Origin of the sequence: Parabacteroides merdae ATCC 43184, from assembly GCF_025151215.1 — a bacterium.
GTDB classification, from domain to species: domain Bacteria; phylum Bacteroidota; class Bacteroidia; order Bacteroidales; family Tannerellaceae; genus Parabacteroides; species Parabacteroides merdae.
In genome coordinates, this window is sequence record NZ_CP102286.1 from 2,537,545 (window position 1) to 2,998,917 (window position 461,373).

The window sequence follows — 461,373 nt, forward strand, 5'->3', positions numbered from 1 at the left end:
AGTGTCGTCTCGCTTCTGTTCACGGCAGCCTGTCTGTACTCGGTTGTCTCTTCCGTGTCCCGTTTGGGGGAACGGAAGGGCGACATGAAAACCGGGCATATCCGGCCCGTCATGTTACGGCCGGAAACAACAACCATTCATTCAAACATCCAGAAACATGAAAATGGACTTTCAGAAAATCAGGGAACGGCTGGGGCTGTCGAGTGACAAGCCGCTGACTCCCGAAGAGAAGCGCCGACGCGCGAGGTATATTGTCTATCCGTTCTTCTGCCTGCTGTGCGCCGGATTCCTCCTGCTGGTATTCAGCCCGTCGGAAAAGGACAAGGCGGAAAAGGAAAAGGGCAAGGGATTCAACGTGGAGATGCCCTCGCCGAAAGATTCGGAAATGGAGGGCGACAAGGTAAGCGCCTACGAGCAGGAAGCACTGGCTAAAAAGGAAAAATGGCGCAGGGGAACCTTCCAGGAGATGTCCGAGCTGCTCAACAAGGACAGTCAGGATACTGCCGGCCTTACCGCAGGAAAAGCCAACACGGAACTTCCGCCGGAACCGGAAACGGGGAAATCCCCCGGCTTTGTCCATTCCTCTGCGGAAGCCTACCGGAATATGAACCGTTCGCTGGGTGCTGTATATACCCGGAATGAAAACCAACAAAATGCCGATCTGCTCCGCCGTATAGAGGAACTGGAAAAAGAAAAGAGACCGGCGGAAGGACAGCCGGAAGGACAGACCCTGGAAGAAAAGATGGCACTGCTGGAAAAGTCTTACGAGCTGGCCGCCCGGTACAACGGGAAGCAGCCGGATGCCCCGGCTGCCGTGAATGGCCGGAGCGACCGGAAAGACAGGACAGCCGTCCGCCCGGTGAAACAGGTACGGAATCAGGTGGTGTCATCGCTTGCACAACCTATGGACAATGAGGATTTCATCGCCGAATTTGCGGGAGAGAGGAATACCGGTTTCCACACCCCTATAGGCAGGACACTCCCTTCCGGCAGGAATACCATCGCCGCCTGTGTACACGGTACGCAGACCGTATCGGACGGGCAGGTGTTGCGCATCCGGTTGCTGGAGCCGATGGCGGTGGACGACCGGCTCATTCCCCAAGGGACGGTATTGACCGGCGGTACACGCATCCAGGGGGAGCGGATGGACATCCTTGTAGAGACGGTGGAATACAAGGGCACGCTGTTTCCGGTGGAACTGGAGGTATATGATGCCGACGGACAGCGGGGAATCCTCGTGCCGAACTCGATGGAGTATGATGCGGCGCGTGAGATAGCCGCGGGTATGGGCACCTCAATGGGGAGCAGCATCAACATCTCGACGGATGCCGGGGCGCAGATTGCCTCGGACGTGGGCAAGGGGGTAATACAGGGCGTGTCGCAATATGTGGAAAAGAAAATGCGTGCGGTGAAAATCACCCTGAAAGCCGGACACCGGCTGTTGCTGCACTCTCCCGAAAAATGAAAAGAGAAAAGAAACCAACCATTTATTCACCAACCAATCAAGAACGCACATGAAGAAGATTCTGATGATTTTTGCCCTGATTATGGGCGCAGTGGCTGCATACGCGCAGCAAGGCAGCGGGGATTATTACGAGGGATTGAGCCGCAAGATCGGCTTCAGCCAAATGATTCCCCCGCATGGTCTGGAAATCACGTATGACAAGACCGTACATATAATTTTCCCCTCTCCCGTAAGATACGTGGATTTGGGTTCCCCCAACCTGATAGCGGGCAAGGCGGACGGTGCGGAAAACGTCATCCGTGTGAAGGCGACCCGGAAACATTTCCGCAGTGAAACCAATATGAGCGTGATAACCGAGGACGGCAACTTTTACACATTCAACGTCAAGTATGCCGACGAGCCGTTGCTGCTGAACGTGGAGATGTGCGACTTCATCCATGACGGGGAGTCGGTTAACCGTCCGAACAATGCGATGGAAATCTACTTGCAGGAACTCGCCGGGGAGTCGCCCCGTCTGGTACGGCTGATCATGAAATCCGTGTATGGGCAGGACAAACGCAAGGTCAAGCACATCGGCAGCAAGCGGTTCGGGGTTCAATACCTGCTCAAGGGGCTTTACGCACACGGCGAGCTGCTCTATTTCCATACCGAGGTGAAGAACGCCACGCACGTGCCTTTCGATGTGGACTTCGTAACTTTCAAGATTGTAGACAAGAAAATCGTGAAGCGTACCGCCATGCAGGAGCAGGTCATCTATCCGCTGCGTGCCTTCAACTATGTGACCCGTGTGGACGGGAAGAAGAACGAGCGGACGGTGTTCGCCCTGCCCAAGTTCACCATCCCCGACGGCAAGAAGCTGGTCGTGGAGATGTACGAGAAACAGGGTGGCCGCCATCAGTCGTTTGAGGTGGAGAACGAAGACCTTGTACGTGCCGGGACTGTCAATGAACTGAAAGTAAGATGAGTGCCATGAAAAGAAACTTCATCTTCATTATCCTCCTGCTTGCCCTCTTTACGGGGCAGGCGGAAGCCCAGCGCCGGCTGCCGGGGATGAAATCCGTCCGCTTTACCGCTGAAATGGCCGACGGCTTTTACAGCCGGGCAGACCGCCATGATGCGGGCTACGCCTTTTCGCTGGCTGTTGCCACTTACACAAAGAAAGGGAACCAGTGGGTGTTTGGCTGTGAGATGCTACAACGTAATAACCCTTACCGGAACACATATGTCCCACTGTCGCAATATACAGGGGAAGGCGGTTATTATCATACAATCCTTTCCACATCCGGCAAGTCTTTCTTTCTGAACCTCGGTGCTTCCGCCTTGCTGGGCTACGAGGCCGTGAACAACGGAAACCGCCTGTTGGATGACGGAGCTTCCTTGCGCAAGTATGAGTCCTTCATCTATGGGGGTGCGGTAACGCTGGAGGCGGAAGGATACCTGTCGGACAGCATAGCCCTGCTGCTATGTCTGCGTGAACGTTTTGTATGGGGCGGCGCTTCCGGCCGCTGCCATTTCCAGTATGGAGCCGGAGTCAAATACATTTTCTAACCTTAAAAAGAACATATACCCATGAAAAGAAGAATCCTTGATTTTATGATGACAGTCTGTTGCATGGTATTTTCCTTTCTTGCCCTTGTCGCCTGTGACAATGAGCTGGATATCAGACAAGAATACCCGTTCACGGTGGAGTCCATGCCGGTGGCGGACGAAATCGTAAACGGTGAGACGGTGGAAATCCGTCTGGAAATCAAGCCGGAAGGAAACTTTTCCGGAACTGTCTATACGCTGAGGTATTTCCAGCCCGACGGAAAGGGCAGTCTGAAGATGGAGGACGGAACGGTACTGAAACCCAATGACCGTTATTTGCTGAACGAATGGAAATTCCGTCTTTACTATACCTCGCATAGCGGCAAGGAATCACAGACCATAGACCTCTATTTTGAAGACAATTGGGGAAACTTGCAACAGCTGACATATGATTTCAATGGAAAGGATGCGGAGGAGGAAGACAATAATACGGAGGCCGCATGAAAAGAATACCGGTTATTATGATTTTTCTGTCACTTGTTCTGTATGGCAAGGCGGAAAATCCCCCGTCTGACAAGGATAAGGCGGTAGCCTGCATCAAGCGGTGGGAAGGCTGGCACCGGGGGAAAATGCCTTACATCGGTTACGGACACCGCCTGCTCCCCCATGAGAAGCTGACCGAGAACCTGAGTGAGGCACAGGCGGACTCACTTTTGAGATGCGACCTTGAACGGTGTTTGAAGGTATTCCGTAAATATGGAAAAGACTCGCTTCTTTTAAGTCTGTTAGGTTTTAATGTGGGCTGTTACCGTCTGATCGGAAACGGCAAGATACCCAAAAGCAGACTGATTCAGAAACTGGACGATGGTAACCGGAATATTTACAAGGAATATATATCGTTCCGCTGTTATCGGGGGAAAGTCATTCCAGGCATAGAGAGAAGAAGAAAAGAGGAGTTTGAACTGTTCTATATACCGTAGATTGAAATTATGCAAAGCCGTGAACGGACGCTTGCCATCGCCGTTCACGGCTTTAGTCTTAGCCACTCTTAATTGTAAGTATTCGATAAACTCCCTCGTATATTGGGTAACGTATGTTCATAATGTCGTTTATTCATTTTATCGTTCTATGATTTATTGTTACATCAATTCAACCCAAAGATGTGCGGGTTCTATAGTAATTGATATTATCCCTACTAATGGAGCGGATAAAAGGAAGTTTTTCCCCTTTGCCCCTTATTTTCCTGTGACAAATGTGATAAAGCGATATTTTTATCCCTACTTTCCCGCCATAATTGGTATAAAAGGGTATTCTTTCCCTTATTTTCCCTATTTATCGGGGATAATGAAGATAAAAACGGCACTTTATTCCCTATTTTCCCGTCTTGATTGGCATAAAACGGTAGTTTTCCCGTGTTTAGGCGAGATTTACGAAGGTATCAGGAGTCTTTCTTGGGAGATTCCGGTGACGTAACGGATAATATCTTGCCCTTGGATAACAGATTGTCAGGTAACAATTCGGCCAGATCCATCGAGTAGTCATCGTCATAATCATGTATATGTTCAAGGAAGTAGATCAGCCACGTGCGGAAGTCAGCCCCGGCAGCCTTGCAGCAGCCGAAGAACGAGTAGAGCACCGCCGCATCTTCAGCGGCATCATTATTGCCACAGAACAGGTAATTACGTCTGCCGCACGCGACAGGCCGCACTTTATTTTCTATCTCGTTATTATCCGGTCTGTAACGACCGTCCAGATGGTACCTGGAGAGTTTGTCGAACCTTCCGTATGTATATTTTATGGCTTTTCCGATCGGACTGTCTTTCATTACTTTGGGATATTCATTGACCAGCCATTTCTCGAAGCGCACAAGTATGGGATATGCAAGACGTGCCCTAAGTTCAGCCCTCTGTTCGTAAGTCAGGCGTTCATCGTCAGCCTTACGCTCCACGTCATAAAGCAACTGTATCTGTGCGAGCGCATAGTCGGCACGCTGCATGTCATTCTTTCTTGCCTCCCAAAAATGTCTGCGTGCATGGGCCCAACAGCCAAGAAGGATAATACCTTTCTTGGCGTCCAGCATCTCGTACCTTTCGTATCCGTCCGTCTGTATGGCTCCCCGGAACTTGCCGAAGAGTTTCAGCACCACCTTTCCACTTCGGGAACCCTTGTCATAGTAAAAGAACTGACGTCCGGTCATGACACTGCGCACAAGCCAGATATAACCTTTGACCGTCTTGTGTCTCTCGTCATTCATCACGGGGATTGTCGTTTCATCCGACTGTATGTAGTCAGTCTGCATCACCAGCTCCCATAATCGGAAGTAAAGGGGCCTTAGCAAATCCGCCACATCCTTGAACCAGTCGTTGACCGTTGACGCGGGGAGATGTACCCCCACACGTTTGAACTGTTCCAGTTGCCTGTGGAACGGTATGTGATCCACATATTTCCCTATCATCATGTCTGCCAGCAATGAGGCAGAGGCATAGCTCTTTGCTATTGGCATGACGGGAAGCGGGCCGGTCTTGAACTCGTTTGTACCCTTCCGTTTGGCTGTATGGCGCACTATCCTGCGGATATAGAACTTCTCGGGCTCGTGCATAAGGATCTCGGTCACTTCCTCTCCGGGAAGGAGCGTCCACTCTTCCGGATTATACCCTTCGGGATATATATGGACCACCTCACGCTCAAGATTCTCCGGAAGGGATTTTCTCGCAGGATGCTGCTTCCCCGCTTTTTTACGGGCGATGATCGCTTCTCTGGTAGCCTTCAACTCCTTTTCTGCTTCTTCTGCGGCTTCAGCCTCCTGGGGAAGCATGTCAAAGCCTTCAAAATCCAGCCAGCGGTCCTGGGCGTCAGGCTTTATGAACTTTTCCGCCTTCTTACCGTACAACTGCCGTTCAAGATAGGATACACGTTGCTCCAGACTGTTGATTTTTGCTTCCTTTTGGGCGATTATGGCATCCTTGTCAGACAATAAAGCCTCATACACCTCTTTGTCCGCAGCTTTAAGGGGCTGCGTGGACACCATCTCCTTCAACCGGCTGTTTTCTCTATACAGACAGTCGCATTTGTGCATGAGATCCTTTATCAGTAATTCCTTATCGGTTGGCATAATCGTTTAAATATGATGCTAAGATACTAAAAAACAGCCGGAATACGGCATTGTATATGTTATAATTTGTTACAACTACAACCCATGGAAACCACTCCTTTTATAACGCCTGACCTTGCTGCCGTCCATTCCTTGAACCATCATCACAAGGTCATTCCAGAAGGTTTCAATCGCTTTAATCCGACCTTCCTCCGTATTTATGACCGGCAGATGGAAGTGCCCATGTTCCAGCCTCATATGGTATATCACCAGACCACCATATTCCATATGGAGGATTTTCATACAGGTACAATTCGCATTGATAAAAATGAAAGCGTCACCGTCCCGTACATTCTTTCCCATCTGGTTGGTCACGATGCCGCTAAGCGTATAAAAACTCTTACGCATGTCTGTCGGATACGGGTAAAGATAATATCTGTTGGATTCATTCAAAGAAAACATAGGCTAACGGTTTGAATTCAAAAATATCAGGGTTTGCAATACCTCCGGTGACAAAGGGCTGTTCAAGCGGACTGTGACGCCATTGGGATAGGAGATCTCACATAGCGGCTGGGGAATTGGCGACGGGCTGACCGGAGGGGCAGACAGCAGGGATTTCTCCTTATGGGGAAGACTGACCTGGCCCTTACTGTTTACCTTTACCGGGATAAAGCCGCCTTTGCGCAACAGCTTGGAACGCCACTCGTAGAAACGTTTGGGACGAATACATTCATTCGAACAAAAATCCATAACTGACAGTCCGCTCGACTTGAAACGGGAATAAATAGATTCAAAATCTTCCATGGTCCATTGATGTGACATAACAATTGAGCTTTTTTACTTTGATTACAAAAGTAATATCACATTTTTAGAATGAAAGGGGGAGTTTATCGAATGCTTACTCTTAATTTACCTTTACCCGGTTCATCAGCTGCCCCGATATTTCATGCAGTTCCCGGCAGCGTTCCGGCTGCTGTTCCCTTGCAAAGGCGGTGATTCCCTGTGTCAGTTTCCAGAGCGTGGCCCCGCCTGTCACTCCGTCGTCAGGATTGTTGTTCATCAGCAGTTTTTCCACCTCGCGTCCTTCGTTTTTCAACAAGGCTCCTTTCTGCACCAGATTCTTCAGTTCCTTGTCGAAATCCACGTCAATTTCCGATGCGCCTTGAATTTCGATGGCCTTCTGCATGATGGTATCTTTGCTGTACAGCCCTTTGGTCAGGTCGGAAACTGCCGATACGGTGGTCTGCGTGTCCAGTTCATAGGTCTTTTGGGAAAGGGATAGGGAATCCGGCAGTCTGCCTCCAAGGTGCACCTGCCGCATGACGGATTCCCGGACCATCCCGTTCAGGCACGCCCCGTTGAGCAGGAACGACCGCATGTCCACCGAGCCGTTGCCATAGTCGGATGTGGAGAAGCGTGCTCCTGCGAAGATGATGACCGTCCCGTTCTTACGGGTGGGTATCTCTATCGGAGTGGGCAGGATCGTTTCGCACCATACTTTCGTGTCGTTCATATAGGCGTCGGACACGACCGCCCCCTGTCCTCCCGCCTCACGGATGAAAGCGGTCAGGATGTCCACTGAGTTGAGCCGGCGGTAGGAGTCCGACAACACGCCCCGGACCTCCATGCCCACCGCACGTATCAGTACCCGTGTGCGCTCGGTCCATCCCGAATGTTCGTTCAGGATGGTGGCACACAACTGTTTCTGCCAGACATCTCCGGCGGAAAGCTCGCGCAGGTATTTGGCGGGAATGCCCATCTTCTCCGAAATCTGGCTTATGGCGTTGCCGTGCAGGTTGAAGTTCCCTTCGGGCATTGCCATCTGTACCCTTCCTTCCGCTTTGAAAGAGATAACGGGGCGTTCCTTGCTACGTTGGCTTACCCCGATGGGAGCGATGAAATCCTGCGCGATCCGTCCCTCACTGAGCAGACGGTTGATGGTGTCCATGACATCCCCCTGCCTGCCTTCTATCATTCGCCGTACCTTGTTGATGACTACCTGGTTGAGTCCCTGCTGTTTCTGTACCGGTGCAGTGGCCGGCATGACTGTTGCTTCCATATTTCTTGTTTTTAAAGTCGTTGATAAATTACAATCTGTTCTTATGGCTTGTCCTGCTTGTTTTAGTAAATTCAGATCTGTACTCTTCTGACAGACGGATATAATCCTTTTCGCTATATCCGGCCGTTCCGAACAGTTCATAATATCCGGGGAAGGGTTTTCTTTCCGTTTCCGGTATATGCGTGCTGGTTTCCTTATGGCAACAGATGATGTGCCGGACAAACCGGTAGCACTTGCAAAGATCCGCCAGGATGGTGTACTCGTTGTCCGTATGAGGTTCATAATATCCGCAGGAGAGATTGACGCAGGATACTTCCAGCCCGTTCCTTTTCAATGCCGCCACATCCGTAGCCAGCCCCTGTGCAGGCTTGTAACCGTACCTCCGGGGATCTACTGCCGAAATGAACTCATTGGAGCAGAGCCTCATTCCGTTGATTTGTGTCACCATGTCCCCGTTCCCTTTCCGGTCGCACTGGATGACGAAACGGCAGTCGGAAAAGAAGGACATGTCGGCATGGCCGCTGCCTATGCATCCTATCTCCTCCTGTACGAAGAAGGCGCATTTCACCGCCTTGAAATCCTCCAGGCATTTCAGGCAGATCCAGATGCCGTTCTTGTCATCCGCGCCGATTCCGGCCATCCGTTTACGCTTGCGGTCATAGCCGACAATCATCGAGTCCGCCACAAGATGGGCTGCATAGGTGCCTGTCTTGCGCCGGTGTACCTCGTCCATGTGCGCCACGACACAGGGGTAGCTTTTCCGGTTGCCTTTGACCGCGTAGATGTTTCCGTGCCGGTCTTGCCGGAAAGGAATACCCATCCGCCTGAGTTCCCCGATGATGAACCCGGCCATCTTCCCCTCCTTGCCGGAGGGGGAGGAGATGTTGTAAAGAGCCATTAATTTTTCCATGATACTGACTTTTCAGGAGATGAACAACTTTTCGATTTGCAGGTACCGTCTGAACTCCGGTACGGGACGTCCCTTCTTGAAGAGGAAGGACGGATATTTCTTTCCCTTGTATTCCGCGGACGTGCCTTTCAGTACTTTTCCGAATACGGTGGATATATAGAACATGTCCTGACAATTCTTGCAGAATGCCGTATCCGGAAAGGAATGTATCTTTCCGCATTTGGGACATACATATTTTCTCCTGTTTGCGCGCCCTTCCGTGCTCCGGCAGGTGGCTATGCTCGTGTCGCCCTCCGTATTTCTCAGTTCCAGGTTACCGTCCGTCAGATGGAGGCTGTAGAACGTGTCGAGGTAAGGCACCCCTTTCTTGTGCCACCTGCAGGCGGGCACTTTCACCGTCAATGAAACCTGTATATTGTCTCCGGCCGCCCATTCCTGCCCCTCAATGGGATTCAGTACGGTGAAATCCGTTGTATGTGTATAATCGTTGTATCTGCGTCGCAACAGGATGCCCGCCTCCTGCGCCTGCTTGCGGATCAGTTCGGCGACGAATGCGTGTGAGGAATAGATGCGGTCCAGCAGGGAGGCGGCAATCGGTGTGTTTATTGATTTCCACAATGTTACCTCGTTCCATACGACAGCCCGTCCGAGTATGTTGTTGCTCTCGTCCCTTGCCACAAGGATTTTAGCGCCGGCGAAGTTGGTATAGAAGTCAGCGGCGTTGCGTGCCTTGTCCTCATACCGCATACAGGAACTGTGCAGGCTGGATGTGTCACTGTCGGAGATGGGGCTGTAGTTGCTTTCCAGATAGGCTTCCATGAAGTCGTTCATGCTTTCATGCAGCCTGACCGTGACTTTGCTGTCCAATGAGAGAGAACTACAGAAATAATTGATTTCGTCGGGTGAGTACTTGGGCAGGTTCTTGAACAGTTCCACAAACGTGGAGGGTTCCAGGTCTGTCCGGTTCTCCGGGAACCAGGGTGCCTGCGGGTTGTTCCGGTCCGGGAAACTGGGATGGGCCAGATCCTTGCTGCAGGCCGTGAACACGATTCGGATTTTCTTGAACGTGCCCGCTTCCGTCCGCTTGCGCTTGGTGGAGAAGCAGTTGTAGGTACCGCGTATGATCTCTTCCACCGGTACGTTCTTTTTTACTTCCGAAAGGATGTCTTTGGCTATCACACTTCCGTTTTCCGCCGCATGCACCAGGCGGGATTTCAATTCATTGCTAACATTCAGTTTCATAATCATTCGTTTTATTGTTTATAAATTCTGCCATGTTTTTATGGCAATTGTTTCTTGTCCGGCTGCATTTGGCGCAATTTCTCTTTCCGCTTTCTGAGCAGGTCAACGGACATGTTCCTGCTTGTCCGATATTCCTCCTCGCTCATCCGGCGAATGGAAGGAATGCCCGTCTGGGTCAGTGTATGGTTTACCATCCAGCCGTCCATGAAGTTTTCGGTGCAGAGGCTGTCATGGTGGATGACTTCCCCCACGCAGCCGTGAATGAGCATATTGCATATGGTCATCAGGCAACAGGTACGGTTGACATCTTCCGCGACAAGATAATTACCCAGGTGGCGTACATGATATGCCAGCAGGAGACGCCCACTTCCGCAGGTAGGGTCGTTTATCCTCTGCCCGGTCTTTTTTCCGTCCGTTTCCGTACACATTACCATCAGGTCGCAGATATGTACGGGAGTGAAGAACTGCCCTTGCGCCTGTTGTCCCTTTCTGGAACTGAGCGCCATGAAAAGGTCTCCTAACGCGTCATACCAGGATGCGGCCTCCAGCTGCTTCTGCATGAGCCGCACCCATTCCGCAAACATTTTCATGAATGCGGCATTCTGCTGCCGCTTGTACCTCCAGTCTTTCAGCGGAGGAGCGCCCGGTGAGAATCCGTGTATGACGTAACGCAGGAAATCTGTGAACACGTTCATCGGATCGTACCCGTTCAAGCCTGCAAACTCACAGATTGTCTTTTCAAGTGGCCGGACTTCTGGGGATGTCTCATAGCGTGTCATATTGTTCTGTTTTTTTATAGAAGGTTACTGTATGTCCGTTATGGTCTGTCCGTATCTTGACGGGGGAGACGCCAAGGAAAAAGAGGTGCGTTTCCGCTTTCAGCATGTTCCATTCCCATGTGGGAAGTTCCTTCCATTCCATACGGTATGCCCAGAGTATGAACAGACCGGGACGGAATCCGTTGAAAAGTTCTCCGTGCAGAATCCCGACCAGCCGCTCCAGTTCTTCCCGCGAGTAAAGGGTGAATGACTCATTCCGATAGATAAAGGCATCAGCCGGTTCAATATCCGGCTGACACTCGATGATGTATCTCGTCCATTCTTTTGTGGTGTACTTTCCGTACAGAGGATCGGGTTCCGTGTATTTCCATGCCCTGACGAATGTGTGGAAGAGGACGGCACCGTTCCTGTGCCTTCCGGTATGCCCCCACATCCGGAACTGTTTGCTGCGTATGCCATCGGGAAGCAGCAATTCCGGACCGGTTATAACCCAAGGGCCTCCTTCCGTATTGTAACCGGTACACTTTTCATTTTCATGGCAGAAAGGTGTCTGTGGGAGAAGGCAAATATGGACTTCCCGGTCATCGCCCCTTTCAATGTGTGCCTGCGGATAATAGTCACCGCCACGGGTAGTATAAGTGACGACATCCCCTGCGGTCGGTAAACTGACTCTTTCCCTGTCCTCCCGCATCCTTGAAATCAGCCGGTTCACCTTCTCCACGTCGCACTCCTTTATGGAACAGGCACACCCTTCATGCCTGTTGAGCAGAGTCAGGCTTTCCAAATCATAAAAATTACCGTACTTCATATTGAGAGCGTTTTTGTTGGTACAATTTGACCTGGCGGGCAACCATATCACAGAACTTCTGTCCGTTCTCCTTCTCGCTTCTGAAATAGGCAATCATGTCCCAGAGATTCTGATTGAAGTAGCCGGTCCATTTTTCGTAGCAGTGACTTCCATAGACCTTTCCGAACGTTTCCTCGAAAAGTGCGGGAGTCAGCCCTTCATCCCCATGGTGGTTGTATTGCCACAGAGAGACAAGCAGCAGCCGGTTATAATCCAGTGTTTCCATATCCGTTCTTTTTTAAGTAAAACATCGGCCTACATGGGTAGGCATTTTTATTTCTTGGTGTCTTTCCGGCCTGTTTGCCGGGGATTGCGACAAGGCTTGGCGAAAGAAAATACCGGAGCGAAGCGAGGATGATTTTCTTTCAGCCAACCCAGCCCCTGAAAGGGGCCGCCTTGCGCAATCAGCCCGGGAAACGGCTATCTTTACAGCAAGAAATGAAAAAGCAGACCTCGGATTCTCTGTTCTGAAGTCTGCTTTTCGGTCATTGTCGAGTCTCATGTTTTTCAGGTATGTATCTGCCATCCGTGGAACGGCTGCAATGTTACGGCAAACGATCTGTCAGGTATTCCATGATAGAGCAGACCTCCCACGATACCTGTCCTTCCGTCGGGATAGCGCTGTGTAAAGCCGAACGAGTACGGGGCATGGTCGTAGTAGAGTGAGATTTCGCAGGGACAGTCAGGGTTTTCTTCCCAGCTTTTCAACCGTTCCAGACATTTTTGGAGCGAGGTGTCACCGATGGATTCGGCATAGCGCCTTACATTCTCGAAATGTTCTTCATTCAGGATTTTCATGACTTTTGTATTTTTATCTGTTAAACACGTCCGGCTCCGGGAGCCGGTATTTTTATTTCTCGCCTGCCTGACAGTCCCGTGGCCGTACCCGCAAGGTTTGGCGAAAGAAAATACCGCAGCGAAGCGAGGATGATTTTCTTTCAGCCAACCCCGCAGGGGCCTGACCTTGTACGGGTACACAGGACACGGGACTACCTTTGCAGGGTGGGAAATAAAATATGCGGTTGTTCCTTGTTGCGGGATCTTGTATGGCTTCCGGAGATAATCTTCCTGATTTGTTCGCCATTGCCGGACAAATGGTGTATTTTTGCAGTTTCTAATTTCAGGATCATGGAAAACTATATAAAGAAAGCGGCGGATGCTTTCCTTGTGGAGCGTCCGTATGGTATGCGTGTGGATTACAGGAAGAAAGGATTCGTGCTGTTTAACCGCAACCTGAACGTATTGGGCAATGCGGAGCATGCCCGTCTGGAAGAGCTGCCTCTGGAGCGGTTCAATGTGGAGGAGATTCCGTTGGATGGTGAAATTGTGGAGGAACACGCGGGATTTACCGATGTATTCTTCTATACCGATCTGACCAGCCCCTATGCCGGATATGCGCTGAATTTGCAAAAGCTCAAGGCCTATAACCGGTTTATGTTTCCGTTGGCGATGGCGCTGAACCGTAAGTTGTGAGTCCGGAAGCCGGCAACGGTAACAGCCGCATGGAGCACGCCGTTACCGCCAGGTTTTATTATTTGCCCTTTCTTGTTGTTATAAATGCAAGATAATCGCCCACGGCCTTATGGCATCCGGTAAAGTCCGGAGTCCGGTGACCTTTGATTTTCCGGTAACTGACGGTTCCGTTCCTGTCAATGCCTCTTACATGCCTGTTGAATGTCCCTTTGGTTCTGATATGGATGTCAAAACCGTCCCTTCCGGTGATTTCAAGGAACATTCCTCCCGTGATCCGTTCCCCGTCCAGGAATTTCTGTTTCTGTTCATCGAGCAGCCGCTGATGTTGCTCTTCCCGCGCTCTGCGCTCTTCCGCCTCTTTCTCCTCCTGTTCCCTGCGTTTCTGTTCCTGCCTCCTTTTGTATGCCTCACGGGCTTGCACCAGGGGGGTGGTGTCAAGTCCGAGAGCCTCGAACACGCGGACTGAGATCAACCTGACAAAGGCTCCTCTTTCCGCGCCCTGAAGCGTATCCGCGATCCAGTTCCTGCAATAGGCGGCAGTTTCGTCCCTGCGGTTTTCTCCGTTGAGGAACCGGCGTGAATACTGCCCGCTGGAGAAATAAACGTTTTCAATCCGGCAGACCACATGGAAACAGTCATCGTCCTCATTCCCATATTCGTTCTTTCTAGACAGGGAGAGATATACATTCTCGGCGTACGGCTCCAGTTCCATATAAGGAGCCACGACGGTATTCCCGTCAGACCTGTACTTGAATACTTTTGCTTTCATACTATCGTTCAGTTTGTCGGTTGTTGCATATTTCATCTATAATCTCTTTCCCGCTTCTTTCACCCTTCAGGAAGGCAAGGAAGCGCCTCAAAAAGAGCCGGGCACAGTCAGTTCCCAGCTGGGAGCTTTCACCGTCTTTGGTAGCGCATACCGCAAAACGCCCCAGTCCGAAACTGTCCTGTTGCGGTACGATGTGGTAAGACAAGTCCTCGCTTGCGTTGATGTGCAACCCACGACGGAAAACATAGAAAGTTTTCGGGATTCTTCTGTCGGTATCGATTTCCATACGCTTGTAACCGTGATGTTCCAATAACCGGACCAGTTCCCTGTTTGTCGGAATTGTATGTCCGATCCAGTCCGGCCAGCTTATATTTTCTATTGTATGTCCGTAATTGTCATATAATATGTCGAACTGTTCCTGGTATTCATCGTAAAATTCCCCGTTCCCGTTGCACATTTTCTCCAAAGCGATGCCGTTTTTACGGACAAGGGCAAGGTCGCCCAGTCCGCACGCGATTTCATTGAGCAGCGTGCGTTCCTCATCCCTGTCCTTTGCCGTTCCGTAAATTCTAAGCCGGGAATACCGGTGTAGCGCCGAACGGGACGGCATATCCAGTTTTTCCCATATCCCATCGTTTCCTATAGCCTGTCTGGTGTTTTCCGGAAGTCCGTACCACCACTTGTCCAAATTGTTTGTATCCATAATTCCTGAATCAGATTGTTTTTAAATTCTGTTTTGAGTACCATGCCTGATACGCGGCGGCATACTCCTGACGTTCCCGTTCCAGGGAATTTCTCATCTCAGGGGTGTATCCGAGCAGGCGGATGTATCCTCCGTTATAGCCGGTGAGTTCGCACCTTATTCCGGCTTCCTCCAGTTTGTCGATGCGTTTTTGGGCCATTTTTGCGCTTGAATATTCCTTCGGCCAAAAATAGACTTCGCCCCGTGAGCCGAAACAGTCTTCCCCCAGAATTATTTCCCCGGCATACTTCCGGCTTTCGATGAAGCCGAAACGCGCTTTGCCCAATGCCCGGCGCATTGCCTTGTGTGCCGGACCTTCCGGATGCTTGAATACCTCCGGCTTGTCTTTGCTGCCGAGTTTGGGCGGTTCCACCTTGTACGGCTGTTTGTAACTTCCGATTCCGAGCGTCAGGTAAAAGTTGGTGTGAAAATAGTCCGTCATGGGGTCGCTGTCATCGAAATTGTACGACATGATGAAATCGCAGATATTCACCATTACATCCTTTGCCCTGTCCGTCAAGGATTTGTCTGAATGGATATGATGGTGGTTGACATCGCCTTGAACTTTTCCGGACTCTTTGGTGAACGCCTCGAAATCCGCTTTCATCAACCGGATATGGATGGAGTGGCAATTCTCCCGTCTGACAGAGAACTTGTATCCCGGATAGGTCTCCTTGAGCCATGCCCGTACCAGTCCCACAATTTCAGGAGCGTGCTGCCCCTTGTAATTGCGGCCTTTCCAGCGGTATTCGTTATACACATACTTGGTGTATTCCTTTGCCGTGGCTCCCGGATAGTCATATTCATATCCGGTTGAGGTCGAGGGAATATCCGGTTTTTCTTTCCAAGCCTCAAAAAGCCTTCCAAACTCGGTGTTCACCTGTTGCATGATTGCGGTGTCACCACCCTTGTCCGGGTGGTGCTCCAATGCCAGCCGGCGGTATTCTTTCTTCAAGTCCGTCAGAGAGTGTATGTTCTGAAAATAAGTCATAGCCATAAGTTTTTTATGCCCCTGCGAGGCGGTTGATAAAATATTCCCGGTAGTCAAGGTCAAGACCGAGGTTGAGACAGGCCGTTTCCATGTCATCTTCTCTCAGGTCGTCCGCCTCCTGCAATTCGCGCAGGTACCGGATTTCGGAGTCCAGGTATTCCTGTGCTTCCGTTTGACCGCAACCGCATGAGTTGCAGATCAGACTGATAATGTTTCCCTGCATGCTGTTTGATTTTTTATGTTTCTGTTCCTGTTTCTGAGGCCTCGTCCGTCGTATATCGAGACGGCCCGTTCCACCAAAAGCCTGCGGTTGTCTTCCGAAAGTTCCAGATAGAACCGTTCCGCCGCGCCGAATGTGCCCTTGTCTGTCGCCACGCACCATTTTTCCCAGAAATGCGGGTACATGCCGCCATACACGGTTTTGCATTCCTCCTCGCTCCAGGCGTTCCACATGTAGTAGAAGAAACTGGAGACGGTATTTTCCGCTTGATATTTCATGGTTCTTCTATTTGTGATTCTACATTGTTTGTTTCTCTCAGTTGATGCCACACAGCCTCATACATCTCATAAAGCCAGTCTATGTTCTTCGCGCCGAGTTCAAACGGGCTGTGACACTGCACCTCGTCACCGCTTTCTTTCTCTTCGGCAAGGACGGTCAGGCTGTCCGCTGTTACCCGGAGTCCTGTCACCCTGCATTCATATGGTTCTCCGTTCTTGCCAAACCATATCACCCAGACCGGATCATAATCCTCTTCCGGAAGACGAATTTCTTTCACGCAGTGAGCATGGAGCAACTGCCGTATCGCGTCGATGATGTCCCCCCGCAGTTCCTTGATCCTGCCGCTGAAATCAACGGCTTCTGACGGTAAACTTCCTTTTCCGCCTCTTTCCTGCAAGGAGAGAATCCGCGTGTCGGGATGGATACAGAAATCCCAGTCCAACACTTCATCGTCATCGCGTGTCGTGTGGATATCGCCGCCCAAAACAAGACCGCAATCGTCATTTACCATTCTTTTTGCTTCATCGCGGTCTTCTGCCGCTACCGTGTAAGTGCCCTCGAAGGAATACCTTACTCTTATGTCATATCTTTTCATGATTCTTTCCATTTGATTGTTGATACCAGATTCATTGCCCGGAAGGATTACCGGATATTCAATATTGCGCTAAAGGCATGTGGGTCAAGCCTGTAAAACGTCGGAAGGTTAAGTGTGACCATCGGGTAGCTTACCCGGCCGCTCTGACGTCTATAACCTGTATCCTCAGCCAATTTGTTAGACAGAAGGAACTCCATGGCATCAGGATTGTTGTTGATGTCCACGAATGCCCTGTCAGGCAGTGAGAATGCCGCCTTATCTTCTAAGTTGACCGTCAGGACCGTGTATATCTCATGGGTCACGGGATCTTTCAGAGACAATGCCGGCCAGCCGTTATGGTACATTTCAATCACGATTGAGAGACGGCTTTCCTGATACAGGAAAGTCTCTTCCATGGACGGATGGTCGCATTTGACAATTTCAAAATCATCCTCCCCTTTGGTAAATGTCACCATCGGATAGGATACATCGACAAAACATTCCTCTTCCCGGTAGCAGAGATGTTCTTTTCCCTCTGAACGGATTATAGCCAATCGGGTGTTCATATTCGTAACTGGTTTTAAAATTATTGACTTGCAAGTTAATTGGCCGGCATTCACCTGCCTGTTTCTTTAAACGTGTGATTGTCACCGCCTGCGGACATTTGGAAGAGTTGCTGTCTCACCGCCTTGATTTTCCCGATCAGTTCGTCCTCCCTTCGGAATGAGGGGGTACATTTGGTACGCCTCATCCCGGCTCCCCAGGGGATGCCGCCGCATACTTTTCTCAGGCGTGCCTTTTCGCTTTCCAGGGCCGACTCCAGACGGGCCAGCCTGCGTCGCAACGATTCTTCGGTCACAGTTCTCATGATTTCATTGTTTTTTTAGTATGGTGACGGGTCGGAAAGACAGTCACCATACCGTCGTTATGTGTCACGTTATATTTTAGCTTTTTCCCTTTTGATGCCTCTCAGGACGTACAACAGGTGCAGGAACAGCTCCCTGTCGTAAATCCGGAAGAAGAACGGCTCGCCTGTTTCCCTGACCGTTCCGGTAAAAGACACGGACTCCCGGTTCACGGGATATTGGAGGAAGTTGCCGTTTGCCAGCAGGGTGTGCTTTTTCTTCATCACTTCGCCTAGGAACTTGTCCATATCGTCGTTTCCCTCATAGCCGGAGAAGTAGAGGAAATGATGACGGCGCAGGCTTCGCAGGATTTTGGCGGTTTCCAGCCTTACATCCCTGCCTGACGATTCGTCCGTTCCTCTCATCAGGTTGCAGATGAACTTCTTCTCGCCATTTATGTCAAGAAACAGATAAGGAACTATAATTATAGAGGCATGCCGTGCGTGGCCGGAGATGACCATCGGCTTTTCTTTCAGGATGTCTCCTTTGAAGGTAATGTTCCGGTAATGGTTGTCCATCTGCCGTTCCAGCTCCTTTCTTGGCGTGGTAACGGAGCGGAGTCCCGTGAAGTAGCGTCCGCCCGCCCGGAAGCAGAACCGGTAGATGTCCGCATGATAAGGCTCTCCCAGGAAAAAGAAATTCCGGGTATGGCGGATGGGGGGCAAGACATCCATGTAGTCGAAATATCTTTCTTCCGTAATCTCACTGAACGGGGCGCAGAGGGATTGCAGGTGGATGCGTATCATCTTGCGGACGGTATTTCCGGACACGGCTGTGAGGTACGGGTTCTTTTCCCTGTCCCTCAGTTCCTCCAGTGTCTCATGATGGTAGTCGCCGTGTATTCCGTCAGACATGGTGGTCACGCAGCTGCCGTCAAAACTGCGTGAATCGACTACGAATTTCAGTTTGTCGTTATTCATGGTTCAGATGTTTTGAAGGTTCAACACTCTCTTGGCGGCACTGAGGGCATTGGAGGTGAGCTGCCGTTGCCATGCCTTGTTTCTGGGTGACCAGCGGAATCCGGAGGATTTCAGTTCCTTTCGTCTGTTGTCTTCGGGAATCCTGTCAAACAGGATCTGAAGGCGGTCTTCCCCATAGTTCCATACAAGTGTCCCGCCCTCGAACGGCACTTCCTTGTTTTCCCGGCTTTGCACCGCTTTCAGCCTTTCGCGCATCCGTTCCGCAAGTTCCGGCAATTGGAAGAATTTGTTTCTCGGGGTGATGACGGGTTTCCTTAGCCTTGCGTTATATTCGGAAATGAAGTCCACGGCCCTGCGGACGATTTCCACTTCCCCGTGATTGGCGAAGGTGGATACCTTGTTCAGGATGCTGCTGACGAACAGGGCACGGTTATAACCCCGGCATTGTCCGGTGTCAATCCCGTGGATGGTGTCGGCGCTGCTCTTGATGTCGCGTTTGAGCGTCTGCCATGCCTTTTCCAGTTTTTCTTCCTCCGGTCGTGCGGCTTCCTTTTTTCGTCTGACGGCTTCAAGAACCTTTTGCCGCCAATTGCGGAACTCCTCGTAGCGGTTCTGATAGCTTCTGTTCGTATTCTCCTGCCTGTGGTAATCAAATCCGCCTCGTCCCGTCACCATCGGGTTGGCGCAGCGTGAGAGGGCCGAGAGCTGGGCGGATAGCTTTTTCCGGTAGGCGGCGATGTATGTATCCCGTTCCTCTTCCTGCATGAGTTGCAGGTCGTTGTGCAGCTCCTCCCCGTAAATCATGATGTCCGTCTCGCCACGAATCTCCGGGTCGAAGGAACTCCAGGCGTATGCGTCGCAAGCCTGTTTCCACATATCCTCCAGATAGCCAGGATGTTTGAACGCTACGGCTTCCCAGTCTTTGAAGTCCCTGGAATGCAATTCATTCCGATCTTCCGGATTTCCGTACAGGTGTACATAGTTGCCCGTTCCATGATGCTCCTTTCTGAAATGGAACGGTACGGGAGGATGGTCCGTACCCTTTTCCCGGATCATCGTGACCCGGTGCGCATTCTCTGCGGTAAGGCCCGTTACTTGTTCTTCCCGGACCTTTGCTGTTGTTGTTTCAGTCATAACCGTTGCCATTCATAAATTATTTCTACCAGTTCTTCGTCCGCCAGTTTTTGGATTTCCTCGTCCGAGCAATAGCAGGCGATTTCCTCGTCCAGCTTGAAAGCTGCCGGGTCAAGGCTTCTGATGCCGTCCAGCAGTTCCGGCACCAGGCTGTCTGCGGCAACCGTATAGCTTCCGTCCCTGCCTTGCACCTTCCGTGCGGGATAGCTCCTTTCCCGATAAACCAACATTCTCATTTTCGGATTGGCACCCTGCTGTCCTTTGTGGACTTTGCTTGTTGTCTCTCTGTTCATACCTTCATTTTTTTAGTTTGTTTGACATGATCGGCTCCGTGGAGCCGGTTTTTCGGTTTCTTACTTGCCGGACTGTCCTTTGCCGGGGATTGCGCAAGGCTTGGCAAAAGAAAATACCGCAGCGAAGCGAGGATGATTTTCTTTTAGCCAACCAGCCCCTGAAAGGGGCCGCCTTGCGCAATCAACCCGGCAAAGGGCTATATTTGCAGGTAAGAAATTGAAAGAATGGCTGGGATTTTCAATTTGTCGGATACAACATGTAATAAGTGTAATGAGCAAATTTAAAAGCATACAACGAAGGTTTTTCAAATATTTTCCAAACTATCGGATATCAATATCATATCGTAAAACAAGCGAAGGCGTGGCATTCCGGAATAAATACATGTCTTCGCGTCAAAGGTGATTGATTGAAATGAATATATTCTCTGCTTTTGATACGGGTGTCATGGTAGCTCTCTTGCTGGGTATTGAGTTTCTTAGGAGTGATATCCAAACAATTCTCTATTGTAAAAGAAACGATCCCGGGATTTTTAAGAGCTGCCTGTATACATTATTTATATTGTTGGCAAGTCTTTATTCCATTGTGGCCGGAGCCATGCTTAACCCCGAGCCCGTACCCGTTTATGAATTGATGCCCGGTTTTCAAATAGGAGTTTATGGTTCTTGTTTTTTGTTTATATTTCTTGTTATCGCCGGTCTTTACCGTAAAATATTACCTCTCGTCCTTTTGGGGTACGCTATGGTATATGTAATCGGTGTACTGATACCGTTACTTGGATATGTAGTGTCCATGATGAATTATTTCGCCAGCGTAGGATGATTATGAAGATCAAAGATGTTTTCCAGAGAAAATGGATAACAGACAGTATAACAAAAAGAAGGTATCCTTTTCAGATACCTTCAATGACGGGCCGGTTGCATATTTACCCTAATTTCCGCAAGCGAATGAAATCAGAGATTGCCATGCATTTTTTAGTGAGTTTATTATCTTTACATTGTGTTTTAGTGAAACGAAGGTGCCAAAGGTCCACTCTTTTGCATAACTTCCCCTTACCCCATGAAGCGACTTGAGGCAATACGCATTACCCACCATTAGAATAAGGATTAGCCAAAATCCTGTTGAAAGGCTATTTTATACGCTGGATTCTCGGTATAGATGTTTAGCACGTACGTCCTTGAAGTCCTAATCCACTTTGCGGCAATCGAGATGTATTTGAAAATATTGGTGTCCGGTAAAAGTTTGACCGAATCAAAAATACAAGGCTGAATCCCCTCTCGGAGGTCCAGCCTTTTTCGTTACCTTTGTTTCTGCTAAAAAATAAATCAATAACGATGAACAAAGGTAGTCATTTCAACGGACAGCCGGCATATGGTCAGCTGATAAATTTGCTGGACAAGTCAAAAATTCTCCAAATCAGTCAAGAAAAGGGCGGCGAACGGTATGTCAAACACTTTGACGCTTGGCAGCATCTGCTGATAATGTTGTATGCCGTGATCAAACGGTTCGATTCGCTGCGGGAAATCACGGACTCGATGTTCCCTGAAGCGAGAAAGCTTGCCCATCTTGGGATAAGCATGATGCCCCGGCGCAGTACTCTGTCTGACGCAAATGCACGCAGGTCAGAGGGAATCTTTGAGGCAATCTATCGCGACCTGTACAAGACATACCGCAACGAACTTTCATCGGACAGCCGAAACAATCCATCTTCCAGTTGGATAAACCGGCTGCAGATTATCGATTCGACGACAATCAGCCTGTTCTCCAACCTTATCTTCACGGGAGTCGGACGCCATCCGAAGACGGGGAAGAAGAAAGGCGGCATAAAGGTCCACACCAATATCCATGCAAACGAGGGAGTTTCTTCAGATATCAGGTTCACATCTGCCGCCACTAATGACAGTTTCATGCTCAAGCCGTCAAATTACACAAGCGGAGACATCGTTGCCCTGGACAGGGCCTACATCGATTACGCCAAGTTCGAGGAGCTGAGCCGGGCAGGTGTCATATATGTCACCAAGATGAAGAAGAATCTTGTCTATGAGGTTTCTGCTGATACGATATACATGACAGAAAGTGGGTTGATGGCACTTCGGGAACGCCATGTGACATTCACGAAGAAGGTCAAAGATGGCGACGATATAAAGCACCATGCACGCATAGTCACCTACGTCGACCAAAAGAAAAGAGGGGCCAAGCTCATATCCCTCCTCACAAACGACATGGAGATGAGCGCCGAGGATATTGTGGCAATCTACCGGAAACGCTGGGAGATAGAGCTGTTGTTCAAGCAGATAAAGCAGAACTTCCCCCTTCGGTACTTTTACGGCGAAAGCGCCAATGCCATCAAAATCCAGATATGGATAACCCTCATCGCCAACCTTCTACTGATGGTGCTGAAGAAACGCATCAAACGCAGCTGGAGCTTCTCGGGATTGGCAACAATGGTCAGAATCATGTTAATGTATTACGTCAACCTCTACACCTTCCTCGAAGAACCCGACAAAGACTGGTCAAAACTGGTAGCCGAGGCAGAATCGCCACCCAAGGAACTCCTGCTCTTTGGATAGAGGGGCTTACCAGACAAAACAAACACCCGCAATGCCTATCAAGTGACACTGCGGGTAGGCGAATCGTACTACACTAAACTTTAGCGGACAGCAATGATTTGAAAACGAAAGTCTTAATACGACTCGATATGGATAGGCCAAAATCCTTAACGTTTAATTTTCGGATGATTGTTTTGTAGAAGTTCCTTATCAATGCAGTCATCAGCAGGTATACTGCATTTTCTGCCATGAATGACTTTGGCAAATGTTTCCATCCAAACCCGTTGTTCATGTCATCGAGGATTCTTTCCTTCCCACCGCACAGGTTATAGAACTCTACGACATCCCTTATGTCGGATTCGAAATCATTGGTAAGGATACACCGGTAGGTATATTCTCCTTCCCATAGCTCCCGTATGTCATCTGTTCTTCTTTGTCTTTGGATGACAAGACGGTATGGTTTCCCCTTCCACTTTTCTACGACAATCGAATTCAGCTCGAACCTGATTCCGTTGATCTCCTCAGCCTTCCATCCCCTGAGGGCGAACATGTCATCGTAAAAAGCGGAGCATCTGTTGGCTCTGATATAGAAGTACTTGCAATGGGCCTTGACGGTATCTACAATCTCTTCGGAGCACGACCCACAATCCATACGAGCTCTATTTATATGAATGCCGTTACATTCCAGCCTGGTGAAGATTCTTTCCAATGTACACTGCTGGCAGAACCGGACATTCGTGTTGCCATCCCGATTTTCAATGCCGACAATATGGTCACCTATAACGGCCACTCCCGGGCTGTATCCTGTGAACTTCTTGTATGTACGTTTGGCATCATACTTCTCCGTTTCAATGAACTGGTGGTCAAAATCCAGATCGTAACCCTGCTCCTGACATAATTCTCCGGTAGCAATGAGAGACTTGACCAACAATTCGTTCATTGTGTCAGCTGTATTGAAGTCATATGATTTACCTGAGTCTGGAGATGAATACGTTATGTTGTCTGTAGTCAGTTCTTTTATGGCGCGAAGAATCGTGTCTGCGCTGCAGGTTTTAAGTTTGGGATGCAGGGAAAGATGGGGCATGAGATGAGTGGATATGTCTTCAATGCACGAGCCGCCACAGAAGAATACGCACATGAGAGAACGGATGATTTCACTGTATTGGTAACCATAGGTTCTGCTACGCAGTCCTAATGTGGAGTCGATTACGTCCGATAAAAGAGCATCAAATTGCTCCATGATTGAAAATATTCCGCCAAAAGGTGTGATTGAATCGAATTTTATTTGTACTTTAGCCATGTCTGCTGAAGATTGGTTTGATTTTTATTGCAACACGAAGTTAAGTGAATCTTCTGACATGACAAAGCACTGGGTAATACATTACTACTCAGTGCTTTAAATTATTCTTGTACAAAAGTGTTGCGGAAATTAGGTATATCAACAATTGAGGAAGCGTTATGCTTGTTTTGTTGTGACTCCACTCAAAATGCGGTGTTCCGGTTTCACGCTTCCATGTATTATCAGGTTCTTCCAAGAAACCTGGAAGGCGTAAAATAATCCACATTTATGAAGCAGTATTGGTCTTTTTTCAAATCGGGCAAGTTTGCTTTTCTTGCCTTGTTCTTCGTATCACTTACGGTAATATCTTGTGACAACGATGACGATAACAATGTTTCTCCCGATCCGCCTATTGAGAAAGGCGAAATTGAGCTTGCAGAAAATGCCCAAGCTCTCAACTATTTTGATTTTATCAATCCGAACGATGTGGAGATCTTAAATGCTGACACAACACAGATTCGTGTGAGCCAGGCATACCTGGATAAGATAAAGACAAAGGTAAACAAGAACGATGTGTTGTCTATATGGCGCAGCATTGACACGCCACCTTTCATTCGGAAGGTATCAAATGTATCGGCAAACGGAAAGGATGCTATTCTGACGACAACCCAAGGTACATTGGCAGACCTGATAGAGCATGGCGACTTCAAGCTGAGCACGGAATTGTATGTTAACTACGGCGAGAAAGGCTTGAAGAACCGTTATTCCAAAGACGGCGTTTATCATCCCAGCGTGGTTATCTTCAGCGGTACAGAAGACAATGGCAAAAAGTATGCAACAGCCGAAGAGCTGCTGGCCCAAGAAGCTACATGGCATATTTTCAACAAGGATGGAATAACCAATTATTCATACGAAGAAAAAGGCTTACGCATTGGACTGAAGGATGTACAGACCCACACAGCATTAGACCTTGAAATCGGCATCAACATTTCCTGGTTCAAATTACGTAACTTTGATTGCTACTTCACAGGTGAGTACAAACTGGATGGTCCTCTGTTCGTTGAATGGGATGTGAAGGATAAATCAAGCGGCGGTGAAGTCCCATTAGTCTATTATCCTCCTATTGTAGTTGTATTCCCGATAGCAGGTCCCATTCACATTTCGGTCATGGTTATACCCACTTTAACTATGGACTGTAATGCACATGCAAAAGGCACGATAGGCATAACTCTGCCCATGACTTTTGATTCTTCCTTTAAGCTGGGTCCTTCCTATGCAAGAGACAGAGGCTGGGTCTTTTATAAAGAATACAACCATTCGTTTAACTGCTATGTAGATCGAACCAACATCACTTACTCTGGTGAAGTGGCTGCAAGCCTGGGTGTATATTTCAAGACGGAAGTCAATATAGCCTATTGCGGAGGTCCTTTCGTTAAAGTAGGTCCTTCTGTTTCAACAGATCTGTCTGCAAGTGTAGTAACGGGTTCCGACTATCAGTTCAAGGTCAACACCAGCGGCAAGTTTAAGCTGGCCGGTAAGACAGGAGCCGAATTGCATATAGTGGGATATTCGTTAGGCAAGTGGGAAACGGAATATGTTTTAGCGGAGAAAGATGCCTGGAATAAAGAATTTATAGTAGATATGTGGCCTAAGTAGGGCTTTTAGCGGATAAACCTCAATCAGTCATTAGAACGAGAAAAGTAAAGCGACTGACTATTTTTATTCGTTCTAACGACCGAATTGGGTTAAAAGAGACAAAATGGGCGAGGAAGACCACTGAGCTTTCAGCCTATTTTGTGACTTTCACTTATAGTCTAAAACGATATAGCATTAATGAATTGTCTTCCTCGTCCATATTGGGTATGATATACGAATAATAATAGGGTGCCATATATCCCATTACTCTAAAATTCGTAGGAACGGATACATCTGCAATGAGCTTACCTTCTTTATAAATTTGCAGCCCATCTTTTTCTATATCCTTCTTTTTATACGATCTGAATAAAGATTGATTGCTGATTACGTGTGTTGAAAATAGTTTAGGATATCTTTTGTCCGCCTGACTACTCTAATGCTATCCACTTTCTATCCACCCTTATTTTTGTGACAGACTGTTGGCTGGATGCTCGTGGAAAATCGTTACTTTTGCAGCCGTTTTCAGGCAGGATAGGTTCATGTAATTGGGATAAAGTGGCATTAGCCGTAGGAATTCCTGCATCAGAAAGTGATTATTATCAACATAAACCTAATTTCCGCAACACTTTTGTATAAGAATAATTTAAAGCAGTGAGTAGTAATATATTACTCAGTGCTTTGTCATGTTCGAAGATTTACTTAACTTCGTGTTGCGTAAAAATCAAACCAATCTTCAGCAGACATGGCTAAAGTACAAATAAAATTCGATTCAATCACACCTTTTGGCGGAATATTTTCAATCATGGAGCAATTTGATGCTCTTTTATCGGACGTAATCGACTCCACATTAGGACTGCGTAGCAGAACCTATGGTTACCAATACAGTGAAATCATCCGTTCTCTCATGTGCGTATTCTTCTGTGGCGGCTCGTGCATTGAAGACATATCCACTCATCTCATGCCCCATCTTTCCCTGCATCCCAAACTTAAAACCTGCAGCGCAGACACGATTCTTCGCGCCATAAAAGAACTGACTACAGACAACATAACGTATTCATCTCCAGACTCAGGTAAATCATATGACTTCAATACAGCTGACACAATGACCGAATTGTTGGTCAAGTCTCTCATTGCTACCGGAGAATTATGTCAGGAGCAGGGTTACGATCTGGATTTTGACCACCAGTTCATTGAAACGGAGAAGTATGATGCCAAACGTACATACAAGAAGTTCACAGGATACAGCCCGGGAGTGGCCGTTATAGGTGACCATATTGTCGGCATTGAAAATCGGGATGGCAACACGAATGTCCGGTTCTGTCAGCAGTGTACATTGGAAAGAATCTTCACCAGGCTGGAATGGAACGGCATTCATATAAATAGAGCCCGTATGGATTGTGGGTCGTGCTCCGAAGAGATTGTAGATACCGTCAAGGCCCATTGCAAGTACTTCTATATCAGAGCCAACAGATGCTCCGCTTTTTATGAAGACATGTTCGCTCTCAGGGGATGGAAAGCTGAGGAAATCAACGGGATCAGGTTTGAGTTGAACTCGATTGTCGTAGAAAAATGGAAGGGGAAACCATACCGTCTTGTCATCCAAAGACAAAGAAGAGCAGATGACATACGGGAGCTATGGGAAGGAGAATATACCTACCGGTGTATCCTTACCAATGATTTCGAATCCGATATAAGGGATGTCGTAGAGTTCTATAACCTGCGCGGTGGGAAGGAAAGAATCCTCGATGACATGAACAACGGGTTTGGATGGAAACATTTGCCAAAGTCATTCATGGCAGAAAATGCAGTATACCTGCTGATGACTGCATTGATAAGGAACTTCTACAAAACGATCATCCGAAAATTAAACGTTAAGGATTTTGGCCTATCCATATCGAGTCGTATTAAGACTTTCGTTTTCAAATACATCTCGGTTGCCGCAAAGTGGATTAGGACTTCAAGGACGTACGTGCTAAACATCTATACCGAGAATCCAGCGTATAAAATAGCCTTTCAACAGGATTTTGGCTAATCCTTATTCTAATGGTGGGTAATGCGTATTGCCTCAAGTCGCTTCATGGGGTAAGGGGAAGTTATGCAAAAGAGTGGACCTTTGGCACCTTCGTTTCACTAAAACACAATGTAAAGATAATAAACTCACTAAAAAATGCATGGCAATCTCTGATTTCATTCGCTTGCGGAAATTAGGTTTACCATTCCAGACGTTCCTTCACATTGTTCATCGCCTCTTTCAGGCTGCTGTTCATGACCCGCGCATAATGCTGCGTCATGCGTGTGGAGGCATGTCCGAGCATGACGGACACGTCCTGCAAGGGTACATTGTTGGCGAGCGTGACGGTGGTCCCGAAAGTGTGCCTGGCCACATGCGTGGTCAGATTTTTCTTTATGCCGCAGAAATCGGCGATTTCCTTGAGGTAGCTGTTCATTTTCTGGTTGCACATGACAGGCAGGCAGCATCCTTTCTTTACGCAGATCGGATGTTCCCTGTATTTCTCCAATATGGCCAGTGGAACGGGCAGCAGCGGGATGTTGCTGATGGAAGACGCTTTTCTGCGGTGTTCCAACTTGACCCTTCCCTTCCTTATCCACCAGTCACCGAGATTGTCCTGTACCAGGTTTTCACCACTCAGAGTGGCGACATCGGAGAACGCCAGACCGGTGAAGCACGCGAAGACAAATATGTCCCTGACCAGCTCGAGCCGTGGGATGGTGAATTTCTTTTTCATGACGGCCTGCAACTCGTCGTAGGTCAGGAATACCGGATCGGTCTCGTCCTGTTCCATCTTGTAACCGTAAAAGGGATTCTTACGCATCCATTCCTTTGCCAATGCCATGTTGGTGAATTTCTTGAAACATTTCATGTAGCGGACTATCGTGTTACGGCACAGTCCCCCCTCCGTTTTCAGGTAAATGTCAAACGCGCGGATGAACTCCGGTGTCAGCTCATGGAAGGTGATATCCTCCTTGCCGTAATAAGAGGGGATAAGCCGCTGCAATTTCTTCACCACGTTCTTGTACCGGTTGATCGTAACGGGAGAGTAGTCTATGCCTGTCAGTGTTTCCATTTCCTTGATGCCATCCTGCATGGTACCGAGCAATGTACGCATTTCGGTGTCTTTCCCGAAAACACGTTTCAGGATCAGTTTCGGGGTAATCAGGGCCTGTTCCAATACCAGTTCCTTGTGTTTCTCGAGGGCACGTGCGTGTAACTCCGCAATATAGGTATTCAATGCGATGGATGCCCTGTCCCTGCCCTTGCTGCATCCTTTGGCCGCATTCCATAAGTTCAGAGGCACGCTTCTTTGGATACGGGCATCGTCGTAGCTCCCGTTGATGGTTATCCGCATCAGTACGGGGGCCTCACCGTTTTTCAACAATTTCGTTTTGAGCACGAAAAAAAGAATGTTCATTGTTCCTTGTTTCATCACTTTTGTTTTTTTAGAGGTGTTACATCCAATTGTTTCGTCAAAACCGGATGGCATGAGGACGTGAAACGAAATGTTAAATTCGGTGGCTTTTTTGAGGGACTTGTGGAATAGCCATAAAAATCCCATTTTTATCAGGTTCGAATTGCCTTTTGTATCCCGGGTTCGATTCCTTTTTTTATCCCGATGGGAAATACCGAATTTTTAAATTTATTTCACATTTTCAACTCCATCCGGTCATGTGTGCAAAATTACTTTTTCACACCGGAGATTGAAATTGTCAAACAGTTGAAAAACAATGAAGTATGATACATATTTATGGCTTTTTCAAAAGCCTTAAAAAAAGCCACTGAACTGGCAAAATCCAACTTCACAAATATGTAATGAAATGCGTAGCGAGGGTAAAAAAAGAACCCTTGAACTATCTCTAATTCAAGGGTTTTCTAAAATTGAAAAGCTTTTTGGTGGTGCCACCAGGAATCGAACCGGGGACACAAGGATTTTCAGTCCTTTGCTCTACCAACTGAGCTATGGCACCCTTGTTTTGTTTAACGGGTGCAAAGATATGAATCTTTTTTGAGTCTTGCAATAGGCAGAGCTACTTTTTACTGATTTTTATTCTTCCAAAGAATTCCAGCCTTGTGCTTTTAGTTCGACTTCGCCTCCATCACGACCTACCAAGTAGTTACCGAGATCGGGTTTTGTAATATGACCGATTACTTTAACACCTTTCATTTCAGATACTTTATCATGATCAGTGAGAGGAACAGTGAAAAGTAATTCATAGTCTTCACCACCATTTAAAGCTGCAGTTACCAAATTCATATTAAATTGTTCAGCCATTGCAGCCGTTTGATAATCGATAGGAATTCTATCTTCATATACGCGACATCCGACATTACTTTCTTTTGAAATATGCAAAAGTTCGGAAGACAGACCGTCTGATATGTCCATCATTGCTGTAGGGATAATCCCCGCATGACGAAGCATCTCTATAATATCTTTACGAGCTTCCGGCTTCAATTGACGTTCCAACAGATATTCTTTGCCTGTAAAATCCGGTGTGAAATCTTTTTCACCTTTAAATATCCTTTTTTCGCGTTCTAATAATTGCAATCCCATATAAGCAGCTCCTAAATCCCCGGAAACACATATCAAATCCGTTTCTTGGGCTCCACTGCGAAGAACAACTTTGTCTCTTTCTCCTTCCCCAATACAAGTGATACTGATGCAAAGCCCTGTTAAAGAAGCAGAAGTGTCTCCTCCGACAATATCGACTCCATATACATCACAGGCCAACTTTAGCCCAGCATAAAAATCTTCTACATCCTCAACAGAAAAACGTTTGGAAATACCAAGTGATACAGTGATCTGCTTAGGCTGGCCGTTCATGGCATAAATATCGGAGAAATTTACAACAGCCGATTTATATCCGAGATGTTTTAAAGGTACATAAGTCAAGTCGAAATGAATACCTTCCAATAATAGATCGGTGGTGACAAGCACTTGTCTATCCTCATAGGAGAGGATTGCCGCATCATCGCCTACGCCCTTTATCGTACTATTATTCTTTATTTCAATCCTGTCAGTTAGGTGGCGAATCAAACCGAATTCGCCTAATGTTGATATTTCTGTCCTGTTACTCATATTTGTTTTGTAATATATTATTTTTGGGAAATGTGATAATATGTTTTTTTATTGTCTCATTAAAACTCTGCTCATTGTAAAACCTGATTACAATCGGTAGATAATATAAATATTTCTTCCAACTTTCCGGAACAAGAGGACTGTTTTTTAAACGTGCTGCATCTTTTTCTGTTACTAAAATCAATTTTCCAGGTGAAGTCATCTTTTCGAATATCACATCCAATTTCTTGAAATCTGACTTGCTAAACGTATGATGATCAGGAAAAACGACCGGCAACACTTTATTTGAATACTTTTCTGCCTCACGAATAAATGGAGTGGGAACTGCAATACCTGATATCAACAATATATCATCTTCTTTTCCAATATTTTTATGGTTTAAGAAACGAGCTTCCGAGGGGAATACAGGTTTGACTTCTCCATAAACGATGCTGGTAAAAAAAAGTAACTGGTGAGCCCGCAACTTCATATTTTCTTCAATAATACGAAAATCGATCGGCTTCATATCTTCGTCGCATTTAGTAACAACCACGATATCTGTTCGGTTTATATTACTTATCGGTTCTCTCAGGTGTCCGGTAGGCATTAGTTTATCATTATAAAATAAACGATGGTAGTCACTCAACACGATCGAAAGGGAAGGGTGCACATATCTATGTTGATATGCATCATCTAACAGAATTACTTCAGGTCTGTCTTTTTCAGGGAGGGATAAAAGATTTTGAATCCCCCGGCGGCGATTAGCGTCGACAGCGACAAGTATATCCGGAAATTTATTTTTCATTTGAAAAGGTTCATCTCCGATCTCCAAACTGGAACTTTCAGAATCAGCAAGAATAAACCCCGATGTTTTTCTTTTGTACCCTCGGCTTAATACTGCAATGCGATATTTATCTTTCAGTAAACGTATGATATATTCTGTATGGGGAGTTTTACCCGTTCCTCCTACAGATAAGTTTCCTATGCAGATCACAGGAATAGAATATTGTTCGGAATGTAAAATACCCCAATCAAAAAGTCGATTTCGCAACCATATCCCAATTCCATATAAAAAGGAAAGGGGAGCCAGGTAGGAATTAAGTTTTATTTTGTCATTTTTTTGCATGTAACTTCTTATCTGCTGACAAATATAGTTAACTTATCGGTGGCTGTCTGTTTTTTATTTGTTTATTTCAAAAAGAAGATACAATTTGAATCTCTTTGAAAGATAAGTTTGCGTTTATTCTGAAATATTTTCAGGGAGTTTGTGACTATACACATTTATTGTAGAATTAAGTCAATATCCGGATAAGATATCCGTCGTATCTTTGTTGTCTTCTTGATAATCTCTTGTAAATTATATACTTTTGCATTGTCCCAATTAACATGCTATGCCATGAATGTCAAAATAGAAGAAAGCTGGCGAAAACGCCTTCAGGAAGAATTTGATAAACCATACTTTGAGCAGTTGGTCACATTTGTCAAGAACGAATACAGAAGCGCCCATGTGCTTCCTCCCGGACACCAGATCTTCCATATTTTTAATGCCTGTCCATTCGAGAAAGTGAAGGTTGTTATACTTGGACAAGACCCTTATCCCAATCCGGGGCAATACTACGGAGTCTGCTTCTCCGTCCCGCAAGGAGTTCCCATTCCTGGATCACTGGCCAACATATTCAAAGAAATACACCAAGACTTAGGCAAACCGATCCCCACATCCGGCAATCTGGACCGTTGGGTAGAGCAAGGCGTGTTTCCTATGAACTCGGTCCTGACTGTACGGGCTCACGAAACCGGCTCACATCGGAATATGGGATGGGAAACTTTTACAGATGCAGTGATAAAGAAATTGAGCGATGGACGTGAGAATCTGGTATTCATGCTGTGGGGAAGTTATGCAAAAGAGAAGATCGCCCTTATCGACACCCATAAACACTTGGTGCTGACAACCGTGCATCCGTCTCCACGCTCTGCTGACCATGGTTTCTTCGGCTGTAAACACTTCAGCAAGGCGAATACTTTCCTCCAAAGCAAAGGTATTCAAAAGATTGACTGGTAAGAAGTACGAGTTCCGGACATCCGGGTGTAGCCATTCCGGACATCCGGGTGTGGAGAGCGGTAACATCCGGGTGTAGAAAGGCGGAAGATGGGCATGTTACCAAACTTTTCTGCTTGCTTTTCGTTCTTTTCCTACTTGTTTTAGTAAAAAAGGACCTTTATGTTGAGGGAACTATCTCCACACAGATGTATATCGGCACGGTTCCCTGCGTTTTTGTAAACAATACCGGCTACCCGTTTCAACGGCAGGTAGTGATACAAGTGTGATACAGGAATCCGGTATGTATCACTCCTTGCACACCATGTTTGTCAATGCTTGCAAAACAAAGTGTGATAGAGTGATAGAGAAACTGGATTATTGTGCAAGAGAGAACCGCAAACTGATACCGTAGTTTGAGTTTGAAGTCGGATAAGATGCACTCGATATCAACGGTTCATTGATCTGAATATCATAGAATGCACGGACCGTCAACGCACGGCTCAAACCGTAATCAGCCGAGAAGGAGATTGTCTTTGCGATGTTACCGCTAGTAGCCTGCGTCAGTTGAGTGTCGATTTTACGAATCAACGACTGCATCTTGTTGAACGAGAAATCGAGGCGAACGGTGAGGTCATTGCTGAAATCACGCGTTTTCTTCATCTTCAAAACCTTGTTGAACTCGGCATATTTGTAACCCAAACCGATCGTCACTTTCTTGGAAAGTGCTTCGACCAATTGGTAGGATGTCGTGTTCAGGCTTAAATTGCGGGTAGTCGAATAGTCCGCCCGAACCGTCACGTTATTCAACAGCGTCGCATCTGCACCCAACAAAGGACTAAACGCTTCGGTAAGGCTGACAGACGAAATCGAATAAGGAGACGATGGTGTCGGGTTATCGTTCAGAATCGACTGGATATATCCCAGTCCGTCCTGCCCGGCATCCACCCAATTCAAGAAGGATGTGAAAGCACCTACCGAATAAGAACAACGGTACTGGTGACTCAACGTCAAGCTCTTGAAATATTTCTTGACAGCCGGAATCTTGATCAAGCCGTCGTAAGTAACGCGCCAGTTAGGCAACATGCTCTTCAACGAAGGGAAAGCCGTCAAGCCTACCTTCTTCGGGTCCTTACCGGTATAAGCGGCCAGAAATGCAGGAATCAGGACATCCGCCGAATTCCGGTTGACACCGTTCACATTACCTGTTCCCGGATTATAAGGCATTCCTCCCAAGCCTTTATCATGGATAAAGCCCACATCCGGATATTTCAAGCCGGAATACTTGCTTTCGATACGTTGGGCAATGATCTCGCGGTTTGCCAACAACTTGTCAAAGGCTTTCGAAGAATAGTTATTCATAGCATTGCCACTGCCTCCGAATGCGCTTCCCAGCGCGATTGTCGTCATGGTAAAGTTTCCCCCCATAATCTCCGGCATACCTTCATACATAAATTGTATTTCCGTATTACGCGTATCGTTGCGAAGAGCCGTCAAGTCGATCTTCAATCCAGTGATCGGTTCGAGGTTCGCCCGTATATTCAGATTTTTCGTACTGGTCATGACTGCGGCATTCACGTCTCTCTCGGTATCCGTAATCAACCAGCCTTTTTCATATGCCTCGTCTATATAGCTACGACGCACGTCACCGAACGCAAAACCGATCCCCGGGGAAAGTCCGAATGAAGAACGTCCCTGGCCAAAGATATCACCGATCTCCGGACGGAAACCGGGCAGCATCATACCGGCAGAGTTCGTAAACTGAATATTGAAACGGCGCACCATCATCAAAAAGCGGGCACTATGTTCAACCGCCTTGTAAAGAAAATCCTCAGTAGGGGCCGGTCCCGGTATGATCGTCAACTTCAAGCGCACCGTGTCTTGGTTCAAAATCTTAACCTGTGCGAAGTTGATCGGCTTGAACTTGACTTTGTAGACACGCCCGTCCGTTCTTCTGGCCGTGATTTGCACCTTTTTCGTAAACATTCCATGCTCGACAACCGTAGCGCTGTCCGGACTCAAGACAATTTCTTTTTCCAATTTCGGCTTTTTCTTCTTCTCCGTTTTTTTAGCCGTAGTCCGGGTATTGTTAAACTTCTGGTTGATCTTCTTCAAATATTTGTTTTTGTTGTAGAGAGATAACAGGTTCAAGTTCGCCTGCAAATCGAACTGACGCTGGTTCTTGATCGTATTACCCATCTCGATATCTTCGCTTACCGTCGCTCCACGATCCCAGTTGTAAGTAGCATTGTAGCTCAAAGAAGCATTGGTCCAATCCAGAACCGGGATCAGCTGCAACGGCAACTGCCAGGTCGCCATAAACTGCTGGTCATACTTCATCGGGGTTCCCAGGTCAGCGATGCTCTTCTTCACGGAATCTTTCCATAACTGGTAACCGTCCGGGTTCAGTTCCTTATTCACCTGCACATACGGTTCTTCGATACGGGCATTCGTACCGGAACTGAACGTTATGTTCAGGTTATTCGTAAAAGCCCAGTTCAAACTGAAAGCACGGTCCCAATAGAAGTTCTGGCTGAATGTCACTGGTATATCGTTGGGGACACCTGTTGCCGCTCCTGTCAGGTCGCGTAATTTTATTTCGTAATAATTCCGCATCATGGCCGTCTGGAAGTTGATAGACGGGGCCACATTAAACGCCAGTTGTTTGGCATAGCGCGTATAGCCGTTGTTTTTCTTCAATAACTTATCGAATGGCTTGATCGGCTTGACATAAGGCACATAGCTATAGGCAAAATTAGCACGATAGTCTTTCGTCGTTTCATATTCCGTTTCCGGATTTTTCTTATCATTAATACTGTACGAATATCCGAGTGTAAAGTTTGCCGGATCATAAGGCATCGGATTCTTACTCTTGATATTCACACGCACATTATTAAACGAAACACTCTTGATAACCGTCCTATCTTGAGAATAATCACGGATCGAATCCTTCTCAGCCTTTGTTTCCGCCTTATCGATAGCATCCTTCAGTTTGACATCCTGATCCAGCGGATTGTATTTCGGATCATATGTTTCTTTCGAATAGGCATAATAGAACGGGATGCTGACTTGCGCCTTTTCCGGGAACAGCTTACCCAATTCGATAGAGGTCGCCACGTTATACTGTTTGAAGTCCTCCATCCGGCGTTCATTCAAAGACTGGTCAAGAGCACCAAAGCCGGCCGTTTCGATACGTCCGCCCACATTCACCGTTCCCAAGTCGGAAAGCGCAACATTCAAATTCGCATTAGCAGCCCACCCACCTTCTTCATTGAAGTCGGTCAGGCGCAATTCGTTCACCCAAACTTCCCCGCTCTTCAACTTATTACGCACGTTACGCACACCGATCATGACTGTCTTCACTTCGGAAAGACTCGGATTGCCTTTGACACGGATCGTATTGCCATCGTTGTCCGGATCCCTACCAGAATAGACAGTCTGGAAAGACACTCCATTCGTACCGGACCGTTTTTCCCGGTTACGCTCCAGTTTTAGGTCCGTCAAAATCTCCAAACGGAAATTCAACATGTTTTCTGCCGGCCAAACGATTTTCTGGTGTTCCGAATTGTTATAGTTATACTCCCCGTGCGGAGTCAATTTCAACGGTACTTCATATTCGTAATAGTTATTCTTATAGTCCGATCCCAGGCGGATAAAAACAGCGAGATCGCCATCTGCAAGATCGTTTACATCCAATTTCGGAGCCTCGGCATGTGTAAACAGTTGCAAGCGCTTATACTGCCGCAAATCATAATTCGTATTCTTATACACGGCACGTGCATCTTGAGCGGCAAGGTCCGTTATCTTTAAAGAAAGCGCCTGTTCGTTCTCCTGACGGATCTGAGGCTGGCTTGGATCCAGTACACGGCTGACGCCCGGGGGCAATGTATAGCTGACCGGATCCCTGTCACTGTTTTCCTCGATATTGACAGTCGAGACTTCCAATTTACCCTTCACTGCGGGCGGCATCTTCGGATCGGACAAATCCTGCTCGTAGGATCGCCATTCTCCGCGTACCAATTGCAGAGTACCGAAGCGCAACACGACCGATTCCTTAAATCCTGTCATATACATACGCATGAAACGAATCGTCTTGAAATCATTGATTGCCCCCACACGACGCTGGTATTGTTTTACCGGAATCTTAAATTGATACCAGGTAACGGATTCTGTCGTACCATCCGCCAATCTTACTGATGAAGTACGTTTATCCGCAATGAAGTTTTCACCGACAACCGTATCCTGCGGAGTTATCCTGACTTTGTATTCGAAATATTTTTCATTTTTATTCAGAGTATTGTCCTGATTGATGTCTTCTACATCAGGCACGGTCTTGGAAGAAGTGCTGTAGCGCTCGCCCGAATCGTTGATATCTTTCGAGTTTCCTTCCGTTCCATTATAGCGTTTGTAACGTGTTAAGATATCCACCTCCTGAGAATCATAGTCCGAACCACGAAAATAGTGGAACTTGTCACCGGCCGGATCAAAGAAAGGGGACAGCTGTAACGGATCGTTCTCCATCTCGGTTAGGGTTACCGCATTCAATTTCTGGCGTAATTTATTCAGATAATCCTGGTAAGCCGGATATTCCTTTTCTTCATCCGAGGATAAACCGTTCAGGCCGACATCCTGCAACAGACGTGCACCTGCCGTATTGTCGAAGGCATAAACTGTACTCTGCTGTTTTGGAACCTTACCCCAAACAGTATAATCGACCTTAGACGTATCGCCATCGATTGGCAATCCGTTTTCGAAGAACTTCTTTTCATCCTTCAATATGTCTTCCGATATCTCACCCAAATTAAAATACAGATCCCCCCCTGTTGTCTGACGATCATAAATGAACGGATCGAGCATCCAAAATTCGATATATTCGACATTCGCCGTCTCAAAGTCACTCTGGTCTATCTTTCGCATCATTCCACCGAAACGCTTTTCCGGGTTTTGCAATGTTCCGTCAGGATTAATATTATCGGCATCCAAGTTATACGGTCCGCGTTCCTGCGGATAGTAAGCCATGTTCAGAACTGTCAACGTATTACTTTCACTCATGCTTTGCTGCCGTTGCGGGAACAACTCTCTCGTCTCGATAGCACGGACATAATGGTTGGACAAATCTTTTGTCGTAATATATTTCGGACGCAAAGAAGAATTTTTACGCGTGAACAATCCGTCGATCGTGTACCAAGCGAGCAAAGCACGACTTTTCCCGTAATCGATATTATTGGTCAGCCCGGCTTCCGGGAACAATTGGGGCGTACCATCGTCATAAGGCACACTGGACAACTGCCAGGGATAAGGGTCGGAGAGGTCGAAATTGCTCTGTGTCGACTCGAAGTCATCCAGATACGAATATCCCCCCGTGTTCTTGTTTTCGTAATGCCCGGCAATCAAATGAGCGAACTCCGCATTGAAAGATATCTGGCTGGGTTTGCTTAGGTTCAGCAACGGCAGCTTGTCGAACATATTGGTAAGCCACTGACTCTCGCCCTTATAAGCCATATTGACACCCCAGAGCGTATTCTTTATCGCTTCGTCGCCCATCGTCGTCTTGGTGGTCAACGGCATTTCGGACATGTGCATGATGGTAGCGCCTACCATCAGATTCGGGTTGAACTGATAGTTCAAGTCCAATCCCATCATGGTCTTACGCTGCATGTTATAGGCTGTCTGGTTTTCCAGCGAGACACTGACCGGCGTGCCTGCAGAAATAATACTTTCGTTCAGGATCGTTACCACGCCGGAAGTATAGTCAACAGTATAATCTACATTCTCGGTTAATATCGCTCCGCCAGCCGTTACTTTCACTGAACCTCGCGCTACGTTGGAAGCTCCCAACTGTATCTCGGCACCCGAAGAGGCTTTGTATTCCCCCTCCAGTTTGAACTTATTCTTTTCAGCAATCTGTCTGGCGACAGTCAATGTCGAGTCGTAGAGTTCCTGGAATACATATTTGTCAGCAATCGCATCATTGTTAATCTTTTTACGCAGATAGGAGCCGAATGGTTCCACACTTGGAAAAATAATTTTCCCATTATCGGCAAGGACGGTCACACCTTCAATAAAGTCGTATATACCATCCGGATGCGGCTGATTGTTGGAATCATAGCTATCCAGGTTCAGCACTCGTAACAAGATTTGGTTGGCAATCGCCCCTTCCGGCAAATAGTTGACATACGTACCGGTTGTATCGCTTTGATACATGATATTCAACTTGAACTTCTCTTTTTGGACAGAGTAAGCTCCTAATGAATAGATATTTTTCATCATCAGGTCCCAAAAAGGCATATCAGGCGACATGGTAATTCCTTTCAACAACTTCACATACAGGCAAGAGGCAGCCGATGAAGGATTGTCAGTCGAGAACTCACCAACCTGATAAGTCTTTCCATCCGAATAAGTATAATTGTAAGCGACAGCCAATACCTCATCTGCCTGCAACTGTGTTTTCAGCGAGATATACCCCAACTTCGTATTGACCGTATATTCGGACGCATCCAGCAAACGAGCACTTTCCACTTCTTCATACTCCGTACCGTTAACAAAAGTTCCTCCCAACGCCTGATTTACCGTGCTGATATCACGAGCACCGGTAAATTGCTGGTTAAGGGTATTATATAATGTATTCGTATTATTATAGGGGATAGACAGCGCCCCCGAAGGAGAAACGACCGTCGTATTCGAAATATTATCATGCTCGGCCAGATCAGCAAAAGCGACCACGTTACGCGCCTGGTCATAAGTAGCCCGTTTGTTTGTCACCCAAACTTCCACCTTGCTAATCGTGACGGGAGAGGAAATCGTATTCAGGTTCTTCACCGCCTCATCATAGCGGTCGCGAAAATAGTGTGACAGGAAAAAGTGACGATTCTCGTCATACTGGTCAATCGTCAATTCGAAAGGTTTTGTCTGCACGCCCCCTTTAGAACTGACCGTTTTCGATTCCGACTCCTGCTGTGCAAACAACGCATTGACTCGCAGCTTCCCGAACTGGAGATCCGCTTTCATACCGAACAGGGCTGCTCCTCCGTTGATTAGGGAGTTACTGGTTGTCATACTTACATTTCCGGCTTCCAGCGACTTGATAATTTCATCTTCCTCCCCGGTATAAGCTAATTTCAGTTTTTTGGAGTCGAAATCAAAAGAGGTTTCGGTATTATAGTTCATATCGAAATTCACTTTGCTACCAACCGATGCCTGTACATTCAATTGAACATTCTCATCGAAATTAAAGAAGGTACGGTTACGAGCACGTTCCGGCAAAGAGGGATTTTTGGTTTTATTCTGCTTCAAGCCTAACTCCACTTCGGCCGAACCTTGCGTTTTCACCCGGACACCGCCCGGCCCAAAGATACGTTCCGCCGCACCGATATTGAACTGCATATCAGCTAAGTTGAACTGCTTATTAGCCGCCTTTTGAAATTCTTCCTCGTTTTTCTGGCGATAGTAGGATTGAACGGATTTTTGGAAACTATAATCCTGGTATTCCTCAGGGGTCAACGAAATAGGAGTAGTCAGATCGGCATCACCTAACTTGGTACGGACTACATACGTCCCGGTTCTGATATCATATTCGACCACTGATTTCACGTTATCCGGCGTCTTCAAGTCAGCAGGTGATTGCTTGGTAAGATCCTGATATTCTTCAGGGACCGTCTTAGCTACCGGAAAGCGGGTGCGCACCTTCGGCACCGTATCATCCGGAACGACCGGCTGTTCAGTATCCGGCAACGACATCTCATAGGCCAGAAAATCCGTATTCATAGAATACAGACCTGCACCAAACAGTAGAATTGTTATCCAGAGTATAAATTTCAGTGTCCTTCTCATGTTAATTGACAATTGACAACAGACAATGACAACCGACAATTCCAAATTCTCCTAAATTGCCAATTGCCAATTATCCATTGCTTAAAGCATTCTTAGGGCTGTTTTAATGACCTGCTCGACAGCCAGTGCAGGCGAACCTTTCAATATCAAGTTAACCGCCTTTTGCGAAGCGGCCTTCTGGAATCCAAGCATAACCAATGCCGCCACTGCTTCTTCTGTGACAGCACCACTGGCAGCGACAGAAGAGGAGCCACCTGTCACTGTCATTCCCTCTATCGGCTTTACCTTGTTTTTGAGATCAACTAGAATACGTTGAGCTGTTTTCAATCCGATTCCTTTGACTGACGTCAGAGCTGTTTCGTTCTTATCTGCAATCACCCGGATCAATTCGGATGGTGACAGGGAAGAAAGGATCATCCGGGCAGTATTGGGACCGACTCCCGACACGGAAGTCAACATCAGAAACAGTTCGCGCTCATCTTTTCCTGCAAAGCCAAAAAGCAAATGGGCATCCTCACGTATCACTTCGTACACGTAAATCTTCCCGGTCGGTTTCCCATTATAAAAAGTATATGTATTCAAGGAGATATTCAGTTCATAACCGATTCCGGCACATTCCAAGATCATCCTGGCCGGTGTCAGTTCTACTATCTCTCCCTTGATATATTCTATCATGTATCTTACGTCTTTATGATTCGCACCTATTATAACGCAAAATTAGACAAAAGCGTATATCCGAACTATCTTTTTTGGTATTATTGTTTCCAAAACCCCGGCAACAAGATTGTCAGCACCGTAAAGATCTCCAAACGTCCGACCATCATCAGAAAAGACAAGAACCATTTCGATACCACCGGAACATCAGCATAGTTTCCGACCGGTCCCAGACTACCAAGTCCCGGTCCAACGTTACTGATCGAAGAGATAGTAGCCCCGATCGTCTCCTCAAATCCTACCCCATCGATCATCAGCACCATACAGCTGACAAATATTAAAGCAATATAGGCAAAAGCGAACGCCAATACCCGGTGGACGATATCACCAGAAACAGCATGCCCGTTCATTCGTACCGGAATAATGGCATGTGGATGCGTCTGCTTCTTAAACTCATTAAAGAGGTTCTTGGTCAAAATCACAAAACGGCCCATTTTCAAACCTCCACAAGTAGAGCCAGCACAACCACATACCACCATCAGAACTAGCGCTAACAGCCAGAAAAACGGTCCCCACGGAATATAATCGACCGTTGCAAACCCACATGTAGACACCAATGTCACGACCTGGAATACCGTTTGCCTAAAAGCTGTACCAAAATCGTCCACAATTCCTTTATACATGATCCAGACTGTCGATATTGCCGTAATAATCAGTACGAACCAGAAAAACCAGCGTGTTTCTTCATCCGCAAATAACTTCTTGGGCCTACCGTTAAAAAAGAAATATATCAAAGTAATATTGGTCGCACCGATAAACATAAAAATCGTAATTGTATATTCGATATAGGCAGAGTCCCAGTAAGCGATACTGGCATTTTTCGTGGAATAGCCACCTGTAGAAATACAAGTGAGCGCATGATTGACAGCGTCATACAAGTCCATTGGACCCGCCCATAAAAGACCAATAAGGATAATGGTCAGGAACAAATAAACTCCCCACAGGCGCTTGGCCACCTGGGTAACACGCGGACGGAAACGTTCGTGCGTGATACCCGGAGTCTCGGCATTGAACATCTGGGTAGCCCCACCTCCGATAATAGGCATCAGCGCTACGGTAAACACGATCATTCCAATACCGCCCTGCCATTGCGTAAGGCTCCGCCAAAACAATATCCCGTGCGGAAGAGCTTCGATATCGGTCAATATGGTAGAGCCTGTCGTCGTAAAACCAGACATCGTTTCGAAATAAGCATCCGTCACATTATCTATATAGCCACCTAAATAGAATGGTAACATCCCCAAAAGGGAGAAAAGAGCCCAAGTTAATGTAACAGTCAGCATCCCTTCCCTGCGCCCGGCCGTATGTTCATTGGCTCGTAGTCCGATCAGCATAAAAAGGACTCCCGTTCCGAACATGATACCACTCGACTGAAGAAGCGGATAGAAGTCATTTCCTTCATATAAGAAAGCGACTGCCGTTGCAGCCAGCATAAACAACGTCTCAAGGATGAACATCATCCCTAACATCTTAATTATAAAACGAATGTTCAGCATAATATGCTATTAACAATTGACACATTGAACAGAGAAAAGAGACAACCCAGAGTTGTCCATTGACAATTAATTAAAGTAGTCCTCCAATTTACGCATAGCCGTATCCAAACAGAACACCACAACGTGGTCATAAGCTTGGATATGTGTATCACCCTTGATCATCATAGGCTCACCGTCACGAATCAATCCGCCCAACGTCAAATCTTTCGGAAGATTCAGATCTTTTACCTGCTTACGGGTAATTTTCGAATCGGGACGGGCAACAAGTTCCGCCACATCTGCATTGGCAAAAGTTAAACACTTCACGTTCGACACGTCTGCATCCAACAGGAATTGGTAGATATGGCTGGCAGCAATCAGTTTCTTATTGATAACCGAGCCGATGTCCATGCTCTCCGCTAAAGGTATGTAGTCGATATTTTCGATCTTAGCGATAGTCTTGAATACTCCGGCGCGTTTAGCAGCCAGACAAGCCAAGATGTTCGTACTCGAATTATCCGTCAGTGCGATAAATGCCTGTGCATCTTTGATCCCTTCCTGCATCAACAGATCGGTATCGCGTCCGTCTCCATTGATGATCAAGACATTTCCAGGGACAACCTCAGCTATACGGTGACTCTTTTCTTTGTTAGTCTCGATTACTTTTACACGGATATTGTTCGGAAGGTACTGGCAGGTACGGATCGCAATACGGCTTCCACCCATAATAATGACTTTCTTTACTTCGGGGTCTCGCTTGCCCGCATGCAACCGGACGTCTTCGATATGGCTTTTAGTCGTTGTAAAAAAAACGATATCTCCCGATTCTATACGATCCGTACCACGGGGAATAATGGTCTCGTTCTGCCGTTTGATGGCAACGATATGATAGAGTTTCTGTTCGTTCAGTAATTCGGACAGATGTTTGTTCACAAGTCGGGAATTATCGCGCACCTTTACACCGATCAGAATCAGAGCGCCTCCGAACAACTCCCAGTATTGCCGAGTCCACGGGCGTCTGACAGCCGTAACAATTTCTTTGGCTGCCAGCATTTCCGGGTAAATCATGGAATCGATCCCCATTTTTTCAAACAGTTCCTTGTTTTTAGGGAGCAAATATTCGTAATTGTTGATACGCGCCAACGTCTTATGTGCTCCTAATTTAGAAGCCAGAATGCTGGCTGCCACATTGGTCGTTTCTTCCGGCGTGACACTGACAAACAGGTCGGCCTTTCTGATACCGGCTTCTTCCAGGTCCCGAATGGATGTCGGATTACCCACCATAGGAAGGATCTCCATGCTTGAATTCGTGAAATTCAAACGTTCCTCATTCGGATCCATCAGGATAATATCCTGCTTCTCCTGTGATAACATTTTTGCCAGGTGGGTTCCTACTTCACCGGCTCCGGCTATAATAATTTTCATTTTATATAATAGATTAATTATAAGGATATATTATCCTCTGATAACCATCTTTTTTATTTCTCCTGCAATACTTTTGGCATCCATACCACACAGTTTATACAGTTCGGGAATCGATCCATGTTCGACAAACTCATCCGGCACACCAATCCGTTTTACCTGAGGAGCATATCCGTTATCAGCCATAAATTCCAAAACAGCACTGCCCAGTCCACCTTTGATTACGCCGTTTTCAACAGTGATGACACGACTGAACCTCTTACCGACTTCATGCAGCAGTTCTTCATCCATCGGTTTTAAAAAAATCATATCATAATGGGCAATCGATATACCATCACTTTCAACCTCCTTTATGGCCTTTATCACTTCGTTGCCAATAGGTCCAAGTGACAAGATCGCAATATCATCCCCATCACGAAGTTTCTTGCCTTTCCCGATCGGAAGGATATGCATCTCATTCCTCCAATCTGCCATCTCTCCCTTACCGCGTGGATAACGGATCACAAAAGGGCCGTTACATTCCTTATACCCGGTATACATCAAATTCCTTAAATCCAGTTCGTTCAAAGGAGATGAAATAACCAAGTTCGGGACTGGACGCAGATAAGCGAGGTCGAACACCCCGTGATGGGTCGCCCCGTCTTCGCCTACTAGACCGGCACGGTCCAGACAAATTACCATATGAAGATTCTGAAGTGCAACATCGTGTATCACCATATCGTATGCCCGCTGCATGAAAGAAGAGTAGACATTGCAGAATGGGATCATTCCCTCTTTGGCAAGTCCGGCAGAGAAAGTTACCGAATGCCCTTCGGCAATCCCGACATCAAACGCCCGTTTCGGAAACGCTTTCATCATATAAGTCATAGAACAACCTGTCGGCATAGCAGGAGTGACCCCCACGATCCGTTCGTCCTGTTCAGCCAGCTCGACAAGGGTATGTCCGAAAACATCCTGATAAAGTTGAGGTTCGTTCAACTTATGGACAATGATCCGTTCTCCTGTTTCTTTATTGAACAGCCCTGGTGCATGCCATTCCGTTGCCGACTTTTCAGCAGGCTTGAATCCTTTGCCTTTTTTAGTTTTGATATGTAATAGTTTCGGACCTTCCATATCCTTTATATCATTCAGAACCTTGATCATATAACCGACATCATGCCCGTCGATCGGACCAAAGTAACGGATGCTGAATCCCTCAAACAGATTATGTTGTTGAGTAAGCAATGCTTTCAGACTATTGTTAAAACGAAGGATATTTCCCCGACGGTCATTATTGATCAGTTTCATCTTCCGCAATCCGCGGTACACATCATAACGCATTTTATTATATGCCTGACTGGTTGTGATATCCACCAAATACTGACTCAACCCACCGACCGCATGATCTATTGCCATATCATTATCATTGAGAATGATAAGTAGGTTGTTTGGATTAGCCGACGCATTATTCAGACCTTCGAACGCCAACCCACCCGTCATGGCTCCATCGCCGATCACGGCTATCACGTGTCTGTCTTTTTCTCCTTTTAGAGCAGAAGCGACCGACATACCCATAGCCGCCGAAATGGAATTTGAAGCATGTCCGGCAACAAATGCGTCATAAGGGCTTTCCAGAGGATTAGGAAATCCACTGATTCCTTTAAATTTTCGGAGCGTATGAAAAGCCTCTCGACGTCCAGTCAGTATTTTATGACCATACGCCTGATGCCCCACATCCCATACAATACGATCATAGGGAGTATTAAAAACATAGTGTAGTGCAACCGTCAGCTCTACCGTACCGAGACTTGCCCCAAGATGTCCCGGATTCTCCGATAGTACATCTATTATATATTGACGCAACTCTGCACATACCTCTCCCAATTTATCGGGGGACAACTTGCGCAAATCCTCCGGGTAATCAATGGAATTTAATATGTGTTCATCCTTGCATTCTGTCATAATCGCTATAATTTTGTGGCAAATGTAAAGAATTAACGGGAGATAAAATAGTTTTAGTATGTCATTCTTTAGCAGTATGACACAATTAAACCGCTTCTTCTCCTTTCCCTATAATCAAATTTAATCCTGTTTTGCATTTTCGTATGTAACACAAACAAACTCATTTGCCATAAAAACAAAAAAGCAGTCACAAATAATTGTAACTGCTTGATTTTCAGTGGTGCCACCAGGAATCGAACCTTTTATTTCGGTTTATTCTAAACCCCTGATTGACTGCACATTTACTACTTTATCTTTTATGAAAGCCATTGAATTAACACTACACTAAATTCATCGCTTTTCGTAATTGTCTTTACAATCATCATCTCTTTGACAATGTAAAGGTAGATAAAAAGTTCGATTTCCGCAAATGTCAATAGGGATTTTTATGAAATATTTTTTGCTCAAACCTGATAATGTTCCTAAAAGATGGCTAAGAGCCTGTCTAAATCTTACTCAATTCTATTTTGAGAGTTTTATCCAATATCTTTCAGCCATAGGCTGTAGCCTGTCTCTTATTACCTTCATCACAGTATCGAAATCAAGCGCCTCTTTCCATTGAATTTTTCTAAGAAAAGCCTTCCAACAGCTTATGCGTGCCCCGTCTGTAGCAAAACTATCCGTAAACAGTTGCAAATCGGGGTTGTATGCAAGTCCTCGATTGTCGAACGTCGCTTCGATGGCGTCATACAAAGCGTCGTCATTCAAATTTCTCTTCGTCAGGAGCTGATAACAGTCAAAGAAATCTTTCATGCGACTGTTGAGAACATCACGATCTATCATCGTATGGAACTTCTCGGCAATAACGGTTTCTAAAGAATATGCCTGTATATTCACAGAAGGGATATCCGATAAAAGCAGAGGAAAGTCTATAGTTGTTGGATGTGGAATGACGACATCACCAAAGCCAATATCTACAGACATATTATAAGCTATGGTATCCATATGGGCAGTAAAATAGAATCTTGTACCAGGATATTTCTTTTCGACTGTGATCGGTTCTATTTTGATACTTCCTGCGTCAAATGACACCCCATCTTCATGGCATACGATACCCAGGATTTCTTGGAAGACACGAGCCAGGAAATCCCTGTCACGACTGATCCTGTCTGCCATAAAATCCACATCAACCGTAGGACGAGCCTCAAGTCCATTCATGGCATAAAGCAAAGAGCCGCCTTTCAACAAGAATTTGTCCTTGTACTGGCTTACAGAAACCCTGTAAAGCAGTCTCTCGTTGAAGTACCTTGCCAGAAGATACATGTATTTATAGCCTGTCTCATTCATGAGGTTGAGCAAGCGTGTCTTTACAGACTTGCCATAGTTTTTCTTTCCCATTATCTTATTCTATTGCGATTTCGAGATAATTTTTCAACGTGTTAAACACTCTTAGGCGCTTGGCGTAATCCTGCAAACGGGCGAGATTACGGTTCGGCTTTTTCAGATAAGTACGTATTACTTCCGCGCAAACGTCCAGACCAATCTTGTTCCGATACTTCACCGCATCACAAACACTTCGTTCCATATCAGTAATATGAACTTTATATCCCGATATATCCGCATCCATAATCCCAAACTCCAAGTTCTCTTTTTTCCAATAATAAAGTTCTATAGGCAGGACGTGTGGAAGCACTACTTTCCTTTTATTGGCAATGGCTATGCAAAAAGCAGGCGGGACTGTCGTAGACACTTGATGATATGTCCAGGCATTGTATAGGCATACAACACCATTCGGTATTATCCTCTCCACGTCTATCATCGTGTTTAGCAATGCCTCGGGAGCTGCATATACCCCATGACGCAATCTTATCAAATCGCCACGTTCTTTAGCTCGCAACACCTGTTTATATTCCGACAGGTGAGATATATCCGTTGTGGATATAGTCCCTCCGAGAGACGCAACTTTATTAATTATATCATTCATATAATCCACCTTAGAAGTTCTTTTCACACTACAAAAATACGATTATTTTCCGAATAATAGGTAATATTCTACGGTTAATTCGTAAAAACACCGTATAATACTACCAGTATCCGTTTTTCATATAAATCATATCTATAGAAGAAGCCCTGTGTCATCTGATGACACTGTTTTTGCTGTCTCGGATATAAAGTGGTTCTAGGAATTACTGCCGGATGATGGAGAAAATAATCGGGACAGTTCCGGGAAAATGCAGGAATAAACAGGAAAAAGCGAGACTGCCACTCAAAAACAACCCTGAGACAAGTTGGTATATGAAAATTGATATGTACTTACAATGGAGTGCATCTTACTGATAAATCGAATGTACAAGATGTAGTTGAGCAGTCGATTACTATAAATCTATCTTATAGATAAGTCTGCCGGTGAATTTATCAAGTTCATGGGTAGGCTTTATTTTCATCAAAAGAGAAGATGGCTTGTTCGAAAGTTGGTTGTGTGTTAACTGATGAAATAGCGCATTGTCAGGATATATACCCAATAGAACGAATTTGACAAGATCAAAGACTATTTTATCGTGAAACTCCGAATAAAGATAAACCAAATATCTCGGGAAAATCAATATTCTTAATATACTTTCTTGAAAAAAACAGTAAAAGAACAGGCATCATTCCGCAAAATATTACTTTATTCATTTTTACCATTTATTAAATAGTCATATCGTATAATAGAAAACACATCATACAACAGTAAACCACATTCCAATATAGAAGCAAAGTTAGTAATATATTTAAATAGGAAAAAGAAAACGAAACAATACGGAAACTTGCTTGAAGCAAAAAACACAAAAAAATGATTTTTCACCAATAATACCGTAATCCATGCCAAAATGCCTTGACTGAAATTAGTATCTTTGTATTATAATGCTATTTATTTAACATAAAATGAGAAAAGCTATTTATCTGTTATTTTTTTTAGTTTGGTTATGTCCTGCTGCTTGTATGGCTCAAGGTCTCCATTTTGGATTGAAAGCCGGTGTGCTTGGAAACAAAGCTGATATTCAAGGTATAAGCAACCGGGTTAAAACAGAGAATATGACTGGTTTTCAAGTAGGTCCCATGCTACAATATCAGACCGGTTTCTATGGACTAACCTTGGATTTTTCCCTATTGTATGTACAGCGTGGAGTGAAATTGACAAACACCTCCAATGACGTCAGTGCCGATATCAAGACACAAAGTATCGACATACCCATAGAATTAAAATGGGAAATGGGGTTGTCCGACAACTTTGACTTGTTTTTAGGAATAGGACCTTCTTTTTCCTTTTTAGTAAATGAGGACAATTGGGGACGCAAACTAGTCCATATAGCCGTAGATGCCATAGACAAGGATCTTTCTTCTATGGGATGGCGTTCCACTGAAGTCGGTCTGAATCTCGGAGGTGGCGTGAAGATAATGAAACATCTGATGCTGAGCTGCTACTATAACATCGGATTAACGGAATCCGCCAGACACCATATCGGAGGAGACAAGCATGACGCCATAGACCAGATTTTCGATGGTGATATTTTCAAATCAAGAAACAGATATTGGCAATTGTCCCTTGCTTATATTTTTTAATTAAGTAAAACAATAAAGTCCTATTTATATGGAGCATACATCCGCTTTTACTTCCATTATTGATTCGCAGCTTTTACCTATGAGAGTCGGAATTGTATTTTTAATGGGATGTTGTATTCTTGCCGCTTACTGTACCAATAAGCGCAAGAATATTGAAAAGAAAGAATATCCAATGCTTCTCAAAGGCTACCCGGAACATTGTAAAGGAAGGCTATAAAGGTAAAATATACAATTCTGGTAACTTTTAGACTCTACAAATGACAATCATAAAATATTTACTCTTTACATCATTAGTACTATTTAATTCTTGTCATTCTTACCCTTCCAAGAATGGACAAGATGATAAAACAGACGGCATTCGTTTGTAAGAGGAATTATGCTCTTTATGTAGACAGCATTATTAAATCCGATACCACCCTGCAACAGCGTTTTCATTGTTTAGAGGCGATGTTGGGCACGAATAAAGTATCTGTTTATTCCAGATATACCGACAGCCCCTTTTGAAATCAGCATTCAAAAAAGACGTTTTTGATTCTCCGTTATGAGAATTAGATATTATATCAGATATCACATTTAGTCCTGAAATCATTCCAATAAATAAAAATTCTTTCGAACGGCCTGTAAATATAGTACTGAGTCCTATACCACGGGATATTCCGCAAGGAGAAGCCTTAAATTCTGATTCTCTATCATTACGAACTGAATATGACTATCATCCTTTATCGGTAACAGGATACTATTGAAGTATTATTAATGAACAATTCACAGCATTTTCAAGAAATGTTCAGACGAAAAGTTGTTAATTATTCGGCAGTCAATCATGGAAGAGTTCAGCCAGCAACACCTTTTACGGCACCTGCATTCTTGGATACTCTGCAAATATCTATGAAAACAGACAAAGCTTTTTATCCGATAGACACAAAAAGCGTGTCGATGAGTCTGAATAATAATAATTCCAAAGTCCTGTTTTTGGGAGAGGATTATATGGTAGCACGTAAAGAAGACAATCAATGGCTACTACTGAATGGCAACAATGCATGGACTGATATAGGTATTGAAGTTAGACAAGGGAAAAAATATCAATTTGCAGCAAATCTTTATCCCCTTTTTAATGACAACAAGCCTGGATATTATAGGGTGTATAAGGAAATAGTTTTTTATAATTCTAAAGAAAAATAGTTTATGGTAGCGGTATTCCGAATAAATTAGGGATAAAGGAATTGGATACAGTTTTCGCTCATTAGATTTTTAAATTCAAATAAGATTTTTTTAAACCTAACAAGGGACATTCAGTAAAAAGATCGCAAAAGGATTCTGTATGTATAGTCAATCCGAATAAATAAACAAAAAAACTTCTGTATAACGAATAAAAGAGGCTGTGTCGTGTAACATGTTACGATACAACCTCTTTCACTATATTTTTTGAAAGGTTCTGTAACACTTTCAAACAGATAATTCTAACTACCGATAATCATTCATCGATCCAAATACGCCCAAAATCAAACTATAGAAACAGACTATCTTCGCTAATATTGGATAAGACGAGATTTCTATTCAACAAAAAGACATGAGGCAGAGACAGTTTCCCCATAGGTTTGTTTAGGACAAATCCACTCCATCAGCAAATACTCGCCACTATACCCGTCAAAGTAACGAAGCTTCAAAGGATGACACCCTTTTTCTAGATAGACAAACCCATTTGCTTCCACATAGCCGACAGCCCGATCATTGTCAACTACACGAACGCCTCCAATAAACAGGTCCGAACCGTCATTACTTTTCAAGGAGAAACCATAAGCTCCTGAAACAGGGACGGACAAAAAGCTTTCATACACATAGCCAAAATGATCCTCGTTTCTGAAATCATCCTCAAATTCTAAATAAGATTTCACTCCCTTTGCCTTCATTTCACCAATCTTCTCCAAATCACTCACAGATTTGAAGTTACCTTCATAATAGCGATAAGATACCCCCTGTCGCCTTCCTTTACATTTGATAGCACGTGAGAAACCGATATAACGTTCATATACACGACTGGGCTTTCCATCCTTATAGGTACAAGCTTTCAATTTACAAGGAGCATCCAGTATGATCGCACCTTCACAACGGGAAGCACTACCAAATTCAGGCTCAGTTCCATCCAGTGTATAATAGGTATCACCTTCACCGCAAGACAAAACTATTGACAAGCCTTCTTTGACAAACGAGACCTTCCGCTCATCAACATATGGCATTTCTGGCATTTCCTTTGAAGCCAACAGATAGGACACTGGTATTTCTAGACGTTCAGTAGACGAGATATACATATTTGTCACACGGAAAGGCTGTGTCAATTGAGAAAGAGGACGAGTCATATCACAAACAGCATGTGCCGGAATACGAATACGATCACTTAAAACGCCGTTATCTAATAGATAAGGAATATCACTTTCATTCAATAGACGGACATGGAACTTTCCATTCCTTTCCTCATAAGAAAGTACTTTCAACGAAGAACGTAAAAACAATTTCAACATGTTCTCTTTTCCTGCCAATTTCTGATCAGCATAGGCGATTGAACGACCCGCATAAAGGGCCTCCTTAATGCTTTCTGGCGTATTTTCTTTTGCAAAAACAAACGTCAATGTACGGAATTTCTTTTTCAAGTCAAACAGGAAATCCATTGGATAATGAGCATCCGTTGCTCCAATATAAGCCAAGTTATACTGGTCTGCATAATCGATAGCACGCGGATAAAACTCTTCGTTATTGAATATCTCAATACCCTGAATCCGCTTTTGCTCGATATGACGAACAATATAAGCAGGCAATTCGCTGTTCTTATCTGGCCACCCAGGATGATTCGTTGTAATGTAAGCGCCCTCCGCAGCAGCTTTTTCAATCAGGCTGTCAGCTTCAGTCTCTGAAAAATTTCTTTTTTTCGGCATATAGTCATTACAGTCTTTGATAAAAAGGACATTCAAGTGTCCAACAGGATCGCTCCCTGTAATCTCCAACCCCTTTATCAGCGTAATTCCTTTACTTTCAGCCATTGGGAAGGCTTTATTGTAAGAGACATTACAATCCTTCGTTTCCGTGTGAGAACGAGGCACTGGCTGATGATCTGTGATTGAAATAGCGTCTAGTCCTTCAGCCCAAGCCTCCAATACACGCATTTCAGGAGTGACATGTCCATCCGAATAATAGGTATGCAAATGGAAATCACATTTCAGAGTTTTATATCCTGGCAAATCTGGCACTGCAATGTGTTTCGGATTAAAAGCACGAGAGGAAGAATATCCCTCCAGCAGTTGATACTGTACATTTTCATTTTGTGCGGACAAAGAGACACCCCACAATGTACATCCTAATATAAATACAGACTTCTTCATTTATTGATAATAAAAATTTATAGATAAAAAATAATTTCCTGATTTTTGAAAAATTGTCACGAACATAAATAATAACGTTTCTATCCAGGAACGTTAGCGCTCACATTCTTAAATGTTCTATTGTGCACATCATCAAGGACAATCGCAGGACGATAGTCTTTTTCTTTTGCGGACAACTTCACATTTTGTTACACCTAATTTCAGATAGATCAAGCCTGTCACAAAATCACCAAGAGTAAACGCAACACGACCTCCGCCCTGTTCATGGGAGAAATCAATAACTTTCTGAATTGTCGCCACATTCAACGTAATTCCATCCGCTTTCGCCCCAAAGTCTCTCACTAAAAAATCTTTTGTCCTGAACAAAAAACTCTGCAAAAGAAAAAAAGAGACAACTCAATTGAATTGTTTTCCAAATTATTTCCATATCATTATATATTATTCAATGGCATTAGTAACATTACAGCCAAAATTATCCACAATATTCCACAGTTCGCCTTATCCTTTTGATACTAATCATTACATTTCTGGCAAAAAGAGACCTCCTTCATGTCTATATCGAATGACATAAGCGAAACAAGCAAGTACCAATTATATGCCGTCACCCAATCCCCAAAATAGGAAACCACTCTACCGATGTCTAAAGAGGCGGATCTTATAACCGCATTTTTCTCTCTATGTCTGCCATTTCAGCATCAATGCTGCAAAGGACAAAGAAATGAGTGTTTGTCAATTACAAAGTTCCATATTTGCCTTCTTCATTGAAACGAAACTCCTGAACAGAGCCATATTATTCACTACAAGAAATTTTCTCCGAAGCAAGCACGGCATTTACAACTATATTCGCCCAAACACTCCACCGATTCACTTATCACCTCAAATTTGATTTCTTTCCGCTTCTCAAACAACCGGCTAGCCGACAGGCGTCCACTGTGACTGCTGACCGCATCAATTCCGGTATATTATACGAAAACATTAACGCGTCATAGTAGGTTAAAGGATCCTTCTGGGGCAGCAAAAACGGTTTATGCCCCACCCCTTCCGAATCAACATAGCCAATAAAAAGACGTGTATAAAGTCCATCAATCCGCCTGCTGCTGAACACCATCCAACGACCATTACCGCTCCAAGAATGATAGCTCTCCGCCTCTTCCGAATTGAAAACATCCAAAGGATATTTTCTGGAAGTAAGCAAATCAAGCATATACAGGTCAGCTTCCTTATGCCAAATAGAAAAATTACCAAAATCATGAAGTGTAAAAGCCAAGAAACGTCCGTCAGGAGACAAACGCGGAAAAGAAACACTTTGTCCTTCCATACGCGCGTTGTAAAGCGTGTCGACAACTTCTCCCAAACGTTCGTTTTGGAAATCGAACGCTATCCGGCAAAGACTGTATTTCACTTGCCTGCAATTCTGGGGCAGCGAATCGACCGCAACCGCTGAACAAAAATATAAAAAATGCCCATCCGGTGAAAAAGTCGGAAATGTTTCAAAAGCACAAGTAGATCGTAACAAAGGAGAAGTCATTATTTTATGATCTTTCACACTATATATCACCACATCCGAGGCTGTATCATAGACCTCCACCCTATCGGGATCATGGCTATAGAAATTTTGGCGAGTCTTGTTCATGGAAAAAGCAATATAATCACCCGAAGGATGCCAATACGGATAAACAAAAGAACCCATTTGCTCTGTTTGCACATCTAGCTTTTCAACCAAACCGTCCTGCAGAATCAACGTACCAGCCAAATCCGCACGCGCATGGAACATCATACGTGACGGATCACGCTCACAATAGGCATGACAGTTCACGCAATTACCTTTTGTCAGACGATTTTCCAAAATAGGACGTTGTTCATAATCAGAAAGGTCACGCTGGTAGATTCCCATTTCCCTCCAACCTTCGTATCCAGGAGGAACTAATCGATAAGAAAGATAAGAATCTATTGAATCTGGGGCTATATAGATTGAAAAAGAGCGGTAACGCTTCCACTGATCCGACTGATACGCTAAAACAGTCAGACGAAGCGAGTCACCAGCGTATCGACCCATCCAATCCTTCCAATCGGAAACCGGAAATGAAAAAAGCCCTCGTCTGCCCTCCATCTGCATCAGCTCATGCCCTGCCACTTCAACGACCAACCGGCAAGGTTCATTCCCTAAATAGGAGAAATTCAATGGGGCGATATTCATCGGAACCGTCACACCCTTATAATCCGGAAATATATCAGGGTCAGCCTCCAACACTCCTTGTATTTGTACGGGTCTGTTTCCACTACAGGCTCCAAACAACAGTCCTGCAAGCAGACATATCATCCAATTAATCTTTGTTTCCATCATCCAATCTCAGCAAAAAGTAAATAATACCAAAATGTATGCTTGAAACCATCCAACAAGGAACGAGGAGCTCCTTGTCGTACTTGTTCATATCCTTTCTTAAACTGCACAAACCGATCCAATGTGGACGATTCGACACCATGTGCCTTGCAGTATTCCCAATCAACCTGTTGGTAAGCGGATAACTGCTCATTCGAGATACCATGTCGGAGAGCATAGTCCTCCTCCAATGTATGATAATAATCTGAAAAGAAAAGCAGGGCCTCCTGTACCGGTTCGGCCAAATACTGAAGAGCCGGAGTTCCATAATAAGTATCGACGAACGATTGCACATGATTAAAGTCTTTCGCCAAAAGCAAATAAGCAAGTGCATATTGCATCGCATTTGAATTCGCAGGATTAACCGCTACGATTTTATAAAGATCGTCCATAGGAGACGCCAAAAGAACAAATGAATCATCCAAGGGGAAAGAGGCACGTCCAGTGCCTAAAGAAGGATCTTGCTCCACAGCTTCATCATCAAACAAAAAACGACGTTGAGCAGTGGCCCAACCGGCATAATGCACTGTTTTTTCCAACAAGGTTATATACTTCAACGCAACCAGATAATTCCCTCGCATCAGTTCAATCCGCACCAACATCTGAAGCATGGTCGGATTATATCCATTCAACGCGAATAAAGAGTTAAAAGCCACATTCTGAGCAGCAGCTATATTTCCCATCGCAAACCACAAATGAGCCAAACGGACATCGGCTGATTTATTATTCGGGATATAAACAAGCGATTGCGGACCATATTGAGGATAAGTAAACAAATGGTCAAGCAGCACTCCCTGCTCTGCCAAAGAGAGATTCAAATAATTCGCATCATGATAGTGCATAATACGCTTAGAAGCTTCCCGTTGCAGATCTTTCCATTGTTTCATAACAGTATAATATTCATATCGATATTGTTCAAAAGAAACTCGAACCTGATTCATCCTCCGATCCTGCAAGAAGGAAAAAAGTCCTATTTCGCTTGTCAAAAGCAACAAGAAAACAATCCTTTGCAACCATTTACCATGCAACAGCGACATTCGCCCCACCACAACCCCAAACGGAAGAAGCAACAGTGCCACCCAACTGATATGATGGAAAACAGGCATTTCTAATGTCCATTCATAATAATTGGCAGAAGTACATCCTCGTTCCATTTGAGCCATCACGCCGCTGCGCACAGCTCCCCAAGCCAATAACAATGTAAATGGAACATAAGACAGCGAACAAAGACTTTTTTTGCTCTTTCCAGCCAAATCACAGCAAAAGGCACAACATGCGAACAAAGAGGCAACCGCTCCTGCCAACCCAAACAGAATAAACGCAATCGCCCCCCCCAGACACAATCGCATTCGCAAAGTTTCTCTGGCTGTAGACAAATAAAGATAAAGGCCAACCATAGCCATAGCATAGGCAATCAGCCCTTCATAAAAAAAGCAAGGATCAAACAAAGACAAAATCAAAGTCCCCGCCGGACAAAACGCAAGAGGGGCCAAAAACCATTTTCCTCCCAACTTACGCAAAATCCCCATACTTGCCAAGATGATAGAAAGAAGCAAAAGCGCAGTCAAAGAGACACTCCAAACAGTTGAATAAAAAAACTGGACAAGAAAACGGGACAAGCAAAGTGCCACCCCACCTGGCTGCAAAAGCAGGCCCGATACATAATCGGAATCAAAAAGAAATAATTGTTGCTGTTCCCGATTAAAAAAAGCATACTGAAAAGTTTCTTTTAGATACAGGCTCAGCAAGAACAAACCTATTGCAATAAATCCTATCCTTCCAACAATTATTTTTTTTCGCTTCATTTTCTAATATTTTTAACAGGGAGAACGAGTCCCAAAGAAAAACATACCGATATTCCAAAAACTCTTTTTTCCTATTCTTTATCCACAACATCCACATATACATCTCCCACTTGTATTCACTTTTCCGATGTTCAACATAAACAAGAAAGGGCAGCATTTTTACCACCCTTTCTTTTCTAATATTATTATTTTCCAATTTATTAATATCCAGTATTCTGCGGATATTCAATACCTGTATTAGACTGAATTACCTGCGTCGGAATCGGATACTGATAATTATACGGATGGAAGTTGGAAATATACCGTTTTTCTACTGGATCCCATTCGCGCGGTTGATTAGAACCAGACAAGTTTTCATACCCGAAAGCATATTTGCGAGCGCGATCATACATCGTATTACCCGTCGTTTCATCCTGAATCGGATGACAATCGCTAATATACGTTGCATTCGGATTGACAGATAAACGATTCAACGTGATCCAACGGTTTTCCTCTCCCAACAACTCACGAGCACGTTCATCCAAAATATAGTCAATATCGATATCGGCAGCTGTACAATAAGATGCATTAGCACGATCACGCAATACATTGATATCAGCAGCAGCTTTCGACTTTTCTCCCAATGCCAAATAAGCTTCTGCACGAATCAGATAAGTTTCAGCTATACGCAACATATACCAATCACAGTCATAGGCTTTGTTGTCACCGTTCGGATGTCTGTCATCAGAAAATTTCCAAAAACGAGGGAAAATTTCAACTGTATCAGAAGCCGTAATAGCATAAGCCGCCTCATCGGCCGTGCCTCTAGCCTTTTCTGCCCGTGCATAAGCAGCAGCTTTTTCATCCAGCCAACGCGTTCCCCCCGGCGTATACCAGTTTCGCTGAATCATGACCTCAGAACCACGAAAATCTACCTTACCATTTTTGCAAGACTCTTCCCATAAACGATCCCGTACATAATAGGTTGGAATAATACCGGTTCCTTGATAAGCCACATTCCCCCCCATCGAGTCACGGGCAATATTCGCTTCATAGCGATCTTTCGCACTCGGTACATTCGATTTCGCACTACCCATAATACCTGGTTGAAAACAAGCCACATTGTCACCCCATAAATATATCTGAGTTCCATTTGACAAAGTGCGTTTTTTCGTATCATTCCGAACAGTCGTAGACATCCAAACCGACTCGATATTATTGGCATTAATACGCCACCATTCATTACCGCCGCCACCGGTAGAGTAAGTTCCATAATTATATTGGCAAACCCAAATAGCTTCTTTGTTATCTGTTGAGTTCTGGTTGCCACCTTCACGGAAAAGATCCCAATAAGCACCAGCGGGAGCAGCCAATGAATTACCATAACGATCGGTGGCCTCTCCAGCACGAGAACCAAAACGAGTCGTCATCAAGTGATAATCTCCGTCCGTACCATCGATAACACGAGTAGAGGCAGCCACAGCATTATCAAAATCCCCTAATGCTAAACTAATTTCCGCCAAATAATGATCAGCGGCAGCTCGTGTAAGCTTGCCCGGTTTAGAGGCTGTCTTTGGCAGATTAACTGCAGCATATTCAAAATCCTTCTTACAGAATTCCCATACAGTTTGACGATTACTTGGTGTATATCCCGTAGTAATTTCTGTCGCATGGTGTTCCAGAATAGGCACATTGCCATACATACCGGCCAATACACGATACGCCCATCCCCTGAAAAATACAGCCTCTGCACGGATAGCCAGTTTCTTCTCTTCAGAAGAATATTGGATATTAACACGTTCGTCTATCATATCAATGACAGTATTGGCCCGGTTGATCAACTTGAACAAATTATCATACCAATGACGTGTATATCCACTTTCAGAAGTCAATGTATTCCAATTTGAAAAATGATCATTTCCTCCTTTTTGACTATATGTGTCCAATCCGATTCCCCCAATCATCCAAGAGTGAGATCCATGCGTCTGCCCCATCATCAAAGACTGGATCTGGCGATAACAACCGTTAAGAGCCAATTCCATATCTGATTCTGATTGATAAAATGTCTGGTCATCGAATTTATAAGAATGCTCTTCCAAAAATTCATCTTGGCTTAAACACCCGGTCAAACCGGTTGCCAATGCTGTACTAACAGCTACTACAAAAAAATATCTCGTGAGTTTCATACGTAATTCTTTTTTATTTACTATTAGAATGTCAAGTTAATGCCGGCTGTGAATGTACGATAGGTTCCTTTACTACCCATACTGCTGGATGTAGGGCCACCCGCAATCGTACCCCCATCTTCAGGATCCAAACCTGTCCAGCCTGTGATTGTAAACAAATCTGTACCGGAGACATACAAACGAAGGCCTTCGATTCCATAAGGTTTAATCAATTTTTGATCAAAATTATAAGAGAATACCAAGTCTTTCAATTTTAAGAAGGAACGCGGACTCCAGTACTGATAGTTCAAAGAGTTATTGTATCCATAACGAGGATAATCGTTGGTATGATTTGTCGGGGTCCAAGGATCAACTGCATCCAGCTGGGCACCACTACCACCTATACTGTAAGCGTGCGGATTATAGCCTAAGAAATGAGTATCATTGCCCTGCATCCAACGAAAGTTGAAATACAAAGAGAAGTTTTTATAACTCAATGTGTTCCCTAAATTAATTGTGAACAACGGGTCCATTGATCCCAAATACTGACGATCATTGGCATCAATCTTGCCATCCTCATTAAAATCTTCGAACTTCAAATCACCAGGAACCGCATTCGGCATGATCTTATTACCATCCTTGTCCACATAATTATCAACTTCTTCCTGACTCTGGAAAACCCCAACTTTCTTCAAATCATATGCTGCACCGATCGGTTTGCCGATAATTAAAGCATAGTAACTATCAAAACCGTAGGCAACCGCATTGGCCACATCATCCGCTTCTTCACCTTTGTAGTTCTTACCATACAAGCTCTTGATTTCGTTACGGTTCAAATCAAATACCACATTAGTTTCCCACCGGAACTTTTCCTTACCATCACCATCAATATTCACAGAATTCAATGTGATTTCAATACCTTTATTCGTCACTTTACCAGCATTTGCTTTAGCAGTCTGGAAACCGGTAGGATACGGAACAGAACGATCCATCAACATATCGGTCGTTTTACCCGCATATACATCAACGGCACCTCCCAAACGACCGGCCAATACATTGTAATCAATACCTACATTAAACTTTTCAACAGTCGCCCATGTTAAAGAACGGTTCGGCAAGGAAGAAGGAACCAGTCCGAAAGCACTACCGGAAGCAGAATCTCCAAACCAAGTATAAGTGGTTCCAACCGAACCAATCGTCGCATACGGAGAAACGGAGCGACTACCGTTCTGTCCCCAAGAGAAACGGAGCTTCAGATAATCCAACCAATCCGCGTTGTCTTTGACAAAATTTTCGTTACTCAACACCCAAGCTGCAGAGGCACCATAGAAGTTACCCCACTTGTTACCAGCAGAGAAGGCTGAATAACCATCACGGCGAAACGTGAAATTCGCATAGTAAGTACTTTTATAATTGTAATTAACACGAGTCAATATACCTATGGCAGAACTACTTGTACGTTCACGGCGAATTGTACGTGTATTAGCCAAGTCCTGTTTATAAACCCCTAACGTAGTTGGAACAGAAAATCCCTTAAAATCGGTACGGAGCAATTCGCTGTTGGATGCTTCACGTGTATAACCAATCATGGCATCCACATGATGGTTTTTAAAATCACGCGTATATGTAAAGATGTTATCTACGTTCCAGGTAGAAGAAAGTTGTGTATAGGAATAACCTTCAACATTCACCCCAAATTTATCCGGATTGTCCATATCAGCAGTATTGTCCGTATTCACCCAAATACGAGGATCATTAAAAACATCACGCATAGCTGAATTACGGCGGGCATTCAATGAAATACGATAAGACAACCCTTGTAGAAATGGAAAATCTACCTGTGCATACGCAACACCATTGATGTTATAATTACGCTTCTGATCATCTGTCCACAAATGAGAGTCACCAGCACCAGATCCCCAAAACGGACTGGCAGAATTGCCGTCAGGTCTGGAATTCGGCCAATTCTCGTACCCCGGCTGACGCGCATGCGTATAAGAATAGGGTGTCATCCAAGTGGCGTTCTGAATACGAGCAGGAACTCCCCATTCTTTAGCACCTAAATAATTCCCCTTCAAACCAATTTTCAACCATTCCTTTGCCTGAATATCCAACTTGGTCATGATGTTATATTTTTCATAATCATCCCCTTTACGAATACCCTTTTGGCGCGTATAATCACCTGAAATATAATAGTTCACAATTTTTGAACGACCGGAAACACTCACGTCATACTTTTGGCCAAAACCGGTACGTGAGATTTCATCCAGCCAGTCTGTATAAACACCCTCATTATAAGCATCATACTCAACCGTATTCATCAACTGAGCTCTATCAAAATCAGATGACCAGACAGCATCAGAAGGAATACTACCGCCTGCCTGTTTTGCATAGAAACGGTTGCGGAAGAATTTTTCTTCATCCGTCACCATTTTCGGCATACGAGACCAACCGGAAAAGTTCCAACTCGAGTTCACATTGATTACCGGCCTTTCGCTCAATCCTCTTTTAGTCGTAATAATGATCACACCATTAGCAGCACGTGAACCGTAAATTGCCGCAGCAGAAGCATCTTTCAGCACGTCTACACTCTGAATGTCATTCGTATTGATTTCATTGATTGAACCAAAACTAATCACGCCATCGACTATCAACAACGGCTGATTGACACTTTGCTGGCCAGCTGAAACATCAGCAGGAATTGCATTCTTACCACGGATATTCAGACTACTGAAGTTATCTCCCCCCGCACTATTGGTAGGAGAGTAACGGAAACCTGCCACTTTACTAGATAAGGACCCCATTACGTTCGGATTTGGCAGAGCAGCAAGTTCATCTGTCATCTGCACATTTGAAATTGCGCCGGAAAGATCTTTTTTCCGAGCCGTTCCATAACCGATAACAACAACTTCTTCCAGTTGCTCGGTATCTTCTTCTAATTTGACATTAATAAACGTCTGATTTCCCACTTTCACCTCTTGGGACCTAAAACCGATAAACGAAAAAACCAATACGGCATCTTTTCCACCTGGAATACTTGATAAAGTAAACGTACCATCAGCACCTGTCATCGTACCGACCATCGTTCCTTTAATTGCAATATTAACACCAGGCATTTCTATTCCACCTGCATCAACTACTTTCCCTGAAACAGAGACTTGGGCAAACATCTGCAATCCTATACAGGATAGAAGACCCAAAAACAATAGAATCCGACTCTTCATAATTACTATCATTAAAGTTAAACATTATTTGCAAATATTCATTTTAAAAAAAAAACAAAACCATAAAGAATGGTATTTTTATACAGTTTTTTGACCATTCGAATAAATCAAACTTCTATGACTTTCCTTAGAAAAAATCTTTTTTGTCATTTGTTATTTTTTTTGACATAAATCCTTTCTTTTTTGACACCACATCCATTTTCTTATCTTAGTGAGATAAGGAAATAATATTTTATAACAAATTATTTTTCAACTATATATATATCATTCACCTCTTAAATGTTATTATTGAGTTTATCTTTTCACGTCTATTTTTAAACAAAAGAGAAGAATCCTTTTTATTATCTTTGTTTCATCGTTAACTAAATTTTATATTTTAATACAATAACACTAAAAACATATCTTATGATGAACAAAATCCTACTCTTTTTAGCAATTGGGTTTGCAACAGGAATGCTTTCTTGCTCACAACAGACATTGGAAAAAACAGATAGTCTTCCTCAAACCTATACGATTAGCCAAGAAAGGCTATTAGACAAAATCAAAGGTGGCTGGGCTGGACAAACGATCGGCGTAGCATACGGAGGTCCGACTGAATTCCGTTATCGAAGCGCCATGATTCAAGACTACGTCCCGATTAGCTATGCAGATGGGTGTATCAAGAACTATTTCAAGCATGCTCCCGGATTGTTTGATGACATCTATATGGATTTGACATTCGTAGAGGTCTTCGACCGTTTGGGAATAGACGCTCCAGTCGACTCTTTCGCACACGCATTTGCTCACGCAGACTATGGACTTTGGCACGCCAATCAGGCAGCACGCTACAACATTTTAAACGGCATTATGCCTCCTGCTTCCGGACATTGGCTGAATAACCCACATGCCGATGATATCGATTACCAAATCGAAGCCGATTTTGCTGGCTTAATGACACCAGGTATGCCAAATACAGCTTCCGAAATATCAGATAAGATCGGTCATATCATGAATTATGGCGATGGATGGTATGGTGGGGTCTATATAGGTGCCATGTATTCGCTTGCTTTCATTTCCGATGACATTAACATAGTAGTCCAAGAAGCCTTGAAAACCATTCCAGAAAACAGCCGCTTCCACCAGTGTATGAACGATGTAATCCAATGGCATCGACAATATCCAAACGACTGGAAACAAACATGGGCTGAATGTGAAAAAAAATGGAATCAGGATATCGGCTGTCCTGAAGGGACTTTACTTCCATACAATATTGATGCCGTCATCAATTGCGCATACGTAGTTATGGGATTGCTGTACGGAGAGGGTGATTTTTATAAAACTATGGATATCTCAACACGCTGCGGACAAGACTCCGACTGCAATCCAGCATCTGCAGCAGGCATTCTGGCCACTATACAAGGATATAGCCAGATTCCCGAATACTGGATGAAAAACTTGCGTGAAGTAGAGAACCTCAATTTTGCCTATACAGATATGTCTTTAAACCAGACCTACCAAACCTCTTTCAAACATGCATTGCAGATGATCAAACGCAACGGTGGCAGCATCAGTGGAGACAATATTACTATTGTCTGCCAGACACCTGTTCCAGTCCGTTTTGAACAAGCATTCGAAGGCATGTTCCCAATTGGCCGTCAGGAAATCCGGAAGGAACTAAGACACCTCGGCTCATTTACTTTCGAAGGGACAGGTATCGTTTTCACGGGCTACATCCGGGGAGCTAAAAACTATGTTGCTCAAGTAGAAATGTATGTTGACGGAAAAATCATTGAAAGGGCTGTTCTACCAACCGGGAAAAATCATCGTGTAGACCTGTTCTGGAAATATCAGTTGCCAGAAGGAAAACATATCGTTACATTCAAATGGCTGAATCCCGATTCCAATGCTCAAATCCACTGTAATGACGCTCTTATCTACTCTAACAGACCGCTCCCGATTCCTCATCAATAAAGGGAACAAACTAAAACTGAGGACAGGTGGATATTAAATAAAAAAGTTATTCTGAGATTTATGCAAATAGATAAAAAATACTAAAAACAAAAAAAATGAATGTAGACTACAATAAACACAACATTGTCAAATACTTAGCAAACAATAAAGATAAAGACATATGGAAAATGTCGGTGAGCAGTATAGGATTCCAATCCACCAAGTTTCTAGACAGCTATCCTCCAAAAGGCCATCCATTCGGATACACCTTCAATCCCGAACGAGGACGAATCTTAGACGAATTCTCCTTAATCTATATTACAAAAGGGAGAGGAACATTTCAGTCCGGCAACTGTTCCGAAAAAAAAATAACTAAAGGAGATGTTTTCCTTTTGTTTCCCAGAGAATGGCATACATACCGACCGGCAAAAGACATCGGATGGAATGAATATTTTGTAACTTTCCAAGGAGAATATTTTAATAAATTACTCAATAAGATTTTCCAACCTAATGATCCCATTATCCACATCGGCATAAACGAACAAATAGTCAAGCATTTTCTTGAAATGCTTGACTATGCCAAGGCACAGTCACCCGGATTTCAAGCTGTCATGGCGGGAATTATGATGCATATGATCGGCGATATCTATTCGATCAACAAAAACTATGATTGTGAACCAGCTTCTCTGCAGAAGATACAGGAGGCATGCGTACTGATTCTAGAAAACATTTACGACAAATTAACACCGGAAGACATTGCCGAATCCATCAACATGAGCTATTCCAATCTCAGGAAATCATTCAAGCGATACACCGGAATCACCATCCATCAATACATTTTACAACAAAAAATTAGTAATATCAAAAAATTACTGGACAATACGGAAATGTCGGTCCAAGACATTGCAATGAAGTTAAATTTCGGGTCGGCCAACTACTTCTCGTGCTTTTTCAAGAGTAAAACAGGTATAAGCCCACTTTCCTACCGGAAAAAATTCGAAAAGTTGCAGGAAAAAGCCCCAAAGGCTCTGTATTAAAAGGGGACATTCAGTAAACAAACCATTTTATTTTAGCTCATTGACTGAATATCCCGAATTATATCATTCCCTTCATCTGTAATAACGTGAATGCGAAATATTCCGCTATACAGGTAAAGGAATGCAGGATTATTTTTCAAAAACTTTTGTTGGAGGATGCGATCTCTCCGGCAATCAATTCATATCCTCTGTTATTCGGATGGAGGCCGTCACCGATAAACAGGCTTTCGTCTATTTTGCCGTCTTGCAGCAATAGGGCAGTTCCCGGATTGGCAAATTCGTAACCTTCCGTTTCCACCATCTCCTTAATATCGAAGTTAATGTTCCTTACCCATTGTTCCTGATTACGGCGGGGAAGGATGCCGATCACTTTGACGGAGGCTTCCGGTTGTCGCTGACGGATGGCGGAAAGGAGGAAGCGGAGACCTTCGACGATATCCCTGTCGCTGTTCAGGCCACAGTTGTTCGTGCCGATCATCAAGACGACTTTTCCTGCTTTGTAGCCGTCCAGTTCTCCGTGGTATACACGCCAAAGCACATTTTCGATGCGATCCCATCCGCAGCCTAGGTTCTGGAAACCGGCAGGTCTCATGACCTTTTCCCAGGCCTCTCGTCCGTTCTTGTTGCGGTGTTCTGGTTCGCCACCCCAATAGTGGGTGATCGAATTGCCTAAGATTACAGCTTTAGGCGGATGGTTGCGTACCTGCTCCAGAAAAGCGCGGTGACGAGCCTGCCATTCATACATGTTCGGTTCCCGGCGTTGGGTGACGGGAATGGTTGTTGTCAGGCTGCCTAAAGGAATATGCAGGATTTCCCGGACCTTTCTTTCTACAGCTGCCGCCTGTTGCTGCATTCCGAAGTCGGACGGGTGCACATAGTCAACCCAACCACCGGATGGTATGTTCAGATCTTCGCGGGACAAATAATATACATCTTTAATTCCTTCGGACTGAATCTGCTCGTATGCTTTACGGGAAGCACGGTTAACCTGGGTGATTTCGTTGTATTTTATTGAATCCATATACATATTGCTATAGCCTCCGTGTTCGATCAGCAAGATGGGCAGTAAAATAGAATCTTGTACCAGGATATTTCTTTTCGACTGTAATCGGTTCTATTTTGATACTTCCTGCGTCAAATGACACCCCATCTTCATGGCATACGATACCCAGGATTTCTTGGAATACACGAGCCAGGAAATCCCAGCCACAACTGATCCTGTCCGCCATAAACCCACATCAACCGTAGGACGAGCCTCAAGTCCATTCATGGCATAAAGCAAAGAACCGCCTTTCAACAAGAATTTGTCCTTGTACTGGCTTACAGAAGCCCTGCAAAGCAGTCTCTCGTTGAAGTATCTTGCCAGAAGATACCATGTATTTATAGCCTGTCTCATTCATGAGGTTGAGCAAGCGTGTCTTTACAGACTTGTCATAGTTTTTCTTTCCCATTATCTTATTCTATTGCGATTTCGAGATAATTTTTCAACGTGTTAAACACTCTTAGGCGCTTGGCGTAATCCTGCAAACGGGCGAGATTACGGTTCGGCTTTTTCAGATAAGTACGTATTACTTCCGCGCAAACGTCCAGACCAATCTTGTTCCGATACTTCACCGCATCACAAACACTTCGTTCCATATCAGTAATATGAACTTTATATCCCGATATATCCGCATCCATAATCCCAAACTCCAAGTTCTCTTTTTTCCAATAATAAAGTTCTATAGGCAGGGCGTGTGGAAGCACTACTTTCCTTTTATTGGCAATGGCTATGCAAAAAGCAGGCGGGACTGTCGTAGACAGTTGATGATATGTCCAGGCATTGTACAGGCATAAACACCATTCGGTATTATCCTCTCCACGTCTATCATCGTGTTTAGCAATGCCTCAGGAGCAGCATATACCCCATGACGCAATCTTATCAAATCGCCACGTTCTTTAGCTCGCAACACCTGTTTATATTCCGACAGGTGAGATATATCCGTTGTGGATATAGTCCCTCCGAGAGACGCAACTTTATTAATTATATCATTCATATAATCCACCTTAGAAGTTCTTTTCACACTACAAAAATACGATTATTTTCCGAATAACAGGCAATATTCTACGGTTAATTCACAAAAACACCGTATAATACTACCGGTATCCGTTTTTCATATAAATCATATCTATAGAAGAAGCCCTGTGTCATCTGATGATTTCTGATGACATCTGATGCCATTGCTTTTCATGTTTTAGAGATAAAGCGGTTCTTTGCCCAAATCCATGAAAATGAGATGTTATGAACATACAGGAAGCAAAGGACATCAGACTTGTTGATTTTTTAGCCGGATTCGGATATGAACCGGTAATACAGCGTGGAAACAGCGTGTGGTACAAATCACCTTTTAGGGCGGAAAAGAAGGCTTCTTTCAAGGTAGACCTTCATAAGGAACTGTGGTATGACTTCGGACTGGCCATGAGGGTTCTGATAATCTCATTCCAATGCATTACATGTATTGCCTATTAATAGTGCTATAATTCTGATATATGATGTCTTGCGCATGGATTTGCCTCAACGAATACGAATCTGTCCTCCGATTACTTGCCAATATTCCACTGCTTGAATAATATTATTCCCAATTATAGATGTCCATAATTACTTCTTTTATATTAGCTGTTGCGCCACCTGTAAATTCTCTTTTAATATTTTACCGAGACTTTTTGCAAAGTGTTTGTATGAATTCTTTTCTTTCTCTTTATCATTATCCGATAAATTACTACTATCAATTTCAGAGTGTACAAAACTGACAATACTATCAATTGCATTATCTACGGTTTTGCTGCTAATTTTTGATTTATATCCCAATGCATTTATAACACATATATTTACCAGCTCCAATATCTCTGGCGATTTAATAGCTGCTTTTATTCGCTCTGCCATTAGTTTTGCACCTTTATCTTGTGATTCTGACAAGATGTCAAGAAAGATATCAGCTAATGTTATTTACCTATTCTCCATAATCTTCAAATTACAAACTTTCCAGCAGTTCTATCATTTTATAGATGGTAGTTGATGGATTATTATATGTATCCAGCATCTTGGCTCTTGCCGTTGCTTCTGATGTTTTTTCAGACAGTTGCTGTTTCTCATTTAATGCCAAAGTTCCCTTTGTGTAGTGTTCAAGATGTCTTTTCAGTTTCTTGATGCAGACGTTTTGCGTTAGTTCGGCATGACACTTCTCAAAGTGCAGCAAATACCACAACTCAATACATGGATTCGACACCATCAATATCGCATCTGGAATACTTAGCAGGTGTTCCAGCATTCCGTCCACATCTAGGTCAAACATTAGGAATGTTTTATCATTTTTGGTTACAACATATTCCCGTTTACAATTCTCTATATACCGAACGGATATGTTCGAATCGCTCTTTCTTGGGATAATTTGAATAGGCGCACGGTATTGTGAACGGAGGTGGCTGATATAAGCAACCTCAGACTCCCCTTCACAGAAAACAAAGAAGTTTGGCTTCATTGTTTTGCCTTTGGATTTTCTTATTTGTCGTCCCATATCAGTTTCTATTTTATAAAATTATCCGTCTGTTCGTCAATATACGGGATGGCATCAAAACGACCTTGCAGATATGCCTTTTCTGCATCCAGCCCGTCACGGAAATCTTTGTAATCAAACAGCGAATACAAATCCGAGGACCCGTCATCCCGTTTGTTAACAAAATATATCTGATCCTTACGTAACTTGTTGGTATTAAGCAGGTATGTATTGTGTGTAGTATATATCAACTGCGCCGATTCGCTTTTATTGAACAAACCGATAATATATTCTACCAGTTTTATATGCAGCTGCGTTTCGATTTCATCTATCAACAAGATTTTATTATTCTTGACGATATCCAGGATTGTCAGCATCATATTGAATAAACGCTGTGTTCCATCAGACTCTTCTGCAAAAAAGTTGAAAGGAACATCCGGGTTATTTCTGTGATAGGTCGTAATGACCAGCTGTGGTTTCTGAATATCTTCTACCGACAATATTTGATTGTCTGCAGGGTCAATCACTGCAGTCGAAAATACTTTATTCTCGTGCCTGCTGTCGATTTTGACAATGTCGCTATCAGCAATTCGCAGCACATTAAGGAACTGTTCTTTGTTCTCATTCAACAAGCGCTCGACAGAGAACGAATTATATCCGAAATAATTCAAAATAAAACGCTCATTGAAATATCGAAAAACATCTTTTGCTGTATCTCGATCCATCTGACTGGCGCGTGACACGAAAAGCGTTTTTTTGGATGTATTGGCAGCAACATCCATAGGGCGGCGAATCACCGAGCGGAATTCATAGATATTCTTTTTGTCGGGTCCCTTTGTTTCATCACGGGAAAATACCAGTGAACGACGGCCATTCGGATAATAGTAAAGTGCCTCTTTCAGTATCTCAACTTTATTGAGTTCAAAAGAATATTCATATTCGATACCTTCAAGGAGGAAGCGAATGAAGAATGTACTTGGCTTGCCAATGCCTCCGAATTTGAACGGAGTAAAGGCAAATATCGTATTCTCATTGTAATTATGAGATGAGAATATCATTCCCACACAAGCGCGAATAGCCTTGATAAGGCTGCTCTTTCCTGACGCATTTGCACCATAAATGGCAACAGTTTTAAGCAACCGCTCATCACCGCATACAAATGTATTTTCTTCAAGCTCCTTTGCCTTTTTTGTCTGTATGCTTGCTGCCTGCATATCCAGTACCACCTCATCTTTAATTGAGAAGAAGTTGCTCAAACGAATTTCAAGTATCATTTCATCCCTTAAATTTGTAATTGTTTTGCAAATATAGCAAATTAAATGACAAAATCATAATTCGGACAATTTTTAATAGATTAGAGGTAGCCTGCATAAAGTATTGTTATATAGGGGGCATTCGACAAGCCAAAGAATGATGTTTCTATATCTGTGTGTTCATTCACTACTTGCAACTCATAAACCTTTTTGGTTAACGCAATATGACACACTTACAGTGGTTTAACTTTATCTGCCAGTTGCATGGTTGATACGTATTTATCCGCTATACAGCCCGATTGCCAATACCCCGACTGGCATTTGTCATAGGGAGCACTGTTCATACAAGCAGCAAGTTGAAACATGAAAGATTGTCCGAAACGATACAAAAATAGTATGTTCAACGTCTTGAGAACTGCCGTCAGACTATCACAGAAATTACTAGTTATTCGACTCTTTTCATTTGGAACTATTTCGTTTGGATAATTCTCTTCAATTTCTCGTTCTATTCTTGATAAGACTGCCTGTTTGTGAATTTGTCACAATTGGCACCATGTTTTTTAATGAATTCGCAAAGATTCTTGTTTTTACAACTGGAAGATCATATCCTCTAAAAAATGTGATATTACCCCAAGTTGTCATCAAAAAAGTGTATTATATACTGGTTTTCATCCTCGAAAAAATGTATCTTTGCAAAAGACAAGTGAATAATTCTTATTTTACACAAACTTCATCCACAAATAAAAATGCGGGATTGCCGGGCCACATATGCCAGGCCGGTAATTTCGGTGTAACTCTAGCAATAATCCGTACATAACGGGTTTCCACCACAGAGAAAGAAAGCGTATGCGGGTAAATACCGTCTTTATCTTCCTTGTCTAAAACCGGATAAGAGGCCGAAGCAAGTTTTCGGTACTCTTTTCCATCTTCAGAACACCATACTTCCAGCCCGGTGGCATCCATTACGGCTGCTCCTTTTGAGACGTTGACAGTCAGCGATACCGAAGAGACAGGTGTCGACTTTTGTAGGTCGATGGTCAGATCCATATCTTTCAGGAAGCCGAGCCAGCGGCCGGTGTTATAGTTCTGATTACCCTGTAATCCGTCAGTCAGCGTGCTTACCCCGTTGAAAGTATAGTTCTCATGTGGTGCATTGGCCAGCCAGGAAGGTTTGAAAGTTGCTTTGTTTACATGGATATGTTCCTCAAATACACTACTGGTATCCTCAGTCGTAACAATAACGGCTTTCAGTTTGGTGTCTTCCCGTATTATCAATGGTTCCGTATAGATCAGGGAAGCTGTATCCGGTTGACTTCCGTCTGTCGTATAGTAGATCGGGCGGTTACCGATAGTGGAAAGGGAAATCTCAAGCGCGTCTTGCAACGTGTCTGTCCGGAAGTTCTCGGTTATTTGAAAAACATGTTCCGAATAAGTATAATGAGATTTGTCATATACAGTTATCAAACGATACAAACGATCCATAAAAGCGTCGAAATCGTGTTGTTCAGGATCAGCCCAGCCTAATTCGCTTAACGCGGCCAGACGTGGAAGGATTAGGTACTCAGCCCGTTCCCGTTGCACATTTCCTCCAACGCGATGCCGTTTTTACGGACAAGGGCAAGGTCGCCCAGTCCACACGCGATTTCATTGAGTAGCGTGCGTTCCTCATCCCTGTCTTTTGCCGTTCCGTAAATTCTAAGCAGGGAATACCGGTGTAGCGCCGAACGGGATGGCATATCCAGTTTTTCCCATATCTCATCGTTTCCTATAGCCTGTCTGGTGTTTTCCGGAAGTCCGTACCACCACTTGTCCAAATTGTTTGTATCCATAATTTCTGAATCAGATTGTTTTCAAATTCTGTTTTGAGTACCATGCCTGATACGCGGCGGCATACTCCTGACGTTCCCGCTCCAGGGAATCTCTCATCTCCGGGGTGTACCCGAGCAGGCGGATGTATCCTCCGTTATAACCGGTGAGTTCGCACCTTATTCCGGCTCCCTCCAGTTTGTCGATGCGTTTTTGGGCCATTTTTGCGCTTGAATATTCCTTCGGCCAAAAATAGAGTTCGCCCCGTGAGCCGAAACAGTCTTCCCCCAGAATTATTTCCCCGGCATACTTCCGGCTTTCGATGAAGCCGAAACGCGCTTTGCCCAATGCCCGGCGCATTGCCTTGTGTGCCGGACCTTCCGGATGCTTGAATACCTCCGGTTTGTCTTTGCTGTCGAGTCTGGGCGGTTCCACCTTGTACGGCTGTTTGTAACTTCCGATTCCAAGTGTCAGGTAAAAGTTGGTGTGAAAATAGTCCGTCATGGGGTCGCTGTCGTCGAAATTGTACGACATGATGAAATCGCAGATATTCATCATTACATCTTTTGCCCTGTCCGTCAAGGATTTGTATGAAGCGATATGATAGTGGTTGACATCGCCTTGAACTTTTCCGGACTCTTTGGTGAACGCCTCGAAATCCGCTTTCATCAACCGGATATGGATGGAGTGGCAATTCTCCCGTCTGACAGAGAACTTGTATCCCGGATAGGTCTCCTTGAGCCATGCCCGTACCAGTGCCACGATTTCCGGCGCATGCTGCCCCTTGTAATTGCGGCCTTTCCAGCGGTATTCGTTATACACATACTCGGTGTATTCCTTTGCCGTGGCTCCCGAATAGTCATATTCATATCCGGTTGAAGTCGCGGGAATATCCGGTTTGTCTTTCCAAGCCTCAAAAAGCCTTCCAAACTCGGTGTTCACCTGTTGCATGATCGCAGTGTCGCCACCCTTGTCCGGGTGGTGCTCCAATGCCAGCCGGCGGTATTCTTTCTTCAAGTCCGCCAGAGAGTGTATGTTCTGAAAATAAGTCATAGCCATGAGTTTTTTATGCCCCTGCGAGGCGGTTGATAAAATATTCCCGGTAGTCAAGGTCAAGACCGAGGTTGAGACAGGCCGTTTCCATGTCATCTTCCCTCAAATCATCTGCCTCCTGCAATTCGCGCAGATACCGGATTTCGGAGTCCAGGTACTCCCGTGCTTCCGTTTGACTGCAACCGCATGAGCTGCCGATCAGACTGATAATGTTTCCTCGCATACTGTTTGATTTTTGGGGTTACTGTTCCTTTTTCTGAAGTGTCGTCCGTCATATATCGAGACGGCCCGTTCCACCAGAATCCTGCGGTTGTCTTCCGAGAGTTCCAGGTAGAACCGTTCCGCCGCGCCGAATGTGCCCTTGTCTGTCGCCACGCACCATTTTTCCCAGAAATGCGGGTACATGCCGCCATACACGGCTTTGCGTTCCTCCTCGCTCCAGGCGTTCCACATGTAGTAGAAGAAACTGGAGACGGTATTTTCCGCTTGATATTTCATGATTCTTTTCATTTGATTGATTGTTGATGCCAGATTCATTGCCCGGAAGGATTACCGGATATTCAATATTGCGCTAAAGACATGTGGGTCAAGCCTGTAAAACGTCGGAAGGTTAAGTGTGACCATCGGGTAGCTTACCCAGCCGCTCTGACGTCTATAACCTGTATCCTCAGCTAATTTGTTGGACAGAAGGAACTCCATGGCATCAGGATTGTTGTTGATGTCCACGAATACCCTGTCAGGCAGTGAGAATGCCGCCTTATCTTCTAAGTTGACCGTCAGGACCGTGTATATCTCATGGGTCACGGGATCTTTCAGAGACAATGCCGGCCAGCCGTTATGGTACATTTCAATCACGATTGAGAGACGGCTTTCCTGATACAGGAAAGTCTCTTCCATGGACGGATGGTCGCATTTGACAATTTCAAAATCATCCTCCCCTTTGGTAAATGTCACCATCGGATAGGATACATCGACAAAACATTCCTCTTCCCGGTAACAGAGATGTTCTTTTCCCTCTGAACGGATTATAGCCAATCGGGTGTTCATATTCGTAACTGGTTTTAAAATTATTGACTTGCAAGTTAATTGGCCGGCATTCACCTGCCTGTTTCTTTAAACGTGTGATTGTCACCGCCTGCGGACATTTGGGAGAGTTGCTGTCTCACCGCCTTGATTTTCCCAATCAGTTCGTCCTCCCTTCGGAATGAGGGGGTACATTTGGTACGCCTCATCCCGGCTCCCCAGGGGATGCCGCCGCACACTTTTCTCAGGCGTGCCTTTTCGCTTTCCAGAGCCGACTCCAGACGGGCCAGCCTGCGTCGCAACGATTCTTCGGTCACAGTTCTCATGATCTCATTGTTTTTTTTGTATGGTGACGGGTCGGAAAGACAGTCACCATACCGTCGTTATGTGTCACGTTATATTTTAGCTTTTTCCCTTTTGATGCCTCTCAGGACGTACAACAGGTGCAGGAACAGCTCCCTGTCGTAAATCCGGAAGAAGAACGGCTCGCCTGTTTCTCTGACCGTTCCGGTAAACGACACGGACTCCCGGTTCACGGGATATTGGAGGAAGTTGCCATTTGCCAGCAGGGTGTGCTTTTTCTTCATCACTTCGCCTAGGAACTTGTCCATATCGTCGTTTCCCTCATAGCCGGAGAAGTAGAGGAAATGATGACGGCGCAGGCTTCGCAGGATTTTGGCGGTTTCCAGCCTTACATCCCTGCCTGACGATTCGTCCGTTCCTCTCATCAGGTTGCAGATGAACTTCTTCTCGCCATTTATGTCAAGAAACAGATAAGGAACTATAATTATAGAGGCATGCCGTGCGTGGTCAGAGATGACCATCGGCTTTTCTTTCAGGATGTCTCCTTTGAAGGTAATGTTCCGGTAATGGTTGTCCATCTGCCGTTCCAGTTCCTTTCTTGGCGTGGTAACGGAGCGGAGTCCCGTGAAGTAGCGTCCGCCCGCCCGGAAGCAGAACCGGTAGATGTCCGCATGATAAGGCTCTCCCATGAAAAAGAAATTCCGGGTATGGCGGATGGGGGGCAAGACATCCATGTAGTCGAAATATCTTTCTTCCGTAATCTCACTGAACGGGGCGCAGAGGGATTGCAAGTAGATGCGTATCATCTTGCGGACGGTATTTCTGGACACGGCTATGAGGTACGGGTTCTTTTCCCTGTCCCTCAGTTCCTCCAATGTCTCATGATGGTAGTCGCCATGTATTCCGTCAGACATGGTGGTCACGCAGCTGCCGTCAAAACTGCGTGAATCAACTACGAATTTCAGTTTGTCGTTATTCATGGTTCAGATGTTTTGAAGGTTCAACACTCTCTTGGCGGCACTGAGGGCATTGGAGGTGAGCTGCCGTTGCCATGCCTTGTTTCTGGGTGACCAGCGGAATCCGGAGGATTTCAGTTTCTTTCGTCTGTTGTCTTCGGGAATCCTGTCAAACAGGATCTGAAGGCGGTCTTCCCCATAGTTCCATACAAGTGTCCCGCCCTCGAACGGCACTTCCTTGTTTTCCCGGCTTTGCACCGCTTTCAGCCTTTCGCGCATCCGTTCCGCAAGTTCCGGCAATTGGAAGAATTTGTTTCTTGGGGTGATGACGGGTTTCCTTACCCTTGCGTTATATTCGGAAATGAAGTCCACGGCCCTGCGGACGATTTCCACTTCCCCGTGATTGGCGAAGGTGGATACCTTGTTCAGGATGCTGCTGACGAACAGGGCACGGTTATAACCCCGGCATTGTCCGGTGTCAATCCCGTGGATGGTGTCGGCGCTGCTCTTGATGTCGCGTTTGAGCGTCTGCCATGCCTTTTCCAGTTTTTCTTCCTCCGGTCGTGCGGCTTCATTTTTCCGTCTGGCGGCTTCAAGAACCTTTTGCCGCCAATTGCGGAACTCCTCGTAGCGGTTCTGATAGCTTCTGTTCGTATTCTCCTGCCTGTGGTAATCGAATCCGCCCCGTCCCGTCACCATCGGGTTGGCGCAGCGTGAGAGGGCCGAGAGCTGGGCGGATAGCTTTTTCCGGTAGGCGGCGATGTATGTATCCCGTTTCTCTTCCTGCATGAGTTGCAGGTCGTTGTGCAGCTCCTCCCCGTAAATCATGATGTCCGTCTCGCCACGAATCTCCGGGTCGAAGGAACTCCAGGCGTATGCGTCGCAAGCCTGTTTCCACATATCCTCCAGATAGCCAGGATGTTTGAACGCTACGGCTTCCCAGTCTTTGAAGTCCCTGGAATGCAATTCATTCCGATCTTCCGGATTTCCGTACAGGTGTACATAGTTGCCCGTTCCATGATGCTCCTTTCTGAAATGGAACGGTACGGGAGGATGGTCCGTACCCTTTTCCCGGATCATCGTGACCCGGTGCGCATTCTCTGCGGTAAGGCCCGTTACTTGTTCTTCCCGGACCTTTGCTGTTGTTGTTTCAGTCATAACCGTTGCCATTCATAAATTATTTCTACCAGTTCTTCGTCCGCCAGTTTTTGGATTTCCTCGTCCGAGCAATAGCAGGCGATTTCCTCGTCCAGCTTGAAAGCTGCCGGGTCAAGGCTTCTGATGCCGTCCAGCAGTTCCGGCACCAGGCTGTCTGCGGCAACCGTATAGCTTCCGTCCCTGCCTTGCACCTTCCGTGCGGGATAGCTCCTTTCCCGATAAACCAACATTCTCATTTTCGGATTGGCACCCTGCTGTCCTTTGTGGACTTTGCTTGTTGTCTCTCTGTTCATACCTTCATTTTTTTAGTTTGTTTGACATGATCGGCTCCGTGGAGCCGGTTTTTCGGTTTCTTACTTGCCGGACTGTCCTTTGCCGGGGATTGCGCAAGGCTTGGCAAAAGAAAATACCGCAGCGAAGCGAGGATGATTTTCTTTTAGCCAACCAGCCCCTGAAAGGGGCCGCCTTGCGCAATCAACCCGGCAAAGGGCTATATTTGCAGGTAAGAAATTGAAAGAATGGCAGGATTTTCAATTTGTCGGATACAATGTTGTAATAAGCAAATTTAAAAGCATACAACGAAGGTTTTTCAAATATTTTCCAAACTATCGGATATCAATATCATATCGTAAAACAAGCGAAGGCGTGGCATTCCAGAATAAATACATATCTTCGCGTCAAAGGTGATTGAAATGAATACATTCTCTGCTTTTGATACGGGTGTCATGGTAGCTCTCTTGCTGGGTATTGAGTTTCTTAGGAGTGATATCCAAACAATTCTCTATTGTAAAAGAGACGATCCCGGGATTTTTAAGAGCTGCCTGTATACATTGTTTATATTGTTGGCAAGTCTTTATTCCATTGTGGCCGGAGCCATGCTTAACCCCGAGCCCGTACCCGTTTATGAATTGATACCCGGTTTTCAAATAGGAGTTTATGGTTCTTTTTTTTTGTTTATATTTCTTGTTATCGCCGGTCTTTACCGTAAAATATTACCTCTCGTCCTTTTGGGGTACGCTATGGTATATGTAATCGGTGTACTGATACCGTTACTTGGATATGTAGTGTCCATGATGAATTATTTCGCCAGTACAGGATGATTATGAAGACTAAAGATGTTTTCCAGAGAAAATGGATAACAGACAGTATAACAAAAAGAAGGTATCCTTTTTCAGATACCTTCAATGACGGGCCGGTTGTATATTTACCATTCCAGACGTTCCTTCACATTGTTCATCGCCTCTTTCAGGCTGCTGTTCATGACCCGAGCATAATGCTGCGTCATACGTGTGGAGGCATGGCCGAGCATGACGGACACGTCCTGCAAGGGTACATTGTTGGCGAGCGTGACGGTGGTTCCGAAAGTGTGCCTGGCAACGTGCGTGGTCAGGTTTTTCTTTATGCCGCAGAAATCGGCGATTTCCTTGAGGTAGCTGTTCATTTTCTGGTTGCACATGACAGGCAGGCAGCATCCTTTCTTTATGCAGACCGGATGTTCCCTGTATTTCTCTAATATGGCCAGTGGAACGGGCAGCAGCGGGATGTTGCTGATGGAAGACGCTTTTCTGCGGTGTTCCAACTTGACCCTTCCCTTCCTTATCCACCAGTCCCCGAGATTGTCCTGTACCAGGTTTTCACCACTCAGAGTGGCGACATCGGAGAACGCCAGACCGGTGAAGCACGCGAAGACAAAGACATCCCTGACCAGTTCAAGCCGTGGAATGGTGAATTTCTTTTTCATTACGGTTTGCAACTCGTCGTAGGTCAGGAATACCGGATCGGTCTCGTCCTGCTCCATCTTGTAACCGTAAAAGGGATTCTTGCGCATCCATTCCTTTGCCAATGCCATATTGGTAAATTTCTTGAAGCATTTCATATAACGGACTATCGTGTTCCGGCACAGTCCCGCCTCCGTTTTCAGGTAGATGTCAAACGCACGGATGAACTCCGGTGTCAGCTCATGGAAAGTGACATCCTCCTTTCCGTAATAAGAGGGGATGAGCAGCTGTAATTTCTTCACCACGTTCTTATACCGGTTGATTGTGACGGGAGAGTAGTCTATACCCGCCAGTGTTTCCATTTCTTTGATGCCTTCCCTCATGGTGCCGAGCAGTGTACGCATTTCGGTGTCTTTCCCGAAAACACGTTTAAGAATCAGTTTTGGGGTAATCAGGGCCTGTTCCAATACCAGTTCCTTGTGTTTTTCCAAGGCGCGTGCGTGCAGTTCGGCAATATAGGCGTTCAGTGCCACTGATGCCCTGTCCCTGCCTTTACTGCATCCTTTGGCGGCGTTCCATAAGTTCAGGGGTACGCTTCTTTGGATACGTACATCGTCATAGTCTCCATTGATGGTTATCCGCATCAATACCGGTGCCTCACCGTTTTTCAACAATTTCGTTTTAAGCACGAAAAACAGAATGTTCATTGTTCCTTGTTTCATCACTTTTGTTTTTTGAGGTGTTACATTCAATTGTTTCGTCAAAACCGGATGGCATGAGGATATGGAGCGAAATGTTAAATTCGGTGGCTTTTTTGAGGGACTTGTGGAAAAGCCATAAAAATCCCATTTTTTTCAGGTTCGAATTGCCTTTTGTATCCCGGGTTCGATTCCTTTTTTTTATCCCGATGGGAAATACCGAATTTTTAAATTTCTTTCACATTTCTGACTCCATCCGGTCATGTGTGCAAAATTACTTTTTCACACCGGAGATTGAAATTGTCAAACAATTGAAAAACAATGAAGTATGGTACATATTTATGGCTTTTTCAAAAGCCTTAAAAAAAGCCACTGAATTGGCGAAATCCAACTTCACAAATATGTAGCGGAATGCGTAGTGAGGGTAAAAAAAGAACCCTTGAACTATCTCTAATTCAAGGGTTTTCTAAAATTGAAAAGTTTTTTGGTGGTGCCACCAGGAATCGAACCGGGGACACAAGGATTTTCAGTCCTTTGCTCTACCAACTGAGCTATGGCACCGTTGTTTTGTTTAACGAGTGCAAAGGTAAACATTATTTATTACACTCCAAATGTTTCAATGGAAAATATTCAAAGAAAATGTATTTCAAGGAAGATACAGAAAAAAGTATATTTTTTTTCGAAAAAAAACAGCAAAACTATTTGCAGTTTAAAAATTAGTTGTACCTTTGCAGCCGTAATCAAAAACGGGATGTAGCACAGTTGGCTAGCGCGCCACGTTCGGGACGTGGAGGTCGGAAGTTCGAGTCTTCTCATCCCGACTACAAAAACGAGGATATATCAAATGATATATCCTCGTTTTTTATTCATACGAACAAAATATGTACTTTTATCCTCTCATTTTTATAAAAACAGACAGCATATGAGAATTACACACCCCCGTTTGGCAAACGCTCTTCATGAAAGTACAAATATACAGACAGTGTTAGAAAAGAACGATGAGGACCTAATCGAGTATTCCTTTAAAAGCTTGCGTATAGAAGGAATAAAGAAAAGTAACCTTTCAGTGCAGTCTTGTGTTTTCTCCAATTGCAGCTTCGGAACATGCTGTATACAGAAATCCCAATTTAGCGATGTCATGTTTAAAAATTGCGATCTGTCGAATGTAAACCTAACAGGTTGTGGATTTCACCGGGTAGAATTTATCGGTTGTAAATTAATGGGAACCAATATGTCGGACGGGATATTCAATCATATCACTTTTGAAGAGTGCCGGGGAGAATACATGAATCTATCAATGAGTAAAATGCGATATATACAAATTACCCGATCCAACCTGCAGGGAGCCGGAATAGAAGACTGCCAATTGACGAATGTCTCATTCGATGCCTGTAACCTGATGGAAGCGGAGTTTTACCATACATCCTTGAAAGGAATCGACCTGTCGAACTCGGAAATATCCGGTATCCGCATCACAAATCTTGCCAACAGCGAGCTGAGAGGATCTTCCGTTTCCTCTTTACAAGCATTGGAGCTGATACGGATGCTGGGAATAGAGATCAAAGACTGAACGCCTTCATCCGGCATAGTCGGGATGGCGATGCAACCAAGTGACCGCATAGCTACAGGTTGCCGACGGCTTCATACCATTCTCGATCGCGTAATCATAAGCGTATTTTACTAAAGCGGCAGCAATCCCTCTCCCTCCGATAGCGGGCGGAACAATCGTGTGGATAATATCCAGTTTATCCCCAGATAAACGATACTGTACAAAAGCTACCACGCCATCCACCTGTGTTTCAAAACGTTTATTATCCGGATAATGAGTTATAATGTAATCCATATTCTTAATTATTTATAGGTTCAAATTCCAATAATAAAACATCCTTTCCTTCCCCTTCTGGAATGTTTTTTCCTGAAACGTTCTTTTTTCCCCGGAAGAAGTTCTTCACTTTTGTAAGAAAAGTCATAATTTCTTTGGCTGTATCCTGCTTCTTTTTGGACATACCGACCGATTCAATCAACGGTGGTCTTAATATCTGCCACAAATAATTGAAAGTGGAATGATAAGGATCCCTTATTATTGAAACACTCGAATGACGCGGTTTGTTAAAACCTTTTCCTGTTTTATCCGGATTATTCTGTTTTAACACACGGTTGACCAGACCGGTCAGAAACTTCTTATCGGTTAGTACACCATCTTTTTCTTTCAGTAAAGCAGCTTTTAAGCCATTATATAGAAAAACCATCTCCACTGTAGCTCCTTTGCTGGATGCCTCCGTACTGAAAGCCATCTCTCGAACCCATCCACTTTGTACCTCCGCCGAAGCCAGGGGAACCAGCAATTCGTTCAACGCCGTAAGGTCAAAACTGTCTAGGCGGGCATTCAGCAAGAAACGATCATTCAGTGAATCGACCGGTAACTTCCAAGTAGCCGTAAAGTTTCCTTTCCCCATCAACTTGCCATCAGCATCCAGCACGATGTATTGGTCAGGACGGGAGACGATATTTGTAAAACCGGTAAACGTTCCGTTCATATCCGTAAAAAACAGTTTTCCGGGAACCGTTCCCTTCTTTGCCAGCTCTTCGTAAACAACGGAAAAGTTCTTTATGCCCACTCTTTGGAAATCCAGCTTAACCGGAGCCTTCTGTAATCCGGTATAGATCATCGGAACAATACGCCGGGGTATCGGTATTTTCTGGTTCTTAAAATTCTGTAATACAGCATCCGATATCTGTACATCAGCTATCCGAAGCACCTTCTCCGATAAATAAGTGGACAGATCGATACCTGCCAGCGCAACCTGCCCGACACTCACATCAAACCAATCTTTATGATGCGGCTGCAAATAAGCAAACTGCATTTTAGGATAAGGAGATATAAGACGAATACGGTCAATGACTACACTTGATCCGGTCAAATCCACAGCACCTACCTTTAACGTGTAAAAACCGTTATCCAGAGGAAGCTCCAGGTTACGGGTAGAGAAACGAATATCATCCAATTTATATGTACGGAGACGAGTATCAACAGCCAGCCCCTCAATAAACAGGTTAGTCGTATCTAACTTCTGATGTTGCAAAGAATCGCTCTTCCCATAATAGGCATAACGGATGTTCGCATCCTTCAAGCTAAAGCGACCTAAAAAGATTCGTCCGGCAACTTTCTCCAAAGCTGTATATAAATCAACCGAACCTAACTTCGTTTGATTTTGTAGAGTATCGAGAAAATGACCGGAATAAATATCCGCCACAGGACTTTCCATGTGAACCGAACCCAACTTCAACAAAGTGCTATCCCAGGAAACCCCTTCCAATGCCAGGCCTTTAAGTGAAGCCGACATGCCACTTCCGTCCGATCTGCACACTTGGACATCAGGCGAATCTACCCGGAACGATGCTACCCGAATATTCCGGTCCAGCCTTTCAGGTATCCGTTTCAGCCCGCCTATACGAAGTCCCGGTGAAGAAAACCGGATATATGTCTTTGCCTTCTTCTCCATCGTATTTTGTGGGAGCAGTTTGATATCCTGTAATTCCAGAATTCCTTTTACGGTCGAAAATTGCCCTTTCCGCACAGACAAACGATATTCTTTTCCCGGCAAATAGTTATCGAACCGACTAAAATTAAATCCCATATTTCCGTAATCGAAAAACAGTCCACTCCCCTTCCCCGTCTGCCGGTTCACCCAAATGCCGGTTGCAAAGAAATTAAAGTCATTCAGTTTATAAGTAACCGGATCGGACATGCTTTTATCATCGATCGTCACAGATGCATGATTCAGACTCAACCGTTTAACAGAGAAATAACGGAGGAAAGGATTCAAGATCGACTCCACATCGACACGGCTGTTTGCCGGCTTTACCGACTTCACATCTTTCTTATTGAAGGAAGAAACCAGCACATAACGCAGATTCGGGCGGTCTATTTTCAGCAATCGCGCACTGATCCCCTTGTCGTATAACAAACCGCGGATTCCAACCGTATCAATGCTTCCTGCCATATAATCATTCTGTCCGCAAACCGACAAGGGATATAACCTGATTCGTTCCAGGTTGAAATCCCCGCTTTCCGTGTCCAACGTCATGCGCTTCACCGTAAACCGGTGGTTTCGTGCCGTCATCAGCCCCTCAATACCAGTCGCTTCAAACGAGAAACCACGCGAATACCAGAACCCGCGTTGAGTCTCCGATACGGAATCTATCCGGAAATCGTTTGCCTGGAAATCGAAGTTCGCCAGTTTATACACCTCGATCTTATCTTTAACCGCAAAAGAATATTGCAACTTTGCCTGCCCGATACCGACCGTACCAATAGAAACCGTATGTAAGACAGGCGAGATCAATTCATAAAGAGACAGGGAACGGACCAAAGAATCCGCCTCCGCCTCATTCAAGCTTTTCTTCTCCGTTTTTTTAGCAGACGGCAGGCTTTCCCCCGCCAGATTAAAGGCTTGTATATCCGAAGAAATGATATCTAACGAGCGCGCCGTGAGGTAATTCAGCGCATTTTCACGACGGAACTGTATTCCTTTCACTTCAATGGCTCTGATCAACGCATTCAGATAGCTGTCCGGCCGCTTTTTCTGTTCCCCCCACAATTCACCTTGGGGTGTAAGCGTAATATTAGAGATAGAAATAATAGAATCTTCCGTACTCAGCAGGATCCGATCCGTTTGCAAACGAAAGTCATTATTGGCCAATAGCGTCTGCGACCGCTTAGTAATGAAATCGAAATTATCACAATAAAGCAACTTTCCACTCTCAGACGAATTCTCATCCAAACGAAAACCATACGCATGGAAACTGACATCATTCAGGGCATAGACAATCGGAGAAACAGGATTCTCCACGGAATAGGACACACTGGCGTTCTCCAGATTCAGTATCCGGACAGTCAATACATTAATATAAGGAGAAACCACCTCATACAAGGTCTTGATCTCCGCCTCCTTCCTTTCCTTCACCTCCGCCCGCGTCGAATAGTAAGGATTAAACACCTGTATATCAGGATTCCTAATTTCAAATGAGTCAAAATGCAACTGCTTGTAACTCCAACGCCACGTAAGATTCAATCCTTTAAAGTCGATCATGCCGACCTCGGCTGTCACATAGACAGACGGCAAGCTGTCCTTTCTTTCCCAATCCCGGAAAACCGCCGAGTCGGGACATAGCTTTATTCCCTCAAGCGTCAGTTCACCTTTGAAGAAACTGATAGAAAGGTTATCGAAAGAAAGCCTATAAAAGCCATCCGTAGCCTCGGCCGTCCGATGGATCAGTTCTTTCCGAAGATACCGTTCGAGGCGTTTGGTCAGATGAAGATTAAGCAAGAATATAGCGGCAATCAGCACCATTGCGATCCCCAACGTGTACCCTATGACTCTTTTTATCTTCCTCATAAGACTTAAATAAGATTATAACTTCACTCCGTCTATATAAAATCAACAATATAAACAGAGTTAAGTTGCAAAGTCGGTAATAATCCCGTCTGCGCCTACGTATTGTCCAATCTTGCCAAAATATTTGTTTATTCCAGGAATTATTGCGAAAATTGCAGAGACACCCCTGTAACCGGCGATAAAAACAGATCGCAGTTACCTGACGGCGGACGTATAAGATCATAAATCACTAAACAAAAAAATAATGGGAAAAGTAGTTATCAACTCGTACGAAGACTTTGAAAAGCTGGTAGGCCAGCAAATAGGGATTTCAGATTATGTAGAACTGACACAAGAACGCATCAACCTTTTTGCCGATGCGACACTGGATCACCAGTGGATTCACGTAGACCCCGAGCGCGCCAAAGTGGAAAGCCCGTTCCACAGCACAATTGCCCACGGCTACCTGACGCTGTCACTCCTTCCTCACCTCTGGAACCAGATCATCGAGGTGAACAACCTGAAGATGATGATTAATTACGGCATGGACAAGATGAAATTCGGACAGCCCGTATTGACCGGACAAAGTATCCGCCTGATCGCCAAACTACAGACTTTGACAAATCTGCGTGGCGTAGCCAAGGCTGAGATCAAGTTTGCCATCGAGATCAAGGACCAACCGAAGAAAGCGCTGGAAGGTGTTGCAATCTTCCTGTACTACTTCAATTAAGAACAGAAACATGAATAAATTGAATCTTGCGGCAATCGCTTTATGTACCGGCATTACTTTTGCCTGTTCACCAAAAGCTTCGATGGTAAAAGGAGTTATCTGCGATGCAACCATAAATACGCTGACAGTTGTTTCCGAGGAAGGTGACACACTTTCTTTCAGTACGTTGGATGCAGAAAGGGTCGTAACGAATGGTATCTTGCTCGATGATACGGCCATCGTATATCATAGCGGGAAATATAAGACAGGGATGAAAGCGCAAAAGATTGTGGTTGTCCCCGGAAGAAGAAACATAGTTGGCGGCGACCGGGACAAACACGGCTGTATCGGTTCGGCCGGCTACCAATGGAGCGAAGTGCAGCAAGATTGCATCCGTGTGTTCGAAAAGGGTATCCGGATGAAAGCTGTCGACGGCAGCCAGTCTGCTTTCATCGTTTTCAGTCCGGATTCCACCCAAGTCGAACTGTTCTTCTCTTCGGGAGATAAAAACGAGATACTGGATAGGCGCTCACTCCCATCCGGTGGATATGCTTGGAACGTAGAGGACGACGATACAAAGAATGTACGCCGCATAAACGGAAAGTGGACTATCAGTCAACGGGGGAAGACTATCTATTCGCAGGAAGAGTTCCAAAACAAGTAAAGACATCTATAGGTGAGCTGCCGGAGTACAGAAGTACACTATTGTTTTGCCAGTCCGTACTGTGCATTTCGAACAATGTCCTAAACGCATAATCTTTTCCACCGAAAAGAAGGAGTAACGCATCCTGACTTACAACTTTTCCGGCATATACTTCCAGAACCGGGCAGGCATATGCTGGCGGTGTAACTTGGGATTGAGACGTTCCTTGATGGCAATAGACTTGAAGTAAGTTTTCCACATCTGCTGGAAAAGTTTCTCATCGGCATCCATCAGTTCCTCACCGAGCAGGCCGGAAAGAAGGTGGGCTTCTTTCTCTTCGAAACGAACTTCGGTAGCTTCTTTCAAGTCGTAATAGTAACCGTACTCACGTTTCAGGTCGTAAAGCAACCAGCACTGGTCGGCAAAACGGTCTTTCAGATGCGGAAGAGTGAGAGGGAGTACATTATATACTGGCTTGACAGCAGCAAAGAAAGTCCCGTCCGCCGCTTTTTGGAAACGAAGGAACTGGATGACACGCAGGCGCTCGTTCGTCACCTTTTTCCATACCTTGGAGACTTCGAGAACATCGGGATCGCCAAAGTTCAGTTCGATCGTACGCGGAGCGTCGATCGCCTTACGGATATAGCGAAAAAGCAGCATGTCCGTTTCTGGCAGTTCAGATAGCCAAGTAACGGTAATCACAGACAAAGCCATAGCGGAAAGCCGCTTCTGCAAACCTTTCCAAACACGATCCACCTTGGCATCGTCCGTACAGATCGTCACTGCCTCATCATAAAACAAGGGAAAAGGTTCTCCTTCTGCTAACAGCAGATCGGGAAAGCTGCGACGTGAATAAGCATCAAAAACAGCGGTCAGCAGCCCTTCAAAGGTTTTATCGTACACGAATACCGTCATGATTCTTCCTTAAATTGGAGGATAAGCTGACGGTCGTCGGTACTCTTACGTCCCGCTTTCCGGATAAGGATTTGACGGACCACCTCAGGTGACACTTCGTTAATCGTGCGGACTGGCAACTCGTGGCATGTAATGAAATACTGGGCTTTCTTCATCACGACACCCATCTTCTTCAATTGCCCTGTCCCCAGACGGGAATATCGGCGGGAGACGACGATCAATTTCGCCGACTTCACCCCGATACCGGGTACGCGAAGAAGCATCTCGTAATCCGCCTTATTGATATCGACTGGGAACTGCTCCGGATGGCGCAACGCCCAACCGAGCTTCGGATCGACTTCCAGATCGAGGTCAGGATAGGCATCGTTCACGATCTCATCCACTTTGAACTGATAGAAGCGCAAGAGCCAGTCCGCCTGATACAGACGGTTCTCCCGAACCAACGGCGGTTGCTTCAAGGCCGGCAACCGATTATCGTATTCATTGACAGGGATAAAACCGGAATAATAGACACGCTTCATCGTCGGACGCTGATAGAGGGCGGATGAGAGACGAAGGATATCCTTATCCGAATCGGGTGTCGCCCCGACAATCATCTGCGTGCTCTGCCCGGCAGGCACAAAACGCGGAGCATGGCGAAAACGTTTCCGCTCTTCAGCGCTCTGCAAAACACCTTGCTGAATATAACGCATCGGCTGAAAGACGCTCTGAAAATCCTTTTCAGGAGCCAATAGCTGAAGACTCTTCTCGTTCGGGATCTCGATATTCACACTCATACGGTCGGCATAGAGTCCGGCTTCATTCACTAGTTCCTGGCTGGCGCCGGGAATACTTTTCAAGTGGATATAGCCGTTAAACCGGTATACTGTCCGGAGGTCTTTTACCACCCTGACGAGGCGCTCCATCGTGTAATCGGCATTGCGCACAACACCGGAACTCAAGAAAAGCCCTTCGATATAGTTACGGCGGTAAAACTCGATCGTGAGGTTCACCAGTTCCGTCACCGTCAATGTGGCACGGGGAATATCGTTACTGCGGCGATTGATGCAGTAGGCGCAATCGAACATGCAGTAATTTGTCAGCATAATCTTCAGTAAAGAAATGCAACGGCCATCCTCGGCAAAGCTATGACAAATGCCCCACCCTGCCGCACTTCCGATCCCGCCGCTCTTGTTCTTTCGCGACGTTCCGCTGGAAGCGCAAGATACATCGTACTTGGCCGATTCAGCCAGTACTTTCAGTTTTTCGAGCACTTTTTCGTCCATAATTGTTACCGGGATTTCTTGACAAAAGTAAGAATAATCTTTTACTATTACTCCGCTCTCAAAAGAAAAACAGAGCAACCGTATCAAAATTTTCCAAGGTCGTGATCTGCATACGAAGTTTTCTGCAAATCCTCTATCACTCTATCACTACGAAGGTTGTAGCTATTCATATTCAAGCGTCAGAGGCAGTGATACAGGACGTTTTCCTGTATCACTCTTCTATCACTTCTGAAACAGGACGTTTTTGCCATACAATTGAAAACCAACACATTGCCTTCTATCACTTTTGAAAAAGCATATAAAATAATCGAATAAACAAATGTAAAAACGAATATAACAGATATTAAATTGGCGGAATACGGTTCTTCATTCCACAAAAGCTATCTCTTTTTTTAGCAAAGACAAGTACATAAATCCGTAAACACCCCCATGTTGCCATCCTTTACATCCGGGTGTAGAGAGCCGGTACATCCGGGTGTTAAGGATGGCAACATGGGGGTGTCCGGCAACTAAAGTACCGTGCCGGACAATAAAAACCGCCCGGTTTCACCTATTTTACTGCCGTTTTTGCATGTTATTTTTCTGTTTTTACTTCGCAAAGGTAATGTTCCTCCTACCTGCTAACTTTTCCAATCTTGTCAGCTTACAAATATTTCAGGCATCTTCATGAACGAGAAACAATCCCTCGAAACGACATCAAGGTGAAGGGCAAGCCGATATCAAGGCGAGATGGAAAGCCATTCCCGTACCGCATCAACGAGTACTTGGTTCTCGGCTGCTGTCTGTGCCGATATACGGATATAGGTTTCATCCAGGCTGCGGAAATTGGAGGCGTCGCGGATCAGCAGACCATGACGATCCCACAGATACTGTTTCAACCCAGCGGCCGTCCCTTTTTTCAGGCGGACCAAGAAGAAAGTTACGGATGTCGGTAATGCTTCCAAGTCGCCCAGTTCATTCAGCCGGTCGATCAGGCTGGCTGTCTCGCGTTGCCATTCACGGATGGGCAGGATATATTGCTCCGGATGCGTCAAGATGTACTTGCCGGCTTCCACAGCAATTGCATTGACAGACCAGGGAATGATGTACCGGTTTATCTGCTCGACCTTATCCGGAGAAGCGACCAAGTAGCCGATACGGAGTCCCGGTATATTATGCGCTTTCGAAATAGATTGTATCAAGATCAGGTTCGGATGGTTGCAGACATCCGAAGGTTCCAACAACCTTTCCGTCGTGAAAGCGACGTATGCCTGGTCGATGATAAAGACGGTCTGCCGGTTCGCCTCGATCAATGCCAGCAGTTCGGCCCGGCGGATCAGTCTGCCGTCCGGATTATTCGGGTTACAGATCCAGCAGAAATCCTGTCCTTCCAGCGAAAGGCCGGACAGGTCGCACGAGGTCGGAAAGAAACTGACTTCATGCCCGTGCAGGCGGCAAGCGTCTTCATACTCCGCAAAAGAGGGAACGGCAATAGCGGATTTCGCCCCTTTCCAGGTTTGCGCCAGCAGATAGAATGCCGTGATGGAACCGTTCGTTACCACTATATTCTCCTCTTCCACCTCATAGCAGCGGGCAAGCAATCTTTTCAGGGAAGAAGCATCCGGTTCCGGATAACGCGTGAGTTCATAAAACTGCTCGTTCAGGTGTTCCCTGAGTGTGCGGAGATCGGCTCCATGCCATACATTTGAACTGAAATTTATCTTTACCTCTTTCTGTGAATTATAGTGGTCGTCACCGTGTCCGAATAACATCTTTAGGGGAATTATGATTTATGAATTATTTGATTGCTTTATAGATTGCGTCTTGGATACGTGTGCGGATATCCAGCGAACCTAGCTTGTTGTTGGCCCGTGTCGGGTTCACACGGTTGGACAGGAAGATATACAGCAGGTTGTTATCCGGGTCCACCCAAAAGCAAGTGCCGGTAAAACCGGTATGCCCATAAACGGAGGCGGGAGCCAGGCTGCCGCAAGGAGATGCTTTACCCCCACCGGCTACCGGCTTGTCGAAACCTAAGCCGCGGCGACAGGTCGGACTTTTACTTTGGGTGAAAAGACGGCAGGTTTCTTTGGATAGGTATTGTTCACCTCCGTAGCTTCCCTGATTCAGATAGAGTTGCAGCACTTTCGCCAAGTCGTTGGCGTTGGAGAAAAGCCCGGCATTGCCCGAAACGCCCCCCTGGAAAGCGGCTGCCTCATCATGCACATAGCCGCGAAGCAGTTGCCGACGGATAAAATGGTCGTTTTCGGTCGGGACGATCTGCATCGTGTCGAGGATATGCAACGGATTGTAGGCCGTATGCCAAGCTCCAAGCTTGCTGAAGAACATGTCATGCAACAGGCGGTCCATCGGCTGCCGCATCTGCTTTTCCACCATCATCTTCAACAGGATGAAATTGATGCAACTGTATTTGTACTTGCCCCGCACGCCGAGGCGCGAGTCCTTGATCTCCTGGATAATGGTGTCTTTAAAAGAGTCGTGCAGATACATGTTACGGGCGATCTCTGTCGTAAAGCCCGGCTTTTTCCGGGCAGATACCAGATTGGGAAGAAAAGAGAAGTCGTTGCGCACATAGGTCCGGGCGTCGAAACGGACCGGATGCGCCTGGTTCTTCGCATTACTGTACAGGCTGCCTTTATAACTATCCTTGTCGATCGCGTTCAGATAGAAGTTGATAGTCGGCGTCAGGCCGGACTGGTGGTAGAGGAGGTCTTTGACAGCTAAATTCTTTTTATCCGAATCCTTTAGTTCGGGTATAAAATCGGATATCTTATTGTTCAGCGTGAACTTCTTGTCATCGTATGCTTTCATTACAGCCAGCAAGGTCCCCGCCGCTTTGGAAGAAGAAGCCAAGTCGTAGACGGAGTTTTCATCAACAGCTTGTTTCTTATCGTAGTCGAAATAGCCGAACGATTTGTCATAGATAATCATGCCATCTTTGGCGACGAGCACCTGGCAACCGGGAAACGCCTTCTGTTCCAAACCGTCTTCCACGATAGAGGCGATCACGTCCAAACGTTCGGGACTTGCCTCCACTTCTTCCGGCTCGTGATAACCGAGACGTGTCTTTTCGGTAAACACACCCGTCCCCGCCGTGTAGAGGGTAGGGATGGAAACCGACAGCTTTCCTTTAACCGCAATACCGCCGAAAATGGCTTGCGCCGCATATTTCTGAGCAAGCGGTGTGCCCTCGTAGGCCATTACGACCGCTTTGGCTTTCAGGATGGAAGGTTTATATGCTTTACAAAAATAGGGCAAGGTGAAAAAGGCATAGACCAGTTCCTTCTTTGCCGCCAGCTCGCGCAGAGCCGGGCTTTCCGGAATGCGGACCGTATGCACGCCGCAAATGACCACATCGTATTTCTCCAATTTCTTATATACACTCTGCACTTGGGCTGCCGTCGCATTCCGGCTGATGCTGAAACAGGCGACCGAGTCGTAGCGCCCCAGCATCTTTTGGAACTCGTTCCCTACCCCGTCACCGATAGACAGGGCGGCGATCTTTTTCTTATCGAGCTGCTTCAACGGGATGATGTCGCCCTCGTTCTTCAGCAGGGTGATCGCTTCTTCATTCAACTTGGCGGCCAACCATGCGGCATGGGGAGAGTTCAGGCGTTCGGACAATCCCTTCGTCTCGACCGGGCGATAGTCGTTCAGCCCTGCGATGTATTTATATTGCAGGATCTTGATGATCTTCGCTTCTATCTCTTCCCTGTCCAAAATACCCTCTTCCAAGGCCTCCTTCACGGCTGCAAAGTCGTTAATCGGCGCAGCCGGAGCCAAAAGGATGTCATTGCCCGCCAATAGCGCCATTACGGAAGGGTTATCGGATTTACGGGTAGTAGCGCCTTTCATCGCCAAAGCGTCGGTAAAGCACAGCCCTCGGAATCCGAGCTCTTTTTGCAGCAGGTCGGTGACGACGGCACGGGACATGGAGACCGGCTTATTGCGTGCCTTGTCCAACGCCGGGACATACAGGTGTCCGGTCATCACGCCGGCATAGCCGTCATAGATGTAACGTTTGAAAGGCAGCAACTCCACACTGTCCAGGCGTGCCCGGTCATGATGAACGGCAGGCAGCGTATAATGGGAATCTTCGGCGGTATCGCCATGTCCTGGGAAATGCTTGGCGACAGACAGGATGCCCTGCCCTTCCAGCCCACGGGCATACGCAAGCCCTTTGTCAGCCACCGCCTCAGGATTCTCGCCGAAGGAGCGGAGGCCGATCACCGGGTTGTCGGTATTGCTGTTGACATCCATATCGGGTGCGAAATTGATATGGATTCCCATCTCCTTGCACTGCCGGGCGACTTCCTTGCCGTATTCGGTTATCAGGCTGTTATCCTCAATCGCCCCCAACATCATGTTCTTCGGGAAACGGGTCGTACCGGAGAGGCGCATGGAAAGTCCCCATTCGCCGTCCAGCGACACGAGCATCGGGACACGGGAGGCTTTTTGCAGGCGGTTCGTCACCTCGGCCTGCGTGACCGGATCACCTTTATGGAAAAGGATGCCGCCGATCTTTATCTCATTGACATAACGCATCAGGCGTTGCATATTGCGGGTGTCGGATTTCGGGTTGGCGATGATCATAAAGAGTTGCCCGATACGTTCGTCATAACTCATCGCATCGAAGACGGAGTCCACCCAGTGATTCATTTTCTCCTTGTCCACTGCCCGGTAAAGGTTCGGCGTCGTCTGTGCGACAGCGGAAAGAACGGTAACACAACTAAATAAAAAGATATATATTTTCTTCATCGAAAGAGTTGAAATTTATGATTTATAATTTATGATTTATAAATAATGATCACAATGTCTTTCTAATAAATCATAATTCATAAATCATAAATCAAAACAAATGTACGGAAATTACCCTGATATTTCCTACCTTTGAAGTGTTTACTAACTATTTTTTAATCTAAATTCTATAGAACCATGCAAAGAAGGCACTTTATGAAGCTGACAGGTATGTTGGCTACGCTTCCGGCCATCAAGGGGATAGCCGCAACCTCCGAAAAACCCGCTCCATCCGGAAAGCAGCTATACGAATGGCGAATCTACACACTGGAAGAAGATGCGGACGGCCTGGACGGCTTTTTCCGCGACACACTGATCCCTGCCTATAACCGGAAGAATATCAAAGCAGGCGCTTTCGTCCCTTATAAGAAAGAGGAAAAAGAACGGCGTCTACTGCTGTTCATTTATCCCAACATCACGACTTACCACCGGGTGAAACGGACCATCTGGGACGACACGGTATTCAGGAAAGCGGCACAGCCTTATTTCGACAAGACGGCTCCCAACCCGGCTTACTTCAATTTCGAAAGTTTCCTGTGCGAAGCTTTCGACAAAGTACCTTCCCTTCTGATGCCGGACAAGAACCGGACGCTGTTCGAACTCAGGACGTACCACAGTCCCAACGAAGAAGCCAACCAGCGGAAAGTCGCGATGTTCAATAAAGATGAAATAGATGTCTTCGACAAGGTCGGCATCAACTCCGTTTGCTACGGAGAGGTACTGGCCGGTCCGATCATGCCGGCGGTGATGTACCTCACCTGGTACAAGGACGAACCGACACGCAATGCCGCCTGGGACAAATTCCGGGCACATCCGGACTGGCAACGGATCAAGAACCTGCCGGAATATGCCTATACAGCCACCCGAAACACCAGTCTGCTCCTCTCACCATTGCCTTACTCGCAGATATAAGGAAATTAAAAATAAAAAAACCGACAGTTATGAGACAAGCCATATTCCTCCTGTGTCTTTGGAGTTGCAGCCTATTGACGGGACATGCCCAGGAAGCCGATGAAGCGAATTACGACGAAAGCAAAATTCCCCCTTATACCCTGCCCGCTCTGTTAAAGACTAGCGACGGCCGGGAAATAACAACCGTGCAACAATGGGAACAGATCAGACGCCCGGAATTGCTGTCTGTCTTTACCGAACAGGTATACGGAAAGATGCCGGCGGACAAGGTGGATGTGTCCTACAAGAAGTTGGACGACAACCACAGTGCGGTCAACGGCAGCGCCACCCGCAAACAGATCGAAATCACATTCAGCCATAACGGTATAGAACGGAAAGCCCTGCTGCTGATGTATCTGCCGAACCATGTCAAAACAAAAGTGCCGGTATTCCTGCATTTCAACTTCCAGGGGAATCAGACAGTTTCTTCGGACCCGGATATCATCCCGTCGCAATATTCCGACCGCCCACGCGGCAACCAGGCATCGCGCTGGCCGGTGGAAAAGATCATCGACGCCGGTTACGGGTTGGCCACCATCCATTACTTCGACTTCTTCCCCGACAGCAAGGACAGATATGCGGAAAGTATTCTCGCCCTCTTCGGTCATCCATCTGAAGGAGACATTCCGGCAGACGGCGGACAAGCAATCGCCGCCTGGGCATGGGGTTACAGTCGGGTGATGGATTACCTCGAAACAGACTGGCAGGTCGATGCCTCCAAAATCATCCTGATGGGACATTCCCGCTTGGGCAAAACCTCCCTTTGGGTTGGCGCTACCGATCCGCGTTTTGCAATCGTCATCTCCAACGAATCCGGATGTGGCGGAGCAGCCCTATCCAGACGGCAGGTAGGTGAAACTGTCAACCGGATCAACCACGCGTTCCCTCACTGGTTCTGCAAGAACTTCCGCCGGTATAACAAGAAAGAAGGTGAACTGCCGATCGACCAGCACGAGCTATTGGCCCTCATCGCTCCCCGCCCCCTTTATGTGGCAAGCGCCGAAGAAGACCGCTGGTCCGATCCGAAAGGTGAATTTCTTTCAACCGCATACGCCGGAGAAGTCTATAAGCTCTACGGAATGAAAGGACTGGAAACGACCACGATGCCGACGGTCAACATGCCGATCATGAACCGTGTCGCCTACCACAATCGTACCGGAGTGCATGATGTGACGGATTTCGACTGGGAGAACTACATTAAGTTTGCCGATAAGTGGCTGAAGTAAAATTTATTTCAGACTGCTACTTGCGTATCAAATAATTATTTCGTTACTTTGCATCCGCTTTGCGTAATCTCTGTCGGGACAAGTAGCCCGTTATATTGCGTTTCATTAAAAATTACAATTAAAAAGCTATAAAACAATGGATTTAATTAAAGTTGTAAACGAAGCGTTTGCTACGAAAAAGGAATTTCCTGCATTCAAGAGTGGTGACACTATTACAGTAGCTTACCGTATCAAAGAAGGTAACAAAGAACGTATCCAGCAGTACAGAGGTGTCGTAATCCGCATCTCAGGTCATGGTGACAAAAAACGCTTCACAGTGCGTAAGATGTCTGAAAACGTAGGTGTAGAACGTATTTTCCCGATCGAATCTCCGTTTATCGAAAGCATCACGGTTAACAAGTATGGTAAAGTACGTCGCGCTAAATTGTATTACCTGCGTGCTCTTACCGGTAAGAAAGCAAGAATCAAAGAAAGAAGAGTGTAATCTCTGTGGTTCTATTGCCATACAAAAAAGCCGTCCGATTCATTTCGGACGGCTTTTTTGTTTATTGATGTTCCTGCCGCAGCAGATCATTTACCGTCTTGACCGGATTGAAGGTCTCGATAGGAACTTCGACGAAGATTGTATTCCAGTCGCTCATCGCACCATTCCACAAACCTGGCAATTCCAATGCTTTCAATTCGCGGCCGTCCTTGCTCTTATAAGAGATAAAGCCGGTATTCTTGTCTACATAATCCGGCAAGTTGAACTTCTCGCCCTTATAGTTCTTCAACGCGCATACCAGATCCACCGGATTGAAGTGCGTGCCCTTTTCGAACATCGCTTTCTTTTCGGGGTCATTCAGGTCGATCTGCGAGCTTTCGAGAATTTGCAGAGAGACAGTTCCATCCGGGTTGACAGCAAGGAACGGGCCACCACCCGGCTCACCGACATTCTTCACCATACCGCAGACACGCAACGGGCGGTTCAGCTTACTCTTAATATAAAGGATCAACTCGGCATCTTCCAACAACTTCGTTTCCGGATTCTTCACGCACAACTCCTCCTGCAAGAAATGAATCATCTCTTCCACCTGGTCGTGCGAATACTTGCCGCTGTCGATCAGCTCCAAATACTTAAAGATGCGTTCTTGCAAAGAGACCAGCACACCGGCGATCACCTTCTTGAAGATAACGGTCGAGCATTTGAAACTGTCCGGAACCACATTGTCGATATTCTTGACAAACACCACATCGGCATCTACATCGTTCAGGTTTTCGATCAAAGCACCGTGGCCACCCGGACGGAACAACAGATTACCGTTCTTGTCGCGGAACGGATTGTTTTCCATATCGGCGGCAATCGTATCGGTACTCGGTTTCTGCACGCTGAAAGAAATATCGTATTTGACAGAGAATTTCTCTTCATAATCTCCCGTCTTTGCAGCAACCAACTGTTCGAACAACGCCTTATGTTCGGGCGACACAGTGAAATGTATATTCACTTCGCCGGCATTGTTCTTCGCATACATCGCACCTTCGGCCAGATGTTCTTCCATCGCCGTACGGGCTGTCTGCGGATAAGAATGAAAAAGCAACAGACCTTTCGGAAGCTGTCCGTAGTTCAGTCCTTTCGACTCCAACAGGTTGGAGACAACAGCCTTATACTGTCCGAGAGCGATTAGTGCAGGAATATCTTTTGCTTCATTCTCGATGCAAGCCCGGTTCAAGGCATCATAGAAGGCAAACTTCCTGATGTCATCAAAAAACTTCTTCTCAAACGCATTCTGAGGCTCGTTATAGTCGGCAGACAGGAATTCATACAGATTCTTGAACATACGGCTTGCCGCACCCGAAGCCGGCACGAACTTCAGGATCTTCTTATTCTTTGCCAGGTAAGCATCCCAGGCATCCATATAAGGAGCCTGCTTCTCCTGCGGGATTACCATAATCCCTCTCTCGACCGACGCCGAAGCTGTAATTTCCAGAAAAGGAAACCCTTTCACGAAACAAGCCAACTGCTCTTCAATCTGCTTTTCGCTGATTCCTTTAGCCGCCAGTAACTCTAAGTCTTTTGCGTTTAACATAGTATATCTTTTTAATTAGTTAATAATCAGACACGCTACAAGGCCCTTCCGGCCTATGTATATCGCAAATGTATAAAAATACCATTAGAATTGCACTGATATTCGGAGAAAAACTTATTTTTACGGTATGTTTTACGGACAGCCCACAAACAAGCTGTAAAAAGACAGACGACTATGGATATACAACCGTTCTTTACCGAAGAGGAGAAAAAACAGTTTTTCTCCAAGTACAAGCAATTATTACGCCATCTGTACTCTTTCCTGAAAAAAGAAGATCTGAGTAAAATGAAAGAGTTGATGAAGCGGGTTGTGGCTTTGGATTGTTACGGACGAGACAAAAACGGCATTAACGGCCTGCTCCGCAATATCGACACGGCATTGATCGCCACCACAGAGATCGGATTGAAGCGCACGTCGGTCATCGCACTCCTGCTTTACCGTCCGGTCATGAAAAAGATCATTACTTTAGATGAAGTGAAGACTACATTCGATGCGGATGTCACCCTGATCATCAGCCGTCTGCTGAAGACTTCGGATCTTTACGCCCGCAATACGGCTGTCGACTCCGAGAACTTCCATAAACTGCTGTTCTCGTTTGCCGAAGACGTACGCGTGATCCTGATCATGATCGCCGACCGCCTTTGCCTAATGCGCCTCGGCAAACAATTGAAGAATGACGAGGACCGGAAACGGCTGGCGACGGAAGTTTCCTATCTATACGCCCCGCTCGCCCACCGCCTCGGCTTGTACACGATCAAAAGCGAACTGGAAGACTTGTCGCTGAAATATACCGACCGCAAGCAATACGATTTTATCAAGCAGAAGCTGAACGAGACGAAACGTTCGCGCGACGCCTACATCGCCGAGTTCATCACCCCTATCAAAAGCAAGCTGGAGGAGGCTGGGTTGCGGTTCGACATCAAGGGACGCACGAAGTCCATCCACTCCATCAACAACAAGCTGAAGAAACAGAACATCCCGTTCGAAGACATATACGACTTGTTTGCCATCCGCATCATCCTCGACACGCCGTATGAGAAGGAGCGTTCGGACTGCTGGCAAGTCTACTCGATCATCACCGATATGTACCAGCCGAACCCGAAACGCATGAAGGACTGGATATCTATCCCGAAAACGAACGGTTACGAAAGTCTGCATATCACTGTGATGGGACCACAGAACAAATGGGTGGAAGTGCAGATCCGTACCCGTCGCATGGATGAGATCGCCGAACGGGGACTGGCCGCTCACTGGAAATATAAAGGAGGAAAGGCGGAAAGCGGGCTGGACGAATTCCTGAACACCGTCCGTGCCGCCCTGGAAACGAAAGAGAACAACCCGCTCGACCTGATGCAGGATTTCAAGATGGACTTGTACAAAGACGAGATCTATGTCTTCACCCCGACAGGCGAACTGATCAAGCTGGCCAAAGGGGCGACCGTGCTCGACTTTGCTTTCGCGATCCATACCAAGTTAGGATGCAAATGCGTCTCGGCAAAGGTGAACGAGAAGAATGTACCTATTAAATATACCTTGAACAACGGCGACACGGTCTCCATCGTCACCGCTCCCACCCAGACACCCAAACGTGACTGGCTGAACATCGTCGTCACCTCGAAAGCGCGGGTCAAGATCAAACAGGCACTCCGCGAAGAGACTGCCAAGGCGGTGGACTTTGCCAAAGAGATGCTGCAACGCCGCTTCAAGAACCGGAAGATCGAGATGGAGGAACCGATCCTGATGCGTTACATCAAGAAGAAAGGTTTCAAGACTGTCACCGACTTTTACGTCGAGATTGCCGAAGAACGCCTCGACCCGAACCAAGTGATCGACGAATACCTGGAACAGCTCCGCCGGGAAACGGAAACGAACGACCACACCGAAGTCCGCAGCGCCGAAGAATACATCACGACAACCGAAGTAGAAGAAATCTCGACCAACAAGGATGTCCTGGTGATTGACAAGAACCTGACGGGCATCGAGTATAAGTTGGCGAAGTGCTGCAACCCGATCTATGGCGACGAGGTGTTCGGTTTCGTCTCCACGCAAGGCATCAAGATCCACCGGATGGACTGCCCGAACGCACAGGAAATGTTCAGCCGTTTCGGTTACCGCATCATCCAGGCCAAATGGAGCGGTAAGGGGGACAACGGATATATCGTCACGCTCCGGGTCATCGGCCGTGACGACATCGCGATTGTCACCAACATCACTTCCGTCATCAGCAAGGAAACGGGCGTCACGCTCCGCTCCCTGAACATCGACTCGGTGGACGGGATCTTCCAGGGGAACTTCACGGTTATGGTGCGCGACACGACGGCGTTAAACATGCTGACCAAGAAGATTAATGCGGTGAAGGGGGTAAAGACGGTCGAAAGGTTAAACTCCTGAAACGAGTTATCCGTTGCAAACAAAATTGCATTCATAGCCCAATAGAAAATATGACGGACGGAATCAACACACTGCGCTATTCGGATTTTTTCCTGGCCATGTACTTCGACGGAGGAAAAAGTTGCTTACATCGGAACCATTCCCATGTGTTAGTTTACATGTACTCCGGTGAAATGGTCATTGATGAAAGAGGAAAAACCACCCGGCTGCATAAAGGTGATTGCGCCTTTATCCGCAAGGACTTCAGTGTACAAATGACCAAGCAGGCATGGAACGGGGAACAGTTCAAAGCCATATTCCTGATGTTTACCCCCAAATTCTTGCGTGGTTTTTACAATCGTCTGGACCGGGATGCAATACCCAAAGATGCCAAGCGAGATGAAATAAGCTTGTACAAGCTGCCGTCCAACCGCCCCGATATCGTAAGTCTGTTCGAATCCATGACACCTTACTTCGATTCGAACATCCAGCCGACAGAGGAGTTATTGCAACTGAAAATGATCGAAGGCATATATGTGTTGCTTAATACGAGCAAGAACCTGTATGCTTCTATCTTCGACTTTACGGACCCGTGGAAAATCGACATACTGGAATTCCTCGAAAGTAATTACATGAACGATATATCGATGGAAGAGATCGCCAATTATACCGGCCGCAGCCTATCCACGTTCAAGCGGGACTTTAAAAAGTGCAGTACGCTTTCCCCGCGGGAATGGTTGATACACCGTCGCCTCGAAGCCGCCCGCGAGTTGATACGGAAAGGGGGACGCAAGGTATCGGATATCTGCTTTGAAGTAGGATTCAAGAACCTTTCCCACTTCTCGAAGATTTATAAAGAAACGTACGGCATTCCTCCGACAGAGGATACACAACCGGGAATCAGTCTCGCATAGGTTGCGGGACTTTTTTATTGTGGACTTTCCAACAAAGCATTTTGAACCACACAACAAAACCATTGCGCCACTACCCGCCTACCTTTGCATCAGAAAACGAAATAAAGAAAGAATAACATGAAGACTATCTTTGAAAAAGATTTATCGGGTGAAATAGTTTCGCCCAATGAGCCAGGTTACGAAGCGTTGATCACCGACATTTTCGCCACCATCCGAACCGCTACGGAAATGAATACAGGTTACCGCACTCCGGAAGAGGTACACGAATACATGGGCCGGATTCTCGGCAAACCCCTCGAAGAGAGCACGACGGTACTGCCGCCGCTCTACATCGACTACGGTAAGCCTGTCACGATTGGGAAGGGATGTTTCATCCAGCAGTGTTGTACCTTCTTCGGACGCGGCGGCATCACGATTGGCGATGAAGTATTCATTGGTCCGAAGGTCAACCTGATCACCATCAACCACGACCCGGACCCGGAAAACCGCAGCGCGACCTACGGCCGTCCGATCGTAATCGAAGACAAGGCATGGATCGGCATCAATTCAACCATCCTTCCGGGAGTACGCATCGGCTACGGAGCTATCGTCGGAGCCGGTAGCGTAGTGACCAAAGACGTGCCTCCCATGACAGTGGTAGCCGGCAATCCGGCAAAATTCATCAAGAAGATAGAAACGGGGAAAGGTATAAACGATAAATTAGATTAAGTTACTGATTGACAACACTCCCAATTCTCACAGTTCTCATAGGCTTGAGAACTTTTTCTCATCATCATGAGAATTTATTCTCATAGGCATGGGAAAAAATGCTCATCGGCATGAGAAAACTTTCCCCTGCACACAAGAAAGTTTTCTCATGCCTATATGACAATTTTCCCGTGCCTACGCCCAAACGCTCTCCTTGGCATAAGAAAAATATAAACTCAGGATTTACCAACTATACTCTTCCTGATATTCATCATAAACCGGTTCGGTATCGATTCCGTTATTGACGAATATCTGCCGGATATGCTCCTGTTCGGAGGGCGTGACATGGCGTTCTTTATGAAGAATCCGGTAAAACATGCTTCGCCCGAAATAATAATATACCTGTCTTCTGACCGCAATCGCCTTTCGATAATTCAAGTCGTCAAACATACGGCTGATCCCCAATCCGTACACAGCCATCCGGTCGGCTTTGAAATACCGACAATTTTCACCATCCGGCGAAACATTATTCGGGTTTATGACAGGCACGGAATACCTGCTCTCCGGAATCCGAAGGGCAACTTGATGACGGAGGCATTTATCAGCCACTTTACACTGCCCGCAAAAGCAATGAGAAAAATCGAAAGGGACGGATTCGTAATTAAATTCAGGCTTCATCTGTTCTTCTATTTATAATTATTCTCAATCATTCCTTTACCGGTTTCAACCCCATCTTCTCCGCCCGTTGAAGCATAAAAGTATGGGCCGCTTCGTATTCGTTCGGGATCACGCCGTCGAGGATCGCGTTCTTGATGGCTTCTTTCAGGACACCGACGGGTTGCGAAGGCGGCAAGCCGAATGTTTCCATAATTTCCTCGCCTGTCACAGGGGGCTGGAAGTTGCGGACACGGTCTTTCTCTTCTATATCGGCGAGCTTGCTGCGTACCTTCTGAAAATTGGCCAGGAAACGACGTACCTTTTCGGGATTCTTGCTCGTGATATCGGCTTCGCAAAGTTTCATCAAGTCGTCTATATCGTCACCTGCATCAAACAGGAGGCGGCGGATAGCGGAATCCGTCACCTCATCGTCGGACAAGGCGATCGGGCGCATGTGCAGGCTGACCATCTTCTGGACATATTTCATCTTCTCGTTCATCGGTAGTTTCATCTTGCGGAAGATACCGGGAATCATCTTCTCACCAATGAAATTATGATTGTGGAACGTCCAGCCCAGGCGCGGGTCGAAACGCTTCGTCGCCGGCTTGGCTATATCATGAAAAAGGGCACTCCAGCGCAACCACAGGTTATCAGAGGTCTTGCTCAGGCGGTCGAGCACCATCAAGGTATGGGCGAAGTTATCCTTATGCCCGATCCCTTCCTTCGTCTCCACTCCTTTCAGGGCACAGAGTTCGGGGAAGATCAACGGCAGCAACCCGCAACGTTCCAGCAGGTCGAAACCGACAGAAGGTTTCGGCGAAAGGACGATCTTATTCAACTCATCCACGATACGCTCTTTCGAGATGATCGAGATGCGCTCCTTGTTCCGTTCAATCGCATCGAAAGTGTCGGGATCGATAAAGAATCCTAACTGGCTGGCAAAGCGGACGGCACGCATCATGCGCAACGGATCGTCGCTAAACGTAATATCCGGATCGAGAGGCGTACGGATCAGTAAATTATCCATATCGGTCAAGCCATCGAAAGGATCGACCAGTTCACCATACCGGTCCTTATTCAGGCAAAGCGCCAGAGCGTTGATCGTAAAGTCACGGCGGTTTTGGTCGTCTTCGAGCGTCCCGTCTTCGACAATCGGCTTGCGGCTGTCATGCGTGTAGGATTCCTTGCGGGCGCCGACAAACTCCAGTTCCAGATCGCCGGCTTTCACCTGTGCCGTACCGAAGTTCTTGAAAACGGACAGATAAGCTCCCCGTCCCAATTTCCGGGCAACAGCTTTCGCCAGCTCGATTCCGCTCCCGATGGCAACGACATCGATATCTTTGGAAGGGCGATGCAGAAAGATATCCCGCACATAACCGCCAATCACATATGCTTCAACTCCCAACTCGTCCGCCGCCTCCGAAATCAAATGAAACGGTTTCGCCGAAATATGTTTTAATATGTCTTCTTGTTCTATATACATATATATATTGTTTATCAACAAATTTATCTGTTACTTTTGGATCAAGCCCAAAGCAACAGACACGCAAAGATAATTAAATTCTTGCGGGGATGCTAATTCTCTCTTTTTCCAATATCTTTGCAGGGAATAAAAGTAGTAGACAATTAAAGAAGTATCATAATGAAAAAGTCAGCAATCTGTATAACACTTGCAACCCTGGCACTGGCCGGTTGTAACAATGACGAGAAGAATGCACAGGCAAGGCTGGACAATGCCAGAAGCATGTATGAACAGAATGAGTTCTTTGCTGCCAAAAATGAAATAGACAGCATCCGCATCCTATACCCGAAAGAGTTCAAGGTGATCCGGGAAGGTCTGACACTAATGCGCCAAGTGGAGCAAAAGGAGGCGGAACGCAACTTGGCCTTTTGCGACAGCCTGATCCCTGTCAAGCAACAGGAATTGGAAGGATTGAAGAAAGGTTTTAACTTCGAAAAGGATTCCGCCTATAACGAAATCGGCAATTATGTCTCCAAGCAACAGACTATCGAACGCAACATCCAGCGTTGTTACATCCGTTCTGGCGTAAACGAGAAAGGAGAGATGTACCTGGCAAGTGTTTATTTCGGAGGCAAGCCAATCAATCATACCGGCATCAAGTTGAGTATCCAGGACGGCCTTTTCGCCGAAACGCCTGCCATTCCTTACGACGGCGGCCTGAACTACCATTTCAAGGACTTAGGGAATACGACCGAAGTCGTGACCTATCAAGGAGAAAAATGCGAAGATGCCGTCAAGTTCATTTTTGCCAATAAAGAGAAGCGCATCAAGGTTGAATATACGGGAGGCAAGCCTTATATCCTCTACATTGCCGATGCGGATAAGAAAGCAATCGCCTCGACCTATGAACTGGCTGTCGTATTAAGCGACATCGAAAAGCTGACGAAAGAGAAGGAAAAGGCCACTAAGAAGTTGGCTTATCTGGAAAAGAAGCTTTCAGGTAAGAAATAAAAACATCTCCAAAAATTACTAAAAAGAAAGGCGGCTCCCTTTGCAGGAGGCCGCCTTTCTTTTTTTATAAGATCATCGTCCTTATTTTACAATCACTTTGTAAGTGGCGTCACCTTCGACTGTTACCAATACAATGCCGGATGTTGCTGGCATTGAGAAGTATTCAGAATTTGCTCTGCGAACACCGATTATCTGTCCTAAGATATTAGATAAAGTAATCATCTTACCGGAAGCATTCGTCACGATAACCTGACCGTCATTGCTGATCACCTTGATCTCTGAAACATTCATTTCTTCATTGGCCGTCGGAGCGGAAGCGGTCTGTACTTCGAATGCTGCACTCGGAGTGGCCTGCATAACGGCAAAACCGTTCACAACACCTACATAAGGCTTACCATTCTCATTCAGCTCTTTCTGATTTTCCAGATAATAACCGCCTTCTTCTGCAGTCTTGAATGCGAAGAGAGCAGGGTTGTTCTTCATTGTCTTAATCGAGTCGTGAGAGATGAACATTGCATAAGTATCGGCATCGATACCTGCTCTTGTTGTATCTTTGGCAGCTAAGTAATAGCGAATATTGGCTTCGGCTTTGCCACCATTAGCGACACCGGAAGAAATAAAATACAATTGTTTACCAGCAATGACTGTATCTTGTTCAACCCACAAACTAAAATTATCTGCTCCATAATTTGTTTTTGTAATCGGATTACCTTCATCTTTCATTTCAGCAAAGAAGTTCAGCGGATTCATCGCCAAAGCATTGTTGTTATAAGCCAAACGCTTGTGAGCACTTGCAAATGAAGCATATTCGGGGGCGTCAACGGCTTCAAGGTTTACGTAAGCTGCTTTCTCTGACAACTGTACACAAGAAGTATTGACATTCATACCTACATACTGATTAGTAGAAGACAACATGGCATACTTTTCAGCAGTAGCATCAGAAATAAATCTAAAAGATTCAGCAGTTCCAACAGATGAGAACTTCAGACTATCATTCTGTTTTGCGAGCATATCTTTATTAAACATTGCTCTTAACTTATATGAAGTGACAAACAAGGTATCTAACAAACTCTTTGCACCACCAGCTTCTTCAACTTTATCCACTACCAACTTAAAGATTGCTGCATCTTTTGCATCACCGACTTTACCTTTCAAGATAGAATCTGTAGTATATGCATAAATATTACTTACTCCTGTTGTTCCAGAAACCAAGTTCAGTACATAACCGTTAGCGTTCAATTCTTCTTCCGTAAAATAGAGAGAACCTAAATACTTATCATTCAGATTAACCTCTTGTTTAAATATTTTCACGGAGTCAGAACCAAACAAATAAGTGTTTTCTTTTCCTTGTACAGCAAAAACTTCCTGATCTACGATCATACTTGAATTTGATTGACGATCAACAACAGAATATTTACCGTTATTTTCTTTAATATACCACTGACCTCTTGCCAAATTCATAGAAGGAACGCTGTCACCTCCCATAAAGGCATCTTTCGTCACATAATATTTACCGTTATCAGCACCTTCGCTTACCTTCTGTAAGAAGTAAACACCTGTACCGGTCGGGATTGTAACAGGAGTTCCTTTTGAAACATTAATCAAAGGAAGTTTACCCTGCAAAGGCTGAGCACCCACTCCAAACTTAGACACAGTTAAAACCTTGGTATTGCCAACCTGAGCATAAACAACGCGAACCGTATCACCCACTTCTGTATTAACGTCTAAATTATCATCAAAATCAGGAGCTCCTGCAACAAACATTGCAATAGAATCATTCTGCAAATTGACAACAAACTTAAAGTGCTTGCAAAGCTCATTAGGACGCAAAACTTCACGAATTGAATCTAATGCAAACCCTGCACCAAATACATCCTCTTGATTATTGATTGTCGTTTTGAGTGTATCAACACCTAAAAACTTCTTTACACCATTTGAATATGCTTCATCACCTTTCACCTGTAAAGTCATAAAACCTTTATCTCCAACAGAATTAGCAATCAAATCTTCACCTGTAAAGATATTCCCTTCATATTTATCACCAAATGTCAACTGAAAAGTACTGAAACCATCGCCGAGATCCTGCGGGGTCATGGTCATTGTGTCAGGCTTAGTTACAGCCAACTCCAGCTCACTTCCTCCAGTAAAAACAATGCCATCATTAGCATCTAAAGCCAATGTCATTTTTTTACCATCACTTAGTGAAGCACTTAAACTGCCTCCATCTGTAAACGTCCATTTGCTTACGCCAGCAGCCAAAGTAGGCTTAGCATCTTGAGATGCAGCAAAAGATAAAACAGCATTTGTCTTTTTGTTCTTAAATTGATAAACTGTTCCAGCAGTTTCTGTTATTCCCGTAATTTCCCAAAGAGCGGAATCACGAGCAGCTTTATTCACATTCTCAAATGAAGTGATTTCTTTCACTACTACCGAATCAGCCTTGTTACCATCCAAAGACAAGTATTTATTACCACTCTTCAAGTAATAATAATTACCGACAGTCCATTCTTTACTCGGAACATCACTTGCCGCACTCGCCGCAGTAAAAGTTCCTACTGTCATTAAGGCCGCAGCCAAAAGTGTAAATTTTTTATTCATATGCAAATTGTTTAATCATTTAATCCTTTAACAGAGGCAAAGATAGAAAAGTTCAGTCGCACAAAATTATAATCTACTATAAAAGATACTTACATCTGGGCATAATGTACAAAAGCGCCTTTATCCGTGCCATAATAAAAAAGGCTCGCCACCAAAGTGACGAGCCGGGAATCATTTTCTCTTATAATCAAATAATAATACTAAAGTAATGAAATAAAGTTCTTAATATCTTATACTTATATCGTCCTTGTTAATTATTATAATGATTGACAAAGATAAATCTTTTTATCCAAAGTCCTATCCTTCAAAAGGACTCCTTACAAAACCGGGCGATTATTGAACGAACCCATTTCTTTTTAGGACAAATCAGTTATCAGCCCGATGCACAGTAAGTTGCGGAAACGGGAAGTTGATGCCTTTTTCATTAAATGTTGCATAAACCGCTTGATTGATGCCAAAATAAACTTCCCAATAATTCGGACTTTCCACCCATACACGGACAACAATATTCACACTGCTGTCTGCCAACGCATGCAAGGCAATGAAAGGAGCCGGATCAGTCAGAATACGAGAGTCACGGGCAATAATCGTTTCGATCACCGCCTTTACTTTATCATAATCCTCACCATAATCGACACCGAATGTCCAATCTACTCGGCGGGTAGTCTGCCGGCTAAAGTTCGTAACCGCACCACTGCTGAGCGAACCGTTCGGGATATACACCATTTTATTATCAGGTGTTGCCAAGATCGTATGAAAAATCTGGATTTCCTTCACCGTACCGCCCGTACCTTGCGCTTCGATATAGTCACCGACTTTGAATGGCTTGAACAAAAGAATAATCAATCCACCCGCAAAATTTGCCAGATTACCGCTCAAAGCCATACCGACAGCAACACCTGCAGAAGCAAGAAGAGCAGCAAACGAAGTCGTTTGTACACCCAAAGCACCGACAACCGAGATGATCAATAAAATAGTCAGGACAACATTTACCAAACTTCCGACAAAAGTTTTGACTGAAGGATCGATATCACGTTTCAATAAAACCCGTTTTATCAGTTTATTCACCAAATTAATCAGGAGACGCCCGACTATAAAAACCAAAAACGCCTTGATAAGTGTCCATCCCAACGCCGCCCCTTGCGTCATCAGGGAATTCAAAATACCTTCCAGACCATGTGAAAGATCAATTGCTGTTACAATCATAATTATTTATATTTATGGAAATTCATACTAATTACATAACAATCATTCATTCCAAAAGTATTAGAAATTGTAGCAAAGGTATAAAGTTTTTTTATTCGAATAAAGAACCGATTTTATTATGTAGTTTTGCAAACGCTCAGAAAACAGATATAAACAATAGAAAATGAGGACTTTCTTGATTATTATAGGTTTGTTCCTGTTTATAGGAAACAGCTTTGCACAATCATACGAAGAATTAATAGAGAAAAGCTACGACTTCGTAGATAAAGGCGATTTGGTGTCCGCAGAAGAGAGCCTGAAAGCGGCCATGCGCAAAGAACCGGCTAACCCGTTGAACTATGCCTTGCTTACGAACCTCGGAACCATACAGCGCCGACAGGGGAAGCTGCAAGAGGCTCTCATCTCCTACACTTCCGCACTAAGCGGGCATACAAAGAACATCACCATTCTCGAAAACCGGGCTTCCCTTTATACAGAATTGGGAGAAACAGAAAAAGCTTTGAACGATTACAACACCTTGTTAATAGAAAATCCGGAACATCAGGAGGCGCTTTATTGCCGAGGGCTGCTCTATATACAGTTACAAAATTATATGTGGGCAGAACAGGATTTCGACAAAATTCTGGAAGTAAACGAGAAATCGGTTCGTGCTCGCCTCGGCCATGCCATCTTGGAAAAGATGCGTGGGAACTACGACGAGAGCGAACGGATATTCAATTACCTGATTAGCGAGATGCCCCGCGACTGGATCCTCTACGAAGGACGGGCGGATTTGTATTTTATGATGGGAAAAAATGCACGGGCAATGGCAGATATAGAAAAAGTCTTTACCGAAAGCGAACCGACAGCCAACCTCTATGTGTTGAGAGGCAAGATCAAGCTGGCACAATACGAAAAGGAGCGGGCAGCCCTCGATTTCAAGAAAGCAGAATCAATGGGATACAATAAAGAAGTTATCAAGGAACTTCTTAAATTGACAATGAACAATTGACAATTAGGCTTCGCGTTACCAAAATCGGCTGAAAACCAAAATAATTGTCAATTGTCAACTGCTAATGTAATTGTCAATTGTTAATGTAATTGACAATCCATGTCCCTACCTCTTTCGTGCCATACTTCGCACCGCCTTCCATCTGGATTTCAGGGGTACGAACATTAGCGTCCAGAGAAGCATCCACAGCCTTGCGGATCAAGGCTCCTTCCGCCTTACAACCGAAATACTCGAACAGCATAGCTACCGAAAGAATCTGTGCCAACGGGTTGGCGATATTCAATCCTTTAGCCTGCGGCCATGAACCGTGGATCGGTTCAAATACAGGAGTGCTTTCGCCCGTCGAAGCAGAAGGGAGCAAGCCCATAGAACCGCTGATACAAGAACCTTCGTCAGTAAGGATATCACCAAACGTATTCTCCGTTACCATAACATCAAAGAATTTGGGTTCCTGGATCATACGCATGGCCGCATTATCGACATACATATAGTCGGTCTGAACCTCCGGATAAGAAGGGGCCATCTCTTGTGCGATCTGGCGCCACAAACGCGAAGAAGCCAAGACATTTGCCTTATCGACCACCGTCAGATGTTTTTTCCGTTTCATGGCATATTCGAAACCGACTTTCAAGATGCGCTCGATCTCAGGGCGTGTGTACATATTGGTATCGTAGGCCTTATCGTTATCCTGATATTTCTCCCCGAAATACATGCCTCCCGTCAATTCACGGATACACAAGAAATCCGCACCATCCACCAAGTCAGCACGAAGCGGTGATTTATGCAACAGGCACTTAAAAGTTTGTACGGGCCGGATATTCGCAAACAAGCCCAATTTCTTACGCATAGCCAGCAATCCCTGTTCAGGACGCACTTTAGCTGTCGGATCGTTGTCGAACTTCGGATCACCTACAGCAGAGAAAAGAACGGCATCCGCTCCTTTACAAATCTCATATGTTTCTTCCGGGAAAGGATCTCCCACCTTGTCGATAGCATCGGCCCCGCAAAGAGCATATTCATAACGGACTTCATGTCCGAATTTCTTACAAACGGCACTCATCACCTCCACACCTTGTGCAGCAATTTCAGGACCGATCCCGTCACCGGGAAGTACAGCTATATTCAATTTCATATCATAAATGATTTATTAGTTGGCAAATTTTCCTATTCTCTCTTAAAATAGACGTATTTGGGTTCTGTCGGGACATAGCTTTCATCATCCCACAATGTACTTGTGATCATCAAGTCGGCACTATACCGGTTACAAGCGATAGGCACGTTATGGACACGGCACTGGCGAAGCAACATCTGGATATCGGCCTCGTGCGGCTGTGGGTTCAAGTCGTCGATCAAGAACACGGCAAGATCTATTTCCTTTCGTACTACCATTGCTGCAATTTCGGCATCTCCACCCAGCGGACCGGAATGCATACAGGCGATATCCGCCGTAACACCTTTTTCTTCCATCGCCTTCCGAACCAGATTTCCGGTTGTCCCAGTACATACGATATGATGATGGGACAGAAATTCAGCATTGTGAATAGCCCATTCTACCATGTCAGCCTTCCGGTTGTCGTGCGCAACAAGCGCGATTGTTAACTTCTTCATAACTTCAATAATTAATAATTTATCAATGTGATAATTTGCCAATGTACTAATATGCCGATAGCCTACATCGCAATTCTCTTTCATTGGCACATCGACACATCATTATTGTTCTATCTTGTTCAGCATCTTCAATGTCGCCTTGATAGCAGCCTCCGTCTGGTCTGCATCAAGACCACGTGTTTTAAAGTCCACTCCTGCATAATTCCAACTAATGATAGTCTGCACAAAGGCATCGGTCCGTCCGCCGGGTGGTATAGAAACGGAATAATTAGTCAGCATCGGGAAAGGACGGCCCAGATCGGTATATATCTTCCGCAGGGCACGAACGAAAGCATCGTACTGTCCATCACCGGAAGCCGACTCCTGGTAGGCTTCGCCGTTAATCTCTATCTTCAGGGTGGCAACCGGTTTCAGTCCCTGTGCCAAAGACAGCGAATAGTTCAGAATACGGATGCGCTGGTCCGCCATCGTATCGTGATGGAGCACATCGCTGATGATATACGGAAGGTCCTCCGTCGTAACCATTTCTTTTTTATCACCCAGTTCGATAATCCGCTCGGTAACCTTGCGCATAGAGTTCTCGTCGATATCGATCCCCAGTGCTTCAAGGTTCTTACGGATATTCGCCTTACCGGAAGTCTTGCCAAGAGCATATTCGCGGACACGGCCGAAACGTTCGGGCAACAGATCATTGCAATACAGATTGTTTTTGCTGTCACCATCAGCATGGACACCGGCACATTGCGTAAAGACATGTTCCCCGATAATCGGTTTGTTAGGCGGAATATGAACACCGGAGAAAGTTTCCACCAATCGGCTGGCATAATTGATCCGTTCTTCCCGAAGTGTCGTATCCACTCCCAACTGATCTTTCAACACGGCAAGCACACTGCTAAGCGGGGCATTCCCGGCACGCTCTCCCAATCCGTTCAATGTAGTATGAAGTCCTTTTATACCGGCACGGACAGCAGAGTAGACATTCGCTACCGCCAGATCATAGTCGTTATGAGCATGAAAATCGAACTTCAAGTCCGGATAGCGTGTAACCATTTCCTTACAATATTCGTAAGTATTTCCAGGGTTCAGGATGCCAAGCGTATCAGGCAACATGAAACGCCGGATCGGCAAGTCACGAAGCGAATCGACTGCTTGAAAGACATATTCAGGAGAGTTTTTAATACCGTTCGACCAATCTTCCAGATAGATGTTCACGGCAATCCCCCGTTCGATTGCCTGGTTGATGACGGAACGTATATCGGCAAAATGCTGTTCGGGAGTCTTACGAAGCTGTTCCGTCACGTGCTTATAAGAGCCCTTGCAAAGCAAGTTTACCACACGGCAACCAGCCGCTTCGATCCAGTTTAACGAAACATCACCATCCACAAAGCCGAGCACTTCGAGCTTCTGGATGTTTCCGGTACGTTCCGCCCAGGAAGCGACGCGCTTCACGGCTTCAAACTCACCGTCCGAGACACGTGCAGATGCGATCTCCAGACGGTTCACACCCAGATCAAGCAATGCCTGTGCAATGCTCAACTTCTCATGCGCCGCAAAAGAAACTCCCGATGTCTGTTCCCCGTCACGCAGGGTGGTATCCATTATTTCTATCATAATTGTTCATATATAACGCTACTTTTAGCTTGATCCAAAAGCAACAAACTAACGTCTCCTTTCAAATGCTTCAATCTTTTCCTTATTGGAAAGCAAATAATCGATGTCATCGAGGCCATTCACAAGGCAGTCTTTTTTGTAGGCGTTGATATCGAAGTGCTCGCTCTTACCCGTAGCCTTATTGGTGATGGTTTGGGCAGGCAGGTTGACTTCGACTTCTGTTTTCGGATCGGCAAAAATCGAGTCGAAAAGCTCGGCCAGAAAAGGTTCGCTAACCACCACAGGGAGAACAAAGTTATTCAGTTCATTGTTTTTGTGGATATCCGCAAAAAAACTGGACACAACTACACGAAACCCATAATCGGCAATCGCCCAAGCTGCATGTTCGCGACTGGAACCCGAACCGAAGTTTTTCCCCGCCACCAGTATCTGTCCGCCGTAGGTCGGATCATTCAAGACAAACGATTCTATTTTGTTTCCCTGCTTGTCGTACCGCCAGTCGCGGAACAAATTTTCACCAAACCCTTTTTTGTCGGTTGCTTTCAGGAAACGAGCAGGAATGATCTGGTCCGTATCCACATTCTCTAAAGGAAGGGGGACGCAGGTTGATGTAATGATATTGAATTTCTGTTTCATGAATGTTAAAATTTATGATTTATGATTTCAGAAAAACGTTCTCGGATCGGTAATTTCCCCAGTCACGGCTGCCGCAGCAGCTACTAGCGGTCCAGCCAGAATCGTACGGGCCCCCGGCCCCTGACGTCCTTCAAAGTTACGGTTGCTTGTCGAAACTGCATATTTTCCTGCCGGGATCTTATCGTCGTTCATTGCCAGACAAGCCGAGCATCCCGGTTGACGTAACCGGAAACCGGCTTCTTCGAATATCTTGTCTAACCCTTCTTCACGGATCTGCGCATCTACCAGCCAGGAGCCAGGAACCAGCCAGGCGACCACATGGTCGGCTTTCTTCCGTCCCTTAGCAATGGAAGCAAAAGCACGAAAGTCCTCGATACGGCCATTGGTACAAGAGCCTAAGAACACATAGTCGATCTTCTTGCCCAACAAGGATTCACCCGGTTCGAACCCCATATACTCCATCGATTTCATAAAAGAAGCTTTCTCCACATCGTTCATACCCTCGACAGTCGGGATATGTTCGGTAACTCCCATTCCCATACCCGGATTGGTACCATACGTCACCATCGGTTCGATATCGGCAGCATCAAACAGAATCTCTTTGTCAAACACAGCATCATCGCCACTTTTCAAAGTCTTCCAATAAGCAACCGCCTTATCCCATTCTTCGCCGGCAGGAGCATTTTCACGTCCCTTAAGATAAGCGAATGTCGTTTCGTCAGGAGCGATCATACCACCACGCGCTCCCATTTCAATAGACAGGTTGCACAAAGTCAAACGCCCCTCCATCGTCAAGCTACGGATCGCCGCACCAGCATACTCGATGAAATATCCGGTTGCACCGCTGGTCGTCACTTTCGACATGATATAAAGGGCGACATCCTTTGCTGTCACCCCTTTCCCTAGATTACCTTCCACACAGATACGCATGGTTTTCGGCTTTGCCTGCAAAATGCACTGGGAAGCCATAACCATTTCCACTTCACTGGTTCCGATACCGAAAGCGACCGCACCGACTGCTCCATGAGTAGAAGTATGCGAATCACCGCAAACGATCGTCATCCCCGGCAAGGTCAGTCCACGTTCCGGGCCTACCACATGAATAATACCATTCCTCTCATCCATCATTCCATAATGAGTCAAACCAAATTCGGCAGCATTCTTTGCCAGCGTATCGACTTGATTCTTCGAAACAGGATCTTCGATCGGTTTATCCTGATCGTGTGTCGGCGTGTTATGATCCGGCATACAATAGATACGTTCCGGACGAAACGGCTTCAAACCACGTCGACGCATACTGGCAAAAGCCTGTGGACTAGTTACTTCATGACAGTACAACCTGTCAATGTAAAGTTGTGTGGGCCCCTCTTCGATCATCGTCACTACGTGGGAATCCCAAATCTTGTCAAATAATGTATTCATAATTATCAATTCACTTCACAAATTTATTAATTGCATCGATAAATGCCTCTACAGAAGCGGCTATAATATCGGTATTGGCAGCAAAACCATAATAACGGTTTCCTTCGTACTCAACCTGCATATGTACCTTCCCCATATCGTCACTGCCTTTATTAATCGCTTGAATCAAAAACTCCTGAATCGTCATCGTACGGTGGATAACAGATTTCACCGCCTTGATAGCAGCATCAACAGGACCGTTGCCAGAAGCGGCGGCCTCAAACCTCTCACCAGCTATATTCAGGCAAATGCTGGCCACAGACTGCAAACCGACACCGGAGGTCACCTGTAAATATTCCAACTTGATACGATGCATGGCCGTGCGGTCTTTGCCAGCAAGCATCAAGATATCGTCGTCGTTGATATCTTTCTTACGGTCAGCCAGTTTCAAGAATTCTTCATAAACCTTATCTAGTTTTTCCTGAGACAATTCGACGCCCAATACCTGTAAACGGTGTTTCAATGCCGCACGTCCGCTACGGGCAGTCAGCACGATTGCATTATCGTCGATTCCTACATCTTTCGGATCGATGATTTCATAACTTTCACGATTCTTCAAAACGCCATCCTGATGGATGCCGGAAGAATGAGCGAACGCGTTACGTCCGACGATCGCCTTATTCGGCTGGATAGGCATGTTCATCAGGCTAGACACCATACGGCTGACTCCGTAAATCTTTGTCGTATTGATATTGGTAATAATGCCACGTTCTTTGTGACTCTTGAAAATCATCGCGATTTCTTCCAAGGATGTATTACCGGCACGTTCACCTATACCGTTCATGGTGACTTCCACCTGACGTGCACCATTCAAGACACCCTGCACAGTATTGGCGGTAGCCATCCCCAAATCATTATGACAGTGGGTAGAAATGATAGCATTCTCGATACCGTCTACATGATCCATCAGATATTTGATTTTCGCCCCATATTCGTCCGGCAGGCAATAACCGGTCGTATCAGGGATATTGACAACTGTCGCGCCAGCTTTGATGACCGCTTCTACCACACGTGCCAGATATTCGTTGTCAGTACGTCCGGCATCTTCGCAATAAAATTCGACGTCTTCCACATATCTCTTGGCATATTTGGCAGCAGCGACAGCCCGTTCCAAAATATCTTCCTGATTCGAATTGAACTTATACCTGATATGATAATCGGACGTTCCAATACCTGTATGAATACGTCCGTGCTTTGCATATTTCAGTGCTTCGGCAGCCACATCAATATCTTTTTCTACCGCACGGGTAAGCGCACAGATTGTAGGCCACGTTACGGCTTTCGATATTTCAACAACGCTATTGAAATCTCCCGGACTCGATACGGGAAAACCGGCTTCTATCACGTCTACTCCCAGTTCTTCCAGAGCTTTGGCTACCTGAATCTTTTCAATACTATTTAACTGGCAACCCGGCACTTGTTCACCGTCACGCAATGTCGTGTCGAAAATAAATAATCTGTCTGACATAGTTCTTATCGTCTTAAATTTGTTAATATCTTTTCTGAATGAAAAAAGCCTCTCTCACAAGGAAGCGAGAAAGGCTTTTTCATATCTTAATGCCCTGTAAAGCATACACAGTCTCACTTCCTATTCCGTTCCCAGAGTAGAATAATGTTTAGAGAAATAATGAGACTATTTAGCATTACCTGTTTCATATTGTCTTTTCAACCGTTTTTGTTTGAACGCTGCAAAGATACGGTCTTTTTCCAAACATCCAAATATAATTTAAAGTTTTTATCACTATTTTCTTATAAAATAAAAGACAAATACATCTAAATTCTTCAATTCATAACCAACAATCTACTTATCATTTTTCAAGGCTTCTTTATGGAGAATTGATCCACCACTTTCCCGTCCACATCTACGACCTGTATTTTTAGTTCTTTCGGATCGGCAGCCGCTTTCAAAATAGCCGTATTGGAATTGACGATAATCGGGAACGGTGTACGATCCGTTGCATCCTGATGGATGAAACGGTGGAGGTGACCACACAACATAACGTCCGGCTTGGCATCGCGTAGCAAAGGCATGAACTTCTGCTCCACTTCCAAGTTTCCATGCCATCCGCCGATCGGTGGGATATGGGCTACAATAATTTTAAACGGCGCGTCCTTATATTCTTTGCTATCCAATACTCGGCGCAACCATTCGGCCTGTTCTGTCCGGTATTCGTCGTAGACTGTTATACCGGCATATTCAATATCGGAATCCGGCTTGTCCTCTCCCGTATCCAAAACGACAAAACAGATCGGACCTTGCCGGAATGTATAGTAGATATTCTCTTCTTTTGGAGAGAAATAACGTTGGAACTCGGTTGCAAAAGCGCCACGTGTTTCGTGGTTGCCTCTTGTATAATACATCGGAATCTCAGAGGCAAACAGCTTGGTCGCCGTATCCATAAAACCGTCGAAGATATGATTTTCCTCATTGAAGACTGACACCATATCACCGTTAAAAAGAAAAAAGTCCGTCTTTTTCAAATCACACTTGGAAACTAGGTTCGTCAACAGGTCATTTTTGCCATGTATATCGTTCACCATCGCAAATGAGACGGAATTATCCGCAGGATCGCTCGTCTTGAACACCAACGGCTTTTTGGAGTAAACATCAGTCGAGGCATAGTTCCCATAGATGATCTTATGTCCGACATGGCTCAGTACTTCCTGTACGAAGACACGATAACGGTAGTTCGTACCCGGTTTAAGCCCTTTGATCTTCACGGTATGGATCGTAGATGTATTTTTTACTCCGTTACGGGCATCATAATATTTGGGACGTTCGGTAGCATAAAAGTTCGTATCGTCATCCGGCGCCAGCTCCACCCAACCGACAGAAGGTTTATCCGACAACCACACGATCGTCACCTCATCAGGCCCTAGATTCTGCAAATAAGGACCATGCACCAACCGAATCTTCGACTCTACTGCTCCTGCTAGACAAACAGACAGCCACAATAACATTACTAAAATTTGGAATTTCTTCATGATATAATATTTAAGCAATTAAATTCGAATTTATAGCTACGAAGATATCGATTACTATTCAAAAATTTCTTATCAAAATGATACATTTTCATTAAAAAAAGTGACAATTCATACCGAATTGCCACTTTCTTTATGCACTCAAATAAAAAATGCGATGTCTATCAATTGTTTTCCGGGCGCAATTTACGAACGACTGCACCTGCACGCCACATTTCGCTTTCGCGCAATGCTGCCAGTTCTTTTTCCAAACCTTCACGATAATCCGGCTTACTGTTCGTATCGATAGAACGCTGCGCTTCGTTACCGCAGGCGACCTCCCGGTATAATTTTTCAAATACAGGCTTAACGGCATCGTGGAACGGCCCCATCCAGTCTAAAGCGCCACGCTGTGCAGTAGTCGAACAGTTTGCATACATCCAGTCCATTCCGTTTTCAGCAAACAGCGGCATCAAAGACTGAGTCAGTTCTTCGACTGTTTCGTTGAATGCTTCGGAAGGTTCGTGGCCGTTTTCACGCAATGTTTCGTATTGAGCCAACAATAAACCTTGGATAGCCCCCATCAAAGTTCCACGTTCACCAGTCAGATCGGAATAAACTTCCTTCTTGAATGTCGTTTCGAACAGATAGCCTGAACCAACGCCGATACCCAAAGCGATCACACGATCCCATGCTCTACCGGTTGCATCCTGGAAAATTGCATAGCTTGAATTCAAGCCACGTCCCTGCAGGAACATACGACGCAAAGAAGTACCAGAACCTTTCGGTGCGACTAGAATCACGTCAACATCAGCAGGAGGGATAATATTGGTACGTTCCTTGTAAGTGATAGCAAAACCATGAGAGAAATACAGCGCTTTTCCCGGAGTCAGATATTTTTTGATACGCGGCCAGCATTCGATCTGAGCGGCGTCGGAAAGCAACACCTGTATGATAGTTGCTCTTTCGCAAGCTTCTTCAATACCGAACAGTGTTTCACCCGGTACCCAGCCGTCGGCAACAGCTTTGTCATAGGTTTTACCAGGACGCTGTCCTACGATAACGTTGAAACCATTATCACGCAAGTTCAAGCTCTGTCCAGGACCTTGAACACCGTAACCGATAACTGCAATCACTTCATCTTTCAATACTTCTCTTGCCTTTTCCAACGGAAATTCTTCGCGGGTTACTACGTTTTCGTCAACACCGCCAAAATTCATTACTGCCATTTTTTCTACTATTAAATGTAATGTGTTAATAAAATAATTCTTTTGTCAGGACAGTTCGCAAACCATCCGCCCGTACCATGTTTGTTCAATGCCACATAACAGCAGCACGGCAAATCGCTTTGCCTTCATTACAGATCGCCATATCATATTTTCCGTTATCAGCCTCCCTCTTGTACAACATGAGTTTCATCCCATATTTGCCTTCAGACTGGTAGGCGATTTCGAAACGTTTGATATCTTTTGTCTTGAACAGGTCAAGATCAAACAGGTCTAGAAGATGTTCCATATACTTGATACTGTTCAGGTGGCCGTTGATATCAAGGTCGCTGTACTTAATGAAATAAGGAACCCCTTCCGTCTCATTCTCCACAGCCGCAATCTTTCCCGGCTTTTCTATCGGGCAGGGGCGATCCGTGACATAAGCGCTCAACCTGGCGATATCCAACAAGGTCGGCCGGCGTGTTTCCACATCGATAGCCGCCCAAATAGAACGGGCGTAACCGAATGTCTTACCGTTGCCATCCACCAGCTCAAAACAACGGCTGGTAAAGAGGCGGCCGACTTCATCCACCCAGGTATAAAGAGTTATAGGTTCGGACATGGCTGGATATTCGATCATTTCGATCGCCAGACGGGAAAGAACCCAAGCCGTATGCCGTTCTGACATATCGTTGAAACCGAATCCGCGTTCAGCAGCATGGCTGGATGCGACATGTATCAGATAGTTTCCGATCATCGGTATCGTTACACGTCCACGAAAATCCAACAGGTACGGTTCCGTGACGAAATGAAATTCCCCTATTTTGCTTTTATCTTTATCCATGATTCTTTTCTGTTGGGGCAGTTCGCAAACCACCCGTACGTTATTTTTTTTCCTGCAACTTACGTTCCATTTCGGCCAACATATCGCTCAAACGCTCGACACGGCTTTTTGTGATCGCAACGCGACCGGAACGGATGAACTGCAAGACACCGATCGTTTCGCTCAACTCCCTGAAAAGGGCTTGCGTCTCATCGTAATGACCACTCTTTTCGAGAACGACACACGTTTCGTTCATTTCCAGAATACGGGCGTTATATTTGCGAATCAGATCCTCGACCGTCCCCATCTTGATAAACAGCTCGGTGCTCAGCTTATAAAGGGCGATCTCCTGGAAAACCAGATCTTCATCCGTATTATAGTAAGCCTTCAAGATATCCACCCGTTTGTCGATCTGCTTCACAACCTTGTCGATCATATCTTCATCGGCAAATGTCGTGATTGTAAATTTATGTATACCCTGTATGGCGGAAGGTGAAACGGAAAGCGTCTCGATGTTCAACTGCCGACGCGTAAAGATAATCGTAATCTGGTTCAGAAGACCTACTGTATTCTCTGAAAAGATAATAACGGTATATAATTTTTTTGTTGTCATAGCTTCACCTCCTTACTTATCTCCTAATATCATGTTCGTTACGCTTCCTCCGGCAGGCACCATCGGATATACCATACCACACGTTTCCACATTGGCGACCAACACAAACGCTCCGTTATGGTTCAACATCTCGGCAATAGCCTCATCCAGTTCCTCCCGTTTTTCAACGGTACGGCCAGCGATACCGTACGCTTTCGCGATCGCCACGAAATCCGGGTTCTCCATGATCGTATTCGAATAACGTTCGTGGAAGAACAACTCCTGCCACTGACGTACCATTCCTAAGAAATTATTATTGAGGATAATGATTTTCACATCCAGTTTTTCCTGCATAATGGTTCCCAACTCCTGAATCGTCATCTGCATCCCACCGTCACCGGTAAAGAAGCAGACCGTACGGTCAGGTGCACCGAACTTGGCTCCCATAGCAGCGGGAAGGCCAAAGCCCATCGTCCCCAGACCACCTGAAGTAACCACGCTACGAGTGCGTTTATATTTGAAATAGCGGACACCCATCATCTGGTTCTGTCCGACATCCGTAACTAAAACAGCATCGTTTCCGGTCGCCTCGGACACTTTTCGAACGACTTCACCCATTTTCAAAGATCCGTTCATCGGATACAACTCCTTCTCGATCACCTTTTCATACTCTTCCTGTGCATCCGGCTCAAACTCAGCATTCCACTCCGGACGTTTCCGTTCTTCCAACAACGCAGTTATCATCGGAATGGTATGTTTGGCATTTCCGAGAACCTTCACATCGACCGGTACATTCTTCCCGATCTCCGAGTTGTCGATATCCAAATGGATCACTTTCGCCTGCTTGGCGTATGTCTTCAAATCACCTGTAACACGATCGTCGAAACGCATACCGATGGCGATCAACACGTCACATTCATTGGTCTTCCTGTTCGGACCGACATTGCCGTGCATACCCAACATACCCTTATTCAAAGGAAAATCGGAAGGCAACGCCGATAGACCGAGAACAGTCGAACCGGCAGGAATGTCATTCTTCAACAGGAATGCTTTCAGCTCCTCTTCAGCACCTCCCAACAGAACACCCTGTCCGACCAGGCAGAACGGTTTCTCCGCTTTATTGATCAACGCGGCAGCCGCTTTAATCCGATCCTGGTTGATATCCGGTTCCGGCTGATAGCTGCGGATATAGTCTACTTTCTTATATTCATACTCTACAAATCCGACCTGAGCATCCTTTGCCAAATCGAGTACAACAGGCCCCGGCCGTCCGGTAGAAGCGATATAAAAAGCACGTGAAACAGCCCACGCTATCTCTTCCGGCTTGCGAATCTGGTACGCCCATTTGGTGATCGGTTGCGTAATGCCGATCACATCGACTTCCTGGAAAGCATCTGTTCCAAGCAATGGAGAAGGGACCTGTCCGGCTATGACCACCATAGGCGTGCTGTCCATCAGTGCATCGGCAATGCCGGTGATGGTATTTGTTGCGCCGGGTCCTGAAGTAACCAACGTCACCCCTACTTTACCGGATACACGGGCATACCCTTGTGCAGCATGCGTCGCCCCTTGTTCATGACGCACCAATACATGCTTCAATTTATCCCTGTAATCGTACAAACTATCGTAAATAGGAATCGCTTGCCCGCCGGGATAACCGAAAATCGTATCTACTCCTTCAGCTATCAGTGACTTCAGCAAAGCTTCCGAACCGGTTATCTTCTGTTTCTCCATATCTCTTTATTTTAGTCTTGTGTTTAATCTTCTACTACTCTCACTCCACCCTTATCGGCCGAACTGACCATCTTACCGTAAGCTCTCAAGGCTTTTGAGACGACACGCTGGCGATGAGGCGGCGTAAAGGCTTTTGTGCCGCGGGCTTCTTCCGCTTTACGGCGTTCTGCCAACTCTTCATCGCTTACCTTCACATTAATCGTACGTTCAGGGATATCAATCTCGATTATATCGCCGTCTTTCACCAGTCCAATCGCTCCTCCTGCCGCAGCTTCGGGAGAAATATGACCGATAGAAAGACCGGAAGTACCGCCACTGAAACGACCGTCTGTGATCAGCGCGCACTCCTTGCCTAAATGGCGGCTTTTTATATAAGAAGTAGGATAAAGCATTTCCTGCATACCCGGACCACCCTTCGGTCCTTCGTGTGTGATCACCACCACATCGCCCGAGACGACTTTTCCACCGAGGATGCCTTCGCAAGCCGCATCCTGCGAATCGAACACTTTCGCCGGACCGGCAAACTTCCAGATGCTTTCATCCACACCGGCCGTCTTGACCACACAACCGTCCAGCGCGATATTTCCTTTCAGGACAGCCAGGCCGCCATCTTTGGAATAAGCATGCTCGATATCACGGATACATCCGGCGGCACGATCGGTATCCAGTTCCTTATAATAGGTTTCCTGCGATCCCATCCGAATGCTGAAACGATGGGCGGGAGCGCTCTTGTATTTCTTGACAGCCTCGTCCGTCACATTCGGCGAGGTGATAGCAAATTTATCCACGGCTTCGGCAAGCGTCATTCCGTCCACACGCTTCACATTCCCGTCTACCAAGCCGTTTTTCAGCAGCTCGTTCATGATTCCCATGATACCACCGGCACGGTTCACATCCTGGACGTGGTAGGTGTGCGTGTTGGGAGCAACCTTGCAGAGGCAAGGAGTCTTGCGGGAGAGCATATCGATATCGTCCATCGTGAAGCCCGCCTCAGCTTCCTGCGCGATGGCGAGCAAGTGGAGAACCGTATTGGTGGAACCACCCATTGCAATATCCAATGACATGGCATTCAGGAAAGCCTGACGGGTAGCGATACTGCGGGGAAGAACCGATTCATCTCCGTCACGATAGTATTTATAGGCATTTTCTACAATCTGCCGGGCAGCATCGCGGAACAGCTGTGTACGGCCCACATGCGTAGCGACAATCGTACCGTTGCCCGGAAGAGCCAGGCCGATCGCTTCGTTCAGGCAGTTCATCGAGTTGGCCGTAAACATACCGGAACAACAACCGCATCCCGGACAGGCATTCCGTTCCACCTGCGCGATCCGTTCATCGCTGACCGAAGTGTCGGCCGATTCGATCATGGCATCGATCAAATCCAGATGGCGGTTATCCAGCTCACCGGCTTCCATCGGACCGCCGGAGACAAAGATAGTCGGAATATTGAGCCGCATGGATGCCATTAGCATCCCCGGAGTGATCTTGTCGCAATTGCTAATGCAAACCATTGCATCGGCTTTGTGGGCATTCACCATATACTCGACGCTGTCCGCAATAATATCACGCGAAGGAAGCGAATAGAGCATTCCGTCGTGTCCCATAGCGATACCATCGTCAATGGCAATCGTATTGAATTCGGCAGCAAAGCAACCCAACTTTTCAATCTCCGCTTTTACCTGCTGCCCGATCTCATACAGATGGACATGGCCGGGTACAAACTGGGTAAATGAATTCACAATGGCTATAATCGGTTTACCGAACTGCTCTTCTTTCAGACCGTTGGCACGCCACAAAGCGCGAGCCCCGGCCATGCGTCTGCCCTCTGTGCTGTATGAACTTCTTAACGGATTCTTCATCATATTATTTGTTGTTTTCGAACGGCTCACGAACCGCCCCTATTTTCTTATCCTAAATATTATTATATTAAAAAAGCCCTTCTCTGTATGGAGAAAGGCTTAAGAAATATCTTTATACGACTTCACAATTTCTTGCACACCTTTCTCCTTACCTGCTAATGACTAGAAGGACCACCACGAGAATAATATGCAATACATTGTTCATCATCTTTTCTTACGTCTTTATTATTGTTTGACGCTGCAAATGTAGAACAATAATTCATACCTCCAAAGAAATTAAAAGAAAAATATCAATTTATCTTACATTTCTCAAGCAAAGAAACAAGATAGGCTTGCAGTTTAACACATCCTTCCAATCTTCCATTATCAAATCCGAAATACCTGTCTGGATTGTTTCCGCCTAACTTTTCATATGAAAGAATATGCGAGTAGGCTTCACCATCGTCTTGCTATATATTAAAATAAAAGCAGATCTTTAAGGTGAAGGCAGACATTCGGACTGGCTTCACCTTAAAGATCTGCTTTCACCCTGTCTCGTACAGATTTAATTATAACTTCTTACGTTTTTGCCCAAGGCCGAAAGCCTTTTTGCCTAATGGCAAAAGCCTTTTCGACCTTGGGCAAAAAGATATTCGACGTAGGTCAAAAGCTCTATGGCTTTATAGCCTGACGATAAAAGTATGGCAGTTGCCACTCTATGATACTTTTCGTACCCGACTCATTTACAAGTGTCAGTTATTTACATTTATAGACAACCTATAACAGGATTTTTTAATACACAGTCAATCTATTCAGGACGAGACAAAATTAAAAGTCCGGTTGTGTAACTACCCAAATGTCGGAATCGAAACAGTTTCTAAATATAATTCGTATCTTTGACCCCGATCAACAGACTGAACTTATAGAGATAATGAAACAATACAACTTTGACGAGATCATCGAACGTCGTGGAACCAATTGTGTCAAGTACGATCTTCTAAAGAAAGACTTCGGTAACGAGAACCTTGTTCCACTTTGGGTAGCCGACATGGATTTCCGGACACCAGACTTTATTGTCAACGCAATCAAGAAGCGTCTGGAGCATGAGATTTTCGGGTACACATTCGATTCGGATTCCTATTATAACAGTATCATCGAGTGGGTACATTATAAACATAACTGGAAAATCCAACGCGAATGGCTTAGTTATATTCCCGGCATCGTAAAGGGAATCGGTTTCGTTTTGCAGTGCTTCACCAAACCTGGTGACAAAGTAATTATCCAGCCACCGGTCTACCATCCTTTCCGCATCGTTCCGGAAAACATGCACCGTGAGGTTGTCTACAACCCGCTCAAAACAGTAGACGACATTTACGAGATGGATTTCGAGAATCTTGAATCGGTCATCGATGAGCATTGCAAAGTCCTGATCCTTTGCAACCCTCATAATCCAGGCGGTGTCGTCTGGAAAAAAGACACACTGGTCAAGTTGGCCGAGGTTTGTGCCAAACACAATATACTCGTTATCTCCGATGAAATACATGCAGAGATGGCTTATCCGCAATATACGCATCATCCGTTTGCAACGGTTTCGGAGACAGCCGCCAATTGCAGCATTACTTTCATGGCTCCGAGCAAGACTTTCAACATTGCCGGAATCGTCACCTCCTATTCGATCATTCCCAATGCGGAAATACGAGAAAAATTCTATTCCTTCATGGAAGCAGGAGAATTCAATGCCGGGACGATCTTTGCCTATACGGCAACAGAAGCGGCTTATACATACGGAGCCGAATGGTTGCAACAGATGCGGATGTATATCACTGAGAATGTCCGCTTCGTAGATGAATATTGCAAATCCAAACTCCCGAAGATCAAAGTCTATCCCCCTCAGGCATCTTTCCTTGTATGGTTGGATTGCCGTGACCTGAAACTAAGCCAGCCTGAACTGGTAAGCTTGTTCCAAGATAAAGCCGGCCTGTTGCTGAACGACGGAAGCATGTTCGGTCCCGGAGGTGAAGGGCATATGCGTTTGAATATCGGCTATCCGCGTTCCGTCCTGTCTTCCGCACTGGATGCTTTGAAAAAAGCGATAGATAAGAAATAGAGTCGTTTGCCTATTTAATTATCCAGAGATTGGGCAGACAAGTCGGAAATTATGCGTAAATTTGTTGCCATTTTATTTATCATAAATACAATTACAAATGAAAATTACAGCAAATAAGTTCGTTGCAGTTACTTACGATCTGAACGTAGGCGAAGGCGAAGAACGCGAATTGATGGAAAGAGCAACAGCTGAAACACCTCTGAAATTCATCTTTGGTACAGGCGCTATGCTCCCCGCTTTTGAAGACGCTCTGAAAGGACTGGAAGTAGGCGACAAATTTAATTTTTCTATAACTCCGGCTGATGCATACGGCGAATATGTGGAGGAACACGTACTGGATCTTCCAAAGAATATTTTCGAGGTAGACGGCAAGTTCGACTCGGAAATGATCAAAGAAGGCAACACGGTACCGATGATGGATTCGAACGGCAATCGTATGAACGGTTCTGTCTTGGAAGTAAAAGAAGATGTTGTCGTTATGGACTTCAACCATCCGCTGGCCGGCGAAACATTGCATTTCAATGGTGAAGTTATCGATGTACACGAACCGACAGCTGAAGAAATCGCAGCCCTCACAGCTCCGGCAGGTGGATGCGGTTGTGGATGTGACGACTGTGGAAGCGGTTGTGGCGACCATAACCACGAAAGTGGATGCGGATGTGGCGGATGCCATTAAAGAATTGACAATTGACAATTTTAGCAAGGGTGAATACATTTGGAAACATATACAGACTGACCTCTTTCGGAGAGTCGCACGGTCCCGGAATCGGAGGCGTAATAGACGGATGCCCTGCCGGTATCGAACTAGATACGGCATTTATCCAAAGTGAACTGAACCGCCGTAAACCGGGACAGTCCAAAATCACAACCCCACGCAAGGAAGACGACGAAGTACAGTTCCTTTCCGGTATTTACGAAGGAAAAACGACAGGGACTCCGATCGGTTTCGTCATCTGGAACAAGAACCAGCACTCGGCGGACTACGATAATATGAAGAATGTTTATCGTCCTTCCCATGCAGATTACACCTACCAGACCAAATACGGAATCCGCGACCCGCGCGGAGGTGGACGTTCGTCTGCACGTGAAACGATCGCCCGTTGCGTAGCCGGAGCAATTGCCAAACTGGTTCTTCGCCAGAAAGGTATCCGGATACAAGCATTTACCTCACAGGTCGGGAACATCAAACTTAACGGCTCATACACGGATTACGACTTGGACAAGGCAGAAGAAACGGCCGTACGTTGTCCGGATCCGGCGACCGCCGAAAAAATGGAGGCTTTGATCGCCGAAGTGAAATCCAAAGGAGATACGATCGGCGGCATCATCACCTGCGTAGCACAGGGAGTTCCCATTGGTCTGGGCGAACCGGTATTCGGAAAGTTGCATGCGGCATTGGGACATGCGATGTTGACAATCAATGCCGTAAAAGGTTTCGAATACGGTGACGGTTTCGAAGCGGCCTTATATCGTGGCTCGGAACGGAACGACCGTTTCTTCAACGACAACGGACACATCAACACCCGTACGAATCATTCCGGTGGCATACAGGGAGGTATCTCGAACGGGCAGGATATTTATTTCCGTGTTGCCTTCAAATCGGTCGCCACCATCCTGATGGAACAGGAAACCGTCAATACGGAAGGTGAAGACACGATCTTGAAAGCCCGTGGGCGCCATGATCCGTGTGTTTTACCTCGAGCTGTCCCTATCGTCGAATCAATGACGGCAATGACACTGTTGGATTTTCTGCTTATGCAGAAAATCCGAAATTGAGAATTGACAATTGACAATTAAATGTATCAGACAATTATCAGATTGTATTTTTAATTGTCAATTGCCAATTATTCATGGTGATAGGGTTCATTATTCAGAATTGTCATCGCCCTATAGAGCTGCTCGATAAAGATCAGGCGAATCATCTGGTGAGAGAAAGTCATTTTGCTTAAGGATATTTTCTCGGCGGCGGCTTTATAAACAGCATCGCTGAAACCATACGGACCACCGACAACAAAAACCAGGCGCTTCGGGACCGTATGCGTCTTTCTTTCTATATAGGTGGAAAACTGCACCGATGTAAATTCTTTTCCTTTTTCATCCAACAAAACCAAATAGTCACCCGGCTGTAATGCTTTCAGAATCAAATCTCCTTCCCTCTCTTTTTGTTGGGATTCGGAAAGATTTTTGACGTTCTTAATATCAGGGATCACTTCCATTTCAAAAGGGATATAATGGACCAGGCGGTTCTTATACTCATTGATCGCTTCCACAAAATAGCCGGCATCCGTCTTGCCGATCACAATCAGCGCAATTTTCATTCGTTTACATTTTAGAGATTGAGGGTGCTAAATTACAGGAAAAAATACATACCTTTGTACGATAATACTCACAAAAAGAGGAGAAAGCTTATGAAACGATTATTTTTGACGTTGGCATTGGTTCTCTCGGTTCTGAGTGTAATGGCTGCCGACATAGTTCCTATATCGAACGCTTTTAAAAGAGGCAACGTCTCGTCGCTCAGTGGATCAATGGACAAGGAAGTCGACATGGCCCTACCGGGTTCATCCAAAAAGTGCAACGCAAACGACGCTGTTTCAATGCTGAATGCCTTCTTCGGAGGGAACAAGCCGACAGGATTCACAGTCGTTCACCATGCTGATAAAAAAGAGACTGGTTTCTTTGTCGGTAAACTACCTACTTCATCCGGTGAATATCGCGTAAACGTGACATACCGTGCAGAAGGAAACAAAGCGATTATACAGTCTATCAGAATTGAATAACAAGATCTTATGATTTATACCTTGTCGCATATAAATCATAAATCATAAATCAACAGTAACATGAACGTACAAGAGACAAAAGAACAACTGATTGCGGAACTGATCCGCCTGGCATTCGCAGAAGATATAGGTGATGGCGACCATACGACTTTATGTTGTATTCCGGCTACGGAAATGGGGAAGAGCCAGCTGATCGTGAAGGAAGACGGCGTATTGGCCGGGGTCGAAATGGCTGAACGTATTTTCCACACATTCGATCCGGATCTGAAAATGACGACATTCATCCACGACGGAGCCGAAGTGAAGAAAGGCGATATCGCTTTCGTAGTCGAAGGTAAGGTACAGTCTTTGCTGCAAACGGAACGCCTGATGCTCAATGTCATGCAACGCATGAGTGGTATTGCAACCACGACACGCAAATATGTCAAAGCATTGGAAGGAACGAAAACACGCGTACTGGATACGCGTAAGACGACTCCGGGCCTGCGCATGGTCGAGAAAGAAGCAGTTAAAATCGGTGGAGGTGTCAACCATCGTATCGGGTTGTTCGATATGATTTTGCTGAAGGACAACCATGTGGACTTTGCCGGCGGTATCGAAGCGGCCATCACACGCTGCCATCAGTATCTGAAAGAGAAAAACAAGGATTTGAAGATTGAAATCGAGGTTCGTAACTTCGACGAGTTACAGGAAGCAATGCGTGTCGGCGGTATCGACCGTATCATGCTGGACAACTTCAATATCGAGAATACGAAGAAAGCCGTCGAAATGGTTGCCGGACGTTACGAGCTGGAATCTTCAGGTGGCATCACATTCGCCACGCTTCGCGATTATGCCGAATGCGGTGTGGATTATATCTCAGTCGGAGCCCTGACACACTCTGTCAAGGGGCTGGATATGAGCTTTAAGGCTTGCTAAAGACATTAAGGCGGGCGGATCTCGTCTCTACGAAATACGCGTCACGATGCCCCCCTCTAACAGGTATTGCTGATTGCTTTCCGAGCATGTGGCGATACCTTTTTCATTGAAGGAGAGGCGATGCCCGTATTCGCTCACCCAACCGATCTGACGGGAAGGATTGCCGACAACCAAAGCGTATGGCGGAATATCTTTAGTGACCACGGCCCCTGCGCCGATCATAGCATATTCGCCGATCGTATGGCCGCAAACGATCGTTGCATTCGCACCAATAGAAGCTCCTTTGCCGACATGTGTTTTCAAATATTGGTCTTTACGGGAAACGGCACTGCGGGGATTGACCACATTTGTAAAAACGCAGCTGGGTCCTAAAAAAACATCATCCCCACAAGTCACGCCGGTATAGACGGAGACATTGTTTTGTACCTTCACATTATTCCCTAAAACCACCAGAGGAGAGATCACGACATTCTGCCCGATATTACAATTCCGACCGATTGTGCACCCCGGCATAATATGGGAAAAATGCCAGATGTGTGTGCCGTCTCCAATTGTGCATCCGGGATCGATAACGGCTGTTTCATGTGCCTTATAAGTTTCCATTTACTTATATATTAAGAAGATTGTCGGTTTCTTGCTCAAATCAGGAACCTTTCCAGCCCATTCTTTAACAGGACGCGTATGGATATATTCATCTTCGCAAGTGATATTCGAAGCAATACACAATTTGGTCGAAGGACGGCACGTGCGGATCAACTCCTCCGCCAATTTATTATTGCGGTAAGGCGTTTCGATGAACAACTGCGTCTGGTTCTCCGAATAAATGCGCCCTTCCAGCTTCTTGATCGCATTCGTACGCTGTGAAGCATCGATCGGCAGATAGCCATGAAAAGCAAAGCTCTGCCCGTTAAAACCGGAACCCATCACCGACATCAGGATCGAAGAAGGGCCGACCAGCGGAACCACCTTGTAACCTTTACGCTGTGCAATAGCCACCACATCTGCCCCCGGATCGGCAACCGCCGGGCAGCCGGCCTCCGAGATCACACCGACCGACTCGCCTTCCGCCAAAGGAGCCAGATAAGCGGCAACGGCTTCGGCCGACGTATGCTTGTTCAATTCATAAAAGACAAGATTGTCAATCACGATCGAAGGCTCTGTCTTTTTCAGGAAACGGCGTGCCGTACGTACATTTTCGACAATGAAATGACGGATGGAAAGGATAACCTCCCGGTTGTATTCGGGAAGGACCCGGCGATGTTCGACGTCGCCAAGCGTGACAGGGATGAGATAGAGAGCGGACATGAATTTATGATTTATGATTTATGATTTATGATTTATGACCATGATAAAAAAGGCGACATGGCCATAAATCATAAATCATAAATCTTAAATCTTACGCAAAAGTAGTATTTTTGCCGAAAACAAGCGAAAAGAGATGGCACTTCCGATAGATTTTATCACACGTACCCGTGCATTGCTGGGAAATGAGTTCGACAGTTTCGAAGCGGCGTTGCAGGCCGATGTCCCCGTCAGTATCCGTATCAACGAGAAGAAAGGCGCTCCTATCCCGGCAGCCGATACTCCGGATAACCGGGTGGCGTGGTGCGATACAGGTTATTACCTGCCTGAAAGGCTTTCGTTTACCTTCGACCCGCTCTTCCATGCCGGCGCCTACTACGTGCAGGAAGCGTCGTCCATGTTTCTCGAACAAGTGATCCGCAGCCACGTGAAAACGCCTGTCCGATGCCTCGACCTCTGCGCCGCTCCGGGAGGCAAATCGACTCACCTGGCGGCTTGTCTGCCGGAAGGGAGCCTGCTGGTCAGCAATGAGGTGATCCGTAGCCGGAGTCATATCCTGGCGGAAAATATCGCCAAGTGGGGAAATCCGAATTGCGTCGTGACGAACAACGATCCGAAAGAGATCGGCCGCCTTACGCATTTCTTTGACGTGATCGTCGCCGACGTGCCCTGTTCCGGCGAAGGTATGTTTCGCAAAGATACCGACAGTACAGGCGAATGGAGCATCGCGAACGTCGCGCTCTGTGCCGGACGCGGGCGCCGCATCATCCACGACATCTGGAACGCGCTGAAACCCGGCGGTCTGCTGATCTATAGCACCTGTACCTACAACACGGAGGAGGATGAAGAGAACGTCCATCATATAACGGAAGAACTGGGAGCCGAAGCACTGCCCATCCCCGCCGTAAAGGACGAATGGCAGATCACCGGCCCGTTGAAATATAACCATCCGGTCTATCGTTTTTTCCCGCACAAGACCAAGGGCGAAGGTTTCTTCCTCGCCGCCCTGCGCAAAGCGGATGGCGAAGCGGAAGAGATTCGATTCAAAAACAAGAATAAAAAAGAAAAGGGGAAAACGGCTCCTGCCATCCCGAAAGCTGTCAAATCCTTTCTGTCGGACACGTCTTCTTTTTCACCCGAATGGAGCGGTAGTATCCTCAGGATGCTCCCCGAATCCGTCCGGGGGGCCTATCCCCTGCTTCGTGAGCACCTGCGCATTCTTTCGGCCGGCATCTGTATCGGCGAGGCGAAAGGAAAAGATTTCATCCCTGCCGAGGAGCTCGCACTCAGCACGGCTCTGCGTCCGGATGCTTTTCCCGTGGCTGATTTAGATTGGGACGATGCGATCCGGTATCTGAAAAAAGAAGCCCTGCTCCTACCCGCCGGTACAGAGAAAGGCTACGTATTGGTCCGTCACAAAAAGTTTCCGCTCGGCTTCGCCAAACATCTCGGCAACCGCGCCAACAACCTCTACCCGCAGGAATGGCGCATCCGCACGGGGTATATACCGGAACAGGTGAAGACGTTCGAATAATGTTGCACAACATAATAAAAAAGATTGTCATTCAAGAGGTTCATCCCAATAATAAACAGTAATTTTATACCGAACAAAATATAAACAGTATGGCAACAAAAAGCCACAAATGCACAGACAAATTCATGACACCAGGTAACACAATGGAGGTCGTTCAGGCGAGACGGTACTTTTTTTAGTTTTCCAAATAAGAGTTCTCTTTTATTCACATAAATTCTAAATCTTATGAAAACAACTATTTTACAATCATTATTCAAAATTGCCTTGCTACTATTCGGCATGGTGGTCGGGGTCGGATGCGACGATTCGGACAATCCGGATAATAGAATACAAGAGGGGATAGAAATTTCCGGCATACTAACAAAAACCGTAGAAAACGGTACAGAGATCAAGTACCCAACGGAGATAACCCCCTTCTTGACCTTAAGAAAAGATCTCACATTCGAAGGAGATGCCGTGTGCAACAGCATCAAAGGAGACTACAAATACAGTGCAGACAATGGGCAATTCAAAATCGAAGGTTTGATAGCGACTGAACTTGGATGTACATCCCCGCATCATGAAGCCGAAACAATGTATCTCGATTATTTCAGGAAAATCTCTTCCTTCAAGCAAGACAGGGAAAATGTCAGGTTCTATTTCGGGGAAAATAGCTATTTGGAGTATAAATCAATATCTGAAAAAAAATGAAAACAACAAGAACTTTTATCATCGTTTTAACCTTTGCCTGCGTTTCACTATTGGTAAATGCACAACTCAGTACAAATGAATTACCATTCTCATTCAGAGTGGAAAATCAACATTTATTCATACAAAAGAACGCACAAATAAACTCCTATAAAGCACTACTTCCCAAAACGGTTGAAGAATTGAATACGGAAGATCAAGAAAACGAAGGAGACAATGAAAATGTACCACCTCGTTTTGGCTATCCTATACCTGTCAATGGGATATGACCAATGCTGGCAACTGGACTGTACTAACAAATGGAGACAAACTCTGGACAATGGAAATATCATCACCGAATGCTCTTTCCATAAACTTATTGTATGACAAATTCTGGTTGCCAGAAGGAACTAGTCTGTTTTTATACAGTAAAGACAAAAAACAATATATGGGTGGCTTTACTTCTATTAATAATAAAGGAGACTCCATTAATCTAAAAGGTTTTGCAACTGGTATTATTCAAGGAAGTAATGTCATTTTAGAATATTATCAACCTGCACATATCTCGCAAACCGCTATAATATCAATATGCAATGTTGTACATGGATATAAACCAATCGTTGCACCTGCAATCCTAACTCGTTCATTCGGAGGATCTGGCAATTGCCAAGTAAACATTAACTGTCCAGAAGGTGAAGATTGGCAAAAAGAAAAAAGAGCTATAGCTTTAATAGTAGTAAATGGATTCCGATATGCAACAGGAGCACTTCTTAACACAACGGCTAACGATAAGCGGCCAATCTTTTTAACAGCAGATCATTGTCTCGGAGGATGGGGCAATTATAATATAAAATATGATGCTGTAACAAATCCAAACTTAAATCATTACATGTTCTATTGGAATTATGAAAGTCCCTCATGTTCTCGTGGAGGAAGCGAACCCCAAATCCTATCGACTTCCGGAGCAACCATATTGGCAAATAATGAATATTCCGATTTTGCACTATTATCCTTAAATGAAGATCCAAAGAATCTTTCCGGTTATGACCCTTATTATTTAGGTTGGGATAGAATAACGTCTTTAAGTTCCACCGGAGTTGTCGGTATCCACCACCCAAGTGGTGATGTTAAGAAAATAGCGACATCGTTTAACCTGCCGGCAAATACTACTCCATATTGGCGTGTTAATTGGAGTCAAACAACAAACGGTTTTTCCGTAACAGAAGGAGGTTCTTCCGGATCACCTCTATTGACAAGAAATACACATCGAGTCATCGGCCAATTATTTGGTGGTTCAGATATCAACTGCAATAATCCTGCAGCAGACTATGCTATCTACGGCCAATTTCATCTTTCTTGGGATTACGGAACCAATCCTCAACGTCGTCTGAAAGACTGGCTTGATCCTAATAACACGGGAGCCCAATTCGTAGATGGCATCCCTGTTCCAGAACCGGAGCCAGACCCAGATCCTTATGTTATCCATATAAATGGCAGTTTTTATCAACTGAATTGCCCGTTATTAGAAAATCAAAAAGTAACTGTCGACCACTGGGGCGGTGCTTACGACGTTTGTAAAAACCAAGAAGTTGTTTTGGAATTTACTTCCAACAAAAAGAATCTGACATGCAGTTTATGGGACGGAACAGGCCCATTCTATCTGCAATACTTTCCACGAGGAGATTACTACACACTTTCTTGTACACCACAAAGCGATATATTCGAACTTTCCTTCACAGACGGGAATATAACTGAATATATAGCTTTTGAAACACAGGACTATTATACGATCTCTTATAGCAACTCATCTCAACTAATACAAATAGACATTAATGAGGATATGGCAAGAATGAAAAACAGCAGTTCATACAAAGTTGCGATTTATAATCAGACAGGCTCATTAATGAAACAGGTCTCTATGGCAAATAAAACAATCTCCATAAATACTACGGAGTTTCCCAATGGAATTTATTTCATACACCTCATGGATAACACAGGTGAAAAGATCGGTTCGAAGAAGATATCAATCAGCCACTAATCTTAATAAAAGGAAGGGGGGAAAACATTATCCATCTTCTCCCCTCCCTTTTCTTTTTCCGTCAATCCATGCAAAACGTATAGAGCGAAGCTTCGCCCCGCCGGAGCAGTTTCGCTTTTTTCGTACCCGGGGCATAAACGAAGGTTTCCGCCACGACAACCCTCTGGTTCTTTTCATCGAGATGGGCATGGCTGACAAACGGGCCGCCCATCATGTCGCCTTCCATCTCCCATAAGCCTCGCACGACTCCACAGTATTCCCCGTTCTTCGAGATTGCCTCGTAAGAGGGGGTAAAACGCTTTTCGGTCGTCATATAAGAACCGGGAAACGCCCCCTGTATATGTTCTCCCAAAACGGAATCGCGCATGGCGACCAGATAATCCAACGTAAACGTGCGTCCGCTGACATAAGGAAAACTATACACGACCATATCGATCCGTCCTCTCGTGCCATGATCAGTCACCCAAAAGAAATCTGCCGTATCTTTGTAAGAACACATCTCTTCCGGAGCATACAGCTGCGCATTGAAACGTGCCCTCACTTTGTCATTCACCCAGACGCTATGCGAACTTTCCAGATAATCGGCCTGCCGTTCCCGTTCTTTCTCTCCCAACCAAGCAACCAATGATGTGCCTTGTTTTTCCAAGTATTCAGCCAAAATCCGGGAAGAAGGAGCGTTGAGCGTAACCACTTCCTGCCCCGTAGCCCACCGGTCTTTTTCCTTATGTACAGACACTTTTGTATAAAGGGATTCATCGATTCGGACATGGATAATGTTGCGGACATAATGCAGCAGACCGTTAAACTGGAAAGGCTCGGCATACGTCACCCGCATGGCCGGCTCATTCTGCGGCAGTCCCGGAATAGGAGCAGTCAGTTGGTCGTACAGTAACCGACCCGCTTCCCCTTTCCACGCATCTTTGTCCATTACCACCAATACTTCATAAGCAAAACCAGTTGCCCTCTTCATAAAGATAGACTGTTTAGCCAGTTTGGATGACCGATTACAAGCGGTCCCCCCTATCAGGACGATCAGAATCAAAGTTAATAGAAATCGCGTTCTCATATCATTCCTCTATTAGATTATCTTAAAAAACTAAATTTACACGAAACAAAGATAGAGAGGAAGAAAAAGAAAGAAAAGAGACGATGCCGGACAAGTGAGACACCGGATAACAAACTAATATACAACCATATAAACCAATCAAAAAGTAACAAATATCCAATTTGGCGGACAATCCGTCCCTTTCCGGTCCTTAATAAAGACGAATAAATTGATCCAAATCGACCTTCTCATCCAGTCGGAGCTTCTTCTTCAACCGGTTTTTCGATTTGGTCAGTGCTTCCGAAGTATTATTGAAAACAGCCAATTGTTCCTTCCGCGAGAAGTTCCATTTGACCAGACAGCAGATTTCCTGTTCATGGCGGGTAATCCCTCGCTTCTCCTTCAAGTCGGACAAGACATGGTGGAAAAGGATATCGGTCAGATGGAACAGCCCATTCCATTCCTCGCGGGTAAGGTTCGTGCGAAGCGGATCCTCTTTCAACTGGACCAGCATCGAAAGGGAATCGGACTGGCATTCGTTTTCAACCGATAAGGAGGAAATTATCCGCTCGCTCTCCCGGAGTTTCTGCTGGTAGAACTCAAGGTCAGACATCCGTTCCTTATAGTGTTCGGATTCGGATGCCGAATGCAACAAGTCTTCTTCCAACTGCTTCACCTGCCTGGCATATTCGTAACGTTCCTTTTGCCAACGGCAGATGGCCGCTTTATTCCGTTTCAGCTTCTCCTTCACCAACCGAAAGCGTTCTTGTCTGCCACCCGTACGAAACCCGACCGCAAATCCGAGCAAGGCTCCTGCGATCAGGGCGACAAAACATAAGGTAAATAATACGAATGTCCAGGGAAAAGGAAGATCCATACCGTCTATATTTTGTTTTTCAGATATTCATAAACAGCCAGTTGTGCCCGGACTTTCACCGGGTTGCCATCCCGTTTGAAATTGTTATGTAGATGTTCGTCGATCAAACAGGCTTTTACATTATCTTGCAACTGGATATTCAGGATATCTATGATATTTCGCTTGATCTCCGCATTCAGAATCGGGAAAGCAGTCTCTATACGCCGATTCAGGTTCCGGCGCATCCAATCGGCAGAAGTCAGGAACAGCTCCTCCTCACCATCATTATAGAAGTACCAGATGCGAGAATGTTCCAGAAACATATCCACTATACGAGTAACCTTGATATTCGCACTGAACGGACGGTTCGGAACCAGGCAACAAATCCCCCGGACAATCAGGTCGATTTCCACCCCGTTCTCGCTTGCGTTATACAATTCATTGATCATATTCTGGTCATGCAGTCCGTTCATCTTCAACACGATGCGTCCTTTACGTCCGGCCTTCACGTGCTCAATCTCCCGATGAATCATCCGGGTCAGTTCCGGCACCATATTGAAGCGGGCGACCAGCAGATGGCGGAATGTCGGTCCGGCCAGCTTCCCTTCCAGCACCGCAAACACTTTGTTTATATCGGTTATCAATTCCGCATTCGAAGTCAGCAACGCCATATCGGAATAGATGCGTGCCGTTTTTTCATTGAAATTGCCGGTACTCAAATAGGCAAAATCCCGCCGTTTGCAGCCGTCTTCCGTATCTTTCCGCAGAATAACCGCCACTTTTGCATGTACTTTCAGACCGGGGATACTATAGATGATGCGAATACCCGCCTGCTCCATCCGTTCGGCCGTACTCATATTGTTCTCTTCGTCGAAACGGGCTTTCAACTCCACAAAGACCGTCACCTTCTTCCCGTTCTGAGCAGCGCTGATCAACGTGTTGATAACAGCCGAATTCTCTGCCACCCGGTATTGCGTGATTTTGATCTCATCTACTTTCGGATCAAAAGCCGCCTCCATCAGGAAGCGGATCAGGTAGTCGAAAGACTGATAGGGGAAATGCAACAGGATATCCCGTTTTTTCACCGCCCGGAAGACAGAGCCCATCTCGTCCAGAAAAGGCACACGCATGGGAGACGGGACCTGCTGCTCCAGTTCTTTTCCTCTTGGATTCGGCAGTTTGATCAGATCCTGCAAATTGTTATACCGTCCTCCCAATACCAGATCGTCTGTGGTAATACCAAAAGCATTGCATATAAACGCCAAGAAATCATCAGGCATATTGCTGTCATACATAAATCGGCTTAAGGCACCGATCTTGCGCTTTTTCACTTTCTTACGAATGTTTTCCACGATATTCCCGCCTTTCTCGTCATCCAGGTAAATATCGGCATCCCGTGAAATCTTGATGCTATAACAACTCTCCACCACATAACCGGGGAAGATACTGGACAAATTGGCCCGGATAATATCGTCGATAAACATGATATAGTGTTTTCCTTCATGCGTAGGCAATTCGATAAAACGAGGTACTTTCGCATACGGGATTTTCATCAGGGCATAATAATAGTCCGGCACATAATCCGGCTCCGCCATCCGCTTGCTCTTTTTCACCATCCGGATCACCAGATAAAGACGACGGTCGCGTATGAACGTACGGATATCCCCCGCCTGTATCATGACCGGCGAGAGGAAAGGGAACACCTCTTCATTGAAAAAGTTATGCACGAATTCTTCATGAAACGGTTCCGGCCGGCTGTCCTGATACAGGTAAATATCCTGCCGGTTCAATTCCTGCAATACTTTGGAGAATATGCGATAGTATTCGCGCTGCTGTCGGTTCACCTCTTCCGTGATTTCGGCAAGCGTCTCTTCGGCTTCCGCCCCGCTTTCTTCGGTGAAGTTCTTTTTCATGATTACTCCCCGGTGCTCGGCAACCCTTATTTCGTAAAACTCTTCGAGATTGGACGAATAGATCGACAGGAACTTGATACGCTCATAGATAGGGAGCGTTTCATCCTCCGCTTCCAGCAAAACGCGATAGTTGAAGGACAACCAGCTAATATCACGTTTAAAGTATTTATGTGAATTCTCCATCGTATTATTATCTTCGGTCGGTAAATATAAATACTTTTGTGGGATAAAAGAAATTGTTATGCTTAAAATAGGACTTCTTTCAGATACCCACGCTTGGTGGGACGACAAGTACATGGAATATTTCTCGGAATGTGACGAGATCTGGCATGCTGGAGATATCGGTTCGGACACACTGGCGGCACGCCTGGCTGCCTTGAAACCGCTTCGTGCCGTATATGGCAACATCGACGGGCAATCGCTTCGGCTGCAATATCCGCAGGTCGCTCATTTCAAAGTTGAAGAAGTAAACGTGATGATGACACATATAGGAGGCTATCCCGGACGTTATAACCCGCTTATCCGGAAAGAACTGTACGACACCCGCCCTAATCTTTTCATTGCCGGACATTCGCATATCCTGAAAGTCGCTTTCGACAGAAGTTTGAATTGTTTGTATATAAATCCGGGGGCAGCTGGTAAGAGCGGGTTTCATCAGATAAGGACTCTGGTACGTTTCGTTATAGACGGGAAACAGATCAAGGATTTGGAAGTTATTGAATTGGGGAACCGATAAGAAGGTGTCAAAACATCTTTATCACGATCTTTCAGTAAACAGTAATTTGTTCTGACATACCTCCTTATCGATTCTAACAACCAGCACAGCAGAAATTTTCTGCCAGCAGGACCGTGTTTTGCAAATAAGCAAACTCCTGTTCAAAATATTCGCTGAAAACACCCGAACCCAGATTTTCTTCAATCTGTTTGGAAGTCCAGAGCTTTCCGTTCGGTTGTTTGATCTGATCCATGACCTTTTCTGAACGCACACACATCACATACAAGTTCACCAGATGTTTCACCTTTTCGTTCTCAAATGTGTACCGAATCAGGAAGCGGGGCATGACATCTTCTTTTTCACCCAAGCCACCCATTGTTTCACGTACCGTACTTTCTATACTATGACGGAACAAAACATAGCTGTAGAACGGATAGTCGATCGTATCCGGAGATACAAAAGACTTCTTCCCTCTGTTTACCAGATAAAGCATTCCCTGATAAATAACAGCCACACGTACGACAGGATGATAATACTTTTTTGGTAACGAACGACTTACGGATCGAGCTATGCAACCTATCACCTTTCCACCGTCGTTCAGAACAGGTAACCACATTTCTTTCCGAAGGCTACCTTGCATCATCGAAATCCTTATCTGTTCATATAGAATCAAAAATACTCCGATAACGATCCCAAGCTCCCTGTATAAAAAACGCTCCATACGCACGCTCTGCATCGTTTCGGGCAGAATACTGTATACCAAAATAATAAACAGATGCAATGTATAAAGGTTCTGGATCAGCTGGGCGACAAAAAAGAATTCATTTAACGTAGTACGCATCAATGTCCGCTTGTAGGTCGGATGCTGAGACGTCCGGATTCGCCGCAATATTGTTCGCTTGGCAAACCCTAAAAACGCCAATACCACTACCAACAAGACTTCTGTTATCAACGGAGAATAAATAAACAACACCGGCTCAAGCCGAAGGCAAAGAAAAATCGAATAAAGAACTAATGTTGTCGCAGCCGGTAATAACAAAAATTGATAAACTTTATCCTTACTCAGTATCTGAAACAAAAAAATACAAACGAAACAAAAGGTAACGCCGATTATGAAGGATAACAAATATGAAAAATAATTATCCAAAAACATAAACAGCAACAATGGCACTAGGCCTATAGCCTGATTATCCAGGTTCCTCTTCACTTTGTTCATACCCTTTCCCCCTTTTTTCCCTTTATAACATAACAAATTGTACAGAGAAATGTTTTCGCCATCATACGTGTTTTTCAGCGTGATAAGAGGAACGGACCAGCGGAGCGCTTTCCACCTTTTTGAACCCTTTTTGTAAAGCAATTGATTTATAAGACTCAAACTGTTCGGGCGTAACGTATTCTTTTACCGGAATATTTTTCCGGCTTGGCTGCAAGTATTGCCCGATTGTCAAGACGGAGACACCGGCAGCCCGCACGTCATCCATCAATTCGCAAACTTCCTCGACTGTTTCACCTAAGCCTACCATTATACCGGTCTTGGCAACAACGCCTTGTGCAGCTATACGCGCAAGCACGGAAAGGCTCACTTCGTACTTCGCGGCACTACGCACTTCGGGACTGATACGGCGAACGGTTTCCATATTATGGGATATTATTTCGGGAGCGGCTGCCACCACTTTATCCACCAGTTCCAACCGTCCCTGAAAGTCGGGGATTAAGACCTCTACTGTCGTTTCAGGATTAACCGCTTTTATCGTACGGATCGTATCCACCCAATGCTGCGCACCCAAATCAGGCAAATCATCCCGGTCAACAGAAGTAATGACCGCATGTTTCAAATTCATCAGCCGGATACTTTCCGCCACATTCGCAGGCTCCTTCGGGTCCAACGGGAGCGGCTTGCCAGTCAACGTATTGCAGAAACGGCAAGAACGCGTACAGATATCTCCCGCAATCATAAAGGTAGCCGTCCCTCTGCTCCAGCACTCTCCCATATTCGGACATTTTCCGCTGGTGCAGATAGTATGCAGACAGTGGGATTCAACGATGCTTTTTGTCCGTGTGAACTGTTCGTTCCCACCCAGCCGGATTTTTAGCCAATCCGGCTTTCTCAAATGTTCTGACATTATAAGTTACAAATTATCAAATAAAAAGTTAGACATTCTGGTATACAGATGATAGCGGGTGTTTCCACCGTAAATACTATGATTACGATCTTTGTAAACCTGCATTTCAAACTGTTTACCGGCTTGTACCAAGCTCTCAGCATAATCCATTGTCTGCTGGAAATGCACATTATCATCGGCTGTGCCATGAATCAACAACAACTTCCCCTGCAAATCCTTCGCCAGACGGATCGGTGAAGTAGCGGCATACCCTTCAAAATTTTCTTTTGGCGTACGCATGAAACGTTCCGTATAGACAGAATCGTAATATTTCCAATCGGTAGGAGGTGCAACAGCAATACCGGCTTTGAAAGTTCCATTGCCAACACTCATGGCCATCAGCGTATTGTAACCGCCGAAGCTCCATCCCCAGATAGCCATGCGGTTCTTGTCGACAAACGGCAATTTGCCTAAAGCCTGTGCCGCTTCCACCTGGTCCTTGGATTCCAGTTCCCCCATCCGCAGATAGGTACATTTACGGAAGGCTTCTCCGCGGGCTCCTGTACCACGTCCGTCCACACAAACCGTAATGATCCCGTTAGCCGCCAGATATTGTTCCCAGTCAAAGCTATATTTATCCAATACCTGCTGGGAGTTCGGGCCACTGTACTGGAACATCAGAACCGGATATTTTTTCGACTCGTCGAAATCGACCGGCTTCACGATCCATGCATTCAATTCATAATCGGAAGCTGTACGCACTTTGATAAACTCTTTCTCGGCATATGAATAGCCAGCCAGCTTATCGACTAAACGGGCATTATCCTGCAGGACACGCAGGACTTTATTCGACTTCGTCTCGTTTACGGTGATTTTAACCGGCGTATTTGCATTTGAATATTGATTTACATAATAAGCGAAGTTATCGCTGAATGTGGCATTATTCGTTCCTTCCTGTGTGGAAAGTTTCGTCTTTACTCCTTTCGCATCGATTTTATATATAGCACGCCGGATCGGACTTTCTTCGGCCGATTCATAATAGACCGTCTTTGTCGCTTCATCATAACCCAGAAACGCAGTCACATCCCAATTGCCCTTCGTCACCTGGCGCTGCATGACACCCGTAGGAGAATACAGATAAATATGCGCATAACCATCCTGTTCGTTTACATATGAGAAACTGTTCGCATAGAAATGGATGGAGTTCAACCATTCCGAATCGACATAAGCCTTATTTTCATCACGCAGGATCAAACGAAAAACACCGCTTTTCGGATTCGCATAATACATATTGAAAACATTCTGATGACGGTTCAAGGTCATCACAGCCAACTGATCGTCATTATTCGTAAAAACAATCCGCGGAATATAGCTGTCCGCTTCTACCGGAACTTTCAATTCTTTTGTATCCTTCGTCGTCACGTCATAAGAATGCAACGTAACTTTCGAATTCTTCTCACCAGCCTTCGGATATTTATAATTATAATAGCCGGGATATAATCCCTCTCCGAACATCTGCATCGAATATTCGGGAACTTCCGATTCGTCGAAACGCACAAAAGCCAGCTGCTCGCTGTTCGGAGACCAAGCCATCAGGTTCGTTACGGCAAACTCTTCTTCATAGACCCAATCGGTAATGCCATTCAGGATTTTATTCATTTCACCGTCTTTCGTCACCTGGACCTCTGTATCATAATCGAATTTACGAATCCATATATTATTGTCACTTACATAAGCGACCATCCTCCCGTCCGGCGAGAATGTCGGAATCATCTGCTTGCCTTTCGAATCTGAAATCGGTTTCACATAATTACGGCGCACATCGTAGTCATACACATTCGCCTTGAATGAACGGCGATAGATCGGTTCCGTATCGCGCCATACAAGAATATGGTGTCCGGTACTGCTAATCGTGTATCCGTCGAACTTGTCAAACGTACACTCACGCGCTTTCTCTGTATTGAATAAAGTATCGACCGGATTTCCAGTACGATAAGAATACTTTATAATCATGTTGCGAGCATCATTCATCGCCGTATAATGCTCGCCATCAGGCATAGAACGCATTTCTCCAATATTAGTAACCTGGCGGAACTGACCGTCTGTAATTTCTTTTAAATCGACACGTTTGCTCCCATTCTGGGCTGCCAGGCTCCCAACCAGCAAGAACGAAAGTAAAGCACCAAAACCTAATCGTTTCATGTATGATTCTATTTTTATCTTAATATTTCAGTTAGAACGGATTGCAAAGTTACTACATTCTTGCGGATTTATTATCTTTGCCCTTATGGAAAACAGCAAACCATATCGTGAATTCGGAGATTTCCTGCGGGAAGTATTTCCTTATAAAGTGCAAAAGATATCAATCAATGCCGGCTTTACCTGTCCGAACCGCGACGGGACGAAAGGTTTCGGCGGTTGTACCTACTGCAACAATCAGACGTTCAGCCCGGAATATTGCCATACAGAAAAAAGTGTAACGGAACAACTGGAAGCAGGCGTTCGCTTTTTCTCCCGCAAATATCCGGAGATGAAATATCTAGCCTATTTCCAAGCCTATACAAACACGTATGACGAACTGGATTCGTTGACTTCTAAATATGAAGAAGCACTCGCCTGTCCGGGTGTCGTCGGACTGATCGTCGGAACACGGCCGGATTGCATGCCGGACGCACTATTGGATTATTTCTCCGCTTTATCCCAAAAGAAGTTCGTGATGATCGAATATGGCCTGGAGAGCACGCTGGACCGTACTTTAACCCGTATCAACCGGGGACATACACATGCCGAATCGGAAGAGGCCATCCGCCGCACAGCGGCCCGGAACATATACACGGGAGCCCACTTGATCTTAGGCCTTCCGGGAGAAAGCAGGGAAGATATATTACACCATGCCGACATTCTGTCCGCCCTTCCGCTCACAACACTGAAGCTTCACCAGTTGCAACTTATCCGAGGCACGCGCATGGCTAGGGAACAGGCGGAACACCCCGAACAGTTTCATCTCTATACCGCCGATGAATACATCGACTTGGTCATTGACTTCATAGAACGATTAAACCCCTCTATTGTCGTAGAGAGGTTCGTATCACAATCCCCTAAAGAGTTGCTGATTGCACCAGATTGGGGGCTTAAGAATTTTGAATTTACAGCCAAGGTAAATAAACGTATTTCAGAACGAAATGCGCGGCAGGGGCGTCTGCTCAATCCTCCTTCTTCGGAGCCAGTTCTCCCTGGTATGTGATATTCTGCCTATTAGTCGGCGTTACGCTTATGATCGCGGAACCATTTGAAAATACTTGCACATCGAAACGGAAAGTATCTTCTTTGGTACGGGCTACGAATTTAATTCGAGCGGTCCCCTTCTTATCGAAGGTTGATTGATAATCGGTAATTGATTCTTCAAAACGCATCCCGTCACCTCCACCATACGGTAAAGAATATGCCCTACCGAAATAAGGCAGATAAGAAATCGCCGAATCACCGCGCATTTCAAGAGAATAAGGAGTCGTCAGATGAACCGTACGTCCTCCCATTGGTAACGCCCGATCTACCTCGATCGTAAACCGGCCGTTTTCTATCATTTCCTTTATTTCTTTTGCTTTCTGTTCTTCCCTTTCCTTCTTACTTTGAGAATAAAGGGATTGTCCCCCGAAAAAAAGAACAATCCCTACAAAAAAGAATAACCTAATGTTTCTCATATAACCTTAAATAACTAAACACTATTATTTACCTATGTATATATAAGACAATTCTAAGCCTTGAAAGGTTTATTCGTTTATCATTAAATTACCTTAAAAACAAAGACTTGATTACGATCCGATTTCAAACATTAACTACTTGCATTTGTATATGTCCCTTAACTTTGCTTTATTTGTCCCTTCAATTTTCTGAAACAGATTAATAATTTTATGGAGAAAAAACATCAGTATCAAGGATTAACCAAACAAGAAGTAGAAGAAAGCAGGCGCCTTCACGGCGAAAATATCCTCACTCCTCCAGAGAAAGCCTCTCTATGGAGCCAATTTCTTGAAAAATTCAATGACCCGATTATCAAGATCCTATTGGTGGCATGGTTCTTATCCATGATTATCGCCGGCGTACATTGTTGGGGACCAGAGGCTAAAGGTTTCACTGCCTTCCTCGAACCGATCGGCATATTCTTTGCAATCATGTTAGCATCTTGTGTCGGCTTCTTTTTCGAAGTCAAAGCAAACAGGGCATTCAATGTTTTAAACACGGTCAATGATGATATTTTCGTGAAGGTGATCCGTGAAGGGAATATCTGCCAAATTCCGCGAAAAGAGGTTGTCGTCGGCGATATAGTCGTACTTGAAACGGGAGAAGAGGTCCCTGCCGACGGACATTTATTGGAAGCGATCTCCCTCCAGATTAACGAATCGACACTGACCGGCGAACCGATCATCAGCAAGACGACAAATGAAGCCGACTTCGACGAAGAAGCGACCTACCCGTCCAATGTTGTCATGCGCGGAACGACCGTCGTTGACGGACACGGTGTAATGGCAGTGGAGAAAGTCGGCGATGAAACCGGATACGGGAAAGTGTATGAAGGCTCGCAGATAGAAAATAATATCGACACACCGTTGCAGATGCAGCTGGCAGGGTTGGCAAAGGTGATCAGTAAAGCCGGCTATGCGATTGCTGCCATCACTTTCATTGCGCTGCTGACAAAAGTCTTGCTGTCCTCATCCGGGATGCCGGTCATGGACTTGATCTCGCACATCCTGAATATCTTTATGGTAGCCGTCACGTTAATCGTCGTTTCCGTACCGGAAGGCTTGCCGATGAGCGTGACACTCAGCCTTGCACTCAGCATGAACCGCATGCTGAAAACAAACAATCTAGTCCGTAAAATGCATGCCTGCGAAACAATGGGGGCTACCACGGTTATCTGTACCGATAAGACCGGGACACTTACGCAAAACCAGATGCAGGTATATCAAACGAACTTTTACAACCTGAAAGACCAGAAATTGGTAGACGATGAACTGAGCGTGCTAATCAAAGAAGGAATATCGGTCAATTCGACTGCCTTCCTCGATTTCTCCGAAGAAAAGATAAAAACATTGGGGAACCCGACGGAAGCAGCCTTGCTGCTATGGTTGAACAGCCAACATCAGAATTATCTGGAAATAAGAGAAAATGATCGGATACTGGACCAACTGACATTCTCCACCGAACGGAAATATATGGCAACAGTCGTACAATCATCCTTATTGGGCAAACGCGTGCTGTATGTCAAAGGTGCCCCGGAAATCGTACTGGCGAACAGCAATCGGGTGGCTATCGACGGGACCTACAAACCGGTAGAAGAATGCAAAGCCGGTATCGAAAAGCAACTGCTGGACTATCAGAACCAAGCTATGCGTACGTTGGGATTCGCCTATCAGATACTGGAAGACGGGCAGGATGCCACATTTTTCGTGAACGGACGACTGCACAAGACGGACCTTACTTATTTAGGTATCGTCGCTATTTCCGACCCTGTCCGTGCTGATGTTCCGGCTGCTGTCCAAAGTTGCCTTGATGCCGGCATCGACATCAAGATCGTGACCGGCGACACTCCGGGAACGGCTAAAGAGATCGGACGGCAGATCGGAACCTGGAAGACCGGAGACACCGAACGCAACATCATCACCGGCCCAGGCTTCGAAGCCTTGACTGACGAAGAAGCGCTGGATCGCGTGCTCGACTTGAAGATCATGTGCCGCGCCCGACCGACTGACAAACAACGCCTGGTACAATTGTTGCAACAAAAAGGAGCCGTAGTGGCCGTCACAGGTGACGGTACCAACGACGCCCCGGCCCTGAAAGCCGCACAGGTCGGACTATCTATGGGAGACGGAACCTCCGTGGCAAAAGAGGCAAGCGACATCACGATCATAGACAACTCGTTCAGTAGCATTACCCGTGCGGTGATGTGGGGACGTTCCCTGTACCGGAACATCCAGAAATTCCTGTTGTTCCAGTTGACAATCAATGTGGCGGCCTGTCTGATCGTCTTATTGGGCTCCCTGTTAGGAACCGAATCTCCGCTCACGATCACCCAGATGCTTTGGGTAAACCTGATTATGGATACATTTGCCGCCGGTGCACTGGCTTCGCTGCCGCCTAACGAACGGGTGATGAAAGACAAACCCCGCCGAAGCGGTAAGGACGGCGACTTTATCATTACCCGCCCGATGGCTTACAATATTTTCGGTGTCGGTCTCGCATTCGTAATCGTTTTGATGGGATTGTTGCTCCACTTCCATGCACAGGATGGACTGACGCCGCACGACCTATCCTGGTTCTTCAGTTTCTTCGTGATGCTTCAATTCTGGAATATGTTCAATGCAAAAGCGTTTATGGAAGACCGCTCGGCATTCGCCAACCTCAAAGAGAGCAAGAGTTTCCTGACGGTGGCCCTGCTTATCATCGCCGGGCAATATCTGATCGTCACGTTCGGCGGCGAAATGTTCAGTGTCGTCCCGTTATCTTGGAAAGACTGGGGAACCATTATCGGCTCGACTTCTCTGGTTCTCTGGATCGGAGAGATAGGCCGGTTAATCGAAAGATGGAGAAAATAAATAAAAAAAGAGGGTTGCGCAAAAAACTGACGCAACCCTCTTCACTTACATCTAAATCATTAACAGAGATTCTTACTTCTTGTAAGTCTTATACCCATAAACAGCCAAGTCACCCAACTCTTCTTCAATACGGAGCAACTGGTTGTATTTCGCCATACGGTCCGAACGGCTCAAAGAACCGGTTTTGATCTGTCCGCTATTGGTAGCAACAGCGATATCGGCGATCGTAGCATCTTCAGTCTCACCCGAACGATGCGAAGTGACGGAAGTATAACCGTTACGGTGTGCCATTTCGATTGCATCCAGTGTTTCGGATAACGTACCGATCTGGTTCACCTTGATCAGAATAGAATTGGCACAGCCTTCCTCAATGCCTTTCTTCAGGAATTCTACGTTTGTCACGAACAGGTCGTCACCGACCAACTGGCATTTGCTTCCCAACGCTTCAGTCAACAGTTTCCAACCGGCCCAGTCGTTTTCGTCCATGCCGTCCTCGATAGAGTCGATCGGGTATTTAGCAACCAATTCGGACAAATAAGCGACCTGCTGCTCGGCAGTACGCTTAGCACCTTTGGCTCCCTCAAATTTCGTATAATCGTATACGCCATCATGATAGAATTCGGAAGAAGCACAGTCCATAGCGATCGTCACATCCTTACCCGGCTCGTATCCGGCAGCTTTAATAGCGGCCATGATGGAGTTCAAAGCGTCTTCCGTTCCATCCAAAGCAGGAGCGAAACCACCTTCGTCACCGACAGCCGTACTCAGGCCGCGATCGTGCAACACCTTCTTCAAAGCATGGAAGACTTCGGCCCCCATACGCAAACCTTCACGGAAACAGCAAGCTCCAACCGGACGGATCATAAATTCCTGGAAAGCGATCGGGGCATCAGAATGCGAACCGCCATTGATAATATTCATCATCGGGACAGGCAATACATATGCATTCGTCCCGCCGATATAACGGTAAAGAGGCAGGTCCAAATAGTTAGCTGCCGCCTTGGCAACAGCCAGAGAAACGCCTAACATGGCGTTGGCGCCTAAATTAGACTTTGTCTTCGTACCGTCGAGTTCAATCAGTTTATGGTCGACCTCACGCTGGTTCAGGGCGCTCATGCCCAGGATAGCGGGAGCAATTACATTATTTACATTATCGACAGCTTTCAGAACGCCTTTGCCACCATAGCGTTTTTTGTCGCCATCACGAAGCTCGATTGCTTCGTTTTCACCGGTAGAGGCACCAGAGGGAACAGCTGCACGGCCAAAAGCGCCGGAAGCCAAATGTACATCTACTTCAACAGTCGGGTTACCACGTGAATCAAGAACTTCTCGTCCTACTACTTTTACAATTTCCATACTTTTACTATTTGAGTTTTATCTTTCGTATAAATATAACAAAAGAGGACGAGGCTTTGTTGGGGAAAGGGGATCAATATTGTCTATCGCCCCATTTACAACGACATCGACAATTCGATCCGACATTCTAAAGCGTTCATAATGCGATAGAATGTTTATACATAACGAATCCCAAAAGGAAATGCCACCTCCCCTACTTTTTCCGAACAAAACTTTCCGGCTTTCAGATAAACGATTATCTTTGTTACACTATCCGGCATTGGATAGCGACCTAAAACCTGTCAAACTATGAAATCAGACATGTTTATTGATCCGAAATCGGATTACGCGTTTAAAAGGTTTTTCGGCACTGTGTCGAACAAGGAGCTTACAATCGGCTTCCTGAACAGCCTGCTTAACAAGGATATCAAAGATATCATATTCCACAACGTGGAAATGCAAGGCAACAATACTGATAGCAGGAAAGCTGTATTCGATTTGTTTTGTGAAGGATCGGATGGAGAGCTTTTCATTGTCGAAATCCAGAAAAAGAGACAAAAGTACTTCTCCGACCGTGTACTTTACTACGCTTCGTTTGTTATACAAATGCAGGCTGATATAGAAAGCGAGAAGTTCCGGTTGGCAAAGGAGGAGGAGAGAAGACGGTGGAACTATCATATCAACAAAGTGTATGTAGTCTGCTTTTTGGACTTCCGGCTCGATACGCGCTACACAGACAAATATCGTTGGGATGTCGTGCGCATGGACCGTGAACTGAAAATTCCGTTCAGCGAAACACTGAATGAGATCTACTTGGAGCTTCCAAAGTTCAACTTGAACTTTGAGGAATGCGATACGTTTTACAAAAAATTTTTATACACGATGAACAACATAGACATTATGGGACAGTTATCAAAAGAAACAATACAAAACGACAAACTCCTGCGAAAACTCAAAAGCGCTATCGAACTACAACGCATGAGCGCTAAAGAACGCTTAGCATACGAACTAAGCATTGCAGCCGAACGCGACCTGGCTGCCTGCATGGCTACAAGTTTTGAGGAGGGGGAGGAAAAAGGAATAGCTAAAGGCATCACCGAAGGAATGCGCAAAATCATCTTGAACATGAAGCAAGCAGGCATGGATCTTGCCACCATCGCCAAAACTGCGGGACTGCCGGAAAAAGAGGTAGAGGCGCTATTGAAATGAATTACAGCCTTGAAGGATCAAGAAGAACTGCAACGTAATCATATAACGAAGCCCTTGCAACCAAACGATTGCAGGGGCTTGTTTTTTGTCTGCCTCCGGTCTTCACAGAAGGAAGGGCAGAAGAACTTCTTATAATTTCATTAACTTTAGTATTAATATTCACCGCTTGTTCCCCCTCGCGGGGTAATTGGTCGCTCCCAAGTAACGGCTGCAAGGCCGGCTGTCCGGGAAATACCGCACGGTGATATTTAGAATTATTTGATTATAAAATGTCATATGTCTGTAAAGGCGGTACGTGAACCGCCCTTACGATAGACAGTATTGTTTTTTAGTATCAACCGTTATTTAACGATAGCCTTTACAGCTTCTTCACCTTCAACAGCTACAACTACGATACCCTGCGGAGCAGCGATTGTAGCGTTGTCAGAAGAAACAACCGTGTTAGCCACTACCTGGCCCAAGATGTTGCTGATGACAACTTTCTTGCCGGCAGCACCGGCAATTGTTACGTTGCCTTCGCCAGATACAACTTTAACTGTTGCAACTTCCACGTCCTCGTTAGCTGTTGCATCGCCTTCGCCCAATGTAACAACCAGAGCTTTTTCCACCTGATTTGTAAAGCCTAACTTACCGTTCAGGTTGTACAAATAATAATTCGGAGCAGAAATCGGTCTGATTACATAGCTGCTTTCAGAAGCTTTCATAATGTAGAACTTGAAGTTATCAACACCACCCAAGCATACATCTTCTTCTTCCTCTTCTGCAACCAAAACAGTCTCGCCGTTTACAGTCGTAGAGATTGTGTCAAGACCAGCCAATGTTGCCGGACGGAAAATAGCTTTCAAATCGCCATCACTTCCATCTACTTCTGTATAAGAACCTTCCAAAGCATAGTTTACATTATATACATAATCAGCCTTGTTAGCATCCCAATGAAGCATAGAATCCGTTGCGAAATACAAGAAGTCTCTTGCTTCTTCTTCACCATTACCTTTAGAGATATAGAAAGAATGGAAATCCTTGTCGATATCAGCTGTATCCAACCAGAATGTCATACCTTCGCCGATAATACCTTCCAAGATACCGTTCTTGTTCTGTTTCACAGCAACAGCACCTTCTTCGCTATTGAATGTAGCGTGACGTGCTACAGCTTCCAATGATTCAGAAAGAGCGTTAAAGTCAACCGTTACAGCTGAATAAGGAGCATTCAGTTCATCCAAAGTTGCAGAAGCAGCGTCAAAAACAGCAGTTGTTGTATTTACAGACCATTTGTTAGCATCATACTTAATCAGACCACTGTAATTTACTTCATCATTTCCAGCTGTAATATCAGTTTTGCCCAACTCAATCATAGCATACGTTCCATCTACATTTTTCTTGAAGAATACACGTTTGGCATCGTCTTTAGCAGTTGCAGCTTTATAATCACTAGTAACACCACCAAAATACTGCTTAGAATTATCGTTCTTCAAATTGTACAGCAAATAAGAAGTCGCAACGTTTACAACAGAGTCTTTCTGTTTTACATCTGTTCCGTCCAGATAAGCATATTTCATCTTATTTTTTACGCTTTCAGCCTTTTCAAACATCCACTGAACGCTATAAGCCGGATTGTTGATAGGAACAAAGTAAGGACTAGTACCTTTGTAAGCCATGTACAGCTTTTCAACCGTTACCGAACCAGTACCGTTGAATACCAATTCAGTCTGCTGGCTCAACTGTGCATCTGTCAATGCCAAGAAACCTTCGCTTTCAGTTGTCGGAGTCAGTTTGACAATCTGATATTTCCAGTTACTAATATCGGTCAAGTCCACAGAACCTGCAACAATACCTGTAACAGCAGTACCTGTGCTCAATGCAGCAGTACTGATTGCATATTCGCCAGCCTTGTCAGTCTTATACATGCTGACAGTGAAAGTCACGTTTGTTTCACGGTTTTTGAATTCGAAGTTACGTCCACTAACAGCAGAAACAACCCACTGAGCCAACGGAGCATTTACATCTACATCTTCCGGAGCTGCTACGGCTGCGCCGAATGCAGCAGCACCATAAGTCGGGATCAAATATTTGCCATACAAAGAAGCAGCAGCAGCAGTAGTGTTAGCCGGCTTAGTTCCCAAGAAAGAGATGTTGTAGATAGCAGCATCGTCTGCTTTCAATACGTCAGCAGCAGCAGCCCAAGTGTTGCTTGTTGTCATAGCCAAAGACAGTTTGTCGGCGTTACCGAAACCAACAGTCGTGATATAAGTCTTGATACCACCTGTAGTCAAAGAGTAAGCACCTACAAACAAGTTTGAAGCAGCCGTGTTGTCATTACCTTCAACTTTAGCAGAAGCCAATGTAATCGTATATTCACCTTCTGCATTCTGAGGATCGTCTTCTGAAACAGCAAAAACACCGTTCACGCTTGCAACTTTACCATCTTTCTTAACGTTGTTATCGGCCAACTTGTTACCTTTTACAGTTGTAAAGTCGTAGCCTTCACCAGTTGCAGCATCCAAGCCTGTGATACCAAAGTTCTTTTCCGGATTCAATACGATAAATGTGGCAGCTTCAACCTGTGCTTTTGTAAAGCCTGTTACCAACAGTTTCTTACCGGCAGCGTCAGCTTTAACAAAATACATACCAGATGTTGCAGGAGTAGAAATTACACTTACAGTCAATGCAGCATCTACAGTAGATGCATCTACAGCAATCATCTGATCTGCAAACGGATTGACATCCGGATCAGAAACTGCATTTGGGAATGCAAACTTGAAGCCTTGACCGGAAAGGTTGGCGTTCAAATCATCGACAGTGAGGTCTGTTTTAGCAACCCATGCTGTAGCTGCTGTTCCCGCAGCACTTACATCATATGTCGTAACGGCAGTTGAATTAACTTCAAATTGACCAGCCAAATTCAAAACTTTCAGTTTTGTAAAATCCAATCCTTTACCTTCTACAGTAAAGATGTTTGTAACAGTTGCAACATCTGTCACATTACCACTTAACGCATTACCATTTGCTTTCGTCACATAAAACGGTTTTCCATCAGCTTTCAATGTAAACGTAGAAAAGTCACCAATTGCATTGTAAGCATAATCAGCAATTTCAAACAAAGTAGCATTTTCGATAGCAAGATCACCTGTAGCATTATAAGTGGAAACAGCCGTTCCATTTACTTTGTAAGTTTGATCTACTTTGATGAAACCATTTGTGTTACCTAAGTAGAACTTTGCACCATTCTGCAGATCACCTTTTGCGGCTTCCGCTGTAGGAGCAGCGTTTGCAGAACCAAGCAACGCACCTACCATCAGTAAGCCCGCTGTCAAAAGAGTAGAAATCTTCTTGTTCATAATCTAAACTTTAATATTAATAATACAATAATTGAAATGTTCGTCCTATATATATGTACACGCGTTAATAATGTACACGTGTTAACTTTCGTATTTTGATAGCAAAAACGATCGTTTTTTTCGTCATTTTTTTCGCCTCTTTTTGGAGTTCGTGTTGAAAAGGTGGTTTTTTGTCCTTAAATTGCTATCTGATTGATAAGAAAGGATATAGAGATAAGATTTTTTTTCAGGAAAAGGGTTGTGGTTTTAAAAAGTATATGTATTTTTGTGGTGTAAAAATGACGAAAAGAAACGATCGTTTTTTTTCGTCATTTTTACATCCACCAAATAGCTCATCTACAGAGATTTATCCACAAAAATAGCATTCTAAAAATTCATTAATACCACTTTCGTTCAAAAATCGGTGCTTTTTAGGGAAAACCCCGATGCCTACTGTGTTTCGAAAGGGTGCTTGTCCGTCATTGACCCGATGCTTACCGGTCTGTTTTTTGAAGTTTTTCGGATTTTCAGTGAAAAACCTGCCAAAGTCCGCCAAGTCTGCCGGGGCCTTTTTAAATTTCGACGACCTGCTTTCCCCGTTCCGTCTTCCGGTAATAACCATTTCCTTCTGAGATGATTAGGTCATTTTTTTGCAGTTTCCGAAGGAATTTATCGACAGTCGATTCTGAAATTTCACGGACATTCGCTTCCTTGACCACGTCAATGCGTTTGAAAGAATCAAGAAGGGAGACAAACAAGTTGCGCAAATGGTGTGGAAACCGGAAGTGCACTTCCGACGAAGCACTCTGTAACGATGTAGCCACGACATAGGCATGTTGCAGACAAACCTTGCCGAGATGGAAGGCGGTGGCGAAATCATCGTCGCTGATCGTCCAGACACGCTCCGAGCAACCACTCTCGCCCTTGCGCAACGCGGTCAGTTGCATTCCTATGCGAAAAATAGCCAGACGATAGCGCAGGACCGTCGATTCCATGTCTTCGTTACCGAAAGAACGGACATTGTAGTACTCGCGCTCGAAAAAACGATCGAGGCGTTTACGTTGGGCATCACTAAATTTGACCCAGGTCGGAGAGTTGTCGAGAAAAACTCCGATATCGAGCACACGCTGCCCCCAACTTTCAAAATATTCGGATGCTGCCGGGCTATCGTCGGCCGAAGTCAACGGACGATAGGTCCCGCTTCCCGGTATGCGGTACATCAGAATACGGCTGAAGAGACCGTTTTCGGTCGAAGGGATCAGGCGGGGAAGCATGGCAGGAGTACCGCTCAGCAGTAGTGCCAAGTTGGGCCGTTTGACCATGAACGATCCGCTGCTTTTCGTCGAGCTGCCTACAGGTTCATGATGATACGACTTGTTCAGCACATCGTTATATTTGCCAAAATCCTGCGAGAACATGCTCAAGACCGTCTCCATCTCTGTATCGACCATGCAGGATGTGTAAGGATAGTTGGCTTCGAGCAGTTCCACGAGCCGGGCCTGCGTGACGTTACCCGTCAGCGCAAGGTTTCTCTGTTTCACCACCTTCGGCTTTGACGGAGCCGGACCGAGCGGCTGTTTGGAGGTCTGTTTCTGACGTTTATGCATCTTGTAGTTATCGTATGCTTCCTGCAACTCTTCATATTCTTCAACCTGGTGACGAGAATTGTCATAAATATACTGTTGCCAGGGTTCGAGCATCCGTTGCAGGGCAGCGATACGCCCTTTCCCACTTCCAGAACCGCCGGTTATGATCGAATAAAAGGCAGGTGTGTAATCGTGTTCGCCCAACGAACCTTTGACACCAGGAGACACGCTGCTCAGAAGCGTCAGCGAAGAAATCAGCAAAATGTCGCGATCCGTACGACTGTACGCACATTTCAATATGTCCGTGAGAAGAGGTGGCAAGTGATCGTAGATATTCTCGTCAAAGCAAGGAAGAAGGGTGTTATCCAGCTCTATATCATCACATTCGCCGTATTCTGCATCCTTTTGTGCCATTTTGGGAAAGGGGGTGGCAGACTTGGCAGATTTGGCAGACTTCGGGACGGAACTGGTCCCGTCCGGATGGAACGCACAGCTCCCATGCGAGGCACTGTAGCGTCGGTAGATGTCGTTTACTGTTGTCTCGACCTCGGCAGCCGGAAAGTCGGCCGAACCGTAGCGGCGGACACACTCACTGACAGCGTCGTAGAGAGAAAAGCCGGCATTGTTCAAGACAGAGGACAGCTTCACAAGATAGGAATGACGGTTACCGGCAACAAAAGTATTGCTTTGTTCATACTTGTCAATGTAGTTCGAAAGCCGCGTGCCGGAGCACACGCTTCCAGAGGAATGTCCGGAAGCGGCCTGAGGCTCCGGGTCAGCAACGGGGATTTCGATCGCTTCAGATTCTTCCTTATAAAAAGCGTTCGGATCATGGCCGGCGAAACAGCCACGGTTCGGATCTTTTCCACTGACGTCCACCTTCACGCCCGGAAGATCCACTTCGACACGGTGTTTGACGACTCCAAAGGCCAAGTTATGATTTTTCAAATCACTGTCAACCATTATGAAGAGCTTGACGCCGGTCCCGGAAGGGCTGACATGACCGGCTTTCACATACGAGAGCTCAGCCGCCCGGCGGAGCAATTCAAGGACGGGTATAGGCGAATCGTCTATATCGATCACCATGCAAGCACTATAGCGCACCATGTGTTCCAACTTACGACCTCCTTCCATCACGCCGCCGGCGACATAGAGGGGCAGTTTTTTCTTGTAAGCATCAGCTTCATCCTTCTTGCCGGCTTTGATAAGCCCACGCAGATAGGCGATCGGTCTCGCATACTCACCACTCTTCACCTTACCGATGTACTGATTCAAGGTCATCAAACTGGCGCTCCCTGTCTGGAACGCAGAGTCGAAGCAAGTACCTTCGACTTCTTTTTGTATTACCATACTATTGTGTATTAAATGAAAGGCTACAGTTCCCGCAGGAACGCTTCGTGCGGCTCTTTCGGTTGTTTATTCTTTCTAAGGTTCCCCCAAGTGCTCAACCAGGCAGGCGACCTGCTTCGGCGTATAAAGTTTCTGGAATTTCACCCATCCCGCAGCCAAAAGTTTTTCTTTCAGACCACGCGAAGTCCGTATCCATACCCACATCCTTTTATAGGCAGTCTCAGGGGGAGATTCCGGAAAATAAAGGAGCGCGAATTCGGTAACACCCATGGCTCCTTTTGCCGATATAAGCTCTATTTTTTTATCATTCATAATAATTTTGATTTAAACATTCTAATACATTATAAATGTACGATATTTTTTGGTATCATGCAAGGAATCCGACAATTATTTTACAAAAAAACAAGAAATACCGCCAAAACCTCAGCTAACCGTATATACCTTTCCCGCCAGACCTCAGGACACCGTATCTTTGTAATGTAGTAAATCACTAACCCTCAATCTATTAATCGTATGTCAGTAAAGTACAAACTTGTTTTAAAAAAAGACTTGACCAAAGGTGCGGCAGCCGATGCCAAGCGGTATTATGCCTCGGCCAATGTCACTGGTATGATGGATTTCGACACGATCTGCGATGTGGTGGCAGACCGTTCAACAGCCAGCGACGGTGACGTGGCTCTCGTCTTGTTGGGACTGATCCGTTGCATGCAGGAAGCGTTGTTGCGTGGCGAAGTGGTCCAATTGGGTGCATTGGGCAACTTCCGGCTCTCACTCGGAAGCTCCGGAGTGGTAAATGCGGATGATTTTCACGCATCATTGATCAGGAAGCCGCGAATAATCTATTCTCCGGGAGTTAAGCTGCGCGAAATGATCGCCAAAGTGAGTATTGAACGTATTGGACAAGAGACAGATAAGTCCAATGCAGGTGGTGAAGATGACAGACCCGGAGAATTATGAAACCAGCGCAAATCAACTTCGTAAAAGAATGCCTACCGGCAGCTGTGTCGGCAGGAGCCGCCTTCAACCTGAATCCGCTGGTCATTCTGGCACAGGCGGCGTTTGAAAGCGGCTGGGGAACGAGCAATCTGGCAAAGGAGTGCCGAAACTATTTCGGACTGACCGCCTATGGATGCAGCAACGCTTATTGGCATGGCGGGAAAACTACCGTAAAGGCATCCTCCTATCCATTGAATTTCCGACGCTACGACACACGAGAGAATTCCTTCCTCGATTTCGCCCGCTTGATACGGAACAATTATCGCTCCGCTTGGCAGGTAAGCAACAACCCGCAGGCCTATGCAAAGGAGATCGCCTACAGTCCTTACATCAGCGAACTGAACGGCGATAATCGGGAAACGTACCGGCACAGTATCATCCAGATCACACAAACGATACAGGCGGTGATGGCGTTAATCGGAGAATAACGGTTCAACCGTATGCCATACCAAACAACCACCCCGTAGGGAGGGGTCAAAACGATCCTGTTCCCGCGCTTGACGCGGGATCGCATTAAAACCGACGCTACAAAAATCTGATTGATAAGGTCTGTCTTTTTGCGACCCCGCATCAAGTGCAATGTATTATAAACTCTAAACGACTATCCATCATGAAGAAGATCAGAAAGGTTCTTGAATTTATCTTGGCTTTGTTGAATTTTTTGTTCCACTTTAAACCTGTACCGGATGAAACACCTCCCATCAGCCCTGAAAGTTTTCCTCTCCCTGATTATCAAGATCTTGAGAAGAGGAATGAACCTCTATTTGAGACTGTCTGTTAGGGTCAGGCTCTGGTAAAACGCAAAAAGCCCGTCTGCGAAAGGCAGACAGGCTTTTTTTATTTGTTTGTTGAATAAGCCGGAATTTATTCAGCAGCTTTTTCTTCTGCAACCGGTGCTTCTGCAACAGGAGCTTCTGTTTCAGCAGCAGCTGTAGACTTTTTACGAGAACGTCTTGTCTTAGTCGCTTTCTTAGCTGTAGCTGTCTTCAACATGTTTTCGTTGTAATCAACCAGTTCAATGAAGCACATGGCTGCGTTATCACCCAGACGGTTACCAGTCTTCAGGATACGAGTGTAACCACCCGGACGGTCACCGATCTTCTGAGATACTTCCTTGAACAATTCTGTTACAGCATATTTGTCTTGCAAATTGCTGAATACCACACGTCTTGAGTGAGTTGTATCCTCTTTAGACTTAGTGATAAGCGGTTCTACGAACTTACGGAGCGCTTTAGCTTTAGCAACAGTCGTAAAGATTCTCTTATGTTTGATAAGAGAACATGCCATGTTTGAAAGCATTGCGTTACGGTGAGTGTTCGTACGACCTAAATGATTTATTTTCTTATTGTGTCTCATCGCTATACTTACTCTTTATCTAATTTATATTTAGTGATATCCATACCGAATGAAAGGTTCAGACTCTCAAGCAGTTCATCAAGTTCTGTAAGTGACTTCTTACCGAAGTTACGGAATTTCAACAGGTCATTCTTGTTGAATTTAACCAGTTCACCTAATGTTTCAACATCTGCGGCCTTCAAGCAATTCAATGCGCGAACGGAAAGATCCATATCCGAGAGCTTGCTCTTCAGCAACTGACGCATGTGAAGCACTTCTTCATCGAATTCCTCATTACCGTCAGTGTCAACTGTCTCGATAGCAATCTTTTCATCTGAGAACAACATGAAATGGTGAATCAGAATCTTAGCTGCTTCTTTTAACGCTTCCTTCGGATGAATAGAACCATCAGTGGCTATTTCAAGAACCAACTTTTCGTAGTCCGTCTTTTGCTCAACACGGAAGTTCTCGATCGAATACTTAACGTTGCGAATAGGTGTGTAAATAGAGTCGATTGCAATCACGTGCATGTCTGCATTCGGATCTCTGTTTTCATCAGCGGGAACATATCCGCGACCTTTGTTAATCGTCAGCTCGATCTGGAAACCTGCGTTCGGATCCAAACGACAAATAACCAACTCAGGATTCAATACCTCGAATCCGGTCAGCTGTTTACCAATATCACCGGCTTTGAACACTTCCGAACCCGAAACAGTAATACTTACTTTTTCATTCTCTATGTCGTCTACAATATGCTTGAACCGTACTTGTTTCAGATTCAAGATAATGTTTGTCACATCCTCGATAACACCGGGGATTGTACCAAATTCATGGTCAACCCCTTCGATTTTAATGGATGTAATAGCAAAACCTTCAAGTGACGACAGGAGAATACGGCGCAGAGCATTACCTATAGTAATACCATAGCCGGGTTCCAACGGACGAAATTCAAACTTTCCGAAGAAATTGTCCGCTTCCAACATTAATACTTTATCGGGTTTTTGAAATGCTAATATCGCCATGGAAATCAATTATTATTTAGAATACAATTCTACGATCAACTGCTCTTTAATGTTTTCAGGAATGTCAGCTCTTTCCGGCAGATGCAGTAATTTTCCGCTTAAAGAAGACTGATCCCATTCGATCCAAGGATACTTGCTGTGGTTGAATCCTGACAGTGCGTCGGCAATCACTTCAAGAGATTTGGATTTTTCTCTAACACCAATAACCTGACCGGCTTTTACAGAGTAAGAAGGAATGTTTACAACCTTACCGTCTACTGTAATGTGACGATGAGAAACCAACTGACGGGCAGCAGCACGCGTCGGGGCGATACCCAAACGGAATACTACGTTATCCAAACGGCTTTCCAGTAACTGCAACAGCACTTCACCGGTAATACCTTTTGAACGTGATGCCTTTTCAAACAGGTTTCTAAACTGTTTTTCCAATACACCGTAAGTGTATTTAGCTTTTTGCTTCTCACGAAGCTGGATTCCGTACTCGGAAGTTTTTCTCTTGCGGGCATTTCCGTGCTGTCCGGGAGGATAGTTCTTTTTTGAAAGAACTTTATCCGGTCCGAATATTGCCTCACCAAACTTACGGGCAATTCTTGTTTTAGGTCCAGTATATCTTGCCATTTTTTTATTGTTTTAATGTTCTGTTCTGAATCTGGAACCGTGCAGCCGCGACTACAGAGAGGATAAGGTCTTTGTGTAATCTATTCACAATTCCGGATTCAATGTTCAAGAAACTATAGTTAATTATACTCTTCTCTTTTTCGGAGGACGACAACCATTGTGAGGAAGCGGAGTAACGTCTACGATTTCCGTTACTTCAATACCTGCACCGTGGATAGTTCTGATAGCAGACTCACGTCCGTTACCCGGTCCCTTTACGAATACTTTTACTTTTCTCAAACCAAGATCGTAAGCTACTTTTGCACAATCCTGAGCTGCCATCTGGGCTGCATACGGAGTGTTCTTTTTAGAACTTCTGAATCCCATCTTACCAGCAGAAGACCAACTGATTACCTGACCTTCGCTATTAGCAAGAGATACAATAATGTTGTTAAAAGAAGAATGAATATGAGCTTGACCGTAAGCGTCAACTTTTACGTTTCTCTTCTTTGCTGCGACTGTTTTCTTTGCCATATCAATTCTTATTATTTAGTAGCTTTTTTCTTATTTGCAACAGTTTTCTTCTTACCCTTACGAGTACGAGCATTGTTCTTTGTGCTCTGGCCTCTCAAAGGTAAACCAATACGGTGACGAACACCCCTGTAACATCCGATATCCATCAGACGCTTGATGTTCAGCTGAACTTCTGAACGAAGGTCACCTTCCACCTTATATTCAGCGCCAATGACTTCACGTACTTTTGCAGCTTGATCGTCTGTCCAGTCTTTTACTTTGATATCACGATCGATCCCTGCTTTGTCTAAAATGGATTTTGAAGCGCTACGACCAATACCATAAATATAGGTCAAGGCAATTTCTCCTCTTTTATTTTGTGGCAAGTCTACACCAACTATTCTTATAGCCATATTACTTACTTAAATTATTTTGCAAAAATAATAAATTATCCTTGACGTTGTTTATACTTAGGATTTTTCTTGTTAATTACGTATAAGCGTCCCTTTCTTCTAACGATTTTGCATTCGGGAGTACGCTTCTTTAAAGATGCTCTTACTTTCATATCTTGTTGTTTTTTTTATTTATATCTAAAAGCAATTCTACCTTTCGATAGATCATACGGAGACATCTCAACTCTTACTTTATCACCGGGAAGGATCTTTATGTAGTGCATGCGCATCTTCCCTGAGATATGAGCAGTGATTTCATGTCCGTTCTCTAATTCTACACGAAACATTGCGTTCGACAATGCTTCTACTATAACTCCATCTTGTTCAATTGCTGACTGTTTAGCCATATAAAATTAAATCAAATTAAATTGCATTATTACCTAAAACTTCTTCTAAAAACTCGAATGAAGACAAGATCTGGGGGCCTTCGGGACGGATTGCGATACAATGCTCGAAATGAGCCGAACACTTTCTATCTTTCGTACGGACCGTCCAACCATCTTTCTCAAAAACGACATTCTTACTTCCCATATTAATCATCGGCTCAATGCAGATGCACATACCGCTGCGCAATAGGGGACCGCAACCAGGACGCCCATAATTGGGGACTTCAGGTTCTTCGTGCATCTTCCGTCCGATACCGTGACCGACTAGTTCCCTGACAACTGAGTAACCTTTCGATTCACAATAAAACTGTATGGCATGGCTGATATCTCCGAGGCGTTTGCCTTCAATGGCATGCTGAATTCCCAAGTAAAGTGATTCCTTTGTTGTCTTCAACAAGGCTTTCACTTTGGGATCGACTTCGCCCACACAAAACGTATAGGCTGAGTCACCGACAAAACCATTCAAAACCGTACCGCAGTCGACAGATATAACATCCCCTTCTTTCAGTATTGTCTTCGAAGAAGGAATACCGTGTACAACCTGTTCATTCACGGAAGCACATATGGAATTTGGGAAACCTCCGTATCCTAAAAATGCCGGAACCGCACCATTATCTCTAATGAATTCCTCGGCAATCTTATCAAGCTGAAGCGTATTGACACCGGGAGCGATATGTTTGGCCAATTCGCCAAGCGTCTTACCCACCAGTTGATTCGCCGCACGCATCAACTCAATTTCTTCATCTGTTTTTAAATAGATCATTCTAATTAATAAGCACCAACTGCGCCTGAGCGACCTTTAATTCTTCCTGACTTCAACAAACCGTCATAATGACGCATCAGCAAATGACTTTCTACTTGCTGCAGTGTGTCCAACACCACACCAACCAGGATCAACAAAGATGTTCCGCCAAAGAACTGCGAGAACTCCATACTTACACCGGCAATCCGGGCAAAAGCAGGCATGATAGCCACTACTGCAAGGAAAAATGCTCCCGGCAAAGTAATACGGTCCATGATGGTATCCAAATAATCTTTGGTACTCTTTCCAGGCTTAACACCCGGAATGAACCCGTTGTTTCTCTTCAAATCATCCGACATCTGAGTCGGATTGATCGTGATAGCTGTATAGAAATATGTAAACAAGATAATCAGTACAGCAAATACGAAGTTGTACCAAAATCCGGTATTGTCCATAAACGCAGCTACGAAACCAGACTGTTCGCCTGTGCTTGAGAAACCGACGATTGAAATAGGAATAAACATGATTGCCTGAGCAAAGATGATAGGCATCACGTTTGCAGCATTCACCTTAAGAGGAATGTACTGACGCGCACCACCATATTGTTTATTTCCGATGATCCGTTTTGCATACTGTACGGGCACTTTACGAGTACCTTGTACTAACAGGATCGCACCTGCGATAACTAGCAAAAGGAACAACATTTCAAACAAGAACATAACCAGACCACCGGTTTTCTCACTCGTCCGGGAAACAAATTCCTGAAACAACGAATGCGGCAGACGGGCTATAATACCAACTAAAATGATAAATGAAATACCATTTCCAACACCTTTATCTGTAATTCTTTCACCAAGCCATAAGATAAACATACTTCCAGCAGCTAAAATAACTGTAGAAGAAATTGTAAACCATATACCTGCAGGCAGAGCTGCTCCGGCGGCTTTCAGTTGTACACTTAAGTTAACAAGATAAGTAGGACCCTGGAACAGAAGGATAGCCACTGTCAGATAACGAGTCCACTGGTTGATCTTACGACGACCACTCTCTCCCTCTCTCTGCAATTTCTGGAAAGAAGGAACTGCAATTGCCATCAACTGCATTACAATGGAAGCGGAGATATACGGCATAATCCCTAATGCAAAAATAGAAGCATTAGAGAAAGCACCACCAGAGAACATGTCTAACAACGCCAGCAATCCGCCTCTTGTCTGTTCCTGCAAAGCGGTCAACGCTTTAGGATCAATACCCGGAAGAACGACGTACGTACCAAAACGGTATATAGCCACCAATAAAAGAGTGGTGAGGATCCGATTTCTCAGATCCTCAATCTTCCAGATATTTTTTATTGTTTCAACTGCTCTCATAACTTAGAGTTTAACAACAGTTCCACCTACTGCCTGGATAGCAGCTTCAGCACTCTTGGAGAAAGCGTGAGCTTCCACTTCAAGTTTAGCTGTCAAGTTGCCTTTAGCAAGAATCTTAACCAACTGGGAAGAGGAAATGAAACCTGCTTCAATCAGTTCGTTGATGCCAATCTTAGAGAGCTGCTGAGCTTCAGCCATGCCCTGTAATGTAGAAAGATTGATAGCTTTGTATTCAACGCGGTTAATATTCTTGAAACCAAATTTAGGTAAACGTCTCTGTATAGGCATCTGACCACCTTCGAAACCAATTTTCTGCTTGTAACCGGATCTTGATTTCGCACCTTTATGACCTCTTGTTGAAGTTCCTCCTAATCCTGAACCCGGACCACGGCCGATTCTTTTTCTGGTCTTGGTAGATCCTTCAGCAGGTTTTAAATTTGATAAATTCATATCGTATAATTTATTTTTCAACCGTTATTACTTTACTACTGAAACCAAATGTTTCACTTTCTCAACCATACCCAGAATAGCCGGAGTAGCTTCATGTTCTACTACCTGGTTCATTTTCATCAGACCCAGCGCGTCAAGAGTTCTCTTTTGGTCTTTCGGGCATTTAATTCTACTTTTTGTCTGCTTAACTTTAATAGTTGCCATAACTTATTATCCTCCCTAATTAACCTTTGAATACTTTTTCAACTGCAACATTTCTGTTCTGGGCAACCATCAACGGGCTTCTTAACTCACTCAGTGCAGCGATAGTTGCCTTCACCAAGTTGTGAGGATTAGAAGAACCCTTTGACTTAGCCAAAACGTCTGTGATACCCACACTTTCCAATACAGCACGCATAGCACCACCAGCTTTAACACCAGTACCATGAGAAGCCGGTTTGATCAGTACCTGAGCGCCACCGAACTTAGCCAACTGTTCATGAGGAATAGTACCTTTGTGAACAGGAACTTTAATCAGATTTTTCTTTGCAGCTTCAACACCTTTTGCGATCGCTGTCGTTACTTCACCGGCTTTACCTAAGCCCCAACCAACGATACCGTCTTCGTTTCCTACTACGACAATAGCAGCAAAACTGAATGTACGTCCACCCTTGGTTACTTTAGTTACGCGGTTGATTGCAACCAAACGGTCCTTCAACTCTATGTCGTTGGTCGACTTAACTCTATTATTAACTCCTGCCATCTTCATTAAAATTTAAGGCCGCCGTTACGTGCAGCATCTGCTAATTCTTTAATTCTCCCGTGATACAAGTAACCGTTACGGTCGAAAACAACAGCCTGTACACCAGCTTCCTGGGCAACTTTGGCAATCTGTTCTCCAACCTTGGCAGCAATCTCTTTTTTCGGAGCTTTAACATCCATCTTCAAAGAAGATGCCGCAGCCAAAGTCTTACCTGTAGTATCATCTATAACCTGTGCATAGATCTGCTTATTGCTTCTAAACACAGTCAGGCGCGGACGTTCAGGAGTCCCTGAAATTTTACCGCGTACACCTGCTTTTATCTTTAATCTTCTTTCTTCCTTCGTTGTCATGATAATTTCAGTTTACGTAGATTACTTACCTGCTGATTTACCAGACTTTCTGCGAATTTCTTCACCCACGAACTTAATACCTTTACCTTTATACGGTTCCGGCATTCTGAATGAACGAATCTTAGCACAAATCTGTCCCAGTAATTGTTTATCAGCCGATTCAAGGATAATAAGAGGATTTTTATTTCTCTCTGCCTTTGTTTCAACTTTCACTTCCTTAGGCAACTGCATGTAGATGTTGTGAGTATAACCTAAAGAAAGATCTAACAGCTGACCTGTATTTGTCACACGGTAACCGACACCGACAAGTTCCAGTTCCTTTTTGTATCCTTCTGAACAACCAACCACCATATTGTTAATCAGCGAACGATACAAACCGTGCAGCGCACGATGGTTCTTTTCGTCTGTCGGACGTGTCAGATGAATGATTCCATCTTCCAAAGTCACATTAATATCAGGATTCACAGCCTGAGTCATCTCACCTTTGGGACCTTTTACAGTCACTACATTATCCTTAATGGTAACCGTAACACCGGCCGGTACATGAATTGGTAATTTTCCTATTCTTGACATTCTTCTTTCCTCCTAATTAATAAACATAACATAATACTTCACCACCGATCTTCAGATCACGGGCTTCTTTGTCTGTCATCACACCTTTAGAAGTAGAAAGAACGGCAATACCTAAACCATTCAATACTCTTGGCATTTCCTTGTAACCAGTGTACTTACGCAAACCAGGGGTAGAAACTCTCTCAAGTTTCTTGATCGCATTTACTTTGTTTACCAGGTCATACTTCAAGGCAATCTTAATTGTACCCTGAGGACCATCTTCTACAAACTTAAAATTAAGAATGTAGCCCTTGTCGAAAAGGATCTTAGTGATCTCTTTCTTTAAATTTGACGCCGGCACTTCAACAACTCTGTGCTTCGCTTTGATCGCATTACGCAATCTTGTCAAATAATCTGCAATAGGATCTGTCATATATAAATGAATTAAATTGATCCGGCCACCCGGACAATATTTAAATTAAAAAAACTCTTACCAACTTGCTTTCTTTACACCCGGGATTAAACCATGAGATGCCATTTCACGCAGTTGAATACGAGAAATACCGAACTGGCGTACATAGCCTTTCGGACGACCTGTAATTTTACAACGATTGTGCAAACGTACAGGAGAAGCATTTTTAGGTAAAGCCTGTAAAGCTTCGTAGTCACCTGCTGCTTTTAATTCTGCTCTTTTAGCAGCATATTTTGCTACGAGCTTTGCTCTTTTCACCTCACGGGCTTTCATTGATTCCTTTGCCATAACTACTTAGTCTTTTTTTGCATTTTTAAAAGGCAATCCAAATTCTCTCAAGAGAGCATACCCTTCTTCGTCTGTTTTCGCAGAGGTCACAAAGGTAATATTCATTCCCAATATTTTGGTAATATTATCGATATTTATTTCAGGGAAAATGATTTGTTCCTGAATTCCGAGGGTATAATTACCTCTTCCGTCCAACTTACTTTCGATCCCCTTAAAGTCACGAATACGAGGAAGAGCTACGCGAACAAGTCTTTCCAGAAATTCATACATCTGTTCACGGCGTAATGTTACCATTACACCAATTGGCATTTTCTTACGCAACTTGAAGTTAGAGATATCCTTCTTTGAAACCGTCGCAACAGCCTTCTGACCTGTAATTGCAGACAATTCGCTGATGGCAATATCGATAATCTTCTTATCTGCAGCAGCCATACCCAAACCTTGATTGATAACAATCTTCTTCAGTACGGGAACCTGCATTACGGTTTTATAACCGAACTCTTTCGTCAAAGCAGGAACAATTCTGTCCTGATATTCTTTCTTAAGACTGGCAGTATTGCTCATTACTTAATTTCCTCCCCTGATTTTTTAGAATAACGCACTAAAGCACCTTTTTCGTCTAATTTACGACCGATACGTGTCGGCTTACCGGATTTCGGATCAACAACGTTCAGGTTAGAAATATGAATAGGAGCTTCCTTCTTTTCAATACCTCCTTGAGGATTCTTTGCATTAGGCTTGGTATGCTTTGATACCATATTAATACCTTCTACAATGGCACGGTTGTCTTTTACAAGAACTTCTAAAACACGACCTGTCTTACCTTTGTCTTCGCCGGCATTAACAAAAACTATATCGCCTTTTTTGATATGTAATTTGCTCATTACTTTAAGTTTTACAAAATTAAAGCACTTCTGGTGCAAGTGAAACAATTTTCATGTTTGTTGCACGAAGTTCTCTGGCAACCGGACCAAAGATACGGCTTCCACGAATATCACCACCGGCATTCAACAATACGCAAGCGTTATCATCAAAACGGATGTATGAACCATCCGGGCGGCGAATCTCTTTTTTAGTGCGAACAATGATAGCCTTAGAAACAGCACCCTTCTTCACATCACTCGACGGGATTACACTCTTGATTGCTACTACAATTACATCCCCGACAGTGGCGTAACGTTTTCTTGTACCGCCCAAAACACGAATACACAACGCTTCTTTTGCACCACTGTTATCTGCTACTACTAGTCTTGATTCTTGTTGTATCATGTTACTTAGCCCTTTCGATTATTTGAACTAATCTCCATCTTTTTGTTTTGCTCAAAGGACGAGTTTCCATAATTTTTACAGTATCGCCGATACCGCATTCATTCTTTTCGTCATGAGCATGATATTTCTTCGTCTTATTAACGAACTTTCCATAAATGGGGTGCTTTTCCTTCCATTTAATAGCAACCGTGATGCTCTTATCCATCTTGTTGCTGGTAACCACGCCCGTTCTTTCTTTTCTTAAATTTCTAGTTTCCATCAGGCTCAATTTTTGTTGTTAAGTTCTCTCTGGCGCAATTCTGTTTTCATGCGCGCAATCATCCTGCGTTGTTGTTTAATCTGAGCAGGGTTTTCACTCGGAGAAATGCTGTGGTTGATCACTTTCTGATCGTAAGCAGCCACTTCAGCATCAATTCTTTCTACTAACTCCTTCGTGCTCAATTCTCTAATTTCTGCAATCTTCATAACAAATTACGCATTTTGATTAGCCATATCATAATCACGTCTCACAACAAACTTTGTTGTTACCGGAAGCTTTTGTGCAGCCAAGCGCAAAGCTTCCTTAGCAATATCAAAAGGAACCCCTTCGATTTCGAAAATCAAACGACCTGGAGTAACAGGCGCAACAAATCCTTCAGGATTACCTTTACCTTTACCCATACGTACTTCAGCAGGCTTCTTTGTGATTGGTTTGTCCGGGAAAATACGAACCCACACCTGACCTTGACGTTGCATATAACGAGTTACCGCGATACGAGCAGCTTCGATCTGACGACCGGTAATCCATTTATTTTCTAACGCTTTTATACCAAACGAACCGAATGCCAGCTGGTTGCCACGCTGAGCTTCGCCCTTCATGCGACCTTTCTGCTGTCTTCTGAACTTGGTTTTCTTTGGTTGTAACATCTCTTCTTAAATTCTAACGTTTAACGATTAGCTTTCTTTCTCTTGAAGTTCTTATCTCTGCTGCCGCCGGCATTTTCATTTCTGCGACCTGAATCTTTTGATGCAGCGAATGAAGGAGCAAGATCTCTCTTACCATAAACTTCACCACGGCAGATCCAAACCTTAACACCGATCAAACCAACCTTCGTCAACGCTTCAGCCAAAGCATAATCAATATCTGCTCTGAATGTGTGTAACGGAGTTCTTCCTTCTTTATACATTTCTGAACGAGCCATTTCAGCACCGTTCAAACGACCAGAGACTTGCACTTTAATACCTTCGGCCCCCATTCTCATGGTAGAAGCGATAGCCATCTTGATAGCACGACGGTAAGCAATTTTTCCTTCAAGCTGACGAGCAATATTGTTTGCAACGATAACAGCGTCCAATTCGGGTCTTTTTACCTCAAAGATGTTGATCTGAACTTCTTTGTCGGTAATCTTCTTCAACTCTTCTTTCAACTTATCAACTTCCTGACCACCTTTACCGATGATGATACCTGGACGTGATGTGCAAACTGTGATTGTAATCAACTTCAGCGTACGTTCAATAACGACGCGAGATACACTAGCCTTAGCAAGACGAGCATTCAGATATTTACGGATTTTGCTATCTTCCAGCAAAGTGTCTCCGTATTTTTTGCCGCCATACCAATTGGAATCCCAACCGCGGATGATTCCCAAACGATTACTAACCGGATTAACTTTTTGTCCCATCTACAAATTAATTTTGACTATCGTTTTTACTAAGTGTATCAACAAACAGAGTTACATGGTTCGAACGTTTACGAATTCTGTATCCTCTTCCCTGAGGAGCCGGACGCATTCTCTTCAATGTAGTAGCGCAATCTACGCTGATTGAAGATACGCACAACTCTCCAGCTTCTGCTTTACGTTCATTTTTCTGTTCCCAATTGGCAATAGCTGAACGAAGCAATTTTTCTACTCTTGCTGCAGCTTCCTTGTTAGAAAACTTCAAAACACCAAGTGCACGGAATACTTCCATTCCACGGATCATGTCTACAACGAGACGCATCTTGCGGGGAGAAGTCGGCACATTCCGCAACTTTGCGAAGTACATGGTCTTCTGAGCTTCTTTTCTTGCTTCAGCTGATATTCTTTTTCTAGCACCCATTTTATTGATTCTTTTTATTTTCAGATTCCTGAATCCCTGTTACTACCGATTATTTTTTCTTGTTACCGGCGTGACCACGGAACGTACGAGTAGGAGAAAACTCTCCCAGTTTATGACCTACCATGTTCTCGGTTACAAAAACAGGAATAAATTTATTTCCATTGTGAACTGCAATAGTATGACCTACAAAGTCAGGCGAAATCATTGAAGCTCTTGCCCATGTCTTAACGACCGCCTTCTTTCCTGACTCATTCATTGCCAAGACTTTCTTTTCAAGCTTTACATTAATATACGGGCCTTTTTTTAGCGAACGACTCATAGTTTACTTAATTAATCAGATTATTTCTTTCTTCTTTCAATAATATATTTTGAAGAATGCTTCTTCGGAGCTCTTGTCTTCAAGCCCTTAGCATATAAGCCATTACGAGATCTAGGATGACCTCCGGAAGCACGACCTTCACCACCACCCATCGGGTGATCAACCGGGTTCATTACAACACCACGGTTGTGAGGACGACGACCTAACCATCTAGAACGACCGGCTTTACCTGATTTTTCAAGACCATGGTCTGAATTACCTACACTACCAACTGTAGCCTTACAAGCAGCAAGAATCTTTCTGGTTTCGCCAGAAGGCATCTTAATAATTGCATAATCGCCTTCTTTCGAAGTCAACTGAGCAAAAGCACCGGCAGAACGTACTAACTTAGCACCCTGTCCCGGACGAAGCTCAATGTTGTGAATAATAGTACCAACGGGAATATTTGCCATCGGCAAAGTATTACCAACCTCAGGAGCGGCTTCGCTACCTGAAACCACTGTTTGGCCAACTTCCAATCCGTTCGGAGCGATGATATAGCTCTTTGCCCCGTCTGCGTAATACAACAGTGCGATACGAGATGTACGGTTAGGATCATACTCGATAGACTTGACTGTTGCAGGAATGCCATCTTTGTTTCTCTTGAAATCGATAAATCTGTACTTCTGTTTGTGACCGCCACCAAGATAACGCATTGTCATCTTACCAGTGTTATTACGACCACCTGTACTCTTCTTACCTACTACAAGAGACTTTTCTGGTGTACTTGCAGTGATTTTATCAAATGCACCAATAACTTTGTGTCTCTGCCCCGGTGTTGTGGGCTTTAATTTACGTATTCCCATTTCTTTTTTTAGATATTACTAAAGAAATCAATTGTTTCTCCTTCTTTCAACGTTACGATAGCCTTCTTAAAAGCTGATTGTTTGCCATTGATAATACCTGATTTGGTATAGCGGCTTTTCTTCTTGCCTGAGTAGTTGATGGTGTTAACATCAACTACTGTAACATTATACATGTCTTCAATGGCTTTTTTAATCTCTAACTTGTTGGCATCAGGAGAAACACGAAAACCATAGCGATTATCCATTTTTTCTGTAATCGCTGTTTGCTTCTCAGTTACTATAGGTTTAATAATAATTCCCATTTTTCTACTCCTTATGCGTTAAACAGTTTTTCAATAACAGCTACAGAACTTTCTGTCAACACCAAATTAACAGCATTTAACACGCTATATGTATTTAACTCTGAAGCTGTTATAACATTTGCCTTCTCTAAATTTCTGGCCGACAAATATACGAAATTATTTTTCTCAGATAAAACCAAAAGTAACTTTCCATCAGCCACTTTCAGATTCTTAGCAATTGTTACGAATTCTTTAGTCTTAGGAGCTTCCAAAGTGAAATCTTCTACTACTACAATTGCGTTATTCTTTGCCTTATAAGTCAAGGCAGACTTACGGGCCAAACCTTTAACTTTCTTGTTCAATTTAAACTCATAATCTCTCGGTTTCGGACCGAATACACGGCCACCACCTACCAATACCGGAGAGTTGATGTCGCCACGACGAGCACCACCACCACCTTTCTGGCGGATCAATTTACGAGTACTACCAGAAACTTCACTTCTTTCCTTTGATTTATGAGTTCCCTGACGCTGATTAGCCAAATACTGTTTTACATCCAAGTAAATAGCATGATCATTGGGTTCAATGCCAAAGATAGCATCGTTCAATGTTACCTTTCTTCCGGTATCTTCACCTTTAATATTTAATACGCTCAGTTCCATTACTTTTCAATTAATAAGATTGAACCTTTTGCTCCTGGAACAGATCCTTTTACTAATAAAAGATTGTGTTCCGGCATCACCTTGATCACTTGCAGGTTCTGAACAGTTACACGTTCATTACCCATTTGGCCGGCCATACGCATACCTTTGAATACCTTTGCAGGATAAGAACAGGCACCGATACCACCGGGAGCGCGCAAACGGTTATGCTGACCATGAGTAGTCTGACCTACACCACCGAAACCATGACGTTTTACTACACCCTGGAAACCTTTACCTTTTGATGTACCTACTACATCAACGAAACCTGCATCTTCCAAATAATCTACGGTGATTACATCACCGAGCTTATATTCGGTTTCAAAATTTTTGAACTCGGCCAAGTATCTCTTGGGAGTTACACCTGCCTTTTTGAAGTGGCCCATTTCTGGCTGTGTTGTGTGTTTCTCTTTTTTCTCTTCGAAACCTAACTGTACAGCTTCATAGCCATCTTTTTCCAAAGTCTTAATCTGTGTAACTACACAAGGACCCACTTCGATAACAGTGCATGGAAGATTTTTTCCCTCGGCACTGAAAACGGATGTCATTCCGATTTTTTTTCCTAATAATCCTGGCATTTCACTAATTTGTTAATAAACTTACACTTTAATTTCTACTTCAACACCACTGGGCAATTCCAGTTTCATCAATGCATCAACCGTTTTTGCAGTTGAGCTGTAGATGTCGATTAGTCTCTTGTAAGAAGAGAGTTCGAACTGCTCACGAGACTTTTTGTTAACGAAAGTCGAGCGGTTCACAGTAAAGATACGCTTGTGCGTAGGCAGAGGTATCGGGCCGCTAACAACTGCACCGGTAGCCTTAACCGTCTTCACGATCTTCTCGGCAGACTTGTCTACCAGAGAATAATCGTAAGACTTTAATTTAATTCTGATCTTTTGGCTCATATCTATATATATGTTTCTAAATTATTTGATCAAATCAGCACGACCCTGTACTTCTGTCAATACCTGCTTAGCGATAGAAGAAGATACTTGAGCATAGTGCGAGAACTGCATTGAAGAAGTTGCACGACCTGAAGTGATAGTACGCAAAGCTGTTACATAGCCGAATGTTTCAGCCAAAGGAACTTTTGCTTTTACAATACGAGCACCTGTACGACTTGTTTCCATACCTTCAACTTGTCCACGACGCTTGTTCAAGTCGCCGATTACATCACCCATACTTTCTTCCGGAGTAACCACTTCCATCTGCATGATCGGTTCCATCAAAGCAGGACCTGCCTTTTCAGAAGCGTTCTTGAATGCCTGGATAGCTGCGATTTCGAAAGACAACTGGTCAGAGTCAACCGGGTGGAAAGAACCATCGATCAAAGTAACTTTCAGTTGATCCAACGGATAACCTGCCAATACACCGTTCTTCATAGCCTTCTCGAAACCTTTCTGAACTGACGGGATAAATTCCTTGGGAACGTTACCACCCTTCACTTCATCGATGAACTGCAAACTTCCTTCAAAGCCTTCATCTGCCGGTTCGATACGGACAATGATATCGGCAAACTTACCACGACCACCAGACTGCTTCTTGTAAACTTCACGAAGTTCGACAGATTTGGTGATAGCTTCTTTGTAAGTTACCTGAGGCTTACCCTGATTACATTCGACTTTGAATTCGCGTCTCAGACGGTCAATAATAATATCCAAGTGAAGCTCACCCATACCGCTGATGACAGTCTGTCCTGTTTCTTCGTTAGTCTGAACCGTGAACGTCGGGTCTTCTTCGGCCAACTTAGCCAAGCCCATGCCCAGTTTATCCAAATCCTTCTGTGTCTTCGGTTCCACAGCGATACCGATAACCGGATCAGGGAAGTCCATAGATTCCAATGTGATCGGAGCGTTTTCGTCACACAGCGTATCCCCAGTACGGATATCCTTGAAACCTACACCTGCACCAATATCACCGCAACCGATCGTTTCCATCGGATTTTGCTTGTTAGAGTGCATCTGGAACAAACGAGAGATACGTTCTTTTTTGCCAGAACGCGTATTCAAGACATAAGAACCGGCGTTGATCGAACCTGAATAAACACGGAAGAAACAAAGGCGGCCTACATATGGGTCGGTAGCGATCTTGAATGCCAAAGCAGCCATCGGTTCCTCAAACAACGGCTTGCGGACAACGACTTTTTCAGGATCACTCGGATCCGTACCTTCAATAGCTTCCGTATCTTCAGGAGACGGCAAATAAGCACAAACTGCATCCAATAACGTCTGAACACCTTTGTTCTTGAATGAAGATCCGCAAGTCATCGGGTTGATCTGCATAGCTAATGTTCCCTTACGGATAGCCGTGTGAATCTCTTCTTCTGTGATAGTCGAAGGATCATCGAAGTATTTTTCCATGATCGCGTCGTCACATTCTGCCAAAGCTTCAAGCATCTTGTCACGCCATTCTTCAGCTTCAGCCTGAAGATCTGCCGGGATTTCTTCTATGCTATAGTCGGCTCCCATCGATTCGTCATGCCAATAGATGGCCTTCATCTTGATCAGGTCGACGATACCTTTGAATGTTTCTTCAGCACCGATAGGAATCTGGATAGGACACGGATGAGCGCCCAATACTTCCTTAACCTGGCGAACTACTTCATAGTAGTTTGCACCTGAACGGTCCATCTTGTTTACATAACCGATACGAGGTACATTATATTTATCAGCCTGACGCCATACAGTTTCAGACTGCGGCTCCACACCACCTACAGCACAGAAAGTAGCAACAGCACCATCCAGTACACGAAGAGAACGCTCAACTTCTACTGTAAAGTCCACGTGTCCCGGAGTATCAATCAAGTTGATCTTATATTTGTTACCCAAATAGTTCCAGAAAGTAGTTGTTGCAGCAGATGTGATTGTAATACCGCGTTCCTGCTCCTGGGCCATCCAGTCCATCGTAGCAGTACCATCATGCGTTTCACCGATCTTATGGGTCAGACCGGTGTAAAACAAGATACGTTCAGAAGTAGTTGTTTTACCAGCATCGATGTGAGCCATGATACCGATGTTTCTTGTAAACATTAATTGTTTATCGTTTGCCATATTCTTTCTTAGCCTTTATAATTAAAATCTGAAGTGAGCGAATGCACGGTTAGCTTCGGCCATACGGTGCATATCTTCTTTTCTCTTGAATGCTCCGCCCTGGTTATTGAAAGCATCTACAATCTCTGCAGACAGCTTATCAGCCATAGTCTTACCACCACGTTTACGTGCGAAGATGATGAGGTTCTTCATTGAAATCGATTCTTTACGATCGGGGCGAATTTCAGTAGGTACTTGGAAAGTAGCACCACCAACACGGCGAGATTTCACTTCGACTTGAGGAGTAATGTTGTCGAGTGCAGCTTTCCAAATTTCGAGAGCGGACTTTTCTTCGTTAGGCATTTTGGCCTTAACTGTTTCCAAAGCGGAATAGAAAATTTCGAAGGCAGTATTCTTCTTGCCATCATACATCAAATGGTTAACGAATCTCGTAACCTTAACATCACCGAAAACAGGATCCGGGAGGATCTGTCTTTTCTTTGGTTTTGCTTTTCTCATTTTGTTTTCAAAAATTTCGTTCTTGTTCTTGGTTGCCTTTAATACGTCTTCAACGGTTCCGCTGAACCATTTACTCAACCTATAGCCTATCCAAATAACTCAAACCAGCTTTAATACTTAAATTTAAATTCTCAGTTTGAAGGGATGTAACTAATTACTTCTTCTTTCCTTTAGCTGCAGCTGCTGCCTGCCCCGGTTTCGGACGTTTAGCGCCGTATTTGGAACGTCTCTGAGTACGTCCGTTTACGCCTGCAGTATCCAAGGTTCCACGTACAATGTGATAACGTACACCAGGAAGGTCCTTAACACGACCACCACGAACCAACACGATTGAGTGTTCCTGCAGATTGTGTCCTTCTCCCGGAATGTAAGAGTTTACTTCTTTTCCATTTGTCAAACGAACTCTCGCTACTTTACGCATTGCAGAGTTAGGCTTCTTCGGAGTTGTAGTATAAACACGAACGCAAACACCACGTCTCTGCGGACATGAATCCAATGCGGGTGATTTACCCTTTTCCACCAAAGTTTCCCTTCCTTTTCTAACTAATTGCTGAATTGTAGGCATTTCTTTTCTTTTTTAAACTTTGAATGTGTTATTATTATAATTATCTATTTCTTCAATTTTGAGCTGCAAAGGTACACATTCTTTTCGGACTATCAATAAGTTGCGCCTTCTTTTTCGCACACTTCGCGCTAAAACGCTGCAAAGGTACGCATTTGTTCCCGTTTCACAAGAGGCCGCTTTTATTCATTTATAAATAATTAACTATTATTTCTCTTACAAACTCCGTTAACCCAGAACAACCGACCTCTTTTACACGAAATCCAGTAGGTATCGGATAAAGAATCGATGCCCACTGGATTCACATTTGATGCTTATCGGATCAAAAACGAACGACTGTTAGAAGAATATCGATCCCCCTTCAGTCGATTATTTGAAACGTTTCTCCAATTCCTCGTCCGTCAACTTCGAAATAATGGTTTTTCCATCAGGAGTAAGATTCGACTCCTGGCAGGAGAAAAGAGAAGCGAGCAAGTTGTCCATCTCTTCACCAGACAGGATCTTTCCCGGACGGATAGCAGCCGCTTTTGCCAGAGAAAGTGCCAACGAGTCACAGATCTCCTCATGTACTTCGCAACCGGTATCGATCACACGATCCACCATATTCCGAATCAAAGATACCGGATCAAGATTCTCCACACCGGCAGGAAGTCCATTGATAGCGTAGCTGTTATTTCCCAGGTTCGTCAGATCAAAACCGATAAAACGCATATCTTCGAGCAAGGTCGGCAAGACCGTAGCTTCGCTAGCGGTAAACTCGACAATCTCAGGGAAAAGGACTTGCTGGGAAGCACCTCGCTGCTGCCTGATGTTTGTAATGTACTGGTCGAACAGGATACGGACATGGGCACGGTGTTGATCGATCAAAGCCAAACCTGACTTCAAAGAAGTTATGATATATTTTCCTTTATACTGATAACAAGGGTTGGACACATCGTTGAACAAACTGCCCGAAGTGTCCTGAACAGCCACTTCGTCAGCCTCAATAGTTGGCTCAGAAATATCCGGAGCCAAAAAAGATCCGGTTAATTCCGCCCCCTGTCGTATAGCGTTCCGGTCACCCTCGAAATCATTATAAAGCTTGGACCAGTCGAATTCCGGTTTCTTATAGGAAGAGGTTTCAAAAGGATTATACCCGGAATTCACCTGCACACGGGGAGCTTTATAAGGTGCCGCTTCCTTCACGGGATTATACACAGGAATATCGATGGCGTCTTCCACATCGAAATCAATAGTCGGGATCGCACTGGACTTGGCCAGCGCTTCACGAGTCGCGGCCATCAGGATTTGCCAGATCGGCTGTTCGTTTTCAAACTTGATCTCCGTCTTGGTCGGATGGATATTGACATCTATCGTTGCCGGATCAAGCGTAAAGTAGATAAAGTAGTTCGGCTGCTCACCTGCCGGGATCAGTTGTTCGTAAGCCTGCATGACCGCTTTGTGAAAATACGGATGCTTCATAAAACGTCCGTTTACAAAGAAATACTGCAAAGCCCCCCTCTTCTTTGCCGAATCAGGCCGTCCCACAAAGCCGGAGATCGTCACTAACGAACTTTGCGCATCCACAGAAAGGAGCTTCTGGTTCAGCGTTTTTCCATATACATTAACAATACGTTGCCTCAAACCGGACTCAGGCAGGTTGAATATCTCCGTATCGTTATGGTAAAGAGACAAAGCAACCTGCGAATTGACCAAGGCAATCCGTTCGAACTCATTGATGATATTCCGGAACTCCGTCTCATTCGATTTCAGAAACTTTCGACGTGCCGGAACATTAAAGAAGAGGTTCTTCACTGAAAAAATACTCCCCTCGGTACAGGCATCCGGTTCGACACTCTCTAATTCTGAACCCGAAAATACAAGATGCGTCCCCAGTTCGGCTCCTTTCAGGCGAGTACGAAGCTCTACTTGTGAAACCGCCACTATCGAAGCAAGCGCCTCGCCACGAAATCCCATCGTATGAAGAGAAAAAAGATCGTCTGCAGTAGAAATTTTCGAAGTTGCATGCCGTTCAAAAGCCATGCGGGCGTCAGTCTCAGACATACCTTTTCCATCATCGATCACTTGGACCAATGTACGACCGGCGTCCTTTATATTCACCTGAATGTGTCCGGCGCCGGCATCCACCGCATTTTCTACCAACTCCTTTACGACAGAGGCAGGACGCTGGATAACCTCGCCCGCCGCTATCTGATTGGCAATACTGTCAGGAAGTAAATGAATTATATCACTCATTACATAAACAAGTACCAAAATATACCACCCAAAATAGCAGCGGCCAATAACAACTTCATGTTCTTATATGTCCGACTCCGGGAATCATGCCCGTTATCACGGCTCTTTTTCAGATGAGAAGTGCCTTCGACAAAGCTACCTTTGATTTCGGCTTTATAATCATCAATCGACAATTCTTCTTCCATGCCAATCTCACGCTTCACTTTGCGGATGCGATCTTCCATCGCCTCCTTATGAGGATCCCAATAGATTGGCTTATGATCGAACTGCCGAGGCTTCCGCACATTATAAAATGAGAATAATGCCATAGTCTTTTATTATTTGAAAAATTCTTTGCTAATGTACAAATTTATTGCTTCTCTTGGGTGATTCCGTCGCTTTTCTTTTCACCACCTCGTAAATGTCATCCCTATTCTTCGGACGCAGATAGTCGAACCAATAAAAATCTTTCAACATCTTTTGATCGGGTTTCAGATCCGGAATAGGAGTCAAGGTCCCGGAAGCATTGACATAAAGTCCCATTCTCTCCAGTTTATTATTCCTTATCCACATTGAAAGATGAGAACCTTTTGCATTATTCATGCCAACCTTAGAACCATCCTTTTCCAAAGGATAATAATTCAACTCCGCATTTCCGTTTACATCAATACGACGCAATTCCTGTCCCTCAAAATAGGCTTTCAGGTCGTTCCCCTTCAACTGGTTATAGTAACTCGAGTCGACATGCTGTGCCGCAAAAGCAAACTGGATCACATGGGCATATTCGATCGTACTATCATTCATATAAATAGCGATCGTATCGCCATACAGTTGATATTGTTCATTCCAGAGAACCGGTTCCGTATACATATATAATACAGAATCGCGCGTATTGAACTGCATGGAGTCACATACGCCTTGCATATCGATCCGATAGAAACGTACGCCGTAATAGGCCTTGATCTCCCGGTAGACGGAGTCGACCGTCACCATCTGCAACGTATCGGCATGCAAAAACAACGTATCGCCTTGTGAATACTCAAGGAAGCGGGCACTGTCGGTTGCAAAAGCATATCCGGTCTGTTCATTATAATAACCATATTCGCCTTGCAGCGTCACATGCTGGGCCGTATCAATCAGGCTCATATTCCCATAGACCTCTCCCATACCCGTATCCCGATTATAAAAGATAGAGTCACCGATCAAGATCTTCTCACCCGATTCAACCTGGGACTGATCAAGCAAAAGGGATGTGTTGTTCACCGTATCATACCATCCTCTTGAAGTATGGATCGTGCCACTGTCCGAAACAATGACAGACGGCCCCAGGATGGTAGCTACCTTGGATTCTGTGTCATAATGCAAAGTATCGGAATACAATGTAAAGTCAGGGTTCTCAACCTGCACGCTGTCATTGAACACCGCCAGCTTCGTCTCCGGAGAATATTGTCCGTAAAAAGAAGATAGTTGATTCAGAGAATCTACAATTAGCCCACCTTCAAAATAGTATCCGATATTCGGAATGCGTTCATAATTGAGGCTATCCGTAAAGAGCGTCACCTGCCCGTTCTCCATCCGGACATTCTCGCGCAGATAAGCCACCTGCGTGTTTCCGTCATAAAAAAGATAATCTCCGTAGACGAACAAGGTGTCTCCCTGCTCCATCCGGACATTACTGAAAGCTTCGAGCGAATTGGTCTGTTCGAAAAAGTAAGCACTGTCGCAATACATATATGAACTGTCATGCCGGAAACATACATCGCCGTTCAATATCTGCGCATCCGGCTTTACAGCCTTATCGAAAGATAGCGTATTGGAATGGATCAGGTATACCTTCGTCTTTTTGGGCGGGACAGTATCCGTCATAACCTGCAAACTATCGGCTGCCTTCAAGCTGTCCGGCGGGGCGACTGTCACATCTTGTGCGGTAATAACAGTAGTATCTGCATGCACAATACTATCTTGGGCCTGTGCAAAGGCACAGACCGCCAACACAAAAAACAGACCTGTGAAAATAAATTTATTTACAGTCCTCATTCTTTAATCCAGCCGGGATACTGGAAATCACAATTACGCCAGCCGTCGCTGATACGCACATATGTGCTTTTCTGCTTCTTAATGATCCAGTCATGCAGCAGCTCTTCGCGTTTCCGAGATTCGACAATCGACTTCAAAGCCTGATAGTCATCCGATATATTTGCCTTATGCTGGTCCACTCTGGCTTTCAGTTTTACAATAGCAACAACTTCTTTCTGCTTATCGTTGATCATAGTGAAAGGTTTGGAGATATCTCCCACCTGCATCGTATAAACCATCTTACCGATTTCCTGTGGCAGTTCGGCCATCTCGAATTTCGGAGTGCTGTGGTTGTCACTTTCAAAGTTCTGGTTCACCATCAAACCTTTGTTATTTCTCGTATCCTTGTCAGCAGAGATAAAAGTTGCCGCTTCTTCAAATGTAAATTTCTTTGCCGTTAAGTCGTTATACAACGAATCCATACGTGTCATACACTCGTTCAACTCCTTGTCCGAAACTTTCGGCTTCAACAAGATATGGCGGCAGTTGATACGGTCGCCACGCTTTTCGATCAATTGGATAATATGATAGCCATATTCAGTCTGCACGATCTGGGAAATCTTTTTCGGATCCTTCAAGTTGAAAGCGACGTTAGCGAATTCGGGCAACAAACTTGTCTTACCCAAAAATCCAAGTTCTCCGCCTCTTTTGGCTGATTCCGGGTCTTCCGAATACAGACGGGCCAATGTCGAAAATTCATATTTCCCGCTGTTGATATCATCGGTAAACTGGCGAAGACGAGCCTTGATGGCATCTGTCTCTTCAAACGGGATCTTCGGTTCCATCGTGATAATCTGCACCTCGACAGTTGTCGGGATATTAGGCAGACTGTCTTTGGACAACTGGCTGTAATACTTACGGACTTCGGAGGGTGTCAACTTGATTTCACCGATCAGCTGGCGCTTCATCTGTTCAACAGTCTGTTGCTCCATGATCATTTCCTTACGTTCGTCCTTCAGTTGGGAAATCTTTTTACCGAAATATTCCTCCAGCTTTTCCTTAGATCCCATCTGGTTGATTGCGAAATTGATCCAACGATCCGTCTCCTGGATCACCTGGTTTTCACTCACTTCCACACTATCGATCTTCGCTTGGTTCAGAAACAGCTTCTGTATTGCCATCTGTTCGGGGAGCACGCAATAAGGGTCACCGTCAAAACGCTGTCCCTCGTTTTGCAGATATAAACGCTGGCTTTCGATGTCCGAACGCAAAATTGCATCATCTCCCACCACCCACACGATTTCATCGATTACATTATCCTGGGCATACACCACACAAGATAAACAGGCAAGAATGAATACTGTCAAAATCTTTTTCATCATGTACTTCTCTATAAGCTACCAATCACGGTTCCGTATAAAACTTGACGTCACCGCTCCTGACTGCATCATTATATAATTCTTCTTCAAATTTCTTCAAAAATTCCACCTTACGCCGATTTGTCAGCATCTCCACGATCTGCGCACTGGCATAGTCGTATGGCGCCACACTTCCCGCAGGCAGATATTCCTTAATATTCAACAGATAGCAATATGTACTATCCGAAACTTCGACAAACTTGTTTGCCCTCAAGAAGTCGTTCGCATTCGACACATGCACCGGAATATTGTCCATCACCTGGTCAAAGTCCACCCATTTGTCGTAAAAGTAGTCATAAATACTGGCATTCTGTACACTATACTTCTCAATTTTTTCTAAAGAAGCCTCAGAAGTCGATCTATACCATCCCTTTACATCAACGAGGCCGGGGGCATCCACCGGGATCTTCAGGAAGAGACCTTTCACCAAAGCCTTGTCCAAGACAAATTTTTTCTGGTTTTCTTCGTAATAACTCAGCATGTCGCTTTCCTGAAACTCGGAAGAAAGCCTTTCTTTTATCAACTGTTCCTGATACCGATAGCGGATCAGCGAATGACGATATTCCTCCACCAGCTTATCCACTTCCGCCTTATCTTCTCCCTCCAAGTTGCGCAAGGCCACATCGTAGACCAATGCATCTTTCACCCACTTCCTTTCCAAACTTTCGGCAAGCAACATACTGTCAGCCGAGGACAATCCGCGCGGGATCTGCTGTTTTATCTCCGAACGTCTCAAAGTCCGGTCCTTCACTTTTACCAACACATCCGCATCATCCACAGGCTGCGTTCCCTTACAAGAACACAGCAAAGATACGAATGCTATAAAAATGAAGCAATATCTCATATAACTTTCTCTTTATTATTTCTTTGTCATTTTACTCACTTTCTTCACCAGCTTCCAGTTTATCGTCACCGGGTATTTCCGGTTCAGCTGTTCGATCCACTCGGCTTCCGCCTTGGCTTGCTGGTCCATCGGCTTGTTCCAAACTTCCTTATTGCTGATGTCGAACAGCAAGATGCCATCCCGATACTCTTTCATAAGAAGATCGAACTCAGGATGTTTCGTAGTCAGATTCTTACGTTCGGCAGTAGTTACGATATCTCGGATAAAAAGATCGTAAACCTCCTGCATGAAATCTCCCGCATACGATTTCGTAGAGAACGGACAGCGCTGGATATAATAAGCGAACTCACTCTGGGGAAAATCCGTGCCATTCAGATGAAACAAAGTCTTGTTCATGTCTTTCGCCTTCTCGTAGAAAGCAGGATCGGACGGAAAATAGTCGTTGCACAAAGCTTGTAGTTCGGCATAAGCCTCGGGATAGAAGCAATATCCATACTCTTTTTTCATTCGTTCATCAAACGCACCGTAATATTCGAAATTCCGTTCTCCCTGCGCCATCTGGCGAGACCAGGCCTTCTTCTTATCATCGAAAGAAGGAATACCTTTCTTCTCGATCAACTTTATAATGTGATAACCAAAACGAGTTTTCACCGGTCGGGACAATTCCCCCGGAGTGTTCAAAGCGAAAGCAGCCACTTCGAACGGCTCCACCATCTCGCCGACACCAAAAGCTGGCAACTCCCCTCCCCGCTTGGCAGAACCGGCATCAGACGAGTATTCTTTTGCCAACATGGCAAAGTCAGCTCCATCCTTCGCTTTCCGATAAACTTCTTCCGCACGAGCCAATGTTTCAGCCTCTCCAAACTTCACCGAATCTTTCTCAAACGGGATCAGGACATGCGCTACACGTACCAGCCCCGGATTTCGCCTGCGACTGTGTATTTTTATGATATGGAAGCCCATAGTCGTCCGAACCGGCAGAGAGACGGAACCGACGGGCAACGAATAAGCGACATTTTCAAAGGCTTTAACCGTCTGCATCGGCAGCAAACAGTGTACATATTCATAGCCGACATTTTCCTTATCGGCATCTTTCAGTTCTTTGCCGACAGCGGCAAAATCCTCTCCCGCTTGAATACGCTCATAGGCCTCGATCGCTTTCTGATATACCGGAACCGTATCTTTCGATAATGTACGTTGCGGCAAGCGGAACAGAATATGACTCAATTCCAGCACTTCTCCATACCGGTCATATACGGCACGTACAGCAGCTTCCTCTCCATCCTTATCCGACAGATAACTTGAAGTCAATTGAGCCCGATAGCTATCCAATTCATCTTTGAACGCTTTCGTCTTGTCCAGTCCCAAATCTTCCGCTTCCGCCACTTTCAGTTTGAAGTTCTTAAACAACTCCACGTATGCATTCACGGATTTACGGTCAGACAAATTAACTTCGCTATTCTTTTGTGCAATAAAAATAAATTCATCCAACGGGATCTGCTTTCCGGCTACCGTCATCACTACCGAATCGACCGAAACTTGTGCATTTCCTGTCATACAAGCGAATACCAAAGATAATACAAGCAACTTCTTCATTAATCCTTCTTTTACCATATCACGATATCGTTTACAAAAATAACACTAATCTAACGGAGATGCAGCTTAAAAAGTACATTACCCCATTAAATTAGTGTTTTTTATAAATATAAAAACCGACATTCACTTTCAAAAGACAGGCGCCTTTTCATGAAACAGCTATTCCCACCTCTGCAAATCACTCGATTATTTTCTGCAAAAAACGGCTACAAAATAGGTAAAACCGGGAGGTTTTCATTGTCCGGCACGGTACTTTAGTTGCCGGACACCCCCATGTTGCTCCCTCTTACACCCGAATGTACCAGCTCTCTACACCCGGATGTTAAGGATGGTAACATGGGGGTGTTTACGGAATTATCTGCTTGCTTCTGCTAAAAAAAGAGAGTTTTTTTGTGGAATGAAGAACCGTATTTCGCCAATTTAATACCTGTTATATTCGTTTTTACATTTGTTTATTCGATTATTTTATATGCTTTTTCAAAAGCAAAAGAAGGCAATACACTGGTTTTCAATTACATGATAAAAACACCCTGTATCAGAAGTGATAGAGGAGTGATAAAGAAAAACACCCTGTATCACTGCCTCTGACGCTTGAATATTAATAACTACAACCTTCGCAGTGATAGAGTGATAGAGGATTTGCTGAAAACTTCGTATGCAAATCACAACCTTGGAAAATTTTGATGCGGTTGCCCTGAAAGTGGCAGGAATCAATAATATGTCATCAAACGTCAATCCGTCCATGACCACTCTGTCTGCAATAAATGACATAGAACTTATGCCTTAAAAATTATTGCACACAAACCTACAAAACAATTGACAATTAACAATGGACATTTTTGTCGCCCATTGTCAATTGCCAATTGCCAATTGTCAATTATTTAATTTGCCATTTCCGACAGGAACTTAATGCGGACGAGGCGAATCTCTTCTTCCGTATAATCACCACCTAATTCTTCGATTGCATCTTCCAGATCGTCTGTTTCCGAATCCTTGAAGTATTCATAAATATCATCGATATGATCTTCGTCCATCACATCGTTCAAGAAGTAGTCGATATTGATACGGGTTCCAGAATAAACGATCGCTTCTATTTCGTCGAGTAGTTCGTTAAATTCCAATCCGTTCGTCATGGCTATTTCGTCTAACGCCACCTTACGGTCGATACGCTGGATGATCGAAACCTTCAATTTGGATTTATTGGCAACCGTACGAACCCGAAGATCTTCGGGACGTTCGATCTCGTTTTCTTCCACATGACGCTTAATCAGCTCAATGAACTCCTTACCATATCTTTTTGCCTTACCGGCTCCGACACCCGGAATATTCTGCAATTCTTCCAACGTTACCGGATAAGTAGTGGCCATCGCTTCCAGAGACGGATCCTGGAAAATAACGAAAGGAGGCACTTCCAGACGCTTGGACAACTTCTTGCGTAAATCCTTCATCATCGAGAAAAGGGCAGGATCGACCGCACAAGCGGCTCCACCGCGTACGGGAACTTCTTCTTCCTCTTCATCGAATTCGTTGTCTTCTGTAATCTTGAAAGAGACAGGTTTCTTTATAAACTCTTTTCCTTTTTCTGTAATCTTCAACAGACCGTAGTTCTCGATGTCCTTGGCCAAATATCCGGCAATCAATGCTTGACGGATAACGGCATTCCATGTCTTCTCTTCCTCATCCGAACCGGAACCGAAAATCTCCAGTTCATTGTGCTTGTAAGATTGTATTTCGGAGGTCTCGTTGCCGACCAACATGTTGACAATATATTCTGCCTTGAATTTTTCCTTTAACGTACCAACCACTTCGAGTACGGCGCTTAATAATTCCTTTGCTTCCACTTTCTTTTTTGGGTTCAAACAATTATCACAATTTCCACAATTTTCTTCCAGGTATTCTTCACCGAAATAGTGCAACAAGACTTTCCGTCGACATACGGAAGTTTCGGCATAAGCAGCAGTCTCCAGAAGCAACTGCTTACCGATCTCCTGTTCCGCCACAGGTTTTCCCTGCATGAATTTTTCCAATTTCTGCAAGTCTTTATAGGCATAAAAAGCGATGCACTGGCCTTCACCGCCATCACGGCCGGCTCGTCCGGTTTCCTGGTAATATCCTTCGAGGCTTTTGGGAATATCATAATGGATGACATACCGTACGTCGGGTTTGTCGATCCCCATACCGAAAGCAATGGTCGCAACGATCACGTCTGCTTTTTCCATTAGGAACGCATCCTGATTGCTCGAACGCTGCTGCGAATCCATACCGGCATGATAAGGGAGCGCCTTGATACCGTTTGCTTTCAGAATATCGGCAAATTCTTCCACCTTCTTACGGCTCAAACAATAGATAATACCGGATTTTCCCTCGTTGGACTTAATATATTTGATGATCTCGCGGTCGATATTCGCCGTTTTCGGACGAATCTCATAATACAAATTAGAACGGTTGAAGGAGGATTTAAAGACAGAAGCGTCAATCATTCCCAAGTTTTTCTGAATATCGTGCTGCACTTTCGGAGTGGCTGTCGCCGTCAAAGCAATCAACGGACGCTTGCCGATTTCGTTTATGATCGGACGGATACGACGATATTCCGGACGGAAATCATGCCCCCATTCAGAAATACAATGTGCTTCGTCCACTGCATAAAACGAAATATTGACTTGGCGCAGAAACTCCACATTTTCATCTTTGGTCAATGACTCAGGAGCCACGTAGAGCAATTTCGTCCGGCCATTACGGATATCGTCTTTTACCTGGTCGATAGCCGATTTATTCAAGGAAGAGTTTATGAAATGGGCAACCCCGTCCTCTTCGCTGAAATTACGCATGGCATCCACTTGGTTCTTCATCAGGGCTATCAAAGGAGAAATCACTATGGCCGTCCCCTGCATCATAAGAGAAGGCAGTTGATAACACAAAGATTTTCCTCCTCCGGTCGGCATCAACACAAATGTATCATTTCCTGCCAGTACATTTTCGATGATTGCTCTCTGATTTCCTTTAAAGGTATCAAAACCAAAATGTTTTTTGAGCTCTTCTGTCAAATTATCCTTCTTCGCCATACTATTCATATTTTAAAAACCGCCGTCAGGTCATCTGCAGACGGTTTACGTCCGATTTTTCAAACTTTTCCTTCGCATACTCCAACGTGACATGGAGTGTCTTTTCATTTGCAGACGGCATACTGTACATGGCATCCATCATCACAGCCTCCACAATGGAACGTAAGCCACGTGCTCCCAACTTAAACTCAAGTGCCTTATCGACTATAAATTCGAACACGTCTTCGTCAAATGTCAGTTCAATATCATCCATCGCAAACAATTTGATATATTGCTTGATGATCGAGTTCTTCGGTTCCGTCAAGATATTACGAAGCGTACTCCTATCCAACGGGTTCAAATAGGTCAAGATAGGCAGACGTCCGATGATTTCCGGAATCAGGCCAAACGATTTCAAGTCGGTTGGTGTAATGTATTTCAGCAGATTGTTGCGATCCACCTGCGCCGTGTTTTCGTTTGCGGCGTATCCTACTACACGTGTATTCAAACGCTGGGCGATTTTCTTCTCTATTCCGTCGAAAGCGCCACCACATACAAACAGGATATTTTTCGTATCCACGGCAATCATTTTCTGCTCCGGATGCTTGCGCCCACCCTGCGGGGGTACGTTCACGATGGAACCTTCCAAGAGCTTCAGCAAGCCCTGCTGCACACCTTCACCGCTTACATCACGGGTAATGGAAGGATTATCGCTCTTACGGGCGATCTTATCTATTTCATCGATAAATACGATACCACGCTGTGCCGCTTCGACATCATAATCGGCAGCCTGCAACAGACGGGTCAAAATGCTTTCTATATCCTCCCCTACATAACCGGCTTCTGTCAAGACCGTCGCATCTACAATGGCAAACGGGACATGGAGCAATTTGGCGATCGTACGGGCAAGTAGCGTTTTACCTGTCCCCGTAGCACCCACCATAATAATATTCGATTTCTCGATCTCAACATCATCCGATGTTACTTTCTGGATCAAACGTTTGTAATGGTTATACACAGCAACCGACAGATAACGTTTAGCGTCGTCCTGACCTATCACATATTGGTCCAGAAAAGTCTTAATATCCTCAGGCTTAGGCAGATCTTTCTGGTTTAATCCAAAAGAACTCCCCTTGCCAGGCATTTGTTCTTTTACTATTTCGTACGCTTGCTGTGCACATTCATCGCAAATAGCACCGGAAATCCCGTTAATCAACATATTAACGTCCCGGCTACCGCGTCCGCAAAACGTACAGCTATCGCCTGTTTTGGCCATTCCGTATTTGTTTTTTAAAGAGAGTACGTTAAAAGCTCCTGTTCCCGCATTCGATACAAGGGACAAGGGACTTTTAACGCAGCCCCTTACATTAATATTATTTATTACGAACCAGAACCTTGTCGATCATACCGTAAGCCAAAGCTTCCTCTGCCGTCATCCAATAGTCACGGTCACTATCGTGTTCAACCTTTTCATAAGGTTGACCTGAATGAGTTGATATGATTGTGTAGAGTTCCTTCTTTACTTTCAGGATTTCACGAGCCGTGATCTCAATATCCGAAGCCTGTCCCTGCGCACCGCCTAACGGCTGGTGAATCATCACGCGGGAATGAGGCAAGGCCATACGCTTGCCTTTCGTTCCGGCGACCAGCAATACCGCAGCAAAAGAAGCTGCCATACCCGTACAGATAGTCGACACGTCACTACTGATAAACTGCATCGTGTCATAAATACCATATCCTGCATAAACAGAGCCACCCGGAGAATTGATATAAATTGAAATATCCTTGCCCGGATCGCTTGAATCCAGATACAACAACTGTGCCTGGATTACATTTGCCGTATAATCGTCAACCTGTGTACCTAAAAAAATGATACGGTCCATCATCAACCGTGAAAAAACGTCCATCTGAGCAACGTTCAATTGACGCTCTTCGATAATCGTCGGAGATATGTAACTGCTGGTTATATTCATATAACTGTCCAGCGCATTACTGTTCATCCCTAAATGCTTCGTTGCATACTTTCTGAAATCTTCCATAATCTATAGTCTTATTGTGTTACCGAAAAGTCATAAAAAAAGGGATTCCTCTCTTACTTATCGGAATAACAAAGTTATAAATAAATTTCTGAAAGAAACAACTTATTTGCTGTCCGGTAAGATATTTTTTCGAGAGAAAGCCCTTTTTAGATAAAAAAGCTGCTGCTGCCGCTTTTTCAGGTAGTCTTATTCTTCAAAAAGTTTGTTGAATTCGTCGGCTGTCACCTCCTTGGTATCCAGTTCGACTTGTTCTTTCAACCAGCCTGCCAGTTTTTCTTCAACTGCACGGTCAATGATATTCTGCAGCGTCTGCTTGTTTTTCAAAATGTCTTTAGCATAGTTAGCCAATACGTCTTCCGGTACGGAAAGCATTCCATACTGGGCAAACTGGGCTTTAGCTACACGTTTAGCGAAGCCTTCGATATCAGCATCTTCAACTTTCAATCCGTTTTCCTTCACCAGATTTTCTTTGATCAGCTGATATTTCAAGTCTTCTATGATCCGAGGATATTCTTCGTCGATCTTTTCTTTCGTATTCTTTTCATTGGCAACCAGCAACCAACGCTTTAACAGGTCTTCGGCAAACGAAAGTTCACCGGCCTTCTGAACCAGCAGGTCACGGGCATCGACCAAGAACTTGAAGTCGCTCTGCGGAGTGAACTGCTCAGCCAAAGCTTCGCGGATCTTGTTCTTGAATTCTTCTTCGCTGGTAACAACGCCTTCACCGAAGACTTTGTCGAACAATTCCTGGTTCAGCTCTGCATTCTTATGACGAGTCACCTCCGTGATTTCAAAGCTAAAATCGCCTGTGATACCACTGACGGCTTCCTTATTCACTTTCAAGAAAGAAGCGATTTCTGCTTCTGCACCTTCGTAGGCCTTATTCGGATTGAATACGATCACAGAGTTCTTCTTTGCACCGATGAATTTAGCTTTTTCAGCTTCATCCTTTATGTACATCGGCATCAAAACAGCCTCTTCAACAACGATACCGCCTTCTTTCGGAGAACCGTTTTCCAGTTCGGCTACCGTACCTTTCACCAAGTCTTTTTCTTCTACATCCTCAACCTGGTCGTACGTTCCGAAATTAGCCTGGTAAGCCTCGACTTGTTTGCCGATCATTTCGTCGTCGATATTCACCTGGTAATAAGGAACCTTGTCATTTTTGGACAATTCGATCTTGATTTCCGGAGCCAGCGCTACATCAAAACAAAATTCGAAGTCTTCCTGAGTATCGAAGTTGATTTCTTTCTGTTCAGTTTCGTTAGGCAGCGGTTCGCCCAAAATGTTCAGTTTGTTTTCACGGATATAGTTGTACAGGTTTTCAGAAACCAATTTGTTGATTTCTTCGACCAACACATGCTTGCCATACATTTTCTTTACCATACCCATTGGGACCATCCCTTTACGGAAACCCGGCATCTCTGCTTTCTGACGGAAGCTGCGAAGGCTCTTTTCAACCTTGTCTGCATAGTCAGCTTTCACTATTTCCAATTTCACAATGCCTTTTGTAGCATCAATGTTTTTAAGCGAAACGTTCATTCTGAATGATTTATTTAATTAATAGTCTTGTTCGAATTTTAGGGTGCAAAATTAGACTTAATCTTTTAATCTCGCAAATTGTTTGCTTAAATTGTTATAACCGAGATGAATTTAGGAGCAATATTATTTTTTTCAGGATAAATTGTTGTTTATCTAAAATAAATGTATTCCTTTGCGATGTGAAAGGGCATTAACCTTGAACGGACCTAACATTGTTTTTTATTTCTTCATTTACTCGTTACTTGTCGAATATCTCTCACTGTTACGAAATTCCGGTTTACTACTTTCATTGAAGTAACAATTTTATTTTTTAATTTCTATTTTTATGAACATCTATGTTGGAAACCTGAACTATCGTGTTCGGGAAGATGATTTGAAACAAGTAATGGAAGAATACGGTACGGTTGAATCCGTAAAGATCATCAAAGACCGTGAAACAGGCAAATCAAAAGGTTTTGGTTTCGTTGAAATGCCGGACGATGAAGCTGCGAAAAAAGCAATCGCCGAGTTGAACGAAGCAGAATATGAAGGCCGCCAGATAGTAATAAAAGAGGCTCGTCCTAAATAATTACTTTTCCGGGAAAAAATAAGAAACTTCTGCTTAACTTTGAGCAGAAGTTTTTTTATGCTCAAAAATATGTTCTTAAAAGGTATATATGCCGGAAAACCGGCCATCTTCCAATTGACCGTCCTGCTTCTCCTGATTCTGGCAGGCGCAGTTTTCTCATCGCTGATTGCAATGGGATTCTTCTATATGATCTATGGTCTGCACGCCGATATTACGCAGTATTCGGACATGATGCGCCTGTTGCAACTTATTTCAGCCCTCGGCACATTCCTCTTTCCTGCATTGGCACTTGCGTGGCTGTGCAGCTACAATCCGAAAGAATATCTGTCGATCGGGAAAATGCCTAAAGGACACATATTGCTTCTCACATTTCTCAGCATATTTTTGATCACTCCTTCCATCAGCCTGACCGGAATACTGAATAAGCAGATGGAACTGCCATCTTTTATGGAACCCATAGAAAACTGGATGCGGTTGCAAGAGGAAACGGCCGAACAACTGACTCTGAAATTGCTGGCCGGAAGAGGGATCATAACTTTGTTTTTTAACCTGATCGTTATCGCGGTAGCTGCCGGCATTACGGAAGAATTCCTTTTCAGGGGCGCTTTGCAACGGATAATCGGGAAATGGACGTACAATCATCATATCATCATCTGGAGTGCAGCCATCATTTTCAGTACCTTCCACATGCAGTTTTTCGGCTTCCTTCCACGTATGCTGTTAGGAGCTTATTTCGGATATTTACTTTATTGGACCCGGAACATCTGGATACCGGTATTTGCCCACTTCGTTAATAATGCAATTGCTGTCATCAGCATGTCGGATGCCAAATTAAAAGACAACGAATTCATTACCGGAGATATTTCCACACAGAATTTGTTGCCCTACACAATCGTGGCGATCGTTGCGTTATTTTTCTTTGTCCGTTGCTGTCGGAAATTGAAAATTATCAGATCGTCTAATCTTAATTCTTAAAAGTCTTTTTTGCGGAGAACAAAATCCTTACCCAGATATTTTTCACGCACAATTTCATTTTCGGCCAACTGCTCGGCAGTTCCCTGAAAAAGCACTTTCCCTTCGAACAGCAGATAGGCACGGTCACAGATACTCAAAGTCTCGTATACGTTATGATCTGTGATCAGAATCCCGATATTCTTATGTTTCAGCTTTGCGACAATACTCTGGATATCTTGTACGGCAATCGGGTCTACCCCGGCAAACGGTTCGTCAAGCATGATAAATTTCGGATCGATAGCCAGACAGCGAGCGATCTCCGCACGCCGGCGTTCACCTCCGGACAACTGGTCGCCCAAATTCTTCCGCACTTTATTCAGACCAAATTCGGCAATCAGACTCTCCAATTTTTCTTTCTGGTATTCGGATGTTGTCTCTGTCATTTCCAATACGGAACGAATGTTATCCTCCACCGTCATTTTACGGAAAATAGACGCCTCCTGAGCTAAGTAGCCAATACCATTACGAGCGCGTTTATACACCGGAAACTTCGTGATCTCCATATCGTTCAAGAATATCTTTCCTTCATTGGGAGTCACCAACCCTACCGTCATATAGAAAGTAGTCGTTTTCCCAGCTCCATTAGGGCCAAGCAATCCCACGATCTCTCCCTGCTTCACATTGATCGAAACATGATTTACAACGGTACGTGTCTTATATTTTTTAACGAGGTCCTCCGTACGGAGCACCATTTGTTGTTCGTCTGCCATATCCAAAATCTTTGCCACAAAGAAACGGAATTAATTCCTTCTATACAAATCGTTCACTACGCTTTTATTGACTTACAGCCCAGTTTAGATTAAATACAAACCAGAAGTATCAAGCCTGAAATGAACAGTTGTTCCCAGAATTGCGTTATATTTGCAGACTGTAATTGAATAGAAACATAAAATAATGAATAAAGCATTACATCAAGTAGGTGAATATGTCATGTTGATGGGGAAATGCATCTCCGTACCCAACCGGTGGAGCATGTTCTTTAAGCAGTTGATAAAGGAAATATATAAATTAGGAGTCGATTCCCTTTGGATCGTTGTCATCATTTCCATTTTTATCGGTACGGTTATTGCCATCCAGATTTCACTGAATATCAGTTCGCCGCTCATTCCTAAATTTACGATAGGATATACAACGCGTGAAATTATCCTGCTGGAATTTTCTTCTTCCATCATGTCGTTGATTCTGGCGGGTAAAGTCGGTAGCAACATTGCTTCCGAAATCGGGACCATGCGTGTGACGGAGCAGATCGACGCAATGGAGATCATGGGAGTTAACTCCGCCAACTTCCTGATCCTGCCAAAGATGGTCGGTATGATGACTTTCATTCCGGTATTAGTTATCTTCAGTATGTTCACCGGTATTTTGGGAGGTATCGCAGCCAGCCATTCCACAGGAACAGGTATGACACCCGCTTCTTTCGAATATGGTTTACAGTTCTATTTCAATGAGTTCTACATCTGGTACTCCATCATTAAATCCGTTGTGTATGCATTTATTATTTCATCCATAGCCGCCTACTTCGGTTACAATGTAAAAGGCGGTGCACTGGAAGTAGGTAAAGCCAGTACGAACGCGGTCGTTATGAGCAGTATCATGATTCTGCTGGCCGACGTGATCTTAACCAACTTAATGCTGACATAAAAAATGGTAGAAGTAAAACATATCACCAAGTCCTTTGAAGGACGAGTTGTCCTGAATGACATCAGTGCTGTATTCGAAACGGGAAAAACAAACCTGATTATCGGGCGAAGCGGCTCCGGGAAAACGGTTCTTATCAAAAATATTATCGGGCTGATGCGTCCGGATTCGGGAGAGATTTTATATGACGGCCGTGACTTGACATCGATGGATAAGCACGAATTGAACATGTTGCGCCGTGAAATGGGTATGCTGTTCCAAGGATCGGCCTTATTCGACAGCATGACGGTGTTGGAAAATGTCATGTTCCCGCTGGATATGTTCTCAAACGACACTTACAAAGATCGTTTGAAGCGTGCCCAGTTCTGTCTGGACCGTGTGAACCTGTCGGAAGCCGGTCACCTCTATCCTTCTGAGATCAGCGGCGGTATGATGAAACGTGCCGCTATTGCCCGCGCCATCGCCCTGAACCCGAAATATCTGTTCTGTGACGAACCGAACTCCGGCCTGGACCCCAAGACTTCGTTGATTATCGACGACCTGATCCACGATATCACCGCCGAATACAAAATGACGACTATCATCAACACACATGACATGAACTCCGTCATGAATATCGGTGAAAACATTATCTTCATCAAAGAAGGCGTAAAAGAATGGCAGGGGAACAGCAAAGAGGTTATTACTTCCAAGAACAAAGCATTGAACGATTTTATCTTCGCTTCTGACCTGTTCCGTAAGGTAAAAGAGGTCGAGGAAGAAGAGTTAAAAGAAGAAGAACTGAAAGCAAAGTAAAAAAATAATCCGATGCCCATCGGATGAAAAAACGATGGGCATCGGATCGGAAAGAGATAGGCATCGGATTAATATCCGAACAATTCTTCCTGTGTCAGTTTCTGGATCGGACCATATTGTGACAAACCTTTCAGATCGAGATCCTTTTCATCGCCTAATACACAATAGATATAGGTACGCCCTTTCACCCATTTTTCCTGGAATGCCTTGATTTCAGGCAATGTCATTGTCTGCGCCTTCTCGAACAGTTCTTTACGGCTATCCGTGTTCAGACCTAAATCCTGGGCATTCAGATAAGACCAAAGAACATCCGATTTGGTAATACGCTCCGTACGCAAACGGGTAATGAGAGCATCTTTAGCCAAGTTGAACGCTTTTTCTGATTCCGGCATATTATTGATAATTTCATCGAAAGCTTTCATCGCATCAATCATCTTATCATTCTGAGTCGCAATGAACGTACGGTAGACATACGGATATTTCAGTTTGGACGGAGTAATAAGGAAAGCTCCTGCAGAATAAGCCAGCCCACGCGATTCACGCATTTCCTGAAATACGATCGCGTTCATGCCGCCACCGAAGTATTCGTTATACATATTCAATGTAGGTTGGATAGCCGGATCGAACTTTTCACCTCGGTTAGAGACAGCAGAGAAATAAATCTGTTTAGCATCATACTGTGCAAGCAGAACTCTATTTTCAGGAGTTTCCTGCTGGCTAAACTCAATTGCTGCCGGAACCGGTTGCAACTGTTCAGGGACATTATGATATTGTTTGATGATGTCCAGAACGGCCTGTGGTTTTTCCGGACCATAATACAAAATCTTATGATCGAATGAGTTGATCTTATGAATGCGATCGACCAGTTCCTGCGGGTCCATCTGCTGCAACTCGGCAGTTGTCAGTACATTTGTAGCAGGAGACTTCGGCCCCCAGATAGCATACTGGATCAGTTTGTTGAAATTCTGTCCCTGGTTCAATTTAGCATCAGTCCGTTTTTTCAAGATATCACCTGCAAGGTTTCCATAAGCCTCCTTATTAACCTGTGCATCGGCCAAGATCTCTTCAAACAGAGCCATTGCCTTCGGCATGTTCTCTTTCAAACCTTCCAGCATCACATATGTGCGGTCTGAACCAGGGAATACATTGAAATAACAAGCCAGTTTGTAAAATTCTTCATTGATTTCCTTCAGACTCATTTTAGATGTGCCCAAATACTTCATATATTCGAAAGCGGTGCCCATTGCCTTATCGTTATTCGTACCCATATCGAATACATACATCAGAGAGAAGAGATCATTGGAAGTATTCTCCTTATACAATACCGGAATATTGGATTGGGCGGTCAGTTTTTGCAAATCCTTACTATAATCCAAGAATACCGGTTCGATCGGAGCCACTTTTGAAGCCTGTATTTCTTTCAAGAACAGACTTGAACTATCGCGATTCATCACGATCGGAGTGATTTTAGGTTTGTCGATCTTCTTTTCGTTCGGGTCTTTACCTTGTCTTTTATAGATGAGCGCATAGTTGTCACCGAAATATTTGTTGGCAAAATCGACGATCTGTTGCTTTGTCACTTTGCTCATGCGATCTAACGAAGCGACTTCATCTTTCCAATCGACACCGTCGATGAAAGAAGAGACAAACATATCGGCACGACCGTCGTTACGATCCATCCGGTACATTTGCATCAGTTTATAGTTATTGATAGCAGCTTCCAGCAAGCCTTCGTCAAACTCACCTTTCTTTAGCTTATCAATTTCAGCCAGGAATAGGTCTTTTACTTCATCCAAAGTCTGTCCCTGTTTCGGACGACCACTAATAACAAATGCATTATAATCGGACATTCCGTATGTTCCGGCATAACAACTTAGTACTTTCTGTTGCTGAACCAAATCGATATCCAACAAACCTGCTTTACCATTATTAATAATTTCGCCTGTCAGATTCAGCAAATCCTGATCAGGAGAAGCTGCTCCCGGGAAACGCCAACCCAAAGTCACATTTTCAGCATCGACACCCAACACTTCTTTTATAACCGGTGCTTTAATCGGAGACTCATGCGTTACTGGCAACTTCGGCAGATTGGGGTTCGGTTTCAAATGGCCAAAATATTTATTGATCGTCTCGATCATCTGGTCCGGATCAAAATCACCGGACAGACAGATTGCCATATTATTAGGGACATACCAAGTTTTATGGTAGTTTTTGATATTCGTGATAGACGGGTTCTTCAGGTTTTCCTGTGTTCCGAGAACAGTCTGCGTTCCGTATGGATGATCGGGGAAAAGAGCGGTCAGAACAGCTTCATACACTTTACGACCATCACTGGTAAGAGACATGTTCTTTTCTTCGTACACAGTCTCAAGTTCCGTATGAAAGCCACGGATTACATTGTTTTCAAAACGGTCCGCCTGTATCTTGGCCCAGTTGTCAATCTGGTTGGAAGGAATATCTTCCACGTAGACTGTCTGGTCAAAGCCGGTATACGCATTTGTTCCAGTTGCACCAATAGCAGACATCAGTTTATCATATTCGTTCGGAATTGCCAATTTCGAAGCCTCATAAGAAACACTGTCGATCTGATGATAAATAGCCTGGCGCTCTGCCTCATCAGTAGTCTTACGATACACCTCAAAAAGCTGTTCGATCTGATCAAGCATCGGTTTTTCCTGTTCGTAATTCTGCGTGCCGAACTGCTGAGTTCCTTTAAACATCAAGTGTTCAAAATAGTGTGCCAGACCGGTCGTTTCGGCAGGATCGTTTTTACCTCCCACGCGAACGGCAATATACGTTTGAATACGTGGGGTCTCTTTATTCACAGTCATATACACTTTCAGGCCGTTATCCAAAGTATAGATACGGGCTTTCAGAGGATCGTTCGGGACCGACTCGTATTTAAACGGGGAAGTCTCTGCACATGCAGTTGCCAAAAGGAGAATAAAGGCTAACTGAAGAAACTGAATCGTTTTACGCATAAATTTTAGATTTAGATAATTACATGCGTCAAATATATGCAATTTAAAATAAAAATAGCTCTTATCCGAAAAAAAACAGAACAAGAGCCGATTTTTTCGGATAGGAGCTAATATATGCTCGTACAAAGATTATATTTACATTAAAGGCCGAACGCTTCTTTTACTTTATCGACATAATCCAGTTTTTCCCAGGTAAATAGTTCCACTTCGCAAATGGTCGGTTCCGGATTATAACGAGAAGTAAATGTTTTTGTCACAACCTGCGGTTTACGTCCCATATGACCGTAAGATGCAGTTTCCAGATAGATCGGGTTACGCAATTTCAAACGTTCCTCGATTGCTTTCGGGCGCATGTCAAACAGATTCCAGATCTTTTCTGCAATCTCTCCGTCTGTCATTTTCACGTTAGCACGGCCGAATGTATTCACGAAGATATTCATTGGCTTAGCCACACCGATCGCATACGAAACCTGTACTAGCATTTCATCAGCCACGCCAGCGGCAACCAAATTCTTTGCAATATGACGAGCAGCATAAGCAGCAGAACGGTCTACTTTCGAGGGGTCTTTTCCAGAAAATGCTCCACCACCATGAGCTCCCTTGCCACCGTATGTATCAACAATAATCTTACGACCTGTCAAACCGGTATCTCCATGAGGACCACCGATCACGAACTTTCCAGTCGGATTCACATGATAGATAATATCATCATTGAACAAAGCCTGAACATGAGCCGGATACTGAGCCTTTACGCGCGGGATCAGTATACTCTTGACATCTTCTGCGATCTTTTTCTGCATAGCCAAGTCCGCTTCTTCCTGTGTGATACCTTTTGCAGTGATAAATTCATCATGTTGTGTAGAAACAACAATCGTATCGATGCGTAGCGGTTTTCCGTTATCATCATATTCAATCGTCACCTGACTCTTTGCATCCGGACGGAGGTAAGGCATCAGGTCGTTTTCATTCTTACGTATCTCGGCAAGCTCCCACAACAGGCTGTGTGAAAGATCCAATGCCAGAGGCATATAGTTTTCTGTTTCGTTAGTGGCATAACCAAACATCATACCCTGGTCGCCCGCTCCTTGATTATAAGGATCTTCGCGCTCGACACCACGGTTAATGTCGCCACTCTGTTCATGGATAGAAGAGAACACGCCACATGATTTCGCTTCAAACTGGTATTCGCTTTTCGTATAACCAATTTTTTCGATCACGTTACGGGCTACATCCTGTACATCCACGTAAGCACTTGATTTTACTTCTCCAGCCAAGACAACCTGTCCAGTTGTAACAAGGGTTTCGCAAGCAACTTTAGAGTTCTTGTCATAAGCCAGGAACTCATCCAGCAAAGCATCCGATATCTGATCGGCTACTTTATCGGGGTGCCCTTCAGACACCGATTCGGAGGTGAATAAATAACTCATTGTTTTTTGAATTGACAATCGACAATTGACAATTGACAAGTAATGGAGCGATCCAATAAAGCCAACAGACAATTTACAATTGACGGTTAATAAATCAAATGAATGGATTGACGAGGGGAAATTTGCTTTGCCGGACGGCAGTTAAAAAGGGCTTGTTTTTAGCATTTTTTCCTGTGGTTGCAAGCAATACAAATCTATCCACATCAATTCGCATGCAAAAGTACGAAACAATTGATAATTGACAATTGATAATTGACAATTATTTTTTCTTTTTAGTGTTACGCAGTGCTTTTTTATACTTGAACTCAGCTCTCATCTTGGCAGCACCCGATTTATGCGTACCACGCAAGAAGTCCGAAAACTTAATCTTTTTCTCTCCGGCATTTTCGTCTTTTCCCTTTTTCTTAAAGACCATGCCACCACCGGTCAATATCTTTTCAAAATCATTCATAATCGTTCTTTCAAATCTATTATACGTTCTTTCAACACAGGATGCACGACAAACGGAGCTATTTCGGCCAAAGGTTCCATCACGAACTTCCGTTCATGCATAAGAGGATGCGGCAAGGTAAGCTCCGGAATCTGCAAAACCTCGTCCTCATACAGAAGGATATCGATATCGATAATACGGTCATGATAGACTCCGCTGCTTTTTTCCGCGCGCCCCAATTCTTTTTCGATCCGCTGGGTTATCCGCAATAATTCCAACGGAGAAAAAGAAGTCTTCAATTTAACAGCCGCATTCAAGAAAAAGTTCTCCGACTCGAACCCCCACGGTTCCGTTTCATAGAAACCGGAAAGGGCGAGAATATCTCCCACCCTTTCAGCCAGCAATGCTGCAGCTGTTATCATGTTCCGTCGCTTATTCCCTATATTGGTTCCCAAGCCCAGGTATGCAATCGCCATAAGTACCCGTTTTTACAGGATCAACATGGCATCGCCATAAGCACCGAAACTATATTTTTCTTTTAACGCCACGTCATAAGCATCCATAATCAGATCATATCCCCCGAAAGAAGCTGTCATCATCAACAAAGTTGACAACGGCATATGGAAGTTTGTGATCATGCTGGACGCCACACTGAAGTCATACGGCGGGAAAATGAACTTATTGGTCCACCCTTCAAACTCTTTCAGATGGCCATCCGTACTGACAGCCGTTTCGATAGCACGCATCACGGACGTACCGACCGCACAAATCTGTCGGCCGTTATCCTTTGCCGTATTCACGATGTTCACGACATCTCCGTTCACGACCATCTGCTCAGAATCCATCTTATGCTTGGTCAGATCTTCCACATCGATTTCGCGGAAGTTGCCCAGACCGGAATGCAATGTCAGGAAAGCGAACTGGCAATCCTTGATCTCCAGACGCTTCATCAGCTCACGGCTGAAATGAAGACCTGCAGCGGGAGCCACAACTGCACCTTCTTCCGTCGCAAAAATATTCTGATAACGATCTTCGTCATCCGGTTCTACAGGACGGTCGATATATTTAGGCAGCGGAGTTTCCCCCAATGCGTACAATGCCTTTTTAAATTCATCATGGTTCCCGTCATAAAGGAAACGCAAGGTACGGCCGCGTGATGTCGTATTGTCGATCACTTCAGCCACCATCGAATCATCTTCACCAAAATACAATTTATTACCGATACGGATTTTACGGGCAGGATCGACCAATACATCCCAAAGACGGAGATCTTCGTTCAGTTCACGCAACAGAAAAACTTCGATACGAGCCCCGGTCTTTTCCTTATTTCCGTATAAACGGGCAGGAAAAACTTTCGTGTTATTGAAGATGAACACATCTTTTTCTCCAAAATAGCTGAGCAAGTCTTTAAACACTTTATGCTCGATCTCTCCGGTCTTGCGATTGACAATCATCAATCTGGACTCATCCCTGTTCTTTGCCGGATGGAGAGCGATCAGCTCCTGCGGTAAGTTAAATTTGAATTTCGACAGCTTCATAATATAAATTCTATTTTTATTTTATTCTTATCATTATCAATCCTCACAATCCTTTCTGATTATGATATTTTCATCTAAAAAGGTATCGATATCATCAGGAGACATACATTTGGCCAGTGTGATGTCTCCGATACGAGTCCGTTCGAGAGCTATCAGATGAGCACCCGACTGAAGGGCAACACCGATATCACGTGCCAAAGCGCGAATATAAGTGCCCTTGCTGCAAACCACCCGTATCTTTATTACCGGCAGATCACACTCCAACAGTTCCATTTCATCGATCACAAGCGTCTTGGACTTCAATTCCACTTCTTCACCCTTGCGAGCCAACTCATACGCCCGCTTACCATCCACCTTGCAAGCCGAAAACACAGGTGGAATCTGCTGAATCGTTCCCACGAACGACTGTAGCACCTTCTCTACTTCCTCACGGGTAATATGTTCTGTCGGATATACTCCGTCTATCTCTTTTTCCAAATCAAAAGAAGGCGTCGTTTCCCCCAACTTCAAGGTAGCGACATACTCCTTTGTCTGATACTGAAATTCATCGATCCTCTTAGTGGCCTTGCCCGTACAGACAATCATTACCCCTGTCGCCAGCGGATCCAAAGTACCGGCGTGTCCCACTTTTATCTTTTTCACCTTCAGCTTCCGCGATAATTTATACCGGAACTTGTTCACCAGGTCAAAGGAAGTCCACTTCAAGGGCTTATTGAAATATAATACTTCTCCTGCTATAAAATCCATTCTTATTTAAGTAACGTACAGGCAATCGTAACCAAACCTGCAATTGCACAATAGATGGCGAAATAAATCAGTTTTCCCTTCTTTACGATATTAATCATCCATTTACAGGCGATACATCCCGATACGAATGCAGCAATAAACCCGACCACCAATGACAATGCCGGAATATCACCTGCTACCGCTTCGCCTTTTACCGCTTTCATGACATCCAACAACGCTTCACCCAAAATCGGAGGAATAACCATCAGAAATGAGAACTGGGCCAGTTTTGCCTTATTGTTTCCCAATAACAAACCAGTCGCAATCGTTGTTCCTGAACGGGAAAGCCCCGGCATCACGGCACACGCCTGAGCCAAACCGATGATAAAGGCATCTTTCATCGAGATACTTTCTTTCTGGCGGGGTTTGGCATAATAAGAAAATGCGAGCAACGCAGCCGTCAGCAACAACATACAACCGACAATCAGCAATCCCGACCCGAAAATATCTTCCACCGTATCCTTGAAGAATACGCCTACAATACCAATAGGAATCATAGAAATCAGGATATTGATCACATAACGAGTTTCTGCATTCATCTTGAACTTAAACAAACCACGGAATATCCATTCGATCTCTTTCCACAAAATCACCAGCGTACTAAACACGGTCGCCACATGGACAACAATCGTAAATGCCAGATTTTCTTCTCCTTGAATACCGAACAGAGCAGAGCCGATAGCCAAATGTCCGCTACTGCTGACCGGCAGGTATTCCGTTAATCCCTGAACAATCCCCAGCACTAAAGCCTCAAACCAACTCATTCCGCTACTTCCTTATTTTTGCTGTTTTTTAAAATTCCGAAAATCATCAATACGAAGCCGATCACTGTCACAGCTGGAGCCACAACAATACGGCGGGAACTGAAAATCTCAGGATTAAAACCTGTCGGATCCTGCGAACCGCCACCACTCATCAACATAAAACCAATCGCGATAACAGCAACAGCAACAGCGATCAAAATAAAATTTTCTTTTCCAAAAGCAAAATCTCTCTTAGCCATACATTTATATATAATATAGTTTATCAACACCCATTCGTAAATACTTGTTCACCGCAAAGACAGTAGCCGTAACCGAAAGCAGGATCCCCATTATCAATACACCGGCATAAACAATTATCAATACTTTAATATCCAACAACTGGACGAAACCAGATAATTCGTTTTGTAAATAATACAACGCTCCCGTCAACATTAATATTGCGAAAATGGACGCAAAAATACCACTGACCACATTGTACCGCACAAACGGCCTTCTGATAAAACCAGGTGTAGCCCCCACCAACTTCATCGTATGGATCAGAAAACGTTTGGAATAAATCAGCAAACGGATCGTGTTACTGATCAGCACAAACGAGATTGCCATCAACATTACGGCAAGTGTAAGCAAGATCAGGCTGACACGTTTCACATTGTCGTTCACCATCTGCATCATGTCTTTCCGGTAAAGCAGATCTGAAACGGAAGTATATTTTTTTATTTTCTTTTCGATCAATTGCAGGCTGTCGGCATTAGCATATTCCGAATGCAATTTCACTTCAATGGAAGCCTGTAGCGGATTAAAGCCCAAGAACGTTTCGGGATTTTCCCCCAACTCCTCCTCAAGTTCCTTGACAGCCTGTTCTTTCGATATATATTCGGTCGATTTGATATAAGGCAAGGCATCCAGCGTCTTCTGCATCTTCTTTATATCCGCTTCTTTCTGATTATCTTTCAGCACGATCGAAAATGAAATGTTCTCCTTCACATATACGGAAAGTTTGTTTCCCAACAACCCTATCAGAAAAACGAGCCCCAGCAGAAACAGTACCAATGAGATACTTATAATGGAAGTCAGACGAGAATTAAAGAAAGAAACAGAACTAACCTTTTTACCTTCAGCCATTAGACGTAACCTTATTGTTATTAAATAAAGCGAGGAGATGCGTTCAGAGAACACACCTCCCAATTTTTCTGCAAAAGAACGAATAATTTATGAGATAGTGATTACTTTACAATTCTTTAACTACAAGTCACCGAGCATAGATGGATAAAAAGTAGCATGCTTATCTTAAACAAACGAAGAGACTGTATCCATACACATAGTGTATTCCGACACAGCCTCTTGTTTTTTTAACTGCCTTCGACCTTCACAGGCTACTGGCAGAAGAACTTTATTTCAATACTTTAGTATTAATAATACGATCGCTTGTTCACCTGTCGCAGGATAATTGCCGTTATTTATAGAGATGCACCGCCGTGCATCTCTACGGCGCACGATCTTATTTAGAATTATTTGATTATAATTGTAATGTTATTATTCTGAGATTACTTTACAATTGCTTTTACAGCGTCTTCACCTTCAATAGCAACTACAACTACACCAGCGGGAGCAGCGATAGTAGCATTATCAGAAGTAACCACTGTATTAGCGACTGTCTGGCCTAAGATGTTAGTGATAACCACCTTCTTGCCGGCAGCACCTGCAACTGTGATCTGACCATTACCGGCGATGACTGTTACAGAAGATACTTCTACGTCTTCGTTTGCAGTAGCATCACTTTGAGCTGTCGTATTCAGCAACAATGCCTGATAGATATCTTCATAAACATTTTGATGCCAGTTGCCATTATGATCTCCAGTTTCACTATAACCACGACCGGTAGAAACAATGTTGTGGTTTTGTTCCTTCACCCAAGTGTTACCATTGGCTGCATAACCATACTGTTTACCCTTCGTTTCGATATAGAAGTTTTCGTCATCACTCTGATCTTTCAAACGGAATGCGATAGAAGCTCCATCGTAAGCCTTTTCTTTCAGAACAACTTTCTTGGCAACGTTTTTGCCGTCATACAAATCGCGGTCATACTTGATTGTTGCATCAGCAGCATCCATGATGTACAATGTATCCTGATAGTGGATTGCATTTACGAATGCATAACGAGTATACACATTTTCGAATGGTTTAACGCTGTTCTTCAAATAAGCCGGAATTACGCTATCGACAGAAGCATCAACCATGTAACGTCCCTGTAAGTAATCAATCACCTGATAATGGTCACCGATAGCCGGATGATCTTCGTGATTGCATTCTGCTGTTTTCTTAGCCTCAACATCAAGAGCCAACAGATAAGTAGGCATGCTCGATACATTTACATGAGCTGTATCGATAAAGAACTCGTTGTTGCGTTCCGGTTCTTCAACAGCACTGAAGATGTTCATATAAGTAACACCATCGATTACAGATTCGCCCAATGTACGGTTTTCATTGTTCGTTGAATAGAACTTTTCAGTCTTCAGACCGACAACTCTGCGATAGTACGGCATTGTATCTGCCTCCAAGATGAACGATTCGGTACGATCCTGACACAAGTTTTCAACTTTTGCATCCAGTTGACCTTGTTCGATAGCCAGTTTATCCAAAGCATCGTCAAAGACGTATTTCCAACCAGCAAATTTATTCACATCGTCAGTATACACATCATCTTTATCTACAGGATAAGCAGAAGGATACTCAGTACGAACCAACGCATAATAATGGCCTTCTTCGTTATCGGCAGTCCAATGGTTATTTTCTTTCAATGTAAAATAAGCCAATGTGTAATTTGCATTACGATCCAAAGTATCAGCCACGCAATATTTACCATTCTTGTTGATACCAACAAATACACGGTCATTGTTGATCATATCTGCATCCTTCACTTTCAGCATATAAACTGATTTATAAAGTTGAGTTGCACCAGCAGCTTCACTTGTATAACCGTAAGGTATGTTCGTTGATTCGTAAGCAGCCGCATCCCAGTTAACTTTAACCGGAACCAGTTCAAAGTTAGAACCTTCAGCCTGAGCTCTCAACAGCGTATCTTTACCCTGCTTAACAGCGTTCAGATAATAAGGATCTGTTCCATAATCGAAGAACTGTTTCAGTTTGAATGTATTTTCGATTACTTTATCACCCGGATTCAGATAACCCAATGTATTGACCGGATCAACTTTCGTAAACTTCAGTGTATCAGAGCAAGCGAACTTACTGTTGTGGTGTCCTAATGTATTATCATAATTATGATTGATAATGAATACATTGTCATCAGCTTTATAAAGCTGGCCTTCGAATGCCACATTTGAATATTCACGGTTTACAACTTTGACACGAGCAACAGGATCTTCTTCACAACCTGTATATTCAACAACCCACTGCGTTGCAGGCATGTGAGCGAAGTTCTGAGAAGCCTCTTTTTCATCATATACAACATGACCGCTCATATCTGCCACAACATTCACACCATTTGCACGATGAGTGGTCAAATCCGGAGCTTTATCTGTTACTAACTGGATGGTGTAAACAGCCTGATCCAAAGTTGTACGAGTCAAGTACGGATAAGAATGATCAAATTCGATGCAAGTATGAAGAGTACCTTCAGCAGCAGAACCTTTAGGTTTATCTGTTCCACCGGCAGTTACAACCCAACCGTCTTTCGTATTCAACTTGCTCAACATTACTGCAACGGGAGCCTCTTCCGGAGCTGTAGCCAAATCAGTATTACTTGCACTTAAACCTTTGTTTCCAGAAGTAATATCGCTAGAAGAAATAAACTGGCTTGCAACGATAGAGTTTCTCCAAGTTTTCTCTGCCTTAAATTCTGCATCATTCATTACAGATGCATTCAACGGCTCAATAACCAAACTATCTTGAGTCGGGAAATAAGTCAGACGATAGTTATAACGAGCATTGAAGAAGAAATCAGCAACTTCCGTAGACGGCTTCTTGTTTGACAACAGCAGTTCAGGAGAGTTGGATGGGTTTTCGGTAGCTTCTTCCCAACGAGCAGTATCAACCATCAAATATTTATCATTCTTAGCCATATCTTCTTCATCGATCACAGCTTTCAAACGAAGAGGATATTTGTTATACAGATCTTTATGCTCAACAACAGCAACAGCGAAATTATAATCTTCAATCACTGTTTTATCTGTATATTTTACATAATACGCCTTATTGGCATCACTCAACGCCCAAAGTTGGTCAGTAGCTGTTTCTTCCAGATAAACGACCCACTTCTCTACAAGATCTTTTGCATTTTCAGCAGTCTTGTCATTATAGAAAACAGATCCTGCTTGTACTAATGCATTTTGAGATTCACCTTTATTAAAATCAGCAAAAATGAAGTTCAATTCTTTTGCTTCGGAACCATCTTCTGCATTATATTCAGATAAAACAGTGTTACCAGCAGCAATAATAGCCTTATCTGCTGCCAATTTTATTTCATCTGCCTCAGCAGTCAGATTTTTCTCTTCCGCAATATACTTATATGTGTCTAATGTGCTGTTGTCTTCCGGAGACATAGCCGTTCTATTGCCAATACCCGTCGGAGTCATAAAGTTGAAACCGGCAGCACCATCTTTCTGAGCATCGATCATGCGATTGATGTCTTTTGCGTTTAACACAACAGATTCTGCAACAACCGGAGTCAATGTCAAAGCCTCACAAGAAGTAGCCTTATTCCCTGCTTCGGCAGCCGTATAAACAGCGGCAACTACTTGAGTTCCTGCAATATTCAGACCATGCTGATTAGCAGCAGTCCTAGAAGACTTCTTCAATACGATGTATTTGTCCGAATCGTGGAAATTAGCATACAGAATTTCATTTGCCAGCTTCTGTGTATTGTCTACGTTAGAAGAGAACCAACTCCACTCAACATTGCAACCTTCCAGAATAGAAGCTTCCAAATCTGCAGATGCAGCAGTCGTAGCGATTTTATCTTTGCCATAAGCTGTTTTATGATCAAAGATAATTCCTAACCCTGTTTCCTTGTTCTTAAAGGTAAATTTGCCACCAGTTGCTCCGTCTTTCTTATCATAAGAAATCTGCCACAAAGAATAGTTTAAAGGAGCTTTATTAGCATCCACAATACGAAGAGTCACTTCACCGGTTTTAAAATCGCGTTCTTGGATCAAAACCTGATTTTTTTCCTCACCAACACGTAACTGATACCACTTATCAGCCTCAATTTTGTTCACTTCAGAACCTAAAGTTGCATTGCTCTTAGTTCCGAAAGAACGATAAGTTAACCCAGTCGCACAAGGAGTAACCTGGCCATAAGCATTGCTTACGGGAAAATTACTTACCTGTGCTACCGCAGAGAATGCCGTTCCGAAAGCCAGGCATCCTACAAGAGTAGAAAACTTTTTGTTCATAATCATTTGAATTAATATTAATAATACATATACTAAAAGTTCGATCAGCATCACGTACATCCCTGTGTTTTCGTCTTTTAACTAAACTTCTGTATTTTGACGAGAGAAAACGTACGTTTTTTTTAGTCATTTTTGAGGGGCTTTCTGGAGGGTTTGTGTTGGAAAGTCGGTTTTTCGTACTTGTTAAGTTATCTGATTGATAAGAAAGAATATAGAAAAGGGAAAATAATTGGAAGAAAGGATTGCAGGTTTAAAAAGTAGTTGTATTTTTGTGCAGTGAAAATGGCGAACAAAAACGTACGTTTTCATTAGTCATTTTGAAAAACACCTCTATATCACTATAATACAACAACTTACAAGCACAAAATCAAGTATTTGTTATATATGTACGCATGTACATTAGTTAAATTGATAACAGATAGGTTATCAGACAGATACTACACCTTAGCACACTCAAGGATTCCACTGAAAAAAAAGAGAAAAACAAGGTATTTTTGCAGAATAGCGACTTATGTGTTATTTTTTCTTTCAGTCAACAACTATTATTAAAGATTATATCTCAATAGTGTTGATTTGTTTCTTGGCAAATTTGAAACATGAAAGAAGATCTATCGGTGAGCAAACGGACAAACCTGTGGAAAGGTTCAAATATTCTTACAATTGTCCTATTATTCCATAAACTTATTATTGATTACGAAAACAACTGTCATACTATCATGCTTTGCTTTTAAGATCATGAATATCAATACTTACACGAAATGATAGTAGACATGACGGATGGTTTTTCAACTATCATACCATCATGGATACAATAGCTTTTTTACACGTAGCATATAGCTTATTTTCAACAATATAGTTACATTTTTTTGTCGAGACCCGGGTGTCCGACACCGGCAGATCCGGGTCTCAAGACTGCTCAAATGGAGGTGTAAATGGCCCTGATATGGGTATTTTGAGGAAAAGATCTAACGTCTTTCATTAAAAAAAGTAACGTGTTCCGGAAAAAAGGCTTATGCTTTCCGCAAAACATTCCGTTTTTAACGCTTTTGGAGTATGTCTATTTCGAGTAAAACGGCCGAAATGATAGTTAAACAGCTGATTTATGATAGTTGCATGATAGTTGAAAAGGGAACTATCATATCTATACAATATGATATTCAATATTCACACAAGAAACATGATGGTATGATGGAGAATTTGTAAATAATGGGAGTCCGTAGGGGCGGGGTTACTCCGCCCATTAGGAATCAACATCACCATAATTAAATGGCAATAGGCAGAACAGAATCCAGCCCCTACAGAAAAATCCCCGCTCTTATTCGACCGGGTCTCCAAACAGAGTTGCGGAAGAGGCGCGGTTTATGCGTACTTTTATAAATTGTCCTACGCGATAATTCTTCTTGTCAAAAATCACAACCTTATTCTGGCTGGTACGGCCGAACAACTGTTCGCGCGAACGTTTGGAGAAACCTTCGATCAGAACCTCGAACACTTTGCCGATATCACGCTTGTTACTTTCTTCCGAAAGCTGGTTCTGCAAGTCGATCATGCCTTGCAAACGGCGGACTTTCTCTTCTTCACTGACCGTATCGGGAAGATGCTGGGCCGCATAGGTTCCCGGACGCTCGGAATATTTGAAAAGAAAAGCACTATCGTAGCCTACTTCACGCATCAGGGAAAGCGTTTCTTGATAATCCTCCTCCGTTTCGGAATGAAAACCGCAAAACAGGTCGGTCGAGATAGCACAGTCCGGCAGGATACGACGGATAGCGGCAATACGATCCAGATACCATTCGCGCGTATATTTACGGTTCATCACTTTCAAGATACGGGAACTTCCCGATTGTGCAGGAAGATGGATCATCTTACATATATTGTCATGCTCAGCGATCACGTGCAGGGTTTCATCGCTCATATCCTTCGGATGCGAAGTGGTAAAGCGGACACGCATTTCAGGCACTTCCTCGGCGACACGCTTCAGCAAGGCGGGAAACGAAATTTTCTCCCCCTCTTTTTCAAAGAGATAAGAGTTGACATTCTGCCCCAGTAAAGTCACTTCCTTAAAGCCTTTATCACGCATATCGCGTATCTCGTTCAGTATGCTTTCGATATCCCGGCTGCGCTCCCTTCCGCGGGTATACGGCACGATGCAATAGGTACAGAAATTATTACATCCGCGCATGATGGAGACAAAGCCCGAAATATGCACGCCTCCCAATTTCAAAGGGATCACATCTTTGTAGGTTTCCTGCGTGGAAAGTTCTACATTGATCGCCTTTTCGCCGTGCTCGACCGCCCCCACCAGGTTCGGCAGGTCCATATAGGAATCCGGGCCGACTACCAAATCGGCATGATGCACTTCGATCAGCTCCTCCTTCACTCGCTCCGCCATACATCCGAGCACGCCGATCACTAAAGATTTTTTCTTTCTTTTTAAAGACTGGAAATACTGAAGCCGTCCGTAGATTTTCTGTTCGGCATTATCGCGAACCGAACACGTGTTGACGAAAATAGCATCAGCGTCTTCAATCTTGTCAGTCACTGCATACCCATCCATTTTCATGATGGAAGCGACTACTTCGCTGTCTGCCACATTCATCTGACACCCGTAGGTTTCGATGAACAACTTCTTTTCTTCCGTTACGGCTGCGGATTTTAAGTCCACGCCATTCTCTTGATTCGTCATCTTATTTACTAATTACTGTTAAATATAAATGTTTTTGAAAAATAATTCACTAAACACTTGCACAGTCAAAATACCACGCTTATATTTGTAATCGAAAAACGTAAATTTTTTCATAGTTAAGGTTTTGGTTAAATCGAATAAGGGTGGCTGTGAAGTTACCCTTATTTACTTTTATACCTATTATATGTATCCTTTCTTTCACTTCTAAATAATATTTCCTACATTTGGAGTGCAAAAATAATCAAAGTTTATGGATAACGCAGGTGATTGGCTATATATTGTGTTCCTGATAATTGCAGGGATCAGCAGTTTGTTCGGTTCCAAGAACAAGAAAAAACGTCCGAAACAGATATTGGGGCAACCGGACAGGGAAATCGTCACAAACGAAGATAATGTTCCCGACAAAGGCTTTTGGGAGATTCTGGAAGAAATGCAAAATCCGAAACCGGCAAAGCAACCTGTACCCACTCCTAAAAGAAAAAAGAAACAACAACAAGTTGCAGACCCCTCACCATTTCTTGCCGCCGAAAAAGTGACAGACAAACAATCTCCTGCCGGCAATCGCCTTGTCGTTCCCTCAACCGAAGAGGAAATCCCACTTACGGATATCGAGTTCGACAATGCCGCCGAACTGAGAAAAGCTGTTATTTACACTGAAATACTTAATCGCAAGTATTAATCTATAGTCTTTTTTAATACCTTTGCGCCGCACTGTTAACTGAATAAAGTATTACTAAATTAATAATATCATGGCTTTAAAATTTATTACAGCTGAAGAAGCAGCTTCATTCGTACATCACGACGACAATGTAGGCTTTAGCGGATTTACTCCTGCAGGATGTCCTAAAGTTGTGCCGGGCGCCATTGCAAAAAAAGCAATTGCCGAACATGAAAAAGGAAACCCGTTTCAGATCGGTATGTTTACCGGCGCTTCGACAGGCGACAAGCTGGACGGCGAACTGGCTCGTGCCAATGCAATCAAATTCCGTACTCCGTATCAGTCCAACAAGGACCTGCGTGCCCTGCTGAATTCCCACGGTGCACAGTATTTCGACATGCACTTGTCTGAACTGGCACAAAGCCTGCGTTATGGCTTCTTAGGCAAGATCGACGTAGCCATCGTCGAAGCAGCCGATGTGACGGAAGACGGCGAAATCGTTCCGACAAGCGGTGTCGGTATCCTGCCGACAATCTGTCGCATGGCCGATCGTATCATCATCGAGTTGAACTGCCGCCACCCGAAAGAAATCCGCGGGATGCATGATATCTATGAACCGGCTGATCCTCCTTACCGCCGCGAAATCCCCATCTACACTCCGTCCGACCGTATCGGTAGCGACTGCGTGAAAGTCGATCCGGCTAAGATCGTCGGTGTTGTCAAGACCGACGAACCGAACGAAGGCGGCAAGTTCTCTCCGCTGGATGACGTGACAATGGCTATCGGCCAGAATGTTGCCAACTTCCTGGTTGGCGAAATCAAAGCCGGCCGTCTGCCGAAAGAATTCGTTCCGCTACAGAGTGGCGTAGGCAATGTTGCCAATGCCGTTTTGGGTTGCATGGGCGAAAACAAGGATATTCCGGCATTCAACGTTTATACGGAAGTTATCCAGGATGCCGTTATTGCTTTGATGAAAGAGGGACGCGTCAAGTTTGCCAGCGGTTGTTCACTGTCTGTCAGCAACGAAGTGATCCGCGACATCTACGCGAACTTGGATTTCTTCAAAGATAAGATTCTGCTTCGCCCGCAGGAAATCTCCAACAATCCGGAAGTAGCCCGCCGTCTCGGCCTGGTGGCCATCAATACGGCTTTGGAAGCCGATATATTCGGTAACATCAACTCCACCCACGTATCCGGTACAAGAATGATGAACGGTATCGGCGGTTCCGGCGACTTCACCCGTTCGGCCATGTTGTCCATCTTCACGACTCCGTCTACGGCGAAGGAAGGCAAGATCAGCGCATTCGTACCGATGGTTTCCCACCTGGATCACAGCGAACACTCCGTCAAAGTCATCATCACGGAATATGGCGTTGCCGACTTGCGCGGCAAATCTCCGATCCAGCGTGCACGTTGCATCATCGACAACTGCGTCCATCCGGACTACAAACCGTTACTGGAAGAATACCTGGCAATGGGTATCAAGGGACACACGCCACAGAACCTGAAATGTTGCTTCGCTTTCCACGAAGAACTGGCAGCCAGCGGCGACATGCACAATGTTGACTGGAGTAAATACAACAAATAATCGTTGTATCATATATACAGAAAAGGGCTGTGTCAAAACTCCGTTTTGACACAGCCCTTTTCTTTAGAAGTTCCGCCTCAACCACAAAGAGAAAAAGCGATCGTAAACCATGTAAAAGTTTCCTTCTTTTGTTATGAAGTCCTTTTCCAACAGCCCTCTTAAAGCCGATTGAACCGAACTGCTTGACGGCAAGCTGTATTTATGGATAAATTTTCCGGAAGTCAGTGCCGTTGCTTTCCCTTCTTTACAAATGGCAATCATCAGCTCTTTCTGCTTTTCCGGCAATTGATAAAGCAACTCAGAATAGGTAAAGGAATAAGAATCCAAAATGAAATCCACTGCCTGTTCAATCATCTCGCCACCGCACACCTCCCCTTTCGGAGTCATTGCAAAAAGAATATTCAATATCTTTTGCAGATACCAAGTGATTCCTTCAAAACGATTATACAAAGAGTCAAAGACTGTAATATCAATATTCTTTTGCGCCATCCTGAAATGATGTTGTACAAACTCCATGTATTTCTGTTTATCGATTGCCGATAAATGCAGGATAGATACACTCTGATAAAAAGGACGGGCAGGACTAATAAACATTTCACCCATCAAATGACGTTGTGAACCGGCAAATATAAAATGAGCCTTGTCGCAATGCTGGACATAAGTACGCAACAAAGCCTCCGTATTCTTTTCCGGATATTGTGCAACCTGTTGAAACTCATCGATAGCAATAATACAAGGCTTATCAGATACAGCCAAATAATGAAAAATTTCATCCAAAGTCGTTTCCGGCGACTTGATATCGCCCAATTCCAAATTCCATTGCGGCATTCCCGACATATCCAATGAAAAACCGGCCTTTAAAGAGACCAAACTATTAACAAACAACTCCCAAGCCTTTTGTCCTTTCGGTTTTAAAGTCGCCAAAATTACTTTTCCTAACTGAAAAACGAACTCTCGGAGTGTCTTGGTCGCATAAATATCAATCAGGAAGGTATAATAATTTTCCTTTATTTCTTTCAAATGGAAACAATGCTGGATTAGCCCGGTTTTTCCCATACGGCGGGTAGAGATGATGGCTACATTGTTTTCATTGACCAGCCAACGAAGCAACTCTTCGGTCTCCCTCTCCCGATCACAGAAATATTCGGGAGCGATGTAACCACTTGTAACGAATGGATTATTTAACAATGTCATGTTGTTTTCTTTTTACGCAAAGATAATTATTATCTTATAATAATCATCATAACGTAATCAGATTCCGATTTAGAGTCCTACCCTAAAAAAAGTCCTTTCGAAAGAAATCTGAATTTCTCCCGAAAGGACTCTTTTTAACGCAGAAAGGCAATAAGAGCCAGTGCGACCTTATCAAGGTTGTTTACCGATATAAGCCAGAATACCGCCATCGACATACAGCACATGGCCGTTTACGAAGTTGGAAGCGTCGGAGGCAAGGAATACGGCAGGTCCCATCAAATCTTCAGGAGTTCCCCAACGGGCAGCCGGAGTCTTGGCAACGATAAAGGCATCGAACGGATGACGGGAACCGTCAGCCTGTCTTTCACGCAAAGGAGCGGTCTGCGGAGTTGCGATATAACCCGGACCGATACCATTACACTGGATGTTATATTCGCCATATTCGGAAGCGATATTGCGAGTCAGCATCTTCAAACCACCTTTGGCGGCAGCATAAGCCGATACGGTCTCACGGCCGAGTTCGCTCATCATAGAGCAGATATTGATGATCTTTCCGTGTCCTTTCTTGATCATGGAAGGAATAACTGCTTTAGAGACGATAAACGGACCGTTCAGGTCGATATCGATCACCTGGCGGAATTCGGCAGCCGTCATTTCCACCATCGGGATACGTTTGATGATACCGGCGTTGTTCACCAGAATATCGATTACGCCTACCTCCTTTTCGACTTGTGCAACGAAAGCATTCACCTGCTCTTCATTCGTCACGTCGCAAACATAACCGTGAGCTTTGATACCTTCAGCTTCATAGGCAGCGAGACCCTTATCCACCAATTCCTGTTTGATATCGTTAAACACGATAGTAGCACCGGCTTTAGCGAACGCAGTCGCAATCGCAAACCCGATACCGTAAGAAGCACCTGTTACAAGTGCAACCTTACCTTCCAATGAAAAATTTACCATAATAATATATATTAATGTCCGAAATTCATTACTTCAAGTCAGAGATCAAAGAGAAATCCTGATCTCCGTAATCCAGGTTTTCACCTCCCATACCCCAAATGAAAGTATAGTTGTGAGTGGCAGCAGCACTATGGATAGACCATTCGGGAGACAAAACAGCCTGGTCGCCTTTCATCCAGATATGACGGGTTTCATCCACTTCGCCCATGAAATGGCAGATAGCCTGGTCTTCAGGAATATCGAAATAGAAATAAGCTTCCATACGACGGCTGTGCACGTGCGCCGGCATCGTGTTCCATACGCTGCCCGGTTTCAATTCCGTCATACCCATCTGCAACTGGCAGGTAGGAAGGACCTGATTGACGATCATCTTGTTGATGTTGCGGTCGTTGGACATTTCCAAAGAGCCCATAGCGGCAACCACAGCGTCAGCCTTCGTTACTTTTTTATCCGGATAGTTGCGATGTGCAGTCGTAGAGTTAAAATAGAATTTAGCCGGATTCTTGGCATCCTTGCTTTCAAATGTCACTTCACGGTCACCGGAACCCAGATAAAGAGCCTCCTTAAAATTGAGTTCGAAGACAGCATCCCCAGCTTTTACAACACCTGGTCCGCCCACATTGAAGATCCCCATTTCACGACGAGTCAGAAAGAAAGGAGCTTTCAACGGATCGATTGCTTCCAGAACCAATACCTCGCCAGCCGGCATAGCGCCACCGACGATCATACGGTCGTACATCGAATAGACCATATTCACTTCATTCGGAGTAAACACCTTTTCAATCAGAAAGTCACGACGGATACGTTTCGTATCATATTGCTTTGCATCTTCCGGATGCGCAGCATAACGCAATTCATAATTTGTTTTCATCTTCTTATAGTTGTATTATTTTTTAATTTTTAATTCTTAATTTTCAATCACTTGATTGCATGGTCAGCCTGCACCTTCTCCCCGTTCCAGGCTTTCACATTCGTCCATTCCGTATAAGGAGCGGACCAGAATTCATCCGTCTCCGGCAGTCCCAGAGGCACTAAGCCAAAAGCACAAAGGTAGACGCTCCCCGTATTGATATAAGACTCGGAGATCTCGATTTGTTCACCTGTAAAGCCTACGCGCAACCAGCCGTTCTTGTCGAAATTTGCCGGAGACTTCAACTGGCGACGAATGACGGAAGTCAAAGCGCAACGCACCTGCGCCGGTTTCACCCGTTCGGGCAAAATATGCATCAAAGCAGCTTGTCCTAACGCATGGAAAGCACCGAAACGGTAGCAGATGGAACGACCGACAACCGGAAAGGAACCTTCGGGAGAAATAAAACGTTCCAGTATCTCGGCATAACGAGCATGACGTTTCAACTGTGTATCCAAGAAATCAGCTCCCTCGATATTATGTTTCTTCATCACGACCAGCACGTCCGTCAGCATCGGATGGATTACGAAACTATTATAATAGTCCATGTGAAAATCAACTCCATCACCATACATAGCATCCCCTTTATACCATTCGTCACGGAATTTTTTCACTCCATACAGCATCCGTTCCATATCACATTCTCCTGTAAACTCCAACAAAGCAGCTTCGACGGTCGAAGCAAAAAGCAGCCAGTTGTTTTCAAAAGGCTTGATGTTACGGCTACGCTTCAATTCGGTAATCATCCATTCTTTTGCCTGCGGATCAAGATTCCCCCAAAGTTGTTTCGGAGCACGCAATAATCCCTGAGCCAAAAAAGCAGCATCTACCAGAGGTTGCGACGGTTCACCGAAAACCAGATAGTCGGGAGCCTCCGGATTAACAGCATTCTTCAAGCCTTTTACCGTCAGGTTGATATATTTCTCACGGAGCTTGCCTTCAGGCGTATTGTCCGGTCCCAGTTCCAGCCAAGGAGCGATACCGCAGACCAGACGGCCCACCGCCTCCAAATGCGAGAAACGACGACGGTTGCCCAACGATTCGTAAGGCATATTCTTCTTCAACGTATTATTGCTCAGATTGACAAGTACGGGATCAGCAATGCGTGTCAGATTTTCCACCCAGAATGCACGATCTTCTTTACCTGTTGTTTGCTGGGCGTTGCCTGTAAAAGGCAGGCAGATCGTACATAGAATTAGTACGGCGATTTTCAATGAATTTCTCATGGTTTATATTCAAATTAATTTTTTCAGTCTCATCAATGCTTCCACATAATAGTAATCGGCATAGCTAAGCGGCACGTCCACCTCGCTGTTTCCAGGCAGATGGCCGGTCGAATGCTTGAGTACAAAGTTACAGTTTGTTCCCTTCTCCGCCAAATATTCAGGTGATGATAAAGAGCGCACCTGCTGTTCGGCAAAGTCCAGATAGCTTTTTGCCTCATCCGATTTATCCAACTGGCTCAATTCGATCAAAGCCGAAGCCATGATAGCGGCAGCAGAGGCATCGCGCGGTGCATCCGGGATATTAGGAGCATCGAAATCCCAATACGGGACTTTATCGGCAGGCATATTCGGATGGTTCATCAGGAAACGGGCAATATGCTTGGCCTGTGCCAGATATTCGGGACTGCCGGTTTCACGAGCCATCATCGTATAGCCATAGATTGCCCATGCCTGTCCGCGTGCCCAAGCCGATTCGTCGGCATAGCCTTGATGCGTCATTTTGATATGGGGTTTTCCGGTGATGGTGTCATATGAAACGACATGATAGCAGCTATAGTCATCGCGGAAATGATTTTCCATCGTCGTATTGGCATGCGTGACCGCGATATCATGGAAACGGTTATCGCCGGTAGTCTTGCTTGCCCACGTCAGCAGTTCGAGGTTCATCATATTATCGATGATAACCGGATACTGCCATTTACCATTATTGGTAAAGTCCCAGGAACGGATCGCCTTGATCATAGGGTTGAACCGGGTACTAAGCGAGCCGGCGCCTGTCACCAGCACATCCTTGTAAGCGGGATTTTGTGTCAGCCGGTAACCGTTGCCATAGCTACAATAAAGCATGAAGCCTACGTCGTGGTTATCCGTCACATGCTGCACTTTTTCCAAGCGTTCGGTAAAAAGTCCGGCATACTTCTTCAATTCGGGAGTAGGATTGTTTTCATACAGATACCAGAGTTCACCGGGGAAGAAACCGCTGCACCACCAATAGCAGTCGCTGGTTTCCAGTTTGCCATCCTTAATGCTCTTAGGCAGCCGGCCATCCTGTTGTTCCAGCTCTTTGGCCATAAGCAGCGCCTGTTCGGTCGAGGCTTTCAAACCGCGGTCAATCACTTTCGCAAGAGGTTCCTCCTGCGGGGCATTACTACAAGACGACAACAGCAGTGTGGTCGCTAACACAGATAAACTTAAAAGTTTGTTCATAATCGAATAATTAGAAAGATTTTGGACAAATATAGGGATAAGTTTACAAATTACTGCGTATTACGATAGAAAAGCGATTGGTATACATGACGAAGCCCCGAAAATGTCATTTCATCTCCGGGGCTTGTGTCGTATCCTGATCTTGGTTGGCCTTTTCCCCCCCCTGGTTTCACATCCACCTATATATATTTTCAAGTGAAAAATAAGAAGGCTACAATAATAACTAATAAACAAATACACAAGTATTTACTGCCATCGCTACCACTCCTTACGTTTTCGCCCTTAGTCAAAAAGGTTTTTGACCTGTGTCGAAAGGGCTTTTGACCAAGGGCGAAAACGTATTCGACTAAAGGCAAAAGGTTTATGACCGGGCTGTTTGACAACAGAAACCATAGCTATTGTCGCTTAAACAGAACCATCCGGGACCGACTTGATCTCTGATGAAGGCAAACATAAGCAGTGAAGCCACTTTCACTGTCAAACCTGCATTTAACCGGTTCCGCTTTTTCTTAAATACAGACTATTTCTTGAAATACAAACGTAACAATATCGTAACATCTCATTCAATCCCATGTAACCGCTTCGTAATATTTGTTTCGTTCCTTTGCAGGTGGAATAAAAAGGTAAACAAAGTGAGAAAATTTTTCGAAAAGATTGTAGAAGGGGGGTTACTCATCAGCGGAAGCGTCAGCAGCTTTACGATTTTGCTGATCGTGTTCTTTCTGTTCAAAGAGGCCGGCGGCCTTTTCAATACTCCGGCCACAGAAGAAGGCTATGTTCTTGCCGTAAATAAAAGCAACGATGTCGGAAAATTATCACCGGAGAAGATCATGGACATTTTCGACGGTAATATAACCAACTGGAAAGATATCAGCGGGATGGATCAGGATATCCTGATATTCCGTTTCTCCGATCTGACCAACTATTATACGGAGGAGGAACTGGGCGACGAATTTCAATACGTCCCGCAAAAGATCAGCGAACTGGTGGCGAAAGAACCAGGTATCATCGCTTTCTTCCCCAAACAGTATTTACTGGAAAAAGGGTTCCAGGGAAAGGTACTGCCGGAAGAGAAGATCACATTAGGGGAGTTCTTCGGAGGGACGAAATGGTATCCGACCTCGACACCGGCCCCTATATTCGGATTGATTCCTTTGTTGTTGGGCACATTACTGGTCAGTATCGGCGCAATCGTACTTTCACTTCCTTTCGGAATTGCGGTTGCCATCTACATGGCGGAAATAGCGAACAAGCGGACACGCGACCTCTTGAAACCTATCATCGAACTGCTCGCGGGCATTCCGTCTGTCGTCTATGGTTTCTTCGGCTTGGTGGTAATCGTGCCGCTCATACAGAAGACATTCGACCTGCCTGTCGGCGAAACGGCTTTTGCCGGCAGCGTGGTCCTGGCGATCATGGCGCTCCCAACGATTATCACCGTTGCGGAAGATGCCATGCGGACAACACCCCGCGCCATGAAGGAGGCAAGCCTCGCCTTGGGTGCGACCCAATGGCAAACAATATATAAAGTAATCATCCCATATTCCATTTCCGGCATTACATCCGCAGTCGTGCTGGGTATCGGACGTGCGATAGGCGAGACGATGGCAGTCCTGATGGTAACCGGCAATGCGGCCGTCATCCCGACCTCCTTCTTCGAGCCGGTGCGGACTATTCCCGCGACGATCGCCGCCGAACTGGGAGAGGCTCCCGCCGGAGGCGCACACTACGAAGCCTTGTTCCTGCTCGGCGCCGTCCTCTTCCTGATCACGTTGATATTGAGTATCTCCGTCGAGTATATTTCATCTAAAAGAAAAATCTGATTAGCATTATGGCACCTGTACAAAAGTTAGGAAATATAGATTTAAAGAAACGGACCTCCCAAAAGTTTGCATTCGGTTTCTTCACCCTGTTGAGTTATCTGGTCGTAGCGATCTTGTTCGTGATCTTAGGCTTCATCATCATCAAAGGAGGCAGCGTGATCAGCTGGGACTTCCTGACGAAAGCGCCGGAAGAGGGAATGACGAAAGGGGGAATCTTCCCGGCGATCGTCGGAACCTTCTACCTGATCGTCGGAAGCAGTATCATCAGTTTCCCGATCGGGATCATGAGCGGCATCTACATGAATGAATATGCGACAAACGGCAAAGTGGTCCGCTTCATCCGTATCATGACAAATAACCTGAGCGGAGTCCCGTCAGTCGTATTCGGTTTGTTCGGTATGTCGCTGTTCGTCAATGCACTGGGTTGGGGAGATTCGATCATAGCCGGTTCGTTTACGCTGGCATTGATGTCGCTTCCCCTGATTATCCGCACGACGGAAGAAGCTCTGAAAAGTATCGACGACTCGTTCCGGCACGGTAGCCTGGCTTTGGGCGCAACGAAGTTACAGACCATCCGCCGTGTCGTGCTTCCGATGGCTTTCCCGAATATCATCACCGGCCTGATCTTGTCGGTCGGACGCGTATCGGGCGAAACAGCTCCGATCCTGTTCACCGTGGCAGCCTATTTCCTTCCCCAATTGCCGGGAAGCATCTTCGACCAGTGCATGGCACTGCCTTATCACTTGTATGTAATATCCACGAGCGGAACGGATATAGAAGCCTCCCGCGGCATGGCATACGGAACGGCTTTGGTGTTGATTGCCATCGTCTTGGTTGTCAACCTGCTGGCAAATCTATTGCGTAATTATTTCGCTAAGAAAGTAAAAATGAATTAATTGAAAATTATTTATGATAAAGATTGATGCTCAAAACGTAGATTTCCATTACGGAGACTTTCATGCGCTGAAGAACATTTCGATGCAGATAGAAGCCAACACCTCGGTAGCCTTTATCGGCCCGTCGGGTTGTGGCAAATCTACCTTCCTCCGTTTGTTCAACCGCATGAATGACCTGATCCCCGACACACGTCTGGAGGGTAAGATATTCATCGACGGGCGGGACATATACAGCAAAGGGGAAAAAGTCGATACGCTCCGTAAAAACGTCGGGATGGTGTTTCAGAAACCGAACCCGTTCCCGAAGACAATTTTTGAAAATGTGGCTTACGGTCTACGCGTAAACGGCATTAAGGATAACGGATACATCGAAGAAACCGTAGTCAAAAGCTTGAAGCAGGTCGTTCTCTGGGACGAGGTCAAGGACAAGCTGAAAGATTCGGCTTTCGCTCTTTCCGGCGGCCAGCAGCAACGCCTTTGCATCGCACGGGCATTGGCCATCTCACCTTCAATCCTGCTGATGGACGAGCCCACTTCAGCCCTCGATCCGATCTCTACAGGCAAGATCGAGGATTTGATCCATGAACTGAAAAAGGAATATACAATCGTGATCGTCACACACAACATGCAGCAAGCTGCTCGTGTAAGCGACAAGACTGGATATTTTTATTTGGGTGAACTGGTCGAATATGGTGAAACGCGTAAGATCTTCACCAATCCGGAAAAAGAATCGACCCAGAATTATATCACAGGGAGATTCGGGTGAGAAGATTTATGATTTATGACTTATGATTTATCATCGACACATAAATCATAAGTCATAATCCATAAATCATAAATTATAAATCATAAATTATAAATCAAAACATGAAGGTTATTGAACAAGAAATAGCGGCGTTAAAGAATACGATCAACGAGATGTGGGCACTCGTCCACCAGCAGATATACAATGCCGGTGAAGCGATGCTGACCGGAGACAAGGAACTGGCCTACAAAGTGCTCAGCCGTGAACGCCGCGTGAATGCATTCGAGCTGAAGATCGACAGTGATTGCGAGGATATCATTGCCTTGTACGCACCGGTGGCTATCGACCTGCGTTTCGTACTTGCCATGTACAAGATCAATACAAACCTGGAACGCCTCGGCGACTTCGCCGAAAGTATCGCACGCTTCTCCGTCAACCTGCCGGAAGGAGAACCGATCGATCCGGAACTGGTAAAAATCGCACGCGTAGAAGAAATGTTACACGAACTTCTCGGCATGATATCATTGGCTCAGGAGGCCTTTGAAAAGGAAAGTTCCGAAATCGCGTCACGCATTTTCCTGAAAGACAACATCATCGATGAGATCAATCACGATTCGACTCCTCTGATCGCCCAGTATATCGAAGCGCATCCGGGCAGCGCACTTGCCGGCCTTTACATGGCGGGCGTCATCCGCAAGATGGAACGCTTCGGCGACCATTGCACCAACATTGCAGAAGAACTGATCTTCTACTTGGATGCGAAGGTGATGAAGCACATCGGCAAAACGGAAGAAAAGTAATATCTTTGCAGCCAGAATCAAACATAATCGTAATCGACAATGAAACGACTAACGGCATTCTGGCTGTCAGCCTGCTTTTTATGCACTATTTCCGTACAGGCGCAATCATTTATTCCCGAACGGGATTCCTCCGATATTTCCCTGTTCGAATATGCAACGAAGATTCCCAAGCGCAATAATGTATTCAACCTGGATCTGGAAATGCACGCTTCTTTCAATACTTTCTTCACCGGGCACAAGCTGGATGAAGCTGCTTTCCGTTTCAACCATATCAAGATCGAGGCGACCGGTGAAGTAAACGACCGTCTTTTCTACTGGTACCGCCAGAACCTCAACCAGGGGAATGAAGGCATGGATCTGGAGAACCTGCCGGAATCGATCGAATATGCGATGATCGGCTATCGCCTCAACGATAAATTCACGATTACCTTAGGGAAACAGGATGCTGCCTGGGGAGGGTTCGAATATGACCTCGATCCGTATGCTATATATGAATACAGCGACATGAACGAATACATGGATTGCTATTTTACAGGAGTCACGCTTGGTTATCAGCCGACTCCTTCCCAGGAACTACGTTTGCAAGTAACAGACAACCGAATCGGGAGCATGGAAGACACCTACGGAATACTTCCCGCCGGAATCGGAAAGCCACGCGCTCCGCTTTTCTACACATTTAACTGGAACAGCAGTTATCTGGACGAGATTTTGAACCTCCGCTATTCCGCCACGGCCGGAGAACAGGCCAAAGGGAAATGGATGTATATGGCATGGGCCGGGCACAATGTTTGCACCGGCCCGTTTGACGGCTATTTCGATGTGATGTACACACGCGGGGCACTCGATCCGTTAGGTATCCTGACCGAGTTAGTCCCTCCGTCCGCCGAGAATGAGGAAGGACCTGTCTGCTTGCGTAACATCCAGTATCTTTCACTCGTGGCAGAGATGAATTATCGCTTTCATCCGAAATGGAACGCCTTCGCCAAAGGAATGTACGAAACCGGGTCGGTCTATAAAGCGGGAGATGAAGAAGGAGAACTCCCGGACGGGAAATACCGTACGGCATGGGGCTTGCAGACCGGCATCGAATTTTATCCGATGGCGGATGAAAACCTGCATATCTTCCTCACCGGAACAGCCCGCTTTTACAATCTGACGGAAAAAGCAAAAGCGCTGTGTGCTTCCATTGAAAACACACAACGCTTGTCGGTAGGGTTCATATACAAGTTGCCGCTGTATTGATCAAAACATCAGTACCAACTGATCTTCAGCCTGCAATTCTACTTTCAACATGCCGTCGACAACCGGGAGAGATACGGCTTTTTGGTTGATCTTGATGCCCATATTCGCCGAATCGGCCGGGAGTTTGATACGGAACGAACCGGGAACCAGGGCTTTCAAACCGGCTTCCGCCAAGCGGCCTTCTTTCCATTTGGCAGACACTTCGCCGCCTCCGCGAACTTTCAGTCCTTTGAAACTGCCGCTTTTCCAGGCGGAAGGCAGGGCGGGAAGCAGTTCGATTTCTCCCGTCTGGCTCTGTACCAGCATTTCGGCAATACCGGCACAACCGCCAAAGTTACCGTCTATCTGGAAAGGAGGATGCGCACAAAACAGGTTCGGATATGTCCCGCCGCCGTTCGTCATATTTGTCTTACGGTCCACACACGGACGGAGCAGGTCGACAAACAACTTATAGGCATGGTCGCCGTCATGCAGACGCGCCCAGAAATTCATCTTCCACCCCATCGACCATCCCGTGCTCTTATCGCCACGGGCAATCAGCGACTTACGGGCAGCTTCGGCAAGTTCAGGTGTACGCTCCGTTGATATCTCATTGCCCGGATACAGTCCATAGAGATGAGACACATGGCGATGATGAGGTTCAACCTCTTCGTAGGGTTCGAGCCATTCCATGATACGCCCGTCCTTGCCGATCGTCGTCGGCATCAAACGGGCACGCTTGGCAGCCAGTTCGCCGGCGAAAGCAGAATCAAGTCCTAATATGTCGGCAGCCTCGATCGTATTGGTGAACAGTTCGCGGACGATCTGGTTGTCCATCGTCGAACCGGCACAGATATGAGCCGTCTTGCCGTTCGGCAACTTATAACCGTTTTCAGGCGAAGTGGTCGGGGCCGTCACCAGATATTTGTTGCGGGGATCTTCCACCAACATATCCACAAAGAACAGGGAAGCTCCTTTCAAAACCGGATACACATCTTTCAGATATTCCTTATCCAACGTATAAAGATAATGCATGTACAAATGTTCGCAAAGCCAAGCGGCGGAAGTATTGGTTGCCCCCCATGACGGATGTTCGCCCGGTGCAGTGAACTCCCAGACATTTCCCAAGATATGCGTCACCCATCCACGGGCGTTATAATAAGCCTTAGCGGTCCGTTCGCCACTGGCAACCTGTTGTTTCGTCCATTCCACAAGCGGAAGATGAAGTTCGGAAAGGTTCGCCACCTCCGCAGGCCAATGGTTCATCTGAAGATTGATATTCAAATGATAGTCTCCGTTCCAGGGCGTATTGATCGTATTACACCAAAGCCCCTGTAGATTGGGAGGCAGCAAGCCCACACGCGTGGACGAGATCAGCAGATAACGGCCGAACTGGAAATAAAGCGCAGCCAACGAAGGATCGTCCGGGTTTTCGTGGAAAGCAGCCAAACGCTCGTCCATAGGCAAGTCTTCGCGGGAAGAATGTCCCAAATCCAGCTCCACACGGCCGAACAGGGAACGGTAAGCAGCAATATGCCCTTTCTTCAAAGAGGCGAAATCTTTCTTTTCGGCATTAGCCAGCAGGGAAGAGACCTTCCCTTCCAAATCCTTATCAAAATAATCGGTTGCCATACTCACCAACAAGATCGCTTCGGAGGCATTCCGCACGGAAACAGTCGAATCTCCCGGAGTCACATTTCCCCCTTTCGGCAGGATGACGCGGACACGCGATGCATAGCGGAGGCCTTTCATCTCCAGCGTATCGACACCGTCAGGCAACTGCCCCTGCATCAGAAGGTCATTACCGTCGGCAGTCACCTTATAATGTTCGGGACGGTTCATCCCAAACGAGAAGTTCAGCGCCCTATCCGCATCGGCAGTCAAATGAATCACCCCCAAATCATCGGCAAAAGAGGTAAAGACTTCGCGGTTATACGTCACCTTTCCCCTTCTAAAAGAAGCTGTTGCAATCGCGTTGTCAAGATTCAATTCTCGTCTATATCCGAAGATCGAATCGGAAGTACCTTGATAATCGTAATTCAGCACGAGGTTACCTAGCAGTTGGTAACTGCCATACGGGACATTTGCTCCTTGCCCCTGTCCGCTCCCTTCGCCTTTGCAGACGAAAGTATTGTACATCAGTTCCTGTGCTTCGTCGTTACGTCCTTCGAACAGAAGTTTCCGGATCGTGCCCAACGAGTGATATGCCTGCGGATTATCTGTATCCTGCTTACTGCCCGACCACATGGAGATCTCGTTCAAGACAATATTTTCCGTGTCGACACCTCCGTCCGGCATCAATCCGAGGCGTCCGTTACCCAACGGGAACGATGCTTCCCAAATTCCGGCTGGGGCATCGAAATGATAAGACAGCGGTTTACCCGTTTTCACTTCCGGCATATTGCATCCTATCAGAATCATAAACAGAAAAACAAATGCGTTATATTTCATAATTACAATTATTTGATATTTCTTCCTGTAAGTATATATATCAGATCCGTTTGCGGTATACCTTGCTCTATAATTCCGAAACCACCTTTGTAATCCCAATTGGCTCTCGCAATTTCATACTTATCAAACAACTCTATCATATCTTGATACCAACGTTCTTTATCGGCTTTTGGGGTTGCGGCGATACAACCAAATTCACCACAATACAACGGGAGTTGATGTAAACGGGCAAAATCGACCACCTCCTTGAAATGTTTTTCAATCACCTCTTTGTTAAATTCCACTTTATTCCAATAGGAGAACTTGTCATACAATTCACCTTTTAAGTGTTTCAAATCTTCATCAGCAATCAATTTTCCCGGATAATGCACCTTTCCTGTATAGTCTTTTACATCCGTCCAACCTGCCCTATAATGGGTCAACAAGAAGGGATTATAATAATGAAAACTAATAATCAAGTTCGGATCATTCTCAGGTATCTTCAAATATCGCATCGTTTCATATCCTTGCCACCTATTAGAACCAACAAGTAACGACCGTTCGGGTTCTAACAGACGAATGGTCCGAACACATTCAGCTACAATATTATTCCACTGTTCATGGTCGTCAGCTACCGGTTCGTTCATCAATTCGTAAGCTAAAAAATCGACTGAATAGGTATGCAATTCCTGACTTAGTTGCTTCCACAAATCATAAAATCGAATCTGCTCTTTCCGATCAGTAAAAAGAGGTTTTTCCTTCGCATTAAAATGGTGCGAACGCAATATATGCAAATCCACGATTGCTTTTAACCGATATTTTTGACACCACGACAAAGCATTATGCAGCAAAGAAAAAGCTTCTTTTTCTTTACTGCCATCGGGCGCAAACATCTGTTCTTCATCCACAGGCAAGCGCAAATGGTCAAATCCTACTTCTGACAAAAATTTAACATCAGCCTCCGTAAAAAAGACAGCTCTATTTTCACCTCTTACATTACTTTGTGACAACCAATGACTGATATTGACGCCTCTCTTAACCGAAAAATTGTTCTTTTTCGGTGCAGAAACACCACACATACAACAAAGACAACAAATACAAATCAACCATGCTTTCTTTTCCATAAAACTATTATATTTAGATTATCAACACTTTAGCTATTATTCCTTATCAAAAACTTTGCATATCGCACAATCTTTTATAATATCCATCCAATGCAATCAGCTCCTCGTGCCGTCCGCGTTCCACAATCTCCCCTTCATGCATCACGCAAATCTCGTCCGCATTACGAATCGTCGAGAGCCGGTGTGCAATCACGATCGTCGTACGGTTACGCATCAGGTTCTCCAAAGCCTCCTGCACCAAGCGTTCCGACTCGGTGTCGAGCGCCGAAGTCGCCTCGTCGAGGATCAGGATCGGCGGGTTCTTCAGAATGGCACGTGCAATACTGATACGCTGGCGCTGTCCGCCCGACAACTTACCGCCGCGGTCACCGATATTAGTATCGTATCCATCTTCGCTCGCCATGATAAAATCATGCGCATTGGCGATACGGGCCGCCTCTTGGACCTGTTCGAGTGTAGCCCCTTCCACTCCGAAAGAGATATTATTGAAAAATGTGTCGTTAAAAAGAATCGCCTCCTGGTTGACATTCCCCATCAGGCTGCGCAGATCGTACAAGGTCGCATCACGCACATCCGTTCCGTCGATCGTTATGCTCCCCTTGTCCACATCATAGAAACGAGGCAGCAAATCCACCAACGTGCTCTTTCCCGACCCCGACTGGCCGACCAGCGCTACCGTGTGTCCTTTCGGAATCGTCAGGTCAATGCCTTTCAGCACCCATTCATGCTGGTACTTGAACCAGACATCCCGGTAGCAAATACTTTCCGTCAGAGCAATCGGTTTCGGATCCTCAGGATCGTTAATATTGCTTTCCGCCTTCAGGATCTTATCGACGCGATCCATAGAGGCAAGCCCTTTCTGAATGGCATAAGAGGCCTTGCTAAGATCCTTCGCCGGATTGATTATACTGTAAAAAATCACCAAGTAGTAGATGAAAGTAGAGGCGTCGATCGGACTGTTACTGCTCAGGATCAGCGTACCGCCATACCACAGCACGATCGCGATCGTGGCTGTCCCCAAGAACTCGCTCATAGGATGCGCCATCTGCTGGCGGCGGTAAATGCGGTTCGTCAACCGCCGAAACGTTTCGTTGCTTTTCTCAAAACGGTCCTGTATCTTCGCCTCCGCATTGAAAGCCTTGATAACACGCAGGCCACCCAACGTCTCCTCTATCTGACTCATCAGATACCCCCATTGTTGCTGTCCCTCGAACGATTTCCGTTTCAACTTCTTTCCGACCGTTCCCATCACATATCCGGCGAAAGGCAGCAGGATGAAGACAAAAAGCGTCAGCTGCCAGCTGATGGCGATCATCCCGATCAGGTAGATCAGGATCAGGATCGGGTTTTTGAAGAGCATATCAAGCGAACTCATGATCGAAGTCTCGATCTCGTTCACATCTCCCGAAACGCGTGCGATTATATCCCCCTTCCGCTCTTCCGAGAAAAAGCCCAGAGGGAGTTCCGTTATCTTGCGATTGATCTGGTTGCGGATGTCGCGGACGACACCCGTACGGATCGGGATCATCGTATAAAAAGCCATATACATCGTCCCGACCTTCAAGAAAGTAGACACGATCAGGAAAACACCCAATATGATCAGCGTGAAGGAACCGCCTTTCGTCTCGATCATGTCGGACACGAACCAAAAGAAGTTGTTTTTCAGCAATTCCGGAGTCGCTTTCCAGGCTTCGAACGAGAAAGGGGCGAACGTCCAATCCGTATAGGTATAGGTTTCGTCACTGATTTTAAACAAGATATTCAGAATCGGGATGATTAATGCAAAAGAGAACAGGTTCAAAATGGCAGACAGGACGTTAAATATCACATTCCACACCATAAATTTCTTATAGGGAGGCACAAAACGCCTCAGTATACGCAGAAAATCCTTCATGTTTGATCGATCAATTGAATTTGGGGCGCAAGTTACTCAATATCCGGCTGATTCCGGGCATTCCCGCTGTACTTTATTTCGTCCATCCTTATTCTTTAGCCCGCCAGCCCTGCTCTTTTAGGGCTTCAGATTACTCTCATAAGTCGTCCGCCGCCAAGCAGACAACTTATGGATCGTATCCGAAAAACGAATCTATTCCATAGAAGAATATAATATATCCAAAAGAAAATGATAAAGAAGCAACTATAAAAAGTATATTTGCATCAATATAGTATAAACAAATGCTATAAAAGTATGAAAAAGATCTCTTCCTCCTTCCTAAAAAGTCTCAATTGGCTATTAACCAGCGTACTAATGCTGCTAGGTTTCTCCACATGTGACTCTGAACCGGGAGCCGCCATGTACGGTACTCCTCATGCCGACTTTACAATCAAAGGAAAAGTCGTAAACCAAGAAAATATGCCGATTCCGGATATTGAAATAAAATGTCTGGTAGAACATCATGGCGATAACAGACATTGGTTTGACACGATACCAGCTGTTTCCACAGATCCTGCTGGAGTCTTTCATTGCCAGTTTGAAGAATTTCCAACCGACAAATTACGGATCATAGCAACGGATATAGACGGTCCCCAAAACGGTTCATACGAAAAAGACTCTACGAACCTTACACTTTCCAGCGATGATTATAAGGGAAACACAGGAAGTTGGTTTAAAGGCTCTGTCGAAAAAGAAATAAAGTTCAACCTTAAAAGAAAAGACAAAGAATGAATAAACGTCCCGGATTACGCAAACGCCTTGCATTAGAATTATTCAGAAGCATCCGGAAGAACCGAGCCAAGATACATGAATTGCGTACGCTCTTTTGGGAGTGCACGCTCCGTTGTAACGCCTCCTGCCTCCATTGCGGTAGCGACTGCCATGTCTCGTCCGCCCATCCGGACATGCCGGTCGAAGATTTCCTGAAAGTGATAGACGAAATCACGCCTCACGTGGACCCGCATAAGGTGATGATCACGTTTACCGGCGGAGAAGCATTGGTCCGTAAAGATATCGAAGCATGCGGGCGGGAATTGAACAAACGCGAATATCCCTGGGGAATCGTCTCCAACGGATTGCTGCTCAACCGCACACGACTGGACTCGCTATTGGCGGCCGGAATGCACTCCATCACCATCAGCCTCGACGGGTTCGAAGAGGCGCACAACTGGCTCAGGGGAAACCGCCGGAGCTTCGAAGGCGCTGTCAATGCCATTGCGATGCTGGCAGAAGAGAAGGAAATCGTCTGGGACGTCGTGACCTGCGTCAATCAGAAAAACTTCAAGGACCTGATGCTGCTCAAGGATTTTCTGATCGAGCTGGGAGTCAAGAACTGGCGTATCTTCACCATTTTTCCTGTGGGCCGGGCGGCAGAGACACCGGAATTGCAGATCGACGACACACAATTCACTTGGATCCTCAAATTCATCCGTCATTGCCGCGCCGAGGGAAAGATACATGCTAGTTTTGCCTGTGAAGGTTTCCTCGGCAATTACGAGGGGGAAGTACGCGACCAGATTTTTCACTGCAATGCTGGTATCAGCACGGCATCGGTACTGATCGACGGATCTATATCCGGCTGTCCGAGCATCCGTGCCAACTTCCATCAGGGAAATATCTACAAAGACAGCTTTGTTGATGTCTGGAACAACGGCTTCAAAGAATATCGCAATCGGGAATGGGCACGAAAAGGACAGTGCGCAGACTGCGACATGTTCCGCTATTGCGAAGGAAGCGGTATGCATCTCCATGACGATAGCGGCGACCTGATCACCTGTCATTATCGGAGAATTGAGAATTGACAAAGAGCAATTGACAATATCTTTCCCTCCCTAATTATCAATTCTCCATTGTCAATTGTCAATTGTTTCCTATCTTTACCCACGTAAACTAAAAAACATCAATCATTTCATGAAAAATGCTCTTATCCTATCGGCCTTGCTGACATTAGGGCCGGTCTGTTTCGCTCAACAGACAGAAAAGTATCCTTTGGGCAATTATGAGGAACTTACAGACACCAAACCGCATGACGGCGCAGAAGTCTGGAACAAAATGACAACGCCAACCTGCCTCAGCTGGGGAACAACGGATATCCGCTACAAAAAACTGAATGTCCCCGACATCAAGAAGACAACCCGCTGGCAAGGGAAAGCCTGGAAAGGGGAACGTATCAATGCACAAGCCGTGTTGTGGACTAAAGAAGCGTTGGACGACGTAACGGTCACCGTCAGCGAACTGAAAAGCGGCTCGGCCGTCATCCCGGCTTCTGCCATCACGACGAACTTCGTACGCTATGTCATGACCGACGAGCTGAACAAGGACCGCAAAGGTGGTTGCGGACATCGCGAAAACAAGGCCGAATGGGATTCGTCTGTCGTAGCCGATGTCTTGGATATTGTAAAAATACAGGATATCAAAGCTTGTACGACACAACCGATCTGGCTGAACGTATGGGTTCCATCAGATGCCCGCGCAGGGAAATATAAGGGGACGTTGACCGTTTCAGGAAAGAATTTCCAAGATATGAAACTCCAGGTAGAAATCGACGTGCAGAACCGTACGCTGCCAGCTCCGCAAGACTGGGCTTTCCATCTGGACCTGTGGCAAAATCCCTATTCCGTAGCCCGTTACTACCAGGTTCCTCTTTGGAGCAAGGAGCATTTCGACGCCATGCTTCCGATCATGAAGATGTTGGCCAATGCCGGACAACGGGCCATCACGACCAGCATCATGCATAAACCTTGGGCCGGCCAGACGGAAGACCATTTCGACAGCATGGTAACCCGTATCAAGAAAATCGACGGGACATGGGTATACAGTTATGACGTATTTGACAAATGGGTGGAATTCATGATGAACGAAGTGGGGATCAAAGATATGATCAGTTGCTACACCATGATCCCTTGGGCTTTGACTTTCGACTATTACGATGAAGCGACCAGCCGGGTACAGTTTATCAATGTCAAACCTGGCGATGCCGAATATACCGAATACTGGGGTTCGTTCCTGAAAGACTTCTCCCGTCACCTGCGTAAAAAAGGCTGGTTTGAAAAGACTGCCATCTCTATGGACGAACGTCCTATGGAAGCCATGCGCGAAGCAATCAAAGTCATCAAGCAGGCCGATCCCGAATTCAAGATCACGCTGGCGGGCAACTATCATCCTGAAATCCAATCCGACTTGTATTACCTGAGTATCCCTTACGGCCATAAATTTCCAGAAAACGTAAAAGCCGAACGCGAACGCAAAGGACAGATCAGCACGGTCTACACGTGTTGCTCGGAAGCCTTCCCGAACACCTTTACTTTCTCCGATCCGGCCGAAGCTACTTGGACAGCCCTGCATGCCATCGCCGGAGGCTATGACGGTTACCTGCGCTGGGCCGTAAACAGTTGGACAGCCGATCCCTTGCGCGACTCACGCTTCCGCACTTGGGCAGCCGGCGATACATACAGTATCTATCCTGGCCCCCGCAGTTCGATCCGTTTCGAACGTTTGGTCGAAGGTATTCAGGACTGCGAAAAAATCCGTATCCTCCGCGAAGAGCTGGCAGCCAAAGGGGCTAAAGGCAAATTGAACAAATTAAACAAAGCAGTGGCTAAATTTACCCCGGAAGGCCTGTCCGAAACTCAACAGTCAGCAGCCGAAATGGTAAATGAATTGAATAAATTGCTGAACTCGCTGTAAGCATTCGCCGCTTAAAAACAAAAAAATCATAAAAAAATCCCCGGAGAGTGCATGACTCCCGGGGATTCATTTTATCTTTACAGCATCGGAACCGTTAGCTCAGCTGGTTTAGAGCGCTGCCTTGACAGGGCAGAGGTCGCCGGTTCGAATCCGGCACGGTTCACACTCCGCCATAAAGCGCCAACCGGCGCTTTTCTTTTTACTTTTCCCGAATAAATACATTAATCGGCGTTCCCGTAAAGTTCCAGTTTTCCCGGATCTTGTTTTCCAGGAAGCGTTTGTAAGGCTCTTTGATCCATTGCGGCAAGTTACAGAAAAACACAAACGAAGGAACCTGGCCGGCAGGAAGCTGCGTAATATATTTAATCTTGATATATTTTCCTTTCCAAGCAGGAGGCGGATAGTTCTCGATGATCGGCAGCATGATTTCGTTCAGCTTGGCTGTCGGAACACGGCGCTGACGGTTTTCGTATACATCTTTGGCTGTTTCCAGCACCTTCAGAATGCGCTGTTTTGTCAATGCCGAAATAAACAGGATCGGAAAATCGGTAAACGGAGCCAGACGCTCACGAATCGCACTCATAAAGGTATCAATCACCTTTTGGCTTTTATCTTCCACCAAATCCCATTTGTTCACACAAACGACCAAGCCTTTCTTGTTCTTCTGAACCAAAGAGAAGATGTTCAAATCCTGACTTTCGATACCTCGGGTGGCATCTAGCATCAACACGCAGACATCCGAATTCTCAATGGCGCGGATCGAACGGATCACGGAATAGTATTCCAGATCCTCATTCACCTTCCCCTTCTTACGGATACCGGCCGTATCCACCAAATAGAAATTCAGGCCGAACTTGTTATATTTCGTGTAAATAGAATCACGGGTCGTACCAGCAATATCCGTTACAATATGGCGGTCTTCACCGATAAAGGCGTTGATCAAAGAAGATTTGCCTGCATTCGGACGGCCGATGATGGCGATACGGGGCAGCTCTTCTTCGAGCATCTCCTGCTTGTCATCCGGAAGCGTAGCAACGATTTTATCCAACAAATCGCCTGTACAAGAACCGTTGATAGCAGAGATACAGAAAGGGTCACCTAATCCGAAAGAATAAAATTCGGCAGAGGAGGGATGCAATTCGAAGTTATCCGCTTTATTGGCCACAACAATCACAGGCTTCTTGGCACGACGCAGGATAGCAGCTACTTCGTTATCCAAATCCGTAACTCCATTCAAGACATCAACGACAAACAAGATCACGTCTGCCTCTTCAAGAGCGACTTTCACCTGCTTGTTTATCTCTTCTTCAAAAACATCATCCGAATTAATCACCCATCCGCCGGTGTCAATCAGCGAAAATTCTTTACCTGTCCACTCTGCCTTGCCATACTGACGGTCGCGGGTAGTGCCTGCTTCCTCGTTGACAATCGCCTGGCGCGTCTGTGTCAAACGGTTGAAGAGAGTGGACTTTCCTACGTTGGGTCTACCAACTATTGCAACAATATTTCCCATAAACAACTTTTTCTGTCTGTGCTGTTAATTAATCCAGCTGATAACCGAAGTTCTTCAGCATGTTGTCCCGGTTACGCCAGTCTTTTTCTACTTTGACAAACATTTCCAGGAAAACCTTCTTATCAAAGAAGCGTTCGATATCCTTACGTGCCATAGCACCTACCTTTTTCAATGCCTGGCCACGATACCCGATGATGATTCCTTTTTGGGAATCGCGTTCAACAATAATGAGCGCTTTGATATGAATCAGCTCGGCTTCTTCTTTAAACAGCTCAACAACGACTTCCACCGCATACGGGATTTCTTTCTGATAATACAGGAGAATCTTCTCGCGAATGATCTCCGTCACAAAGAAACGGGCCGGCTTATCGGTAAGCGCATCTTTCTCGAAATAGGGAGGAGATTCAGGCATCAGATCTTCTACCCTACGTTTCACGTAATCTATATTAAAATTCGAAAGGGCTGAGATCGGAATGATCTCAGCTTTCGGAAGAAGTTCTTTCCACTCGGCTACCAGCTTTTCCAATTCTGGTTGGGTAGTCGTATCAATCTTGTTAATCAGTAACAGGACCGGACATTCCACTTTCTGGACCTTCTGGAGAAATTCTTCATTCTTGTCGATCTTTTCGACAACATCGGTTACATAAAGCAATACATCGGCATCACCAAGTGCCGACTGAGAAAAATTAAGCATAGATTCCTGCAACTTATAATTCGGATGCAGGACTCCCGGCGTGTCAGAATACACAATCTGCATATCTGCGGTATTCACGATCCCTATGATTCGGTGCCGCGTTGTCTGTGCTTTCGAAGTGATGATCGAGATACGCTCTCCCACCAAACGGTTCATCAACGTAGACTTCCCGACGTTCGGATTACCGACAATATTAACAAAGCCGGATTTATGCTTGTTTTCCATTATATCCCCATTTAAGATAAATTGCACCCCAGGTAAAACCGGCGCCAAAAGCGGCAAGAATCAGATTATCGCCTTTCTTCAGTTTGTCTTCCCACTCCCAAAGGCAGATAGGGATTGTCCCGGCGCTGGTATTTCCGTATTTCTGGATATTGATCATCACCTTTTCCATGTCCACACCCAGACGTTTTGCTGTCGCATCGATGATGCGCAAGTTTGCCTGATGAGGCACGATCCATGCGATATCATCGTGTGTCAGCCCGTTCCGTTCGGCAATCTCGGCAGCAACATCAGCCATATACGAAACTGCGTACTTAAAGACATATTTGCCATCCTGGAAAACGAAATGTTCGCGATTATCCACCGTATCGTGTGAAGGAGGATAGGCCGAACCGCCGGATTTCATAATCAGATGTGAATAGCCTACACCATCGGTACGCAAGATCGTATCCATCACACCCACTTCTTCCGTTGTAGGTTCGAGCAGCACAGCACCACAGGCATCGCCGAACAAAGGACAGGTAGAACGATCTTGATAGTCCGTTATAGCAGTCATTTTATCGCCTGCCACAACAACCACTTTCTTATAGCGTCCCGAACGGATATAATTGGAACCTGTTTCCAAGGCATACAAAAAACCGGCACAAGCCCCCTGCAAATCGAAAGTCATTGCATTCTTGCAACCGGTATGGTAAGCTATAATGGAGGAAGTGGTCGGGAAATGATGGTCAGGCGTAGTTGTTGCTGTGAGGATCACTTCTATCTCTTCCGGGTTCACATTTGTCTTTTCGAGTAACTGCTTCACAGCCCGTATACCCATATATGAGGTTCCCAAGCCCTCACCTTTCAAAATTCGGCGTTCTTTGATGCCAACACGCGTCATGATCCATTCATCCGTCGTATCCACCAACTTCGAAATATCTTCGTTCGTCAACACATCTTCGGGAACGTATCCGCCTACGCCTGTTATTACCGCATTTATCTTATCCATATCTTTAAAAATAAAAAGGACTATATATCCCAATTAAAAAAAAGCCCTAAAAATACTTTTAGGGCTATTTCTTGGTTTATCAAAACTTAATCAGTTAGGATAAACTTACACAGCTGCTTCTTTTTCGATAGCTAACTTACCTCTGTAATAGCCGCATTCGCCGCATACAGTGTGATAAATGTGCCATGCGCCGCAGTTCGGGCAAATAGCCATTGTGGGAGCAACAGCCTTGTCATGAGTTCTTCTCTTGGCTGTTCTTGTCTTACCTTGTCTTCTTTTAGGATGTGCCATGTTTTAATTTATTTAATTGTTATCATTCTCAAGTAAACCTTTCAGACCATCCCATCTCGGATCTGTTGCCACAGGTACGTCGTCATCAATCGCGATATCTTCTTCCACGCTATCGTCTTCGTACTCTTCATCTCCGTCTTCAGTGCTTCTGGCGGTATGCTTCTTCAACTTGGACGACATAGCCTTATTACATTTTCCCGGAGCATGTACATGCTTCATAGGTATTGCCAATGCAATAAATTCATACAGGAACCACGCGAGGTTAATAGCACCTTCGTCTTCCGGTATAACCACTACTTCGTCACTTTCTTCGGCATATTCTTTACCGAACTTTACCACCAGGCGATTATGCGTGTCGATTGGGATTTCCATATCGTCCAGACATCTGTCGCACGGAACCATAACAACACCTTCAATCTGAAAGTTCATTTCAAACATCATGGAAGACCGTTTTACCGTGAGGTTAACCTTCACTTTGCCCTTCTGGACTTGGTCTCCATCAATATCCACAAAAAACTTATTCTCCAATAAATACTCGAATTCGTGTATTCCTGGAGTGAGATTTTTCAAATCTACATTATATAATTTAAACTTTCCCAAAGCCTTTTAGTGTAAAAACCTTGCAAAGGTACGAAAAAACTAAACACAAATGCAACATCTTTGCAGTTATTTTTTACTATCTAAGATTTTAGCCCTTATATTTCCGAAGCTCAATTCGAAAAGTCGTGCCTTTGCCGACTTCCGAACTCTTAACAAATATCCTTCCGCCGTGATAAGATTCGATAATACGCTTTACCAGAGACAAGCCTAGCCCCCACCCACGCTTTTTGGTCGTATAACCGGGATTAAATACGGTTTTAAACTTAGATTTGGCGATCCCCTTCCCGGTATCGGTCACATCGATACGAACGACTTTATCACGTTCCTCCACCTGAAACGTGATTTCCCCCTGCCCTTCCATTGCATCTACCGCATTTTTTGTCAGATTCTCTATAACCCAAGCAAAAAGAGAGTCATTCATCAACACCGGAACCGGCCCGTCGGTAAGATGCGTATAAATCTTGACCTTCGAAGAAATACGTGTGCTCATATAGCTCAAGGCCGAACGGATAGAATTATTGATATCCACTGGGACTGGGTCCGGATTGGAACCGATCTTGGAAAAACGCTCCGCAATCGTTTCCAAACGCTTCACATCTTTTTCCATCTCGTTCAAGAGAGAAGAATCTATATCTTTTGTCCGCAGATATTCCACCCAAGCTATCAAAGACGAAATAGGCGTTCCTAACTGATGAGCCGTTTCTTTAGACAGTCCAACCCACACTTTATTCTGTTCGGCCTTCTTCGTGCTTGCAAGCGCCAGAAAAGCAATCACAATAAAAACGAATACAACCGTAAGCTGCGCATAAGGATAAATCAACAATCGCTTTAGGATGACAGAATCGTCATAATAGACATATTGGAAAGTTCCATCCTCCATATCGATCACAATCGTATTTTTGCTTTTCAGCTCCTTTACTTTTACTTTCTTAAATTCTTCCACATCATTTTCGGGGAAGCTTATATTCTTTACGAACATGATGCTGTCTTTGTCATTACAAAGTACAACCGGGATAGTCGTATTTCCTTCCAGGATTTTCAAAACAAGAGACAAATCCACAGCCGTGTTCTTACTTGCCGTCAAACGAGTAGCCTCCGCCCATACTTCCATTTTCTGGCGTTCTTCCTGGGCCAGATCTTTTATCAGCATATCAGAAACAACAAGTGAAGCGATCGCGATCAGGATAGCCGTAAAAATAAATACAAACTTCAACCGTTGGCGGGAATCATATATACTTTTCATATCGAAATATTCAGTCAATATATATTGAACGATAAAGATAGAATAATATTATATTATACCAGAAGAATACGGAAAACCAAAAGGGAAAGGGCAGAAATACTGTTTAAGGAATACCCTGACATCCACATGGCTTATAGGCTGTCGGGAACGAAAAAAGCCGACTCAAAACTGAATCGGCTTCCTTCACGGAGAACTTTCGCTCTCACTCCTAAAAAACGGCGGCTATCTACTCTCCCACTTTTACGCAGTACCATCGACGTGGTTGGGCTTAACTTCTCTGTTCGGAATGGGAAGAGGTGGATCCCCAACGCTATAACCACCTTAATACCTCTTTGTAAGATTTTGACTGGACAACCCCATTACCTAAAGTAACTAATAGAAACATATGGCATCAGCCACCTGCTGATATATCAACCCTTACATGATCGAAAGTCTCGGGCTATTAGTACTACTCGGCTTCGACATTGCTGCCCTTACACCTGTAGCCTATCTACGTCGTAGTCTACAACGACCCTCTAGGGATATCTCATCTTGAGGCTGGCTTCGTACTTAGATGCTTTCAGCACTTATCCAATCCAGACTTAGATACCCGGCGGTGCACCTGGCGGTACAACCGGTAAACCAGTGGTCTGTCCAACACGGTCCTCTCGTACTAGTGTCAGAGCCCCTCAAATATCCTACGCCCACGATAGATAGAGACCGAACTGTCTCACGACGTTCTGAACCCAGCTCGCGTGCCACTTTAATGGGCGAACAGCCCAACCCTTGGGACCTTCTCCAGCCCCAGGATGTGACGAGCCGACATCGAGGTGCCAAACCGCTCCGTCGATATGAGCTCTTGGGAGCGATCAGCCTGTTATCCCCGGAGTACCTTTTATCCTTTGAGCGATGGCCCTTCCATGCGGAACCACCGGATCACTATGCTCTAGTTTCCTACCTGATCGACTTGTCTGTCTCCCAGTCAAGCACCCTTATGCCATTACACTCTACGACCGGTTACCAATCGGTCTGAGGGTACCTTTAGAAGCCTCCGTTACTCTTTTGGAGGCGACCACCCCAGTCAAACTACCCACCATACAGTGTCCCCGCTTCTGCGGGTTAGAACTCAAACAACCAAAGGGCCGTATTTCAACGGCGACTCCACAAATACTGGCGTACCTGCTTCACGGTCTCCGGCCTATCCTACACATCGATTGCCCAAATTCAATGTAAAGCTATAGTAAAGGTTCACGGGGTCTTTTCGTCCCATCGCGGGTAATCGGCATCTTCACCGATACTACAATTTCACCGAGCTCACGGTTGAGACAGTGTCCAGATCATTACACCATTCGTGCAGGTCGGAACTTACCCGACAAGGAATTTCGCTACCTTAGGACCGTTATAGTTACGGCCGCCGTTTACTGGGGCTTCAATTCAAGCCTTCTCTTGCGATGAGCTCTCCTCTTAACCTTCCAGCACCGGGCAGGTGTCAGGCTGTATACTTCATATTTCTATTTCGCACAGCCATGTGTTTTTGTTAAACAGTTGCCTGGACCTATTCTCTGCGCCCTACCTCTCAGTAGGGACCCTTTATCCCGAAGTTACAGGGTCAATTTGCCTAGTTCCTTAACCGTGAATCACTCGAGCGCCTCAGTATTTTCAACCCAACTACGTGTGTCCGTTTACGGTACGGGTACTTTATGAATATGCTTAGCGGATTTTCTTGGGAGCCTGATTACGTCCATTTTGCCTTGTGCAAGCACGCGGCATACTGTCAAGGTCGACTCTCCCTGCGGATTTGCCTACAGGAATCTACATCTACACTCTTCAACCACCTATTCCGTCAGATGGCAGGACTTTCACTTCTCCGTCTCCACATCGCTCCATAAAGTAGTATGGGAATATTAAACCATTCTTCCATCGGTATCGCCGTTCGGCTTAACCTTAGGTCCCGACTTACCCTGATCCGATTAACGTTGATCAGGAAACCTTAGTCTTTCGGCGAGGAGGTTTCTCACCTCCTTTATCGTTACTTATACCTACATTTGCGTTTCCAAAAGCTCCAGCAAAGGTCATCCTTCACCTTCGACGCCGTTGGAATGCTCCCCTACCATGTATTTCTACATCCATAGCTTCGGTAAACAGTTTATGCCCGAGTATTATCCACGCCGGACTCCTCGACTAGTGAGCTGTTACGCACTCTTTAAATGAATGGCTGCTTCCAAGCCAACATCCTAGCTGTCTCTGCAGTCCGACTTCGTTAGTTCAACTTAACTGTTATTTGGGGACCTTAGCTGATGGTCTGGATTCTTCTCCTCTCGGACGCGGACCTTAGCACCCGCGCCCTCACTCCTTATCAATATATAGCACGCATTCGGAGTTTATCTGGACTTGATAGGCGGTGAAGCCCTCGCATCCAATCAGTCGCTCTACCTCATGCTATACTAAATAAAGGCTGCACCTAAATGCATTTCGGGGAGTACGAGCTATCTCCAAGTTTGATTAGCCTTTCACCCCTACCCTCAGTTCATTGGAACACTTTTCAACGTATACCCATTCGGACCTCCAGTTGGTGTTACCCAACCTTCATCCTGACCAAGGGTAGATCACTTGGTTTCGCGTCTACTCACTCCGACTATCACGCCCTATTAAGACTCGCTTTCGCTTCGGCTCCGGGCCTGAAGCCCTTAACCTTGCCGGAGAAAGTAACTCGTAGGTTCATTATGCAAAAGGCACGCCGTCACAACTTACGTTGCTCCGACCGCTTGTAGGCAGACGGTTTCAGGGACTATTTCACTCCTCTGTTCGAGGTGCTTTTCACCTTTCCTTCACAGTACTGGTTCGCTATCGGTCTCTCGGGAGTATTTAGCCTTACGGGATGGGCCCCGCTGATTCACACAGAATTTCTCGTGCTCCGCGCTACTCAGGATTCCACTAGGCTTCGTTAAAGAGTCGTATACTGGGCTTTCACCGTCTACGGCCGTTTGTTCCAAAACGTTCTACTTCCTTAATCTCTTGCCACAACGTGGTCCTACTACCCCGACAATGCCTAAACATCATCGGTTTGGGCTGTTCCGCGTTCGCTCGCCACTACTTGCGGAATCACTTTTGTTTTCTTCTCCTATGGGTACTTAGATGTTTCAGTTCCCCACGTTCGCCTTCCTTACGGAATGACTGGCCTTCTACCAGCCGGGTTGCCCCATTCGGAAATCTTGGGATCAAAGGTTATTTGCACCTACCCCAAGCTTATCGCAGCTTATCACGTCCTTCATCGCCTCCGAGAGCCAAGGCATCCACCGTCTGCCCTTGCTTACTTTCTTTATCACTGACACTGCTTCCTTTTATTGCTAAAATTGAAGCCCGTGTCGGATTGATATATCTTCAGCTTGCTCTATTTTTTTGTTACTTTACTTTTTTGAAGTTGTCCAATACGTCAAAGATCTTTTTTTACCCCTTACGGAGTTTATCGTGGAGAATAACGGATTCGAACCGTTGACCCTCTGCGTGCAAAGCAGATGCTCTAGCCAGCTGAGCTAATCCCCCGTTTTTCAACTGGTAGTCCCAGGCAGAGTTGAACTGCCGACCTCTACATTATCAGTGTAGCGCTCTAACCAACTGAGCTATAGGACTGTCAACCGTTATGTGCCTGAAATTTTCATCTCAGCATCATCTTTCTCTCTATATACTGGTCTTTCCAGTTTAAGATCATATATATATACATATTCAACCGTAGTACCAGAGAGCTACATACCTCATCGGACTTAATCTAGAGATTCCAGCTCCAGAAAGGAGGTGTTCCAGCCGCACCTTCCGGTACGGCTACCTTGTTACGACTTAGCCCCAGTCACCAGTTTTACCCTAGGCCGATCCTTGCGGTTACGGACTTCAGGTACCCCCGGCTCCCATGGCTTGACGGGCGGTGTGTACAAGGCCCGGGAACGTATTCACCGCGCCATGGCTGATGCGCGATTACTAGCGAATCCAGCTTCACGGAGTCGAGTTGCAGACTCCGATCCGAACTGAGACATGGTTTGGAGATTAGCATCCTGTCGCCAGGTAGCTGCCCTTTGTCCATGCCATTGTAACACGTGTGTCGCCCCGGATGTAAGGGCCGTGCTGATTTGACGTCATCCCCACCTTCCTCACAGCTTACGCTGGCAGTCTCACCAGAGTCCTCAGCTTCACCTGTTAGTAACTAGTGATAAGGGTTGCGCTCGTTATGGCACTTAAGCCGACACCTCACGGCACGAGCTGACGACAACCATGCAGCACCTCGTAATCTGCTATTGCTAGAAGGAGTGTTTCCACTCCGGTCAGACTACGTTCAAACCCGGGTAAGGTTCCTCGCGTATCATCGAATTAAACCACATGTTCCTCCGCTTGTGCGGGCCCCCGTCAATTCCTTTGAGTTTCACCGTTGCCGGCGTACTCCCCAGGTGGATTACTTAACGCTTTCGCTGTAGAGCTTACATTGTATCGCAAACTCCTAGTAATCATCGTTTACTGCGTGGACTACCAGGGTATCTAATCCTGTTTGATCCCCACGCTTTCGTGCTTCAGTGTCAGTTATGGTTTAGTAAGCTGCCTTCGCAATCGGAGTTCTGCGTGATATCTATGCATTTCACCGCTACACCACGCATTCCGCCTACCTCAAACACACTCAAGTAACCCAGTTTCAACGGCAATTTTATGGTTGAGCCACAAACTTTCACCGCTGACTTAAATCACCACCTACGCACCCTTTAAACCCAATAAATCCGGATAACGCTCGCATCCTCCGTATTACCGCGGCTGCTGGCACGGAGTTAGCCGATGCTTATTCATAGGGTACATACAAAAAAGGACACGTCCTCCACTTTATTCCCCTATAAAAGAAGTTTACAAACCATAGATCCTTCTTCCTTCACGCGACTTGGCTGGTTCAGCCTCTCGGCCATTGACCAATATTCCTCACTGCTGCCTCCCGTAGGAGTTTGGTCCGTGTCTCAGTACCAATGTGGGGGACCTTCCTCTCAGAACCCCTATCCATCGTCGGTTTGGTGGGCCGTTACCCCGCCAACTGCCTAATGGAACGCATGCCTATCTATCAGCGATGAATCTTTAACAAATATTCCCATGCGGGACCCCTGTTTTATGGGGTATTAATCCGACTTTCGCCGGGCTATCCCCCTCTGATAGGTAAGTTGCATACGCGTTACTCACCCGTGCGCCGGTCGCCATCAATCTGTATTGCTACAAATCATGCTGCCCCTCGACTTGCATGTGTTAAGCCTGTCGCTAGCGTTCATCCTGAGCCAGGATCAAACTCTTCGTTGTTGATTTTGTTTATACCTTTTGCTCAGAATCTCTATCTGTCTATTGTAGTCTTGACGGTATGTCAGTATTCCTACTACGTCTCTTGTACTACTTGTTGATATGTAATGCTTTCAAAGAACTTTTTTTCGCTTTCTCTTAGCGAACGTGGGTGCAAAGATAATAACTTTTATTTTTAACTTCCAAATTTTATCGGAACTTTTTTCAAAAGTTTTTTGTTTCATCATTTAAACACCTGCGTTCTCTCTCGAATGCGGATGCAAAAGTAGTGCTTTACAACATATCCACCAAACATTTCTGCAACTTTTTTTCACCCGGTTGCTATCTCTTTACGCTAACTCCTGAACCTCTGAACGTTACAACTGCAACTTCTTTTATCTCTCACTTTACAACAGTTTATGGATATACGGAATGATTTTATAGATCTTTATAATGTACATGGAAAGACGGTATACTGATAAAACATCTATACTTTTGGATTTCTCAAATCGTAGTAATGAATTTGGAAACTCATTACTATAATGTATCTTTGTCACCATATCAATTATTCACCTAAAAACTTAATTCTAGAATGGAATCAGTAATGAAAAGAACGACAGCCACCGGCTTTTTGTCTACTTGTGCCATATCGTTGGCCCTATTTTCTTCGTGTACCAGTGTTGAACCCAATACACTTACACCCGAAGAAATCGCAGACGGCTGGCAACTCCTCTTCGACGGCAAAACATTAAACGGCTGGAAAGATTACAACGGAACAACCCTGACACAACCCTGGCATGTGGTTGACGGATGCATCCAAGCAAAAGGAGACGGTAGCGACGCGAGTGGTTATATCGTAACCGACAAGCAGTATGAGAACTTCGAATTGTCTTGGGACTGGAAATTGTCCAAAGGAGGCAACAGCGGTATGCTATACCATGTAGTCGAACGTCCCCAATTCGCCGTTCCATACGTCACGGGACCGGAATATCAGTTAATAGACGAACCTAACTTCCCCGAACCACTGGAAGAATGGCAGAAGTTGGGTGTCGACTACGCCATGCACCTCCCCGACAAGGCAAAAATGAAAGTAAACCCGCAAGGAGAGTGGAACAATTCAAAGATCGTATTCGACAACGGACATGTAGAACATTGGTTGAACGGAGTCAAAATCCTAGAATTCGAAGCCTGGACTGACGATTGGTATGCAAAGAAGAACAGCGGTAAATGGGCAAACGCCCCAGAATACGGCTTGGCCAAGAAAGGTGTCCTTTGCCTGCAAGACCACGGATACCCTGCTTCTTTCCGTAACATCAAGATCAAAGAACTCCCCCGCAAGACAAAAGAAGTGACGCTATTCAACGGTACAGACCTAAAGGGATGGGAAGCCTATGGCACGGAAAAGTGGTATGTAGAAGATGGTTTGCTGATCTGTGAAAGCGGTCCGGACAAGAAATACGGCTATCTGGCTACACGCGATTACTATGACGACTTCGACCTGACGGTTGAATTTAAGCAGGAAGCAGACGGGAACTCCGGCGTATTCATCCGTTCCTTTATCGAAGAGGATGTTAAAGTGAACGGTTGGCAGGTTGAAGTAGCTCCCAAAGGCCATGACACTGGCGGCATCTATGAATCATACGGACGCGGCTGGTTGATCCAAATCCCGGATGAAAAAGAAAATATCCTGAAAGAGGGTGACTGGAATACCATGCGTATCAAAGTACAGGGAGACAATGTCCAAACTTGGTTGAACGGTCAAGAGATGGTCAACATCAACGATGAAAAGATCGGAGCCGGACAGGGACGCATTGCTCTGCAAATCCATGATGGAGGCGGTATCAAGGTTCTCTGGAGAAACCTGAAAGTAAAAACATTATAAATTCTTGTCCCATAAAAAATGACTCCCGTTCCAAACAATATGAGACGGGAGTCGTTTTTTCATTCCTTGCGACCATGTCTTTTACGAGGAGACTGGGGGCGTTGCTTTTCGAGATATTGTTTATACTGATCCTCCGTCAGTATCTTTTTCATCTCCGCATCCCGATCATCCCGCAAGCTCATCATCTTTTCGCGCATCTTCCGACGATCCAAATCGGCCTGTTTTCTTTCCGCTTTCATCTTATCTCTGAACTCAGCTTCCACTTTACGGAAATCTGCCGCCTGTTTCTCATCCAATTTCAGATCAGCAATCATTTTTTCACAACGTTGTGCCGGATCACCTCCTTTTTTTGCACCTCGTTTGCCATCTTGGGCAAAAACAGAAACCGAACTGATCAAGAGAACCAAACACAATCCTATTACCTTCTTCATAAACTAATTACCTGTTATTAATATTAAACTTATTTGTTTTTGAAGCGCTTCTGGATAATAGACTTGGAGCCGGACGAAAGGTTTAACCCAGATCGATGTTATTTTATTATTTAACAATGATTTCCTATTGAACCGGACCACAGGTAATTCCTTCCGTTTTCCACTTTTGTAGAAAGGAATTCAATTTGTCCAAAAAACGTTGATAGTCCTTGTTGGAAGCATCCGTCCACCCTGTTTCCGCATAAGCGGCCAAGCGGGGATAGACTTTCAGATTCATGCTCTCGACTGTCGGGATAAACTCTCCCCACATTTGGCATCCTAATCCCAATACTTTACTTTTCTGATCATCCGTCAGGCCCTCCGGTACAGGATTGAACGAGTAAGCTTTTTCCATAGGAATCGACTCGTATGAATAATCCAAATAGGTATATTCATGATAAGAATTCACGACATCATATCCCTTTTCTATTGTTTTCCTAATAAGAGCCGTGTCTCCCTTCCAGAAATGGACGATCGTACCGGAAGCCAACTCCTGCTTCACGCCTTCTGTATCGGCATCTGACTGATATTCGTGCAGTTTATCTCCGGTAATTTCATTCCATCCCATCATTCTCTTGCCCTTGGCTGCCAACATATTGGATATTTCATTTGTAAAATAGACCTGAAGTTCGGCCGGAGTCTTCAAATTATGTTTGGTCATGTAAGCACGTATCGCTGGGGAATTTTTCCATTGATCATATTTCACTTCATCACCTCCGATATGGAACACAGAACCGGGGAAGATCGCGATTACCTCATCTGTCACCTCGTCCAAGAATTTCATCACGTCAGGATCAGCCACATTAAAAACTTCATAATGTACACCGAATTTCCCCGGCACTTTTATCTGTTTTCCGCTCGTCCCTAACCAGGGATAAGATGCGATAGCTGCACTGGCATGTCCTGGCATACTCACCTCCGGTATTATCGTTATATGGCGTTTTGCCGCATAATCCACAATTTCTTTTAAATCTTCCTGCGTATAAAAACCGCCATGACGTTTACCGTCATACACGTCACTCCCAAAATGGTTGATTTCGGAAGAATCCCTGAAAGCTCCTATTTCCGTCAACTTCGGATACTTCTTTATTTCGATACGCCATCCTTGATCGTTGGTCAGATGCCAGTGGAAGACATTCATTTTCAGGTCTGCCATTTCATCCAACAGTTGCTTCACCACTTCTTTGCCTTTGAAATAACGACCTTCGTCTAACATAAAGGCACGCCACGAAAAAGCAGGGTAGTCCGTAACGATCGCCTTCTGTACCATCAACTTGCCGTCTTTTTCTTTGATCACCTGCCTCAAAGTCTGAACACCATTCAGGATACCGGCCGGTGAATTGGCTTTTATCATGACCTTCCCGGATATTGCGTCCAAAACATAGCCTTCCTTTTTATCCGGCAAAACAGTCGGGTCCAACTGTAAGGTTATATCCGCCTTCCCGCCACCTTCATTCAATACGGCTCCGACTGAAAAGTCGGAAGACAGATAGGATTGAAGGAGTTGCGCTTCATTCGCCAGCTCCGAAGGATAGGCGACAACGGGCTGGCTCTTCAATTTGACAAACCCGGAAGTGTAGGCAATTTCCGCCGGTTGGGGAATCACGGCATATTCTTCTATCGGGAGTTCCTGACAAGAACAAAGAAATACCAAACAAAGGGAAATAAGAAGACTTGATTTCATAAATGTCCGAATTTAAAGTTAGCTCAATGCGACAACAACATCACACTGAGCTACAAAATTAATCTTTTTATCCGATAGCCGAAATAATTATATCTCAAAAACAACATCTTAGAGCCTGTTTAAACCAAACATTTTACCTCCAAATAAAAACGGTGCAGTCAATAGCACAATATAAACAACTCATTACAAGTAGCTTACAGAGGTTTTCCGTTCATTATGGTTCAATCCTACATCTTAAAATAAATATATTAATATATATATAAGCTCATTTCCTTGCCCCTCTTTAAACCGGCAAAGACACGACAGGAACGAGAAAAATCCCTTCTTTCGCATCCGGAAGTCCGGTCTTTCACCTCCCGAACTCCATGGTTTGACACACCAAAGTCCCTTGTTTCGTACGCAGAAGTCCCTTGTTTCAAGGCTCACCCAGATATTGTACGATCGTCCTCACCTGCAGGGGGAATCAACATCTTCTTTCCTTTCCTCCAACCGTTACCCTGTAGCTCTGTCTTTAGCTCCGGGTTTCCCCCACCCATTTGGACAACCGTTTCCCTGCCGATGCCGGCATCAAATCCAGACCGTAAAAGACCGCCAATTCCTGCCCCCCGTAACTCCTGACTTCGAATTCATTCAGCATCATAATCCCCATCATTTTATCGTCCTATAAAGATAAGAAATAATTACTGATATTCAAAACATAATGACATCTATATTCTGCCTTTTCCTACCCGTTTCCGCACCGATCTTCGCCGATACTCCCCAAACCGTATTTCTGCCTGTTGCGAGGCCCTACCTTCGTGTTGTCATCGATAATGAAAACAGATAAATATCCTCGAAAACAAACAGCAAAACAGTGTCGAACAAAATTCAAACAGGCTCTAAATCAACACTGAAAAAAGTCATTCTTCCAGATTCTTTTTCCGGAGCAGTGCTTCCAGAAAATAATAATCAGCATAAACGATCGGAACATCGATCTCCGTTCCTGCCGGTTTATGCCCGGTGCTTGAATGCAACAAAAAACCATGCATCTGATTCAAGGGAACCCTATATGATTCCGTCAGATTTTCCATAATGGTATCAGCCCATTTTTTATATTGTCCACCCTTATCCGAATAAGCCGACAATTCATATAAAGCAGATGCAGTTATCGTAGCAGCCGACACATCCCGGGGAGAGGCTGGGATCTCCGGGTCATTATAGTCCCAATAAGGGATCAAATCCGACGGAAGATTGGGATGATGAAAGATAAAAGAAGCGATTTGTTCAGCCTGATTCAAATATCTCCTGTCTCCAGTCTCCCGAAAACACATCGTATAGCCATATAAACCCCATGCCTGTCCACGCGCCCAAGCAGACTCATGAGCATATCCCTGATGGGTATGTTTGTTTCGGACATTACCGGTTATCGTATCGTAATCAATCACATGATAAGAACTATAATCTTTCCTGAAATGATACTTCATCGTATTATCGGCATGAGTCACCGCAATTTTGTAGAATGTAGAATCACCCGATGCTTTGGTTGCCCAAAACAGAAATTCAAGGTTCATCATATTATCTATAATAACCGGATATTGCCATTTGTCACCATTATGATCCCAGGAACGAATACAACCGACCACCGGGTTAAAACGAGAGGCCAAAGAGTTTGCCCCCTCCAGCAATACCTGTTTATATTTATCCGATTGCTCCATACGGTATCCGTTGCCATAACTACAATAGAGCATAAAACCCAAATCATGAGTACCCTTATATGATTTTAAAGGCTCCAACAATTCAGTTTGAAACTCCGCCTTTTTTTTCCAAAAATCATCTTTTGTATATTCATACATATACCAAAGTTCACCAGGGAAAAAGCCACTACACCAGTCCCTGGCACGAACCAATCGCAAGGAGCCGTCAGACTGGATATTACGTGGAGATGGTAGTTCTTCCGGCGTCTTACCCAGAGAAATCCGGACATTTTCCGTTTCTGTCAGTGCATAACGCAATTGCTGGTCTGCAAAAGCAAAATCCTGACTGACCAAATCACCCGCTCTTTCTCCTGTACAGGAAAGAGCCATTAAACCTACACAGATAAAAGAAAATGCTTTTTTCATCTTCATAATACCGATTTATATGTAACATTTTTATTTTCTCCCGGTAAAAGGAATACTCTAATACTTTGTTTGGCAGATAATTCCAAATCCGTATCAAATCCGATAATTAAAATACCCGGATTCGGCGAATCATAGCTAAATTCAGATTGGGCAGGTGAAATATGCCAACGAACTTTTTTAGGACCTTCGACCTTTATATACAACTTCTTGCCATCTTTTTCCAATAACATGACATTATCAGCTACAATCTTAGCCGAAGCCGGAGTTACCATCGTCCACGTCATCATCGTAAACCGCTTGGTTGCCTCAATCACATCTTCCACTACCACATATTCTTTATTGACTAAGGAAACAGCCCGTTTTGCACTTTTTACCTGATCTTTATACACCGGGGTCAAATCCGAAATAACATACATATTATTTTCCTGATCCGAATAACCGTCAATCTGAGCTTTGCCCTTTACATCCTGGTATTTATGATTAAATGATAATGTGTTATGGGCAAAATTATTATAACGGTAAACATCCCAACGTTGAGAATTCTGGCGCGAATTCCACAGTTCAACCCCTCTCGTTTCCAATCTGTTGTACTCTTCTCCTCCCATATCCATTCCCCAAAGGACACCATCCGCTTCCAATAAAAAACTACCGACATCCATATGTCCGTGATTGACAGAAGGCGACCCCATTTTCATACCGACATAAACGGCAGACGAATCATTCCAGGAAGAACGCATGAAACAAACCGGATTATCCCCTTGTGCCTTCCATGACAGTCGAGCAGGTATCTGTGGATTCGCCAATGAGGCAGAAGCGCCCCAAATCAACATGGCCGGAGCCAAACGATTCTTTTTGATCCGTTTTTGTCCGTCTTTTTTATATAGTTGCACCTGGTTATATAAGATAGAGGCATCTTTTGTCTTATCATAAAACCAAAACATAGTCGGTGCTAAAAATGCAGTCCCTCCATTGTCTGAATAAGCAAAGTTTTTCAGATTCGGAGTAACGGCATGTAAGATGTACTCGCCTGTCTTTAAGAAACCGGGCAACTCACTTAATCCATAATCCGTTCCAAAGGCCTTTTCTATAGCACTAAGAAACATGGCATTGAATGATGTTCCATAATCCCAATAACCAATACCTTCCGGATAAGCTCCGTCAGGAGCATAATGTCCCATAGGAATCGAGATTTTATCGATAGCCCGGTTTATGACAGTTCGTGACAACTCCGGTTCTTTCTCCCATATAGCCAAAGCACCATAAGTAACGCCTGCATGACAAACCTGGCTCCAATTGTGGACAGCATTGACAAACCAATTGTATCGTTCATCGAAGGAAGGTTTCAGACCTTTTTCGACAATCGCTTTTTCTATTGCCTCCTTTGTCTGTACCGACAATTGAGGATAAAGCCAATCATATCCGATCGCCAAAGCCATCGTCATTTCCCCCACATCCAGGAAATGGGAAGGATTCCAGTCAGAAAAAGAGGCCGCTTTCAACATCTCGCTCTCCGCCCGTTTCAAAAACTCATTCTTCCCAGTCATTCTATAGGCATAACTCAGAATGAAAATGCGGCGTAGATTTTCTCTCGATACACTCAATAAGCGTCTGCCGGTCTTTATCCGTTCATTCAAGGGCAGTTTTACGATTTCTCCCGCTTCGTCCACTAATGACAGATGAATATCTTTCCAAACAGCATCCTTCATTATCACTTTTTTCAACGCTTTTTCTTCCCCCTTCTGTAATAGAATCCGGGGATGACCGGACAAGCGGGCAGAAGCATTCACAAACTCTTTTTGTGCAAATGATGCATTGTGGCAACAAAATAAGGCCACTAACCATACCAAAATACGTGCTTTCATCCTTCTTAAATTTAAGTTACTTATTATATATCACACTCTTTCCTGCATATTCATTTTGAGGCAGATCTACGGAAATCCGGGTTAAAGCCTGTTTTCCGTCCCATTCGGTTTGTATATTTTCTTGTGCCGTCCCAACGATTCTCTGATTAACAGACAGATGGAGTTTCTTCATGAAACGGGTCGGATCAGAAACGCCCAATGTAAGTATTTCACCGGCATCGTTATATTTCACCATCAACATTCCGGGAGCATCCATCTCCACCACGATCTTGTCATGGATCCGAAGCGTTCCACCTTTATAAAAGACCGCATAAGCCATATTTAATCCGTCATGCCGGACAGCCTGCACATCAGGACAATTCGCCAAAACAACCACTCCTTCCTCTTCTACCTGTTTCTCGATAGACAACGGATCGGCGGAAGGAACGACCATATAGGCATAACCTTCATTATTCGGATAGCTACCGTGATCGACAGAAAGGGTGAACACATCTTGCTGAATAATGTCTGTAGGTGTAGTAGTCTGCCGGTTAGCAATCTTCCAGCTTCCTTCCGTACGCTGATTGGATAATATGACATTCTCTTTATTGAGGAAATAATACCCCACTCTGTCATGCACCACCCATCGTACCCCTTTTTTCATACGAGATCCCCGTTCTTGCGGATGAATGCCGTCGGCATCGCTTACGGTCACCTGCCCGTTCAAGAGACATTGATTGACAGTTGTCAAAACCTGGTTCTTCATCCGGCTGGATATGTCCGTCCCCAAACAAACGTATGTTTTATCGAAGAAGAACCATACTTTCTTGGCCGCTAAACCTGTGTGCGGACTTTTAAAATCGAGACCAACCGCCCCATATGTTCCATCTGTAACCGCCCCGACATAATCAGTCAATCCCCATTTCTGAATTTCATTCTCACCCGGCATCTTATCCAATTGCACAATCGTTGCCCCTGGTATCTTCATCCAATCATAAACAGGTGTCAATCTTTTATATTCATCTCCCCTGACAGAAAGATAATTTGTCCCGTCGCCTCTAAAATGATTCATCAACCCTTCCCCATTATACGGTTCTTCCATATTGGCATTGCGGGTAGAATACATTCTGACAGAAGTATAAAAGTCAGGACGTTGGAACACAAAATGATCCGTTCTCCAAAAGAATTTGGCAAAAGAGCCCGGCCGACAGGAGGAATCCCCTTTTCTTAAACAGATGATATTATCCAATTCCGCTTGCCTGTAATCAGTCAGGTTTCTCAACTTTTCAGGATCGGAAGGGCTCCACACCCTTTCTTCACCCGGCCGGGTGATGTCCCGGTTCAAGATACCCGGATCCGAAATCCTTCCATAAACCATCTGTTTGCAAATGCCGTCTAAATAATAGTCAATCAATAACCGGACAGCTTGTTCCGAAAAACGGAATTTCGTATCCGCCACATTCGAAGCCCATTCTATAAAAGCACTGGCATAACCGGAACCATAAGAAAGTGTGTTGTTCACCCAATCCGTCCGGTGATGGAAGCTAAAATCATGTTGCATGCCTCTTTCGGTCGAGAATTTTATTTCTCCCTCTATAACTTTCATCAGCATGGCAACCTCTTGGACATCTCTTTTAAAAAGAGCCGCTTTCGCTTGCAAACCTGCGATCTTTATGCGATCACCGCTGGGACGTGCTCCCCAAGCATTGATATTCCCACGTTCCGCTATCTTCAACATCCGTTCCGATTCTTCCGGAGACAAATCCCGGTCGAGTATCAATAACAGGCTCACCATCGTATTAGGCGTACCAATTTGGTTCCACCACCAATTCTCACAAATGAAATCATTTTCCAACCAGAAAGCCAATGCCTGATGAACGGCTTTACTTACCTGTTTATTTCCTTTGTAAGGAGACCCTTTCTTTTGATAAGCAATGCTTAACGCCAACATATTGCTGAGATGCCGTTCATGCTGGAAAGCCGTACGGGTAGTATCGACATAGTCTATCCCCGGCCAACTTCCATCCGGCTGAAGTGTTTCCAGCAATGTCTTGATCCGGCTGTCAGAAACCGAAGCGCTTAGTAATTGCATGGCAAAACGTTTTCTAAGTTTCTCTATATCGGCATCTTTTTTAGCTACAAACGATTGACCTCCCTGATTATACCCACTTAAAGAGAGTGGCATCAATGTCGGGAAAACCCATGCAAAATGGTGTACCGGATAAATATGAGGGCGGCTATTTTCAACATATTCCCCATATGCAGACTCCCCATATATACCCGCCATAGCCTCCAGCAAATTGTCCGGCCAAGTGGCATGCGTCCCAACATTCGGTCCTTCATACCACTTCCATTCAGATGGAGATTTTTGATAGCGAAGCAGATAGTCCAATGCCTTTTTAACCGACTTTCCCTCTTGTTCCCATAAGAACAGATTCTCACCCGTCAAATTATAAGTAACCCAAAAAGAAGCAGTCATAGGAGCCAACGAGAAATAGGTATACCAAAGACCATTCTTTCCACGCCTAACTTCTTCCGGCATATGACCGTCACTTGCGATCTTATCACCCAAATCACCTTTAATCAACTTGATATTACGTTCGATTTCCTCTTTATCATCCAAAAAAGAAGCGACTAACAAAGAGCCCAGACGTCCCCAATCTGCCCAATTATTCTTTCGTTCACGAATTTCATTTGTCGCTTTCCGATAAACGGACGTCACCCAATCCTTAAAAAGCTGCTTCTCATCGGCGTCCCATACCGACGTATCATCCATTAACTCAGCTGCCATTAAAAATGCCGACCCGGAGTAGCTCATCACCAATGGTCCATCCGGTTCCGAATATTTCTTATTAATGGTAGCCCATGCATTCATAAAATAACACGCTTTTTCTCCATACCTTTTCTTTCCCGACAACCGGTAAGCCAGTGCAGAACAATAAGCGGCAAAAGCATCCTGTTGCAACGCCAACGAATTGGCCCGGTGCTCTTCGGGTTTCACATAGTAACCGGGAACAGCAAAGTCATTTCGTGCATGGTGAGTGACCTGTTGAATGGAATCTGCATAACGGATCAATTGCACATACGCCGTATGATACGGTTCCTGTTTCCGTCCTATCATTTTTTTCACAAAGGCTATTTGTTTTAATGGATGCATGCTATGGTTCGCCCATAGCGATTGGTACATGCCAAACAAACAAAAGGACATCAATATTCCAATAATTACTTTTCTCATAACATTCCTATTATTTCATGGTACTATTTTCAATCACTTCATCTTAAAGACTCTCTCGCCTCCAGTCAAATAGAAAGGTTCTTTCAACATCCCATTCTTCGCTTGTATTTTTATCGGACAATTAGAACGGACAAGAAGTGAGGTTTGATCATATTCCATATAAAAACTACCTCGATTCTCCGACTCAACCTTGAATTCCTTATTTTCTACAAAGGATCCATTTCCCACATACACACTATTTTTTCCTTTCCGCTTTGCAAAAATAGCAAAATCACCACAACATTTCTGATTATTCAATATGACAGGTCCATCTTTCAAAATATTAACCAATGTAAAAGTATCACCTTCTTTTGTATTTACTTTAATAGCACAACCTTCTTCTCCCTGAGGATCCAATTTAACCCGGTCAACAGATTCGATTAAACCGGCGGATACCTTATCTGATATAGGTTCGTAAACAGCGACAAACGGTTCTTTTACAGCAGGTTTTTCTTTCCGCATCGTAACAACAAGAGAAGGTTTGTTTTGATAGGGAGACGAAGCGGTTTTCGCACCAGGTGCTAAAGCCGTAAAATAAGAGACATCTGAAGAGGCCGGCATCCACATCTTCATGTAACTTGTTCCTGTGTTTAATGGTCTTGCTGAAAATAAAGCGACAACCGTATTTTCATTAAGTCCGGTTGTCCGTACCGAACGGAAATATCGTAACCCCGGACGGTCCTCCCCAACACAAGGATAAGACGAGACCTCCTCTTGTTTCAAAACCTTTCCGTCTTGTGTATAAAGAATCACACTATCCCCTATATTATGATACAAATAATCATTACTGATCGCATTATCGGAACGATAAAAATCCACATAAAAACCATGTTTCTCATCAATACGAAGAATCGATAATAAACGATCTTGATGGGTCTTTGTCGAACCATCATAATAGTTTGTCAATGTATAAGAAAACTCATCAGAGATGGCCTTTTTACCCGCTAATGGTTCCATTGATACCAACTCTACTTGCCCTATCCTTTTCGTTCCACCTCCACCTCTAAACGGAGTTACCGAAGTAGAGGCTCCTGCAGCTACAACCGTGTTATGTGCCGCCCATTGCGTATAATAATTAACGTGCATCGGATGTTCATAGGTAGGTCCATTACCCGGATCGATCCCTTGAACAGTTCCGGCTCCATATAATTCCATGCTCATGCCATTGGAATGATTATGATTATAAGTAGCTCCCTGCACTACACACATCAGCCCGTTCTGCGGATCTAATCCATTTCTCTGAAGATAACAAGAAGCAAAATCCAACTTCTCCGATCTATTCCAAAGATGATTGTCCCCACTCTTTGCCTTCGGTAATTCAGGCAAATAACATAACAATCCGGTCAGTCCGGATTTTGAACGGTCATATTGTCCTGCCTGTTCCAAAATCATGGCAGCATTCAACAAATCTGGAAGAATCGGTAGCTGATATTTGTCGGCCATCAGAATAGCACTCTCCAAGCACTCCATGCTTTGGCGCGGTCTTCCCGTATCGCCAAAAGCGGAAGCGGTTAAGTCGGGAAACGAATATTTCAACATAACATAAGAAGCATTCAACAAAATCGGATATTGATTAAAAATCTGATACCCATTATTTTCAAGCATGAGTGCAGCTTCTATTAACTTCGATACCGGATAATTATGATAACCTCCTGGTTCTTTCCAATGCCCATCCGGTGTAAACCACAACTTGGATGCGGAAGGTAGGCTTAGTTGTCCGCAACCATCCACAACCGTATCCCGGTTCAAATAAAAATCCAAATAAAAATTCCTTTTCTGTGCATCTTTTAATGATAACGCTGCTGCGACCAAAGTCGAACTTTCAGCGGCAAACCAGTTATTCCCTGTATATCCCCTAAACAACAACGTCCAAGCGACCTTTTCAAAAGCTTTGTCATAATTTTCCAAAGGATACTTATATTTTACCAGATAAGGATACAAGAAATCATAAGCCAAAATCAACGGCTTCTCTTTCTCATCTCCCAACGTCTGGATATCTAAAAAGCCGGTACGTCCAGGGCCGTCAATCGGTTCCTGATAGACAACTCCGCTTACCCACTGGTTCAAAATATCGGCAGCAAACTTAGCATATTTTTCTTCTCCTGTCAGCCAATAAATGACAGAAGCCTCATAAGCCAATGCATTGATTCTTCCGTTAATAGTGCCCACATATGCCTGTGGGTCCACACATTCATATTTCTGAGTGTCCGGATTCAGCAAATTCATTGTCATAGACGTATCATTCGGGACAATATCCTCCATTTCAGGAACAACATAAGCCCGGCCTTGCGGTGTGATCGGAGCACGTTTATGTGGTGATACCCGTACAGTCGGAACCGGAGCGTCACCTTCGTAACCAATCAATTGTGTACCTTCTTTATCTGATATAAAACGGGTATAACGTTTTCCGGGAATCCTGTTCATCAAATAGCGGTCCAAAATCCAATCCGGTTCTGCCTGATGCCTTTCCACATAGACAGCCAACCGTTCCTTTGTCTGATTGAAAATATGTTTCGCCCAAGCCTGTTTCTCTATTTTATCTAACACAGCCACTTTATCCTCATCTTTGACAAGAATATGCGGATATTTCTCTGCCCAAACCGATAAGCTGGCAAACAAGACTAAAATTATACTATATATCGTTTTCATCATTTGTCCATTATAATTGTTCCAATTGCAGTTTTTTCTCAGAAGAAAGCCATTCCTGCCGCTTTTCTTTACCGTTCCATCTATAAAGATTATCTTTTATATCTGTTTCTTTCATGCCAAATGCCCGAATGCCATACTCATTATTATACTGAATCTTATTATGCCTAATTTGAATCAAGTTAGAGCCATCATGCAGATATTCACCCATAAAACCACATCCATCATTCCCTTCAACCAGACAATTTTCGATTTTGCCGTTATGACATTCGGCCATCAACAGGCCATGCCAACCATTTCTGGCAATTTCGCAATTTTCGACCTTTAATGACTTACAATGATCAAGAACCAATCCACAACCACGTATGGAAGTATCGAATCGTGAATCCTTTATCATAATATTGGAGGAGTGTTGGATCATCAGGTTATGTTGTAGCCTTGGACCGGGAACGACATGTGCACCATTTTCCGTAAAATCGCAATGGTCGATCTCGATTCCTTCCGCATCCGATATATAAACTCCTGATCTGGAAAAGTTGATCACAGTCAGATTTTTCAATTTAATATTGCTGAAAGCATGTCCTGCTTCTCCTCTCATAGAAATTCCCGCCAAGGCATTACTATAACGCCCGGTTCTGTAGAAACGTCCGGAATTCGGATCATAAGCTTCCTGATGTTCTTTGGAACCATCCACTACAAGATTCTCTATCGTAATATTTTTTGCATCCAAATCACCCAATAAGATAGCTGCCGTCCGGATCGTCGGTTCACAAATCAAGACTGTGCTCCGCCCTTCTCCACAGATATGTATATCAGAAGGAATGGTCAAGGATTGTTTCAATCGATATTCACCGGCACGTAAAAAAAGCGTTTTGCCAGAACCGGCATTCGTATTCAATACTGCTTGAAGATCTTCCCGGTTATTTACTTCGATCACAGAATGCCCCACCGGCTGAGCCTGTTCCAATGTCGCACCTGCATGATAAGCGATATTACTTTCCTGAATATCAACAAGTTCAGAAGGTTTCTGCCGAAACTCTTCACGAAATGCAGTCAGCTTCCATAGGGCATTTGCCGGATTGTTCATGTTAGTACGACTACATAATTCTTTCAGGTAAGGCATGTTGACTCCCTTTGCCGTAAAATGATCGATGCAATGTTCAAATCCTGCACGATATTTAAACCGTTCCCGTTGCGAAGGAACGCCATAAGCATAAACAGAATCACCGCATATAAAACGTGCAGAATACTCCAAACCTAAAGCCAACCTGTTATCCGCAGCACTGAACAGATCCACCCCCTGTGTATAAGCGATACGTGCCGCTCCTGAAAATTCATAAAGTCCCATTTGGACATGTCCCTGATCCCGACGGGTCTCCTGGCACTGGCCGGTAGGATAAATATACTTAATCAGACTGCCATTCGCATTAGCATGCAGATAATGATAGACTGCATTATCGAATAATTCCCTATTATCAGTAAAAACAGCAATGGCCAGCAAGGTATGCATAATAGCTCCATCCCAATTACCGTTTGCAACAGGAAAATAATAACGAATAGTTGGATAGAAAGCCGACATCATCAATCGTGTCATATTTTCCGTATCTATCTTTTTCCACCCAGGATAATTATAGCGCAAAATCTCGGCAGCATTACAAAACTCATAACCAGTCAATGCCACAAGCAATTTGGCGTTATTCTCATCGAAACTGCGTAAAGTATTGGCCCACTTCTCAATAATATCTATCACTATTTCAGCATAACACTCTTCTCTTGAAATATACCATAAGACGGCACAGCTATACGCCATACGTGCCGACTGAGACAAATCCTTTCCTCCTATATCAGGTTGGGAATAGGGTCCACTGATCACATGGGCAAATGGTTTTACTTGAAAATCCAATGGCGTTTTTTCCTTCAACAAATCATAAGCATCCTTCCAAGGTTGTTTTCCCGCCAAAACTTGGTTACGCATATACTCCAAGTCTGCTGAATTCATATCTATTCCGGGATGTACAAACTTTTGGGCAGTTCCGATACCGGTCACCAGCAAAAGCATAGTCACTATCAATAAAAATCGTATATTATGTCTCATGATATATTGGTTTATATAATAGAATAGACTAAAAAACAAAATTAAGGGTAATCAGTTGGTAAGTCGAAGAACCTGAATTCAGCAACTTACCAACCTATCAACTCATCAATAGAACTTACATTTTATACCTTTTGACACTAACAGTCACCTCACTCGCAGAAGCCTTGTTAATATAAACATATGCTCTATATTTACCGTCAGCCGTCTCAACCCACGCACCGGCCTCTTCTTTTAATCCCAAGATATAGTTCGTACATTTAGACATATCGATTGTCTCAAAATCCAAATCATCAATAAATTTGCTGTATTGCAAGTCAGACAGTTGTCGATCTTGTAAGCCATAAACTTTGATCATCTTGGTATTATTGACAAAACCGGAAGGGAGTTCTGTTCCACCCATATATTCTTTTGGAGAAGAAGAAGTATAGAAGGCATGTGACAAATCCGATTTTTCACTATACGCATACATGATATCAATTTTCGCAGCCAACGAAGGGTTAGCCTGCAAATCTGCTTTTGAATAAATATGCACGGCCTCTCCCTCATTCAAGAATGAAAGATAACATTTATCATTAGTCACTGACAAATTTTTGGCCATATCCATTTTTGAAATCTTATACGGACCTAATTTGTATTCCGCAACTTGACCGTTACTGGCTTTAACCGAAAATGAAAACTGTACATCTTTGCCACGAGCTTCTTCCGGAATAATATAATAATAACGAAGAGTTGCCGCACAGGTATCAACAGTGAAGTCTATAACAGTTGTTGTCCCGTTCGTCTGTGAATCAGAACAAACTTTTACCGGAATATCCTGACCGGACGAATTGGTATAATACGAATTTGGATCAAAGTAAGTACCGGTAGCACCAGCAATGCTGCTCACAACCTGAGCGGACGACAGTTTCCCAAGTTCATTAGGAATAGCCATCGCATAGGCAAATTCTATTTCATTACCTACAATATTCGGTGCAACAGGCAGACTGCGTTTGATACAATCATTGCTTAATGCAGAGACCGGATCCTTCAATAACACAGGATCATCATCACATGCAACCAAAGTTAAAGCAAATGACAACAATACAAAATAATAATATTTCAGTTTCATACTTTTCATTTTTTATTATTGCAATGGTCTTTCTACTATAAGGAATATGTATTCCTTTTTAATTTCACGATTACCAGCGATAACAGTGAACCGTTTAGCCGTCGAAGGAAATGCCGACGGATTATTCACTATGCGCTCACTCAACTGATCCGACGGATTCCCGGACTTCCAATCACCTTCGATGAATTCCATATTCATTTTGGAACCGGAGAAATCCATCCACCCCGTAATTTTAGGAGCCAGTTTTGCATCTTCACAAAGAGATATACGCGGCCAAACATTATTAATCGGGGTACCAAATTTGACATACATGATAGCAACTTGAGCTGTTGTATCAACATAGGCATTACCCAACTTAATTGTTTGATGATCCGTATTATACAAATCAAAATTACTCACATAACATTCTGCTCTTGTCGTGATTAACAACCCGTCTTCATCTACCGGAAAATCTTCACATGATACAGCAATCAAGGCAATGAACAAAAACAAGCAAATTTTACTAATCATCTTTTTCATATCATCCAATTTTTTAATTACAACCATGGTGTATTCTGTGTCAAATTCGGATTCTTATTTCTTTCAGAAGGTGGAATCCGGAAAATATAGTTTCGCTGATAATTCAACAAGGAAGTATTATTAAAGACGGTCTGCCTCAAAGCACCGTGTGTATCATACATCCTGACTCCCGGAGACGTCTGCGGAGATAAGAATACTCGCTCAATGGAGCGCCAACGACGAAGGTCAAAGAACCGTTGCCCTTCTGCAAACAGTTCTACGATTCTCTCCTGCTCAATCGCATAAAAGAATGTCAATTTATCAACATATTTCTCAGGCTTTAAAGCCGGCAAATTACCACGATGCCGAACCCGGTTAACCACATCGAGTGCCAGCCCCCCATCACCTGTAGGACCATAAGCTTCATTTGCAGCCTCCGCATACATCAAATAAACATCGGCCAGACGCATTACCGGCATATGGTAATCACCATCCGAACGACCTTGTCCCGCATAATTACGGACAAACTTTCTCATAATGTAACCAGTCTGATCTCCATCGGCATTGATAGCCCCATACCCATCTACTGTACCTTTTAATGTCTTATATTGATATTTACGGATTTGGTCAAAAGAAAGATTTAACATAGTTACCATCGTTTCTCCATCCCACAATAACGTCGATTTCATACGATAATCACGATCTTTATAAGATTCCGGATTTAACGCAGAATTAACAGCAGTACGGGCATCTGCATCTGCCGGATTCCTCGGGATCAGTTTCTCGCAAAAATCACCGGTGACTGTAGACTGATAACGATTTGCCAATTCAGCACGTGGTTGTCCCCAGCCTTGGCTACCTTCCGTAGCACGTGTACCGAAATCTCTCATTAATTCTTCACCCTGTCCGGTTCCGGTTCCACCATGTGTAAAACCGACCATCAGTTCAGGATCTGTATTTGCCGTCGGCAAAAAGAGATAGAAATAATTAGGCAAGACTTCACACCCTCCCATTTCTCCCCAGTCACCAGGTTCACCGCTACGGAACAAGTTAATGCCCGATTCCTCGATCACTTTCTTAAAATCGGCGGCGGCATCTTTATAAGCTTGTGCCGATTCAGACGCATTAGGCGTAAATGTGTCCAGTTCCGGCCAACCTCCATTAGGAGAGACGGGGGTATCCCACGGCCAAGAGGTACGGTTCCAGCAAGCCCAGAATAGTTGTAATTTACCACGGAATGCCAAAGCCCCCCATTTAGTAAAACGCCCTAATGCCACTGGTTTCGCCGGCAGTTTTTCCCAAGCATAAGTAAAGTCATCATAAATGTGCTGTTTAATTTCTGTAATAGAAGTACGTGAAATATTAGCAACCTCATCATTACTCTCTATTATCTTATCGAAATAAGGTACATCTCCCCACATAGAAATCAGACGGAAATAGGCCATTCCTCTCAGCATTTTAGCTTCGCCAATAAAGGCCTCCAATTTTGCCTTGGATTCTTCCGTCTTTGCATCGGGAAGCATTTTTTCTATATTCTGAATAGCATAGTTGGCACGATTGACTGTCGCATAAGCATATTGATAGTAATTATCAAAACTACTTCCGTAGGTGGAAGAAGGATTGTTATAAGAACCGTTACGATAAGCGATGCTCCGGTCTCCGGTAGCCTGAGAAGTCCCGACATTCCCTCTGAACCTCAGGTATTCCGTATTTCCATCGAATACATAATCACGATTGAACATGGCTCGTGCCTGGCTATAAACACCATTGACAGCATATTCCGCATCGCTTTCAGTTTTCCAATACAAGGAAGAAGCCAGTTCTCCCCCCGGAGTCTGGTTCAATAAATTATCAACGCATGAAGAAAACATCAGATTAGCTCCAACAACACATGCGACCGTTAATATTTTAAATCTATTTTTTTTCATACCATTCCTGTTTAAAAACTAACATTAAGACCGATTGAGAAAGACCGATTGATCGGATACAAGTCACGAGCACTATTCTTCTTTTCAGGATCCAGCCCCGGATATTGCGTCACGGTAAACAAATTTTCGGCAGAAGCATAAATCCTCAAATTCGTCATCGAGATTTTGGACAAAAGTTTTTTCGGCAAATTATATCCTAACATGATATTTTTCATTCTAAGATAATTCATGTTATAGAGCCAATAACTATTATCGCTTCTGTCCGTGCTTGTTCCTAACCTTGGCCATTCCCCACCTCTATTCTCCAAAGACCAGGGTTCGGTCCAGTGATCCCAAGTGGAAGCATACCGCCTGTCGGCAAATGCCGTATTATTGAAATCTGTAAGCCAGAAATCCTTACGCCCTAAACCTCCATTAAACAACATGGATATATCAAATCCTTTCCAAGCAGCCTGCAGGGTAATGCCGTAAGTGGTTGTCGGACGATCCCGCTGGATATTCGGATAAGCTTTTTTATCCTTCCCATCAATTATACCATCTCCGTTCAAGTCTTTACGGATCACATCGCCCGGAGATAATCCCTGAGGCGTATTGTTATAAATATCCTGCCATGTTTGGGCTATACCATTGTTTTCATAAACATATAAGAAGTGGTAAGGCATATCCAAATAGACCCAACCGCGACTGAGGAACTCATTCCACTCTTTTAATACTGTACGGTTATAAGCCCCGTTCAAGTTGACAGAATATTCCACATTACCAATTTTGTCTTTCCACGTCAAGTTCAATTCCAAACCTCTATTCAGCAGATCACCGATATTAGCACGAGGAGCACTATATGCCCCAGTCAGATGGATTGACATTTGAGACGGACGATTCATGCCTGTACGCAAACGGTTATAAAAATCAATTTCCGTACGTAAACGATTATTCAAGAAGCCTAAATCCAAGCCCACATTAATATCAGTAGAAACTTCCCAAGAAAGATCTTTGTTGATCATTTTCTTGTTCACAAACCCTTTAACAACATCACTCGACATATAATTCATCGCTGTCAGAGTTTCCAACTGTTCGAAACGTCCTACTCCTGAATTGTCACCCAATTTTCCCCAAGAAGCACGAAGTTTACCACTCGATAACCAGGAGGAAAGATATTTTTTCAGGAACTCTTCTTCAGTGAAGCGCCAACCGACTGCAACAGTCGGGAAGAAACCATACTGGTGCCCTTTAATAAACTTTGAAGAACCATCCACACGGAAGCTGAATTCTAACAAATATTTATCATATGCACTATAATTCATACGACCGATATAGGATCTCAAACCTTCTGAAGCAGAACTTCCTGAATTACTTTGAACATTTGTCAGCGCAGAATTGATTTCACTGGTTGACGGATGAATACGATCGTTACGGGAAGCCCCTGTCGAACGAGTATGCCAATACTCTTCGCTATAAACAAACATTGCACCAATATTATGATTTTGCGCAATAGTCGTCTCATATTGCAAACGGCCGTTCAACTGAGTTTTGTAATTGGTAGTATTATTGTCGCTGACACCCACGTTGTCGGCAACATAGTAACGTCCAATATCCTTTCCCGTCTGAAAATCATAAGCAGCTCCGGTTGGAGTATCAGCTCTTTTCTGAAAATAGTTACTAAAGCTCAGAGCATAATCGACATGGGCAGTAAAGCCTTTAAAGACATTCCAGTCCAAATAAATACTTCCGTTCAATTGCTGACGAGTCTGCTTCGGATTGCGACTGTCAAAAAAAGCATACGGGTTATAAGCCTGAATATCTTCGCCATAAGCCATAACACCTCCATAACGACCAGTCACGGGATCATAAGGAGTTACACCCGCAACCGCATATTGCATATCACCACCTCCGGAATCGCTGGTATCGTTGTTTGTAATACCATCGGCATAACCACTATAAGTAAATTCAGACCAATTACCATCAAAACGAGCACCCACTTTCACATTATTGAACATATTATAGTCATAATTGAAACGAGTATTATAACGCTTAAAATCGTTTTTCATCTGAATGCCCTCTTTATCCATCATACCGATAGATATGTAAAAATTAGACTTGTCGTTTCCACCGGTTGCTGAAAGCGTATAGTTTTGAAGGGTACCGGTACGCATGAAGGTATCAAACCAATCAGTATTCGGATAGCGTAGCGGATCGATCATTCCTAACGCCATCCATTGATCGATCGTCCCATCTTTGAAATTATAGCTTTCCCGCTTTGTACCTGATGCTGCCCTAAACTGTTGCAATGTCAATGCACGTGGGTAATCATCCATAAAGTCATAAGAACGTGATGGTTTTTCTATCGCATAAGAGCCCGTAAAATTGATACTCGTCTTTCCCTTTTTACCAGTACGAGTTGTTATCAGAATAACCCCATTGGCAGCACGGGATCCATAAATAGAAGCAGATGCCGCATCTTTCAATACGGAAATACTCTCAACATCAGCCATATTGATACGATTGATATCGACATCCGGCATACCGTCAACAACTACTAACGGACTGGTATTGTTTACCGTACCCATACCACGAATCATCAAAGAGGCATTATCATTACCCGCCATACTGGTCGTTTGGGAAACCTGTAAACCAGGTACCAAACCGGAAAGTCCGGAAGACACATTGGATATTGAACGGCTTGATATTTTTTCATCAATATTGACTGCGGCTACAGCTCCAACCAAATTAACCTTTTTTTGAGTGCCATAACCAACAACGACAACTTCTTCAATGGCCTGAGAATCTTCTTTCAATGTCACATTAATTTCTGATTGTCCCTTGACCGGAATCTCTATGGAAGTATATCCAATATAAGAAATAATCAAAACCGCATTTTCTGGTACATCCAGGCTGTACCGCCCATTTATGTCAGTGATCGTACCCGTCCCATTATCTCCCTTAAGTACGACATTAGCTCCTATGACAGGTTCACCTGTTTGATCCTTTATAATACCGGTAATTCGTTTATTCGCCTGGTATTTTTCATTTTTTGAAGGGATAGCTGATTCAGTCAGGATAATGTCTTTATCTACGACCTTATAAGCTATATTACTATTTTTAAACAAGATATCTAATACTGTAAAGATATCCTTGTTATCTACGGCAAGCGTTACTTTACGATCGACATTAACCAACTTGCTATTATAGAAAAAATGATACTCTGATTTATTTTCTATAACGTTTAACACCTCTGCTATACTCTTCTTCTCTGCATTAATAGACAGTATCGTATTTGAGGCATAAGAGCCTGACGCAAATACTGCTCCTGTGCAGAAGAACAGAAATAAAAAAATAAAATTAAATACTCGATATATACCAGATTTTATAAAATCTGGTATTGGATCACTGTGATCCAATCGACCATCATTATTTTTAGTCATACTTGTAATTATTGATTTAAGATTAAATTAAATCTGGACAACCAGATTATTAATTAATTTGACGAGAAAAATCCATATTTATTTTTCTGCCGTTCTCTCATTCATTATTAGTTCATTTATTCCATAAGCATTAAATTTAAGTTAAACATCATATTCTTATTTTATCCTGCGAAGCACAACCTGTTCACGCTGTGCGGACAAACTGTCATCCATTTCCATCCGTTTTATCGAATAATCAATCCGAGAAGAAATCCTAAGATAATCTAAAATCTGCGATAATTGCCGATTATTAAAAGTACCAGTTAAGCGGTACGAGTCAAGAACCGGATCCATCACCTTAAAATCGACATTATAAAAATTAGCCAAACATCTCAAGACTTCAGGTAAAGGTGTTTCTTTAAATACCAAACGTCCCTCCTTCCAAGCAATCTCACTTTCAACATCAACATTTATAACTTCCAAGGTCTTATCGGTTAAATCATAAACAGCTTTTTCCGACGGATACAAATTTCTTTCATTTGTTTTACCCTTATCTTCTTTCATTACTATATTTACAGATCCGGAGACCAAGGTCGTTTGTACAACATTCTCTTTCTCATAAGCCCGAACATTAAATTCTGTTCCGAGCACCTTCACCCTCAAACGATCATGAGATACACTCACAATAAACGGATGCGCCGGATCATGTTTTACTGAAAAATAAGCCTCACCGACAAGTGTCACCTTCCTTTCCTCTGCATCATATGAAGAAGGATAAGAAAGCGTACTGCCCGAATTCAAATAGGCAATCGAACCATCCGGCAAATCAAGACTTGTCCTCACACCTCTATTCGCACAGACCGTTATTTGCTGCGGAGCCAATACAGAAGACTTCCGCAACAAAAATGAAATAGCTGTCGATATTACCAATAGCCCAACAAAACACGCTGCAACAATAGAAATCTCGTACAACCTTATCTTTTTCTTACGTTTATCTATACGCTTTTGGACCTTCTTGTAAGCCTCAATAGAATTTCGGGAAAGAATCCGTTCACTTGTTTGAGAAATATAAAAAATACGGGCTGCCTGTAATACGGTTTTCTCATTTTCTTCTGAAATCTGCATCCAATCCTCCACACGCTTTCTTTCCTCTCCAGTCGTCAAACCTCTAAAGTATTTGAAGAGCAAAGCAGTATCAAGACTTATTCCATCCATATGTTCTTTTCCAATTCCCATTTTATATATGACAAACTCGTACAGACTATACCCTAAACAAAAAATACATTTTTATATAGAAAATTGATTTCAATGATACTTTTACTAAAGTTTCCAGGAAAGAATCTACTCACAAATTCAAAATAGTTTTATTATTTTTTACCTTTGCGCAAAGAGATAAAAAATCTAAATGTAAAGGGCATGGACGATAATAACTTAATAACCTTACTACAACAAGGAGACCGGAATGCTTACAAGCAGCTGTTTATCAAGTATTACTCCCCCCTTTGCGAATATGCGTCACAATATATTTCTGATGATGATTCTGAAGAGCTTGTGCAGGAGTTAATGCTTTTTCTTTGGGAGACACGGGAAAATCTTGTAATTGAGACGTCTTTGAAATCCTATCTGTTTATCTCCACCAAGCATCGTTGCCTCAATGCGATCAGGAAAAACCAGTACCACGAACGTATCCATAACCAGATATATGAGAAAATAAAAGACCAGTTTGAAGACCCGGACTACTATTTCGTGAATGAACTGACAGAAAACATACAGAAAGCGATCGAGAACCTACCCGAAACCTATCGGGAAACATTTGCCATGAGCCGATTCGGGGAAAAGACGAATGTTCAGATTGCCGAGAAACTCGGAATATCGGTAAAAACCGTCGAATACAGAATATCGCAAGCACTTAAGATACTTCGTTTCAAATTGAAAGATTATCTTCCGCTTCTGATAAATATCTTAGGCTAAAAGCATATTGACAAAATGTTACCATCATAACATTAGTTACGACTAATAACCATAAATAAATGGAAATACTATAGTGGATAATATTTTTAACACTTCATATGGATGGCAAGAGAAGGAAAACAATACTAATCTGTAAGGCACAACGCATTCGTTAATAAATCAAAATCAAACCAAAGCTTATTAAACTTACGGAAAACTTCCGTGTCTATCTTTTCGTACTTAATATCAGATAAGATAAAATAAAAGTTATGAAATCGGGAAGGTATTTTTTTATTCTGTTTCTAATTCTATTGATTATGCCTGCATATGCGCAAAAAGGTGTAGACATCACCGGAACGGTGATTGAGGAAGGGACCAATGAACCGATCGAACAGGCTACAGTTCGTTTGTTAAGTGTCAAAGACAGCTCCATGATCGGAGGTATCGCCACATCGCGCAACGGAAGTTTCATGCTCAAGAACATCAAGAACGGCAGTTATCTACTGCACGTGTCGTTTGTCGGATTCGATCCGCTCTATCAACCCCTGCGTGTTACGGGGAAAACCAATCCGGTCAAGTTGGGCAAACTCGCGCTTACCGACGGGGCAATTCAATTGGGCGAAGCTGTCGTGATCGGGAAAGCACCGGAAGTAACTGTACGCAACGATACGATGGAGTACAATGCCGATTCCTATAAAACCACGGAAGGCTCCATGCTGGAAGACCTGCTGAAAAAAATGCCCGGTGTGGAAGTGGATAGTGAAGGAAAGATCACTGTCAACGGGAAAGAGATCAAAAAGGTACTGATCGACGGAAAAGAATTCTTCTCCGACGACCCGAAAGTAGCTTCCAAGAACCTGCCATCTAAAATGATCGATAAAGTACAGGTTTTGGACAAACTGAGCGATATGGCCAAGATGACCGGATTCGACGACGGAGAAGAGGAGACCGTCATCAACCTGACCGTCAAGCCCGGAATGAAGCAAGGCTGGTTCGGAAACGCTTTTGCCGGTTACGGTAGCGAAGACCGATACGAAGGGAACTTCATGGTGAACCGCTTCATCAACAACAACCAACTGACCTTGATGGGAGGCATCAACAACACGAATAATATGGGATTTTCAGACCTTGCCTCCAGTATGTTCTCTGGGATGGGCGGACCGCGTGGACGTCGGGGCGGAGGAGCCGGCAACGGGATCACAACATCCGGCAATATCGGCCTGAACTTCAGTAAAGAATTTAATCCGAAGTTGACGGTCGGGGGCAACCTCCGTTATTCTCATTCCGACAACGACGCGATCAGCAAGAGCAACCGACAGAATATCCTACCGGGCGACAGCACCTCTTTCTACAACGAGAACAACAGCAGCAACACGCGCAGCGACAATGTAGCAGCCGACCTCCGTATGGAATGGAAACCTGACTCGCTCACCCAGATCATATTCCGTCCGAGCTTCAGTTACAGTAACAGCCATAGCCGTGAAGGGAGCACCTTCAACACGCTGAGCGGAAACCGCGACACGGTCAACATCGGCGAATCCGATTACCTCTCCGACGGAAGCGGATACAACCTCAACGCCCGCTTGGAATTCAGCCGCAAACTAAACAGTGAAGGACGTGTTTTCAGCGGATCTCTGTCGGGAGGACTCAGCGATTCCTATAATAAGGGACTGAACTATTCGAACACCGAATATCTAATGATGGCTGACGGGATGGACAACGAACTGGTGGATCAACGCTTCCGCTACGACAACAAAGGGTTCAACTACCGGGCTTACCTGTCCTGGGTAGAACCGATCGGCCACAACAACTTCATTCAAGCAACCTACAGCATCCGGCAAAACAAACAGGAATCTCTGAAAAACTCTTATACCCGTGAAAAAGGAAGCGAAGATTACAACGTGTTGGACACGGCTTACAGCAAAAGCTACCGCAACAACTTCATCAACCAGCAGGTCAGCCTCGCCTTCAAAGCTGTCCAGGAAAAATATGATTATACGGTCGGTTTAACGGTAGACCCGTCCCATAGTACGAGCGAGAACTTCGTGGGCGATACGGTTCTCTCCAAATTGTCGCGCAACGTGGTGAACCTTTCACCGATGGTCCGCTTCAACTACAAATTCGACAAACGCACGAACCTCCGCATCAACTATCGCGGACGTACCAGCCAACCCAGCATGACACAGTTGCAGCCGGTGGCAGACATCTCCGACCCGCTGAATACGACGATGGGTAACCCGGACCTGAAACCGACTTACACAAACGACCTGTTCATCCGTTTCCAGAAATTTGTGCCGGACAAGCAAACAGCCTTGATGGTAATGTTGAATTTCGACTATGTGATCAACGATATCGTCAACAAGTCCGTCTATGTCGGCAATACCGGTAAAAAGATGACGACCTACGACAACGTAAACGGGAACTACAACGGGAACATTCGCGTCCTATTCAACACACCGCTCAAAAACCGCAAATTCTCAATCAACTCCATGACAATGGCCTCTTATGCCAATAACAACGGCTTTATCAATGAGGAGAAGAATACGAACAAGAACCTGATTCTGATGGAACGCGCCGGCATCGATTTCCGTTCCGACTATCTGGACCTCGGATTGAACGGTAATATCCGTTACAACGGAACACAAAACACCCTCCAAGGACAGAGCGAACTGAACGCCTTCAACTACGGTGTGGGTGGAACGACAACGATCTATCTTCCACTCGATTTCAAAGTGGAAAGTGATATCAACTGGTCGACAAACTCCGGCTATTCAGACGGTTTCAAACAGAACGAAGTGTTATGGAACGCCTCTGCTTCCAAATCATTCTTGAAAGGGAACCAAGCGACGCTCCGTTTCAAAATATACGATATACTGAAACAACGCAGCAACATATCCCGCAGCGTAACCGCCAGCTATACACAGGACTCCGAATACAACACACTGGGTAGTTACTTCATGGTGCACTTCATCTACCGCTTTAGTATCTTCAAAGGGGGAGCCAGCATGAACGATGTGTCCGGACCTGGCGGAAGAGGGCCGAGACATGGCGGTCCGATGGGCCCGCCTCCGGGTGGAAGGTTCTGATGATTTATCTGTCACTTTTGGATCAAGCCAAAAGTGACAGATAGAACCCCTTGACCAACGAAGGCTCCAATATAGCCGGGTAAATCAAACCGTAAAGCGCTCCGTAGAAGTGGGCGTTATGATTGACATTATCCCCCGCCTTTCTTGCCATATACTGGCAATAGGCCAGGTAGATCACACCAAAGACAATCCCAGGAATCGGCAGTACGGCAAAAAACAAAATCTTGCCCCACGGGTCCAGGAAGATGGAAGTGAACAAGACAGCCGATACAGCTCCCGAAGCGCCTATCGAAACATAGTAAGGATCATTACGCCGGCGAATCAGATCATACAGTGAAGCAGCAACCATCCCGCCAAAATATAATCCCAGATAGCCACCCGTACCGAGTCCCAAATAACCGAAAGCACTTTCCATATATGTCCCGAATGACCAGAAAGTAAACATATTCACAAGTAAGTGTGTCATGTCGGCATGCACGAAACCATGCGTAATCAATCGATACCATTCCCGGTTATGAACGGTACAATACGGTATGAAGGCCAACTTCCGAAACAACTCATGGTTGCCGAAACAAATATAGGACACGACAACCGTGACCCCGATAATAACATAAGTAATCATAATCTATTCTATATTAATGACGTCAAATGTAGTAAAGATTGAACAATGTTTCCCCTATATGGTTTACAAAAACAAAGCTTCCGCATTTGCTATTTCCGTTTTAGCTTCCTATCTTTACAAATTACAACATATTGACAGATATAAAAAACATCCGAAATGCTGGCACTCATACACATACAATGGATAGTGGGTATAATATTCATCATATTATACTGCGTCACCATTCTTGGGCTAGTGTTGGTTATCATCACGGAGAACCGGAATCCGTTGAAAACGATTCCCTGGGTGATCGTGTTACTGCTCGCCCCCGGTATCGGGCTCCTGTTCTATTTCTTCTTCGGGCAGGATAACCGGAAGCAACGGATTATCTCCCGACGCACCTATAAGCGTATCATGAAACGGCCGCAGGAAGGGAAACTCCCACAAGATGCCTGTTCCGTTCCGGCCCCCTACCAGCCATTGGTCACACTGTTGACAAACAGCAACCAATCGTCCCTGCTCTACGGAAGCAACATCACGATCTATACGAACGGAGCAGACAAGTTCCACGACCTTTTGCAAGAGATTGCCAAAGCAACCCATCATATTCACATCCAATATTACATCTTCTGCGACGACGAGGTCGGAAACAAGGTCAAAAAACTGCTGATCGAGAAAGCCAAAGAAGGAGTAGAAGTCCGCGTTCTTTACGACGATGTGGGCTGCTGGAACGTGAAAGACAAGTTCTTCAAGGAAATGTCGGATGCCGGCATCGAAGTCCATGCTTTCCTGAAAGTGGCATTTCCAGTCTTCACCAGCAAAGTAAACTACCGGAACCACCGGAAGATCGTGGTCATAGACGGCAAAGTCGGTTTTATGGGTGGCATGAACATTGCAGACCGCTACACGAAAGGGACCAGCTGGGGGACATGGAGAGACACGCACTTCAAGATCATCGGAAAGGGAGTACACGGCTTACAGGCCGCATTCCTTATCGATTGGTATGTGGTCAGCAAGAAACTCCTGAACGAAAAGATCTATTATCCGCCGCTTCCGGTCTATTCGGATGATAACATCATGCAGATCTGTACCAGCGGCCCCGTCGGACAATGGCGTACACTCTTGCAAGCAGCCATCTTCACGGTTGCCAACGCCAAGAAATATGTATTTATCCAGACTCCTTACTTCCTTCCGACCGAAGGATTGAACCAAGCTTTGCAGATAGCGGCTTTAGGAGGCGTCGACGTGCGGTTGATGCTTCCCAAGCGTTCGGACACACGTACGGCGAACATGGCGACTCACTCTTTCATTGATGAAATGGTAAAGGCGGGCGTCAAGGTCTATTTCTATAAACCGGGATTCCTTCACTCGAAACTGATGGTGGCAGACGACGAACTGACCTGCATCGGTTCCGCCAATATGGACTTCCGCAGCTTCGAGCATAATTTCGAGATCAACGCATTTGTCTACCAGCCCTCGTTTGCCCAACAGATGAGAAAAGTATTCCTGCACGACATGCATAGTTGCGAAAGACTGGTGCCGTCACGCTGGTTGAAACGCCCGCTCAAACAACGTATAGCCGAATCGTTTATGCGTCTGTTTTCTCCTCTTCTTTAATAAAGATGGAAAAGTTCACCGAACCGTAGACGCGGTGCTGGTAGAAATAGGGCAACCCGGAGAAATCATTTGTCTTCGGATGTTCCATCACGAAGATGCCTCCGTCCCGCAGCAGATCGCGTTTGAAGACAAGTTCCGGCACTTCGGGCAATTCTTTCAAGGCATAAGGGGGATCTGCAAAGATGAAATCAAAACCTTGGGTCGGAGCCGAATGGAGATAACGGAAGACATCGCCGCGAATCAGTGTCAGCGAATCCGTTTTCAGCTCTTTGGCGACTTTGGCGATAAAGGAGGCATGTGCATTATTCTTTTCGACAGCCGTCACGCTCCGGCATTCGCGCGAAAGCAGTTCGAAAGAAATGCTTCCCGTGCCCGCAAACAGGTCGAGCGCATCCACCCCCTCAAAATCGATATGGTTGGAGATCACATTGAAGATATTTTCCTTCGCAAAGTCCGTCGTCGGACGGGCGCTGAAGGTAGACGGGACATCAAAACGTCGCCGTCCGTATATTCCACTTATAATTCGCATAATGATAGAGCTATAAGATCCAACGGAGCCTGCAACACCTCCGGCCCCATCAAATAGGCTTCGGAAGGGATCTCCAGCGGATCGATATATTGTAAATAATTCCGCAACGTATTCGTTATATCATTTCGCAAGGGCACATCGCCGAAAAGACGCAACTGGTCTTTCTGTTGATCCATTCCGACCTGTTTCCATACATATAATATATAATACAAAATATCATCCGTATGTTCATACTCGAACGAGTTCACGAAAAGCAGATTTCCCTGCGCATAGCACGCCACATCCATCCTCCGCCGATGCAACACGACATATAGCTGGCGGGGCAAGCGCGCACGGCTCTGCTTCTTCCACAGCGAAAGCAACGGACCGACATGATGGACAAAACGAGGATTGACAAGCGAACGGGAACAGAACTCATACACATCCTCATCCACTCCGAATACCAGTTCCGCCTGTTCGTCTTTCAGTTCATTGCTCAGGCAACGCCCTTCGGGAGATGAAAATGTGAACGCCAGCAGTCCCGCCTTCTGCTTTTCCTGAAAAACAGCAGCCGGCACAAGCGTATACTGGGAAGTGACACACACCACATTGACCTGCTTGTAGAACCAGGTCAGGAAATCATTTTCGAAGAAACATTCTTTCAGAGAAGAGACATAAGGCCTTGTCCGGTCGAATTCGACGTCTCTATAAAAGAAACTCTCGTTCACCGAAGGACTGTATGCGGAAAAAGAAAGTCCACCCGACCGAAGCCGGATGGACATTATGTAATTTTCCGAATGATCAGCTGTTAACTTATCAGACAAGTTTATAGCCATAGGCTGTATTAATCTTCCCAGTTACCTGCGTTGTTATTGATTTCTTCGACAGAACCTACACGCAGACCGGCATATTTACCCATCTTGCTGGCTTTATCTTTCAGGTTATACACTTCTTGCTTGTTCAAGTCACCCAGATAGTCATCATACAGAACACCGCACTGGAATACTTTTACCGTATAACCCGAACCTGAAGTCAAAGTAGCCGTATCCATCGTAAACTGTACGTTCGCACCCGGCACGTTACGCAAATCGTCTACATTATAACCTTTGCCGAACAATGTATCAACAGCTGTCACCCAAACAGTATCACGTCTGATCAAGCCTTTCTTAACGGCTTCTTTCTCAGTCATACCCTTTTCGAGCTGTTCGTCAGTCAATACACCTTCCTTGATAAGGAACGGCAATTTTTCATCTTTTAAAAACTTACTCAGTTCATCAAAATTGGCTGCATGCACCTTGTGGATGTTCTTGTACTCAATCTGTGCTTTACGGATATCGATCAAACGAGCTTTGATCAAATTTTCACGACGATCCCTCTCATCCTTAAATTCGATCGGACCCATAATACTTCTGTAACACATGTACGCAAGCAGTACTACTGCCACAGCCAATAAAATCTTTAATGTAACTTTCATGGTTTATATTGTTTTTTGAATTTATTTCGTTCGGCAAATTTAAAAAAGAATATTTAATACACTACCTTTATCGCGAAAATTATTACAATCAAAATGATAAATAGTTATTTAAGCCGCCAAATTACACAAAATTTTCCATATGATCCGACCGAAGACCAGGTTTTGGCATTAAATCTCCTATCCAATTTCCTGCTTTCGGAAGAATCGGATTCGCTTTTACTGCTGAAGGGATATGCAGGAACCGGTAAAACATCTTTGGTCGGAGCCTTGGTCAAGACGATGGCAGAGCTAAAACAAAAAAGCATCTTGCTCGCCCCTACCGGACGGGCGGCAAAGGTATTTTCCGGCTATGCCGGACAGAAAGCATTTACGATACACAAGAAGATATATCGCCAGAAAGCCTTTTCCAACGAACCGACAGGTTTTCATCCGGCTGATAACTTGCATAAAGACACGCTATTTATCGTAGACGAAGCGTCCATGATAGCCAATGAAGGACTAGACTCGTTTGTTTTCGGAACCGGACGCCTGCTGGACGACCTGGTCCAATATGTCTATTCCGGAGAAAACTGCCGCCTGATCCTGATGGGCGATGTGGCACAGTTACCCCCCGTCATGCAAACCGAAAGCCCGGCTCTCAATCCGGAAACATTGCGGGGATATAATTTAAAGGTGCAGGAAATCACCCTCACCCAGGTTGTCCGCCAAAGCGAAAACTCCGGGATCTTGTTCAATGCGACCCGCCTTCGGGACGCCTTACGAAACGGGACGGTCGAGATTTTCCCCAAACTAAGGCTGAAAGGCTTCACCGATTTCAGAAAGGTAAACGGAGACGAACTCATCGAAGAAATCTCCTCGGCCTACAGTCGGGACGGGATCGAAGAGACCATGATTATTTCACGCTCCAACAAGCGGGCTACCCTATATAATAATGGTATCCGCAACCGCATCCTATACCGTGAAGAAGAACTTTCGTCCGGCGACCGGCTGATGATTGCCAAGAATAACTACTTCTGGACTGCCGGCAATAAGGAGATGGACTTCATAGCTAATGGCGAAATCATACAGGTGTTACGTGTACGAAGGACTTACGAGCTCTACGGTTTCCGTTTTGCCGACGTATCGGTCCGTTTCCAGGACTACGATCTCGAAACGGATGTCAAAATTCTCCTCGACACCTTACAGACAGCAGCTCCCGCACTGCCGAAAGATCTTAATGACAAGCTTTTCTATACCATTCTCGAAGATTACGACGATGTCCCGACAAAGGCAGGAAAGATGAAAAAAATGAAAGCAGATCCTCATTACAACGTCTTGCAAGTCAAATATGCCTATGCCGTCACCTGCCACAAGGCACAGGGCGGCCAATGGATGAACGTCTTTCTGGATATCGGCTATATCACGGAAGAAATGCTTGGAGAAGACTTCTACCGTTGGCTTTACACCGCCTTTACACGTGCGACCCACCGGCTCTATCTGGTGAATCTGCCGGAGGAATTCGAAGAATATGCCTCGTCCTGATTTAGGTTGGCCATGCCTCTCCGGTTTCGCATCCATATATTTAAGTAAAAGACAAAGAAGCAACAATATCAATTAATAAACAAATACACAGCTATTAACAGCAATTACTACCACTCCTTTGCTTTTCGCCCTTAGTCGAAAAGGTTTTTGACCAGTGTCGAAAGGGCTTTTGACCAAGGGCGAAAAGGTTTTCGACTAAGGGCAAAAGGTCTATGAGCAGGCGGTATGACAACAGTAGCATGGCGATTGTCACTTAAATAGAGCCTTTCGGGGACGACTTGATCTCTGATAATGGAGCATTTCGGAGCGGTTGTCCTAACTTCACAATAAAAGGAATAACAATATTTCATACAATAAATACGTTACATATATAAGAAATACCTATTTTTGTTGCAATATAAACGAAAACTTGCTTGTAAGTTTTCATGAATGGAAAAAGGAATGGCGAATAAAGAAAAAATAGATTACCTGCTTCTGGATATCCGGGAGCTTGAAACATTGGTTGCCGGCATGCGGGATGCAGAAGTGTATCCGGTGTCTTTTTTCGGCCAGACTTTCGACCTCACCCATAAGATTCTGAAGGACCTACATGCTTTGGAAACGGCCCAGATCGAAATGCTGCGTAAACAGATGGAAGAGCATCAGGCTCTGATCCAGTCTATTCCCCCATCGGTTGCCACTCCGGTACAAACAGTACAGGAAGCTTCGATTACAGCCCCGGCTCCGATTCCGGCCGAACCGGAGCCAGTCATCCAAGAGCAGGAAATCAGACAGGAGCTTCCTGCAGAACAAGGATTATCGGCCGGACCGGAGCCAATCCCCGTTGAAGAGCCGGAGACTCCGGCAGTGGAAACATCCGGCAAAGTGATCCCCGCAGAGCGTCCCGGATTATTCCTCAACGACCTGTTGGAAAAGAAAAATTTTTCGGATTTCCGAAAGGCATTCAGCCTGAACGATCGTTTCCGTTTCCGCCGCGAGCTGTTCGGAGGTGATGAGGCACGGATGAACAAAGTAATCAATGACCTGAACGATCTTCATTCGTATGAAGACTCGGTCACATATTTGAATAACGAATTAAAGTGGAATATAGAGGATGAAGCGGTAGCAGACTTTATCAAGCTGCTTGAAAAACGCTTCCTCTAAGCAATGTGACAATGGACAATTGACAATGTATTTGTCTTTGTCTTTTTAATTGTCAATCGTCAATTATCAATTAAAAAGTGCTATGGCAAAATTAACAGTAGTACCCACTCCCGTCGGAAATCTGGAAGATATGACGTTCCGGGCAATCCGCGTGCTGAAAGAGGCCGATCTCATTCTGGCGGAAGACACGCGTACTACAGGTATCCTGCTCAAACATTTCGAAATACAAAACAGGATGCAGTCGCACCATAAGTTCAACGAGCATAAAACGGTCGAACAAGTGGCAGCCCGTATCAAGGCGGGCGAGAATATAGCATTGGTATCGGATGCCGGTACTCCCGCGATATCCGATCCGGGATTCATGTTAGTGCGTGAATGTGTACGTCAGGGTGTAGAAGTGGAATGCCTGCCGGGAGCCACGGCTTTCGTCCCGGCATTAGTTGCTTCGGGGCTGCCCAACGAGAAATTTTGCTTCGAAGGCTTTCTTCCCCAGAAGAAGGGAAGACAGACGCGCTTGAAAGAGCTCTCGACGGAATATCGCACCATCATCTTCTATGAGTCACCTTTCCGGCTGGTCAAGACATTGACACAACTAGCCGAGTTTTTCGGGAATGACCGCCCTGTTTCCGTATCACGTGAAATATCGAAGATACACGAAGAAACCGTACGCGGCACGCTCGAAGAAGTTATCGCTCACTTCACCGTGAACGAACCGAAAGGTGAAATTGTTATAGTATTAGCAGGCTTAAAAGATAAAAAGGACAAAGAGACAGGAACAGAAGTTTAACGTAACAACAGAAAGAACATGAAGAAAGTATTAATTGCAACAACGATTTGCACAGCCATGCTGGCCTCCTGCGGACAGAATTCAGCAGAATATAAGAAGCTGAAAGCAGAAAACGACTCTCTGAGAATCGAAAACACCAAAAGCAATGCCGAGATGGATGAAATCCTCGGAACCCTCAATGACGTAGAGGCTGACATCCAGTCTATTCGTGATGCAGAAAATTATCTCAACATACAGCAACAAAAGGGAGATCTGAATAAGAGTAATCGCGAACAGATCAAAGAAAACATGCAGTTGATCAGCGAAACACTGAAAAAGAACAAACAGCAGATCAGCGAACTGGAAGAGAAACTGAAAAAGAGCGGAATCCAATCCTCGGCTTTGAGGAAAACAATCAGCCGCCTTTCTTCCGAACTTGACCAGAAAGCCAATATGATTGTCACGCTACAGGAAGATCTGGCAAAGAAGAATGTTCGTATCCAGGAATTAGACGAAATGGTTGCTTCTTTGAACGAAGACGTGGAAGACTTGTCCACTACAACTGCGGCCCAGTCCGAGAAGTTGCAAGAACAGGACAAACAACTTCATACTGCTTATTATTGCTTCGGCACGGCGAAAGAACTGAAAGACCAAAAAATCCTTTCCGGTGGCGGCTTGTTTGCCAAATCCAAAGTATTGCAGAGCGGCTTCAATAAAGATTATTTCATTTCTATCGATATCCGCGAAGTGAAGGAAATCCCGCTGTTCGCAGGCAAGGCAAAGCTGAAATCCAATCACCCGGAAGGTTCTTACGAATTTGTGAAGGACGAGGACGGCAATATGACATTGAAGATCACGGACGAAAAAGCGTTCTGGAGCCTTGGCAAGTATTTGGTGATTGAAGTAGGATGATGAAATACAAAAGTCTTTTTATTGATTTGGACGATACCCTTTGGGACACGTACCATAATAATAAGGAATGCCTCGAAGAAGTATATACCGCTCACCACTTTGACCGGTATTATGCCTCCTTCGAGGCTTTTTTCGAGATCTACTGGCCACACAACAACCTGCTATGGGAACAGTACCGCAACAATGAAATAGACCGCCAGACATTGATCATCGAACGTTTTCGCTATATGCTCCGCCCGTTAGGGATAGAAGACACAAAATCGGTACTGGCGATCAACAACGATTTCCTGCAACGAACAACCCGTAAAACACGCCTAGTACCGGGAGCAATCGAGCTATTGGAATACCTGCGTCCCTCCTATCGCATGTATATCCTGTCCAATGGTTTCCGGGAAGTCCAATTCAAAAAGCTCTGCAATTCCGGTCTGGCCCCCTATTTCAAAAGGATGATCCTATCTGAAGATGCCTGCATCCAGAAACCTCATAAGGAGATTTTCGATTTCGCCCTTAAAAATACCAACTCCCGCCGAAGCGAAAGCCTGATGATCGGCGACAGTTGGGAAGCCGACATTATCGGTGCCCACAATTCCAAAATCGACCAGCTATGGCTGAATCCGAAAGGGCTGCCGGCAAAAGAATTCATACCGACTTACACGGTTGGAAGCTTGGAGGAGATCAAACGGATCTTATGACTTACACCTAAAAGAAAAGGAACCGGAAAAGCCGTCTTCCTGCCCTTTCCGATTCCTTCCCTCTCTTCAGGATGCCTCCTGTCAAAAATTATAATGGAAACCGATGCTGATATTTTCCGTGTCGAAGTTCACACCTCCAAAATCAGAAGTTCCGTTGTACGAATCGCTATAACCAAGAAATCCGACTTTAGTGACAAAAGATATATGTTCCGTCGCTTTCAAAGAAAGTCCCGGACGCAATCCCAACCGGAAACCGGTATCACCGTCACCGGCAGCAATCCCAATCGTCCCATCGACAAACAATCCCACAATACCCGTCTTATAAAACGTATAGCGAGCATACGGAGCAAACTGGAAACGGTTATAATCATCGTAATGCGTATAACCGATTTCACCCCCCACGGCCCATTGGTCAGTCAAATGACATCCCACTTCCGGTGAGATCTGGAAAACAAACTCACTATCTTCACTACCGACTGTAAAACCACCGCCAATATACACCTCCTGTGCACCGACCGAGCAAATCGCCATAAAGGCAATCATGCATGAAACAAATAACTTCTTCATTTTACTTTATTATATATAAATATTATTAGAACTCTGAGGTAAAATGGAATTTGATATCGGGGAAATCCTGCTGTGCCATCATCAACACATAGCTGGAATCGGCCAGATAGACATCGCGGCCCTCTTTGTCGAGCGCCATATATTGAGCTTTACGGCGTTTGAAGTTTTCAAGAGCGGCAGCATTGTCGCTTTCTATCCAGCAAGCCTTATAGAGGCTGATCGGTTCCCACTTACACTGTGCGCCGTATTCGTGGAGCAAGCGGTACTGGATCACTTCGAACTGCAATTGTCCGACCGTACCGATAATCTTACGTCCGTTGAACTGGTTGGTAAAAAGCTGGGCGACGCCTTCATCCATCAACTGCTCGATGCCCTTGTTCAACTGCTTGGCCTTCATAGGATCGGCATTCTCGATATATTTGAACATTTCAGGAGAGAAACTCGGCAATCCTTTGAAATGAAGTTCTTCACCGGAAGTCAGCGTATCACCGATCTTGAAGTTTCCGGTATCAGGCAAACCGATGATATCGCCGGCAAAAGCCTCGTCCACCACTTCCTTCTTCTGCGCCATGAAAGCTGTAGGACTGCTGAAACGCATCATCTTTCCGAAACGGACATGCTTGTAGTTGGCATTACGTTCGAAACGTCCGGAACAAATCTTCACGAAAGCAATACAACTGCGATGGTTAGGGTCCATATTGGCATGGATCTTGAAAACGAAGCCGGAGAAAGCATCCTCTTCCGGATCGACCACCCGTTCCACAGCCGATACAGGACGGGGAGAAGGAGCGATATTGATAAAGCAATCCAGCAACTCTTTTACCCCGAAGTTATTCAAGGCAGAACCAAAAAACACGGGAGCAATATCTCCTTTCAGATAAGTATCGACATCGAATTCAGGATAAACCCCTTCTATCAGTTCGATATCGGAACGGAGCTTTTCTGCCTGTCCGGCATCGATATAGTTTTCAAGTTCCGGGCTGTTGATATCCTTAAATTCCACATTCTCCGTCACATATTGCTTACTCGGAGTATAGAGATTCAGTTTCTGTTCATATATATTATAGACGCCACGGAACCGCTGTCCCATGTCGATCGGCCAGCTCAGCGGGCGCACATTGATATGCAGCTCCTCTTCGATCTCGTCCAGCAAGTCGAACGGGTCCTTACCGTCGCGGTCCATCTTATTGACAAACACGATCACGGGAGTCTTACGCATACGGCAGACTTCCATCAACTTACGGGTCTGGGCTTCCACACCTTTTGCGGTATCGATCACGATAATAACGCTATCCACAGCCGTCAGCGTACGAAACGTATCTTCAGCGAAATCCTGGTGGCCGGGCGTATCGAGGATATTGATTTTATGGCCGGAATAATCGAAAGCCATCACGGAGGTTGCGACGGAGATTCCACGCTGCTTTTCAATTTCCATCCAGTCGGAGGTAGCTGTCTTCTTGATCTTGTTAGACTTTACGGCTCCTGCCACATGAATGGCACCTCCAAAGAGCAACAGTTTTTCGGTAAGAGTCGTCTTACCGGCATCCGGGTGGCTGATAATAGCAAACGTTCTTCTTCTCTCAATCTCTTCTGAATACTGACTCATTGTTATTTATCTTATTTTGTTATTCTTTTCATACATTCACGCAGACTCGCTTCCCAATGGGATATACTGATCTTATAGATCGTTTTGATCTTAGCCTTGTTCAGGACACTGAAATGCGGACGGGCAGCCTTCGCCGGATAATCTTTGGACTCGATCGGGAGAACACGGCAGGGGGCATTCCCTAACTCCATAATCTTCACGGCAAAATCATACCAACTGCAAACCCCTTCGTTAGAATAATGATAGATACCGGGAACGAAAGCATCCGCCTCCGCCTGCACCAACACCGCAAAAATGGCAGCCGCCAGATCCCCGGCATACGTCGGCGAACCAATCTGGTCGAACACGACAGACAACTGTTCCCGTTCATTTCCCAGACGCAACATCGTCTTGACAAAATTATTACCGAACTCAGAGTAAAGCCATGCCGTCCGGATGATTACTGCATCCGGGCACACCTCCTGCAAAGCCTGTTCACCGGCAAGTTTCGTACGCCCGTAGACAGAGGCCGGACAAGTATTGTCCGTTTCCACATAAGGCAAATGATTTGTGCCGTCAAACACATAATCGGTAGAAACATGGATCACCCTCGCCCCAGCCATACGTGCCGCCTCGCCCAAGTTTCGTACGGCATCCCGGTTGATACGAAGGCAAAGAGCTTCGTCATCCTCCGCCTTATCCACAGCCGTATAGGCGGCACAATTGATGATATAATCGACTTGCTTCTCCTTAACAAAAGCATTCACGGCTTGAGCATCGCAGATGTCAAGCGTATCCACATCCGTAAACACAAACGCATATTGCGGATATCCGGCAGCTAACCGACGGATCGAATTGCCCAGTTGCCCGTTAGCCCCTGTTACTAAAATCGTTTTCATCTTGTCTTATTCTTCTAATTTCAGTTCCCCATTCATATCTTCACGATACTTCTCGGCCAGAAGTGCCAGGAACGAACTGATCTGTTTGATCCCCTCCATCGTTTCAGGGCTGATTTCCTTCCCTTGCATCTTCAGCATCAGGAAACCGTAAATAGCATTGAAGCAAGTCTCCAACTCAGGCAAGTCCTCGCCGCCCGATTTGGCACGGAGCTGAACGATAAAGGGGAGTGTTTTATAATAGGCCGCCCCATACACCATTTCCTTCGGCGATTTCAAAAGACGGAGGTGCAGATCGGTCAGGGCAATGATCACATTCTTGTTCAGCTGGATATGTCCCTTTTCCATCACCCCTTCGGAACGCATCATCTCGATTAGTTCCTCATACCATTTGGCGATTTCTTCCTTTATATCGTCCGGTTGGTCGTAACGATCTACAACCGTGCGGCGGATCGAATCCATATCGAAGTTATTGGCACGTATCAGGTCTTCCACCTGCCACATGTACAACAGATATTCGGCTATATTTTCTTTTCTTTTTCGTCTTGCAATAATCATGGTTGCAAAGATACACTATATTCGGATAATGCCTGATAAAAATCCGCATCTTTTACACCTAACTGGCGGCAGGCCAGGCGGGCAGCATTCAGGTTGATCAGGAAAAAGCGATCCGGAATATAGACGGGAAAGTCCCCGTAGCGAGTCTGCAAATAGGTCTTTCCCTCTTTCTCGACCACGACATGCTGGTCGTAAGGCATGGCTGTAATGTCTTCGCGAACCTCTTGCGCAAGCTGTTTGACAACCGGATCGCCGTCGAAATAGATCAGCTTTCCCCCGCGTTCGATAGAAGAGGCGAACGTACGGAAAGTCGTGTGATAGGCTTCCGGTGTGGCGTGATCGGTAGCGGAAGTCCACATCAGATTGGTCAGAATAGCGATATGCGGACGATAGAACTCAAGCTGGAACCGTTTCTCCAAAGCAGACGTTACATGCTCATCACCTTCGATAATCGCGATCCGAGCTTCATAACTCAGATGCACACGGTCGGGCAACAAGGGGACTTCGCTGGTCAACGCATAGTCGAACGCCAGTTTCTGCCGTTTCAGGGCGCACACAATCATCGAGATGATCGTCTTCTTTCCCCGGCTACCGGCAACAACAACCCGCGTCTTCTCTTTCGTCCGCTGAAAGATGAATTCAGGTATCGAAAGCACTAATAATCCCAGTTCCTTTGCACGTATCAATTCGGGGTTATCCTGCCGGACTGTGGCCCCTAATACCACAAAATGTATATCTTTAGTTAATCTCTCCGGGAACCACCCGTCTCCATGACAAGTACACCCCTCTTTTTCCAGTCTGGCAAGGGTCGTATCAGTCAGTCCAACACCGGATACACTTACTTCATATCCTTTTTGGTGGATAGCCAGGGCTAAGTCAAACAACAGAGGCTCGGTTACGGAGATTAAATGAACTTTTCGCATCACTCAGATTTTGCCTGCAAATGTACACAATTTCATTCACGCTTCGCATGGGTTTGAAAGAAAAAACTTCCCTATCTTTGTTGGAAAAAGTATAATTTATGGATATTCAACTTATAGACACAGGCTTTTTCCATGCAGACGGAGGTGCCATGTTCGGTGCGATTCCCAAAACTGCTTGGAGCCGCCGTTATCCAAGCGATAAACAAAATGGATGCATCTTGGCTATGCGCAGCATGTTAGTCCGCGACGGGAACGGGAAGATCGTACTCGTCGACAACGGGGCGGGTAACAAACACCTGAAACAACTCAGCTATTACAACTTCTTCGACCTGGTCGATCTGAAGGATGAACTTCAAAGGCGGGATGTTGCCTGTGAGGATGTTACAGATGTCATACTCACACATCTCCACTTCGACCATTGCGGATATACGACACAAAAAGAAGAGCAGACCGGTGGAAAGCCTCTCTTCAAAATGGCCTTCCCAAACGCCATCCACTGGGTAAGCCGTGCACAGTGGGAGAACTTCCTTCACCCGAACGCACTCGAAGCCGACTCCTATTTCATCGAAAACATGCAGGCCGTCTACGACAGCGGCAAACTTCGCCTCATCGAAAATGACACGAATCTCTGCCCCGGCATCGACCTGCGGCTGTTCGACGGACATACGCCGGGGCAAATCGCACCTTATATCACGACACCTGAGCGCACTTATGTCTTCGCCGGCGATGTCATCCCGTTAGCGGCAAGCGTCTCGCCCCTCTGGATCTCGGCATACGACACCTATCCTGTCGTTTCCTACAACGAAAAAATGCGGATGCTGGAAGAAGCCGCCTCAGAGAAACAGGCAGTCATCTACTGTCACGACGCCTATACTCAGTGTACTACCGTGAAAAAGGTGAACGACTTTTTCAAGGCAGATCAAAAAGTTTCACTTTTTTCCATAGGGTGAAAATAAAGTCTCCCGCAGGTAAAAATAAAGTTTCATCGACAGGAAACTAAAGTTACCCTTACATGAAACTACAACAAGATTACTACCGGACTAAAGAAAAAGCCGGTTGTATTGTAGGGCAGTCTGCTATTTATCTTTATCTTTGTCTGATTATAATCATAAATTAATCCTGATCATCATGAAAAAGACAATCTTCGCTTCACTGACAATCCTGACATTCTCGGCCCTGATGTTCTGTTGCAGCAATGCTCCCAAGCAGGAGAAAGTGCTTCGCCACGTTGTCATGTTCGGTTTCAAACCGGAAGTTTCCGCCCAACAGATCAAGGAAGTCGAAGAAGCTTTCTGTGCACTTCCCTCCCAGATAGACCTGATCAAAGGGTACGAATGGGGAACGGATTGCAGTCCCGAAGGATTGCAACAGGGATTGACGCACTGTTTCTTCCTGACTTTCCATTCGGATGCCGACCGAGACGCCTACCTGATCCATCCGGCGCATAAGGCTTTCGGGAAAGTATTAGGAGACAAGGCTTCTGCCGTCACCGTCGTGGACTACTGGACCAAATAAGAATTATTATTTTTCTCACTTATAACATTTTAAACGCATGAACAAACTAACAAAGTATGCATGTATCCTGACAACCCTGGCCGGAGCCGTGGCTTGTTCGGGAGGTAAAAAAGCACAAGGAGACTATGCCATTATCCCGCTTCCTCAAGAAGTGGTGACACAAGGCAGCGCCCCGTTCCTGTTGAAACCGTCTACCCCGATCTCTTATCAGGAAGGTGATGCGGAAATGGAACAGACCGCCCGTTTCCTTGCCTCCTATGTCAAAGAGGCTACGGGATATGAACCGAAAGTGATTACCGGGAATGCGGACAAAGGCATTCATCTGTCAATTGCTTCCGACATCCGGAACCCGGAAGGCTACCGCCTGCTGGTCAGCGAGAACGGCATCGAGATCGCCGGAGCATCCAACGCCGGTATTTTCTATGGCGTGCAGACCTTGCGTAAGTCTATCCCCGCCGTGGCCGAAGGAATGGACATCGAGCTTCCGGCCGCCAGTATCAACGACTATCCGCGTTTCCCGTATCGCGGTATGCACCTCGATGTTTCCCGGCACTTCTTCCCGGTAGATTCGGTCAAGAAGTTCATCGATATTCTTGCCTTGCACAATATGAACCGCTTCCACTGGCACCTGACAGACGACCAGGGATGGCGCATCGAGATCAAGAAATATCCGGAACTGACCCAGATCGGGGCGCAACGCAAGGAAACCGTCATCGGCCGTAACTCCGGCAAATATGACGGCAAACCGTATGGCGAAGGCATGTTCTATACGCAAGACGAAATCCGCGACGTGATCGCTTACGCCCAAGAACGTTTCATCACGATCATCCCCGAAATAGACCTTCCGGGACACCAGTTGGCAGCTATCACGACTTATCCGGACCTGGGTTGTACGGGCGGACCGTATGAAGTATGGACCCAGTGGGGCGTATCGGACGATGTGATCTGTGCCGGCAATGAAAAGGCAATGACCTTCCTCGAAGACGTGCTCGGCGAGGTGATCGATCTTTTCCCGTCCGAATATATCCATGTAGGCGGTGACGAATGCCCGAAAGTGCGTTGGAAGAGTTGTCCGAAGTGCCAGGCACGTATCAAGGCGGAAGGCATCAAAGGAGACAGCAAGCATACGGCCGAAGAATACCTGCAAAGCTATGTCATTTCACGCATGGAGAAATTCGTCGAAAGCAAAGGGCGCCATATTATCGGCTGGGACGAAATCCTGGAAGGCGGACTAGCCCCGAACGCTACGGTGATGAGCTGGCGCGGCGTAGACGGAGGTATTGAAGCAGCCAAACAAAAACACAATGTAATCATGACACCCAACTCTTACCTGTATTTCGACTACTACCAGTCTACCGACACGGAACACGACCCGCTTGCCATCGGTGGTTACCTGCCGTTGGAACGCGTCTATTCGTTCGAACCGACTGCCGGAATCCCGGAAGAGTATAAGAAATATGTAACGGGAGTACAAGCAAATCTGTGGACAGAATATATCCCGACATTCAGCCAGGTCGAATATATGGTATTGCCGCGTATGGATGCATTGGCAGAAGTGCAATGGACAAACGCCCCGAAAGATTTTAAGGCGTTCCTGCCGCGCTTGGTCCGCATGACCGAACTTTACGACCGCTTGGGTTACAACTACGCCAAACATATCTTCGACATTCGCGCCTCCTTTACTACCGATGGTGACAAAGGTGAAATCGTCGTGACACTCGAAACCGAAGGTTCCGCCGATATCCATTATACGCTCGACGGCAGCGAACCGACGGCAACCAGCCCGAAATACGAAGCCCCTCTCCGCATCAAGCAAAATGCAGAAGTGAAAGCCGTAGCTGTCCGCCCGACCGGAAACAGCCGCATCTTCTCCGAGAAGATCGACTTCAACAAGGCGACAGCCAAGCCGGTCACATTGAAGGTGGCTCCCAGCAGAGGCTATGACTTCAACGGAGGCCCTGAACTGACCGACGGCCTGAGCGGCAACGACAACTACAAGACCGGACGCTGGTTAGGATTCCAGGGCAAGGACTTGGATGCCGTTATCGACCTGAAAGAACCGACCGAGTTCAGCAAAGTGTCCTTCAACACGAATGTTGTGAAAGGGGACTGGATCATGGGAGCGGCAGGCGTTACCGTAAAGGTATCGGACGACGGACAGAACTTCAAGGAGGTAGCTTCCAAGGTTATCCCGTCTTTAGGCAAAGACGACAAAGACGGCCTTTACCCGCAGGAAATCTCCTTCGACCCGGTAAAAGCCCGCTATGTCGAAGTCATCATCAAGAGTGACAAACTCCCGACATGGCACGGAGGTGCAGGTAATCCGGCGTTCTTGTTTGTGGACGAAATCAATCTGCAATAAGTAAATATTTAGGCACAGATTACACGGATTTCACGGATTCTCTTTCTCATCTCCGTGTAATTCGTGAAATCCGTGCCTAAAAAATATAAAGAAGTTTTGCTATTCTAACATATTCCCCCATGAAAAGAGACATACTTATCCTTTCTGCCCTTTGTACCTGTTGCAACCTTTTTGCCGAAGAGATCACAGTCAAGTATCTCAGGTATGCAGGTCCTTATGAAATAAAAGGCCCGTTCATCGTCGACAGCCTTGACGTGAACAGTAAGAAATTTACAGATGCCGAGTTATTAAAAACCGCCATCCCCTTCAACAATGTCCGGAAAAGCAACCGGACACTGGATGCCGCCACTACAGCCGGACAAAGCAAAAACAGCTCCGTCAGCCTCGCCTCCTTCTATCTGAACAGCGACCGCTATACGGACGGGACTCTTCAGATCAGCGGACCAGAGCATTACGAAGTATATATCGACAACGAGAAACAGACACCCGCCAACGGCGAGCTCAAGCTCACACTCGAACCCCGCCGCTACGAAGTCGTAATCAAATATCTTACAGCCCCGGACGAAACGAACCACATTCCGAAAGTCACCTTCAAGACGGACAGCAAAGCCGTTGTCACGGCGACAACCGATCCAGAGAAGCGTTACACTTTGAGCGATGTCTTCGATGGCACACGCATTCGTTCCGTCAGCCTCTCCCCCAACGGCAAATACCTGTTGACCGCCTACCAGACGACTTATCCCGGTGGCGATACCGAATCCTTCCAGCAAGTGACCGACCGGGCCACAGGGCAGGTTTTAATGGAAAGCAACAACCATCATTATAGCTGGATGCCCCGCAGCAACCGTCTTTACTATACCCGCAAAGGCATGCAGGGAAAGGAACTTGTCACGATCGACCCTGCAACCCAAGCAGAGGAAGTCCTTGCCCACAACCTTCCCGACGGTTGGTTCAGCTTTGCCCCGACAGAGGATTTCCTGCTGTTCAACATCATCGAGGAAGGACCGAAGAAAGGGGAAGACCTTCAGGAAATCCTTGTGCCTGACGACCGCCAGCCGGGATGGCGTACCCGTTCATTCATCCATAAGTACGACCTGGCAACCGGAGTGTTCCAACGCCTTACCTACGGGCACACTTCGACTTCCATCAACGATATTTCCGACGACGGCCGCTATCTGCTCTTCACTTGTAGCGAACGGGAGCTGACGAAACGTCCGTTTTCGACTACTTTGCTCTATCGGATGGATCTGCAAACACTGGATACGGAACTCCTTTTGAAAGATCCGTTCATCAGCTATGCCCAATTCTCGCCCGACGGCAAGATGCTGGCAATTGCCGCATCTGGAGAGGCTTTCAATAAAATAGGGCTGAAGATAGCACCGGGGCAGACTTCCAATATGGCCGACGGGCAGCTCTTCCTTTACGATCCGGCAAGCAAACAGGCAAATCCTGTCACCAAAGATTTTAATCCATCGGTTCAAAACTTCGTTTGGAACAAAGGTGATAAACAGATCTACCTGCAGGGAGAAGATAAGGATTGCGTACGCTTGTACGTCTTGAATCCGTCAACCGGGAAAATCCTCCCCATCCCGTTAAAAGAGGATATCCTCTCGGATTTTACGATTGCCGAAACAACTCCCGAACTGGTTTATTTCGGCGAAAGCGCCTCCAACTCGCAACGCCTCTATTCCGTCAACCTGAAAAAGAAAAGTTCTGTCTGTCTGAAAGATCTTTCCGCCGGCATCTTGAAAGATATCACCCTCGGCGAAGTGCACGATTGGAATTTCCGGGCAGCTGCCGGCGACACGATCTACGGTCGTTATTACCTGCCGCCCCATTTCGATCCTAACAAGAAATATCCGCTGATCGTGAACTACTACGGGGGAACCAGTCCGACGGAACGTTCACTCGAAAACCGGTATCCGTCGCACGTATATGCGGCATTGGGCTACATCGTTTATATCATCCAGCCCAGCGGAGCAACCGGCTTCGGCCAGGAGTTCTCCGCCCGCCACGTAAATGCATGGGGACAGCGTACAGGAGACGAGATCATCGAAGGAACAAAGAAATTCTGTGCCGAACACAACTTTGTCGACGCTAAAAAGATCGGTTGCATAGGGGCATCCTACGGTGGCTTCATGACACAATACCTGCAAACAAAAACGGATATCTTTGCCGCCGCCATCTCTCATGCCGGAATCAGCGACATCACCAGCTATTGGGGCGAAGGTTACTGGGGATACTCCTATAGTGCTTTGGCAAGCGCAAACAGCTATCCCTGGAACGCACGGGATATGTACACGTTGCAAAGCCCGCTGTTCAATGCCGACAAAATCAACACCCCGATCCTTTTCCTGCATGGCACGGTCGACACGAACGTCCCGGTAGGTGAAAGCATCCAGATGTTTACAGCCCTGAAACTGTTAGGCAAACCTACGGCCTTCGTACAAGTAGTAGGACAAAACCACCAGATACTGGACTATAAGAAGCGTGCTGAATGGAATAAAACCATCTACGCTTGGTTCGCCAAATGGCTCAAGAACCAACCGGAATGGTGGAATGCCATGTATCCGGAAAAGTCTTTGTAAAAAAGTTGAAAACAAAGCCCCGAAGACGAAACCGTCCCCGGGGCTTGTTTTTTTATCTGCCTTACACCTTCACAGGCTCACAGCAGAATGAACTTTATTTCAATACTTTAATATTATTAATATTAAACCGCTTGTTCGCCTGTCACAGGGTAATTACCGTTTGCACGGCACGCGGCCAAACATTTTAGAATTATTTGATTATAAATTACTATATAGAGGGAGTGGCCGCTGCCACTCCAAACTATTCCTCTATTCTTATCTTACGATTGCCTTTACAGCTTCTTCACCTTCAACAGCTACTACGACTACGCCTTGAGGAGCAGCAATCACAGCATTGTCGGATGTCAGAACCTGAGTGGCTACTACCTGACCCAAGATGTTGCTTACAACAACCTTCTTGCCGGCAGCGTTAGCGATTGTAACATTGCCTTCGCCTGCGATAATCGTTACTTCAGAAGTCGTGATTTCGTCGTTGGCTGTTGCACCACCAGCGTTAGTGTCGACATTGTAGAGGTCAGACTGCATAGCTGCTTCGAAGTCATTGATGATGACAGGAACACCGTTCTGTACTTTCACCCAACCACCCAGATTAGCAGACGGAGCGATACCGCCATCAAACGCTGTCTTCTTTCCATAAGATTCAGATTCGATCAAGAAGTCGTTAGATCCTTCGTTAACCAAACGGAAAGAGAACTTAGCCTGATCATGAGCATTCAGCTTCAGAGCGACTTTATGAGTTGTGCCATCCAGAACTAAGTTACCAGCTGTCATATAACCCGGCAAGAATGCAAGTCTCTTGTATTTACCTTCCCAAGTATATTTCTTAACAGCGGGAACTGAGTCGATCATGTTCACCAAGAAACGACCAAATGTCGTGTCAGCAGTTACTTTACTATGCGGGCATTTCAAAGCTTCTTCTATTGTTGCATGAGAGTGAGTAGTAGCGTCGCACAGAACTGTATCACCGACTACAAAGTTCACATCCTTGGCAATCAAGTACTGTGGCATCAATGTGTTTTCGACACCTGTCGGGATTACATTGAATGCTTCAGCTTTATCGTCACCCTTACCTTCTACGCAAAGCAGGTTGTCAGCTCCTTCATACAAGTAAGCCTTAGCAGTAGAGTTCACACGGTAGAACTTCATTGCGCCGTTTTCACCCAATTCGTCAGCTGTAAACTCACGATACAGAGCAGTCGTATCAGCAACCAATGCGAAAGCAGAAGTTGTAGATTCAGTAGCCACGTTTTCAGCCTTAATCAAGCCTGTTGCATCAATCACACCGGCTTTCTTGCCTTCTGTCAGCAATGCATAGTAATGAGTTCCGTCTACGCAGTTCACTTCTTTCAAAGTGAATACAGAACCATTTTCTGCACCTTCTGTTACTACCATCATTTCAGTACCACCAACTTCAGATACCTGAACATATTTCTGGTTGTTAGCGAACTTATACGGATCGTTTACACGGATCTGATAATAAGTCTGGAAGATCGTGTCTTTTTCGAAGATAGGGGTATTATAACCATTGCCCCATTTTACCAGTTCGAACTTAGTAGCCTCATCGGCAGATACACGTAAGATCGTGTCGTTGCCTACGGTAGAGTTGCCAATTGTAACACCCAAGTCATTGCCTACATTCAAGTAGTTCAAAGTATAGTTTACATTCTTGGCATCATCGTTAAAGAAGCCCAAGCGGTTACTTACGGTCTTTGTCAATTTCAGCGTATCATTAGTCAACCAAGCTTCTTCGTTGTTATAATAATAGTTAATTACGATATTACCATCAGCCAATACTTTGTAAGAACCATTATTCAGAGTAGCTCCTGTTTCTTGGTTCCAGATTTCAGGATACCCACCGAATTCATTCGTATTCTGATTTACAACCCACTTAGCGGCCGGCATGTGTTCGAAGTTCATCACATCCCATTCAGCCGGAGCAACCTTTGTCAAGTTCCAACCGTTCAAATCAACCATCAAGCGAGCACCGTTCTTCTGTGCATCAGCACCGTTTACTACATCCATGAAATAGATGCCCGGTTCCAAAACGGCATTGTGAGCAGCAGGAGAGAGGCTCAAACCGATACGGTCGTTGTATGTATAGATACCTGTGCCTTTCAGCTCTTCGGAAGAACCGATAGTGGCTTCACGACGGGCACCACCTAATACAGCAATCTTAACCAGATTGTTTTCTTGGCCTTTTGCAGAAGTAGCAAAAATATCGATTTCACTATTTGTACGATCCTTCCAATATTTAGTCGTTACGTTCTTCACGTTGTAACCATCTGCTTCAATACGCAAAGAGTCCTGAGTCGGCCAGTAGAAGAAACGGAAGTTGAAGCGACCGTTGATATCGCGAGCTGCCAAGTTGTTGACAGATTTGAAATCAGCTTCATGTTCACGAGTAGCGAATCCTAAATGCTGGATACCTGCAATTTCTTCACCGGCTGAGCCGTTCAGATAAGCTGTGTCGACCATTAAATAAGTATCCTGGCCCTTGGCATTCTTGCCGGCTTTCAGAGATAACCAGTTAAATGACTTTTCAAGACGAATGTTTTCAAACACTTCTGAAGCCTTGATAGCAGCACGTTCAGCATCCTTATGCGCATAACGAGCGTCTACCCATGTCCAATAAGCTGCCCCCTTTTCACCATCTAAAGCCATCAACTGTTCATTCAAACTTGCAATTTGTTGCGTATAGTTGAAAATAGCAGTTTCTAGCTCGACCTTCTTAGCACTAACTTCTTTCAGTTCAGCTTGAACAGAGGCCAATTCTTCTTCAAGTTCTTTCAACTCTTTCTTTGCTTCTTCAAGAGCTTGACTGTGAACTCCATAAGCTTCAAACATTTCGTCATAAGCTGTGCTGGCAGCCTTCTCAGCTTGCTTTTTCTCCTCTGCTACACCAATAGCAACATCTAAATCTTTAGAGATTGAAGCTATTGCACCTTCTGAAGCGATAACAGCTTCTGCAGCTTTTTCAAAGGTTTCATTTTCTTCAGTATTAAGAGCATTGACACCATTTATAAAAGCCTTATTGTTTTGGCTCTTATAAGCTGAAGCAGACATTGATATATCTACACCATTATTTGCTTCTTTCAAGATAGCATACAAACGATGTCCATATTCTACAAAGGCTTCCTTCTCTGCTTCATCAGTTACCTTAGCTGCATCGAAATAAGAATTCCATGCTTGTGGTTTATCATTAGGGGCATAGCCCATATCTGAGACATAATATACATTATTTGTTTCGTTGAAATACTTCCTCATCGCTGTTCCCCACTTTGCATATCTACTTTTCTGATCGAATGCTTTATTTTTAACATCCAGAGCAACATTCCATGCATCCGTGGCATTATTGATAGAATTTTGAAGAGCGGTCTGGGCAGCAACTGCATCTTTATATTCATTTTGAGCTGCCTCTAATTTTTCAGCCAATTCTGCAAGTTGTTTCTTGGCCTCTTCGTTTAGAGCAGAACTTGTTGCGATAGATTGTTTTTTCTGTAAAATCGCTTGTTTTGTAGCATCTTCACTTTCATTCAAAAAGTTGTAAATCCAACTTTGATTCACAAGTTCTCTACCTTTTTCAACCTTTTCAGACTCTACATTCTGGATCTTCTGAGCCAAAACATTATATTCTGATTCAGCATCAGCCAGAGCTTTCACGGCTGCTTCTACTTTTTTTTCAGCTTCATTGGCAGCAAGCATAGCCGCATCCTTTTCAGCAGCAGCATCAGCAACAGCACCATATGACAAAGTGCTTTCGCCTACAGCATCAACAGCCTCATAAGCATGGCCTTTACCTGCAGACCACAAGTTTGCCAAACCTTCTGTCACATCTTTTTCAAAAGAGAAAGATGTTTTACCATTTGTTGCATCTTGTGTCTGCAACATGCTGTTCAAATCGTTCTTTCCTAACCAAACAGGACCAGCAACAGCCGGACGAATGTTCAACTGTGCAAGCTTGTCAGTCTCACGAACATCATACTTGACAGCAGCAACCGTACCATCTGCATTCGGAATCAAAGTCATCACAGAGTCTGTCTTGAAATAGGCTTCCGGAGTTTTACCTACATTTAAGCCCTCACTGGCTTCACTTCTCATCCAAGCCCAAGCGACTGCTTCACCAGCCAAATAAGAACCTTCATAAGTCTTTCCCGGTTTATAATCCTGAATCTTTGCCGGATCAAAAGAGATAGGATAATTATAAGCCAAGTTCATAAATTTAAAGGCCACACCATTTTCCTTATTGTCTTTATCAACCGTCACATACCACAAGGATTCCCCTATATTGGCTGCGTAATAAGGGACATACTTCAAGATGAAACGATCACCTTTTTCTGTCGAAACCTTCTGCATTACCAACACATTCCAACCGTCTGTCAACTGATAGCATTTTCCGTCGGCCACACTCTCTACCCTAACATTTGTAGGTAGAGCTGACTTTGTGAACTCTAGGTTCTGTGCAGAAACTGTTCCGACTGTCGTTGCCAGTAACATACTGGCGACAAGAGTAGAAAACTTTTTGTTCATAACTTAAATTAATTTGTTAGTAAATAATGTATTAAGAATAATTTCTTCTTTTATATATTTAATGTACGCAAGACTATCTGTTAACTTTTGTACTTTGATAGCGAAAACGTTCGTTTTTTTTAGTCATTTTGGGCGGTCTTCGAAAGAGTTTGTATCGGAAAGGCGGTTTTTCGTACTCCTTAAGCTATCTGATTGATAAGAAAGAATATAGAAAAAGAAAAAATATTTGTGGAAAGGATTGCAGGTTCAAAAAGTAGTTGTATTTTTGTGCAGTAAAAATGACGAATTAAAACGAACGTTTTTTTAGTCATTTTGTTTCTGACTACTATCTTTTTTATTCCCAATAAGTTACAAGTAAAAACAAGTAACTTTCACCCCTTGAAAACGGGCTTTTTTACTGTTCTTCACAAACAGACATATCATCCTTATTTATAATCACTTATAAACTTTTACTCAAGTAATACTGCAGTAACAAACTGCCATTTTGAGAAGAAGGCTGGGAAAATGGAGTTAAAAACGGCCTTTAGGTGGCAAAAAGAAGAAAAATTATCCATAAAATAAAAGAAAGTGTGTCGTAATGAACGATACGCCATTTTGCAGGGCAACTGCACTAAAATTCAGAAATCGTATAAAATATACCAAAGAAAAAAACAGGGCCTTATCATACAAGTTTTTCCCATTTCCTCTGTCACTGTATCACTGATTTCTTTTTTATCGATTGATATTCAAGCTGTTTCGTTAGTGATATATGCCCGTTTTCTCTATCACTACGGTATCACTACCCTATCACTGGCAATTTAGATGGGAAACAGGAATTACGCTTATACACATCTGTAGATTAGCGTATTATAAATAACACAAACAATAAACACCCAATTTCCATCCCTATAAATCACTCGATTATTTTATGTAAAAACGGCTATAAAATAGGTAAAACCGGGTGGTTTTCATTGTTCGGCACGGTACTTTTGTTGCCGGACACCCCCATGTTGCCCCCTCTTACACCCGGGTGTACCGGCTCTCTACACCCGGATGTTAAGGATGGCAACATGGGGGTGTTTACGAAATTATGTGCTTGTCTTTGCTAAAAAAGAGAGGGCTTTTGTGGAATGAAGAACCGTATTTCGCCAATTTAACACCTATTGCATTCGTTTTTACATTTGTTTATTCGATTATTTTATATGCTTTTTCAAAGGCAAAAGAAGGCAATATATTGGTTTCCAATCATATGATAAAAACGTCCTGTTAGAGGAGTGATAGAGGCAGTGATACAGGATGTTTTCCTCTATCACTCATCTAACGCTTGAATATTAATAGCTACAACCTTCGTAGTGATAGAGTGATAGAGGATTTGTAGAAACTTCGTATGGAGATCACAACCTTGGAAAATTTTGATGCGGTTGCCCTGTTGTGAAAGTCGGGGTTTTGTGCGTAAAAAAAAGAAAAGGTGTGCAATTTTGAACACACATTCATGCAGTTCAATATTGCACACCTTCGTCATTCACAACAAATACGAATATTAACCGATTAAACCTCTCATACGGTCTTCAAAAGCAGACAGAGCTGCTTTCGCTCCTTCTCCCATTGCTATGATTATCTGTTTGTAGGGTACGGTCGATACGTCGCCAGCCGCATAGATGCCGGGAACATTCGTCCGACAATGCGCATCGATTACAATCTCACCCGGTTTGTTCGTTTCGACAACATCGCGGAAAACGCCACTGTTGGCTGCCAAGCCGATTTGGACAAAGATTCCGTCCAGGTCGATCACCCGCTCCGCATCCGTCTTACGATCTTTTACACGAAGACCTGTCACCTTATCGCCATTACCGAGCACTTCCAAAGATTGGGAATGCAAGAAAACTTCCACATTCGGCAAGCTCTTTGCTTTTTCCTGCAACACTTGGTCGGCTTTCAGTTCGTCCATAAATTCCAGAACCGTCACTTTCGAACAAATGCCAGCCAAATCTATAGCTGCTTCGATACCCGAATTTCCACCGCCGACAACCGCTACGTGCTTACCTTTATAGAACGGACCGTCGCAGTGAGGGCAAAAAGCGACACCTTTTCCGATATAGTCCGCTTCGCCCGGAACATTCAACTTGCGCCAGCTTGCACCTGTCGCCACGATAAGGGCAGGAGCAGAAAAACGTTCACCGGTAGAAGTGGTCAGAAGTTTTGCCGATCCATCCAGTTCGACTTTATCCACACGGCGATGCTCCAGTATATCGACCGGATAGTCGTTGATATGTGTCAGAAGGTCGTTCGCCAACTGCTGTCCGGTAGTCTGAGGAACGGAAATCAGGTTCTCGATGCCGACCGTTTCTTTGACCTGTCCTCCGATACGTTCGGCTATCACTGCGACATTCAAGCCTTTACGTGCCGAGTAGATAGCAGAAGCTGCACCGGCAGGTCCACCTCCCACTATTAACACATCATAGTTCTTAACAGGTTTTTCAACAGAGTTATCAACACCCCCTTCATTAATTCCGTATTGGGCTTCGAGTTTGGAAAGCAATTCTCCCAAATCACTACGCCCCACATTGATCAGTTTGCCATCGGCAAAAACAGAAGGGACTCCCTGTACTTTCATTGCCTCAACTTCTTTTTGGTTGATAGCGCCATCCACCGTTTCGTGGGTGATCCGGCTATTGAGAGTAGCCATGACATTGAGTGCCTGCACTACATCCGGACAATTGGTGCAAGTAAGAGAAACATAAGTCGTCAGCTTGATCGGACCATTCAAGGCTCTGACACGAGCACAGATACTTTCGTCCGGTATATTTTTACCTTTTCCATCGCAATTCAGGACCGCTAACAGCAAAGAAGTAAACTCATGTCCGTTAGGTACTGCACGAAACCGGATACCGGTAGGCATACCGTCTTTTACAATTGTAAACTGAAGTCCTTCGCCATCCGCAACGCTGCATGACAAATGATCCGAGCATGATGCCACATCACCAAGCAGGTCTATTAGCTCCTGACGGCTTTCGTGATCGGGAGCGACTTGTATATCAAATACATATTGGGATACCAGTCCGGAGAAAATACCCGAAAGCTGGTCTTTCATTGCTGAGTCTAACATAACTTTAGATCTTACCAACCAAGTCGATACTCGGCTTCAAGGTTGCTTCGCCTTTTTTCCACTTTGCAGGACAAACTTCGTTCGGGTGAGAAGCAACGAACTGGGCAGCTTCAACTTTACGAAGCAATTCGTCTGCATTACGGCCGATACCGTTATCGTGGATTTCGGCAATCTTGATCTTTCCCTCGGGATTTACCAGGAACGTACCGCGATAAGCCATACCCTCTTCTTCAATCATCACACCGAATGCACGGCTTAAAGCCCCTGTCGGGTCTGCCAGCATCGGATATTTGATCTTACGGATCGTTTCGGAAGCATCATGCCATGCTTTGTGTACAAAGTGCGAGTCTGTACTTACGGAATATACTTCGACACCCATTTCCTGAAATTTGCCGTACTTGTCAGCCATGTCGACCAATTCGGTCGGACATACGAACGTAAAGTCGGCAGGATAGAAGAAAAAGATGGCCCATTTGCCCTTGATATCTTCGCTACTTACTGTCTTGAAACTACCATTCTGAAAAGCTTGAACTTTGAATTCGGGTACTTGTGAATTGATAATTGGTTCCATGATTTTTACTATTTAATTTGTTACTACTATTTTTGTTTACCCTACAAAGGTAAATCGTAAGATACTGATTGAAAGAATTTTTCAAATTGATAATTTTTATCTGCCGATAGACGGATTTCTATCTGCAAGCATACTTATCTACTATGACAATAGGAAGCAAAGTAATGTTTTCCGGAACAATAAAAATATACCTAATTGTAGGTAAAATACCTTTCGATCATACCATGTGATTCTTTAATTGTTAACTTTGGATGTTAACTTAAAAATATTCGAAGATGAGAAGAGCTAGTTTGTATAATACATTTTCAGCAAGTCTATTGCTCGTTTGCAACGCATGTCTTTCTTCATGTGTCTCACAAATACCCCTTACAAAGGAAAAACCGGTAAACAATTCCACTTATCAAGTCGAATATCTGTTCGAACACGAAGGGTGTAAGGTCTATCGTTTCATGGATATGGGACATTACATCTATTTCACCAACTGCAAGGGAGATGTTACCAGTATTGAAAGCGACAGCGTCCGCACAGTCAACCGGATCAGCCGTAAACCGATCATCATCAAAGAGCAGACACTCGATTAGGTTTATACGGTTACCCCGTGTTTCATAAAGATCGCTTTCGCATTGGCCAGACGTTCTGCTGAAAGCGGTTCCACACCTTTCAGCTTATAGTCCAGGCCTTGCGCCTCATATTTGTAAGCTCCCATTGTATGATAAGGCAGAAGTTCGGCTTTCTGGACCACGTTATATGAACTGATATATTCGGCCAGCTTGCTCAAGGCTTCATCATCGTCCGTCAGGCCGGGCACGATCACGTGGCGAATCCATACAGGGATGCCGCGTTTCTCCAGTTCATCAAGAAAGCGTAAAGTATTATCGAGTTTTACGGCCGTCAAACGGGGATGAAGACCGGCGTCGATCGTCTTGATATCTAACAGAACCAGATCGACCTGTTCGAGCACCTCCAATGCTTTACCGGAACAGATATAGCCGGAAGTGTCCAACGCCGTATGAATACCGTTCTCACGGCAAAGGCGGAAAAACTCTTTAAGGAATTCAGGTTGTAACAAAGGCTCGCCACCGGTCACGGTAACACCACCTTTAGCGATAAAATTCTTATAGCGCAGCACTTCGGCAAGCAACGCTTCAGGTTCCAGCAGATAAGGCGTTTCACGCTTTACCTCCCAGGTATCCGGATTGTGGCAATACAGACAACGAAGCGGACATCCCTGCATAAAAACGACAAAGCGAATTCCGGGACCGTCAACGGTCCCGAAACTCTCTAAAGAATGTATACGCCCCAACATATTAATCAATGGACAATTATAAACTGCTGTTGATGGTGCGCGAGATGACGTCAAGCTGCTGTTCGCGTGTCAGCTTCACGAAGTTGACGGCATAGCCAGAAACACGGATCGTAAGCTGCGGGTATTTCTCCGGGTGCTCCATCGCATCGACCAACAGGTCCTTATCGAACACGTTCACATTCAGATGCTGGCCGCCGTCAGGCGTGAAATAGCCATCCAACAGGCTCACCAGATTATTTATCTGAATATCGCGCTCCTTACCCAATGTAGCCGGTGAAACGGCAAATGTATAGGAGATACCGTCATGCGCATGCTGGAAAGGCAGTTTGGCAACAGAAGCCAAAGCGGCGACAGCCCCTTTCGTGTCGCGTCCGTTCATCGGGTTGGCTCCCGGAGCGAACGGCGTACCACCCGGACGGCCGTCGGGAGTCGTTCCGGTTTTCTTTCCGTAAACCACGTTTGATGTGATCGTCAGGATAGATTGTGTCGGAGTTGCCTTGCGGTATGTCTGATGCTGGCGCAGATATTCCATGAACTTCTCGGTAATGTCGACAGCAATACTGTCCGTGCGGTCGTCATTGTTTCCGAAAGGTACATATTCGCCTTCGCGTTCGAAGTCGACAGCCAAACCACGTTCGTCACGGATCACTTTCACTTTCGTGTCACGGATGGCAGCCAGCGAGTCGGCAACGATAGAAAGGCCGGCGATACCGGTTGCGCGGATACGTTCCACATCTCCGTCATGAAGCCCCATCTCGAATGCTTCATACGCATATTTGTCGTGCATGTAGTGAATGATCTTCAGAGCATTGACATAAACTTTTGCCAACCAGCGCATCATCTGCTCGTATTTCTCCATCACTTCGTTGTAATCCAGATACTCGCTGGTGATCGGTTCGAAACGGGGAGCCACCTGCACACCCGATTTCTCGTCACGTCCGCCATTGATCGCATACAACAAGCACTTTGCCAGGTTGGCACGAGCTCCGAAATACTGCATCTGCTTACCGATCTTCATCGGAGACACACAGCAGGCGATACCGTAATCGTCGCCATAGTCCGGACGCATCAGATCGTCGTTCTCGTACTGGATGGCAGAGGTATCGATCGATACTTTTGCGCAGAAGTTTTTCCAGTTATCCGGAGCATTGTTGAACCAAAGCACCGTCAGGTTGGGTTCGGGTGCCGGGCCGAGGTTATACAAGGTATGCAGATAACGGTAAGATGTCTTTGTCACCAGCGAACGGCCGTCAACACCTTGTCCGCCCAGCGATTCAGTCACCCAAACAGGGTCGCCGGAGAACAGGTCGTTGTATTCCGGAGTACGCAGGAAACGGACAATACGCAGTTTGATAATAAACTGGTCGATCAATTCCTGTGCCTCTTCTTCCGTCAGCTTGCCTTCGCAAATATCTTTTTCGATATAGATATCGAGGAAAGTAGAAGTACGTCCGAGAGACATGGCTGCTCCATCCTGATCCTTTACGGCTGCCAGGTAAGCCAGATACAAGAACTGCACGGCTTCGCGGGCATCCTTTGCCGGACGTGTCACGTCGAAACCATAACCGGCACACATTCTCTCAAATGCTTTCAGCGCTTTGATCTGCTCCGTTATCTCCTCACGACTCTGAATGATTTCTTCTGTCAGTTCCTGTATATCGAGACGTTTCTGGAAACGTTTCTTTTCTTCGATCAGGATCTGGGTTCCGTACAGAGGTACACGACGGTAATCACCGATGATACGTCCGCGTCCGTAGGCATCAGGCAACCCGGTAATGATGGCGGAACGACGTGCCGCAATCATCTCGTCTGTATAGGCTGAAAAAACGCCTTCGTTGTGCGTCTTTCTGTATTTGGTGAAGATTTCTTTTGTCATCGGGTCCAGATGATAGCCATAGGCTTCCAGACTGTTTTCGACCATGCGGATACCGCCTTTCGGGAAGATACCGCGCTTCAACGGGGCGTCTGTCTGCAAGCCGACGATTACTTCGTTTTCCTTATCGATGTAACCGGGTCCGTATGTGTCAATCCCCTGGGGAAGCTTCGTTTCGGCATCATATACTCCTTTCTCCCTTTCAACCTTAAACATCTCGGTTAGTTTGTTCCACACTTTCTTCGTTTTCTCCGAAGAGGGTACGAGGAACGTATCGTCTCCGTTATAAGGTTTGTAATTGTTCTGGATAAAGTCTCTTACATTGATCTCCTTTTTCCAGGTTTCTCCTTTGAACTGCGCCCAGTTCTCGTTTTCAAACTTCATAAGCTTATCTTGTCTATTTCGGTTTAGGCACGCAAAGATACGTCTTTTCCCCCTATCTGAAAAGGATTGTAAAGGACGAGGGATGTTAAACCGGAGAAAATACCTACAAATAGGGATAAGGGAAATAAAAACGAAGCCCCGGCAGTACGAATACCGCCGGGGCCTGTTTTTTGTCTGCCGTCCGGTCTTCACAGAGGGAAAAGCAGTAGAACTTTTAATTTCATTACTTTAGTATTATTAATATTAAATCCAACCGCTCGTTCGCCTGTCGCAGGGTAATTGAAACCGTAGATCAAGAAAACCTCTTACATACGGTTTCACGCAGGTTGTCTAGAATTATTTGATTATAAAATGTCATTGTGCCTGTGTAAGGGTGGTTCGCTAACCACCCTTACGATAGACAGTATTGTTTTTTAGTATCAATCGTTACTTAACGATAGCTTTTACAGCAGCTTCGCCTTCAACAGCTACAACTACTACACCTGCCGGAGCAGCGATAGTTGCGTTGTCAGAAGAAACGACAGTGTTAGCTACTACCTGACCTAAGATGTTGCAGATAACAACTTTCTTACCGGCAGCGCCTGCGATTGTTACGTTACCTTCGCCAGCGATCACTTTCACTTCAGATGTTGCGATGCCTTCGTTGGCTGTAGGAGCAGAAGTTACTTCGATTACAAATGCTTCAGCTTCCTTAGCATCTGTACCGTAAACCAAGTTACCGTTGATTACATATACATAGTTACCATTAGCTTTCAGTACATAGTCACCGTCTTCGTTTTCAGTAACTTTGAACTTGAAGTCTTCGATATCCTTGCCAGTATACTTTTCATCGGCGATAACCAAAGTGTCTTCACCAGACAGACGTTCAGCGTCTACAAATTTGATACGTTCTACACTCTTGTAGTAAAGATTTTCATCAGCAGTAAGTTCTGCATATTCTTTCTTGCTGATTTCATCATTAGCATAAGCCTTATCAACAATTTCTTTAAACTTCTTAGCAGTTGTCATCATCTTGCCAGCGTAAGAAATGAAGAACTTCGGAGTTGCATAACCTTCAGCATTTACAGAGTCAACCCACAAAGCAGCTGTTTCTTTAGCCAATACTGCGTTGTTATTTTCGTCAGAAGCGATGAAGCCAATGCTATTAGTAGCTTCGAATGTCATGTGCTTGCTGTCAGCAGCCAAAGAAGGAGCAGCATCCAAGTCTATGATTTCGAACGGAGTAGAGTTAGTAAAGTCAGTTGTTTCTGCTACTAATTCCTCAGAACCATTGATTACACCGTATTCTTTTACTTCATCAGCAGTAGCGCCATATACGATAGCGTATGTACCTTTACCATTTTCTTTCAAGAAGAACTCGATGTCATCCTTAGCCATCTTCCAAGCTGTTCCCAAACCTAATTCATCAGCATTGATTGCATATGAATAAGCCAGACGAACTGTATCAGCCGGCAGGATACCTTTTTCTTCATTACCTTTGCCATTCAGTTCAACCCATTTTTCACCGTCATAATATTTGTAGTTGGCAGTAACAGCCTGTGCTTTTTCGTTACGGATCAATTCCCATTCAGAACCAGCATGAGGAACAACAGTTACAACATCTCCTTCTACACCAGCTTTCAAATACAGATCTGAACCGGCTTCTTCGTTAGCATATTCACCTGTTGTTACAAAGGCGAACTTCTGATTGATGTCAGACAATGTACTGTAGTAGCCGTTCAGCTTGTCATAATCTTCAACTTTCGTCAAAGTGATTGTTTCAAGACCAGACAAACCTAAATCAGAAGCAAATACTGTGTAAGTATTTTCACCTTCTGCTTCATATAGACGGATATTGTCTTGTACAAAACCCGGTTTCTGAACATTGATCAACTTAATTGTGTTAGCAGCTGAACCCGCAGCAACCAACCACTGCCCCTGTGGCTGATCGAAGTCAGCTTCAGAAACTTTATCATACCAACGTGCGCCAGTGAAATCATTCTTCAACCCCAGTGCAGAAGAATTCTTCTTGTCTGCAACTTTGGCAGTTACATTTACGATCAACATTCTTTCGTTGGCAACTTCAGTATTAGCGACACGTGTACCCTTGCCTACTGTAACCCCCATGAAAGTAGAATGGCAGTCATATTCGACAGAAGCCAACTGACGAGTTGTTTCATCATTTGTCACTTTACCGAAAGTCACATCTTTGTTGTCCAGGTCACCAACTTTTACTTTCTGAACTAATGCATATTTACCATCTCCGATGTTTGTTTCGTTCTCTTCAGCATAGAATACAGTGTTCTTGTCGTCAATTTTCTTGTCTTTAATCGCTTTAGCAGTCATTTTTGCATAGCGATAACCGATTGCGTTGGCAGCCAACTCTGAGTTGGAAACACGTTCGTTTGCTAAAACTACATATTCATCGTCTTTTGTATCTTTTGTGCCTTTGTTGTCAACCAACTTGAAACCCAAATTATCATTGGCGATTTTTTCTACGCTTACATTTTCAAACACATCCATGTCATCCAATGTTTCCGGGAACTCGATTGTGAAGTTTTCGCCAAACTTGCTCGCAAAAGCTTCTGCTGTAATTTGGTCGTTGTAGATTTCGTAGAGAGCTACCTTCTTCTTGATAACGGAAGTAGATCCATCCGTATGATGCTCAGAACTTTGTAATAAAGCCAATGACCAATCTGCTGTGCCATCGTTCTTCAGTCCTAAAAAATACGGTTCTTTTTCATCAGAAAGCACAGCTTGCAAATTGCCGTTTGCTGCAACAGTAAACCAACGAAACGACTTTGTTTCATCGTTTGCCTCTTTTTTGGCAGCTAAAGCATAAGCTCCATCTTTCTTTTCAAAAGCCAGATACTGTTCTCCTTCAATATTTTTGAAAGCATAATGTGTAACAGTTCCAACCTTTTTAGTTTCAACAGTCCATTGTGCAGCAGCAACAGGATTTGCAGCCGTAATATCAGCACCATTCACTAATCCTTGCAAAGAAAAAGCCTGCAAGTAATCTGTCGGACTCACAAAATGCACCCCTGCCAAATAATAAGCGCGGCTTGCTTGTGCATCCTTCCATTCAACATTACGCCCCTCCAACTGTGCGAAAGCTGAACTAAAAGAACCGGCTACCAAAGCGGCAGCCAAAAGAGTAGAAAATCTCTTGTTCATAATCTAAAATGTTTAATTAATAATAATATGTATATTGAATATCGTTCTTACTTCCTGTTTAACAGGTTTTTACCAAATTCCTGTATTTTGACGAGAGAAAACGTACGTTTTCTTTCGCCATTTTCACTGCACAAAAATACAACTACTTTTTGAACCTGCAATCCTTTCTTCCAATTATTTTTCCTTTTCTATATTCTTTCTTATCAATCAGATAGCTTAACAAGTACGAAAAACCAGCTTTCCAACACAAACCCTCCAGAAAGCCCCTCAAAAATGACTAAAAAAAACGTACGTTTTTTCGCTATTTTTCTTCTTATACCCATATACTTCTTATTAGCAATGACTTACATTGAAAAAAGTGCCTAAAGCCATATAAAAAAAGAGCTGTTTTCAACCGCTCGCCAAACTTTTTTACATCTTCATCAAAACAAAGATAATCAATCACCTATAAGATTAACTCCCTTTATTCACATTGGAGGGGAAAAACGGCAAAAACAGCAGGTTTCGTAATTTCATCTTGGAAAAGCTCCCCCTTCTGTTAAAGATATACAAAATACGGAGTATTGGTTGCTTAGCTCAATAACAGCTTCAAGACTTGCAAAACCTTACATTATTATGTATCTTTACATCAACGTCCGTCACAGACGGATCAAACAACTATAATACATTAATGGAATATATGAAAGAAAAAATCGACTCCTCCGACATCCCCACCTCCTATCTGCTCTGCATGAAACAAGATTGCCCCAAAGCCACTACTTGCTTGAGGAGAATCGCAGAACAACAGATCGGCGACGAAGTCAAACTGTGGCACGTCATCAGCCCTAAATACCAAGAGAAGCAAACCGACCGATGTGCTTATTTCCGCCCTGCCGATAAACTGACCTATGCGCTCGGTTTCATCGGGATGCTGGACCGGATGCCCTACAAACTGATGCAGGAAGCCATTTGCAAGCTGATGAGACGGTTCGGACGCAGGACTTACTACCGCGTGCGAAAAGGCGAACGCCCGCTCTCGCCGGACGAACAAAAAAGCATGTTGAACATACTGAAACAGTGCGGTATCAACGATCCCGGAAAGTTCGATGCCTACTTCGAGGCATACGACTGGTAAGTTCACATGACGCTACTTGCCTACGTATTGGTTGTGCCATACCTATGTAACGACCGTTTCCTCGGCATGAAACGGTTGTGCCAAGCTTATGTAACAGGCGTTTCCTACTCAGGAAACAGTTGTGCCAAGCCGATGTAATTGTTTTGGCACAGCCGGAGCAGCAAACATACCCTTGCGGGAACAAGTCCAAGACTCGACGCCGAACAGATTCCGGACAGAAGCGAATGGGAAACGGAAACATAAAAAAGAAGCCTCTCTTCACAGAGAGGCTTCTTTTTTATACCGAAAATAACCAATAAAAACTTTTCGATATAGTTAATCATCTTATATGCTTACATAATTGACAAAAGGTTTTGATATAGCGATTATACTAATAGTGTTACTTTCTTAATGACATTGCAAAGATACGGGTACTTCCCACCTCCTACAATACCTATATGTGAGTAAAAAAACGTCTTTTACTACCTAATCAAGGTGATATTCAGGCGCAATACCTACAAATGGGTAACATCGGAACCTTTTTACCTACTAATTGCGATTGCACACCGTTGACAGCCCCTCTAATTTTGCCAAAAATTAAAAAACGCAATGAAAAGGTTAACTAATTTATTAGCAATCACTCTACTCACCTCTTGTGTAACGGCATTTGCACAGGAACAAGAAGAAACAACGACAGAAAAATCCGCAGTGGAACAATCCGCAGACATTTATGCAGCCGGATATAACAAGTTCCGCTTCGGCGGATATGGGGAGATCCTCGCAAACTTTATGGACTACGGCATCAACCGTTTCCGGGGTACGGACAACGGAAGCAAGAAAGACCATCGCAATTCGATCTCCATACCCCGTTTTGTCTTGGCCTTCGATTACAAATTCAATTCCCAATGGGTATTAGGAGCAGAAATAGAATTTGAGGCTGGAGGTACGGGAAGTGCCTATGAGATAGAAAACACAGAAAACGGAGAATACGAAATGGAAGTTGAAAAAGGCGGTGAAGTTGCTTTGGAACAATTCCACATCACACGTCTTATCCATCCGGCCTTCAATGTCCGTGCCGGTCATTTGATCGTCCCGGTCGGTTTGACCAACGAGCATCACGAGCCGATCAACTTCTTCGGAACTTCTCGTCCGGAAGGCGAAACGACCATCCTTCCTTCTACCTGGCACGAAAACGGTATCGAAGTGTTCGGTACGTTCGGCCGAGGCTACACACGTTTCAACTACCAGGCTTTGGTCGTTGCCGGATTGAACGCCAACGGGTTCGACCGCAATACATGGGTTGCCGGCGGCAAGCAGGGACTATTCGAAACAGACAACTTCACCTCACCGGGCTATGTGGCCCGCCTGAACTATTTAGGAGTACCGGGATTGAAAATAGGCGGTTCCTTCTACTATTGCCACAATACGGGAGCCAATTCCGACAAACCGGAAACATACGTCAAATATGGAAACATACCTTTGCGCATCTATACGGCTGACCTGCAATACAAAAACAAATATGTCACCGCACGCGCAAACATGATATACGGCAACCTGAGCAAAGCCGACGACCTCAGCAGTGTCAACAACCACCAAAGCGGCGGTTCTCCTTATACACAGACAACCCCGATCGCCAAACGTGCGGTCAGCTACGGTGGTGAAGTGGGGTTCAACCTGCGTGCGGTTTGTAAAGACAATATGAGCGTACCCGTAATCTATCCGTTCGTCCGCTACGAATACTACAACCCACAGGAAAAAGGCGAAGGCAAGCACACGATGGATTTACGCAACAAAGTAAGCATGTGGACAGCCGGAGCCAATTGGTATGCTTTACCTAATCTTGTCGTGAAAGCAGACTATACAACACGCAAAATCGGAGGCGGCAAATATAACAGCGAAAACGAATTCAGCTTGGCTATCGCCTATATCGGCTGGTTCCTCAGCAAATAAAAACAATATAAACAAATTAATAACTTATCAATAAAAATGAAAAAGAAAAATTATTTCTATCTGGCAGCCTTATCGCTCGCCATGACATTCTCGATGGGAGCATGTAGCGACAACAACGACCCCAATCCGGATGGTGGCGGAAAAGATCCGGTCAACCTGGATTACAGTTCTGAAAACGCCAGTGCATGGGGTAACTATATGTATAACGTTGCAATGTTGCTGAACGACGATGCAACCATGCTCTACAATTCTTGGGTAACCGACTACGTCGATGAGCAGGGTTCACACGGCCCATATGCCACGATTTTCAAAGACCAGACTGCCGGAGCTTACCAAAGCCCGCTCTCGTGTATCGAGGAAATGATCGAAAGCGGTATGTGGAACATCGCCAACGAAGTAGGTGACGCCAAGATCAAGGACCCGTATACCAAATATACCAGCGGTGACAAGGAAGGCGGTCTCTATGCCGTCGAATCATGGTATAGCTGGCATTCGCGCGACGACTATACGAACAATATCTTCTCCATCCGTAACACATACTACGGCCGCATCGACGACAACGACGTGTCCAAAGTAGACGGAAACCTGAGTGCATTCAACTCTTACAAAGATTTCGACGATGAAGGAGACATCGCAGAACACTCGCTTTCAAAACTGATCGCTTCAACCAACCCGGCTCTCGACGAAGAAATCAAAACGCTGATTTTCGCTTCTGCAAAGGCGATCCAGGCTATTCCGCAACCGTTCCGCAACAACATCGACAGCGAAGAGTCCGTTGCCGCAATGAACACTTGCATGGAACTGGCCAACCTGTTGTTAAATGAAGTAAAACCGTATGTAAACCAAACATTCGGCGATCCTGAATACGACGATGACCTTGATGCAATAGCCGAACAGTTTGTCGATGCGGTCGTTCTTCCTACTTATAAAGACTTGCAGGAAAAGAACAAGCTTTTGCTGGATGCGGTAAACCAGTTCAGACAAAACCCAAGCAACGACAACTTCGAAAAGGCCTGCAATTTATGGATCACGGCACGCGAACCGTGGGAAAAGAGCGAAGCTTTCCTTATCGGTCCGGTCGCCAACTTAGGTCTGGACCCCAACATGGACAGCTGGCCTTTGGACCAGAACGGTATCGTACAGGTATTGAATTCACAAAACTGGGATGACCTGGAATGGAGCGGAAACTTTGACGAAGAAGATGAAGCCATCGGAGCCGCACAGAGCGTACGTGGTTACCATACATTGGAATATCTCCTATTCAAAGACGGGCAGCCCCGCACTGTCGATGGAGCAAAATAAACATGCCTCTGAGACATAAAACTTGATAATAGATCATGACAAACCTTGAAACAGCAGACAAATGCCCGCTGTTTCAGGGTTTCAGAGTAATTACACAATGCGACTCGCGTTATTCGGAAATAAATTCAGAAAACCAATAAAATGATATGAAGCAATCTTACCTGTTAACATCCTCGCTATTCCTGCTCTTTGCATGCGCAGCTTGTGAAGAGGACGATAAAATGGATATGGATAAAATAGATGTCCCGAACGGATATGCGCTGTCAGCAGGGACTTCAACGATTTTCCTAAACTCATCGGTCGCCTACGATACGAACGCCGACTGGATAACAGGAGCCAACTCGATCCGTTTCAACAACGGCGACGGTCTCTACGACGATGTACGCACCAGCAACAATGGCGACGGAGGCGGTCTCGGACCTGTTTATGCCGGCTATTCCTGCGGCAGTTGCCATCGCAACGCAGGAAGGACCAAACCGACATTGTGGGAAAATGGCGGATCGGGCAACTACGGTTTCTCTTCCATGCTGGTCTATATCTCCCGCCGCAACGGTGCTTTCTTCCGCGACTACGGACGTGTATTGCACGACCAAGCCATCTACGGCGTCAAACCGGAAGGTAAGTTGTCCGTCACATACGACAAGCAGACTTTTTCCTTCCCCGACGGAGAGACTTACGAACTATGCAAACCCAATTACACGATAACCGAATGGTATAAAGACAGTATCGCCCCGGAAGATTTGTTCTGCACCGTACGCATCCCGTTACGCCACGTCGGTATGGGACAGATGATGGCAATCGACCGCAGGGAAATCGAAGCGCTCGCTGCCAAAAGCAATTATCCGGAATATGGTATCAGCGGACGTTGCAACTATATCACCGAGAAGGGTGTCACCGGTGTCGGCCTTTCAGGAAACAAGGCACAGCATCTTGACCTGACCGTCGAACTGGGCTTTTCAAGCGATATGGGCGTGACAAACAGCCGCTATCCGGAAGAGATTTGCGAAGGGCAGGCTCAGATCAACCAAGGCAGCATGATGGGACTCTCGTACGACCAGCTCGACATATCGACCGCCGATATGGAAGATGTGGACCTTTACATGCAAAGCCTCGGCGTACCGGCACGGCGCAACATAAACGACCCTCAGGTCATCTTAGGAGAACAAAAGTTTTACGAAGCGAAATGCCATCTCTGCCACGTCACTACGCTGCACACGCAAGCGGGCGGTTCCACACTGCTCAACGGCACACGTTTGCCATGGCTCGGCGGACAGACCATACATCCTTATTCTGATTTCCTACTGCATGACATGGGGTCGGAGATCATGGGAGTCGGGTTGAACGACAATTATGTCAGCGGCCTGGCACGAGGAAACGAATGGCGTACTACGCCGCTTTGGGGTATCGGGCTGCAGGAGAAAGTCAACGGTCATACCTATTTCCTTCATGACGGACGCGCCCGCAACCTGACCGAAGCCATCATGTGGCATGGAGGCGAAGGGGAAGCCTCCAAAAATTTATTCAAACAAATGAGCAAGGAAGAGCGTGAGGCAGTGATCGCATTCCTCAACTCCTTATAATTTATCCATAAGACAAACTAAAATGAAACAACTGATAATCACAATTGCAGCATTATTACTATTGCCGTTGGCCGTCATGGCCCAATATGAGGAAGATACGGAAAACGGTGTCGTATCACTAAACGGCAAAGAAGGTTTTACAATCGCTACCAAGAAGGGGGATTTCGTTTTCAAACCTTATATGTTGGTACAGACCAGTGCTAACATCAACTACTACGACGATGAAGGGCTGGACCCGGCCTACAATCAGGACAATATACACAACAGCGGTTTCTCGATCCCTTATGCCATCCTCGGTTTCACGGGCAAGGCATTCGACCGGGTGACATTCAACCTCTCCATCAATGCTGCCGGAAACGGAGGAAACATCCTTCAACAGGCTTGGTTCGACGTAGAGATAAAAAAGAGTTTTGCCATACGTGTTGGCAAGTTCAAGACTCCGTTCTCGCACGCTTACCTGACTACGCTGGGCGAGACGTTAATGCCGACACTGCCGACATCGCTCACCTCATCCGTTATCCTGCCTTATTCTCTTAATGCCGTGACACCGAACATCGGCATGGGATTCGACCTCGGAGTGGAAGTGCACGGATTGGTAAAGGATAAGTTCGGCTACGAAGTTGGGATTTTCAACGGAACGGGAAGCTCCGTCAACGTGGCATCCAAAACGTTCAGCGACGACTGGCATATCCCGTCATTGTTGTATGCCGGCCGCATCACGTACATGCCGAAAGGAGTTATGCCGTCCAACCAGGGCAGCCCGAACCGTTTGAAGGAAGATAAGATGCTGTTCGGTCTTTCCACTTCATTGAATGTGGAGAGCGAAAGCGAAAGTACGAACGATTTCCGGGCAGGAGCAGAATTCGCCATGTTGAAGAATCGCCTGTATCTCGGCGCTGAAATCTATTATATGAATGTAGGGTTTACCAAACGGCAGAAAATTGACGAGAGCTATAACTATTTAGGGGGGTACGTGCAAGGCGGTTATTTCGTTACCAACAAACTACAAGCGACAGCCCGTTATGACTTCTTCAACCGCAACGGATTGGACACAAACGGTTTTCTGAATATGCCGGCCGTCGGATTTAACTATTTCTTCACCAGCTGCAACTTGAAACTGCAAGCCATGTATCAGTTCATCGGACGTACCGGACATGACACGCAGCTTGACCGCGACAACGACGACTTAGGATTAGCCATGCATTCCGGAACCGTCTTACTTCAGTACACTTTCTAATCGTAACGTCATGAAAAGAGAAGTTTATTCATTCATCTCCGGGCTATTGCTCTTTTCCTGTCTTGCCATCTCCTGCGACGATGGCAAGATATATGATGAAAACAATCAGACGGAAAGGGAAGGAGGAACAGTGAAGTTAACCGCCCAAATCAACGGGATAGATTCCTGGCCAGGCGGTTACAGCGTCGTACTGGCCGGATTCACCCCTGACAATGCTTTCGCACAAACGGCAAAAGGGATTAGCCAGACAGCCGACGGGACGATAAACATGGTCTTGGCCGGTATTCCCAGTGAAGTCACACAGATCGAAGTTTGTGTCATCAACAAACTACGCAAAAGGATTGCCAGTTTCTATACCGCCGACTACACGGAACAGGCGGATACCATACGGCTGGATGCCGGAAAGTTGGATGCCGGCATGTTCAACAGTATCCAAACCGAAATTTTCAATCGTTCCTGTACGGCTTGCCATGGAGGAAGTACGGAACCTGCTGCCGGACTGTACCTCACGGAAGGCAAAAGTTACAAGGCCTTAGTCGATGTCGTAGCTGATAAAAGCGAGGAAGGGCTGAAACTGGTCAAGCCGGGAAGCGCGGAGGAAAGTTTCCTGCACGTCATCTTGCACGAGAACATTGTCAAGTACGATCATACCAACGTCATCACGACCTCCAGCACTCTGACGTTGCTCGACGATTGGATCAATAACGGAGCTAAAGAATAAGAAAGCACATATTACATGGATTATATCAAAAAGACATACACAGACAAAGCTGTCGAAGTTCAAATTTCTTCCTTTGCTGGGAAAGGTGGGGTTACCGAATATCACGTTCTGCTCGCTATTACAGACCGGACATTGCCGTTTTCCGGACAACTTCAGAACATCCAATGGGCCTATGTGGCAGTTATCCAAGAGGTGTTACCTGACGATGCGACTGCCGTCTTCCGGCGCTATTTCCTGAGCGACGCTGCCAACCAGGCCGACTTGGTGATGGTTTGGGAATGCGAAAATTCCTATTGCCCTCTTTCCATCGTGGAGCAAGCTCCACTAAACGGGAGCAAAATAGCCATGTGGACTTGGTTTCAGACCGGTATCACTGTCGAAACGACCAAAAACGGAATGTCGAAAGCCAAACACAACCGTTATACACAATACTGGACCGGGGGCTCTTGCAATAGGGCTTCCAACTCCGAGTACCAGACACGGCTTTTGCTGAACGATTACGTCTTGCAACTGACCGAGCAGGGATGCAAGTTGGCAAACGATTGCATCCGTACCTGGTTCTTCGTTCAAAACGTGGATGTCAATTATGCCGGCGTCGTCAAGGCCCGTAAAGAGGTTTTCATCACGCAAGACCTGACGGAAAAGACCCATTATATTTCCAGTACGGGAATAGAAGGACGCCATGCCGATCCGAACGTTTTTGTCCAGATGGATACTTATGCCGTAAAAGGCTTGCAGTCCGGACAAATCCAGTTCCTCTATGCTCCCACCCACCTGAATCCGACATACGAATACGGAGTGACTTTCGAGCGGGGGACAGCTGTAACCTATGGCGACCGGAAACAAATCTTCATTTCCGGAACCGCGAGTATCGACAATCAAGGCGAGATCATGTATCCGGGGGATATCCTGAAACAGACGGAACGCATGCTGGAAAACATCGACACCTTGCTACAGGAGGCGGGAAGCGGATTGCAAGACATCATGCAGGCAATCGTCTACTTGCGCGACCCGGCCGATTATGTCGTGGTCAAGCAATATATCGAAAGCCGGTATCCGTCGTTTCTCCACCTGATCGTACATGCTCCCGTATGTCGTCCGGGCTGGCTGATCGAAACGGAATGCATAGCTGTCATACCGGCGGATGCACCTCAATATGCATACTTATAATAATCTACTATACAAATGATAAAAAATATGGGAAACATGAAGAACGGAAAATACAGGGAAACAAGCAAGATGAGTGACCTGATATGCGAGAATTATCCGATGGTCCTTGTGATGAGCCGCTTCGGTATCGACCTGGGGTTCGGAGAGAAAAACATCGGGGAAGTATGCCGGCAGAATAAGATCGACACATATACATTCCTGACTGTCGTCAACTTTCTGACGGAAACGGAGACAATCCCGGCAGCGGAGGTCCATAAAGATATCTCCATCTCTTCGCTTATCACTTATCTGCATAATGCACACGACTATTTCCTGAACTTCCGTCTTCCCCATATCCGCCACAAACTGACAGAGGCGATCGTGAGCTGCCCGAAAGATGTGGCCTTCGTGATCCGCCGCTTTTTCGACGAATATGCCGAAGAGGTACACAAACATATGTCGTACGAAGAGAAAACCGTCTTCCCGTATGTCCGCAATTTGCTGGAAGGAAAGAAAGACCCGAAATATAACATCACCATCTTCCGCAAACGGCATGACCAGATCGAGATGAAAATCACGGAACTGAAGAACCTGATCCTGAAGTATTATCCGGGACCGGACAGTAACTTGCTCAACAGCGTCCTGTTCGATATTTTCGCAACAGAACAAGACCTTGCCTCTCATAACCGGGTAGAAGACTACATCTTCGTACCTGCTATTCTGTCTTTAGAAAAACAATAAAACCACTTGCCATGTCCACTAACATTAAAATAACGATAGCCGAATCATCCTCCATCATCCGGTGCGGACTGGAAACACTACTGAAACGCTTACCTGGATTCCGTATCCAGATATCCGAAATAACAGCAGCAGACTGTCTGACAGAGGGCTTACGCATTTATAAACCGGACATCCTGATCGTAAATCCTTCCATTCCGGGAAACTTCAACCTACAACATCTGAAAGACGAATGCGGCTGCCCGGATATGAAATGTTTTGCCCTTCAATATAATGTAAGCGACCCGTTTCTGCTTCGCTCCTATGACGATCAGATATCAATATACGATAATGCCGATGAGTTGAAAAATAAATTGGAACGCCTCAACACCGAAGAAGTTCCGTCCGAAGAAGGGGAAAACGAGGACCAGCAGACACTGAGTAGCAGGGAAAAAGAGATTGTCATCTGTGTGGTAAAAGGCATGACAAACCGAGAGATTGCAGACAGGTTATACCTATCCACCCACACCGTTATTACCCACCGCCGGAACATCGCCCGAAAATTGCAAGTACACAGTGCCAGCGGCTTGACTGTCTATGCCATCGTAAACAAATTGATAGAGTTGAAAGACTTGAACGGCTAACAAACAGTACCGTTCCTTGCTTTATTAAGTAATTTTCAACTCTCAATTTTCTGATTTCAATTAAATAGCCTTATTTTTACGATCTATACTATAAAAACACAATATAAATATGAACCTGATAAGGAAAACATACGACACGACGGAAGTGCAAATCACCTCCTTTCAATCCTCCAAAGGCATAACGGAATACCATATTTTCTTCCAACAGACGAACTGCCTGGAGGACTTTCACACTCAGTTACAGCACATACAAGATGTTTACGCCCATTCAGTGGAAGAGTTGCCGGGTAATCCGGTCGCTATTTTCCGGCGTTATTTTCTGAGTGACGTAACCAACCAGACAGATGAACTGATGGAACGGGAACGGCTTTCCCCCTATTGCGCACTATCAATCGTACAGCAGGCTCCGATGAACGGCACGAAGATTGCATTGTGGGCTTGGCTGCAGACTGGCGTACAAACACAGGTGTTGCCAAATGGGTTGTTTGAGGCGCGTCACGGTGCATACGGCCAGCTTTTAGGTGCCAACCAGTGCAACAGGGCAGCCAATTCGGAATACCAGACCCGCCTGATCTTCCGCGATTATATCCTGCAACTGACGGAAGCCAATTGCACACTGGCGGCTAACTGCCTGCGCACGTGGATCTTCGTACAGAATGTAGACGTGAATTATCCGGGTGTGGTAAAAGCCCGCAAAGAAGTGTTCGCGACACAAAACCTGACAGAAGAAACTCATTTCATCGCCAGTACGGGAATCGAGGGACGCTATTTCGACCCGATGGTATTCGTGACAATGGACACATATGCTGTTTCCGGTATCTGCCCCGGACAAATCCGCTATCTATATGCACCAGAACACCTGAACCGCACATATGAATACGGCGTTACGTTTGAACGGGGCACAGCTGTCACATACGGCGACCGCCGCCATGTCTTTATCTCCGGCACGGCAAGCATCGACCGATACGGAGAAATCGTGCATGCTGGCGATGTCATAAAACAAACTTCCCGCATGATTGAGAATATCGAAGCCCTGCTGAAAGAAGCGGACGCCACTTTGAATGACATCATGCAAGCTGTAATCTATATCCGCGATACGGCGGATTATGCGCGGGTCAAACGTTATATAGACGAACATCATCCCAGCCTCCCTTATATCATCGTACGTGCTCCGGTTTGCCGAACCGGCTGGCTGGTCGAAATGGAATGTACAGCGGTGACAGCCAAAGGAGATGAACGGTTTGCGGCACTTTAGCCATTTGGGCAGAATCCTTTTATCATAATAACAACGAAGCCCCGACGGAATTACTCTGTCGGGGCTTGTTTTGTGTCTGCTCTCTTTCCTCACGGAAGTACAGGCAGCATTGTTATTTTTTTACTTTAGTATTAATGTACCACTTGTTCGCCCTCGCGGGGTAATTGACTGGTCGGAAAGACCGGACACATGGTCATTATTTGATTATAAAATCTTTATTTCAATATAGTAGAGACACTGTTTCATAGTGTCTCTACGGGAGATCATTATTACTTAACGATCGCTTTAACAGCTTCTTCACCTTCAACAGCTACTACAACTACGCCCTGAGGAGCAGCAATTGTTGCATCGCTTGAAGTGATAACTGTGTTAGCAACTGTCTGGCCCAAGATGTTAGTGATAACAACTTTCTTACCTTCAGCGTTAGCTACACGTACAGCACCCTGCAAAGCGATTACTGTAACTTCAGATGTTGCAATTTCTTCGTTGTCTGTTGCCAGCTGATCGTCAACCTTATTTTCAACATTGAAGATCAAAGCTCCGTCGCCACCTGTTGCAGCATGTGAGAATGTAGATGATTTGTCTGTCAAAACCACACAACCATTCTGAATCTTCAACCATGCAGCATTTTCAGGTGCAATAATCTTATTGTCATAGTTGTTCGATTCGAACAAGAACTGATTTTCTACGCCTTCTTCCGTTACATTACCTGCATTTTCCGGATGTACATAACGGAATGACCAAGTGTAATTCTTATGGTCGTCACCGTCAAGTCTATTCTTGATCAAATATGATTTAGAAGCAAGATTATTCACAGAATCATTATAAGCTTCCAAAGCATCGAAGCTAATCTTATCGTTAGCCAAAGCTACGAATTCTGCCGGCAGGATCCACAACGTATCGGCAACACGGATACCTTCAACGAAACCTACGCGAGTATAACCACCCTTGATATCTGCATAAGGTTTGTCCTGACCGTAAACATCTACAGAATCCTGGAAACTTACCAAATATTTAGCTCTTTCGAAGCCAGGGATAGCCGGAGTAGCGTGAACACAATGTTCTGCGTCTGTAATATTACCGTCTTTGTCTACGTGAGGACCATCTTCCGTACAAGGTTTACCCGGAGTTCCAGCAAAGTCGTTATGTGCAACCGAAATCAAGTATTGCGGTTTGATATAACCAGCACCACGATTAACCCAAGCAGTATCGATCTGGAATGACAAACCTGTTGCTTTGTCAGCTGTCCACATACCCAGATAGTCAACATTAGCATCAGTCAAGTTGCTATTGTTTTCATCCATCAAGTATTCCTTACGGATCGTTTCGAAGAATCTCAAGCTGTCACGGCCGTCCGTTGCGCTTTCACTCAGTGCAACGTTGTTGAAACGACGATACAACGGAGTTGTAGAAGGTTCAACAGTGAAAGCAGAAGTTCTTGTTTCATTCAGCAACTGAACTTTCAGACCAGCACTCATACCGTCATCAGCGATACCGACTTTCTTCGTATCAGCTGTATTTTGAATTTCAGTAGCATGAGCAGTTCTATTATAATAAGATTCGACGATAGCATAGAAGTCTTTACCATCATAGTGGTTGTTTTCTTTAAAGAAGAATGTATCAACAACCATCTTAGTATTATAGTTTGCTACACCCATTGAATACTTGCTTCCATAAGCTTCAACCAAACGATCCTGTTCGTCTTTAGCAATGACATAATTCGTTCTTTCCAACTGAGCCAGTCCCGGAATCTTTTTCAAAAGAGCGGCATCAACATCGATACCATATTCGTATGTAGAACCTTCAACCAAAGCATAATCGCCGGCATCCTGCTTAACATAGATCAAAGAATCTTTACCTGTACCGTTAGCAATCCAATATTCCATTGAGAACGGGTTCAGATAATTGAATTTATATCTGTTGACCAACAAATCTTTTGAGTCGATATGTTTGTAACCTAACTTCTTATCTTTGATGATTGCAGAGTCTTTGATCTGAACAAACGTTACGTTGTTCAACATATCAGCACCCGTTGTAAGTGTATAGATTTCACCATCTTCATTCAAACGGAACTGAACGTTATCCCAATCTTTCGCATTCGGGAATTCACGGTTTACAATTTTAACCGGAGAAACCGGTTGAGATACCTCTGCGTTCAATGTTTTTGTAATAACCCACTGGTATGCAGGCATGTGCAACGGCTCCTGTTCGTCCAATGTCACCCATTCGATTGCATATTGATTTTTACCTTCTGCATTTTTATGAATAGGAGCAGCCAATACCTGACCCTTTGCATTCTTGATGATATACAAACCGTTGTCAACAGAAGTCTTATCGCTAGTTACGAAACAGCCTTTCAGACCGAAACCGATCTTTGTATTAATAGGTTGTTCTCCAATTGTAGCAATACGATCCGCAACAGTAAAGTTCTGCAACTTAACATGCAATTTAGCAGCATCAACATTACCTTCAGTCTTAAACGGATCTACAAACTTATCACCATAATTATAAATTTTTCCTTTCGCTGTACCATCAATTTCGCTCCAATACTTTTCAGCATTCTTATCTGATTTGTAACGAGCCTGTTTAACCTGGATACGCAGTTGATCCAAAGAAGGACGATAAGTAAATAAGAACTTGTGCTGATCTACTAACAATGAGTTATCAAAATCTTTTTCTTTAGCCATATCAGTCCAGCCAAACTTCAAGAATTGAATACCAACACCATTAGCAGCAGTATCCACTTTCAAATAAGCATTCGCATCGGATTTAGAAGTCACATATACGAAGTTATGATCAGTATCTGCTGCAACTCCTTTAGCAACAAAAGCAGTCGTTGAGAACGGATTGACATCTGCATTTGCATCCGGAGTAAATGTAAGCACATTCTTATTATCTTTCAAATAAGCATTAATTTCAGCCGCACTCAAAACGTAAGTACCTGCATCATAAAGAGTAAATTGAGCTCTCTCCGATTCTGATCGGGCAACAGATGCTTTTACTTTTTTTGCCTTAAGGCCTCCATTATCACCTTTTACCAATAAAAGAACATTATCAGCTTCTTGATAAGTAAATAAAGGCATATTACCTTTCAAATTTTCCTTGTATTCCGGAGAAAATGCCCAACCGCCAAAAGTTTCGCCAACAGACAAATTACTCTTCGTTTTTTCTCCTACCTGTAAACCAACAACATCTTCTTCTGAAATAGCTAAAAATTCACCAGTTGCTTTATTTACAAAGTCATAGATCGGTTCTTTGCCTTGACCTTCTTCCGTCACTTGAACACACCACAGAGAAGCCTGTAAATCAAAGCCATCATTTACGTTCTTTAATACATACTTGCCATCTTCTATAACAAGCACCTGAGTACCAACTCTCAACTGATACACTCCACTCAAAGCCGCCTTATCCAACTTAGCAACAGCTGTAGCATTAGCTCCCACAGCTGCATTATTGAGGTCAGCCGCATTTACAGCTGAGAAAGCTGAAGAGAACAGTAAGCTAGCACACAAAAGAGTAGAAAACTTTTTGTTCATAATTCTAAATTTAATATTAATACTAATGTTTATAAAAGTTCAGTTCTTATCGTACGTTTGTTAACTATTGTATCTTGAAATCGAATACGTACGTTTTTTTTCGTCATTTTTTGGGAGCATTCAGTAAGTTCGTGAGCAAAAGAAGGTTTTTTGTACATATTAAGCTATCTGATTGATAAGAAAGAATATAGAAAAGAAAAAAACTTTGAAGAAAGAATTGCAGGTTTAAAAAGTATATGTATTTTTGTAGCTGAAAAATGACGAAAAAAAACGTACGTTTTCATTAGTCATTTCTAAATATCCTCTTATTTTTCTATATATCAACATCTTAAATACGATCACACACCCGATTTCACTCTTAAAATTCTTCACTTCCGCGTACATTATATAAATTAGTATATCTTTATTAATCAACCCATTACAAAAACTGTCAAAATGTAAAAAACACCTTTTTTGCGAATTACTACCCAAAACAGCCCTTTTCAGTCCCTAGGCAAGACGGATATTTTCCTAAAATCCACAAATCATTCGTTTCCTGCCGCAAAACAAATGTGTCTGCGGTCGAAACTTTTATTTCAATCGTTGGAACTATCTGACTTACCGAATTTACTAATTCTGTAAGCGCAGTCTGCGGAATCTATTTTTTATGTATCTTTGGCTATTCAAACACCAAGACAAGAGAGAAAAGCCTATGTATAAGAATGGTAAATATCGGGAAACCGATAAAATGAGTGATCTGATCTGTGAGAATTATCCGATGGTGCTCGTCATGAGCCGCTTCGGTATTGCACTCGGATTCGGAGAAAAGAATATCGGAGAGGTATGCCGCCAAAACGGTGTCGATCCCTGCACGTTCCTGACCGTCGTAAACTTTCTGACGGAAGAGATATCCGCGCCGATGACAAACATTGACAAATGTCTGTCGATCGAGGCTTTGATCACTTATCTGCATAATGCACACGCCTATTTCCTGGACTTCCGGCTGCCCCATATCCGCCGTAAACTGACCGATGCTATTGCAGACTGCCCGAAAGATGTGGCGTTCGTTATCACTAAATTTTTCGACGAATATGCAGCAGAAGTCCACAAACACATGTCGTATGAAGAAAAGACAGTATTTCCATACGTCCGGGGATTATTAAAAGGGATAAAAGACCCGAAATACAACATAACGATCTTCCGAAAACATCATGATCAGATCGAAATGAAGATTATCGAACTGAAAAATATCTTGATCAAGTATTATCCAGGACCCGGAAGCAACCTGCTGAACAGCGTCTTGTTTGACATCTTCGCGACCGAACAAGATCTGGCCTCCCATAACCACGTAGAAGACTATCTTTTCGTCCCGGCGATCCTGACTCTTGAAAAAACAATACAGTGATGCCTATGAGCGCCTTATTAAACATAGCGGTTGCCGAACCGTCTGCCATCATCCGCAGTGGGCTAGAAGCGGTATTAAAGCGAATTCCCGGATTCCGCATCCAGATCATCGAAATTGCCACTGCGGAGCTTTTGCAAGAGACACTTCGCTCACACAAACCAGACATACTGATTATTAACCCGTCACTTCCCGGTTACTACACCATTCAGCTTCTCAAGGAAGAAACCGGCTGTACGGAAATGAAATGCATAGCCCTGCTGTATGCCGTCGCTGATCATGCCCTGCTGCGACCTTACGACGACCAGATCAACATCTATGACAGCCCGGACGAGATCCGCCACAAGCTGGAACGCCTCCATACGTCACCGGAAGAGGAAACCGAAAACGAAGAACAGCAGACGCTCAGCGCACGCGAAAAAGAAATCGTGGTCTGTGTCGTCAAAGGGATGACAAACCGCGAAATAGCCGACCGCCTGTTCCTTTCCACACACACCGTTGTTACACACCGACGCAACATCGCCCGGAAATTGCAGGTACACAGTGCCAGTGGTCTGACCGTATACGCCATTGTTAACAAATTAGTTGAACTAAACGATATCAAATTATAATCCATGAAGAAAAACAAACTCGCCGTCCTTACGTCATGCCTTGTCCTGTCAGGGACATTCTGTACGCAGGCACAAAACAAAACGCCACAGGAAATCCGGATACCGGATACTTACAAATTAACGAACAAGTCTATCTACCGGAATGGCTGGATAGATTTCAACAAGAATGGGAAAAAGGATGTATATGAAGATCCTACGGTCCCGATCGATGCACGTGTCGAAGACCTCCTTTCGCAGATGAATGTTGAAGAAAAAACCTGCCAGATGGTTACGCTCTACGGTTACAAGCGGGTGCTGAAAGACGACCTGCCGACATCGGACTGGAAAAAACAACTCTGGAAAGACGGCATAGGAGCCATCGATGAACATCTGAACGGTTTCCAACAATGGGGACTTCCTCCTTCCGACAACCCGTATGTCTGGCCGGCTTCCCGTCATGCCTGGGCTTTGAATGAAGTACAACGGTTCTTTATCGAAGAGACACGCCTCGGCATCCCGACCGACTTCACGAACGAAGGCATACGTGGGGTAGAAAGCTATATCGCCACCAACTTCCCGACACAGTTGGGATTGGGACACACCTGGAACCGGAACCTGGTTCATAAGGTCGGCTATATCACCGGGCGCGAAGGACGGTTGTTGGGATATACCAATGTCTATGCTCCGATCCTCGATGTCGGGCGCGATCAACGTTGGGGACGCTATGAAGAGGTATATGGCGAAAGCCCGTATCTGGTAGCCGAGTTAGGTATCGAAATGGCAAAAGGAATGCAGACTGACCATCAGGTTGCCGCCACTTCCAAACACTATATCGCTTACAGTAACAACAAAGGCGGACGCGAAGGGATGGCACGCGTAGATCCGCAAATGTCACCACGCGAGGTCGAGATGATCCATGTCTATCCCTGGAAACGGGTGATCAAGGAAGCCGGGATCCTCGGAGTCATGAGTTCATACAACGATTACGACGGATTCCCCATTCAGAGCAGCTATTATTGGCTGACGACACGTCTGCGTGGCGAATTCGGTTTCCGCGGATATGTGGTATCGGACAGCGACGCCGTCGAATATCTTTTCTCTAAACACGGAACTGCCGCCGATATGAAAGAATCCGTGCTACAAAGCGTATTGGCGGGATTGAACATACGTTGTACATTCCGCTCACCGGATTCATACGTCCTGCCACTTCGCGAACTGATCGCGGAAGGAGCTATTCCAATGTCCACCATTGATGACCGAGTGCGTGACATCTTGCGCGTCAAATTCCTCGTTGGATTGTTCGACCATCCGTATCAGATCGATTTGAAAGAGACCGACAAAGAGGTAAACTGCGCCGAAAACCAACTGGTAGCCTTGCAGGCTTCAAAAGAATCGCTCGTTCTGTTGAAGAACCAGGATGCCGTCCTTCCTTTAGATGTAAACAAAATTTCCAAAATCGCCGTATGCGGTCCGAATGCAGATGAAGAGGCATACGCTTTGACACACTACGGCCCGCTTGCCGTAGAAGTGACAACCGTGTTGGAAGGCATTCGGAATAAGGTAAAACCAGGAACGGACGTGCTCTTTACGAAAGGTTGTGATCTGGTAGATGCCAATTGGCCGGAATCGGAACTGATCCGTTATCCGTTGACAGCCGAAGAACAGAGCGAGATCGACAAAGCAGTGGAAAACGCGAAGAAGAGCGATGTGACTGTAGTCGTGCTGGGCGGAAGTAACCGCACCTGCGGAGAAAACAAATCGCGCTCCAGCCTCGATTTGCCAGGCCGCCAACTCGATTTGCTGCAAGCCGTCGTAGCCACTGGAAAACCGGTCGTATTGGTGCTGATCAACGGACGTCCGTTGTCTATTAACTGGGCGGACAAATATGTTCCGGCTATCCTCGAAGCCTGGTATCCGGGTTCGCAAGGCGGTACGGCCATTGCAGACGCTCTGTTCGGCGACTATAACCCAGGTGGAAAGCTGACCGTCACCTTCCCGAAGACAGTCGGACAGATTCCGTTCAACTTCCCGACCAAACCGAATGCACAGGTCGACGGCGGACGCAACAAAGGGTTGGACGGCAACATGTCCCGCGTGAACGGTCCGTTGTACCCGTTCGGCTACGGATTGAGTTATACGACTTTCGAATACTCAGACATTTCGATCCAGCCAGCTATCGTGACACAGGTTCAACCGGTCACCGTCCGTTGCAAGGTGACGAATACAGGTAAACGTGCCGGAGATGAGGTAGTACAGTTATATGTACGCGATATCCTCAGCAGTGTTACGACCTACGAGAAGAACCTCGTCGGCTTCGACCGTATCCATCTGAATCCGGGAGAAACGAAAGAGCTTACCTTCACTATCGAACCGCGCGACTTGCAGCTGCTGAATAGCGATAACCATTGGGTGGTAGAACCGGGAGACTTCAAGGTTATGGTCGGAGCCTCATCCGAAGACATCCGCCTGAACGACCGTTTTACGGTAGTGGAATATGGTAAAGAGCAGGCAAACATATCGGCAGCTTCCCGACAGCAGAAATCAGTTATTGCCAGCTCTACTCAGGAGTCTGCTCCGTCAGTATTAGACGGCAACCCATCTACGGCTTGGAAAGCCAACAAGGGTGAATACATAACTTTTGCACTCGAAAACAACGCCTCTCCTAACAACATCGCGATTGCCTGGAAAGAAAAAAGCAAAGATGCCAAATTTGAAATCCAACTCTCCGGTGGCGGAGGCCAGTTCCTGACCGTATATGAAGGGACGGTAGAAGCTACGAACGAGCTGACGAATTACCGGTTCAAAGGCACGACCGCCAGTGATATCCGTATCGTAATAACCTCCGGCAATGCAAGTATCTCGGAAGTAAAAATCAAGGAGTTGAAAAATTAAGAATTAAGAATTAAGAAATGGTGTCTTATGCATTCATTTCTTAATTCTTAATTTTTAATTCTTAATTTATAAATAGATTTCCCCAAAGAACTCCGGACAATGGAAGTTCGGAGAAGGAAGATCAATCGGACTCCAACTTACGAAATGCGGAAATTCCGTATCGTCCGCACATTTATAAAAGTTGCCCATTATCTTTTCCGGTAGGTTGTCAGGATCGAGGCCCATCAACCGGAAAGGAATGGCAACCACCAACTCCCAGCTATAAACCCCCAGTTTCTCTGTAAAAGCGACATGAGGAAGACTTGAAAAACGACGTATCGAAGCATACTCTTCGGGGGTCAGAGATTTCTTCGAATCACGCGATTCCCGATAGGAAGCATCACATGTTCCGATACAATTAAACTCGAAATTGTAGTAATTGGGATCATTCACCCGCTTCATAAAAAACTCCACGCAACTATCTTGATAGACAGGTGAACCATCCGTTTCATAAAGAGCTTTCAATGAATTGCCTTTTACAAAGTAACGAATATACAGATTCACTTTCGATCTTGCGATATCGAAAGCCACGATAGGCTTATAGGAATATTCCTCCCAGTTAATCACATCGATCGACTCTCGCTGGGCCTTTTCCATCAAAAAGCCTACGGACGACAGATCCAGTACGTCCAGCGTTTCCAAATAAGGGACTTTCAGTTTCTTCATTATCAATTATAGATTTGGAGTAATGGTAAATGTAAATAAGAAGTCAGCAATACGGATAAGACTCCGATTATAGCCAAAACAATAATGACCGATCCTACAATCCTATTCAATAACCATATACCTCGCACGTTAAACCATTTTTTCAATTTAGCAACTATATAAGTGATTCCGAACCACCAGAGAACAGCCCCCACCCCAATAAAAGCAATGCCACCCGACAGCATCCAAACAGAATGTTCCGGCAAGACAAAACCAAAGCGGGCAAACAAACCAATATATAGCAATACGATTAATACGTTGCTAAAGGTAAGAAGAAAAGCTGTAATAAAATCCTGAGTGAAAGATAACTTTTTCTCCCGTTGTTTTCTAAGATTCCGGACAGGATTGGATTGGAAAATATAATAGCCGAAAATACCCAATACGATACTGCCGATCAATTGCAAAGGAGCCTGATTCGCCTCCACAAAGTTCACCACAACTCCCATCCCCAAGCAAGTCAGTGCAGCGTAGATCACGTCTGACAGAGCAGCCCCTAATCCGGTAACAAACCCATGCCAACGTCCTTTGTTCAGCGTTCGTTGTATACATAGCATACCGATCGGACCCATCGGGGCGGAAACCAGTACGCCAATAACAATTCCTTTACTTATCAATCCCAGCATTATCCTTCTATTTTCTGCCTAATGATTTGCAAAGATAACGCAAACCGGGAGCAGAATAAAATGAACTCGTCCATTTTTAACCAAAAAACACCTGCAGGAATGTTTTTTAGATTACCTACAGGCGTTTTCACACTTTATGTAAAAAGGCTATTTAGCTTTTTCCTTTTCCAATATAGCTTTCAACTTTGCAACGATTTCGGGATGTTCGGCCGCCAGATTCTTCTTTTCTCCGATGTCCTGCTTCAAGTTGTAAAGCTGTTCTTCCTTGCTGTTGCCCAACTCGATATTCGTCAGTTTAGCATAAGCAGCACCATTACTCGGAGCTATGTATTTCCATTCGCCGTCGGAGACAGAAAGAGAACCGGCAACTTCGACCACATAGTCGCGCCCTTTCAAGTCCTTCCCCAAGAATGCGTCCAGATGATCCCGGCTGTCAGGACCGGCCCCTTCTTCGAGCGGCTTACCCATCAGGCTTGCCATGGAGGCATACAGGTCGATCTGTGATACCAATGCGTCGGAGACACCCGGTTTTACCTGAGCCGGCCAGCTCACAATCATCGGAACACGCGTACCGGCTTCGAAGATACTGTATTTACCACCACGGAACGGCCCCCAGGGTCTATGTTCGCCCAACAATTCCACAGCCCGGTCTGCATAACCATCATCCACAACAGGACCGTTGTCGCTACTCAACACGATCAAGGTGTTTTCGGCAATACCGGCTTTTTCGAGTGCGCCCATTATTTCGCCTACGGTCCAGTCGAATTGCAACAAAGCGTCGCCACGAGGGCCCATGCCGCTCTTGCCGACAAAACGGGGATGCGGCCAACGGGGAACGTGCGCGTCGTTGGTTCCGACATACAGGAAGAACGGTTCATCTTTGTGGTTTTCAATAAATCGGACAGCTTTGCAAGTGATGCTGTCTGCAATGTTTTCATCTTCCCACAAGGCCTGCTTGCCCCCTTTCATGTAGCCGATACGCGAAATGCCGTTCACGATCGCCATATCATGCCCATGGTTCGGACTCGGTTTCAATTTGGTAAGCAATTCCGGATGGTCTTTTCCCAACGGTTCGCCAGGGAACGGTTTTTCATAGCTCACTTCAATCGGATCATTCGGATCAAGATTGACGATCCGCTGATTCTCAACCCACACACAAGGCACACGGTCGCCTGTGGCAGCCATTATATAGGAATAGTCGAACCCTATATCTGAAGGTCCCGGCGTGATAAAGCCATTCCAATCCTGTCCTCCCGTCCTGTCAGACAATCCCAAATGCCATTTACCTATAGCACCTGTTGTATAACCACACTCACGAAACATATCGGCAACAGTCGGCTGTTCGGGACGAATGACCATTCCGGCATTTCCAGCCGCAATCCCCGTGTCATTCCGCCTCCAAGCATAATGCCCCGTAAACAGCGAATAGCGCGACGGCGTACTGGTCGCAGCCACCGCATGCGCATCCGTAAAACGGACACCTTGGGCTGCCAGGCGTTCCACATTCGGCGTATGGATCGTTTTTGATCCGTTGCAACTCAGGTCGCCATAACCGATATCATCGGCTATCAGGAAAATAACGTTCGGCTTCTTCTGTTGCTGTGTTACTTTTTCTTCCGCCTTTTGTCTGTTTCCAGAACAGGAGGCCAGCAAGGTAGCTCCTATTCCCAATACGATTGTTGATTTCATGATAATAAATTAACTGTTAAATGATAAACCCTTTCTCCATTTTGAGATTGTCAATCCGAGAATCCCGAAAACGTCCTCCACACTCCGACAATTGTTTTTCAGCAAATCTCGCCGGGAGCTATAACCTTATTGTTGACAAATATACAATAAAACGAAGTATATCACAATTTTCCAAGATTGTAATCTGCATACGAAGTTTTCTGCTAATCCTCTATCACTCTATCACTACAAAGGTTGTAGCTATTCATATTCAAACGTCCAAAGGCAGTGATACAGGACGTTTTCCCCTATCACTCCTCTATCACTTCTAAAACAGGACGTTTTTGTCATACAATTGAAAACCAACACATTACCTTCTATTACTTTTGAAAAAGCATATAAAATAATCGAATAAACAAATGTAAAAACGAATATAACAGGTATTAAATTGGTGGAATACGGTTCTTCATTCCACAAAAGCTATCTCTTTTTTTAGCAAAGACAAGCACATCATTCCGTAAACACCCCCATGTTGCCATCCTTTACATCCGGGCGTAGAGAGCCGGTACATCCGGGTGTAAGAGGGGGCAACATGGGGGTGTCCGGCAACTAAAGTACCATGCCGGACAATAAAAACCACCCGGTTTCACCTATTTTATAGCCATTTTTACATAAAATAATCGAGTGATTTATAAGGATGGAAATCGGGTATTTATTGCTTTTGTTATTTGTAATACGCTACTATACAGATGTGTATAAGCGCAATTTCTGTTTTCCATCCAAATTGCCTGTGATAGGGTAGTGATACCGTAGTGATAGAGAAAACGGGCATATATCACTAACGAAACAAGTTGAATATCAATCGATAAAAAAGGAATCAGTGATACAGTGACAGAGGAACACCGTTTTGACATACTTCAATAAACAATTATTTGTAAAATGGTTTCAATATATTCCCTGCCGAGCCATACGCTCCACATTCGGTGTCCTATACCAGTCGTTCAACGCACAACGAACCAGATTACCTCCCTTATCCGTCAAAAAAAGGCAAAAAGGTATCCATTACTCCCATATCATCCACCAAGAATAACACAATATTAGGAAATTCTTGTGCCAGAAGCAACCGACTCGAAAGAAGTAACCGATCATCAAAAACTCTCCTTCCGGACCATTTTTCCAGATTTCCATTCCGTAAGGAGAAAAGTAACTTTTAGGATGTCCGATATGATTCCCAGCTATATTAATATCCATACCGTTCTGCAATGGATTTTCTGTCACATGCCATTTTCCTATATGGCAAGTCTGGTAGCCTGCTTTTTTCAATACTTCCGGAAGAAGCCGGACACCCGGCTCCAGAGCTGTCCGGTTGGGATATCTCCAAAGCATTAAGCGAGATACGCAACCACTTGGTTCGCCTCGATATTCTTGCCATACTGATCTGTGTGATCGACAGTTCGTCCGGCCATTAGTTTTTGACATTTTGCGCAAGTCCCGCCAGTTTCCCTATCGGGCACCATCTGCGAGGCTCCGTTTTTAACCGAAAAAGGCCTTTGTTGGAACAAATTTATTTTCTTCAACAGATTTAAGGGAAATTCGGTTAGTAAGCACTATCTTTGCACTTTGTAAGCGAGGGGTATCCTTATATTATCCCCCGTATGAACGGAATACCATTAATAAATCGACGATATGATTCTATTCTTTCAATCTCCAACAAAGACGGTGTTAGCTGTGGAGGCTGCACACGCTTTCTCTCCTGAAGATGTAGAAAAATTAGTTTGGGCTTTTAGCGAGGCAAAACCTCTCCAGGCTGAAACATTGGAAGGCTGGTATGTTGGTCCACGCCGGGAAATGATTACCCCGTGGAGTACGAATGCCGTGGAAATCACCCAGAACATGGGACTCACCGGTATATCACGCATCGAGGAATACTTCCCAGTTTCTTCCGGCGAAGCAGAGCATGACCCGATGTTACAGCGTATCTATGACGGTCTGAACCAGGACATCTTCACGATCAGTAAACAACCGGACCCGATTGTTTATATCGAGGATATCGAAGCCTACAACAAACAGGAAGGACTGGCATTGAGCGATGAAGAAGTAGCCTACCTCAACGAAGTAAGCCAAAAGCTGGAACGCCGGCTGACCGACAGCGAAGTGTACGGTTTTGCACAGGTGAACTCGGAGCACTGCCGTCACAAAATCTTCGGCGGTACATTTATTATCGACGGAGAAGAGAAAGAAAGTTCTCTCTTTAACCTGATTAAGAAAACATCGGCGGAGAACCCGAACAAATTGGTTTCCGCCTATAAAGATAATGTGGCTTTCAACGAAGGCCCGGTGATCGAACAGTTTGCTCCGGCAAGCGGCGACAAACCGGATTTCTACGAAGTGAAAGAAATCAAATCGGTTATCTCACTGAAAGCTGAAACCCACAACTTCCCGACAACAGTCGAACCGTTCAACGGTGCGGCTACCGGATCGGGTGGTGAAATCCGTGACCGTCTGGGCGGCGGAAAATCATCCCTGCCGATTGCCGGAACAGCCGTTTACATGACATCTTATCCGCGTACGGAAGGTGCACGCGAATGGGAAAAGATCCTCGATCCACGCCCCTGGTTGTACCAGACTCCGGAACAAATCCTGATCAAGGCCTCCAACGGTGCATCCGATTTCGGTAACAAGTTCGGACAGCCGCTGATCTGCGGTTCGGTCCTGACATTCGAACACGAAGAGAACAAGAAAAAATATGCTTACGACAAAGTGATCATGTTGGCCGGCGGTGTCGGTTATGCTAATATGCGCGACGCGTTAAAGGGCGATCCCGCACCGGGCGAAAAAGTTGTCCTGTTAGGTGGTGACAACTACCGCATCGGTATGGGCGGAGGCGCTGTCTCTTCCGTAAACACGGGCCAATATACCAGCGGTATTGAGTTGAACGCCGTACAGCGCGCCAACCCGGAAATGCAGAAACGCGTTTCCAACGTGATCCGTGCGATTGCCGAATCGGACAACAACCCGGTTATCTCCATCCATGACCACGGCGCAGGAGGTCATTTGAACTGTCTCTCCGAATTGGTGGAAGCAACCGGCGGACATATCGACATGAGCCAGTTGCCTGTCGGTGACCCGACACTTTCCGCAAAAGAAATCGTAGGTAACGAAAGCCAGGAACGTATGGGTTTGCTGATGAAGGAAGAAGATGTTGCCCGTGTACAGCGCATTGCCGACCGCGAACGTTCTCCGATGTATGTGGTAGGTGAAACGACCAACGACATGAAGTTCGTATTCGAACAGGCCGACGGCGTGAAACCAATCGACATCAAACTGGAATATATGTTCGGTAAACCGCCAAGAACGATCATGAAGGATCATACGGTCGAAGAAACATACGCTCCAGTCGTTTATAAAGAATCCGAACTGCATCACTATCTGGAAAATGTACTTCAGTTGGAAGCTGTTGCATGTAAAGACTGGCTGACCAACAAGGTGGACCGTTCGGTGACAGGTAAGGTCGCACGCCAGCAGTGCCAAGGCGAATTGCAGCTGCCGCTGAGCGACTTGGGTGCTGTAGCACTGGATTACCGTGGAAAAGCGGGTATCGCCACATCTATCGGGCATGCTCCGCAGGTAGCGATGATCGACCCGGCTGCCGGTTCTGTCATGGCGATTGCCGAATCATTGACAAATATCGTTTTCGCTCCACTGTCCGACAAGCTATCAGGTGTATCTTTGAGTGCCAACTGGATGTGGCCATGCCGTAACGAAGGCGAGGATGCCCGCCTGTACAAAGCGGTCCAGGCTGCTTCGGACTTCGCTTGCGCACTGGGCATCAATATCCCGACCGGTAAAGACTCTCTGTCCATGACACAGAAATATGGCGACGACAAAGTGATTGCTCCGGGTACGGTGATTATTTCTGCCGGTGCAGAAGTCAGCGACATTCGCAAGATCGTATCTCCGGTATTGGCCCACGAAAAGAATTCTTACATATATTATATTGACTTCTCGTTCGACACGATGAAGTTGGGCGGTTCCGCTCTTGCACAAGTTCTGAACAAATTGGGCAACGAAGTCCCGACGATAAAAGACAGCGAATATTTTGCCGACGCATTCAACGCCGTACAAGATGCCATCCAAAAAGGGTTGGTTCTCGCCGGACACGACATTTCTGCCGGTGGTATGATCACGGCATTGCTCGAAATGTGTTTCGCCAACGTGGAAGGCGGTCTGGAAGTGAACCTCGACAAGTTGTCGGAACAGGACATTGTCAAGATTCTGTTTGCCGAAAACCCGGGTATCCTGGTCCAGGTGAAAGACAAGAAAGCATTCGAAAAGTTGATGGAAGATGCAGGAGTAGGTTTTGCCATTATCGCCAAGCCGACTTCCGAACGCCACATTCTGGTTTCCAAAGAAGGCGTCCAATACCATTTCGGCATCGACTACATGCGCGACGTATGGTACGAATCATCTTATAAACTGGATATCAAGCAGAGTGGTAGCGTATGTGCAGGCAACCGTTTCGAGAACTACAAGATGCAGCCACTGGAATTCAAGTATCCGAAGAGCTTTACCGGCAAGCTGTCTTCTTACGGCCTGACTGCCGATCGCAAAGGAAAGAGCGGAATCCGTGCCGCCGTAATCCGTGAAAAGGGTTGCCAGTGCGAACGTGAAACGTCTTATGCACTGTATCTGGCAGGTTTCGATGTGAAAGATGTTCACATGACCGATTTGGCTTCCGGACGCGAAACATTGGAAGACGTAAACATGATTGTATTCTGCGGCGGTTTCTCCAACTCCGACGTTTTAGGCTCTGCCAAAGGATGGGCCGGAGGTTTCTTATTCAACGAGAAAGCCAAGAAGGCGCTGGATAACTTCTATGCACGTCCCGACACCTTGAGTCTGGGTATCTGCAACGGTTGCCAGCTGATGGCCGAGTTAGGGGTTGTTTATCCGGAACATGAGAAGAAACACAAGATGTTGCACAATGATTCGCACAAGTTCGAATCGAACTTCATCTCGGTCGAGATCCCGAAAAACCATTCTGTCATGTTCGGTTCTTTAAGCGGTTCCAAATTAGGAATCTGGGTGGCTCACGGCGAAGGCAAGTTCTCTTTCCCGTATGAAGAAAAAGAATACCATATTGCACTTAAATACAACTATGAAGGCTATCCCGCCAATCCGAACGGTTCGCCTTGGTCGGTTGCCGGTGTCTGCTCGCACGACGGACGCCATCTGGCAATGATGCCTCACTTGGAACGTGCGATGTTCCCATGGCAATGCGGTTACTATCCTGAAGATCGACGAAACAGTGACGAAGTCACTCCATGGATCGAAGGTTTCGTGAACGCACGGAAGTGGATAGAAGAGCATAAGAAATAATATTTGGATAGGAAGTTGCGTTATAATAATATAGCGCAACTTTTTTTATTTATGAAAGGTTTATCTATTACTCATTTAAATATTATCCATTATGAAAAAGATTGCTTTATTATTGTTGATGTTCGTGGCGTTTCAGGTCAGTGCACAGGATTTCCATTTCTTACCGAAGATCGGATTGAACCTTGCCAATATGACAAATAGTGACGGAAGTATGAAGCCTGGGTTGAACGTCGGGGTTGCCGCCGAGTTTCCTATCAATCCGCAATTTTCCGTCGAGCCGGGAATCTATTATTCCATGCAAGGAGTGAAAGAATCAGAAGGCGGAATCTCCGGCAAAATCAAAAACGATTACATAAACATTCCTATCTATGCAAAAGCCTATCTATACAATGGCTTTTATGCATTTGCGGGACCACAATTCGGTTTCTTAGCCCGTTCTAAAGCAAGCGCTTCTTATAACGGTACTGACATTTCGGTCAATTCGAAAGATGCATTCAAAACATTTGATTTCGCACTAGGAATCGGCGTCGGCTATCAATTCGATTTAGGCTTGCTGGTTTCAATGAACTATAATATAGGATTCACCAATACCTTATCCGATGGCGACATCACATTAAATGGCAACTCCATGAATTGGGATGGGGAGAAATCCCGCAATGGCGTCCTGCAGATCAACCTCGGTTGGAGATTCTGAAATATCCGCTTGCCGGTATAAAATCCGACAGGCATCCATTTTGAAACGGATAGGCTTCGAAGAACATTCGAATGCTTATCCGTTTTTTTATGCTGCCCGACATTATAAATCACGGATTCTTATTATTGCGTCTTCCGTATTAATCCCTATCTTCGCGACCTAAACAATAAACAAGTACACTGATTCATGAAAAAGTTGCTATTTATCTTCTTTACAGCAGGTCTTATACAGGGATTTAGCTCTTGTTCCCACAAAGACACTCCAGATAATGCACTTGCATTGATCCCACAGCCCCAAGAAATGAAAGTCGGGACGGATCATTTCAAACTGACTCGCCGGGCAGCTATCACACTCGACACATCCAATCCTCAGTTAATAGGGATAGCTCGGTACTTCAACAATAAAGTTGCCCCCGCAACAGGTTTTGAAATTCCGGTTGAAAAGCACGGCAACATTGAATTTAAGCTGACCGACAATACCGCTTTCGGTGCAGAAGGATATCGCTTGCAGGTAAAACATGGCGATATCATCATCACCGCCCATCAACCGGCCGGGATCTTCTACGGGATACAGACTTTATTGCAGATGCTTCCCCCCGAAATAAAAAACAGCCAGAAACAAAAAGGCATCGACTGGACGGTTCCCTGTACCGACATCACCGACAAACCCCAGTTTGCCTGGCGCGGACTTATGCTTGACGTCAGCCGCCACTGGTTCACTAAAGAGGAAGTAAAGAAATACATAGACGAACTGGCAGAATACAAAATGAATGTATTCCACTGGCATTTGACCGACGATCAAGGATGGCGTCTGGAAATAAAATCCCTGCCACGCCTGACAGAGGTTGGCGCCTGGCGCGCTCCGCGCGTCGGGCAATGGTGGCAACGCGCACCACAGCAACCTGGAGAAGAAACGACCTACGGAGGCTTCTACACACAGGAAGATGTGAAGGAAGTATTGGCATACGCTGCAGAACGCTACGTACGCGTCATTCCTGAAATAGACGTGCCGGGACATAGCCTGGCAGCACTCGTCGCCTATCCTGATCTGGCGTGTATGAAAGCACCATCGGCTGTCGGGGTCGGCAACAAGTTTTACGGCGAAGACGAAAACACACTTTGTGTCGGCAAAGATGCCACTTTCGAGTTTATGGACAAGGTCTTGACAGAAGTTGCTGCCTTGTTTCCGGATGAATACATCCATATCGGAGGAGACGAATGTTTCAAAGGTTTTTGGCACAAATGTCCGCGTTGCCAAGCTCGCATGAAAGCGGAAAACCTGAAGAACGAAAACGAACTACAGAGTTACTTTATCCACCGTATGGAAAGCATCTTGAAAGAAAAAGGGAAAAAACTGATCGGCTGGGACGAGATTATCGACGGCGGGCTGGCTCCCGATGCTACCGTTATGAGCTGGCGCGGTATGGAGGGCGGAATCAAATCAGCAAAAGCCGGTCATCATGTGATCATGACACCGACCGAACATTGCTACATCGACCTCTGGCAAGGAGAACCATCTGTCGAACCGGACACCTACTCTATGTGCCGCCTGAAAGATTCCTACAGTTTCAACCCAGTTCCCGACAGCGTGCCGGCCGAAATGATACTAGGAGGACAAGGCAATCTCTGGGCTGAATCCGTCCCCACTTTCCGTCATGCCGAATATATGACCTGGCCACGTGGATGGGCACTTGCCGAAGTCCTTTGGACCGGACCTTCCAAGACGGATTGGGACCGGTTCTGGCCACGTGTCGAACGACATTTCGTTCGTGCGGACCAGGCACAGATCAACTATGCACGCAGCATGTACAATGCCATCGTCACTCCTTACTATACTGAAGATGGTGTTTTGGAAATCAAACTGGATAGCGAACCGGGCAATCTTGACATCTACTATACATTCGACAATACGGACCCCGACAACTTCACTCCGAAATATGAAGCTCCGCTCCGAATACCCAAGAACGCGACTTGGTTACGTATTGTCACTTATCGGGACAACAAGCCGATTGGCAAAGTTATAACATTGACAATCAAAGAACTTGAAAAGCGGGCGGATAACACTCGCCATGTCGTCGGCAACTTGTAACATAAATGTAACATATATGTCGTAAATGCGAAACAGTTTTCTCGTTCCTTTGTAAATAAAATCATAGAGTCCAAAAAGTTAGGAATGAAATCAGGAAAGATTATTGCGCTTGGCCTGTTGGCGCTGCTTCCAATTGCGATGAAGGCACAGGAAGCTCAGGAAATAGAAAAGCTGAATGCTCGTATCGATTCACTTTCGCAGGAGACGACAACCCTGGATAAAATCGTCCGTAAACTCAGCAAATTCAAAGTATCCGCTTATATCCAAGGACAATTCCAATATGGTCAGGAAGATGCCACCCTGAAAGTCGGTGACAAGAACGAACATGAAGACAAAGGTTTCAACCGTTTCGGCATCCGCCGCGGACGGTTGAAATTCGAATATAATGACGGTATCGGAACCGGTGCTGTACAGATCGAAGCCAACGACAAGGGTGTCAGTTTCCGTGACCTTTACATCGGTATAAAAGATCCCTGGACAAAACGCTGCCAACTGATGGCGGGTGTTTTCAATCGCCCTTTCGGTCACGAAATCGGCTATTCGACTAGCGGATTAGAATCTCCCGAACGTGCCACCATCATCCAATACTTTTTCCCCGACGAACGCGATTTAGGCGCCATGCTGACACTCCGGGCTAAAGAGACAAGCCCGATCGGTTTTCTCCGTCTCGATGCCGGACTGTTCGCCGGTAACAGCATCAACCGGGAAACAGACAGCCGCAAAGACTTCATCGGCCGTTTGGGAGCCGAAAAGAAAATCGGCAACTGGGGAAAATGGGGAGCAGGCGTCTCCTACTACAACGGCGGAGTTTACAACCCGACGACAACCGCCTACGAACTCCAGGATAAAAAATTCATCGCAGTCGACAAAGGAGAAACCGGTACATACATGAAACGTGAGTACATCGGCTTGGACGCTCAGTTCTCATTCAAAAACAGTTGGGGAACGACAAGCTTGCGCGGTGAAGGACTGTTAGGTACACAACCGGGTATCGCCGGCAGTAGCAAAAGCCCCAACACAGGGACACGCCCGGCCAATGAACCGGAGAACTCCCTGTTCAAGCGTCCTTTCATCGGCTACTTTTTCTATTTGGTGCACGACATCGGAACCACTCCTTTCTCTGCCGTCTTGAAATACGACGTTTATGATCCCAACACCAAGTTGAAAGGGAATGAGATCGGCGTTGAAAACAGCTTGACCTCCAAGACCGACCTCGCCCAGAGCACACTCGGCATCGGCGCTTTGTACCGTTTCAACAAGCATATCCGCGTGCAAGCCTATTACGAGTTCAACTTCAATGAAAAGAGCGATTTCGTAAAGGGATATGAAAAGGACAGGGAAGACGACGTATTCACCTTGCGTCTGCAATATAAGTTTTAATACAAACGTAACATCTGTTTCACACGCTTGCAACACTCCTGTATTTACTTTGCATACAGAAATTTAATTCAAAACAGAGTAATGAGAAAGACAATTGTTATGGCCGCAGTAGCCGCCTGTATGTTTGTATCGAACGTGTTTGCACAGAGAATTAAAGGGAGCGACACTTGCCTTCCCTTAAGCCAGACGGAAGCAGAAAACTTCATCAACAAAAATAAATCGGCAAAGATAACCGTGACGGGCGGCGGCTCCGGCGTTGGTATCTCAGCCCTGATGGAAGGGACAACCGATATCGCCATGTCTTCCCGTAAGATGAAATTCGATGAAAAAGTCAAATTGCAGGAAGCGAAGAAAAGCACCAAAGAAGTGGTGATCGCTTACGACGCACTGGCAGTAGTCGTACACCCGTCCAATAAAGTGTCCAACCTGACGCGTGAACAGCTGGAAGGCATTTTCACAGGAAAGATCAAGAACTGGAAAGAAGTGGGCGGTGCCGACATGAAGATCGTAGCCTATTCGCGCGAAACGTCTTCCGGAACATACGAATTCTTTAAGGAAAGTGTCCTGAAGAACAAGAACTATATGAACGGCATCCTTAGCATGCCCGCAACAGGAGCCATCATTCAGTCTGTCAGCCAGACAAAAGGAGCCATCGGCTATGTCGGTTTGGCTTACATAAACAAAGAAGTAAAACCGATTCATGTCTCTTACGATGCAGGCAAAACATTCACCGAGCCATCCTTCGAGAATGCAAAAAACAAGGCATATCCGATCGTCCGTCCGTTGTTCTATTACTACGATGTAAAGAATGAAGGCAAAGTGAAACCCTTTATCGATTATATCTTATCGGCTGAAGGACAAGCAACGGTTAAACAAGTCGGTTATATCCCGGTAAAATAAGTCAAAAACCATATAGCTCCCACGCTTGACACGGGATCGCGTTAAAGCCGGCCATATACATCTGATTGATATGGCCGGCTTTTTTGCGTCCCCGCGTCAAGCGCGGGGACAAGAGGGAATGCACAGTCATTATTTATTTGTGCATAATATCGGTTGATTTTGCACATTCTTTGGTTTATTGTGCTACCTTTGCCACATATATATTTTTTATTTACACATTTTACTTACATGAAGACATTAACAATTGGGGATCTGAAAGCCCGCATTCCAATCATCCAGGGTGGAATGGGCGTAGGAATCTCTCTCTCCGGCTTAGCCTCAGCCGTTGCAAATGAAGGTGGGATTGGCGTTATCTCCGCCGCCGGTCTCGGTCTCTTATATAAGAAACTTTCTCCCAACTACACCGAAGCCGGCAATCTGGGCCTTGCAGCCGAGATCCGGAAAGCCCGCGAGAAGGCCAAAGGCATTATCGGCGTGAACGTGATGGTCGCCCTTTCAGACTTCGCCGAACTGGTGAAAACCAGTATTGCGGAAAAGGTAGACATCATTTTCAGCGGTGCCGGACTACCTTTGGACCTGCCGTCTTTCCTGAAGAAAGACAGCGTGACGAAGCTCGTCCCCATCGTTTCCAGTACACGTGCCGTCCGCATCATCTGCGAAAAATGGAAAAACAACTACGACTACCTTCCCGATGCCGTTGTGCTGGAAGGGCCAAAAGCCGGCGGCCATTTAGGATACAAGGAGAACCAGCTGGAAGACGAGCATTTTTCACTCGAAGAACTGCTGCCTCAGGTAGTGAAAGAAGTTTCCCACTTCGAAGAAAAATATAACAAGAGAATCCCGGTAATTGCAGCAGGAGGCATTTACACGGGTGAAGACATCAAACGCGTGATGGACCTGGGAGCATCGGGCGTTCAGTTAGGAACCCGTTTCGTCACCACTACCGAGTGCGACGCTTCCGATGCTTTCAAGGAAAGCTACGTCAAGGCACAGGAGAAGGATATCGAGATCATCAAAAGTCCGGTCGGAATGCCGGGCAGAGCAATCCACAGTCATTTTCTCGAAAAGGTAAAAGCCGGGATGAAACAGCCGAAGGTCTGTCCTTTCAACTGCATCAAGACATGCGATATCTCGCGAAGCCCCTACTGTATCGTAACAGCCCTGTACAATGCCTTCAAAGGGAACTTCGAGAACGGCTACGCTTTCGCAGGAAGCAATGCCTGGCGGACAACCCGCATCATGTCGGTGAAAGAAACGATAAGCGAGCTGATCAACGAGTGGAAACGCTCTGACCAACCGACTCTTTCCTCCCGATAAACAAAAAGTTTCATCGGCTTGGAACTTTTGTTTCCCGCCGATGAAACTTTTGTTGCTTGCTGATGAAAATTTATTCTCCTGCAAGTAAAAATAAACTTTCACCTTGAGAAAAAAGTGAAAACTTTATCATTTATCCTCTTTTTTCTTCATATTCGTCTCGATAACGAATGCGACAATCAATCCCAAACCTCCAAACAAAAGGACGGAGGCGCCATAAGCTGAACTGATAGCTTCATATTCATTACGAAAATCCAATGAATGACTATTAGCAGCAACAATTAAATTACAGAAAAAGCCTACAAGTATCCCTAAGCCGATTCCCATCAACAGACATCCCGTTTTTAAAGAGCTAAACGAAAAACGAGGCAAACCATACGAAGGGAGGCTCAGCCTTTTTCCCAAATCAGCAATATCCATTCTTTCACTGATCTTCTCAATGATCAACAAACGTTCTTTACGACGAACGAACAGTTCAAACAAAGCGTAAATACCTAAACAAATGAATCCGACAACCAGCGGAGCTGTAATAAAATCCATCATAACTGTATTGTTTTAAATGATTAATTAATTTCTTTGCTACTTTTGACGCATCTCTTTCCGAAAGGTTACAGATCGGGGGGAAAAAATATATTGTATTTTTGCCGATGCAAGTTGTAACCTATTCGCCCGGCTTGCGTCCATTATAATACGATGGAGTTGTATACCGACACATATTATATACAAAGGATACAAGCGGGAGATACGGCATGCTTTGCCTGCCTTCTGGATAAATACAGCCGTCCTGTTCATTCGTTAATCCTAAAGGTAGTCAGAAACCGGGAAGATGCGGAGGAACTGGCACAGGATGTGTTTATGAAGGTGTTCAAGCACCTCTCGTCGTTCAAAGGGGAATGCAGTTTCTCCACGTGGATCTACCGGATCGCCTACAATACAGCCATCTCGGAAACACGGAAAAAGAGACACGAGTTTCTGGCGATCGAGGAATCGGTTATTAATAATGTATCGGAACAAGAAGTAGCCGAAGCACTAGACAGGACAGACAGCTCCGACCAGATACAGATGCTCGATGCCGCCCTCGCCCAATTGCCACCCGATGAGCGGGCGATCATCCTGCTCTTTTATATGAAAGAAAAAACGATCGACGAAGTGGCGACGATCACCGGATTGACTGCATCTAATATAAAAGTGAAATTGCACCGCATACGAAAGAAACTGTTTTTTGTATTAAAAGGAATGGAGGAACAATAAAATGACAGAGAAGAATGACATATTGAAAGACCTGTTCAGCCGGATGCCGGAAGAGGAGCTTCCGGCTTCGTTCCGAGCCAACGCGATAAGACAGATCATGGCCGAAGCCGAACGGATACGCAAACGCAACGAACGCTGGGGATGGATTGCCGTCATCGCCGCCTCGCTGCTTATGGTCGGTATCGCGATCGCTTCATTCCTTTATATGAATATTTCCCCAATATCCGTACAGATCCCCAATATGAGCACACTCCCCTTCTATGCCTATATCGGGATGCTTGCCCTCATCCTGCTGGGAGCCGATTACAAATTCAGGCAACTATTCAAAAGGAGGCAGATGTCTCAGAAAGAAAAGATGTAAGTAGCGGTATTACAAGCCCAAAAGATTGTTTTTTCCATGCAAAAAGTCTTGCAAGTCAGAAAAAAGCATTACCTTTGCCCCGATTTTTGAGAGATGACAACATAATGTCTAACTTACTAATTAAAACAAACTTAAGTATTAACAATTAGAGAATGGAAAATTTAAAGAACATTCAGCCCATTGAAGATTTCAACTGGGATGCTCTTGAAAAGGGCGATTCTTACGGTGAAGTAAGCAAGGACGATCTTGTAAAAACGTATGACGAGACTTTGAACACAGTAAAGGACAAAGAAGTCGTTATGGGAACCGTAACTGCAATGAACAAACGTGAAGTTGTAGTAAACATCGGTTTCAAATCAGATGGCGTTGTATCTATGGCAGAATTCCGTTACAACCCGGATCTGAAAATTGGTGACGAAGTAGAAGTCTACATCGAAAACCAGGAAGACAAAAAAGGACAGCTGATCCTGTCTCACAAGAAAGCACGCGCTACACGTTCTTGGGATCGTGTAAACGAAGCTCTTGAAAAAGACGAAATCATCAAAGGTTACATTAAATGTCGTACGAAGGGCGGTATGATCGTTGACGTATTCGGTATCGAAGCATTCTTGCCGGGTTCTCAGATCGATGTCAAGCCGATCCGCGACTACGATGTATTTGTAGGTAAGACAATGGAATTCAAGATCGTTAAGATCAACCAGGAATTCAAGAACGTTGTTGTATCTCATAAAGCTCTTATCGAAGCTGAACTCGAACAGCAGAAGAAAGACATCATCTCCAAACTTGAAAAAGGCCAGGTACTGGAAGGTACAGTCAAGAATATCACTTCTTACGGTGTATTCATCGACCTGGGTGGCGTAGACGGTTTGATCCACATCACAGACCTGTCTTGGGGCCGCGTTTCTCATCCGGAAGAAATCGTTCAGCTGGATCAGAAGATCAACGTGGTTATCCTTGACTTCGATGATGAAAAGAAGCGTATCGCTCTCGGCTTGAAGCAGCTGACTCCGCATCCTTGGGATGCTTTGGATCCGAACTTGAAAGTGGGTGACAAAGTAAAAGGTAAAGTTGTCGTTATGGCTGACTACGGTGCATTCATCGAAATCGCTCCGGGCGTAGAAGGTCTGATCCACGTTTCTGAAATGTCTTGGACACAGCACTTGCGTTCTGCTCAGGACTTCATGAAAGTAGGTGACGAAATCGAAGCTGTTATCCTGACCCTGGATCGCGACGAACGTAAGATGTCATTGGGTATCAAACAGCTGAAAGCTGATCCGTGGGAAGATATCGAATCTCGCTTCCCGGTAGGTTCTCGCCACATGGCTAAAGTTCGTAACTTCACTAACTTTGGTGTATTCGTAGAAATCGAAGAAGGCGTAGACGGCTTGATCCACATCTCTGACCTGTCTTGGACAAAGAAAATCAAACACCCGTCAGAATTTACTCAGATCGGTGCTGAAATCGAAGTTCAGGTTCTGGAAATCGACAAAGAAAACCGCCGTTTGAGCTTAGGTCACAAACAGCTGGAAGAAAATCCTTGGGATGTATTCGAAACAATCTTCACTGTAGGTTCTATCCACGAAGGAACAATCATCGAAGTACTGGATAAGGGTGCTGTAATCTCTCTGCCTTACGGCGTAGAAGGTTTCGCAACTCCGAAACATCTGGTAAAAGAAGACGGTTCTCAGGCTGCTGTAGACGAAAAACTGCAGTTCAAGGTGATCGAATTCAACAAGGAAGCTAAGAGAATCATCCTTTCTCACAGCCGTATCTTCGAAGATGAACAGAAAGGCGCTAAGAAAGAAACTGGCGAAAAGAAATCATCTTCAAAACGCGGTGGAAAGAAAGAAGAAGAATCTGCAATGGTAACCGGTCCGGTTGAAAAGACTACACTGGGTGACATTGAAGAACTCGCTGCCCTGAAAGAAAAATTGGCTGGTAAATAATTACCGTCTTTTCAAATAAAACAAAAGGAGATGTCCATCCGGATATCTCCTTTTTTATTGCCTGAAAAAAGAATAGAGAAAGTGCTCTTAGTCTACCTCCTTGATCACTTCCTCTACCTGTTCCTGTTCACCGTAATATTGGCAACTTTCGCCGATACCCAACAAAGCATTCACTTCATGACGCTTGTCCAGGTCCGTAAAATAAGCGTCCACTACCTTATAAATATCGAACCCGTCCGTTGAACCGGCCGCCAGATTCAATGATTCTACCAATTTACCTGTAGCTTTGCGAATTTCAGCTTTACTGATCAAATGAAACTCGTTGTTGTGAATTAATTGACTCTTTCCCATGATGTTTGATTTAAAAGTTATACTTGTTCTTCATTAATAACCATTCCTCAAAGCGGTAAGTTTAATCTTGCAGCTTCGTTTCATGCACTAAATATACAAACATCCTCGGATCTTTCAACCTTTCAAGCCTTTTATTTTCAATAAACATGAAAAACAAATCCGATCCCGACCTCACGATATTCCATGATGAGCAAGGAGAAACCGGATCTCCAAACATAGAATAAGTTCTATTCTATTTGGTTTTGTAAAAATTAATGCTGAAATTTGTTCACAGATAATATAAAAGATATGGGCACGAACGAAGACAACTACAATGTAACTATTTTGATCGCAGAAGACGAGGAAAGTAATTTCCTACTATTAAAAACCATCTTAAAAAGACACTGTAACGTTCTGCAAGCCAGAACCGGCCTGGAGCTATTGAAAGTTTTTGCTGAAAAAGGAGCCGATTTGATTTTGCTGGATATAAAAATGCCGGAAATGAATGGTATAGAAGCTCTGAAAGAGATTAGAAAGAAAGACACAAACATACCGATTATCATGCAGTCCGCCTATGCCTTCGAAAATGACATGGAAGCCGCCCGTGCTGCCGGAAGCAACGGATTTATCACCAAGCCCATCAATATCGTTGAACTAAAAAAAACGATCTCCAAATTCTTGCCGCAGATAATCTGGTAAGAAGCTGAAAGCCGACATATTATAAAAAAATGGAATAGCCATAACGATTGTTATGGCTATTCCATTTTTTGCTTTTCCACAGACACCTTAACCAGCAAACCCTCCCCTTCATTTTTATCAAAAACCTTTCATTTTACGGAGATATCCGCATTAATTTTCTTTATAAACTCCTCCCGAACAAAACATTGAATCTCCGGTTTAAGAGGTGGGTAAAATTATTTTTCACAAGAAAAACTATACCCGACCGGCACTAATGGATTTTCATATAGAACGAAATATACTTTATTACAAACGAAACTAAAATGAACAGAAGTCAGCTTATCAATATCCTGGCTCAAAAAACAGGATTAAACAAAAAAGATGTCAAACGGACAATCGATGAAATGCAAAAACTAATTGTCCAGGAAGTCAAAGAAGGTCAAAGAATCTGCCTGCATGGTTTCGGCTCATTCAAACCTCGTTTTCAATCCAGCCGCCCAGCACGAAACCTGAAAAACGGTACAGCCGTACAGCTGTCTCCCAGGACCATCATTCATTTCAAATGCGCTCCCCACCTGTTGGAGCAGATGAACAAATAAAGAATAAAAAAAGACTTACTTTTACAAGTAAGTCTTTTTTTATTTACTCAGCTATTGTCGGGGTGAGAAGATTCGAACTTCCGACCACACGCCCCCCAGACGCGTACTCTAACCGGGCTGAGCTACACCCCGTTTTTGTTTTACGGCTGCAAAGGTAACTATTTTTCGTTATACTCCAAAGCTTTCACGATAAAAATCCAGGGATTCGAGTATTTTCTCCTTACTCACCTGCTGATTTATCTGAACATCACCGACTTGAGAAAGCAAGGTGAAGTTGATGATTCCCGCTTCATTCTTCTTATCGTGCGTCATCAGCTCGTATAAGGTATCATAATCCTTGCAATCGAACACGAAAGCCGGATAATACTCCTTCAAATAATAGACGACCTGACTCAGTTTCTCCATCGGGAAACCACATACTTTATGAGACAGGTACAATTCGCTGACAATACCGGCGGCAACAGCATGGCCGTGCAGCAAAGGACGGTCCTTCTTAAAGGACAAACTTTCGTAGGCATGACCGATCGTATGGCCGAAGTTCAGTGCCTTACGGATGCCGTGCTCCTTCGGGTCTTCCTCCACGATACGTTCCTTTACGGCTACGGATTGGGCGACCATCCTGTTCAGAAAAGCATAATCGATCTTCGCGTCGAGGTCGAACAGCAGGACGGAAGCGTAAATATCCATCGAACTGATAAGCGCATGCTTGATCATTTCGGCATAGCCGGAAAGCAGATTGTCGCGGTCGAGCGTACGCAGGAACTCGCAATCGATAAAGACACATTCGGGTGGATAAAAAGAGCCGACCTCGTTCTTCAGGCCGTTGAAGTTAATCCCGGTCTTTCCCCCCACGGCCGCATCGACAGAAGCCATCAGGGTAGTCGGGATATTGACGGTCCGCAGTCCGCGTTTGAAAGTCGCACCGGCGAAGCCTCCCATATCGGTAATCATACCGCCGCCCAGATTGACCAAAAGCGAATTTCGGGAAGCTCCTTCGTTCGAGAGACGCGACCAGATATAGGCGACCTGTTCGATGTCTTTATGAGTATCACCCGCCTGCACGGTAATGACCGGGGTATCCTGCAAAGCTGGGATATCTTTTATCAGCGGATAACACTTTTCTTGCGTGTTCGTATCGGTCAGGATAAAGAGTTTATCATAACTCATGGAAGCAAAGAATGCCTGCAAATCGGCTTTGAGATCCTTGCTGATTACTACTTTTTGAGCGGCCATAATGTCCTTTTTTATTATAATCGTTGCGACAAAGGTATTATATGTTATCCGATTATCAAAACAGGGAAAAGAAAATTCCATGCCTATGGAACAAAAGCTTCATAGGCATGGAACAAAAGTTTTCCCTGCATGAAACTATCATTTCCTGCAGGGGAAACGTCTCTTTCTTCTTATTTCAGACCGGCTGCGTCCAAGATATGTTCGATGGCTTCACCCAGTCCGGCCACATTCTTACCTCCGGCTGTTGCAAAATGAGGCTGACCGCCTCCGCCGCCTTGTATCAGTTTTGCCGCTTCTTTCACCAGTTTGCCGGCATTCAAGCCTTCAGCCACCAACGGCTCGCTCAGCATAACCATCAACGCGCATTTCTCACCGTCTTTGATTCCAGCCACGAAGAAAACCTTTTCCTCCGTATTGCTTTCCCCCTTGATCTGGAAAGCCAGGTCTTTGATGGCATCCACGCTGGCCTCACCACGGAAAGCGATCACTTTGACACCATTGCGCTCAACGGCTTTTGCGATCAGTTCTTTCTTGAGCAACTGCACTTTCTCTTTCACGTAGTCGCTTACCTGCTTCTTCAGTTCGGCATTCTCTTCGATGGCCTTCTTGATGGTTTGAGACAGGTTCGGCACATTGTTGAACATCGCACGCAGTTCACGCAGGGAATCCTGCAACATGAAGGTGTAGTTTTCAGCCGCTTCGGCCGTTACCGCTTCGATACGGCGCACACCTGCCGCGATGGAGCTTTCGCCGACCACACGCAGGGAACCGATCATGCCGGTCGCAGGGATATGCGTACCACCGCACAATTCGATAGAGTTGCCATATTTGACCACACGGACTTCATCGCCATACTTTTCACCGAACAGAGCCATAGCGCCCAATGCTTTCGCTTCGGCAATCGGCATATTGCGATGCTCTTCCAGCGGATAGTTGGCACGGATCTTTTCGCTCACCAGCTTTTCCACCTTACGGATTTCTTCGTCCGTCACTTTCTGGAAGTGGGAGAAGTCAAAACGCAGAGAATCGGGAGAAACGTATGAACCTTTCTGTTCGACATGTGTTCCCAGCACCTCACGCAACGCCTCATGCAGCAGGTGAGTGGCAGAGTGGTTGCATTCGCACTGGATACGTTTCTTCTCGTTGATCTTGGCAGTAAAAGTCGCCGTCACATCCTTCGGCAATTTAGTGACCAGATGTACAGGCAAGTTGTTTTCGCGTTTCGTGTCGATCACGTCGACCGTCTCGTCGTCAGCAATCAACCAACCGGTGTCGCCGACCTGTCCACCCATCTCCGCGTAGAACGGAGTCTGGTCCAGAACGATCTGATATAAGACCTTGTTCTTCTGCTTGATCTGGCGGTAACGCAGGATTTCGGCATCGCATTCGAACAAGTCGTAACCCACGAAATTGCATCCGCCCTCTTTCAGCACCACCCAGTCGCCGGTTTCGATGGCGGCAGCGTTACGGGCACGGTCCTTCTGCTTCTGCATCTCGACGTTGAACTCGTCGATATTGGCTTCCATGCCGTTCTCACGCAGGATCAACTCGGTCAAATCCAACGGGAATCCGTATGTGTCATATAATGTAAAGGCATCTACGCCGCTGATCACGTTCTTTCCGGCAGCCTTTGTTTCTTCCATCTTCTTATCCAGCAAACGGATACCGGTTTCCAACGTACGCAGGAAAGATTCTTCCTCTTCCTTGATCACCTTCTCGATCAACGTCTTCTGCGCGATCAGTTCGGGATAAGCGTCTCCCATTGTTTCGATCAGTACGGGCAACAGCTTATACATGAAGGACTCTTTGCGATCCAGGAACGTATAGCCGTAACGGACGGCACGACGCAGGATTCGACGGATGACATAACCTGCCTTTGCATTGGAAGGCAACTGCCCGTCCGTAATCGCGAAAGCGATCGTACGGATATGGTCGGCGATTACACGCATGGCCACGTCCTGTTGTTTGTCCTTGCCATAAGCAGTACCCGCCATATCGGCAATCACTTTGATGATCGGCTGGAATACGTCTGTATCGTAGTTGGATGTCTTACCCTGTAAAGCCATGCAGAGACGTTCGAACCCCATACCGGTATCGATCACACGGGCAGGCAGCGGTTCGAGCGAGCCGTCGGCCTTGCGGTTATATTGCATGAACACCAGGTTCCAGATTTCGATCACCTGCGGATGGTCTTTGTTCACCATGTCCTGGCCGGGGATAGCGGCACGTTCTTCTTCCGGACGGAGGTCGATATGGATTTCAGAACAAGGACCGCAAGGCCCCGTATCACCCATTTCCCAAAAGTTATCGTGTTTGTTGCCATTAATGATATGAGCTTTCGGCAGGAACTTCTCCCAATAGCCGGCAGCCTCGTCGTCGCGCGAAAGGCCTTCGGCAGGACTTCCTTCGAACACGGTGGCATACAAACGGTCGGGATTCAGTTTCAACACTTCGACCAGGTATTCCCATGCCCAGTTGATCGCCTCCTGTTTGAAATAGTCGCCGAACGACCAGTTTCCCAACATTTCGAACATGGTGTGGTGATACGTATCGTGTCCGACCTCTTCCAGGTCGTTATGCTTTCCACTCACACGAAGACACTTTTGTGAATCCGCGACACGTGGATATTTACGGGGTACGTTCCCCAGGATTATATCTTTGAACTGGTTCATACCTGCATTGGTAAACATCAATGTAGGGTCGCCCTTCACCACCATCGGAGCAGAAGGCACAATCTGGTGCTGCTTGGAAGCGAAGAAGTCTTTAAATGATTCACGGATTTCTTTTGCTGTCAACATAATCTATTCTATATAGTCTCGTTAATATTCTGAAAAACAATTTGCAAAAGTACAGCAAATTATTATTTTTGCACGTATCCAAGCAAGAAAATATTTGATGAAACTATTTAAAAGCAGAAAAACATATTACTTATATAACCCCAACACGCTCAGTTACGAGCGCGTTTACCCCTCCGCCAAAGACCGTTTTTTCGGTGTGCTCCGCCACCTGAGCATCGGTATCGTGATCGGCGTAGGCATTTTCTTTATCTTTTCGCGCACGTTCGACTCGCCGGTCGAATCGCTTTTAAAGAAGGAGAACAAGCTGTTGCAGACACAATACGAAGTGCTTTCGTTGCGCCTGAACAATGCGCTGGAAGTCTTGGATGACATACAGCAACGCGACGAGAACTTATACCGGGCGATCTTCCAGGCGGAATCGATCCCCGAATCCGTCCGCAAGTCCGGTTTCGGCGGGACCAACCGGTATGAACACCTGATGAACCTGTCCAACCCCGAACTGGTCGTCTCGACCACCCGGAAGATGGACATGCTGAGCAAACAGCTCTATGTCCAATCCAACTCGCTGGAGGAGCTGATCACATTGGGCAAGAACCAGGAAGAACGAAGCAAATGTATTCCCGCCATACAGCCGATTGCCAATAAGGACCTGAAACGTACGGCATCCGGCTACGGTGTGCGTATCGACCCGATCTACCGTACTCCCCGCTTCCACTCAGGCATGGACTTTTCCGCCAAAGTGGGCACGGAAGTCTATGCAACCGGCGACGGAGTCGTTACCTTTGCTGCCTGGAAACAGGGATATGGAAACTGCCTGATGATCAATCACGGGCACGGATTCCAGACGCTTTACGGCCACCTGAGCAAGTTCCGGGCGCGTGTCGGACAGAAAGTAAAGCGCGGAGAAGTGATCGGAGAAGTGGGAAATACAGGGAAATCCACCGGCCCGCACCTTCACTACGAGGTGATCGTCCGCGGCAAATACGACAACCCCTCCAAGTACTACTACATGGACCTGACTCCGGAAGAATACGACCGTATGATACAGATTGCCGAAAATCACGGCCAGGTAATGGATTAAACATTGTTTAATACGATGGCATTAAATAAAGATAAAAATCTAAAGCTCTATTTCTCCATCAGCGAGGTGGCGCAGATGTTCGACGTCAACGAGTCTACCCTGCGCTTCTGGGAGAAGGAATTCGACCAAATACGTCCACGCAAGACAGGCAAAGGAACCCGCTCCTATCGGCAGGAAGACATCGACGCAATACGCCTGGTCTACCACCTGGTGAAAGAGCGGGGGATGACACTGGCGGGCGCCCGGCAAAAGCTGAAAGAGAACCCGGAGACAACGATACGCCACGAAGAGATCGTAAACAGGTTGAAACAGATCAAGGAAGAATTGCTCGCCATGAAGGAAGCATTCGAAGCGTTGGAAGCTTCCAAATAGCCCTTACACCATAAAAACGACTTTAAAGAATTAGCTTGTTACGCCGGAAAATCGTACCTTCGCAGCAATTTAATAAAAACAAGAAACATGGAAATTACGGGAAGAATCATCGCCGTACTGCCGGTTCAAGGCGGTATCAGCAAAAACGGAAACGAGTGGAAAAAACAGGAATATGTCCTGGAAACACATGACCAATACCCTAAGAAAGTATGCTTCCAGATTTTCGGTGCAGACCGCATCGATCAGGCAGCCATACAGCCCGGAGAAGAACTTACAGTATTTTTTGACATAGACAGCCGTGAATATCAGGGACGTTGGTTCACAAATATCAATGCATGGAAAGTGGAACGCCCGATGGCCGCCGCTCCCCAGTCGGCACCGGGAGCCATGACTCCTGAAAACGTAGTGCCGGCATCCGCACCTGCAGCATCTGCTGTTCCTGATTTCGGTCCGGCCAATCCGATTGACGATCTGCCATTCTAATAAACAAAAAGATCCTATCCTTTTGCGCAAAAGGATAGGATCTTTTCTATCGAAAGCTATACCTTTTAGGGCAAAAGGATATGGCTTTTTCGACTTAGTCCGCTACACGAGCCACAGACTGGATATTCTTTATCTTGGAAAGGACTACGCACATCCGCTGGATATCCTCCACATCGTGTACTTTCATCTTCACCTTTCCTTCGAACACTCCGTCTTTCGCCTCAATCAGCAGGCGGATGATATTGACATTGAAGTCATCGGATATCGTGCGGGTGATCGTGTTCAACACGCCAATCGAGTCGATACCCTTAATCTCGAGCGTCGCCTCGAACGAGGAATGATGGCTGCTCCATTCCGTATTCAGGATGCGTTCGCCAAAGCTGCTTTTCAGGCGCATGGCGATCGGACAGGAACGTTTGTGGACTACCACGTTGCCGTCATCATTGATAAAGCCCAACGACTCGTCGCCGGGAATCGGTTTACAGCAATCGGCAATGACGTAATTGCGTTCGAAAGCTTCCTCCTTCAGGATATAAGGCTTCTTCTTGTCATATTTCGGTTTTTCTTTCGGTTGTTCCTCTTCCTCTTTCTTCCCGGTAGTCGCTTTCGTTGCTACCCGGAGCGCCTGTTTGACGTACTTAAAGAGAACATTGTCCGTTTTCTCTTTCAGCAATTTGTGGATATTTTCCGGCAGGATCACCTCCCCTTTCTCTACTGCATAGTAGAATTCTTCGCGTTTAGAGAAACCGAAATACATACATAGTTTGTCTATATTGGATGTATTTGCCTCCAAATTATTGCGTTTGAAAGCATCGATCACCTTAATTTCTCCTTCTTTTGCCGCCTCTTTACGAATCCTTTTCAGGTAAGCGTCAATCCTGGCACGTGCCCTTGCTGTCGTGACGAAATTCAACCACTCCGGTTGCGGGTTCTGCGAACGGGAGGTCAGGATCTCTACCTGGTCGCCACTTGCCAACTGATGGCTGAGCGGAACCAAACGATGGTTGACTTTCGCACCGATACACTTGTTCCCGATATCCGAGTGAAGGGCATATCCGAAGTCCAGGGCAGTAGCCCCCTGGGGCAACGTCTTGATGTCGCCTTTCGGGGTAAAGACAAATATCTCGGAGGTAAAGAGATTCAGCTTGATCGTATCAAGAAAGTCCAAAGCGTTCGGGTCCGGGCTTTCCAGTATCTCGGTAATGGTCTGCAACCATTTGTCGAGCTCCGTATCTTCTTCTATATTATGCTCCTTATACTTCCAATGGGCGGCAAAGCCTTTCTCGGCAATCTCGTCCATACGGCGGCTGCGGATCTGTATTTCCACCCATTGCCCGTCAGGTCCCATCACGGTCAGGTGCAACGCCTGATAACCGTTGGCTTTCGGACGGCTCACCCAGTCGCGGATACGGTCCGGCCGGATGCGGTAGATATCCGTGATAGCGGAATAGATATCCCAACATTGGTTCTTCTCATCCACCCCCGGCAGCGGGTCGAAGATGATACGGACGGCATATATATCGTAGATGTCTTCAAAACTGACGCCTTTGCTTTCCATCTTGTTCCAGATGGAATAGGCGGATTTCACACGGGCACGCATTTCATAGTTGAGCCCCATCTCCTTCAACTTCCTGTCCACCGGCACGGCAAAATGCTCGAACAAAGTGTTACGGGCTGCTTCCGTAGATTTCAATTTCAGATTGATAAAGGCATATTCCTGCGGATGCTCATACTTAAAGCTCAGGTCTTCCAGCTCTGTCTTGATGGTGAAAAGCCCCAGACGGTGTGCTAAAGGGGCATAAAGGTAAAGCGTCTCACCGGCTATCTTGAACTGCTTCGCGGGCAACATGGAACCCAAAGTACGCATGTTGTGGAGACGGTCGGCTATCTTGATCAGGATCACCCGGATATCGTCACTCATCGTCAGCAACAGCTTACGGAAATTCTCTGCCTGTGCCGATGCCTGTTCGCCGAAGATACCGCCGGATATCTTCGTCAGGCCGTCCACGATCTGGGCGATCTTCTCGCCAAACATGTCCTTAATATCCTCGACCGTATATTCGGTATCCTCCACCACGTCGTGCAACAAAGCCGAACAGATGGAAGTGGAACCCAGTCCCATCTCGCGGCAAACAATACGCGCCACGGCAATCGGGTGCATGATGTAAGGCTCGCCCGAACGACGCTTCACGCCGGCATGTGCCTGATTGGCAAAATTGAACGCCTTGGTTATGCGTTCCACCTTACGCCGGTGATTTGAATTAAGGTAATCCTGCAACAGCGCGTTAAAGCCGTCCTGAATCATCTGCTCGTCGGCCGAGAGAGCGGGTTTCGCCTTCTGGTCGGGCTGCATGCCTGCTGTGTCTTTTGTATCATTTATGTCGCTCATATCGAATGCCCTTCCGTTTTTAACGTGTATGTAGGCAAATATATATAAATATTTGCTTATATATCCCCGAATGCGACAGAAAAAGTCAAACGACCGGGATTTTCAAGACCTGGCCCGGCCGGATATCGGCACTGGTCAGCCCGTTGGCCCTCTGCAAGTCGTCTGTAGAAACTCCCGGATACTTCTTGGCAATGGAATAAAGGGAATCGCCGGACTGTACTTTATAAGTCAAACTTTTGCCTGAAACGCGGGCTGTCTGGTTGCTCTTGGTAACGACAGGGGTTGCTTTCTGTCCCGCTTTGACAGCCACGTCCTTTTCGGTCTTCTTTGTCTTGGCGGAAGCAAATGCGACACCTCCGTTATCGACGTGCAGACGCAAACGGCGACCTTTGGCAACACGGTTGGAACCGAGTCCGTTCCACTTACGGATATCCTTCGGAGTAACGCCGTAGCGGTTCGCGATGGTATAGATATTCTCACCGGAGGCTACCACATGGGTAATTTTCTCAAGCGTAAGATTCTTTGATCCGTCGGCAGCGTTGACCGGTATGCAGTTGGCCAGCAACTCCTCTATACGATGCGTATAGACCGAATCCTCCTTGTCGACAAACGCATAAGTCTGCGATGCCGGAAGTTTCAATACGGAAGGTTCCGTATTTCCCGGAATGATATCCCGTTTATATTGCGGGTTGAGCGCACGAAGCTGTTCGATGTCGATCCCCAGCACATCGGAAACCTGTTGCAGGTGAAGCATGCTGTTCACCATAACCGTATCGGTCGCCAACGGCAGACTGGTCTGCATCGGGCAAATATTATGATCGCAATAGTAATTCATGATATAATTGGCTGCGATAAACAACGGTACATACGAACGGGTTTCACGAGGCAAGTAGCGGAAGATCTCCCAAAAATCGGTCTTTCCTCCGGAACGGCGGATCGCCTTGTTCACATTGCCCGGACCACAGTTATAGGAAGCCAGCACCAGGTTCCAGTCGCCATAGATGGCGTACATATCTTCAAAATACTTACAGGCCGCCTCTGTCGCCTTCTCCGGATCACGCCGTTCATCCAACAGGCTGTTGATCTCCAAACCATATATCTTGCCGGTCGGAAGCATGAATTGCCATAACCCGCAAGCCCCCACACGCGAAAGGGCAACCGGATTCAGGGCACTTTCGACGACAGCCAGATACTTCAGTTCCAAAGGCAGGTTATGCTTGTCGAGCACCTGTTCGATAATGGGGAAATAGAAATCCGCCATACCCAACATATAGCGTACCAGGTCACGCTTGCGTCCGGCATACAGGTCGATGCAATCCCTCACCACCTCGTTGTAAGGCAAACGGATCACACTCGGCAGACGTTCCAAGCGTTCTTCGTAGACCGAATCGGGAAAATAGACATTCTCCGCATCATCGTGACAATACTCATCCACTTTCGAAAAGTATTGCACATGCCAGGAATGGAGCAAACTATCCACGTTTGCATCGAGACTTTCAGGTATCAAGCCCACTACGTCAGAGAGCGAGTCTGCCGATAATGTCGAATGCTGCGGTTCGCCGAATATAGGGTCTTGTGCGCGGGAGACCTGCATCAGGCTAAACAGGCAGAATAGAATAAGTAGGTTTTTATTCATGATGTCAGAACTTAAAACTGCAATTCAATCCATACGAGCCCGGCGTATAGCGGGTCTTCGGGGTTACCTCCGGCGACCAGTGCAGACTCAGGTCCGGAGAAATGTCAAAGTCGAACAGTTGGGCATCCACATACGCATCGATAATACTGATCGCATATACCCCGACCGTAATGATAATGCTCAAATCCCTGTAACGGCGGAAATAATCTTTCCGGCGCTTCAGGTTTTCCTGGAACTGTGCATTCGAGACATACGTGCTCTCCTCACCGTTTCTGACAAAGATCGTCCAACTCTCCTGCCAAGGTCCCTCATACTTTTGTCCATCCTTCTCTGCCGCCAATACCTTTTGGTAATCCTCCATGATATCGAAGTAGGCAGTCGAATAGTCCTTATAATTCTTATTGTTCCAAGTGATGGCATACATACAGCCCATAAAGGCCCCATATACCAACGGGAGCTTCCAATACTTCCTGTTATATATCTGTCCCAGACCCGGCACCAAGGCATACAGCAACGCTTTGTTAGGATCGGGTTTGAACTCCTTCAGCTTCACCTTCGGTTGGGGAAGCGAGTCGGCAGCCGAAAGCACAGCCTTCACTGTCGAATCGGCCTTGGCCGTTTCTCCGGGAACCACAGCCGTTACGGCCGAATCGGAAGATATCACCGTATCCTGCTTTGCCGTTATCGTCCTCTGCGCATGGCCGGTCCATACCGAACCGCACAGGAGGGCTATTATCCACAAAATTGCTTTCCAGTTTCTCATTTCAACTTATCCAACAAGCCGATCAGTTTTTCCAATTCATCTTCAGATGCAAAGGGGATCGTTATTTTACCTTTTCCTTTTTCGTTGCATACCAATTGGACCTTCGTATTAAAGAAACTGGACAGATGGTCCTTCAGCAAGTTGAACTCCTCAGGAAGTTTCGGTTTCCGCTGGGCAGGCTTTTCCTTCCTGGCCTGTTCGAGAGCTGCCGCATCCACTCCGCCGCGTACTATTTCTTCGACGTTACGGACAGACAGTCCATCCGCCAATATCTGTTCGTAAAGAGCCAACTGCACTTCCGGGTCCTCGACAGGGAGCAGTGCACGTGCGTGCCCCATATCGATCTTCTTATCCTTCAGCCCCACCTGTATCTCGGCTGGGAGCTTCAAAAGGCGGAGATAATTGGCAATCGTCGCCCGCTTCTTGCCGACACGCTCGCTCAGCTTTTCCTGCGTCAGGCCGTAACTGTCGATCAACTTCTGGTAAGCCAAGGCTATTTCTATCGAGTTCAGATCTTCGCGCTGGATATTCTCGATCAGAGCCATCTCGACGACATTCTCGTCTGCTGCGGTTTTGATATAGGCGGGGATACGTTCCAAGCCAGCCATCAGGGAAGCGCGATACCGACGTTCGCCAGAGATAATCATATATTTATCCGTTCCCGTTTCTTTCAACGTAATCGGCTGAATGACACCCAATGAACGGATAGAAACGGCCAGTTCTTCAAGCGTCTCTTCTTCAAAAACAGAACGGGGTTGATCCGGATTGGGCTGAATCTTACTCAGCTCTATTTCACTAATAGACGACGAACCGCCCGTTTTCAGGTCATCCATCGTTATCAAAGCATCCAATCCGCGGCCAAGAGCCGATCTTTTCATTACCATAAACTTTCGAATTTATGATTTATGATGTATGATGTATGATTTGAAAAGACAAACAAATCATACATCATACATCATAAATCTATTTGTTTTTATCTATCAGCTCTTGTGCAAGCTGCATGTGATTCAAAGCTCCCTTCGACTCGGCATCGTAAAGCAGCACGGGTTTGCCGTAGCTGGAAGCTTCGCTTAATTTGACATTACGCTGAATAACGGTCGTGAAAACCAGGTCCCGGAACGGACGTTTCACTTCTTCGTATATCTGGTTGGCCAGACGGAGACGCGAGTCATACATGGTCAGCAGGAAGCCTTCGATTTCCAAAGCGGGATTCAGCTTCGATTTGATAATCTTTATCGTATTCAACAGTTTACTGATCCCTTCCAACGCAAAATACTCACATTGCACGGGTATCATCACCGAATCGGCTGCCGTCAAGGCATTGACCGTGATCAGCCCCAAAGAGGGAGAACAGTCGATCAGGATATAATCGTACCGTTCTTTCAGCGGGACCAGTATTTGTTTCAATATCTGCTCCCGGTTCTCCATGTTCAGCATTTCAATCTCCGCGCCTACCAAGTCGATATGCGAGGGGATAATATCCAGTCCCTCCACTTCCGTATTGGTAATCGCACCTTTCGGATCGTCGCCGTTCACCACACATTCGTAGATCGACTGCTCCACGCTGCGGATATCCACGCCCAGTCCCGACGAAGCGTTAGCCTGCGGATCCGCATCGACCACCAGCACCTTTTTCTCAAGTGCCGCCAGCGATGCAGCCAGATTAATCGTTGTGGTAGTCTTACCTACCCCACCTTTCTGATTTGCTAAAGCGATAATCTTTCCCATACTTTGTCTATTTATTCGGGGGCAAAACTAAACATTAAAAACCTAACACAAATCAGTTTATCCAAAACAATGCCTGTTTTGTTGAAAAGTCACCTTATCTGTTGATAACTTGCAAATATAAACAGAATATTCAATAACTTGTTTCAAATGAGCGCGATGGTGGGTATTTTTTAGGAATGATAACGAATCCTATAATAAAGAAAGAAAAGAGTTATAATCCAAGATACGTGTTTCATTGTGCTTACCTAACACAAGCAAATCCTTATCGCCCGATATGATATAGTCGGCAGGAATCGTATCGGCTAATGACAACAAATATAAATCTTTTACATCTCTGATAGGAGATACCGCCGGTTTTTCTATATCAACACAAAAACAATACAAACTCATCAATTCTAATGTATCAAGAACATCTTTCTCTCCAATATACTTTTTCAGCTTTGGTCTTTGAACCACGGCTTTATATTCCCCTATCAATTCTTTGCACACATATTCCATTTTCACAAAGATACAAACATACACTCAAAACTCTACCATCAAAATACAGCAGCTATCTTTTTATATTGTTCAACTTTTCAAGCAAGGAACTATTCTTATGAGCCACTTGTATATTCCACCTTGCTTACACTTAGATTTTGTTAACAACAGTGGAACGATACGAAATGGCTTTTTCCAGAAAACGGCAAATTCAGGCTATTATAGCAATAGAGGCCGGCAGATTGAAAATATCATGTATATTATTGATAAACTTGGACTTACACAATTATATTTAGGTACATATGTACATTATATAAAAAATGGATTTCAGCCTTATTTTAGAGCGTTTTTATGTTTATAAGTGATTGGGGATAAAAAAGATAGAGACTGTTTTCAGAATGGCTAATGAAAACGTACGTTTTTTTTCGCCACTTTTCAGCTACAAAAATACAACTACTTTTTAAACCTGCAATCCTTTCTCCCAATAAATTTTCCTTTTCTATATTCTTTCTTATCAATTAGATAGCTTAACGCGTACAAAAAACCGACTTTCCGATACGAAGCCTTCCGACTACTCCCAAAAAATGACTAATTAAAACGTACGTTTTCATTAGTCATTATACAGGATTTTGGTTAACTCTTGTAAAACAAGAGGTTTGAGTACATAGAAGAAACAAACAGATATACTATTTATTAATTAAACATTTTAGAATTATGAACAAAAAGTTTTCTACTCTTTTAGCAGGAGTTGCACTGTTTGGGGCAACAAGTGCTTTTGCAGGAAACAATGTTCCCTCTTTAATTGAAGGAACAAATGATGGACTGTATCAATTGAAGACTCGTGGTAACCTCTACTTGGCAGTGAATCCGAAGGGAGAACTGGTTACAGTTGATAATGTTACAGCAGATAACGTTGCAAGCACATTGTGGTGCACAACTGTTACTGTTGAAAATCAAGGAAAAGCTCCTATTTATGACTTCGTAAACAAAGGTGCTGAAGCTTTATTGTCTGTAACAATGGATGATTTCGCTAAAAATGCAATGCAAACAACCAAGAACTCATTGGTTGGAGGTGAAATTGCAGGCTGGGCATTCTCTGGAACATATGCTAATGCTTTGGAAACTAACAGACCGCTGTATTCTTATTTCCAAGAAGACTCTGTTGTCGGCTTAGTTTTAGAGGGCACTAATGTACGTTTGAAGAAAGCTGGTGGTAAGGCCACTGATATTTCAGGAGCTAAATTTGCCACATTCACTTTGGTAGAAGCTGACGGAATCGCTTTGAATGCAAAGCAAATCAACACTAAATTAGGTATTCAGGATGCAGCTAACGGCGTTAAATTGACATTCAATCCGGATCGCAACAACACATCTTTGGAAAACCCGTTCAGTGATGTCGCTTTCATCGCTAAAGATACTAAGGACGGATCTTTTGTTTATGTAACAAGAAAAGCTGATAACCAGTATCTGCATGTCGATACAGCATATACAAATAAAAACAGCGATAAGTTCTTGGCATTTAATTACAAAAAGACTTTGAGTAAGGATTTAGCTGATCAAGGTAAGTTCTTGTTTACTTATTTCCCGTCTCACGACTCTTTGGTAATCCAAGTTAAGCAGGCAACTCGCTTAAGCGCATCTGTTAAAGATTGGAAGCAAGCGTTAACTACAGCAGGAAACAAAACGATTATCGCAAATAATAAAACTGCTAAAAACTATGTTACAATTCAAGACCTGGTTAAAGCAGATGAAATTCGTATCGTAACTATCGCTGACGTAAAAGAAACAGATATCACTTTAGGCTTCACCGGTTGTGTTCAGGCTGGTACAGACAAGGTTTCTTTGGAAGACGGTCTGTATGTAATCCAGAATGCAGAAACTAACAAATATCTGGCATCTCCGATCCATGTTGATGGTGCAGCTTCAGAATGGGTAACTGTTGATAAAGCAGAACAGAACGTAATGCACATGCCGGCTTACCAGTGGGTTGTTTTGAAGACTAAGACTTCTGAATATTTCTTGTCTACTTCTCCGGTAAATGTTACAAACCGTGAATATCCGTCATTGAAGAACCCGGCTTATAATACAACGGACAAGGTTCTGAAAAACGGTGCTTCTTGGCAGTTGACTCAGGCAGAAGGTTCTAAACTGTATTATTGCAAGGCTTTGTCTTCCGACTCTTTGGTCATCACAAAGATTACAGACAAAAACATTTTGGGTGACAAATATTTAGGATACAAATATTTGACTGATGATGAATTGATGATCACAAACTATGCATTCAACTACTTCAACCCGTACACAATGGACAAATACATCGCACAGGTTGAAGGAGACACAACTTTGAACGCATTGCAGGAAGAAGCTACTTTCTTTGAACTGGTTAAGCAAAATAACAACAAGACTGTAGCTTACGGTTACACAGTAGATGCAACAGTACAGGCAAGAATCGAAGGTCTGGCTCAGCTTGAAAGAGCTACTTATCAGATCAAAGCTGGTAAGAACATGATCGCTGTCGGCAAAGAAAACCGCTATGTCTTGACAGAGAACTTAGCTCCGGCTACATTCTACTTCAAAGAAAACAACGAAACAGAAAAGGGTTGCTACTATGCATTTATCGATGCAGACGATGTAGAGAAAGACACGAAAGGAAATGTTCTTTCTTTCAACAACAAATTAGGTGTTGCAGACCAGAGCTTGAAAGCTTTACTTCAGGAACAGGTTATTGAAGAAGTAAGAACTTCTGCTTTCAGAATCGGTTTGGCTGACCAACCTCTGTATCGTCGTTTCAACCACGTTGAATTGGATGGAGCCGTAGAAGGTAACGAAGATGCTACTAAACTGTTGAAGTTCAAAGAAGCTTATGTCGGCGATTATCTGATGGATGAAACCAACAAGAACTTCATGCGTGAAGATATGGACTATTTAGGCATTGGAGCAAAGAATATTGCCAAAGCAGGTCTGTCATTCAATGTCCGTCCGTTCAATATCGGAAAATCTGCTCAGTATCAGATTAAGCCGCAGTATTTGGTATATGTAAGTGAAACAGAAAACAAAGGAACTGAAGGAAAACCTTGTGACGCAACCAACCACAAGCATATGAATGCCAATGGTGAACCTTGCGGTCCGGAAGATTGTATCCATGCAACTCCTGCCGTTCCTGGTTTCAACCGTTACAAACTGTTGGTAAGCTTCGCTGACTCTGCAGAAGCCAAGGATGTTGTCAAGGGTGAAGAACTGTATCACTTCGGTAAATACCATCGCGTAGGTTTTGTTGATGCCGTTGAACAGGATAGCGTTCTGTATATCTTGGGTGAACATTTCGAAAACGTTGCAACTAAAGACTTGAGCATGGAAGACATTAAGAAAGTTGTCAAAGGCATCAATCTGAAGGTTGCTGTTAAGGAAGACAAGCACCACAACTATACTTGGTCATTCCGTTACATCGATCCGGCCAAGGCTGCTAACGAAGTTGAAGAAGATCGCGCATTCTTGATCGAATCTAACAAAGGTAACAAAGACATCGCTCCGTCAAAAGCAGCATGGTTGAAGAACCAGAACAACTGCTTGGTATTATCTGATCCTGAAGAATCTGAATTCGAAGAAGCAAAGACAGGCGGTGACAACGCTCTTATCTTCAACATCGAAAAGGGTTCTGCTGACGATATGGCTACCGACAACGAAGAGATCGCCACATCTGAAGTAACAGTTATCGCTGGCGAAGGCAACGTAACGATCGCTGGTGCTGCCGGTAAGAAAGTTGTTGTAAGCAACATCTTAGGCCAGGTTGTAGCTAACACGGTTATCACTTCTGACAATGCAACAATCGCTGCTCCGGCAGGTGTAGTAGTTGTAGCTGTTGAAGGTGAAGAAGCTGTTAAAGCTATCATCAAGTAATCGAGACTGAACAATACTATCGTAAGGGTGGTTATTAGACCACCCTTATACAAATGACATTTTATAATCAAATAATTCTTCGGTTGCGTACCGTAAAACGGCAACTAACCTGCGAGAGGCGAACAAGCAACCGGATTTAATATTAATAATACTAAAGTATATTGAAATTAAAGTTCAAGTTGCCTTTCCCCTGCGAAGGACGAAGGCATACAAAAAAACAAGCCCCGGCAGTACGAAAACTGCCGGGGCTTCGTTATTTATTAAAAACAGATGATAATCATCATTTATATTATCCATCTTATAAAAAATTCATCATGAAAAAAAACAGAAGCTTTCAAAAGAAGCACAAGAAATAGCAGAATTGTACACCCGCCTGGAAATCCTCAAGTCTAAACAGATAGAGGGAGTCAAAACGACACGTTACACGACCGACGCCATCCGCGCCTGCCAAGGACGCATACGCAAACTGCTCCAAAAGGTCGGAGGGATCGAAGAAATACAGATAAAGGTAGACGACGCACGCACACTTGCCGAGTATTTCAGCGGAATACGCTACCTCCCTGAATTTGAGAAAAACACGGAAAAGGCAGCCGGGCTATTCAAGGCCATGCAGGTCATCTTCAACTTCAGCGTCGTGGTCAAGACGTTGGCCACCTATTATTATTCAAAAGAGAAGAGAGAACGGACAAACAGTTAATTTATTCTAAATAAAAATGTTAAAAAGCAATATGCTCCGTCAAAAACAAAATTCATATACACCTAACAACCAGTATTATATATTTCAAAAATCCGCTTTTGGCATAGTTGCCTGCACACTGGGATAAGCTTACCTTTGTCGCATAAACAAACCGGCAATCCATTTTGCCTTAAATTAATAATATCATGGAAAAACAAGTACATGTATCTTTTTACGCCAGCCTGTTCCGGACAGAGTGCAAAGTCTTAACTCTTGAAGAAATCATCATCCTGATCCGGCGCCGCCGCTGGAAAAATGAGATCCTCGCCTACCGCACCGCACTAGCGGAAGGGCGTGCCGAAGAAGCCCGGAAGCTGAAGGGCGGATTGCCGGGGTTCACCCCTTCGGGGGTATTCAAGGGCGGACATAAGGCGAGTGCGATCGAAACATACAGCCAGGTCGTCGGACTGGATTTCGACCATGTGAAAGACCTGCCGGCACTGATCCTCGCCTTCCGGGCGCTGAGCTCCACGCTGGCGATGTTCGTCAGTCCCGGCGGAGAAGGGCTGAAGGTCTTCGTACGCGTAGACTGCCCGGCGGAACGCCACGGCGAAGCCTATCCCCTTGTCGCCGCCTTCTTCGAGAAGGCAGGCGGTGTGGCAAGCGATGCCAAGTGCAAGGACATCAGCCGTTGCTGCTACGTGGGCGACGACGGGGAGGCGTACTACAATCCGGACGCGGAAGTCTTCCACATCCCCGAAAAGCAGTCGGCCGAAAAGGGTGTCGACGCGTTTGTCGCACGTTTCCTCGACCGCATCCCGCCGCTGGCAGGAGCGCGTAACCAGACGGTCTACCGCCTCGGCTGCGAGGCGAACCGGAGGGGCTTTTCGTACACCGAAACAGCCGCATGCTGCACGCTGCGCCTGCAAGCGGCAGACTTCACGGCGACAGAGATCGAACAGGCGTTACATTCTGCTTATCAAGGAAATATGAACGAGCATGCGACCTATGGCGGAGCAAAAGGACAAATTGACCGCGAAATTTCCCCTACAGTTTTCAAAACCCGACATCCCTTAGAGACGGAAGAAATCGAGACAAGCGGCGAAGTCCTGCGCGAGCGGACCCCGCTCATTCCCGACGAGGTGTACGGATGGCTTCCCGATCTGTTCCGCGAGGCGGTCGCCTTCTATCCCCAGCACCGCGAGCGCGACATGGCGCTCCTCGGAGCATGCACGGTGGCAAGCGCCTGCCTCCCCGAAGTGTCCGGCAAATATCACCGCAAACGGGTGTTCCCCCACATTTTCACCGTCGAGGTGGCTCCCGCGGCCAACGGCAAGGGGTGCATCAACGACATGCGCCATCTGGCCGACTTGTACGAAGAACTGATCAAGACGGAAACAGGACAGGCCGAAGCCGAATATCTGCAAGCCCTGGAAGAATGGGAGCAGAAGAAGGCGGAGGCACACCAGAAGCACCGCTCCGTCGTGGTAAAGGATGCTCCGAAACCTGCCGCCAAGGCCTACCTCAACATCCCGACGCAGGTCACCAAAGCCAAGATGCTTGTCCACCTGCGCGACAACGGCAACATCGGCGGGCTGATGGCTGACAGCGAAATCGACACGATCCTATCGGCCAGCAAACAGGACTACGGGATGTTTGACGACTTGCTCCGCAAGGCGTTCCATCACGAACCGGTCTCTTCGTCGCGCAAGACGGACAACGAGATGATCCGCATCGACTCTCCACGGCTCGCCCTGCTGCTCTCCGGGACACCGGGACAGTTCTCCCGCCTGATCCCCGACAGCGAGAGCGGACTCCTGAGCCGCCTGCTGCTCTATACGTGCCGCAGCGAGGCGGTCTGGCAGGATGTCTCGCCCGAAGGCGACAAGATGGATATGCCGAAGAAGCTGTCGGAACTCTCCGAACAACTGATGAACATCGCCAAGACGCTTCGCCGGCGCCCGTTGCAGGTATGCCTGACGCTGTCGCAGTGGGCCCGGCTGAACCAGTGTTTCAAGAAATGGCTGCATGAAGCGGACCTGTTCGGCGACGAGGAGTTTCTCAGCGTCATCAAACGCCACGGGCTGATCGCCTTCCGCCTCTGCATGATCTTCACCGCCACCCGATGCGGCAAGGAGGGCTACGGGATGGACTCGCAGTATTGCACCGAAGAGCATTTCAAGGCTGCGCTCGCCATCGTCGAGACTTGCCTCGAACACAGCCGCCTGCTCCTGACACAGCTGCGCCACAACGAAAGCGCTCCCGAACTGTCCTGCCCCCGCAAGGGACGCATCCTGCTGGAGAAATTGCCGGAGCGCTTCACCCTGGCTGAAGCTTACACCATCGGTGAGGCGGAAGGGATGGACAAAAGGCTGGTCAGACGCCTCATTTATAAGCTGAACCCTCTGTTCATCAAGAGAATAAGCCACGGTGAGTATCAGAAAAACAAGCCCGTCACCCCCCAAAAAGTGTAGGGAAAATATCGCGGTCAAATTGTCCTTTTCCCTCCGCAGCCGATTTCAGAAAGAGAAAAACCCTATACCTTTTCCCCCCAAAAGCCATAGCTTCCACGGAAAAAAGGTATAGGGTTTTGCCCTGTGGGGTATAGTTTTTTTTATTTCAAAGCCAAGCATACTTGCCGGCTTTCCCCGGCTTTCCCCGTTTTGCCCCTCTCCTCCCCCTCTTGCCACACCGTTCCGCCACATTCCGCAGGGACGACGGGGGCGGTTGTATCTTTGTTATGTGATTAAGAAACAAATGTTTTACCTAAAAATCCTAATGTTATGCCAGCAAAGTACAAATTGGTCCTGCGCAAAGACATGCGCAAAGATGCTGCCGAAGGTTCGAAACTGTATTACGCCAGTGCCAATACGACCGGCACGTGCGACGTGTATGAATTGTGCGACCTGATCTCGGCCCAGTCCACCGCCTCTTCGGGCGATGTGAAACTGATCCTCGACGAATTGGTCAACGTGATGCGCCGCAACCTCGGCAAAGGCGAAGTTGTCAAAGTAGGCGAGCTCGGCAGCTTCCAGTTGCAGTTCGGCAGCACCGGCACGCTGACCGAGAAGGAGTTCAGCCATGCGCTTATCAAAAGCCGCCGCATCGTCTTCCGCCCCGGCAAGCTGCTGAAAGATGCGATCAAGAACTACACGTTCGAGAAGATCGCTTCCGGTGCTCCGGACGAGGGCAGCGCAGGGGGCGAAGATGAGCGCCCGGGAGAACTTTGAGAGGTGAAAGTTGAGAGTTGAAAGTTGAAAGTTATTTGTACGAACGCGAAGCATCACTTTCAACTTTCACCTTTCAACTTTCAACTCTTCAGGGTTCTCCGAGATGTCCCACAATGTAATCCTTTTGTCTGGGGGTGAGGTATTTCTTGCCCGGATGCCAGCCCGATTTTTCCAGTTGACCGACCAGCTCGTCGCTGACGCGTATCCATTTCAACAATTGCATGGTCGCGCTCTTCTGCGAGATATTCGGGAAGTACATCAGGGCCAGTTCGCCCCATCCCCATACTTTGTTTTGATTCAGTGAATTTTCCATCGTTTTTCTTCTTGATTATAATATGTAAATATAGTCATTATCAATCTGAAATACAAATAAATACCGATATATAATGGATAAAAAGATCAACTTTTTACATACTTGCCGGGAGGCTGCCGCCGAAGCGGAAAAGCTGTTCGGCATGAACGCCAGGATCATCCTCGCACAGGGTGCGCTCGAAAGCGGATGGGGAACCTCCATGCTTGCGACGGAACATCATAATTTCTTCGGACTGATGGGGTATGGCGCTTCCAACGCGTATTGGCACGGACAGCGGGCCACGTTCGAGACGGCCTACGGCACGCACCATTTCAGGCATTACGAAGCCACACACCTCTCTTTCCTCGACTTCGCCCGCCTGATCCGTTCCGCCTATCCCCGCGCCTACCATTTCAGCTTCCAGCCCGAAGCCTACGCCAAGGAGATCGCCTACAGCCCCTATATCAGCGAACAAAACGGTGACAACCGCGACCTCTACCGCCGCAACATCATCGCGCTCGAAGCAGAGATCGGGAAACAACTGGAACTGTTTCAATGGACAATGAACAATGGACAATTAAATCATAAATCATAATTCATAAATCCCATCATGAACAAACTAAAACAAATCCTTGAATTTATCAGAGCCTTGTTGGGCTTCTTGTTGAACCTGAAAAAGAAGAAAACGGATGAGAAGAATGAAAAGCCGCCTCGCCCGATACCGGGCAAGTTGCCGGACGATGTGCCGGACGATACGCCTTCGGACAGCATTGGCATTGTATCTGGCCGCCCTCGGGATAATGGCCCTGTGGGCGGACCGTTCAGAGGTGGTGCTGGGATGTATAGGAGCCCTCTTGACACTCTCGGAGTACGGACAAACGGCACGGGACAAGCCTCCTCCTTCGTGGGATGGGCGCTGATTGCATACGCGACGGGGATGTCTTTATGGGGAGCCTGAACGGGTGTTAGCGGATGGACACTTTACGGACCGTGTCGCCGATGCGGACGATGTAGTAACCCTTGGCAAGGTCCACCGTATATTCGCCGGAGGGTTGCTTCATCGGTATCTCTTTCACCCGGATGCCTACCACGCTGTAGACTTCGAGCTTGCTACCGGCCGGAGCATTCTCGACGACGATCTTGTTATCATAGGCGCTGATCTCAACCGAATCCGGTTCTTTGTCTTTGGCGACGGTCGTCCGGGACACGGTCGTATTCGCTTGTTGTGCCATCACCTCAAGCGGACAACCGGCCCATGCAGCCAGCAACAAAACGAATGTAATCAATACCTTCATATACCAAACCCTAAGATCGTACAAATGTAGGAATATTTTTTGGGATAATACACAAAGTTCTGTATTATTAATGATCGACGGCCATTCCATGTTTCGACACACCTTCCTACGGCACCTCTTTTTCGATTAAACCGGTATCACTGTTCCTTCATTCCCCAATATCGTGCCGGGGAATACCGCTTCGGCTTCCCGGTGAAGTTCGGACAGGTCTTCGTAGCGGGCGGAATAGTGGCCGATGACGAGGCGTTTCACATGGGCGTCGCGGGCGATCTCCGCTGCCTGGCGTGCGGTGGAATGGAAGGTTTCTTTGGCACGCGCGAGATCGCATTCGGCAAAAGTCGCTTCATGATAGAGCAGGTCCGCCCCTTCGATAATCGGGATGATCGAGCGGTTATAGGCCGTATCGGAACAGAACGCATAACGCTTGGGAGGAGTAGCCGGACGCGTCAGGCGGGAATTGGGAACGACCTCGCCTTCGGGCGTGACATAGTCCTGCCCCTGCTTGATATCTTTCATGCAACGGACGGGAACCTGATAGAAATCCGTCATCTCGCGGATGATATGCGCCTCCTTCGGTTTCTCGGCAAAGAGATAGCCGCAGGTGGGAATCCGGTGCTTCAGCGGGATGGAGTAGACCGACAGCGAACGGTCTTCCATCACCAACGAATGGCTGCGGGTATCGACAGGATTGAAACGCACTTCGAACTCCATGCCCCGGCAGAACAAATCCATCACGGGACGCAGGTAAGTCTCGACCTCCTTCGGACCGTGCACGACCAGCTCGCCGGTGCGTCCCAGCATGCCGAGCGTGGAGATCAGTCCCGGCAGACCGAAGCAGTGGTCGCCATGCAAATGAGAGATGAAGATATGGGCGAGACGGCCGAAACGGACGCGCATCCGCCGCATCTGCACTTGGGTACCTTCCCCACAATCAATCATATACAATTTGTCTCGTAAATCTACGATCTGTGATGTTGCCAGATGCCGCGTGGTAGGTAACGCCGAACCGCATCCCAATATGTTTATGTTAAATTCTGCCATAAGGTCCTTCGGATAATTCGGGTGTAAAGATAATACAAAAGCATTGGCGTACTGTGAAAAATAACAAAAAAAGCGGGGAGATTGTTCCGAGGGTCACAGGTATTCCATATATTTGTTTGCTGTCCTTATGGAAGCTATTTAGAGTCAGTAGAAAAGACTTAAGATATTTTCATCTAAGCCTTAACTAACTTTTTCTTTTTGTTTAAAACGGTTAAATGTAGAAACGGCCAAGCGTGAGCTTCGCCGTTTCCTTTGTTTTATGGGACCAGCCTGTAGCATCGCATCAATAGGCATGCGTGTCTTTCTCCTGCATTTCCTCCCCGCTGATCTTCCGCAGATCCAACGCACGCCAGGCATAGAAAATATAGCCCAGGACGAAAGGCACGAGGATGGAGACATAACTCATCACTTCCAATGTGAACGGACTGGAGCAACTGTTGCCGATCGTCAGCGAACTTTGCAGGTCGGCTACCGAAGGATAATAAGCCGTATTGTTCCAACCGGCGCAAAGCAGCAGCGCCAGCACCGTGAGCACCGTACCTGCCCCGCTGAACCAGATGCCTTTTTTCCATGTATCCGACAAGATCGTGCGGACGATGCCATACAACACACCTGCCACCCCCACCAAGAGCACGACCGGTACGGCAGGCATCTCGACCAGGTTCATAAAGTATTTATAGGGCTGCATATACACCTCTTTTGTCTCCGGATCGACGGCAAACCCGTCGGCAAGCAACAGATGCACCAGGAAGACAAGGAAGAAGACAAGGAACAGCGCCGTTTCGATCACCAAATGCTTGCGGCTGCGTTTCACGATCTCGGCATCGTCGATATTGTTGATGAAATAAAGCAATGCCTGGATGCGTGCCAGGAAGAACACCGCCAGTCCGAGACATACGTTCCAGAACACGAAAGCAGCCTCAAGTCCGTGCCAGGGGGTCGCCCAGGTGGAGATCACCGGCATCGCGACATCGGTCAGCTGTCCTTTGTTGACGACAAACTCGGCTCCGCTAAAAAACGTACCGACAGCCGTACCCAACAGGATCGGGCCCAAGATGCCGTTCAGCAGCAGGAATACCTGATACGTCTTTTTGCCCAGGAGATTCCCCTTCTTCGACTGGTATTCATACGATACGGCCTGCAGAACGAAGCAAGCCAGTATCAGCATCCACACCCAGTAGGCTCCGCCGAAACTGGTCGAATAGAATAACGGGAAAGAGGCGAAGAACGCACCTCCGAAAGTGACCAGGGTCGTAAACGTAAACTCCCATTTGCGTCCGGTCGAGTTCAGCAACATCTTTTGTTGCAATTCTGTTTTGCCGATCGTGAAAAGCAAGGACTGTCCGCCTTGTACGAAAAGCAAGAAAACCAATAGCGCTCCTAAGAGGGAAACAAGGAACCACCAGTAATGCTGTAACAATATATATGTACTATCCATAACACTCATTTCTTAATTCTTAATTCATAATTCTTAATTCACCGAAGGCCCTTTCTTGATCGCCTTCACCATAATGCCTATCTCCGCGATAAGCAGGACGGTAAAGAGAAACAGGAAGACGAAGAAGGTCGTCTGTACCGATGAAGTGGCCAGCTTGGACACGGATGCGCCTGTCGGCAGGATGTCCTGGATAGCCCACGGCTGACGTCCCACTTCGGCCACGATCCACCCCGCCTGCCCGGCGATGTAGGCCAAAGGAATCGTCCACAGGCTCGCCCATTGCAACCAGCGGGCATCGGCAAACTTGTTCTTTTTGCTCCAGATCAAAGCAACGATGAATAGCAGAATAAAATATCCGCCCAGGAGCACCATGACGCGGAATGAATAGAAAGTGAGGCCGACATGAGGAACCAGGTCGGCAGGATCTTTAATGTACCCGTATCCGAAATAAGCGAAGTTCTCGTCCAACAGGCTACGGGCTTGCTCCGCAGCCACCTGGTCTTTGTCCTTTACCGCCTTGCGATAATCAGCAAGAGCTTGGATGGCAATCCTCCCCTTCTCGATCTTCTCGGCAGCAGAAAGGGCAACCGTTCCTTTATTGGTCGTATAACCGCCTTCTATCAGGTTGACGATGCCGGGAACGTATGCATCCACATCGCGTTCGGCAAGGAAGGAGAGCAGTTTCGGAATCTTGATATCGAAGATGAAAGGATTTACATTATCTTTATAACTCGTCTTGTCGGGATTCAGCAGGCCGATGGCAACCAGACCTGTTCCGTTGCCCCCTTCGTACAAGCCCTCCATCGCAGCCAACTTCATCGGCTGTTTCTGGGCGACCTGGTAAGCCGAACCATCACCCGTCCATACAATAAGTATGGAAGCGACCAGTCCGAAAACCGCACCGACCTTGATGCTTTCGAGCGAGAACTCCGTCTCCCGCTTTTTCAACAGATACCAACTGCTGACACCCATCACGAAGACGGCTCCCACGATCCATCCGGAAAGTACGGTATGGAAGAATTTGTTGATGGCGACAGGAGATAAGGCCACCGCCCAGAAATCGAACATCTCGTTGCGCACAGTGTCCGGATTAAAATGCATACCTACCGGATATTGCATCCACGCATTGGCGATCAGGATCCAAAGGGCGGAAAGAGTTGCTCCTATGATCGTCAGCCAGGTGGAAGCCAAGTGGAAGCGTTTGCTCACCTTGTCCCAACCGAAAAACATCACGGCTATAAAAGTCGCTTCCATAAAGAACGCCAGAATTCCTTCGATAGCAAGGGGAGCTCCGAAGATGTCTCCTACAAACCAACTGTAGTTAGACCAGTTCGTTCCGAATTCGAATTCGAGGATCAGCCCGGTGGCAACACCGATAGCGAAGTTAATACCAAACAGTTTCATCCAGAACTGCGCTGTCTTTTTCCAGAACTCGTTACCTGTTTTGTAATAGATGGTCTCCATGATGGCCTGTATAACGCCGAGCCCCAGTGTCAGGGGCACGAACAGCCAATGATACATGGCAGTGAGAGCGAATTGCGCTCTTGACCAGTCAATCAAAGATGTGTCAATGCTTGCGATCATAAATTATATAATTTAAGGAGTAATTGCTCTATTGATCAATTCACCCGAAACGTGTTCTTCCTTAGCCGAATCTCCATCCAACTTTCCTAAATAATTAGGAAAGAAAAACAGTTTTAAGATAAAAAACATGATGAAGAGCTTGACCAATATGATTAGCCACAACGTCTTACCCAGCTTCATTTCGCGAAATCCTTCCAGATAAAAATGATATATTCGTATGTATACAGGCTCCCTTTTCATATCGGTATCGTACTTTAATAACAAGAGATTGGATGAATAAGTTTTCTTTCTATACAAATATAGGGAAAGCGTCAAAATGTTTTCCCCTAAAAGCATAGATATTATTTATGGAAAAATAGACTTTATCTATAACCTCTGTTAAAAAAAACTATTTTAAAGAAGAAAGCCGAAAGGAAGACTTGCCGTTACTTCTGCATTGGCTATATTTGTGCCAGTTTGTGTTTTTATAAGACAAGAAATCACATCGAATATTATAATTAAGTGCTAATCTATAAAAAATTATTACTATGTCGAACATTTCAAGAAGATCATTTCTTCAAAGAGGAGCCGCAGCTGCTGCAGCTTTCTCAATCGTTCCGGGTTCCATCCTGGGAAAATCTCACGGATATGTAGCTCCGACTGATAAGTTGAACATTGCCGCTGTCGGTATCGGCGGTATGGGACATGCCAACATTAATAATGTAAAGAACACAGAAAATATCGTAGCGCTCTGCGATGTTGACTGGAAGTATGCAAAAGGCACTTTTGAAGAACATCCGAATGCAAAAAAATATTGGGATTATCGTAAGATGTATGACGAAATGGGTAAATCCATCGATGCTGTCATCATCGCAACTGCCGATCATACTCATGCCATGATCACGGCTGATGCCATGACATTAGGCAAACACGTATACTGTCAAAAACCGTTGACCCATTCAGTATACGAATCTCGTTTGCTGACCAAGTTGGCAGCTTCTACTAATGTAGCAACCCAGATGGGTAACCAAGGTTCTTCTGCTGAAGGAACCGACTTGGTTTGCGAATGGATCTGGAACGGTGAAATCGGTGACATCACAAAAGTAGAATGTGCTACAGACCGTCCTATCTGGCCGCAGGGTTTGAATACTCCGGAAAAAGCAGACAAGATTCCTTCTACCCTGAACTGGGATTTGTTTACCGGTCCGGCAGAATTGAAACCGTTCAACAAAATCTACCACCCTTGGAACTGGCGCGGATGGTGGACATACGGTACAGGAGCCTTAGGCGATATGGCCTGCCACATTATGCACACTGCATTTAAAGCATTGAAATTAGGCTATCCTACAAGCGTTGAAGCCTCCTCTACCCTATTGCTCCGTGATTGCGCGCCTAACGCACAGCACGTTAAATTCATTTTCCCGGCTCGTGAAAACATGCCAAAACTGGCTATGCCGGAAGTAGAAGTGCACTGGTATGACGGCGGTATGATGCCGAACCGCCCGGAAGGCTTCCCTGAGGGTAAAGAACTGATGGGGCCTGGTGGTGGTTTGACAATCTTCCACGGAACAAAAGATACGTTGGTTTGCGGTTGCTACGGCCAACAACCGTTCTTGCTGTCCGGTCGTGTTCCTAACGCACCAAAAGTATGCCGTCGCGTCAAGAACCATGAAATGGACTGGGTTCGTGCTTGTAAAGAAAGTGCATCTAACCGCGTACAGACAAAATCAAACTTCTTGGAAGCTGGTCCGTTCAACGAAATGATCGTGATGGGGGTATTGGCAGTCCGCCTGCAAGGTTTGCACCGTACATTGAAATGGGACGGCAACAACATGCAGTTCACCAACATCGGCGATAACGAAATGATCAAGACTTGTATCAAGGATGGTTTCACAATCAAGGACGGACACCCGTCATTTGCAAAAGACTGGACAGATCCTGTCAATGCAAAACAGTATGCTGCCGAAATGATCAAGCATAACTATCGTCAGGGCTGGAAGTTGCCTGATATGCCGAGATAATTAGTTTTAAACAAATAAATAGAATGAAAAAGTCAGTATTATTAGCAAGTGCCGCAATTATGATGTGTTATTTCACATCTTGTAGCGGTGGTAAAAAAACAGAAGAAGCTGCTGCTCCTGCAGAAGAGGCAAAGACAGAAGCTGCCGTTCCTGAATACAAACTCATGAACGATCTGCCTACTGTCGACCTGTCTACTTTCCCGAAAGATGCCGATGGCAAAGTCACTTTGTTCGACGGTAAATCTTTCAATGGATGGAGAGGCTACGGCCGTACGGATGTGCCTGCTGCCTGGGAAGTGGTAGACGGTACGATCCATATCAAAGGATCCGGTGCAGGTGAAGCTGGTGCTAAAGATGGTGGCGACTTGGTTTTCGCTCACAAATTCAAAAACTATGAATTTGAATTCGAATGGAAAGTAGGTAAAGGTTCAAACTCCGGCGTACTGTATATGATCCAGGAAGTCGAAGGACAGCCTTCTTATATCTCTGCTCCTGAATATCAGGTACTCGACAATGCAAACCATCCGGACGCCAAGTTGGGTAAAGACGGCAACCGCCAGTCTGCTTCCTTGTATGACATGATCCCGGCTAAGCCTCAGAACTCTAAACCGTTCGGTGAATGGAACAAAGGCAAGATCATGTGCTACAAAGGTACGGTAGTTCACTATCAGAACGATGAACCGGTTGTTGAATATCATTTGTGGACACAGCAGTGGAAGGAAATGTTGGATAACAGCAAATTCAGCAAAGACAAATGGCCGTTGGCTTACGAACTGTTGCTGAACTGCGGTGGTGAAAACAAAGAAGGTTTCATCGGTTTCCAGGACCACGGAGACGACGTTTGGTATCGTAACATCACTATCAAAGAACTTGACTAAGCAGTCGTTCCTTTTATCAAAATAAGAAAGCCCCGGTATCGCTTGGATACCGGGGCTTCTTTCATTTGTCCGATACAGGGCGGCAGGGATTATTTTGCCATCACCTTTATGTTGCTATAACTGTTTCCTTCGAAATTGATACGGCCGTTTTTACCGTTGTTGACATCGAGGGTGTAGTTGTTTTTGTTCCTTTGGTCATCGCGGCTATCGAAACCGACCGAGTTTTCGTCCTGGTTACGACGTTGGATACTGAAGCCGCCTTGAACCTTGCAATTGCCGTATTTCATATTGTTGGCAACGACACGGAAGGAGGCGTTCACATCGATATAAATGTTCAGATTACCGTAGCGGGCATCCACATTGACCTTATCGAAGTTGCTGGCAAGATCCTTGATGGTAAGCGTGCTGTAGCTCAGTTCGTCGACGGTGATGCCCTGTTTCAGCTCGTCGATCTTGCAATTTCCGTACTTCAGTTCCATATAGCCGTTGTCCAGCCTGTCGATATGGATGTCGCCGTATTTGGCTTCAGTGTTCATCTTCCGGACATTTCCGAGACTGAGGTTGGAGTACTTGCTGTCGATATTCAGTTGCGAGCCGTTGCGGATAGAGGATTTGCCGCAATAGGCCAGGTCCAAAGTGGCGTTGTCGACATCGGAGATATCCATATTGCCATATTGCACGTCGATGCTGAGAGGTCCCGTGAAATTACCGCCATTGAGATTGCCGTATTTGACATGCAGATCGCATTTTCCCTTATTGTTTTCCGGCATGATGATATTGCCGTACTTCTGTGTCAGGTCGCACGTCAGTTCAGACGGCATATTGACATAGTAGTTGATGGTGAAGGATTCGTTAGAGCCTCCATTCCCGTTTTGCGACCTCAGGCTTGTAACGGCCGAAACCGTATTGCCCATCTTTTCCATCCGTATGTTGACACGGTCGATGATAGCCTGCGCCTTTTCGTCATTACGGGCTTTCGCCTCGATCACGACACGGATGGAGACTTCGCTCTTGCTCCAATGCGTAACCGTAATGTTTCCGTAACGGTTGTCAACTTGCAAGATGTCGTTTTTACCGACATTGAAGCTTTTGTTGATTTCCTTTTTCTTGATGCTTTCCTGTTTGGCAGCCCAACCGGATACGCTGCAAAACAAAACCAGGAGCATCAACAGACCGGCCCGTAAAAAGCAGGATTGTCCCTTCTTGGTGTGTTGATAAGCTGTTTTCATGTGTTGATAAATTGTTTTATGTGTTGATTAACGTGTTTATTGTTTACTATTCCTGTTGAAATCTTCCATATTCTCCATCTGTTTCAACATGATGTTGAGACTTTCCAAGCTGGTACTGTAATGCAGGTTCATGGCATAAAGGCCGGCATTGGAGCAAGGCAGAGTCGGAAGGACCGTTTCTTCGAACATATAATTGTCTGTCAGGACACGTTTTGTCTCTTTCAAGAGTTCCTCCGTTCCGGGAGTCCGTTGCAGTTTGTACATCGCCTGCATCTGTGAGATGATATCACTCATCTGCATATTGTAGTAGAGACGAAGTTCCTCTATCTCCTCTTTCACCTCGCAGGCATGCTGGCCTGTGACCACCTGCCTTGGTTGAATAGGCAAAGGCGTGCCACCCGGCAGTTTGAAGAGGAACAGCAGGGCGATGCAAGCTGCCGCGGCAAAAGCGCAAAGGCTATATAACGTAGCCCGACTTTTGCGCGGAACAGCCAGCTTCTGCTCGAAGCGTTCGAAGTGGCCTTCAGGTAACAGGTCGTCTTCAAATGCTTCCCGGTTCGTGTCTATGAAATTCTTCAGTTTATCCATTTTCTTTATTTGCTGCTATTATGTCCAATAATTTGCGCTTTGCCCGGAGATACTGGCTGCGCACGCTCGACGGCCGGATCTTCAGGATGGAGGCAATCTCTTCCATATCATATCCCTCAAAGAGGTAGAGCGAGAGGATCACGCGATAGCCGACCGGCAGTTTCTTGCAGGCTTCCTTCACTTGGGCAACCGAATAACGGATTTCTTCCTCATCCGGCCCGTCGTCGTCGGGTTCGGTGTAGTCATCCGAGAGCTCTTCCCAGTCAGGCGTCTGTCGGCGCACGTAATCAATGGCTGTATGAACAGCTATACGGTGCATCCATGCTTCGAAACATTGTCCATCCCGATACTGGTCCAGGCGGGTGAATATTTTCAGGAAAGAATCCTGCATCGCCTCCTCCGCCTCCGGCACGTTGCCGACAATACGCAGACAGGCGACATACAGCCGCTGTGCAAATTGCTTGTAAAGGGCGAGCTGTGCAGTCCGGTTACCACGCCGGCACTCCTCGATCAGATGTACATTTGTTTCTTCCATTTTCATATATATAAACGAGGGTATCCGGAGAAACGTTGCATCTTTCCGGCAAGAAAAAGCAAAAAAGATAGCACATACCTGAAAAGGATCTATAGCTTTCCAAGAAAAAGCCTATAATCTTTTACATCAAAAGCTATAGGGTACACAAAAAGAAAGGCATCATCCCGATGCCTCTCTCTCTGAACTAAATGATAAAAATAAAAGTTATGTGGGAAGGTTATTATTCTTCTGTATCTCCCGTATCTTTTGATTTGTAATCCAACTCGACGGTATTATAGTCGTTCGAGGCGAAAGATTTATATTTGATCTTCAACTTCACCGTCTTGCCTTCCGTACTCGGCAACTTATCCAGCTTGAAAGACACCAAGCCGGCCGAAGGTCTGAGGGACGAATCGATATTGCCATAAGCGTTATGACGGAACTCCAATTCATACGGATCGGCACTGTTTGTCTGTACCAGGTTCAGGAAATGCTTGACATTGTCGTTGTAACCTCTTTGAATATAGAAATCGAACGTGATATATCCGTCCTCGATCCACACTCCGTTCTTAGACCAAATGCTACCGCCATTCAAGGCCAGCATATCCGTTCCGTAATAGGAATCATTTTCCGATCCCAGGTCAGGAGCGATCGGTTTGGTCAGAAGGGTATCCATTCTTAACAATTGAACAGACTGATCATAGCCTTCAGTCTTCTTCTCGTCGTTCTTATATATAACGAACGCACGAATTTCTTTCAAATTCTCAGGCACATATGAGTTTGTCGGGAACAGCGTCGTACTGTCGTCGAGCTGCATATAGTAAGAATTATCACTCAATGGTTTTACCGTTACAATAGCCTGGACACTATCTCTCCAAAATTCGCTGTAAGCGTCGTCATCATCCAAACATGAATAAAAAACTGTAGAACCTAACAAGATTCCAACCAATAGCATAAAACTTTTCAACGTCTTCATAACATGTATCTAATTTGTTTATTTTTCTTTCTAAAAAGGAAGATGATAAACACTCTGCAAATGCTGCAAAGACTGTTTACAAAAAATGTTAATGCTTCAGTGATTGATAGATAAGCTCCGCTGTACGCCGGGAAGCACCCGGTTTTCCAAGCAGGCGGATCATCTCGTCATAGCCGTCGAGCATGCGTCTACGGTAGGCATGATCATTCAAGACACGTCCTAACTCATCATGTATCTGGTCATACGAAAATCGGACACCGAACAGCTCCTGCACCACTTCGCGTCCGGCTATCAGATTGACCAGCGAAATGTATTTCGTATGGAAGAAATGGCGAAAAATAAAACTTGCCAGCCGGCCGGCCGCGACATAATAGCAGACGACTTGCGGCACACGGAAAAGCGATGTCTCAAGCGTAGCCGTCCCCGATGTAACCAACGCCGCATCACTATGGCTGAGGAGAGGATAGGTTTTGCCGAACACGATCTTCACATCCGCGTCGCCGATATATTGCCTGTAATATTCCGGTTCCAAACCGGGAGCACCGGCAATCACAGGCTGGTGGCCCGGATAGGCGGTTGCCACCTTCAGCATGGTCGGAAGGTTGTCTTTGATCTCCTGACGGCGGCTGCCTGCCAACAGCGCCAATACGGGGCGTTCGTCCAACTGTTCGTCCTCACGGAATGTATCAGGTCCGGCCGCCTGTTTCTCCCTATAGCAGGCAACCGAATCGACCGAAGGATTGCCCACATAGTCCACCGGATAGTCGAGATTGCGGAAAAACTCCACTTCGAAAGGCAGGATGCAGAACATCCGGTCCACGTAGCGACGGAAATCCTTGATACGATACTGTTTCCAAGCCCATATCTTAGGTGAAATATAATAGTAGACAGGCAGCCCCAACTGCGTCTTTACATATTTGGCTATCTTCAAATTGAACCCCGGATAATCGATCAGGATCACCACATCGGGCCTGTACTGCCGGATTTCCTCCTGGCAGGCTTTCATGTTGTTCAGGATCGTACGGAGATTGAGCAGTACGGGGATAAAGCCCATGAAAGCCATATCCCTGTAATGCTTCACCAGCGTCCCTCCGACTGCCTGCATAAGATCGCCGCCCAGGAAACGAAAATCCGCTTCGGCATCCTGCTTCTTCAGTGCTGCCATCAGGTTGGAGGCATGCAGATCACCGGAAGCTTCGCCCGCTATTAAAAAATATTTCATATTTTTTCAGTTGAAAGTTGAAAGTTGAGAGTTGCAAAGATCAAGAGAATAAAGTAAGCTGGAACCGGAATAATTTCACGTTATCTATTTCCAACTTTCAATTTTCAACTCTCAACTTTCAACTGATTTTTTAGCACAGCTAAAAAATCATAGTCCGTCACATCTATCTTGCAAGGAACAAGCGAGGCGTAGCCGCTGTCGAGCGCCAACGTGTCGTTGTCGGCATGGATCGGCTTGGCATTCTCGAATGCACCGGCAAGCCAGAAGACAGGTTCGCCCGCTGCGTTTTCCGACCGTTTGAATTCATTGGTCCAGCGCCCGTCCGCCTGCCGGCATACCTTCATTCCTTTTACGTTCGGGACATTGGGAACGTTCAGGTTCAGATAAGTGCCATGCGGCAATCCTTCTTTTATGATCCGCCGTGCAAGCATGCGCCCTAAACGGCAGCTCTCGGCAAAGTCGGCATCCGCACGATGATCCAAGAGCGACACGCCCATCGAAGGAATACCGAACACGCATCCTTCGGCAGCTGCCCCCATCGTACCGGAATACTGGATGCAGATGGCATGGTTGCCACCATGATTGATCCCGGAGGCCAACAGGTCAGGCTTGCGCTCCAACACCTCGTTGATGGCCAGTTTCACACAATCGACCGGAGTCCCGGTACAGCTATAAACCGTCAGTCCTTTTTCTTTCCTCACCAATGTATACTTGATCGGCACGAGCGAAGTGATCGCGCTTGCCATTCCCGAACGGGGCCCGTCGGGAGCGAAAACCACAATGTCCCCAAGGTCCCGGAGGCACTCGGTGAGTTCTTTTATCCCCTTGGCTTCAACGCCGTCATCGTTTGTAATCAGAATAAGCGGTCTATCGTTCATCATATCGTTATTTAATTGCACACAAATATAGTGAAAAAGCGCAAAGTAACGCAGACTTATCCTTTATAGATAATGACATCTGCGTTACTCTGCGCTTGTCTGTGTAATTTGCGTCCTGTTAAGCTCTAATTAAAGAACCTGAATGCCTTCTTCACGGGCTGCTTCTTCTCCGGAAGGAGTGATCAGCTTGTAGCCCTTACCGTGAATGTTGATGATTTCGATTCCCGGATCATCCTTCAACAGCTTGCGAAGTTTCGTGATATATACGTCCATGCTACGGGCATTGAAGTAGTTATCGTCTACCCAGATTGTCTTCAGTGCATAATTACGTTCCAATATTTCATTTGCATGTGCGCAAAGGAGACTCAGAAGTTCGCATTCCTTAGTTGTCAGCTTCGTGACCTTGTCGCCGATAGCCAGTGTCTGTTTCTGGGTATCGAACAAGAAGTTTCCTAACTTGTAGAAAGGAATATCTTTCATTTTCTTGCCTTTCACGCGGCGAAGGATCGCTTCGATACGGAGCAAGAGTTCTTCCATGCTGAAAGGTTTCGTCAGATAATCATCCGCACCGATTTTGAAACCTTCCAGGATATCTTCCTTCATAGTCTTGGCCGTAAGGAAGATAACAGGGATATCAGGGTTGATAGAACGGATTTCCTGAGCCAGCGTGAAGCCGTCTTTTTTCGGCATCATCACGTCAAGTACGCAAAGGTCATATTTGCCTTTGGTGAAACCTTTGTAACCGGCTTCTCCATCGGAGAAGAGGTCAGTCACATAACCTTTTGCCTGCAAGTATTCTCTTAATAGCATACCCAGGTTTTCGTCGTCTTCGCAAAAGAAGATTTTTAGTTTTTCTTCCATAACTAACTTTTTATAAGAGGTAAAGTAATAATAAATTTTGTTCCTACATTTCCGGTTCCCACTTCGGCACGTATCGTACCTTTATGGTCCTCTACTATTTTACGGACGTAAGCAAGTCCGAGTCCGAACCCTTTCACGTCGTGTACGTTTCCTGTCGGCACGCGGAAGAAGCGGTCGAATACTTTCTTGAGGTATTCTTTCTTGATCCCGATGCCGTTGTCCTCGATCGATATCAACAACTTGCCGTTCTCGTTCCAGGTGCGGCACATCAGCGTCAGCGGCACTTCGAGGCGGCGATACTTCACGGCGTTGTCCAGCAGGTTGAACAGTACGTTCGTGATGTGCATCTCATCCACGTAGATATCCGAATCTTCTGCCTGCAGGTCGATGTCGATCGTGCCGTCATACTTCTCGACTTTCAGGGCGAATGTATTGGCAACGCTTGCCAGCAAATCGTTCGCATCCACCTCCTTCAGCTTGAGGGCTGCTTTCTGGCGTTCGAACAGCGACATTTGCAGCACCTTTTCCACCAGGAAGCCCAATCGTTTCGTCTCGTCGTTGATCACCCCGGAGATATGCTTGAACACATCGGGGCTCTTCGTGATGTCCGAGTCCTTCAGCATCTGTGCGGCAAGCGAGATGGTCGAAACCGGTGTCTTCAGTTCGTGCGTCATATTGTTGATAAAGTCATTCTTCATTTCCGAAAGTCGCTTCTGACGGAACACGATATAAATGGTAAAGATAAACGTTACCAAAAGTATCAGCGAGAAGATGATTGACGGTACGATAAATGTTACAGAACTTGAAATATAATCACCCTTCGTCGGGAAATACACTTTCAGGTAATTCTGCTTCGAAGGAGGATCGTTGGGGAACAGCACCTGTTGAATCACGTCTGATACAGGAGGAATATCCCCGTTCTGATAGACGATCTTTCCGTCTTTGTTAATAACAGCAAAGACGAACGGCAGGTTCAATCCGTTGTTAACAAATTCTGATTTTAAGTAATTATTCAGCTTTTTAAAATCTATCCTTTCTTCGATCGGCTTCAGGTTTGCCGTATGCAAGATATTCAAGATCACTTCGTTAAACAACCCGCTTTGGTACTGATAACGACGTTTCAGCGTTTGCTGCAAATCCTTTGACGTACTAACGATACTGTTAGGTACTTTATTGCTGCCCAGCGAAGAAAGCGGTTCAAACTTGCGTGTCCGGATATCGCTATGAAACTCGATATGTTCTACAGTTCCATCGGCATTAGTGAACTGCATCTTGTATTTTTTCTCAGTGATGATTCCACCGCCAAGACTGCTCTGTTCGTTCTGGTATAGGTAATTGTTGGCCTCGTCACGGCTGAGATCTTCTTCCAGATACCGGGCCGTTTCATCAAGCTCCAGATTTTTCGAGACTTGGTGCATCGATCGTTTGACTGTTTCATTGAACTGCTCGCTACTTTTCTTGAGTATGATACTTACATATTTTACCTGCAAAAAAAGCAAACCGGCAAAAGCAAAAGCCATCACCACCGCAAGCAACCAAATCGTAGACTTCCTCATATCAATAAATCTCTCGTTTTAATATCACAAATAACGCGCCTTTTAATTTAATATTTACACAAAAAAGGTAAAAACAGAATACCAAAAATGTTAAAAATGCATTACCAAAGGATTGCAATTCTCTTTCTATCTATTTTTAAACTAACACCTTACATCCCTTTCACAGACGTATCATCATATCTTGCACGTTCCGTACTAATTAGTAAGAACAGCTGTACAACATGAATTGTTGTAGCCGACACTTAAAAACTTTTCCCGAAAGCATTGACTTTTAATTATTAACTCTATCTTTGCCTCCCGTAAGAGTTACGTGAAATGATACAAGAAGGTATTACACAGATAGACATCAAACAGGTATTACGGCAAAAGGCGCCTTCGGCTGCCCGTAAGATTCCCGGTTTTATGGTTGACTATCTGATCCGTACTGTTCATCAGGATGAGCTGAACGAGATCCTCCGCCGGTATCACGATAAAGACGGGGTAGCGTTCATGCAGGAGTTGATCGGATATTTTGACTTGAATCTGGAACTGGTAAACGAAGAGAATATTCCTGCCGAAGGGCGGTACATATTCGCTTCCAACCATCCGCTGGGCGGACTGGACGGGATTTGCCTGTCGGCCATTATCGGCGGACGTTTCGACGGGAAGATCCGCTACCTGGTGAACGACCTGCTGCTCTACCTGTCTAACCTGAGGTCGATCTTCGTCCCTATCAACAAACATGGGGCGCAGGGGAAAAAGAACGCCGAACTGATCGAAAAGGCATACGCTTCGGACAACCAAATCATCACATTTCCCGCCGGTTTATGCTCACGCAAACAAAACGGGAAGATACAGGACACCGAATGGAAGAAGTCGTTTATCCAAAAGGCCGTGGAATACCGGCGGGACATCGTACCGGTGTTTTTCGAAGGACGTAACTCCAATTTTTTCTACCGTCTCGCCAACATGCGGAAAGCATTGGGCATAAAGATGAATTACGAAATGATCTACCTGCCCGACGAGATGTTCAAAAGCAAGCACAAGACATACAGCATCCATTTCGGGAAACCGATTCCCTGGCAAACTTTCGACAGTAGCCGTAAACCGGCTGAGTGGGCTGAGTGGGTGAAGGAAATCGTCTATAATCTAAAGAAATAATTGATTTTATTATATGCAAGACATCATCAAACCGATTGACCGTGCTCTCCTGAAAGCTGAACTGACCGGGGACAAGAAGCTGAGGAGGACCAACAAATCCAACAATGAGATATACATTATCACAGCCCACGACTCTCCCAACGTGATGCAGGAGATCGGGCGACTCAGGGAAATCGCTTTCCGATATTACGGAGGTGGGACCGGCTTTCCGGTCGATATCGACGAATACGATACGATGGACGACGCTTACCGCCAGCTTATCGTATGGAGCCCTGAAGACGAACAGATTTTAGGCGGCTACCGCTTCCTCTGCGGTTCGGATGTAAAATTCGACAAAGCCGGCAAACCTGTTTTAGCAACTTCCCACCTTTTCAATTTCTCCGATAAGTTCAATAAAGAATATTTACCGTACACGGTCGAGCTGGGCCGTTCGTTCGTAACGCTAGAATACCAGTCGACCCGTAGTGGCAGCGCAAAAGGATTGTTCGTATTGGACAATCTTTGGGATGGCCTGGGAGCTCTTTCCGTGGTGGACCCCAGCTTGCAGTATTACTTCGGGAAGGTAACGATGTATAACACCTATAATTCCGAAGCCCGCAACATGATCCTGTATTTTCTGAACATGCACTTCCCCGACCCGGAGAAACTGATCACTCCGATCTGCCCATTGGAAACAGGCACGGATCCAGAAAAAATGCAGGAGCTTTTCAAGTATGACAACTTCAAGGACAATTACAAGGTCTTGAACCAAGAAGTCCGCAAGTTCGGCATCAATGTGCCGCCGTTGGTCAATGCTTATATGAGCCTCTCCCCTAAAATGCGTGTATTCGGCACCGCTATCAACCATGAGTTCGGGGAGGTGGAAGAGACCGGCATCCTGATCGCCATCAATGAAATTCTCGAAGACAAAAAGAAACGTCATATCGAAACCTATCTGAACGAGGAAGGCAAATCGGCCGACTTGATACGCAATAGTTAAAACGGGATATAAAGACATACGAAGAGCCATGTACGCCAGATGATGCATCATCCGCATACATGGCTCTTTTATGTTTAGCCTTAAATCACTCTTCGTTCTTCTGTTTCTCCCACTCTCCGGCAATCTCCTCAAGAGCCTCGTACCAGTCCTTTCCGAAACGGCGGACCAGCGGTTCCTTCAGAAACTTATAGACCGGGAGTTTTTCTTTCTTACCCAGTATCTCTGCGGCTTTGCAGATACTCCAGCGATTATAATTAACTGCTTCGAACGTATCGTACTTTTCCACACGTATCGGGTAAAGGTGGCAGGAAACCGGTTTATAGAAAGAGAGCTTACCTTCGCGATAGGCCTTCTCCACCGCACACTTGCAAGTTCCGTCCGCATCATAACAGGTAAAAACACAGTCTTTCCCGTTTACGATAGAAGTCACTAAGTCTCCCTCTTCATCAATATAGGCAACGCCTTGTTTCTTGATGATCTCCTGAGCTTTTGGCGCCAGATCGTCCCAGATAACCGGAAGGGCTTTTTCCAGTTCGCCCACCTCTTCCTCCAGCAGGGGTGCACCGGAATCACCTTCCACACAGCAAATACCTTTGCAATGCGACAGATCGCATAAGAACTGGCGTTCGAGAACGTCGAGGCTGACTAGGGTATTGTCTATTTGAATCACTTCTTAAATTGAAAATTAAAAATTGAAAATTAGAAAATAAATGCTTATCTCCCTAATGATGATTTTACAGACTTGACTATGCTAACCAAAAGAGCAATCAATTCCTTACAATCAATCGAGATAGATTTATAAATCTGTTCACTTAAATAATCCGTATCTCTCAATAAAGAGAGCCAATAAAATGTTTCATTAGCTTCTTTCAAAGCAACATTCATTTTATTAAGAAAATCAGCACTACTTTGCGCATGATGTGCTTCTGCAACCAATGCTCCTATAGCAGTACCGCTCCGCAACATCTGTTTTGATAAGACATACTCCTTTTGATCATTTGTTAAAAACTTGTATGCGTTCACTATACGAATAGCAAACGCATACGATTTAGTCTGGATCACATTATTCACCAGTCTTATTTTTTAATTTTTAATTCTTAATTTTTAATTCTTTATCAAGTCCTGCCCTGTCATATCAGCCGGCTGTGCCATGCCCAAAATATGCAGGATAGACGGAGCGACATCGGCCAGGACACCGTTTTCCACTTTTGCATTTTTGTTTTCTGTCACATATACAAAAGGAACCGGGTTCAGGGAGTGAGCCGTGTTGGGAGTACCGTCTTCGTTGAGCGCGTGATCGGCATTACCGTGGTCGGCGATGATGATTACTTCATAGCCATTGGCTTTGGCAGCCTCGACCGTGTCTTTCACACAGTTGTCGATAGCCGTTACGGCCTTTTCGATGGCACTATAGATACCGGTATGGCCAACCATATCACCATTAGCATAGTTCACGACGATGAAGTCGAACTTCTGCGTATTGATAGCCTCAACCAACTTGTCCTTTACTTCGTAAGCGCTCATTTCCGGCTTCAGGTCGTAAGTGGCGACTTTCGGGCTCGGAACCAAGATACGTTCTTCATTTTTGTACGGAGTTTCGCGACCACCGTTAAAGAAGAAAGTCACATGAGCGTACTTCTCCGTCTCGGCGATATGAAGCTGTGTTTTCCCGTTTTCAGCCAGGTATTCTCCCAATGTGTTCTGGACGTTTTCCTTGTCGAACAGGATATGGACCCCTTTGAAAGAAGCATCGTACGGAGTCATGCAGTAATACTGCAAACCAGGGATCGTGTGCATACCCTGTTCCGGCATATCCTGCTGGGTCAGCACGACAGTCAATTCTTTTGCACGGTCGTTGCGGTAGTTGAAAAAGATCACGACATCACCTTCTTTGATCGTACCATCTACTGTAGCGTTGTTGATCGGTTTGATAAACTCGTCGGTCACGCCTTCATCATACGATTCCTGCATGGCCTGAACCATGTCGGTAGCCTGTTTGCCCTTGCCTTCAACCAGCAGGTCGTAGGCTTCTTTCACGCGTTCCCAACGTTTGTCGCGGTCCATTGCATAGAAACGACCGACGATGGATGCGATCTTTCCGGCAGACTGTGCACAGTGGGCCGTCAGTTGTTCGATAAATCCTTTACCGCTCTTCGGGTCTGTGTCGCGACCGTCCATGAAGCAGTGGATGAAAGTATTGTCGATTCCATATTCCTTGGAGATATCGCAAAGTTTGAACAGGTGGTCGAAAGAACTGTGTACGCCACCGTTGGAGGTCAACCCCATGAAATGGATATTTTTGCCATGTTCTTTGGCATAAGAGAAGGCAGAAACGATTTCAGGGTTCTTCATGATGCTATTGTCGGCACAAGCGCGGTTAATCTTCACCAAATCCTGGTAAACGATACGTCCGGCCCCGATATTGAGATGTCCGACTTCAGAGTTACCCATTTGTCCGTCAGGCAACCCTACGTTTTCACCGCTTGCCTGTAACTGTGAATGAGGATAAGTGGCCAGCAGGCTGTCCCAATAAGGAGTGGGAGTGTTAAAGATTACATCGTCTTTACCTTGATCGCCGATACCCCAGCCGTCAAGAATCATTAAAAGGGCTTTCTTGCTCATGATTGCTTAATTATTTATTGTTTATACTCATTTTCGTTATTCGGGCACAAAGATAAGCAATTCCGGGCATATATTGTTTGCTTGGAAAATATTACTTTTGTGAACGATATGGAAAAGACGATACAAGATAAAGAGTTAGGAACCATCCACCTCCGCACCAGTCCCCGTGCTACCCGTTACACACTGAAAATCTCCAAAGGGACGATTACGGCTACCATGCCTCCGGGTGGAAACGAAGCGCGTATGCTCGCTTTTATCCGGGAAAACAAGGAAAAACTTCTTGCCGCCCTTGCCAAACATCCCGCCCGCCCGCTCCTGACAGATGAGACGAAGATGCAAACCGCAACGTTCCGCCTCCATGTCTTCCGTACCGACCGGGCTAACTTCTATATGAAATTAGACGATGGCGTCCTGCACATCGCCTGTCCCTCGCAGACCGACTTCGCCGACGAACGTGTACAAAAACTCCTGAAAGACTTCATTGAGCAAGCCCTCCGGCATGAGGCCCGCCGCCTCTTACCTTCACGGTTGCTCGACCTGGCCTCCCGGCACGGCTTCACCTGCACGGATGTAAAAATCTTCAACAGCAAAAGCCATTGGGGTAGTTGCACACCACGTCGCAGCATCAATCTCTCTCTTTCCCTGATGCTCCTGCCCTGGCACCTGATCGACTACGTCCTCCTCCACGAACTTTGCCACACCATCGAGATGAACCACAGTGACCGTTTTTGGGCATTGATGGACAAGGTCACAGAGGGGAAAGCGTTAGAACTGAGGAAGGAGTTGAAGAAGTATCATATGCTGTAAGCCGGATTGCGGAATATCTGATTATTCAGTCCTTGGGATAATCGTTCCATGATCTCGATGTTGCTTAAGACATATGACCACTTCTTATAAAGCGTGTCACAAAATCGTTTTCCACTTCCTCTGTCACTGTATCACTGATTTCTTTGTACCAATTGATATTCAACTTGTCTTATTTGTGATATATGCCCGTTTTCTCTATCACTACGGTATCACACCCCTATCACTGGCAATTTGGATAAAAATAGGCACTCCGCTTATATACAACTGTATATTAATACATTACAAATAACAAAAACAATAAACACCCTATTTCCATCCCTGCAAACCACTCGATTATTTTATGTAAAAACGGCTATAAAATAGGTAAAACCGGGTAGTTTTTATTGTCTGGCACAGTACTTTAGTTGCCGGACATCCCCATGTTACCCCCTCTTACACCCGGATGTACCGGCTCTCTACACCCGGATGTTAAGGATGGCAACATGGGGGTGTTTACGGAATTATCTGCTTGTTTCTGCTAAATAAAGAGAGGGCTTTTGTGAAATGAAGAACCGTATTTCGCCAATTTAATACCTATTCAACAATATGATAAAACGTCATATTGGAAAATTTTGATGCGGTTGCCCTGTTACTTCGACGGTAAATATATCGTCATAAAGGACGGAAGATCAAGTATCTTTCCTATTTCTTTCCAGAAAAAACGAATCCCCTGCAATCATTGACTACAGGGGATTGTTTTTTGTCTGCTTCGGTCTTCACAGAGGGAGAGCAGATGAACTTTTTTTAATTTCATTACTTTAGTATTAATATTCACCGCTTGTTCGCCCTCGCGGGGTAATTGGTCGATCCGGACGGAGAGCTGTAAAAGCTGATGTGTTCCGGGAATACCACACGATGAATCTTAGAATTATTTGATTTTAATATTTCGAAAGTGCCGCGCACTGATGTACGCGACACTTTTACAATCTATTTGCCAATTACTTAACAATAGCTTTAACAGCTTCTTCGCCTTCAACAGCTACTACAACCACACCCTGAGGAGCAGCGATAGTTGCGTTGTCGGAAGTGATAACTGTGTTAGCCACTACCTGGCCTAAAATGTTGCTGACAACAACTTTCTTACCGGTAGCGCCTACGATCTGAACACCACCTTCAGTAGCGATCACTTTCACTTCAGATACTTCAACACCTTCGTTTGCAGTAGGAGCTTCAGCAGCGTCCAAAGTAAATACCTGAGGAGCAACAGTGTTAGAGAAGATAACCGTACCGTTAACTACAGCCAAACTCTTGTTTGTATTAAGAGCTACGATTTCATAACCTTCACCGTCAACAACTTTGAAGCCAACAAGAGAAGTATTCTTAGCATCTCTTACTTTATATTTATTCTGTTTGCCATCTTTCAGATCGCCAGTATAAGCAATCGTATCAGCAACAACAGTTACACCACGGAAGATTGCGCTGTCGCCTGTAGCATTGTTTGCAACGAAGTCACCCTTAGCAGCCAAAACGTTACCAACGATTGTGTCGTTCTTAACTTCTGCACCTTTGTAGATGTAGTAACCATATTCTGTATTGTCATCGCCACGATTCACATAAGCAGAGTCAACATACAGAGAGAAGTCAGAATCATCAGCAGCAGCTTTCAGTTCGTCACCTACGCGCAACATCTTAGCGATACCAGCAGAAGCAGTCAACATTTCACTACCGTTTACTACATTGTAATGACCTGCATCAACCTTAGCATAGACAGGAGCTTCAGCACCTTCGATGTTGAAGTAAGTTTCAACACTTGCAGTCGGATTATCATAAGTTACAGTAAGATTAGAGATATTCATTGTAACCATCTTAGCAGTATTTTCATTAGCAGCTACCACCTTATAAGAGCCACCGACAGGATTTTCTGCGAAGAAGAAACGTTTTTGATTTTCATTAACAGCTCCGTTAGTAGAAGATGTCAATTTTACAACAGCGCCTTCATAAGCAAATCGACCTTCAGCATTATAAGCTTTTTCCATTGCATAAGCAACACGAACCAATGTATCACCTAAAGTCTGAGCACCATAATAAATAGTATCACCAACAGTAGCCAAATCAGCCCCTTCCATCAGACGCAATTCAACAGCTTTGTCAGCACCTTTAGCACCAGCAATTACAGAATCCTGAACCAAAGTCAAATAGATATCATCAGCAGCTTTAGAAGCCAGATTGAACTTAACAGCACCGTAACCCATTTCTTCTTTTGTATAGTACTTGTAACCGATGTGCTTGTTAGCCATATCTACATCGAGTTTTGTGAATACCAAAGTATCACCACCAACAGTAGTGTAAATGCTCTTAGCTGCATCTACTGCGTACAAAGGTTGATTTGTAAACGGTTGTGCCGGAGCAACAACAGCTAAACTTTCACCATTAGAGCCTGTGGTAACGCCTGAAGAAACAGTTGCAGAGACAATATCACGAGCCTGAGCAGAATAAGTACCATCTTCGTTTTCCTTTACATAGAACTGAGTAGAAGGAACATATACAGAAGCAGCTTCGGCATAAGTACCACTTGTACCAGTCAAATACTTATCATTATTAGTTGCATTACCGCCTGTACCTTTAAACTGCAAAGAATAAACACCTGTTCCACCAGCCAGTTTAACCGGAGTACCTTTAGAGATTGTGATAAGCGGAGCATTGATCTGGATAGAGTCTACAACCAACTTAGCACTACCATCAAAGCTCTTGTAACCTACAAGATAAGTAACTCCTGAACCAGCACCATGATCTGCAACTTCAAATTCGCCAGCTGTATTGAAACGAACAATAGAATCAGTTGTCATAACGATAGAATCGTTACCCAAGTCCATTTTCAAAGTAAATGTCTGCAAACCTTCATTCAAAGCACCTTTATATGCAGAAGATGTAACAGTAATAGTTGTATCCAACTGGAAAGAAGCAGCTTTTACAGAAGCGGCAGTACCCACCATTACAGTATCGATTGTAATATACTGCGGCTTCTTTGTACCCTTCGTGCTGTTTTCCTGACCAACTACCTGGAAGCGGAATTTGTTACCGACAGGAACCGGAATCAATTCATTAGCAGTGAAAAGACCACCGTCACGACCGGCAAAGTCAAATTTGAATGAAGGAAGAACCGGAGCAAGGTCTGCTTTTGTTACATCATAATTTGCTTCAGCTGCTTCTACTGTGAAAACAGCAGCCGTACCTGTTGCACCAGCTTTGTCAGTTTTGCCATCAACCATCAACAAGCCGGTAGTTTGAGACATCTCAACCAACTTGCCATCAGTAGTTGTACCGATAATACTATAACCACCCGTACCATGTTTAATTTTAAATTCGCTAATACCAGCAGCAATAGCCGTACCGAATTTATCTGCGCCATTCAATTTAGCAGAGAAAGAAAGCTGTTTCTGAGTAGCTTTGTTCGTCAATGTGTAGATAGAGTCATTACCCGGCATATTGACACGAACCAAATTGGCTTTCCACAAAGCAGAGTCCATATCCGCCTTAGTAGTACCTTTACTACCAAGTGTCACAGAGTCTGCCAAAGAAGCCTTATCCCAAGTCAGGTAAGTAGAACTGGTCTTCAAATGCACATACTTGTCACCGATCTGTGCATAAGAGACAGTAGCAATTGCTGCGAAGGCAGCAACGAGAGTAGAAAATCTCTTGTTCATAATCTAAATTTTAATATTAATAATACAGTTAATTGAAATATCAGTTCTTACTTCTTACTATCATTATGTACACGTATATATAATGTACACGTGTTAACATTTGTACTTTGATAGCAAAAACGATCCTTTTTTTTAGTCATTTTTTTTGCCTATCTTCGAAGTTCGTATTGGAAAGATGGTTTTTTGTACTCCAATTGCTATCTAATTGATAAGAAAGGATATAGGGGTACGAATTTTTTTACAGAAAAGAGTTGTGGTTTAAAAAGGAATGCGTATTTTTGTCTCGGAAAAATGACAAATTTAAAGGATCGTTTTTTTTAGTCATTTTTTGACCCACCAATCACTTGATTTACAATAAATTATTTTCTCAATTACCAAGTCTTAAATTTCATCAGTCCCGTTTTGGTTCAAAAATCGGTCTTTTTCAAGGAAATCCTTGATGCTTACTACGTTTCAGAGGGATACTTATCCGTTTTTGATCCGATGCCTATTTGTTTGTTTTTCGGTGATTGCCCGATTTTCCTCCCCCAAACGGCCATTATTACTGCATCGGCACAAACCCTTCGTAGCGAACCGTCCAGCTCCCGTCTTTCGGGAAACCGGGAGCCTCACCCTCCGAGCCGTCCCAACCGCCACACATCATGGCGACTGCCGTCAGCAACGCTCCGTTGGAAGGGAAATAGGGAAACGGACCGCCTGTCGCCAAACCATGTTCGTCGAACTGGAATCCGGCGGAAGGGTGCATCAGCATGTCAATAGCCAGTGCCGGCTGTCCCGTACGGGCGGCAGCCATTGCCAACATCGGGAAATCCCAACCCCAAATGCGGTTGAACTGCCATTCTTTGCAGACTTTCTCCAGCGTATGCTTGAAGGTCGGCAGGTCTACCCCGTCACCAGGCAACATGCCGTAGACACCGGTCAGGGCCGGATGCTCGTAGGTATATTTTGTCCACATATCGGGGATGCCCTCGTAGGTGGTATAGACGCCGTCGGCAACGGGAAGGGGCGCCATCTTCGAAAGTACTTCCTTCCATTTCTTCGTTCTTTTTTCCGACAGGCCCAGCCGGTCCGCCCATTCCAACGCCGTGCGCAAGCCGTAGCGGAAATAGCCTAACTCGAAAATCGGATTGATGGTCTGCAACGGGTCCGTATTCTCGGAAACGACAACGACAGGAGGACCCAGGACATATTGTTTCGTCTTTTTGTCGTAGAAAAGGTAATCTGCCATATAATCGGCCGTGTTCAGCACGACGTCTTTCCATTTCTCCAATGTTTCGGGAGCAGGTTTCTGACGGTATTGCATCTCGGCGAAGTAGATCGGATGGGGTTCGTGCCAGATCAGATAGGCATGGGCGCTACCAGGCCATTCGCGGTTGAAGTTTCCGGTGCACTTCGGCCAACGTGCACCACTGCGACCTTCGCTCTTGGCACGTTCGAGAGCCTTCGGCATAAAGTCCTTATAGACGTTCAGATAGTTATCAAAACATTCCATCCGGTTCCACAACCCGTAGTGCACACCATGCCACCAAATCATCTCGAAGTGGAAACGGCCGAACCAGCCGTTGTTCACCAGACCGGATTCCTGAGGTGGGAACAGTCCGCTTTCATTTGCACGCATCAAGTACTGCGAGAGGACAATACGCCGCTCCAGTTCCAGCCAGCGGGGATCTTTGCTTCCGGAGAGGTCGACGGCAGCTCCCGAACGCCAGTACTTCTCCCAACTGGCAGCACTCTTCCGTTCGATAGAGGCAACCGGCTCAGTCACATCGGCGACCGGTTCAGGAGAGAAGCAGCAGGTAAAGGAAAAGGTGGAAGTATGCCGGGGCTGGAGGAGGAAGGTATGCGCCTTTTCAGATTCACGGCTGAAAGTGGCAGGGCCGGTCCAGTCAAGGGTGGCGTAGTAGTGCGTGTCATCCATCGTACGGGTGATACGGACCGAGTTCGGAGCCAACTTCTCGAAGGTGGAAGTATGGCCAGAGATCGTGTCGTAGCGTCCTATGTAATGTTTGAAATAGCGTCCGTCGGGATAAGGAAAGTCGAGATAGATGCTCATATTACCATCGTTCAACAGTTCGGACTCGATACTGACTCCGATCATATCTTTATCGGGATGACAGACGGTACGCACTTTCACCTCTTTGCGGTTCAGTTCGAAACGGCTATAGACGACACCTGTCCACAGATCGATTTCCTGCCGGGCATTGCCCAGGTCAATTTCCCGCGCTTCCGTACCGTCTTCACGCAGTAGACGGAAACCGATACGGCCCAGGTTATAGCGATGAGGGTTCTTGGTCAGCCATTCGGACAGCTCGGGCTGGTCGGGATTGCGGAGTTCATAAGCAATCTTTTTGCCGTGCGTCTCCACGGCAACCGGACGGTAATCTTCGGCTCTCATCCCTTCGGGGAGGGGAAAACTGTGCCAGCTCCAGTCGGACAGGGTATTGAAGGGGACGAAGGTCTGCAATCCGGTTATATCCATCCCGAAGGCAAACTTGCCGTTACCTACTTGTGCCGGACTTTTCAGAAGCGTCCCGGTCGTACACACGCGATGCCGCTTGACAACGGCCTCCCGGTCAATGGGCTCTCCCATAACAGACAAAGGTAAAAAGACCGACAGGCAAAAGAGGCTGACTAAACTTATCAGTTTTTTCATGGTAGTTATCCTTTTATATGTTTCTGTGGATAAAGATAAGAGATTGCCGCCAAGCCTCAGTTTACAGTTCTGACATTTTTCCTTCGATTTCTGGTAAATAATAGTTTACTTGTTACTTTTGGCTTGATCCAAAAGTAACCAAAAAATCAAGGCTTAACCGTCCGGTCTACTCCGGGCAAAGGGCAGGCAGCATCGGCCATCCTTGAGTACCAGAGAAGACCGGTCCTACTATATTATATATTGCCGGTCTTCTTCTTCCAAACCAGGAAGAAGGCTAAAACAACGATTGTTATGGCAAAGCCGATAATCTGTGAAATGCCGTTTTCCATGCCTAAGCCTTCAGGAGCGACAAAGATGTATGTCGAGCAGACAGCCGTCATAAACAAAGCCGGAATCAGCGTAACGATATAGGGCTTCTTCGAGATCACCAAGTAGACAGTCAATGCCCATAAGGTAAACACCGCGAGTGTCTGGTTACTCCAAGCAAAATAGCGCCAAATCATATCGAAACCATCCTTGTCTTTCTGGCTGTAAAGCAAAAGAGCGATAGCCACCAAGAACAAAGGAATGCAAATCATGAGCCGCTTGGAGACACTGCGCTGTTCAAGATGCAGAAAGTCCGCCACAATCAGGCGGGCCGAACGAAACGCCGTATCACCGGAGGTAATTGGGGCGGCGATCACACCTAAGACTGCCAATATACCACCTACCGTACCGAGCCATTCTTTCGTAATACTGTCGACGACAACGGCAGCATTGTTTTCACCCATACCATTGTTATGATAGAAATAAGTAGCAGCAGCAGCCCAGATCAACGCAACGATACCTTCCGTAATCATGGAGCCGAAGAAAATAGGACGTCCGTACTTCTCATTCTTGATGCAACGGGCCATCAACGGACTTTGTGTCGCGTGAAAACCGGAAATGGCACCGCAGGCAATGCTGACGAACATAATCGGGAAAATAGGCAGATGACCGGGATAGGTGTTCGGCATCCCGTCCGTGATTTCAGGCAACGGCGGATGATTGACGAACAACATCACCAGAATGCCGATCGCCATAAACAACAAAGCGGCAGCAAACAAAGGATAGATTTTCCCGATAATCTTATCGACCGGCAACAAGGTCGCCAGGATGTAATACAAGAACACGACAATGATCCAGAAAGTAGTATCCAGATGTTCCGGTGTCAGCTTTGCCAGCAAGCCGGCAGGCCCGGCCACAAACACGGAGCCGACCAGCACCATCAGGATTACCGTAAAACCACGCATGAACTGCTTGAAGTTCACGCCCAGGTAACGGCCGATAATCTCAGGCAAGCTCTCCCCGTTATGACGCAGGGACAACATCCCGGACAGGTAATCGTGTACTGAACCGGCAAAGATACTTCCCAACACGATCCACAGGAAAGAAGCGGTTCCGAACTTCGCTCCCATAATGGCGCCGAAGATCGGTCCCAGTCCGGCGATGTTCAGAAACTGGATCATAAAGACTTTCCAAGTTGGCATCGGAATATAATCCACGCCGTCCTGGTGCGTATAGGCAGGAGTCTGCCGTTTGGCATCTATGCCGAAAATACGTTCGATGAATTTACCGTAGATGAAATAACCTACGATGAGTGCAATAAGGCAACAAACAAAAGTAATCATAATCGGTAATTGAAAATGGAAAATTGAGAATTGAAAATTAGATTGATAAGGATACAACAAGGGAGAGAAAATGGAAAACTGAAAAGTAAAACAATTCTTCTTTATCTTTCAATTTTCCATTTCCAATCTTCAATTCAGAAGTTTTTTAACGACTTCCGAGATCATACGTCCTTCGGCTTTTCCGGCTAATGCCTTGGAGGCAATGCCCATTACCTTACCCATGTCCTTCGGACCGGTAGCCCCGACCTGTGCAATGATTGCCTTCAGCTCGACTTCCAGCTCTTCGGCAGACATCTGTTTCGGCAGGTACTTTTCGATAACGGCTACCTGTGCCAGTTCGACATCGGCCAAATCCTGACGTCCCTGCTGCACGTAGATAGCGGCGGAATCCTTACCCTGTTTGACGAGCTTTTGCATGATCTTCAATGCATCGGCATCTGTCAATGTATCGTTGGCTCCCGGAGCGGTCTTCGCTTCGAGGAAAAACTTCTTCACGTTTCTCAGTGTTTCAAGGGCGACTTTATCTTTCGCCTTCATTGCGTTTTTAATGTCTTCGCTGACTCTTTCGAACAAATCCATAGTTTTGTAAATTAAAGAATTAAGAATGAATAATTAAACCTTCGCGTATCCAACTACTCATCATTAATTTTTCATTATTTATTATCAATTAGTCATTATTCATTACCTAAAACTAATAACTGTGCCGCCAGATTTAGGCTTCTTGTTTTGGTTAGCGGCAGGCGAGGTGAACGACATGCCTTGGGTACGTACCGGTTCCTCACCCTTCCGGCGTATCTGCTGCACGTCTTTGGCAGTCCGCTTGTAGGCAGGTTTGTCTTCCATGAAAGAGATCAGAGCGTCATCGTCCAATTCGTCGACGGCAAATACAACGATTTCGGCATTCGGACGCGAGTCGATATATTCACCGTAATAACGTCCCATCAAGGCATCTTCTTCCGCTCGTCTTTTTCTTTCCGCTTCTTCCTTCTCTGCCATTTCGCGCAGTTGTTCTTCTGTGACAAGCTCCTGCTGTTCCGTCTTGGTCAGGATATCTTCCAACCCGAAACCGGTCACCAAGATCGTAATCTTGATCTTATGCCCTAAACTGTCATCATAACCATGTCCCCACTTCACCTCGTATTCAGTCTTGAATTGCGACATGAAATCATGTATATCGTCCATTTCACTGATACGAAGTTCGTCTTCATGGCTATAATAAATGACAAACGCTACCCGTTTAGCATTGAAAATATTGTTCACATCGTTGACCAACGTACTCTCCAAAGCTTCCGTAATCGCTTGTCGCAAACGTCCTTCTCCTTCTCCGAAACCGATACTGATCAAAGCGACTCCACTGTTACGCATCGTCGTGTCGACATCGGCAAAGTCGACATTCTGTTCCAAATCGGTCGTCACGATTTCGGCTATGCTCTTGGCCGCGATTGTCAATGTTTCATCCGCTTTACGATTCGCCTGTGGAACCGGCATGTCGGCAAAATTTCTCAATCGCTCATTGTTAATCACTAAAAGCGAATCGACATTCTGCGCCATATTTCTGACACCACGGAGCGCTTTCACGATTTTCGGCCGTCCTTCAAAGACAAAAGGTATCGTAACGATACCGACAGTCAGAATCCCCATATCTTTAGAGATCTTAGCGACTACCGGCCCGGCTCCTGTTCCCGTACCACCCCCCATTCCGGCCGTAACAAAGGCCATACGAGTACCGTCATCCAACATCCGGTAGATGTCTTCTTCACTTTCCAAGGCGGCTTTTTCTCCCACTTCCGGAACATTCCCCGAACCAAGTCCATGCGTCGTATTCTGTCCGATCAGCAATTTATTAGGAACCTCCGACTTCTGCAACGCCTGATTATCGGTATTGCACAATACGAAAGATACATCCCGGATACCTTCGCGATACATATTGCTGACCGCATTACCACCACCGCCACCGACACCGATCACCTTGATGATTGTCTGAGGCGCTTTTGCCAAATCAAAATCGTATGTATTATCGTCCATTGTCGTCTGTCTTTTATTGTTACCGATTATTGCTCATCTTTCAAGGCCTTGTCAATGCCTTCTCCCACCTTATCCACCGCATTTTTGAAAAGGTCGCCGATACCCCAGCCCTTACGGTTCTTTTTCTCTTCCTCCTTCTTTGTTCCGGAATTGCGGTTCTTAGTCGTAGCCGCTGACTGCTTTTCAACAGGCGGTTCCTCCTGCTTTTCTTCTATTTCAGCGATCACGGGTTCTTCTTTCGGCTCGATCTTCGGTTCTACCACTTTCGGTCTCTCCGGTTCGGGAGCGATATAAAGGGCGCAGTTCTCCGTTCCTTTTAGCAACAGGGCGGCTGCGGTCGTATACTCGGGATTATTGGCAATCATCTCGCCGTCGGCAATCAGATCTTTCCGGACGGAAGCATAACGAACATCCATCTTGAAACGTTCGCTGAGGGCTTCACGCATGTTCTTCAGAGCGGCTCCGTTGCCGGCAATCACGATGCTGTAACCGGGATCTTTCGCCACTCCCGCATCTTCCATGCGGGCGTATATGTTTTCGATGATCTCACGGCTGCGGACTTCCACCACCATATTGATATCCGAAAGTTTGATCTCGCTCGAATGCTGTCCGTCGGCCAAGTCTACCGTGACCATCTGCTGTTCGTTATCTTTTTCCCAGATAGCGTTGCCGTAGGTGCGCTTGACACGTTCCGCTTCCTTCTCCGGCATACCCAAGGACATCAAGTCGCGAGTGATCAGATGGCTGCCCAACGGAATAACGTAGAGACCGGCCAGACTGCCATCCTTGTACATCGTGACAGAGGTGACGCCTGCACCGAAGTCGATCAACGCACACCCCTTCAATTTCTCCTGTTCCGTCAGGATCAGGTCTGCCAACGCCAGCGGCGCAACAACAACACCAGCCACATCGAGCTTGATCTGCTCCGCCATGTTCGTGGTTACGGCATGACGAAGAGACGGACGGCCAACGAGCAACTTATAGTGGGCTTCAATACGCGAACACCCCAAACCTATCGGATGGGTTTCCGGCTGGTTGTCGAGATAATAAACGGGAGCGGCTATATCCAGCACGTCCAGCATATCGGGACGATACTGCCGGCATTCCTGATCCAGTTCCTTCAGCACCTCTTCAGTCACCGTACCGCTACCGAGCACTTTCGACACGGCATGGTTAATCGAACGAAGCGACTGGCCTCCCACCCCGACATATATCTTACCGATACGGGAACCGCCCAATTTGTTTTCCAGTTTGCGGATCAACCGCACGATCTTGCCGGCCGCATCTTTTATATTATATACACATCCTCTTCGTATACAGGTATCGGAGTTCTCCACTTCGTAGGCAATGATGGAAAGTGTCCCGGCAGGGCCTTTCGCGCCTACCATGCCGACCATGTGAGAAGAGCCAAGGTCGATGGCCGCTATAAAGTCTGTGTATGCCATATTCTCTATCTTTTAGTACAAACAATCTGATCCTTATATTTTAAACTGATAATGCTGTACTTCTCCCACCCCACCTTCGGGATCGCTTTCTCGTAGAAGAGCCGGAGATTGTCCAGCTTCTCCTCGAAATCAGCAAAGGAGCCCAGTACGATACGATGGTTACCGACCCGCGGAATCAGCTCCACCTCGTTATCAGGATGAACGTAAATCTGTTCTATCTGATTATTCCAGAAATCATTCTCCTGCAAAAATAATGCAAATTTGTATAAGTCGGTTACCGCCAGCTCTTTTTCCACATATCCGCTCACAACCGGAACGTGCGCCACATAACGGCGGCTGACAGGCATCGTGCTTCCCAGATTATCCACATAATAGTTGCCTCTCGGACTTATCACACGCAAGATAGGAATTTTTTGCTCCACTTCCAATTTAATCATGCCGGAAGGAGTCTTGTAAGCTTCCACACGGGCAATCATTTCGTTTTTCAGCAATTCGTTTTCAATCCGGTCGGTGTTGATCTCGTCCATCGGCCTCTTGATCGGGTTCAAGTCAGCCTTCTTGAGGATATGCACCAAATCGCTCTCGCTCACAAAATGCTTGTCAAGGCTGTCCACGACCACTACTTGCAGGTCACGGCACAACTCCTTCTGCCTGCTTTCCCGAAAGAAGAAGGAGACAAACACGATGTAGCAGAACAACAGTGTTGCAACGATTATGGATACGATACGGATCACGATTTATTCTTTTTTATCCAATATTTGTTTTACCGGATCTACCAACAGTTCAATATTGCCGGCTCCGACCATCAGGACGACTTCGAACTTACCGGCTTCGGCAGCCACCACGTCCAACAGTTCCTCCTTGCGGATCAACCGCTTGTCGGCAATGGTCACGGCATCGAAGATAATCTGTGAAGTGACACCCGGTATCGGCTCCTCACGCGCCGGGTAGATATCCAGCAGTATCAGTTCATCCAGGAGCGAGAGGCTGGCGGCAAAGTCGGCGGCAAAGTCACGCGTACGGGTGTAAAGGTGCGGCTGGAAGATACCGGTCACCTTGCGTCCGGCATACAGCTCCTTCACGGAAAGGATACTTGCCTTCAGCTCGGCAGGATGATGGGCATAGTCGTCGATCAGGACGATATTTTCTTTCTTGAGATGGAAGTCGAAACGACGGCGCGGACCGGCAAAGGTCGCCATACCATGCTTGATCTCCTCCGGTGTCACACCGTTCAGCCAGGCAAGGGCGATAGCGGCAACTCCGTTCTCGATGTTTACTTTCACGGGCACGCCCAGCTGTATGTCGGGGATGCGGACATCAGGACCGACAAAGTCGAAGAAGATTTCGCCACCTCCGATGCGGACGTTCTCCGCATAAAAGTCGGGACTTCCAGTTGAGAGTTGAAAGTTGAAAGTTGAAAGTTCTTTTGCGTCGAAAGCGCCGGTATAAGTATAAAACTTCACGCCTTCCTGCAGGCGGGGAGTGACGTTGATGCTTTGTTTCATAAGCAGGCAACCGTCCGGGCGGATCAACGAGGTAAAATGTTCGAAACTTTCACGATAGGCTTCCGGAGTCCCGTAGATATCCAGATGATCGGGATCGGCCGCGGTAATAACGGCCATATAAGGTTTCAACCAATGGAACGAACGGTCGAACTCGTCCGCTTCTATCACGGTCAGGTCACTCTTGTCGGAAAGCATCAGGTTGCTGTCATAGTTCTTCAGGATACCGCCTAAGAAAGCATTGCAATCCACATGAGACTGTTTCAGCAGGTGGGCGACCATCGAAGAGGTCGTTGTCTTGCCGTGCGTACCGGCCACACACAATCCCCGGTTGCAACCAGTGATCTCGCCTAACACACGTGCACGCTTCATCACCTCGAAACCATTCCCCCGGAAATAGCAAAGCTCCGAATGGTCTTCGGGAACGGCAGGAGTATAGACGACCAGTGTCTTTGCCGGATCGGTAAAGTCGTCGGGGATCAGGTCGACATTGTCTTCATAGTGAATGGCGGCTCCTTCATAATTCAACTGCTCCGTCAGACCGGAAGGAGTCTTGTCGTAACCGCCCACCTTCTTTCCTTTCGAAAGGAAATAGCGGATCAAGGCACTCATCCCAATCCCGCCGGCCCCGATAAAATAGACAGCCGTTATGTTGTTTATATCCATATTTTCTTACTCGTTACTATTCTTTGTTACAAAGATACGATCTTCCCACCGTATTTGCCATAAAAGAACGGCATCTTCTTCAGAAAAGGCTATAGCTTTTCTTGTAAAAGACTATAACTTTTTTCACCAGAGGCCATAGCTTTTCCGGCAAAAAGTCATAGGTTTTTCTTTTCGATAATCTTGACGATCTCGTCCACTATGCGTTCCGCGCTCTGGTGCTGGGCCAATGTCGCGATGTTGCGGCCCAAGACACGGAGACGTTCGTCGTCGTGGATGATTTCGAGAGCCTTCGACACCAATTGCTGTTCGGCATCTTTGTCGGCCACCATGACAGCAGCATCTTTACCCACCAATGCCAAAGCATTCTTCGTCTGATGGTCTTCCGCCACATTGGGAGAAGGAACCAGGATCACCGGTTTCTTCAGCAGGCAAAGTTCGGAAATAGAACTGGCGCCTGCACGGGAGATAATCAGATCGGCCGCCGCATAGGCATAGTCCATACGGGTGATGAAGTCCGAGCACCAGATCGGCATTCCCCTGTAAGCCTTCAGATGTTTCAAGGCTTCTTCATGGTAATAGCGTCCGGTTTGCCAGATTACCTGTACGTCGACATCCGAAGCGAAAAGTTTATCCAGATCTCCTTGTATGCTGCGGTTGATCGTCCGTGCACCCAGACTGCCGCCAACCACCAGAATCGTCTTCTTATCCGGGGAGAGGCCGAAGAACTTCAAGGCTTCCTCACGCTTGTCCGACGCCTCTTCCAGATCCTGACGGACCGGATTGCCGGTCACGACGATACGGTCGGCCGGGAAGAACTTCTCCATGCCTTCGTAGGCGACGCATATTTTGCCGGCTTTCTTTGCCAGGAGCTTATTCGTGACACCTGCATAGGAATTCTGCTCCTGTATCAGGGTAGGGATTCCTAAGGAAGCAGCCATCCAGAGCGTCGGTCCGCTGGCATAACCGCCTACCCCCACGGCAATATCGGGTTTGAACTCCCGTATCGTCTTTTTGGCAAGCTTGAGGCTTTTGAGCAAACGGCCTGCGACACGGATGTTATTGGCCAAGTGGGCACGGTCGAAGCCGCTAACCGGCAACCCCACGATGCGATAACCGGCGGCAGGCACTTTCTCCATTTCCATCCGGTCATCAGCTCCCACAAACAGTATTTCCGCCTCCGGAAAACGTTTCCTGAAGGTATTGGCAATGGAGATAGCCGGGAAGATATGCCCTCCGGTTCCACCGCCGCTTATGATGATTCGGTACTGTTTCATATTTTAGTTTCTGTTGTTGTTTCTTCTATTGTCCGCACGGCCTCCAATGGATTCTCTTCACCCACGGGAGCTTTCGCGGTCGCTTCGAACGGTTTGTCCGAAACGGTATCAAGGGTTGCATCCGCGATCCTTTCGCTTTCCGGAAGCGTACCACCTTCGGCAACAGCAGCAGTCCCTTCTTCTTCCGGTGTTTCTTCCTCATTTCCCATATTGGCCCCGAAACGGCTAACGCTCAAGATGATGCCGATATAGGCGCAACTGATTACAGTCGACGTACCTCCCCGGCTGACCAACGGCAAAGGTTGTCCGGTCACCGGTATCAGGTCTACCGCCACCGCCATATTCGTCAAGGCCTGGACGACAACCAACAATCCGCAGCCCAGCACCAGGAATTTAGGAAAGAGCTTATCACATCTACGAGCAATCATCCCCACCCTGACAAGCAAGATGATATACAGGAGCAGGACAAAGACACCCCCGACGATTCCCATCTCTTCTATAATAATGGCATAGATAAAGTCCGAGTAAGCCTGCGGCAGAAAGTCGCGTTGCTGCCCATGTCCGGGGAACTTCCCGAACAGACCGCCACGTGCTAGTGCAATCTTGGCATGCACCACCTGGTAATCGTCACCGTCAATGCTGACAGCTCTTCCCGGTTCAAACTTGACGGCATCCGCCGGATCGGAAAAACGCTCGATACGTGCTTTCCAAGTGTGCACACGATCCGGCATCAAGTCGATCACCTTGTCCGGGGCAAACCGTATAAAACCCACTAACATCAAGACGCCGATGATACCCGCACCGCCCAATCTCAGCAGACGTCCGATGGATATCTGCCCGATGAACATCATCATGAAAGTCACGGCGAACAGCAGGATAGCGGTCGACCCGTTATTGAAGAAGATCAGAAAACAAACACCTCCAACGCCTCCCAAGATGTACCAGAACATCTGTTTATCCGTGAACCAATTCCGCTTGCTCAGGATAAACGCCGTATAACCGATAGCGGCTATCTTGGCTATTTCCGAGGGCTGGAAACGGATTCCGAGAATTTCCAGCCAACGAGGTTCCCCATTTACCACGACACCAACAAAGGGCGTAATGGCCAACAGAACCATCGAGACCGGCAAAAGCAAACTCAACAAGGAATAGAACCTGCACGGTATGTTGTGCATCAACAGTACAAGCACGAAACCTCCCAACAGGAAAGTCGCATGACGTACAATAGGAGCCCAATGATTCGCATTCTTATAAGCAATCGTACTGGTTGCACTGAAGACCTCGATCACCGAGACCAAACACAGGAACATGAAGATCACCCATATCACCCGGTCGCCCTTGAACAGTTTACTTGCTAAGTCCATTTCTTCGTCTTTCTTTACAGGTTACGCACACAAGCCTTGAACTGGTCGCCACGATCCTCATAGCTCTTGAAGAGGTCGAAGCTGGCACAGCAGGGTGACAACAGGACGGTATCTCCCTTTTCGGCCAGCTTATACGCTTTCGCTACGGCTTCTTCCATCGAACGGGCATCCTCGATAACAGGAACCTTCCCGTCGAAGAAACCATGCAGCTTGGCATTGTCCACACCGAGGAATATGAGGGCATGCACCTTTTTCTTCACCAGCTCTTCGATTTCGGAATAATCATTTCCCTTATCCGTTCCACCCAGTATCAAGACCAGCGGAGTGGTCATGCTCTGCAAGGCATACCAGCAGGAGTTTACATTCGTAGCTTTCGAGTCGTTGATATAATCGACTCCGCGCACACGTGCCACTTTCTCCAGGCGATGTTCCACCCCGGTAAAGTCGCTCAGCGAAGCCCGTAAATTCTCATCGTGGATATCCACCAATTTGGATGCGATACCAGAAGCCAGCGAATTATACAGATTATGCGTTCCCGATAATGCCAATAAATCTTCTTCCATTGTAAACGTTCCGTTTGAGGTTTCAATTATTATCTTTTTGTCTTCCGTATAGCCCTTTACGCCGGCTTCGTGAGTTTCGGCGAACGGGTAGAGAGTTGCCTGCGGATGGCGTTTGGCGATTTCGCGGGCAATAATGGGATCGTCGTTCCAGAATATGAAAGCATCTTCAGCCGTCTGGTTCCGGATAATGCGGAATTTGGCATCCACATAGTTCTGCATCTCGTAGTTATAACGATCCAGATGGTCAGGCGTTATATTCAGCAAGATGGCGATGTCCGCCTTGAAGTCGTACATGTTATCGAGCTGGAAACTACTCAGTTCGATCACGTAGACGGCGTGAGGATCTTCAGCCACCTGGAGGGCAAGGCTGTTCCCGACGTTCCCGGCAAGCCCCGCATCCACTCCCGCCTGCCGGAGGATGTGGTAAGTCAGCATGGTCGTCGTCGTCTTGCCATTGCTTCCGGTGATACAGATCATCTTGGCATCCGTGTACCGTCCGGCAAATTCTATCTCGGAGATGATAGGCGTACCTTTCTCCTTCAGTTTCTTTATGATAGGAGCCTTGTCGGGAATCCCCGGACTCTTGATAATCTCGTCGGCATTCAGGATGTCGGCTTCGGTATGCCGGCCCTCTTCCCAACAGATACCGTGGGCATCCAGCATATCCTTATACTTGGGTTTGATGGACGAGAAATCGGAAACGAACACATCGAATCCTTTCGCCTTTGCCAGCACGGCAGCACCTGCGCCACTTTCACCGGCCCCTAAGATAACAATCCTTTTCTTCATTTGATTTATGATTTCTTTATTCATTTATGATTTATGATTTATGATTTATGCGTCGATAATAAATCACAAATTATAAATCATAAATCACTTTACCTCATCTTTAACGTCACAATCGTTATAACTGCCAGGATGATACCGATCAACCAAAACCGGACCACGATCTTCGATTCGGGCACCACGTTAAAAGGTTTCTGTATCAAAGCCTGTATTCCCGCATTACCGGGCTTCTGGAAATGGTGATGAAGGGGAGCCATCTTGAAAATGCGCCGTCCCTCACCGTATTTCTTCTTCGTATATTTGAAATAGAACGTCTGCATAAGGACGGAGAGATTCTCCACCAGGAAGATGCCGCACAAGATCGGGATCAGTAATTCCTTCCGAATAATGATTGCGAATACAGCGATGATACCGCCTAACGTCAAGCTACCCGTATCCCCCATAAACACTTGTGCCGGATAAGCATTGTACCACAAGAATCCGACCGTTGCCCCGATAAAGGCAGCCGCAAACACCACCAGTTCTTCCGCTCCGGGGATGAACATGATATTCAGGAAAGAGGCGAACTCGAAGTGCGACGACATATACGCAAGTATTCCGAGTGCCACCCCGATAATCGCCGAGCTTCCCGCCGCCAGACCATCCAAACCGTCCGTCAGGTTCGCCCCGTTCGACACGGCCGTTACCACGAAGATCACCATCAGGACGAAGACCAGCCAGGCTGCCTCTTCCTTATATTCGCCTGCCCAGTTGACCAACTGCGCATAATCGAAATTGTTGTTCTTCACAAACGGGATCGTCGTCTTGGTCGACTTCTTTTCAACTGCATGGTAGCGGACTTCCTCGATCACATTGTCATGCCGCACTTCCATATTCTCCTTGATCACCACATCCGGACTCATAAAAAGCACCAGGCCGACGATCAACCCCAGACCGATCTGTCCGATAATCTTGAACTTGCCATGCATGCCTTCCTTGTTCTTCCGGAACACCTTGATATAGTCGTCGGCAAATCCCAACGCCCCTAACCAGATGGTCGTCACCAGCATCAGGATCACATAGATATTGGTCAGCTTCGCACAAAGCAAGGTCGGCACCACAATCGCAATGATAATGATGATACCTCCCATCGTCGGCGTCCCTTTCTTACTCATCTGCCCTTCCAGGCCGAGGTTACGCACCGTCTCGCCGATCTGCAACATTTGCAGCTTGTCGATGATACGGCGTCCGATAGCCGTCGAGATGAACAAGGACAGGATCAATGCCTGGGCGGAACGGAATGATACATACTTGAACATACCGGCCCCCGGAAAATCGAGCTGATCCAAATAATTAAACAAATAATACAACATAAAAAACTTCGTTTTTCAGTTGAAAGTTGAGAGTTGAAAGTTAAATACTGCTGAATATAACTTTCACCTTCCACCTTTCAACTCTTAAATATTTCTTTTAACTGTTCCCGGTCATCAAAATGATGCTTCACGCCTTTTACTTCCTGGTAATCTTCATGGCCCTTGCCTGCAACCAGGATCACGTCACCTTTCCTGGCGAGCATAGTGGCTGTTTTGATCGCCTGCGCACGGTCCGTAATGCAGAGCGTATGTTCCATATCGGCAGCATTCAGGCCGGCCACCATATCTTTAATGATCTCATCCGGTTCCTCGAAACGGGGATTGTCGGAGGTCAGGATCAGCTGATCGCTCAACTTGGCTGCCTCCTTCGCCATGATCGGGCGCTTTCCTTTGTCGCGGTTGCCGCCACAGCCAACGACCGTGATCACACGGCCGTTGCCGTTCAACACCTCATGGATGCTGTTGAGCACGTTCGTCAATGCGTCAGGCGTATGGGCATAGTCCACGATTGCCGTATAGCCTTTCGGAGACTGGATCGTCTGGAAACGACCGGAAACCGAATGCAGATCGCTCAACACCACCAACACTTCTTCCGGATCTTTGCCTAACGAAACAGCAGCTCCATACACTGCCAACAGGTTATAGGCATTGAAACGGCCGACAAAGCGTGTCATCACCTCACGCCCGTTAACCAGCATTTCAGTCCCTTCGAAATGGGATTCCAATATCTTTCCTTTGAAATCGGCCAATGTGCGAAGCGAATAGGTCAGCTTCCTGGCAGCCGTATTCTGCAACATGACAAGACCGGCTTTGTCGTCCGCATTCGTAAGTGCGAAAGCCGAAGTAGGCAGATCATCGAAGAATTTCTTCTTGGCTTTCAAGTAATTCTCGACTGTCTTATGATAATCCAAGTGATCACGCGTCAGATTGGTAAAGATACCTCCGTTGAACGACAGGCCGCTGATACGCTTTTGGTCGATCGAATGCGAACTGACTTCCATAAAAGCATACTCGCAACCGGCTTCCACCATCCGAGCCATCAGATTATGAAGGGTGACAGGGTCAGGCGTCGTATGATCAGTCGGGATTGCTTCGCCATCGATATAATTGCAAACGGTAGAGAGTAATCCTACTTTATGCCCCATCTTCCGGAACATCTCGTACAGGAGCGTCGCAATTGTCGTCTTTCCGTTCGTGCCGGTCACTCCAACCAATATCAGATTGTCCGAAGGATTCTCATACCAGGCAGAAAGTGATTTGCCTAAAGCATCCGCCGAATCTTTCACCCGGATAAAAACCGGTTTGCTTTCGGATACCTGTATGTCTTCATCCGAAAGAGCAGGAATTTCCTCGCAAACGATTGCGGCAGCCCCTTTCCCGATCGCGCTTTGGATATAATCATGGCCATCTACGGTCGTACCCCGAACCGCCACAAACAAAAAGCCTTTTTCCACTTTACGGGAATCAGACTGAATACCGGAGATCTCCACGTCGGTGTTTCCTACGACCTCAAGCACTTCCAACGGATGAATAAGTTCTTTTAGTTCCATAGCCTATTTTAATGTTAATGAAACGGTTTGTCCTTTCGAAACCCGTGAACCGGGAGATACGGATTGAGAAGATACCCGCCCCATACCATTCAACGAAGCCCGTAATCCAACGCTTTCCAACAGGTAAACGGCGTCTTTCGCTCCCATGCCAACCACATTCGGCACCAATCCTTCGCGGATAGGGATATCTTTCAGTTCCACATCTTCCCTGCCGTCCTCACGCTTAGCCGTCACCCATTGGGTTTCGATACTGTCGTTATCGGCCTCTATATCGAGTTTGTCCAAAACATATTCCAACGCTCCCCGTTCACCGGCTTTCGGCTGCGGCAACGTCACTGCCAATGAATCCTTTTCCATGTCGCGGATGTCGAATGACATATGGCTGGCATAGACCTTCTCGGCTATCGCCTTCACTACGCCGCCTGACATCGTGCCCCCCGAAGGATAGCCGTTGCGCGGCTGACGGATCACGACGATGCAGGAATATTTCGGTTCGTCGGCCGGGAAATAGCCGCAGAAGGCGACCTGGTGGCCAGCCTGGCGGTAAACACCTCCCGAAGCGATCTGGGCCGTACCGGTTTTACCGGCAATACGGACAAAGTCAGAATGGACAGCCTTGCCGGTTCCTTTTTCCACTACGCCTAACAACATATCCTTTATCATATTCAGCGTACGCTCCGAGCAAATGGATTCCCGGATCACTTCAGTAGAGAAGCTCTGCACGGTCTTGCCGTTGTGCATGATTTCTTTTGTAAAGATCGGACGCACCATCTTACCGTTGTTGGCAATCGCATTATAGAAGGCAAGCGTATAAATCGGCGGGATCTGAGTCTCATACCCGAAAGACATCCACGGCAGAGCAGTCTTCGACCAGTAGCGCACAGTGTCGTCCGGCCGGCGGATTTTAGCACGGCCCGCTCCAGGGATTTCCAGACGGAGGTCTTCATTCAAACCGATACGGTAAAGCCCTTCCACATACTTAGTCGGATTCTTTTCATATCCTTTCAGGATCGTCTTGGCCACCCCGATATTGGAGGAATACCAAATAGCCTGTTCCACCGAAATACGGCCGTAACCGCCTTTATGGTTATTATGATCCGTCATACGGGCTCCTTTATACATATAGATACCGTTGCCGACATCGACCGTATCGCCGGGCTGGCAGACACCATCTTCAAGCGCCACCATGATGGAGGCGACTTTAAAGGTCGAACCGGGTTCCGTTTCGTCTGCCACGGCATGGTTGGTATCCTCGCCGTAGACGCCTTCACGAATACGCCCCATGTTGGTAATGGCTTTCACCTCGCCTGTCGCGACTTCCATGACGACAGCCGTACCCGATGCAGCGTCGATCTTTTTCAGCATGTCGAGCAACGACTTCTCGGCTATATCCTGGATATTGATGTCGATCGTCGTGCGGATATCCATTCCTTCCACCGGATCGACCTCTACGACATTCGTCCATCCTCCACCGAGACGACGTACGGAATTCAGGCCGGCTACGCCGTGGAGCAAAGTATCGTATTGCAATTCCAGACCGTTCTTTCCCTTTGTCAGTCCTGTTTTAGGATCGATATCGCGGAACGTGTCGCCGATCGTACGGGAGGCCAATGTCCCGAACGGCTTCTGCCGTTCGACCATCTCCCGCGTGTAGAAGCCGCTCTTGAACCGTCCCAAACGGAAGAACGGGAATTTCTTTATTTCCTTCAAGTCGGAATAGGAAACTTTACCGTCACAAACGGGGAACTGGCGGCTTTTCTTCTTCAGACCATTCAGCAGGTAATTCTTATATCCGACAGGCGTCCTGTCTTTCAATTTGCGGGAAAGGTAAAAAGAAAGGGAGTCGATCCCGTTATGTTTACTTTTCAGAAGCGTATCCAAGCTGTTCCACTTCTTGGTCGGATGGGTATAGCAGTCTGCGTTGAAATCGATATACAGATAAAAGCAAGGCACACTGGTCGCCATCAGCTTGCCGTCGGAAGAATAGATATTTCCACGGCTGGGATAGATCAGGCGGTTCGGACGCTTCTGGCTCTCGGCCACCTTCATCCAAGTCTCCCTTTCCACAAAAGCCGTATCGAAGGCACGCACCAAGATGCCTATTGCTACCAATCCGAGCAACAGCACGATAAAGAAGTAACAGAATAAAATCCGGTTACTCTTAGGAGCTTGTTCTTTTGATCCGATCTCTTCTTCAGCCATCTTTTACTTATACAATTCATACGGCGGATTCTTCGCCGCTTCCAATTCTATACCCTGTTCTTCTATCAACAGTTCAATCTGCGACTGACGGCTGTTGCCTGTCAATTCCGAAGAAATGGACAGCGCCTCGAACCGCACATCGCGCAATTGCTGTTGTAAGCGGTCGATTTCACGCAACCGCTGCATACAGACATATCGGTTACCGATAAATATGAATATCAGTACGACAACAAGCACGATCATCTTCGTATGCCTGACAATGAAATCCTCTTTCAGGATCCCCCCCCCCAATATATACAAAAAAGAAAAACGATTCTCCTTCTTCTTTTCCTTCTGTTTCGTTTCCATTGCCATACTTTTTCTGTTGAAAGTTATCAGACTCTATTATCCAACTCCGCAATTCTTAGCTTGGCACTCCGGGAGCGGGGATTCCGTTCGATCTCCTCGTCCGACGGAACAATCACCTTATTGTTTACCAGGCGAAACGGAGATCTTATATTTCCAAAGAAGTCCTGCTCCGCCTTTCCTTCAAAGTTACCCGTCTTCAGGAAGTTCTTCACCAACCTGTCTTCCAAAGAATGGTAGGTGATGACAACCAGACGTCCGCCGGGTTTCAACACTTGCAGCGTCTGTTGCAACATCTCGCGCAAGGCACGCATTTCATCATTCACCTCGATACGCAAGGCCTGAAATACCTGAGCCAGGAATTTCTTCTCCTTATCTTTTCCCGTAAAGGGCTTTATCACTTCCAAAAAGTCGGCGATCGTTTCTATCTTCTTTATTTCGCGGCTGCGCACCAAGACGGAGGCCAGCTTGCGTGCCACTTTCAATTCTCCGTAAAGATAGAACAAGTCTGCCAACTGTTCTTCCGTATATGTATTAACAATATCCGCCGCAGTTTGTCCAGCCCGTGTATTCATCCTCATATCCAACGCTCCGTCGAAACGGAAAGAGAACCCGCGATCCTTGTCATCAAAATGATGGGAAGAAACGCCCAAGTCGGCCAACAACCCATCGACCTCACCCGCTACACCATGATAACGCATGAAGTTATATAAGTAACGAAAATTACTGCGGACAAATACAAAACGGGAATCCGCCGGAATGTTTTTCTCCGCATCGGCATCTTGATCAAATCCATAAAGCTCCCCTTCGTCATTCAGCCGGTTCAAGATTTCACGCGAATGCCCTCCACCTCCGAAGGTAACATCGACATACACTCCGGATGGTTGAATGTCCAGTCCTTCCAAACTTTCATGAAGCATTACCGGCACATGATAACAGACTTCTTTTTCTTCCATTTCTTCGCTACTTCATGTTAAACTTTTCCTTAAAATAAGGGCCTGTAGTTGGTTGATTTGCACATACATCACCCTATTGGAGGGTAAAAGTACACATTTCCTAATTTAACCGCCAAGAAATATATGGGAAAAGTAACAAAAAGTTATCAACAGGTCGGAAAAACATTCACATTCTGACACCCCTAAACCCTGTCAGAATCGCGTATTTGGACGATTATACAGGGTTATTTTCAAATATCGCATTCTCCGGAAGATAAGCAGCTCCGACTTCTTCAAATTCCCCCAATCATACCACTCGTATATATGCACAAAAAGCCTCTCCGATATTTCTACCGGAAAGGCTTATTTGTTTTCTGCCCTCTTTTCTCACGAGAAGAGGAGCAATCGATTTATTTAATTAATAAATGCATCGAACTTATTTAACGATAGCCTTAACAGCTTCTTCGCCTTCAACAGCTACTACAACTACACCCTGAGGAGCAGCGATTGTAGCATTGTCAGAAGTGATAACTGTGTTAGCAACTGTCTGGCCTAAGATGTTAGTGATAACAACTTTCTTGCCTTCAGCACCAACTACCTGAACGTTTCCGTTACCAGCAATCACTGTTACTTCTGATGTTGTAATAGTTTCGTTATCTGTAGCCAACTGATCGTTTTCTTTATTCTCAACATTGAAAACCAAAGCACCATCACCACCAGTCTTAGCATTAGCGAATGTAGATTTATCATCTGTCAAAACTACACAACCATTCTGAATCTTCAGCCATGCAGCTTTTTCTGTAGGAGCGATAGATTCATTAACGGTAGTTGCAGAATTCGGCCAAATGTTCGATTCGAACAAGAATGAGTTTTCAGGACCTTCTTCTGTTACATTGTTAGCCTTTTCAGGATGTACATAACGGAATGACCATACGTAGTTCTTATGAACATCTTCAGTCAACAGATTCTTGATAGCAGGCAGACCCTTAGCCACAACAGAATCATTATAAGCTTGCAGAGTTGCAAAGTTTACTTTGTCGTTAGCCACGCTTCTATATTGAGCCGGCAAGATCCACAATGTATCAGCAACACGGATACCTTCAACGAAACCAACGCGAGTATAACCACCAGCTACGTCTGCATACGGTTTGTCTTGACCATAAACTGCAACAGAATCCTGGAAGCTTACCATATATTTAGCTCTTTCGAATCCTGGGATAGCCGGATGAGCATGCTTACAAGCCATAGGATCGTCTGTAATCTGTCCGTCAGGTGTAATATGCGGACCATCTTCAGTACAAGGAGTTCCTTCGATACCTGCAAAATCATTATGAGCAACAGAAATCAGGTACTGAGGTTTGATATAGCCACGTCCACGAACTACCCAAGTTGTATCAATCTGGAATGCCAAGCCTGTTGCTTTGTCTGCAGTCCACATACCAACATAGTTAACGAATTCGTCTGTCAAGCCACCTTCCTTATTATTTTCGTCCATCAGATATTCATGACGTACGTTTTCATAGAATCTCAAAGTATCACGGCCATCAGCTTCACCAAGATTTGCATTATTGAAACGACGATACAACGGAGTCTTATCAGGATTGATTGCAAATGCAGAAGTTCTAGTTTCTTCCAGTGGTTGTACCTTAACTGTTGCATCCAGAATATCATCCGTTACACCAGCTTTAACATTTGAAATTGTATCACTATTAGCCTTCACAATTGCATAATAGCATTCACTTTCATAATGGTTATTTTCTTTCAAGAAGAAATAATCGATAGGATCAGCGTAAGCTGACATTGCATACTTGTCTTCCTTAGCTTCGTCCATATAAGCATCTTTCAATGAGATTGCATATTCTGTTCTACGCAACTGTTTGATGCCAACACGTTTTGCAACATCCGCCGTTACTGTATAACCATAATCAGCAATTTCGTCTTCAATCAGACGGAATGCATCTTTACCGTTCAATACATTCAGCAAAGAATCTTTACCAGCACCCTTAGCTAAATACTTGCTGTTTTCGCCTGTTGCATACGGATGCAGATATTTGAATGTATATTCATCCAATAAGAACTTAGCGTCCGGGATATTCTTATAACCTAACAGTGAATCCTGATAAGCTTCAGCGATCAAAGCTGCATTACCCTTAACACCTTCGGCATCTTTTACTTGTACAAAGATCAAAGAGTCCGTTGCCTTGATATCAATATCAGTAGCAGCAGAAGTATACATATATTTAGCACCTTCATTCAACATCAGTTGAACTGTAGCAGACAATTCGGTTGCGAACTCACGGTTTGTGATAGTAACAGGAGAATAAGCCTTTACCTTATCAGCCGTGTTCTTTTTCAACACAACCCACTGATAAGCCGGCATATGAGCTGTCAACTGTTCGTCAGCCTTCACTGTTACCCAAGTAGCTTCGCCACCATTTACATGGATCGGAGAAGCCAAATATTGCCCCTTCTGATTCATGATGAAATACAAACCGTCCTCAACAGAAGTACGACCGTTGTAAACGGCTTCACAGCCTTTATAACCCAAAGAAATATCAGTTTCCTTCTTGTCATAGATAGTTACAATACGTACTTTATCTTTGATCAAATCCTGAACAGTTACAAAGTTGTTCTCACCTTTCGTACCAGCAGCTGTAGGAAGCACAGTTGCAGCAGCATCATCAATCCAATCAGAACCATTAGTAGCAGTTTTCGGATCATAATCCATTGCAGATTTAACCTGGATTACCAAGCTATCTTTTGAAGGATAGTAAGAGAATGCGAACTTATACTGATCTGAAAGACCTGTTACTTTGGAAATAGAGTCTGCAGCAGAAGTCGGCTTTGTAGCAGCAGTACTTGCCTGACGTTTAGCATAGCTCAGATCAGACCACTTGAATGCACGGAATCTCTCACCGCTTTCGTTAACGATAGCAGTATCAACACGCAGATAAGAACTATCTGCCGTCAACACAAATACATAATCATTATCACTAGAAATAGCTTCAGCCAAGAATTTGCCAGCATTCTTTCCATTGAACGGGTTGGCGACAGCAACCTTTTCGCCCTGTTCATCCGGTGTAAATGTCAAAGCAACCCCCTTATCCGCAGCTTGCAACCCCAAAATTGTATTGATTTCAGGAGCCTGCAAACGAATCATATCGGCTTCTTGAAGAATAAACGTCGTTAATTCAGAACCAGCAGCTGCATCTTTATAAGCATCAGCTGCACCTAACTTCTTCACTTGAATATTTGTTCCGTCAGCAACCAAACCGATTACAGAGTCAGCTTTAAAATAAGAATACAATGTCTTACCTGCTTGTTCTGCTGCCGGAATAGATGTATACTGGTTCAAGTATGCCCAACCAGAGATTTCACCACCGACACGAGTAGAATCATTTGCCGTTTCTACGTCCGTATAAGAAGGCGTTTTTTCAGCCAAACCTTCCAACAGAGTACCAGCATACTGGATATCCAGACGCTGACCGGTAGCTTTGTTTGTAAAATCAAAGATAGGAGCTTTACCGTAACCTTCTTCAGTTACTTCAACACACCACAATGTACTTGCTAAATTTGCAGATTCAGTAGTTGCTTCCAATTTCAAAGCACCTTCCGGAGTCATCGCTAACACTCCACCAGCAGCTTTCAATTGATACAAGCCATTACCCGTTTTCTGCAAAGATGTTACAGGATTCCCTGCATTAGCAGACATCGCACCTAACAATGCAACCCCTGCCAAAAGAGTAGAAAACTTTTTGTTCATAATCAAATAATTTAATATTAATACTAAAGTGTAAATAAATCAATCAAATAACACGTACGTCTTCTAAATCTTATAATCAAATACCATTGCGTACGATTTTCTCTTGGCAAAAATACGCATAACTTTTCAACCGACAATCCTTTTCCTTAATATTTTTTCCTTTTCTATATTCTTTCTTATCAACAAGATAAGCTATCCTGTACGAAAATGCTTATTTACGAGACAAACTCTGATATTTATAGAGAAACTACCCCAAAGCCCTACATATCTAAAATTAATGTACATGCGTACATTAAATATATAAACAAAATCGATCTCTACATAATATAACGGAAACAACTGTCATACCTATATATTATGTCACCAATCCTCACACAAGAAACATGATGCTATGACGGTCGTTTCTAATTTACCATCGAAGTTCACATATTGGCAGATATGAATCATTTCAGCTTCACCCACCCTTGAAACCTTTTGATTATCATATCATACAAAGGTGAAGACAGACATCCGGACTGCCTTCACCTCAAAAATTTGCCTTCACCCTGTCTCGTCCTGATTTGGGTTGACCATGCCTCCCCGGTTTCACATCCACACATTTAAGTAAAAAACAAGGAGGCTACAATATCAATTAATCAACAAATACACAGGCATTAACAGCTATTACTACCACTCCTTTCCTTTTCGCCCTTAGTCGAAAAGGTTTTTGACCAGTGTCAAAAGGGCTTTTGACCAAGGGCGAAAAGGTTTTCGACTAAAGGCAAAAGGTCTATGAGCAGGCTGTTTGACAACAGTAGCATGGCGATTGTCACTTAAATAGAACCTTCCGGAGCCCGACTTTATCCCTGATGGAGGCAGACGTAAGCGGTGAAGGCACTTTTAGTACCTGCATTCACCCGCTAAAGCACAAACAGTCATACTATTGTATGTTGAAGTAAAGGCAGTTTGATTCAGTTCTCAGAACCAAGCCTTCTGCGTACAAATAATGAGAGATTGAGAAATGAACACCCCTTACAAAGACAAAGCTATTTCTTCGCTTAAGCCGGTACACTTTACTATGGTAGCAACGTCTACACCCGTATCTTTCATCCTCGAAGCGACTTGACGCATGCCTTCGGCAAGACCTTCGGCTTTTCCCTCTATTCTCCCTTCTAATTTGGCCGTGTCGATCACATCGTTCTGGATCATGATGGCGTCGAGATGGCGGTCGTAGATAAGGCGTTCCTGAGGGGACATGGAGTAGTATTTCAACTTCTCGCGGGCTTCCTTCAGACCCGGTGCAGTCGTATCGGGACGGATCGTGCCGTCTTTCAGGTATTCGATCCATTCGTCCAAAGGGGTGAGTGCCACTTTGTCGAACTCGTTTACACGGACCAGGATATATTCGGGGAAGATTTCAGCGGGAAGATGCGAGACGATCACATCACGTTCACGCGTGTTGACACGCAGATAGTCACCCGTATGTACACCGACGAAATGATTTTGGCCGTGATAGATATAGTCTGTCCCGATACCAATATCGAAATAAAGGATGCTGATGGAGTAGACTTTCTTGATTTTCCCATACCCTTCGCCAATCGAGATATGTTCGGTGATGGCTTTGGCTACGCCGTAGAGGATGCGTTCCAAATAATGCAGTTCGCGTGTATTCTGGATTTCGACGAGGATGATTTCGCCTTTACTGTTCAAGGCTTTGATGTCGACGCGGTTGAACTTGTCGTCGGCGCTTTCCTGGTTGCCTTCGCTTTCGAGGATTTCGACGATCTTGATTTCTTCGTTCAGCATGACGGTCAGGAAACCGTCGAGCACATCGAAATTGGCCTTCTGGCGCAACAGACGCTTAATGGCCCAATCGAAGCGAATATACCTGTCCTGCAACTTTTTTCTTTCCATCTCTTCCATGATTTTCAAATCCGACCCTTCCTTTTTCATAGTTACTGTTTTATTAGTTCATCCACAAATATACATATTATTTATGAACGGGCAACGAACCGCAATTTTTTTGTAATATCTTATCTTTCAATGATTATCGGGTAAGCCATTTCTTCCCCAGATAGTGGACAGGATACCAGGCGGCAAGGAAGCCGATGGAAAGGACGGTTATAAAGACAATAAGGATATCACCGGCTTCGACACGGACCGGATAGGCATCGATAATAAAGGAGCCGGCTGCCTGACCTAATTTGATAATACCCAACTCCTGTTGCAACAAACAAAGGGCCAATCCGATAACGATACCGATCAAAGCGCCGAGCCCGGAAATCATCCAACCCTCGAAAAGGAAAATACGACGAATCAGACGGTCGTCCGCACCCATATTCCGCAACGTACGGACATCCTCTTTCTTTTCTATCATCAGCATGGAAAGCGAACCGATCACATTAAACAGAGCCAGGATCAGAATGAAACACAGGATCAGAAAGATCATCCACTTCTCCCCCTGCATCATCCGGAAAGAGGCTTCCTGCTGTTCATAGCGGTCCTTGACCGAGAAATCATCACCTAAGAGTGATTTTATACGGCTTTTGACCGAATTGATGTCTGCACCGGGAACCAATGACAACTCTATCGCCGAGACTTCCTTTTCATAATCGAACAAAGAGCGGACCATCGGCAAAGGCAGCAGGACGAAATTCTCGTCATACATCTGCTGGTTAGTGGCATATACGCCGCCGACAAAAGCATATTCCAAATTCAAGGAGGCGACAGGGTTGGCGAGATTGACTTTCTCATTCCTCTTGGGAGCGTAAATTTCCAAAGGATCGGCATAATTAGGGCGCACCCCCAAAGAAAAAGCCGTTCCGACACCCAAGTTGGCGTAATTGGCCACTTCGTCGGACAGGACAAAGGAACCTTCCCGGCTATCGACTAAAATACTGTCTATCCGCGTCAGACGGCCGAAAGTATCATCTACACCTTTGACCGTCGCGGTAATCTGGCGATCCCGATAGCGGACCTGCGCATTGTCCTGGAGCACTTCGCAAAACAAAGCGACCTCAGGCAACTCCTTCACTTCCCGGACAGCCGGAAGAGTCGGATCGAACACCTTTCCATGTACAGGCTGAATCTTCAGCTCCGGATCGAAATTGCCGAGCATCGAAGAAACCAGCCCGACAAACCCGTTCAATACAGACAGCGCACACACCAAGGCCATTGTAGCGACCACCACCCCACAGACAGATACCATCGAAATAATATTGATGGCATTGTGGGATTTCTTCGAGAAAAGGTAACGCCGGGCTATATAAAACGGGAAGTTCAACGCGGTATTCTTTTACTTTTTCAACAGATTATCAATATTTTCGATATAATCCAGGGAATCGTCGATAAAGAATGTCAGTTCAGGAATCTTGCGGACCTGTTTCCGGATGCGCTGTCCGAGATCAAAGCGGATGGCTTTCGTATTCGCCCGGATATTCTCAAGCATTTCCTTCGACTTGTCGGACGGGAAGATACTCAGGTAAGCACGTGCCACACTCAAATCGGGGCTTACACGTACCACACTGACAGAGATCAGGATACCATGCATAGCCTGTGTCTGTTTCTGAAAGATATCACTCAGCTCCTTTTGCAGGAGACGCTCTATTTTACTTAATCTTGTACTTTCCATAATTTCTTGCTTTTTTATTTTTTCCAGATCATCGTGAGGCCGTCACGCAAAGGTAAGATAACTTTTTCAATACGCGGGTCTTCTTTGATTTTATCATTAAAACTAAGAATACCGAGTGTTTGTTTATCCTTAGGATGCTCCTCCACCACATGACCGTCCCACAACGTGTTGTCGGCAAGAATCAAGCCGCCGGCACGCACCATCGGGAAAACAAGGTCGAAGTATTCCGAATACAACCGCTTGTCGGCATCGATAAAAACAAGGTCGAAGGTTTCACCGAGCGCCGGGATAATATCGAGGGCATCGCCGAAATGCACCCGTATCTTATCCTGATGGGGCGACTGTTTCAGGTATTTCATGATGAAGTCTTCCATTTCGTCGTTGATCTCAAGCGTATGGATCAAAGCCCCTTCTTCCAGCCCTTCCGCCATACAAAGAGTAGCATATCCTGTATAAGTACCGATCTCAAGCACACGGCGGGGACGAAGCATCCGGCAAAACATCTTCAATATCCGCCCTTGCAGATGCCCCGACAGCATTCGCGGACGAAGCAGGTTCACATTCGCATCCCGGTTCAGGGCCGAGAGCAGTGCACCTTCTTCGTCACTATGAGAAAGGATATATTCGTCTATTGTCATCTTCATGATTTATGATTTATGATTTATGATTTATGATTTGCTTGCTGGGATATTAATCATAAATCATAAACCATAAATCTTTGTTTATTCCTTAAACGTCGGCAACTGATAATTACTTCCGGCGTCCAATACCTTCCCTACATTATTAATTTCAAGGAAGCTCGTACCGCCACCTTCACCGAAACTGCCGCTCAGGTAAGCCACCATGTCGTTACGGGTGATGCGTCCGCTTTTGATCAGCTCGTTCAGCGCATCATAGAAATAGCCGCGGCGACTGTCGTTATAAGGCTGGTGAACAGCCCAGACACCGTAAGAAAGGGACAGCATACGCATGACACGGGGATTGTAGCAGATCGAGAACACGGTGGAAGTACCGCGGAATGCAGCCAAGTAACGAGCCGTACGGCCGGTATAGCTATCTGTAATAATAGCTTTTACATGCAGTTTGGAAGATGATTTCACAGCCTGCTTTGCAAGGAAAGACGTAACATCCAAGTCGTTACCCTCGATAGGGACACGGATATCATTGGCTGCAAGTTTCGTCTTTTCTGCTTCACGGGCTACCTTCGTCATCGTCTGGACAGCTTCGACAGGGTATTTTCCGTAGGCTGTTTCACCGCTCAACATCAAGGCATCCGTGCGGTAATAGATCGCATTGGCGATATCCGTCACTTCGGCACGCGTAGGACGCGGGTTGCTGATCATGGAGTGAAGCATTTGGGTAGCCACGATAACCGGTTTCTTTACTTCCACGCATTTACGGATCAACACACGCTGGATACCCGGAATCTTTTCGGCTGGTACTTCGATACCCAGGTCACCACGGGCAATCATGATACCGTAGGCAACTTCGAGGATCTCGTCGATGTTGTCGACACCCTCTTGGTTTTCGATCTTCGCAATGATCTTGATCGGGCTGTTATGTTCGTCCAGAATGCGCTGGATATCCATTACATCCTGCTTGTTTCGGACAAATGAGTGAGCGATAAAATCCAGATCGTTTTCAATCGCCCACAGGATATTTTTACGGTCTTTCTCTGTCAAGGAAGGCAGATTGATACGTACACCCGGCACGTTCACGCTCTTACGGCTTCCCAAGGTCGCGTCGTTCTCCACTTCGCAAACCAGAAAATCGTCTTTCTTATCGATTACTTTCAGTTCCAAATCCCCGTCATCGATCAAGATATCGCTGCCGACGGTCAGGTCATTGACAAAATTCCGGTATGAGACACAAATACAATCATGCGAAGTCTCCCCTTCCGGGTTTCCCACGATCTTAACCATTTCCCCGGTCTTGAACTCGATGGGAGCCTGCGCAGCAGTCGTACGCACTTCGGGCCCTTTAGTATCCATCAAAATTCCGATACGGTTGGAAACCGTACGGACGTTATTAACGACTCTGGTCAAACCTTCTTCCGCCATGTGAGCCGTATTGAGGCGCACGACATTCATTCCAGCCTTGTATAACGCGTCGATAAACTCGACCTCACAACGCTGGTCGGAAACTGTAGCAACAATCTTCGTATGCTTTAACATATAACCCTTTTTTAAAATTGACAATTGACAATTGACAATTGACAATTTTAAAAACAGCCAATCCTCAACTCCAAGAGCCAAACCTTTATTAAACTTCTTTTTACCTAAACAAATTTCTATCTCTTCCTAATTGTCAATTATCCATTGCCAATTGAAGCACCGCTTCCACCGCCAAACGGTACGAATCCAGCCCGAACCCTAAGATCACCCCCTTGCAAGCGGCTGAAATCATGGACACATGACGGAAAGATTCACGGGCGTGTACGTTTGAAATATGTACCTCCACAACCGGAGTCGTTACAGCTTTTATTGCATCGTGGAGGGCAATGGATGTATGCGTATAAGCGCCTGCATTCATAATGATCCCGTCGTAATCGAAGCCGACTTCATGGATCTTGTTTATCATCTCACCTTCCACGTTACTCTGAAAATAAGCAATCTCACATTGTGGATACTTGGCACGCAACTCACTCAGATAGCCTTCAAACGAAGCATTTCCGTACACTGTCGGTTCACGCTTGCCTAACAGATTAAGATTGGGGCCGTTGATAATCTGAATTTTCTTCATTTTGCCGTAATTTATTACCTTTGCCCTGTCTTTTACGGACAGGAAATATCCGGCAAAGATAGTAAAGATTTATGATTTATAATTTATGAATTATGAATTGGTGCTAAGTCATTACGGTAAAATCCATTACATAAGCAGATTTTACCAGACGAACCTTCAGCTCCTCATACTTCCCCGTAAATCATAAATCATAATTCATAAATCACAATTCGTTTCATGCACCGAGAGAATGACAAAATAGAACGATACAAAACATACCTCCGTCTGGAAAAAGCGCTTTCGGCCAACTCTATAGACGCTTACCTGACGGATCTCGACAAACTGACAAACTTCGTCGAAAGCGAAGGCAAGAAGTATGCGGATGTCACATATGACGACCTGCAACAGTTTGTTGCCCGCCTACATGATATCGGCATCCACCCACGTTCACAGGCAAGGATCATTTCAGGGATCAAATCTTTCTACCGGTTCCTGTTCCTGGACGATTATATAACAACTGATCCGACCGAATTGTTAGAATCGCCCAAGATCGGACTGAAACTTCCTGAAGTCCTAACTGTCAACGAGATTAACAGCATCCTGGACACGATCGACCTGACATTGCCGGAGGGGCAACGGAACCGGGCGATGCTCGAAGTCTTGTATAGCTGCGGACTGCGCGTGTCGGAGTTGGTTTCACTACGCTTCACGGATGTTTATTTCGACGAAGGATTCATCAAGGTGGAAGGGAAAGGGAGCAAGCAACGCCTGGTCCCCATCTCGGAGACAGCGATCAAGGAGATCAAGAACTACCTGTATGACCGCAACCATGTCGCGGTGAAAAAGGGATTCGAAGACATCCTGTTCCTGAGCCGGCGAGGAACGGCTCTGTCGCGGATCATGGTTTTTCATATCATCAAGCAGCAAACAGAAATGGCCGGTATCAAAAAGAACGTGAGCCCGCATACGTTCCGCCATTCCTTCGCCACCCACCTGTTGGAAGGGGGAGCCAACTTGCTTGCTATCCAGGAGATGCTGGGACATGAAAAGATTACCACCACCGAAATCTATACGCATATCGACCGCCAGTTCCTGCGGAAAGAGATACTGGAACATCATCCACGTAGCAAGCCGCGGGATTAGAACAGCCGTTCCATGCGTTCGATCAGCTCATCGCCCAAAGCCTTTTTGACAACAATATGCTCTTTGACTGCCGTGACAAAGGGATTGCTCTCGAATGCACCGCGCACACCTTCGAAATCTTCCTGCTTCTCTTTATCCGAACCATCCACACCGAAACCGGTCATGAAAGTAAGGGAGAATTCTTTCTTCGCATCTTTATAAAGCAGGTTATCCAATCCGATCACCGAGTCCTGCCAGCGGCGGACAAGATCGACGATCTGTGCTGCCGATATTGATGACAGGTTCACACCATAATACTCTTCCAGCATATCATACGCCCATGTCCATTCCATATCATAATAATTGGAATGCATGGCTGCAAAGAACTCTTCTATCGCCTCAAGCGAAGTTATCTCGCCTTCTTCAACTTTCTCGATCAACCTGTCCAATTCTTCACGAGGAAGGATCAACCCGGAAAGATCCAGCCATTCCCCACGACCAGCTGAAGAAGTCGGTTTCAACTGTGACCAGACTTCTTCCATAGAACAGAAATCCGTTCCTTCCAGGCGCTTGATCAAGGAGTTCCCCAAGAATTTATTGATTGCCATACCATAAAGATCGAGGGCCGTACGCAAAGAGGAACCTTTGATACGAGTATTTTGATAATAATAGACTTCGGATGTCTCGCCCACCAACTCTTGCAGGTTCTTCAAGATTCCGACAGCTTTCATCATCTTGTAGATGGTATACGGACTCAGCAAGTTGTAGTTGATCATATCCAGCCGTTGCTGGTCGGTACGCTTATCACGCTTCGGCCATTTCTGCGCATCGCGGATCGTACCGACGCTACGCAGGTTTACACCGGGAACCAAGTAAGTCTCATCGTCTTTCTCTATCAGATAAGAAAAAGGCATGTCCGACGTATCGCTATGATGGTGATGGCGCCCCATTACCAGAGAGAAAGCCCCGACACGCGCAGGCCACAGGATATAGGAGTCACTGGTCGTCTTGGAACCTCTCTCCACAATACCCTGGTGGATGGGGCCCAGCTTATACATATGGTTACTTTGGTTCGAGCCGCTTCCGGCATTCAGAAACGAATACATGCCGGCAATCAGCAGGCTGCTCTTATGCATCGACACAGTAAAAGGTCCTGCAAAGATAGCACAAGCCTCTCCGTTCTCAAAAGCGCAGTTGCTGAACAGAAGTGAATCATGCGCAGAGAAGTTATGCGTCACATGGCACGCCTGCCCGATAAAACAACGGATAATCTTGGCGGCATCGGCAACCACAGCCCCCGAAGAAATGATAAAATCCTCCGCGATAACGCTGTCGCCAATATACACCGGAGCATTCACATTGCTATTGACCGTACCGTTATCGAGACGGGTACAGTTTTCGACCGTTGCATAATCGGCAATCACAGTATTGCGCACAGTCCCTGTATTGATTATTTTCACATGGTTGCCGATAAAACCATAGTTGCCAGTCTGCCGTTCGGCAAAATCGGCAATCATCGCCTGCAAACGCAGTATTAAAGCCGGCCGATGACGATATAAAGCTATCAGATAGGCCAATGATGCGGACAAACCGTTATAAATGGGTACTTCGCGACCTCCCGTTTCATTCAGTACGGACACTTCGACATTGTTCCCGAAAGAGGACCTTCCTTCTACATACATCACGTTCACGTTCTGTATGAAGCAATCATCACCTATGAAATAGTTGGAGATATAATTGTGCACATTTTCAATCAACGTATTATCGCCGATCTTACAATTATGCAAAGTTGCATTCCGGATACCGCTATGTTTCTTCACCCCTCCCGGAAGAGTAAATTCCTTTTCAAAAAGACCCAATGCCACACTCCCTGAAAAATGGACATTACAAACGTGTTCGGCATGAAAAGGGCTGGCAACCTTTATGTTTTCCCAATTATCGGCTGTACAGCCATTCATCTCCAAATCTGCAATTTCTTCCGATAGCAGATGCCTTAAATATCCTTCACTCATTCTTCATCATATTGTTGGAAAAGAAAATCGTTATAAGGGAAACGAGTAATATGAATCTGTTTCACCCGCTCGTACAGCAAGGCTTTGAGTGCATCGATATTCGTCCGTTCCTTGGCTGAGATAAAGATACAATTATCCTGCATCTTATTCATCCAAGTGCGTTTCAACTCGTCCAAATCGATATTCTCACGTGTACGCGGAGTCAGGTCATCTTCATCCTTCGGGACAAAAGTGAAAGCATCGATCTTATTGAACACCATAATCATCGGTTTCTCCGTCTTGTCGATTTCCGATAAGGTGCGGTTTACCACCTCGATCTGTTCTTCAAACGTCGGATGAGAAATATCGACGACATGCACCAACAAGTCCGCTTCACGCACCTCATCCAAAGTCGATTTAAAAGATTCGACCAGTTCGGTCGGTAACTTACGGATAAAGCCGACCGTGTCGGATAGCAGGAAAGGCAGATTGTCGACAATCACCTTTCGGACAGTCGTATCGAGTGTCGCGAACAGTTTGTTCTCGGCAAACACTTCGCTCTTACTAAGCAGGTTCATCAATGTGGACTTTCCGACATTGGTATAACCGACCAGTGCCACGCGGACCATCTTTCCGCGGTTCTTCCGCTGCACGCTTTTCTGCTTATCGATCTCGACCAGGTCCCGTTTCAGCTTGGATATCTTATCCAGGATGATACGCTTATCCGTTTCCAACTGAGTTTCACCCGGCCCACGCATACCGACACCACCACGCTGACGTTCCAAGTGTGTCCACAAACGAGTCAGGCGGGGCAGCATATATTTATATTGCGCCAGTTCCACCTGCGTCTTCGCATGAGCAGTCTGTGCACGACGGGCGAAGATATCCAGGATCAGATTCGTACGGTCCAAAATCTTCACCTGCAACTCTTTCTCGATATTACGCAATTGCTTGGTGGAAAGTTCGTCATCGAATATCACCAACCCGATCTCGTTTTCCACCACATATTCCTTTATCTCCTGCAACTTGCCAGAACCGACAAAGGTCACGGAGTTCGGATAATCCAGTTTCTGATAAAAACGTTTCACAGCTTCGACACCTGCCGTATCGGCCAAAAAAGCCAATTCATCCAGGTATTCCTTCACTTTCTGTTCATTCTGTTCAGGAGTAATCAGTCCTACGAGAACTGCCTTTTCTGTCTGTGCTTCAGATATAATAAATTCTTTCATACGGCAAAGATAGTAAATTCAATTATTTATGTATATTTGTACCCATAATATCAATCCAAAATAGTATTAACTATGAAAAAGGGAGTCATACACTTTGTTCAGTATGTACTTGTAAAGATTTTATTCTTCGGTGCCGCTTATCCTCTCCAGGCACAGGTTTCCAATCCATCCTCATGGGAAAGTTTTGTTGGTAGCGATGAAAATAGGCTTGTTTCGGATACGCTCAGATTGCAGACATTCGGGGATTCAGAATGGGATAATTGGGGATATACGTTAACTGTAAATTCTTCTCTTATCCAAGAGAAACATACGATAAAGATACCTGTCGGTTCCGGAATCATTTTTTCCCCCTTCTCACTTAATAATTATACAAATGTAAAAATCGTATCACATATTGCCGGACTCAAACTAGAACCCGGTGAGTTGTTATTATTTAACGTTCACCGTAATAATTCCGATGAAGTCATAACAGGAAACACTCCTGAACAAGGTAAAGATTACATGGGTTACAGATATCTTACAATCGGAAGCAATCCAAGCTCTTTTGCTATAACGACAAACAAAAAAGTCAATACACAGAATGGATATTATATGACCGATAGCGTTTTTGCTTATGGCGACATCCCTTCATATTCTCTATTCTCTGGTATCGGAAACTGGAACGACACAACCCTTTGGTCGCATCTTCCTCCACTCCGCCACAGGAATGCGCTCATAAAAGGGAATGTAAGTATAACAACAGATACGTATTGCAAAGATATCGCCATTCATTCCGGATCACTGGAGATCAATCCTGGCAGCCTGTTTATCCTACAGAATTTGGACCTATACGAAAACAAAGCCTCTCTCCATTCAGGAGGGACAATACTTCTTTCCGGCCGTATCACCTTCCATAAAACTTTTGAAGAACCCGGCAAATGGTATTTTATCTCATTTCCTTTCGACGTTTATCCGCCTGGCATCGACCTCCACTTCGAACAAAAGGATGCTACGCCTAACGACGGAGGCAACTATTTTTATGTCCAATCCTACAACGGAGACAAGCGGGCATCGTCCAACCAATCTGCCGGGAATTGGGAAGTCGTGCCCATCCGTCCCGATAATGTCCCCCTGTTCGAAAAAAACAAAGGTTACCTGATCGCATTAGACGAGAAAACGACAAACCGAACTTTATCTTTTTCATCTCGACCCGGCGACATCCCCGAAAATTTTGCCAATATAGGAGCTATTGCAATTCCTTTAAATTCCGACAGTTCTTCAGGCAATCAAGAAAACCATGGCTGGTATTTGTGCGGCAATCCATTCCCCGCACTACTTCCATTAACCCAAATCGAAAAAAACAAGGCTTTGGATGGAAATATCTATGTATATGACGGAAACGGTTATAAAACCTATTCCCTTAATAGCAACTATGCCCTCCCTCCTTTCGCCGCCTTCTTTGTAAAAGCATCCTCACCGACCGAGTTGAAAATATCGTCCAACAGCACACCCACAAAAGCAATAAACATAATCCCGACAAACTTCCCTATGAGTAAAAGTATAACCGAACCCCATCCCGACAAACAAAGCACAGAGATAGAGCTCCCCAATACAGAGAATTTCCGTTTTTTCATAAAAGACGGCCAACTACACCTGCAAAATATCCCGGAAGCAGGATATATCAAAGTTTTTAACATGATGGGACACTGCATGTTTCAAAAAAGAATACGACAAGGTTCGCTGGTAGTTCCGTTCACTAATCTCTCTGGAATGTACATTTTACAAATACATTCCGCCAACTATCAAAAATACTATAAAGTGGTCCTTCCATAAATACAACAAAGGCGAAATGTAAAAGTGCTTTATTCTCGCACTTCACATTCCGCCTTTACCCTATAATTCAGTATAATATGAACTATTACAACTTATATTTTTTCTGCTGTACATTCCATCCGCCGACAGTTAATGAAAACTCGCCTTCTGTAACTTTATCCACAGATGTATCAATAAGTACCTGCTTCGTTTCACCTGGCAACAACGAGAAAAAATTATCCGTATAGAACGAAGGGCGAACAGGCTTGCCCGCTTTATCCAGAAATTGAAGTTGCGTAAAGAAAGCAATCCGGGAAGAAGTATTCTTCAACGAAACTTCAATATAATACCGCCCATCAACTTCTTTCGTTTTGTACTTCGTCTGAAGCCGGGCCGTTGGCATATCATTCAGAGATTCAAAACCGGAAGAGGTTGGTCCTGTTAAGATTTCCTTTCCTTCATAAGCGGCATTGGAACGCCAATAGAACGTAGACACTACTTCTTTTCCCTTTTCATCCGACAAACCAAGCCGGATAAAATGCACAGGGGTTATATCTGATGGAAAATCGATTTTAAACAAATCATTCAGCACCTCATCTTCACCGATATCAATCCGTTGAGAGTAAGAAAAGACCTTCTTGCTATTCAAATCATATACATCAGCCTTGACCTTGTAATTTTTAAAAGACCGATAATAATCATTACATACCGAAACCATATTCTTCAAATAATCAAACTGCGCATGTAAAGGCTCCAATGCATTCTGAGTATGATATAGTGAAGCCGTCGGTTCCAACGACCAATCCCACATACGGGCACATACCTGGCGTACCGGACAATTATGATACCAGAATAATAACCCTGAACAATAGCGATCCCCATAGTCCAGCTTATTATAATTCCAAACCTCCCAAATTGTCTTTGAATTCATTGCTCCTACCAACTGGCCTTTTTTAGCAAACTCTTCTATCGACTGCGAGGTTCCGTAATTATTGACAAGATCTTTATACATAGTGGACATTAAATGGAAGCCTCCCCCATCGTGATAATCCCAGACCTCTTTATTGATCGGCCATAAATCTTTCTCATCCATCACCTCCCGTAAAGTTTCAAGGGTCGGCAACGTTGGCGCTCCATACTCTGGGTTAAAACCATCCACACGGCTTCCACGTGGCGAGGCCGTATTCTCATAATGCTGCATCGGATTCACTTGCTTGTAGGGACTGCCATCATGCACACCATCACATTCCGATTGCATCTGATAACCGCGTGTACCATCCAATTTCATAATCAGATCTTTTGCACCCACCACTTCCGTACTTTCATTAGAAGAAACATAATAAGCCAGGGAAGGATGATTCCGTAAACGTTTTACCGTCGATTCCAGATTTGCCAAATAAAGAGCCTGGTCGTGTGGATGTTTCGTATCGCCTGTCAACCAAAATTCCTGCCAAACCAACAGTCCCATTTCGTCACACAATTGGAAAAAGTAGTCGGATTCTGCAATACCGCCTCCCCACATACGCACCAAATTAACGCCGGATTGTTTGGTATAGCGCAATTCTGCATAAGTACGTTCATCCGAATGCCGCAACATTCCTTCCGGTATCCAGTTCGTTCCCCGGATAAAGATCTTCTTGCCATTGACATAAAACTGACGGGATTTGTCTGGTGTATTCTGATCCGATGTAATTTCGCGAATACCAAAACGAGTCTTCAACGAATCCGAAACTTGCCCTTTAACAGAAACTGTCATCTTCAATTCATACAAATCCGGTTTACCTTTAAACAACGGCCACCACAACCGAGGATTATCAATTTTCAACTGCGGAAATTCTTCCGGGGTAAAGACTATTTCACGAGTTTCTCCACGAAAAAGGCTTATCTCTTTTTGAAAAACGAATATTTTCACCTGTTATTTCACCAGCAACGACACATTTGACCGACCCCGTCGTCGGATTAATAACCTCGACAGAGACAGTCTCCTCGGCTTTATCATATCCAGGCTTGGCAAGTTCAGAACGAATAAACGGATTGCGGATCGCAGCTTTGTCAGTAGCATACAACGATATGCTTTTCCAAATGCCGGTATTCCGGTCACGTATACCGTCCAAGAAAGTAAAGTCCCAACCGACAGACATCAGCATCGTCGTGTTCAGCCCTATATTCCCGTCACCACCGTTATGAAATTCTCCTACAGCTCCCCACTGTTTTTGTTTGACGGTTCCAGACATATCGACCGGATAGACTTTTACTGCCAAAGCGTTCGTTTCGCCTACTCGGGCGAACTCTGTTATATCCACATAATCCTGAATAAACATGCCGGAAATATTACTCAGCAAATGACCGTTTACCCAGACTTCCGCCCGATAATTGATCCCGTCCAACTGTAACCAAATGACTTTCCCCTTATAATCAGCAGGAACGATGAAATCGGTACGAAACCAATAAGTATAAAAATCACGTCCGACAACAGACAAATCCGGAATGATATTGCTCGTCAGTTTATTATTCAATCCATAATAAGGTTCGGGATACACTTTGTTATATACGAGAGAATTTAGAACAGTACCCGGAACAATTGCCGGCATCCAGTCACCCGTCTTATATCCGGGCTTCGACACGGCTTCCGCACAGGCTGTAACATCTCCTGCTTTTTTCATTTTCCAAAGGAATGCACCTTGGTGTCCATCTTTTGAATCCAGATAAATCCTATCGGGATTACGATAATAATTCGCATCTTGTCCCCATACAAAGGAACAGCCTACAATACATAAAAATAGAATCAGAACGATTTGCTTCATATTTATTAGCAATAGTCAAATTAAAACTTTAAAACAGAATGTACACAATATTTCATCTACATATATACCCACTATAGGACATAATATACCCGTCTGCCGATTCCTTGTTTAAACTAGAAAATAACAGACGAGTATCCATTTACATCAGATCAACTGACCTACTTCTTTCAATCGTTTCCTCAACTTTTGAATATCAACATTATGTATATCAGGAGATTTGGATTTACAAATCTGACCGGCAGCAACACCAACTGCTTCACCTGTTACAAGCGACGGTGGCATCACACGCAGACTACCATGAGCATAAGAATCCGTCGAGATACAACGTCCTGCAACCATTACATTTTTCAAACCCGCAGGAGTCAGACAACTAAAGGGGATTCCATGAGATTCTCCTTTCTTATAGCGAGGATACACGGTTGCATCCTGTTTATGGACATCAATATAATAACAGTTACGTCCGATACTGTCCTCAAACTCCTTACGAGCGAGCCAATCTTCCAATGTGAATGTATAATCGCATTTTATCCGGCGACTTTCCCTGATTCCCATCAAATTAGCCGTACTTGCCAAAAAAGAAGCACCAAATGACTTTGGTTCAAACTCGACCAATCCTTCATGTAACTGTCTTACCAATTTACGTCCTTTTATCATTGCTTCAGTCAAAGATACTGGATCTGTACTATCAACAGTCACATGACCGGCATTGAATCCTAAGATACCCGGTCCGATTAACTTGTCATTCATGTGCTTATCTTTCACCAATGGGTATTTAGGGTTACCATAAATAGAATGAATCGGACCATCCTTCCGATTAGTATGGACATTCCCTATTAAAGAAAACTCATAAGGGTCGACATTCGACAAGGTAAAGCACAAAGTACCTTCTTGAACGGAACCACTCTCATCTCCTATTACAAAATCAGCACCAGCCCAAGCCGCAAGATCACCATCGCCTGTACAATCAATATATACTTTAGCTTTGTAAGTTGACAATCCTGCTTTATTAGCAACAACTATTGCATCGACAACCCCCTTACGTTTCATTTCGACAGCAGCCATTGTTGTGAAAAAAAGAACAGATACGCCCTCAGAGGTTACCAAATCGTCATACACGACTTTCAGATATTCACCATTTATAGGCACCCAATTATCATAATGAATATGAGGAACACCTTTCTTTGACTCGGAAAAAACCCGTTCCGCAATTCCTTTATAAATAATCTTCTCACCATCCGTAAAAGGGCACCACGCATTCAGTAAGCCAGAAGTCCCCATTCCACCTAAGGCTCCAGTTCCTTCCATTAACAAAGTTTTGGCACCTTCGCGTGCCGCAGCCGTAGCCGCAGCACATCCCGAAGGTCCTCCCCCCACAACTATTACGTCCCACCCATCATATACCGGTATTTTCGATTTTCCCGGCAAACTGTTACTTTGAGGAGTTTCTGCAGCAAAAGATGTTCCCACTGCTACAGATGCCAAACCTAAAGAACTTATGTTTCTGATAAAACTTCTTCTCTTCATATAATACTTAATTTACCATCCCGGAGTTTGCTCTAATAACTTATTTGCATCCAATTCTGTCACAGGTATAGGCAACAGATAATGTTTTTCCTCTACCACAGCACCAATAGTCGGATTCTGCGCCATCATGGCTTCCTTCAATTTATGCGTACGTACCAAATCAAAACGACGTTGTCCTTCAAATGCAAATTCTTTACGACGTTCCAAAAGAATTATATCCAAGAAATCTTCTTTACTCAATCCTAGCTTAATATCAATAGCAGAAGCCTCGTTCATATTAAGTCCAAAAGCCCTACGACGTATGACATTTAAGCACTCATACGCCTCTGCATCAGAAGTATTTATTGCATTCAAGGCTTCCGCACGCATTAGATAGACGTCCGAATAACGCAATATCGGATAATTATTTTCTCCTCCTTGAGATCTTACGGCCAACGGCGAAGGATCCTGAAATTTATTTACATAACAAGGAAACTCATAATTGGAAGACATATTCGGATACTCTTCCTTCGTATAAAGACGCACATTTACATCCCGACGCAAATCACCTTCCTCGTAACATTCATAATGATTACGTGTCACTGGATCATCTCCATATCCGACCCAACCATTTATATTGACAAACGGAGGACGATAATATCCGTTGTAATTACTACCCGACACACCCGGAGTATTCCGCTTATACTGGATTTCAAATATAGATTCCTGTCCATTTTCTTTTTCCACATCAAAATTATCAGCATAATTCTTCCATAATTTATATCCCATCTGCATCACTTCCGACGTCTCCTTCACTACATTCTGATAATCTTCACGGGTCAAATAAACTTTTGCCAACATAGCAGAGGCGGACCCTTTTGTTGCCCGTCCTAAATATCCCTCTGGAAGTTGCCCGATAGCAGGAAGAACAGATTTTGCTTCTTGCAAATCCGAGATAATCTGTTCATAACATTCGTCAACTGTATTCCGGGGAACTTCTAAGCCATCCAACGAAGTGGTTTGCTTCAATACTAAAGGGACTCCTCCATATATGCGAACCAAATTAAAATAGGCCAATGCCCGCAGGAACTTAGCTTCTCCGATCAGCCGCTTCCTGACATCATCTCTTATCTGTTCGCTCCCCATATTCGAAATATTTTCTATCGCGAAGTTAGAGCGGTTAACTGCCACATAGTGCTTAATCCAAACGGAGTAAACTAAATTCGTATTCCCATCATACTCAAATTTATCTAAAGCATTTTTGTCCAGGTTAGTCGTCGTGCGCCCACCACTCCACTCGCAATCATCAGTACCCTGACTCTGCAATACTTCCCAAAACTGGTTATAAATATCATTATCGGTAAAAACCGAATACGTTCCATAAACAGCAGCTGTTGCATCCTCTTCGGATTTAAAGAAGTTTTCAGGACTCAGATTAGACTCCGGTATCAGATTCATATCCGTACATGAGTTCATCATGACCGAACTCAATATTATAAATGCTATTTTTTTCATAAACTACTTAGACTCTTTTAGAATTTAACATTCAAACCAAACAATACTGACTTTGCAAACGGATAAGAGAATGCATCATATCCGGCTCCCAGGTTATCCTGACCATATTTGCTGACTTCCGGATTATCACCAGAATAGCTTGTTATCGTAATGAAATTCTGCAAAGAAGCATACACCCGTAATCCCGATACATACTTTGTAAAACTCAAAAATTCAGTAGGCACATTATAACCTAACGTGATATTTTGGAAACGCAGATAAGAACCGTTTTCCACATATTGATTGGAAACACGCATTACAGCCTTTGAACGGAGTGGACGTGGCAACGGAGCATTTTGATTATCAGGCGTCCAATAATTCATCGTTGAAGCAAACATATTTGTTGATCCCTGCATATTCTCCATAGTAACTCTCGTACCGTTATAAACGTCATTTCCGATCGTGAAAATCGTATTTACATTCAAATCAAAATTTTTGTAAGAGAACGTGTTATTGAATCCTCCAAAAAGCTTTGGCTGTGCACAACCGATAATCGTACGATCAAGATCGTTGATCACTCCGTCAGGAACACCATCCGGGCCACTAATATCTTTATAGCGGATATCGCCAGGTTTAGCTGTCGGCTGCGCAGAAGATGCTATGTCATCCGTCGTACTGAAAAGTCCGTCATACACATATCCGTAGAACGTTCCTAAAGGCTGTCCGACCTGTATGATACGCCCCAAATGTATTCCGGTTTCATCCTGGCCTGGCTGACTCGGATAAATAAATGAGACATCACCCAAATCCAATACTTTATTCTTGTTATAAGTAAGGTTCAAACTCGTATTCCAAGTGAAATCACCTTCTATCGGCGTCGCATTGATCGCTAATTCAAAACCTTTATTTTCGACTTCTCCAATATTTTTCAGACCGGAAGAGAAACCTGAAGACCCCGGTACTTTCACTTTCAACAACAGATCACGGGTTTTCTTGTAATAACCATCAATAACTACAGTCAAACGGTTATTAAAGAAGCCGAAATCGATACCGGCATCGAACTGGGCAGTTGTTTCCCACTTCAGGTTCGTATTGGCAACTTGCGACGGATAATAGCCAGTCACCTTATCTCCACCTGCCACATAACCATTCGAACCCAACAAAGCATACGCAGGGTAAGTACCAATTCCATCTTGGTTACCTGTGATACCGAAACTTACACGAGGTTTCAAATTACTAAAGATATTCAAGTCTTTAATAAAAGATTCCTCAGAAGCTCTCCATGCCAAAGCAGCAGAAGGGAAATACCCCCAGCGGTTGTCCGAACCGAAACGGGATGAACCGTCTGCACGGATAGAAGCAGTCAACAAGTATTTATTATTCACTGTGTAGTTAACACGAGCCAGGTAAGAATTCAAAGCCCATTTCTTAACTTCAGATCCAGGAGCCGTATAAGTCGTCCCCGATCCTAAATTATTCATCTGCAAATTATCATTCAAGAAACCATAAGAACCGGCATTAAAACCATCATAGGCCGATTGCTGTTGCGTATATCCGACCATACCCGTAAAAGAGTGTACACCCCATGTATTCGTATAAGTCAGGATATTTTCGTTAATCCACGTATAAGTGTTATTCGAGATTTTCTTGGCTTCTCCATTCTTTTGGCTACCGGAATAAACAGAACGGGGATTATAACTTTTGTTGGTGGCATAATCAATATCAATTCCAAAAGAAGATTTGAACTTCAATCCCTTAATTATATTCCACTCAACAAATGCATTGTTTAATGATCGGAAATTGGTATGCCAATCCACCTTTTCGTTTATAACTCCAACCGGGTTGTCAAATGTAATGACGCCATTATTGTCACTAAACGTATAACTTCCGTCATCTTGCATCACAGGCAAATTCGATGGCGTAGTCAAACGGGACTGCAAAACAGAATTTCCAACACGGTTATTGTCGACTTTCGTCATCGTCAGACTTAATCCCAGATTTATCGTTGAAGAAATCTTATGATCAATATTGGCTCGGAAAGCATATTTTTTCATTTCAGATGCTTTGATTACTCCTTCCTGGTTGAAGTAATTGAAAGAAGTCAAGAAAGTCGTTTTATCATTACCACCGGAAACCGTCAACTGGTAGTTTTGTGTCAGGGCATTCTTATTGGATGTCAAATCCTGCCAATCCGTCGTAGCTGGAGTCAGACTTTCATCATAAATTGCTGCCCCACCGGAATTTACCAATGCCTCATTTGCCAGTTTCTCAAATGAACGGGAATCCAGCAAGTCATATTTCTTATAGATATTCTGAATACCCCAGTAAGCATCAAATGCGACAGAAGTCTTACCGCTTTTACCCTTTTTGGTCGTTACGATAATAACACCATTAGCACCACGGGAGCCGTAAATAGCAGTCGAAGAAGCATCCTTCAAAACTTCTATCGATTCAATATCCGATGTCGGGATTGAATTCAGCGGGCTTAATGCCGTCTGACTTGCATCCGCACTCGGATAAACCGGCATGCCGTCGATGATATACAACGGTTCATTACCGCCGGAAATAGAGTTACCGCCACGGATACGGACGGTGGAGCTTGCACCCGGCATTCCAGAATTCTGTACCATATACAAACCGGAAGTACGTCCTTGCAACATCTGGTCTACGGATTTCACACTGATACCCTGCACCTTGTCTACCTGGATGGAACCGACTGCACCGGTCAAGTCACTTTTCTTTACCGAACCGTAACCGATCACAACCACTTCTTCCAGATTCTGAGTATCTTCGGATAAGATAATCTTCAAAACAGACTGACTGCCTACAGGCACTTCCTTGGTCAGATAACCGATGTAAGACACGACTAACGTTGCAGCAGGCTTGTCCAGTGCCAAAGTAAACTTACCATCGACATCCGTCACCGTTCCGACAGATTCCGAATCTTTTTCGATCACGTTGGCACCAATAATAGGCTCGCCATTGATATCCGTAATCACACCACTGACCATTTTACCCTGCTGTGCAGACAAAGAGATCGTAGTCGTTGTTCCACCTGCGGACAATAATATATACGAACCATCGACAGAGTATTTCACATCCGTTCCGGCGAACAGATTTGCCAAGACTTCCTCCAGAGAGGCTTTCTTCAAATTAACAGACACTTTTCTGTCCACATTCACAAACTTGTTGTAAATAAACAGATAATCAGTTTGTTTCTCAATATCGTTCAACACATTCTCAAGTTCGGTGTTACTTCTTTTGATCGTAACATTTACATTCTGAGAACTGGAGTTTTCTGCATGCATGCAGAAAATGAAAACGAATAATAACAAAGTGGTTATTCTCATGACTCTAAAAAATTGTTTACATCGAGGCCTTTTTACAGAATAAGACATCGACAAAGATTTTTTATTCATATCTTTGGAAATCAAATTTATTAATACAGTTAAATAATTGTGTTAAGTCTATGCCGGTAAGTGTGGGGACACTTACCGGCATTTTTCTCAATAAAAGGTTAACCTTTTTCCTTCATCATAGGCATTATATTTTAAGATTAGACATTACTTTATATAAATAACCGATTCATCTTTGTTCCGTTCAAACGTATACTTAGCATCTTTTTGTAGGATATGCAATGCCTTGTCTATACCGTCCGATATCCGGAATTTACCACTACAGATATAATCGGTTAATTTGGGGTTTTCTATAATAACATGTATGCCGTAGCACTTTTCGAAACGGGACATCAACTCCTTAAAATTCATATCTTTAAAACAAATCAATCCCTCTTTCCAGCGGAAAGGATCAAAGTCCGCAATCGATTTCGACTGTAAATGGCCATTGATCAAAGAAACCTGTTGATTAGGCGCCAAAACCAAGGTTTCCGACGGATTCCTCTTATCCGATACCCGTACCGAACCTTCCATCAGTGACGTACAGAAATCCTCGGAGTCACTGTATGCCTCCACGTTAAATTTCGTTCCCAGCACCTCGACATTACATTTGTTCGTCTGGACAACAAAAGGTTTGTCTTCATTGTGAGTTACTTCGAAATAAGCCTCTCCATCCAAGGTTATCTCTCGCTTATTGCCCGTAAAGACAGCCGGGTAGCGCATTTCGGAACGGGCATTCAGCCAAACGTTCGTACCATCCGCCAAAGTCAGGTTGGCACGCTGGCCGGCAGGAACTGTGATCGTATTCATTGCCTCGCCTATCTTACAGATTTCCGACTTATAGAAATACGTTCCGCTAGCGACAGTAATGGCAAACACGGCCGCGATCTTTATGGCTTCGAGCAAGACAGTTCGATAGAAAGGACGGGATTTCTTTTCCATCCCGGCCACCTTCGTACTGCCCGACAGGATCATCGCATCGAAAAACTCACGTTCCTTGAAAAGCTCTTGCTCGTTTTCGGGAGAAGATTCCAGCCAGATACGGACAGCTTCTTTCTCTTCACGGGAAGCTTTTCCATCAAAGAATTTATATAATGTTTCTTTTTCCATTTTTTCCGTTTCTGTTTATAAAGCAAATAAGCAGGAAATATCCCTAACGGAAAAGGGATTTTTTGAAGAAAAAGTTTCAACCAGACACCATGCACTTGGAATTTACCCGTCATTTTTTCTTATTTATCGCCAGATATCGAAAATTTTTCACGCCAGTCGGACTTTTGTCGACAACCGTCAGCAGACTTGCCGACAATTGTTGACAGGCAAGTATCAGCAAAAGAATTTTGGCAGGAAAGCCAGTAAAGGGAAATAATCTTTTAAAGCTACACGCAAGACTTTTAAAGCCTTGGTAATATGGAACTCCACCGTTTTCGTCGAGATACCCAAGGCTACCGCAATCTCCTTATGGCTTTGGTTGTTGTAGCGGCTGCGAACAAAGATTTCGCGTGTCTGTTCGGGTAATGTTTCCAACGCCTTGTCGACAAGCGACTGCAACTCGTCAGTAAACAGCTTTTCAGGATTACAAGCTTCGAGGGTAGCGATGCGCAGGTTCAGTTCCCAAGTGTCACAATCCTTCAAATACTCGACTATCTCTTCTCGAGTACGCAAACGTTGCAAATAATTCAGGCATTTGTGCTTGATGACGGTTAGAATATAGGCCGGAACATTCGAGTCAGGTGCAAGTTTTCCCCTATTTTCCCAATAATACATCAGGCTTTCGATCGCAATATCTTCCGCAACCATACTGTCGCCTACATAGGTGTTGGCAAAATGAACAAAACGACCTTTATAGTCAGTAAACAACTGATTAAAAGAATATATCTCGGATCCGCCTTTCATACATATAGAATCAAATCGCCGATAAAGATATACATAAATCCGGCTTGTCCACCTTTCTTGTAGGATTTTCCAGCATTTATCCGTTAAATAGGAACAAAGACAAACATAAATCATATTTTTTCTCTAAGTTTGCATTCAAATACGAGAAATCCAATGAAGAAAGTAAACATAACAACTGCTGTTCTATTGATTTACCTGATCGTTATGAGCATAATCGGTTGGCCTGGCAAACAAGCCAATCCTGATTATGTACAGTATTTCGGGGTAATCGCGGCGACTGTTCTTGTTATCGGCCTATTGCGTTTCCTGCAGATCAAACGACTGAAGATTCGGGACAAGATGAAAGACGGAAAAAAGGAATAACGAAGTTTAATTGCAAATATAAAATTCTAATTCATGAAAGACCTTGTGATCGGACTGTCTCTGTTAGGGATGGTCAGTGCGTGCAGCCCTGCACCCCAAGCAAAAGACAATGTCGAGGAAGACTATTGCCAGTATGTTAATCCCTTTATCGGGAATGCGGACAACGGACACACGTTTCCGGGTGCTTGTGCACCGTTCGGACTGATACAGGCAAGCCCCGAATCCGGAGTTGGCTCCTGGAGATACTGTTCGGGATATAATTATGAAGATAACTTTATCGAAGGTTTCGCTCAAACGCATCTGAACGGAACGGGCTGTCCGGATTTGGGCGACATCCTGCTGTTCCCGTTCTGTGGCGATATCAAAGACAATACTTATAAAAGCGAATACGACAAATCCACCCAGAAAGCATCACCGGGTTATTATGCAGTCACCTTATCCGACTACGGTGTCGATGCTGAAATTACGGCTACTGCCCACACAGCTCTCCATCGCTATAAATTCAACAACGAAGGGCCGGCACGTCTGCTAGTCGACCTACAACGCGGTATGGTCGGAAGCAAGGATGCGCTGAAGACACATGTCTTAGAAGCCGAGCTTGAAATGCCGGACAACCAGACGATCACCGGACATAACCAGACTCGTGCTTGGGTGACACGCCATTATTTCTATGTGATCAAATTCGACCGTCCTTATACGGTCAAGGAAGAACTCCCCGCAGAAAAAGGAGAAAAGGCAAAACGCCTGATACTCGAATTCGACACGAAACCGGGAGAAGCCGTACAGGTGAAAATCGCCATGTCGAGTGTAAGCATTGATGGAGCTCTCGCTTCCCTGCAAAAAGAAAATCCGGCATGGGATTTCGATGCTGTCCACCAGTCCACACGCGACCAGTGGCAGGCCCTCCTTTCCCGCGCTCAGGTTACAGGTACGACAGATGAAAAAACAAGTTTCTACACCTCCATGTATCACTTGATGATGCAGCCTAACAACATTGCCGACATCGACGGACGGTACCGTGGCATCGACGACAATATTCATATGTCTCCAACAGGCGAATACTATTCCACATTCTCACTTTGGGATACCTACCGCGCCGCTCATCCGCTATATACGATCCTGAACCCGGACAAAGTAGACGCCATGATCCAGACGATGCTGGACCACCAGAAGATACAGGGTTTTCTGCCGATCTGGGCTTTGTGGGGAAAAGAAAACTTCTGCATGATCGGTAATCACGCTATTCCGGTGATCGTGGATGCTTACCTGAAAGGATTCAAAGGGTTCGATGCAGAAGAGGCTTACCAGGCAGTCAAAGCGAGCGCTACCGTCAGCCATTTTAACTCCGACTGGGAAACATTCGAGAAATACGGTTATTTCCCGTTCGACATTATCGACACCGAATCGGTATCCAAGACCTTGGAATGTGCTTACGACGACTATTGTGTAGCCCAGATGGCAAAAGCGTTAGGCAAGACGGAAGATTACGAACGTTTCTCCAAACGTGCCGCCTTCTATAAGAACCTCTTCGATCCGGAACTCAAGCTGATGAGAGGAAAAGATTCCAAAGGCAACTGGCGTACGCCGTTCAATTCCTTCCTGCTCTCACACGCCAGTTCTTCGGGCGGCGATTTCACGGAAGGCAATTCTTGGCAGTACACTTGGCATGTACAGCACGACGTACAAGGCCTGATCGACCTGATGGGTGGCAACGAGGCTTTCGTGACCAAACTCGACTCATTGTTTTTCCTCGAAAGCACAGCCGAAAACACAGGTTTCGTTTCCGACGTAACCGGCCTGATCGGCCAATATGCACACGGCAACGAACCTAGCCATCACGTAGCTTACCTCTACAGCTATGCCGGCCATCCGGAAAAGACACAGCAGGTGATCCGCGAAGTCTTCGACCGTTTCTACCTGGCCCAACCGGACGGTCTATGCGGTAACGACGACTGCGGCCAGATGTCCGCTTGGTATATCTTCTCGGCTATGGGCTTCTATCCGGTCAACCCGATCAGCGGGGAATATGTTTTAGGAGCTCCTCAAATAGAAAAGATTTCCCTATCTCTCCCCGAAGGCAAAACATTCACTGTCGAAGCCAAAGGTTTGTCTAAAACCAACAAATACGTCAAATCAGTAGAACTGAACGGAAAGCCGGTCACAGGTCTTACAATCAGCCACAAGGATGTCATGAATGGCGGGAACCTGGTGTTTACAATGACAGACCAACCAGGAAGATAATAAGATTCAGAACAGTGTGTCAAAATGTACTTGTCCCCGAACTTGACGCGGGAACAAGGTAGTTTTGACATACTGCCCTGAATTATGCCAATCAGCAAACCGAATTCAGTCTTGCATACTTTCTCTTATCTGGGGACAACGGTTGTTACCTCCTTGAAGGCATACCTTCGCCGCTCCCCATCGCGCAATTGGAGGATCAGATGGCCGGTCGGCTCGATGGCATGGATACGGGCTTCGAAAGAGCCGTTTTCATCAATATAGAAATAATAACCGTCACCATGATATAAGGCCGCCATATAGGCAGCTCGGATTTCTTCCTCCTTCTCCTGTAATAATAGGAAATAGTAGTTAAAGAAGATACGCAGGAAGCAGACCAATACATCTTCCCGATCATACGTCTTACCTGTAATCTGAGTCAGGGATACGGGATTGGGGGCATCACTACGAAATATTTCCTGGTTGATATTAAGCCCGATACCGACTACAGAACAATAGAGATGCTGCCCGGACAGATCATTCTCGATCAGCATTCCGCATATCTTACGATCTTTCCAGTAAATATCGTTCGGCCATTTTACCGTGACGGAATCCGTGTACTTCTCCAACGTTTCCTTCACACTCAGGGAAGCAATCTGGGAAATCAGGAATTGTCGGTTCGCAGGAAGAAAATCAGGATATAAAAGAATACTGAACATCAAATTTTTCCCAGCTTCCGACTCCCATGAGTTTCCGACCTGCCCCTTTCCGGCTGTTTGAAAATCGGCTATGACGAGGCTACCTTCCGGCAACCTGGCTTTTGCACTTTGTTCCCGCAGGTAGTTATTGGTCGAATCTGTCTCGACAAGCCGGATGATCTTCGGAGTTTCGTTTTTGTCATTCATTTTCGTAAGCTTCTCTTATTTTCTTCGGTAATTTGGCGATCACCTCGCGATAAGAATGATGGATCCAGTGCTTGATCTCGCTGTCCGGCATATCCCGGTCAAGGTAGATGGTGTTCCAGTATTTCTTGTTAAAATGCCAAGCACCTTCCACTGCCGTATATCGTTCGCGCAGATCCTCGACATAATCGGTGCTGCATTTCAGTGACACACACGGTTCCACGGCATCCAGAGGCAGGAGCAAAAACATCTTCCCCTCCACTTTGAACACCAGTGAAACATCATCGAAAGGGAAACACTCCGTCACATTCTTCAGCGACAGGCAATATTCCCTGGCTTCTTCTATATTCATAACTGTTCTTTGTTTTATTTGCGGCAAGGAGCATAGAAAGCATCTTCTATATGATCTATTTCAGACTCCTCTCCTTTTTTAATTACGGTTATGATGTCAAAACGGACCGGTAGTTCAAGATTGAAAAAGCGGACATACGCATCGGCTGCCGCCACGATACGGCGGATTTTAGGAGCATCGACCGCATCTTCCGGCGCCAAAAGATAATCATCCGAACGCGTTTTCACCTCTACCACAACCAGCCAGGTATCTTTGACTGCTACGATGTCCAGCTCATAATGATGCCAATGCCAGTTCGTATGGGTAATCTTGTAGCCCTGCTTTTCCAGAAAAGCACGTGCAACCGACTCACCGTCTTTTCCTGTTTCGTTCCGTTTAGCCATTCCATGTAATTTGCACAAATATACTGTTTTTCTTTTTTATTTGCGCTTTCCCCCTTACATTTGCAAACTATGACACTGAAACGTAAATATTCATCTCCACAGCCGAATCACCCACGCGTGCACAAGGTCACTTTCATGCTCAACGACGACGAGCAGAAGGCAGTGGAACGTTATCTTGCCAGGTATAAAATCATCAACAAATCCCGTTGGTACCGTGAGACAATCCTGTCCCACATACTTAAAACCCTGGAAGAGGACTATCCTACCCTCTTCAATGAAAACGAAATGAGAAGATGATGGATCCATTCAACGACGAATATTTCATGAAGCAGGCACTAGTAGAAGCCTGCTCAGCAGCCGAAGAGGGAGAAGTTCCCGTCGGTGCCGTTATCGTATGTAATAACCAGATCATAGCCCGCGCCCACAACCAGACGGAACGTCTGAACGACCCAACCGCCCATGCCGAGATGTTAGCAATAACGGCGGCAGTCGGCGTCTTAGGAGCCAAGTATCTGACCGGATGCAGCCTTTACGTGACGGTGGAACCATGCGTGATGTGTGCCGGAGCAATCGGATGGTCGCAACTAAGCAAGATCGTCTACGGAGCGACAGACGAAAAAAGAGGCTTCCAGCAATACGCACCGAAAGCCTTACATCCAAAAGCGACAGTCAAAAAAGGGGTTCTTGAAAACGAATGCGCCGAAGAAATGCGCAAATTCTTTCAGCGCAAGCGCTGAACAACTTATTTCACTTCCTCATAATCCACATACTCCCCCTCATCTTTTGCAAAAATCTTTTTACGGGAGACCTGCGAAGCATATTCTTCTCGTGCAGAGCTGTTACTGCGCGCGTCGGAAGAGTAACCGCTTGTTTGACGGCGTTGTTCACCCTTCTTTCCACTACTTCCGCTTCCGAACAGGATATTTTTAAAGGTACGCAAGATAGAGAATCCCATTAGAAAAACTAGCAGGATAAAGAAGAAGAACATAACAAACAAAAACTTAAACATATTCCGTCACTTAGTTGGTTTATTACACAAACACAAAGATACGAACTCTTGTTTACCTTCTTTTGTTAAAAAAAGACAAGGTTATATAGAGAATGACTGTTCCGGCAATGCCCAGAACACCAAAGAGAGTCACAAAGACCACCGCCCCGGCCACTAAAATATAGCGTAACTCATTGCCTTTCCATGCCAACGACTTTACTTTCAATGAGAACATCGGAACTTCAGATACTAGTAAAGACGAAAACAGGATCGCCGCAACTATCGTTCCGGCAATAAACCCGATGCTGTCCACTGGTACGGCAGAATGGAACGCATAGCCGATAGACGCCCAGAAAAGAGCATGGGCCGGGACAGGCATACCGATAAAAGAAGTCGTCTGCCTTTCATCGATATTGAACTTGGCGAGACGCAACCCGGAAAAGACCGGTATCACCAAAGCCATATACGGAACATAGCCTGCCGCCTCTCCCAAAACAGGAGCCGTCATACAAGCCTGCTCCAACAACCAATAAACGATCATTCCAGGAGCGACACCGAAACTTACCATATCAGAAAGAGAATCCAATTCTTTCCCCATCGGAGAGTAGGCGTGCAGGGAACGGGCGGCAAAACCGTCACCAAAATCGAAAACAGCCGCAATGACAATCCACAAGGTCGCCATCGGCAAGTTTCCCCTTAACGCCATAATGCAAGCGATACAACCAGATATCAGGCTGCAGCAGGTAACAAAATTAGGTATACTATTCTTGATGCTCATTTATTTCTCTTATTTTCCCAAACGGGCTATCGGAGTCTGGTTACCGGTAACCTTCTGATCCATTTCGACCAGGACTTCCGTCCCGACAGGCAGGTAAACATCTACACGCGAACCAAACTTGATAAAGCCCATCTGTTCGTCCACATGGCACTTATCACCGACTTTGGCATAGGTCACGATACGTCGTGCCAACGCACCTGCAATCTGGCGTGCCAATACATCCACCCCGTTACGGGTTGTAATGACAACAGCCGAACGCTCGTTCTCCGTGCTGCTCTTCGGCAAGTAGGCGGCACGGAAACGCCCGTTCTGATGTGATACATGCTTGACAGTCCCATTCACCGGGAACCAATTGGCATGTACATTAAAAACGGACATGAATATGGATATCTGCAAGCATTCCCTGTGCAGGATTTCATTCTCCATCACTTCCTCAATCGCCACAATCGTACCATCGGCAGGGGCGATCACCAATCCTTCCGAATCGAACGGGAAACGACGGAACGGGCTACGGAAGAAGTTAAGTACCAACAAGAACAGGACTGTGGTGACGAAAGTCGTGGTATAGAACACCCAACCTCTACCGACAGTATGATACAGCGCAACGTCCACGACAAAGAATATCGTGAAAAGCGTTAATAATAGACCTGTTCCTTCTTTATGTACTTTCATTCTTTAATCTAATCGAGTATTTATCGTAAGAATTTGCAAAAATATTCATTTTTACCGAATAACAAAAATATATCACCCTTTCACCGCTTCTATTTTATTTAATTCAACATACCAAAGGAAACCTTCAACCTCGTCATAACCCATTTGCCGGATCAGTTTCAGGTAGTTCCTTACCTGACTATGATAGCGTTGGTCGGCATGTTCCCCAAACTTATAGTCGACCACGACCACACGGTTTCCGGTAATCATTACACGGTCCGGACGCTTGGACAGCCCTTTTCCGAACAGGATGTCGACCTCGTTCAACACACGTGCCGTACCGTCATACCAAGAAGCAGCTTCCGGCAGGTTCAACAACTCTTCGAGGCGTGCGACAAGTGCTATCGCTTCCTCTTTGTCGATCACCCCTTCCTGATGGTATCGTTCGACCGACTGCGGAATATCCTTCCGGGTACGGATACGGCTCAACACCTCGTGCATCAAAGCCCCATGTTTCCGGCGGGCATTATCGAAGAAATAGCCTTTGCCATGCAGACGTAACTGCAAACGGTCGTCCGGAGAGATGGAACTAAGGCGTGCCATCCCGATCTCCTGAATGTCCCCATTCTCCTCCTTTGCAACCGGATGCCACCAGTCGCCCAACTCGAAAACGCCCGTTCCGGTATCGAAAGCGGCAGGTAACAAGATCAGCTTCTCACCCTCCCGTGTATCAGGCATATCCGTGCGCAGACCAGCCCACAAGGCATCGGTCAAAGTCGAAATCTTTTCCACTTCACCAGTTGCATCCTTCATCTTCTTCGGGCGCGGAGAGAATACAATCAACTCATCTTTCGAACGAGTAAAAGCGACATATAAAGTATTCAGGTTATCAATAAAGGCATGCAAGCGTTCCTTAAAGTAATCGCCTGCAAAAATCGTCTTTCCCAACGACTGGCCGTAGCGCACGGGAACCAGATGCAGGCGATCAAACGGCTTCTCTTCCGGATGGCACCAGAGGATGACTGGTTTTGTCGGTTTATGGTCGATCTCCCAATCCCCGAAAGGGATGATTACGACTTTAAAGCCCAACCCCTTCGACTTATGAACCGTGAGGATACGGATCGCATTCTGTCTATCCGGTGTGGCAATTGTTTTCCGGCAGCCCGTTTCGTCCCACCATTTCAGGAAACGGTTCAGGTCTGCGCTCTCCTTCTGGGTATATTCGGACACCATATCCAAGAAAGCCTGGACAAAAACCTGCTCATTTTCGGGAAAGTCGTCGGCAAAAAGGCGGAACAGACCTTCCGTTATTTCATAGAGGGACTGGCGGGAAAGGATTTGCAGGACAGAGACGACTTCCGGTGGAAAAGCCGGAGTTTCGACACCAAATCTCCCTTTCAACACTTGATAGGAATATAAAGCGATCTGCTCGTTCGTCCGATCTTCGGGGTTCTTCAGGTAACGCAACAAAGAAACCATGAAACGGACTGCCGTCGAACCACTGACAAACAGAGCCTCATCCGAAATAATATCGTAGTTGTAGCGGTTGGAAGGATGCTCTTCCTTATAAGCCAGTAAAGTATCTGCCACCTGTGCCCCTTCCTGATTGGTGCGAACAAGGATAGCAATGTCTTTTAGCGCATATCCGTTATCCTGCAATTTCTCCAACACGCCGGGCAAACGTCCGAGAGCTTCCTCTTTCCAATCTTTCTCATTATCTCCGGAGAGAAATTCAATCCGTACATGCCCGTCTTTCTGCATGAAAGGGGGAGGAACCTGTTGGAAACTTTTATCATAGGCGGACATGATCTTAGTGAAAAAAGCCGCTCGTTGTTCCTCGCTCAGGGAAGAGACGGACAGCGCTTCATTATAGACAGCCTGCAGGACACCCGGAAGTGTCGTAAAAAGGGCATTGTTAAACTCCACGATATTCCGGCAACTGCGCCAGTTATCCTTCAGCGTCTCTTCATGAACTACTTCAGGAGAAAAGTCGGCTTGCACCTGTTCGTCCAGCAACTTCCAGTCCGAGTTACGGAAACGATAGATGCTTTGCTTCACATCTCCTACGATCAAATTATCCCGGCTATGTGCAAGGCTCTCTTCGATCAACGGACGGAAGTTGTTCCACTGCATTCCGCTGGTGTCCTGAAACTCGTCTATCATATAATGGTCGACATGTGTACCGGTTTTTTCATAGATGAAAGGAGCATCGCTGCCTTCAATCACCTTACTGAGCAATTCGGTCGTGTCGGCAATCAACATCACATTTTTTTCTTCCCGATAAGCGGCTATCTGGCGGGACACATCGGTCAGGATCCCCAACGTATAATAATAACGGACAATTTCACGGGCGGTATTATAGGCAGTCAGATTACCGAACAGGGAAATAATTCCTTTGATGCAATCGTTCAAACCATCCTCAAAGGCACATCCGATGATCTGCCGGGTACCGAGCGAAACCGTTTTCGTGAAACAGCCGTCCAGATTATCCGCCAAACCGATAAAAGTAGCGGACGGCTCTTTCATCTCTCCCTGCACCAGACGGTCGAGAAGCGTCAGAGGCGAACGGCTGCCCCCTTTAAAATCGGTAACTTTAAGCCCATATTTATTCAGGATCGCCAGGCCGCGTTCTCCCAATTCTTTAGCAGTCGCTTCTACCGAACGGATGATGCCGTACAGCTCGTTCTTGTAATCTTCCAGCGCTTTCTTGTCCTCTATATCCCGGCCGACCGCTTCACTGAAAGCCTTATAGCTCTCCTTGAAGACCTCACGGCTCAGGGCCATAATATCTTTACGCAAGTTCCACTCCCCTCCGCTCTCTATCTTATCCTCCGCAAACCGGAGCAGCCAGCCTAACAAGTCCTTGCTTTCAGGCTTTTCGAGATCCGACAACAGATTATCGATTGCCGTCGTGAGCACCAGTTCCTGATCCATTTCGATCCCGTAGCCGCCCTGCAAACCGATCTCGCGTGTAAAGGCACGCATAGTTTGCTGGAAAAAGCGGTCGATCGTACTGATGTTGAACGCCGAATAATCGTGCAGGATATCGATCAGTATTTGGGCCGCCTGTTTGCGAACCTGGATTTCCGTCAATGAATAGGCCGACTTCAGCAATTCCACATAATCCGATTTCCTTCCGGAAGCCAAGTTGTACAGTTCGTCGACAATACGTGTCTTCATCTCGTCTGTCGCCTTGTTCGTAAAGGTCACAGCAAGGATACGGCGAAAAGCGCCCGGTCCCGTAAACAGTAAAGTCAGATATTCACCGGTCAGCTTGTGCGTTTTCCCGGCTCCGGCGGAAGCTCTGTAGACTGTCAGCATACGATCAGATTATACGACTTTTGACATAGCCTTCTTTTTGCAATATTTCCAGCACTTTAGGACGCAGGTCACCCTGTACGATGATTTCCCCGTCTTTGGCCGAGCCACCGACACCGCATTTCACTTTCAAAAATTTTCCAAGTGCTTCCAAATCGCCGGTCGTTCCCCGGAAACCGGTTACCAATGTCACGGCCTTGCCGCCCCGGTTCCGCTTATCCAAAGCAATGCGCAGCAGCTGCTTCTCTTTCGGAAGCGTTTCTTCTTCCTCTTCGTCTCCTGTATTATATTGAAAATCCGGGTTCGTAGAATACATGATCCCCAGACGGTCCTTCCAATCGTTACTCTTCATATTTCATCTTTTCTTTATGGGGTCAAATCTACAAATTAACGGCGGGATAAACAAGATACAACATTAGTTTCACTTTGTTACCCGTAAGTGAAACCCTTGTTTCATATAAGAGAAAATAAATTATCCCTTACATGAAAATAAATTTTCACCCAAGGGGAACTTCTAAAACTATTATAGATAAAGACCTGGAAGCGGTAGACTATTTCTGTATCAGCACCGTTGCATATGCAGCTATTCCCTCCTGTCGTCCGGTAAAGCCTAACTTCTCGGTTGTCGTCGCCTTGATGGAGATATCTTCTACATCCACTTGGAGGACGTCAGCCATCACCCGTTTCATTTCGGGAATATGTGGATTCAGTTTCGGACGTTCGGCGGCGACAGTCGCATCTATATTACCCAATGTATATCCGGCATCACGAAGCAATTCCATTGTATCGAACAACAGAATCTTGCTGTCGATGTCCTTATATTCACCTGCCGTATCGGGGAAATGATAACCGATATCACGCATATTGGCTGCGCCCAACAGGGCATCACAAATAGCATGAATCAAGACATCCGCATCACTATGCCCTTGCAGGCCCATCGTATGCTCTATTTTCACTCCGCCCAGCCACAAATCACGCTCCGGAACCAATGCATGCACATCATATCCAAACCCAACCCGTACTTTCATCACTTTCAACTTTTAACTTTCACCTGAACAAGTTCTTGATCCCGTCCATATCAAAAGACAGGGAGAAACGAAGTGTTTGGTCCAACGGGTTCTGCGGAACCGTACTAACCAGATAAGCAGCATCCAGCTGGAACACACTCATACGGAAACCGGCACCCACAGAAAAGTATTTACGGTTACCGACATTCGCATTCTCGTAAAAGTAACCACCACGGACGAAGAACTGCTGGTTATAACTATACTCGGCTCCGACCGAAACCATGATCTCCTTCAGCAGGCCGTTAGGTGAATCGGTAAAAGACTTCAACATACCGGAAAGGCTCGACCATGATTTATAGTCGTCCACACGCGTCTGGTAATCGGCATCAGTCTCTCCTTCTTCCTTTTGCGGAGCATACGGGACCATGTATTTGTTCAGGTCCAGATAAACGCCGATCTGGTTGTAATCGTCAATCGGATAAAGCAAACCGGTCCCCAACGTCAGCTTTGCCGGAAGGTACTGGTTCGTATTACCCCCGTCATACGAGATCTTACTCCCTATATTCGACAGGTTGAAACCAAAGCTCCACAATGCCTCGGCATTACCCATCAGCACATATTTTTCCAGATAACCGGAAATATCGGCAGAAAAAGCATTGCCCGCATTGCTTTCGTCATTCTGGTCCGTCCCCATATCCGAACGGATGTAACGCAAGGTTACCGCCATTGAATAGGACTCGGACAGCTTGCGACTATAAGCCACGTCGAACGCCATCTCATACGGGTTCAAACCATAAGGGACATCCCCGATGTTCTCCCATATATTCACTTCACCTAACGAGAAATAACGCAAAGATGCACTGATAGCCTGTAAATCGCTATTTCCTAATTTGTAGTAACCGGTCATATTCACCAAGGCCACATCATTGACCAATTTACGCAACCACGGCGTATATGACAAACTGACTCCCGCCTTACTTCCCATAAAAGCATATTTGGCAGCATTCCAATACTGCGAGTTGATGTCCGGCAAAGTCGCCGCGCCCATGTCTCCCATACCGCCGCCTCGTGCATCCGGAGCGATGTTCAACGAAGGAACCGCCATTTGGAGCAAAGAAGGATTATCCTGTCCCCAAATCATCGCAACCGAAGCGAAGAAGTTAAGTATTATAACGAGTGCACCGATTCTGAATTTACTTATCATATGTCTATCCTTAAATTTATTTTCCGATTCAGTAGGGACGATTCACGAACCGCTCCTACTGCATTATAAACTGAATAATCCGAACTTTATTGTATGCTCAAATAAAATTCCTACTTTTGTCTTTTGAGTATGAAAGATATACAATCGACAGGCAAAGTTAAAGCATTATTTCTTCTGATGCGCCCTTTCCAGTGGGTAAAAAACATCATCTTGTTCCTTCCCATGTTTTTTGCACAGGAGATAGGAGATACGGACAGGCTGTGGAATGTTGCAATCCTGTTTGCCGGTTTCTGCTTGCTCACCAGTGGTGTATATATTTTCAACGACTTGATGGATGCGGGTGAAGACCGCTTGCATCCGGTCAAACGATTCCGTCCGATCGCCTCCCGGAAAGTTTCTCCGATGGCCGCCCTTGTCTTCATGTTCCTGCTATATGCGACGAGTGCATTATGTTTCAGCTTCATGTATACAAGCAACAACCAGATCTGGTTGTTGTCAGGAGGATATATCCTCCTGAACTTAGCCTATACGCTTTACCTCAAACAGGTACAGATCATAGATGCCATGATTGTCGCCTGCGGTTTCATCATCCGGCTTGAAGCGGGAGCTGCCGCCGGGGAGATAGAACTTTCGCACTGGCTGATTATCATGACATTCATCCTCTCCCTGTTCCTCGCTTTTGCCAAGCGCCGGGACGATTTGCTCAATTTCATGGAGACCGGACAGATTTCACGTAAGAATATTACCGGATATACGATCGACTACCTGAACGTGATCCTGTCGTTTCTCTCTTCCATCATAGCCGTGACTTACATATTATATACGCTTTCGCCCGAAGTGACGTCGAGGAGCAGCGAATACCTGTATGCCACAGTTCCTTTCGTACTGGCAGGCATCATGCGCTATCTGCAAATCATCCTGGTGGAGAAGAGCAATTGCAACCCGACCGACATCCTCTTACAGGACCGTACTTTGCAGTTGACCGTGGCCGGCTGGTTTATCGTATTCGCTTTACTTATTTATTGATATGGCAATCGCAATATTCGACTTCGACGGAACCATCATTTCCCGCGACTCTTTGCCGGATTTTCTGATTCAGGCTTGTGGACGGAAGGCTTTCCTCCTGCGGCTCCCCTGGATTATCCTGCTGAAAGGAGCAGCCTTAACGGGCATTCTCTCCACGCACCGGGCCAAAGAGCTTGTGATCTCCTCTTTCCTGCGAGGAATGAAGACGGAGGATTTCCAACAGGCTTGTCTCGAATATGCCTCCCGTATACCGGCTTTCGTCTATCCTGCGGCCTTGGAAGAAATACGCAGGCATCAGGAAGAAGGAAACAAGATCGCCATTATCAGCGCGTCCATGCCCGACTGGATACGCCCCTGGGCACAAACTGTCGGAATCCGGTTCGTGGAAGGAACAGGGCTGGAAGTTAGGGAGCAGACTTTGACCGGGCGTTTTTCCACGCCCAACTGTAAAGGAGGTGAGAAGGTACGCAGGCTCCGCCGGCTATATCCGGATTTCGCCTCCGAGACGCTGCATGTATATGGCGACAGTTCCGGCGACAAAGAACTGCTCGCCCTTGCAGATGTCCCCCATTATAAACCATTCAACAATAAATAAACATATACTATGATGCCATCCTGCCTGTCTATCCTGTTTCGCGCTCTCCGGATCGAGTGGAGAGAGACTAAGCGCACGTTATTTCCGACGACCCCGATAGAAACCGGGCTTTTCCTTTTCTTCTTCCTTCTTTACGGGTGTATCGGTTACCGGATGCTCTTTCATACGGAACTGATCGATGTACCCAACGGGGGAGCGGGAAGTTACTTGGGCTATGACAATCTATTCCATCTCCACACGCGCGGAGGAGCATTCGACATCAGCCATCCCTTTTTCGGCATCTTCCATTTGTTGAAAACACTGTTGACAATCCTGTTGACAACCCTGTTCAAAGAGAAAACTTCCGGTATTATTTGCCTGACACTGATGAACCTGTTGATAACCGGCGGACTGGTCCTGATCTATCGTTACCTGAAGCAGATCGTCCGGATCTCTTCCCGGCGGGCACTGTTACTGACAGGGTTCACGGGATGCTTTTTCACGACTGTTGTCTTATCATTCACCACAGAATCTTATCCGTTCTCCTTTTTCCTGCTCGTCTTCTCACTACTAATGCTTTCCAGGGAATACATGCTGACCGGATATATAAAAGGCCGGACGATCCTCTTTCTCTCTTTCCTGTGTGGAGGAATAACAATCACCAACGCTGCCAAACCGGCAATGGCCCTGTTCCTGAATAAAACTCCGTTCTGGCATAAAATACGGACGGGGGTCAAAATCATGCTGCCATTTGTCATTTGCGTAGCTGTCATCATGGGCTTTTACACCCTCAAAGCGAAACTGTTCAACCCGGAAGGCCCGTCTCCTATCGAAACGACCGGGCAACTCGGACAGTATTTTATCCACGACGAGACATTCGGTAAACAAGCACTGGTCGATTTCTGGGGCAATACGATTATAAGCACGCCTCTCACACAACAGTTAGTCGGGAAAGAGGTCGTATTGCGTCCCAGCGAATACCTGCACAGTTGGAACAATGCCGTAATCATGTTTCTGTTGTTTTTAGTCGCGGCCTCGGCTTTGCTCAATCTGAAAAACAAATATGTACAACTGCTACTTATGTACCTGAGTATCGATTTCGTGATCCACTTTATCATCCGCTACGGGATGAACGAGGCGATCCTGTTCGGTGGGCATTGGATGTTTGCAATCCCGATCCTGCTGGGCTGGCTATACACACGATTGCCGGTCCGCATGTACCGGATACTGGACTGGGTTATTATCGGATTCTTTGTCCTGACTGCAACGATAAACACGATGGAGTTTATGCGTTCCTTCTTATTCGCCTAAAATGATGAATTTCCTTGCTTTTGTCGCGTCTTTGGAATTATCGGTACTGATAGCTGCCCGGTAGATATAAACACCGGGACGCATACGGGCACCACCGGATGTCAGATCCCAGGAAACCGTATAGTTTTCGAACAGACCGGACGTTCCGCTTTCTTCATGTTTCCAAAGTTGTCGGCCTGCCAGATCGTAGACCATAATACCCACTCGCATCCGACTTTCGGGACGGTTGTGCATAAGATGGAAAGTCACTTGCTCACGGGCGATACCCGGTGTTGCGATCACATCGAACAGGAAGGGTTTCAGTCCCTCGACCACTTCAAAAGTAAATGTCCGCACGGTCGAGTTATTCAAGATATCCCACACCCAGAACTCCGCCGTATGTTTACCCGGCTCAAGCGCCGGGATCGGGAACTTCACGATACCGGTCCCATCTTCGCCAGGTAACAGTTCGTAATAACTGTTCAGGTTATAGCTCAGGACGGTCGATTCGTCTATTACCAGCATCATATCATGCCCGACACTGCTTCCCGTGATATTCACTCCGCTCTTATCCCATAACTCAGCGACAAAATAGGGAGTCGTGTTCACCTGGCCGCCATCTACAAATGTCGTATCATTCAGGTAAAGGGCACGGATTTCCGGACCGATCGTATCGGTTTCCGCCGTGTCGGAAGTTCCTCCGACAATGAAATTGTCGAAATTACCCTGTGCCTCATTGCCACTTTCCGTATCGACGGCATAGAGATTCATTTTCCCCTGCAAATTAGAATAGGAAATATCCTTCGGAACCGTAAAAGTAAAGCTGAACTTTCCGTTGCGCACGGAGTCATTCCCTATAAAAATCGTATTCGGATAGTCGGTGAAGGTGAAAGCCGGACTGTCATCTTTATTGCTGTTCTTCAAGCAGGTGACAGTCACCTTGCTGTCTTTTACCGTCGGGTTGACTATACCAGTAAAATCAGTTACCAACTGCCCGGAAGCATCCAACACCTCTCCTTCGACAGTGATCTTTTCCAAAGCTTTAAAAGATATTGAATTTCCGTCTACCGATTGCCCGTTTACAGTCGTCACTTTCATTCCAAATTCTGGATAAGCTATTTTTACAGCTGGGTCTCCGATCAAGCAGAAACCAAGTTTGTAAACGGACGACAAGGTGTTTTTCGTTGCTTGCATCACTTCTCCCAGCGTACGACGACGCCCATTATTTCTTTCAAACAAATTACGGATAACATTGTCGTTGATCGGGAAATTAGGTCTGGAATAAGCGACACGAACAGTCGTAAACAGCGCAATGCCTCCACTGCTTTTATTCAGAAAGACATCTTCTCCGGCAGACGTATTCAAGTCATCGAATCGCGTAAAATCGCAGGTAGCCGTCACCCATACCGGCAGATGAGTATAAGTAAACTGGTTGATATCTGTTTGTGTTAACACTTTCTCATCGCTTAAAGCCGTTGTCCCTCCATGTCCGGTATAATTAAACAATAGAAGTCCGTCTTTTAGAAGTTTTTGCAAGCCACTCCTTACATCCGGATAAGTTCCTGCCGTCATGTCTTTTTTATAGGCATCATAATACAGCTTATTCACCAAAAACTCAGGATGTTCACTTTCGACATAACCTGCCAACTGATCAGCAAACTCCATATGCTCAGTCATAAATCCATCCGTATTGCTACCATCATCAGCCATAAAACACAGATTGTTTTTCCACGAACCTATATTTCTATTTTCCATATAAGAGATTACCTTATCCACCATCTGAGTCGCCTGCTCCACAGTCCTGATAGGAAAGCGTCCGATCCCCAGACATAGTTTTTTATTTTGAAGGGATTTCTTATTATCCGCATCATCCAGAAATCCGAAATAGTCATCAATCACATACGATTGACTACTTAATGAATTTTCCGTCTGATACGTCAATAACATATTGCTCATATCCACCGATTTCCAGGCGGAAGTCAATTTACGGTTGTCGAACGAGCCATCGCCGAACAGCAGTAAATATTTAGGAGCATCAGCTTCCGAAGTCTGCCGGTCGTAGAACATCTTCATAAAACGGCGATAAGCAGTTGCATCCGGTGTACCGCTGGAAAACTCGTTATAAATTGATTCTGGCGTCACCACCCGGACCGTCAGGTTATCCTTTGTCCGATGCGCTTCCGCCAAACGTTCTGCCTGCGTGGTAAAATTAGGCTGGGCAATAATGATCATATCTTGCTGTGGCAAAGCATGCAGATTCTGATTCACCACCTCGCCGACCGTCACGGGAGCTTTTATCTGTGAAGGTTTTACTACGACAAACTCCCTCAAGGAAGCGGAAGCAGGAATTGAAAAAGACAACTCTGTCCCGTTCAGAGACGTTTCCATCTGTTGCGGATTTACACCGTCGGTCACATCAAAAACCAGCGTACTGGCATCGGCTCCCTGAATCACAAAACGGGAAGCATTGCCTCTTGCCGAGAGGCTGCGGAAGAATGTATAATTGTCATATACTTTCAATTGCCTCTTCATCTGCAGACGGAAATAGTTCAAGTGCACATTCTTATGTCCGGTCGTACTGTATCCGATGTTGACCTTTACAGTCTCACCTTTATCAGCCGTCCAAGCTCTTTCGCGATACAGTTCCCGTGCCACTTCGTATTCGTCCGACGGGACAGACACGGAACCGGATATTAAAGCGTTTCCATCGACATTCATAGTAATCGTTCCGTTGCCACGGGAGATAAAAGACAGAGTGGCTTTTCCCTCGTCGTTCGTAATACCCGGAACCGATATCGTGAAATCACGGGATAAAGTAGAAGTAAACGATTCCCCATACAGTTCGCGCCCGGAACTGTTCACCGATACCAACTCTTCTTCGTGCAAAACATAGTCATCGAAAGTTGTCACTTGCAAAGTGGCTCCAGCAGCAGATGCAGCCTTCTCCATCGTACGCCCGGCTGTTTCTTTCTCGGTCACGAAATAATATCCGTAATTGGAATAGGGGTTGTTGGTGTGGATAAAGGACTTATCAGAAGAAGAATATTCCCATTTGCGCGGCCCTTTCCCATAAAACAACAAATAATCCGCACTCCTCCATACGGCTACCTCAGGGACATCATCAATATAGGTAGTAGAGAAATCTTCATCCAAAGGCCATCCTCCGTAGCCATAAACAGCTACTTTATCCAAATTGGAAAAGCCCATCTTTTTCAGATCGGCAGCCGTCAGTTTGTAAATACCATCTTCCGCCACCTGTATCTTCACCCATTTCCCGGAGTTCAATACCGACTCGGAGGCATATCGGCTACTATCCGCCCAAGCAGAAGTGAGCAGACCGAATACAAACAGCAAGACACATAAGATTCTCTTCATACGTTTTTTCCGTGTTATCTCACAAAGAAATCCAGCAGCTTCTGCTCGCCGATATATCCCTGCAAGTGGTCGTCTATCTTGACCGGCCCCACGCCTACCGGGGTTCCGGTGTAGATCAAATCACCTATCTTCAACGTAAAGAAACGGCTCACATAGGCAATGATCTTGTCGACCGGGAAAAGCATATCCTGTGTATTTCCCTCCTGGACGGTCTTGCCGTTAATATCCAGATGGAAAGGAATGCGGTTCACATCTCCCACACGCTCCAGTGGGACGAATGTCCCAAGAACAGCCGAATTATCGAACGCCTTGCTGATTTCCCAAGGCAGACCTTGCGCACGCAGCTTGTTTTGCAAATCGCGGGCTGTAAAGTCAATTCCTACCGTCACCTCGTTATAGTAACGATGGGCGAAACGTTCGGCAATGTTTTTTCCCAGCCGGTCTATCTTCACGACGATCTCCGTTTCGTAATGAATCTCCGAAGAGAAATCAGGAATGAAGAACGGTTTGCCGTCTTTCAGTAACGAAGAGTCGGACTTCATAAAGATAGTAGGCTCCGATAATTTTAACGAATGATGCAGCTCTTTATTGTGAGCAGCATAATTCATTCCTACGGCTATTATTTTCATATATCAGTGATTGATTGAATTCAAGCGGTTGAACATCACAGCAAGATGGGCATACATAGAGGTATTTTGCACCACGATATCTTCCGGCACACGGATACGGAACGGGGTAAAGTTCCACAAAGCCTTGATTCCTCCCGCGATAATCAATTCGGTCACTTCCTGCGCCTTGTCGACAGGGACGGTAATCACTCCGATCGTCGCTCCGTATTCCTTCTGCTTGGCAGGAAAATCATCCATGTGGTAGACCGGTATCCCGTTAATCTCGGTTCCGGCCAATTCCCGACGGACATCGAAGCCTCCAACAATCTCCAATCCGTATTGTTTCAGACCGGAATCCTGCAACAAGGCGGCTCCCAAGCTACCGACACCGAACAAGAATGCTTTATGCTGCGCCGTAAAACCTAAGAAATCCTCCAACACATCCACCAGCGTGCTGATTTCATAGCCGACACGTGTCTTCCCTGAAATATTCACAAAAGAGAGGTCTTTCGCCACCTGACTGGGGTCCACATTAATTTCTTTGGCAATCTGAGTAGATGATACGAAAGCTTCCCCTCTTCCTTTCATCAGTTTCAAAAAGGCA

The 461,373-nt window shown here is 45.4% G+C and carries 384 protein-coding genes, 7 tRNA genes, 3 rRNA genes and 7 pseudogenes (2 of these 401 cut by a window edge); 126 read left to right on the top strand and 275 right to left on the bottom strand.

The genetic code is table 11. The features are described from left to right. The 6 genes in view from NQ542_RS10535 to NQ542_RS10560 are tightly spaced (at most 49 nt apart) and all read left to right on the top strand, a layout consistent with a single transcriptional unit that may run on beyond the window. A protein-coding gene (locus tag NQ542_RS10535) for a TraL conjugative transposon family protein (protein ID WP_005656892.1) crosses the window boundary here: on the top strand, positions 1–207 show its 3' portion. The gene continues 93 nt to the left of window position 1, outside the view; 207 of the gene's 300 nt are visible here — the last part of the coding sequence; its start codon lies off the left edge, out of view; the stop codon is at positions 205–207. Continuing rightward, positions 158–1,465 carry a conjugative transposon protein TraM gene (gene traM / locus NQ542_RS10540; protein WP_005636954.1) on the top strand — a complete coding sequence of 436 codons (1,308 nt, stop codon included), beginning with the start codon at positions 158–160 and terminating at the stop codon, positions 1,463–1,465. The genes NQ542_RS10535 and traM overlap by 50 nt, the downstream gene beginning before the upstream one ends. A gap of 49 nt (positions 1,466–1,514) precedes the next feature. Next, positions 1,515–2,429 (top strand): conjugative transposon protein TraN, encoded by a 915-nt coding sequence (gene traN / locus NQ542_RS10545; protein ID WP_005636955.1) that lies wholly within the window; start codon positions 1,515–1,517, stop codon positions 2,427–2,429. Then, positions 2,426–3,013, top strand: a complete 588-nt coding sequence (locus tag NQ542_RS10550) for a conjugal transfer protein TraO (RefSeq protein ID WP_005636956.1) — start codon at positions 2,426–2,428, stop codon at positions 3,011–3,013. The genes traN and NQ542_RS10550 overlap by 4 nt, the downstream gene beginning before the upstream one ends. A 21-nt stretch (positions 3,014–3,034) precedes the next feature. After that, positions 3,035–3,496: a DUF3872 domain-containing protein gene (locus tag NQ542_RS10555; RefSeq protein WP_005636957.1), complete on the top strand. Its 462-nt coding sequence runs from the start codon at positions 3,035–3,037 to the stop codon at positions 3,494–3,496. Next, positions 3,493–3,972, top strand: a complete 480-nt coding sequence (locus NQ542_RS10560) for a glycoside hydrolase family protein (RefSeq protein ID WP_005636958.1) — start codon at positions 3,493–3,495, stop codon at positions 3,970–3,972. Before NQ542_RS10555 ends, NQ542_RS10560 begins: the two co-directional genes overlap by 4 nt. 458 nt (positions 3,973–4,430) lie before the next feature. On the opposite strand, the gene NQ542_RS10565 is transcribed toward NQ542_RS10560, so the two are convergent. From NQ542_RS10565 to NQ542_RS10610, 10 genes are all read right to left on the bottom strand, one after another. After that, positions 4,431–6,104, bottom strand: a complete 1,674-nt coding sequence (locus NQ542_RS10565; protein WP_004312011.1) for an IS66-like element ISBf10 family transposase — start codon at positions 6,102–6,104, stop codon at positions 4,431–4,433. 75 nt (positions 6,105–6,179) lie between these two features. Next, positions 6,180–6,545 (bottom strand): IS66 family insertion sequence element accessory protein TnpB, encoded by a 366-nt coding sequence (gene tnpB, locus NQ542_RS10570; RefSeq protein ID WP_004312010.1) that lies wholly within the window; start codon positions 6,543–6,545, stop codon positions 6,180–6,182. Positions 6,546–6,548: 3 nt separating this feature from the next. Then, the gene (gene tnpA, locus NQ542_RS10575; RefSeq protein WP_004319780.1) at positions 6,549–6,905 is read right to left on the bottom strand and encodes an IS66 family insertion sequence element accessory protein TnpA; all 357 of its coding nucleotides are present in this window, start codon (positions 6,903–6,905) and stop codon (positions 6,549–6,551) included. Between the two features lie 82 nt (positions 6,906–6,987). Further along, positions 6,988–8,142 carry a hypothetical protein gene (locus NQ542_RS10580; RefSeq protein ID WP_005636594.1) on the bottom strand — a complete coding sequence of 385 codons (1,155 nt, stop codon included), beginning with the start codon at positions 8,140–8,142 and terminating at the stop codon, positions 6,988–6,990. 28 nt (positions 8,143–8,170) lie between these two features. Then, on the bottom strand, positions 8,171–9,052 hold the full coding sequence (locus NQ542_RS10585) for a hypothetical protein (protein WP_005636596.1): 882 nt from the start codon (positions 9,050–9,052) through the stop codon (positions 8,171–8,173). Between the two features lie 12 nt (positions 9,053–9,064). Continuing rightward, positions 9,065–10,300 (bottom strand): hypothetical protein, encoded by a 1,236-nt coding sequence (locus tag NQ542_RS10590; RefSeq protein ID WP_005636598.1) that lies wholly within the window; start codon positions 10,298–10,300, stop codon positions 9,065–9,067. A 32-nt stretch (positions 10,301–10,332) separates the two neighbouring features. Beyond that, positions 10,333–11,073: an N-6 DNA methylase gene (locus NQ542_RS10595; RefSeq protein ID WP_005636600.1), complete on the bottom strand. Its 741-nt coding sequence runs from the start codon at positions 11,071–11,073 to the stop codon at positions 10,333–10,335. After that, complete coding sequence (locus NQ542_RS10600) at positions 11,060–11,881, bottom strand: DUF4121 family protein (protein WP_005636601.1); 822 nt, start codon at positions 11,879–11,881, stop codon at positions 11,060–11,062. The genes NQ542_RS10595 and NQ542_RS10600 overlap by 14 nt, the downstream gene beginning before the upstream one ends. After that, positions 11,868–12,146 carry a hypothetical protein gene (locus tag NQ542_RS10605; protein WP_005636603.1) on the bottom strand — a complete coding sequence of 93 codons (279 nt, stop codon included), beginning with the start codon at positions 12,144–12,146 and terminating at the stop codon, positions 11,868–11,870. The genes NQ542_RS10600 and NQ542_RS10605 overlap by 14 nt, the downstream gene beginning before the upstream one ends. Positions 12,147–12,427: 281 nt before the next feature. Continuing rightward, positions 12,428–12,718, bottom strand: coding sequence for a DUF4120 family protein (locus tag NQ542_RS10610; protein ID WP_005942846.1), 291 nt, complete (start codon positions 12,716–12,718; stop codon positions 12,428–12,430). Between the two features lie 330 nt (positions 12,719–13,048). Between NQ542_RS10610 and NQ542_RS10615 the strand changes: the two genes are divergently transcribed. Continuing rightward, positions 13,049–13,393, top strand: a complete 345-nt coding sequence (locus tag NQ542_RS10615) for a hypothetical protein (protein ID WP_005636608.1) — start codon at positions 13,049–13,051, stop codon at positions 13,391–13,393. A 58-nt stretch (positions 13,394–13,451) separates the two neighbouring features. Here NQ542_RS10615 and NQ542_RS10620 read toward each other — a convergent pair whose 3' ends face one another. The 11 genes from NQ542_RS10620 to NQ542_RS10670 form a co-directional block, all read right to left on the bottom strand. Next, complete coding sequence (locus tag NQ542_RS10620; RefSeq protein ID WP_007851223.1) at positions 13,452–14,162, bottom strand: hypothetical protein; 711 nt, start codon at positions 14,160–14,162, stop codon at positions 13,452–13,454. Between the two features lies 1 nt (position 14,163). Next, positions 14,164–14,865, bottom strand: coding sequence for a hypothetical protein (locus NQ542_RS10625; RefSeq protein ID WP_005636610.1), 702 nt, complete (start codon positions 14,863–14,865; stop codon positions 14,164–14,166). 10 nt (positions 14,866–14,875) lie between these two features. Next, positions 14,876–15,895 carry an LPD29 domain-containing protein gene (locus NQ542_RS10630; protein ID WP_007851220.1) on the bottom strand — a complete coding sequence of 340 codons (1,020 nt, stop codon included), beginning with the start codon at positions 15,893–15,895 and terminating at the stop codon, positions 14,876–14,878. Positions 15,896–15,908: 13 nt separating this feature from the next. Then, positions 15,909–16,118, bottom strand: a complete 210-nt coding sequence (locus tag NQ542_RS10635) for a hypothetical protein (protein WP_005802673.1) — start codon at positions 16,116–16,118, stop codon at positions 15,909–15,911. Then, positions 16,094–16,393, bottom strand: coding sequence for a hypothetical protein (locus NQ542_RS10640; protein ID WP_005637786.1), 300 nt, complete (start codon positions 16,391–16,393; stop codon positions 16,094–16,096). Before NQ542_RS10640 ends, NQ542_RS10635 begins: the two co-directional genes overlap by 25 nt. Then, on the bottom strand, positions 16,390–16,989 hold the full coding sequence (locus NQ542_RS10645; protein ID WP_038607716.1) for a hypothetical protein: 600 nt from the start codon (positions 16,987–16,989) through the stop codon (positions 16,390–16,392). The genes NQ542_RS10640 and NQ542_RS10645 overlap by 4 nt, the downstream gene beginning before the upstream one ends. 47 nt (positions 16,990–17,036) lie before the next feature. Then, positions 17,037–17,534 (bottom strand): DUF4313 domain-containing protein, encoded by a 498-nt coding sequence (locus tag NQ542_RS10650; RefSeq protein ID WP_007219084.1) that lies wholly within the window; start codon positions 17,532–17,534, stop codon positions 17,037–17,039. A gap of 50 nt (positions 17,535–17,584) precedes the next feature. Then, entirely contained in the window at positions 17,585–17,836 is a 252-nt protein-coding gene (locus NQ542_RS10655; protein WP_005637783.1) for a hypothetical protein, read from the bottom strand. A gap of 69 nt (positions 17,837–17,905) precedes the next feature. Next, positions 17,906–18,793 (bottom strand): hypothetical protein, encoded by an 888-nt coding sequence (locus tag NQ542_RS10660; RefSeq protein WP_007851207.1) that lies wholly within the window; start codon positions 18,791–18,793, stop codon positions 17,906–17,908. Positions 18,794–18,796: 3 nt separating this feature from the next. After that, the gene (locus NQ542_RS10665) at positions 18,797–19,939 is read right to left on the bottom strand and encodes a hypothetical protein (protein WP_007851204.1); all 1,143 of its coding nucleotides are present in this window, start codon (positions 19,937–19,939) and stop codon (positions 18,797–18,799) included. Continuing rightward, positions 19,924–20,220 (bottom strand): hypothetical protein, encoded by a 297-nt coding sequence (locus tag NQ542_RS10670; protein WP_005634950.1) that lies wholly within the window; start codon positions 20,218–20,220, stop codon positions 19,924–19,926. The genes NQ542_RS10665 and NQ542_RS10670 overlap by 16 nt, the downstream gene beginning before the upstream one ends. A gap of 26 nt (positions 20,221–20,246) precedes the next feature. Here NQ542_RS10670 and NQ542_RS17955 point away from each other — a divergent pair, with 26 nt between their 5' ends. The 3 genes from NQ542_RS17955 to NQ542_RS10685 all read left to right on the top strand — a co-directional run bounded on the left by NQ542_RS17955 (position 20,247) and on the right by NQ542_RS10685 (position 22,788). Further along, a complete protein-coding gene (locus NQ542_RS17955; protein WP_005634939.1) occupies positions 20,247–20,441 on the top strand; it encodes a hypothetical protein in 195 nt (64 codons plus the stop codon). Positions 20,442–20,632: 191 nt separating this feature from the next. Then, on the top strand, positions 20,633–21,040 hold the full coding sequence (locus tag NQ542_RS10680; RefSeq protein WP_005640474.1) for a hypothetical protein: 408 nt from the start codon (positions 20,633–20,635) through the stop codon (positions 21,038–21,040). A 512-nt stretch (positions 21,041–21,552) separates the two neighbouring features. Then, positions 21,553–22,788: an IS4 family transposase gene (locus tag NQ542_RS10685; RefSeq protein ID WP_005640472.1), complete on the top strand. Its 1,236-nt coding sequence runs from the start codon at positions 21,553–21,555 to the stop codon at positions 22,786–22,788. Between the two features lie 97 nt (positions 22,789–22,885). Here NQ542_RS10685 and NQ542_RS10690 read toward each other — a convergent pair. Further along, positions 22,886–24,067: pseudogene (locus tag NQ542_RS10690) on the bottom strand (IS1380-like element ISBvu1 family transposase); the annotation flags it as partial. Between the two features lie 267 nt (positions 24,068–24,334). Here NQ542_RS10690 and NQ542_RS10695 point away from each other — a divergent pair. Together NQ542_RS10695 and NQ542_RS10700 are read left to right on the top strand one after the other, a co-directional pair. Next, complete coding sequence (locus NQ542_RS10695) at positions 24,335–25,702, top strand: hypothetical protein (RefSeq protein WP_005640468.1); 1,368 nt, start codon at positions 24,335–24,337, stop codon at positions 25,700–25,702. A 721-nt stretch (positions 25,703–26,423) separates the two neighbouring features. Beyond that, positions 26,424–27,713 (top strand): IS1380-like element ISBvu1 family transposase, encoded by a 1,290-nt coding sequence (locus NQ542_RS10700; protein ID WP_005640453.1) that lies wholly within the window; start codon positions 26,424–26,426, stop codon positions 27,711–27,713. 178 nt (positions 27,714–27,891) lie between these two features. Here NQ542_RS10700 and NQ542_RS10705 read toward each other — a convergent pair whose 3' ends face one another. From NQ542_RS10705 to lpxK, 4 genes are all read right to left on the bottom strand, one after another. Beyond that, a complete protein-coding gene (locus tag NQ542_RS10705; RefSeq protein WP_005864602.1) occupies positions 27,892–29,127 on the bottom strand; it encodes a site-specific integrase in 1,236 nt (411 codons plus the stop codon). A gap of 462 nt (positions 29,128–29,589) precedes the next feature. Next, positions 29,590–29,665: transfer RNA gene (locus NQ542_RS10710), tRNA-Phe, on the bottom strand. A 77-nt stretch (positions 29,666–29,742) separates the two neighbouring features. Continuing rightward, the gene (gene thiL, locus NQ542_RS10715) at positions 29,743–30,774 is read right to left on the bottom strand and encodes a thiamine-phosphate kinase (protein WP_005640445.1); all 1,032 of its coding nucleotides are present in this window, start codon (positions 30,772–30,774) and stop codon (positions 29,743–29,745) included. After that, positions 30,767–31,879 (bottom strand): tetraacyldisaccharide 4'-kinase, encoded by a 1,113-nt coding sequence (gene lpxK / locus NQ542_RS10720; RefSeq protein WP_005640443.1) that lies wholly within the window; start codon positions 31,877–31,879, stop codon positions 30,767–30,769. Before lpxK ends, thiL begins: the two co-directional genes overlap by 8 nt. Before the next feature lie 270 nt (positions 31,880–32,149). Between lpxK and ung the strand changes: the two genes are divergently transcribed. Further along, positions 32,150–32,812: a uracil-DNA glycosylase gene (gene ung, locus NQ542_RS10725; protein ID WP_005640440.1), complete on the top strand. Its 663-nt coding sequence runs from the start codon at positions 32,150–32,152 to the stop codon at positions 32,810–32,812. Positions 32,813–33,166: 354 nt separating this feature from the next. Here ung and sov read toward each other — a convergent pair whose 3' ends face one another. The 7 genes from sov to NQ542_RS10760 form a co-directional block, all read right to left on the bottom strand. After that, positions 33,167–40,618, bottom strand: a complete 7,452-nt coding sequence (sov, locus tag NQ542_RS10730) for a T9SS outer membrane translocon Sov/SprA (protein WP_005640434.1) — start codon at positions 40,616–40,618, stop codon at positions 33,167–33,169. 81 nt (positions 40,619–40,699) lie between these two features. After that, positions 40,700–41,293 (bottom strand): Holliday junction branch migration protein RuvA, encoded by a 594-nt coding sequence (ruvA, locus tag NQ542_RS10735; RefSeq protein ID WP_005640432.1) that lies wholly within the window; start codon positions 41,291–41,293, stop codon positions 40,700–40,702. An 80-nt stretch (positions 41,294–41,373) separates the two neighbouring features. Next, positions 41,374–42,828 (bottom strand): TrkH family potassium uptake protein, encoded by a 1,455-nt coding sequence (locus tag NQ542_RS10740; protein WP_005640431.1) that lies wholly within the window; start codon positions 42,826–42,828, stop codon positions 41,374–41,376. 66 nt (positions 42,829–42,894) lie between these two features. Continuing rightward, on the bottom strand, positions 42,895–44,232 hold the full coding sequence (gene trkA / locus NQ542_RS10745) for a Trk system potassium transporter TrkA (RefSeq protein WP_005640429.1): 1,338 nt from the start codon (positions 44,230–44,232) through the stop codon (positions 42,895–42,897). 30 nt (positions 44,233–44,262) lie between these two features. Next, on the bottom strand, positions 44,263–46,170 hold the full coding sequence (gene dxs, locus NQ542_RS10750; RefSeq protein ID WP_005640427.1) for a 1-deoxy-D-xylulose-5-phosphate synthase: 1,908 nt from the start codon (positions 46,168–46,170) through the stop codon (positions 44,263–44,265). 501 nt (positions 46,171–46,671) lie between these two features. Then, positions 46,672–47,547, bottom strand: coding sequence for a nucleotidyl transferase AbiEii/AbiGii toxin family protein (locus NQ542_RS10755; protein ID WP_005640423.1), 876 nt, complete (start codon positions 47,545–47,547; stop codon positions 46,672–46,674). A 4-nt stretch (positions 47,548–47,551) separates the two neighbouring features. Next, the gene (locus NQ542_RS10760) at positions 47,552–48,133 is read right to left on the bottom strand and encodes a type IV toxin-antitoxin system AbiEi family antitoxin domain-containing protein (protein WP_005640421.1); all 582 of its coding nucleotides are present in this window, start codon (positions 48,131–48,133) and stop codon (positions 47,552–47,554) included. Positions 48,134–49,074: 941 nt separating this feature from the next. Here NQ542_RS10760 and NQ542_RS10765 point away from each other — a divergent pair. Together NQ542_RS10765 and NQ542_RS10770 are read left to right on the top strand one after the other, a co-directional pair. Continuing rightward, entirely contained in the window at positions 49,075–49,752 is a 678-nt protein-coding gene (locus NQ542_RS10765) for a porin family protein (RefSeq protein ID WP_005640413.1), read from the top strand. A gap of 753 nt (positions 49,753–50,505) precedes the next feature. After that, entirely contained in the window at positions 50,506–50,931 is a 426-nt protein-coding gene (locus NQ542_RS10770) for an immunoglobulin-like domain-containing protein (RefSeq protein WP_005640406.1), read from the top strand. A gap of 371 nt (positions 50,932–51,302) precedes the next feature. Here NQ542_RS10770 and NQ542_RS10775 read toward each other — a convergent pair whose 3' ends face one another. The 5 genes from NQ542_RS10775 to NQ542_RS10795 form a co-directional block, all read right to left on the bottom strand. After that, entirely contained in the window at positions 51,303–53,123 is a 1,821-nt protein-coding gene (locus tag NQ542_RS10775) for a PA14 domain-containing protein (protein WP_005640404.1), read from the bottom strand. Positions 53,124–53,994: 871 nt separating this feature from the next. Continuing rightward, on the bottom strand, positions 53,995–55,464 hold the full coding sequence (locus tag NQ542_RS10780; RefSeq protein ID WP_005651497.1) for a TolB family protein: 1,470 nt from the start codon (positions 55,462–55,464) through the stop codon (positions 53,995–53,997). After that, a complete protein-coding gene (locus NQ542_RS10785) occupies positions 55,464–57,308 on the bottom strand; it encodes a DUF6057 family protein (protein WP_005640396.1) in 1,845 nt (614 codons plus the stop codon). The genes NQ542_RS10780 and NQ542_RS10785 overlap by 1 nt, the downstream gene beginning before the upstream one ends. Before the next feature lie 200 nt (positions 57,309–57,508). Next, positions 57,509–59,473, bottom strand: a complete 1,965-nt coding sequence (locus tag NQ542_RS10790; RefSeq protein ID WP_005640395.1) for a RagB/SusD family nutrient uptake outer membrane protein — start codon at positions 59,471–59,473, stop codon at positions 57,509–57,511. Positions 59,474–59,496: 23 nt separating this feature from the next. Then, positions 59,497–62,676: a SusC/RagA family TonB-linked outer membrane protein gene (locus NQ542_RS10795; protein WP_036724828.1), complete on the bottom strand. Its 3,180-nt coding sequence runs from the start codon at positions 62,674–62,676 to the stop codon at positions 59,497–59,499. Positions 62,677–63,084: 408 nt separating this feature from the next. Between NQ542_RS10795 and NQ542_RS10800 the strand changes: the two genes are divergently transcribed. Both NQ542_RS10800 and NQ542_RS10805 read left to right on the top strand, forming a co-directional pair. Next, positions 63,085–64,626, top strand: a complete 1,542-nt coding sequence (locus tag NQ542_RS10800) for an ADP-ribosylglycohydrolase family protein (protein ID WP_005651503.1) — start codon at positions 63,085–63,087, stop codon at positions 64,624–64,626. A 95-nt stretch (positions 64,627–64,721) separates the two neighbouring features. Further along, complete coding sequence (locus tag NQ542_RS10805; RefSeq protein ID WP_005640389.1) at positions 64,722–65,642, top strand: AraC family transcriptional regulator; 921 nt, start codon at positions 64,722–64,724, stop codon at positions 65,640–65,642. A 136-nt stretch (positions 65,643–65,778) separates the two neighbouring features. Here the strand turns inward: NQ542_RS10805 and NQ542_RS10810 are convergent. The 4 genes and pseudogenes from NQ542_RS10810 to NQ542_RS10825 form a co-directional block, all read right to left on the bottom strand. Then, positions 65,779–66,705 (bottom strand): annotated as a pseudogene (locus tag NQ542_RS10810) (GDSL-type esterase/lipase family protein); the annotation flags it as partial. 51 nt (positions 66,706–66,756) lie between these two features. Beyond that, positions 66,757–67,038: a nucleotidyl transferase AbiEii/AbiGii toxin family protein gene (locus NQ542_RS17960; protein WP_227945679.1), complete on the bottom strand. Its 282-nt coding sequence runs from the start codon at positions 67,036–67,038 to the stop codon at positions 66,757–66,759. A gap of 59 nt (positions 67,039–67,097) precedes the next feature. Then, on the bottom strand, positions 67,098–67,280 hold the full coding sequence (locus tag NQ542_RS10820; RefSeq protein ID WP_005651511.1) for a hypothetical protein: 183 nt from the start codon (positions 67,278–67,280) through the stop codon (positions 67,098–67,100). 131 nt (positions 67,281–67,411) lie between these two features. Continuing rightward, entirely contained in the window at positions 67,412–67,678 is a 267-nt protein-coding gene (locus NQ542_RS10825; protein ID WP_005640380.1) for a type IV toxin-antitoxin system AbiEi family antitoxin domain-containing protein, read from the bottom strand. Between the two features lie 245 nt (positions 67,679–67,923). Here NQ542_RS10825 and NQ542_RS10830 point away from each other — a divergent pair. Next, a pseudogene (locus NQ542_RS10830) lies at positions 67,924–68,097 on the top strand (DNA primase); the annotation flags it as partial. Between the two features lie 192 nt (positions 68,098–68,289). Here the strand turns inward: NQ542_RS10830 and NQ542_RS10835 are convergent. The 13 genes and pseudogenes from NQ542_RS10835 to NQ542_RS10895 form a co-directional block, all read right to left on the bottom strand. Beyond that, positions 68,290–68,565: a hypothetical protein gene (locus NQ542_RS10835; protein WP_005640374.1), complete on the bottom strand. Its 276-nt coding sequence runs from the start codon at positions 68,563–68,565 to the stop codon at positions 68,290–68,292. Positions 68,566–68,653: 88 nt separating this feature from the next. Then, complete coding sequence (locus NQ542_RS10840; protein ID WP_005640372.1) at positions 68,654–69,196, bottom strand: RloB family protein; 543 nt, start codon at positions 69,194–69,196, stop codon at positions 68,654–68,656. Positions 69,197–69,204: 8 nt separating this feature from the next. Next, entirely contained in the window at positions 69,205–70,449 is a 1,245-nt protein-coding gene (locus tag NQ542_RS10845; protein ID WP_005640368.1) for an AAA family ATPase, read from the bottom strand. 693 nt (positions 70,450–71,142) lie between these two features. Further along, entirely contained in the window at positions 71,143–71,910 is a 768-nt protein-coding gene (locus NQ542_RS10850; RefSeq protein ID WP_005640362.1) for an FN3 associated domain-containing protein, read from the bottom strand. A gap of 83 nt (positions 71,911–71,993) precedes the next feature. After that, positions 71,994–72,257: pseudogene (locus NQ542_RS10855) on the bottom strand (hypothetical protein); the annotation flags it as partial. 10 nt (positions 72,258–72,267) lie between these two features. Beyond that, the gene (locus tag NQ542_RS10860) at positions 72,268–73,287 is read right to left on the bottom strand and encodes an LPD29 domain-containing protein (protein WP_046452761.1); all 1,020 of its coding nucleotides are present in this window, start codon (positions 73,285–73,287) and stop codon (positions 72,268–72,270) included. 13 nt (positions 73,288–73,300) lie between these two features. Next, the gene (locus NQ542_RS10865; RefSeq protein ID WP_005789937.1) at positions 73,301–73,510 is read right to left on the bottom strand and encodes a hypothetical protein; all 210 of its coding nucleotides are present in this window, start codon (positions 73,508–73,510) and stop codon (positions 73,301–73,303) included. Next, entirely contained in the window at positions 73,486–73,785 is a 300-nt protein-coding gene (locus NQ542_RS10870; RefSeq protein ID WP_034527709.1) for a hypothetical protein, read from the bottom strand. The genes NQ542_RS10865 and NQ542_RS10870 overlap by 25 nt, the downstream gene beginning before the upstream one ends. Positions 73,786–73,836: 51 nt before the next feature. Continuing rightward, positions 73,837–74,334 carry a DUF4313 domain-containing protein gene (locus NQ542_RS10875; RefSeq protein WP_039849737.1) on the bottom strand — a complete coding sequence of 166 codons (498 nt, stop codon included), beginning with the start codon at positions 74,332–74,334 and terminating at the stop codon, positions 73,837–73,839. Between the two features lie 50 nt (positions 74,335–74,384). Continuing rightward, complete coding sequence (locus NQ542_RS10880) at positions 74,385–74,636, bottom strand: hypothetical protein (protein WP_005634966.1); 252 nt, start codon at positions 74,634–74,636, stop codon at positions 74,385–74,387. A gap of 69 nt (positions 74,637–74,705) precedes the next feature. Continuing rightward, entirely contained in the window at positions 74,706–75,593 is an 888-nt protein-coding gene (locus NQ542_RS10885) for a hypothetical protein (protein WP_055285000.1), read from the bottom strand. A 3-nt stretch (positions 75,594–75,596) separates the two neighbouring features. Then, the gene (locus NQ542_RS10890) at positions 75,597–76,739 is read right to left on the bottom strand and encodes a hypothetical protein (RefSeq protein ID WP_055285001.1); all 1,143 of its coding nucleotides are present in this window, start codon (positions 76,737–76,739) and stop codon (positions 75,597–75,599) included. Next, positions 76,724–77,020 carry a hypothetical protein gene (locus tag NQ542_RS10895; RefSeq protein WP_005634950.1) on the bottom strand — a complete coding sequence of 99 codons (297 nt, stop codon included), beginning with the start codon at positions 77,018–77,020 and terminating at the stop codon, positions 76,724–76,726. The genes NQ542_RS10890 and NQ542_RS10895 overlap by 16 nt, the downstream gene beginning before the upstream one ends. Positions 77,021–77,046: 26 nt before the next feature. On the opposite strand from NQ542_RS10895, the gene NQ542_RS10900 reads away from it, so the two are divergent. Both NQ542_RS10900 and NQ542_RS10905 read left to right on the top strand, forming a co-directional pair. Then, positions 77,047–77,241 carry a hypothetical protein gene (locus tag NQ542_RS10900; RefSeq protein ID WP_005634939.1) on the top strand — a complete coding sequence of 65 codons (195 nt, stop codon included), beginning with the start codon at positions 77,047–77,049 and terminating at the stop codon, positions 77,239–77,241. A gap of 178 nt (positions 77,242–77,419) precedes the next feature. After that, positions 77,420–77,827: a hypothetical protein gene (locus NQ542_RS10905; RefSeq protein ID WP_005634933.1), complete on the top strand. Its 408-nt coding sequence runs from the start codon at positions 77,420–77,422 to the stop codon at positions 77,825–77,827. Between the two features lie 104 nt (positions 77,828–77,931). Here the strand turns inward: NQ542_RS10905 and NQ542_RS10910 are convergent, their stop codons facing one another. Continuing rightward, complete coding sequence (locus tag NQ542_RS10910; RefSeq protein WP_005634930.1) at positions 77,932–79,167, bottom strand: site-specific integrase; 1,236 nt, start codon at positions 79,165–79,167, stop codon at positions 77,932–77,934. Positions 79,168–79,628: 461 nt separating this feature from the next. Then, positions 79,629–79,704, bottom strand: a tRNA-Phe gene (locus tag NQ542_RS10915). 186 nt (positions 79,705–79,890) lie between these two features. Here NQ542_RS10915 and NQ542_RS10920 point away from each other — a divergent pair. After that, positions 79,891–79,964: transfer RNA gene (locus NQ542_RS10920), tRNA-Pro, on the top strand. Between the two features lie 101 nt (positions 79,965–80,065). Further along, positions 80,066–80,713 carry a pentapeptide repeat-containing protein gene (locus NQ542_RS10930; protein WP_005634925.1) on the top strand — a complete coding sequence of 216 codons (648 nt, stop codon included), beginning with the start codon at positions 80,066–80,068 and terminating at the stop codon, positions 80,711–80,713. 6 nt (positions 80,714–80,719) lie between these two features. Here the strand turns inward: NQ542_RS10930 and NQ542_RS10935 are convergent, their stop codons facing one another. Together NQ542_RS10935 and NQ542_RS10940 are read right to left on the bottom strand one after the other, a co-directional pair. Then, entirely contained in the window at positions 80,720–80,986 is a 267-nt protein-coding gene (locus NQ542_RS10935; RefSeq protein ID WP_005634924.1) for a GNAT family N-acetyltransferase, read from the bottom strand. Positions 80,987–80,990: 4 nt separating this feature from the next. Continuing rightward, entirely contained in the window at positions 80,991–84,542 is a 3,552-nt protein-coding gene (locus NQ542_RS10940; protein ID WP_005634923.1) for a hypothetical protein, read from the bottom strand. A 244-nt stretch (positions 84,543–84,786) separates the two neighbouring features. Here NQ542_RS10940 and NQ542_RS10945 point away from each other — a divergent pair, with 244 nt between their 5' ends. Both NQ542_RS10945 and NQ542_RS10950 read left to right on the top strand, forming a co-directional pair. Beyond that, the gene (locus NQ542_RS10945) at positions 84,787–85,251 is read left to right on the top strand and encodes a MaoC family dehydratase (RefSeq protein ID WP_005634922.1); all 465 of its coding nucleotides are present in this window, start codon (positions 84,787–84,789) and stop codon (positions 85,249–85,251) included. Positions 85,252–85,261: 10 nt separating this feature from the next. Further along, complete coding sequence (locus NQ542_RS10950) at positions 85,262–85,894, top strand: hypothetical protein (protein ID WP_005634921.1); 633 nt, start codon at positions 85,262–85,264, stop codon at positions 85,892–85,894. Positions 85,895–86,023: 129 nt separating this feature from the next. Here the strand turns inward: NQ542_RS10950 and NQ542_RS10955 are convergent, their stop codons facing one another. The 4 genes from NQ542_RS10955 to NQ542_RS10970 form a co-directional block, all read right to left on the bottom strand. Continuing rightward, entirely contained in the window at positions 86,024–86,788 is a 765-nt protein-coding gene (locus tag NQ542_RS10955; protein WP_005634920.1) for a TIGR03915 family putative DNA repair protein, read from the bottom strand. Then, on the bottom strand, positions 86,785–88,053 hold the full coding sequence (locus tag NQ542_RS10960; RefSeq protein WP_005634919.1) for a putative DNA modification/repair radical SAM protein: 1,269 nt from the start codon (positions 88,051–88,053) through the stop codon (positions 86,785–86,787). Before NQ542_RS10960 ends, NQ542_RS10955 begins: the two co-directional genes overlap by 4 nt. A gap of 719 nt (positions 88,054–88,772) precedes the next feature. Next, on the bottom strand, positions 88,773–89,804 hold the full coding sequence (locus tag NQ542_RS10965; RefSeq protein ID WP_005634916.1) for an aminotransferase class I/II-fold pyridoxal phosphate-dependent enzyme: 1,032 nt from the start codon (positions 89,802–89,804) through the stop codon (positions 88,773–88,775). Positions 89,805–89,829: 25 nt separating this feature from the next. After that, positions 89,830–92,811, bottom strand: coding sequence for a glycoside hydrolase family 3 N-terminal domain-containing protein (locus tag NQ542_RS10970; protein WP_005634915.1), 2,982 nt, complete (start codon positions 92,809–92,811; stop codon positions 89,830–89,832). Between the two features lie 195 nt (positions 92,812–93,006). Here NQ542_RS10970 and NQ542_RS10975 point away from each other — a divergent pair, with 195 nt between their 5' ends. The 3 genes from NQ542_RS10975 (at position 93,007) to rplS (ending at position 95,511) form a co-directional block, all read left to right on the top strand. Next, on the top strand, positions 93,007–93,762 hold the full coding sequence (locus tag NQ542_RS10975) for an NIPSNAP family protein (RefSeq protein ID WP_227945680.1): 756 nt from the start codon (positions 93,007–93,009) through the stop codon (positions 93,760–93,762). 29 nt (positions 93,763–93,791) lie between these two features. Further along, complete coding sequence (locus tag NQ542_RS10980) at positions 93,792–95,027, top strand: glucuronyl esterase domain-containing protein (protein WP_005634913.1); 1,236 nt, start codon at positions 93,792–93,794, stop codon at positions 95,025–95,027. Positions 95,028–95,163: 136 nt separating this feature from the next. Then, positions 95,164–95,511, top strand: a complete 348-nt coding sequence (gene rplS / locus NQ542_RS10985; protein ID WP_005634912.1) for a 50S ribosomal protein L19 — start codon at positions 95,164–95,166, stop codon at positions 95,509–95,511. A 61-nt stretch (positions 95,512–95,572) separates the two neighbouring features. Here the strand turns inward: rplS and NQ542_RS10990 are convergent, their stop codons facing one another. Continuing rightward, positions 95,573–97,093 carry a DUF4301 family protein gene (locus tag NQ542_RS10990; protein WP_005634911.1) on the bottom strand — a complete coding sequence of 507 codons (1,521 nt, stop codon included), beginning with the start codon at positions 97,091–97,093 and terminating at the stop codon, positions 95,573–95,575. A 174-nt stretch (positions 97,094–97,267) separates the two neighbouring features. Here NQ542_RS10990 and NQ542_RS10995 point away from each other — a divergent pair, with 174 nt between their 5' ends. The 3 genes from NQ542_RS10995 (at position 97,268) to NQ542_RS11005 (ending at position 101,085) form a co-directional block, all read left to right on the top strand. After that, positions 97,268–99,484, top strand: a complete 2,217-nt coding sequence (locus NQ542_RS10995) for a RelA/SpoT family protein (protein ID WP_005634910.1) — start codon at positions 97,268–97,270, stop codon at positions 99,482–99,484. A 50-nt stretch (positions 99,485–99,534) separates the two neighbouring features. After that, entirely contained in the window at positions 99,535–100,377 is an 843-nt protein-coding gene (locus NQ542_RS11000; RefSeq protein WP_005634909.1) for an AraC family transcriptional regulator, read from the top strand. A gap of 117 nt (positions 100,378–100,494) precedes the next feature. Next, the gene (locus tag NQ542_RS11005; RefSeq protein WP_005634908.1) at positions 100,495–101,085 is read left to right on the top strand and encodes a DapH/DapD/GlmU-related protein; all 591 of its coding nucleotides are present in this window, start codon (positions 100,495–100,497) and stop codon (positions 101,083–101,085) included. A gap of 222 nt (positions 101,086–101,307) precedes the next feature. On the opposite strand, the gene NQ542_RS11010 is transcribed toward NQ542_RS11005, so the two are convergent. Continuing rightward, entirely contained in the window at positions 101,308–101,742 is a 435-nt protein-coding gene (locus tag NQ542_RS11010) for a DUF6078 family protein (protein ID WP_005634904.1), read from the bottom strand. 28 nt (positions 101,743–101,770) lie between these two features. Continuing rightward, positions 101,771–103,204 (bottom strand): CCA tRNA nucleotidyltransferase, encoded by a 1,434-nt coding sequence (locus NQ542_RS11015; RefSeq protein ID WP_005634900.1) that lies wholly within the window; start codon positions 103,202–103,204, stop codon positions 101,771–101,773. A 159-nt stretch (positions 103,205–103,363) separates the two neighbouring features. Between NQ542_RS11015 and NQ542_RS11020 the strand changes: the two genes are divergently transcribed. Continuing rightward, a complete protein-coding gene (locus tag NQ542_RS11020) occupies positions 103,364–104,194 on the top strand; it encodes a hypothetical protein (protein WP_005634898.1) in 831 nt (276 codons plus the stop codon). A gap of 81 nt (positions 104,195–104,275) precedes the next feature. Here NQ542_RS11020 and NQ542_RS11025 read toward each other — a convergent pair whose 3' ends face one another. Together NQ542_RS11025 and NQ542_RS11030 are read right to left on the bottom strand one after the other, a co-directional pair. Next, on the bottom strand, positions 104,276–106,792 hold the full coding sequence (locus NQ542_RS11025; RefSeq protein WP_005634896.1) for a DUF6383 domain-containing protein: 2,517 nt from the start codon (positions 106,790–106,792) through the stop codon (positions 104,276–104,278). A gap of 366 nt (positions 106,793–107,158) precedes the next feature. Beyond that, positions 107,159–107,941: a mechanosensitive ion channel family protein gene (locus NQ542_RS11030; RefSeq protein ID WP_227225832.1), complete on the bottom strand. Its 783-nt coding sequence runs from the start codon at positions 107,939–107,941 to the stop codon at positions 107,159–107,161. A 220-nt stretch (positions 107,942–108,161) separates the two neighbouring features. On the opposite strand from NQ542_RS11030, the gene NQ542_RS11035 reads away from it, so the two are divergent. Then, the gene (locus NQ542_RS11035) at positions 108,162–108,989 is read left to right on the top strand and encodes a tetratricopeptide repeat protein (RefSeq protein WP_005634890.1); all 828 of its coding nucleotides are present in this window, start codon (positions 108,162–108,164) and stop codon (positions 108,987–108,989) included. Positions 108,990–109,062: 73 nt separating this feature from the next. On the opposite strand, the gene leuB is transcribed toward NQ542_RS11035, so the two are convergent. The 12 genes from leuB to ilvD form a co-directional block, all read right to left on the bottom strand. After that, a complete protein-coding gene (leuB, locus tag NQ542_RS11040; RefSeq protein ID WP_005634889.1) occupies positions 109,063–110,121 on the bottom strand; it encodes a 3-isopropylmalate dehydrogenase in 1,059 nt (352 codons plus the stop codon). A 32-nt stretch (positions 110,122–110,153) separates the two neighbouring features. After that, positions 110,154–110,597 (bottom strand): methylglyoxal synthase, encoded by a 444-nt coding sequence (locus NQ542_RS11045; RefSeq protein ID WP_005651320.1) that lies wholly within the window; start codon positions 110,595–110,597, stop codon positions 110,154–110,156. A gap of 102 nt (positions 110,598–110,699) precedes the next feature. Next, positions 110,700–112,208 (bottom strand): alpha-isopropylmalate synthase regulatory domain-containing protein, encoded by a 1,509-nt coding sequence (locus NQ542_RS11050; protein WP_005634885.1) that lies wholly within the window; start codon positions 112,206–112,208, stop codon positions 110,700–110,702. A gap of 48 nt (positions 112,209–112,256) precedes the next feature. After that, positions 112,257–112,844: a 3-isopropylmalate dehydratase small subunit gene (gene leuD, locus NQ542_RS11055; RefSeq protein WP_005634883.1), complete on the bottom strand. Its 588-nt coding sequence runs from the start codon at positions 112,842–112,844 to the stop codon at positions 112,257–112,259. A 27-nt stretch (positions 112,845–112,871) separates the two neighbouring features. Then, entirely contained in the window at positions 112,872–114,266 is a 1,395-nt protein-coding gene (gene leuC, locus NQ542_RS11060; protein WP_005634881.1) for a 3-isopropylmalate dehydratase large subunit, read from the bottom strand. Between the two features lie 10 nt (positions 114,267–114,276). Next, complete coding sequence (locus NQ542_RS11065; protein ID WP_005634879.1) at positions 114,277–115,773, bottom strand: 2-isopropylmalate synthase; 1,497 nt, start codon at positions 115,771–115,773, stop codon at positions 114,277–114,279. Between the two features lie 347 nt (positions 115,774–116,120). After that, entirely contained in the window at positions 116,121–117,290 is a 1,170-nt protein-coding gene (locus tag NQ542_RS11070) for a purple acid phosphatase family protein (RefSeq protein ID WP_005634875.1), read from the bottom strand. A gap of 161 nt (positions 117,291–117,451) precedes the next feature. Further along, positions 117,452–118,495: a ketol-acid reductoisomerase gene (gene ilvC, locus NQ542_RS11075; protein WP_005634871.1), complete on the bottom strand. Its 1,044-nt coding sequence runs from the start codon at positions 118,493–118,495 to the stop codon at positions 117,452–117,454. Positions 118,496–118,580: 85 nt separating this feature from the next. Beyond that, positions 118,581–119,318, bottom strand: a complete 738-nt coding sequence (locus tag NQ542_RS11080; RefSeq protein WP_005634869.1) for an acyl-[acyl-carrier-protein] thioesterase — start codon at positions 119,316–119,318, stop codon at positions 118,581–118,583. Between the two features lie 40 nt (positions 119,319–119,358). Next, positions 119,359–119,910: an acetolactate synthase small subunit gene (ilvN, locus tag NQ542_RS11085; protein WP_005634867.1), complete on the bottom strand. Its 552-nt coding sequence runs from the start codon at positions 119,908–119,910 to the stop codon at positions 119,359–119,361. 12 nt (positions 119,911–119,922) lie between these two features. After that, positions 119,923–121,623: a biosynthetic-type acetolactate synthase large subunit gene (gene ilvB / locus NQ542_RS11090; RefSeq protein ID WP_005634865.1), complete on the bottom strand. Its 1,701-nt coding sequence runs from the start codon at positions 121,621–121,623 to the stop codon at positions 119,923–119,925. A gap of 23 nt (positions 121,624–121,646) precedes the next feature. Then, the gene (gene ilvD / locus NQ542_RS11095; protein ID WP_005651324.1) at positions 121,647–123,482 is read right to left on the bottom strand and encodes a dihydroxy-acid dehydratase; all 1,836 of its coding nucleotides are present in this window, start codon (positions 123,480–123,482) and stop codon (positions 121,647–121,649) included. 910 nt (positions 123,483–124,392) lie between these two features. On the opposite strand from ilvD, the gene NQ542_RS11100 reads away from it, so the two are divergent. The 3 genes from NQ542_RS11100 (at position 124,393) to aroC (ending at position 127,344) form a co-directional block, all read left to right on the top strand. Further along, complete coding sequence (locus NQ542_RS11100) at positions 124,393–125,568, top strand: MalY/PatB family protein (protein ID WP_036724734.1); 1,176 nt, start codon at positions 124,393–124,395, stop codon at positions 125,566–125,568. 97 nt (positions 125,569–125,665) lie between these two features. Further along, complete coding sequence (locus tag NQ542_RS11105) at positions 125,666–126,244, top strand: FKBP-type peptidyl-prolyl cis-trans isomerase (RefSeq protein ID WP_005634856.1); 579 nt, start codon at positions 125,666–125,668, stop codon at positions 126,242–126,244. Positions 126,245–126,273: 29 nt separating this feature from the next. Then, a complete protein-coding gene (gene aroC / locus NQ542_RS11110) occupies positions 126,274–127,344 on the top strand; it encodes a chorismate synthase (protein ID WP_005634853.1) in 1,071 nt (356 codons plus the stop codon). A 68-nt stretch (positions 127,345–127,412) separates the two neighbouring features. Here aroC and rlmH read toward each other — a convergent pair whose 3' ends face one another. Continuing rightward, the gene (gene rlmH / locus NQ542_RS11115; protein WP_005634850.1) at positions 127,413–127,886 is read right to left on the bottom strand and encodes a 23S rRNA (pseudouridine(1915)-N(3))-methyltransferase RlmH; all 474 of its coding nucleotides are present in this window, start codon (positions 127,884–127,886) and stop codon (positions 127,413–127,415) included. A 90-nt stretch (positions 127,887–127,976) separates the two neighbouring features. On the opposite strand from rlmH, the gene NQ542_RS11120 reads away from it, so the two are divergent. After that, entirely contained in the window at positions 127,977–128,348 is a 372-nt protein-coding gene (locus NQ542_RS11120) for a DUF4783 domain-containing protein (protein WP_005651328.1), read from the top strand. Between the two features lie 60 nt (positions 128,349–128,408). Further along, the gene (gene nadC / locus NQ542_RS11125) at positions 128,409–129,266 is read left to right on the top strand and encodes a carboxylating nicotinate-nucleotide diphosphorylase (RefSeq protein ID WP_005634846.1); all 858 of its coding nucleotides are present in this window, start codon (positions 128,409–128,411) and stop codon (positions 129,264–129,266) included. Between the two features lie 27 nt (positions 129,267–129,293). Here nadC and NQ542_RS11130 read toward each other — a convergent pair whose 3' ends face one another. Both NQ542_RS11130 and NQ542_RS11135 read right to left on the bottom strand, forming a co-directional pair. After that, positions 129,294–129,869 carry an acyltransferase gene (locus tag NQ542_RS11130; RefSeq protein WP_005634843.1) on the bottom strand — a complete coding sequence of 192 codons (576 nt, stop codon included), beginning with the start codon at positions 129,867–129,869 and terminating at the stop codon, positions 129,294–129,296. After that, positions 129,870–130,571: an SAM-dependent methyltransferase gene (locus tag NQ542_RS11135; protein WP_005651329.1), complete on the bottom strand. Its 702-nt coding sequence runs from the start codon at positions 130,569–130,571 to the stop codon at positions 129,870–129,872. It abuts the gene before it with no gap. Positions 130,572–130,704: 133 nt separating this feature from the next. On the opposite strand from NQ542_RS11135, the gene NQ542_RS11140 reads away from it, so the two are divergent. The 4 genes from NQ542_RS11140 to NQ542_RS11155 all read left to right on the top strand — a co-directional run bounded on the left by NQ542_RS11140 (position 130,705) and on the right by NQ542_RS11155 (position 134,806). Continuing rightward, positions 130,705–132,102 carry a methyltransferase RsmF C-terminal domain-like protein gene (locus NQ542_RS11140; protein WP_005634837.1) on the top strand — a complete coding sequence of 466 codons (1,398 nt, stop codon included), beginning with the start codon at positions 130,705–130,707 and terminating at the stop codon, positions 132,100–132,102. Between the two features lie 225 nt (positions 132,103–132,327). Beyond that, the gene (locus NQ542_RS11145; protein ID WP_005634835.1) at positions 132,328–132,792 is read left to right on the top strand and encodes an META domain-containing protein; all 465 of its coding nucleotides are present in this window, start codon (positions 132,328–132,330) and stop codon (positions 132,790–132,792) included. Beyond that, the gene (locus NQ542_RS11150) at positions 132,789–133,058 is read left to right on the top strand and encodes a hypothetical protein (RefSeq protein WP_005634833.1); all 270 of its coding nucleotides are present in this window, start codon (positions 132,789–132,791) and stop codon (positions 133,056–133,058) included. Before NQ542_RS11145 ends, NQ542_RS11150 begins: the two co-directional genes overlap by 4 nt. 50 nt (positions 133,059–133,108) lie before the next feature. Continuing rightward, complete coding sequence (locus tag NQ542_RS11155; protein ID WP_227945681.1) at positions 133,109–134,806, top strand: T9SS type A sorting domain-containing protein; 1,698 nt, start codon at positions 133,109–133,111, stop codon at positions 134,804–134,806. A gap of 61 nt (positions 134,807–134,867) precedes the next feature. Here NQ542_RS11155 and NQ542_RS11160 read toward each other — a convergent pair whose 3' ends face one another. The 3 genes from NQ542_RS11160 to NQ542_RS11170 all read right to left on the bottom strand — a co-directional run bounded on the left by NQ542_RS11160 (position 134,868) and on the right by NQ542_RS11170 (position 138,803). After that, on the bottom strand, positions 134,868–135,872 hold the full coding sequence (locus NQ542_RS11160; RefSeq protein WP_005634828.1) for a DUF4837 family protein: 1,005 nt from the start codon (positions 135,870–135,872) through the stop codon (positions 134,868–134,870). A 190-nt stretch (positions 135,873–136,062) separates the two neighbouring features. Next, on the bottom strand, positions 136,063–136,728 hold the full coding sequence (locus NQ542_RS11165) for a hypothetical protein (RefSeq protein ID WP_005634826.1): 666 nt from the start codon (positions 136,726–136,728) through the stop codon (positions 136,063–136,065). Between the two features lie 5 nt (positions 136,729–136,733). Further along, positions 136,734–138,803, bottom strand: coding sequence for an RNA degradosome polyphosphate kinase (locus NQ542_RS11170; RefSeq protein WP_005634824.1), 2,070 nt, complete (start codon positions 138,801–138,803; stop codon positions 136,734–136,736). A gap of 58 nt (positions 138,804–138,861) precedes the next feature. On the opposite strand from NQ542_RS11170, the gene NQ542_RS11175 reads away from it, so the two are divergent. Further along, the gene (locus NQ542_RS11175; RefSeq protein ID WP_005634822.1) at positions 138,862–139,356 is read left to right on the top strand and encodes a metallophosphoesterase family protein; all 495 of its coding nucleotides are present in this window, start codon (positions 138,862–138,864) and stop codon (positions 139,354–139,356) included. A gap of 73 nt (positions 139,357–139,429) precedes the next feature. Here NQ542_RS11175 and NQ542_RS11180 read toward each other — a convergent pair whose 3' ends face one another. The 3 genes from NQ542_RS11180 to NQ542_RS11190 all read right to left on the bottom strand — a co-directional run bounded on the left by NQ542_RS11180 (position 139,430) and on the right by NQ542_RS11190 (position 143,639). Continuing rightward, the gene (locus NQ542_RS11180) at positions 139,430–140,551 is read right to left on the bottom strand and encodes a hypothetical protein (protein ID WP_005634820.1); all 1,122 of its coding nucleotides are present in this window, start codon (positions 140,549–140,551) and stop codon (positions 139,430–139,432) included. Between the two features lie 61 nt (positions 140,552–140,612). Then, a complete protein-coding gene (gene lipA / locus NQ542_RS11185) occupies positions 140,613–141,458 on the bottom strand; it encodes a lipoyl synthase (protein WP_005634818.1) in 846 nt (281 codons plus the stop codon). A gap of 6 nt (positions 141,459–141,464) precedes the next feature. Continuing rightward, positions 141,465–143,639, bottom strand: a complete 2,175-nt coding sequence (locus tag NQ542_RS11190) for a S9 family peptidase (RefSeq protein ID WP_005634816.1) — start codon at positions 143,637–143,639, stop codon at positions 141,465–141,467. Between the two features lie 85 nt (positions 143,640–143,724). Here NQ542_RS11190 and NQ542_RS11195 point away from each other — a divergent pair, with 85 nt between their 5' ends. Beyond that, a complete protein-coding gene (locus NQ542_RS11195) occupies positions 143,725–144,681 on the top strand; it encodes a TIGR01212 family radical SAM protein (RefSeq protein ID WP_005651330.1) in 957 nt (318 codons plus the stop codon). On the opposite strand, the gene NQ542_RS11200 is transcribed toward NQ542_RS11195, so the two are convergent. Continuing rightward, positions 144,641–145,138, bottom strand: a complete 498-nt coding sequence (locus NQ542_RS11200) for a DUF4251 domain-containing protein (protein ID WP_005634812.1) — start codon at positions 145,136–145,138, stop codon at positions 144,641–144,643. The genes NQ542_RS11195 and NQ542_RS11200 overlap by 41 nt on opposite strands. A 210-nt stretch (positions 145,139–145,348) precedes the next feature. On the opposite strand from NQ542_RS11200, the gene NQ542_RS11205 reads away from it, so the two are divergent. Next, a complete protein-coding gene (locus NQ542_RS11205) occupies positions 145,349–148,030 on the top strand; it encodes a calcium-translocating P-type ATPase, PMCA-type (RefSeq protein ID WP_005634810.1) in 2,682 nt (893 codons plus the stop codon). A gap of 72 nt (positions 148,031–148,102) precedes the next feature. On the opposite strand, the gene eno is transcribed toward NQ542_RS11205, so the two are convergent. Continuing rightward, on the bottom strand, positions 148,103–149,386 hold the full coding sequence (eno, locus tag NQ542_RS11210; protein ID WP_005634808.1) for a phosphopyruvate hydratase: 1,284 nt from the start codon (positions 149,384–149,386) through the stop codon (positions 148,103–148,105). A 288-nt stretch (positions 149,387–149,674) separates the two neighbouring features. Between eno and NQ542_RS11215 the strand changes: the two genes are divergently transcribed. Beyond that, entirely contained in the window at positions 149,675–150,574 is a 900-nt protein-coding gene (locus NQ542_RS11215) for an Rpn family recombination-promoting nuclease/putative transposase (protein WP_005634804.1), read from the top strand. Between the two features lie 341 nt (positions 150,575–150,915). On the opposite strand, the gene NQ542_RS11220 is transcribed toward NQ542_RS11215, so the two are convergent. From NQ542_RS11220 to NQ542_RS11230, 3 genes are all read right to left on the bottom strand, one after another. Continuing rightward, on the bottom strand, positions 150,916–153,909 hold the full coding sequence (locus NQ542_RS11220; RefSeq protein WP_005634803.1) for a DUF6383 domain-containing protein: 2,994 nt from the start codon (positions 153,907–153,909) through the stop codon (positions 150,916–150,918). 551 nt (positions 153,910–154,460) lie between these two features. After that, complete coding sequence (locus NQ542_RS11225; RefSeq protein ID WP_005634797.1) at positions 154,461–156,824, bottom strand: DUF3987 domain-containing protein; 2,364 nt, start codon at positions 156,822–156,824, stop codon at positions 154,461–154,463. A 75-nt stretch (positions 156,825–156,899) separates the two neighbouring features. Continuing rightward, complete coding sequence (locus NQ542_RS11230) at positions 156,900–157,136, bottom strand: DUF4248 domain-containing protein (RefSeq protein ID WP_005634795.1); 237 nt, start codon at positions 157,134–157,136, stop codon at positions 156,900–156,902. 201 nt (positions 157,137–157,337) lie between these two features. Between NQ542_RS11230 and NQ542_RS11235 the strand changes: the two genes are divergently transcribed. From NQ542_RS11235 to NQ542_RS11245, 3 genes are all read left to right on the top strand, one after another. Further along, on the top strand, positions 157,338–157,781 hold the full coding sequence (locus NQ542_RS11235) for an HU family DNA-binding protein (protein WP_005634793.1): 444 nt from the start codon (positions 157,338–157,340) through the stop codon (positions 157,779–157,781). Next, positions 157,778–158,248, top strand: a complete 471-nt coding sequence (locus tag NQ542_RS11240; RefSeq protein ID WP_005634791.1) for a glucosaminidase domain-containing protein — start codon at positions 157,778–157,780, stop codon at positions 158,246–158,248. Before NQ542_RS11235 ends, NQ542_RS11240 begins: the two co-directional genes overlap by 4 nt. Before the next feature lie 182 nt (positions 158,249–158,430). Next, positions 158,431–158,601 carry a hypothetical protein gene (locus NQ542_RS11245; RefSeq protein WP_005634789.1) on the top strand — a complete coding sequence of 57 codons (171 nt, stop codon included), beginning with the start codon at positions 158,431–158,433 and terminating at the stop codon, positions 158,599–158,601. Between the two features lie 83 nt (positions 158,602–158,684). Here NQ542_RS11245 and rplQ read toward each other — a convergent pair whose 3' ends face one another. From rplQ to tig, 44 genes and pseudogenes are all read right to left on the bottom strand, one after another. Continuing rightward, positions 158,685–159,176, bottom strand: coding sequence for a 50S ribosomal protein L17 (gene rplQ / locus NQ542_RS11250; RefSeq protein ID WP_005634787.1), 492 nt, complete (start codon positions 159,174–159,176; stop codon positions 158,685–158,687). A gap of 8 nt (positions 159,177–159,184) precedes the next feature. Further along, on the bottom strand, positions 159,185–160,177 hold the full coding sequence (locus NQ542_RS11255) for a DNA-directed RNA polymerase subunit alpha (RefSeq protein WP_005634785.1): 993 nt from the start codon (positions 160,175–160,177) through the stop codon (positions 159,185–159,187). 12 nt (positions 160,178–160,189) lie between these two features. After that, entirely contained in the window at positions 160,190–160,795 is a 606-nt protein-coding gene (rpsD, locus tag NQ542_RS11260; protein ID WP_005634783.1) for a 30S ribosomal protein S4, read from the bottom strand. Positions 160,796–160,918: 123 nt separating this feature from the next. Next, entirely contained in the window at positions 160,919–161,308 is a 390-nt protein-coding gene (gene rpsK / locus NQ542_RS11265) for a 30S ribosomal protein S11 (protein ID WP_005634781.1), read from the bottom strand. A gap of 11 nt (positions 161,309–161,319) precedes the next feature. Further along, a complete protein-coding gene (gene rpsM / locus NQ542_RS11270; protein WP_005634778.1) occupies positions 161,320–161,700 on the bottom strand; it encodes a 30S ribosomal protein S13 in 381 nt (126 codons plus the stop codon). Between the two features lie 35 nt (positions 161,701–161,735). Next, entirely contained in the window at positions 161,736–161,852 is a 117-nt protein-coding gene (gene ykgO / locus NQ542_RS11275) for a type B 50S ribosomal protein L36 (RefSeq protein WP_005645768.1), read from the bottom strand. Positions 161,853–161,867: 15 nt separating this feature from the next. After that, positions 161,868–162,086 carry a translation initiation factor IF-1 gene (gene infA, locus NQ542_RS11280; RefSeq protein ID WP_005634776.1) on the bottom strand — a complete coding sequence of 73 codons (219 nt, stop codon included), beginning with the start codon at positions 162,084–162,086 and terminating at the stop codon, positions 161,868–161,870. 16 nt (positions 162,087–162,102) lie between these two features. After that, complete coding sequence (map, locus tag NQ542_RS11285; protein ID WP_005634773.1) at positions 162,103–162,888, bottom strand: type I methionyl aminopeptidase; 786 nt, start codon at positions 162,886–162,888, stop codon at positions 162,103–162,105. A gap of 5 nt (positions 162,889–162,893) precedes the next feature. After that, positions 162,894–164,234, bottom strand: a complete 1,341-nt coding sequence (gene secY, locus NQ542_RS11290) for a preprotein translocase subunit SecY (protein ID WP_005634771.1) — start codon at positions 164,232–164,234, stop codon at positions 162,894–162,896. Positions 164,235–164,237: 3 nt separating this feature from the next. Next, positions 164,238–164,684, bottom strand: a complete 447-nt coding sequence (rplO, locus tag NQ542_RS11295) for a 50S ribosomal protein L15 (protein WP_005634769.1) — start codon at positions 164,682–164,684, stop codon at positions 164,238–164,240. Between the two features lie 27 nt (positions 164,685–164,711). After that, complete coding sequence (rpmD, locus tag NQ542_RS11300; protein WP_005634767.1) at positions 164,712–164,888, bottom strand: 50S ribosomal protein L30; 177 nt, start codon at positions 164,886–164,888, stop codon at positions 164,712–164,714. 19 nt (positions 164,889–164,907) lie between these two features. Next, a complete protein-coding gene (gene rpsE / locus NQ542_RS11305; RefSeq protein WP_005651343.1) occupies positions 164,908–165,426 on the bottom strand; it encodes a 30S ribosomal protein S5 in 519 nt (172 codons plus the stop codon). Positions 165,427–165,431: 5 nt separating this feature from the next. Further along, the gene (gene rplR / locus NQ542_RS11310; RefSeq protein WP_005634763.1) at positions 165,432–165,776 is read right to left on the bottom strand and encodes a 50S ribosomal protein L18; all 345 of its coding nucleotides are present in this window, start codon (positions 165,774–165,776) and stop codon (positions 165,432–165,434) included. A gap of 21 nt (positions 165,777–165,797) precedes the next feature. Then, entirely contained in the window at positions 165,798–166,349 is a 552-nt protein-coding gene (gene rplF, locus NQ542_RS11315) for a 50S ribosomal protein L6 (protein WP_005634760.1), read from the bottom strand. Positions 166,350–166,365: 16 nt separating this feature from the next. Continuing rightward, positions 166,366–166,761: a 30S ribosomal protein S8 gene (rpsH, locus tag NQ542_RS11320; protein ID WP_005634758.1), complete on the bottom strand. Its 396-nt coding sequence runs from the start codon at positions 166,759–166,761 to the stop codon at positions 166,366–166,368. Positions 166,762–166,818: 57 nt separating this feature from the next. Then, complete coding sequence (gene rpsN / locus NQ542_RS11325; RefSeq protein WP_005634756.1) at positions 166,819–167,088, bottom strand: 30S ribosomal protein S14; 270 nt, start codon at positions 167,086–167,088, stop codon at positions 166,819–166,821. Positions 167,089–167,094: 6 nt separating this feature from the next. Further along, positions 167,095–167,652, bottom strand: coding sequence for a 50S ribosomal protein L5 (gene rplE, locus NQ542_RS11330; protein WP_005634754.1), 558 nt, complete (start codon positions 167,650–167,652; stop codon positions 167,095–167,097). Continuing rightward, positions 167,652–167,972, bottom strand: a complete 321-nt coding sequence (gene rplX, locus NQ542_RS11335) for a 50S ribosomal protein L24 (protein WP_005634752.1) — start codon at positions 167,970–167,972, stop codon at positions 167,652–167,654. Before rplX ends, rplE begins: the two co-directional genes overlap by 1 nt. Positions 167,973–167,991: 19 nt before the next feature. Then, positions 167,992–168,357 (bottom strand): 50S ribosomal protein L14, encoded by a 366-nt coding sequence (rplN, locus tag NQ542_RS11340; RefSeq protein ID WP_005634749.1) that lies wholly within the window; start codon positions 168,355–168,357, stop codon positions 167,992–167,994. A 1-nt stretch (position 168,358) separates the two neighbouring features. Further along, entirely contained in the window at positions 168,359–168,616 is a 258-nt protein-coding gene (gene rpsQ / locus NQ542_RS11345) for a 30S ribosomal protein S17 (protein ID WP_005634746.1), read from the bottom strand. Positions 168,617–168,621: 5 nt separating this feature from the next. Beyond that, on the bottom strand, positions 168,622–168,822 hold the full coding sequence (gene rpmC, locus NQ542_RS11350; RefSeq protein ID WP_005634744.1) for a 50S ribosomal protein L29: 201 nt from the start codon (positions 168,820–168,822) through the stop codon (positions 168,622–168,624). Between the two features lie 6 nt (positions 168,823–168,828). Further along, positions 168,829–169,263: a 50S ribosomal protein L16 gene (gene rplP / locus NQ542_RS11355; RefSeq protein ID WP_005634742.1), complete on the bottom strand. Its 435-nt coding sequence runs from the start codon at positions 169,261–169,263 to the stop codon at positions 168,829–168,831. Between the two features lie 20 nt (positions 169,264–169,283). Then, complete coding sequence (rpsC, locus tag NQ542_RS11360; RefSeq protein ID WP_005634741.1) at positions 169,284–170,018, bottom strand: 30S ribosomal protein S3; 735 nt, start codon at positions 170,016–170,018, stop codon at positions 169,284–169,286. Between the two features lie 7 nt (positions 170,019–170,025). Beyond that, a complete protein-coding gene (gene rplV / locus NQ542_RS11365) occupies positions 170,026–170,436 on the bottom strand; it encodes a 50S ribosomal protein L22 (RefSeq protein ID WP_005634739.1) in 411 nt (136 codons plus the stop codon). 49 nt (positions 170,437–170,485) lie between these two features. Further along, positions 170,486–170,755: a 30S ribosomal protein S19 gene (rpsS, locus tag NQ542_RS11370; protein WP_005634738.1), complete on the bottom strand. Its 270-nt coding sequence runs from the start codon at positions 170,753–170,755 to the stop codon at positions 170,486–170,488. A 20-nt stretch (positions 170,756–170,775) separates the two neighbouring features. Further along, positions 170,776–171,600, bottom strand: coding sequence for a 50S ribosomal protein L2 (gene rplB / locus NQ542_RS11375; protein WP_005634735.1), 825 nt, complete (start codon positions 171,598–171,600; stop codon positions 170,776–170,778). 8 nt (positions 171,601–171,608) lie between these two features. Further along, complete coding sequence (gene rplW / locus NQ542_RS11380) at positions 171,609–171,902, bottom strand: 50S ribosomal protein L23 (protein WP_005634733.1); 294 nt, start codon at positions 171,900–171,902, stop codon at positions 171,609–171,611. Positions 171,903–171,913: 11 nt separating this feature from the next. Then, positions 171,914–172,543 carry a 50S ribosomal protein L4 gene (gene rplD / locus NQ542_RS11385; protein WP_005634732.1) on the bottom strand — a complete coding sequence of 210 codons (630 nt, stop codon included), beginning with the start codon at positions 172,541–172,543 and terminating at the stop codon, positions 171,914–171,916. Beyond that, on the bottom strand, positions 172,543–173,160 hold the full coding sequence (gene rplC, locus NQ542_RS11390; protein WP_005634730.1) for a 50S ribosomal protein L3: 618 nt from the start codon (positions 173,158–173,160) through the stop codon (positions 172,543–172,545). The genes rplD and rplC overlap by 1 nt, the downstream gene beginning before the upstream one ends. 21 nt (positions 173,161–173,181) lie before the next feature. Continuing rightward, positions 173,182–173,487: a 30S ribosomal protein S10 gene (gene rpsJ / locus NQ542_RS11395; protein ID WP_005634728.1), complete on the bottom strand. Its 306-nt coding sequence runs from the start codon at positions 173,485–173,487 to the stop codon at positions 173,182–173,184. A gap of 21 nt (positions 173,488–173,508) precedes the next feature. Next, positions 173,509–175,632 (bottom strand): elongation factor G, encoded by a 2,124-nt coding sequence (fusA, locus tag NQ542_RS11400; RefSeq protein ID WP_005634724.1) that lies wholly within the window; start codon positions 175,630–175,632, stop codon positions 173,509–173,511. A 21-nt stretch (positions 175,633–175,653) separates the two neighbouring features. Beyond that, the gene (gene rpsG, locus NQ542_RS11405) at positions 175,654–176,130 is read right to left on the bottom strand and encodes a 30S ribosomal protein S7 (protein ID WP_005645752.1); all 477 of its coding nucleotides are present in this window, start codon (positions 176,128–176,130) and stop codon (positions 175,654–175,656) included. A 154-nt stretch (positions 176,131–176,284) separates the two neighbouring features. Next, positions 176,285–176,695, bottom strand: coding sequence for a 30S ribosomal protein S12 (gene rpsL, locus NQ542_RS11410; protein ID WP_005634721.1), 411 nt, complete (start codon positions 176,693–176,695; stop codon positions 176,285–176,287). Between the two features lie 366 nt (positions 176,696–177,061). Continuing rightward, on the bottom strand, positions 177,062–178,927 hold the full coding sequence (mutL, locus tag NQ542_RS11415) for a DNA mismatch repair endonuclease MutL (RefSeq protein WP_005634717.1): 1,866 nt from the start codon (positions 178,925–178,927) through the stop codon (positions 177,062–177,064). Next, positions 178,927–179,235: a hypothetical protein gene (locus tag NQ542_RS11420; protein ID WP_005634715.1), complete on the bottom strand. Its 309-nt coding sequence runs from the start codon at positions 179,233–179,235 to the stop codon at positions 178,927–178,929. Before NQ542_RS11420 ends, mutL begins: the two co-directional genes overlap by 1 nt. A 28-nt stretch (positions 179,236–179,263) precedes the next feature. After that, the gene (locus tag NQ542_RS11425; protein ID WP_005634713.1) at positions 179,264–180,943 is read right to left on the bottom strand and encodes an OstA-like protein; all 1,680 of its coding nucleotides are present in this window, start codon (positions 180,941–180,943) and stop codon (positions 179,264–179,266) included. Further along, positions 180,940–182,304, bottom strand: a complete 1,365-nt coding sequence (locus tag NQ542_RS11430) for a peptidylprolyl isomerase (RefSeq protein ID WP_005634711.1) — start codon at positions 182,302–182,304, stop codon at positions 180,940–180,942. The genes NQ542_RS11425 and NQ542_RS11430 overlap by 4 nt, the downstream gene beginning before the upstream one ends. 22 nt (positions 182,305–182,326) lie before the next feature. Continuing rightward, positions 182,327–183,184 (bottom strand): hypothetical protein, encoded by an 858-nt coding sequence (locus NQ542_RS11435; protein ID WP_005645741.1) that lies wholly within the window; start codon positions 183,182–183,184, stop codon positions 182,327–182,329. 15 nt (positions 183,185–183,199) lie between these two features. Next, entirely contained in the window at positions 183,200–184,798 is a 1,599-nt protein-coding gene (locus NQ542_RS17880; RefSeq protein ID WP_005634707.1) for a peptidylprolyl isomerase, read from the bottom strand. A 684-nt stretch (positions 184,799–185,482) separates the two neighbouring features. Beyond that, positions 185,483–185,551: pseudogene (locus NQ542_RS17965) on the bottom strand (inosine-5-monophosphate dehydrogenase); the annotation flags it as partial. 110 nt (positions 185,552–185,661) lie between these two features. Next, positions 185,662–187,842: a DNA helicase RecQ gene (recQ, locus tag NQ542_RS11450; protein WP_005651351.1), complete on the bottom strand. Its 2,181-nt coding sequence runs from the start codon at positions 187,840–187,842 to the stop codon at positions 185,662–185,664. Between the two features lie 25 nt (positions 187,843–187,867). Then, a complete protein-coding gene (clpX, locus tag NQ542_RS11455) occupies positions 187,868–189,097 on the bottom strand; it encodes an ATP-dependent Clp protease ATP-binding subunit ClpX (RefSeq protein WP_005645733.1) in 1,230 nt (409 codons plus the stop codon). 97 nt (positions 189,098–189,194) lie between these two features. After that, entirely contained in the window at positions 189,195–189,860 is a 666-nt protein-coding gene (gene clpP / locus NQ542_RS11460; protein WP_005634693.1) for an ATP-dependent Clp endopeptidase proteolytic subunit ClpP, read from the bottom strand. A 186-nt stretch (positions 189,861–190,046) separates the two neighbouring features. Next, positions 190,047–191,402 carry a trigger factor gene (gene tig / locus NQ542_RS11465; RefSeq protein WP_005634690.1) on the bottom strand — a complete coding sequence of 452 codons (1,356 nt, stop codon included), beginning with the start codon at positions 191,400–191,402 and terminating at the stop codon, positions 190,047–190,049. Positions 191,403–191,727: 325 nt separating this feature from the next. Here tig and NQ542_RS11470 point away from each other — a divergent pair, with 325 nt between their 5' ends. Beyond that, positions 191,728–191,970, top strand: coding sequence for an RNA recognition motif domain-containing protein (locus tag NQ542_RS11470; RefSeq protein WP_005634688.1), 243 nt, complete (start codon positions 191,728–191,730; stop codon positions 191,968–191,970). Between the two features lie 69 nt (positions 191,971–192,039). Continuing rightward, positions 192,040–192,945 carry a CPBP family intramembrane glutamic endopeptidase gene (locus NQ542_RS11475; RefSeq protein ID WP_039849740.1) on the top strand — a complete coding sequence of 302 codons (906 nt, stop codon included), beginning with the start codon at positions 192,040–192,042 and terminating at the stop codon, positions 192,943–192,945. Here NQ542_RS11475 and lptB read toward each other — a convergent pair. Beyond that, positions 192,942–193,694, bottom strand: coding sequence for an LPS export ABC transporter ATP-binding protein (lptB, locus tag NQ542_RS11480; protein ID WP_036724763.1), 753 nt, complete (start codon positions 193,692–193,694; stop codon positions 192,942–192,944). The two genes, NQ542_RS11475 and lptB, sit on opposite strands and share 4 nt — an antisense overlap. Before the next feature lie 184 nt (positions 193,695–193,878). On the opposite strand from lptB, the gene NQ542_RS11485 reads away from it, so the two are divergent. Both NQ542_RS11485 and NQ542_RS11490 read left to right on the top strand, forming a co-directional pair. After that, complete coding sequence (locus NQ542_RS11485; protein WP_005634684.1) at positions 193,879–194,625, top strand: MlaE family ABC transporter permease; 747 nt, start codon at positions 193,879–193,881, stop codon at positions 194,623–194,625. A 3-nt stretch (positions 194,626–194,628) separates the two neighbouring features. Then, positions 194,629–195,417, top strand: a complete 789-nt coding sequence (locus NQ542_RS11490; RefSeq protein ID WP_005634683.1) for an ABC transporter ATP-binding protein — start codon at positions 194,629–194,631, stop codon at positions 195,415–195,417. 68 nt (positions 195,418–195,485) lie between these two features. Here NQ542_RS11490 and NQ542_RS11495 read toward each other — a convergent pair whose 3' ends face one another. From NQ542_RS11495 to miaB, 11 genes are all read right to left on the bottom strand, one after another. Continuing rightward, on the bottom strand, positions 195,486–198,398 hold the full coding sequence (locus tag NQ542_RS11495; protein ID WP_005634682.1) for a M16 family metallopeptidase: 2,913 nt from the start codon (positions 198,396–198,398) through the stop codon (positions 195,486–195,488). Positions 198,399–198,538: 140 nt separating this feature from the next. Beyond that, positions 198,539–199,825 carry a methionine adenosyltransferase gene (gene metK / locus NQ542_RS11500; RefSeq protein WP_005634681.1) on the bottom strand — a complete coding sequence of 429 codons (1,287 nt, stop codon included), beginning with the start codon at positions 199,823–199,825 and terminating at the stop codon, positions 198,539–198,541. Between the two features lie 259 nt (positions 199,826–200,084). Then, entirely contained in the window at positions 200,085–200,276 is a 192-nt protein-coding gene (locus NQ542_RS11505) for a hypothetical protein (protein ID WP_005634679.1), read from the bottom strand. After that, positions 200,273–200,731, bottom strand: coding sequence for a 2-amino-4-hydroxy-6-hydroxymethyldihydropteridine diphosphokinase (folK, locus tag NQ542_RS11510; RefSeq protein WP_005634678.1), 459 nt, complete (start codon positions 200,729–200,731; stop codon positions 200,273–200,275). Before folK ends, NQ542_RS11505 begins: the two co-directional genes overlap by 4 nt. Positions 200,732–200,743: 12 nt before the next feature. Further along, complete coding sequence (gene queA, locus NQ542_RS11515; protein WP_005634677.1) at positions 200,744–201,793, bottom strand: tRNA preQ1(34) S-adenosylmethionine ribosyltransferase-isomerase QueA; 1,050 nt, start codon at positions 201,791–201,793, stop codon at positions 200,744–200,746. A 36-nt stretch (positions 201,794–201,829) separates the two neighbouring features. Then, positions 201,830–202,540 (bottom strand): tRNA pseudouridine(55) synthase TruB, encoded by a 711-nt coding sequence (gene truB / locus NQ542_RS11520; protein WP_005634676.1) that lies wholly within the window; start codon positions 202,538–202,540, stop codon positions 201,830–201,832. A gap of 2 nt (positions 202,541–202,542) precedes the next feature. After that, entirely contained in the window at positions 202,543–203,343 is an 801-nt protein-coding gene (locus tag NQ542_RS11525) for an undecaprenyl-diphosphate phosphatase (RefSeq protein WP_005634675.1), read from the bottom strand. Next, complete coding sequence (locus tag NQ542_RS11530; protein WP_005634674.1) at positions 203,340–203,582, bottom strand: DUF3098 domain-containing protein; 243 nt, start codon at positions 203,580–203,582, stop codon at positions 203,340–203,342. Before NQ542_RS11530 ends, NQ542_RS11525 begins: the two co-directional genes overlap by 4 nt. A gap of 4 nt (positions 203,583–203,586) precedes the next feature. Further along, entirely contained in the window at positions 203,587–204,465 is an 879-nt protein-coding gene (locus tag NQ542_RS11535) for a cell division protein FtsX (RefSeq protein ID WP_005634672.1), read from the bottom strand. A 422-nt stretch (positions 204,466–204,887) separates the two neighbouring features. Next, positions 204,888–208,754: a DUF6383 domain-containing protein gene (locus NQ542_RS11540; protein ID WP_039849729.1), complete on the bottom strand. Its 3,867-nt coding sequence runs from the start codon at positions 208,752–208,754 to the stop codon at positions 204,888–204,890. 1,315 nt (positions 208,755–210,069) lie between these two features. Then, the gene (miaB, locus tag NQ542_RS11545; protein WP_005634662.1) at positions 210,070–211,440 is read right to left on the bottom strand and encodes a tRNA (N6-isopentenyl adenosine(37)-C2)-methylthiotransferase MiaB; all 1,371 of its coding nucleotides are present in this window, start codon (positions 211,438–211,440) and stop codon (positions 210,070–210,072) included. Positions 211,441–211,690: 250 nt separating this feature from the next. On the opposite strand from miaB, the gene NQ542_RS11550 reads away from it, so the two are divergent. Both NQ542_RS11550 and NQ542_RS11555 read left to right on the top strand, forming a co-directional pair. Further along, positions 211,691–212,119: a hypothetical protein gene (locus NQ542_RS11550; RefSeq protein ID WP_005634659.1), complete on the top strand. Its 429-nt coding sequence runs from the start codon at positions 211,691–211,693 to the stop codon at positions 212,117–212,119. 70 nt (positions 212,120–212,189) lie between these two features. After that, positions 212,190–213,686 carry an acetyl-CoA hydrolase/transferase family protein gene (locus tag NQ542_RS11555; protein WP_005634657.1) on the top strand — a complete coding sequence of 499 codons (1,497 nt, stop codon included), beginning with the start codon at positions 212,190–212,192 and terminating at the stop codon, positions 213,684–213,686. A 63-nt stretch (positions 213,687–213,749) separates the two neighbouring features. Here NQ542_RS11555 and NQ542_RS11560 read toward each other — a convergent pair whose 3' ends face one another. The 5 genes from NQ542_RS11560 to NQ542_RS11580 form a co-directional block, all read right to left on the bottom strand. Next, a complete protein-coding gene (locus tag NQ542_RS11560) occupies positions 213,750–214,880 on the bottom strand; it encodes an AAA family ATPase (RefSeq protein WP_005634654.1) in 1,131 nt (376 codons plus the stop codon). A gap of 171 nt (positions 214,881–215,051) precedes the next feature. Continuing rightward, positions 215,052–215,843 (bottom strand): gluconate 5-dehydrogenase, encoded by a 792-nt coding sequence (locus tag NQ542_RS11565; protein WP_005634652.1) that lies wholly within the window; start codon positions 215,841–215,843, stop codon positions 215,052–215,054. A 28-nt stretch (positions 215,844–215,871) separates the two neighbouring features. Continuing rightward, positions 215,872–216,714: a 5-dehydro-4-deoxy-D-glucuronate isomerase gene (gene kduI, locus NQ542_RS11570; RefSeq protein WP_005634650.1), complete on the bottom strand. Its 843-nt coding sequence runs from the start codon at positions 216,712–216,714 to the stop codon at positions 215,872–215,874. Between the two features lie 47 nt (positions 216,715–216,761). Beyond that, positions 216,762–217,979: a DUF2264 domain-containing protein gene (locus NQ542_RS11575; protein WP_005634648.1), complete on the bottom strand. Its 1,218-nt coding sequence runs from the start codon at positions 217,977–217,979 to the stop codon at positions 216,762–216,764. A gap of 9 nt (positions 217,980–217,988) precedes the next feature. Further along, positions 217,989–219,185, bottom strand: coding sequence for a glycoside hydrolase family 88 protein (locus NQ542_RS11580; protein ID WP_005634646.1), 1,197 nt, complete (start codon positions 219,183–219,185; stop codon positions 217,989–217,991). A 632-nt stretch (positions 219,186–219,817) separates the two neighbouring features. Here NQ542_RS11580 and pstC point away from each other — a divergent pair. The 5 genes from pstC (at position 219,818) to NQ542_RS11605 (ending at position 224,691) form a co-directional block, all read left to right on the top strand. Continuing rightward, entirely contained in the window at positions 219,818–221,008 is a 1,191-nt protein-coding gene (gene pstC, locus NQ542_RS11585; RefSeq protein WP_036724765.1) for a phosphate ABC transporter permease subunit PstC, read from the top strand. A gap of 8 nt (positions 221,009–221,016) precedes the next feature. After that, a complete protein-coding gene (gene pstA, locus NQ542_RS11590; RefSeq protein WP_005634640.1) occupies positions 221,017–221,904 on the top strand; it encodes a phosphate ABC transporter permease PstA in 888 nt (295 codons plus the stop codon). Between the two features lie 13 nt (positions 221,905–221,917). Continuing rightward, positions 221,918–222,670 (top strand): phosphate ABC transporter ATP-binding protein PstB, encoded by a 753-nt coding sequence (gene pstB / locus NQ542_RS11595; RefSeq protein ID WP_005634638.1) that lies wholly within the window; start codon positions 221,918–221,920, stop codon positions 222,668–222,670. A 101-nt stretch (positions 222,671–222,771) separates the two neighbouring features. Further along, entirely contained in the window at positions 222,772–223,449 is a 678-nt protein-coding gene (gene phoU, locus NQ542_RS11600; protein ID WP_005634636.1) for a phosphate signaling complex protein PhoU, read from the top strand. 39 nt (positions 223,450–223,488) lie between these two features. Further along, positions 223,489–224,691 carry a porin gene (locus NQ542_RS11605; RefSeq protein ID WP_005634633.1) on the top strand — a complete coding sequence of 401 codons (1,203 nt, stop codon included), beginning with the start codon at positions 223,489–223,491 and terminating at the stop codon, positions 224,689–224,691. Here NQ542_RS11605 and NQ542_RS11610 read toward each other — a convergent pair whose 3' ends face one another. From NQ542_RS11610 to NQ542_RS11620, 3 genes are read right to left on the bottom strand one after another with little or no spacing between them, the layout of a single operon-like run. Continuing rightward, positions 224,692–227,121 (bottom strand): glycoside hydrolase family 95 protein, encoded by a 2,430-nt coding sequence (locus NQ542_RS11610; protein ID WP_005634631.1) that lies wholly within the window; start codon positions 227,119–227,121, stop codon positions 224,692–224,694. Positions 227,122–227,129: 8 nt separating this feature from the next. Beyond that, entirely contained in the window at positions 227,130–228,224 is a 1,095-nt protein-coding gene (locus NQ542_RS11615) for a glycoside hydrolase family 5 protein (protein WP_005651363.1), read from the bottom strand. A 46-nt stretch (positions 228,225–228,270) separates the two neighbouring features. After that, positions 228,271–230,118, bottom strand: a complete 1,848-nt coding sequence (locus tag NQ542_RS11620) for an ABC transporter ATP-binding protein (protein WP_005634625.1) — start codon at positions 230,116–230,118, stop codon at positions 228,271–228,273. A gap of 2 nt (positions 230,119–230,120) precedes the next feature. On the opposite strand from NQ542_RS11620, the gene NQ542_RS11625 reads away from it, so the two are divergent. From NQ542_RS11625 to NQ542_RS11645, 5 genes are all read left to right on the top strand, one after another. Further along, positions 230,121–230,321 carry a hypothetical protein gene (locus NQ542_RS11625; protein WP_005634623.1) on the top strand — a complete coding sequence of 67 codons (201 nt, stop codon included), beginning with the start codon at positions 230,121–230,123 and terminating at the stop codon, positions 230,319–230,321. Positions 230,322–230,412: 91 nt separating this feature from the next. After that, positions 230,413–230,889 carry a radical SAM-associated putative lipoprotein gene (locus tag NQ542_RS11630; protein WP_005634621.1) on the top strand — a complete coding sequence of 159 codons (477 nt, stop codon included), beginning with the start codon at positions 230,413–230,415 and terminating at the stop codon, positions 230,887–230,889. Further along, positions 230,886–231,959, top strand: coding sequence for a TIGR04133 family radical SAM/SPASM protein (locus tag NQ542_RS11635; RefSeq protein ID WP_005651364.1), 1,074 nt, complete (start codon positions 230,886–230,888; stop codon positions 231,957–231,959). Before NQ542_RS11630 ends, NQ542_RS11635 begins: the two co-directional genes overlap by 4 nt. A gap of 109 nt (positions 231,960–232,068) precedes the next feature. After that, a complete protein-coding gene (locus tag NQ542_RS11640; protein WP_005634615.1) occupies positions 232,069–233,844 on the top strand; it encodes a DUF4091 domain-containing protein in 1,776 nt (591 codons plus the stop codon). A gap of 88 nt (positions 233,845–233,932) precedes the next feature. Further along, a tRNA-Val gene (locus NQ542_RS11645) sits at positions 233,933–234,007 on the top strand. Positions 234,008–234,043: 36 nt separating this feature from the next. Here NQ542_RS11645 and der read toward each other — a convergent pair. The 11 genes from der to NQ542_RS11700 form a co-directional block, all read right to left on the bottom strand. Then, positions 234,044–235,357, bottom strand: coding sequence for a ribosome biogenesis GTPase Der (gene der, locus NQ542_RS11650; protein WP_005634613.1), 1,314 nt, complete (start codon positions 235,355–235,357; stop codon positions 234,044–234,046). A 28-nt stretch (positions 235,358–235,385) separates the two neighbouring features. Then, positions 235,386–236,276, bottom strand: a complete 891-nt coding sequence (gene era, locus NQ542_RS11655; RefSeq protein ID WP_005634610.1) for a GTPase Era — start codon at positions 236,274–236,276, stop codon at positions 235,386–235,388. Continuing rightward, positions 236,260–237,264, bottom strand: a complete 1,005-nt coding sequence (locus tag NQ542_RS11660) for a beta-ketoacyl-ACP synthase III (protein WP_005634609.1) — start codon at positions 237,262–237,264, stop codon at positions 236,260–236,262. The genes era and NQ542_RS11660 overlap by 17 nt, the downstream gene beginning before the upstream one ends. A 105-nt stretch (positions 237,265–237,369) precedes the next feature. Further along, a complete protein-coding gene (gene rpmF, locus NQ542_RS11665; RefSeq protein ID WP_005634607.1) occupies positions 237,370–237,555 on the bottom strand; it encodes a 50S ribosomal protein L32 in 186 nt (61 codons plus the stop codon). Between the two features lie 12 nt (positions 237,556–237,567). Beyond that, complete coding sequence (locus NQ542_RS11670; RefSeq protein WP_005634589.1) at positions 237,568–238,155, bottom strand: YceD family protein; 588 nt, start codon at positions 238,153–238,155, stop codon at positions 237,568–237,570. A gap of 88 nt (positions 238,156–238,243) precedes the next feature. Next, the gene (locus NQ542_RS11675; RefSeq protein WP_005634588.1) at positions 238,244–239,398 is read right to left on the bottom strand and encodes a sensor histidine kinase; all 1,155 of its coding nucleotides are present in this window, start codon (positions 239,396–239,398) and stop codon (positions 238,244–238,246) included. Between the two features lie 213 nt (positions 239,399–239,611). Next, positions 239,612–239,722: ribosomal RNA gene (gene rrf, locus NQ542_RS11680) — 5S ribosomal RNA — on the bottom strand. Positions 239,723–239,821: 99 nt separating this feature from the next. Further along, positions 239,822–242,697: ribosomal RNA gene (locus tag NQ542_RS11685) — 23S ribosomal RNA — on the bottom strand. A 149-nt stretch (positions 242,698–242,846) separates the two neighbouring features. After that, a tRNA-Ala gene (locus NQ542_RS11690) sits at positions 242,847–242,920 on the bottom strand. A 10-nt stretch (positions 242,921–242,930) separates the two neighbouring features. Beyond that, positions 242,931–243,007: transfer RNA gene (locus tag NQ542_RS11695), tRNA-Ile, on the bottom strand. Positions 243,008–243,162: 155 nt separating this feature from the next. After that, positions 243,163–244,693, bottom strand: a 16S ribosomal RNA gene (locus NQ542_RS11700). The 16S, 23S and 5S rRNA genes sit together here with 2 tRNA genes alongside, the layout of an rRNA operon. 568 nt (positions 244,694–245,261) lie before the next feature. On the opposite strand from NQ542_RS11700, the gene NQ542_RS11705 reads away from it, so the two are divergent. Next, positions 245,262–246,551: a 3-keto-disaccharide hydrolase gene (locus NQ542_RS11705; protein WP_005634004.1), complete on the top strand. Its 1,290-nt coding sequence runs from the start codon at positions 245,262–245,264 to the stop codon at positions 246,549–246,551. A gap of 59 nt (positions 246,552–246,610) precedes the next feature. Here NQ542_RS11705 and NQ542_RS11710 read toward each other — a convergent pair whose 3' ends face one another. The 13 genes from NQ542_RS11710 to NQ542_RS11770 all read right to left on the bottom strand — a co-directional run bounded on the left by NQ542_RS11710 (position 246,611) and on the right by NQ542_RS11770 (position 268,828). Next, positions 246,611–246,982 carry a hypothetical protein gene (locus tag NQ542_RS11710; protein ID WP_005634005.1) on the bottom strand — a complete coding sequence of 124 codons (372 nt, stop codon included), beginning with the start codon at positions 246,980–246,982 and terminating at the stop codon, positions 246,611–246,613. Between the two features lie 124 nt (positions 246,983–247,106). Continuing rightward, on the bottom strand, positions 247,107–248,705 hold the full coding sequence (locus NQ542_RS11715; protein ID WP_005634007.1) for a beta-N-acetylhexosaminidase: 1,599 nt from the start codon (positions 248,703–248,705) through the stop codon (positions 247,107–247,109). A gap of 511 nt (positions 248,706–249,216) precedes the next feature. Beyond that, the gene (locus NQ542_RS11720; RefSeq protein ID WP_005649423.1) at positions 249,217–249,345 is read right to left on the bottom strand and encodes a DUF4248 domain-containing protein; all 129 of its coding nucleotides are present in this window, start codon (positions 249,343–249,345) and stop codon (positions 249,217–249,219) included. A gap of 259 nt (positions 249,346–249,604) precedes the next feature. After that, entirely contained in the window at positions 249,605–250,810 is a 1,206-nt protein-coding gene (locus tag NQ542_RS11725) for a glycoside hydrolase family 88 protein (protein ID WP_005634015.1), read from the bottom strand. After that, on the bottom strand, positions 250,807–252,666 hold the full coding sequence (locus NQ542_RS11730) for a heparinase II/III domain-containing protein (RefSeq protein WP_005634017.1): 1,860 nt from the start codon (positions 252,664–252,666) through the stop codon (positions 250,807–250,809). The genes NQ542_RS11725 and NQ542_RS11730 overlap by 4 nt, the downstream gene beginning before the upstream one ends. 16 nt (positions 252,667–252,682) lie before the next feature. After that, positions 252,683–255,766, bottom strand: coding sequence for a polysaccharide lyase family 8 super-sandwich domain-containing protein (locus tag NQ542_RS11735; protein WP_229055956.1), 3,084 nt, complete (start codon positions 255,764–255,766; stop codon positions 252,683–252,685). 147 nt (positions 255,767–255,913) lie between these two features. Further along, positions 255,914–258,571, bottom strand: coding sequence for a heparinase II/III family protein (locus NQ542_RS11740; RefSeq protein ID WP_005634021.1), 2,658 nt, complete (start codon positions 258,569–258,571; stop codon positions 255,914–255,916). A gap of 7 nt (positions 258,572–258,578) precedes the next feature. Next, positions 258,579–260,660: a right-handed parallel beta-helix repeat-containing protein gene (locus NQ542_RS11745; protein ID WP_005649432.1), complete on the bottom strand. Its 2,082-nt coding sequence runs from the start codon at positions 260,658–260,660 to the stop codon at positions 258,579–258,581. Between the two features lie 115 nt (positions 260,661–260,775). Then, entirely contained in the window at positions 260,776–261,768 is a 993-nt protein-coding gene (locus NQ542_RS11750) for a DUF4466 family protein (RefSeq protein ID WP_005649438.1), read from the bottom strand. 15 nt (positions 261,769–261,783) lie between these two features. Then, on the bottom strand, positions 261,784–262,287 hold the full coding sequence (locus NQ542_RS11755; protein WP_005649440.1) for a hypothetical protein: 504 nt from the start codon (positions 262,285–262,287) through the stop codon (positions 261,784–261,786). Positions 262,288–262,304: 17 nt separating this feature from the next. After that, on the bottom strand, positions 262,305–264,194 hold the full coding sequence (locus tag NQ542_RS11760; RefSeq protein WP_005634029.1) for a RagB/SusD family nutrient uptake outer membrane protein: 1,890 nt from the start codon (positions 264,192–264,194) through the stop codon (positions 262,305–262,307). Positions 264,195–264,205: 11 nt separating this feature from the next. Beyond that, positions 264,206–267,613, bottom strand: coding sequence for a TonB-dependent receptor (locus NQ542_RS11765; RefSeq protein WP_005634031.1), 3,408 nt, complete (start codon positions 267,611–267,613; stop codon positions 264,206–264,208). A 156-nt stretch (positions 267,614–267,769) separates the two neighbouring features. Then, positions 267,770–268,828 (bottom strand): FecR family protein, encoded by a 1,059-nt coding sequence (locus tag NQ542_RS11770; protein WP_005634033.1) that lies wholly within the window; start codon positions 268,826–268,828, stop codon positions 267,770–267,772. 180 nt (positions 268,829–269,008) lie between these two features. Here NQ542_RS11770 and NQ542_RS11775 point away from each other — a divergent pair, with 180 nt between their 5' ends. After that, positions 269,009–269,563, top strand: a complete 555-nt coding sequence (locus NQ542_RS11775; protein WP_005649444.1) for an RNA polymerase sigma-70 factor — start codon at positions 269,009–269,011, stop codon at positions 269,561–269,563. Between the two features lie 248 nt (positions 269,564–269,811). Then, the gene (locus NQ542_RS11780; RefSeq protein ID WP_005634037.1) at positions 269,812–272,628 is read left to right on the top strand and encodes a TonB-dependent receptor; all 2,817 of its coding nucleotides are present in this window, start codon (positions 269,812–269,814) and stop codon (positions 272,626–272,628) included. Positions 272,629–272,650: 22 nt separating this feature from the next. On the opposite strand, the gene NQ542_RS11785 is transcribed toward NQ542_RS11780, so the two are convergent. Further along, complete coding sequence (locus NQ542_RS11785) at positions 272,651–273,250, bottom strand: rhomboid family intramembrane serine protease (protein ID WP_005634039.1); 600 nt, start codon at positions 273,248–273,250, stop codon at positions 272,651–272,653. Positions 273,251–273,406: 156 nt separating this feature from the next. Between NQ542_RS11785 and cls the strand changes: the two genes are divergently transcribed. Beyond that, positions 273,407–274,846, top strand: a complete 1,440-nt coding sequence (gene cls, locus NQ542_RS11790; RefSeq protein ID WP_005634045.1) for a cardiolipin synthase — start codon at positions 273,407–273,409, stop codon at positions 274,844–274,846. Here cls and rsmD read toward each other — a convergent pair. From rsmD to NQ542_RS11805, 3 genes are read right to left on the bottom strand one after another with little or no spacing between them, the layout of a single operon-like run. Next, positions 274,818–275,375, bottom strand: coding sequence for a 16S rRNA (guanine(966)-N(2))-methyltransferase RsmD (gene rsmD / locus NQ542_RS11795; protein WP_005634046.1), 558 nt, complete (start codon positions 275,373–275,375; stop codon positions 274,818–274,820). The two genes, cls and rsmD, sit on opposite strands and share 29 nt — an antisense overlap. Beyond that, complete coding sequence (locus tag NQ542_RS11800; RefSeq protein WP_005634048.1) at positions 275,363–276,190, bottom strand: DUF3822 family protein; 828 nt, start codon at positions 276,188–276,190, stop codon at positions 275,363–275,365. Before NQ542_RS11800 ends, rsmD begins: the two co-directional genes overlap by 13 nt. A gap of 8 nt (positions 276,191–276,198) precedes the next feature. Next, positions 276,199–276,828, bottom strand: a complete 630-nt coding sequence (locus tag NQ542_RS11805) for a hypothetical protein (RefSeq protein WP_005634050.1) — start codon at positions 276,826–276,828, stop codon at positions 276,199–276,201. A 93-nt stretch (positions 276,829–276,921) separates the two neighbouring features. Here NQ542_RS11805 and NQ542_RS11810 point away from each other — a divergent pair, with 93 nt between their 5' ends. The 5 genes from NQ542_RS11810 to NQ542_RS11830 all read left to right on the top strand — a co-directional run bounded on the left by NQ542_RS11810 (position 276,922) and on the right by NQ542_RS11830 (position 281,862). Continuing rightward, positions 276,922–278,349 (top strand): ATP-dependent DNA helicase, encoded by a 1,428-nt coding sequence (locus tag NQ542_RS11810; RefSeq protein ID WP_005634052.1) that lies wholly within the window; start codon positions 276,922–276,924, stop codon positions 278,347–278,349. Positions 278,350–278,790: 441 nt separating this feature from the next. Next, complete coding sequence (locus tag NQ542_RS11815) at positions 278,791–279,492, top strand: hypothetical protein (RefSeq protein WP_036723898.1); 702 nt, start codon at positions 278,791–278,793, stop codon at positions 279,490–279,492. Between the two features lie 82 nt (positions 279,493–279,574). After that, positions 279,575–280,279 carry a 16S rRNA (cytidine(1402)-2'-O)-methyltransferase gene (rsmI, locus tag NQ542_RS11820; RefSeq protein WP_005634056.1) on the top strand — a complete coding sequence of 235 codons (705 nt, stop codon included), beginning with the start codon at positions 279,575–279,577 and terminating at the stop codon, positions 280,277–280,279. A gap of 18 nt (positions 280,280–280,297) precedes the next feature. After that, positions 280,298–281,170, top strand: a complete 873-nt coding sequence (locus NQ542_RS11825; RefSeq protein WP_005634058.1) for a Cbp1 family collagen-binding glycoprotein adhesin — start codon at positions 280,298–280,300, stop codon at positions 281,168–281,170. Beyond that, positions 281,170–281,862 carry a YjjG family noncanonical pyrimidine nucleotidase gene (locus NQ542_RS11830; RefSeq protein WP_172676528.1) on the top strand — a complete coding sequence of 231 codons (693 nt, stop codon included), beginning with the start codon at positions 281,170–281,172 and terminating at the stop codon, positions 281,860–281,862. The genes NQ542_RS11825 and NQ542_RS11830 overlap by 1 nt, the downstream gene beginning before the upstream one ends. A gap of 81 nt (positions 281,863–281,943) precedes the next feature. Here the strand turns inward: NQ542_RS11830 and NQ542_RS11835 are convergent, their stop codons facing one another. Genes NQ542_RS11835 through NQ542_RS11855 form a run of 5 tightly spaced genes read right to left on the bottom strand, consistent with a single transcriptional unit; the run spans position 281,944 to position 286,391 of the window. Further along, entirely contained in the window at positions 281,944–282,429 is a 486-nt protein-coding gene (locus NQ542_RS11835) for a cellulose synthase subunit BcsC-related outer membrane protein (protein ID WP_005634062.1), read from the bottom strand. Positions 282,430–282,454: 25 nt separating this feature from the next. Then, on the bottom strand, positions 282,455–284,035 hold the full coding sequence (locus NQ542_RS11840; RefSeq protein WP_005634064.1) for a peptide chain release factor 3: 1,581 nt from the start codon (positions 284,033–284,035) through the stop codon (positions 282,455–282,457). 11 nt (positions 284,036–284,046) lie between these two features. Further along, positions 284,047–284,913 carry a dTDP-4-dehydrorhamnose reductase gene (gene rfbD / locus NQ542_RS11845; protein WP_005634066.1) on the bottom strand — a complete coding sequence of 289 codons (867 nt, stop codon included), beginning with the start codon at positions 284,911–284,913 and terminating at the stop codon, positions 284,047–284,049. A gap of 6 nt (positions 284,914–284,919) precedes the next feature. Beyond that, positions 284,920–285,468: a DUF4924 family protein gene (locus tag NQ542_RS11850; RefSeq protein WP_005634068.1), complete on the bottom strand. Its 549-nt coding sequence runs from the start codon at positions 285,466–285,468 to the stop codon at positions 284,920–284,922. Continuing rightward, complete coding sequence (locus tag NQ542_RS11855; protein ID WP_005634069.1) at positions 285,465–286,391, bottom strand: Mur ligase family protein; 927 nt, start codon at positions 286,389–286,391, stop codon at positions 285,465–285,467. The genes NQ542_RS11850 and NQ542_RS11855 overlap by 4 nt, the downstream gene beginning before the upstream one ends. A 98-nt stretch (positions 286,392–286,489) precedes the next feature. Between NQ542_RS11855 and NQ542_RS11860 the strand changes: the two genes are divergently transcribed. The 4 genes from NQ542_RS11860 (at position 286,490) to NQ542_RS11875 (ending at position 292,856) form a co-directional block, all read left to right on the top strand. Continuing rightward, positions 286,490–287,341, top strand: a complete 852-nt coding sequence (locus tag NQ542_RS11860; protein WP_005634072.1) for an MBL fold metallo-hydrolase — start codon at positions 286,490–286,492, stop codon at positions 287,339–287,341. 178 nt (positions 287,342–287,519) lie between these two features. Continuing rightward, the gene (locus NQ542_RS11865) at positions 287,520–287,906 is read left to right on the top strand and encodes a Dabb family protein (protein ID WP_005634074.1); all 387 of its coding nucleotides are present in this window, start codon (positions 287,520–287,522) and stop codon (positions 287,904–287,906) included. A 37-nt stretch (positions 287,907–287,943) separates the two neighbouring features. Further along, complete coding sequence (locus tag NQ542_RS11870; protein ID WP_005634075.1) at positions 287,944–290,268, top strand: glycoside hydrolase family 20 protein; 2,325 nt, start codon at positions 287,944–287,946, stop codon at positions 290,266–290,268. A gap of 119 nt (positions 290,269–290,387) precedes the next feature. Beyond that, entirely contained in the window at positions 290,388–292,856 is a 2,469-nt protein-coding gene (locus tag NQ542_RS11875) for a S9 family peptidase (protein ID WP_005634077.1), read from the top strand. Between the two features lie 255 nt (positions 292,857–293,111). On the opposite strand, the gene NQ542_RS11880 is transcribed toward NQ542_RS11875, so the two are convergent. From NQ542_RS11880 to ahpC, 3 genes are all read right to left on the bottom strand, one after another. Then, positions 293,112–297,383 carry a DUF6383 domain-containing protein gene (locus tag NQ542_RS11880; protein WP_005634079.1) on the bottom strand — a complete coding sequence of 1,424 codons (4,272 nt, stop codon included), beginning with the start codon at positions 297,381–297,383 and terminating at the stop codon, positions 293,112–293,114. Positions 297,384–298,902: 1,519 nt separating this feature from the next. After that, positions 298,903–300,468: an alkyl hydroperoxide reductase subunit F gene (gene ahpF / locus NQ542_RS11885; protein WP_005634089.1), complete on the bottom strand. Its 1,566-nt coding sequence runs from the start codon at positions 300,466–300,468 to the stop codon at positions 298,903–298,905. Positions 300,469–300,472: 4 nt separating this feature from the next. Then, complete coding sequence (gene ahpC / locus NQ542_RS11890; RefSeq protein ID WP_005634091.1) at positions 300,473–301,039, bottom strand: alkyl hydroperoxide reductase subunit C; 567 nt, start codon at positions 301,037–301,039, stop codon at positions 300,473–300,475. Positions 301,040–301,314: 275 nt separating this feature from the next. Between ahpC and NQ542_RS11895 the strand changes: the two genes are divergently transcribed. Continuing rightward, the gene (locus tag NQ542_RS11895; RefSeq protein ID WP_005649452.1) at positions 301,315–301,620 is read left to right on the top strand and encodes a DUF4884 domain-containing protein; all 306 of its coding nucleotides are present in this window, start codon (positions 301,315–301,317) and stop codon (positions 301,618–301,620) included. A 2-nt stretch (positions 301,621–301,622) separates the two neighbouring features. Here NQ542_RS11895 and pflA read toward each other — a convergent pair whose 3' ends face one another. The 3 genes from pflA to NQ542_RS11910 form a co-directional block, all read right to left on the bottom strand. After that, positions 301,623–302,345 (bottom strand): pyruvate formate-lyase-activating protein, encoded by a 723-nt coding sequence (pflA, locus tag NQ542_RS11900; RefSeq protein WP_005634097.1) that lies wholly within the window; start codon positions 302,343–302,345, stop codon positions 301,623–301,625. Positions 302,346–302,361: 16 nt separating this feature from the next. Next, complete coding sequence (gene pflB, locus NQ542_RS11905) at positions 302,362–304,602, bottom strand: formate C-acetyltransferase (protein WP_005634099.1); 2,241 nt, start codon at positions 304,600–304,602, stop codon at positions 302,362–302,364. 426 nt (positions 304,603–305,028) lie between these two features. Then, positions 305,029–307,758, bottom strand: a complete 2,730-nt coding sequence (locus NQ542_RS11910; RefSeq protein WP_005634104.1) for a DUF6383 domain-containing protein — start codon at positions 307,756–307,758, stop codon at positions 305,029–305,031. A gap of 679 nt (positions 307,759–308,437) precedes the next feature. Between NQ542_RS11910 and NQ542_RS11915 the strand changes: the two genes are divergently transcribed. From NQ542_RS11915 to NQ542_RS11960, 10 genes are all read left to right on the top strand, one after another. After that, positions 308,438–308,872, top strand: coding sequence for a DUF6078 family protein (locus NQ542_RS11915; RefSeq protein ID WP_036723900.1), 435 nt, complete (start codon positions 308,438–308,440; stop codon positions 308,870–308,872). 588 nt (positions 308,873–309,460) lie between these two features. After that, positions 309,461–310,801 carry a porin family protein gene (locus NQ542_RS11920; RefSeq protein WP_005634113.1) on the top strand — a complete coding sequence of 447 codons (1,341 nt, stop codon included), beginning with the start codon at positions 309,461–309,463 and terminating at the stop codon, positions 310,799–310,801. A gap of 36 nt (positions 310,802–310,837) precedes the next feature. Continuing rightward, the gene (locus NQ542_RS11925) at positions 310,838–312,103 is read left to right on the top strand and encodes an imelysin family protein (RefSeq protein ID WP_005634115.1); all 1,266 of its coding nucleotides are present in this window, start codon (positions 310,838–310,840) and stop codon (positions 312,101–312,103) included. 146 nt (positions 312,104–312,249) lie between these two features. After that, positions 312,250–313,683, top strand: a complete 1,434-nt coding sequence (locus NQ542_RS11930) for a di-heme oxidoredictase family protein (protein ID WP_005634117.1) — start codon at positions 312,250–312,252, stop codon at positions 313,681–313,683. Positions 313,684–313,705: 22 nt separating this feature from the next. Beyond that, positions 313,706–314,920 (top strand): porin, encoded by a 1,215-nt coding sequence (locus tag NQ542_RS11935; protein ID WP_005634118.1) that lies wholly within the window; start codon positions 313,706–313,708, stop codon positions 314,918–314,920. Positions 314,921–314,930: 10 nt separating this feature from the next. Continuing rightward, positions 314,931–315,641 (top strand): hypothetical protein, encoded by a 711-nt coding sequence (locus NQ542_RS11940; protein WP_005634120.1) that lies wholly within the window; start codon positions 314,931–314,933, stop codon positions 315,639–315,641. Between the two features lie 15 nt (positions 315,642–315,656). Continuing rightward, positions 315,657–316,811, top strand: coding sequence for a Rid family hydrolase (locus tag NQ542_RS11945; protein ID WP_005634122.1), 1,155 nt, complete (start codon positions 315,657–315,659; stop codon positions 316,809–316,811). A gap of 15 nt (positions 316,812–316,826) precedes the next feature. Continuing rightward, positions 316,827–317,531: a hemerythrin domain-containing protein gene (locus tag NQ542_RS11950; RefSeq protein ID WP_005634124.1), complete on the top strand. Its 705-nt coding sequence runs from the start codon at positions 316,827–316,829 to the stop codon at positions 317,529–317,531. An 11-nt stretch (positions 317,532–317,542) separates the two neighbouring features. Further along, positions 317,543–318,151: a response regulator transcription factor gene (locus NQ542_RS11955; protein WP_005634126.1), complete on the top strand. Its 609-nt coding sequence runs from the start codon at positions 317,543–317,545 to the stop codon at positions 318,149–318,151. A 109-nt stretch (positions 318,152–318,260) separates the two neighbouring features. After that, entirely contained in the window at positions 318,261–319,406 is a 1,146-nt protein-coding gene (locus tag NQ542_RS11960; protein ID WP_005634128.1) for a Rid family hydrolase, read from the top strand. 269 nt (positions 319,407–319,675) lie between these two features. Here the strand turns inward: NQ542_RS11960 and NQ542_RS11965 are convergent, their stop codons facing one another. After that, positions 319,676–322,942 (bottom strand): DUF6383 domain-containing protein, encoded by a 3,267-nt coding sequence (locus NQ542_RS11965; protein WP_005634130.1) that lies wholly within the window; start codon positions 322,940–322,942, stop codon positions 319,676–319,678. Positions 322,943–323,633: 691 nt separating this feature from the next. Here NQ542_RS11965 and NQ542_RS11970 point away from each other — a divergent pair. From NQ542_RS11970 to NQ542_RS11980, 3 genes are read left to right on the top strand one after another with little or no spacing between them, the layout of a single operon-like run. After that, complete coding sequence (locus tag NQ542_RS11970; RefSeq protein WP_005649463.1) at positions 323,634–324,326, top strand: hemerythrin domain-containing protein; 693 nt, start codon at positions 323,634–323,636, stop codon at positions 324,324–324,326. 5 nt (positions 324,327–324,331) lie between these two features. Continuing rightward, positions 324,332–324,934 carry a response regulator transcription factor gene (locus NQ542_RS11975; protein WP_039849717.1) on the top strand — a complete coding sequence of 201 codons (603 nt, stop codon included), beginning with the start codon at positions 324,332–324,334 and terminating at the stop codon, positions 324,932–324,934. A 3-nt stretch (positions 324,935–324,937) separates the two neighbouring features. Then, complete coding sequence (locus NQ542_RS11980) at positions 324,938–327,805, top strand: beta-glucosidase (protein WP_005634138.1); 2,868 nt, start codon at positions 324,938–324,940, stop codon at positions 327,803–327,805. Positions 327,806–327,871: 66 nt separating this feature from the next. On the opposite strand, the gene NQ542_RS11985 is transcribed toward NQ542_RS11980, so the two are convergent. From NQ542_RS11985 to NQ542_RS12005, 5 genes and pseudogenes are all read right to left on the bottom strand, one after another. Then, positions 327,872–328,510 (bottom strand): carbohydrate-binding family 9-like protein, encoded by a 639-nt coding sequence (locus NQ542_RS11985; protein WP_005634140.1) that lies wholly within the window; start codon positions 328,508–328,510, stop codon positions 327,872–327,874. Positions 328,511–328,512: 2 nt separating this feature from the next. Further along, positions 328,513–329,172 carry a LysE family translocator gene (locus tag NQ542_RS11990; protein WP_005634142.1) on the bottom strand — a complete coding sequence of 220 codons (660 nt, stop codon included), beginning with the start codon at positions 329,170–329,172 and terminating at the stop codon, positions 328,513–328,515. A gap of 147 nt (positions 329,173–329,319) precedes the next feature. Next, positions 329,320–330,861 carry a sulfatase family protein gene (locus tag NQ542_RS11995; RefSeq protein ID WP_005634146.1) on the bottom strand — a complete coding sequence of 514 codons (1,542 nt, stop codon included), beginning with the start codon at positions 330,859–330,861 and terminating at the stop codon, positions 329,320–329,322. 930 nt (positions 330,862–331,791) lie between these two features. Then, a pseudogene (locus NQ542_RS12000) lies at positions 331,792–331,963 on the bottom strand (N-acetylgalactosamine-6-sulfatase); the annotation flags it as partial. Next, complete coding sequence (locus tag NQ542_RS12005; protein ID WP_333558992.1) at positions 331,903–332,196, bottom strand: hypothetical protein; 294 nt, start codon at positions 332,194–332,196, stop codon at positions 331,903–331,905. The pseudogene NQ542_RS12000 and the gene NQ542_RS12005, both read right to left, overlap by 61 nt. Between NQ542_RS12005 and NQ542_RS17970 the strand changes: the two genes are divergently transcribed. The 7 genes from NQ542_RS17970 to NQ542_RS12035 all read left to right on the top strand — a co-directional run bounded on the left by NQ542_RS17970 (position 332,103) and on the right by NQ542_RS12035 (position 342,598). Further along, positions 332,103–332,309 (top strand): hypothetical protein, encoded by a 207-nt coding sequence (locus tag NQ542_RS17970; protein ID WP_005634154.1) that lies wholly within the window; start codon positions 332,103–332,105, stop codon positions 332,307–332,309. The two genes, NQ542_RS12005 and NQ542_RS17970, sit on opposite strands and share 94 nt — an antisense overlap. 217 nt (positions 332,310–332,526) lie before the next feature. Next, complete coding sequence (gene purL / locus NQ542_RS12010) at positions 332,527–336,219, top strand: phosphoribosylformylglycinamidine synthase (protein WP_005634157.1); 3,693 nt, start codon at positions 332,527–332,529, stop codon at positions 336,217–336,219. 91 nt (positions 336,220–336,310) lie between these two features. Then, complete coding sequence (locus NQ542_RS12015) at positions 336,311–336,913, top strand: porin family protein (RefSeq protein ID WP_005634159.1); 603 nt, start codon at positions 336,311–336,313, stop codon at positions 336,911–336,913. A 186-nt stretch (positions 336,914–337,099) separates the two neighbouring features. Beyond that, the gene (locus NQ542_RS12020; RefSeq protein WP_005634162.1) at positions 337,100–339,001 is read left to right on the top strand and encodes a beta-N-acetylhexosaminidase; all 1,902 of its coding nucleotides are present in this window, start codon (positions 337,100–337,102) and stop codon (positions 338,999–339,001) included. Between the two features lie 84 nt (positions 339,002–339,085). Beyond that, the gene (locus NQ542_RS12025) at positions 339,086–340,381 is read left to right on the top strand and encodes a porin family protein (RefSeq protein ID WP_005634164.1); all 1,296 of its coding nucleotides are present in this window, start codon (positions 339,086–339,088) and stop codon (positions 340,379–340,381) included. An 81-nt stretch (positions 340,382–340,462) separates the two neighbouring features. After that, the gene (locus NQ542_RS12030; protein WP_005634165.1) at positions 340,463–341,281 is read left to right on the top strand and encodes a phosphate ABC transporter substrate-binding protein; all 819 of its coding nucleotides are present in this window, start codon (positions 340,463–340,465) and stop codon (positions 341,279–341,281) included. Positions 341,282–341,509: 228 nt separating this feature from the next. Then, complete coding sequence (locus NQ542_RS12035; RefSeq protein WP_005634168.1) at positions 341,510–342,598, top strand: NAD(P)H-dependent flavin oxidoreductase; 1,089 nt, start codon at positions 341,510–341,512, stop codon at positions 342,596–342,598. A 126-nt stretch (positions 342,599–342,724) separates the two neighbouring features. Here the strand turns inward: NQ542_RS12035 and NQ542_RS12040 are convergent, their stop codons facing one another. After that, complete coding sequence (locus tag NQ542_RS12040) at positions 342,725–343,138, bottom strand: DUF6249 domain-containing protein (protein WP_005634170.1); 414 nt, start codon at positions 343,136–343,138, stop codon at positions 342,725–342,727. Positions 343,139–343,288: 150 nt separating this feature from the next. On the opposite strand from NQ542_RS12040, the gene NQ542_RS12045 reads away from it, so the two are divergent. The 3 genes from NQ542_RS12045 to rpsA all read left to right on the top strand — a co-directional run bounded on the left by NQ542_RS12045 (position 343,289) and on the right by rpsA (position 346,153). Beyond that, positions 343,289–343,846 carry an RNA polymerase sigma factor gene (locus NQ542_RS12045; protein WP_005634172.1) on the top strand — a complete coding sequence of 186 codons (558 nt, stop codon included), beginning with the start codon at positions 343,289–343,291 and terminating at the stop codon, positions 343,844–343,846. Position 343,847: 1 nt separating this feature from the next. Further along, on the top strand, positions 343,848–344,207 hold the full coding sequence (locus tag NQ542_RS12050; protein ID WP_005634173.1) for a hypothetical protein: 360 nt from the start codon (positions 343,848–343,850) through the stop codon (positions 344,205–344,207). Positions 344,208–344,359: 152 nt separating this feature from the next. Continuing rightward, positions 344,360–346,153: a 30S ribosomal protein S1 gene (rpsA, locus tag NQ542_RS12055; RefSeq protein ID WP_005634175.1), complete on the top strand. Its 1,794-nt coding sequence runs from the start codon at positions 344,360–344,362 to the stop codon at positions 346,151–346,153. Positions 346,154–346,240: 87 nt separating this feature from the next. Here rpsA and NQ542_RS12060 read toward each other — a convergent pair whose 3' ends face one another. Beyond that, the gene (locus NQ542_RS12060; protein WP_005634177.1) at positions 346,241–346,504 is read right to left on the bottom strand and encodes a hypothetical protein; all 264 of its coding nucleotides are present in this window, start codon (positions 346,502–346,504) and stop codon (positions 346,241–346,243) included. 288 nt (positions 346,505–346,792) lie between these two features. Between NQ542_RS12060 and NQ542_RS12065 the strand changes: the two genes are divergently transcribed. Then, positions 346,793–347,182 (top strand): response regulator, encoded by a 390-nt coding sequence (locus tag NQ542_RS12065; protein WP_005634180.1) that lies wholly within the window; start codon positions 346,793–346,795, stop codon positions 347,180–347,182. 284 nt (positions 347,183–347,466) lie between these two features. Further along, positions 347,467–347,760 (top strand): HU family DNA-binding protein, encoded by a 294-nt coding sequence (locus tag NQ542_RS12070; RefSeq protein ID WP_256682253.1) that lies wholly within the window; start codon positions 347,467–347,469, stop codon positions 347,758–347,760. A gap of 57 nt (positions 347,761–347,817) precedes the next feature. Here the strand turns inward: NQ542_RS12070 and NQ542_RS12075 are convergent. From NQ542_RS12075 to alaS, 3 genes are all read right to left on the bottom strand, one after another. After that, positions 347,818–347,892, bottom strand: a tRNA-Pro gene (locus tag NQ542_RS12075). Between the two features lie 36 nt (positions 347,893–347,928). Next, entirely contained in the window at positions 347,929–348,993 is a 1,065-nt protein-coding gene (gene aroB / locus NQ542_RS12080; RefSeq protein WP_022321829.1) for a 3-dehydroquinate synthase, read from the bottom strand. 170 nt (positions 348,994–349,163) lie between these two features. Further along, positions 349,164–351,791: an alanine--tRNA ligase gene (alaS, locus tag NQ542_RS12085; RefSeq protein WP_005634190.1), complete on the bottom strand. Its 2,628-nt coding sequence runs from the start codon at positions 351,789–351,791 to the stop codon at positions 349,164–349,166. A 97-nt stretch (positions 351,792–351,888) separates the two neighbouring features. Here alaS and NQ542_RS12090 point away from each other — a divergent pair, with 97 nt between their 5' ends. The 3 genes from NQ542_RS12090 to NQ542_RS12100 all read left to right on the top strand — a co-directional run bounded on the left by NQ542_RS12090 (position 351,889) and on the right by NQ542_RS12100 (position 353,727). Further along, entirely contained in the window at positions 351,889–352,872 is a 984-nt protein-coding gene (locus NQ542_RS12090) for a M23 family metallopeptidase (RefSeq protein WP_005634192.1), read from the top strand. Positions 352,873–352,887: 15 nt separating this feature from the next. Then, complete coding sequence (locus tag NQ542_RS12095) at positions 352,888–353,244, top strand: MerR family transcriptional regulator (protein WP_005634196.1); 357 nt, start codon at positions 352,888–352,890, stop codon at positions 353,242–353,244. 87 nt (positions 353,245–353,331) lie between these two features. Next, positions 353,332–353,727 carry a DUF3127 domain-containing protein gene (locus NQ542_RS12100; RefSeq protein WP_005634197.1) on the top strand — a complete coding sequence of 132 codons (396 nt, stop codon included), beginning with the start codon at positions 353,332–353,334 and terminating at the stop codon, positions 353,725–353,727. A 94-nt stretch (positions 353,728–353,821) separates the two neighbouring features. Here the strand turns inward: NQ542_RS12100 and NQ542_RS12105 are convergent, their stop codons facing one another. The 6 genes from NQ542_RS12105 to NQ542_RS12130 all read right to left on the bottom strand — a co-directional run bounded on the left by NQ542_RS12105 (position 353,822) and on the right by NQ542_RS12130 (position 360,741). Beyond that, the gene (locus NQ542_RS12105) at positions 353,822–356,116 is read right to left on the bottom strand and encodes a RelA/SpoT family protein (protein ID WP_005634199.1); all 2,295 of its coding nucleotides are present in this window, start codon (positions 356,114–356,116) and stop codon (positions 353,822–353,824) included. A gap of 85 nt (positions 356,117–356,201) precedes the next feature. Further along, positions 356,202–357,752 (bottom strand): lytic transglycosylase domain-containing protein, encoded by a 1,551-nt coding sequence (locus tag NQ542_RS12110; protein WP_005634203.1) that lies wholly within the window; start codon positions 357,750–357,752, stop codon positions 356,202–356,204. A 4-nt stretch (positions 357,753–357,756) separates the two neighbouring features. Then, on the bottom strand, positions 357,757–358,515 hold the full coding sequence (locus tag NQ542_RS12115; RefSeq protein WP_005634205.1) for a DUF5683 domain-containing protein: 759 nt from the start codon (positions 358,513–358,515) through the stop codon (positions 357,757–357,759). Then, on the bottom strand, positions 358,512–359,399 hold the full coding sequence (locus tag NQ542_RS12120; RefSeq protein ID WP_005634207.1) for a ParB/RepB/Spo0J family partition protein: 888 nt from the start codon (positions 359,397–359,399) through the stop codon (positions 358,512–358,514). The genes NQ542_RS12115 and NQ542_RS12120 overlap by 4 nt, the downstream gene beginning before the upstream one ends. Before the next feature lie 79 nt (positions 359,400–359,478). After that, positions 359,479–360,243, bottom strand: coding sequence for a ParA family protein (locus NQ542_RS12125; RefSeq protein ID WP_005634208.1), 765 nt, complete (start codon positions 360,241–360,243; stop codon positions 359,479–359,481). A 189-nt stretch (positions 360,244–360,432) separates the two neighbouring features. After that, positions 360,433–360,741 (bottom strand): putative toxin-antitoxin system toxin component, PIN family, encoded by a 309-nt coding sequence (locus tag NQ542_RS12130; protein WP_005634211.1) that lies wholly within the window; start codon positions 360,739–360,741, stop codon positions 360,433–360,435. Positions 360,742–361,434: 693 nt separating this feature from the next. Here NQ542_RS12130 and NQ542_RS12135 point away from each other — a divergent pair. The 4 genes from NQ542_RS12135 (at position 361,435) to NQ542_RS12150 (ending at position 368,523) form a co-directional block, all read left to right on the top strand. Beyond that, entirely contained in the window at positions 361,435–364,617 is a 3,183-nt protein-coding gene (locus NQ542_RS12135) for a DUF6383 domain-containing protein (RefSeq protein ID WP_005634215.1), read from the top strand. A gap of 361 nt (positions 364,618–364,978) precedes the next feature. Further along, on the top strand, positions 364,979–365,314 hold the full coding sequence (locus NQ542_RS12140) for a hypothetical protein (protein WP_005634219.1): 336 nt from the start codon (positions 364,979–364,981) through the stop codon (positions 365,312–365,314). A gap of 185 nt (positions 365,315–365,499) precedes the next feature. Continuing rightward, positions 365,500–367,767: a DUF3987 domain-containing protein gene (locus NQ542_RS12145; protein ID WP_005634221.1), complete on the top strand. Its 2,268-nt coding sequence runs from the start codon at positions 365,500–365,502 to the stop codon at positions 367,765–367,767. A gap of 309 nt (positions 367,768–368,076) precedes the next feature. Beyond that, positions 368,077–368,523, top strand: coding sequence for an HU family DNA-binding protein (locus NQ542_RS12150; RefSeq protein WP_005634228.1), 447 nt, complete (start codon positions 368,077–368,079; stop codon positions 368,521–368,523). 88 nt (positions 368,524–368,611) lie between these two features. On the opposite strand, the gene NQ542_RS12155 is transcribed toward NQ542_RS12150, so the two are convergent. Further along, the gene (locus NQ542_RS12155; RefSeq protein ID WP_005634231.1) at positions 368,612–368,836 is read right to left on the bottom strand and encodes a DUF4248 domain-containing protein; all 225 of its coding nucleotides are present in this window, start codon (positions 368,834–368,836) and stop codon (positions 368,612–368,614) included. Between the two features lie 73 nt (positions 368,837–368,909). On the opposite strand from NQ542_RS12155, the gene NQ542_RS12160 reads away from it, so the two are divergent. Next, positions 368,910–369,410: a glucosaminidase domain-containing protein gene (locus tag NQ542_RS12160; RefSeq protein WP_005634233.1), complete on the top strand. Its 501-nt coding sequence runs from the start codon at positions 368,910–368,912 to the stop codon at positions 369,408–369,410. Positions 369,411–369,425: 15 nt separating this feature from the next. Beyond that, positions 369,426–369,773 carry a hypothetical protein gene (locus NQ542_RS12165; protein WP_005634235.1) on the top strand — a complete coding sequence of 116 codons (348 nt, stop codon included), beginning with the start codon at positions 369,426–369,428 and terminating at the stop codon, positions 369,771–369,773. 7 nt (positions 369,774–369,780) lie between these two features. On the opposite strand, the gene NQ542_RS12170 is transcribed toward NQ542_RS12165, so the two are convergent. From NQ542_RS12170 to NQ542_RS12190, 5 genes are all read right to left on the bottom strand, one after another. Next, positions 369,781–370,110, bottom strand: a complete 330-nt coding sequence (locus NQ542_RS12170; protein WP_036657975.1) for a T9SS type A sorting domain-containing protein — start codon at positions 370,108–370,110, stop codon at positions 369,781–369,783. A 126-nt stretch (positions 370,111–370,236) separates the two neighbouring features. After that, positions 370,237–371,151 carry a ribonuclease Z gene (locus NQ542_RS12175; RefSeq protein WP_039849703.1) on the bottom strand — a complete coding sequence of 305 codons (915 nt, stop codon included), beginning with the start codon at positions 371,149–371,151 and terminating at the stop codon, positions 370,237–370,239. A gap of 283 nt (positions 371,152–371,434) precedes the next feature. Then, positions 371,435–372,589 carry a cytochrome d ubiquinol oxidase subunit II gene (locus NQ542_RS12180; RefSeq protein ID WP_005649502.1) on the bottom strand — a complete coding sequence of 385 codons (1,155 nt, stop codon included), beginning with the start codon at positions 372,587–372,589 and terminating at the stop codon, positions 371,435–371,437. A gap of 33 nt (positions 372,590–372,622) precedes the next feature. Continuing rightward, the gene (locus tag NQ542_RS12185) at positions 372,623–374,173 is read right to left on the bottom strand and encodes a cytochrome ubiquinol oxidase subunit I (protein WP_005634245.1); all 1,551 of its coding nucleotides are present in this window, start codon (positions 374,171–374,173) and stop codon (positions 372,623–372,625) included. A 12-nt stretch (positions 374,174–374,185) separates the two neighbouring features. Beyond that, a complete protein-coding gene (locus NQ542_RS12190) occupies positions 374,186–374,413 on the bottom strand; it encodes a DUF4492 domain-containing protein (protein ID WP_036723905.1) in 228 nt (75 codons plus the stop codon). 287 nt (positions 374,414–374,700) lie between these two features. Here NQ542_RS12190 and NQ542_RS12195 point away from each other — a divergent pair, with 287 nt between their 5' ends. Further along, a complete protein-coding gene (locus tag NQ542_RS12195) occupies positions 374,701–376,173 on the top strand; it encodes a Gfo/Idh/MocA family protein (RefSeq protein ID WP_005634249.1) in 1,473 nt (490 codons plus the stop codon). A gap of 23 nt (positions 376,174–376,196) precedes the next feature. After that, positions 376,197–377,051, top strand: coding sequence for a 3-keto-disaccharide hydrolase (locus NQ542_RS12200; protein WP_005634251.1), 855 nt, complete (start codon positions 376,197–376,199; stop codon positions 377,049–377,051). Between the two features lie 89 nt (positions 377,052–377,140). On the opposite strand, the gene NQ542_RS12205 is transcribed toward NQ542_RS12200, so the two are convergent. The 8 genes from NQ542_RS12205 to NQ542_RS12240 all read right to left on the bottom strand — a co-directional run bounded on the left by NQ542_RS12205 (position 377,141) and on the right by NQ542_RS12240 (position 384,875). Further along, complete coding sequence (locus tag NQ542_RS12205; protein WP_005634255.1) at positions 377,141–378,280, bottom strand: hypothetical protein; 1,140 nt, start codon at positions 378,278–378,280, stop codon at positions 377,141–377,143. Between the two features lie 36 nt (positions 378,281–378,316). Then, a complete protein-coding gene (locus NQ542_RS12210; RefSeq protein WP_005634257.1) occupies positions 378,317–378,868 on the bottom strand; it encodes a hypothetical protein in 552 nt (183 codons plus the stop codon). Further along, complete coding sequence (locus NQ542_RS12215) at positions 378,861–379,409, bottom strand: RNA polymerase sigma factor (RefSeq protein WP_005634259.1); 549 nt, start codon at positions 379,407–379,409, stop codon at positions 378,861–378,863. The genes NQ542_RS12210 and NQ542_RS12215 overlap by 8 nt, the downstream gene beginning before the upstream one ends. Before the next feature lie 214 nt (positions 379,410–379,623). Next, a complete protein-coding gene (locus tag NQ542_RS12220; protein ID WP_005634261.1) occupies positions 379,624–380,358 on the bottom strand; it encodes a NigD1/NigD2 family lipoprotein in 735 nt (244 codons plus the stop codon). Positions 380,359–380,446: 88 nt separating this feature from the next. Further along, positions 380,447–381,580, bottom strand: coding sequence for a lipid-A-disaccharide synthase (gene lpxB / locus NQ542_RS12225; RefSeq protein ID WP_005634263.1), 1,134 nt, complete (start codon positions 381,578–381,580; stop codon positions 380,447–380,449). A gap of 104 nt (positions 381,581–381,684) precedes the next feature. Further along, positions 381,685–382,461, bottom strand: coding sequence for a 5'/3'-nucleotidase SurE (gene surE / locus NQ542_RS12230; protein ID WP_005634265.1), 777 nt, complete (start codon positions 382,459–382,461; stop codon positions 381,685–381,687). Positions 382,462–382,587: 126 nt separating this feature from the next. After that, a complete protein-coding gene (gene rprY / locus NQ542_RS12235) occupies positions 382,588–383,319 on the bottom strand; it encodes a response regulator transcription factor RprY (RefSeq protein ID WP_005634267.1) in 732 nt (243 codons plus the stop codon). A gap of 2 nt (positions 383,320–383,321) precedes the next feature. Beyond that, positions 383,322–384,875, bottom strand: a complete 1,554-nt coding sequence (locus NQ542_RS12240; protein WP_005634269.1) for a sensor histidine kinase — start codon at positions 384,873–384,875, stop codon at positions 383,322–383,324. Between the two features lie 315 nt (positions 384,876–385,190). On the opposite strand from NQ542_RS12240, the gene NQ542_RS12245 reads away from it, so the two are divergent. Then, positions 385,191–386,015, top strand: coding sequence for a 1-acyl-sn-glycerol-3-phosphate acyltransferase (locus tag NQ542_RS12245; protein WP_005634271.1), 825 nt, complete (start codon positions 385,191–385,193; stop codon positions 386,013–386,015). A gap of 13 nt (positions 386,016–386,028) precedes the next feature. Further along, positions 386,029–386,994: a GNAT family N-acetyltransferase gene (locus NQ542_RS12250; protein ID WP_005634273.1), complete on the top strand. Its 966-nt coding sequence runs from the start codon at positions 386,029–386,031 to the stop codon at positions 386,992–386,994. Positions 386,995–387,079: 85 nt separating this feature from the next. On the opposite strand, the gene NQ542_RS12255 is transcribed toward NQ542_RS12250, so the two are convergent. Genes NQ542_RS12255 through gpmI form a run of 3 tightly spaced genes read right to left on the bottom strand, consistent with a single transcriptional unit; the run spans position 387,080 to position 389,616 of the window. Then, positions 387,080–387,664, bottom strand: a complete 585-nt coding sequence (locus tag NQ542_RS12255) for a DUF3109 family protein (RefSeq protein WP_005634275.1) — start codon at positions 387,662–387,664, stop codon at positions 387,080–387,082. 44 nt (positions 387,665–387,708) lie between these two features. Next, positions 387,709–388,065, bottom strand: coding sequence for a four helix bundle protein (locus tag NQ542_RS12260; protein ID WP_005634277.1), 357 nt, complete (start codon positions 388,063–388,065; stop codon positions 387,709–387,711). Positions 388,066–388,098: 33 nt separating this feature from the next. Beyond that, on the bottom strand, positions 388,099–389,616 hold the full coding sequence (gene gpmI / locus NQ542_RS12265; RefSeq protein WP_005634279.1) for a 2,3-bisphosphoglycerate-independent phosphoglycerate mutase: 1,518 nt from the start codon (positions 389,614–389,616) through the stop codon (positions 388,099–388,101). Positions 389,617–389,724: 108 nt separating this feature from the next. Here gpmI and NQ542_RS12270 point away from each other — a divergent pair, with 108 nt between their 5' ends. Next, a complete protein-coding gene (locus tag NQ542_RS12270) occupies positions 389,725–390,423 on the top strand; it encodes a M48 family metallopeptidase (protein ID WP_005634281.1) in 699 nt (232 codons plus the stop codon). 977 nt (positions 390,424–391,400) lie between these two features. Here the strand turns inward: NQ542_RS12270 and NQ542_RS17885 are convergent. The 23 genes from NQ542_RS17885 to aroQ form a co-directional block, all read right to left on the bottom strand. After that, on the bottom strand, positions 391,401–394,106 hold the full coding sequence (locus tag NQ542_RS17885) for a DUF6383 domain-containing protein (RefSeq protein ID WP_005634284.1): 2,706 nt from the start codon (positions 394,104–394,106) through the stop codon (positions 391,401–391,403). Between the two features lie 541 nt (positions 394,107–394,647). Further along, a complete protein-coding gene (locus NQ542_RS12280; RefSeq protein ID WP_039849706.1) occupies positions 394,648–396,759 on the bottom strand; it encodes a hypothetical protein in 2,112 nt (703 codons plus the stop codon). A 233-nt stretch (positions 396,760–396,992) separates the two neighbouring features. Beyond that, a complete protein-coding gene (locus NQ542_RS12285; protein ID WP_005634288.1) occupies positions 396,993–398,408 on the bottom strand; it encodes a carbon starvation CstA family protein in 1,416 nt (471 codons plus the stop codon). A 129-nt stretch (positions 398,409–398,537) separates the two neighbouring features. Continuing rightward, entirely contained in the window at positions 398,538–398,987 is a 450-nt protein-coding gene (locus tag NQ542_RS12290; RefSeq protein ID WP_005634290.1) for a GatB/YqeY domain-containing protein, read from the bottom strand. Between the two features lie 102 nt (positions 398,988–399,089). Continuing rightward, complete coding sequence (ftsZ, locus tag NQ542_RS12295; RefSeq protein ID WP_005634292.1) at positions 399,090–400,433, bottom strand: cell division protein FtsZ; 1,344 nt, start codon at positions 400,431–400,433, stop codon at positions 399,090–399,092. Between the two features lie 26 nt (positions 400,434–400,459). After that, positions 400,460–401,878, bottom strand: a complete 1,419-nt coding sequence (ftsA, locus tag NQ542_RS12300) for a cell division protein FtsA (protein WP_005634294.1) — start codon at positions 401,876–401,878, stop codon at positions 400,460–400,462. Between the two features lie 5 nt (positions 401,879–401,883). After that, a complete protein-coding gene (locus NQ542_RS12305; protein ID WP_005644573.1) occupies positions 401,884–402,612 on the bottom strand; it encodes a cell division protein FtsQ/DivIB in 729 nt (242 codons plus the stop codon). Positions 402,613–402,615: 3 nt separating this feature from the next. Next, on the bottom strand, positions 402,616–404,046 hold the full coding sequence (murC, locus tag NQ542_RS12310) for a UDP-N-acetylmuramate--L-alanine ligase (protein WP_005634298.1): 1,431 nt from the start codon (positions 404,044–404,046) through the stop codon (positions 402,616–402,618). Between the two features lie 155 nt (positions 404,047–404,201). Then, positions 404,202–405,320, bottom strand: coding sequence for an undecaprenyldiphospho-muramoylpentapeptide beta-N-acetylglucosaminyltransferase (gene murG / locus NQ542_RS12315; protein ID WP_005634302.1), 1,119 nt, complete (start codon positions 405,318–405,320; stop codon positions 404,202–404,204). After that, entirely contained in the window at positions 405,317–406,684 is a 1,368-nt protein-coding gene (locus NQ542_RS12320; protein ID WP_005634304.1) for an FtsW/RodA/SpoVE family cell cycle protein, read from the bottom strand. The genes murG and NQ542_RS12320 overlap by 4 nt, the downstream gene beginning before the upstream one ends. 14 nt (positions 406,685–406,698) lie before the next feature. Beyond that, positions 406,699–408,036, bottom strand: coding sequence for a UDP-N-acetylmuramoyl-L-alanine--D-glutamate ligase (gene murD, locus NQ542_RS12325; RefSeq protein WP_173022414.1), 1,338 nt, complete (start codon positions 408,034–408,036; stop codon positions 406,699–406,701). A gap of 89 nt (positions 408,037–408,125) precedes the next feature. After that, on the bottom strand, positions 408,126–409,385 hold the full coding sequence (mraY, locus tag NQ542_RS12330; RefSeq protein WP_005634307.1) for a phospho-N-acetylmuramoyl-pentapeptide-transferase: 1,260 nt from the start codon (positions 409,383–409,385) through the stop codon (positions 408,126–408,128). A 77-nt stretch (positions 409,386–409,462) separates the two neighbouring features. Continuing rightward, positions 409,463–410,935, bottom strand: a complete 1,473-nt coding sequence (locus tag NQ542_RS12335) for a UDP-N-acetylmuramoyl-L-alanyl-D-glutamate--2,6-diaminopimelate ligase (protein ID WP_005634309.1) — start codon at positions 410,933–410,935, stop codon at positions 409,463–409,465. 3 nt (positions 410,936–410,938) lie between these two features. Beyond that, on the bottom strand, positions 410,939–413,137 hold the full coding sequence (locus tag NQ542_RS12340; RefSeq protein ID WP_005634311.1) for a penicillin-binding protein: 2,199 nt from the start codon (positions 413,135–413,137) through the stop codon (positions 410,939–410,941). Positions 413,138–413,140: 3 nt separating this feature from the next. Continuing rightward, positions 413,141–413,485, bottom strand: a complete 345-nt coding sequence (locus NQ542_RS12345) for an FtsL-like putative cell division protein (RefSeq protein WP_005649517.1) — start codon at positions 413,483–413,485, stop codon at positions 413,141–413,143. A 26-nt stretch (positions 413,486–413,511) separates the two neighbouring features. Beyond that, positions 413,512–414,438: a 16S rRNA (cytosine(1402)-N(4))-methyltransferase RsmH gene (rsmH, locus tag NQ542_RS12350; protein WP_005634315.1), complete on the bottom strand. Its 927-nt coding sequence runs from the start codon at positions 414,436–414,438 to the stop codon at positions 413,512–413,514. A 415-nt stretch (positions 414,439–414,853) separates the two neighbouring features. Continuing rightward, complete coding sequence (locus NQ542_RS12355; RefSeq protein WP_005634337.1) at positions 414,854–418,180, bottom strand: DUF6383 domain-containing protein; 3,327 nt, start codon at positions 418,178–418,180, stop codon at positions 414,854–414,856. A 1,011-nt stretch (positions 418,181–419,191) separates the two neighbouring features. Continuing rightward, positions 419,192–420,112 carry an Rpn family recombination-promoting nuclease/putative transposase gene (locus NQ542_RS12360; protein WP_005634339.1) on the bottom strand — a complete coding sequence of 307 codons (921 nt, stop codon included), beginning with the start codon at positions 420,110–420,112 and terminating at the stop codon, positions 419,192–419,194. Positions 420,113–420,206: 94 nt separating this feature from the next. Then, entirely contained in the window at positions 420,207–421,442 is a 1,236-nt protein-coding gene (locus tag NQ542_RS12365) for an FtsX-like permease family protein (RefSeq protein ID WP_005649521.1), read from the bottom strand. Positions 421,443–421,454: 12 nt separating this feature from the next. After that, entirely contained in the window at positions 421,455–421,790 is a 336-nt protein-coding gene (rbfA, locus tag NQ542_RS12370) for a 30S ribosome-binding factor RbfA (RefSeq protein WP_005634351.1), read from the bottom strand. Positions 421,791–421,804: 14 nt separating this feature from the next. Continuing rightward, positions 421,805–422,428, bottom strand: a complete 624-nt coding sequence (locus NQ542_RS12375; RefSeq protein ID WP_005649524.1) for an O-methyltransferase — start codon at positions 422,426–422,428, stop codon at positions 421,805–421,807. Positions 422,429–422,512: 84 nt separating this feature from the next. Next, positions 422,513–423,964 (bottom strand): pyruvate kinase, encoded by a 1,452-nt coding sequence (pyk, locus tag NQ542_RS12380; protein WP_005644598.1) that lies wholly within the window; start codon positions 423,962–423,964, stop codon positions 422,513–422,515. A 133-nt stretch (positions 423,965–424,097) separates the two neighbouring features. Continuing rightward, positions 424,098–424,532: a type II 3-dehydroquinate dehydratase gene (aroQ, locus tag NQ542_RS12385; protein WP_005634357.1), complete on the bottom strand. Its 435-nt coding sequence runs from the start codon at positions 424,530–424,532 to the stop codon at positions 424,098–424,100. A gap of 216 nt (positions 424,533–424,748) precedes the next feature. Here aroQ and xerD point away from each other — a divergent pair, with 216 nt between their 5' ends. Further along, the gene (gene xerD, locus NQ542_RS12390) at positions 424,749–425,654 is read left to right on the top strand and encodes a site-specific tyrosine recombinase XerD (protein WP_005634359.1); all 906 of its coding nucleotides are present in this window, start codon (positions 424,749–424,751) and stop codon (positions 425,652–425,654) included. Here xerD and NQ542_RS12395 read toward each other — a convergent pair. Together NQ542_RS12395 and hflX are read right to left on the bottom strand one after the other, a co-directional pair. Continuing rightward, the gene (locus NQ542_RS12395; protein WP_005634361.1) at positions 425,651–427,645 is read right to left on the bottom strand and encodes a DUF4954 family protein; all 1,995 of its coding nucleotides are present in this window, start codon (positions 427,643–427,645) and stop codon (positions 425,651–425,653) included. The genes xerD and NQ542_RS12395 overlap by 4 nt on opposite strands. Beyond that, a complete protein-coding gene (gene hflX / locus NQ542_RS12400; RefSeq protein ID WP_005634362.1) occupies positions 427,642–428,853 on the bottom strand; it encodes a GTPase HflX in 1,212 nt (403 codons plus the stop codon). The genes NQ542_RS12395 and hflX overlap by 4 nt, the downstream gene beginning before the upstream one ends. A gap of 72 nt (positions 428,854–428,925) precedes the next feature. Here hflX and NQ542_RS12405 point away from each other — a divergent pair, with 72 nt between their 5' ends. Then, positions 428,926–430,665: a T9SS type A sorting domain-containing protein gene (locus tag NQ542_RS12405; protein ID WP_005634363.1), complete on the top strand. Its 1,740-nt coding sequence runs from the start codon at positions 428,926–428,928 to the stop codon at positions 430,663–430,665. Positions 430,666–430,750: 85 nt separating this feature from the next. On the opposite strand, the pseudogene NQ542_RS12410 reads toward NQ542_RS12405, so the two are convergent. The 6 genes and pseudogenes from NQ542_RS12410 to NQ542_RS12435 all read right to left on the bottom strand — a co-directional run bounded on the left by NQ542_RS12410 (position 430,751) and on the right by NQ542_RS12435 (position 441,733). Continuing rightward, positions 430,751–433,448, bottom strand: a pseudogene (locus NQ542_RS12410) (glycoside hydrolase family 2 protein). A 144-nt stretch (positions 433,449–433,592) separates the two neighbouring features. Further along, complete coding sequence (locus tag NQ542_RS12415; protein WP_005634366.1) at positions 433,593–434,972, bottom strand: FAD-dependent oxidoreductase; 1,380 nt, start codon at positions 434,970–434,972, stop codon at positions 433,593–433,595. A gap of 12 nt (positions 434,973–434,984) precedes the next feature. Continuing rightward, on the bottom strand, positions 434,985–436,466 hold the full coding sequence (locus NQ542_RS12420) for a RagB/SusD family nutrient uptake outer membrane protein (RefSeq protein ID WP_005634369.1): 1,482 nt from the start codon (positions 436,464–436,466) through the stop codon (positions 434,985–434,987). Positions 436,467–436,483: 17 nt separating this feature from the next. Next, positions 436,484–439,795 (bottom strand): TonB-dependent receptor, encoded by a 3,312-nt coding sequence (locus NQ542_RS12425; RefSeq protein ID WP_227945683.1) that lies wholly within the window; start codon positions 439,793–439,795, stop codon positions 436,484–436,486. A gap of 213 nt (positions 439,796–440,008) precedes the next feature. After that, positions 440,009–440,950, bottom strand: coding sequence for a FecR family protein (locus NQ542_RS12430; protein ID WP_005634371.1), 942 nt, complete (start codon positions 440,948–440,950; stop codon positions 440,009–440,011). 213 nt (positions 440,951–441,163) lie between these two features. Further along, the gene (locus tag NQ542_RS12435; RefSeq protein ID WP_005634379.1) at positions 441,164–441,733 is read right to left on the bottom strand and encodes an RNA polymerase sigma-70 factor; all 570 of its coding nucleotides are present in this window, start codon (positions 441,731–441,733) and stop codon (positions 441,164–441,166) included. Between the two features lie 153 nt (positions 441,734–441,886). On the opposite strand from NQ542_RS12435, the gene NQ542_RS12440 reads away from it, so the two are divergent. Next, positions 441,887–442,096, top strand: a complete 210-nt coding sequence (locus NQ542_RS12440) for a hypothetical protein (protein WP_005634381.1) — start codon at positions 441,887–441,889, stop codon at positions 442,094–442,096. 33 nt (positions 442,097–442,129) lie between these two features. Further along, positions 442,130–444,337, top strand: coding sequence for a GH92 family glycosyl hydrolase (locus NQ542_RS12445; protein WP_005634383.1), 2,208 nt, complete (start codon positions 442,130–442,132; stop codon positions 444,335–444,337). 125 nt (positions 444,338–444,462) lie between these two features. Here the strand turns inward: NQ542_RS12445 and NQ542_RS12450 are convergent, their stop codons facing one another. From NQ542_RS12450 to NQ542_RS12460, 3 genes are read right to left on the bottom strand one after another with little or no spacing between them, the layout of a single operon-like run. Beyond that, complete coding sequence (locus NQ542_RS12450) at positions 444,463–445,218, bottom strand: biotin--[acetyl-CoA-carboxylase] ligase (protein ID WP_005634386.1); 756 nt, start codon at positions 445,216–445,218, stop codon at positions 444,463–444,465. Next, positions 445,211–445,567 carry an MmcQ/YjbR family DNA-binding protein gene (locus NQ542_RS12455; protein WP_005634389.1) on the bottom strand — a complete coding sequence of 119 codons (357 nt, stop codon included), beginning with the start codon at positions 445,565–445,567 and terminating at the stop codon, positions 445,211–445,213. The genes NQ542_RS12450 and NQ542_RS12455 overlap by 8 nt, the downstream gene beginning before the upstream one ends. A gap of 14 nt (positions 445,568–445,581) precedes the next feature. Continuing rightward, positions 445,582–445,950 (bottom strand): YraN family protein, encoded by a 369-nt coding sequence (locus NQ542_RS12460; RefSeq protein ID WP_005634391.1) that lies wholly within the window; start codon positions 445,948–445,950, stop codon positions 445,582–445,584. Positions 445,951–446,019: 69 nt separating this feature from the next. Between NQ542_RS12460 and NQ542_RS12465 the strand changes: the two genes are divergently transcribed. Both NQ542_RS12465 and NQ542_RS12470 read left to right on the top strand, forming a co-directional pair. Continuing rightward, on the top strand, positions 446,020–446,247 hold the full coding sequence (locus NQ542_RS12465) for a hypothetical protein (RefSeq protein WP_005644624.1): 228 nt from the start codon (positions 446,020–446,022) through the stop codon (positions 446,245–446,247). Continuing rightward, positions 446,247–446,687: a nucleoside deaminase gene (locus tag NQ542_RS12470; protein ID WP_370686444.1), complete on the top strand. Its 441-nt coding sequence runs from the start codon at positions 446,247–446,249 to the stop codon at positions 446,685–446,687. Before NQ542_RS12465 ends, NQ542_RS12470 begins: the two co-directional genes overlap by 1 nt. A 5-nt stretch (positions 446,688–446,692) precedes the next feature. Here NQ542_RS12470 and NQ542_RS12475 read toward each other — a convergent pair whose 3' ends face one another. From NQ542_RS12475 to porV, 7 genes are all read right to left on the bottom strand, one after another. After that, positions 446,693–446,959, bottom strand: a complete 267-nt coding sequence (locus NQ542_RS12475) for a DUF4834 family protein (protein WP_005634399.1) — start codon at positions 446,957–446,959, stop codon at positions 446,693–446,695. 52 nt (positions 446,960–447,011) lie between these two features. Further along, positions 447,012–447,716 (bottom strand): CDP-alcohol phosphatidyltransferase family protein, encoded by a 705-nt coding sequence (locus tag NQ542_RS12480; RefSeq protein WP_005644626.1) that lies wholly within the window; start codon positions 447,714–447,716, stop codon positions 447,012–447,014. Positions 447,717–447,725: 9 nt separating this feature from the next. Continuing rightward, positions 447,726–448,388 (bottom strand): phosphatidylserine decarboxylase family protein, encoded by a 663-nt coding sequence (locus NQ542_RS12485; RefSeq protein WP_005634404.1) that lies wholly within the window; start codon positions 448,386–448,388, stop codon positions 447,726–447,728. 72 nt (positions 448,389–448,460) lie between these two features. Further along, positions 448,461–451,688, bottom strand: coding sequence for a UvrD-helicase domain-containing protein (locus tag NQ542_RS12490; RefSeq protein ID WP_005634406.1), 3,228 nt, complete (start codon positions 451,686–451,688; stop codon positions 448,461–448,463). 4 nt (positions 451,689–451,692) lie between these two features. Continuing rightward, entirely contained in the window at positions 451,693–452,037 is a 345-nt protein-coding gene (locus NQ542_RS12495) for a translation initiation factor (RefSeq protein WP_005634407.1), read from the bottom strand. Between the two features lie 199 nt (positions 452,038–452,236). Next, positions 452,237–452,713, bottom strand: a complete 477-nt coding sequence (gene ispF, locus NQ542_RS12500) for a 2-C-methyl-D-erythritol 2,4-cyclodiphosphate synthase (RefSeq protein ID WP_005634408.1) — start codon at positions 452,711–452,713, stop codon at positions 452,237–452,239. Positions 452,714–452,732: 19 nt separating this feature from the next. After that, a complete protein-coding gene (gene porV, locus NQ542_RS12505) occupies positions 452,733–453,896 on the bottom strand; it encodes a type IX secretion system outer membrane channel protein PorV (RefSeq protein WP_005634409.1) in 1,164 nt (387 codons plus the stop codon). A 129-nt stretch (positions 453,897–454,025) separates the two neighbouring features. Here porV and NQ542_RS12510 point away from each other — a divergent pair, with 129 nt between their 5' ends. From NQ542_RS12510 to NQ542_RS12520, 3 genes are read left to right on the top strand one after another with little or no spacing between them, the layout of a single operon-like run. Continuing rightward, entirely contained in the window at positions 454,026–454,922 is an 897-nt protein-coding gene (locus NQ542_RS12510; protein WP_005634418.1) for a decaprenyl-phosphate phosphoribosyltransferase, read from the top strand. Between the two features lies 1 nt (position 454,923). After that, complete coding sequence (locus NQ542_RS12515; RefSeq protein WP_005634419.1) at positions 454,924–455,517, top strand: HAD-IB family hydrolase; 594 nt, start codon at positions 454,924–454,926, stop codon at positions 455,515–455,517. A gap of 9 nt (positions 455,518–455,526) precedes the next feature. Beyond that, a complete protein-coding gene (locus NQ542_RS12520; protein ID WP_005634420.1) occupies positions 455,527–456,807 on the top strand; it encodes a DUF6080 domain-containing protein in 1,281 nt (426 codons plus the stop codon). Here the strand turns inward: NQ542_RS12520 and porU are convergent. The 3 genes in view from porU to NQ542_RS12535 are tightly spaced (at most 14 nt apart) and all read right to left on the bottom strand, a layout consistent with a single transcriptional unit that may run on beyond the window. Further along, positions 456,796–460,161 (bottom strand): type IX secretion system sortase PorU, encoded by a 3,366-nt coding sequence (gene porU / locus NQ542_RS12525; RefSeq protein ID WP_005634421.1) that lies wholly within the window; start codon positions 460,159–460,161, stop codon positions 456,796–456,798. The two genes, NQ542_RS12520 and porU, sit on opposite strands and share 12 nt — an antisense overlap. Before the next feature lie 14 nt (positions 460,162–460,175). Continuing rightward, entirely contained in the window at positions 460,176–460,790 is a 615-nt protein-coding gene (locus tag NQ542_RS12530; protein WP_005634422.1) for a fumarylacetoacetate hydrolase family protein, read from the bottom strand. 3 nt (positions 460,791–460,793) lie between these two features. Next, positions 460,794–461,373, bottom strand: partial view of a redox-sensing transcriptional repressor Rex gene (locus NQ542_RS12535; protein WP_005634424.1) — the 3' portion only. Its footprint extends 71 nt past the window's final position; only the last 580 of its 651 coding nucleotides appear in the window; its start codon lies off the right edge, out of view — the gene reads right to left on this strand; its stop codon occupies positions 460,794–460,796.

Bases quoted from the DNA above. Each gene is read 5' to 3' on its own strand.
- traM (WP_005636954.1), top strand. From the start codon at position 158: ATGAAAATGGACTTTCAGAAAATCAGGGAACGGCTGGGGCTGTCGAGT.
- traN (WP_005636955.1), top strand. From the start codon at position 1,515: ATGAAGAAGATTCTGATGATTTTTGCCCTGATTATGGGCGCAGTGGCT.
- NQ542_RS10550 (WP_005636956.1), top strand. From the start codon at position 2,426: ATGAGTGCCATGAAAAGAAACTTCATCTTCATTATCCTCCTGCTTGCC.
- NQ542_RS10555 (WP_005636957.1), top strand. From the start codon at position 3,035: ATGAAAAGAAGAATCCTTGATTTTATGATGACAGTCTGTTGCATGGTA.
- NQ542_RS10560 (WP_005636958.1), top strand. From the start codon at position 3,493: ATGAAAAGAATACCGGTTATTATGATTTTTCTGTCACTTGTTCTGTAT.
- NQ542_RS10565 (WP_004312011.1), bottom strand. From the start codon at position 6,104: ATGCCAACCGATAAGGAATTACTGATAAAGGATCTCATGCACAAATGC.
- tnpB (WP_004312010.1), bottom strand. From the start codon at position 6,545: ATGTTTTCTTTGAATGAATCCAACAGATATTATCTTTACCCGTATCCG.
- tnpA (WP_004319780.1), bottom strand. From the start codon at position 6,905: ATGTCACATCAATGGACCATGGAAGATTTTGAATCTATTTATTCCCGT.
- NQ542_RS10580 (WP_005636594.1), bottom strand. From the start codon at position 8,142: ATGGAAGCAACAGTCATGCCGGCCACTGCACCGGTACAGAAACAGCAG.
- NQ542_RS10585 (WP_005636596.1), bottom strand. From the start codon at position 9,052: ATGGAAAAATTAATGGCTCTTTACAACATCTCCTCCCCCTCCGGCAAG.
- NQ542_RS10590 (WP_005636598.1), bottom strand. From the start codon at position 10,300: ATGATTATGAAACTGAATGTTAGCAATGAATTGAAATCCCGCCTGGTG.
- NQ542_RS10595 (WP_005636600.1), bottom strand. From the start codon at position 11,073: ATGACACGCTATGAGACATCCCCAGAAGTCCGGCCACTTGAAAAGACA.
- NQ542_RS10600 (WP_005636601.1), bottom strand. From the start codon at position 11,881: ATGAAGTACGGTAATTTTTATGATTTGGAAAGCCTGACTCTGCTCAAC.
- NQ542_RS10605 (WP_005636603.1), bottom strand. From the start codon at position 12,146: ATGGAAACACTGGATTATAACCGGCTGCTGCTTGTCTCTCTGTGGCAA.
- NQ542_RS10610 (WP_005942846.1), bottom strand. From the start codon at position 12,718: ATGAAAATCCTGAATGAAGAACATTTCGAGAATGTAAGGCGCTATGCC.
- NQ542_RS10615 (WP_005636608.1), top strand. From the start codon at position 13,049: ATGGAAAACTATATAAAGAAAGCGGCGGATGCTTTCCTTGTGGAGCGT.
- NQ542_RS10620 (WP_007851223.1), bottom strand. From the start codon at position 14,162: ATGAAAGCAAAAGTATTCAAGTACAGGTCTGACGGGAATACCGTCGTG.
- NQ542_RS10625 (WP_005636610.1), bottom strand. From the start codon at position 14,865: ATGGATACAAACAATTTGGACAAGTGGTGGTACGGACTTCCGGAAAAC.
- NQ542_RS10630 (WP_007851220.1), bottom strand. From the start codon at position 15,895: ATGACTTATTTTCAGAACATACACTCTCTGACGGACTTGAAGAAAGAA.
- NQ542_RS10635 (WP_005802673.1), bottom strand. From the start codon at position 16,118: ATGCAGGGAAACATTATCAGTCTGATCTGCAACTCATGCGGTTGCGGT.
- NQ542_RS10640 (WP_005637786.1), bottom strand. From the start codon at position 16,393: ATGAAATATCAAGCGGAAAATACCGTCTCCAGTTTCTTCTACTACATG.
- NQ542_RS10645 (WP_038607716.1), bottom strand. From the start codon at position 16,989: ATGAAAAGATATGACATAAGAGTAAGGTATTCCTTCGAGGGCACTTAC.
- NQ542_RS10650 (WP_007219084.1), bottom strand. From the start codon at position 17,534: ATGAACACCCGATTGGCTATAATCCGTTCAGAGGGAAAAGAACATCTC.
- NQ542_RS10655 (WP_005637783.1), bottom strand. From the start codon at position 17,836: ATGAGAACTGTGACCGAAGAATCGTTGCGACGCAGGCTGGCCCGTCTG.
- NQ542_RS10660 (WP_007851207.1), bottom strand. From the start codon at position 18,793: ATGAATAACGACAAACTGAAATTCGTAGTCGATTCACGCAGTTTTGAC.
- NQ542_RS10665 (WP_007851204.1), bottom strand. From the start codon at position 19,939: ATGGCAACGGTTATGACTGAAACAACAACAGCAAAGGTCCGGGAAGAA.
- NQ542_RS10670 (WP_005634950.1), bottom strand. From the start codon at position 20,220: ATGAACAGAGAGACAACAAGCAAAGTCCACAAAGGACAGCAGGGTGCC.
- NQ542_RS17955 (WP_005634939.1), top strand. From the start codon at position 20,247: ATGATCGGCTCCGTGGAGCCGGTTTTTCGGTTTCTTACTTGCCGGACT.
- NQ542_RS10680 (WP_005640474.1), top strand. From the start codon at position 20,633: ATGAATATATTCTCTGCTTTTGATACGGGTGTCATGGTAGCTCTCTTG.
- NQ542_RS10685 (WP_005640472.1), top strand. From the start codon at position 21,553: ATGAACAAAGGTAGTCATTTCAACGGACAGCCGGCATATGGTCAGCTG.
- NQ542_RS10695 (WP_005640468.1), top strand. From the start codon at position 24,335: ATGAAGCAGTATTGGTCTTTTTTCAAATCGGGCAAGTTTGCTTTTCTT.
- NQ542_RS10700 (WP_005640453.1), top strand. From the start codon at position 26,424: ATGGCTAAAGTACAAATAAAATTCGATTCAATCACACCTTTTGGCGGA.
- NQ542_RS10705 (WP_005864602.1), bottom strand. From the start codon at position 29,127: ATGAAACAAGGAACAATGAACATTCTTTTTTTCGTGCTCAAAACGAAA.
- thiL (WP_005640445.1), bottom strand. From the start codon at position 30,774: ATGAGTAACAGGACAGAAATATCAACATTAGGCGAATTCGGTTTGATT.
- lpxK (WP_005640443.1), bottom strand. From the start codon at position 31,879: ATGCAAAAAAATGACAAAATAAAACTTAATTCCTACCTGGCTCCCCTT.
- ung (WP_005640440.1), top strand. From the start codon at position 32,150: ATGAATGTCAAAATAGAAGAAAGCTGGCGAAAACGCCTTCAGGAAGAA.
- sov (WP_005640434.1), bottom strand. From the start codon at position 40,618: ATGAGAAGGACACTGAAATTTATACTCTGGATAACAATTCTACTGTTT.
- ruvA (WP_005640432.1), bottom strand. From the start codon at position 41,293: ATGATAGAATATATCAAGGGAGAGATAGTAGAACTGACACCGGCCAGG.
- NQ542_RS10740 (WP_005640431.1), bottom strand. From the start codon at position 42,828: ATGCTGAACATTCGTTTTATAATTAAGATGTTAGGGATGATGTTCATC.
- trkA (WP_005640429.1), bottom strand. From the start codon at position 44,232: ATGAAAATTATTATAGCCGGAGCCGGTGAAGTAGGAACCCACCTGGCA.
- dxs (WP_005640427.1), bottom strand. From the start codon at position 46,170: ATGACAGAATGCAAGGATGAACACATATTAAATTCCATTGATTACCCG.
- NQ542_RS10755 (WP_005640423.1), bottom strand. From the start codon at position 47,547: ATGGGAAAGAAAAACTATGGCAAGTCTGTAAAGACACGCTTGCTCAAC.
- NQ542_RS10760 (WP_005640421.1), bottom strand. From the start codon at position 48,133: ATGAATGATATAATTAATAAAGTTGCGTCTCTCGGAGGGACTATATCC.
- NQ542_RS10765 (WP_005640413.1), top strand. From the start codon at position 49,075: ATGAGAAAAGCTATTTATCTGTTATTTTTTTTAGTTTGGTTATGTCCT.
- NQ542_RS10770 (WP_005640406.1), top strand. From the start codon at position 50,506: ATGAACAATTCACAGCATTTTCAAGAAATGTTCAGACGAAAAGTTGTT.
- NQ542_RS10775 (WP_005640404.1), bottom strand. From the start codon at position 53,123: ATGAAGAAGTCTGTATTTATATTAGGATGTACATTGTGGGGTGTCTCT.
- NQ542_RS10780 (WP_005651497.1), bottom strand. From the start codon at position 55,464: ATGGAAACAAAGATTAATTGGATGATATGTCTGCTTGCAGGACTGTTG.
- NQ542_RS10785 (WP_005640396.1), bottom strand. From the start codon at position 57,308: ATGAAGCGAAAAAAAATAATTGTTGGAAGGATAGGATTTATTGCAATA.
- NQ542_RS10790 (WP_005640395.1), bottom strand. From the start codon at position 59,473: ATGAAACTCACGAGATATTTTTTTGTAGTAGCTGTTAGTACAGCATTG.
- NQ542_RS10795 (WP_036724828.1), bottom strand. From the start codon at position 62,676: ATGAAGAGTCGGATTCTATTGTTTTTGGGTCTTCTATCCTGTATAGGA.
- NQ542_RS10800 (WP_005651503.1), top strand. From the start codon at position 63,085: ATGAACAAAATCCTACTCTTTTTAGCAATTGGGTTTGCAACAGGAATG.
- NQ542_RS10805 (WP_005640389.1), top strand. From the start codon at position 64,722: ATGAATGTAGACTACAATAAACACAACATTGTCAAATACTTAGCAAAC.
- NQ542_RS17960 (WP_227945679.1), bottom strand. From the start codon at position 67,038: ATGAGACAGGCTATAAATACATGGTATCTTCTGGCAAGATACTTCAAC.
- NQ542_RS10820 (WP_005651511.1), bottom strand. From the start codon at position 67,280: ATGGAACGAAGTGTTTGTGATGCGGTGAAGTATCGGAACAAGATTGGT.
- NQ542_RS10825 (WP_005640380.1), bottom strand. From the start codon at position 67,678: ATGAATGATATAATTAATAAAGTTGCGTCTCTCGGAGGGACTATATCC.
- NQ542_RS10835 (WP_005640374.1), bottom strand. From the start codon at position 68,565: ATGGCAGAGCGAATAAAAGCAGCTATTAAATCGCCAGAGATATTGGAG.
- NQ542_RS10840 (WP_005640372.1), bottom strand. From the start codon at position 69,196: ATGGGACGACAAATAAGAAAATCCAAAGGCAAAACAATGAAGCCAAAC.
- NQ542_RS10845 (WP_005640368.1), bottom strand. From the start codon at position 70,449: ATGATACTTGAAATTCGTTTGAGCAACTTCTTCTCAATTAAAGATGAG.
- NQ542_RS10850 (WP_005640362.1), bottom strand. From the start codon at position 71,910: ATGGATCGTTTGTATCGTTTGATAACTGTATATGACAAATCTCATTAT.
- NQ542_RS10860 (WP_046452761.1), bottom strand. From the start codon at position 73,287: ATGACTTATTTTCAGAACATACACTCTCTGGCGGACTTGAAGAAAGAA.
- NQ542_RS10865 (WP_005789937.1), bottom strand. From the start codon at position 73,510: ATGCGAGGAAACATTATCAGTCTGATCGGCAGCTCATGCGGTTGCAGT.
- NQ542_RS10870 (WP_034527709.1), bottom strand. From the start codon at position 73,785: ATGAAATATCAAGCGGAAAATACCGTCTCCAGTTTCTTCTACTACATG.
- NQ542_RS10875 (WP_039849737.1), bottom strand. From the start codon at position 74,334: ATGAACACCCGATTGGCTATAATCCGTTCAGAGGGAAAAGAACATCTC.
- NQ542_RS10880 (WP_005634966.1), bottom strand. From the start codon at position 74,636: ATGAGAACTGTGACCGAAGAATCGTTGCGACGCAGGCTGGCCCGTCTG.
- NQ542_RS10885 (WP_055285000.1), bottom strand. From the start codon at position 75,593: ATGAATAACGACAAACTGAAATTCGTAGTTGATTCACGCAGTTTTGAC.
- NQ542_RS10890 (WP_055285001.1), bottom strand. From the start codon at position 76,739: ATGGCAACGGTTATGACTGAAACAACAACAGCAAAGGTCCGGGAAGAA.
- NQ542_RS10895 (WP_005634950.1), bottom strand. From the start codon at position 77,020: ATGAACAGAGAGACAACAAGCAAAGTCCACAAAGGACAGCAGGGTGCC.
- NQ542_RS10900 (WP_005634939.1), top strand. From the start codon at position 77,047: ATGATCGGCTCCGTGGAGCCGGTTTTTCGGTTTCTTACTTGCCGGACT.
- NQ542_RS10905 (WP_005634933.1), top strand. From the start codon at position 77,420: ATGAATACATTCTCTGCTTTTGATACGGGTGTCATGGTAGCTCTCTTG.
- NQ542_RS10910 (WP_005634930.1), bottom strand. From the start codon at position 79,167: ATGAAACAAGGAACAATGAACATTCTGTTTTTCGTGCTTAAAACGAAA.
- NQ542_RS10930 (WP_005634925.1), top strand. From the start codon at position 80,066: ATGAGAATTACACACCCCCGTTTGGCAAACGCTCTTCATGAAAGTACA.
- NQ542_RS10935 (WP_005634924.1), bottom strand. From the start codon at position 80,986: ATGGATTACATTATAACTCATTATCCGGATAATAAACGTTTTGAAACA.
- NQ542_RS10940 (WP_005634923.1), bottom strand. From the start codon at position 84,542: ATGAGGAAGATAAAAAGAGTCATAGGGTACACGTTGGGGATCGCAATG.
- NQ542_RS10945 (WP_005634922.1), top strand. From the start codon at position 84,787: ATGGGAAAAGTAGTTATCAACTCGTACGAAGACTTTGAAAAGCTGGTA.
- NQ542_RS10950 (WP_005634921.1), top strand. From the start codon at position 85,262: ATGAATAAATTGAATCTTGCGGCAATCGCTTTATGTACCGGCATTACT.
- NQ542_RS10955 (WP_005634920.1), bottom strand. From the start codon at position 86,788: ATGACGGTATTCGTGTACGATAAAACCTTTGAAGGGCTGCTGACCGCT.
- NQ542_RS10960 (WP_005634919.1), bottom strand. From the start codon at position 88,053: ATGGACGAAAAAGTGCTCGAAAAACTGAAAGTACTGGCTGAATCGGCC.
- NQ542_RS10965 (WP_005634916.1), bottom strand. From the start codon at position 89,804: ATGTTATTCGGACACGGTGACGACCACTATAATTCACAGAAAGAGGTA.
- NQ542_RS10970 (WP_005634915.1), bottom strand. From the start codon at position 92,811: ATGAAGAAAATATATATCTTTTTATTTAGTTGTGTTACCGTTCTTTCC.
- NQ542_RS10975 (WP_227945680.1), top strand. From the start codon at position 93,007: ATGAAGCTGACAGGTATGTTGGCTACGCTTCCGGCCATCAAGGGGATA.
- NQ542_RS10980 (WP_005634913.1), top strand. From the start codon at position 93,792: ATGAGACAAGCCATATTCCTCCTGTGTCTTTGGAGTTGCAGCCTATTG.
- rplS (WP_005634912.1), top strand. From the start codon at position 95,164: ATGGATTTAATTAAAGTTGTAAACGAAGCGTTTGCTACGAAAAAGGAA.
- NQ542_RS10990 (WP_005634911.1), bottom strand. From the start codon at position 97,093: ATGTTAAACGCAAAAGACTTAGAGTTACTGGCGGCTAAAGGAATCAGC.
- NQ542_RS10995 (WP_005634910.1), top strand. From the start codon at position 97,268: ATGGATATACAACCGTTCTTTACCGAAGAGGAGAAAAAACAGTTTTTC.
- NQ542_RS11000 (WP_005634909.1), top strand. From the start codon at position 99,535: ATGACGGACGGAATCAACACACTGCGCTATTCGGATTTTTTCCTGGCC.
- NQ542_RS11005 (WP_005634908.1), top strand. From the start codon at position 100,495: ATGAAGACTATCTTTGAAAAAGATTTATCGGGTGAAATAGTTTCGCCC.
- NQ542_RS11010 (WP_005634904.1), bottom strand. From the start codon at position 101,742: ATGAAGCCTGAATTTAATTACGAATCCGTCCCTTTCGATTTTTCTCAT.
- NQ542_RS11015 (WP_005634900.1), bottom strand. From the start codon at position 103,204: ATGTATATAGAACAAGAAGACATATTAAAACATATTTCGGCGAAACCG.
- NQ542_RS11020 (WP_005634898.1), top strand. From the start codon at position 103,364: ATGAAAAAGTCAGCAATCTGTATAACACTTGCAACCCTGGCACTGGCC.
- NQ542_RS11025 (WP_005634896.1), bottom strand. From the start codon at position 106,792: ATGAATAAAAAATTTACACTTTTGGCTGCGGCCTTAATGACAGTAGGA.
- NQ542_RS11030 (WP_227225832.1), bottom strand. From the start codon at position 107,941: ATGACGCAAGGGGCGGCGTTGGGATGGACACTTATCAAGGCGTTTTTG.
- NQ542_RS11035 (WP_005634890.1), top strand. From the start codon at position 108,162: ATGAGGACTTTCTTGATTATTATAGGTTTGTTCCTGTTTATAGGAAAC.
- leuB (WP_005634889.1), bottom strand. From the start codon at position 110,121: ATGAAATTGAATATAGCTGTACTTCCCGGTGACGGGATCGGTCCTGAA.
- NQ542_RS11045 (WP_005651320.1), bottom strand. From the start codon at position 110,597: ATGAAGAAGTTAACAATCGCGCTTGTTGCGCACGACAACCGGAAGGCT.
- NQ542_RS11050 (WP_005634885.1), bottom strand. From the start codon at position 112,208: ATGATAGAAATAATGGATACCACCCTGCGTGACGGGGAACAGACATCG.
- leuD (WP_005634883.1), bottom strand. From the start codon at position 112,844: ATGAAACAGAAATTCAATATCATTACATCAACCTGCGTCCCCCTTCCT.
- leuC (WP_005634881.1), bottom strand. From the start codon at position 114,266: ATGAATACATTATTTGACAAGATTTGGGATTCCCACGTAGTGACGATG.
- NQ542_RS11065 (WP_005634879.1), bottom strand. From the start codon at position 115,773: ATGTCAGACAGATTATTTATTTTCGACACGACATTGCGTGACGGTGAA.
- NQ542_RS11070 (WP_005634875.1), bottom strand. From the start codon at position 117,290: ATGAAGAAATTCCAAATTTTAGTAATGTTATTGTGGCTGTCTGTTTGT.
- ilvC (WP_005634871.1), bottom strand. From the start codon at position 118,495: ATGGCAGTAATGAATTTTGGCGGTGTTGACGAAAACGTAGTAACCCGC.
- NQ542_RS11080 (WP_005634869.1), bottom strand. From the start codon at position 119,318: ATGGATAAAGATAAAAGCAAAATAGGGGAATTTCATTTCGTCACGGAA.
- ilvN (WP_005634867.1), bottom strand. From the start codon at position 119,910: ATGACAACAAAAAAATTATATACCGTTATTATCTTTTCAGAGAATACA.
- ilvB (WP_005634865.1), bottom strand. From the start codon at position 121,623: ATGGAGAAACAGAAGATAACCGGTTCGGAAGCTTTGCTGAAGTCACTG.
- ilvD (WP_005651324.1), bottom strand. From the start codon at position 123,482: ATGAAGAATCCGTTAAGAAGTTCATACAGCACAGAGGGCAGACGCATG.
- NQ542_RS11100 (WP_036724734.1), top strand. From the start codon at position 124,393: ATGAAACAATACAACTTTGACGAGATCATCGAACGTCGTGGAACCAAT.
- NQ542_RS11105 (WP_005634856.1), top strand. From the start codon at position 125,666: ATGAAAATTACAGCAAATAAGTTCGTTGCAGTTACTTACGATCTGAAC.
- rlmH (WP_005634850.1), bottom strand. From the start codon at position 127,886: ATGAAAATTGCGCTGATTGTGATCGGCAAGACGGATGCCGGCTATTTT.
- NQ542_RS11120 (WP_005651328.1), top strand. From the start codon at position 127,977: ATGAAACGATTATTTTTGACGTTGGCATTGGTTCTCTCGGTTCTGAGT.
- nadC (WP_005634846.1), top strand. From the start codon at position 128,409: ATGAACGTACAAGAGACAAAAGAACAACTGATTGCGGAACTGATCCGC.
- NQ542_RS11130 (WP_005634843.1), bottom strand. From the start codon at position 129,869: ATGGAAACTTATAAGGCACATGAAACAGCCGTTATCGATCCCGGATGC.
- NQ542_RS11135 (WP_005651329.1), bottom strand. From the start codon at position 130,571: ATGTCCGCTCTCTATCTCATCCCTGTCACGCTTGGCGACGTCGAACAT.
- NQ542_RS11140 (WP_005634837.1), top strand. From the start codon at position 130,705: ATGGCACTTCCGATAGATTTTATCACACGTACCCGTGCATTGCTGGGA.
- NQ542_RS11145 (WP_005634835.1), top strand. From the start codon at position 132,328: ATGAAAACAACTATTTTACAATCATTATTCAAAATTGCCTTGCTACTA.
- NQ542_RS11150 (WP_005634833.1), top strand. From the start codon at position 132,789: ATGAAAACAACAAGAACTTTTATCATCGTTTTAACCTTTGCCTGCGTT.
- NQ542_RS11155 (WP_227945681.1), top strand. From the start codon at position 133,109: ATGGAAATATCATCACCGAATGCTCTTTCCATAAACTTATTGTATGAC.
- NQ542_RS11160 (WP_005634828.1), bottom strand. From the start codon at position 135,872: ATGAGAACGCGATTTCTATTAACTTTGATTCTGATCGTCCTGATAGGG.
- NQ542_RS11165 (WP_005634826.1), bottom strand. From the start codon at position 136,728: ATGGATCTTCCTTTTCCCTGGACATTCGTATTATTTACCTTATGTTTT.
- NQ542_RS11170 (WP_005634824.1), bottom strand. From the start codon at position 138,803: ATGGAGAATTCACATAAATACTTTAAACGTGATATTAGCTGGTTGTCC.
- NQ542_RS11175 (WP_005634822.1), top strand. From the start codon at position 138,862: ATGCTTAAAATAGGACTTCTTTCAGATACCCACGCTTGGTGGGACGAC.
- NQ542_RS11180 (WP_005634820.1), bottom strand. From the start codon at position 140,551: ATGAACAAAGTGAAGAGGAACCTGGATAATCAGGCTATAGGCCTAGTG.
- lipA (WP_005634818.1), bottom strand. From the start codon at position 141,458: ATGTCAGAACATTTGAGAAAGCCGGATTGGCTAAAAATCCGGCTGGGT.
- NQ542_RS11190 (WP_005634816.1), bottom strand. From the start codon at position 143,639: ATGAAACGATTAGGTTTTGGTGCTTTACTTTCGTTCTTGCTGGTTGGG.
- NQ542_RS11195 (WP_005651330.1), top strand. From the start codon at position 143,725: ATGGAAAACAGCAAACCATATCGTGAATTCGGAGATTTCCTGCGGGAA.
- NQ542_RS11200 (WP_005634812.1), bottom strand. From the start codon at position 145,138: ATGAGAAACATTAGGTTATTCTTTTTTGTAGGGATTGTTCTTTTTTTC.
- NQ542_RS11205 (WP_005634810.1), top strand. From the start codon at position 145,349: ATGGAGAAAAAACATCAGTATCAAGGATTAACCAAACAAGAAGTAGAA.
- eno (WP_005634808.1), bottom strand. From the start codon at position 149,386: ATGGAAATTGTAAAAGTAGTAGGACGAGAAGTTCTTGATTCACGTGGT.
- NQ542_RS11215 (WP_005634804.1), top strand. From the start codon at position 149,675: ATGAAATCAGACATGTTTATTGATCCGAAATCGGATTACGCGTTTAAA.
- NQ542_RS11220 (WP_005634803.1), bottom strand. From the start codon at position 153,909: ATGAACAAGAAGATTTCTACTCTTTTGACAGCGGGCTTACTGATGGTA.
- NQ542_RS11225 (WP_005634797.1), bottom strand. From the start codon at position 156,824: ATGGTAATACAAAAAGAAGTCGAAGGTACTTGCTTCGACTCTGCGTTC.
- NQ542_RS11230 (WP_005634795.1), bottom strand. From the start codon at position 157,136: ATGAATGATAAAAAAATAGAGCTTATATCGGCAAAAGGAGCCATGGGT.
- NQ542_RS11235 (WP_005634793.1), top strand. From the start codon at position 157,338: ATGTCAGTAAAGTACAAACTTGTTTTAAAAAAAGACTTGACCAAAGGT.
- NQ542_RS11240 (WP_005634791.1), top strand. From the start codon at position 157,778: ATGAAACCAGCGCAAATCAACTTCGTAAAAGAATGCCTACCGGCAGCT.
- NQ542_RS11245 (WP_005634789.1), top strand. From the start codon at position 158,431: ATGAAGAAGATCAGAAAGGTTCTTGAATTTATCTTGGCTTTGTTGAAT.
- rplQ (WP_005634787.1), bottom strand. From the start codon at position 159,176: ATGAGACACAATAAGAAAATAAATCATTTAGGTCGTACGAACACTCAC.
- NQ542_RS11255 (WP_005634785.1), bottom strand. From the start codon at position 160,177: ATGGCGATATTAGCATTTCAAAAACCCGATAAAGTATTAATGTTGGAA.
- rpsD (WP_005634783.1), bottom strand. From the start codon at position 160,795: ATGGCAAGATATACTGGACCTAAAACAAGAATTGCCCGTAAGTTTGGT.
- rpsK (WP_005634781.1), bottom strand. From the start codon at position 161,308: ATGGCAAAGAAAACAGTCGCAGCAAAGAAGAGAAACGTAAAAGTTGAC.
- rpsM (WP_005634778.1), bottom strand. From the start codon at position 161,700: ATGGCTATAAGAATAGTTGGTGTAGACTTGCCACAAAATAAAAGAGGA.
- ykgO (WP_005645768.1), bottom strand. From the start codon at position 161,852: ATGAAAGTAAGAGCATCTTTAAAGAAGCGTACTCCCGAATGCAAAATC.
- infA (WP_005634776.1), bottom strand. From the start codon at position 162,086: ATGGCTAAACAGTCAGCAATTGAACAAGATGGAGTTATAGTAGAAGCA.
- map (WP_005634773.1), bottom strand. From the start codon at position 162,888: ATGATCTATTTAAAAACAGATGAAGAAATTGAGTTGATGCGTGCGGCG.
- secY (WP_005634771.1), bottom strand. From the start codon at position 164,234: ATGAGAGCAGTTGAAACAATAAAAAATATCTGGAAGATTGAGGATCTG.
- rplO (WP_005634769.1), bottom strand. From the start codon at position 164,684: ATGAATTTATCAAATTTAAAACCTGCTGAAGGATCTACCAAGACCAGA.
- rpmD (WP_005634767.1), bottom strand. From the start codon at position 164,888: ATGGCAACTATTAAAGTTAAGCAGACAAAAAGTAGAATTAAATGCCCG.
- rpsE (WP_005651343.1), bottom strand. From the start codon at position 165,426: ATGGCAGGAGTTAATAATAGAGTTAAGTCGACCAACGACATAGAGTTG.
- rplR (WP_005634763.1), bottom strand. From the start codon at position 165,776: ATGACAACGAAGGAAGAAAGAAGATTAAAGATAAAAGCAGGTGTACGC.
- rplF (WP_005634760.1), bottom strand. From the start codon at position 166,349: ATGTCAAGAATAGGAAAATTACCAATTCATGTACCGGCCGGTGTTACG.
- rpsH (WP_005634758.1), bottom strand. From the start codon at position 166,761: ATGACAGATCCTATTGCAGATTATTTGACAAGATTGCGTAATGCGATC.
- rpsN (WP_005634756.1), bottom strand. From the start codon at position 167,088: ATGGCAAAGGAATCAATGAAAGCCCGTGAGGTGAAAAGAGCAAAGCTC.
- rplE (WP_005634754.1), bottom strand. From the start codon at position 167,652: ATGAGCAATACTGCCAGTCTTAAGAAAGAATATCAGGACAGAATTGTT.
- rplX (WP_005634752.1), bottom strand. From the start codon at position 167,972: ATGAGCAAATTACATATCAAAAAAGGCGATATAGTTTTTGTTAATGCC.
- rplN (WP_005634749.1), bottom strand. From the start codon at position 168,357: ATGATACAACAAGAATCAAGACTAGTAGTAGCAGATAACAGTGGTGCA.
- rpsQ (WP_005634746.1), bottom strand. From the start codon at position 168,616: ATGGAAACTAGAAATTTAAGAAAAGAAAGAACGGGCGTGGTTACCAGC.
- rpmC (WP_005634744.1), bottom strand. From the start codon at position 168,822: ATGAAGATTGCAGAAATTAGAGAATTGAGCACGAAGGAGTTAGTAGAA.
- rplP (WP_005634742.1), bottom strand. From the start codon at position 169,263: ATGTTACAACCAAAGAAAACCAAGTTCAGAAGACAGCAGAAAGGTCGC.
- rpsC (WP_005634741.1), bottom strand. From the start codon at position 170,018: ATGGGACAAAAAGTTAATCCGGTTAGTAATCGTTTGGGAATCATCCGC.
- rplV (WP_005634739.1), bottom strand. From the start codon at position 170,436: ATGGGTGCTAGAAAAAGAATATCAGCTGAAGCAAGAAAAGAAGCTCAG.
- rpsS (WP_005634738.1), bottom strand. From the start codon at position 170,755: ATGAGTCGTTCGCTAAAAAAAGGCCCGTATATTAATGTAAAGCTTGAA.
- rplB (WP_005634735.1), bottom strand. From the start codon at position 171,600: ATGGGAATACGTAAATTAAAGCCCACAACACCGGGGCAGAGACACAAA.
- rplW (WP_005634733.1), bottom strand. From the start codon at position 171,902: ATGGGAATTATTATTAAACCTATAGTAACTGAGAAGCAAACAGCGATT.
- rplD (WP_005634732.1), bottom strand. From the start codon at position 172,543: ATGGAACTGAGCGTATTAAATATTAAAGGTGAAGATACCGGAAGAAAG.
- rplC (WP_005634730.1), bottom strand. From the start codon at position 173,160: ATGCCAGGATTATTAGGAAAAAAAATCGGAATGACATCCGTTTTCAGT.
- rpsJ (WP_005634728.1), bottom strand. From the start codon at position 173,487: ATGAGCCAAAAGATCAGAATTAAATTAAAGTCTTACGATTATTCTCTG.
- fusA (WP_005634724.1), bottom strand. From the start codon at position 175,632: ATGGCAAACGATAAACAATTAATGTTTACAAGAAACATCGGTATCATG.
- rpsG (WP_005645752.1), bottom strand. From the start codon at position 176,130: ATGAGAAAAGCAAAACCAAAGAAAAGACAGATCCTCCCGGATCCTGTT.
- rpsL (WP_005634721.1), bottom strand. From the start codon at position 176,695: ATGCCTACAATTCAGCAATTAGTTAGAAAAGGAAGGGAAACTTTGGTG.
- mutL (WP_005634717.1), bottom strand. From the start codon at position 178,927: ATGAGTGATATAATTCATTTACTTCCTGACAGTATTGCCAATCAGATA.
- NQ542_RS11420 (WP_005634715.1), bottom strand. From the start codon at position 179,235: ATGGCATTATTCTCATTTTATAATGTGCGGAAGCCTCGGCAGTTCGAT.
- NQ542_RS11425 (WP_005634713.1), bottom strand. From the start codon at position 180,943: ATGAGGACTGTAAATAAATTTATTTTCACAGGTCTGTTTTTTGTGTTG.
- NQ542_RS11430 (WP_005634711.1), bottom strand. From the start codon at position 182,304: ATGATGAAAAAGATTTTGACAGTATTCATTCTTGCCTGTTTATCTTGT.
- NQ542_RS11435 (WP_005645741.1), bottom strand. From the start codon at position 183,184: ATGAGATATTGCTTCATTTTTATAGCATTCGTATCTTTGCTGTGTTCT.
- NQ542_RS17880 (WP_005634707.1), bottom strand. From the start codon at position 184,798: ATGGTAAAAGAAGGATTAATGAAGAAGTTGCTTGTATTATCTTTGGTA.
- recQ (WP_005651351.1), bottom strand. From the start codon at position 187,842: ATGGCGAAGAAGGATAATTTGACAGAAGAGCTCAAAAAACATTTTGGT.
- clpX (WP_005645733.1), bottom strand. From the start codon at position 189,097: ATGGCCAAAACAGGCGATAGCTGTACGTTTTGCGGACGCGGTAGCCGG.
- clpP (WP_005634693.1), bottom strand. From the start codon at position 189,860: ATGGAAGATTTCAGAAAGTATGCAACGAAGCATTTAGGGATGAACAGT.
- tig (WP_005634690.1), bottom strand. From the start codon at position 191,402: ATGAACGTTTCGCTTAAAAACATTGATGCTACAAAAGGCATTGTGAAA.
- NQ542_RS11470 (WP_005634688.1), top strand. From the start codon at position 191,728: ATGAACATCTATGTTGGAAACCTGAACTATCGTGTTCGGGAAGATGAT.
- NQ542_RS11475 (WP_039849740.1), top strand. From the start codon at position 192,040: ATGTTCTTAAAAGGTATATATGCCGGAAAACCGGCCATCTTCCAATTG.
- lptB (WP_036724763.1), bottom strand. From the start codon at position 193,694: ATGGCAGACGAACAACAAATGGTGCTCCGTACGGAGGACCTCGTTAAA.
- NQ542_RS11485 (WP_005634684.1), top strand. From the start codon at position 193,879: ATGAATAAAGCATTACATCAAGTAGGTGAATATGTCATGTTGATGGGG.
- NQ542_RS11490 (WP_005634683.1), top strand. From the start codon at position 194,629: ATGGTAGAAGTAAAACATATCACCAAGTCCTTTGAAGGACGAGTTGTC.
- NQ542_RS11495 (WP_005634682.1), bottom strand. From the start codon at position 198,398: ATGCGTAAAACGATTCAGTTTCTTCAGTTAGCCTTTATTCTCCTTTTG.
- metK (WP_005634681.1), bottom strand. From the start codon at position 199,825: ATGAGTTATTTATTCACCTCCGAATCGGTGTCTGAAGGGCACCCCGAT.
- NQ542_RS11505 (WP_005634679.1), bottom strand. From the start codon at position 200,276: ATGAATGATTTTGAAAAGATATTGACCGGTGGTGGCATGGTCTTTAAG.
- folK (WP_005634678.1), bottom strand. From the start codon at position 200,731: ATGGCGATTGCATACCTGGGCTTGGGAACCAATATAGGGAATAAGCGA.
- queA (WP_005634677.1), bottom strand. From the start codon at position 201,793: ATGAAGCTGTCGAAATTCAAATTTAACTTACCGCAGGAGCTGATCGCT.
- truB (WP_005634676.1), bottom strand. From the start codon at position 202,540: ATGGATTTTATAGCAGGAGAAGTATTATATTTCAATAAGCCCTTGAAG.
- NQ542_RS11525 (WP_005634675.1), bottom strand. From the start codon at position 203,343: ATGAGTTGGTTTGAGGCTTTAGTGCTGGGGATTGTTCAGGGATTAACG.
- NQ542_RS11530 (WP_005634674.1), bottom strand. From the start codon at position 203,582: ATGGCTAAGAGAGATTTTGCTTTTGGAAAAGAAAATTTTATTTTGATC.
- NQ542_RS11535 (WP_005634672.1), bottom strand. From the start codon at position 204,465: ATGGCTGAAGGTAAAAAGGTTAGTTCTGTTTCTTTCTTTAATTCTCGT.
- NQ542_RS11540 (WP_039849729.1), bottom strand. From the start codon at position 208,754: ATGAACAAAAAGTTTTCTACTCTTGTAGGATGCCTGGCTTTCGGAACG.
- miaB (WP_005634662.1), bottom strand. From the start codon at position 211,440: ATGACGAATCAAGAGAATGGCGTGGACTTAAAATCCGCAGCCGTAACG.
- NQ542_RS11550 (WP_005634659.1), top strand. From the start codon at position 211,691: ATGGATAACGCAGGTGATTGGCTATATATTGTGTTCCTGATAATTGCA.
- NQ542_RS11555 (WP_005634657.1), top strand. From the start codon at position 212,190: ATGGCTTTAAAATTTATTACAGCTGAAGAAGCAGCTTCATTCGTACAT.
- NQ542_RS11560 (WP_005634654.1), bottom strand. From the start codon at position 214,880: ATGACATTGTTAAATAATCCATTCGTTACAAGTGGTTACATCGCTCCC.
- NQ542_RS11565 (WP_005634652.1), bottom strand. From the start codon at position 215,843: ATGGTAAATTTTTCATTGGAAGGTAAGGTTGCACTTGTAACAGGTGCT.
- kduI (WP_005634650.1), bottom strand. From the start codon at position 216,714: ATGAAAACAAATTATGAATTGCGTTATGCTGCGCATCCGGAAGATGCA.
- NQ542_RS11575 (WP_005634648.1), bottom strand. From the start codon at position 217,979: ATGAGAAATTCATTGAAAATCGCCGTACTAATTCTATGTACGATCTGC.
- NQ542_RS11580 (WP_005634646.1), bottom strand. From the start codon at position 219,185: ATGAACAAACTTTTAAGTTTATCTGTGTTAGCGACCACACTGCTGTTG.
- pstA (WP_005634640.1), top strand. From the start codon at position 221,017: ATGGCACCTGTACAAAAGTTAGGAAATATAGATTTAAAGAAACGGACC.
- pstB (WP_005634638.1), top strand. From the start codon at position 221,918: ATGATAAAGATTGATGCTCAAAACGTAGATTTCCATTACGGAGACTTT.
- phoU (WP_005634636.1), top strand. From the start codon at position 222,772: ATGAAGGTTATTGAACAAGAAATAGCGGCGTTAAAGAATACGATCAAC.
- NQ542_RS11605 (WP_005634633.1), top strand. From the start codon at position 223,489: ATGAAACGACTAACGGCATTCTGGCTGTCAGCCTGCTTTTTATGCACT.
- NQ542_RS11610 (WP_005634631.1), bottom strand. From the start codon at position 227,121: ATGAAATATAACGCATTTGTTTTTCTGTTTATGATTCTGATAGGATGC.
- NQ542_RS11615 (WP_005651363.1), bottom strand. From the start codon at position 228,224: ATGGAAAAGAAAGCATGGTTGATTTGTATTTGTTGTCTTTGTTGTATG.
- NQ542_RS11620 (WP_005634625.1), bottom strand. From the start codon at position 230,118: ATGAAGGATTTTCTGCGTATACTGAGGCGTTTTGTGCCTCCCTATAAG.
- NQ542_RS11630 (WP_005634621.1), top strand. From the start codon at position 230,413: ATGAAAAAGATCTCTTCCTCCTTCCTAAAAAGTCTCAATTGGCTATTA.
- NQ542_RS11635 (WP_005651364.1), top strand. From the start codon at position 230,886: ATGAATAAACGTCCCGGATTACGCAAACGCCTTGCATTAGAATTATTC.
- NQ542_RS11640 (WP_005634615.1), top strand. From the start codon at position 232,069: ATGAAAAATGCTCTTATCCTATCGGCCTTGCTGACATTAGGGCCGGTC.
- der (WP_005634613.1), bottom strand. From the start codon at position 235,357: ATGGGAAATATTGTTGCAATAGTTGGTAGACCCAACGTAGGAAAGTCC.
- era (WP_005634610.1), bottom strand. From the start codon at position 236,276: ATGGAAAACAAGCATAAATCCGGCTTTGTTAATATTGTCGGTAATCCG.
- NQ542_RS11660 (WP_005634609.1), bottom strand. From the start codon at position 237,264: ATGGATAAGATAAATGCGGTAATAACAGGCGTAGGCGGATACGTTCCC.
- rpmF (WP_005634607.1), bottom strand. From the start codon at position 237,555: ATGGCACATCCTAAAAGAAGACAAGGTAAGACAAGAACAGCCAAGAGA.
- NQ542_RS11675 (WP_005634588.1), bottom strand. From the start codon at position 239,398: ATGAAAAGTATATATGATTCCCGCCAACGGTTGAAGTTTGTATTTATT.
- NQ542_RS11705 (WP_005634004.1), top strand. From the start codon at position 245,262: ATGGAATCAGTAATGAAAAGAACGACAGCCACCGGCTTTTTGTCTACT.
- NQ542_RS11710 (WP_005634005.1), bottom strand. From the start codon at position 246,982: ATGAAGAAGGTAATAGGATTGTGTTTGGTTCTCTTGATCAGTTCGGTT.
- NQ542_RS11715 (WP_005634007.1), bottom strand. From the start codon at position 248,705: ATGAAATCAAGTCTTCTTATTTCCCTTTGTTTGGTATTTCTTTGTTCT.
- NQ542_RS11720 (WP_005649423.1), bottom strand. From the start codon at position 249,345: ATGATGCTGAATGAATTCGAAGTCAGGAGTTACGGGGGGCAGGAATTG.
- NQ542_RS11725 (WP_005634015.1), bottom strand. From the start codon at position 250,810: ATGAAGATGAAAAAAGCATTTTCTTTTATCTGTGTAGGTTTAATGGCT.
- NQ542_RS11730 (WP_005634017.1), bottom strand. From the start codon at position 252,666: ATGAAAGCACGTATTTTGGTATGGTTAGTGGCCTTATTTTGTTGCCAC.
- NQ542_RS11735 (WP_229055956.1), bottom strand. From the start codon at position 255,766: ATGATAGGACGGAAACAGGAACCGTATCATACGGCGTATGTGCAATTG.
- NQ542_RS11740 (WP_005634021.1), bottom strand. From the start codon at position 258,571: ATGATGAAAACGATATATAGTATAATTTTAGTCTTGTTTGCCAGCTTA.
- NQ542_RS11745 (WP_005649432.1), bottom strand. From the start codon at position 260,660: ATGAGACATAATATACGATTTTTATTGATAGTGACTATGCTTTTGCTG.
- NQ542_RS11750 (WP_005649438.1), bottom strand. From the start codon at position 261,768: ATGAAACTGAAATATTATTATTTTGTATTGTTGTCATTTGCTTTAACT.
- NQ542_RS11755 (WP_005649440.1), bottom strand. From the start codon at position 262,287: ATGAAAAAGATGATTAGTAAAATTTGCTTGTTTTTGTTCATTGCCTTG.
- NQ542_RS11760 (WP_005634029.1), bottom strand. From the start codon at position 264,194: ATGAAAAAAAATAGATTTAAAATATTAACGGTCGCATGTGTTGTTGGA.
- NQ542_RS11765 (WP_005634031.1), bottom strand. From the start codon at position 267,613: ATGACTAAAAATAATGATGGTCGATTGGATCACAGTGATCCAATACCA.
- NQ542_RS11770 (WP_005634033.1), bottom strand. From the start codon at position 268,828: ATGGGAATTGGAAAAGAACATATGGATGGAATAAGTCTTGATACTGCT.
- NQ542_RS11775 (WP_005649444.1), top strand. From the start codon at position 269,009: ATGGACGATAATAACTTAATAACCTTACTACAACAAGGAGACCGGAAT.
- NQ542_RS11780 (WP_005634037.1), top strand. From the start codon at position 269,812: ATGAAATCGGGAAGGTATTTTTTTATTCTGTTTCTAATTCTATTGATT.
- NQ542_RS11785 (WP_005634039.1), bottom strand. From the start codon at position 273,250: ATGATTACTTATGTTATTATCGGGGTCACGGTTGTCGTGTCCTATATT.
- cls (WP_005634045.1), top strand. From the start codon at position 273,407: ATGCTGGCACTCATACACATACAATGGATAGTGGGTATAATATTCATC.
- rsmD (WP_005634046.1), bottom strand. From the start codon at position 275,375: ATGCGAATTATAAGTGGAATATACGGACGGCGACGTTTTGATGTCCCG.
- NQ542_RS11800 (WP_005634048.1), bottom strand. From the start codon at position 276,190: ATGGCTATAAACTTGTCTGATAAGTTAACAGCTGATCATTCGGAAAAT.
- NQ542_RS11805 (WP_005634050.1), bottom strand. From the start codon at position 276,828: ATGAAAGTTACATTAAAGATTTTATTGGCTGTGGCAGTAGTACTGCTT.
- NQ542_RS11810 (WP_005634052.1), top strand. From the start codon at position 276,922: ATGATAAATAGTTATTTAAGCCGCCAAATTACACAAAATTTTCCATAT.
- NQ542_RS11815 (WP_036723898.1), top strand. From the start codon at position 278,791: ATGGCGAATAAAGAAAAAATAGATTACCTGCTTCTGGATATCCGGGAG.
- rsmI (WP_005634056.1), top strand. From the start codon at position 279,575: ATGGCAAAATTAACAGTAGTACCCACTCCCGTCGGAAATCTGGAAGAT.
- NQ542_RS11825 (WP_005634058.1), top strand. From the start codon at position 280,298: ATGAAGAAAGTATTAATTGCAACAACGATTTGCACAGCCATGCTGGCC.
- NQ542_RS11830 (WP_172676528.1), top strand. From the start codon at position 281,170: ATGAAATACAAAAGTCTTTTTATTGATTTGGACGATACCCTTTGGGAC.
- NQ542_RS11835 (WP_005634062.1), bottom strand. From the start codon at position 282,429: ATGAAGAAGTTATTTGTTTCATGCATGATTGCCTTTATGGCGATTTGC.
- NQ542_RS11840 (WP_005634064.1), bottom strand. From the start codon at position 284,035: ATGAGTCAGTATTCAGAAGAGATTGAGAGAAGAAGAACGTTTGCTATT.
- rfbD (WP_005634066.1), bottom strand. From the start codon at position 284,913: ATGAAAACGATTTTAGTAACAGGGGCTAACGGGCAACTGGGCAATTCG.
- NQ542_RS11850 (WP_005634068.1), bottom strand. From the start codon at position 285,468: ATGATTATTGCAAGACGAAAAAGAAAAGAAAATATAGCCGAATATCTG.
- NQ542_RS11855 (WP_005634069.1), bottom strand. From the start codon at position 286,391: ATGCGAAAAGTTCATTTAATCTCCGTAACCGAGCCTCTGTTGTTTGAC.
- NQ542_RS11860 (WP_005634072.1), top strand. From the start codon at position 286,490: ATGGATATTCAACTTATAGACACAGGCTTTTTCCATGCAGACGGAGGT.
- NQ542_RS11865 (WP_005634074.1), top strand. From the start codon at position 287,520: ATGAAAAAGACAATCTTCGCTTCACTGACAATCCTGACATTCTCGGCC.
- NQ542_RS11870 (WP_005634075.1), top strand. From the start codon at position 287,944: ATGAACAAACTAACAAAGTATGCATGTATCCTGACAACCCTGGCCGGA.
- NQ542_RS11875 (WP_005634077.1), top strand. From the start codon at position 290,388: ATGAAAAGAGACATACTTATCCTTTCTGCCCTTTGTACCTGTTGCAAC.
- NQ542_RS11880 (WP_005634079.1), bottom strand. From the start codon at position 297,383: ATGAACAAAAAGTTTTCTACTCTTGTCGCCAGTATGTTACTGGCAACG.
- ahpF (WP_005634089.1), bottom strand. From the start codon at position 300,468: ATGTTAGACTCAGCAATGAAAGACCAGCTTTCGGGTATTTTCTCCGGA.
- ahpC (WP_005634091.1), bottom strand. From the start codon at position 301,039: ATGGAACCAATTATCAATTCACAAGTACCCGAATTCAAAGTTCAAGCT.
- NQ542_RS11895 (WP_005649452.1), top strand. From the start codon at position 301,315: ATGAGAAGAGCTAGTTTGTATAATACATTTTCAGCAAGTCTATTGCTC.
- pflA (WP_005634097.1), bottom strand. From the start codon at position 302,345: ATGTTGGGGCGTATACATTCTTTAGAGAGTTTCGGGACCGTTGACGGT.
- pflB (WP_005634099.1), bottom strand. From the start codon at position 304,602: ATGAAGTTTGAAAACGAGAACTGGGCGCAGTTCAAAGGAGAAACCTGG.
- NQ542_RS11910 (WP_005634104.1), bottom strand. From the start codon at position 307,758: ATGAACAAGAGATTTTCTACTCTTTTGGCTGCCGCTTTGGTAGCCGGT.
- NQ542_RS11915 (WP_036723900.1), top strand. From the start codon at position 308,438: ATGAAAGAAAAAATCGACTCCTCCGACATCCCCACCTCCTATCTGCTC.
- NQ542_RS11920 (WP_005634113.1), top strand. From the start codon at position 309,461: ATGAAAAGGTTAACTAATTTATTAGCAATCACTCTACTCACCTCTTGT.
- NQ542_RS11925 (WP_005634115.1), top strand. From the start codon at position 310,838: ATGAAAAAGAAAAATTATTTCTATCTGGCAGCCTTATCGCTCGCCATG.
- NQ542_RS11930 (WP_005634117.1), top strand. From the start codon at position 312,250: ATGAAGCAATCTTACCTGTTAACATCCTCGCTATTCCTGCTCTTTGCA.
- NQ542_RS11935 (WP_005634118.1), top strand. From the start codon at position 313,706: ATGAAACAACTGATAATCACAATTGCAGCATTATTACTATTGCCGTTG.
- NQ542_RS11940 (WP_005634120.1), top strand. From the start codon at position 314,931: ATGAAAAGAGAAGTTTATTCATTCATCTCCGGGCTATTGCTCTTTTCC.
- NQ542_RS11945 (WP_005634122.1), top strand. From the start codon at position 315,657: ATGGATTATATCAAAAAGACATACACAGACAAAGCTGTCGAAGTTCAA.
- NQ542_RS11950 (WP_005634124.1), top strand. From the start codon at position 316,827: ATGATAAAAAATATGGGAAACATGAAGAACGGAAAATACAGGGAAACA.
- NQ542_RS11955 (WP_005634126.1), top strand. From the start codon at position 317,543: ATGTCCACTAACATTAAAATAACGATAGCCGAATCATCCTCCATCATC.
- NQ542_RS11960 (WP_005634128.1), top strand. From the start codon at position 318,261: ATGAACCTGATAAGGAAAACATACGACACGACGGAAGTGCAAATCACC.
- NQ542_RS11965 (WP_005634130.1), bottom strand. From the start codon at position 322,942: ATGAACAAAAAGTTTTCTACTCTTTTGTGTGCTAGCTTACTGTTCTCT.
- NQ542_RS11970 (WP_005649463.1), top strand. From the start codon at position 323,634: ATGTATAAGAATGGTAAATATCGGGAAACCGATAAAATGAGTGATCTG.
- NQ542_RS11975 (WP_039849717.1), top strand. From the start codon at position 324,332: ATGAGCGCCTTATTAAACATAGCGGTTGCCGAACCGTCTGCCATCATC.
- NQ542_RS11980 (WP_005634138.1), top strand. From the start codon at position 324,938: ATGAAGAAAAACAAACTCGCCGTCCTTACGTCATGCCTTGTCCTGTCA.
- NQ542_RS11985 (WP_005634140.1), bottom strand. From the start codon at position 328,510: ATGAAGAAACTGAAAGTCCCTTATTTGGAAACGCTGGACGTACTGGAT.
- NQ542_RS11990 (WP_005634142.1), bottom strand. From the start codon at position 329,172: ATGCTGGGATTGATAAGTAAAGGAATTGTTATTGGCGTACTGGTTTCC.
- NQ542_RS11995 (WP_005634146.1), bottom strand. From the start codon at position 330,861: ATGAAATCAACAATCGTATTGGGAATAGGAGCTACCTTGCTGGCCTCC.
- NQ542_RS17970 (WP_005634154.1), top strand. From the start codon at position 332,103: ATGGATTTTCTGTCACATGCCATTTTCCTATATGGCAAGTCTGGTAGC.
- purL (WP_005634157.1), top strand. From the start codon at position 332,527: ATGATTCTATTCTTTCAATCTCCAACAAAGACGGTGTTAGCTGTGGAG.
- NQ542_RS12015 (WP_005634159.1), top strand. From the start codon at position 336,311: ATGAAAAAGATTGCTTTATTATTGTTGATGTTCGTGGCGTTTCAGGTC.
- NQ542_RS12020 (WP_005634162.1), top strand. From the start codon at position 337,100: ATGAAAAAGTTGCTATTTATCTTCTTTACAGCAGGTCTTATACAGGGA.
- NQ542_RS12025 (WP_005634164.1), top strand. From the start codon at position 339,086: ATGAAATCAGGAAAGATTATTGCGCTTGGCCTGTTGGCGCTGCTTCCA.
- NQ542_RS12030 (WP_005634165.1), top strand. From the start codon at position 340,463: ATGAGAAAGACAATTGTTATGGCCGCAGTAGCCGCCTGTATGTTTGTA.
- NQ542_RS12035 (WP_005634168.1), top strand. From the start codon at position 341,510: ATGAAGACATTAACAATTGGGGATCTGAAAGCCCGCATTCCAATCATC.
- NQ542_RS12040 (WP_005634170.1), bottom strand. From the start codon at position 343,138: ATGATGGATTTTATTACAGCTCCGCTGGTTGTCGGATTCATTTGTTTA.
- NQ542_RS12045 (WP_005634172.1), top strand. From the start codon at position 343,289: ATGGAGTTGTATACCGACACATATTATATACAAAGGATACAAGCGGGA.
- NQ542_RS12050 (WP_005634173.1), top strand. From the start codon at position 343,848: ATGACAGAGAAGAATGACATATTGAAAGACCTGTTCAGCCGGATGCCG.
- rpsA (WP_005634175.1), top strand. From the start codon at position 344,360: ATGGAAAATTTAAAGAACATTCAGCCCATTGAAGATTTCAACTGGGAT.
- NQ542_RS12060 (WP_005634177.1), bottom strand. From the start codon at position 346,504: ATGGGAAAGAGTCAATTAATTCACAACAACGAGTTTCATTTGATCAGT.
- NQ542_RS12065 (WP_005634180.1), top strand. From the start codon at position 346,793: ATGGGCACGAACGAAGACAACTACAATGTAACTATTTTGATCGCAGAA.
- aroB (WP_022321829.1), bottom strand. From the start codon at position 348,993: ATGGCCGCTCAAAAAGTAGTAATCAGCAAGGATCTCAAAGCCGATTTG.
- alaS (WP_005634190.1), bottom strand. From the start codon at position 351,791: ATGTTGACAGCAAAAGAAATCCGTGAATCATTTAAAGACTTCTTCGCT.
- NQ542_RS12090 (WP_005634192.1), top strand. From the start codon at position 351,889: ATGAAACTATTTAAAAGCAGAAAAACATATTACTTATATAACCCCAAC.
- NQ542_RS12095 (WP_005634196.1), top strand. From the start codon at position 352,888: ATGGCATTAAATAAAGATAAAAATCTAAAGCTCTATTTCTCCATCAGC.
- NQ542_RS12100 (WP_005634197.1), top strand. From the start codon at position 353,332: ATGGAAATTACGGGAAGAATCATCGCCGTACTGCCGGTTCAAGGCGGT.
- NQ542_RS12105 (WP_005634199.1), bottom strand. From the start codon at position 356,116: ATGAGCGACATAAATGATACAAAAGACACAGCAGGCATGCAGCCCGAC.
- NQ542_RS12110 (WP_005634203.1), bottom strand. From the start codon at position 357,752: ATGAATAAAAACCTACTTATTCTATTCTGCCTGTTTAGCCTGATGCAG.
- NQ542_RS12115 (WP_005634205.1), bottom strand. From the start codon at position 358,515: ATGAGAAACTGGAAAGCAATTTTGTGGATAATAGCCCTCCTGTGCGGT.
- NQ542_RS12120 (WP_005634207.1), bottom strand. From the start codon at position 359,399: ATGGTAATGAAAAGATCGGCTCTTGGCCGCGGATTGGATGCTTTGATA.
- NQ542_RS12125 (WP_005634208.1), bottom strand. From the start codon at position 360,243: ATGGGAAAGATTATCGCTTTAGCAAATCAGAAAGGTGGGGTAGGTAAG.
- NQ542_RS12130 (WP_005634211.1), bottom strand. From the start codon at position 360,741: ATGGAATATGTGTGCAAAGAATTGATAGGGGAATATAAAGCCGTGGTT.
- NQ542_RS12135 (WP_005634215.1), top strand. From the start codon at position 361,435: ATGAACAAAAAGTTTTCTACTCTTTTAGCAGGAGTTGCACTGTTTGGG.
- NQ542_RS12145 (WP_005634221.1), top strand. From the start codon at position 365,500: ATGGAAAAACAAGTACATGTATCTTTTTACGCCAGCCTGTTCCGGACA.
- NQ542_RS12150 (WP_005634228.1), top strand. From the start codon at position 368,077: ATGCCAGCAAAGTACAAATTGGTCCTGCGCAAAGACATGCGCAAAGAT.
- NQ542_RS12155 (WP_005634231.1), bottom strand. From the start codon at position 368,836: ATGGAAAATTCACTGAATCAAAACAAAGTATGGGGATGGGGCGAACTG.
- NQ542_RS12160 (WP_005634233.1), top strand. From the start codon at position 368,910: ATGGATAAAAAGATCAACTTTTTACATACTTGCCGGGAGGCTGCCGCC.
- NQ542_RS12165 (WP_005634235.1), top strand. From the start codon at position 369,426: ATGAACAAACTAAAACAAATCCTTGAATTTATCAGAGCCTTGTTGGGC.
- NQ542_RS12170 (WP_036657975.1), bottom strand. From the start codon at position 370,110: ATGAAGGTATTGATTACATTCGTTTTGTTGCTGGCTGCATGGGCCGGT.
- NQ542_RS12175 (WP_039849703.1), bottom strand. From the start codon at position 371,151: ATGGCAGAATTTAACATAAACATATTGGGATGCGGTTCGGCGTTACCT.
- NQ542_RS12180 (WP_005649502.1), bottom strand. From the start codon at position 372,589: ATGGATAGTACATATATATTGTTACAGCATTACTGGTGGTTCCTTGTT.
- NQ542_RS12185 (WP_005634245.1), bottom strand. From the start codon at position 374,173: ATGATCGCAAGCATTGACACATCTTTGATTGACTGGTCAAGAGCGCAA.
- NQ542_RS12190 (WP_036723905.1), bottom strand. From the start codon at position 374,413: ATGAAAAGGGAGCCTGTATACATACGAATATATCATTTTTATCTGGAA.
- NQ542_RS12195 (WP_005634249.1), top strand. From the start codon at position 374,701: ATGTCGAACATTTCAAGAAGATCATTTCTTCAAAGAGGAGCCGCAGCT.
- NQ542_RS12200 (WP_005634251.1), top strand. From the start codon at position 376,197: ATGAAAAAGTCAGTATTATTAGCAAGTGCCGCAATTATGATGTGTTAT.
- NQ542_RS12205 (WP_005634255.1), bottom strand. From the start codon at position 378,280: ATGAAAACAGCTTATCAACACACCAAGAAGGGACAATCCTGCTTTTTA.
- NQ542_RS12210 (WP_005634257.1), bottom strand. From the start codon at position 378,868: ATGGATAAACTGAAGAATTTCATAGACACGAACCGGGAAGCATTTGAA.
- NQ542_RS12215 (WP_005634259.1), bottom strand. From the start codon at position 379,409: ATGAAAATGGAAGAAACAAATGTACATCTGATCGAGGAGTGCCGGCGT.
- NQ542_RS12220 (WP_005634261.1), bottom strand. From the start codon at position 380,358: ATGAAGACGTTGAAAAGTTTTATGCTATTGGTTGGAATCTTGTTAGGT.
- lpxB (WP_005634263.1), bottom strand. From the start codon at position 381,580: ATGAAATATTTTTTAATAGCGGGCGAAGCTTCCGGTGATCTGCATGCC.
- surE (WP_005634265.1), bottom strand. From the start codon at position 382,461: ATGATGAACGATAGACCGCTTATTCTGATTACAAACGATGACGGCGTT.
- rprY (WP_005634267.1), bottom strand. From the start codon at position 383,319: ATGGAAGAAAAACTAAAAATCTTCTTTTGCGAAGACGACGAAAACCTG.
- NQ542_RS12240 (WP_005634269.1), bottom strand. From the start codon at position 384,875: ATGAGGAAGTCTACGATTTGGTTGCTTGCGGTGGTGATGGCTTTTGCT.
- NQ542_RS12245 (WP_005634271.1), top strand. From the start codon at position 385,191: ATGATACAAGAAGGTATTACACAGATAGACATCAAACAGGTATTACGG.
- NQ542_RS12250 (WP_005634273.1), top strand. From the start codon at position 386,029: ATGCAAGACATCATCAAACCGATTGACCGTGCTCTCCTGAAAGCTGAA.
- gpmI (WP_005634279.1), bottom strand. From the start codon at position 389,616: ATGAGCAAGAAAGCCCTTTTAATGATTCTTGACGGCTGGGGTATCGGC.
- NQ542_RS12270 (WP_005634281.1), top strand. From the start codon at position 389,725: ATGGAAAAGACGATACAAGATAAAGAGTTAGGAACCATCCACCTCCGC.
- NQ542_RS17885 (WP_005634284.1), bottom strand. From the start codon at position 394,106: ATGAACAAGAGATTTTCTACTCTCGTTGCTGCCTTCGCAGCAATTGCT.
- NQ542_RS12280 (WP_039849706.1), bottom strand. From the start codon at position 396,759: ATGAAAAAACTGATAAGTTTAGTCAGCCTCTTTTGCCTGTCGGTCTTT.
- NQ542_RS12285 (WP_005634288.1), bottom strand. From the start codon at position 398,408: ATGATTACTTTTGTTTGTTGCCTTATTGCACTCATCGTAGGTTATTTC.
- NQ542_RS12290 (WP_005634290.1), bottom strand. From the start codon at position 398,987: ATGGATTTGTTCGAAAGAGTCAGCGAAGACATTAAAAACGCAATGAAG.
- ftsZ (WP_005634292.1), bottom strand. From the start codon at position 400,433: ATGGACGATAATACATACGATTTTGATTTGGCAAAAGCGCCTCAGACA.
- ftsA (WP_005634294.1), bottom strand. From the start codon at position 401,878: ATGGCATACACAGACTTTATAGCGGCCATCGACCTTGGCTCTTCTCAC.
- murC (WP_005634298.1), bottom strand. From the start codon at position 404,046: ATGGATATAAACAACATAACGGCTGTCTATTTTATCGGGGCCGGCGGG.
- murG (WP_005634302.1), bottom strand. From the start codon at position 405,320: ATGAAACAGTACCGAATCATCATAAGCGGCGGTGGAACCGGAGGGCAT.
- NQ542_RS12320 (WP_005634304.1), bottom strand. From the start codon at position 406,684: ATGGACTTAGCAAGTAAACTGTTCAAGGGCGACCGGGTGATATGGGTG.
- murD (WP_173022414.1), bottom strand. From the start codon at position 408,036: ATGAAGAAAAGGATTGTTATCTTAGGGGCCGGTGAAAGTGGCGCAGGT.
- mraY (WP_005634307.1), bottom strand. From the start codon at position 409,385: ATGTTGTATTATTTGTTTAATTATTTGGATCAGCTCGATTTTCCGGGG.
- NQ542_RS12335 (WP_005634309.1), bottom strand. From the start codon at position 410,935: ATGGAACTAAAAGAACTTATTCATCCGTTGGAAGTGCTTGAGGTCGTA.
- NQ542_RS12340 (WP_005634311.1), bottom strand. From the start codon at position 413,137: ATGGCTGAAGAAGAGATCGGATCAAAAGAACAAGCTCCTAAGAGTAAC.
- NQ542_RS12345 (WP_005649517.1), bottom strand. From the start codon at position 413,485: ATGGAAACGAAACAGAAGGAAAAGAAGAAGGAGAATCGTTTTTCTTTT.
- rsmH (WP_005634315.1), bottom strand. From the start codon at position 414,438: ATGGAAGAAAAAGAAGTCTGTTATCATGTGCCGGTAATGCTTCATGAA.
- NQ542_RS12355 (WP_005634337.1), bottom strand. From the start codon at position 418,180: ATGAACAAAAAGTTTTCTACTCTTTTGGCAGGGGTTGCATTGTTAGGT.
- NQ542_RS12360 (WP_005634339.1), bottom strand. From the start codon at position 420,112: ATGAAAAAGGAAGGGTCGGATTTGAAAATCATGGAAGAGATGGAAAGA.
- rbfA (WP_005634351.1), bottom strand. From the start codon at position 421,790: ATGGAAAGTACAAGATTAAGTAAAATAGAGCGTCTCCTGCAAAAGGAG.
- NQ542_RS12375 (WP_005649524.1), bottom strand. From the start codon at position 422,428: ATGACAATAGACGAATATATCCTTTCTCATAGTGACGAAGAAGGTGCA.
- pyk (WP_005644598.1), bottom strand. From the start codon at position 423,964: ATGTTAAAGCATACGAAGATTGTTGCTACAGTTTCCGACCAGCGTTGT.
- aroQ (WP_005634357.1), bottom strand. From the start codon at position 424,532: ATGAAGAAAATTCAGATTATCAACGGCCCCAATCTTAATCTGTTAGGC.
- xerD (WP_005634359.1), top strand. From the start codon at position 424,749: ATGCACCGAGAGAATGACAAAATAGAACGATACAAAACATACCTCCGT.
- NQ542_RS12395 (WP_005634361.1), bottom strand. From the start codon at position 427,645: ATGAGTGAAGGATATTTAAGGCATCTGCTATCGGAAGAAATTGCAGAT.
- hflX (WP_005634362.1), bottom strand. From the start codon at position 428,853: ATGAAAGAATTTATTATATCTGAAGCACAGACAGAAAAGGCAGTTCTC.
- NQ542_RS12405 (WP_005634363.1), top strand. From the start codon at position 428,926: ATGAAAAAGGGAGTCATACACTTTGTTCAGTATGTACTTGTAAAGATT.
- NQ542_RS12415 (WP_005634366.1), bottom strand. From the start codon at position 434,972: ATGAAGAGAAGAAGTTTTATCAGAAACATAAGTTCTTTAGGTTTGGCA.
- NQ542_RS12420 (WP_005634369.1), bottom strand. From the start codon at position 436,466: ATGAAAAAAATAGCATTTATAATATTGAGTTCGGTCATGATGAACTCA.
- NQ542_RS12425 (WP_227945683.1), bottom strand. From the start codon at position 439,795: ATGAGAATAACCACTTTGTTATTATTCGTTTTCATTTTCTGCATGCAT.
- NQ542_RS12430 (WP_005634371.1), bottom strand. From the start codon at position 440,950: ATGGAAAAAGAAACATTATATAAATTCTTTGATGGAAAAGCTTCCCGT.
- NQ542_RS12435 (WP_005634379.1), bottom strand. From the start codon at position 441,733: ATGAAAGGCGGATCCGAGATATATTCTTTTAATCAGTTGTTTACTGAC.
- NQ542_RS12440 (WP_005634381.1), top strand. From the start codon at position 441,887: ATGAAGAAAGTAAACATAACAACTGCTGTTCTATTGATTTACCTGATC.
- NQ542_RS12445 (WP_005634383.1), top strand. From the start codon at position 442,130: ATGAAAGACCTTGTGATCGGACTGTCTCTGTTAGGGATGGTCAGTGCG.
- NQ542_RS12450 (WP_005634386.1), bottom strand. From the start codon at position 445,218: ATGAATGACAAAAACGAAACTCCGAAGATCATCCGGCTTGTCGAGACA.
- NQ542_RS12455 (WP_005634389.1), bottom strand. From the start codon at position 445,567: ATGAATATAGAAGAAGCCAGGGAATATTGCCTGTCGCTGAAGAATGTG.
- NQ542_RS12460 (WP_005634391.1), bottom strand. From the start codon at position 445,950: ATGGCTAAACGGAACGAAACAGGAAAAGACGGTGAGTCGGTTGCACGT.
- NQ542_RS12465 (WP_005644624.1), top strand. From the start codon at position 446,020: ATGACACTGAAACGTAAATATTCATCTCCACAGCCGAATCACCCACGC.
- NQ542_RS12470 (WP_370686444.1), top strand. From the start codon at position 446,247: ATGGATCCATTCAACGACGAATATTTCATGAAGCAGGCACTAGTAGAA.
- NQ542_RS12475 (WP_005634399.1), bottom strand. From the start codon at position 446,959: ATGTTTAAGTTTTTGTTTGTTATGTTCTTCTTCTTTATCCTGCTAGTT.
- NQ542_RS12480 (WP_005644626.1), bottom strand. From the start codon at position 447,716: ATGAGCATCAAGAATAGTATACCTAATTTTGTTACCTGCTGCAGCCTG.
- NQ542_RS12485 (WP_005634404.1), bottom strand. From the start codon at position 448,388: ATGAAAGTACATAAAGAAGGAACAGGTCTATTATTAACGCTTTTCACG.
- NQ542_RS12490 (WP_005634406.1), bottom strand. From the start codon at position 451,688: ATGCTGACAGTCTACAGAGCTTCCGCCGGAGCCGGGAAAACGCACAAG.
- NQ542_RS12495 (WP_005634407.1), bottom strand. From the start codon at position 452,037: ATGAAGAGTAACGATTGGAAGGACCGTCTGGGGATCATGTATTCTACG.
- ispF (WP_005634408.1), bottom strand. From the start codon at position 452,713: ATGAAAGTACGGGTTGGGTTTGGATATGATGTGCATGCATTGGTTCCG.
- porV (WP_005634409.1), bottom strand. From the start codon at position 453,896: ATGATAAGTAAATTCAGAATCGGTGCACTCGTTATAATACTTAACTTC.
- NQ542_RS12510 (WP_005634418.1), top strand. From the start codon at position 454,026: ATGAAAGATATACAATCGACAGGCAAAGTTAAAGCATTATTTCTTCTG.
- NQ542_RS12515 (WP_005634419.1), top strand. From the start codon at position 454,924: ATGGCAATCGCAATATTCGACTTCGACGGAACCATCATTTCCCGCGAC.
- NQ542_RS12520 (WP_005634420.1), top strand. From the start codon at position 455,527: ATGATGCCATCCTGCCTGTCTATCCTGTTTCGCGCTCTCCGGATCGAG.
- porU (WP_005634421.1), bottom strand. From the start codon at position 460,161: ATGAAGAGAATCTTATGTGTCTTGCTGTTTGTATTCGGTCTGCTCACT.
- NQ542_RS12530 (WP_005634422.1), bottom strand. From the start codon at position 460,790: ATGAAAATAATAGCCGTAGGAATGAATTATGCTGCTCACAATAAAGAG.